This is a genomic window from Thermacetogenium phaeum DSM 12270, assembly GCF_000305935.1.
GTDB classification, from domain to species: domain Bacteria; phylum Bacillota; class DSM-12270; order Thermacetogeniales; family Thermacetogeniaceae; genus Thermacetogenium; species Thermacetogenium phaeum.
This window is the reverse complement of sequence record NC_018870.1, coordinates 56,381-517,753: the sequence shown is the minus strand read 5'-3', so window position 1 is coordinate 517,753 and position 461,373 is coordinate 56,381. Positions and strand designations below refer to the sequence as shown.

The following is a 461,373-nucleotide window of genomic DNA, read 5'->3' as shown; positions in this document are numbered from 1 at the left end:
CTGATCTCCCACTGGGCGCGACGGCAGCAGCGCAGGCGAAAAAAGTTGTAAAGGGAGCGGGCGTTCATGGTGCAGACCAGCTTCGTCTCGGCTGCATTGGGAAGCAGGTAACGGGCGTCCTCTCTGGGAACAACCCCGGCCAGCTTCCGGTAGGCCTCCCGCAACTCCTCCATCGCCTTTCGGTATAGCTCCAGGGCGTCCGGTTGGGCGGCGATAGAGGGTGGAACGATGTAGGAAAAATTATTCTCGTCCACATAGCGCTGCGACTTCTGGGAATAGGAGGCGATCCTGTGGCGTACCAGCTGGTGCGACAGCGCCCTGCTCACCCCTTCGATGGCAAAGGTAAAGCTGGCGTGCTCCGTTGGGGAAAGGTGCCCCATTGAGATCAGCCTTTTGATCAGGGAAGCCGCTTCGGCATCGGTCAGCGCCTCCTTCAAGCCGACGGCACCCCGGGAGGAGTAGCAGAGCCGCGCCGCTGCGGCCACCGTAGCCTCCGGCTCGGGAGTATAGGCTATGAGTTCCACTTTCATATCCATCAACATCCTTTCCTATACCAGCCGCCAGCGCGTGCCACGGGGGGTATCTTCGATAATGATCCCCTCTTCCCTCAAGGCATCGCGCAGGGCGTCGGACAATTGGTAATTCTTCTGCTGCCGGGCCTCCCGGCGGATCTTCAGCAGCAGCTCGAGCAGCTCCCGGGGGCCGTCGGGAAGCCTGTCCGGAAGCCGGCCGCCCGCTTCGTCCTTAAGGGAAAGGGCAATCCTGATAAGGGGTTGGCGGTATTCCTCTCCCAGCTCCCTCTTCTCCCCCGGCACCAGCCCGAGCACATCCAGGAGGTTCAGGTAATACTCCCTGATCTGCGCCAGCAGGTAGAGCACCCCCGGCGTCGGCTGAAACTGGTCGCCGTTGATAAAGCCGTTGATCTCCCGCCCCATATTGAAGAGGGCGGCCAGGGCCAGGGCGGTGTTGAAGTCGTCATCCATGGCCTCTTCAAATTGAGCCACACAATCCGCCACCCGGCTGCGGAAGGCCTCTGCCTCCCGCGCCAGTCTTCCAGCCGTCTTTTTTCCTTGCCCATCCCCAACGGTATCGTTAAGGAGATCGAGGGTGTTCCCCAGCCTGTTAAAGCTCTTGCGAGCATTTTTCAGTGCAGCGTCGTTGAAGTCCAGCGGGCTGCGATAATGTGTGGATAGGAGAAAGAAGCGCAGGATCTCGGGAGCCCACTCTTGTAAAAGCCCCCTGACGAGAAAGAAGTTGCCCAGGGACTTGGACATCTTTTCCTCGTCCACGGTAACAAATCCGTTGTGGACCCAATAGCGGGCAAAAGGCTCAGAACCGGCATAGGCCTCGGCCTGGGCGATCTCATTTTCATGGTGGGGGAAGATGAGGTCGCTCCCCCCACCGTGAATGTCGAAACCAAATCCCAGATACTTAAGGGACATCACCGAACACTCCAGGTGCCATCCCGGCCGCCCCGCGCCCCACGGACTCTCCCAAAAAGGCTCCCCCGGTTTGGCCGCCTTCCAAAGCACAAAATCCAGGGGATCGCGCTTGCGTTCATCCACTTCCACCCGCGCCCCGGCCAGCATCTCCTCCAGGGTTCGCCCCGAAAGCTTGCCGTACCCTGGAAAAGAGCGCACGGAGAAATAGACATCCCCACCGTACTCATAGGCGATCCCTTTCTCGCAAAGGACCCTGACCATGTCGATCATCTCCGGTATGTGCTCGCTCGCCCGGGGGTGAACGGTGGCCCGCTTCACCCTTAAGGCGTCGGCATCCCGGAAGTATTCCCCGATGTACTTTTCGGCAAGCTCCCGGGCGCTGGTGTTTTCTTCCCGCGCCCTATTGATGATCTTGTCGTCGATATCGGTGAAGTTTTGGACATACTTGACTCTATAGCCCTTATACTCCAGGTAACGCCTGATGGTGTCGAAAACCACCAGGGCACGGGCATTTCCCAGGTGGATGAAGTTGTAGGTGGTGGGGCCGCAGACATACATCCTGACCTGGTTCACTCCCGGGACAAACTCCTCTTTTCTCCTAGACAATGTGTTGTACACCATTAGAGCCACTGCATTCAGCCTCCAGTTCCGCAATCCTGCCTTCCAGCTGCAATACCCTCCGCTGCAGGGAGAGGAGCATCTCACCGATGGGATCGGGGAGTTGATTGTGCCTGAGGTCGATACCTTCCTCCCCTGCTTCCCGTATCCTGCGCCCGTCGCGCTTCACTATCTTGCCGGGTACTCCCACAACGGTGCAGTTGTCCGGCACATCCTTGAGTACCACGGAGCCGGCGCCGATCTTGACGTTATTGCCGATCACCAGCGAACCCAACACCTTGGCGCCGGCGCTGATCACCACATTATTTCCGACTGTCGGATGGCGCTTTCCCTTCTCCTTGCCGGTGCCTCCCAGGGTGACCCCCTGGTAGATGGTCACATTATCACCGATCTCCGCAGTCTCACCGATCACCACTCCCATTCCGTGATCGATAAACAAACCCTCCCCAATCTTCGCTCCCGGATGGATCTCAATACCCGTTAAGGCCCTGTTTAATTGGGAGATCAGCCTGGGGAGCAGCACCAACCCCCGCTTGTAAAACCAGTGAGCAATTCTATGCAACAGGATGGCATGGAAACCCGGATAACAGAGGATAACCTCCAGAATGCTTCTTGCTGCGGGGTCCCGCTCAAAAACAACCTGGATATCCCGCTTGATTCTCCGGAATAGCTCCATTCTTATCCCCTCCTGATTCTCCGTTTAATAAAAAATCCTTTCGCCTTCAGAGACGAAAGGATTTCTTCCGTGGTTCCACTCTGCTTCGGGCAAAACAACACCCCTCTGCCTGGGAATGCTAACGGTTCCCTCCCGTCGATGCCTACTTTAATTCGGCACCGCGACTCCCGAGCGCACTTTCGGTACCGCTCTGCCGGAACCGCTTCCAGCCGGTGACGGTTCCTCTCTGGGGCTTCGCCCTGTACCTACTCTTCTCGTTCACCGTCTTTAAAACCAAAAGGGTTACTTTGTTGATTCATTATACTGAACGGGCAGCGAGGTGTCAAGGGAAGGACAAGGGCGCCCGGAAAATACTAAATCGAGGCCGGTCCTGCCTTAACCTCTCATTAAATATTATGTCTGGAATATTATGTTTAAAACAATAATTGACACATGTAGGCTATTGCTTCCAAAAAGCCGCCGGAAGCAGCAACCGCCGGGACTCAAGACTTCAGGGCCGCCAGCCGGCGGTTGAGGGCCTCTTTGGTCCTTCTCAGTTCGGCTTCCCTTTCCCGCTCCTTCTCTACCACCTCCGGCGGCGCTTTGGCAAGAAACTGCTCATTGGAAAGCTTCTTCTGCACCCGCTGCAAAACCCCCTCAATGGTCTTCGCCTCTTTCTCCAGGCGGGCAAGCTCCTTATCCAGATCCACCAGCCCTGCCAGAGGCAGGTAGATTTCCGTGCCCCTGACCACAGTGCTCAAAGCCTGCTTCGGCTTCGACTGCCCAGGTCCCACGACCTCAAGGGGATCGCAGTTGGCCAGGTTTTCCACATAAGACCTGTAGCTCTGCAAGAGAGCGCCATGCTCCGGAACGGCTATGGCAACACACCTGACGGAACGCCCCGGATGTATGTTCATCTCCCCGCGCATATTCCTGATGCCGCGGATTACCTCCATCAGAAATTCCATCTCCGCCTCGCTCTTCGCGTCATCGAAGTTCTGCTGCACTTCAGGCCAGGGAGCCACCACGATGCTCTCCCCTTGGTGGGGAAGGTGCTGCCAGATCTCTTCGGTGAGGAAAGGCATGAAGGGGTGCAGAAGCTCCAGGGTATTGATGAGAACGTAGTGCAGGACGGCTTGGGCGGTGCGCCTGCTCTCCTCGCTCTCCTTTCCGTAAAGCCGCGGCTTGATAACTTCAATGTACCAGTCGCAAAATTCGCTCCAGATGAATTCATAGAGCAGCCGGGCAGCCTCCCCCAATTCGTAGGCCTCCAGATTGGCGGTTACGCCGCTCACAGTTTTATTAAACCTGCTCAGGATCCACCTGTCGGCCAGGGTTAAACCCTCTCCGTTTTTCAGGTCTCCGGCCTCTTCCGGCCGGAAATCCTTAAGGTTGAGCATGGCGAAGCGGGAGGCGTTCCAGACCTTATTGGCGAAGTTCCGGGCGCCCTCGACCTTTTCCCAGTAAAAACGAAGGTCATTGCCTGGGGTGTTCCCGGTGAGCAGGGTAAAGCGCAGGGTATCGGCGCCGTACTTCTCGATCACCTCAAGGGGATCGATCCCATTGCGCAGCGATTTGCTCATCTTGCGCCCCAAGGCATCAAGCACCAGCCCGTGGATGAGCACCTCCCGGAAAGGAACGTCATCCATGAATTCCAGGCCCATGAAGATCATCCGGGCCACCCAGAAGAAGATGATGTCCCTCCCGGTAACCAGCACCGTTGTCGGGTAGTAAAATTCCAGATCTTTGGTGTACTCCGGCCAGCCCATGGTGGAGAACGGCCAGAGCGCAGAACTGAACCAGGTATCCAGCACATCGGGGTCCTGTTCCAGCCCCGTGCCGCCGCACTGGGAACACTCCGTGGGGTCATTCACCGCACAGATGGTGGCGCCGCATTCCCGGCAATACCAGACGGGGATCCGGTGCCCCCACCAGAGCTGCCGGGAGATGCACCAGTCCCTGATGTTCTCCAGCCAGTTCAGATAGATCTTGGTAAACCGCTCCGGCACAAAGCGGATCCGCCCTTGTTTTACCGCCTCCATTGCCGGCTCCGCCAGCGGTTTCATGCGCACGAACCACTGCTCGGAAACCAGCGGTTCGATGGTAGTGCCGCAGCGGTAACAGTGGCCGACGGCATGGGTGTAGTCCTCGACCTTCAGGAGCAGGCCCTCCTCGGCCAGGTCCTGCACAACCCGCTGGCGGGCCTCCTCCCTGGTCATCCCGGCGTACCTGCCGGCCTCGGCGGTCAGTATGCCATCCTTGCCGATGGCAACTATTTCCGGGAGACCATGGCGGCGGCCGATCTCGAAGTCGTTCGGGTCATGGGCCGGCGTTACCTTGACGGCGCCGGTTCCAAAAGAGGGATCCACGATCTCGTCGGCGATCACCGGGATTTCCCGGTTCATCAGAGGGAGGATGACCTTTTTGCCGATCAGGTGGCGGTAGCGTTGATCATTCGGGTTGACGGCGACTCCAGTGTCTCCCATCATGGTCTCCGGGCGGGTCGTGGCCACAGTAATCCCCGGCCCGCCGTCTACACCGGGATAAGTGATATAGTAGAGCTTAGCTTCCTCATCGGTATGCTCCACTTCGATATCGGAGATCGTCGTCCGACAGCGGGGGCACCAGTTGATGATGTAACTCCCCCGGTAGATCAGCCCCTTCTCGTAGAGACGGCAGAAGACCTCCCGCACCGCCCGGGAGCATCCCTCGTCCATTGTGAAGCGCTCCCGCTCCCAGTCGCAGGAGGCCCCCAGCCTCTTCAGCTGTTCGATGATTTTGCCGCCGTAGGCCTCCTTCCAGGCCCAGACGCGCTCCAAAAACTTTTCCCTACCGAGATCGTACTTGCTCAGGCCCTCTTTGGCCAACTGCTCTTCAACCCGGGCCTGGGTGGCAATTCCGGCGTGATCCGTGCCCGGCAGCCAGAGTGTGTTGTAACCCTGCATCCGGCGCCAGCGCACCAGGACATCCTGCATGGTGTTGTCCAAGGCATGCCCCAGGTGCAGGGAACCGGTGACGTTAGGGGGAGGTATGACAATGCAAAAGGGCTTCCCCCCTTTCTCCGGCTCCGCGTGAAAGAAGTTCTTTTCCAGCCAGAATTCGTACCACTTCTTTTCAACCCGATGAGGGTCATATGTCTTGGGAATCAGCTGTTCGTCCCTCATTTTTCCTCCCTCGATAAAAAACTGCTCCGAAAAAGCAATAAAACAACTCTTGCGACCAACGGGGTTAGAGACTTCACCTAAGAATCCCAACCAGCAGAGGCACGCAACTATAAGTTGATTCTCAATAATTGTACGGTTCTGCCACCGCATTTGTCAACTCGAGGGGTGGTAACGGCCGATCAGAGCATCGGCGCCCTCGGACCAAAGCCGCTGCCGGTCCTTGTATCCTGTTTCCTCATTTAGATCCGCCAACCGGGGACAATAGAGCAAAATAATTCTATATGATTACACAATTTAATAAGGTAGTTCTGGCGCAGGGTTGCCAGCCCTTTAATTTGACACAGGTCGGCCTGTGTGGGAAAATGGTCCTAGAAAACAGATCTCGAGAAACCGGTTGTAAGCATCTTCTCAAGAACATCTTGGGGAACAACTGTCGGCACTAACCAGGAGCCGGATTCATCCGGTGTTACATCCCGGTCAACTGAACAACTAGGGAAACACATGAGCAGTAACCTCATCCCTGCAGTTTTATCACCACATTCTCGCTTCGATGCAGCTCCGGATTCTTTGGGAAAAGCCTGCTTGGAGGAACGCTAATGTTGCGAAGCGGCAACCAAGACTCAAAACTTCCCAAACAAAACGATACTCAGGCCGACCATGACGCAGTCGATCTTCCCTGCTGGCTGGCAATCATCGGTGGAATAGTAGTGGCCAGTCATCCTGAAGGGGGCCCCTATCCCATCCTTCATCCCTGCAAAGGACTGCGATTATTTATCAACGGTCAGGAAAAAACCGAGCCGGTACCGGTAAGAACAAGCGATCACGTAGAGATAAGAGGAACAACTGAGATTGAGAAAGGCTCCTGGCACCTTCAGGTTTCACCTGATAAAATGGAAGCCGTTCTTCATATCAAACCGGAACTGGTAATCAAGCGTATAGTCAAAGATATGCCCCCCTCACGCTACTTGAGGCCGGAATTCCAAGAGGTAAAAGAGTCCTCTGCCCCGCTAACCCTCAAGGAGCTGGCAGAGGAGCTTGCACAAAAAGGTATTAAATACGGTATTGACCGGACAGCCTTTAACCTTGCCCTCACCGCTACTGAGGAAACCTCCATAGTTGTTGCCCGAGGCAAGGAGCCCGTACCGGGCACAGATGCTGATGTCGAGTTTTTCTTCGAAAACCGGGCGAAGGTGCCCGTTGAAAAGGATTTAAACAGCACGGTTGATTTTCGAGATATTTTTTCCTACATATCGGTGGAAGCGGGGACGGTTTTGGCCAAGAAGCGGCCGGCCGTCAAGGGAACTCCGGGCATTGCCGTCAGCGGGGAGGTCATCCCCCCACCAGAACCCCGAGATATTGAGTTGTTCGCCGGACAGGGCTGCGTTATCAGTGATGACGGATTGGAAGCAATAGCGATTAATTTCGGCCGCCCTGTTGCCAAAAGAAAAGAGAATAGGGTTCTTATCTCCGTCCTCCCTATTCTCCAGCATCAAGGGGACGTGGATATCTCTTCCGGCAACATCTCTTTTAACGGTGACATCAGTATCTCCGGTCAGATCAAAGAGAAGATGCGCGTCAAGGCCGGGGGGAATGTCGCCGTAAAAGGCATCGTATCCCACAGCGAGGTCATGGCCGGGGGATCAATTATTGTGCACAACAACATCTTTTCTTCAACACTCATTGCCGGATTATATCAGGTTTTCCCCCAGCAACTCGTTCAAGTCCTTAAGAAAATTGAAAAAGAACTGCAGAACCTGGTTGGCGTCACGAAAACTCTCGCCGGCAAGCAGCCGCAGGAGAAATTGCCGGTCGGTTCTGAGATCCTTAAGAACTACCAGGACCTTACCTCTGCAATAACACTTCTGAGCGAAGGGGTTCGGCAGTTCCCGCAGCTGACGGCCATCGAAGAATTTCGGCTGCTGGTGAACAGCCTGACCGCCATCGCGCGCTCCCCTTTGACTGCAACCAGTCCGGTTTTTCTGGAGAAAACCGCAAATGCTCTTTCAAACTTCTTCAAAGATGTCAACCCTCCCTCTCAAGAGGAGGGGAATATTATAATTCACTACGCCGTTTCTTCAACACTCATGGCCGCCAACCGGATCCAGGTGACGGGCAAAGGCTGTTACCACTGTGAACTCCATGCCGGTAATTCCGTTAGGGTAGACGGCATTTTTCGCGGAGGTAAAATCCTGGCAGGAGGGAATGTGTACATCGGAACTCTGGGAGCGCGGGGCACACCCACCTCTGTTGCCACCACCGAGGGGTCCATAACCGCTGGCTACGTCTTTGAAGGCTCCCTCATTCGCCTCGGGAAGTCTTCTTATAAGTTTGAGAGGAACGAAGAAAAAGTTGTCCTCACCCTCGACCCGACGGAAAACCGGATCAACAAAACCTACTGGTGAGCAAACTCCCGCTCCCTGACCGTCCCTTCAGCGGCTATAGCAGATCCCCCTATCTGTTCCCGCCTACTCGCCCCATCAAGCGCTGCAGAAGGCAATAACCGGCCAGGTTCAACAGGAGAACGACCATGACCAGCACCGCCCCTGTGGCAAAGGCGACGGAAAATTCCCCGGTCTCCATGGCCACCAGATAAAGGTGCATGGAAAGTGTGCGCGCCGGGCTGAATACAGACCTGGGTACGAGGAGGGAACCGCCGAGGGTCAGCAATAAAGGTGCCGTTTCCCCGATCACCCGGCCAACACCCAGGAGAACACCGGTAAGAATCCCCGGAAGAGCGCTGGGAATTACCACATGAAGGACGGTGTCCCACTTACCGGCACCCAGAGCCAGGCTTCCCTCCCTATAGGAGGTGGGAACTGCGCGCAGAGCCTCCTCCGAAACCCGGACAATAGTTGGCAGAATCATGCAGAAAGCAGTCAGGGATCCGGAGAGAATCGACCATCCCCCTGTCAGAGGTTGCAGCATCACCACAAAGAAAGCAAAACCAAAAAGCCCGATGACGATGGAGGGTATCCCCGCCAGAGCATCCGTAAAGAACCTGATCACCCGCACCAGGGGGCCCTCATGGGTAAATTCGGTCAAATAAACGGCCGCTCCAACTCCCACCGGCACCGCCAGAAGCATTGTCACAAAGATAAAATAAAGGGTGCCGATAAGGGGTGAATAGATTCCCCCGGCGCTTCCCATGCGGCGAGGATTTTCCAGGAAAAAGTCGATACTGAGCTTCCCCAGTCCCTGCATCATGATGTAAATAATGATCAAAAGAAGCAGGCCAACCGTAATGACGGCGGCGCTCCAGACCAGCGCTTGCGCCAGTCGCTCCCTGGTTTTTTTAAGGCCGCTCACCTGGTTCTTACCCCCTTTCCGGCAAAGAGGAGGACGCAACTGTTTAAGAGCATAATCAAAAGAAAGAGGACAACCCCGGTTGCAAAGAGTGCCTGGGCATGCTCCCCAGAGGCATAAGCCATCTCCAGGCCGATATTACCGCTCAAGGTGCGTACAGGAGAGAAGATTGACCTGGGCAGGGCAGGGGCGTTCCCGGCAACCATCAGAACGGCCATGGTCTCCCCGACAGCCCGCCCCATGCCGAGAACAACCGCGGCAATAATTCCGGAGCGGGCGGCAGGAAGCAGGCAGTGAACAATGGTCTCCCAACGGGGAACACCCAGAGCGTAAGAGCCTTCCCTGTATTCTCCGGGTACGGCGCGCAGGGCATCCTCGGAGATGCTGACGATTGTGGGAAGGATCATGACGGCCAGAACCAGAGAGGCGGCCACAATACAGTAACCTGTTTTCATCTCAGGAGACAGCATGGCTCCAAACCAGTTCATCGCCACCTGGCGCACTAACGGAACGATGACGGTCATGCCGAACAGGCCGTAGACCACAGAGGGAATCCCCGCCAGCAGCTCCACAGCCCGCCGCGTCCAAATGCCGATCCCTGCCGGAGCATACTCGGCCAGAAAAATTGCCGTTGTTACCCCGAGGGGTACACCCACCAGAAGGGCACCCAGGGTCACCGCAAAGGTGCCGACAACCATCGGCAGGATGCCGAAATCCCCCTGCCCGGGTGACCAGTTTCTCCCGAGGAGAAAGGAGAAAAATCCCGTTTTTGACAGCAGGGGGTATCCCTGAAGGAAAACGAAGAGACCGACTAAGACGACCACCATGATCGAGGTCAAAGCACACAACAGAAGAAGTCCCGGGTAAAACCTTTCTTTTTTCACAAGCATCTGTTTCCGAACTCCTTGCTACCGTGAAAATAGCCGCAGAAAAAACTCTTCCTGCGATCCGCTGCCTTTCGTACCCCCGTCACGGTCTTCCTTCGTTATTTTATCTGTCAATAATTAAGGAATTATTAAAGTGATATTACGTTTCCATAAAAAAGCCGGGCCCGGAGGAGGATCCACCGGCCCGGTCGTTCATCGGGCCAACAGTTTAATCATTGAGTTCCTTGCGTTCACCTTTCACCATATAGTAAACCGACTCCCCGACATTGGTGGCATGATCGGCAATCCTTTCCAGAAACCTGGCGACGAAAAGAAGTTGGGTGGCCTGTGTGATGGTACGGGGATCTTCGATCATAAATGTCAGGAGTTCCCGGAAAACCTGGTTATAAAGAGCATCCACCTCATGATCGTAGTCGCGCAAACAGAGCACTTGCTCGGGATCCTCCTGAACATAAGCGTCCAGGCTGATCCTGGTCATCCTCTGGGCGATCTCCATCATCCGGGGGATATCGATTAGCGGCTTGATGAGCTGCTGTCCGGAAAGCCGCAGGGTAACCCTGGCGATATCCACGGCCAGGTCGGCCATCCTCTCCAGGTCGGTGATGATCTTGATGGCCGTGCTGATCACGCGCAGGTCACGTGCCATAGGCTGCTGCAGGGCGAGGAGCCTCACACAACTGTCCTCTATCTGCACCAGGTAACCGTCGATGGCATCATCACCGTCGATCACCTTTTGCGCCAGCTCCTCATCGCGCTCTTTAAGCGACTTAACGGCTTTGTAGATAGCCTCTTCAACCATCGTCCCCATTATTAAAACATTTTCCTTCAGATCTGCAAGCTGCTCACGATAGGATTTTCTGACCACCTTCCAGTCTCCCACCTTTCATTTAACCATACCGACCGGTGATGTAATCCTCGGTCTCTTTCCTGACGGGATTGGTGAAAAGCCTTCCCGTTTCCCCAAACTCTACAAGCGTCCCGTCCCATAGAAACGCCGTGTACTGGGAGACACGCGCCGCCTGCTGCATGTTATGAGTGACGATAACGATGGTGTAATCACGTTTAAGCTCATCGATGAGGTCTTCCACCCTGGCCGTAGAAATAGGGTCGAGCGCAGAACAGGGTTCATCCATCAGCAGAACTTCCGGTTCCACCGCCAGTGCCCGGGCGATGCAGAGACGCTGCTGCTGGCCCCCGGAAAGTTGCAGGGCGGGCTTGTGCAAGCTGTCCTTGACCTCATCCCAGAGGGCGGCCTCACGCAGGCTCTTCTCTACAATCTCGGCGAGAACCCGCCGGTTGCGGATGCCGTGCCGCCGCGGCCCGTAAGCGACATTTTCAAAGATGGACTTGGGAAAGGGATTCGGACGCTGGAAGACCATGCCCACACGCTTGCGCAGATCCGCCACATCGAGCCCCGGTCTGTAAATATCCTCCCCATCGAGCAGGACACTGCCCTCAATTCTGGCCCCGGGAATGAGGTCGTTCATCCTGTTCAAAGACCTGAGCAGGCTGGATTTGCCGCATCCCGAAGGACCGATCAGGGCCGTTACCTGGTGAGCAACGATTTCCAGGTTGATATCCTTCAACACCCGGTTGGTGCCGTAATAGAGATTCAGATTGCTGATCTTAAATTTTATCTCTTCCATAATTTCCTGTTTCCTCCACTTCTTCTACTGCAGGCAGAGAAAAATAAAATTTCGAGCCCCTACCCGGTTCACTCTCCACCCAAACGCGCCCGCCGTTTGCGCTGACCAGGTGTTTAACTATGGCCAGGCCGAGCCCGGTTCCCCCCAGCTTACGGCTCCGCGCCTTATCCACCCGATAAAAGCGCTCGAAGATGCGCGGCAAGTCCTCCGCCGGGATACCGATCCCGTTATCCTCAACTACGACAATGACCTCAATCTCCCCGGGAAGCAAACCGACAGCTACCCTGCCACCCTCCGGCGTATACTTCAAGGCGTTGTCTAAAAGATTGGATAAGATCTGCTCCAGGTGGTCGCTGTCGGCCCGGACATAAACAGCCTCCGGAGGAAGACCGGTGTTCAACTCCAATCCCTTTTTCCGGAAACGAGGCTGCAGGCGGTCGACAATCTCTTTGATCTCCGCAGTTAAGTCCAGATTTTCCGGCTGTGGTTTGACCTCCCTGGATTCAATCTTGGAAAGCTCCAGCAGATCCTGGATGAGGCGGCTTAAGCGTTCCGCCTCCTCATTGATAATAGACACGAATTCCTCAGCAGCCCGGTGGTTGTAAAGGGCGCCTTCAAGCAGAGTTTCCGCGAACCCCTTGATAGAGGTGACGGGTGTTTTCAATTCGTGGGAAATATTCGCCACAAACTCCGCCCGCACCCTTTCCAACCGCCTGATCTCCGTAATATCATAAAGCACGACCAGGACACCGCGTCTTTCTCTCCCCTCCCCGCAGACGGGAGCAGCCGTTACCTCCAGAATGCGCTCCTCCGGGTAAATGATAGAGATTTCCCGGCGCTGCGGCCGCCATTCCCCAAGCACTTCAGAGATCAGCTGGCTTAAGGAATAATTCCTGACAACTTCTACCTGAGATCTTCCTCGGACCTCCTCTTGACGTATCCCCAGGATCTCTTCGGCAACAGGATTTACCATAACAATGCACCCGCCGCCGTCCACCAGCAGAACCCCACTTCCCATATGAGCTAGAACAGCTTCGAGCTGACCTCTGCTTTCCTCCAGGTCGCCGACGGTCTTCCTGATGCGAGCGGAGAGGTTGTTCAGGGAACACGCCAGATCGCCCAACTCATCCGCAGCCGGGTGCTTGACCCGGGAACCCCAGTTGCCCTGAGAAAGCCGCCGCGCCACATCGGCAAGTTCCCCCAGGGGATGGGTAATCCCCCGTACCAAAACCAGCACCGCGGCGATGCTAACCACGAAAACAAGCGACGCCGCCGCCAGGAACGGCCACCATTCCTGCGCAACAATCACTTCCCTACCCCTCGCCGGGAGATATCGAAGAGCAGCCAGGCCAAAGGCCAGCAGAGCACACCCCAGAATCAAAAGGAACCCCAGGGCCAGTTTGATTCCCATCCTGTTCATCATTCTGGCGGTTGGAACTTGTAACCCACCCCCCGCACTGTTTTTATGTAGACGGGATTACCCGGCTCTCTCTCGATCTTCTCCCGCAGGTGCCTGATATGAACGTCAACCACCCGGTCATCACCGTAAAAATCATCCCCCCAGAGTTTTTGCAGGATGTATTCCCTGCTCATGACAAGGCCGGCATTCCGCAACAGCAGCAACAGCAGCTCAAATTCCCTGGGTGTGAGTTCGATCTGCTCTCCGCCCCGCCGGACCTCATACCTGGCAGGATAAACCACCAGTTCTCCAAATTCCAGCTGCTCCTCCTGGCCCGTCCTCCGTTCCCCGGTGCGGCGCAGGATCGCCCTCACCCTGGCAATCAGCTCCCGCGGGCTGAAGGGCTTGGTCAGGTAATCATCCGCCCCTATCTCCAGACCGAGTACCCTGTCGATCTCCTCATCCTTAGCCGTCAGCATCAGAACCGGGGTCATCATCTTTTCCTGGCGCAGCAGGCGGCACAGAGAAAAGCCATCCATCCCCGGGAGCATGACATCGAGGATGACCAGATCTGGTTTTTCCTGGCGGATCTTTTCCCAGGCTTCCTGCCCGTCACCGGCAGTAATGACTTCAAAACCCTCTTTCTTTAAATTATAGGAAACAAGTTTCACAATCACATCCTCGTCATCAACCACAAGGATCCTGGGAGGCATGAGTCTCACTCCTATATCCTTTCTTGCCCAAATATCGAATATCTCTCAGGACGGCTGCAGGACCGGGTAGTTCCCATGAATACCGGCAATTACCGCTATCTTCAGGAAATCCCCCTTACCTTAAGTATATCGAAAAACCGTCAAGAGAACAGTTTTATTCTCCCTCCACTTTCAGGCACCCCTGTAATACCGGCCGGATCCTAAATATCCGGCCGGGCTGGTATTTCTCATCCCTGTTTGTAGTCTGCACTTTTACATGAAACCGGCGGTCAAGCACTATTTTACCGGAATAAAATCCTGTTCTACTATTTTCTGACCTTCGGGGCTCAGCACGAAGTCGATATATGCCTTGACAAGCCCGGTCGGCTTCCCCTTTGTCAGGTACAGGAAGGGACGGGCGATCCTGTAGGAACCATTAAGGACTGTTTCCTTGCTCGGCTCAACTCCATCAATTTTCAAAGCCTTTACCGCTTTATTGACACTCCCCAGAGAAATATACCCGATCCCGTTTGGGTCCCCTGCTACAGCAGTCCGAACAGCACCTGTGGAGTTCTGAACGCCCGCCTTGTTGCTGATTTTCATATCTTCCCCCATCACAATCTCCTCAAAGGCGCCGCGGGTTCCTGAACCCTCTTCCCTGGTGTACACATTAATCGCGGCATCGCTGCCGCCAACATCCTTCCAGTTGGTAATCTCACCAGCGAATATTTTTCTTACCTGATCAAGGCTCAAGGCATTAACAGCGTTTCCCGGATGAACAACAACTGCAATCCCATCCTTGGCTATGAGGGTTTCAAAAAGGGTCCCCTTTTCACCCGGCTTGAGTTCTCTGGAGGAAGCTCCGATATCGGCTGTTCCTTCCTGAGCCGCCTTGATCCCGGCTGAGGAACCGCCCCCGGCAACACTGATATCAACGTCCGGATGCTTTTCTTTGAAAGCAGCTGCCAATTCCTCGGAGAGCGGCTGTACAGAAGTGGAACCGGCAATAACTATGGTACCGCTCAAACCGGACGTTCCCTGGGGGGCTTTTTCTGCCCTGCTGCAGCCGGCAAGCATCCCCAGCACCAGCAAAGCTGCCATCACAACACCCAACAACCTGAACTTCGCTGCCTTCACACAAATCCCTCCCATAGAGTTTGATTCCTTTGTAATCTAATCTACAACCGGATTATTAATTCTGGTTTTGCTTTTTGAGAAATAATCATTATTTTTATGTTAAAATAATGTGAAGATCAAACATACCCTGGCAACCGCCCGGCATGTCTCATTGAAAAGCCTTTTGAGTCAACAACCATTTACCTCATCTCACTTTTGCCACCCGGCGCGGCGACCGCATAAGCGAATAATCCCCTGCATTTTTGTTGCTGACTTTGGAGGGAATAACAGAAATTTTTCTTCCGCCATCAAGGAGTATCAGGGCCTGCAGCACCCAGCAGGGGGCTGCCTGGGAGAAGCCCTTTGGGATTTTAGCAGCAGCACCAAGGAATTTTCCCCTCTGCCGGCGAAGTAATAATACCGGGTGAGTTATTTTGGCGCTCACGAACCAAAAGGTGAAGCCCAGACCACCGGTGAAGTGGGCAGGGGGGAAGGGGCAGCTGCTCACACAACTGATCCCCCTTTTCCCAAAAAGGTTTTGCGTCTATCATGAGCCCTTTGTCGGGGGAGGGGCGGTGTTCTTTCACCTGCTCCCGGCTCAGGCCTCACTCATCGACAGCAACGAGGAACTGATCAATTTTTACCTGGTGGTACGGGACAACCTGGAGGAGCTGCTAAAGGACCTGCGGCGCCACGTCAACGAACGCTCCTATTATTACAGGATCAGAGCCCTCGACCCCGCCAAGATGGACCCCGTCCGCAGGGCATCCCGCTTCCTTTTCCTGAACAAAACGGCCTACAACGGCCTCTGGCGGGTGAACCGCAAGGGTCAGCATAATGTGCCCTTCGGTAACTACAAAAATCCGACAATCATCGACGAACCGAACCTGCGCCTGGTAAGCTCCTCCCTGAAAAATGCCGAAATCATACTGGGAGACTTCGCCCTGGTCCTCGACCGGGCAGAGTCTGGGGACTTCGTCTACTTCGACCCCCCTTACCATCCTCTATCGGAAACATCATGTTTCACCGGCTATACGGCTGCGGCCTTCGGGGAAGAGGAGCAGAAGCGCCTGGCCGCCGTCTTCCGGGAACTGGACCGCCGCGGCTGCCTGGTCATGCTCAGCAATTCCGACACCCCATTTATCAAGGAACTGTACGCCGGCTACGACATCTGCGCGGTGCAGGCGCGCCGCGCCATCAACTGCCGCCCGGACAGGCGCGGCCCCATCAACGAAGTGGTGATCCGCAACTACAGGTGCTGACAAGTCATCCGACAGAGGTTCGCGCTTTCATCGTCGCACCGGTGAGGTAAGCACCACCGCTCTTGAGAAGACATCCTCACCAAACAACCGGTCAATATGCCGCTCCCGCTGGCGGGCATCCCCCTTGAACTGAACATTGTACAGGTACGGCGGCAGGCAAGAAAGGGGAGGCTGCCTGAAACAGGCGCTTCAGCATTCGGAAAAAAACTGAACGGGAGCCAATTGTATTTACTCTTGTGGCTCCCGTTCGAAAAAATGTATTTGTTATAGGGGGGTCGCCAAGTCACTTCAGTGAATTCCAAAGCACAAAAACTAAACCAGCTTCATCCCCACTTCAAATGCTTTCAGGTTTAGCTCCCGGAACCGGGGTTTAACGACTGCAGCCACAACTTCCTTCCAGTCAAGCTCCCGATCCAGGCCGCACAACTTGATCATCGCCCCCAGCATGATGACGTTGACGACACGGGGGTTCCCCAACTCCCTGGCCTTCTCGTCGGCCGGGATGGAATGGAATGATATCGGCAGGGCCGCCAGGCGCTCCTCGATATCCCGCGGATAGGGCACCTTCCCGGTCATGATGGGAGCCGAGGGAATCTCCATCTCGTTCATCAGCAGGATGCCGTTCTTTTTCAGCATGTGGGCATAACGAGCCGCCTCCAGCTTTTCCATGGCAAACAGCAGATCGACCGCTCCGGCGCCGACGAGCGGGGAATAAACCTTGTCTCCGTAGCGCAGCTGTGTGACCACACTGCCCCCGCGCTGGGCCATCCCGTGGACCTCGGAGCCTTTGACGTCATAATTCGCCTTCAAAAGGCCGTTGATCAAAATCGTCGATGCCAAAATGATCCCCTGGCCGCCGACACCGGTGAGCATGATGGTTTTGGTTTCTCTGGGCATTATTCTTCCTCCTCAACTTCATCAATGGCTTTATTTCTGCATACCTGAGCACAGAGCCCGCAGCCGAAACAGGTTATGGGATCGATTGCAGGAACCCCCTCCGGATTAAGGGAAATGGCCGGGCAGCCCAGCTTCAGGCAGGCCTTGCATTTTCTGCATACCCCGGCATCCACCTTGTAGGGAACACCCGGTTTAACCCCTTTGAGCAACCGGCAGGGCGTTTTCACGACGATGGCTACCCGATCCGCCGCCTCTTTCGCCTCCCTGATGGCTTTTCTCAGGGATTCCAGCTCATAGGCGTGCACAACAAGGACCCGGTCGTATCCAACGGCCTGCAACAGCTTCTCCGGCTGCTGCTCGTAGGCGGCTTCCCCCTTCAGCAGCCGCCCCGTCCCCGGATTCTCCTGGTGCCCGGTCATGGCGGTGATCCGGTTGTCCAGGACTACAGGGATGATGCTGCGGTTGTTGTATACCGCTTCAATGGCGCCGGTGATTCCGGAATGATAGAAGGTGGAATCCCCCATGCAACCGAAGACCTTCTCCCCCTCCGGAGCGATGAGGCTCAGGCCGAGAGCGAGGGTATACCCCCCACCCATGCAGATGGAGGCATCGATCGCCTCCAGCGGAGGCACACCTCCCAGGGCATAGCATCCGATATCTCCCGTCAGCATCACCTTTTCTCTCCTGGCGGCGTAGAAAAAGCCGCGGTGCGGGCAGCCGGCGCAGAGAAGAGGCGGCCTGGCCGGAACCTCGAGGGGTTCGTCGACCGCAGCCTCCCTCTCCGGTACAACCAGTCCGGCTTCTGCCAGGGAGTCGGCGATGATCTGGGGATTGAGTTCAAAAAAGGAGGTGATGTACTTCTTCCCTTCACACCTGATGCCCAGGGCTTTGATACTCATTTCCAGGTAGGGATCGAGCTCCTCCACCACGTAGATCTCCTTGACCTTGCCGGCAAACTCCCTGATGATTCCTTCGTTGAGCGGGTAAACAAGCCCCAGTTTGAGAACCGAATATCTGTCGCCGAACACTTCCCTGACGTAATTGTAAGAGGCGCCGGCGGTGATGATCCCCACATCCGTGCCGGTGATATCCATCACGTCCAGCGTCTTGACCGCTTCATCAGAGACGACGGCAGCAAGGTTCTTCTCCAGGATCTGCTTGCGGAGACGGCAGTTGGCCGGCAGAGACATGTACTTCTTGGGGTCTCGCACGTACTCGTAGCGGACTCTTTCGTACTCGGTATCGGCGGAGAGCTCGACCACACCCCTGGCGTGGCTGGTGCGGGTCACCAGGCGCAACAGAACGGGAACATCGTAACGTTCGCTGAGCTCAAAGGCCAGTCTGGTATAGAGGAGACACTCCTGGCTGTCGGAGGGCTCCAGCATGGGAACCTTAGCATGGAGGGCATACCAGCGGTTGTCCTGCTCATTTTGAGAACTGTGCATCCCCGGATCATCGGCCACGGCAATCACCATGCCGCCGTTGACACCCATGTAAGCGGCGGTAAATAGGGGATCTGCGGCCACATTGAGACCCACATGCTTCATGGTTACCAGGGTGCGCAGCCCCCCGATGGAGGCGCCGTACGCCTCTTCCAGGGCCACCTTTTCGTTGACCGCCCAGACAACTTCCGGGCCCTTGTAAAGGGCCAGATTTTCCAGGATTTCCGTGCTGGGTGTGCCGGGATAGCCGACGCCCAGCCCGACGCCGGCCTCCCAGGCACCCCGGGCAACGGCCTCATTACCCGTTAAAACAGCTTTGGTTTTCAATTCCATTCCCCTCTCTACTAATTAAACTGCTTAGACTGCCGAATTCTACCGCTTTATCCGATCGGACGAAGCGTAGTTAAAAGGTCATCCGCACTTCATCGCTCTTCGGGCTGTTCTCAATTGCGCCAGGCTGGCCATGGCCAGAGAGTAAAGCTTCTCTTCCGGCCGGGAAGCCCTGGAGGTGAGAACCACCGGCACCCTGGCGCCCAAAACCACACCTGCCATCACGGCCTTGGCCAGATAAATCAGGGACTTGCCGAAGACATTCCCGACTTCAATGGTAGGGGTCAGCAAAAGATCCGCCCGCCCCGCAACAGGGCTCTTAATCCCCTTGTGTTCGGCGGCCTCCGGGCTGATGGCCACATCCAGGGCCAGTGGTCCGTCTACTACAGCCCCCCGGATCTGCCCGCTCTCGGCCATTTTAGTTAAGATGGCGGCATCCAGGGTTGATTCCATCTTCGGGTTAATGGCTTCGTTGGCGGTGATCACGGCCACCCTGGGTTTTTCCCAGCCCAGAGCGTGCATAAACTCGACGGCATTTTTTAAAATCTCGATCTTCTGATTGAGATCCGGGTTGATATTGACGCCTCCATCTGTATTGAAGAGCAGGCGGTCAAAACCGGGAACCTCGAACACTGCCAGATGGCTCAAGATCCTCCCCGTCCTCAGCCCGCAATCCGGGTGCAGCACCGCCCTCATAAAATCGCTGCTGTTCACCATTCCCTTCAGCAGGATGTCGGCACCCCCGTCACTGATAACCTTAACGGCTTCCAGCGCGGCCAGCTGGGGGTCGGGCCGGTGGACGATTTCCGTGCCTTCCAGGGAGAGCCCGATTGCGGCAGCAATGTCCCGGATCTTCCTCTCATCCCCCACCAGCACCGGTGTGACCAGCCCGGCCTCCACACCCATTTTGACGGCCTGCAGCACGTCCCGATCATCGGCTGCGGCAACGCTCAGGCGCGTGCTCCCAAGGCTGCGGGCCTCTTCCGCCATCTCCCGGAATGTGGTGTAGCTCATTCCTCCAACCTCCTCGTCCCACGGTAAACTTTCGGTTTTTCCTCACCGCGCAAAACGCGCAAACCGCCTAGGGCCAGGGATTCCAGTTCCTCCTCACCCGGCACCACTTCAACAGGTGCCAGAAAACCGACCATCCGGATCACCCTGCCGGTGATGAACTCGGAACGGGCAATACCGCCGGTAATGATAATCCTGTCGAGATCACCCTCCAGAACCACGGCCATGGCGCCGATTTCTTTGGCGATCTGATAGGCCATCGCCTCCAGCACCAGCTGCGCCTTTTCGTCGCCGGCAGCCGCCCTCTCCTCCGCCTCCCGGACATCCTTGGTGCCCAGGTAGGCATACATACCCCCCGATTTCATCAGCATTTCCTGCATCTGCTCGTAGCTGTACTTACCGGAGTAGCAGAGCTTCATCAGCTGCATGGCCGGGAGCCCCCCGCACCTCTCCGGGGAAAAGGGCCCTTCCTGGGTCGCCCCGTTGACATCCACGATCCGGCCTCTCCGGAAGGGAGCAATGGAAATGCCGCTGCCCAGATGGGCCACCACAAAGTTGCACTCCTCCAGGCGACGCCCCATCTTCTGCGCCACCTTGCGGGCAACCGCCTTCATATTCAGGGCGTGGCAGAAGCTGAACTTCTCCAGATCGGGGAGCCCGGTGATCCGGGCGACATCGCTCATCTCATCCGTGCAAACCGGGTCTACAATGTAAGCAGGGATACCGTTACGGCCGGCGATCTCATCAGCGATCAACCCCCCCAGGTTGGAGGCATGCTCCTCCCGGGGGCAGTTCTGAAGCTCCTCTTTCATGGTCTCATTGACCAGATAGGTGCCGCTTTCCATAGGCCCCAAAATGCCGCCCCTCCCCACAACGGCATCAAAGGATGACAGGGGGATCCCCGCCTCCTCCAGGGCCTTGAGCACCACCCCGGTCCGGTAATCCTTCTGATCCGCCACACGGGTGAACTGTTTCAGCTCGGCAGCATCGTGCTCCACCTTCTTCTCAAAAATGCACCTTTCATTATCAAAAACCGCGAACTTGGTTGAGGTCGATCCAGGATTTATTACCAGCTGTCTGAAGGTCCTCTTCTCGCTCATAATCAACATCCTTTGCCTTTCGTGTCACCTTTTTACTTCAAGTTCCAGCCGGATTGGGTTCTTGTCAACAGAACATTGTTCCGATCTCTTGGAATGAGAAGCGCCCCCTCTCCGGCCTCCTCAAGTGAACCCCTTGAAGATAGAAACCGGATTTTTGCCAGCAGTTAACCCTTGTTAGTGCCGGGGTGACCGGCGGGCACGCACCCTCGGGTCACCCCGCCAAACAACACCTCAAGACCCAAAAACGGTTCCGCCGCAGCAGACCCCATGACAAAAGAAGATCATTTGACAAAAAAAGAGCATTTAAAAGCATTCCCCGAAATAAGTTAATTCGGGGAAAAGGTGATGTTTACGCTCCTTACCAGGTGTTGTCGCTAGAAGCACTGTGGTGGTTGGAATTTGATAATGGCAATTACTGGTAGCGCAGACCCTGAATTACTTTTTTCGTCGTTCCCAGTGAACTTGATTCATTAAAGGATGCCTTAACTTTATGGCACCAGGCTTCGGACATTCCATAACGCAACAACCGCAATACCAGCATTCTCCGACATACAGCGCGATAGGAGGCTTGCCCTTTTCCGGGTTTGGTATAAACAAATCTACCTGGCAGATATCCACACATCTATTGCATCCAGTACATAGCTCGGGATCGAAAACTATTGGGTTGGCAGCTGGTGTTTCCGGTGTTACATATACTTTATCATTCATAATTTTCCCCCCTAATATAGTCTTTATTATATTTCTCATAGTTTTCTGCCAGAGAACCATAATAATCAAGAGGAAGCTCTCCAATTATCACTTCATTATTGACCTGCTTGACAGTGATAAACTTACGATCTCTGGGTGGATCCATTTCCGGATAATCAGCTCTTTCAAAGCATAAAGCTCTTGAACTGGACTTACGTGCCAGACTAGCGTGAATTATAATTTGAGCGACCGTCAAAATATTCACTACCTCCAAGGTTCTTACCAGTTCATGGGGATTACGAGCATAGAGCATGGGGATAACGTTCTGTTCATAGTCTTTCAGTGTCTTTAGGCCTATATTTAGGAGTTCTTCCCTTTTTACTCCCCCGCAATAATTCTGCATCGTCTTGGCAATACCCATATTGAGTTCCTTCCATCCGATACCATTCTGGTCGCTGTTTTTCAAAGGAGCATATACCCTCTGTTTCTCAATTTCCACCTGTTGTTCACAAATTGGCAACTCTTCAACCTTCATAGCATAGTTAGCAGCATGGCGACCTGCATAATATCCGGTTGCGGCCGCGTGACCAACACAATCCGAGGCAAAGAGGGCATCACCGGCCGCATAGAGACCCTCCAGATTAGTCTTTAATTCCCAGTCATTGAGGATACCGCCGGGAAGCCCAAAAAGTTGGCGTTCCTGAGGCAGGAACTGAGCCGACGTCCACCCGGTCCCGTAACATTGTAACATGTCCAGTTTAGGATCAAATCCTGCTTCGGTATAAAGGCCATAAATAGGAACCTGGGTTTTCCCTTCTTGTCCGACCATCAGTCCCCAGATAGCTTTCCTTTCCATTTCCGGCATACTCCCCAGGTCGGCAAAGAAGGGAAGCTTGTAACCCTGTTTCAGGAGTTCTTCCCATCGTAGTATTTCTGGCCCTCTATATTCATACTTGGGGTTATCGATGGCCCCACCCATCAGGAAAAACTTTTGTCCCCGAGCGGGATGATAACGTTGGGATACAGAGGTAAGGATATTGCCGTCCCTGTCCACATAAGGAATTTCCCTCCCCTCAGCGTCTACCAGAGTGGCAGCATACCAGGTGTTATGATTGTTGCCCGCGCCGTAAGGTGGGTAACTCCGGCCTGCTGCAGAGAATTCAGCCCTTACTGATTTTTCCATCATGGTAAACTCAACTCCGGCGCGCCAACCCATAGCATGTCCATCTCCTATACACTGGGGAGGACGGAATTCACAGAGGCCTGGAAGCCCCGCGGAAAACAACCAGACTCTGGCCGGGCGGGATGTACAGATCACAGTAGCCTTAGCTTGAAATACCAGGAATTTACCTGTCCTAGTGTTAATTCCCGTTGCCCCGATAACCCGGGATCCTTGCTTACCGTTTTCTGTTAGCAAACTGGTGGCCATAATCCTGTCAAAAACTTGCACACCTAACCGTCTCATCTCTTTATACATAGCCGGTTTGAAGGTTGTCCCCCAGACCCGAAGCGTATACCTATTTTCATAATCATAGGCAAAGAGCAATTTAGTTTTTTCGTCTCTGAATTCCGCGCCTTTGAACTCGTCGTCAGTATCTCTTATTTTTGCGCCCATCTTTTCAAGATCCAGCAACCTGTCATATCCTTCCCTGCATTCAATGTAGTGAGAAATCCCATTGTTATACCCATCGTTGTCATCGATCATCGCAGCCGTTAATTCTTCAGGTGTAATTTTACAGCAGGGGTTGGTTGCTGCGTTTTCCCAGTGATCGCACCCCGACCCAGCGGAACCGCTCCTCTTGGATGCCCCCTTTTCCACAAGGACAACCTTTAATCTCTTTCTTGCGGCAGCGATAGCGGCCATACAGCCAGCTATGCCCCCGCCAATTACTAAAACATCCGCTTTTATCCTATTTTCTTTACCCCATTCAACAGGATACGGCCATTCGATATTGTACATGCTCTCACCACACCCTTAGATTATTGTTGGTCACTTTTGATATCTTGCTGTTTTGCTTTGTCCATTTTACTAACAAAGTATATTACAATTAATGAAGCAATATAGGCATAAAACAATCCCATGTCAGGATTAACCCAATCCTTTAGAGGACCAGGTATACCGGCCAAAAACGCGCCCACACCAATGATGCCACCTACAATCATTGCAGAAAAGGCACCTTTTCTCGTAGCACCTTTCCACAAAACAGCTACTAACAGGGGGATAAGCAGGCTTCCCATATAGGGATAATTGAAGATTATAATGGCATCGAGAATACTGGTCATTTTAAATGCCAGTAAGATGCCAGCTATACACCCAACTACAACCGTAATCTGGGATATTATTTTAGATAAAGGTAGTTCGTCTAAATTTTTGTCTGGATGAAAGAATTTATTATAAAGATCCCTGGAGAAAGAGGCTCACATAGATATTAGCAGACAGTTACCGCTTGACATAGCAGCTGCTAAGACCGCTGCAAGAACTATACCTGCAGCAACAGGGTGAAGACTATTCATTACCATTGCAGCAAACAAGCCTTCCTCCATCTCTGGGAAAATGATCCTGGCAACAGCACCAATCGTAGAAGCAAATATACCGAAAATTATAACGAAGATACCAGCTAAGATACATCCTAATCTAGCGGTTTTAGCGTCTTTAGCAGACTGGTATCTCATAAAAGCATCATAGGATACTGATATGGCCAGGAGGAAAGGGACAACAAGGTAAATAAATTTCGTAAAAAGCCCATCTGGAATAAATGGTGTGTTATAAATACTCATTGGGGATATACCAGTTGCTGAGAGTTTTAAAAGTGACGCAACTGCTGCTACGGGTATACCCACCGTCATTATGGCGATTTGGACAAAATCACCGAGAACAACCCCCCACATTCCACCGATAGAACTGTATATAAGTATAACGATAGAGCACATCAAAACACCTGTGCCAAAAGGCACTCCGAATCCGGCCAGAATACTTCCACATGCCAGCATCTGTGCTACAAAGATCCCTAACATACTAGGAACATTACTCAGCCAAGCCCATATTCTAACCCATTTATTTTGCCCAAACCTTTTCTCGAAAATGTCCATTGGAACATATCCTTCTTCATCCCTCATCCTGTGGGCTACCAATATACCAGCCAGGATTAATCCACCACCGCATCCGAGGGCATAATACATACCTGGCCAGATGCCCCATGTGGCACCGGTCTCCGCTCCACCCAGTATAATTCCAGCGCCAATCTGTACTGCGGCTAAGGTTGCAGTTGTCAGCAACAGGTTTAATTTTCTTCCTGCAACCAAATAGTCCGACGCCTTTTTATTTTTTAACATACCATAAATGCCGGCACCGATAAGACAAGCAAAATAAACAATACAGACTAAGATACTTACAGTTTTATTATCCATATCATGCATCCCATCCTTTCTCTATGTTGGGTATTATCAATAAATTTGAAATTTGTCCTTCTCCACTTAACGACAGTACTAAATCCACCTTCAGCAACCACCCTATCGCTTTACCGGAGCATCATATGACAGAATTCTTAACTTTGACTAATCAGGCCACGGTTGAAACCTAACCAAATAAACTTTCGCCACCTGTTCTACATATATCTAACGCATGTGGGGCCCTCCTTTCACTTATTTCATGTTTCATTCACTAATCACGCCTTTTCGATATTTCGACTCAGGCATTACTTCTTTTTTCAACATAGCAATATTCATACCAATTCCAAATTGCCTTGGGTTGACTTGTGATAACTTAAATGACAGGAATTTTAGAAAACTTTTCTTGTCAACATTTCGTGAATTCCTTAAGGGACAAGATAGTAGCCAGCCATCAAAACCACCAGGCATGCCTAAGCCATATTTTTTACAGATCCGGTAACCCCGTCAGGCAAGTCACATCATCCATTTCATCAGCACAGACCGGGTCGACAATATAAGAAGGAATTCCCATCCCACTTTTCTGGCAATCTCATCTGCTATCAAGGCCCCCAGGTTGTATGCATGTTCTTCCAGCGGACACTTAAACTAGATCCCTTTTCATCTGCTCATTTACTAGGTATGTCCCGCTTTCCATTTGCCCCACGATTCCACCACGACCAGCTACTGCATGAAATGAGGTGAGATCAATACCTCTGGATGCAAGGGTTTGAAGGACCGGCTCCAAGCGGTAATGGAGCTGGTCCGTAAACCCGGGCAAACCTCTTTTGCTCATCTGCCTTGTGTTCGATTTTTTCGGTGAATACACAAGACTCATTCTCATAAACCGCAAGCTTCGTTGATGTCGAACCTGGGTTGATAATCAGCTAGCGATAGACTTTGTTGCTTGCCATGATGAGAACCCCCTTATTCTCCGCTTTTCTAGCCATCCTACTCTGGGTTGACCCATCTCCTCTTGATGGCTGCAAGGGATTCAATCAATTGCTCAGTAAGGTACTCTGCAGCATCCTGAGTAGGGATGTCCTTTTCTTTGGCATAAGCAAATACCTTCAATAAACGCTCATAAATCTGCTCCGCTTTCTTTAAAGCTCGCTCCAGTTTGAAGCCACCAAGCTCAAACTCATCGGCAACTGCGATAATACCCCCAGCGTTGATGATGAAGTCCGGAGCATATAGGATATTCCTCTCTTTTAACCTCGCACCATGCCTTGATTCTGCTAGAACATTATTGGCAGCACCAGCAACGATCTTACAATTTAGTTTTTCAACAGTATTATCATTGATCACACCGCCCAAGGCATTAGGGGAGAATATGTCACACTCCACTTCATAGATCTCTTCAGGGTCAACAGCCTCAACCCCGTATTTTTTTGCGACTGCATACAGTTTATTCTCATCAATATCAGTAATAGCTACAATCTCGGCACCAGCATCCTGCAGGTACTTGATCAGGGGTTCACCTGCTTTTCCAACACCCTGAACGCTTACTTTACGCCCCTTAAAGGATTCCTCACCGTAATACTCCCTAAGGCAGGCCCTCATTCCCTGAAAAACACCATATGCAGTAATCATTCCGCTGTTACCGCAGCCGCCGAACTCCACGGGGAGGCCGGTGAATCGGCGAGCTATCTTCGATGCTTCCACAAAATCTTGAGGGGTTGTTCCAACATCGGTTCCTGTGTAGTAACGCCCGTGCAAAGTGTCTACAAACCGCCCTAGGGCATAGAACATTTCCGGTGTCTTCCTGGTAGGATCACCTATGATTACGGTCTTTCCTCCACCGAACATGATCCCGGCAGCGGCACTCTTATAAGTCATCCCGTAGGACAAACGCAGGGCATCCTCTAGTGCTTCCTCCTCGCTCTTATAATCCCACATGCGGCAACCACCGTTAGCCGGACCAAGTGTCGTGTCATGGATAGCGATGATTGCTTTGAGCCCGGTCCTCTTGTCATAGTTAAAAATTACTTGCTCATGTCCGTACTTTTCCATCATATCAAAAACACCCATTGAACAACTCCTCCTTCACAATCTAACTGTGGCATTAGAACAAGTACAAAATTTTCTGTAAAAACGTTCCCCTGGTGAAATTAGAAGTCACCTGGCGATATTAAGAAGTGTCACTTTACTTACATGCTTTTGCTGGTTTTATACTTCCAGTATTCATCCATATCAAAATACTATCGGCCAGTACTCCAAATTTAATCCTTGTTTCATTAAACAGAGCACCAATTAATCTTTCAGCAAGAAACATGGTTGGGAATTCGGATAACTCGATCGCTGGTACAGACGTGCTTCTCTCCGACAATCCCCTTCAGTTCTTCAATGATCTCCCTTTTCAAACTGGTACCCCCTCTTCAAATGGTTACCGCTTGGTCCTAAAAGAGAGCCTTGTTATTGCCGCTCCCACCACCTTTCCTTCGTTGCCGACCGGATAACCCGGAACATCCACCCCACGCTATTTTGTCAGGACAGAGAAAAGTAATATATTGAAAACCGCTGGATGTTCTATTATGCAGAATCTTGTTCTCAATAGCAACTAACAAAAAACAATGTGGATTCTGCGCAATAGAACACCGTTCCATAAATACCGCAAAAAAATACTTCTTCACGAAAACTTTTTTTCCTGCCACCTCTACAAAAATTTTTTAAAAAATTTTTGAACATATCCGGCCGGGAGTTCTTCCCCACCCCGACTGGGGTCTTACCTTATCTGTTCTGAAATTCTGGCGGCAGTTTCCTTAACATCATTGATGATCAAGGGCAGGCGCTCGGGGGTTATCCTGGTAACGGGCCCGGAAACGCTGACGGCTGCAATGGCCTTACCGTGCCCGTCGAGAATAGGCGCCGCCACACAGGTGAGCCCCACTTCAATTTCTTCCCTGTCCAGGGCATAACCCTGCTCTTTTATCTTCCGCAGCTCCTGTTTTAGCTCCTCCAGATCGGTAATGGTGTTCTTGGTGTAGCGCGGCAGCCCTTGAGCGGCGAATTTTTCCAGATATTCATCACTCTGATAGGCCAGCAGCATCTTTCCCATCGCCGAGCAGTGGGCAGGAGTTCCCGAGCCGATCCTCGGGGTCAGGGATAAGATCTGTTCTGTCTCCACCTTATCGATCACGAGAACCCTGCCGACCTCATGCTGGTTTTCCAGGATCCCCATATGCACCACCTCCCGGCACTTACGGGCGAGCTCCTCCGTAAACGGCCGGGCGAGGTCCTGGATTCTCATCTTCTCGCGGTATAGCATCCCCAGAGAAAAGAGCCTGATGCCCAGCCAGTACTTGCTGGTAACCGGATTCTGCTCCACAAACCCGTACTCCTGCAGGGTGGTCAGGGCGCGGTGTACCGTGCTCTTATGCAGGCCCATGGCAGCGGCGATCTCGGTAATTCCCATCTCCCGCTTTTCCCGGAACAAGAGCATCAGGATTTCCAAAGCCCTTTCTATTGCCGAAACAGGATACTTGGGCTTCCCCATAGTTTCTGCCTCCACGCCTTCAAAGGTGGGAATCCGCTTCAAATTTGCTTAACACTCTCTCGCGTCTTGCAGAATATTTTAGCATACATCGTATGCCCGAACCAGGGTCGGCCAACGATTGCTGGCTAATTGACAAAATCACCGTGATCATCTATAAAAAAATGGATGCCACCTCACCGCAGAGAAAATGCCGGCCGGCCGGAAATACTTTTCTGCCGGAAAGGAGAGCTTTTATTTGAACAGCAACAGCAATGCAGTGAAAACGGCCGGGGCCTACCGCTGGCTGATCTGGAGCGTCATGGCCCTTTCCTATATTGTGGTGTTCTTTCACCGGATGGCAGCAGGTGTCGTCAGGGATGATTTGATGGAGGCCTTTCATATATCGGCGACCACTTTTGCCAACCTGGGAGCGACCTACTTTTACGCCTACATGATCATGCAGATTCCGGTAGGAGTCCTTGCGGATACCTGGGGAGCGAGAAAAACGGTGACCGCCGGCACCGTTCTGGCAGGCATCGGTTCCATCCTTTTCGGCCTTGCCCCGGGGGTGCTTCTGGCCTTCCTTGGGAGGCTTCTGGTAGGTATCGGGGTTTCCGTGGTCTTCGTCTGCATTCTCAAGATCATCTCCGTCTGGTTCCGCCCTGAGGAATTCAGCACTATGTCCGGCATCACCTCCTTTACGGGCAACCTGGGAGGCGTCCTCGCCCAGACCCCCCTCGCCCTGATGGTGGCAGCCTTCACCTGGAGAAACACCTTCATGGCCATCGGGCTTGCTACCCTTCTCATTGCCCTGCTCTGCTACCTGATAATCAGGGACTACCCCGCAGAAGCAGGACCGGCGGCAGCCGGAGGCAAAAACAAAGCCCAAGCCGAAAAACTAACTGCAGCATCATTCATTCAGGTGCTCACCAACAGGCATACCTGGCCGGGATTCTTTCTCTTTGCCGGTTTCTTCGGCTCCTATGTCAGTTTTACAGGAACCTGGGGCGTTACCTACCTGATGAGCGTATACGGCATGTCCAAGAATGCCGCGGCCAACTACGCCCTGGTCGCCACCATCGGGTTGATGGTCGGCAGCGTCCTCATCGGGGTGATCTCCGACCGGATCCAGAGCAGAAAAAAGCCCATGCTGCTTTTCGGGTTCATTTACCTGGCAACGTGGGCCCTGCTCGTTTTCGTCAACGGCGGCAAGCCGCCGGAGGGAATCCTCTACCCCCTCTTGTTCATGATGGGGTTCTGCTGCGCCACCTTCATCCTCTCCTTTGCAGTCGCCAAAGAGGTCAACCCCCCGCAGATCGCCGGTGTCTCCACCGCTGCCGTCAACACCGGCGGCTTCCTGGGGGCGGCGCTGCTCCCGGCGATCATGGGCATGTACCTGGATCGCGCCGAGGGGCTGGCGGCAACAGCCCTCTACCACAACACCTTCATGTACGGTTTTATAGCCGTGGTTATCGGCACCCTTTGCATCCTCCTGATCAAAGAAACCGGCTGCAAAAACATCTGGCAGAGCCTCAGAAAATAAAATAAATCGAGTAGGAGGGGGCGGCTAACCCCCGTCCCCCCCACACCACCGCAAACTTCTTCATGCTTTCCATGACGCGATGTCCTGCCCTTCGGCTCTTTACGTAGATGTTGCGGTCATCCGCATAGCGGACGAATTTGTGTCCCCGTTTACCATTTGCCTTCAACTGACCAGTTCCTCTCCAAGCCTGAAGGCCCGATCCATCAGCTCTTTATTCTCTCTGACGACTCCTAATTCGTTCATCCCGTTGCCGCCTACAACCCCCTTCAGCTCCAACCCCATGACTCCTGCCAACCGCCGGGCCAACGCCTCGACGAACTTCCGGTCGTCACCGCCGCCCTGGCAGTAAACCACAACACCCTTCTTCCCCTTCGGCAGGCTGCTGCCGACGCCCGGCCTGAAGAAGGCAAAGAGCCTGTCCATAAACAGCTTGGTCTGGGCGGTAAAATAGCCCATGTAGATCGGTGAGCCGATCACGATCCCGTCGGCAGCGAAAAGGGCATCGTAGATCTGCGTCATGTCGTCCTTCTGCCTGCAGCCGTCGTGCTCCTTGCAGTAGTTGCATGCCTGGCAGCCCCTGATGTTGAGATCGTTGAGCCTGAAAATCTGCGTCTCGGCACCTGCCGCGGCCGCCCCTGCCAGCACCTGCTCCACCAGGATCTCTGTGTTGCTGCCCCGGCGCGGGCTTCCGACGATACCCACAACCTTCATGAACATCATCCCTCCGCCAAAAAAGTGTTTGGCAATCCTTGTATATAAGTATATATCTCTGATCGAAAAATGGGAAGAAGCTGAATGCCTGGGATATCTGGGCGTTGCCGTCTCTGTTATAATAAGACAGAAGCACCACCTCGGGGGTACGCAGCCGGCCGGGTCAGGGCCTTAACTTAGAGTTACAAATCAACCAGGTCAGGGACGACCTCCAGGGAGAGCTCAACCAGGTCACAAGCGAAGTCGGCACCCATTTTGATGCCATCTCCAGGCGCCTGGATAAGCGGGAAAAAGGCCAAAGGAAAATACAAAAGGATATCACCGAGATCGAGAGGGAATTGCGTTGTGTCTGGGAGGATATCGGCAAGCTCGATAGAAGGCTAACCGCCCAGGAAGAACGCGCAACCAAATTGAGTAAGGATGGTGGTACCACAATGACCAACCCGAGAGTCAGCCGTCTGGCCGAAAACCTTGTTCACTATTCCTGCCGGCTACAGCCGGGAGAGAAAATCCTGATCGAGGCCGTGGGGCTGGAGCTGCCGCTGGTGAGGGAGCTGATCCGCCAGGTCTACCGGGCGGGAGGCATCCCATTTGTGACCATCAAGGACAGGGCGGTGGACAGGGCGCTGCTGCTCGGGGCCACCCTTGAGCAGATCCGGCTCATGGCCAGATACGAGGCGGCCAGAATGAGGGATATGGATGCCTACATCGGCATCCGCTCCGGCGACAATGCGGCAGAGCTCTCAGACGTCCCCCCGGATAAGATGGAGCTTTACCAGAAATACTTCTGGCAACCGGTGCACGGGGAGATCCGCGTCCCCAGGACGAAGTGGGTGGTGTTGCGCTACCCCTCTCCATCGATGGCCCAGGCAGCCGGAATGAGCACGGAGGCCTTCGAAGACTTCTATTTCAGTGTCTGCAACCTCGACTATGCCAGGATGTCGCGGGCGATGGACCCCCTCGTGGAGCTGATGAACAGGACCGACCGGGTGAGGATCACAGGGCCGGGCACCGATCTGAGCTTTTCGATTAAGGGGCTGCCGGCGGTGAAGTGCGACGGCAAGGCAAACATCCCCGACGGAGAGGTCTACACCGCACCGGTCAGGGACTCGGTCAACGGCTGGATCACCTACAACACCCCATCCCAATACCAGGGCTTCACCTATGAGAACATCCGGCTGGAGTTCCGGCACGGAAGGATCATCCGGGCGACAGCCAACGCCACCGAACGGATCAACCGGATTTTCGAAACCGATGAGGGCGCCAGGTATGTCGGGGAGTTCTCCTTCGGCCTGAACCCCCACATCACCAGGCCGATCCGGGACACCCTCTTCGACGAGAAGATCGCCGGGTCGATCCACCTCACACCCGGCAGCGCCTATGACGACTGCTTCAACGGCAACAGATCGGCCGTCCACTGGGACCTGGTGCTGATCCAGACCCCCGAATACGGCGGTGGGGAGATCTACTTCGACGGGGTGCTGGTCAGGAAGGACGGCAGATTCGTCTTGCCGGAGCTCGAGGGCCTGAACCCGGAGAATCTGGTATGATCCTTGAGCCTTCTTGTTAATCCTGGAGTTTTTCCCTCACTTCATAGAGATCCCTGCGGATGTGCTTGAGGAGCGGCAATGCCGCTCTGATCTTTTCCACCTCACCCAGGTCGAGGTCTTCGACAAGGATCCCCTCTTCCTCACCCAGCCTGACGACAACCCTTCCCCAGGGGTCGGCGATCAGGGAATTGGCGTAAGATACATAAGATGCCTTCTCATCCCGTGCCGGGGCGACACCGAGGGCAAAGACCTGGTTGTCCAGCGCCCGGCAGCGGAAGAGCAGCTCCCAGTGAGCGGGGCCTGTGGTCATGTTGAAGGCAGCCGGAACGACGAGCACCAACGCACCCTTCTGGACAAGGAGCCTGGCCAGCTCCGGAAAGCGCAGGTCGTAGCAGATCATCACCCCCATCCTGCCGTAGGGGGTAGCGAAAACTGTCGCCCTGCTGCCCGGCGCCAGGATCTCTGACTCCCTGAAATACTGCCCCTCAACATCGATGTCGAAGAGGTGCACCTTCCTGTGCTTCCCGATCTGCCTTCCCCTGTCATCGAAGATGTAAGAAGTGTTGTAGATCCTGCCGTCCTCACCCCTTTCGGGGACAGATCCCCCTACCAGGAAGACCCGCCTTTCTCCGGCCATGCGGGAGAGCCGCTGCCAGGTGTAACCCCCTTCCTGCTCGGCGTAAGGGGGGAAGAACTCGTTGCTGTACGGGCAGTTGAACATCTCCGGCAGCACAACCAGCCCTGCCCCCCGCCCCGCCGCCTCCCTGACCATCTCCTCCGCCCTGCTCAGGTTCTTCTCCTTCGACTCCTCCACAAGCATCTGAATCAGGCCGACCCTCACCACTCCCATTTCATACCCCACCCATCATCCTTTTTCTCCGCAAGGCAACTCCATGCTTACTGGCTGATCCCCTGCAGCCTGATGGAGTCGCTCCGGAAACAGGTGTCGTCGAGCGTTCCCTCTGCAGGCCTTGTTCTCTTTTTATCCTGCTTCCGGAGGGGCCTCCCTACGCTTTTTCACCCTCCTGTTGGCGGCCAGGAGCGCCCCGGTGCCGCTTACGAGGGCAGGTAGAACCAGAAGAGCAAGGAGAGCAGGGATCCCGGGGCCGGAGGGAGCCGCAGCAGTCAACAGCAATGCCGTCAGGCCTCCCCACAGCAGGCCGATGCTCCCGGCGGGCACCCAGCAGCCGACCCCTCCGCTGTATCCGGCAACCATACCCCCGCAAGTCACACTCACGAAAAGGAGCCAGGTAAAATAACGGCTAAGGTAGAAGTCAGCACCCCCGGAAGCTATAACATAGAAAACGGCGGCGCCAACCCCACCCATGACCAGAAGAAAAGAGGTTCCCATCCCCAGCAGCAGGGATGCAGAACCCCTTCTTTTCCGACCGACCATCTGCGCTCACCCCTCTTCCTATCTTACGCTCCGACACCTCCCGATAGTACCTCCCGGTGGTCTTGAGCGGGAAGAAGGGCTTCGCTTAAGACCTGATCCATGTTTTCGACCAGCACAAACTTGAGCTTTCTCTTGACGTTGGCCGGGATCTCTTCGAGATCCTTTTTATTCTCAGCAGGCAGGATTACCGTCTTAATCCCCGCCCGGTGTGCCGCCAGCACCTTCTCCTTGATGCCCCCGACGGGGAGAACCCGCCCGCGCAAGGTTATTTCTCCGGTCATGGCCACATCATGCCTGGTCGGCCTCCCGCTTAAGGCCGAGGCCAAAGCGGTGGCCATGGTAATCCCTGCAGAGGGGCCGTCTTTGGGAATTGCCCCTTCAGGGATATGGATGTGGATGTCGCACTTCTCGTGAAATTCCCCGGTAATGCCCAGCTCTGAGGACCGGGAGCGAACATAGCTGAAGGCCGCCTGGGCGGATTCCTTCATCACATCGCCGAGCTTTCCGGTGAGCATAATGTTTCCCTTCCCTTTAAGGATGCTCACCTCTACATTCAGCACCTCGCCGCCGACCTCCGTCCAAGCCAGGCCTACCGCCACACCGACTTCACTCTTCTTTTCAATAGCCCCGTAACGATAGCGCGGGATGCCCAGAAAAGCTTCCACATTGGCAGCCGTGACCTTCACCTGGTAGTTTTTATCCTTGACAACCTCGCGCGCCGTTTTCCGACAGATTGCGGCAATCTCCCGTTCCAGGTTGCGTACCCCTGCCTCCCGGGTGTATTCCCTGATAATTCTGCGCAGGGCATTCTCCGAGATCTGCAGGTGGTGGCTTTTAAGCCCGTGCTCCTTGACCTGCTTGGGGATCAGGTGCCGTTCGGCAATCCTGACCTTCTCCTCTTCGGTATAACCGGAAAGGTGAATGACCTCCATCCGGTCGAGCAGAGGACGAGGGATGTTGTATTCCACATTGGCGGTCGTAATAAACATCACCTTGGAGAGGTCAAAGGGAACCTCGATATAGTGATCGCTGAAGGCGTGGTTCTGCTCGGCGTCCAGCACCTCCAGCAGAGCGGAACTCGGATCACCGCGGAAATCGGAGCTCAATTTGTCGACCTCATCCAGCAGGAAAACCGGATTCTTCGTTCCCGCCTGCCGCATTCCCTGAATGATCCGGCCGGGGAGCGCTCCCACATAGGTCCTGCGGTGCCCCCGGATCTCCGCCTCATCCCTCACCCCACCCAGGGAAATGCGCACAAACTTGCGCCCCAGGGCGCGGGCAATGGAACGGGCCAGTGATGTTTTCCCCACCCCGGGCGGTCCCACAAAGCAGAGGATCGGCCCCCGCATCTTGGTCGCCAGCTTGCGGATGGCCAGATATTCCAGAATCCTTTCCTTGGGTTTCTGCAGCCCGTAGTGGTCGGCCTCCAGGATCTCTTCCGCCTTACCCAGATTCAGGCGGTCCCTGGTTTCCTTTGACCAGGGAAGCGCCAAAAGCCAATCGATGTAGTTGCGGACGACTACCGCCTCCGCCACCATCGGCGGCATCTTCTCCAGCCGCTCAACTTCCTTCAGGGCTTTCTCCTCGACCTCCTTAGGGAAGTTGGCCTCGGCGATGCGCTCCCGCAGTTCCTCCACTTCCGCCGTCCTCTCGTCCTTCTCTCCCAGTTCCTTCTGGATCGCCCGCATCTGCTCCCGCAGGTAGTACTCCTTTTGGGTTCTCTCCATTTGCTTGCGGACGCGCATGTTGATCTTGCGCTCCAGCTCCAGTATCTCCATCTCCCGGGAGAGAATTTCGGCCAACCTTTCCAGCCTCTCCTTGGGGTCAAAGGCCTCGAGAATGGCCTGTTTGTCCCCCACATGCAGGTTGATATGCGCTGCGATGATGTCGGCAAGCCGCCCCGGTTCATCGATGGAAACTATGGAAACGGCGGTCTCCGGAGGTATCTTCTTCCCGGTCTTCACGTATTCTTCAAACTGCCCGATAACGCTCCTCATCAAGGCCTCGATCTCCGGCGTTATTTCGCAACTATCCTCAAATTCCTCGACCATGACCTTGATGAAAGGTTCCTGGGCAAGGTACTCCTTGATTCTCCCGCGCCGTAGGCCCTCAACAAGGACCCGGAAGGTCCCTCCCGGCAGCTTGAGCAGTTGCTTGATTTCAGCAATCGTCCCCACCTGGTAGATGTCGTCCCTTTGGGGCTCATCGGTCTGGGCTTCTTTTTGCGTAACCAGAAATATTTCCCGGTCATGGAGCATTGCTTCATCAATGGCGCTGACCGACTTTTCCCGGCCAACATCCAGATGAATGACCATGTACGGGAAAACCAACAGACCGCGCAAGGGAAGGAGTGGAAGGATGCGCCCTTCCTCCCGGCTGCAGCGCTCCTGGGTGCGTTCTTCGAACCGCTGGTCTTGTTCCTGGGACATGTGATGCCACCCCCTTTTCCTGGGAAGACGTTTTTCGCTTCTGATTAAACGCTTACAGATACATTCTACCCCAAGCGGCGAATATCCTGCAACAGATACCCGCCTCCTACCTTCTGGAAAAGGAGGGGCAAGACCGCCTTAAGCCGATGCCTGCCTGCTGCAGTCGCCGGGAAGCAGGGCCAGGCGCAGGGCATCTTTCAGCTGTGCAATAGGAATCACCTCGAGCGGCATCTCTTTGAAAATCTCCTGCCAGTTCTCCTGAGGGATCAAAACCTTTTTCGCCCCCGCCCTCCGGGCGGCCTCCACCTTGGCAATAATTCCCCCCACCGGCTTGACCTCTCCGTGCAGGGAGAGCTCTCCGGTCAGGGCAACCTGATTGCTGACCGCTCTCCCGGTCAAAGCGGAGTAGATGCCCACCGCAATGGCAACACCGGCGGAAGGGCCGTCTGTCGGCACCGTACCGGGGAAATTGATGTGAATGTCACAGCGCCGGGGATCCACATCGAGGAAGCGCCTGAGCACTGTGAGGGCATTCTCCACCGAACTCCTGATCATGCTCTTGCGGCGCACGCGCCTTCCGGCCAGGCCGCCCAGTTCCTCCTCCTCCACGATCCCCGTAACGGTGATCTCTCCCCTTCCATCCAGAGGGGGCCCCACCGCAACCTCGATCTCCAGTAGTGTCCCCATATTCGGCCCCACCACCGCCAGACCGTTAACGCGCCCGACCGCCGGCTGTAGGGGTATCTTGCTCTCCGGGCGCGGGGAGTACTGCCCGCTGCTCACCACCCACTCCACGTCTGCGGCCAAAATCACCCTTTCGCCCCGGGAATGGGCAATGCCGGCGGCGATCTGGACGATGTTGACGGCATCCCTCCCGTTGATGGCATATCTTGCCACGACCTCCAGGGCACCCGCCCCGAAGCTGAAGCCGATCCTGGCTGCGGCATTACCGGCTATTTTCCCAATCTCCTCCGGCAGCAGCGCCCGGAAAAACACCTCTACACAGCGCGACCTGATCGCCGGCGAGATCTCCTCGGGAAGCCTGGTGGTGGCCCCGATGAGGCGGAAATCCGCCGGCAGCCCGTTCTGGAAGATGTCGTGGATGTGAGCCGGGATATGGGTGTCTTCGGAGTTGTAGTAGGCGCTCTCGAAGAAAACCTTCCGGTCCTCCAATACCTTTAGGAGTTTATTCAACTGGATCGGATGCAGCTCCCCGATCTCGTCGATGAAGAGGATCCCTCCGTGGGCCTTGGTGACGGCCCCCGGCTTCGGTTGGGGTATCCCCGCCATTCCCAATGGTCCGGCCCCCTGGTAGATGGGGTCGTGCACCGAGCCGATCAAGGGGTCGGCGATCCCCCGTTCGTCAAAACGGGCGATGGTGGCATCTAGTTCCACAAAACCCGCACTCATCCCAAAGGGGGAGTCGGGGTTGCGCTTGGCCTCCTCCAGCACCAGGCGGGCAGCGGCGGTCTTCCCCACACCCGGCGGGCCGTAGATCAAGACATGCTGGGGATTGGGCCCGCAGAGTGCGGCACGGAGCGCCTTGAGCCCCTCTTCCTGCCCGACGATCTCTTCAAAGCGCCGGGGGCGGGTCTTCTCAGACAGCGGCTCTGCCAGGGATATACGGCGCAGGCGCTGGATCTTCTCCAGCTCCTTTTTCGATTCTTTATCCACGGCCAGACGCGTCCCCTGTTGGTTGCGCAGGAGATTCCAGAAGTAAAGGCCGATAATAATCACAAAAACGATCTGAACGATCCCGATCAAACCGTTGAATCCGCTTAATCCGGGAAATTCACCAGCCACAACGACCACGGCTCCTATCCGTATTTTTCTAAATTTATCCTCATTATTGCCAGGAACCGCGGCTTTTAACCCTTCTGGCGGCCATCCGCTCCCCTGAAAAATATTTTCCCGGAGCGAAATTCCGGCATCCCGGGATACCCGGCCGCTTGCCCTGAAATCCGGATGCAGGATAAACCGGAACGCATTTCAGGCCCGAAATTAAAAAAACCGGGAAAAGATCCCGGTGGTCAACTCCCCTCAGTCGCAGGGCAATAGGACGGGGGGAAAAGAGAACCCCATGAAAATCAAAAGGGTGCTCTGCGCACCCCCTTATGCCGTCTCTTCTTTTTTCTTTTTGCTGCGGTCCTCCGTGACCAGGATTGGCTCCTCTTTTTTGGCGATGACATCCTTTGTAATCACGCACTTGATTATGTCGTGGCGTGACGGCACCTCGTACATTACATTGAGCATAATATCTTCGAGTATCGCCCGGAGACCACGTGCCCCTGTATTCCTTCGAATGGCCTCTTTGGCCACCGCTCTGAGCGCATCTTCTTTGAACTCTAAAGTCACCCCGTCGATCTCAAAAAGCTTCTGGTACTGGCGCACCAGGGCATTTTTAGGCTCGGTAAGGATCCTCACCAACGCTTCCTCATCCAGGGCATCGAGGGTGACGATGATGGGCACCCGTCCCACAAACTCCGGTATCAGCCCGTACTTTAAGAGGTCGACCGGAAGGATCTGGCTCAGAATCTTACCGATGTCCTTCTCCTGTCTGCTCAGCTCCGCGCCGAAGCCGATCGTCTTCTTCCCGATGCGGTTCTGAATGATTTTGTCGATACCTTCGAAAGCCCCGCCGCAGATAAACAGGATGTTGGTGGTATCGATCTGGATGAATTCCTGGTGCGGATGCTTTCTTCCCCCTTGAGGAGGCACGCTGGCAACGGTCCCCTCCAGTATCTTTAGGAGAGCCTGCTGCACACCTTCCCCCGAAACATCCCGCGTGATCGAGGGATTCTCCGACTTGCGGGCAATTTTGTCGATCTCATCGATATAAACGATGCCCTTCTCCGCTTTTTCCACATCGTAGTCAGCGGCCTGAATCAGCTTGAGGAGGATGTTTTCCACATCCTCTCCCACATATCCGGCCTCGGTCAGAGATGTGGCATCGGCGATGGCAAAAGGAACATTCAAGATCTTGGCCAGTGTCTGGGCGAGAAGGGTCTTCCCGCAGCCGGTGGGGCCAAGCATGATGATGTTACTCTTTTGCAGCTCCACATCATCTGACTTCATCCCCATGTTAATCCTCTTGTAGTGGTTGTATACGGCCACAGAGAGGATCTTTTTGGCGTTTTCCTGGCCGATGACGTATTGGTCGAGGATTTCCTTGATCTCCTTCGGCTTGGGGATATCGCTCAATTCGAAGTCCGCTTCATCCCCCAGCTCCTCCTCGATGATCTCATTACAGAGCTCGATGCACTCATCACAGATATACACACCGGGACCCGCAACCAGCTTTTTCACTTGATCCTGGAGCTTTCCGCAGAAGGAACACTTCAACTGCCCTTTCTCGTCACCGAACTTGTACAAGTACACGCACCTCCTCCAGAGGATAACTACACCTTATCGACGCGGGAGGTAATCACCTCATCGATGATACCGTACTCTTTGGCCTCCTCGGCATCCATAAAGGTGTCGCGGTCGGTGTCCCGGCTGATCCTTTCCACAGACTGGCCGGTCAGTTCGGCCAGAATGCGGTTAAGCCGATCCCGCACCTTGACTATGCGCCTGGCATGGATCTCGACATCCGTAGCCTGGCCTTGGGCGCCACCCATCGGCTGGTGGATCATAATTTCGCTGTTCGGGGTGGCAAAGCGCTTCTTTTTAGCTCCTGCCGCCAGGAGAAAGGCGCCCATGCTCGCAGCCATGCCGACGCAAATGGTGGAAACATCTGGCTTGACGTAACGCATGGTATCGAAAATCGCCAATCCCGCTGTGATCGAACCGCCCGGTGAATTTATGTAAAGATAAATGTCTTTCTCCGGATCCTCCGCTTCCAGGAAAAGCATCTGGGCGATGATGATGTTGGCCACGCTATCATCTATCGGGGTCCCCAAAAAGATGATCCTGTCTTTCAACAGCCGGGAATAGATGTCGTACGACCTCTCCCCGCGGCTCGTCTGCTCAACCACTATGGGAACGAGATACTGGGCTCTATTCATAAGGATTCACCTGCTCCCTTTCTACTTTTAATATATCAAATAATCCGGTGTGTTAAAAGAAACCGCCCGGCATAAATCTAAGCCTGCGGCTTCTCCCGAATTAGACCACCCCTTCAGTAAGCGCTCCTTCTAGGCCGAAGGCCCTTCCCCACTATCTTTTCCCTGTTCTTCTTCCGCTGCAGCGCCCTCTTGAGCGTCCTGCACCTCCGCCTCTGTCTCGTCCTGCCTATTTTCCGGTTCAGTCAGAGGAACTGCATTGTCTGCCAGAAAGTCGCTCACCTTTTCCATCAGCAAGTCCTCTTCGATTGCTCCAATCTGGTCTCTGGCCTCCAGATCCGCCCGCAGCTTCTCCGCATCCAGATTATACTGTGCAGCCATGTCGTTGATCTCCTGCGCCAGTTCCTCCGGGGTTACCTTGATCCCCTCGGCCTTGGCTACGGCACCCAGCACCAGTCTCGTTTTCACAACCCTTCTCGCTCTCTCCTCCAGGTCGCGCTGCAGTGCCTCCTTATCCTTGTTAACCATCCGCAGATAGTCGTCCATGTTGAGGCGCTGCATTGCCAGGCGCTGCAAAAACTGGCTGTATTCCAGATTCAACTGGCGCTTGAGAAGGGGCTCCGGAATCTCAACGTTGGCATCATCCACCACTTTGGCAACGACGCGCTCCTTAAAAATGCGCCTGGCCTGACGCTGCCCCGTCTCTTCCAGTTTTTTTCTTAAATGCTCCTTTAATTCTTCCAGGGTGGAGAATTCACTGACATCGCGGGCGAACTCATCGTCGAGGTCGGGATATTCTTTGCGCTTGACGGCCACAACCTTCACTTTAAACTTGGCCTCTTTCCCTTCGAGGTCCTTGTACTGAAATACGGAGGGCAAATTGAGGGTAAACTCCTTCCTCTCCCCCGCCTTCATGTCGATCAGGTGACCCTCAAAACCGGGAATGAACTTGGCCATCCCCACCTCTATAATCTGATCCTTGCCGGAGAGGCGCTGCTCAACCTTGCCGTTAACGACGGTCTCCAGGTCGATCACCGCCACATCCCCGTCGTCAATTGCCTTGTCGCCGGCATCCACAAGCCTGGCGTGGCGCTGCTGCAGTAATTTCAGGTGGGCCTCAACCTCGTCGTCCCCTATCTTAACCTCGGGGATAACCGCAGTCACCCCTTTATAGTTATCACCCAGCTTGACCTCGGGAAGGACCTCCACCTTGACGTTAAAGATCAGCGGCTTCCCTTCCTCCATCTGGATGACATCGATTTCCGGATGGTCGATGGGCTCGATGGCGGTTTCAATAACCGCTTCCCTATAAGCCTGCTCGAGGAGGATCTCCAGCGCTTCCTGATAAAGCACCTCTTTCCCCAAACGCGCCTCCAGAATCGGGCGCGGCACCCGGCCTTTGCGAAAACCAGGAACAACCGTCTTCTTGACGATTTTGCGGTAGGCCTGCTCTAAAGCCTCGGCCACTCTTTCTTCTTCCACTTCCACATGAATTGACGCCTGGTTTTTTTCTATACTTTCCAGGGCTGCACGCATTTATGCTCCTCCTCAACATAAACTCGCTGCATTTGCCTTTATGATATTTAGAGGCAGGCCCCGTGGTGACTGTGGCCTTACAGGGCCTGCCATCCAGGAAAACCTGCAAGGTTGGTGCGGGAGAAGGGATTCGAACCCTTACGGTTACCCACCGGATCCTAAGTCCGGCGCGTCTGCCAGTTCCGCCACTCCCGCATCTCACCTAGCAATAATAGCACCGCCTTTGTTAATAAGTCAAGCAAAAAAGCCGAGAAAAGCGATTGCAAACGGCCATAGTACATTATAGCATACTTGGCCGCTGGAGGAAATTATTTCAGTGGCTGTTTGGCTGGTGCCAAACAGCGGGGACACAACCTGCTGAATCTGAATAATCGACCTTTATTGCCGGAATTATAACATAAGAAAAAATACCGAGCAAAACCAAAGGAGATGTGCTGATGGGAGAAAAAGTTCTTGCCTGGTTCCTCCTCATCATCTTGGGCGGGACGCTCCTCTACGTCCTTTACACAAACGTGTTCAACCCTCTGCGCAAGCCTCCATCCTGAGCGACTTTCATTTCATCGGCTAAGTTGGAGCATAGCTGAAGATATCAGAGCATTTATTGGGATACAGTGGCACAATTAAGCGAATGGCTAAAGCAGATATTTTGCCGAAATAAGCTACTTTTGTCTCCTTGACACCGCCTCTGACCATTAAGCGTAATAAACTTTAAATACTTAGAATAGAAGACAAAATCGTTATAAACAACCCAAGTTTAGAGTTTCTTTGAAATTTCCGCTAATTCAGCTGCTCGCATTGATATCATCTCGGCATTGGCTGTTATTTCTTGGCAAGACGCAGCCTGTTCCTCTGTCGATTCTCCCAACTTTTTAGCAATGTCAACAAATTGAAGTACCGTTTCATTAACTTTCACGGTTATAGTCTTAACTTGATCTGCTAGATCCTTAGAGTTAACTGCAAGCTTCCTCACCTCATCAGCAACTACCGCGAACCCCCTACCGTATTCTCCTGCCCTAGCTGCTTCTATTGCTGCATTTAGTCCAATCATTCTAATTTCATTGGCAATTTCCTTGATAGATTTGGCAACATCATCAATATTGCTTATAAGTTTTGCCGTCTGCTCAGCTCCTGACGACAGCTTTTTAGCTGCTGCACTTATCTCAGTCGCCGCTTCCGCATTTTGCTGTGTAGCCACAACCATCTGAGACGTGCTTTCGTTAAGAGCCTTGGCAATTTGTTGAGTTTTTCTAGCATTATCTCGCGGCAAACCGATACTGTATGCTCCAATAACTTCCTCGTTTTCACCAAAAACAGGAAATACCATAGTTTTTATCGGGACTCCGTGACCTCCTCCCACCCCTAAAGGGGTGGGCTTCCTCTTTCACCGAGGAAAGCTTACGCGGATGTAGGGGTTGCTCCCCAGTATCCGCGCAGCGGCCTCCCTCTCCGGAGGCTTGAGTTCGGGCCGGTCCAGCCCTACGGCCTGTTCAGGACCCAGGCCAAGCCCCTTTCTCAGAATGACAAGTGCGGCGTTCACGTCCCTGTCGCACTTCCAGCCGCACTCGCACTCAATTACCCTGTCCGACAGGGAGAGATTGCGCCTTTTCCCGCAGGCAAAACACTCTCCGGTGGTGGTCTCCGTTCTCTCCACAACGACAGGCGTCTCAAGGCTGGTCCTCAACCTTGACTTCAGTCCGCCTATCCCCGAGGAGTAGACCTGCCTGCCGAAAAGCACCGACCACCCCTTCACACAGTCGTCCTGAAATACTACTTTCCGGTATATCTTCAGAAACGCCAGGGCCTTGTTTTGAGCATCTTTACGCCTGTTGTTCAGCTTTTCGTATTCCTTCCTCAGAAGAAACCGGATCCTTTCTCTGTTTCTGGAGCCTTTTTGTGTTCCGGCCAGCTTCCTCTGGAGTTGCTTCAACCTCGGCGTTTCGTGAACTTCAAAGTCCATCCTGATCCCGTTGGATAACGTCAGCTTCGAGCCGACGCCAAAGTCTATCCCGATGTCTTTGCCGACCGGATTCGGGGAAGTACGACTGTCTTTCGGGAGGTAGCACGTCACGTGCAGGTAGTAGCCGCTAGGCTTTCGCACCAGCACGGCGTTCGCTATCTCCGCATCAGCAGGTATCTGGTGCAGACCCAGCACGCGGAACTTCCCCAGCTTCTGAATCCTAACCCTGTTCCGGGCAAAGTTTAAGCTGTACGTCACGCCGTACTGCTTGAGCGGTATCGAATTGACGAACCTTTTACATTTAAGAGCTCCGACCTTCTGGCCGTTTTTCTTCAGTTTCCCGAGCACCCGGAGGTTGTCTTTGAGCCGGTCTGCTATCTCCTGCTTTATTTGGGAGCCGAGGACGGTCAGCTCCCTCTCCTCATAACTATCTCCCGCTTTGACTTCAACCGCGCTTACCTTGTTGGCGGGAGTATCCAGCCGCTCCGTGTCCGATACCAGCCAGTTGTACAGCCACTTTGCTTCTAGAAATGCTTTCCTGAGCACCTCAGATTTCCTTTTGGAAAGGTTCTGGAGCTTCAACTCGTACACAGCGGGTTTTTGGGTTTCTCTGCGTTGCCTTGTCTCCTGGAGAGTATTTTTTATCTGTTCCGCCTTGGTCATACCGGTTACTTTCCTTTCTGGTCCTCAATGTACTTCCTGATGGTCTCTTCCGATATGTGTCCGACCGACTCACAGTAGTACGAGCGCGTCCACAGGGACGGAAGCCGGCTTTTCAGGAAAGGAAACTCTTTTCTCAGCACCCTGGAGGTATAGGCTTTCAACTGATGGACGATAAAATGAGGACTATTGGTAGGATCGGTTTTTACGAAGAGATGCACATGATCCGGCATGACCTCCATCTGAACGATTTCCACTCCAATTCCCCGGGCTTTTTGGAGCAGCAGCTCCTTCAGCCGCTCAGCTACTTCACTTACCAGGACTTTGCGCCGGTACTTAGGGCACCAGATGAGGTGGTAGCCGATGTTGTATACTGTTGTGGCCGATCGTTTCCATCGTTTGCCGTTCATGTTTTTATTATACTACAAATATTAGTTCTCTGCACCATATCTAACAGTCTAAGCCAGGATGCCCGCCTTTCATCCCACCCTTGAAAGGGTGGGCTTTCCCGGCGGGGGATCGTAAATAGCAATTAGCCAACCCCAACTTGTTTGGAGCTCAGGTATCACGTCACCCCCAAAAATTTTCTGTTATTCGGTTTTTCCACTGGAGAATTCCCTTTTGAACACACTCCAACTGTTTTAGAAGCCGGCCAATAACGACACTTTGCCCCGGAAGCACCTCCTTAAAGCCTAAAGTTTTCGCTCCTTTCCAGACTTCAACACTTCTCCTTCTGTTTTTCTCCGGTTTCACCCCCTTTAATTGGTCAATAAATTGGCGCCTTATCTAGGGCCACAGGCCAAATTGCCATTTGGCTACAGCCAACAATTGTAATATTTTATTATTACAAAGAATAAGCGGGAGAACAATCAGTCATTAGGGAATGCAAACTCTAATGCCATTTGAAACAACAACAAAGAAAAGTTGCCTTTTCATGCGAAAGACACCAGTAGAAAGAACAGCGTTCGGTAGAGGAACAAGATGTGTCATATTGTCCTATTATATTAGGACAATTCTAGATGATATTGCAACCCTCTTTTGTTGGAGCATTTATTTGCGGAGTACAGATCGGAACATAGCTGCCACCCAATCCCAGTGCAGCGCAATATGGAGGACGACCAGGCAGATAAAAACTATAGAAAGGAACTTATGAATATTTAACCAGGTAACACACGGAAAAATAAACTCGGGATGAGACCACCGTCCACCGCCGTATCCCCATCCACTTCCGGGTGAAATAGACCAGCGGACGAATCCGGATAAGGCCAGTCCGACCCCCGTCAGAAAAAGGGCACAATCCAGCCAAAAGCAAACCTCAGCCTTACGCATCTCTCGCCTTCCTCCTTTTGTCAGAGCTTCTCAAGCAACACCCAGTCGGATTTCTCTACCGCCGCCGAGATCCTGGGCGATGGCCGCGGCGGTTCGCTCGTGGTCGCCGGTGATCATCACCGTTTCCAGCCCCAATCAAAAATCCTTACCACAACCGGGCGCGCCCGCTTGAATGCCGTTCAGGTTATACCTTATTTATTCTACCCTCTATCTACCCCTTCCTCTCCCGACAACAGGGCACCTTTTTAAACCAGCAGACGGCACTGCCGGAGGGTAAAAAGAACGCCTGGGCAAACCGGCAGGCACCATTCAGAGGGCCGGGGGTTCGGCAGCGACCCGGCGTTCCTCGGCTATTGACAATTGAGAAACATTATCATAAAGTCATGTATAGGATCATCAAAAAGATATTCCTTTTCTATAAAAGTGGACAATCCCTCGGAAATAAAAATAATCGAAGTCTAAGGTAAAATTGTGTTGTAATTTCCGAAAGCAGGCAACAGAGCTTCCCATTTGCCCCTTGTTTTGGGAAGAGATGACGGATATAATAATTGATAATAATTCTCATTTAGCCCCCCACAAAAACTATCGGGAGAGATTCGATGTGACCGCAAGAAAAGAAAACCCGGCTCTTCGTGGGAATGCCGGTCTGCTGCGATCAGATAAAAAGCCAGCAAACGGCAAAACCAAAAAGCTAATTTTGGTAGGCTCCCCCAACGTGGGTAAAAGCGTCATCTTCAACAGCCTCACCGGTTCCTACGTGACCGTCTCCAACTATCCGGGAACTACGGTGGAGGTCACAAGGGGAAAAGGAAGGTTCTATCAGGAGGTGTACGAGGTCGTCGACACTCCGGGAATGTACTCCCTCTTCCCTATTACCGAAGAGGAGCGAGTAACGAGAACCCTCCTGTTCCGGGAAAAACCGGACGTCGTGGTGCATGTTGTGGACGCCAAAAACCTGGAACGGATGCTTCCCTTAACCCTACAGCTGCTGGAGGCCGGCCTGCCGGTAATACTGACCGTCAATATGATGGACGAAGCTGAGGCCATGGGACGGCGGATCGACCTGCTCCGGCTGTCTGAAATCCTGGGCATTCCGGTCGTTGGAACGGCGGCGACCAGCCACCATGGTCTAGATCTGCTAAAGAAGGCGGTAGTAGAATATGTCAGAAAGCGTGTTGCCTGACCAGGGCTTTAAACTGCGCTACGACGAAACCATTGAAAAAGCCCTGACGGAGATCGAAAAACTCCTCCGCGCCCGCTACGCCTTCTCCAGGCGCATGATCGCCCTGCTCCTGCTGCAGGAGGACGAAGAAGTCCTCAAAGCAGTCAAGAGCAGGGAGCCCAACTTTCCTCAAATCTTCAACGTTATCCGGAGCACCAGGGAAAAATACAGGGAACACCTTCGCTACGTGATCACCCTGCAGCGCCAGCAACATGCAAACTCCATCCTCTCTCAGGTAGTGCAGGACACTCCCGTGAAGGGGTCGCGACTTAATAAGTGGCTCGACGGCATCACCATCCGGCCGCTAACAGGCGTGCCCCTGCTCCTGCTGATTATGTACTTCGGACTCTACAAATTCGTCGGCCAGTTCGGAGCGGGAACGCTCGTCGATTTCATCGAGGGAAGGCTCTTCGAAGGATACATCAACCCCTGGATCAACCAGTTGGTGGCGGAGACGATCCCCTGGCCGTCCATCCGCGCCCTGCTGGCCTTTGACTACGGAATCTTTACCCTTGGCCTTCGCTACGCCGTGGCCATCATCCTCCCCATTGTCGGCACTTACTTCCTGGCCTTTTCGCTGCTGGAAGACTCGGGGTATCTGCCGCGCCTCGCCCTGCTGGTGGACGCTGTCTTTAAAAAAATCGGCCTCAACGGCAGAGCCGTGATCCCTCTGACCCTGGGGTTTGCGTGCGACACCATGGCTACTTTAGTGAGCAGGACCCTGGAGACCAAAAGGGAGAGGATAATCGCCACCCTGCTGCTGGCCCTGGCCATCCCCTGCTCCGCCCAACTCGGAGTAATGCTCGGCCTGCTGGCAGAGAGGCCGGCGGCTCTGGTGACCTGGGCGGGTTTCGTTATTCTCGTCTTTCTGCTGGTGGGATACCTGTCGGCAAAGGTCATGCCGGGGGAGGGGCCGGCATTCTACATGGAACTCCCCCCGCTGAGGGTGCCGCGGCTCGCCAACATCCTGGAGAAGACCCTTTCCCGCATGCAGTGGTACTTTATGGAGATAGTGCCCTTTTTCATCGCGGCCAGCGTGCTTATCTGGGCGGGCAAGATCACCGGGGTCTTCGACGCCATCATCAACGGCGCTGCGCCTCTCATGCACGCCCTGGGCCTTCCCTCCCAGGCTGCAGAGGTCTTTCTCTTCGGCTTCTTCCGCAGGGACTACGGGGCAGCCGGGCTCTACGACCTCCAAAAGAGCGGGGCGTTGAGCGGGGTTCAACTGGTGGTCACAGCCGTGACGCTGACCCTTTTTGTGCCCTGTATCGCCCAGTTTGCCATTATGCTCAAGGAGAGGGGCTGGAGAACGGCTTTAGCCATCGCCGGGTTTATCTTCCCATTTGCCTTTCTCTGTGGAATTGTCCTCAACCTGGTCCTCACCACGCTGGGGCTCTCCCTATGAAAAAAGTCGTGAGGAGTTATAATCGTGGGAAGAGAAGTATAGAAAGCCCCTGTCCGCCCTTTGAAACCGGCGTTAGCTCCGATACATTTTGCGGACAGCCTTCTGGGAAGTGAACACTGGGAGGGAGATGGTTCTCGGTGAAGTGCAGCTTTTGCGGATATGAATTCAACGAAGGGGGTTTGCGCCCCTGCGCAGCCTGCCCTTTTAAGGCCGGCTGCGGCAAGGTGAAGTGCCCCAACTGCGGTTATGAGGTGCCCGGAGAGAGCTTTTTCAGGCGCTGGTACCGGCACCGGAATCGGTGGGGCGCCGGGAAAAGACGGTGGATGGAGCAGCACGGTTATCAACGTCAAGAGATGCTGCTGGCCGAGCTGAACAGCGGAGAACAGGGGATCGTCTCCCGAATCGCCACAGATAACCCCGCCATCCTGAACAAGCTGATGGCGCTGGGCATCCTTCCGGGGATGCCGGTGAAGATGCTTCAAAAATCCCCCTCCTACGTTTTTCAGGTTGGCAACACCAGAATAACGGCTGATGGCAATATCGTTGCCAGCGTCCTGGTGCGGAAAGGAGAGAAAGGTGCGGCAGATTGATTGTGAATTGGGGAGCGCACTTTTTTCTGAACTGCGGTGAAATTCGTGATACAATAAGAGCAAGACCTTCTCAATTGCCATAACTCTCTTTTCTCGAATGCGTCAAAGAGAAAAGCGGTCATTCTTCGAGGAGTGGATGCCGTGGCTCACACCGAACGAAAGACCCAGCTCCTGAATCTGCTCCAGAACCATCCCGTGATTCCCTCTCTCAGACGGGAGGAACAGCTCCCCTTCTTATTGAAAAGCAACGCCAGGGTAGCCCTGCTCTCCTCCGGGAGCATCTTCAACATCGAATCCTTGGTGCAGGAACTGCACAGGGCCGGCAAGGTGGCCCTGGTTCATATCGATCTGATCGACGGGCTGGGCCGTGATGCTGCGGCAGTCAGGTTCTTAAAGGAAAAGGCCGGAGCCGACGGAATCGTCACGCCGAACCGCCATTTGATCTCCGAGGGGCGAAAGGAGCATCTGATCACCATCCACCGCCTCTTTGCCCATGACTCCCCTTCCCTCGAAAGCGGTCTCAAAGTCCTGCAGATGTCCAACCCCGATTTCATCGAGTTTCTTCCCGGGATGATGGCCTCAAGGGTGATACCGTTCCTCCGGCAGCACTTCAGCCAGCCGTTAATAGGAGCGGGGTTGGTCAAAACCCCGGAGGAGGTCATGGCGATCCTTAAAGCAGGTGCCGTAGCCGTAAACACAAGCGCTGATGCTCTCTGGAACTTGAAGCTTTAACACTCTGCCCGGGCAAGTTAGGCAAGTTATTTGACATTTATATATTGAGGAAGAAATTCTAAAAAATTTTCTTGGTCAAGAAAGAGGATTTTCCTTCAGGAAGATAGAATTAGGTAAATCGGATATACCGCAACCGACGGTACCAGAAATTGAATAGGCTGTTTGGGACAAGAGAGGAGAGTGAGTCCCACCTTCTAACGGGCTGTTCGCCTGGAGGGTGGGATTTTTTGCTTTCTTCGGCCGGCTGCCAGCATCTTCCGTTTTACTACAGCTGTTGGAGATCGCGATTTATTTTACTAAAAAGAAACCATACTAACTCTAAAGTACAAGGAGGTAGAACAGTATGTCCGAACTTGCCATGCTCGCCCTACATGAGCAAATCGAGGAAGAAGGAGGGTACGTGATCGCCACCTATTATCTGGAAACGGGGAGGGGCGCCGATATCGTCAAAAAAATCAGCGCCATTGCCGTGGAGCAGACGACCGGCACCTGGGTACCGGTTCCCGAGGAAACGCCGGAGATGCGGGAAAAGCACGTCGCCAAGGTGGTGGGCATTTACGAGGTCCCCGGTCACGAATTCGAAGTGCCGGGTAACCTGGAAGCGAGACAGTTCATCTTCCAGCTGGCTTACCCCGCCGTGAACTTCGGCCCCCAAATCCCGATGCTCCTCAGCACGGTAATCGGCAACATTTCCATGTCGGGGAAGCTGAAGCTTCTGGACCTGAAATTCCCCAAAAGCTTTCTTAAATCCTTCAAAGGGCCCAAATTCGGCACCCAGGGGATCAGAGAACTGCTGGGAATCCCCGAGCGTCCTCTCCTGAATAACATGATCAAGCCGTGCACAGGTTACACCCCTGAAGTCGGAGCCAGGCTCTTCTCCCAGGCAATCCGCGGAGGAGTTGATATCGTTAAAGACGATGAGTTGATCGCCGATCCCCCCTTCTGCCCGATGGTGGAAAGGGTTAAGCTCTATATGGCTGAAGCCAGGCGCTACTATGAAGAAACCGGCAACAAGGTCCTCTACACCGTCAACATCACCGACAGGGCGGACAAAGTAAAAGAAAACGCCAAGCGCGCCCTTGACGCCGGGGCCAACGCCCTGATGATCAACTACCTCACAGCGGGGATCACCGCCCTCCAGTCTTTAGCGGAGGACCCGGAGATCAATGTTCCCATCCTCGCCCATCTGGATTTTGCCGGAACCATGTACGAATCCCCCTATTCCGGGCTCAGTTCCTATCTGATCCTGGGGAAACTGGCGCGCCTGGCCGGCGCGGATATCGTGGTCTACCCCAGCCCCTTCGGAAAATTCCCCTTCCTGCGGGAGCGCTATCTCCAGATCGGGCACCATCTTCTCGGGAAATGGCTCCACTTCAAGCCGACCTTCCCCATGCCAGGAGGAGGCGTCATGCCGGCCGTCGTGCCTGCCATTATTCGCGACCTGGGGAAAGACTGCATCCTGGGAGCAGGTGGAGCCATCCACGGCCACCCCATGGGGCCGGTAGCAGGAGGAAAGGCCATGCGGCAGGCCATCGATGCCGCCCTGCAGGGAATCCCCATCCGGGAAGCGGCGGAGCAGCATCCCGAACTGAAAAGCGCCATCGAGGCCTGGGGCCTCATGGAAGATGAGGAGCAGGCCCTTTTCGAAATCAAACAATAAAATCCAAAGGAGGAGGTATTAACATGGCGAAGCAGTACAGCAGGGCAGAGGTACTGAAGCGGCTGAAAAAAACCATCGCTGAGGGAAAACCGGTGATCATCGCCGGAGCGGGAACGGGGATCTCCGGCAAGTTCGCCGAGCGAGGGGGTGCCGACCTCATCGGCGTCTACAACTCCGGCCTCTACAGGATGGACGGCAACGGGTCGCTGGCCGGATTAATGCCTTACGGAAATGCCAACCAGATCGTCATCGATCTGGCCAACCGCGTCATGCCGGTCGTGAAGGAAACGCCGATGATCGCCGGCATCTGCGGAACCGATCCCACCCGGGAGATGAGGCCATACCTTAAGCACCTTTTGGAGCTGGGCTTTTCAGGTGTGATGAACTTCCCCACCGTCGGCCTGATCGACGGGAGATTCCGCAGGGAACTGGAAGACACCGGAATGGGCTACGGCAAGGAGATCGAAGCCCTGAAACTCGCCTCCGAGCTGGGATTCTTCACTCTAGGTTACGCCTTCAACGTCGAAGAGGCGGCGCTCGTCGGGGAAGCCAAGCTGGATGTTTTAATCTGCCACATGGGTCTGACGAGGGGAGGCTCCATCGGGTCTAAATACGCAGAGGAAGAGATGACCCTGGAAGGCGCCGCCGCCCTGATCAACGAAATGACCAAAGCGGCGCGGGAGAAGAACCCCGATGTTCTCATTTTTGCCCACGGCGGCCCCATTGCCCTTCCTGAAGACACGGCCTACATCTACAAGAACACGGAAGCCGTAGGGTTCCTGGGAGCGTCCAGCATCGAGCGGATTCCCGTGGAGAAGCCCCTGGCAGAGGCGGTCAAGAAGTTTAAGGACATCCCTCTCAAATAGGAAGAAGCTAACCTTAAGAGGACCTTATAAGAAGCAATCAGGAAAGGAACGTAAGGAACAGGGAGACTGGAAATGAGAAGAGATAAGCTGACGATAGATGTTGCTCTGGCACCGGCGGAGGTTTCCCCGGAGTTTCTGGAAATGGCCTGCATTGTGGTGGACGTGCTGCGGGCCAGCTCCACCATCGTCACCCTGCTCGATAAGAGATGCCGGCTGGTTTACACCGTCGAAGAGGTCGCCGATGCCCGATCCCTGGCGCGGTCTCAGGGGCTCCTGCTGGGAGGGGAGCGCAACGGCCTCACAGTCCGAGGATTCGACTTCGGCAACTCCCCCAGCGAGGTCGAGGGTTTTCCGCCGGGTGACAGGGCTGCGGTTCTCACCACCACCAACGGCACAAGAACTGTTGCCGCGGTGGCCTCCGCTCCGGCGGTGCTGATAGGGTGCTTCCTCAACGCCCACGCCTGCTGCCAAAGCGCGCTGGAACTCTCCCGCCGATACTCTACAGACATCGGCATCGTCTGCGCCGGAGAAAAGGGGAAGTTTGTGCTGGATGATGCCTTCTGCGCAGGATACCTTGTGGAAACCCTGCGCCTGCTCGCAGAAAAAGATGGTTTGGAAGTCACCCTATCCGACGCCGCTCAGGCAGCCGGCCGGCTCTATCAATCCTACCCGGACATCATGGCAGCCTTCGCGGAATCCTTCAGCGGCCGGCGCCTCAAAGAGATCAACCGCACGGTAGATCTTGAGTTGTGCAGCAGGCTCAACACTACGGAAGTAGTCCCTATTCTCATCGCCAGATCTCCCTGCTGCTTCATAAATCGATCACGAAAGGAGGAGAACACCAGGTGACCGGAAAACCACAGATCCTCGTGGCCGGCATCCTCGACACCAAAGGACAGGAAATCAAGTACCTCGCCGAACGGGTGAAGGCTGCCGGAGGAGAACCGACCATTTTGGAACTGAGCGTCGGAGATGAAGTCGGCTGGGCGGATATCGGTGTGGGCGCAGTGCTGCAGAAAATCGGGCGCAACAAAGAGGAGGTCTTTTCCCTGGACCGCGGGAAGGCATCCGATATCATCGTCGAGGGCGCCAAAAAGATTGCGGCCGAACTCCTCGAGGAAGGGAAGCTTGACGGGATGATCGCCTACGGTGGTTCCATGGGCGCCAGCATGGCCACCCGCATCATGCAGTCGCTCCCCATCGGCATCCCCAAATTGATGCTGACCACCATGGCTTCCGGGGATGTCAGCCCTTATGTGGGCACCAAGGACATCTGCATGATGTACCCTATCGCCGAGGCCGGGCTCAATAAAGTGACCCGCCGCATCCTCAACAACGCCGCCGGCGCCGTTGTCGGAATGGCAAGCGCACCCGAGCTAGAGGCGGGTGAGGAACGCCCCCTGATCGGGTGCATGATGTTCGGGGTAACTACCCCCTGTGTGCTGCGGGCCTCGCGGTACTTTGAGGAAAAGGGTTACGACGTCCTGATCAACCACGCCGTGGGAAGCGGCGGGCGGTCGCTGGAAGAGCTGATCCGGGACGGCTACATCGTCGGCGTGTTGGATATCACAACACACGAGATCGGAGATCACCTTTTAGGAGGTGTTCTCGATGCAGGCCCCGACCGGCTGACCGCCGCAGCGCAGATGGGTATTCCCCAGGTCGTCGCCCCCGGCGGCCTCGACCTGATCAACTTCGGGCCCAAGGAGACGGTTCCCGAAAGACTGCTCAAAGAAACGGACCAGCCAGGCCGCGGTCTTTACATCCACAACCCCACCGTAACCTGCGTCGGCGTCTCTGCAGAGGAGGCGTACAAGGTCGGCGAACACATCGCCAACAAGCTCAACGCCGCCACGGGTCCCACCGTCCTTTGCGTGCCGATGAGAGGCTGGGGGGCCTGCGACCTCCCCGCTCCCAACAAGGCTCTGGGATGGGCAGGCCCCGGGCCGGGGCCGGTTTGGGCTTCCGACCCCGACCATCCCCAATGGTCACTGCGGGCCGGCCATTTCGTAGCCGCCTTACGCAAGGTAATCGACAGAAACAAACCGAACCTGGATGTGCTTCTCGTCGACAAGCACCTGAACGAACCGGAATTCGCCGATCTCATGGCAGAGCTGCTCGACGAGATGCTGGCCGGCAAATGGAGGAAGGGGAGCCATCACGATCTCCCCTACGTACTGAAATTTTAACATCTCTTCAGTCAACCGGGAGAAAGGAGGTGCGGTCCCGGTGGCCAAAAGCTTCACACGCCGGCAGGTGCTGGAACGCCTGCGGAAAGAGAGCGATGCCGGACGTCCCCTCCTGATGTTCGGGGCAGGCACCGGACTAACGGCCCGGTGCGCCGAACTGGGGGGAGCGGATATCATCGCCGTTTACTCCACCGCCTACTACCGGATGCAGGCACAGCCCTCTTTACTGGCCTGGCTTCCCTACGAAAACGCCAACGAGCTTGTTATCAGGATGGCCGCGGAAGTCCTTCCCGCCGTCAAGGAAACCCCCTGCATCGCAGGAGTCGGCGCCCACGACCCCAGGCTGGACATGGAGGCTATTATCGACCGGCTGCTGGGGATGGGGTTCTCCGGGATCACCAATGAGCCCTTTGTGGGGATTTACGGCAGTGAATTCGCCGCCCAACTGGAAGCGGCTGGGTTGGGTTTTTCCAGGGAGGTAGAGCTGATCAAAACCGCTCACGAAAAGGATGTGTTTACCGTCGCCTGGGCCTTCACCCCTGAGGAGGGACGGGTTATGGCCGCTGCCGGAGCGGATGTCATCGGCGCCATCGTCGGTGTCACCGCCGGGGGGCTGACAGGGGCTAAAAAAGCCCAGACCCTGGAAGAAGCCGCCCGGCAAGTGCGGGAAATCAGCAGGGCAGCCCGGGAAGTGAACCCCGAGATCATAGTCCTCACCCACGGGGGGCCCTTCAAGGACGTCGAAACTGCGGAATACTCACTCCTACACACAGACGCCGCCGGTTACGCCTCCGGATCCAGCGGGGAACGGATGCCGACGGAAACGGCCGTTACGGAGATCACCAGACGGTACAAGAGGATGAAAAAAGGCTCCGGCTGAACCGACGTCCGGGAATCGCTGTCCGGGAGGGGGTCGGCACCCCCTCCTTTCCATGCCAAGATCAAGCACAAAGCCTCAGTTTCCTTTTCTGGCTTTGAGCTCCGCTTCATATTCTTCGATAATGGTTCTCATGGTTTCGGCCGCACCTGCCGGAAGCGGGGCGGGCTTGTGGGTTGCCAAAACGTGCCTCGCCTCTTCGTAGGCCCTCTCCGTCAGGTCCTTACCCTTCGTTCGCTCCATCCAGGAGGCGCGGTTCCTCCTGTCAAACAGAACGGACATAGACATGGCCTTCATGTGCCGGAAGGTGTGCTGATGAGTCATAAACTCGCCGCCGGGGCCCACAGCTTTGATAACATCCAAGGCAATCGTTTCATCGCTCACATCGATCCCTTTGAGGACCTGAAATATGTTTCTGATCTGCTCGGCGTCCATCAGCAGTTTGGCGTAATCGAACGTCAGCCCTGACTCCAGGCAACCGGCGCCGTAAACGATATTTGCTCCGGCCAGAGCCGCCACTGCGGCAGTGAGCGAAAACTCGTAGGCGGCCTGGGCGTCGGGGAGCTTGCTGTCCGAATGGCCGCCTCCCACCCAACTGGGCAGCCGGTAATACCGGGCGAGCCTGGCCAGCCCGGCGCTGATAATGCCATATTCAGGGGCACCCACCGCTGTGGTAGTAAATCTCAAGTCCATGATCGTGCTGCAGCTGGAGTAGGTGCAGGGGGTGCCCCTTCTGGTCAGCTGGGCCAGAATAAGAGCACCTAGGACTTCGGCATTGTGCTGCACAATAGTTCCGGCCAGCGTTACCGGTGCCGTAGCGCCGGAAAGAGCCATTGGGATGATGGCGAGCCCAACGCCTCCCCGGGCACACTCAACTATAACATCGCAGCAGTTCTGAACGAGTGTTAAAGGACTGGTGGGGCAGACGAAAGCGGTGACAATGGGTCGCTCTCGGAACTTATCCATTCCTCCGGCGCATGCCGCGGCCATTGCAATGATCTTTTTGGCGTTCTCACCGCTGCCGAAGCCGAGAAAGCAGTGCTTGCTGGTGTTGGCGACCATTGCCTCGTAGTTGTGCAGCGGCTGCGTGTCGGGATACTGGTCGGAAGAACAGAGAGCCCGTTCTACCACGACCATTTCGTCCAAGTAGTCGCACATCAAAGTAGCCCCAGCGAGATCGCTCTTCACCGACCTCCTGACCTCTTTTGTTTCCGGGTCGATAATCTGGACACATTCACCAAAGGTGCTGAATCCCACACGCCCGGGCTCTGCTGCGTAATCTTTTTCAGCGTCTCTCCCGTAGAAAACCACCGTTCTCGGCGCCCAGCGGATGCACTCCTCAACTACGTAAGATGGAATCTTTACTATACCGTAACTCCCATGCCACTCCCCTTTTGCCCCACCGCCCAGGAATATTTCGAAAGCCTCTCTGGACTCAACCTTAATTCCGGTATCCCACAACAGTTCCAATGTGGCATAGTGAATCATATCCAACTCGTCTTCTGTAAAGACATTCAGCCCAAATCCATTTACAGAAGTTATACCTGCCTTCTTGTTTCTCCTCGTCACATTATTCCCTCCCAAGGTTTTCGCCGTACCTAAGAGAAGTCCCCTCAGCTATCCTTACCTGCTATGAAAATACATCAAGTTCACCCGCCGGTCTAGCTCGACTCCCGATTCCAGGCCGGACAGGACGACGGCTCGCTTTGGGACAGCCCTGGGATGCTGCGTAACAAGTTGCCTGTCCTGTTACCCGGCCTTCCATAGGTCGCTCGCCGGCAGACCCGTCGGGTATTTTAATACTCTGTTGGTGCCGCCGATGGCGGCATGGTGGTCTACTGCAAACCAGTTCGCAGGAACCACACCGGCTATTTAAATATGCAAATACCGTGCCAGATTTCGAGGAGCGCCGCAAAACCGCGCCCGGACTGGATTGATCGCAAACTGCCGCTGCCCCCAGCCGGCCTAAAAGTGAGCCAGTTTCAACTCAATGAGTCAAAACCGGCTCATTGAAGAGAGGGAAAACTGCCCGGAAAAGAATCCTAAATATAAGAGAGGAGCAATTTCTCGTTAAGCCTGGCTACAGTACTTCCGGATCAGCCGTGATGCTTTGGTCTGGCTGATCTTCAACGCCCTGGCAACCCTGCGAGAGCTCCCGTACTGCTGAAAGGCCATGGTGATCACATCCCTCTCCACCCCTTCGATGAAGTCATCAAAAGAGAAGCCCAGAGGAAGAGGGACGTTTGCATTTTACATCTGTTGTGTAGTACAATTATTAGCAGGAGGTGATCTTTTGGATACTTCTAGCGACCTGCTTCGCCTGCGTCAACTGCTCCGGCTGCTGACCGGGAAAATCGGGCTGCTCGACAAAAGTGAGTCTTCCTGCTGCGGGATAACCTACAGCCAGTGTCACGCTCTTGTTGCAATAGGCGAAAAAGGGTGCCTCTCCCTCAACGATCTGGCCGAACTGCTGGGGTTGGACAAAAGCACGGTCAGCAGAACGGTCAACACAATGGTCGAGCAGGGCCTGGTCAAGAGAGAAGAGGATCCGGAGGACCGGCGCTACGTCAAAATCGGATTGACCGAAGCCGGGAGCAGAATGCTGTCCGCTATCGAATCACGCATGGCGGAGTGCTACCGGAACATTTATCAAGCTCTACCTCAAGATAAGAGAAGACAGGTGCTGGAAAGCCTGGAACTGCTCATCAAAGCCATACAAAACGAACACTGCTGTTAAGAAGGGGGAACTGTGATGAGTGAAAAAAGCAAAGAGATAAGAGATCAGGTTAAGGATTACTACGGTGAAATCGCCGCCAAACTGCAACAAGGCAAATCTTCCTGCTGCTGCGGGCCGTCTTGCTGCACGCCCATCGTCGATCCGGAATCGCTTTACAAAGAACACCTCGACGGTTTACCGGCTGAAGCCGTCAATGCTTCCCTGGGCTGCGCCAACCCCCTGGCCATTGCCGGGTTAAAGGAAGGGGAAACGGTTCTGGATCTGGGCAGCGGAGGGGGGATTGATGTGCTGGCGGCATCCCGCTATGTCGGCCAAAGCGGCAAGGTGTACGGGTTGGACATGACCGAGGAAATGCTGGAACTGGCCAATCAAAACAGGGAACTGATGGGAGCAACCAACGTTGAATTCTTGAAGGGTTTTATTGAAGAGATCCCTCTTCCCGATGAGGCCGTTGATGTGGTGATCTCCAACTGCGTGATCAACCTCTCCGGGGACAAGGAAAAGGCCTTCCGGGAGGTCTACCGGGTTCTGAAACCGGGAGGGAGACTGGCAATTGCGGATATCCTCGCCTTAAAAAAAGTTCCCGACAGCATCAGAAGGATGACGGAAATGTGGGTCGGCTGTATAGCCGGTGCACTGCATATCGACACCTGCCGGGAAATGCTGTCCCGGGCCGGTTTTCAGAAAATAGAAGTGCAGCCGGCACGCAGTTACACAAAAGAAATGCTAAAGTCTCTGGCCGGAAACAGGGTGAAGATCACCGATGCGGAATGGGAGAGCATCGACGGTGCCTTTGCGGCTTCTTATATCAAAGCCGCCAAATAAAGAGAGCTCCCCTGAAAATACGTTTCGGTTTATCCTTGGGCTTGCTCCCGGATCCTTCGGTTTAACTCGCCCTAAGACTTGTCGATAGATAAACAGCCGACCGGATCCTCTAACGGCATCCCTGCCGCAGAGCCGCCTGTCCCCATTCGGCTGCTCGCTACGCTCCTTCATCAAGGGGGAGTAACAACTTTCATAAGGTCGCTGCGCCCACAAGGATAAACTCTTTTTTGTTCCTCCGTTGGTGCCGCCGCCAGCGGCATGGCGGGCTACTAAATTAAGGAAATCTTCTGCCCCTGCCATCCCTGTCCAGTGCGAAAGGGCAATTTCTCAAGACAATCTGCTGTCCTGGCTACATGCCACCTAAGGAGTCACCTGATATCCCGGAGACCCCTTAGGCGCTTACCCGTTGCACAGCCAGGAGGTAATGGCGGATGATCCTGGACCGGGTGACCATACCAACCAGTTTACCCTCGGCCAACACCGGTAAAAAAGCAATATCGTTGTCGGCCATAAGCGTCAGGGCCCTGTCGAGAGTCACCTCCGGTGCAACCACCACTGGAGGGGCTGACATTACCTGGCCGACTAATGTTGTCTGCCATTGCTGCAGCGGAAGGCGAACAATATCCTCTTTAGCAACTACCCCTACCAACTGAGCGTTGTTTTTTCCGCCCACCACCGCCAGGTCATTGAGCTTCCTCCTTTTTAGGATTTCCCAGCAGTACTTCACGGAATCCCGTGGAGTTACCACCGGGATATCGGTGCTCATAACCTCTTTAACCATTACCTTCTCCAGTTGCGGAAAGTAGCAGTCGAAGCGGTGGGCAGGTGAATCCGCCGGTGTAGGCACCTGGCTTTCGTAAATGGTGTTGTTGCCCACCAGGACATAGGCAATCCCTACCGCGATCATAGCTGGCACCAGCAAGGCATAGCCACCGGTCATTTCACCCACCATGAACATTACTGCCAACGGCGCGCGGGCGACAGCACCGAACAGGGCCATCATTCCCACCACGATAAAGGGCGCAGGAGAAGCAGGCACATAAGCAACAACTCTGTGCAGCAACTGCCACAGGCCTGTGCCCAACATGCCTCCGATGAACAGGCCGGGCGCAAATACTCCGCCACTGCCCCCGGAACCAATAGACAAGGAGGTGGACAGGATCTTAGCAAAAATGAGCAGCAGTGTTATGGTCAGCGGCAGCGGGTTATTCAGCATGCCCAGTTGCAGCCAGCCGTAGCCCATACCCAACACCTGGGGCAAAAACAGCCCGATAATGCCTGCCAGCAGGCCGCCTACAGCCGGTTTCAACCATTTGGGCATGTTAAGCTCCCTAAAATAGTTCCGGGTGGCATAAAAAGTCCGCACGTAAAGAATACCGATCAGGCCGCCTAATACACCCAAGAGGGAATAGTAAAGGAGAGTTATCGGGTGAAAAGACACCTGCTGGGACATCCAGCCGAAGACGGGAGTATAACCTGCATAAGATGCAAAGATGGTATAACCAATCAGCGAGGCGATGAAAGATGGCACCAGAGCCTGGATTTCAAAACCTTCCAGGTACAGTATCTCGGTGCTCAATAACGCACCACCCAAGGGAGCTTTGAAAATCGCCCCGATGCCGGCGCCGATCCCCGTAGCCAGAGCGATGCGGCGGTCGTCAGTATTGAGCCTGAGCAACTGGCCCATAAGGGAGCCGAATCCGGCGGCGATCTGCGCTGTCGGGCCCTCCCGGCCAGCACTGCCGCCTGATCCGATAGTGATGGCGGAGGCGATAACCTTGATTAGAGGCACCCGCGCCCGAATGATCCCATCCTTGTAATGAAAGGCTTCAATCGCAGCGTCAGTACCGTGTCCTTCGGCCTCCGGGGCGAACCGGAAGACAATCAGTCCGCTTAACAACCCTCCCAAGGTTGTCACTACCGGAATCATCCAGCGCCGGGAGATTCCCGTCACTACCAGCTTCCCTTCGCCCAGCGGCGCGGGCGGAGTGTAACCAACCCCCAATTGGAGAAACAGGTAGGTAGACCAATGGATGGCCTCGTAAAAAGCGATGGCTCCCACCCCTGCCACCACTCCAATAGCTGTAGCGATCAGGAGCCACTTTCGCAGATAATCCAGATGTAAATCAAGGTTCTTTATCTTGACCAACATCATCAACACCCCCAGGTATCGCCGCTTTCCCGGCAATGTCCACGCCATGTTCCGTGCCGGTTATCAAATGATCCACCGGCCAGTACGTGGTGAGGCCGGTGGTTTTAACCAAACTTGAAATATAATAAATCCTTAATTACATTATACCACCTCAAAAAAATCCGTTCTCAGCAGTCAGTCCGGCACACAGAATAATTAATTGCACCCTTGAGGTTGATAGCAGGCCTTCTTTTAATATTAAAAGACCGTTCCTGCTGTACCAGGCAACGCCATTTTTTTGGGCATTCAAGTAGCTGCAAATCGGAACAAGTATAAACAATAACAAATTGATTATTGAGGAGTTCTTGAAGGATCTCAGATATCTCCTTCCACAGCTCAAAACGATAACCATGGCCCTATCCCGGAATGATGTCCAGAATCCGACCGCCAACCAGGGGAACACGAATTCGCCACACAATCCGCGCTTTATGTGCGTCATCTTATTGACAGAAAAAGGGACATCCACACTAAAGGTAAAGGCCTGATCCCGGCCGGGATCAGGCGAATTTTGAAACGATTATCCCGGCAAACAGATCTTCTGTCCTACCTGGAGGTTCAAGGGGTCAATTCCCGGGTTTGCCTTCAGCAGCGCATCTACAGTTGTCCCTGTCGCCTGGGCGATCCGGTAGAGGGTGTCCCCAGGCGCCACCACCCAGTAGACGCCTGAAGGGCAGGGAGGGAACTCCTCCGGCAGGCAGAGAAAGTGCCCGATTCTCAGATTCGAGGGGTCTACCCCCGGATTTAAGCGCAACAGCTCATCTAATGTAGTGCCCAACTGCCGGGCGATGGAATAAAGTGTATCGCCGGCCCTCACCTGCCAGTAGCGGCCGGACGGGCAAGGTGGTCTTCTTTCCTGCACTTTCATCACTCCTTGCGTTTTCTTCTTTAAAAGGATGCTTCCCCCCGGAAGAAAAAGCAGCCTCAAGACCCGAAAAGTCATCTGCCATATTCTATGCAGCAACAAAAACAATGCCGCCGGTAACGAGAATCAATAATTGAACAAAAGAAGATTCCCCGGCATCCAGCGCACGCCATACCCCGCCTTCCCGCAGTTATGATAGAATATTGCTGTAAGCTCCGGCTGCAGGAGGGGTAAAGTGGGCCTTTTTCAAGTAATCCCCGAAAACCTGTTTTCCCTTCTATCATCCAAAAACAAGGAGACCTATCTGGACGGGTTGTTCGTGCTGCACCGAGCCTATAAACAGGAGATGATCCTCACCAAGGACCAGGTCGTATCCATGCTCATTTCAGAGCTGGAAGACAAAATCATGGAGATGGACCTGGAGGGTGAAGAGATGGTACCGGAGCGCAATTTGTCCGCCCTGGCTCACTTCCTCATCCGAAAGTTCCACCAAACCGGCTGGATCGCCCTGGAATACGCCACCGATTCCTTTGAGGAACAGATTACGCTGTACGACTACTCCATCAAAATCCTCAACACCCTCCACGATCTGCTGGATACAACACCCAGGGAATACAACTCTTTGGTCTACTCCACCTACTCGTTATTGAAGACGGCCAATGAAGAGAGGGATATGTACACATACAACGCCCTGATCCAGGCGTATAAAAACACGAACTCGCTGGTGGATGAACTGAAAAGCCTGCTCAACAATATCCGGCGTTACCACCAGGCGTTGCTGGATCAGACCGAGGTTAAGGGGATCCTCAAAGAGCACTTCGACAGCTTTAAAGAGATGATTGAAGATAAGATTTACCATCCACTGAAAACCTTTGACTCCGTGCCGCGCTTTAAAGCCCCGATCATCAATATTTTAAAAGGCTGGCTTGCCGACCCGGCAATACTCGACCTTTTGGTGACATCCGCCCGGAGGCGCAGGCAGGACAAAGATGAAGATGCATTACTAGAAGAAACCATCGTGATGATCGAGGAAATCATCGGCGTCTATGAAGGGATTGACATCCTTCTCAAGGAGATCGACAGAAAAAAGGCCGCTTATACGCGGGCTTCAGTGGAAAAGATGGAGTATCTGCTGAACACCGACCGCAGCATCAAAGGCAAACTGGTGGAAATCCTGAAAGCAGCAGGGGAAAAAGGGGAAGAAAGCCGGTTGCAGCAAATGATGCAGGAGTCCCTGAACCTTTTCCCCCAGCGCTTTTTGGATGAAGCCTCCCTTTACAGCAGGCAAAAGCCAAGGGCCAGGGAACCGGGGCAACCGCTCAAGATGTCCCAGGCAGTTGACGACACCTTACTGGAGAAGGAATTGGACGACCTTTTGAACCGGGCTAAGAACAGCTACAGCACCAGGCGCATCATGAACTTCATGGAGCGGCAGTTTGCCGGTCGGCAGGTGATCGAGACCGGCGACCTGATCATCCGGGGAGATGAAGACTTTATCATGGTCATACTGGGAATCTTGAAGCACGATGAGGCCGCGGCCTTTTACCGGATCGAGTTTCTCCCAGGTTACCTGCTGGTTAACGGATACAGGCTGCCCATGATGCGGTTGAGCAGAAAGGATGCTGCCCCATGTGGCTTGATGAATACGAGCAGCTGACCCATACCGAAAAGGAAGAGTTCATTCGAATAGCGAATCAACTGCTGAGCAGGACGTTTATCGTCAGGGACCGGTACAGCAGCAAAGATAAGTGCCTCAAATTGAACCCGGACTACCGCTTCATAGAAAGACACCTGGAACTCTTCCGGCAATACCTGCGCCTCTCCGGGTGGGAGTTGCAAAAGGACAACAACTATGGGGTGATCGCCCTTTACAACCGCTTTGACCTGAACAGGGCGCGCTTGGATAAAAGAACCACCCTCATCCTCTACGTCTTGAGGCTCATCTATGAAGAGAAGCGGGAGAAGCTGTCTTTAAAGCGGGAGATTACCACCTCGGTAGGAGAGGTCGTCGAAAAGATGATCAACCTCGGTCTGATCGACAAAAAACCGCCCAACAGGGATCTGCTCAACGCCTTTGGGGCATTGAGCAGGTATCAGATTATCGAACGCCTGGAAAGCGATGTCACCCAACCGGAGACGGGAATCATCATCTACCCTTCCATCCTGTTCGTGGTCACCAACGAAAAAATCAGCGAAATCTACGAGCTGGCAGGGGCAGATGCAAATGATGAAGAGGAGAACACGGAAGAAATACTTCCGGAGGCGGAGGAATAAGGGATGAAGCTGCTGCAAAAACTGCTTCTCATCAACTGGCACTACATCGAGCGGGAACTGATCGAGTTCTCCGGCATCAACTTTTTAACGGGGAAAAACGCCTCAGGGAAGTCCACCATCATCGATGCCCTCCAGCTGCTGTTCTTGGGGGACACCAGCGGAAACTTCTTTAACAAAGCGGCGAACGACTACTCCCAGCGAACCCTGAAAGGCTATCTGCGGGGAGAAGTGGCCGATGATGGAGGGACGGGGTTTATCTACCTGAGAGACGGAGTCTTTTCCAGCTACATTGTGGCGGAATTCTTCGACACCATCAAAAAAAAGAGCTTCTGCTTCGGTGTGGTTTTTGATGTCTACGGAGAGGACAACCCCACTCACAAGTTCTTCCTCCTGGAGGCTCCGCTTCCCGAGCACCAGTTCATCCTCAACAACACCCCAATGGACTACCATACACTGAGGAATCACCTCAACAGCACCGGAAAGATCAAATACCAGTTTTTCGACAGCAACAGGAGCTACAGGGAGTCCTTTCTAGGGAAGATGGGTGGCCTGAACAACAAATTCTTCACCCTTTTCAAGAAAGCCGTTCCCTTTTCCCCGATTATGGACATCGAAAAGTTTATCTGTGAATTCGTCTGTGATGTCAGCAACAGAATCGATATTTCCGACATGCAGGCCAACATCCGCCATTATAAACAGTTGGAACTAGAAGCGGGGTTCGTCAAGGAACGGATCGAGCGCCTGACCGTTATCTCAGCGAAGTACCAGGACTACCTTATTGAAAAGGAACGCCTGCTGCAGCAGTCCTATCTCATGGACAGGGCACAGCTGCAGGAGTCGGTCGACAGGATCGACGCCCTGCGGGAAGCAATCAGGCAAAATAACGAAAAAATGGTCAGCCTTGCCGCCCAACTAGAGAAAAAGGAACAGGAAATAAAAAAGCTGGACGAAAAAAGGGATCGCCTTCTCAAGGAAAAATTCGAGTCCGACCTGTACAAGAAAACAGAAAGCCTGAAAAAACAGCTGGACGACCTGACCGCGCAGCTGAAACAGCTCGACGGGGTCCGCCAGCGGCTGGCCGAGCTGATAACACGTACAGGCAATACCTGGAAAAGGGCGCTCAAGGATTACGCCAAACATATCGCCCCGGAGAAGGCCCATGCCTATGCCTCATTGCAAAGGGAAGCGGCGTATCTGTCCGGCATCAAACCGGACGGCCTGATTTGTCCGGAAACTCAAGGAGAACTTGATGCCGAGCGGTTGCAGGAGATCAGATCCCGGATGAAGGCCTTCCGCAATGAGGTCGATGCCCTCTACTTTGACACCAGATCACGGCTGGAAGCCGCCAGAAATCGGGCGGCAGAACTGGCAAGTGAAATCGCCAATTTAAAAAAGGGCATCAAACCCTATGACGCGAAACTCCTGGAGCTGCGCCGGGAAATCAAAAATCAACTGCAACAACAGTACGGTCGAGAGGTGCCGGTGGAGATCTTCTGCGAGCTGATCGAGGTTCGCGACAAAAGGTGGCAGGACGCCCTGGAGGGCTACCTGCACACCCAAAAATTCTACCTGCTGGTACCGCCGGAGTATTTCGTCGCCGCTTTGAAGGTCTACGACCGGCTGAAATTCGAGCGCCAGTTTTACGATATCGGCCTCGTGGACATAGGAAAGCTGCAGGAATTGAACCCCAAGGTGAAGCAGGGCAGCCTCGCCGAAGAGGTGGTTACAGACAATCCATACGCAAGGGTTTTCGCCGACTACCTGTTGGGCCGGGTGATAAAATGCGAGCGGGTGGAGGACCTGCGCCAATACCGGACGGCCATCACCCCCACCGGCATGCTCTACCATAACTTTACAGCCAGACAGATCAACCCCGACCGGTGGAAGGTCCCCTACATCGGGAAACAGGCGGTGAAAAAACAGATCGAAATCAAGGAACAGGAGCTGGCCGGGCTCAACCAGGAGATAAGAAAAGGCGAGTTTAGGTTCGAGGTGCTGGAAGGGCTGAAAGAGATAGATCCCCTTGGAGATGATACCATCGCCCACATCACCGGCAGCCTGCAGCAGCTGAGAACCTACCAGGACCTGGTCGGGGAACGCCGGCAGGTGCAGGAGGCTCTGGAAAGGATCGACCTCAGCTATCTGGAGAAACTGGACCGGGAAATTGAAGAGGTAGAAAAACGAAGAACAGCTGTTGAAGAGCAGCGGGAGCAGTTGAAAAGGGAGAATAACAAGCTGGAGTACGAAAACAACGCCATCAGAGAAGAAAAAATCCCCGCGGAAGAGTCCCGGCGGGCCGACTGCAAGCAGAGGATCGACGAAAAATACGACGCCGGGTGGATCCGGGAAACCGGTGAGCCGCGCTTCCTGAAGGAAATGGAAAAGAGAGGCTCCCCCCGCAAGATCATAGAGGCCTTTCATTCCCAGCTGGAGAGAACCAAAAACCAGGCGGAAAGGAAATGGCAGGAGCTGGTCAGGGCGCGCTCCGATTACAACCGGGACTACAAGATGTCCTACGACATCAACCTTCCGGAGAACACCCCCTTTGACGAGGAACTGACGGAACTAAGGGATACCCACCTGGCCGAGTACGAAGCCAAGATCAAGGACGCCAGGGAAAAGGCCCAAAAACAGTTCCAGGAGGACTTCATCAGCAAACTGAAACAGAATATCGATACGGTCAGGGGGCAGATCGAAGAACTCAATGACGCCCTGAAAAACGTTGCCTTCGGCAGGGAGAGCTACCGTTTCGAGATCAAGCCGAACCCCAACTACAAAAGGTTCTACGACATGATCACCGACAGCATGCTCCTTGAGGGGTACAACCTCTTTTCTCAGGCCTTCCAGGCAAAACACAGAGACGCCATCGACGAACTGTTCAAACAGATCGTGGATGTGGGTGAAGGGGATCTCAGCGCCGATCAGAGGGCGGAACTGGAAAGGAACATCGAGAAGTTCACGGATTACCGCACCTACCTGCAGTTCGATCTGATTTCGAAAGATGAATCGGGGCGGGAGTCCCGCCTTTCCAAAACCATCACCAAGAAATCCGGAGGGGAGACCCAGACGCCCTTCTACATCTCGGTGCTGGCCTCCTTCGTCCGGGTTTACCGGCTCCAGCAGCGCTACAGAAACAAAAACAATACATTGAGACTGATCGTTTTTGACGAGGCCTTCAACAAGATGGACCACCAGCGCATCCAGGAAAGCATCAAACTGCTGCGCAGCTTCGGCCTGCAGGCGGTGATCTGCGCCCCCACAGAAAAGATCGGTGACATCGCCCCTCTGGTGGACCGGACGCTCTGCGTCACCAGGCTGAATAATATCACCGTGGTCCGCGCCTTCGACCCCAGAAAACTGGAGGATGAAGATGAACTACCAGAACGTTATCATCAACCTGCTGCTCGATAAATACGAGCAGAGCCGGCACTTCCGGGGCAACGCTCGCGTAAACAGGCGGGTGGCGCTGAAGTTCGATAAGAAGAACTTTCCCCTCTACGACATCGAGAGGGTCGATGTCAAAGAGGCCATCCACCACGCCGCCCTTGAGCTGCAGCAGCGGGGGCTGATCACCGTGGAATGGATGAAGTTCGAGGTGGGCAATATCATCTCCCGGGTGTTTCTGAACCTGGAGATGGTCGCCGAAGCCTATGCCCTCGTCAACCGGAAAGGGAAAAAGGACATTCTGGTAGAAGCACGGCGCAAGCTGGAAAGGCTCAGGGAGCAAGTTACCACACCCTGGATCAAAGATTTTTGTAGAGAGATGCTGCAGGAAATCGAGGAAAAGAAGGAAATGCCCAGATACCTGCCCAGAGAAGAGGAAAAGTTCGACCTCCTGGTGAGGGCGCTGCAAGGGATAGAGCAGAAAGGGGAAGATGAGCTTTTAGAACGGATCTTCAGCCGCCGTTACCTGGGTGGAAGCAAGGAATTTGAAAGAAAGATCCGGAGCCGCCTTATTACCATTGTCAAAAACTATCTGCTCCCAGGCCGGGACATGGATGACGAAGAGGTTCTGGAACACATCGGCCTGCTCAAAACATCGGAGGAACTCTCCTTTTTCGGCCCGCTGGTGATCGATCTGCACGGGCAGGTGATCGATTTTTCCCCCTTCTGTTATGGGGCATCGATGAACGCGGAAATGATCAGAAATTTCGAGGTATCCAGGCTGCCGGTGAACCGGGTGGTCACCATCGAGAACAAGGCGGCATACCTGGAATACATCAAAAACACCCGGCCGGAGCGGGAACTGGTGGTCTACCTGGCCGGTTTCTATAGTCCGCTGAAGCGCCTGTTTTTAGAAAAAATCTATAACCATCTGCGGAAGCATACCCCCCAGGCCGCTTATTACCACTGGGGGGATCTGGACCTGGGCGGTTTTCAGATCTTCGTTTACCTGAAAAACCTCATCCCCGAGCTGCAACCGCTTCACATGGATGTGGCAACATTAAGGGAGAACGCCCGGTTTGCCGACACTTTCGACGATAAATACCGGAAGCGGCTGGAGCAGCTTTTAAAACAGGAGGAATATGCCGTCTTTTTCGAGGTCATCAACTTCATGCTGCAGGCGGGCATCAAACTGGAGCAGGAAGCCCTGGTATAACGAAAAAAGTCAAGACGGGTTGTGTATCCCTGTCAATGCCCCGGGCTTCTTGAAGATGCTCTCCCCGATCCCGACTTTACCGATGTTCTTCTCCGATAATACCGAAAAGGAGTATCAAAGACTTTTTTCCAGCAGGTTGCCTGCCAGAAGCTTTTTCATTTCAGCGAGAGCCCCTCTTCTCCCGGCGAGAACGAGGAGCTCTTTTTTTACTTCCCTTTTTAAAAATTCTTGATCCAGACCGAGCTCAGCGGCGAACAGCCAAAGCATTTCCCTTACCAGCGCCATCTTCCATAACGTAAAGGAAGGAGTATAGGTAAGGGCGTAGGCGCAGAGGCTTCCGACATCCTCCTCAATCTCCCCCTCCCGGCACTCTTCCAGATCGATCCCGTAGATTTTTTCCCTGACGATAAAATTCCTGAAATTGACGTCGCCCATGATCAGCTGCCTTCCGGCGATTTCCCGTGACGCCTGATAAAAACCCTTAAACCAGCGGCACAGGTCGCGCAGAAGCCGGGAGGCGGGCTCCCCCGGAGAACCGCCGTCGGAGCCGCTGCTCTCCAGCAGGCAATAGCGGTCGAGCAATAAAGTCCCTTCCAGGTATTCCGTTAAAATGTAGTCCTTGCCCGTACCGTAAATTTGAGGAACGGAAACCCCTTTTTCCTTCAGCAAGCGGAGCATTTCCGCTTCTCCGGCCATTCTCTCGGGGCGGGAGTATTTTTTACAGACCAGATATCGCTCCGTGGCGCCCGGCCCACCCGCTTTGACCAGAAAAACGCTGTTTTTTCTGCTGATAAACTTTTTCTCTACTGAAAAACACGAGAAATCATAACCGATCGCTGCGGGGCTCTCCGGCATCCAAACAACCCCCTTATCAGCTACCATTCTCCTTACAATTCCTTCCGAAAAAGACCGTCCGGTTTCCACTAAGAAGCGAAAAGAAGGTAAAAAAGCAGGAAAATAAGGGGAACTGCAATGATGGCTACCCTATCGCTTCCGGACAGATCCTGCGGATGCATGTAGGTCCTTGTGGGATAAAGGCCAAAGGCGCGGCTCTCCATAGAAATGGCAAGAACGTCCACCTTGCTTAACGCCGAAATCACCAGCGGCACCAGAAGATACCTGACCGCCCTTAAGAGATTTCGCGGCGAAAGCCCCTCCATTTCAATCCCCTTGGCCATCTGGGCATTCTTCACCTGCTCCAGTTCCAGATAAAAAACGGGAATAAAGCGCAGGGCAGTTACGAGCATGAAGCCGAACCTGTACGGCAGTCCGGCCTGCATCAGGGCATAGGCCAGCCTGTTGGGATCCGTCGTCGCCACGAAAAGATAGCTGGAACCGATAATATTGACAAAGCGCAGCATCATACTCAAGCCACCTAAAAGCCCCTTCGACCAGGCCGAAAGGTGTACCGGCCCCAGCTGAATATCCCAGAGCAAGATGCCCTCCTTCACCGCCAGGATCTGAACGAGGAAGATCAACAAACCGAAGATAAAAATAAAGCGCAGCTTGCGAGAAATAAAAACCGGGCCCAGCCCGGCCAGGGCGTAAAAGATCATCAGCAGGCAGAAGAGAATCGTTTCCCCCGCCCAGGATGGCGTGGCAATAACGGTTAAGCTGAAGCAAAAGAGCATCACCAGTTTGACCAGGGGGTGAATGCGGTGCACCGGGGAGCGCTTATCAACATAGGTCAGCCCCGGGAAAAACCCCTTGACCAGAGATGATGTCCGACCGGATGCGGTATTACGGTTAAAGTTCACCTTTTGTTACCCTCTTTCACCCGCTGAAGTTAATCGATACCCGGAGGGCAGGTACTCCTCCCTCCCCAGCTCTGCCAGCCTCAGCAGCGCCTCCTTCACAGGTGCGTCGACGATCAGCTTTCCCTCCGACAGGAAAAGAACCCTTTGACAGCAGGCCACGACCACGGCCGGTTCATGGCAAACCATCAGGGTTACCCCTCCCTGCGCACGGTGCTCCTCCAGAGCGGAGATAAGGAGTTTAAGCCGGTCGCCGTCCTGCCCCACGAGGGGCTCGTCCAGGATTAAGACCCCGGGGGAGTAGGCCAGAACCGAAACCAGAGTCAGCCTCTTTTTCTCCCCCAGGCTTAAGGCAAAGGGGTTATTATCTCGAAACCTGCGCAGCCCGAACTCTTCCAGCAGCCGCTCAACCTTCTGCTCAATTTCCCGAGGCGCCTCTTTGCTCAAAAAAAGTGAGGGGAGCACGGCCTCTTTAAAAACGGTATTCTCAAAAATCTGATGGTTGGGGTTTTGAAAGACGAGCCCCAGATCCCGAGCCCGGCGCGCCACCCGCATCCCGGTGATATCTTTTCCGTTGAGAAAAATCCTTCCCTCCCCGGGCTTGAGAACCCCCAGGAGGGCGAGCAAAAGGGTGGTCTTGCCGCTGCCGTTGTCCCCCATAATGGCCAGGGTTTCCCCCGGATAGGCGCAAAAACTTATTCCCTTGAGGACCTCTCTTCCCTCGTAACCGGCTTGAAGATTCTCCACGGAGAGCAGGGGCTGCTTCTCCCCCTTCTTTTCGAGGCCCGCCGGTTCCCCCTGCCGCAAGTCGGTTCCGGAGTCAGTCCATCCGGCGGCCGGAAGATACCTTCTGTGAAGCTTCCTGTCGGTGCTCTCCTCAACGATCCTCCCCTTCTCCATGAGCAGCAGGCGGTCGGAAATGGGTACAAGCCTCTCCAGGCGGTGCTCGATCACGATAATCGAGATTCCCTGTTCCTCTCGCAGCTTTTCCATAGTCCGGAGCACCTCCCTGGTACAGGAAGGATCGAGGTTGGCCGTAGGTTCATCCAGGATCAGGAGCACCGGAGTCATCGCCAGCACGGAGGCAATGGCCACCCGCTGTTTTTCACCCCCGGAAAGAGTGTGAACTTTCCTGTCCTTTAAATCCAGCGCTCCCACGGCCTGCAGGGCAAAGTGAACGCGTTCCCGTATCTCCTCCGGAGGTATGCACAGATTCTCCGGCCCAAAGGCCACCTCATCGCTCACCGTCAGGGTACAGAGCTGGGCATCAGGGTCCTGCTGTACCAGGCCGACGATGCCGGAGAGCCCTCCGGCAGGGTAGTCCCTGGTGTCTCTGCCCTGGATACGCACAACCCCCTCCATTTTCCCACCGTAGGCGTGGGGGATAAAACCTGCCAGGCAGAGGGCCAGCGTCGATTTGCCGCACCCGCTGGGGCCGGTTATCGCCAGTAACTCACCAGGGTACACTTTGAGGTTGATCCCTTCCAGCGCCGGAGAAGTTGAACCATCGTGACCTCCTCCCACCCCTAAAGGGGTGGGCTTCCTCTTTCACCGAGGAAAGCTTACGCGGATGTAGGGGTTGCTCCCCAGTATCCGCGCAGCGGCCTCCCTCTCCGGAGGCTTGAGTTCGGGCCGGTCCAGCCCTACGGCCTGTTCAGGACCCAGGCCAAGCCCCTTTCTCAGAATGACAAGTGCGGCGTTCACGTCCCTGTCGCACTTCCAGCCGCACTCGCACTCAATTACCCTGTCCGACAGGGAGAGATCGCGCCTTTTCCCACAGGCAAAACACTCTCCGGTGGTGGTCTCCGTTCTCTCCACAACGACAGGCGTCTCAAGGCTGGTCCTCAACCTTGACTTCAGTCCGCCTATCCCCGAGGAGTAGACCTGCCTGCCGAAAAGCACCGACCACCCCTTCACACAGTCGTCCTGAAATACTACCTTCCGGTATATCTTCAGAAACGCCAGGGCCTTGTTTTGAGCATCTTTACGCCTGTTGTTCAGCTTTTCGTATTCCTTCCTCAGAAGAAACCGGATCCTTTCTCTGTTTCTGGAGCCTTTTTGTGTTCCGGCCAGCTTCCTCTGGAGTTGCTTCAACCTCGGCGTTTCGTGAACTTCAAAGTCCATCCTGATCCCGTTGGATAACGTCAGCTTCGAGCCGACGCCAAAGTCTATCCCGATGTCTTTGCCGACCGGATTCGGGGAAGTACGACTGTCTTTCGGGAGGTAGCACGTCACGTGCAGGTAGTAGCCGCTAGGCTTTCGCACCAGCACGGCGTTCGCTATCTCCGCATCAGCAGGTATCTGGTGCAGACCCAGCACGCGGAACTTCCCCAGCTTCTGAATCCTAACCCTGTTCCGGGCAAAGTTTAAGCTGTACGTCACGCCGTACTGCTTGAGCGGTATCGAATTGACGAACCTTTTACATTTAAGAGCTCCGACCTTCTGGCCGTTTTTCTTCAGTTTCCCGAGCACCCGGAGGTTGTCTTTGAGCCGGTCTGCTATCTCCTGCTTTATTTGGGAGCCGAGGACGGTCAGCTCCCTCTCCTCATAACTATCTCCCGCTTTGACTTCAACCGCGCTTACCTTGTTGGCGGGAGTATCCAGCCGCTCCGTGTCCGATACCAGCCAGTTGTACAGCCACTTTGCTTCTAGAAATGCTTTCCTGAGCACCTCAGATTTCCTTTTGGAAAGGTTCTGGAGCTTCAACTCGTACACAGCGGGTTTTTGGGTTTCTCTGCGTTGCCTTGTCTCCTGGAGAGTATTTTTTATCTGTTCCGCCTTGGTCATACCGGTTACTTTCCTTTCTGGTCCTCAATGTACTTCCTGATGGTCTCTTCCGATATGTGTCCGACCGACTCACAGTAGTACGAGCGCGTCCACAGGGACGGAAGCCGGCTTTTCAGGAAAGGAAACTCTTTTCTCAGCACCCTGGAGGTATAGGCTTTCAACTGATGGACGATAAAATGAGGACTATTGGTAGGATCGGTTTTTACGAAGAGATGCACATGATCCGGCATGACCTCCATCTGAACGATTTCCACTCCAATTCCCCGGGCTTTTTGGAGCAGCAGCTCCTTCAGCCGCTCAGCTACTTCACTTACCAGGACTTTGCGCCGGTACTTAGAGCACCAGATGAGGTGGTAGCCGATGTTGTATACTGTTGTGGCCGATCGTTTCCATCGTTTGCCGTTCATGTTTTTATTATACTCCAAATATTAGTTCTCTGCATCATATCTAACAGTCTAAGCCAGGATGCCCGCCTTTCATCCCACCCTTGAAAGGGTGGGCTTTCCCGGCGGGGGATCGTAAGGTAAACATCAAATATGGACTTGTCCGGTTCCCGCAATAAATCTTTTGTCACAATCGCCCTGCACTTTGTTCAGCGCAATATTTAAGTACTTTTCCCGCTTCTCATCCATGACCACAATGACACAGTCCACTTCTTTAAGCCTCTGTTCTTTTACAATTTTTAACCTCTGGTGGCTTCCAACAACATTTCCGGTCTGCTTGGGTCATTCCTCACCACCTTAAGTTGTATTTGTTTCTTTGTTATAATTAAATCAAAGAAAATTTGTATATCATATTATTGCTCAGCATATACTAAAAAAATGAATGATTGTGTTACAAACAACCCAATCGAGGGGTGTTAATTCTATGTTGAAAAAACGTATTTCCGTATCAAAGAAACGACAGATAACTATTCCTATAGAATTTTTCAATCGTCTCGGCATTGAAAAGGAAGTTGAGTGCTATCTCCAAAACAATGCCATTGTTATCCGCCCTGTGCGTGAGAACACCGGAGAATTCGATGAACAAATCCTTGCCGACTTAATATCTCAAGGTCTTTCCGGGACTGAGCTTCTCGAAAAGTTCAAGGAAATGCGGCGCAAGGTCCGTCCTGCTGTTGAACGCTTGCTTGATGAAGCCCACCTTGCTGCTGCCGGTAAAGCCAGATTTTTCACGTACGAAGATGTTTTCGGCGAGGAAAACGAATGATGTATAAGGTTATTATTCTGCCTCCCGCCGCCCGTTTTTTAAAAAAGCTGAAAGAAAAACCGCTTAAAGCAGCTTTTCAAAAAGCCGTTGATGAAATCCTCAAGAATCCTTATATAGGTGAACCTAAAACGGGCGATCTTTCCGGTATATTTTGTTATGACATCTATTACAACGAAACAAACTATGAGCTGGCCTATACAATCATCGAAGAAGACGATTCAACCATTGTTGTAATTCTTGCCGGCACCCGTGAAAATTTTTATGAGGAATTGAAACGGTATATGAAAAACCTTTAACCATCAGCCTGCTCGCGGGGCTTTCTTATTTTCCCCACCCTCCGTCTTCTCTGGCAGTTTTTGAATCATGGCAGGGCTTGCAGAGGGCCTGCCAGTTGCTTTCATCCCAAAACAGCTGCCGGTCACCCTTGTGAGGCACACTACGGTGGCCGGTGTCAACTTTCCCTGCTTTAAACACTGAACGCAAAGTGGGTGCTCTGCAAAGTAACGTTTCCTGCCCGCACGCCACGGAGCGTTATATCCCTGCTTTGAATAAGAACCACGTTTTCGGTTATATTAACTTTTAAGTTTCTTTTTGTGCCTGACACAATACCTTCCTTCCGTCAGTTCCTGGCAGCCTAGGTAGCTGCAGGGGCGTTTGGGTCTTCCTGGCATGTTCTACCCCTCGTTTCTTCTCAGGGGTCGATGATGCGCAGAGGTCGCCCCGGCCGCCCTCTCTTCCATGCGGCGGTTGATCTCTTCTACCAGGAGCCGGGCGACCGGCGACTCCTTGCCGAAGTACCTGTGGGCCAGGTACTGCACCTGGTAGTTGAGGAGAGTTCTTTCCGCCAGCGGCCGGTAGAACTCGTGGCGGTTCATCGCTTGACACCCCGCAGGCTTTTTTTAGCTCGTCCTCGGGCAAAAAAACTTTACGCAGGTGGTGTAGCCGGAAAGTATATTCGGGGCCGGAGTATTCCTGAATCAACTCCAGGTAAGTGTTAATCAACTTAACTGATCGCCCGTGTCTGGGGTACTCTCCGCTAACATAGTAGTTGTGAGCTATCTGCATGCAACAAAAAACAATCTCTGGCCAATCGAGTAGGAGGGGGCGGCTAGCCCCCGTCCTCTCACACCACCGGACATGCGGGTCCGCATCCGGCGGTTCACCAAGCTTGACGAAGAAAAGAATAGCGTTCAGGCCGCTACCCTGTCCTCCGCGAGGTGCCGCTCCGCTTTGTGCCGGAGAAGGTCTCGGCCCTCCCGCAGTCCCTCGTGGCTTCACCACTTCCTCCCGCGGGCAGGCCCCTCCCGGGGTTTTCTGCTGTCTTCGACCTTCTCGCGAACTCATCGGTCTCACCTCTGACTCGATGTTCAGGCCTTCCCCCGGGGTTCCTGTCCCCTAGGGTACTATGCCCTCTGCTGACTCCTGCCGGTTCAGCCGCGCCTTTCGACACGGGTTACCAGCTTTGCCTGGCTTATCCGGCAGGCCTCCCCGGGTAAGAGCGTTAACCTTCACCCCGCGCCCGCCCCATATACCCCGCCGTCCTTTGGCAGCCTGGGATTTCGCTGTGTAACGCCAGCTCATCCGAACGGCGTAGCCTCTTATGGGGTTCTTGTTCATCGGGCCGTGGTTTTGCCGCCGGCTTCCTTCGGATTCCACCTCGCGATGGACACCCTTGCCCTTGGCTAGCAGACTCGTGCTGCCTCGCCTGCAGTGGACTTTCACCACCAAGTTAACGCCCATGCCGGGCGCACACTAAATGGCAAGGGCGATTAACTTGCCCTTGCCATTCTCTTTTCTCATGGCGTCCCAGGAGGGATTCGAACCCCCGACCGACGGATTAGAAGTCCGTTGCTCTATCCAGCTGAGCTACTGGGACATAAATAAAATGGAGCGGGTGATGGGAATCGAACCCACCCGACTGGCTTGGAAGGCCAGGGCTCTACCACTGAGCTACACCCGCATGCATCAATTCTGCTGGTATTTTAACACAAGTTTTGAAGGTCTACAAGATCCAGGATGTCGGTGGTCGGGGTGGGGAGACTTGAACTCCCGGCCTCTTGGTCCCAAACCAAGCGCGCTACCAAACTGCGCCACACCCCGCCCTTTTCGCAGAATTTAGTATAGCACGTTTGCCGGTCTCTTTCAATAACTTGCGCTAATTGGGGCGTCAAACACTTGAACCACAAGACAAAAAAGTTACAATGCTGCTCTATATATCGCCGCTATATCATCCACACTAGCATCCCGTGGATTGGTGATCAAGCAGACATCTTCCGCTGCCGCTTTGCTCAGCTCAGGAATATACTCCTCTTGAAGCCCGATTTCGGAAAGCCTTCTTTTCGCTCCTATATCCTGACAAAGCTGTTCCACAGCCTGTACCGCTCTTTCCGCAGCTTCCCTGGTGCTCATCCCATCAATTTTCTCTCCCAATGCTCTGGCGATATCAGCATAGCGATCCATGCAGGCGATCAGGTTGTAGCGCATTACATGGGGAAGCAAAATCGAGTTAACCTCCCCGTGAGGGAGGTTCAGAAGTCCCCCTAGCGGATGGGCCATGGCGTGTACAGCCCCCAAAATGGCATTGGACATGGCAACACCGGCAAGCAGGCTGGCCATGGCCATCTCAGTCTTGGCCTTTATATTTGTGCGGGAAGCCACAGAGGCCCTTAAAGCTGTGCTGATAATCCCGATGGCCTTCAGGGCATTCACATCTGTAACAGGTGTAGCGGCCACTGAAACATAGGCCTCAATGGCATGGGTCAGAGCATCAATACCGGTATTAGCCGTCAACCTGGCATCTTTGGTGCTCAGCAGGATAGGATCGACAATAGCAATATCGGGCACCAGGGATTTTGATCCGATGGTCATTTTTACCTTCCTGTGACTGTCAACAATAATAGCAAACTGCGTTACCTCTGCCGCTGCTCCCGCCGTAGTAGCCACGCAGATCAGCGGAGGGAGAGGTTTTTCTATCTTATCCACACCGACATAATCATGAATCTTACCACCATTAGTTGCCAGAATGGCAACTGCCTTTGCCGCATCAATAGCACTACCACCGCCCAACCCAACAACAGCATCATATCCTGTTTCCAGGTAGAGTTCCTTCCCGTGGTCTATTTCGAAATCCTTGGGGTTTTCTGTTGGTTCGGTCCACACCTGGTACTCCAAGCCAATATCTTTTAAATGCTTAACAGCCTCATCAACCCAACCGGCACTGAGCACACCTTCATCACTGACTAAGAAAATTCTTGTCGCTCCCAGGCGTTTGGCACTCTCCCCAACCAACTTCAATGTACCCCTGCCGAATATGATTTCAGGAACCATAAACTTGAATATTTCCATGGCAAAATACCCCCCCTGTGATCGTCAACTAAAAAGTGATCCACCCATGATCTTCCGAATGTGATCCACCCTGATCTTTTGAAACTGAACCATCCAGTGCAAAGGAGATAGATCTTTGTTTGCGAAGACTAACTAAAGGGTCTTGGCCTGTTATTCCTTTGAAGGCTGACGGTGTTTCATCCGGTACGATTCCCCATTCATGTTCAAGATGTGCGCTTATGTTTTAGCGGTCGACTAATGCCGCTCTTAACATCGGGTCTTCAAATAGTTCCGTCCAGCGGGAAAATTCAAGGTTTGTGCTGATGATGATGCTTGCCCTCTCCGCCCGCTCCGCAATGAGCTTGAATAGTAACTCTGAGTGTCTGCGGTTGAAAGTAATGTATGAGAGGTCATCAATGATTAAAAGAGCCGCTTTGTTGATCCCCTGCTCGATGCGGCGCAGTTGGTATTTATCCTGGGCTTCGGCCAACTCCGGTGCCAGAGCCGGGGCGCTGTAATAAGCAGACCCGGTGGCATCCCTGCAGGCAGCAACACCTAAATCGATAGATAGATGCATTTTGCCTGTACTGAGGTTGCCAACCATAATGACGTTTTGAGTAGCGATTTCGGTCAAAACGGACGATGGAAAAAGGGTCAACATCCAGGATCTCTACATCGGCATAATCCATCTGATATTTGGGGAGCACCGTAAGGGCTTGTTGTTCCACTGCGAAGGCCTCACCAACTGTCTGGCTGCGGTCACGGATCCGGTGCTCCTTGTAAATTCTGGCATGCTGTTAAAAGTATGCTGTTCAATTCTTCCCAGCTTTCAACCCGGGGCACAGGGGGCAGAAAATTACGCCCCACCCATCCAATAAGATTTTCTACTAACCCTTTCTCGTGGCCGGCACCAGGATTGCAAAACTCGGAGTTGAATGCATAGTGGGCTTAAAGATCCTGTGGCTTGTGTATCGTTGTTTTCTGGGAGCTTTGCTATCTCCTTCCAGGCAGTTGCGGACAAATTCAATGACTTCTTCTGTGATTACCGGTGATTTGTGTGGGGATTTTTTCCTTTCCCAGGGTACGTGGCCTCCTTCGCAGTACCTTTTGACGGTGTTCCTTGATACTCCCAAACGCCGAGCTATTTCTCGCTTCGAAAGTCCTTCTACCGCCCATATTTTCTGATATCCTGATATAGATCCACTCGAATCACTTCCTCCTGTCTCCCTGAGTTTTCTGCACCTCAAGGATACAGGATATTTTGATTCGGGTGGATCACTTTGTCGTGATCATTCCTTTAATTTTTGGATCAATTTAAGATTATCATTTACACCCTCCATTGGAAAGGTGCATCTCCTTATCTAATTCTATAAAAAAATATTTTTTCCTAAATCCTTGACAAACGAGCCACCAGCTTCTTTTGATCCCTGAAATTGAGGTCGAAACCTACTGGACTACTTTACTCGACCGAGGATATCATTGCTCTCCACCACGACCATGGCAAAAAGCTGAGCAATTCCACAGCGAAATTAAAAACGATTTAGGCCTGGAACGGCTACCCAGCGGCAAATTTGCCACCAATGACCTGTGCTGCACCTGGATGTTTTGGCCTATAATATCTTGCGGCTGGTTGGGCAATTTAGCCTGCCGCTAAGGGTAGTACCGCTGCGGAAGAAGGCCCAACGCCGCCGGTTGCGCACCGTTATTCAAAACCTGATTACCATAGCTTCCCGGTTGGTTCATCAGGCCCTGCAGGTAAAATTGAGAACCCCAATTTCATGTACCGACAGACATTAAATATAACTAGTCATATCATTCATTGTTAATACAAACTTAAGCCGGTTTTTGTTATTTACGGAATCATGTTTTTTCTATTTGTATACACTTTTTGACAGCGAAGAGAAAACGACCAAGTGTTTTCACCTGGTCGTCCTTTTGAATATTATTAAAGACTATTTACGCTACACTTATGCAAGGGGCTTCATGCTGTCTTCGAATATAGCCCTCACAACTCTTTCGTCAGCCTTGATGGGAGCCATGCTCAACAGGAGACCAAGAGATGGGGTATTAAAGGCCAAATGCACCAGTTTGTCAATATCCTTTTCTGTATATCCCATATCCTCAAGTTTTTCCGTGACCCCTACATTAAACAGCCAATGCTCGACACCAACTGCACACTCTTCTGCCTCACCAGGTACTCCCTGGAGACCAGGCACAATAGGTTCATAAATCGCAGCCAAGATTTCCGGAACTGCAGGATAAGTGTGTTTAATTACCGCAGGAAGCAGCATTGCTAAACCAAGACCATGGGGCAGGTCGGGTTTTACGGCACTCAATGGATGTTCCATAGCATGGGTGAAGTGCAGCAATCCGTTGTCAAAGCCAATACCTGCGATCATGGAGGCATAAAGCAAGTAGTACCTGGCTGTGAGATCATCCGGGTGCGCAACTGCCTGAGGCAGGTAGCGGGCGATCAGGCGCACAGTTTCCTTCGCCATCAGTACTGTATATGGGCTGGTTACTAAAGAGGTTGCGGCCTCATTGACGTGGTTGACAGCATCGACTGCTGTGTAGCGTGTCTGGTTAGCAGGCAGTCCAGTCATGACGGCCGGATCATCGATAGCAAATACCGGATAAATGCAGTCTACAGCCAGCGCCGGTTTGTATTCTTTCTCTGGTATGCTGGCTACAGCAAATCTGTCGACTTCAGTACCTGTTCCGTGGGTAGTATTGATGGCAATGATGGGAACCGCTTTCTCCGCATTGAATTTGAATGTATACAAGTCGCGGGCGTTATACTGGGCGTTTTCAGGATGAAGAAGTACAGCAGCACTCTTGCAGGTGTCAATTGGGCTGCCGCCGCCGATACCGATAACCGCCCCGGCCCCCAGCTCTTTACCCATTTTAACTGCGGTGTCGATACCGTCAACGGTGGGGTTTGGAACAACTTCATCAAACATGGTCCAGGTAATCCCGCGTTTCTTCATAGCAGGCTCTAAGACATCCCAGACACCGGTAACTTTGTAGACGGTTTTGTCGGTGCAGATAAGAACCTTGTCGATTTCTTCTTTTTTCAGCCAGTCACAAATGTCGTTAACTTTCTGGAGAGCTCCAACCCCAAAATAGCAAAGGGTACGGGCGCGTATTTCCACAACCTGGTTAATGTTCATTTTTGTTTCCCACATAAAATCTCTCTCCTCCTTCTAATTTTTTGTTGTCTCTTCCGTATATTCCCCAACATCCTCTGACCTTTCTCTAACCAATCACCTCCGTAATCCTTTTTATTTAACTCTTCTTACTTAAAATATTCGCAAATTACGTGCCAATTAGTAAAAAGCAAAAAAACTAAGCTAAATAAGCTTTTCTTGCCGCGTTTTTGTGCAAAAAAAGAAAGATCTGCCGCCAATCCGGCAGGTCTTTAACGAAATAACGTAATAAACGTACCAAATTCTCGTAATCCGCTTATTTTAGTCATTAGTATTTACTTGTTTTTACTTACCTCTGCAACATCACCTGCAAGTTTCTTTCTCCTGCAATTCGGGCACAGATTTTCGCCTGACACAACAAAATCCAGCTGTTCCCTTACGTGTTCTTTAACAGGAAGTGTACTGAAACAATTCCCACAAACCTCGCAGCGGTACATTTCAAATGATTTATGCCAGATCTCCAGACGCCCATTCTCTTTTCTTACAGCTATCGACCTGGTAGGGCAGATATCAGCACAGGCACTGCAGCCAATACAAGCAGGAGATGCTTCATCAAAGGGTGTAGCCACCCTTTTCTCTGTACCCCTCATAATGGTGGAAATGGCATAAGCCCCCACCTTTTCACAGGCTTTCACACAAAGCCTGCACATAATACAGCTCTCCTCAGGATCAACAGGTTCAACAGCGGTGCCCTCATATTCCTGATATAATTTTTTCATAAAATCGCTGTTCGGGGCTCGCCTGTAGAGCAGTGTCACTATGTTGCGCCTGATCTCCCGAAGCTCAGGAGTGTTGGTCTGCACCTCAATCTCCCCGGTAATGGGGTAAGTGCAGGAAGCAACCAAACGCTTCCGATCACCCTCTTTGACTTCCACCATACACATCCGGCAAACACCCTGGCCGCCAAATGCCTCGTTGTAGCAAAGAGTGGGAATTTCTACCCCCGCCCTTTTGGCGGCTTCCAGTATGGTTTCCCCCAAATTGGCTTCTATTTTCTTTCCGTCAATTCTTACCTTCATCTCCCCACCCCCTATTTCACCTTGACGGCCTGGAATCTGCAGTTATCGATACACTCCCCACACTTGATGCACTTCTCCGGATCGATTGTGTGCGCTTTTTTCTTCTCTCCGGTAATGGCATCAGCAGGGCAGTTTCTGCGGCAGCGACCGCAACCAGTACAAAGTTCCTCATCAATATAAAACTCGGTTAATTCCTTGCAGATTCCCGCCGGACATCTGTGATTATTAATGTGCTCTAAATACTCATCACGGAAATACTTCAGCGTGGAGAGCACGGGATTGGGTGCCGTTCTGCCCAGGGCGCATAAAGCTGCCTTCTGAATAGTTGAACTCATACTCTCCAGGAGATCCAGGTCCTCGAGCTTACCTTTGCCCTCACAGATGCGGGTCAGAGTTTCCAGCAATAAACTGATTCCTTCTCTACATGGGACACACTTACCGCAGGACTCTCCGGCCAGGAAATTAACATAGTAACGGGCGACTTCCACCATGCAGGTGCGGTCATCCATAACAATCATACCGCCTGAACCCATCATTGAACCGGCCTGAGTCAAGGTATCGAAGTCAACCGGCAGATCGAGTAGGCTTTCCGGAATACAGCCTCCCGAAGGACCTCCTGTTTGCACAGCCTTGAACTTCCGTCCATTCTGAATACCGCCACCGATATCGAAAATAATCTCACGAAGCGTAGTGCCCATAGGGACCTCTACTAAACCGGCCTTAACGACCTTACCAACCAGTGAGAACACCTTTGTGCCCTTACTTCCTTCTGTTCCGATGGAGGCAAACTTTGCCGCTCCTTCCCTGATAATCACAGGCACATTCGCCCAGGTCTCCACATTATTGATCACGGTCGGCTGACCCCAGAGGCCTTTCTCTGTGGGAAAAACATACTTGTCCCAGGGTTCTCCTACATTGCCCTGAATCGAGTTGATCAGGGCCGTTTCCTCACCACAGACAAAGGCACCCCCACCGCGGACGATTTCAATGTCGAAGCTCAGCTCACTGCCCAGGATATTTTTTCCTAGATAACCGTGCCGGCGGGCCTCCATGATGGCATTGGTAAGATTTTTAACGGCTAGATCATACTCATCCCGCACATAAATGAATCCTGCCGTAGCACCAATGGCATAGGCACAGATAATCATTCCTTCGATGACTGTATGGGGGTCCCCCTCCAAGATACTGCGATCCATAAAAGCTCCTGGGTCCCCCTCATCAGCGTTACAGACCACATATTTTTGAGCCCCCTCATTCTGGCGGGCAGCTTGCCACTTGAACCAGGTAGGAAAACCACCGCCACCACGGCCGCGCAGCCCGGCTTCCTTGATCTCATTAATTACCTCTTCTGGGGTCATGGTAGTAATTGCTTTACGGAGGCCCTGATAACCTCCATGTTCCTCATAATCTGCGATCTGCCAGAGGTTGATGATCCCGCAATCACGCAGAGCGATTCGCACCTGGCCGGCCAAAAACTCATTCTGGTGCTCTGGCGAATTTACCAGATACTTCTCTAACGGCTTCTTCCCGACAATATGTTCGTCAAAAATGGCTTTGACCACTTCTGGAGTCACATGACCATACGTATAAACTCCATCATCTGTAACCACGTCAAGCAAGGGTTCATGATGACACATCCCTATACAACCCGTAGGCTGCACCTGGATATTCAGACCGCGGCTGGTGATCTCCTCTTTCACCTGCTCCATAACTTCACGAGCTCCGGCAGCGAGGCCGCAGCTTCCCATACCTACTCTGACCCTCACTCTTCCACACCCCCTCTGCTGCCACTTCCCTCTGTTTTGCTGAACTTCTTGATAACTTCGGCTGTTTTATCTGGTGTGAGGTGACCATAGACCTGGTCATTGACCATCATCACAGGAGCCAGGCTGCAGCAGCCCAAACAGTTTACAGTTTCCAGTGAAAACTGGCCGTCAGGGGTAGTTTCCCCCGGCTTGATCCCGAGGATTTTGTAGATTTCGTCGATCACTATATTAGAGCCTTTGATATGGCAGGCAGTCCCATCACAGGTCTTGAGTACTACGCGACCCTTGGGAACCAGACTAAAAGCCTTGTAAAATGTAGCCATACTGAAAACAACAGTCATGGGGACGTTGACATGTTCGGCGGTCATTTGCAGGGCCTCTTTGGGTAGATAATAGAAATGCTTTTGCAGATCCTGCATGATCGCCAGGATATGCCTTCTCTCAGGAGGATAACTGTTAACGATCTTCCTCATGGCTTCTCTATCAGCAGCTTGCTGGCTGTTAACTGCCATAACCGATACCTTCCTCCTTATCTCTTCGATTGACCTCATAATAACAGCCGCTCTTTCCTAATTTTTCGCAATAAAATCTTTTCAGAATAAAGAGGGGCGGAACTGCTTTTTCCGCCCCCTCCTGGTGATCACCCCCCTGCCAGTCTGGGGAAAATCGCCACCTCATCCTCTTCCTTTAAAGGTGTTGCCAGACCTGCCAGATGTTCTATTGCCCTCCCGTTGACCAGAATGATCACGTCAGAACTGAGCTGTTTCTCCTGAACGGAATCTGTGGGAGCAAAGAGCCACCGGGTCAGCTCCTTTCCGTAATGCTCGGATAGTTTTTCCAGCAGTTCTACCAATACAGTCGCCGTAAAATCCGCGGTTTCTTTTACACCTGTAATGTCCCGGAGGAGAGCAAAGAACTTCACTTTCAAAGGGGATCACCCCCATTCATGCGTTATTGGAGGCCTAGCTCTTGTAGCTTCTCTGGGGTCGGCCTGCCCTCAGCGTCCCATCCGCGCACCTCGTAGTACTCCGGAAGCATGACATCCAGTTTGCTGACCGCTCCCTTGCAGGGGCCGACCTTGACCGGCTCTTTTAAAATGCGCGGCGGCAGCGTATCGTCCGCTTTGGTAAAGCCGTTCGCCAGGAGGAAGAGTCGCTCCATGTTCCAGATCCTCTCGCCGATCTTCATTATTTCTTCAACGGTAAAGTCAATCCCTGTTGCAGCTGTGAGTTGTTCGGAAAGTTCCGGTGCTCCGATGGCAAATGTCAGGAAGAGGCAGATCCCGGAAGAGTCTACGGCCGCGGTGAGATCCTGGAAGATCTTCGTCCACTGAGCCTTCCCTTCGGTTGCCAGGTTGTCCAGCTTCTCCGGAATTCCCAATATCTCCGGAGCGGTCATATAGCCGCGGACATGGCAGCCGCCGCGGTTGTTGGTGGCGTAGTTGAGGCCCATCCCCTGCAGGACGCGCGGGTCGTAGGCGGCCATTTCCTGTTTCTTGCAACTCATCGACAGTTCCGGATGCCCGTACTTGCTGGCCAGACGGTAAGAACCTTCAGCTATATCATTGCCGAAACCTTCTCTGTAAGCAGCTTTTCTGGAAAGCTCAACCATTGCTGCCGCATTCCCGAATCCCAACGGTATCCCGGTTTCCTTCTCAGTAATGGCTCCAATTTCGTAGAGTTCAAAAGCACAAGCAATAGTGCTACCCAGTGTAATAGGATCCATCCCCAGCTCGTTGCAGTAGTTGTTGGCCTTGAGGATCGCCGCCAGGTCACCAACCCCACAGTCTGCCCCCAGCGACCACTGGGCTTCGTACTCGGGGCCCTCTCCGAATCCCTTATAAGGCCCTTCGGGTACACGGGTGATCCGCCCACAGCCAATGCCGCAGCCCATGCAGCCCTTGTTGCGAACCAGATAGGTCTTGGCCAGGGTTTCACCGCTGGTTTCCTCGGCGAACTGAAACTGCCCGGAATCGCGGAAGTTGTTGACCGGGTAACCACCGGATTGATCAAGGATGTTTACCAGTATTCCGGTGCCATAGGCAGGCAGCCCCTGACCGGTCACCGGATGGTTCTTGACCATTTCTCTCGCCTTCGCCAGCGCTTCCATGAAGGCATCGGGATCCGCTACCCTGACCGCTCCAGTTCCCTTGACCACTACCGCTTTCAGGTTTTTGGAGCCCATAACCGCTCCGACGCCGGAACGCCCGGCAGCACGGGTATAGTCGTTGACGACGCAGGCGAATTTAACCAGGTTCTCCCCTGCCGGCCCGATGCACGCCACCCGGGCATCGAAGTCGGTTTCATTGCGCAGGGTATCGGTCGTCTCATTGACGTCTTTGCCCCAGAGATGCTCTGCACTCCGGATCTCCACCTGATCGTCGTTGATCCAGAGATAAACCGGCTTCTCAGCTTTGCCTTCAATGATGATCCCGTCATATCCGGCGTATTTCAGTTCGGGCCCCCAATAGCCTCCTGAGTTTGATGCCGCCATAGCCCCGGTGAGCGGCGCCTTGCAGATAACATTGTAGCGACCGGCATTAGTTGCCAGTGTACCGGTCAGAGGACCGGTCATAAAGATTAAATTGTTTGCTTCACTAAGGGGATCGATCTCGGCGTCACATTCCTTGACCCAGAAGCGAGTCCCCAATCCCCGGGCACCGATATAATTCCTGGCCTCTATCGGGTCCAAGGGCTCTTTTTTAATGGTTCCGTCGCTTAAGTTCACACGCAGAATCCGACCTACCCAGCCGTACATTATTTGCTCACCTCCTGCAGCACCTCTTTGAATTTTGCAGCGTACGCCCGTTTCTTGGCCAGCGCCCCCGCCGTCGCCTCAACGTAAGTGATGGCTCCACCGGGACAGAACCGGGCGCACTGCGGATCGCCACCACAGAGGTCGCAGCGGAGAACCCGGTTCTTCACGGAATCATAGGAGGCATTGCCAAAGGGACAGGCCTGAATGCACATCTTGCAGCGGATGCACTTATTGTCATCTACCTCCAGGGCACCTGTCGCTATATTGCGCTTAAGCGCCCCCGTGGGGCAGACCTTTTCACACGCTGCAGTGTCACACTGCAGACACATCAGTGGTACAGAAATCCCCTCTTTCTCAAACTGCACCACATTGACCCGCGCCGCACTGGGGCGAAACTCTTTGTCATGTTTAAATGAACACGCCAGTTCGCAGGTGCGGCAGGATATACACTTCTCAGGATTGAGCATCAGTACCTTTGCCATCCGCAAGTCCGGCCTTCAACTCCGGCCAGACGCTTCACCTCCCTCTTTAATATTTGGCATACCAAGGGCATTCACTTTGTCACCCTGTACGCCTTTTCAGCTTTTTGTTACATCCTTTGTGATTTTCGCTATCAGAAGCTCTCCTCCCTAAAAACCCTCCTTTCCTCTTTTTTCATTGCCTTATGCCTTCTGACAAACTTTATCTTAATTTATCTCGGCATTTCTTTTCGCAAAAATCGTGCCAGTTATCGCAATGCAATAACAATAATCATCGAGAGCTCTGCCCTGGTAGAAACAACCTTCTTTGCACTCAGCAGCAGTGGAACAGGGATCCCCTTGTCTGCTTTCTATTAACAAAATTTATTAAAAAAGAAAAATGCCGCAAATGCGGCAACTTCTATCGAATTATCGGCACATTAACGGAATTTTGTTCCCTATTATTCTTTTTAATCTAAATAACGCCGCCCTGGGTACGGCCCCCAGCCATTCAGCAGCCTGAAGCCGGCGACTTCGTCCCTCCCGGTGCCGCCGGCGGCGGTACGGCGGCCCAAAAAGCTTACAGCTCATAAATCTCAGCCGAAAATCCTGAGCGCCGGAATTCCAGCACGGCAAAGCCGGGCCGCCCGGTAATCCGCGGCCAGGCAATGCTCCCCGGGTTCAGATAGAGGACGCCGTTTGCCACCTTTTTCAGGGGGACGTGAGTGTGCCCGTAAATGACAATTGAAGCTCCCACCTTTCCCGCACGCTCGGCAAGGCGCTCCAAGCCCCGCTTCACCCCGAAAAGGTGCCCGTGGGTGAGGTAGATGCGGTAACCCTCAACCTCCAGGATCTGTTCCTCCGGACCGGGTGCAAAGCGGTCGCAGTTCCCCGCAACCCCCTTGACCTCCACCCCACAGCCGTCGGCAAGCAAGAGGGCGTCCTCATAATAATCCCCGGCATGGAGCAGCAGGTCCAGCTGCCCCATCCTGCGGACGGCCTGCTCGGCCCTTTTCAGGTTGCCGTGCGAATCGCTCAGGATGCCGACCCGCATTGTCCCCTCTCACCCTTAAATCAGCCGTCTCAGCATATCCCGCGCTGCCCGCAGAGCCTGAGCGCGGTGGCTGATCCGGTTTTTCACCTCGGGGCCCAGCTCAGCAAAGGTCTTCCCCAGGGAGGGGACCAAGAAAAGCGGGTCGTAGCCGAAGCCCGCCCTCCCCCGCGGAGCAAGGGAGATCCTCCCATCACAAACCCCTTCACTTAAGAATTCCCGCCCCTCCGGAGTGACGATGGCGATCACGCAGCGGAAGCGCGCCCCCCGCCGGGCCATGGGTACACCCTCCAGGGCGGCAAGGAGCTTGCGGTTGTTGGCTTCGTCATTCTGTTCGGGTCCGGCGTAGCGCGAGCTGTAGACCCCGGGAGCGCCGTTGAGGTAGTCCACCTCCAGGCCGGAGTCGTCGGCCAGGGCAATAAGCCCGGTAGCCGCTGCGGCGGCGCGCGCCTTGATGAGGGCGTTCTCTCGGAACGTCCGGCCGGTTTCCCGGACTTCGGGGAGATCCGGGAAGTCCGCCAGTGAAAGGATCTCCACCGGCAGATCGCGGAGCATTTCCCCGTACTCGGCAATTTTACCCCTGTTCCTGCTAGCGATTACCAGTTTATTCATGGAGATTCCCCAGCACTTCCTTCTGGTAGGCAACAAGCCGTCTGATACCTGCAGAGGCCAGGCTGAGAAGATCGTACAGTTCCTCTTCCGTAAAAGGGGCACCCTCAGCAGTCCCCTGGACCTCGATGAATCGGCCATCCCCGGTCATGACCACGTTCATGTCCACTGCGGCCCGGGAATCCTCGGCATAACAGAGGTCCAGCCGCAGGCTGTCTTCCACCTTCCCCACGCTCACCGCAGCCACGTAGTCGCTCACAGGCAGCCTCTCCCAACCCTCCTGCTCCTTCAACTTCCGCAGGGCATCCACCAGGGCCACGAAAGCTCCCGTGATGGCGGCGGTGCGGGTGCCCCCGTCCGCCTGGATGACGTCGCAGTCGACCCAGATGGTCCGCTCCCCCAGAACGCTCAGGTCGACGACAGATCTCAGAGATCTGCCGATGAGACGCTGGATCTCGCAGGATCTCCCGTTGATCCTCCCCCTGGTGCTGTCCCGTGGCGTGCGGACCTCTGTGGAGCGGGGCAGCATGCTGTACTCTGCGGTCACCCAACCCTTTTCCTGCCCCTTTAAAAACGGGGGGACCTTGTCCTCGACGCTTGCAGAGCAAACCAGCTTCGTATCTCCGATTTCGATGAGGACCGAGCCTTCGGCGTACTTCAAATAGTTGCGGTGAATCCTGACCGGGCGCAGTTCTTCCGGTTTTCTGCCATCAGGGCGCATCTTCAACCATCTCCCTGGATATTCTTAAAAATAGGCGGCGGGGGTAAAACGAAACCCCGCAATCGCCCCGGGCGGCTCCCCCGGGAAACGGACCTCAGAACTACAGACCGCCTCTGGCGACAGGCACGCCGGCGACGCACTCCGGGTGATCCCCAACCTACTAACCCCCGACCTGCGGCCGGCCCAGAGACAGCCGCCGGCAATGATCCTCTACCCGGCCGTCGAGGCTAATGTGCTCGACGGAATAGGGAAACCCTCCCAGCAGCCTGCTGCCCACCATGTAGAAAGAGGTCACCGGCCCACTGGCGAAGAAGAGGTGGCGCGGCCCCTCACCTGCCGGGGCTTTCCCCTCCTTTAGCTTCAACATGTCGGCCAGCTCTTTCACCGCCTCCTGCGCCGGGTCCACCAACCTGACCCCGTCACCCAGGATCTGCCTGATCACCGGAGCGAGGAAGGGATAGTGGGTGCAGCCGAAAACCAGAGTGTCGATTCCCGCCTCCCGAAGCGGCCGGAGATAAGTGCGGGCGACCTGGTACGTCTCCTTCTCCTCAATGCATCCGTTCTCGATAAGGGGAACGAAAAGGGGGCAGGGCTGAGAGTAGACCCGAATGTCGGGGGCGCACTCCTGGAATGCCTTCTCGTAGGCCCCGCTTTCCACGGTGGCCTTAGTGGCGATGACGCCGACCCTCTTATTCCTGGTGACCCTGGCGGCCGCCCGCACACCGGGGCCGATCATTCCGATAATGGGAACGGGAAACCTTTCCCTCAAATAAGGCAGCGACAGTGAGGAACTGGTGTTGCAGGCTGCGACGACCGCCTTCACGGCAAACTGCAGCAAAAAACTGACTATCTCCGTTCCAAAGGCGATGATTTCCTCGGGGCGGCGGGAACCGTAGGGGAGATGAGCGGTATCCCCGAAATAAATGACCTGCTCCTGCGGAAAGCGCTTCCAAAGGCAGTGTACTACCGTCAGGCCGCCCACCCCGGAATCAAAGATCCCAATGGGCTGCGTCTTATTCAAGCAACCTTCATCTCCGTTCACTTTGCTTTTCTGCGCCCGAAAACCCCTCCCATTTTCGCGCGCGCCTCACTCACAGATATAAAGGGATGCTCACCCGTCTCATTGAGCAGAGAGAATAGCCTCTCACGGTCGCGGCGCCTGATGACGACGAGGATCACCTGGTGCCTTCCCTCCACTCCATCGGCGTCCCAGACGGTAACCCCGAACCCGGCATCCCGAAGCATCTCGGCAATCCGGGTCGGGTAACTGCGGGGGATGATCTGCACCGTCAGAAAGCCGATGGCAAGCTTCTCCTCGATAAAGGCACCCAGAATATTGCCGCAGGCAAAACCCGAAGCGTAAAAAAAGAAACTCCCAACGCTGTTGAGATTCTGAAACACCATCTGCAGAGCAACGATATAAAGCAGGGCCTCGACAAAACCGATACCCCCCGCCTCCCAGGCGCACCCCCGCACCAGGAAGAGCGTTCGCACCGTCGCCAGGGACATATCGGCAACGCGGGCGACAAAAATGAACAGCCAGCCGAGCCAAAGGGATTCCACCAATTTCCACCTCATCCGCTGCCCGGATCTTCCGAATTCTATTAGATTATATCACAGAGCTCCGGCGGAAGGAATTCAGAGCCGAAAGCTACCAACAGCGGATGAGCCCGGGCTTGTATTGGGGCAATAATGCGCCATTTTGGCGGAAAACACCTGGATCTCTATTTTTAGACCGGGTTGAACAATACCCTTCATTCACAATATAATTTACCCAACCCTGGAAATATTCAGTACTTTCCTTCCAAACCAACCGTTCGATTTGGACACGCACTCCCATAAAAAGACCTCGTATAACATTATTCACCTCCCTACCCTTTCAGCACTGCGCCGAGAAAAATTTCCATGTGATGAAGCAGGTGTTTTATTCATAAATTTCATAATAAAATACACTCCCTGTAGGGAGAGAGCCCTCAGAGGGGGTGAGAATGGCCTTACCCTGACACAACAAGCTCACAGAACTTTTCTCCTTCCAAAACAATGGGAGAATACAAAGGGGGGAATTAAGATGTCCGAAAACAAACTCCCGACGGAAGTGAGCCAGGTTGCGGCTACCGCAGATCCCTCCCCACTCGGGCTCGGCGGATTCGCCTTGACCACATTCGTGCTCAGCGTAGCCAACGCTCAGCTCATTGCCCCTGCCGCCAAAGCGGCCTTCCTCGGCCTGGCCTTCTTCTACGGCGGCCTCGCCCAGCTGCTGGCAGGGATGCAGGAGTTCAAGAAGAACAACGTTTTCGGGGCCACAGCTTTCTCGACCTACGGCGCCTTCTGGCTCTCCCTCGCCACCCTGGTGCTCCTGGAAGCGCTGGGTGTGATCAACTGGCAGGGATTCGCCGGCCAGGCACTCGGGGTCTTCCTGCTCGGATTCACCATCTTCAACACCTACATGTGGCTGGCTTCATTCAGGGTTAATGCTGCCGTCTGCGGCGTCTTCACCACATTGGAGATCACCTTCATTCTGCTGGTACTGGCGGAATTCGGCTTTATCTCCAGCGTTCCCGGAGGAATCATGGGTATCATCACAGCCCTCATCGCCTGGTACGCCTCGGCTGCAGGTGTTATCAACTCGGTCTGCGGGCGCATCGTACTTCCCGTCTGGCCGCTGAAAAAATAATAGGCCATCCTAGCCAAACTGAGGCCTGCTGCCGGACAACGGGCAGCAGGCCTCTTCCTTTTGCTGAGTATCCGCTCGACTTTCCGGCCTCATCCCAAAGGAGGCCGTTGGACTAGCCGGCTAAAAACCTGGCAATGGCGCGGGCTATAGCCTCGGCGACCCGGCGCCGGAAGTCGTCGCTCGCCAGCAGCTGCTCCTCGTTGTAGTTGCTGATGAAGGCCACCTCGCAGAGAGCAGCAGGCATCTGGGTATTCCTCAAAACCGAGAAGTTCTCCTCAAAGATTCCTGCATTCCGCAGCCCCAGAGCACTCACCATCTCCTCCTGGAGCAGCTCCGCCAGGTAGAGGCGTTCATCCCGCTGCTGCCCCAAAGTGGTACCGATCGGCGCATAGGTGTAGGTAGCCGTGCCCCCCATACTCCGGTTGATTGAGGCGTTGCAGTGAATGCTCACGAAGACCGCAGCACCCATGCCGTTCGCCAGCTGCGCCCGCGGCAGGAGGTCGACGGTGTAATCCCCATCCCGCGTCAGGACCACCTGGTAGCCCTGCCCCCGCAGGATCTCGGCGACTATTTGGGAAATCGCTAAATTAACATCCTTTTCCCTGAGGCCGGTCGGCCCCACGGCACCGGGATCGCTTCCCCCATGCCCGGGGTCAATGACGACCAAACTGCCTGCCGCCCCCGCTGCCTCCAGCCGCAGGGTCAGGCAGCGGCCGCCGTCCTCCCTTGCCGCAGCATAGGACACCCTGCACTTCGTCTCCACAACCAGCCGGGCGACATCGGCCTGAAACTGCCCGATCCTGGCTTCGGTGAACCCTTCCAGCCCGATGCTCTTCTCCCACCCGAGGAGGAACGGGTGAATGACTAAGCCGCTAAAGTCGAAGACCAGCCGCCTGGGGTTAAGCAGGGTAAAGGCCTGATAGTCGAGAGGCGCCGTACCGGCAAGTCTCAAAACCAACTCCTCACCCTCGACGTCGGCCTCAATCCGGTTGATCTGATTGGGGACCTCGATCCTCAGCTCTCCCGGGGGGCCCTTCTGCACCCGGTAGTAGACGGGCAAAGGCTCATCGGTGAATCTGACCTCCACCAGAGCGGTCCCCGGCTGGGCGGACGAGAACTTAGTGACGACTCTGTCCACCCCGGCCTTGCCGACGGCAATACTCTGCGGGGTGCGGATAAGGGTTACTCCGGGCACCGTCACCACGAGGTTTCCGTCATCTTCCTCCCACGAGTACACAGTATCACTGTGCCCGATAAGGGTGATGAGGACGCCCCCTGCCTGCGAAACGGCCTGCACTTCCAGGGTGCCCGGGTCCCCCCGCTGCGGCGGGCGCGTCTCGTGAGCCTCGACGTAATCACCGCAGATCCAGCCCGTTTTCCCCTGGTATTCAACCCGGTACCAGTTGTTGGTGCTGCGCGCCGAAGCCTGCAGGAGATCCCCGGCGCGCACCTGTCCCAGGATGCCGTACTCGGTACCGGGCCCCGACCTGATGTTGACGACACTTCCCGTTACGGTGAGGTAAAGCCTCACCGGGGTTATCCCGGGCTCCTCCCCGTTCTTTACCCGGAGCCCGCCGTTGATCATAACGACCGCCTCAGCCCGGGTTATGGCGCCGAGCGGCCGGAACGTGCCGTCCGGAAACCCGCTGATCACCCCTTCCGCCACCAGGGAGGCCACCGCGGGGCGCGCCCACGAGGCGATCTGCCAGGCATCGGCAAACTTCAAGGGCGCCGTTTTCTCCGTCCCGAGAACCCCCTTTAAAACGCCGGCGGCCTCCTGCCGGTTAATCCGTTGGTGCGGCCGAAAGGTGCCGTCGGGGTAGCCCTTGATGTAACCGTAGCCGGCCGCCGCCCGCACCGCCCCGGCGAACCAGTCGTCAGGGCGAACGTCGGAAAAGGCCGGCCCCGTTCCGGAGATCCCAAAGGCACCGTTCACCATGGCGACGAATTCGGCGCGGGTGATTCCCCGGTCGGGCTGAAAGGTGCCGTCAGGGTAACCGCTGACATAACCCTGCGCAAGGGCCTTTTCGATCTCCCCCTGCGCCCAGTGCCCCCGGACGTCGGCGAACTCCCCCGCTTCCGCTGGAGGCGAAAAGAAGACCAAACCTATAGCCAGAAGCCCCAGCAGCAAAGAAGCGAAAAGGCCCCTCCCAGGATGCTGACTTCCTGACCGGCAGCCTTTTCTGCAGACAAACACCGACATAGAACCACCCTCTTTTCACCATTGCTGCTGCTCTGCTGGATAATTCGACACCAATTGCCAGCAGACCTGCCTGGTGGGAGGGTGGTAATTTCAACCAGATCAGCTTTTGACAAAAGAGAGGTTCCTCAAGAGGGGGGTGTCCACCGGAATGTGCTTGGCAAAGGTCTTGCGGTTCTGCCCCTCGACCAGGATCTGGACGCTCTTGACCGTTGGAAACTCGGTCAGGGTATTGACGACGGAGTAAACGGCCAGGGCCTCCGCCCGCGGGTCGTCCCCGGGGATTTTGGTGGCCTCCAGATTCAGGTCGACGACGCAGGAGCCGTCAGGCTTGATGTTGAGGTCGAGCACCTCCGCCCCCGGCGGCAGTGCCGAAGAGAGCTCCCCTTCCGTTTCCCCCTCGCAGAGGGCATCCAGCGCCGCCCTGGCAATGCCCTCCACCTTAGGTATCTCCCTGGCCTCCGCCACCAGATAGCGGCCATCAGCGTCCAGGAAGTAGAGAACCACCTTTACCATCTCCTGCTCCGGCGGAACGGTCACATCCGCGGCCAGGGGATCCTCGAACTCTTCCTGCACCGGCTCCTCCAGCTGTTCGCCGGCGCCCAACCTTTCCCGGAGAGTGCACCCCCCCATGACCATCAGCGCCAAAACCAGCACCATAAGGATCAGGTAATAGAGGCTCCTGCGGCGTTGCTCGTTGATCTCCTCTTCAATCCTTCGAAAGTCCCATGCCATGATAACCCTCCTTCCTTTTAATGGATTTTGTTCCTTATTAAACCTATGAGAGGAAGGAGGGAATTATGCCGTCTGCATCAATAAAAGGGTCAGATGATCTCAATATTGTAGTCGATCACCTGCGACTGCTTCTGCCTCTCCAGAAACCTAATCACGGAGTTCAAAACTTGATAAGCGTGGTTCCTCTCATTGCTCACACAGGCAAAGGCGATCGTCGACCGCTGCCAGAGGTCCTGCTGCCCCACTTCGGCAATGGAAACGTTGTGGTGCGCCTTCACCCTGTCCAGCATGCTCTTTAAAATACGCCTCTTGCCCTTCAGGGAATCCGCTTCCCCCAGGAAAAGCTCCATAGTACAGAGTCCTACAACCATCGCAACCCCCACCTGCAGACGTGAAGTGACAGGAGCAAGAGGCCCCTGTCCCGGTTACGGCATCTGCTGCCGCAGCGTTACGCTGTCGTAATTAAGGTAATTTTATCCCTCTTTGCTCCCTTCTCTGTCACCCTGCTCTCTCACCAGCAGAACGTCACACGGTGCGTTGTGGACAATGTACTCGGCGATACTTCCGAGCGTCAAGGCGCTGCCCTTTGCTCCCCACCTGCCATGACCCCCTCCCCCTTTCTCCCGCTCGAAAGCGGCCTTTAATTCATTATAACCTGCCGGGGGCGGGGAGCGCTATCTTTTCCACTAGATGGCGAGCATTCAGACGAGACCTCACACTACTATGTCAAAACATCCGCCAGCGCGCCAGGGCATAGGCGGCCATTCCGCACAACCCCAGCGTTACCCCCATGATTCCCGCAAAGGCCAAAGGGGAGTGCTGGAAGGGCAGAGCCACGTTCATCCCGTAAATGCTCGCAACAATGGTCGGCAGGGAAAGCACAATGGTCACCGACGTCAAGAACTTCATCACCGCGTTCAGGTTGTTGGAGATGATGGAGGCATAAGCATCCATCGCCCCGGTCAGAATCGAGCTGTAGATGGTGCTCATCTCAATGGCCTGCTTATTCTCCGTAATGGCATCCTCCAGAAGGTCCTGATCCTCGGGATACATCTTAATCAGCATCGATGCCGGGGCTTCCTCCGCGTTGATCAGCTGGGTACGGGTGAGCTTCTCCATCACGATCCCGTTAGCCCTCAAGGAGGTGGTGAAGTAAACAAGGCTCTTCTGAATCTCCAGCATCTCCAAGAGCGCTTCATTCCTCATGGAGCGAGAAAGACGCTGTTGGAGTTCCGTGCTGCGCTTGTCGAGCCGGCGCAGGTAGCGCAGGTAAAGCGCTGCCGTCTTGATCAGAACGATCAGCAAAAAACGCGTTTTCATGAAGGTGTAGAGCATGCTGTCGTGCATCAGCTCCTGAAAGAGGGGGTTGTCGTCAAGGCAGACCGTCACCAGGTGGTCCTTGGTTACGATGATCCCCAGCGGGATGGCGTCGTAGAACTCGGCCTCCCCGTGCTGCCTGGTAACGGGTATCTTGATGATGATCAGGATCTGTCCCGTATCCACCTCGATCCGCGGCCTTTCCTCATCGTCCAGGGGATGCCTGAGGAGGTCGCGGTTGATCCCCGTATGCGTGCTCACCCTGTTGAGCTCCTCATCCGTGGGGTTGATGAGACAGATCCAGGCGCCTTTTTCGTAAAGATGATCGCCCTCGTCGATTTCCAGCAGCTGCTCTTCCACTGTACGGTAGACCTTCAGCATCTTTCTCACCGTCCTTTCTTTTCGGCCCGCTCAAAAAAAATCCTTTCCCAAAAAATTTCTTCATTAAACTATTAACAGAAGAAGCTTTCCTCAAAAAAATCAATCCGCAAAGAATCTACAAGAGCTACGGTTAGCATAGCAGACACAATCCTCAATTTGCAAGCAAAATGTGAAGTGCACACCCGATCTCCCGCGCTTTTCCAAAAATGTGCTGCTCCAAGAAGGAATCGGCAGCAGAGGAGCCGAATTACTGAGATTAAGGCGCTCACCCCGCAGTAGAGAGGCGGCGTAGAGGGTCCCCGTCCCCTGCAGGCCGCTCGCAACCGCCCCATTAATTATATTCCAACAGCCGGCAACTGACGACCAGCTGCCCTTATCCTGAGGCGGCGTTCAAACCTTATTCTCGTGTCCTTCAGGGTGAGGAGCCCGCAAATTCCATGGGGGGATCAAAGATGAAAATCGACGTCCACGTCCACATCCTGTCGCCCGATTTCATCAAGGACATCAAGAAAAACCTCGACAGAGACGCCCACTTCAAGCTGCTGCACGACAACCCTAAGGCCAGGTTTGCCACAGCCGAAGATGTCCTGGAAAACATGGAGAAAACGGGGATCGACAGATCGGTAGTCTTCGGCTTCTCCTGCCTCGATCTGGGGATGGCCCGGGAGGCCAACGACTACGTCATCGAAACGGTCAGGCGCTACCCCGACCGCTTCATCGGCTTTGCCATCGTTCCCCCGCAGGACCCGGGGATGGAGAAGGAGCTCCGGCGCTGCCGGGAAGCGGGGCTCAAGGGAGTAGGGGAGGTGATCCCCGCCGCCGTCCACACCGACATCTCCGACCAGCAGCAGGTAGAGCGGTTCACCGCCGTCTGCCGGGAACTCGATCTGCCGATCCTGATGCACACCAACGAACAGGTGGGGCACTACTACCCCGGCAAAGGGAAGATCGGTCCCGAACAGGCTTACCTCTTCGCCATCAACAACCCCGATAACAAAATCATCTTCGCCCACTGGGGAGGCGGCCTTTTCTGCTATGAGCTGATGCCGGAGGTGCACGAGTCCCTGCGGCACGTCTATTACGACAACGCAGCATCCCCCTTCCTCTTCCGTCCCCAGGTCTACGCCGCCGCCCGCCTAGCAGGGGTGCTGCCGAAAGTGCTACTGGGAAGCGACTTCCCCCTGCTCTCACCGGCGCGCTACTACAAGGAATGGGCGGCTACCGATCTCACCGAGGAGGAGAAAAGGGGGATCTGGGGGGAAAATGCCGCCCGCTTCCTGGGGCTCTGACGGACAAAGACCTCGTCCGTCAAACGGGCAGGCAGCGGCGATAAGCGGCATCCCACTCCGTTCTCCCGCCTGATCGGCCGGGAAAGCGTTCCGGCCATTCAGCACCGGGCTCTGCGAGGAAAAACGGGTGGTGAAAAAATTCCGGAAGAACGGCCGTTGCGGCGCCTTCGTGGGGGTGGTGGTAATGCATAATAATCCCACCGGCAAGGGAAAATGTTTTCAGCAGACACCTTTGCGGTCCTGGTAATGTGTGCTAAGATGGTACAAAGGAGTGAGAACATGAAAGTACTGTTCGTTTACCCTCAGTACCCCGAGAGCTTCTGGAGCTTCAAGCACGCCCTCAAGTTCATCGGAATCAAGGCCGCCCACCCACCTCTGGGCCTCCTGACGGTGGCGGCCATGCTGCCGGAGGATTGGGAGAAGAGGCTGGTGGACATGAACGTCCGAAAACTGCGGGAAGAGGATCTGCTCTGGGCGGACTACGTCCTGATCAGCGCCATGTCCATTCAGCAGAATTCGGTGAGGGAGGTTCTGAACCGCTGCCGGCAGCTGGGCGTGAAGGTCATCGCCGGCGGCCCCCTCTTCACGTCGGAGCCGGAAAAGTTCCCCGAAGTGGATCACCTCATCCTCAACGAAGCGGAAATCACCCTGCAGGCCTTTCTGGAAGACCTGGAGAAGGGCTGCCCAAAGCGCATCTACACGACGGAGGAGCTGCCTCCACTCGACCGGACGCCGGTTCCCCTGTGGGAACTGATCAACATGAAGGACTACTCCACGATGAGCGTCCAGCTTTCCCGCGGCTGCCCCTACGACTGCGAGTTCTGCGACATCACCACCCTCTTCGGGCGCAAGCCGCGCCTGAAGTCGGCTCCACAGTTCATCAAAGAGCTCGATGCCCTCTACGAACACGGCTGGCGGGGCGGAGTCTTCATCGTTGACGACAACTTCATCGGCAACAAGGTGCTGCTGAAGAAGGAGATCCTGCCCTCCCTGATCACCTGGATGGAGAAGCGCAAAAATCCCTTCTGGTTCATCACCGAGGCTTCTATCAACCTCGCCGACGACGAAGAGCTGATGCTCATGATGCAGAAGGCGGGCTTCACCTCCGTCTTTATCGGCATCGAAACCCCGAGCGAGGAGAGTCTAAAAGAGTGCAACAAGTTCAACAACGTCAACCGCGACCTCATTGCCTCGGTCAAGAAGATACAGCGATACGGGATGCAGGTGAGCGGCGGGTTTATCGTCGGCTTCGACAGCGACACCCCCTCGATCTTCGAGAGGCAGATCAGTTTTATCCAGCAGAGCGGAATCGTCACCGCCATGGTGGGGCTTCTCCACGCCCCGGTGGGAACGAAGCTCTTCAAACGACTGAAAAGAGAAAACCGCCTGCTGCCGACGGATTTCACGGGAAACAACACCGACCTGGCGATCAACTTTATACCCAAGATGGATCTGAAGAAGCTGATCGAAGGCTATCAGAAAATCGTCACCACCATCTACGACCCGGCGCGCTACTACGAGCGCATCATGGAGTTCTTCAAGGAATTCCGGCCGGCCAGAAAGAAGAGCATCACCATGCTGCGCTTCTGCTACGTCAAGGCCCTCTTCCGGGCAATGGTGATCCTCGGGTTCCTGGAAAAGGGGCGCCGCCACTACTGGAAGCTCCTGCTGAACACCCTGGTAAAATACCCGCGCTTCTTCCCGGAGGCGGTGACCTTTGCCATCTACGGGCACCACTTCCGGAAGATCTTCAGCAAGTACCAGCCCCACCTGGAAGGAGGCAAATACGGGTAAGCAGACGGGCAGCAGATGAGGAGAACAGCCAAAAACCCTCTCAGGAGGGTTTTTTCTTTATAAGACAGCTGGGCGCTCCTTCCTTCCCGGGCATCAGAACAGCCGAGCCAATAGAACCTCTGCAGGGAGATCAGGCGTACTCGATCTGTTTCCAATGCCCCATTCTAAACAGCAGGGTGAGGGAGGCGGCGCGCACCGACCAGTCCAGAGCGGTAATCACCCAGACGGCGGGAAGCCCGAAGCGCAGCACATAGACGGATAGATAGAGCAGAGGTATTCTGAGAAGCCAGGTGCTGAGCACGGTAACCATCGCCGGGGTCCTGGTATCCCCGGCCCCGCGCAGGGCACCCGCAAAAACCATCTCCAAAGCGATCGACGGCTGTTCCAGAGCGGCGATACGCAGGCAGAGGGCACCGAGGGAAGCGACCTGAGGATCGCTCGTAAAAATGCCCACCACCGGTCCGGGGAGGGCCAGGAACAGAAAGGCAAATCCGCCCATTACCAGCAGAGCCATACGGGCAGCCGTCACTGCGTTGGCAGAGGCGCCGTCCGGGTTACGGGCGCCCAGGTTTTGTCCGACCAGGGTGGTGGCGGCCACCGCAAAGCCGTAGCCGGGCATGTAGGAGAGGGATTCGGCCGTCAGGACTACCTGATGGGCGGCAAAGGGAACGGTCCCCAGGCCGGCCAACATGAAACTGCCGATGATCCAGCCCAGATCCATCAGCGCCTGCTCACACCCGGCGGGAAGACTCAGCCTGACAATGCTCTTGATGAGAGCAAAGTCACAGCTGCGCAACACCTCTTTTAAGGAAACCCGCAGCCCGGTCACTCCTGAAAACAGCAGAGAAAGGACGACGCAGCAGCAGAATACCTGGGTGCAGGCAGTGGCTATAGCCGCACCCCGCATCCCCAGGGCCGGAAAACCCAGCTTGCCGAAGATCAGGACGTACTCGATCCCGATGTGCACGACATTGGCAAGGGCGGCAACCAGGAGGGGGATCCTGGTCATCCCCGCCCCCCGGAAGATCCCGTTCCCGATGAAGTAGACCAGAGAAAAGGCTGCGCTCAGCCCGGTGATCCTAATGTAGACGGCGGCGAGGTGCTGCACAGCCGGCTCAAATCGAAAAAGTGCGGCCACATCCCCGGCGAAACGGTAGATGACAAAGGTAACTACCCCTCCCGCCAGGAAGGCCAGGATAAGGGCATGCCCCGCCACCCTCCCGGCGCGCCGCATATCCCCGGCGCCGATCGCCCTGGCGATCAGCGCGGTGGCCCCAGCCGACATGGCGGAAAAGATAAAGATTACTGAGAAGAAAATCTGGGCGCCTAACCCTACCGCTGCCAGTGGCCGGGCGCCGAGCCGCCCGACAAAGGCCACGTCCACGAAATCCAGCAGCATGTAAAGGAGCATTTCGCAAACCGCGGGCCAGGCCAGGTTGAAGATCCTGCGTCTGATCATAAGCTTGAGCTCCTGAAGGCTGTTTCACCGCAATGGCTTCTGCGTCCCTTTCGCCTCTCCTGTACCTGCCATCAATAAGGCCCAAGAGGCAGAAGGCATATATTTTCATATATTCTCCTTTATTCTCCCCCGGCCCTGCATCTCCTCTTCACAGCCCAAAGCCGCATGAAGGTGAGCGCTGCCGGCCTCAAGGCCGGCGCTTTTCTCAAAACCAGGCTCCCCTCCGGCAGAGGAAACGGCCGCCCTCATCGGCGGCACCAACAGGGAAACGAAAAGGGTTTATCTTCGTCGGCGCAGCGACCTTACGAGCGACCTCACGGAGGTTGTTACTCGCCTTTGACGAAGGAGCCTGGCGAGAGGCCGAAGTGAGACGGGACGTCGAGATGGGCGCCTTTTGCCCGCAACGGCTTTTTCTGGTAGAATAAATCTGACCCGGGAACCGCAGTATAAGGCGCGGCGAGACGCAGCCGTTTCCGATAAACTCTGGAAACGCTTTCTCGTTCTGCCCGGGCTAACGGGATTTCCTTAAAGAAGCCATCGTCAAAGGAGTGAACAAGGATGTACTGGAAGAATAAGGGGGCGGCGAATACCGCCGCTACGGCGGAGGCCGCCGTCAAAAGGGCGCAGGAGCTGGGGATCCGCCACGTAGTGGTGGCCTCCTGCAGCGGCTCCACGGTGGAGCACTTCCTGGATAAAGGGCTGGAGGTGGTCTGCGTCACCCATCACGTCGGCTTCACGAGCCCCGGAGAGGATGAGATGCCACCCGCCGTAAGGGAAAAGCTCGCCGCCAAGGGGGTGCGCATCCTGACGACGACCCACCTCCTGGCGGGCGTCGACAGAGCCCTGCGCAACAAATTCGGCGGCGTCTATCCCGCGGAAATCATCGCCCAGACGCTGAGAATGTTCGGACAGGGGGTCAAAGTCTGCGTGGAGGTAGCGGGGATGGCCCTCGACGCCGGCCTCATCCCTTACGGCCAGGAGGTCATCGCAGTAGGCGGATCGGGGACCGGCGCCGATACCGCCGTCGTCATCGTCCCGGCCCACTCCAACAACATCTTCGACACCAAGATCAAGGAAATCATCTGCAAGCCCCGGGAGTTCTAGCGGCTCCCGGGCTTCCTTTTCTGCAGCCCGCTGTGCCTCTCGATGTAGTAATCCCCCTTGATCAAGAGCTCGGAAACCGGCACAATCTTATACCCCTGGTCTCTAAGGCTCTTCAAAATCACAGGGAGCGCCTCGGGAGTGTACTTGGCGTTGTTGTGGAAGAGGACGATCGCCCCCGGATGGGCGTTTTTTAAGACCCGGTCGACCACCGCCTCCACCCCGAGCTCCTGCCAGTCGAGGGAATCGACGCTCCACTGGATCACCTCATAACCGAGCTTCCGGGCGGCCCTGATGTTGGTATTGTTGTATTCACCAAAAGGGGGTCGAAAAAGGCGGGTGCGCTTCCCCGTGAGCTTGAAGATCATCTCCTCGTTGTCCTTCAGCTCTTCGATGAACTCTTCCTCCGAGAGCTCGTTGCAGTGAGGGTGGGTCGAGGTGTGGTTCCCCAGCTCGTGCCCGGCGGCGGCAATGGCCTTCACCATTTCCGGGTACTTCTTGACCCAGATGCCCGTTAGAAAAAAGGTGGTCTTGATGTCGTTCTCCTCGAGGATCTTCAGCAGCGTCGGGGTATAATCGGCACCCCAGGCGGCATCGAAAGAGATGGCCAGCTTCTTTTCCCTGATGTCCACCGCATAAATGGGCACCTCCCGGTCGGCGGCGTTGAAGACCCCTCCAACCCCCCCGCAAAGGCCGGAGAAACAGATGACGCCCGCCAGCAGCAGAGTTGCCAGCGCGCCCCAGCACAGCAAACGCCTTCTCCTCAAGAGAACCATCGGCACGACAGGCCCACCCCTTCCCCGCTTTTTGTTACTAAATATTATTCGGCGCCCGGCAGGTTCATGCGATGAAGAGCTGTCGGGACAACCCCCGCCGTTATCACTGGCCTTGCGGCCGTGTGAAAAAGGCAGGAAAGGGGCAGCTTCCCACGCAGCAGCGCGGCTGCCGCAGGCGGTCGATCGAAGTGACCGTTTTTTTCAAAAAGCAAGACTTATTTTCCAAAAAAGTTGGGAATACTTTAAACAAAAGTATTGACAATCCACACCTGGATTTGTATTATTTATCATAGATTTATTAGCACTCACATTCAATGAGTGCTAATAACCCCCGCATAACATTCACATCACACTGAGGAGGGTTGTAAATGCTGAAGCCACTTGGTGACCACGTACTGGTGAAACCTCTCTCCAAAGAGGAAAAAACCGAAGGAGGCATCTACCTTCCCGACACCGCGAAGGAAAAGCCTCAGGAAGGAGAAGTAATCGCGGTGGGACCGGGCCGGCTCCTGGAAAACGGCACCCGCGTGCAGCCTGAGGTTAAGGTCGGCGACAAGGTTATCTACGCCAAGTACGGCGGAACCGAAATCAAACTCGGTGATGTCGAGTACCTGATCATGCGTGAAAGCGACATCCTGGCCATCAAAGACTAGGCCTCGACATCAAATCCCATCAACAAGGAGGTTGACAATCGCTTATGCCTGCGAAACAGATCGTCTTTGACGTAGACGCCCGTAAAAAACTCGAGAGAGGCGTTAATATCGTAGCCGATGCGGTAAAAACGACCCTTGGTCCGAAGGGCCGCAACGTGGTATTAGAAAAGAAGTTCGGATCTCCGACCATCACCAAGGACGGGGTAACCGTTGCCAAAGAGATCGAGCTGGAAGATCCCTTTGAGAACATGGGAGCCCAGCTCTGCAAAGAAGTAGCCTCTAAGACCAACGAGATCGCCGGTGACGGCACCACCACGGCTACGGTTCTGGCCCAGGCCATCGTCAACGAAGGGCTGAAGAACGTCACCGCCGGAGCCAACCCCATCTTCCTCAAGCGCGGCATCGACATGGCGGTCGAAAAGGCCGTGGAGGAGATGAAGAAGCACAGCACACCGGTGGAGACCAGAGAGTCCATCGCCCACGTCGCCGCCATCGCCGGCAACGACAAGGAGATCGGCGAGCTGGTGGCTGAGGCCATGGAGAAGGTGGGCAAAGACGGAGTCATCACCGTTGAGGAATCCAAGGGAATCGAGACCCTGGTCGAAGTTGTCGAAGGTATGGAGTTCGACCGCGGCTACATCTCCCCCTACTTCGTCACCAACTCCGAGACCATGGAAGTGGAGCTGGAAGAGCCCTACATTCTGATCTACGAGAAGAAGATCTCCGCGGTCGGCGACCTGCTGCCCCTCCTGGAGAGAGTCGTCCGCACCGGCAAGCCCTTCCTGATCATCGCCGAGGATGTGGAGGGCGAGGCCCTGGCCACCCTCGTCGTCAACAAACTGCGGGGCGTGCTCCACTGCGCTGCGGTTAAGGCCCCAGCGTTCGGCGACCGCCGCAAGGCAATGCTTGAGGATATCGCCATTCTCACGGGCGGCACATTCATCTCCGAGGACATGGGCTTCAAGCTCGAGAATGTGGACATCGATAAGCTCGGGCGGGCGAAAAAGGTCAAGATCAATAAGGAGAAGACCACCATTGTTGAAGGTTACGGAGCAAGCGACAAGATCAAGATGCGCGTCAACCAGATCAAGGCACAGATCGAGGAAACCACATCCGACTACGACCGTGAGAAGCTGCAGGAGCGCCTCGCCAAGCTGTCCGGCGGCGTAGCTGTCATTAAAGTCGGCGCCGCTACCGAAACCGAGCTCAAGGAGAAAAAGCACCGCATCGAAGACGCCCTCTCCGCAACCCGGGCGGCCGTTGAAGAGGGCATCATTCCCGGTGGAGGAACCTGCCTGGTGAACGTAATCCCGGCCCTGGACGAGATTCAGGCCGAAGGGGATGTGCTGGTAGGCGTCCGCATCGTGCGCCGCGCCCTGGAGGAGCCGCTGCGCCAGATCGCCGAAAATGCCGGACTCGAAGGTTCGGTCGTCATCGAACGGATCAAGAACGAAAAAGCGGGCATCGGCTTTAATGCCCTGACCGAGCAGTACGTGGATATGGTCAAGGAAGGCATTGTCGATCCCTTGAAGGTCACCAGAAGCGCCCTCCAGAACGCCGCCTCCATCGCTTCCATGCTTCTCACGACAGAGGCTCTCATCTCCGAAATTCCGCAGAAGAAGGAGAACACGCCTCCTTCGATGCCGGGCGGCATGGGCATGGATTACTAATACGGAAACCAACCACAAGGCCCTCCGTAAAAAGGAGGGCCTTTTTATGTCCCATCACAGACCAAGAGTCGCATCCCCCTTCCCGGCATCTACCCGCTAACCGTTAGAATACCTGTCATGAAAATACGTCAAGTTCACCCGCCGGTCTACCGCTTCGCTCTTGATTCCAGGCCGGACAGGACGACGGCTCGCTTCGGGACAGCTCTGGGGGCAGTGGTATGGGGCTTATAAAAAATAACCTGAAGGCGGCTGCCATCAGGTCTGTCTGATTTATTTTTCTGGGCTGTCCGGGGTCGTTTCGGCTGCTGTCTGTTTTCGTTGTTCATCGGCCAGCGCCTTCTGGCCGGCCCTGATCAGCTTTCTCACCATCTGGCCGCCGATCTTTCCCGCTTCTCTGACGGTAAGTTCGTCCCCGGCTTTGGCCAGGTCATCGTCGAGGCCGAGCTCCCGGGCGGTTTCCCACTTCAGCCGTTCGTGCGGCCCGGGCTTCTTTGCCTTTTTCTTTTTTACTGTCTTTTTTTCCGGCATCTGCATCACCCCTTACATTATTCTTTCGCAAGGGAATGGGAAATATGAGAGGCCGGCCTTCCGGCGATGTACCTCCAGAATATCTGACGAAAAATGGCGGCAAGGCCGCCGGTATCAGCCGTCATGATTGCCTGCCGGTCGGAACAGATGGCAATATTCTCAGCAGACTACCATGCCGCCAGCGGCTGCCCTAACAGAGGAACGAAAAAAGGATTTATCCTTGCCGGCGCAGCGACCTGACGGAGGTTGTTACCCGCCCATGACGAAGGAGCAGAGCGAGCAGCCGAATCGAGATATGATCTCGAGATAGGCGACTCTGCGGCAGGGAAGGCGCATAGGAGCCGGTCGGCTGCTTATCTATCGACAAGTCTTAGGGCAATTTAAACCGAAAGTCCGGGGGCAAGCGCAAGGATAAACGCATTTTCAGGGCAGACCCTCACGCCGCCTCCGGCGGCACCAACAGAGCATGAAAAAACCGCCGGTCGACCGGCGAGCGACCAGCGACCTATGGAAGGCCGGCTAACGGGACAGGCGAAGCGAGGATGACAGGTCGCCTCTCAGCAGATACCGCATCCTGGACAAAAAAAAGGGTTTCCTTATCCAACGGCGAATATAAAGAAAAAACGACATTCTCCGAGTCCTCCCTCCTAAGGCCTCTTGGGCTATGGCAGCAGGACCACTGGGTGCGCTTCGGAAACGAGCGCGCCTCCCGGCACGGAAAGGAGAGCGAAGACAGGGCCAGAGTACTTTCCGTACCTGGCTTTTTTTATCTGCTCCTTCCCCCTCCGGGAGAGAAAGAAAAGGGGGTATGGTAAAAAGACAGACTAAAGCACGACATCGCCCGCAAAAGGAAGAATCAAAAAAGTTGATTGAGGAAAACACACCGGAGAAGAAAGGAGTTTTGGATAATGAAGCCGAACAGAAGATTGTCCACCGGCATCCTTTTTCTGTTCCTCTGCTCCATCCTGGCCTTTGCCGCCGGCTGCGGTGAACAGCAGGAACAGGCCGCTGCAAAGAAGGATGTCATCCTGGCCACAACCACCAGCACCGTCGACACCGGCTTGCTGGACGAACTCATCCCCATCTTCGAGGAGAAAACCGGGTACAGGGTCAAGCCCATCGACAGGGGCACAGGAGAGGCCCTGGAAATGGGCAAAAAAGGCGAAGCGGACGTCCTCCTCACCCACGCTCCGGCATCGGAACGGCCTCTGGTCGAGAACGGGGACGTGATCAACTACCAACTGGTGATGCACAACGACTTCATCATCGTGGGGCCGCCAGACGACCCGGCGCAGATCAAGGGAGAGAAGGACGCAACTGAGGCCTTTAAGAAGATCATGAACGGCCGGTTCACCTTCGTGTCCCGGGGGGATGACTCCGGCACTCATAAGAAGGAAAAGGCCATCTGGGATAAATTAGGTGTGACCCCCGCCGGCGACTGGTATCTGGAAGCCGGCAGCGGAATGGCGGACACCCTGCGCCTGGCCTCCGAGAAGAACGCCTACACCCTCACCGACAGAGGAACCTATCTCGCTCAGAAGGACAACCTCAAGCTGGCGAGTCTGATGGAAGGGGACCCGATGCTCCTCAACATCTATCACGTGATGCAGGTCAACCCGGAAAAGTTCCCCAAGGTCAATGCCGCTGGTGCCAAGGCGTTTGTGGAATTCATGATCAGCCCCGAAACCCAGCGAATCATCGGTGATTTCGGAGTAGACAAATACGGCCAGCCGCTCTTCATCCCCGATGCCGGGAAGAGCGAAGAGGAAATCGGAATGCAGTAAAAAGCTCAAGTGGTGATCGCCTCCCGATCACCACTTTTTTTAAACGAATTGCGGTAAGCCCTCTTTAAGCGCCGGCCTTTTACCTCCCATGGCGGTGGAGGTAGGGCCGGATACGAAGAAGAAATCCCGGGCGGAGCGGAAAAGCCGGCAGCGGCGGCTGATCCCGGAGCACGGCGGCGGAAAGGCTGTTACTTATTTCCGCCGCCTTTAGATAAAAGGAGTTCATCTTCGCCTTGTAGAATAGGATATTGTAGAATAAAAATAGATGAGCGCTTCTTAGAATTTAAAAGCTCATCACCTTGGAAAAGGAGAGGAAAGATGAACGATTTGCGCGCCGCAAAGCGGGGAGCAGCGCTCCTGGGCAGCATTCTCCTCCTGGCCCTTCTGTTGAACCTGGGGACGCCGCTCCCTTCCGTCCGGGCGGTAGAGGGAAACCCGCCCGTGGTGGTAGCCGGTTACGATGGAGCTGTCGTTCCCATCACCGCCAAGTACCTGGAAAGGGTCATCCGCCACGCCGAAAACCTCGGGGCAACGGCCTGCGTCATTCAACTCAGCACCCCGGGCGGCCTCTACACCACCACCCAGGAGATTGTCACCACCATCCTCAACGCCCGGGTCCCGGTTATCGTCTACGTCTCTCCGGCCGGGGGATGGGCGGGATCGGCAGGGACCTTCATCACCATTTCCGCCCACGTAGCCGCCATGGCCCCCGGAAGCCGGATCGGCGCCGCCCATCCGGTCGGGATCGGCCCCTCCGACGGTCAGCAGCAGGACATTCCCAGCCAAAAGATCACCGAGGACGCCGCCGCCTGGGCGCGCTCCATCGCCCAGCTGCGCGGGAAGAACGCCGATGCCGTGGAGCAGGCGGTGCGGGAGAGCAAATCCTACTCCGATGCCGAAGCCTTGAAGCTCAACCTCATCGACCTGCGAGCGCAAGACCTCGAGGACCTGCTCCGGCAGCTGGACGGCAAGACGGTTACCTTAAGCAGCGGCGCCCGGGTGGAGCTCCGGACGAAAGGCGCCCCCATCGTCAACCTCTCGATGAACCCCGTTGAAAAGACCCTGCTCGCCCTGAGCAATCCGGACCTGGCCTACATCCTGATGACGGTAGGCATGGCCGGCCTGATGGTGGAAATCTACAACCCCGGCCTGATCTTTCCCGGAGTTGCCGGCGCCATTTCCCTGCTGCTCGGCCTCTATTCTCTGGGAACACTCGACGCATACTGGGGGGGAGTGCTCTTGATCATTCTGGCTTTCGGGCTCTTCATCGCCGAGGCCTTCGTGCCCAGCCACGGGATCTTGGGTGCCGGAGGAGTGATTTCCTTCGTCACCGGATCGCTGCTTCTCTTCAGCGGCGGCCCTCCCGGAATAGGGATCAACATCTCCCTGATCGTCACCACCGCCCTGGTGTTCGCCGCCCTGGTGGCGCTGTTGGTCACAGCCGTAGTCCGGGGGCAGAAAAGAGCCGTGACCACAGGAAGCGAAGGATTGATCGGGCGCATGGGAACGGCCCGCTCGGACCTGCTCCCGGAGGGCCTGGTCTTCGTCGAAGGCGAACTCTGGCGGGCAGTATCCGAAGAGGGCCCCATCAAGGCAGGCGAAAAGGTGGTGATCACCGCCATGGAGGGACTGAACCTGCGGGTGCGGCGAGCCTAGGGTGACATCCGGCCACCGGGATCAAGGCAGCCTTTTTTCCGACGGCGGGCTGCCTCCCTTCGCCGCGTGAAAAGGCGAACGCAGCAGGCGAGCCGTCGTCCTGTCCGGCCTGCAATCAAGAGCGAAGCGGTAGACCGGCGGAGAACCCGACATAGACCGCCGCCCCTCAGGCGGCACGTTAAAAACCAAACCGCCGGCTCAACCGGCGAGCGACCTATGGAAGGCCGACGCATTTTCAAGGCAATATAATAATAAAACAAACGAAAGGGGTGACCATCCCGGGGGCATATCTGCCTGCCGGGAAAACACAATGCCGGGTTATTTTCCACTGGTTATACTTATTCTGCTGCTGATTGCCTCCTCCCTGCGCATCGTCCAGGAATACGAGAGGGGTGTCATCTTCCGCCTCGGGCGCTGCGTCGGAGCCAGGGGGCCGGGGATCATCTTCCTCATCCCGGGGATCGAGAGGATGCAGAAGGTTGACCTGCGCGTGATCACCATGGACGTCCCCACCCAGGAGGTCATAACCAAAGATAACGTCACCGTCAAGGTCAACGCCGTCGTCTACTTCCGGGTCGTCAACCCGGTAGACTCGGTGATCAAGGTCCTCGACTTCGTCAAGGCCACCTCCCAGCTCTCTCAGACCACCCTGAGGAGCGTCCTCGGCCAGTCCGAGCTCGACGAACTTCTATCCAAGCGCGACGCCATCAACCAGCGCCTCCAGCACATCATCGACGAAGGCACCGAGCCCTGGGGAATCAAGGTCAGCAACGTGGAAGTGAAGGACGTGGAGCTCCCGCCCACCATGCAGCGGGCGATGGCCGCCCAGGCCGAAGCGGAACGCGAGCGCCGGGCGAAGCTGATCCACGCCGACGGCGAGTTTCAGGCGGCCAAGACGCTCACAGAGGCGGCGAATATCATCTCCAGCAATCCGGCCACCATCCAGCTTCGCTACCTGCAGACCCTGAAAGAGATCGCCGCCAATCAGTCGAGCACCATCATCTTCCCTCTCCCCATCGACCTAATCCAGCCCTTCGTGAACATGGCAGGCGTTTTCTCGAACACCAACCTGCGGCAGGGGGAGGAAAACCGGACGGAGCCGCCTCAGAGCTAAAGGGCAACAAAAAACCTCAGAAATCACCTCCCCGGCCGGAAATCTCCTCACAAAGGGGATTTCCGGCCTTCTTACTCCGGTGGCCGCCTTTGAAACCGAGAGGCCGACGATAAACTGCAGCCGGATTCGGAAAGAATTCACAAATCGGCTCCAGGCAAGGCGGCTCCCCCTGAGCACTCTTATGGAGATTCTTCGCCTTCGTTTTTTCCCGTACAGGTATAACAGCAGGCAGGAATTATCCCCTACATACCGAATAGTGGAAATTATGAGATCGCTTTTCCCTTATTACTTTAAAAGAGGGTGCCTAGACATGAGGCAGACGATCTGGCGGGAGTTCACCCTTGCCTTCTGGGACGTCTGGGAAAGAATTTACTCACTTCTCTTCCACGTCCGGAAGGTCCAACCGGGGAGCCTCTTCCGGCTCAACCTCAGGGAGTACCGGGGGCCTGCCCTGACGCTGCGCGACGGCACGGCGTTGCATCCAGGTGACAAGGTTGGAGAACTGCACCTGGCCAACAGGCAGCTTCTAGAACTTCAGCAGAAGTGCGGGAATCAGATCCAGGCCGTGATGTGCGTCAAAAAAGAGCTGAAACAGAGCCTCACCGAACTGGCCGCCCTGGTTGCCCAAGAAAAAGTGGACCCGCAGGTCAAGGCCTTCTTCGGGATCACCATCTTCCATCAGGGCGCACGCCTGCTGGGTTTTGAAGTCGAAGAGATCAGGTCACGCTTCTGGCGTTTCTGCTTCCGCTGCGGTCAGCTTTTACTCCTCGCCACCTACCATCCACTAGGTTTCAGGAGGTTTCAAAAGGGGCACCAATCCCTCGTTCCGAAGGTCATCTGGATGTCGCGATCGCAGCTCATCCGCAACTTTTCCCCGCCGGAACGCCCCTGATCCGGGCATAATTGGAGGTATCAGAACCGCCAGCCGGTTAATAATATTTAAGAAACGCGGGTAAGGAGGAAAAAGCCTTGGATTCCAGAAAAGCCGGGATAATTCTCATCGCGGCGAGCATCGCCCTGACCTTTGCCGCCTTCTTCGTGAGCATGGGGAAGGCGGGAAAACGGCAGCCGCCCGTCTTTGGAGGCAAGGTTGCGGTGATCTATCTCACAGGAACCATCACCGGAGCCCAGGAATCATCACCCTTCGCAGGAATATCCGGCGCCTCCCAGACCATGCGAGACCTCGAGCGCGCCGAAAAGGACGCCTCCCTGAAGGCGGTCGTCCTGAGGATCGACTCCCCCGGCGGAAGCGCCGCAGCCTCCCACGAGCTGTACGAGCAGGTCTTGCGCGTCAAGCGCTCCGGGAAAAAGGTTGTGGCCTCTTTAGGAGACACTGCGGCCTCCGGGGGCTACTACGTAGCCGCCGCGGCCGACAAAATCGTGGCCCTCCCCTCCACGATAACCGGCAGCATCGGCGTGATCTCCACCGTTCCCAACCTCCAGGAGCTCTACCGCAAGATCGGTTACCGAGAGTACGTCTTTAAAAGCGGTGCCCACAAGGATATGCTCTCCCCGTCCCGCCCCCTGACGCCGGAGGAGGAACAGATCATGCAGGGGATCATTGAGGAAACCTACAACCAGTTCGTCGGCGTCGTCGCCCAAGGGCGGAACCTGCCCGTAGAGAGCGTCCGCCGGCTCGCCGACGGCAGGATTTATACCGGCTCCCAGGCCAAGGAGCTGGGCCTGGTGGACGAACTGGGAGGGAAAAGGGAGGCCATCGCCCTGGCGGCAGAACTGGCGGGAATCAAAGGAGAACCGCAGGTGGTGGAGTACCGACGGGTAGCCGGACTGCTGAGCCTGCTGGGGGGGATAAGATCCCTCTTCACGGACAACCTTCTTCCCTTCCCCCTGCCACCTGCCTACACCACACTGCGCTATTAGGAGGGAACAGAGATGTGGGAATACATTCCCGCTACGCTGACGGCTCCTGTGCAGACCCTGCGCACCGTCGCCGAAAGGAAGCTGTGGAAAGAAGGGCTGCTCGTAGTGGTCCTGCTCTCTCTCCTCCAGGGGGTTTCCCTGGCCTCTGCCATGAGCAACGAAAACATCCTTCCCTATCTGGAAGGGATAACGGGCACTCCCGGTATAGAGGTTACGGTGGCCGTCCTGCAGTCCCCCTACTTCCTGACCGCAGCCGCCTTTTTCCTGAGGGCCCTGCAGTGGGTACTGGCGGGCGTCCTCTTTCACCTGTTCGCCAGGCTCTTTAAGGGGCAGGGCACCCTGGGAGGGGTGCTGGCGGCCACCGCCTTCGCCGGCTCCCCCGACTTCATCGGCATCCCCCTGGCTGCCCTGACCTCCCTGGCCGGAGGGCTGGCCTTCCTAAGCGGGCTCATCGAATTCGGAACCGGCATCTGGACGGCGGTACTGGGGGTCATCGCCATCCGGGAAAACTACCGCATCGGCACCGGAGCGGCGGCAGCCACATTCTTCATCCCCTTCATTCTGCTCTTCATCGCCGCCCTCTTCCTCTTCGGGGTGCTGCTGGCCTTTGCCGCTCTGCTGAGCCTGCCGTAAACGGCCTTTTGTATTGACATCCTGGAAGCGGCACCATAAAATAGGCATAAAACAAGGTTTCCGGAAACTGATTATTCTAGATAAAGGAGAGAGGCCAAGAGATGAAAAGAGAGCGCTTCCCCGTAGACTACGGTTTGACTGCCAGGATGATCTTCACCATGTTCCTGCTGGCGGCTCTGTACCTCTTCTTCGGCCTTGTCCTCTGGTACGCCGGCATCGGCTTCACCGGCATCGTCTTCTTCGTCGGGATCATGCTCTTCATCCAGTACTACTTTTCCGACCGGCTGGTGCTCCTGAGCACGGGAGCCAGAGAGGTCTCCCCGCAGGAGGCGCCGCAGCTGCACGCCATGGTGGAGCGCCTGTCGGTGCTCGCCGACGTCCCCAAACCGCGAGTGGCAGTCATGCCCACCTCCATACCCAATGCCTTCGCCACCGGGAGGAGCCCCCGCAACGCCGTTGTGGCGGTAACTGCGGGGCTCATGCAGCGCCTAACCGAGCCGGAGGTCGAAGCCGTGCTGGCCCACGAAATGAGCCACATCAAAAACAGAGACGTGGCGGTGATGACCATCGCCAGCTTCTTCGCAACCGTGGCCTCCTTCATCGTCCAGAACTTCTTCTTCTACGGCGGCTTCCTCGACCGCGACCGGGAGGACCGCGGCGGGGCGATGCTCGTCTACCTCGTCTCTCTTCTGGTCTGGCTGATCAGCTTCTTCCTGATCCGGGCGCTCTCCCGCTACCGGGAGTTCGCGGCCGACCGGGGGGCGGCCTTTCTGACCGGTTCGCCGGGGCTGCTCTCCAGCGCCCTCATGAAGATCAGCGGCATCATGCAGCGCTTCCCGGAGCGCGACCTGCGCCAGGCGGAGGGCATGAACGCCTTCTTCATCATCCCCGCCCTGAGAGGGGAATCCTTCGCCGAACTGTTCTCCACCCACCCCTCCCTGGAGCGGCGCATCGCCTACCTGCAGGAACTGGAACGGCAGATGAGGGGATAAGATGGGTTTCCTGGACGCCCTCTTCGGGAAGAGCAGGCCGCCGAAGGCGCGGCTCGAAAAGCTGTTCGCCCTCTCCACCGCCGCCGTCCCCTTCGCCGAGCTGGGCTGGACACCGGCCGGCAGGTGCGGGCTGACCCTGAAGCCCGCCACAAGCCTCGACTTCCGGTCGGCGGCTGAGGAGCTGAAAGAGCTCCTGCACCTGGCGGTGAAGGAGACTAAGACCAGAATGGAGATCCGCGACGACGAATACCGCTACCGGTGGCTGCTCTTCGAAGACCCGGACTGGGACGACCTGGTGGCCCTGGTGCACATGGCCGCCCAAACCCTTGCTGATAACGGCTACGACACCCAGCTCCTGGCGGCGGTCTTCCCCTTTAAAGGGCCTGGAGGTGAAAAGCTTTACATCATCTACAACTACAAGCGGGGTTCCTTCTATCCCTACCTTCCCACCGGCAAAGAGGGCCGGGACCACAACACCGAACTGCGGCTCTTCACCCTGCTCGAAAAAGAACTCCCCTGGGAAAAGGATGTCAGCTTCTGGTACCCCATCCGCAACTGCCCGGTATAGGAAGTCGTCGAGATGTCAATAATTACTACAGGCAGTGAGAAAGGAGACTGATAATGGGACTTTTGGCGCGCATATCGACGGTTTTCAAGGCCAAGATCAACAAAGTGCTCGACCAGATGGAAAATCCCCACGAAACCCTGGATTACTCCTACGAAAAACAGGTCGAGCTGCTGCAGAAGGTGAGGCGGAACATCACCAATGTCGCCGCTTCCAAGAAAAGGCTGGAACTGCAGGTAGTCAAGCTTAAAAGTGACCTCAACAAGCTCGATGGGCAGGCGAAGGAGGCCCTGCGGCAGGGGCGGGAAGACCTCGCCCGGCTGGCCCTGGAGCGCAAGGTACAGATCGAGCAGCAGATCCAGGATCTCGAGCAACAGGTCGCAGACCTCAACAAGGAACAGGAAAAGCTCACCCAGGTGGAGAACCGCCTGCGGGCGAAGGTAGAGGCCTTCCGCACCAAGAAGGAGGTCATAAAGGCCCGTTATTCCGCCTCCGAGGCCCAGGTGAAGATCGGCGAAGCCATGACCGGCCTCTCGGAGGAGCTGGCCGACGTCGGCATGGCCATTGAGCGAGCGGAACGGAGGACCGAAGAAATGCAGGCCCGGGCCTCCGCCATCGATGAGCTGATCGCCAGCGGGGTGCTGGAAGAGCCGCTGGGAGAGAAGGACCCCGTTGAAGCCGAACTCAAGAAAATGCAGGCGGCGGGCCGCGTCGAAGACGAGCTCTCCCGCCTGAAGAAGGAAGTGAGTGAGGGATGATCATCAGGGTTCTGACAGAAGGGCAGTACCGGCTGGACGGAAACGCCCTGGCGGAGCTGGACGCCATGGACGACTCCCTCCTCGACGCCGTCGGCGCCGGGGACGAGCAGCAGTTTGCGGAGCGCCTGCGGCAGGTGGTGGAATTGGTGCAGACCAGGGGCAAAAGGATCCCCGACGATGAACTCGTAGAATCCGACCTGGTTATCCCTGCCCCCGACACCACCCTGGAGGAAGCAAGAGAGCTCTTCGCCGGATATCCCCGCAACCTGCGCTGACCGGATTCTTAAACCTTGGGGTTGACGACAATTCGTTCCCACTTTCCGAAAAATAGTGTGTCTGCCTGCTGATAAGACCACAAAACGCCGCCAAGGACGACCATCCCGGCGGCTTTTTTTTACAGCTCCTGAGCACGGGCCGGGCACATCAAGGGGGTGACCGCATGCGCAAGAGGCTGCGCGCCCGCGGCCATCTGGCCAAGTATGACTTCAGCGACATCCTGGGGGAAAGCGAAAAGATCAAGGACGCCATCGAGAAGGCGAAGCGCTTCGGGAAGGTGGACGCAACCGTCCTTATTTACGGGGAAACGGGCACGGGAAAGGAATTCTTCGCCCACGCCATCCACAACGTCAGCTCCCGGAAAAACGGCCCCTTCATCGCCGTCAACTGCGCCGCCATGCCGGAAAGCCTTCTGGAAAGCGAGCTCTTCGGCTACGCCGAGGGAGCCTTTACCGGCGCCAAAAAAGGGGGGAAAAGAGGGCTTTTCGAAGCGGCGGACGGGGGCACCATCTTCCTCGACGAGATCAGCGAAATGTCCGACAAGCTGCAGACGAGGCTGCTGCGGGTGCTCCAGGAATATGAAATCATGCGCCTGGGGGACAACCGCGTGATCAGGATCGACGTCCGGGTAATCGCCGCCACCAACCGCAATCTGCACAAAATGGTTGCGGAAAAACTCTTCCGGGCGGATCTCTTTTACCGCATCAACGTGCTGACGCTGGTCATCCCTTCACTCAGGGAGCGGCGCGAGGACATCCCGGTGCTGGTTGACCACTTTCTCCACCTCTTCAATAGAAAGTTCGGCAAGAACATCAAAGGCGTAGAACGGCGGGGAATGGAGCTCTTAGCTGCCCACGACTGGCCGGGGAACATCAGAGAACTGAAGAACATTATGGAGCGCCTGGTCATCCTCAGCGACGGGGAATACATACCTGCGGAACTGGTGGCGGAATCCCTCTACACCTCTTCGGAATGGCGCCCGACGGAACCGGTCAGACAGGGCCAGCCGGACGTCACCCCGGGACAGCGGAGGATCTCCCGCCTGGAGGAGGAGGCCATCAGAGAGGCTCTGATCGCCGCCAAAGGGAATAAGAAAAAGGCCGCCGCCCTCCTGGGGATCAGCAGAACCACCCTCTGGCGCCGGCTGAAAAAACTCCAACGCGGAGAGCACCAATAACGATGAACCCCTGCCGCAGCCGAAACAAGACGACCCGGGCGGCTTTTCCTGCGGCAGTTGCGTCAGTTTCAGAACGTAACACAAGGATGTTTCACTACGAAACGCCTGCCTCTGCTTCACCCCCCGGCACACCCTTTTTCTGGTTTTACATCCCCTTCTGCAGAGTTTCAGATGATTACTGGCACGATTTTTGCGACATCCTATTTTTTAGAAGGGGGGATGTAAGATGGGTGAAGCGCTTATCGGCCAGGCCGCCCTCTGGGGAACGCTGGGCATTCTCTTCATCGTCCTCGCCGGTCTTCTCTACTACGTATTCGTCATCTTCAGGGTTAAGTAATGACGCTGCTGAAGACGGCAGTCTAACCCCGCCCTCCTGGCGAGGGAGGGCGGATTTTCTTTGGCATCACGGTGGCCACTGCCCAGGCGGCAATCCCCTCCCCCCTTCCTACGAAGCCCAAACCTTCGGTCGTCGTCGCTTTGAGGCCGACCGCCGTGCGGGGTATACCCAATACCGCGGCGATCCGCTCCTTCATCCCCTCCAGGTAGCGGCCGAGCCGCGGCCTTTCCGCCGCCACCACCAGGTCGACCTGAGCCACCCTGTAGCCTGCTTCATCGAGGAGCCCGGCGACGACGGCGAGCAGGGCCAGGCTGGAAGCATCTTTCCAGCGGGGTTCCCCGGGGGGAAACTGGCTGCCGATGTCGGGAAGCCCGGCCGCGCCGAGGCAAGCATCCATCAGGGCGTGCAGGAGGACGTCGGCGTCGGAATGCCCGGCCAGCCCGGTCTCCCCGGGGATCTCCACCCCACCCAGGATCAGGGGCCGCCCCGCGCAGAAGGGGTGGACGTCGTAACCGAGCCCGATGCGCCTCCCCTCTTCCCCTCGCTCCTGCGCCTCCCCGGCCGCCCCCTTAGCCCCGGCCAGAAGAGACTCGGCGATCACCAGGTCGCCGGGGGTGGTTATCTTGATGTTCTCGTAGCCACCCCGGAACATCTCCACCCGCACCCCCAGCCGCTCCACCAGGGAGGAATCGTCGCTTCCCTGAAACCCGGCCTCCCCGGCGGCCTCCAGCGCCCGAGAGAGCAGGGAGCGGCGGAAGACCTGTGGTGTCTGGGCGATCCACAAAGAGGACCGCGGCGGGGTAGCCGTCACCCCCCCCTGCTCCACCACCTTGACGGTGTCCTTCACCGGCACGCCGACCACAACGGCGCCGCAGTCAAAGGCGCGTTGAACCGCCCCCTCCAGCACATCCCTGGAGAGGAGCGGCCGCGCTCCGTCGTGGACGACCACGAAGGAACAGTCCTCCGGAAGCGCCCGCAGTCCGTTGGCCACCGACTCCTGCCTGGTCTCCCCTCCCGCGACGACCCCGGCCAGTTTGTCGGGGCTGCAGGAAGAAAGTAGCGTCCGGCAGAATCCCACCTCCTCGGGTGCGGCAACCACCACGTAGGTGGAGATGAAGGGGGACTCTTCGAAAAGGCGGACGCTGTACAGGAGCAGCGGACGGCCGCCTAAGGGAAGGAAAACCTTGTTGAGGGGGGCGCCCATCCGCACCCCCCTCCCGGCAGCAACGATGAGACCTCCGACCTTATCCAATCACCTTCACCTCATGGTAGTGGCGACCGGCGGCCGTATCCTTCAAGTTGACCTTCGGCTTGGCGAAGATCATCCGCCCTGCCGAGGTCTGCAGAACGCTGGTGACCACCACCGATATGCGCTCCCCGATGTACTTCTTCCCGCCTTCGATGACGATCATGGTGCCGTCCTCCAGGTAGGCAATTCCCTGCCCCGCCTCCTTGCCGTCCCTGATCACGTCAACCCCGTCGATCTCCTCACCGGGGAGAAAGAGAGGCTTGACGGCGTTGGCGAGGTCGTTGATGTTGAGGACCTTAATCCCGACGAGCTCCGCCACCTTGTTCAGGTTGTAGTCATTGGTCACCACCGGGCAGTCGAGCCGCTTACAGATCTGGATGAGGCCGGAATCAACGTCCTTCCGGTCCAGCCCCTCAAAGTCGCGAATTTCGATTTTAATCCCCTGCTCTTTGCGCATCTGATTGAGGATGTCCAGCCCGCGCCTGCCCTTATTGCGGCGGAGCACATCCGAGGAATCGGCGATGTGCTGCAGCTCCTCCAGCACGAAGCGGGGCACCAACAGCGTCCCTTCGAGAAAACCGGTCTTGCAGATGTCCGCAATCCGGCCGTCAATGATGACATTGGTATCCAGTACCTTATAAGTGCTCTTGCCTCCCTCTCCTCGCCCCTGCTTGCTGCCGATTTTAATGAAGGAAAAGAGGCCGGCCAGCTCCTCCTTCTTCTTCAAGCCCACGCTCAGGCCCAAATAGCCCAGGATGATGCTGGCAACGATGGGGATGAAGGGGCCTATCCAGGGAAGATTAGAAAAAGGAGCTCCGAGGAGATTAGCGATAACCAGGCCGACGATGAGTCCGAGAGCACCCCCCAGCAAATCCTGCAGCGGTGTGCGCTGCAGCGTCCCTTCGAAGAAAGAAACCATCTGCAGCGTCAGCTCGATCAGGCGGGGGGCTGCGAGATAAGTTACCGCACCTGCCACCAGCGTCAGCAGACCAACCAAGGCGTACCAGGCGAAGCCCTCCCCCGCAGCCAGCGACTGCACAAAATCAAGTCTTATCAACAGATAATTCAAAGAAAAGCCGATTCCTGCCCCGATCAGCGTAAGGAGTATTCTGATAACCTTCTGAAGCATCACTGCACCCCCTTCCCGGGTATTATACCTTATTTTGGTTAATCTCTCGTTCCATTATACGCAAGCGGCATCGGGCAAGCAAGGGGAAGAGTTTGTCAAAGGATAGTAAATAACCGCAAAATAAGAAAGGCGCCCGCAGCTGTTGGGCGCCGTTTTTCTACCCTTGAGCAACAGCATCTTTGATCATCGATTCTACCTTCGACTTGTCCAGCTTTCCCGCCAGAACCAGTTCGCTGCTCAATATCTGAAAGGCGCTTTCCAGCATCCTTTTCTCTCCCGAAGACAGCCCTTTTTTCAACTCCTGGCGCATCAGCGTGCGGACGACTTCGGCAACGGCGAAAACGTTCCCCGTCCGGATTTTCTCCAGATTCGCCCTGTAGCGGTGGTTCCAGTTGAGAAGGGGCTTCCCTTGATCCTTTTTCCCGAGCACCCTGAGAACCTTGGCGATCTCGGCTTCACTGATAACCCGCCGCACTCCGATCGTCTCAACCTTATCCGCCGGGACCAGCACCTTTAAATTCCCGGCAAAAAGACGGAGAACGTAATAAACCTCATTCTTCTCCCCCCGCCTTTCCAGAGCCTCGACAATCCCGGCACCGTGCATCGGGTGCACAACTCGATCCCCTATCTGAAACATTACAAGGCCTCCTGAAACTTCATTCATTATACACCTATTATACCAGAGCAGTCAGGACCTGTCAAAAACAGCCTCCGGCCAATCCCCATTCTCCTCCGCCTTCCGGCAGCAAACGGCATTGACAATGCTTTATTTACCTGACTATAATTAAGTTAACTAACGCACATAAGGTGTGAGGAGGTCTTGTTGATGAAGGACCTGATTTGCGATGAGTTTCAGAATGCCGTCTCCGAGCTTTTGATCCGCCATCACAGCATTCTGGACGTTCTCTCCAAATTCCAGGAGGCCTGCGCCCGCACCAACAGGGCAACGGTCAAAGCGGTCACCGGATGCGGCTGTCTCAGCATCGAGGCGAAGAAAAGGCAAATCCCTCCTGACGTCTCCCTCCACGAACTAAAAGACTACTTCAGCAGCCACTTGAACGGTGAAATCTGCCCCAGCTGCCAGGAGATGGTGGAAACCGAACTAGGAAAAACCCTTTTCTACATGGCAGCACTCTGCAACCTTCTCAACCTCAACCTGTACGATATCTTCCTCAAAGAGCATAAAAAGCTTTCCACCCTGAGGATCTTCAACTTCACCTGAGAGATTTCCTGTTAACGGATACAAGCTGCCCAAAGGAACAGGCATCTCAAAAAGGAAGGCCGGCGCGAGTCGTGAGGCCGAGCGGCCTGAAGGCGGTTTTTTTATCCCATGTACCTCTCCAGCATCACCTGCTCCTGGAGGCGGTGCAGGCCGTTTTTAATGGCCTTGGCCCTGACCTCCCCGATCCCCTCCACGTCGTCGAGCTCCTCAATGGAGGCCTTTAAAATGTTCTGCAAGTTCTTGAAGGTGCGGATCAGGTTTTCGACGATCTGGGCAGGCAGCCGCGGGATTCTCTGCAATATGCGGTAGCCGCGCGGGTAAACGGAAAGGTCAAGGATGCTGGATGAGGCCCCGTAGCCTAATATCCTGCTGATGCCGGTAAGATCGAGCAGGTCGTCCGGCGGCCAGGAGGAGACAACCCGAAGCACATCCTCCGCGTTTTTCCCCTCGTCGTCGAGGTAGTCCCGGATTACGCAGCAGAGCTCCTCCCGCACGTTGGCCAGCAGCTCCTCCACCTGCATGGTGATCAGGCGCCCTTCAGTGCCCAGTTCGCAGATGTAATTCTCCAGCTCTTTCACCACCTGCAGAACCATCACCCCGCGCTGGACGACGCGGGCAACGTCGTAGACTGTGACCAGGTCCTCAAACTCCAAAGCAGTCAGGTTGATGAGGGCCTTATCGAGCACCCCCTTGTACTTTTCCAGGGTCTGGACGGCCTGGTTCGCCTTGGACAGGATAACGCTGATGTCCTGCAGGCTGTATCGTTCGGCACCCTTGTAGAGGGTGATCACGCCGCGCCGCTGAGAGATGGCGATCACCAGGGCTCCCGTTTGGCGGGCGAACCTCTCCGCGGTGCGGTGCCTGATCCCGGTTTCCTCAGATGGGATCGACGGGTCGGGGATGAGCTGGGCGTTGGCGTAGAGGATACGCCGGGCATCGCGGCTGAGGACGATCGCCCCGTCCATCTTGGCCAGTTCGTAAAGGCCGGCCGGGGTGAATTCGGTGTCGATGTGGAAGCCTCCCTCCACGAAGCGCAGCACCTCCGGGGCATCCCCGACGACGATCAAAGCCCCTGTCTTCGCCCTGAGAACGCTGTCCAGCCCCTCCCGCAGGGCGGTGCCTGGGGCCACCATCTTCAAGGGCCCGGTCAAGCCGTCACCCTTCTCATCTATGGGCTCTTTCTTCTCCTCGCGCGGCTCCTTCTTATCCGGCTTTTCCTCCTTCACCTCCCGCACCGGGGCTTCCTTCTGCCCCTTCCCTTTCGGCGCCTTCTCCTCCTTCGGCCTCTCATCCAGCACGGCTACATCCTCTTCAAGCAGCTGAAACCGTTCCTCTTTCAAAGAATTTGCCCCCTAACACTGACAAATGGCTTGATCGAGCGCGTCCCTGACCGTCTTAACCCCGGTAAACTCCAGGTCCGGGTATTTTTTCTGAAGGTCCAGGTTGCGCCACGGCACCAGCACCCGCCTGAACCCCAGACGCGCTGCTTCCTTCAATCTCTGATCCATATAGCCCACCGCCCGCACCTCACCTGTCAGCCCGATCTCCCCCGCCACCACCATTTCCCGGTCGACGGCGGCGTTCCGGTAGCTGGAGGCCAGAGCGAGGGCTATCCCCAGATCGGCCGCAGGTTCCCCGATCCGCAAACCGCCCACCACGCCGACGTAGATGTCCTGACCGGCAAGGGCGAGCCCGACGCGCTTCTCCAGCACGGCGGCTATGAGCACAACCCTGTTATAGTCGACCCCGGTCGCCGCTCGGCGGGGTGACCCGTAGGCGGCCGGGCAGACCAGAGCCTGGATCTCCACCAGGATCGGGCGCGTTCCCTCCAGCGCCGCCACCACCACCGAACCGGGAACCCCTCCGCTGCGTCCGGCCAGAAAAATGGCTGAAGGGTTCTCCACCTCCTCCAGCCCCCCTTCCCCCATGGCGAAAACGGCCACCTCATCCGTCGCCCCGAAGCGGTTTTTGACGGCGCGCAGGAGCCGCAGGTTCTGGTGGCGCTCCCCCTCGAAGGAAAGAACAACGTCCACCATATGCTCCAGCACCCGGGGGCCGGCCAGGTTCCCCTCTTTGGTAACGTGGCCGACGAGAAAGCAGGCAATATTACGGCTCTTGGCCAGCCTAACGAGTTCGGCGGTGCACCGGCAGAGCTGCCCGACGCTCCCCGCCGCCAGCGGGAGATCGGGGTGAAAGGTCGTCTGAATCGAGTCGATGATCAACAGGACCGGCGAGAGCTCCTCAACCGCCCGGCAGATCCCCTCGAGATCGGTTTCTGCCAGGAAATAAAGGCGCTCGGAGGAGAGCTTCAAGCGCCGCGCCCGCATCTGAACCTGCCGCCGCGACTCCTCCCCGGAGACGTACAAAACGATCCCGTGCCTTTCCGCCGCCTGTGCGGCCAGCTGCAGGAGCAAGGTGGACTTTCCGATCCCGGGGGCGCCGCCGAGGAGTGCCACCGAGCCGGGCACGATCCCGCCCCCGAGCACCCTGTCCAGCTCCCCGAAACGGCCGGGCAAGCGCTCCTCTACAGCATCGGGAGCCGCGGTGGTCAGGGGTTCCGGCGCCTGCCGGGCGGCGGGCAAAAAGGAAAACCCCTGCCTCTTCTGCCGCCCAGGGGCTTCACAAAAGGAGTTCCAGGCACCGCAGGCGGGACAGCGTCCCAACCACTTTCCGGCCTCATAGCCGCACTCCCCACAGAAAAAGACCGTTTTCGTCCGCCCCAAGGATAGATGCTCCTTCCTAGAATGTCCTTCATTATTATACCATTTCCACAATACTAAAAAAACTCGTCCGCCGCCGAGTGCGGCGAACAGTTCCCGGTTCGCCCCGGTAAGGCGCCCCTCAAAGATGCTTTTATTCTCCCAAACGGCGAGCCCCGCCTCCACGGCCGGCTGCTCTGCCAAGGGACGTGTCGAATAATAGGACGACAGTCCTATTTTGTTAGGACTTTCGATGTCATTTTGTCATTTCCAAAAGGATTGCGTCGCATCCTGCAGAAGATAGACGGGAAAACAGCTGCTACTAGGGGGGAAGTCAAACGGCAGGCAGAGCAAGGATTTTCTCAGCCTGAGCGGAAAAAATTCAGCTCAATATAGAAAATTCCGGTCCGTTTAATCACATCAAAGATCCGACACAGGGGGTTAAGGCGCGTGTTTGAGATAAACAAGAAGACCCGCAGTTTTCAAATCTCTCTCACAGAGATCCGGCAGAAGGCTCCCCTCACCCTCAAATGCCGGCTGCTGCTGCACAACCTGGCGGAAAAAGACGTCAACACCTACGTCCACTCCTGCTTCACCGGACAGCTTGCGGCCGTCCTGGGTGCCGCCCTGGAGCTTTCCGAAAAAACCGTGGTTGATTTGTACATCGCCGGTCTCCTGCACGACCTCGGAAAGATACTCGTTCCCCGCAGCATCCTGCTCAAAGAAGCCGCCCTGACCGGGGAGGAATACGCCATCGTCAGGCAGCACGTCGACGACGGGATCAGGATGCTCTCCTACCAGCAGCTTTCGGCGACGGTGGTAAACGCCATCAAGTACCATCACGAACGCTGGGACGGGAAGGGCTACCCCCACGGGCTGGACGGTCGGCAGACCCCGATCGAAGGGCGCATCCTGCAGATCGCCGATGCCTTCTCCGCCATGACCACAAAGAGGGCCTACCGGGATCCCCTCTCCACGGAGGAGGCGGTGGAGGAAATCAGGAGAAACAGAAGCTCCCAGTTCGACCCCGAGCTTGCCGACCTCTTTATCGAGGCCTGCCAAAAGTCCCCCGCCCACTTTACGGCGTCAGAAGCAGTTTTCCCGCTCTGACCGCTTCGTCCAGGGACAACTCGACGGAGGTGCGGGAACTGCCGGGCACAAGCCGCAGCCGCTCCCAGGGATGGCTGCACGATCGGATCCACAAAGCACCAACTGCCGGCTCCTGCCAAAACGGCACGGCCCTCCGCCAAACCAGGGGCCAAAGAGAAAGGGGCTTCGGCAGTCCGCCTCTACCCCTTTCATCACTTCAGCAGAGCATCCCGTAGGTGCTGAATCTTCAAAGAAAGGATACCCCTTCTACTCCCAGGGCTTCTCCCCGCAGGCGTTCTGAGCGCAGAGGCGCCCGAAGTATACGGTAGCCGCAATGGCGGTACCGCTGCCCGGATAGTACGGCCCGATAAAGCCACCGGCACACATTCCTCCGGCATACAGCCTGGGGATAACCTGCCCATCGACATTTACAACCTGACCTTTGGTATTGATCTTCAGCCCTCCACAGGTGCCTAAGTTGCCCTCCTTAACCTTTGCGGCATAGAAGGGTGCCCTGGCCAGCGGTTTAAGGCCCACCTGTTTGTTGAACAGGGTATCCCTGCCCTTAGCGGTGTCGCTGTTCCACCTGTTGACGGTGTACTCCAGGTTGTCGGCATTGACGCCGATCTTTTCGGCCAGTTCTCTGATGGTGCCGGCCCTGACTATCGTCCCATCGGCAACTTCCTTGCTGAGGTCGTGGCTCCAAGGCTTGAATATGCCGCCGATGACTTCGCCCCCCATGTTTTTAGTTTCCTCGTCGAAGATTGCCCAGGCTTCGTGCCCTTCCTGGTTAAAGACTGCCCTCATACAGTAGGCATAGTGAGTGGCCTCATTAACGAACCGCAGACCGTATTTATTAACATATATTCCCGGAACTTCAGGCAGATTAGTAGAGAGAGGAGCAATGGCGACATTGTAGAAAGGTACCCCGATGGTGCCTCCCACCCCCGCCAGGTCCGCACCCAGGGCCATAGCCATTCTTATACCGTCCCCTGTATTCGTCGGAGCCGTGAAGACCTGGCCGGTCTCCAGTGCCCAGTACTGTTGCGGGGACAAGGCCTTAGCCATATCTTTATTGCGATCAAAACCACTTGTAGCCAGAATCACCCCTTTTTTAGCTTTAACGGCGATTTCTTTGCCACCTTTTTGCGCTCTGACACCGACAACTCCCTTCTTCGGATCGTAGATCAACTCTCCGACCTCGGTTTCCAGCATGAATTCTGCGCCCTTATTCTTGGCCTGCTTATAAAGAATGTCCACGTGGATCTTCCCGGTACCGGCTTTGGCAGCCTTCCCTGCACCCCCCGGAACGTGGATGCGATCCGTCATCAACTCAGGATCAACGTAGGGGATAGGATCCACCCCGTATACAGATACATAGGTCAAACCTTGTTTTACAAGCCAATCGATATTCGCCGGAGCATTATCGGCCATACCCTTAACCAGCTCTGGATCCGCCAACCCCTCTGCAGCCTGCAACCAATACTGGTAATGTTTTTCCGGGGTGTCGTCCTTGTATTCTGTTAATTCTTTCTGAAACTTCGTCCCCGCAGCCTGGATTACTCCTCCGGAGAGAGCCGTAGAACCTCCAACAACGGCTGCCTTTTCCAAAACCACTACCGAAGAGCCCATCTCGCGGGCGGTTAATGCAGCCACGATACCGGTTCCGCCGCCACCGACGACCACAACATCGGCTTCCTTGTCCCAATTGGCAGGAATCTTCGAATCGGACGATGAACCCTTTCCGCAACCCGCGAGAACACCGGCCCCAACCACAGTTGCGCCAGCAGCAGCCATCTTCTTGATAAAACTTCTCCGTCCGATCTTGTCAGCCAAGCAAATTCACCCTCCTTAATTTTTAAAAATACTAGCAAATCAGCCGCAACGAACTGCCTTTCCACCATCTCAAGAGGCACTTCCGCTCATTACAGGGCACAGGGCGCCAGTCCGGCTCACGTCCAGGTGTATAGCAAGGTTCGTGCCAGACACCGGCCTTTACCGGTCTTTAGATCGACGGCACTCAAACCTCAACAGGACGGCCTCTCAAGGCTGTGCAATTTATGATAAAAGCCGGCATAAAAATGACAGGTGTCTCAGAACGGACACCTGTCAACAGTGCAGAGCGTTTCAGCGCTTCTTTCATAAACTTTCTATCGCCGCTAACTGTTTCATAATGAACGAATCGAACACCCTCTCTGCGGCCTTCACATCATTCCATACTCCTTCAGCCGCCTGTACAGCGATGCCCTGGAAATGCCCAGTGTTGCAGCAACTCTGGTCTTGTTCCCCTTAAACTTACTCAGCAGTTCGCTTATCTTTATTCTCTCATAATCCTTAACCGTGAGAACCCCATCCTCACCGTCACAACCGACGATCTCCTCCGGAAGGTCGCTGACGTCTATATACTGAGACTCGCTCAGAAAGACGGCCCTTTCGATAACATTGCTCAGCTCTCGCACGTTGCCCGGCCACCGATAGCGGCGCAACGCCTCCATCGCCGCAGGCGTGACCCCCAAGACGTTTTTCCCGCTCGCTGCGGAAAACTTGGAAATAAAGTGATCGACGAGTAAGGGTATATCATCCGGCCGCTCCCTGAGCGGGGGCAAGGAAATGGTGAAGACGTTAAGCCGGAAGAAGAGATCGAGCCTAAAATGCCCAGCCAACGCATCCTCCCGCAGCCGCCTGTTGGTCGCCGCAATGACCCTTACGTTGACCGGTATGCTGCAATTCCCGCCGATCCTGGTAATCGCCTTCTCCTCCAGGGCCCTGAGCAAGTAACCCTGTATTTCCAGAGGCATCTCCCCAATTTCATCTAAAAAAAGCGTCCCGTTGTTGGCCAATTCGAACTTGCCAACATTACCGCCTTTTTTCGCTCCTGTAAAGGCTCCTTCTTCATAGCCGAACAGCTCCGTCCCCACCAGCTCCCTGGGGATTGCCGCACAATTGACAGAAACAAAAGGACCTTCACTCATCGGGCTTGAGTTGTGGATCGCCCGGGCGAACAGCTCCTTGCCGGTCCCGCTCTCGCCCAGCAGAAGAACCGCCGAGGTGCTGTTGGCTATCTTCTTCGCCAGGTCCACGGCCTTCAGCAGCTGCCTGCTTCTGCCGACGATATCTTCAAAGCCGAACCTGTTTCTCGCCTTTCTGCTCTTCCCTTTTTTCTCCGGCACCTCTCTGTCGGAAATAATTGCCCCTGCAACTTTCCCGGGCTTGCGTGAGCCATCAGGCGCGGCAATCATGCGCCGGCCGGCTTGACGTCCCCTGAAGGGGATTTTTTCTGCGCCCAGCCTGGCGACAACATCCGCCGGCAAACCAACCAGGCGTTCGGGAGGAAGACCCAGCAGTTCGGCCAGCGGTCTGGATACCCGCTCCGCTCTGCCCCACTCATCGATCTGCAGAAGCCCTCTGGCGCATAAATTATCGACTACTTCGTCGAGACTGCCTTCAAACAATTCCTGGTTTTTCTCCACTTCCTGGCGGCGCAAATGAACCGCGATGGAATCTGCAATAGAAGTCACCATCCCAAGGGTGTGAGGATGCGCGTATTCGATATTCTGGGCGGACATCGACAGCGCTCCTATGATATTCCCTCGGGCATCCCGAATGGGAGCGGCTGAATCGGTGATGTGATGAAATCTCCGGATGTAATGCTCTGCGCCAACCGTTTGTACCGACTTGTTCGACAGCAGAGAAAGATACGTTGCCGTCGTTCCTGTAGTCCGTTCGTTAATGGGAACCCCGTGAGTTATGCTGTACTCCTCCTCCAGGCGCCTGACCCTGTTTTGCTCACCGATCAGGTCGAGAATTACGCCATCTTCATCCAAAATGGCGAAAACAAAATCGGACTGCTCGGCGAGCTTGTAATATTTAGCTATGTGAGATGCGGCAAGGTTTAACAGCCATTCTTTGGTTTCTATTCTCTTCGCGAAATCGCCGACGACAGTTAGATCGAGATCGCTCATCAAAGGGTCGACCTTTAACTCAAAACACCTCTTCCAGGAGGAAAGAAGGGTTGAGGGCAGAAGGGATGATTTCTCGTTTCCGCCGTCAATAAATCTTCGCCAGACGTTGACGATATCGGACTGATCTAGTTCGTATTGCCGGTAACCGGAATCGAGAATGATCATACGAACACCTCCTCTGCAATTCTCAACCTTCGATTCCTGCCCTGAACGAGCAGGACTGCCGCCCAAAATACCCCAGCTTCAGTTGAAACCTCCTCCCCTCATGAAAATAGACCGCATACCCTGCCGGTCTGCCGCTCGACTCCCGATTCCAGGCCGGACAGGACGACGGCTCGCTTCGGGACAGCTCTGGGATGCTGCGTAACAAGTTGCGAACTGCTTCTGTCAAACGCAGCGTTTGGCCTCGCCGCAAATCCATTCCATCGCAGGTCAAGAGGTATCTGTACTCGCATCCCGACCTGTCATCCTCGCTTCGCCTGTCCTGTTACCCGGCCTTCCATAGGTCGCTCGCCGGCAGACTGTCGGGTATTTTCATGCTCTGTTGGTGCCGCCGATGGCAGCATGGTGGTATACTGCTCTTTTTCGACTTGTTTCATCATAATCCTGCCTCCCTTCAGCGCCGCTCTGCCCGGTGCGGCTGGGCGCTTCGCTGCGGGTTCCCTCTTCATCCGGTTCGATCCAATCAGCCAAGTGAAACGCCCGGCCGGACAAAAGTCCTCTGCCGGGCGTTTTTTAACAACCACCCTGCTTCTGGCATATTATACCTGTAATGGATGCTCGCGATCGGTCCTGGAAGCGATCCGTGAGCAGCCGGTGAGCACATCCACCAGGAGAAAGGAGGAGGTACCGTTGTCAGTGGAGTGCGACTCCCTTTCCTATCCCTGCTTCGACTATCATGAACACGTCCACGGCCACGGGGGAAGAACCAGCTGCATCGAGGGGCACGCCCACCTGCACCCCGGTGTTACCGGGCCGCCACAGCCGGCCGAAGGCAGCCACATCCACGACATCCGCGGGATGACCACCTTCGACGACGGCCACACCCACGCCTATTTCGCAGTGACCGGCCCCGCCGTCCCCCTGCCGGGAGGGTATCATACTCATTACATATCCTTTGAAACCAACATGGTTGACGGGCACCGCCACCGGGTAATGGGGTTCGTCGACCCTTCCACGCGCTGACCATACCCTTTACCGGATAAGGGCCACAGGGACAGCAATTGTCAAAGGGACGGTTCCCGAGCAGCCAACGACCGCTGCCGGGCCGGTCTTAAAGCCTGCAGCGGCGGGCCGAAAAGGACAAAAGGGACCGTCCCCGGCAAGTCCCCTCCGATAGGGTTAATGCAGAATCACCTCAGCCGGTAGCGGGCCGGCTCCTCTTCGTAGAGGTTCCGCCCCCTGCTGTCGACGGCCACGGTTACAGGGAGGTTCCGCACCACCATGCGGTAAACCGCTTCCGGGCCCAGGTCCGGATAGGCGACAACCCGCATCTCTTCAATGCAGCGTCCGATCAGCGCCCCCGCCCCTCCTGTGGCCGCCAGGTAAACCGCCCCGTGCTTCTGCAGGGCGGCCACCACCTGAGGGGATCTCTTCCCCTTGCCGATCACACCCTTAATTCCGTACTCCAGCAGCAGCGGGGTATACCGGTCCATCCTCCCGGCGGTAGTCGGCCCGGCGGCCCCGCAGGGGCGCCCCGGCGGCGCCGGTGTGGGGCCGACGTAGTAGAGCACCTGCCCCTTCAGGTCGAGGGGAAGGGACTCCCCGCGCTGCAGGGCGGTGGCGAAGCGGAGGTGCGCCTGGTCGCGCGCCCCGAAAATGACCCCGGTGAGCAGCAGGCGCTGCCCGGCCTCCAGCTCCCGGGCCACCTCATCCGAAAAGGGAACTTCCAGCCGCAGAAGATCAATCATCCCCCTCACCCCTCCACTCCCAGGTCCGGTGCCGGGCGGCGTGGCAGTTGATGCAGACCCCCACCGGCAGGCCGGCGATGTGGGTGGGGTACGCCTCGACGTGGACGGCCAGCGCCGTTACCCTTCCCCCCAAGCCGCCGGGGCCGTACCCCAGCTTGTTGACCTCCTCCAGCAGCTCCCGCTCCAGGGCCGCCAGCTCCGGATCGGGGTGGGATGACCCTACCTCCCGCAGCAGGGCGCGCTTGGCCAGCAGGAGCGCCCTGTCGGCGGTGCCCCCGAGCCCCACCCCCACCGTAACCGGGGGGCAGGGGTTGGGCCCGGCGCGGTCGACGGCCTCCACGACGAACCTCTTCACACCCTCCAGGCCATCGGCGGGCTTGAGCATCCCTAAGGAGGTGCAGTTTTCACTTCCGAAGCCCTTGGGCATGACGGTGACCCGCAAAACCTCGCCGGGAACCAGGTCGTAGTAGATCACCGCCGGCGTGTTGTCCCCGGTGTTCCGGCGGCGCAGGGGATCGGCCACCACGGACTTGCGCAGGTACCCCTCCCGGTAGCCCCGGGCGACGCCGCGGTTGATCGCCTCGCTGAGGGAGCCTCCGGTCAGGTGCACCTCCTGTCCGATCTCTACAAAGACCAGGGCTATCCCCGTGTCCTGACAGAGAGGAATCCGCTCCTCCCGGGCGATGGCGGCGTTCTCGCAGATCTCCTCCAGGATCCGCCGCCCCTGAGGGGATTCCTCCTTCAGCCGGGCTTCCTCCAGCGCTCGCAGCACATCGGGGGGGAGGTCGCAGTTGGCCTCACGGCACAGCCGGGCGACCTCTCCGGCAATCAGTTCAACATCGATCTCCCGCATGGACTCATCCTCTCAAGTAATTGTACAGCAGACTGTCTTTACGCCTCCCCACCATGATAAACATTTTCCCTCAGGGCCGGCAACCCCCCTTCCGGGAGCGGCAGGGGCGGTCGGAACGGCCGGGAATTCAACCTCAAAACAGGGGCTTCCCCGGCGCCGTCACCACTTCCCCCAGTGCACCCTCCCCTCGTCGTAGCGGCTCACCGGCGGCTTCTCCTCGGCCGGGTAGCCGACGGCGATGAGTGAAAAGGGGATAACGCTCTGCGGTATCCCGAACAGGCTCCGCAGGCCGGAAACCAGATTCTCCTTGGGGTACACCCCCATCCAGACCGTGCCCAGCCCCAAGGCCCGGGCGGCGAGCAGGACGTTCTGGGTGGCAGCGGCGCAGTCCTGCGGCCAGAAGTCGGCATCCTTAAAGAGAGAGCCATCCCCACAGACCAGGATGGCCAACGGTGCGGTCTTCAGCATCCTGGAGTGCGGGTGAAAATCAGGTATCCTGTCGAGGGTCTCCCGCTCCTCGATCACCACGAACTGCCAGGGCTGCTGGTTGTGGGCGGAGGGGGCGCACATGGCGGCCTCCAGCAGCTTTTTAACGAGATCCCGGGACACCGGCTTCCCGGAATAGTTCCTGATGCTCCTCCTTGAACGAATGGCTTCCAGAGCGTCCATGAAGATCATCCTCCTGTCAGATTTTCCTTTTATTATTATTATAATACCGCAGCAGATCACCATACGGCCAGCGGCGGCCGATTTCCCCGTGGTCTCATTCTTTTTTTATTTGCCTTCCCCTTCTTTTGCCTACTGAAATTCTACGCGGCCCTGATTTCCGGCACGAATCCGCCTGCCGCTGCCGGCACACCCGGGCACACCGGAAAGTATTTTCAGGACAGATCCTCACACCGTCTCCGGCGGCACCAACAGAGGAACGAAAAAAGGATTTATCCTTGCCAGCGCAGCGACCTGACGGAGGTTGTTACTCGCCCTTGACGAAGGAGCAGCAAACGGCAGCCGAATCGAGACAGGATGTCGAGATAGGCGACTCTGCGGCAGGGATGCCGTCATAGGAGCTGGTCGGCTGCTTATCTATCGACAAGTCTCAGGGCGAGTTAAACCGCAAGATCGGGAGCGAGGCGTATGTGTAAACCAGACCTCTGCCTCCGGAACCTTGACAGGATGCCGGATACCGGTAAGAATAAGAGTACCGGACCAACGAAAGGTGAAGAACCCCCCGGACGGCGCTGCCGGGCACCGGCCCCCGGCGGGTGATGCCGCACCCGGCGGTCCCGAAAAACGGCCCCGACCGGCTTAAGCCGGGCAAAGCCGCAAGCCTCAACCTGGAAACGGCCGCGCAAGATGAAACCCCGGGGGCACCATCAGGCGGAGCGGACGGCAAAAACCCAGGGCAGGAAAGGAGACCAAAAAATGGATCAGAAGGGCATCTGGCAGAAGCTGGCTGAGCACTACCCCCTCTGGTGGGAGTGGGTGGTACTCATCCTGATCGTCTTCTCCTTCTGGTACCCGGCCGCCCACTACGCCGAGCTGCCGGCGCAGATCCCGACCCACTTCGGCCCCTCCGGGGCGCCGGACGCCTGGAGCCCGAAAAGCCCGGTCAGCGTTTACCTGGCCCCGCTGATCCTGGCAGGCACCTATATCCTGATGACCGCCCTCAACGGCTGGTTTGCTTTGGCCCCCGATCCCCGCAAGCTGATCAACCTGCCCAAAAAGAGGCTGGAGAAGATGACCCCGCAACAGCTCGAAAGCATCCGCGGGGAAACCATAAAAGGGCTCTTCGTTCTTAAATTCCTGCTCGCCGCCATGAGCGCCGATTTAAGCTACGAGAGCACCAGGGTCGCCCTGGGGCTGCGGAACGGCCTCAACCCCGTCTGGCTCTGGTCCTTTTTCGGAGCCATAATGCTCTCCTCCCTCTACTTCACCGTCCGCCTCTTAAAGCTCTCCAAATAAAAAAGCGCCCCTCACCCCCGGCCGCTAAAGCGGTTCCGCATCCCGCCGCTTAAACTCGCGAACCGCGTGCCCGGGCAGCAACGGATCCCTTAAGCCCGCTGCCCTTCACCATCTGCCGGACCATCGTTCTTTATTAAGGTCGGTTCGGAAGCGGAGCAGCACACCGGGCGACAAGACGCAAAAATCGCATTAAAAATAAAGCCCACCCCGGAAAATCTTCCGGAAGCAGGCATGCCTGCCGTCAACCTGTTTCACGACACCTGACGGCCGGCGACAGCGGCCAACCGTCGGCTGTTAACCGCCGACGGCATCCCGCTCCTTCGGTTTGAAGACCAGCTTATCTTCACCGGCATCCACCAGGACAGCATCCCCGGCCTTGAACTTCCCGGCCAGCATCTCCTCCGAGAGCTCATCCTCGACCATGCGCTGGATCACCCTCCGCAGCGGGCGGGCGCCGAAGGTGGGGTCGTAACCCTTCTTGACGAGCAGCTCCTCGGCCTCCTTGGTGAACTCCAGGTGCAGTCCGTACTCGGCGATGCGCTTGCTGATGTTCTTGAGCATGAGGCCGACGATCTTCTTCATATGCTCCTCGTTCAAGGGGTGGAAGACGATGATCTCGTCAACCCTGTTCAGGAACTCGGGCCGGAAGGTGCGGCGCAGTTCATCGGTAATCCTTTCCTTCATAGCCTCGTAATCCAGCTCATCCTGCCTCTCCCCGGCCTTGAAGCCGAGCCTGTGCTCCCTCTTAATCAGGTTGGCACCCACGTTGGAGGTCATGATGATCACCGTGTTGCGGAAGTCCACGGTCCTCCCCTTGGCATCGGTCAGCCTGCCGTCCTCCATCACCTGCAGCAGGACGTGGAAGATGTCCGGGTGGGCCTTCTCGATCTCGTCGAAGAGCACCACCGAGTAGGGGCGCCTGCGCACGGCCTCGGTCAACTGTCCGGCCTCTTCGTACCCCACGTAGCCGGGAGGCGCTCCCAGCAGCCGGGAGACGGTGTGCTTCTCCATATACTCGGACATGTCAAACCGCACCATGGCCTCTTCGTCCCCGAAGAGGGCCTCCGCCAGCGCCCGGGCCAGTTCGGTCTTACCCACACCGGTCGGCCCCAGGAAGATGAAGGACCCAATGGGGCGCTTGGGGTCTTTGAGCCCGGCCCGCGACCTGCGCATCGCCCGGGCAACCGCCTTGACGGCTTCGTCCTGGCCGATCACCCTTTGATGCAGGATCTCCTCCATGCGCAGGAGGCGCTCCGACTCCTCCTCCTGCAGCTTGCTGACCGGGATTCCCGTCCAGCTGGAGATGATCGCCGCGATGTCTTCGTCGGTAACGATCGACTGATCGAGCTCCTTGCGCTGCACCCAGTTGCTCTTGATCTTCTCCAGTTCCTCCCGCACCTGCTGCTCCTGGTCGCGCAGGGAGGCGGCCTTCTCAAACTCCTGGCTGACCACAGCCGACTCCTTCTCCTTCTGCAGGCGCTCCAGCTTCTCCTCCAGCTCCTTGACCGCCGGGGGAGCGGTGTAGGCCTTGAGGCGCACCCGGGAAGCCGCCTCGTCCATGAGGTCGATGGCCTTGTCGGGCAGGAAGCGGTCGGTGATGTAGCGGTCGGACAGCCGCGCCGCCGCCTTCAGGGCGCCGTCGGTGATCTTGACCCGGTGATGCGCCTCGTAGCGGTCGCGGAGCCCCCTCAAGATCTCGATCGTCTCCTCGACGGTAGGCTCACCGACCATCACCGGTTGGAAGCGCCTTTCCAGTGCGGCATCCTTCTCGATGTTCTTGCGGTACTCGTCGAGAGTCGTCGCCCCGATGCACTGGAGCTCCCCCCTGGCCAGGGCGGGCTTGAGGATGTTGGCGGCATCGATCGCCCCCTCGGCGGCCCCGGCCCCCACCAGGGTGTGCACCTCATCGATGAAGAGGATGATGTTTCCGGCGTTCCGGATCTCATCGATCACCTTGCGCAGCCTCTCCTCAAACTCACCCCGGTACTTGGTCCCCGCCACTACCGAGGACATGTCCAGCGTGACCACCCTCTTGTCGGCGAGGATCTCCGGCACCTTGTTCTCCACGATCCGCTGGGCGAGGCCCTCGGCGATGGCCGTCTTCCCCACCCCCGGCTCACCGATGAGGCAAGGGTTGTTCTTGGTGCGGCGGGAGAGAACCTGAATCACCCGCTCGATCTCCTGCTCCCGGCCGATCACCGGGTCGAGCTTCCCCTCCCGGGCGAGCTGGGTCAGGTCGCGGCCCAGTTCGTCGAGGGTCGGGGTCTGGCTGGCACGCCGGGACGCCCCCGCCTGCGGGTGCCCCGGAGAAACGGGGCCGATACCGCCCAGCAGCATCAGCACCTGGCGCCGCACCTTGTCCAGGGAAAGCCCTTGGGCGAGCAGAATACGGGCGGCAACCCCTTCACCCTCCCGGATCAGCCCGAGCAGGATGTGCTCAGTGCCCACGTAACTGACCCCCTGGCGGCGCCCCTCCTCCTGGGCCAGCTCCAGCACCTTCTTGGCACGGGGCGTCAGCCCGACCTCACCTATCAACCGGGCTTCACCGGGGGCCACGATTTTTTCCACTTCCTTGCGAACCTTATCCAGGTCTACCCCCAGGGCCTGCAGCGCCCGGGCGGCAATACCCTCCCCCTCCCGCAAAAGCCCCAGCAGCAGGTGTTCCGTCCCCACCGCCGGGTGTCCTAAGCGCCTGGCCTCGTCCTGGGCCAGGTAAAGCACCTTCTGCGCTCTTTCCGTAAACCTTCCGTACAGCATAAGCTAAATCACCCTCCTTTCACACTTTAAGCAAGAGCACTCCTGATGATCTCCGCTCTCTTAAAATCACGCTTGAACGCATCGATCTCCTCACCGGCTAGCTTCTGGAGAAAGGCCGGTCGGATCTCCACCAGCAGCTCGTTGAGCTTCCTGATGTTGACATTGCGCAGCAGCCCCATGTCCAAACCCAGCCGCACGTTGGAAAGGTGCACCATGGCCTCCTCCGAGCTGATGATGTAGGCATTGGAAAGGATTCCGTACGACCTGAAAACCATATCCTCCAACTGGGTCAGAGCATCCTTCCTGAGCTTCTCCCTCGCCATCTCCTCCTGCTCGATGATCTGGCGGCAGACCGAGGCCAGGTTCCCGATGATCTCCTCCTCGCTCGGCCCCAGGGTGATCTGGTTGGAGACCTGGAAGAGGTTCCCCCGGGCCTCTGTCCCTTCACCGTAGAGCCCCCGCACCACGAAGCCCAGTTTGGAGAGGGCGGTAAACAGCCTGTTGGCCTGGTTGGTCATGGCAACTGCCGGCAGGTGCACCATCACCGAGGCCCTGAGCCCCGTCCCCACGTTGGTGGGACAGCAGGTGAGGTAGCCGTACCTCTCATCGAAGGCGTACTCCAGCCTGCTCTCCAGGGCGTCGTCAACGCCGCTCGCCAGTTCCCAGGCCTCCTCCAGCTGAAGGGCGGGGAAGAGCACCTGGATGCGCAGGTGATCCTCCTCGTTGACCATGATGCTCACCGCCTCGTCATCGCTCAGGGCCAGCCCCCGCTCCGGCCCCTCCTCCGCGGCGTGCTGGGGGCTGATCAGGTGCTTCTCCACCAGCACCATGCGGTCGAGGGGTGAGAGCTCGTTTAAGAAGACGAAGTCCACACCCCCCACCTGCTGCCGGAACCGGGGGTCGAGGACGGCGTCCCGCACCAGAAAGGCCACCTTCTTCCCCGCATCCCTGTTCTGGACGTGGGGGAAGGGGTAATCCACCAGGTTGCGGGCGAGCCGCACGCGGCTGCTGATGACGATGCTGGCGTAGGGGCCCTTTCCCTCCATCCACTTGGTGTAGGGATTTTTAAGGGCATTTTCTATCGACATCTTCTCCACCTCTCCTTTCAGGGATCACTCCAGGCCCTGCTCCAGGGAGCGGATGCGGTCGCGCAGCTCCGCCGCCCTCTCGTAGGCCTCCTGGCGGATCGCCTGCTGCAGCTCCTCGCGGAGCTTCTCGATCTCCCTCCGCACGCCCAGCTTGCCGCCGACCCTGCGGGGCACCTTCCCTGCATGCCGGCTCGCCCCCTGAAGGCGGCGCAAAAGCGGTTCCAGGCCGTCGCCGAAGGCCTGATAACAACGGCTGCAGCCGAACCTCCCGATCTCTCCGAACCGCGCCAAGCTCAAACCGCAGTTCGGGCAGCCGGGGCTCTGCAGCGGAGCCATCTCCAGCGGAGAACCCCCCAGCAGGCCGGCCAGGAACTTATGGATGGAAAAATTGGGCTCAAAGTTGAAGCTGAAAGCGAGCCCCTCGTGGTGCTTGGCGCACTCCTGACACAGGTGGAGCTCGGTTTTGACGTTATTGACGATCCTGGTCACGTGCACCGTCGCCGGTCTCTTCTGACACTCCTGACAGAACATCATAGAAAAATCACCCCTCTCTTAAAAAAAGCCCTCTGCGGCCAGCCGCCTCAAGACCCGGAGAAACAGCTCCCCTCCCCTTTTCCCGGAAAGCCCCTCCTCCAGCACCTCGAGGACGGCGCTCAGGATCAGGAACTCCCTCCTGGTGAAAGCCCCCTGGCGGGCCAGGGACAAGAGTGCCTGCCGTGCACCTCCGGCGGCATCATCCGCCTCCACGGCGCCGTCCGGCTCCGGCAGCTTCTCCGGCGCCGCAAACAGGCTGCGGATCTTGACGTAACCTCCGCCCCCGCGCCTGCTCTCCACCAGGTAGCCGCGGCGCACGCTGAAGCGGGTGTTGAGCACGTAAGTGATCTGGGAGGGAACGCAGTCGAAAAGCTCGGCGATCTCCTTCCTGCGCACCTCAATCCAGCCGTCGGAGCTTTTGCTCAACAGGGACTTGAGATAAGACTCAATCGCATTCACCAAGGGCTTGTTCTCCACTTCAGCAGTCACCCCTGTTCAAGCCGAACCGGAATATCCCAACCGGAACATCCAGCGACAATTGACAATTCTTTGACGTATCTTGACCTTTTGACTTTCTTTGACTTTATTATAAACCCGCTGCCTCTTGGAAGCGAAACCGATTCTGGTTTATTTTCCCCTCGTGATTCTCAAATTAATCAATATTCAGGAGGAGACGGCAGGATTAAGGAAAATTTTATGAAATATCTCCTCTTTTCTCCGTTCCGAAAGTCCTCCCATCGTCAATAAACGCCCCCGCTGCGCCGGGCGACCAGCAACCGGCGGGTAAAAGCCCCGCCGTTGATCCACTATTTATAACATTACTGTAATTTTATTATTTATTTTTTTATCTCATCAGCTTTTCTGTAACGTTGTAGTATACTTGATCGTAAAGATAAGTGAATGCCATTTCTCGTCATTATTCCACCTTTCTTGATCCCGGCAGCGGCCGCCGGGTGTCCGCAAATCACAAAGGAGCGCCGAAGAAGCATGACGGGCAAAACGAGAAAAAAATGGGCAACACTCAACCCCCGGGGGCTCCTCCTTACCCTGCTGATCCCGGCCGTCATTGCCGCGGCGGCTGCGGCAGCCGGCAGATACCCTTGGAAACCGGACGGCCCCCTACCCCCAAGCACCCCCGCCTACGCCGGTTCCGAAAACAGCGCTCAAAAGGAGGAACCGGCGGTGATCTCCGGGCAAGGAGAAGAGCCCCCTCCGGCAGGAGCGAAAAAGGCCGTGGGGGACGGAGAGCAGGGGAAGGTTGCAGAGGCACCACCTTCCCCCAACGGGAAGGAGACGGCGCCCCCCACCGGCAGCGGGAGAGTCGACTACCGGACAGTTTTTGAAAGGGATCTGTTCATGGGTGATTCCATTACGGAGGGGCTCTCCTTTTACGAGTACCTGGACGAAGCCAACGTCATCGCCGAACTCGGGCTCACCCTGGCGAAGGCCGGAAAACAGCTAGACAGGGTGGCCGGAGCAAACCCGGAAAGGGTCTTCCTGCTGTTCGGCACCAACGACATCTCGCCCACGGTCACCGATGAAGAGTTCCTGGAGGATTACGAAGAACTGCTCCGGGCACTGCAAACGAGGGTGCCGCAGGCCAGGATCTACGTCCAGTCCCTGCTCCCGGTTTCCCCACAGGCGCAGGTGGAGAGGCCTTACCTGAACGGCTCCCGCATCGAGAGGCTGAACGCCTCCCTGAAGAAGCTGGCCGCCTCGAGGGGAGTGGGTTACCTCGATCTGACCCCGCTCATCAGGGAGGCCGGTCGGGATCTCCACGAACCCGACGGCATTCACTTGAAAAGGGATTTTTACCCATTATGGTTGAACCGCTTGATCGAACAAGCCGAATGAGCATTCTTGCCGTTCGTTGAAAGAAAGATGTTGAGCAATTGCGTAAAAGACGTTTCGAAAAGGGGTTGACGGCCTTGCAGATGCACTTGCGGAGAACACTTCTTCTTGCCGCCGCAGCAGCGGCGATCGTGGCGCTCACCCTGGGAGGGACGGCGGGTTGTTCTTCTCAAAAGGAAGCCGCAGCGGACCCCACGGTTGAAGAGATCGTCGCCCGAATCGCAGCGGCCGTTGATCTCTCCCGGATGCAAGAGGGGGACGCAGGCACCCTGAAGAAGCTCTACGGCATCGATGCCGCCGACCTGGAAGGCTTTGCCCTGTACACCGCGCCGACGAACATCAGCGCCGACGAGATCCTGGTCGTCAAACTCAAAGACCCGGACGCCGCCGGCGCCGTCCAGGAGAAAATGGAAAAAAGGGTCGCCGACAGGGCGGCGCGCTTTAAAGACTACCTGCCGCAGGAATATTACAAAATCGAGCACCACGTCCTCGAGACAAGGGGCAGCTGCCTGCTGCTGGCGATCGCGGAGGACGCCGATAAAATCGCAGCCGCCTTTGACGAGTCCTTCCGGTAAAGGAACGTCCGGCTTTTCCAGGGGTATAAGGCATGGTTTTCAGCAGTCTGGTCTTCATCTTCTCCTTCTTGCCGTTAACGCTGCTCGCTTACTACCTGGCTCCGGGATTTCTCCGCAACCCTGTCTTGCTTCTGGCAAGCCTCCTCTTTTACTCCTGGGGAGAGCCGAAGTACGTCCTGATCATGGCCTTCACAACTGCGGCCAACTATGCCTTGAGCATCCTCATCGACAGATACAGGGGGCGGCGGGTGCTCCGCCGGGCTCTTTTCCTGGCGGCCCTGGCCGCCGATCTGGGAATACTCTGCTTCTTTAAGTATTCCGGCTTCTTGGCGGACAACCTGAAGGCGCTCTGCGGCCTGGAGCTGGCGCTGCCGGATCTCCCGCTCCCCTTGGGGATCTCTTTCTACACCTTCCAGACCATGTCCTACGTGATCGACGTCTACCTGGGAAAGGTGCGGGTGCAAAGGAACATCATCTCTTTCGGCACCTACATAACCATGTTCCCCCAGCTGGTGGCCGGCCCCATAGTCAAGTACGGTGAAATCGCCGGGCAGCTGGCGGGCAGAAAAGAATCCCTGCAGATGTTCGGAGAAGGAGCCGGGATTTTCCTCATCGGACTGGCGAAGAAGGTGCTCCTGGCCAACAACATCGGAATGCTCTGGGATACCGTCAAGGCCGCTCCCCCGGGAGAGCTTTCCGTGCTCTCGTCCTGGCTCGGCATAACCGCCTTCGCCTTTCAGATCTACTTCGACTTCAGCGGCTACTCGGATATGGCCGTCGGGCTGGGAAAGATGTTCGGCTTTAACCTCCCCATAAACTTCAACTACCCCTACATATCCAGGTCGGTCACCGAGTTCTGGCGCCGCTGGCACATCTCCCTGGGCTCCTGGTTCCGGGAATACGTCTACATCCCCCTCGGCGGCAACAGGAAAGGGATGCTGAAACAGTACAGAAACATCCTCATCGTCTGGTTTCTGACGGGGCTCTGGCACGGTGCCAGCTGGAATTTCGTGCTCTGGGGGTTGTACTACGGGGCCTTTCTGGCCGTCGAAAAGACCTTTCTGCTGCGGCGGCTCGAAGGCCTGCCGCGCGCCGTAGGGCACATCTACACGCTGTTCGTCGTCATCGTGGGCTGGGTGCTCTTCGAGTTCGAGACCATCCCCCGGGCGGCCGGTTTTCTGGCGGCCATGTTGGGGCCGGGGGCGGCCTACCTTTGGGATCGGAACGCCCTCTACTACCTGTACACCAACGGCATCCTGCTGCTCGTGCTGGCCATCTGCGCCACACCGCTGCCCGGGAGGGCGGCGTTAAAAATCCGGAGGAGGCTGGGGGCGGCCGGCGCGGCAGCCGCCCCCGCGGCCTACCTGATCCTGGCCTTTCTCTGCACCGCCTACCTGGTCAACGAAAGCTATAACCCCTTCCTCTATTTCCGGTTTTAGAGGCATCCGGGCCGGTGTTGGCGGCCGGCCGGTGGCCGCCCGGGACTTTCAGGAAGGGGGACGGCAGGTTTAGTGCGGCTGCTTAAGCATTGGCGGCGGGGAAATTATTTTCCAGGCAAACGGCAATCTCCCCTGCGGCGAAGACGTAAACACCGGTGAAGTCGGGATTGGACTCATGCTGCGGAACCGGGCTCCTTTCAAGGCTTCCGGCACCGGAAGTCCCTTCTTAACGGCAATTCACAAGGGAGGAATTCTCCGTGAAACAGAGAGAGATTTACCACGGCACCGCCCTGATGCTCCTCTTGTACATCGGCGGTCTCGCCCTTCTCAACCTGCTGACCCCCGACCGGGTGTTTTCGGCATCGGAGAACCGGATGCTGGAACAGGCGCCGCGCTTTTCCCCGGCCAAACTGCTGGAGGGGCGGTTCACCAGGGACTACGAGAAATACGTCGCCGATCAATTCCCCCTGCGGGACGTGTGGATAGGGGTGAAAACCGATCTGGAAAGGATGGCGGGAAAGAGGGACAGCAACGGCGTCTACCTGGGGAAGGACGGCTACCTGCTGCAGGGCTTCAAGGCGCCGCAGCCTGAGATCCTGCAGAAGAGGGTGGCCGCCCTCAACTCCTTTGCCGCCTCCCTGCCGGAGGTCCCCGTCTACCTCATGCTGGTCCCCAACTCCGTGGAGATCCTGAAGGAAAAGCTCCCCCCCTATGCCCCTACGGACGGTCAGCTCGGCTGCCTGCAGCAGATCAGGGACTCCCTTGACCGGAGAATCGGGTACGTCGACGTCTACGACACCCTCTACTCTCACAGGAAGGAGGAAATCTACTATAAGACCGACCACCACTGGACGACGAGGGGGGCTTACTATGCCTACAGAAAACTCGGGGAGGTGATGGGCTTCACCCCCTACGACCGGAGCCGTTTCCGGGTGGAAAAGGTCACCGACAGCTTCTACGGCTCCCTCTCCTCCAAAAGCGGCTTCCGCCACCTGCGGCCGGACAGCATCGAGCTCTACCTGCCGCGGGTGCCGGAAAGATACAGGGTGCACTACTGCGAGGGCAATCGGGTTGCCGCTACCCTTTACTTCCGGGAAAACCTCGGCAAAAAGGACAAATACGCGGTCTTCCTCAACGGAAACCACCCGCTCATCAAAATAACCACAGCTGCGGAAAACGACAAACGCCTGCTTCTGGTCAAAGACTCCTACGCAAACTGCCTGATACCGTTCCTGACCGGCCACTTTCGGGAGATCTACGTGGTCGATTTAAGGTATTACGACGAGGACGTCCGCACATTGATCCGATCCGGCGGCATCCAGGACGTGCTCTTCCTCTACAACGTCCACACCTTCTGCGAAGAGCCGTCCCCCCTGGATGCCCTGCTTTAAACCGGCCGACGGCTCCCCTGCAAATGCTCCACAGTAAGGCGCAGGCCGTCCCGGAGCTCAACCTCCGGCTCCCAGCCCAGCTCCGCCCTGGCCCGGGCGGGATCCAGCCAGATGCGGCGCAGCTCACCGGGGCGCTCGGGGCCGTACCCGGGCTCCCCCGCAAAGCCGGTGAGCTCTTTGAGCAGGGCGAACAGCCGGTTGACCGAGGTGCCCACCCCGGTGCCGATGTTGAAGGCAAAGTCGTTGATGGCGCAGCCGCCGCTGCCGCATTTGGCCCGCCCCCCAGACAGATACCGCAGGGCCAGCAGGTTCGCCCGCACCACGTCCCCCACGTAGACGTAGTCCCGCAGCTGCTCCCCGTCCCCGTAGATCACCGGGGATGCCCCTTCCAGCATCTTCAGGCCGAAGATGGCCACGACACCGGCCTCGCCGTGGGGGTCCTGCCGCGGGCCGTAGACGTTCCCGTAGCGCAGGGCAACGTAGGGGAGGCCGTGCACTTCGGCGTAGTAAGCCAGGTAAAACTCGGAGGTGAGCTTGCTCACGCCGTAAGGGGAGAGCGGCCCCTTGGGGTGCTTCTCCGACACCGGAAACTTCTGGGGCTCCCCGTAAACCACACCCCCCGAAGAAGCGAAGACCACCCCCCTGACACCATACCTGCGGCAGAGCTCCAGGACGTTCAGCAGCCCCAGGATGTTCGTCCGGGCGTCGGCGGCCGGGTCAGCCACCGAGCGCCGCACGTCGATCTGGGCGGCGTGGTGATTCACGTAGTCGAACCTTCCCTCCCGGAAAACCCTCTCCAGCTCCGGGTCGCAGACGTCCATTCGGAAGAAGGCCGCCTTCGGGTTTACGTTCTCCCTCTTCCCCGTGCTCAGGTCGTCCACGACGGCCACCTCGTGCCCTGCCTCCAGCAGGCCGTCAACAACGTGAGAGCCGATAAAACCGGCTCCGCCTGTAACCAGAATGCGCATTTCCGAAGTACCTCCTTACGTCGTCAGGGTGCCCTTAGGGGCACTATTAAGCCTTTTTAAAACTTTAACCGAAGCTCAGCCGCACCTGCCCTAATCCTTACAAAACAAAGAAAAGCGCTTCAGCTTTCCCAAAAACCGTCCAGGAACCGGCAAGCCGCCGCTTGCGCCGCATCAAACTCAGCTTCACCCCTCTTCCTTCCCCTGCGGCGGCAGCACTTCCAACGCCCCGGATAAGCCCGTGCGCAGGCGCCCTGCCCGACGGTTCCCACTGCCCGCAACAAGATAAACTTCTACGGCCGAAGCCGCTTTCCCTATCGGCTCCCCGATAAATTTTTGCAATCCGGCCTGTTTTTTCCGGCCACTCCTCCCCCATTCTCAGGCAGAAGCGATGCAGGAGATAAAAAATCTACACAGAAAAATATAAAAATGTACACAATGTCGAAATTTTGTTCAATTACTGATAATTTGTCCTCGCCTAAACTGAAAGACAGGAGAGTCTTCATGCCACCGAGGAGAAGCGATTGCCAAAGATGTTTCGAAGGAGTTGATCGGGGGAATAAACGCTGCAGACTCTGCTTAAAAAACGGAAAAATAAGCCTGACCGGTTCGCCGCAACCGCTGCCGGTCACTGGGGGGGCGATTTTAAAGTGCAGGCACTGAGTCTGACCAAAGGGAGGGGGGATCTCCAGCTCAAAAAGAAGCTGGAAAAGGAGCTTTTTCAAAGGCTGCTGAACTCCTTTTCTTACGCCACCAAGATGTTTTCCGCCATCACAGACCTGGAAGGAAACTGCATCCTCTCCTCTGAGCACGGTGACTGCGAGTTCTGCCGCCTGGTCAAATCCAGCCCCTCCGGTGTGGCGCGCTGCCGGAGATCCTACGCTCAGGCCGGGGAGCAGGCCCTCAAATGGAAGGAGCCCTACATCTACAAGTGCCACGCCGGCCTCATCTCCTGGGCGTACCCCTTTTACTACAAGGGGAACCACATCGGGAACTTCATCTGCGGCCAGGTGTTGATGTGGCAGCCTACCGAACTCTGTGCCGACAGGATCCGGAACCTGGCCTGCGAGATAGGACAGGACCCCGAAGCTCTGCTGCATGCCTTCAACGCCGTGAGGCCGGTCTCCCCGCTGGAAATCCAGGCGGCAGCCGATCTGGTCTTCATCCTCACCGGCTACGTAGCCCAGAGCGGAACGGAGATCTTCGACTTTCAGCAGAAGCTGCGGAAGGTCAGCTCCTGGATTTGGGGAGAAAATAAGAAGCAGAAGGATGCCGGAGCGGGCAGCGTCAAGGGCAGAGCGGCACAGGACATGGTCAACCTGGGAAGCCGGCTCTTTGCCGAGATCAGAAGAGCGGACATCGAAGCGGCGAAGAAGCTACTGGAACAGCTCATTCTGCAGATCTTCGTCCAGAGCAAGGGGCAGCTGGAAGTGATCAAGGGGCGCAGTCTGGAGTTCCTAAGCATGCTCACCCGCATGTCGACGGAAAACGGCGTCAAATTCGGGGAAGCGATCCGCCTAAGCGACCTCAAGCTGAAGGAGATAGACGACGCCGACACCGTGGAAAAGGCCGTCCTCTGGCTCCTCTCGGTGGGAAATGCCTTCATCGCCCTGATGGCGAAAAAGAACTCCGGCGAGAGGGATGACCTCATCAAGAGGGTCGTCGACTACATCGACAAAAACTACAGCTCGCCGAACCTTTCCGTCAGAGAAATCGCCAAAGCAGCATACATCAGTCCGGCGTATCTGGGGCAGCTGTTCAAAAAAAGGATGGGCTGCTCCCTCACCGAACACATCAACAGGGTGCGGGTTGAGCAGGCGAAACACCTGCTCCGGCAACAGGACCTCACCATCGAGTCGATCGCCGTGCAGACCGGATTCAAAGATCGCAGCTACTTCTGCAGAATCTTCAAAAAAATCACCGGCATGAGCCCCAACGAGTACAGAAAAAGGAACTTCTCTCCCCTGAGATAAACAGACGGGCCCGGGCTTTTCCACCGGGCCCGTCAACTTTTTGCGGCTTTTCTAAGCACCCCCAAAGCCTTCTTTTCACCCCTCACCACCCGACACCAGGGAGCGGGCGATGCTGATGGCCTCCCGGGCCGAACTCCCGTAGGCGTCCGCCCCGATCGACTCCGCAAACTCCCTCGTCACAGGCCCTCCCCCCACCATCACTTTGACCCTCCGGCGCAGATGGCTCTTCTCCAGAGCTTCGATCACCCCGGCCATCTCCCCCATCGTGGTCGTCAGCAGCGCCGACAGCCCCAGGATCTCCGGGCGGTGCCATTCCACCGCCCTTACGAACTCCGCCCGGGAAACGTTGACACCCAAGTCGACGACCTCAAAGCCGGCGTACTCCAGGGAGAGGGCAACCAGGTTCTTGCCGATGTCGTGGATATCCCCCGCAACTGTGCCGATGACGATCTTCTTCCGCTTCTGAGGGTTCCTTTTGGTGTAGGGCTTTAAGGCGAGCAGACCGGCCTCGATGGCGTGGGAGGCGTTTATAACGTCGGGGATGTAGAAATCCGCTCCCTGGAACCTGTCCAGGGTCTGGATGGTCGCCGGTATCAGGGCTTCCTCCAGAATCTCTTCGGCGCTCATGCCCATCTGCAGCCCGGAGTTAATCGAGCTGATCACGCCGTTTGCCTCTCCCTCCAGGATGGCAGAAATAATTTGGTGGAATACCCGCGTGCGGCTGCTCAAGGTATCACCGGCCTTCCTCTCGATTTCCCCGCCAATCGTCCCGCAGACCGTGAAGTGCAAAAGGAGACGGCAATCCGACGCGGCCGTGCCCTTCTCCTCGACGGCATCTCTTGCCGGAAGTCCTGAAGTGACCTTCATGCCGACTAAACGATATAAATTATACACAACAAGTCCACATAATTTGGTCACAAATTAATGCCTTTTTAAAATGATCTTATTGCTGCGGCCGCGTAAAATTCGAGGTAGGGCAGGCACAGTGGAGATGCATCTTCAAAGGCCTTCAAAAGTATAAGCGCCCGATCGGACACGAATTATACTTCGAGTTTACCACAATTCCCTTCGCAAGAAAAGACGGATTTGATCCAAACGGTTTTGGGAGGTAACCTGGTATGCTTATTGTAGGAGAGTTGATCAACACCAGCCGCAAACCGATTAAGGAGGCCATCGAAAGGGGCGATGCCGCTTACATCCGCGACATCGCCGTCAGGCAGGCGGAGGCGGGAGCAGACTACATCGACGTCAACTGCGGAACCCTGATCCACAACGAGCCGGAGACCATGGCCTGGCTGGCCAACATCGTGAGGGAGGCCGTGAACGTCCCCTTATGCATCGACAGCCCCAATCCCGAGGCGCTGGAGGCGGGGCTGAAGCTGGCGACGAAGGGGCGTCCGATGCTGAACTCCATCACGGCGGAGCCGGACAGGTTCGAGGCGGTCCTGCCTATCGTCAAAAACTTCAAGGCCAAGGTGGTCGCCCTCTGCATGGACGAAGAGGGCATACCCTCGACGGCCGAGAAGAGGATCGAGATCGTCAGGAAGCTGGTGGAAGACCTGACCGCCGCCGGGATCGAAAGGGAAGACATCTACATCGACCCCTTGGTGAAGCCGATCAGCACCAGCGACCAGGCAGGGGCCGAACTGATCGCAGCCGTCGGCTTCATCAGGGAGAACTTCCCCGGCGTCCACATCATCTGCGGGCTCAGCAACGTCAGCTTCGGGCTGCCGAACAGGCGCGTCCTCAATCAGGCCTTCATGGTGCAGCTGATGACCGTCGGAATGGATTCCTACATCTTGGACCCCCTGGACAGGGAGATGATGGGCTTCTTCTACGCATCCAAGGCGCTGCTGGGGAAGGACCCCTTCTGCACAGACTACTTAAAAGCCCACCGTCGCGGCCTGTACAGGCGTGATTGATACCGAGGCATTCCTGCCCCCAAGTCTGCGGATGGGGGCAGCGGGCCCGGGGACAACGGGCCGACCAAATAATCAAAATAAAAGGAGGAGTTGTTGGTATGGCCGGTTTTGAAGATCTTTCTCAGGCAGTATTGGAAGGTGACGAGGCTCGGGTAGTGGAGGTCACGAAGAGCCTGCTCGACAGCGGAGTGGATCCCTTAGACGTGATCAACAAAGGGCTCATCACCGGGATGGACCGCGTCGGGGTGCTCTTCAAAAACAACGAGATGTTCGTACCGGAGGTCCTGATGTCGGCCAAGGCGATGAACGCCGGAGTGGAAGTGGTCAAAGAGAAGCAGCAGGCCTTCGACATGCCCTCGCTGGGGAAAGTCGTGATCGGAACCGTCAGGGGCGACCTGCACGACATCGGCAAAAACCTGGTAGCCATGATGATGGAGAGCAGCGGCTTCACGGTCTACAATCTGGGCGTGGACATCGAGCCGGCGAAGTTCGTGGAGGCCGTGAAGGAATACCGGCCCGACATCGTGGCCATGTCCGCCCTCCTGACCACCACCATGATGAACATGAAAGAAACGATCGACGCCCTGAAAGAAGCGGGACTTAAGGATAAGGTCAAGGTGATCATCGGAGGCGCCCCCATCACCCAGGAGTTTGCGGACGAGATCGGAGCAGATGGATACGCCCCCGATGCCGCCTCGGCCACCGAACTCTGCAAACAGCTCGTGGAAGGCAGGGAGAAGGTCGGAGTGCCGGCGTAGCAAGGCCGGGCGGCAGCCCGGCAGGAACAGGCTCCCAACAGGGTGATGAATTTTATTGAATATTTAAGCACGGGAGGAAAAATCTGCGATGGAATACAAGCCTGTGAAAACCTTTGACGAGCTGGCTGTGAAGTCCCTTGACGACTTCGTCTACGGGATAGCTCCCCATCCCGTAACGGCAAAGAACGGCATGGTGATCGGCGGGGGTACGGTCTATCCGGAGATCAACCTGACCCTCCCCCCCATGAATATAAACGAAAGCACCATGCCCGAGGTCAGAAGGCAGTATGCGGAGATGATCGAGGGGATTCTCAAGAGGGCGAAGAGCCTCTACGCTCCCGGGATCATCGTGGAAGTGGAGCTCTTACCCGAAACCACCATGACCCCGCAGTGGGGGATCGAGATCAACAAGATCCTGCGGGACAAGATGTACGAATATGAGAACAAGTACGGGTTGAAGAGCCTCCTCAGGTGCACCCCTAACGACACCAGAGAGATCGTCAGGCCGCCGCTGATGAGAAGGGGTGAGCTGCTGGAGAACATGTTCACCACCTTCGAGAAGTGCGCCGAAGACGGTGCCGACATCCTCTCCATCGAGTCCACCGGGGGCAAAGAGGTTCACGACGAAGGGCTCGTCACCTGCGACATCAGAAAGGTCGTCTTCGCCCTGGGCGTGCTGGGCGTCAGGGACATGCGGTTCCTCTGGTCGCGAATAGTGGAGATCGCCGGGCGGACCGGCTCCATAGCCGGCGGCGACACGGCGTGCGGCTTCGCCAACACCGCCCTGGCCCTGGCGGAGCAGGAGATGATCCCCAGGGTGTTCGCTGCGGTAGACCGGGTGGCCACCATACCCAGGAGCCTGGTGGCGTTCGAAATGGGTGCCACCGGCCCCGACAAGGACTGCGGCTATGAAGGGCCGTACATGAAGGCCATTGCAGGAGTGCCCATTTCCATGGAAGGAAAAACCGCGGCCTGCGCCCACCTGAGCGCCGTCGGCAACATTGCCGCCTGCGTCTGCGACATGTGGAGCAACGAATCCGTCCAGAACGTCAAGCTCTTAAGCGCTCCGGCCCCCGTGGTATCCACGGAGCAGCTCATTTACGACTGCCGGTTGATGAACGAAGCGGCAGCGGACGGACGGGAATTCGCCCTGAAGATGCGGGACTGGCTGGCCGACTCCGACTCCAGCCTGGATCCCCAGGCCTACGTTCTGAGGCCGGACGTAGTACTGGAGATCAGCGGAGAGCTGGTCAAGGAAAAAGACCCCTTCCTGGCGACCAAGAAGGCGGCCGCCCTGGCGGTGGAGGTCATCAAGAGAGGGGTAGAGAAAGGCGAACTCAATCTCTCGGCCAGAGAAAAGAAGTGGCTGGACATCATCAGCTCCCAGCTCGAAACCATCCCCGACGACGAGGAGAAGTTCTGGTTCGAACTGCAGAAAGAGCTGGATCTCAACAAGTGGAGGCCGGAGGAATACGATTTAGAGGTGGCCGCGGCCAAAGCGGCATCCGCGAAATAGCGCCGGGAGCCCCTCGATGGACGGCTACACACCCGATGCCTCCTCAGCCGTTCACCTCTGCAGAGGGCTCCTGCAGCTGCGGAACAGAGCCGCAGGCGGGAGGGAGAAGAAAAAGCTCGTCAGCATCACCGGCCGCCTGAAACAGAGAAAAGATTCTCCCGACCCGGACTCCTGAATCCGATAAGGACGAATTACCACTACCTCCGGGAAGTATTTCCCAGACACCGGGACGGCGACGGCAAACGCCTCCCGGTTTTTTATTCTAAAGACGAGCCTTCTTTGATTGTTACTCTCAACTCACAACCACTTGAGCCCGAACGCTTTATTCCCCTGCGCTGGGCTGAGACATTTTATTCTGCCTCTTCCTTTTTGCTTAAACGTGTGCTTGATGTTGCCGGGGCGGAAAACGATCCCTTTATTGGGCTTAATCTTTAACACCCATTACCACGTATTTTTCATCATCATCAACTACAATTTCCACCTTTAATCCGGCGCAACGCATATATTCGGAAACCTCACTTCCGCTCGGCAGTGCATCAGAAGATACAGGTTTATCTAAAGAAGCATGCATTTTGTTTATTTTTTCCCTGCTTTCCGAATGGCAAATTATGAGTTTGCCCTCAGGTTTTAAAAATGAAGCCATTTTTTTAACCACCTGTTTTTTATCAAAAAAATGAGGAAAAACGGAATAACATATAACAAAATCGAATATTTTTTTAAAATCGCATTCCATGATATCCTGACATACAAAAGAAACATTTGGAAAATCCTTTTCGGGAAACTTTTCGCGGGCTTTTTCCAACATTTTTTCCGCGAAATCAAGTCCTACTATATTTCCTGATTTGCCTATTTTATCAATTATATAAGGAACCAATACCCCGGTTCCGCATCCAACATCCAAAATCGAAGCTCCTTGAAAAATATTTACCAAATTAATAATTTCCTGCAGTTTATCATGATCGTGCTTTACTCTTTGATCCCATTCAAAAGCAAGGTTATTGAAAAATTCTCTATGAGTTAACATCAATCGCTATACCTCCTTTCACCTTTTACAAATGCCAGCAGGCCGCAAAATGATTCTTTTCAACTTCCTTTAAGTCTGGTTTTTTCTTGCAGACGCTGTTTGCTTCTAAGCAGAACGGATAAAACTTGCAGCCAGACAAGTGTCTAGCAGCCTTGAAATCTGTTACCTTGGTAAACTCGGATACATTATTTGCAGGAGCATAAAAGGCACTTACTAGCGTCAATGTGTAAGGATGTCGCGGGTTTTCGCAAACTTTTTCTACAGGTCCTATTTCAACAATGCTTCCAGCATACATGACAGCAACCCAATCGCTCATCCACCGGACTACCTCAAGGTCATGGGAAATAAACAGATAGGAGATGTTAAACTTTTTCTGAATCTCCTTGAAAAGGTTAAGCATCTGCGCCTGAACAGAAACATCCAGCATCGAGGTGGGTTCATCGGCCACGATAAATTCCGGCTGGAGAGACAATATGCGGGCCAAAACGACCCTTTGAATTTGTCCCCCGCTCAGTTCGTGGGGATAGCGGTCCAAGTGCTCCTTATGGAGACCTACCAGTTCAATTAGTTCCTCGGCTTTCTTTTTTTCTTCCCTGCGGTTATTCACAAGGCGGTGGATGCGCATCGGCTCTACCAGGCTATCGTATATCTTCATCCTGGGGTTTAATGCTGATTCCGGATGCTGGAAAATTATCTGCATTTTTCTGCGAACTTTTTTTAGCTCTGCTGCCCTTGCTTCCGTAATCTCCTGACCATGGAAAAAGATTCTTCCACCTGAAGGTGGAATCAGCCCCAGGACGACCCTGGCGAGAGTAGACTTACCACAGCCGCTTTCACCCACCAGCCCGAGAGTCTCTCCGGACGAAATTGTAAAAGATACGCCATCAACGGCATTAACCAGCCTCTTTCTGAAGACCCCTGTGACAAAAACTTTCCTGAGATTCTCCACCCTGATCAACAAACATGCACCTCACCAGACACCCATTTGTTTTGATTAAAGGCGGCCGCTTTTCTGCACATACCTCTCTTGCTCCGGCACAGCGTGGGTGAAACTTACACCCGGCAGGTAGATTTACCAAGCTCGGGCTGGAACCCGGGATAGGCTTCAACCCATTGTCAGGTAGCGAAGCCAGCAGACCCCTCGTATAAGGATGCCCTGGATGCTTTAGCACCCGTTCCGCCGGTCCGTGTTCTACGATCTCCCCGGCATACATTACTGCTATTTCGTCACAAAGGCTGGCTGCTACTTTTAAGTCGTGCGTGATCAACAGCATCGCCGCTCCTGTCTCTTTTGTCAGACGGCGCAAAACTTCCACTACCTGAATCCGGATTATGGCATCCAGGCCTTTTGTCGGCTCATCAGCAATAAGCAGAGAAGGCTTCCCAGCCATACCAATGGCAGCTAGAACTCTTTGCTTCATCCCGCCACTGAGCTGGTGTGGATATTCTTTTACTTTGTTATCAGGTTCCGGTAGATTGAGGAATCGCAGCAGTTCCAGGGTTGCTCCTTCTGCCTTTTCTCGTGTCAGTTTTCGGTGTAGTTGCAGGGCTTCGGTAATCTGGACGCCGATCTTTAAAACCGGGTTAAGTGAAGTAGAGGGACTCTGAGGTATTAAGGCTATTTCTTTACCCCTCAACCGGCGCATTTGTTCTTCGCCCAATTGCAGGATATCTTGCCCCTTGTAATAAATCTTTCCCTCAATGCTGACATTGGGTGGCAAAAGCCTTAAGATGGAAAGGCCGAGCACTGATTTGCCGCAGCCTGTTTCACCAATTAAGCCAACTGTTCTTCCTTCGGCGATGTCCAAGTTTATGTCATCAGCAACTTTCACTAATCCTTCTTCTGTGTGAAAGACTGTCCTCAAGTTCCGAATACTGAGCAGGCGGTTCACAAACTCTTCCCTCCTATTCGATTTTCTTTTCCTTCAATCTAGGGTCAAGGAGATCCCGCAGACCGTCTCCCAGGAAATTAAAGGCCATCACCGTGATCATTATGGCCAGACCGGGGAATACGGTCAGGTGGGGAGCGGTGCGCATAAATGCTTTGCCGCTGTTCAGCATTGCTCCCCAATCCGGGGTAGGCGGCTGCACCCCTAACCCCAGAAAGCTCAAACCGGCAGCAGCCAGTATCACGTAACCAACACCTAACGTGGCCATCACAATAACCGGCGCACTCACGTTCGGCAAAACATACCTGAGCAAGATATAGAGGTCTTTGGCGCCAATGGCTTTTGCCGATTCAACGAATTCCTTTTCCTTTACCGCAAGGACAGCACCCCGGACTACGCGCGCGTAACCCATCCAGCCGACCGCTGCCAGGGCAAGCATAACGTTAAACAAACCAGGCCCCAAAAGACCGGCAATTGCCAGGGCAAGCACCAGACCGGGAAAGGCCAGCAAAATATCTACCAGCCGCATGATTATTTCATCCACCAGCCTGCCGTAGTACCCGGCTAACAGGCCCAAGGTTACACCAATGGAAGCGGTGATCGCAGTTACCGTGACCCCGATCTGCAGTGAAATTCTTGTTCCAAAGATAATCCTGCTAAAAACACACCGGCCCAGGTCATCGGTCCCAAACGGATACTCCCCACATGGAGGAAGCAGGGCTTTTTCTAGATTCTGCTCATAAGGGTGGTGGGGAGCCAGAACAGGAGCAAAAACAGCCACAAACACCAGAAACAAGATGATCACCAGACCAGTTGCCGCTGTTTTGTTTCTGCTAAACCGGGCTAATGAGTAGATACGCGGCTGGGCTTTTACCACGACTCCGTTCACGGCTACCCCTCCTTTTCATACCTGATCTTGGGATCCAGGTAAACATAAGAAATATCTACCAGCAGATTGATTATTACAAAGACCACCGCGAAAAATAACACGCAACCCTGAATTAAGGCGAAATCGCGCGCAAAGATGGAATCCACCAAAAGTTTTCCGATGCCTGGCCAAGCAAAGATAGTTTCGACAATTACGGTTCCCTCGAGCAAGTGGCCAAACTGTAGACCAATAACGGTGATCACAGGAATAAAGGCATTTTTAAGGGCATGTCTGGCAATAATGCTCTTTTCACTCAAACCCTTGGCTCTGGCAGTAGTAATGTAATCCTGTTTTAGAACCTCAAGCATGCTCGATCTTATTAGCCTGGTAGTAATGGCAGCCATCCCACTTCCTAAAGTTAAGGCGGGCAGAACTATGTGCTTTAAACCCCCGTAACCGCAAACCGGAAACAGGCCAAGGTATACCGAAAACAGGAGGATAAGAAGGAGACCAAGCCAAAAATTGGGCATGCAAACTCCTATTAATGCCCCCGTCATACTCAAATAGTCAGACAAAGAATATGGCTTTACCGCGGAAACAATTCCAACTGGTATGGCAATAAGCAAAGAGACGATCATCGCCGCCAGGGCTAGTTTTAACGTCGCTGGAAAGCGAGTTAAGATCTCTTCCAGCACCGGTTCCCCGGTGATCAGAGAACGCCCAAAATCGCCTCTGACCACGTGGCTCAGCCATCTGGCGTATTGGACGTAAACAGGAGCATCTAGTCCTTCCGCCTTCCTTATCTGCTCAATGTCTTCCTGGGTCAAATTTTCCATTCCATACCTGGCGATGGCGATCATTTCCGCAGGGTCCCCCGGCGCCAGGTGCATAATGGAAAAAGTCAGTATGGTTACGCCCAGCACAACAACAATCGTTAACAGCTGGCGCCTGGCAATGTATTTGAGCACGAAAAACCTCCCCCGATTCCTCGTAACATCTAACACGGCTTTAGCGATAGCCAACCTCAACCCCCTTCATCGCGGAAGGGGGTTGAGGCATAGAGGCACACAAACACTTACTTAGCAGCAAGGTAAACACCTTTCAGCTCTAGCCAGGGATCTTCAGCCGTGATTTGAAAGCCTTGGACATTTTCTCTAACAGCCACAACCTTTTCCTCATGAACTATGTAGAATGCAGGGAGTTCTTCTAATACCATCCTTTGGATTCGCTCGTAAATCTGTTGCTTCTTTACCTCATCGACAGTGCTTTCACCCTGTTCCACAAGCCTGTCGTATTCCCCGTTCTGATAATGGCTTTTATAGTTCTTTGAATGGTGGATCTTAACATGGTGCGGGTATGGCCCCCAAACGTAGAAACCGGTCCGCAAAATTACACCAAAATTCCCCTCGTCTTCCAGTCGCGTGAGGGCCCCACTTTCTAATTGCTTTATCTCAACAGCAAACCCAACCCTGGCAAGCTGGTCCTGGATGGCCTCAGCTTCCTTAATCTGCCTAGCACTCCATGATGGAGAGACCAGCAAATCTATTTTTAGCGGCTTTCCTCCTTTTTCAACAATCCCATCCCCATTAGTATCACGGTAACCTGCAGCGGCTAAAAAACTTTTGGCTTTCTCTAAATCCGGGCTGTAAAGAGGAAGATCAGGAGCAGAATAAAGCATTACCGGTGAATAAGGGCGTCCTTTGGCTGCTACGCCAACCCCGTCAAGAATGTTCTTGACAATACTCTCAGTATCTACCGCATAAGCAACAGCTTTTCGTACATTGACATCGTTAAATGGCTCACGTTTGCAGTTAAAGTGGAGAAAGTCGGTAAAGGTTGTTAGCTTCCGGTATACTTTTATGTCAGGGTCTTTCTCCAGGTTTTTGACCTCTGACTCCGGAACCTTGATGAGCATGTCTACATCTCCGGAATTAAGGGCAAGCACTTGGGTAGAAGCATCGGGGATAATCTTAAATATCACCTTTTCCAGTTTCGGTTTTTCTCCCCAGTAATCATCATTCCTTTCCAAAACGATTTCCTGTGCCTCAATATGTTTGGATAATTTAAAAGGGCCTGTTCCTATGGGTTTAATAAAATTCCCCTGGGAGTCAATGCTGGTGGGGCTTACGATGGGCCAGGCAACATGTGTCAAATACGTCGGAAGCGGAATGGATTTTTTGCAGATGAATTTCACCGTATAGTCATCTACCACTTCTATATCTTCGAACTCTAGTGTTTTGACTTTGGTAACATATGCTCTTTCACCATAGGAATATTTTACCGCTTCCGCAGTAAAGGGTGTCCCATCATGAAACTTCACACCTTTTCTCAAGTGGAAGATCCACACCTTGCCGTTATCCTGAGGCTCCCACGATTCGGCCAAGCCAGGTATCATGTTAAGGTCTTCATCTAACCGCACCAGGGTTTCGTAAATCTGCGACCAAACGAACCTGCCATCGCCATCGGGAAACTGGGTGATGTCCCAAGTGTTGACATCCGTGGCTATAGCAACTTTGAGAACCTGTTGCGACTCTGTAAGCTTTTTTTCGGAAACCGTCGTTTTATCCCCACAACCTGCTAACAAAACAACAGCCATTAAACAAGATAGAAACGCCAAAAGCCTTTTCATGAACTTCCCTCCTTTTAAATCGGCATCTTACGGTATTGGCCTATCTCCCATTGAACCACTATCTCGACATATAAATCATCCGCCAATTATCCCTCATAAATCGGCCCCCTTTCCTTGCTCTAAGCGAAGTAGACTCCGAATCCCCCAACAGGAGTAGTAACAGTCCCTATGTCCTTGATCTCCTGATCAGCAATTGTTTTACGTCTCTCATGAAGTACCAATTACCTCTACTTAGCACAAAGCGCCTCCGGAAATCGGGCGTATTGGGAAAGATCATTGGCAAAGAAACATCTACTCCCCTTTCAAAGAGGACTTTAGGATAAAAAGCTGAAGTAGGGCCATAAATTATCCTTGTTCTAGCATTCTTCGAAAACTCGAGAATTTCGTCTATTGTCCCATTTACCACCGTCTCGCCAGTTATATAAACGACATCAGCCCTGCTTAAAATCTCCTTACTCTTGTCAGCGGGGAATATCTTTACGTTAGATTTCTCCCTGACACCGAGTTCTATCACGGATAACTCTTTTAAGTCCATAAGTTCAGTCACGAGCACTTCCTTCGCAATATCCGCACATAATGGGGTTACCGTCATATGAAAACCAACCATCGCTACTATGTCCGACGGTTGCACGAATTTTGAAGGATCAAAGAGGGGCAAATTTGGAGCGATAAAGGTTTCAGCATCGTATCCCTCTTTCTTGAGTAAACCTACATCGCTCATCAATTTGTAGGAGAGAGCTGAGGCTATCGAAGTTCTCAACGAATTAATAAACACACTGTCCCCAAAGCTTTCCAATCTGTCAACAACTTCGTAAGTGTTCAAGTTGAGTAAGTCCTTTATAAACGAGACATCATCTGGAATTTCTTCCCTCTCCGCTTCATTATTTGCGCACCCACACCCGATCGTCCCATCGTCATATTTGATATAGCTTAACGTCCACGGGCCAACCCTGGTTATAACGACACTATATAGTGTCCCCCTTATACCCAGATTCCTTAGTTCTCTTATCGTCTCTCTTACCATGTCCAACCTTCGCAACTCTTCCTCAGGCACGGCAACACCCCCTCTCAACATTAACACCCCAATAATGCAAAACAAAAAGCTAGCCAGTTAACCCTGAACGTAACCTCGAGAAACCAGAAGTTTACCAGTTAATGTTAACAGCAGAAACGGTGCCGATCATATTAGCCGTCCTTCGCCTCGGTAGTGTCGAGTTCCGGTCGTTTGCCGCTGGGATCAGAATCAACACTGCTGTCCTTGAAACCACCTCCAGTTCGCCAGCACACAAATAAAAGCCACGAAGGATCTGCCCCGTTTCGACAAGGCAACAGACCTTCGTGGCCTGAATATTGTAATAAGTAGTAACCTTAACTAAATTAACCCAGTTTCCTTTTGAACAGCTTCATGCTGTTATCTAAAACACTAATTCAACACAGGATAAAAAACTCCTGCTTCCTGTTACAAGTAGCGCCGCCCGATAACCGGCCGCTAGCACACAGCAGGGATGACCATAATCTGCTTCAGGACCTGCTCCACCAGCCGGGCCAAGCCGTCGGAGATCAAAGCAGCCGACAGTCAAACCGGCCGTTGGACACTTTCCAGCGGCCGGTTTCGTTGTGGCAGCAGCCTTTCCCCCTGAAAACGCAGATCGGCATCAGTACCTATAAATTCGCTGTGGGAACCCCCCACAGCCTTTTTTTGCTTGGGGATACCTGTCCTAAACGCATGAAGGATCAACTTCATGTTCATGGTCACTTACGGTCTTTGATGACGCCACAGCGGTGCTCGTACTGCCTGAGCGCTATCGCAAACGGCTGCGCACTGCTAAACAGCATTGAGCGCAAGAACGAAGAAATTCATCGCAGAGAACGAGTTATCCGCATCTTTCCCAACCATGCTTCTGCTGAAAGGTTAATCGGTGCTCTGTTAATGGAACAGGATGAAATTTGAAGCACCACAGTTGAACTGTTGGGTTATATTTTATACTCTTATTCTGTTTTTTTGCAATGAACGACACCAATCGCTAAGATAATTAGAAAATACAGTAACAATATTACAATGTGGAGAATCATGTCTCCAATATTTCCGCCACTGTTCCTTAACCCCAAACTGGTATGTGTCAGCGGCAACAACCAGATGAAGACCTTTAAGACATGAGGAATCTTGTCCAGAGGGAAAAAGGTGCCGCATAAGAAGGCCATGGGAGTGATAATAAAGCTCGTGAATTTGGCCATATCGGCATGCGATTTGATGAATATCCCCGCAGTAAAACCGATGGCCGAAAAGGCCAGACAGTTCAGGATCATAACCAGCAAAAAATAGCCGTTAAGATGGACTCTCACTCCAAAAACGAATGCCAGGATGATTATTAAGAAACCGGAATAAATCCCTCTTAGAGCTCCGGCTGTAATTTTCCCAGCGGCGTAAACCAACATACTGATAGGAGCCACCATAAATTCTTCAAAGGTTTTCTCGTATAACCTTGATATGTTAATGGCATTTCCAACAGCGCTAAAACTGGCAGTCATCGTCGTCAAGGCAATAATCCCAGGGATCACAAAGCTGATATAATCACTGCCATCGATGCGCATACCCCCTCCCAGCCCCCAGCCGAAAGCAATTAAATAGAGGGTGGGAGCGATCATGTTACTGATGGTAATATTCCAGAAATTACGTTTGAACAGAACATACTCCTGCCACAGGATGCATGTGAAGCCCGCCATCAGTCCCCAACCCTTCTGTTTGTGAATTTTATAAACACGTCTTCCAGGTTGGAGGAACGAATCTTAACACTCCCATGCAATTTGGAGGCAAAAACCACGGCATCATCTCTTGTTTCGAAAAACTCTCTCTTGGTTTCTCCATCCTCAAAAAACTCCACCACAAACTTCCCTACCTTTTCAATTAATTTATCGGGAGAGCCCAATTCAACGAGTTTTCCTTTGTCCATCAGCCCCACCCGATGGCATAAAATTTCGGCCTCTTCGATATAGTGGGTCGTCAGCAGCACGGTTAGCCCGTTGCTGCTCAAGCTCTTCAGCAGATCCCAGATCTTTCTTCTCACCGCCGGATCGAGGCCGACCGTCGGTTCATCGAGCAGCAACAGTTCGGGCCTGTGCATCAGGGCCCTGGCGATCATCAACTTCCGTTTCATCCCACCGGAAAAGGTTTTTACCAGGTCGCCGGCCCGGTCGGACAGCTCGGTAAATTCCAGCAGCTCGACAATCCTTTTTCTCCGTATTGCTTTCGGCATATTATAGAGGCGTCCGTGCATCTCGAGGTTCTCCCAGGCTGTCATTTCACTTTCCAAATTGTTATGCTGGGGGACAACCCCGATCTTAAGCTTGACCGAAGTCAGGTTCCTGTCCGGAGACTGGCCGTCGATACTGATCGATCCGGAAGTCATCGGCGTCAGGGTGCTGATCATGCGGACTGTGGTCGTTTTTCCAGCCCCATTGGGCCCCAACAGGCCAAAGAACTCCCCCTTGCCGATCTCCAGATTCAGATGATCTACTGCAGTAATATCTCCATACTTTTTAACGAGATCTTTGATAACCAGCAAATCGTCTTCCCTCCGGTTTTCACAGATTTAGCAGAACCTGAGAGCCCTCAACAGTTGAGCACGTGGTTTTTCCACATGCCGGGCGCGGATGCTAAAACTCTATGCCCTTTTGAGCCTTGATCCCATTTTTAAGAGGGTGTTTAACCTCTCTCATTTCGGTAACCAGGTCGGCCCGTTCGATGACCTCCGGGCTGGCATCCCGTCCGGTCAAGACCAGGTGCAATGAGGGAGGTTTCTGATCCAGTAATCCCAACACCGCATCCAGAGGCACGAGCCCGTAACTAATTGCGTAATTAATCTCATCCAGGATGACCAGATCCCATTTTTCTGATGAGATTTCCGTTCCGGCCGCCTGCAAGGCTGCTTCGGCAGCTCTCCGGTGCTCTGCCACCGCATCATCATTCGGGCCCTTAATAAAGCCTTCGCCCATCTGGCGTATCTCAAAATCCGGCCCCAGTCTGGCAATAGTTTTCAGTTCGCCATAAATCCGGTTGCCTTTGATGAACTGGATCACCAAAACCTTGAGCCCCTGCCCCCATGCGCGCATCCCCATCCCCAGAGCCGCAGTTGTTTTCCCTTTGCCGTTTCCGGTATGAACTATAATTAAACCCTTTCTTTCTGACATAAAATCACCCTTTCATCTTCCACACTTCTCCGCTCCTTAAAAACCGTTTTTCAGAACAATGACCGGTCTTTCAATGCTCAATCCTTTGCTCAACATTGAGATTCATTCTCACAATCTTAACCAGCATATCCGCCCATGCCTGAAGGCAATCCTGAAGCTCCGGGCCGCCTATCACTGTCCCGGGAACGCCGAACTTGCCGGCAACCAGCAACAACAATTCATTACCTGCCTGAACGGCTTCCTCCCCTGATAAAAGTTCCCAGATGAGTTGGTCCAGCAAGTGAACGTACAAAGAGGTGTAGGTCACAAGTCGCGGATCCCGATCTATCCGGTGCAGGCAGTCCAGAAATCGTTGCCGCTCAATCTCTCCGCTCCCGTCCTTCGCATATTCCTGCCACAGCGTTTCTTCGTTAACTCCGAAGCGCTTCAGGCGCCGCAGAACGCTGTGCTGCATCTGCGGCGATAAACCTGTCTGCCTCAAGAGCGCCTCCTTGACGGCAGATTTAACCGAACGGCCGATCAGTTCGCCCAGTTTGGAGTGTTTTCCTGCACTCTGCAAATACAATGCTGAAGCCGGATTGGCAATGATTATGGTCTGGTCCGTTCCCGATCCTGTCGCCAGCCCGTTGGAATAATTGCTGCCGGCCATCAGTTCCTGCAGAGCTGCCGTTTTGGCTTCCGTGCAGGTCACCAGCGCTCTTGCCATGGTCCCCGGGGGCATATCGGCGTCGATTACCAGCATGATGTTGATCGTCCCCGGCTTAGGCAGGATCCCTTTATCAACAGGCTGAAAATAGTCGGCCGGATCTCCCACCCGGCCTCCATTGACTTCCACACCGCCGGTGACGATCGCCGTTACCGTCAGGTCTTTATGTTTTAATATCTTGATAGCCGCGTTTTCCATCTGGGCGGCTGTTCCCATACCGGTAACCGTCTCCGGATCAAATCCCAGTTCCTTTGCCTCCAGCCGCATATGCTCCTCATAGGTTGGGGCACGCAGTGAACAGCAGGTATCGTTTCCTGTACTGCAATCATAATTGAAGACTGCCGTCAGGTCTTCGCGGTAGCCTCCATTTAATACTGAAGTGCTGAGAACCTTGCGCGGCTGCTTGAAACTGACCACGATCCTTTTTTCATACCGATAGACGGTATCACCGGTTGATAAGGTACAGAGTAACATCTCTCCTTCTCCCCTTTCACTAGGCAAAAAATCAGTCTACAGCAACCACTTTAAACCGGTCCGACAACACACGCTTCCGCTCGCAATCCCAATCGAAGAGCAACACAGCAGGCTGCAAACCGCTGTAGCTGAACAGGGCCTTACCGTCGGCGACCACCACACTCTGTGCCTGGCTGAAATCGATCGCTTCACGGTTTCCCGTCTGGTTGCAGACCCATACGGGCAGGCCGGTGGCCATGGAGCACCTCTCCCAGCAGTCGCCCGGGCCGCATTCCTCTGTTGGCGGCCAAGCTGCCAGCACAACGAGGACTTCTGCTCCCTTATCCCTTAAAACCCGCGCCTTGTCGACAAACCAGGAATCGGCACAGACCATAATCCCGACCTTCATCCCCGGGCAGGATATGGGTTCCAGCTTATCCCCCTCTGTCACCCAGGCCTCTGCCCCTTTTTTGTGGGATCGCGTTTTCCTGTGGCGCCCCAGGACACTCCCATCCGATCCGATCACCAGGCAACTGTTATAACACTTGCCTGTCTCGGCATCCCGTTCCGCGCACCCCAGGAAAAGAGTCAGCCGGTGTCTGATAACCAACTGAATAACGGGACCCAGTGAAGCGTCCGGCTGTACCGGGATCTTCACCTGAGCAGTTTTTTCAGCAAAGAAGTAGCCCTGCAAGGCCATCTCCGGGGTCACAACCCAGTTTGCCCCCTCTCCCGCAGCCAAACCAAGGGCCTGCTGCAGCATGGGCAGGTTGGCGTCCTGCGGCCCACCGCTCAAATCCAAATGCAACAACGCCACTTTCATGATTCTATCTTCTCCCCCCGTTGTTGTTGAAACCACCGGATACACACCCGTTTCAGAGCACATTCCGCCTCATACGCTCTGCCGACGCAACCGGAGCCGTACCAGCGGGCAAAACAGCCTCCACCACACAGGGAAAAAGCAGGGCATTCCCGGCAAAAGGCCATGCTATCCCAGATCAGTGCTGCAACAGCCTGTTGCCTCTTGACGTCAATACCACCCCAGACGTCTCCCAGCCGGAAGTCCTCGTCTCCGACCAATGAGGAACAGGCATAAATCCGACCCTCGGCATCCACAAAGGCCGCCTCTCCGTTCATTGCGTGGCAGTGCCCAAAACCTGAAGCCGTTCCCCGCGCAAGGATTTCCACCCGTTCCAGTTGCGAAATCAGCAGGGCTCTTCCGGTAAAACGGGCGAGCCGCTCTGCCGTCCGAAGGGCTTCCAACATGCCCTCTGCCACTGCCTCGGCCGGCGGGGGTGTCAGCATTTTACCCCGCCCCTGGCGGCGCAGCAGATCAAAGCCGATTCTCCGGACGTTCCCCAGATAGTAGGCCATCTCCACCGCACCGGCCAACTGGCTGACGTTCTCATTGGCAATGACACAGGTTATGCCGATTTCCATCCCCTCTGCAGCCAGATGTTCGGCACCGCGCAGTATCTGAAGGCTGGCCCCCTTTCCATCCGGCAGACGACGCAAACGGTCATTGATCCCCGGCCTGCCGTCCAGACTGATGCCGACACCCACCCGCGCCGCCCGCAGGAAGGACACCCTTTCCCTGTCCAGCAGGGAGGCATTTGTCTGCACCTGCATAATAGCGGGAATCCGCCGCTTTTGCACGTAGCGGACGATCCCCTGCATCACCTCAAAGTTGAGGAGAGGCTCGCCGCCGCTAAACTGTAGGTGAAAAGGCTTACCCCCAGCTGCCGCCAGTTCGACCGCCCGAATGGCAGTATCGAGGCTCATCATCCCATGGGGGTGTTCCTCGGCATAACAGTAGCGGCATGCAAAGTTGCACCACCCCGTCAGGCTCATTACCAGCATCTTCAACGGTTTACCGCTGCTCATCGCTGCGCTCTTCCAGTTCCCCCTCGATGGCGAGATAGAGAGCCTGCAACTCCCCTTTGGTCTGTTCGTCAGCATGCCACAGGTCGCGCTGCGAGGCCTCCAGCAGGGTTTCCAAGATCCGCTGCAGCGCCCAGGGGTTTACTTCCCTCATCCATTTTTGCATATCCTTATCAAAGGCATATTTTTCGGCAAATTTTTGATACATCCAGTCTTCCAGCACATCACTGGTTGCGTCCCATTGATAACTATGCGCTACGTAATTGGCCAGATCGGCCGCTCCCTTATACCCGTGCTGTTTCATTCCTTCTATAAATCTGGGATTGATGGCTTCGCCGCGGAATAATCGTTTGATTTCTTCCTGCACGCTGCGCGTGATCACCTTTTGCCGGTCCGAGCTGTCGCCGCAGTACGAACGCGGGGCCTGTCCTTTTAAACTGCGAACCGCGGCAATCATGCCGCCGTGATAGGCGTTGTAGTCATCCGAGTTCAACATGCTGATTTCCCGGTTGTCTTCATTCTGAATGGTCACATCGAGACTGGCCATACGGTGGCTGAAGAGCTCCGGCAAGAAGACCCCCCTCGCTTTGGCGCCATAGGCATGACCGCCCCAGCGCACATAGACGCTGGCCAGATCATCGATGGTCTCCCAGTTTTTCGCCTCCAGGAGATCGCTTATCCCTGCGCCGTAGGTCCCCGGGGGATCGCCGAAAATGCGATAGCTCGCCTGCACCCAGGCCTGATCGCTCTCAATTCCCTCTTGCTTCAGCTTCTGCACATCTTGCAGCACATGTTTGCGCACATAATTGATTTCCGGGCTTTCATTCAAATTCGCCACAAGTTCGACTGCTTTCTCCATCAAGTTAATGCACATCGGCATGCTGTCGCGGAACAGGCCGCTGATCCGGGCCGTCACATCAATGCGGGGGCGTTTCAGTTCCTCTATGGGAATAACATCCAGGTCCACCACCCGCTGGCTGCCGCGCTGCCATACCGGACGCACCCCCAGAAGGTACAAGAATTCGGCGATGCACTGGCCATGGCTGCGCTCGTTGCTGGTAGCCCAGATCACAATACCAATGTTTTCAGGATAGCGTCCTTCTTCGGCAAGATAGCGCTCAATAACTTCGTCCCCCATCTTCTTCCCGATTTCCCAAGCCACAGGCGTCGGCAAGGCGCGGGGATCGACGCCGTAAAAATTGCGCCCTGTCGGCAAGACATCGGCCATGCCGCTGGTGGGAGCACCTGCCGGCCCCGGCTCTACATAGCATCCTTCCAAAGCATCAAGGAGGTTGGTGATCTCCTGCCTGGTCTGCTCCAGATGAGGCACCAGCGTCCGGCAGATGTATCTCCCTACCTGCACCAGCCGGTCCCTTACTCCCTGTTCCGCCTCGACGGCCCAGGGCAGCTGGCAGATCAGCCCCGCCTGTTCCGGATCAAAACCGTGCCCGGCCAGCAGTTCAATAATCTCTCGGCACCTGGCCTGGATCTCTTCGAGCAAGGCACCATAGGTCTTGCTGCCGTCAGGAAGCATCCTGCCGCTCTGCTCCAGCAGCTCATAATATTCAAAACCGTAAACCGCTGCAACTGCCTGCCTCAAAGAGGGTATTTCCCCATTGTCCATATTTGTGAGAGCCAGCAGATACTCCACCAATCCTTCATCCCTGGGTGGGGAGCCCAGAACGTGGAGCCCAACCCGGATCTGCATGTTCTTGATATCGGTTATGTAAGCATGCAGGCGCTGAACATAATCGTCAAAGGGCTCCTCAGGCTGTTCGGCAACATCATCCTGAAGATCGGCCTCCCGCACTTTTTCTCTGATAAGCCTTGCCATCACCTCTGTATTGCCCGGCTGGTTCTGCCGGAAATGAAGATACTCGTCAAGCAATCTTTCCAGTTCGGCCAGCTCATCGTACGTCCCCGCGCTGCCCATCGGCGGAGAGAGATATCCGATCAGGCAGGAGGCACCGCGGCGCTTGGCCTGGATGCCTTCACCGACAACGGTGATCCAGTAGGGGTAGATATTCGGCAGATCTCCGAGGGCCAAGTCAGGGTAACACCTGGGCGACAGCGCCGCACCTTTGCCGGGAAGCCATTCCAAGGAACCGTGCGTGCCGACATGGATAACAGCATCCGCCTGCCAGATGTTGCGGATCCAGTGATAATAGGCCAGATAATGATGTGTTGGAGCGCAATCCGGTGAGTGATAAAGCTTGGATGGATCTTCACCAAAACCGCGCGGCGGCTGCACTGTGATAAAGACGTTACCGTTCAACATCCCGGGCACCAGCAGGTTCCCGTCGTACTGAAACACATTGCCCGGAGGCTTACCCCAGTCACGCACCAGTTGAATTCGGGTTTCCTCCGCTAAAGTGTCGAAGAACTGCCGGTATTGCTCCCCGCTCAGCTTTTCGCCCTGTTGAATCTGCTCTTCTGTAATAAAACGCCGGTCATTGGTGGTATGAGCCACCAGTTCACTCATAAACGACCGGCTGTCATCGGGAATGTGTTCAACATGGTAGCCGCGCTTTACCATCTCGGCCAGCAACAGCCTGACGCTTTCTATCGAATCCAATCCTGCGGCGCTGCCGATATTAGAATTGGTAGGGGGGTAATTATGGAAGATAACGGCGATCTTTTTCTCGCTGTTTGCTTTATGACGCAATCTCGCCCACTTTCCGGCCTTGCGCGCCACCATGTCGATCCGTTCCGCAAGCGGCAGATAGGCTGCGTTGCCATCAGGCAGATACTCCCTCCCGGCCACAGGTACACCGTGGATGATCCCGTCAAGCTCCGGCATGGTTACACTGACGGCAATCTCCATCGGGATCATGCCTTCGCTAGAGTTTTCCCATTCCTCCCGTGAACGCAGTAGCGTATAGGCCTGCAATACCGGCACCTTCAATTGCTTCAGTGATTCCAGATCCGTTGCGCCCGTCGCCGTAAGAGAGAATTTAATCGTGTTGATCAACACATCGATCACCGGCCTGCCCTGTTCATAAAAGTACGCCTGTATCGCTTCAGTCAGCCCAGGCGCCTTCAATTCCGGATCTGCCGCACCCTGGCTGAATACCGCCACGGCGTTCATCCCCTGTCGCTCTATTGCCTCTACCAGGGCGGTCTGATACGCCAGGTCACCATTAATCCACTCGTCGCGATAAAACAGAATCCCTACCGTAGGCCGGTCAGGCCGACAAAACAAGCGCCTGTATTCTCTAAGATCCGTAAAAGCTCGATCAGCTTCGGGGTGGAATATCCCGTTCCATAACATCGGCTGCGGAAGCTGATAATCGCACTTTTCACCGCAAAACCTGCTGCCCAACCATAACCAGAGATTCCGGTAATTTTCCAACCCTCCGTATACCAGGTATTTTTGCAGCGTCTCCCGGTCTTCCGGCGTAATCCCGTAGCGCAAATCCTCCACACCGGGAGCAGCGATCAACATGACATGCGTGATTTTATTGTCTGCTAAAAAATCGGCCGCTTTTTTGAGAAAATCCGTATCAAGGCCGCTGCCCATCCAGGTGAAAATAACGATATCGCTTGCCGCAAACGTCTTTTGCCATTTATCCCCCCAGGGAATGTCGTTCAAAAACACCGTCAGGCCTTCGGCCTTCAACCTCCCTTCCTGGAGCAGGCTGTCCCGCGCCTTTATCATCATCATGTACTGGCGTTCCATGTTGCTCAGGAATACAATGCGTCTCATCCTCATCCTCTCCCATGCCGCACGATTATTTCTCCCGCCTACTCAGTCGCTGCGCCAGAGCACCGATATTAGGGCAATAAAACGGCCTGCTGCCGTCGAGGCCGTACAGCGCCTCGAATTCCTGACGGCTGCGCAGAGAGTAGATGACCTTATCCTGTGCCATCAGCCGCCTGGCGAGCTCGACGTTGCGCCTGTTCAGGGAGCCGATCGGGTAACCGGCATCAACGATATACTCCGCCTGCCGGCCGAGACTGGCCGCCTGATCAACGTTGGACAGGCTGATCTCCTCGAAGGGCTGCTCACCGACCACCGCTCCCCCTAAAGCCCTTCCCACATAATAGTCGATGTCATTTTCATGGATTACCCCTGTGATAATGCTGAACCCATACTTGTTGAGCAGGCGGTAAACAGGGGCACCGCTGCCGGCGCCGGCCAGCACGAAGACCTGCGCTCCCCCACTGTTGCTCATTTCAATTCCACCCAGGCAACTGCTGAAGTGGGCGGATTCTATTCCGTAAACCTCTGCCACCATTTCTTCAGTTAAGATCTCTTCAGGAGGCCCGGAGGCAAGTATTTTACCGTTTTTGACCAGAAGGACTGTCTCGCAGCTCTTAAGGGCAATGTCGATCTCATGCAGGGAGAGGATCACGGTGATCCCTTTTCTCCGGCTGAGCTCCCGCAGTATCTCCATCACCTCCAGGCGGTGTTTCACATCGAGGTAGGTTGTTGGCTCATCGAGAATGATCACCTCCGGCTCCTGCACCAGCGCCCGGGCGATCAGCACTTTCTGCCTTTCTCCATCGCTCAGTTCATTGAAGTATCTCTCCGCCAGGTCCCGGGCACCGACCAGGCACAGGGCTTCCCAGGTTTTCTCTTCATCCTCCCGGGACAGATGCCCGAAGAAGTCGGTATAGGGATACCTGCCCATGGCAACAATTTCAAAAACCGTGATCAGGCCGGGGGACAGGCGTTCTGTCAAAACCACCGCCATCGTCCTGGATAAATCCTTGGGCTCCATATGGTAAAGCAAATTGTCTTTAAGAAATACCGAACCATGCAAAGGGGCCAACAGCCCTGCCAGACAGCGCAGGATGGTCGATTTTCCGGAGCCGTTGGGCCCCAAAAGGCAGATGAACTGCCCCTTTAACGCTTCCAGATTGATGTCGGCAACCACAGTCCTGCCGTCATAGCCTACACTCAATTCCTTTGTCTGCATCACATTCATAGGCTGGTCCTCCTTTTCATCAGCAAAACGATGACGATCGGGGCGCCGATCAAAGAGGAGATGGCACTGATCGGTAGCTCCACAGGAGCAAAGAGAATCCTCGCCAATAGATCGCACAAGTTGGTGATCACCGCTCCCAGCAAAATCGTTGCCGGGATCAGAGCCCTGTTGTCCGATGTTCCGAGGGTCAGCCGGGCGATGTGGGGGGCGGCCAGTCCGATGAAGGCCACCGGCCCGGCGAAGGCCGTCACCAGAGCTGTGAGGGTGCTGGCGATCAACACAAGAACGACCCTCAGCGACTTGATGTTCACTCCCATACTCCTGGCATAGTCCTCCCCCAGCAACAGGGCATTCAGCGGCTTGCAGAGAAGATAGGAGACAGCCAGCAGCGCTCCGCCCGCCACCGCCAAAACACTCACCTGTTCCCACCCGAAGCCTGAAAAACTCCCCATAGTCCAGAGAACAAAGTTGTGAAGGTTCTCCTTCTCCGCAAGAGCCTCCAGGATGGTGGTTCCCGCCCCGCACACGTAGCCGATCATCAAACCGACGACCAGCAAAGTGACCACCTGCTTGACCCTCCCCGATACAGCCACGATCAGGATGACCACCGCCAGGGCGCCGGCGAAGGCCCCCAGGCTCAGCAGATACGGCGGTATCGTTCCCATCTCCAGGACGACCCCTGTCAGCATCAGGATGGCCACTATCAGGGTGGCGCCGGAAGAGACTCCCAGCACATAGGGATCGACAATCGGATTGCGAAAGAAGATCTGCAGCAGCAGGCCGCTGACAGAGAGCGCCGCTCCCCCGAGGATGGCAGCCAGGGTACGGGGCAAGCGGATATCCCATACCACCTTATCGTAGACAGCGTTCTCTCCCTGGCGGAGCAGAACCCGCACCAGATCGTGCAAGGAGATCCGAACCGACCCCAGCACAATGTTTAAAACCGCAAACAGGATCAGCATCGCCACAAACAGAACAAAAAGCAACGGCATCTTGTTCCTCTTGTCAAGACGGAATGCGATCAACAACACCTCCTCCGAGGACCCCATTAAAATCATGTCCCTAGAGTATAACCTGTTGTTTGACCTTAAGCCGGCGGTAGCTTCAAGAAGTGTTTTAATTGATAACCCGGGAAAAGAGCCGGGTGGAAAATAGCCGCCAGGTCCTCGATCACCTCATCGGTTTTATCCAAAGACTGCCAGTACCAGGGCTGGTAACCCCATACGTTGCCTTTCTTGAGCACCGGCAAATCCGCCATAAGTCTCGACTGGTCGGTGATGTGGGCAATCGTATTGCGGCCAAGGTTCATCATGGTATCATCGATATAGATATCCGCCTCTTTGCCCAGGGCATAATACTCCTCAAAGGTAATCGCCCTGCTGCCTGTTCCTTTATTGCCTTTAAAAAGGTAATCACCTCCGGCCATGGCGATCATCCTGGCCACATAGGAATCTGCGGCAGGAACATAAGCCTTACCCTGGTAAATCAACCCCCATATAACCTTCGGTTTGTCTTTGACCTTGGCCACCTTCGCCGTGATTTCTGCGATCCTTTTCTCGGCACCATCAAAGAAATCAGATGCCTGCTGCTCCTTGTCATAGAAAGCGGCGATAAACTTGATCCACTCGAGCCTTCCCAAGGGATCATTTTCCAGCCATTCATTGTCTACAGCTACCGGAATGTTTAGCTCCTCCAATTTCTGCAGCGCCCGGGCATCATTAGGCCCTCCTGTGGACATGAAAACGAGATCCGGTTTCAAGGCCACGATCTTGTCGTAATCCAAAGGCCCCATCCCGCCTCCAACCAGCTGAATGCTGCCGCTCTCCATCCCCGCCTTGACCTGATCGATATACCACTGATCCTTTTCAGTGGTCACTCCGACGATGCTGCCCAACACGCCCAAAGGCCTCATCAGGGAAGCCTGGGTTGTAGAAGTTATCACAACCCTTTTCACCGGAGTATAAACCACAGGCAGGTTTTTATATTCGGACGGTACTTTTTGGCCCCTGGGAACCAGGAGCATGACTCGCTTATTGCCGTCGGTGACCTTTTTACAGCCGTCAGCAAGGTTCTCAATCTTAAAACCCCTGGCATATTTCAAGGTGACAGCACCAGCTACTGACGCCTTGTCTGCCTTGCTGCAGCCTGCCAGTAAAAACAGAGATAAAAGCACGCTTATGACAACCAAGAGCTTTTGCAACGACCTCGACATAAAATCAAACCTCCTCATTTGTGGTTATGACATAGTAAGGATCTGCCGTTCAAATAAACCTAAAGGATAACCGGCCCTTCCCTAGGGGTCGTAGCTATCCTGTTCATCTGACGAAATTCTTCACCGACCAGACGATCTGGGCAGATTCAAGCTCATCCAACTCCAGATATCCGGCCTTCATGGCTTCGGCAATTTTGCGCGCCAGTCCCATCCTGGGATAACCCTTTTCCGTGTCGATGACCAGGCTTTTTATCCCCTCTGCGGCAATTTTCCGGGCCATACGCAGGGCGTCATCGACAGGATCGCCTCCATTCAGCGCTACATTGGCCCTTCCATCAGTCACGAGGATAATAAAGGGTATCGTCTGGGGATCTCTGAGCATTGCCACCTTGAGCACCTCGTATCCCCTGTACAGTCCGGCCGCAAGCGGTGTCCTCCCTCCTGTGGGCAGGTCTCTCAGTTTTTTCTGTGCCAGGTCAACGCTTCTGGTCACTCCGAGGAGGAGTTCCGCATCGTTCTTTCTAAAAGAGATCATCCCAACCCTATCCCGCTTTTGATAGGCATCGGTTAGCAGCGACAAGACCGCACCCTTCACGGCCCTCATCCTCCGGTTGGCCCCCATTGATCCGCTGGCATCGACCACAAAGAGGATGGTGCTGCCGGTTCGGCGTTCCCTGATCTTTTCTCGAAAATCGGAATTACAAATTGCCAGCGCCACGCCGTCCTTTTCCCTTTGCCTCTGGAACGGTGCCGCCGCCCGGATGGTGGCGTCAAAGGCAATATCCCGCGGCTTTCCCCTGGGGAAACAATATTTTACATACCTCCCCTCCCTACCCTTAGTCGCGGACAGGCTTCTCTTTCCACTTCCTCTGCGCTGCAGCCTGTCTTGCGGCCTGATCTCCCACGGGACAACGGCAAAGATCTCGCCCGGCTCTTCGACATTTTCCTCGCTTCCGAATGCTCCTGCCTGCTGACTGCCGTTTTTACCTCCATCCATTTCACCACTACCTGCCGGAGAATCTCCGCCGTTCTCCGGTTCCTGATTGAGATTCTGGTATTCCTGTGTGACGCTCTCATCCCTGCTCCGATCTCCTTCCGGGAGATCGGCACCCCTCTTCCGCTCATCGGTTTCATCAATCGGAGGCTCCTGTTCCTGCAGACAGATGCAGGTCTGGTTTCTTTCTCTAACCCTGTGGGGCAGCGCATATCGCGCAGCCTCTTTAATATCCTCGATGATAATGCGGTTCCTGCCGCAGATGGCTGCAATGGACTTTGCGGTTTCCACAATGGCAATTTCCGCCCGGTGACCGGCACAATTCCCTTTCTCCGCCATCTCGCCAGCCAGACTCATAGCATGCTCGGTGACCTGCACCCTTTCCAGCCTCTCACGCGCCTGAGCGATGCTTGCCCTGATCTCTTCGCTTTCCTTCTGCCACTTTTTCACATAGCCCGCCGGGTCCCTTTCATACTCAAGCCTCCTTTTGATGACATCCTTCCTTAAGGCCAGATCCTCCAGTCCCTTGACTTCGACATAAAGCCCAAACCTGTCGAGTAACTGCGGCCGCAGCATCCCCTCCTCGGGGTTCATGGTTCCCACCAACACAAATCTTGACGGATGGCTGTAAGATATCCCCTCCCGCTCAACCCGATTGACCCCTGAAGCAGACACTTCCAGGATGCAATTGACTATATTCTCGGGCAACAGGTTAACTTCATCGACATAAAGGATGTTCCCGTCGGCTTTCTGGAAGATCCCCGGTTCGAAGGCCTTCTTCCCTTCCTTGACCGCTCTCTCCAGATCCAGGGTCCCCACCAAGCAGTCTTCGGTCACATTGAGCGGGAGTTCCACCACTTTTATCCCGGGCAACAAAGCTGCCAGCCCCCGGACAAGGGTGGACTTGGCGGTTCCCTTCTCTCCGGAGATCAGCACCCCACCGATCGACGGGTTGACTGCATTCCAGATCAGAGCCTTTTTGACAGCATCCTGCCCTTCCACAGCAGCGAACGGAAAGACCAAGTTGTGTCCCACCTGAGATTCACCCTCTCGCGCTACTGTAAATCATTTCCTCGACCTTGGAGAAGTCGATGATACCCTCCTCAAAGGGTTTCCTCCTCATCCTGTGCGGCAATACCAGTGAGGCGGCTTTGAGCATATCCTCAAAGGTAACACTCTCCCGATTATTGAATGCCGCAATAGTGATTGCCGCCTTGATCATGTAGATATCGGCTCTGTGGCCGTCAACATCCATGGCAATCGATATCTTGGCAGCTATTTCCAGCATCTCATCGCTGCACGACACCTCCGGCAGGCGCAATTTTGCCGCTTCAATCCGGTGGCTGAGCTCCTGCTGCGCCTCTTGGTACGCTGTAGCGAAAGACTCCGGATCCTGTTCGTACTGGAGTCTCCTTTTGATCACCTCGGCCCGGGTAACCGGATCCTTCTCCCCGGTCACATCCACCACCAGACCGAATCTGTCCAAAAGCTGTGGCCGCAAATCACCCTCCTCGGGATTCATCGTCCCCACCAGAACAAATCTTGAGGGGTGGCTGTAGGAGATCCCCTCCCTCTCGATGGCATTGACCCCCATGGCGGCAGCGTCAAGCAGAAGATCCACAACATGATCCTCCAGCAAGTTCACTTCATCGACATAGAGGATATTGCGATTGGCCTGGGCCAGGATCCCCGGTTCAAACCTCTTCTCTCCTGTTTTGATGGCATGTTCGATGTCCAGCGTGCCGACTACCCTATCCTCGGTGGCGCTGATCGGCAGCTCCACAACCCTCATCTTCGATTTCCTTACTGCCAGTCTTCCTTCCTTGCGCTTCCTCTCCCGGCAGGTATCACACATGGCGCTTTCGTCATCGGGATCACACCCAAACATACAATCCGCCACCTGCTTCCTTTCCGGCAGCAACTCGGCCAGAGCGCGCACTGCTGTGGATTTGGCCGTCCCCTTTTCACCCCTGATCAATACACCGCCCAGCAGAGGATTGATCACATTTAGAATAAGGGCTTCCTTCATCCGCTCCTGGCCAACAATGGCGGTAAATGGAAAACACCTTTTTGTGCCGTCCATGGTTACATCTCCTCCAATGCTGCTCCCAATTTATAATCGGGCATCTTTCTGCCAGCCGCTCTCGCTCTTTCGGTTCAGACAAGGCCTCTTTGCCGACTCCTGCCAGTTCAGCCGCACCTTCCAGTGCGGGTTGCCAGATTACCCAGCGTGCCTGGCAGGCCTCCCCGGGTAAGAGCGTTGACTTTTCCTCCATCTACCCGCCGCATAGACTGTCACCCATAAGCCTCCGCCCATGCCGGGCGCACATAAATAAATCCCGGCCTCCATGGGCCGGGATCGCAATTCAACCATAATTAAACAGCCAGCTTGGACCTCTGGATGGGAGGCGCTCAAGTCGAAACTCCAGGCAGGTCTACTGGCTCATAGCTCATCGCTGGCTTCCACCTTCCCAGATATCACTATCCAGTGGTTTTTTGGAGCAGCTCGCTATTCACAGTGGCCCCACCGCTCAGGACTTTCACCTGATTCCCTATTCTCCCCGGCTGCTCACACCGGGGCACCTGGAGCCTTATTTAATTATTTAATTGTGTGATACCACTTCAGAAATAGCGATTTAGTCGTCCAGGCAAGTGCACCTCTAATAGGCTGACAGCCAAAAAGAACACTAAATATCGGCTTTCCATGAACTCAAATGGACTTTTTGCAGCAGTACTTATTTGTTATTTATCATTTGTATTATATACATCTCCGGTTTTGTTATCAAGAGGTACAGGTTACTACGGGTAATTCATAGGCAGCATCAACTACAAGATGAAGCTTATAGCCAAACCACGAAACTACTTTCTCCCACAGTGTGAACATACAGCATATCTTCCGCCATACGAGCTACAGATCCTCCAGGTCTCTAAATAGCGCTGTCTTTGCCTTTTGGATCTCTTCGTCGGCAATGTCGCCGCTCCGCACGCTGCCAAACAGAGAGGGTTTGGCTTTCTTTTGGCCGGTCCTCGCAGCTATGTTATGAAGGATGTCCCGCTTGCCTCTTTTAAACGTTCCACGTTCGGCGTTCTGCGTTCGAGGTTGAGGGTTCGATGTGCCGCTTTTCTTTTCTCGGGGAGCTGTAAGTTGGTTCACCTGCCAGGCTTCGATGTCAAATCGATTAAGGCGTAGGCTTCGGGGAAGAAGAGCTGTTATTTCCGCTGACCGGGAACCTGCCTGCCCTAGGGAATATAATTCTTCAAGATACACTTACTGAATGAACCTGCTCAGCTCCTCCCAGATGATGCTCCGGGCTTCTTCCAAGGAGCCGACGACAAACAGCCGGTCCAGCACCCGGTCCAGCGCATCCATGTCGGTCAGTTGCGGCACCTTTTCCTGTATGGCCGCAGAATCCGCTCCAAACCTGCAAGCCAGGTACCTGCATATGACCTCCTGCTTGGCTTTAATTTTACCTTCCACAAGGCCTTCCGCAAGGCCTTCCGCACGGCCTTCGGCACGACCTTCGGCACGTCCTTCCGCAAGGCCTTCCGCACGGCCCTTTTCATGCCAGCTGGTGGTTATTTGCATAATGGCATCAACCTCCTTTTTGTCCATTTTACCCAATTCCCGGTAAAGTTGTTCTTCTTCCTCGCGGTCCAGCTTCAGGTAGGTCTCGAAAAAGGCGGCCAGCAACTCCATCCGCGCCGGGTCCAGCTTCATCCGGGCCAGCATGCGCAGGAATTCCAGCTTTACTCGAACCCTTTCTCCCGGCCTGAAGCCCATTTTGCTTAACAGCGCCGCTGCTACCGGATTATCACTATGAATGTACTCCCGCCAGTCAAGTTTCTTTAACTCCAGCTTGTAAAACCGGAAATTTAGAACATCCAGGAAGGGAAAGACAATCTCGAAGCTGTCCGGTTCATCCCGTACCCGGTCGTAGCCAAATACGGCCACCGGCAATATCTTCCGCCGGTGCTTCTCGTATAACCGGCTGAAGTAAACGAACATCCGCTCGTTAAAGTTCTTTTGGACGTACGATTGCGGTTCAATGTGTACCAGAATCAAACCGGGCTGGCCCTTAAGCCTTGTTTCCACCAGAATGTCCACTTCATGTCTTTCACCGGCTGCAACGTCGGTGAAGATTTCTTGCTGGAGAAATCTGATCTGGGTCAGGTCAATGGAACGAGCAGCTTCCGGAAAGAACAACTCCATGAACTCGGCGAAAAAGCTCTCCAAAAGTTCTTTGAACAAACGATCATGGTCAATTTGATTTTCTGTCATCTGACGGTTCTCCCGTTAAATCGTTGTAACGAGCACACCCGGTCTTTTCAGTTTTCGTGACACTTTAAGTATACCAGGGTTTTTGCCGGCAAACAATTTTCCCTGACCAGTTTCTTCAAGATAATGCAACAGTTTGGCGAAATCCATCTGTTCCAAAGCCCAGGTGAAAACCTCGCTTCAGCAAACTTTAGTTTGAATGCCTCCCAGACAGCGTCATATATGCAGCCATGATTGACAGGCTAGTTCACCGGAGGCACATCTTCACGACAACGGTATCGATATCTCTGATAGAGCCCTTTAAGTTCTTGACAGTGTTCGACAGAGCGTATAAAATGGAGGAAGCTTGCAGGATTTTTACCGGAAAGCCCGAATATATATCCGTAGAGAAATTGAACCTTTCTTGAAAAGTGCATCTTTTCTCCGAGTCCACAGTGCCTGTCGCCCTTGAAGGCTATGGCCGTCGGACCGTCAGGGTTTACCTGGAAACAGGTAGGCCTCCCAATGCGGAAAGGAGATCAAAGCAGCCGACAGTAAAACCGGCCGTTGGACCCTTTCCAGCGGCCGGTTTCGTTGTGGCAGCAGCCTTTCCCGGTGAAAATGCAGATCGGCATCAGTACCTATAAATTCGCTGTGGGAACCCCCCACAGCCTTTTTTTGGCCTTGGCGAGGCCGAGGGTTTTGGTGGTTTTTAGTAATCACTTACATGCCTCAGCCATGCACTTATCTATTCCACTCTCCTAGTTGCGCTGGCTACCGTTTCTTGTTCTTTCCCGATCCGCCCTGGTAGCTAGGCGACTCTCTTTTAGCCAAGGAGAGAATCGCATTTGCACAGATCTGTGTTAGTGGTTCACCGATAGCTGCTTTGTAGTTAAAACCAAGCAACTGCATTGTTTTTAATGTGTCAACACTGATAAGCTCCTTTATCTGTTCAATGCTCTCCAAGTGGAATACCCGACCAGCGGCCATCCTGCTCGAAAAAATCAACTATACATAACCCCGTCTGACAGCAACTCCTTTACCCGGCTGACACACTCATCAAGGTTACGCTGGATCTCGCGACCGGAGAACCGCACAACCTCCCATCCGGCGCTTCGCAGCCGTTCATCCCTGATAGAATCAGCGCGCTGGTCTCGGTGGAAGGACGCACCATCGCACTCCACGTCGATTCGGCGCTCACCCTTCACTACTGCCAGATCTAACTTGTAACCTTCGGCCTCCACACCGGTCTGAACGTTAACCCCCGCCTTCACAAGGGCATCGAACAGCCGCCGCTCCAACGGCGACCGGAATCCCCCCTTTTCAAGATCCATAATGTACTGAGCCAGGTCGCGTAACACCCCAGGCGAGGCCAGACAGACCTCCCGGTCTCCTACGATGATGAGTTTTTGCCTTGCCCTGGTAACAGACACATTTACAAGATTAGGGTTGGATGCGAATGTCACGTGGTAAGGAGCCATTTCTCGGCTGACTACCGGTGAGAATATAATTATATCCCGTTCATCACCCTGAAAGCGGTGAGCCGTAGCTACCACCAGAGAATCCTCGAGATCCGGCAAACGGCGTGCTACCAGATCCCGAATCGCCTCAGCCTGAGCACGATAAGGCGTCACCACGCCAACAGTAAGACCCTGATCCTTGATCTGGCTATGCAGGGCTTCGAGCTGTCGAACCACTGCCTCGGCTTCCGGCGGATTCACCACACTCCTTCCGTTCTGGCCGCGGCGGAACTGGCCCGGGATGTGGATCCAGCTAACGGCAGGCCCGGGCTGCAACCGTGATTCATCGGTTAGAATCAAAAGACGCGAGCCGTAAAAATGGTCATTGGAGAAAGTAATAATTGCCGGGTGTGACCGAAAGTGTTGATCAAGGAAAAGAGGCTTCTCTCCGACCCGGGCCGAGGCCAGACCAAAGAGGCTCCGAGAACGATAAGAGAACACCAGGAGATCGTTAGGCGTCAGACCGAAGCGACGGGCAAGATTATCCTCCGTCACTTCCCGTAAAGAAGTGATATGTGTGAGCTGCTTTGGATCGCCGATGATCAGCGCGCGCCTGGCCCTGTATAACAGCGGAATTGCCGAGGGAATGTCACATTGGGAAGCTTCATCAATGATGACCAGATCGAAGAGTTTTCCCCTTACAGGGAAATTGGTACGCGCCGAAAGATTGGTAACCCCCCAGATGGGGAAAACATGCAATACATCAGGCACTTGCAAGAGGAGCCGTCTGATAGAAGCCTTTCCCCCGCCTGCAGCTGCCGCCAATCCCTCGGCTAATGCCGATGCCGCCGCACGTTTTTCCGGCAAAGCGCCTGCGATGAGCCTCTGCCAGTTCGCTTCAAACAACCGTCGTCCGGTTTCCAGGCGCCGTGCGGATATTTCCATAAGCCGTTCATGAAGCTCCCACCGGTTGGGAAGGGATGCCAGCTTCTTCCTCGCATCCTCTATACGCAAGCGTTGGGCCTCGATGTCGAGGGCAAGCTGAGAAAGCCTTAAACACTCCTCCGCTGCATTCTGTTCAGGTTCATCGGGGAGCAAAATGCCGGTTCCGGCAGACCGAGAGAGACGATCCCAAGCAACCGCCAACCTCGCTTTTGCTTCTTTCCATCTCCGTCTTGACCAGGGCCAGAAAGGTCGCGGCCTGCTGGCAAGGGGAAGCAGAGCAAGCACCTCCTTGGCCGCCGCTGCCATTACGGACGCGTCAGCAACAGCGAAAACAGCCCGCGGAGCGGTGCGGTTTAACTCCTCGTAACGGGCTTCCTCAGCGGCGAGCTCCGCCTCGACCTTTTCAACCTCACGCGCTACCTGATAAATAGGGAACAAATCTTTTTCAACCTTACGCCAGTCAGTTATAGCCGATCCCAGTTCATTCGGCCTGTCAGGACGGGAAAGTGCCCTTTGAATTGTTAATGCTATATTACTTCGATACTTTGTCGTTCCCGCCCGAATGGGTACCGCTTCATCACTTACTGCCGCCAGTCGCTCGAAGATAACATCTACCGCCTGATTGTTTTTTGAAGCAAAACATACTGTCTGTCCCCTCGCTAGAGCAGAGGCTATGGCGTTGATGATCAGCTGCGACTTGCCCGTTCCCGGTGGCCCTGTGACCACCGTCAGCGGAACAGAAAAAGCCGAGGTAATAGCCCGGTCCTGTGCCAGATTCGAGGGGATTATGGATGGCTGCGGTTCGGCAGCAGGGGGTAGCGAAGCCGGTATCGCTCCCATGAGAACACCGAGCGGGCCTCGGCGCAATTCCTCCACAGGCAACAAAGAGAGATCCTCCAGGTCTGCAATCAGGTTCCTGATTATTGGTCCCCGTTCTCCGGTGTAAAGAATACAAGTATTAGAAATACCATCTTTTAACGGCCCCAGATGCCCCGGATCGAGACAAAAACCGGGATCTGCAAGGCCTTCTTTCACAAGAATGTTTAGCCAGGACTCCATGCGAGCCCGGGCAGACGAGGCCGTCTGAATCTCTTCCAATTCCTCAACTGCTTCCACGAACCCTACTCTCTCTTCTCGAGACATACCGAGCAATTCCAAGGCAAATATGTTCAGTTCCGGTACTGCCGTCTCAGGAAGCACGCGGTAACCACTGGAAGCAGCTCGCTTTATTTCCACCGGAACGTAGAAAAGAGGGCTGAGAACTTTATATGGCAAACCGTTCCGGTCTCTGTAACCTGTAACAACAGGATATCCCACAAAAACCTGCTCTGCCCGACCAGCCAAAAGACGGCGGCTCAACCACTGCGTTAACTGAGGGGCATCTGGAAGATCCGTCCATGTTGCCTCACCGGATATAACGTGTTCTTCGCCGCTTTCCAGCAGAACAAAGCGCCGCCCCCCATCGTCTATAGCAAACTCCAGCTCACGCATCTGCTCCGCTTCCAGGCAGGCGATATAAAACCGAAGCAGTTTGTGTTCAAGCGCAGCAGGCTTGTCATCAAAGAGTGGAATTGTCTCGCGAACATGAAGCTCCATATTTCCGTCGTAGAACTGCACTTCCCCCCGTAGACGGACCCGCTGTCCCGGCTGAGGGGCACTTTGAGCCTGCCACCAAACACACCACACGGAGGCCAGATCATCCATATGCAGTGGTGCTTTGACAAAAACCCCCCCTGTTTTGGTGGTGCGGCGCACCGTCCTTTCGCCAACCACACCGTCAACAACCACAAGTTCGCCAACTTGCAACTCGGTTAGCAACTCGGGTGGGGTCTCCTTTTCCGATTTGGACAGGCCAATCATCTTTTTTGACCTCCCCCAGCAACTGATTTTTATTTCTCACAATAAGCTACTGCACGCTAAAATGCTTATTCTTAGCTCAGGCGCCAACGCATCTGCCCTCACATTCTGGCGGATTGTTGATTTAATAACGTCACGAGGAACGTTAGACCTTTGGCTTTCATAGCATAAGACGGTACGGCACGGATAAGAGAACCCGCCCCTATTGTTGCCACTATCTGTTCATGCTCTTTCTTATAGCTCTTTGAGCAGTAAAAAAGATCAATACAACATAGCTTCAGTTTTTTCTAACACTCTACCGCAGGCTGCTTTAGAAGTGTTTAGGCAATACAACCTTAAAACAACCAGTTTCAGGGTTGCGAGATGGTGTATAACAGAATTTTGATCCTCAATGAGCAATTTGGCAGTTCCATCCTTAGCAATTATCCTGGCGGCCTCCTTCTTATCCTCTTCAGATAGCGTCTCAGAAATATTGAAGTAGGGCGAAATGTTTTCAAAAGATAATGGTATCTCGTGGTAAAATAACCATTTATGTTTTACGGAGGCCTTCTCAGCGAGAGCAGTTAGGTGTTTATCCAGCAGCGTTCGGAATGAAATAAACTCTGGCGCATACCTGTTTTCACTGGTACGGATCAGGCTTTTTACTTCTTTTATCATTTTCGGCCGCCGTCGTTTTAATAGCATTTCTGCAATTAAGCGAATCTGGCAATCATTCCACAAACGGGAGTCCTGTAGCAAGCGAAAGAAAAGGTGATCGTTAAAATTTAAAAACTTTGCAGAATTAATATTCTCCACAATGTCATCATAATTCCTAAACGGTCAAGTCCAAATTTGTGTGTAAATTCCCTCTGGCAGATAAGATCACCCCGTTTTAAGCTACATTTACCTGGGTATCGGCATTATTCACCTCCTTCTGCTGTTTTTCTGTGTTAGCCTTCCACTCCCAATACTCTGCCATATCAAAGTAGCGCTTTCCTGTGGTCCACACCTCGTCGATCTCTACAAGCACTGCTCCGATCAGTCTCACAGCCGACTCCTCGTTAGGGAAGATTCGGATCACCCGCTCCCGCCGGCGGATCTCCTGGTTGAGCCGCTCGACTCCATTGGTGGTGCGCAGCCGCTTCCGGTAGCGCCCTGGTAGTGCCATCACCGCCATTGCGTCCTCGAAACCAGCTTCAAGTCGCTCTACCGCCTTTGGCGCCCGGGCGCCAAAGGCCTCTATCGTTTCGTTCAGCAACCGCCTGGCCGTCTCCATATCCGGCGCGTCGAAGATCAACCGCAGTCGCCCGTGCAGGTCGCCCTGGAGGCTCTTAGGACAGGCGTCCAGGATGTTCCGGATAAAGTGGGTCTGGCACCGCTGCCATGTCGCTCCTTGGAAGTGGGTTTCTATCGCATTGATCAAGCCCTTGTGATCATCCGAAACAACCAAGTCCACTCCCTTGAGACCGCGCTCCTTGAGCCGGCCGAAGAACTCCGACCAAGCAGCCTCTGATTCGCTATCCCCGAGCATAAGCCCTAAAATCTCCCGGTATCCCTCCCGGTTGATCCCTGTAGCGAGAAGTACGCTTGAAAGCCGTACCCGGCCGCCTTTACGCACCCGGATGACAATGGCATCTACCAGGAGAAATGGGTATTCCTGGCTGCTCAAATCTCGCTCGTTCCACTCCTTTACGATGTCGTCCAGTCTTTTGCACAGGCTGGATACGGTGGATTTGGAGAACTCCGTGCCGCATAGTTCATCAACAACCGCCCTTACCTTCCTGGTGGATACGCCGTTCACGACCATCTCGACCATGGCCAGCAAGAGCGCCTGCTCGCTCCGCTGGTACCGCTCGAAAAGCTCCGTGGAGAAGTGCCCGCTCCGGAGACGGGGAACCATAAGCGTAAGTTCTCCTACGCGAGACTTGAGCAGCTTATCCCGATACCCGTTGCGGTACCCCTGCCGCTCTTCGGTACGTTCGTATGGCTTGGCCCTGAGTTGTTCGGTAGCCTGAGCATCGAGTATCTGATTCACGATGTTCTCCACCAACCGAGCCAATCCATCATCCCGAATAAATAATCCTTGCAAGAGATCACAGTCTACGGTAACCTGGTAGTGAGCCATCTTTTCTCCCTCCTGATGATTAAGATTAAGCCACTTCTTATCTACCAGAGGGAGGGGTGGCTCTCCTGCTTCAAGCCATCAATTTTACACCATCATAATGGACACTACTTTCCTAAACCAATCGCCACCTAACATCCCACTTTTGGAAGCATAATACAATAAAGCCTTCGCTAAGATTTCAAAAGCAACTACCGTTTTATGAAAAATCACCTGCGAATAAAGGAAGTATCGCGCTGTCAAATAATGTTCGAGAACATGTGTGGTTTTTTGAGAAACGCCTATCACCTTTACGGGTTTGCCCTTTGTATCTTTTTCCTCACCAACTTCAAAATGTCTAATAAGATAGTCAAAGTCTACCAAACCATAACGAACACCTGTATGGGTTGCATCACGCAGCAAATAATCCAATCTGTCGGCATCTAAGCTCGAATGCATTAGCTGGTTGTAAATAATATTGCCTTCATGCTCCCCGTTGATAATTTTTGCCAGCTCTACAGGATCAAAGTCATATTTCTTAAGAATATTCACAATCTTGTGGTGTTTTGTAATTATTTCTGTGCCAACACGCTCATGGCTGACAGATTTGATACGGTATCTCCTGCCCGCTTTTGTTAAATCATTTTCATCGGAAAAAGAACTCTTTTTCCGGATCACCTGTTCTTCTTCAAATTGTATGCGCATAAAAACAGCCTCTCCAACATGAGAAAGCGGGTAATGTCCAATGTCATGCAAGAGAGAAGCCATACGAAGTTTTCTTACATCGTCTTCATTCAGGATACCCTTTTGGTGTAGAAGCTCAGTTATTTTCCCCATAATAAAAAGAACACCCAACGAGTGGCTAAATCGGGTGTGCTCTGCGGTAGGAAATACATAACTTGAAAGACCTAACTGCCTAATTCTTCTTAACCGCTGAAATATCGGTGTGTTAATGACTTCCCACTCCGCCTCTGTAAGCGGTATAGCCCCATATATATTATCGTTTATGATGCGGGTAAATTTTTCACTCATAAAGAAATAAAACCACTCCCCCTTTCATCTCACGGTCCCTCTTTAAGCAAGCCATAAGTTTTTAATAAACTCCACGCCTGAGCTATCTGCTCTTTTTTATACCATGGCTTCTTCCCGCGCAATCTCGCGCTCACCCTGTCATACTCCCTATCTTCAGGGTTTTTCACATATGCGATTTGGGCTAGGTAGTGCACAGAAGCCAGCAACTCCAGCCAAGATTCCTGGCTGAGCCCGTCAGCCGGAGGTCGAGATATCATATCTCTAAAACGCGCCAGCTTTTCTCTTGCTTCGTTCGATAATTCGTAATCCTTTACGTATTCTTCCATTCTTTCCCTATGTTTGTCTATTTCGAAGCCGTCAGCAGTAAGCTCTGTACAGTAAGGGCCACGCAGATACCACTCAAAACGGTAGCCCAGATCAATTCCGAACAGCTGCATCAGGTAAACCATCTTCTGGTACTTTAAGCGCTCGCTAAAGCTGTCCATCCTGAATCCGCCAACTTCATTAAGGCAAAGCTGCAAAGCCATTAGCTGCTCGTCCACTTTTCCCCCTTCCTTTCAAATTTTAATCTTTAAAAATAAAGCCCTTATTAACCCCTATTGATTTTATGACCCAGGGATTGATATAGTAACCTAGGATATATTCTCCACAAATGAATAAAATTCCTGCTAAAACTAACCATAATTATACCCAATCGTCACCGCTTCCCAGTCTTACACTTGGAAACCGCTCTCCTACTCTTCCCCGGAAGCCGTTAGATGACCACCGCATACTCGATAATAAGGAAGCTGCCGGCTCGTCTCTTCACCACAATGGGCACTGCAGAAGCTGGACAGCACGGCACCACCTGCAGAAAGGCCCGGAACCGGGAAGTCGCAGGCAGGACAGAGCCCCTTCCCAAACGGCAGCGGTTGCCCGCTGCCAAGGAGAAAAACCTGTTTTTCAAGTAAACAAAAGTGGCAAAGTAGTTAAGGGAACCCCCGAGAGAGATGACCCACTCAACTAGGATGAAGGATCCGGAGTTGTCGCTTTCTTGGACAGCAGAGGAGACCGCATAACCATTTCTGGAAGCGTTCTGAAAGCGGCTCTATAACGACGGTCGCCTAAAGGCCGCCCAAAATTTTCATTGTTGCTTGAGATTCTATGATATAATATCTATACATGTTTCAAGCCCAACAGTCTAAGTCAAACGAGTCGGCAGTAATAATAAAAAGAACCGCTCCAATACGGTCTGGCAGTTGTACAAAAGAGGTGTCATTGTAATGGATGAGCGCTCCCATGAACTCGGGCACGCCCCTGTCGGCCGCTTATTGTGGCACTTTTCCTGGCCGGCCATCACGGGGATGATGTGCAACGCCCTTTATAACGTCGTGGACCGGGTCTTCGTCGGACACGGAGTCGGGCGGTTGGCCATTGCCGCCACAACCGTAGCCTTCCCCCCGATGATCATACTGATGGCCCTCTCCCTGCTCATCGGGGTAGGAACGACGGCCCTGATTTCCATCCGCCTGGGCGAACAGAAAAAGGAAGAGGCAGAAGCGGTGGCAGCCAACGGCACGGTCCTGCTGATCCTGCTGCCTCTCTGCTTTGCAATCCTTTACTTCTTCTTCCCCGAACCCATCTTGAGGCTCTTCGGCGCCAACGATGAGGTGCTGCCCTATGCCCGCGACTTCATGCACATTATCATGCTGGGCTCAGTCTTCGGAAGCCTTGGGATGGGAATGAACAACTTCATCCGGGCGGAAGGAAACCCGATCATGGCGATGTCCACCCAGGTTTTAGGCGCCCTGATCAACGGGGTTTTAAACTACGTATTCATTTTCCACTTCCACATGGGGATCAAGGGCTCGGCCCTCGCCACCGTCACCGGCCAGCTCTTCGCTACCATCTGGGTGCTCAGCTACTACCTTACCGGACGGAGCTTAATTAAGCTGCGGCTGAAGAACTTCGTCCCGCGGCTGCCGATCATCCTCAACGTAATCTCCATCGGATTCGCCCCCTTTGCCCTGCAGATAGCCAACTGCCTGCAGCAGGTGCTCCTGAACAAGGCGGTCTTGAGATACAGCGGCGACCTCGGCCTCTCTGCAATAGGCATTATGATGAGCATCGGTGGTCTGCTGCTGATGCCCGTCCTCGGACTGAGCCAGGGAGCCCAGCCGATCATCGGCTTCAACTACGGAGCGCGGCAGTACGGCAGGGTCAAGGAGACCCTGAAAAAGGCGGTGATCGCCGCCAGCTGCGTCTCGATAGTCGGCTATCTGATCATCCAGATGTGGCCGCTCAAGATTGCCGGACTGTTCACCGAAGGGGATACGGCGCTGATCAGCATGACGGCCAACGCCATGACCGTATTTTTCGGGATGATCTTCATCATCGGCTTTCAGGTGACCTGCTCTCACTATTTCCAGGCCGTCGGCAAGGCGAAGCAGGCGGCGGTCTTAAGCCTCTCCCGCCAGGTGCTGTTCTTCATCCCCCTGCTCCTCATCCTCCCCCACTTCTGGGGAATAAACGGGGTGTGGAGAACGGCCCCGATCGCCGATGCCCTTGCGGCCACGATAACCGCCGGCTTCATCTTCCGCGAGATGAAGCTTCTGTCCAAAAAGGAGTCGGCAGCCGAAGCGCAGATGACCGCCGTGGAATTCACCCGCCACCGTTACTGCTGAGAAGGGAGTTCTTCCGTCCCGAGCTCCCGCAGCCGGTAAAGCCGGCCGCCCCGGTCTGCAGCGTCAGAGGACTCGAAAGCCTCGGCAGGAACCCCTTCCATAAAGGCGGCGGGCTTTATTAAGTTCTTAACCGCAAAAACGAAACAGGAAGCAGGCATTTTTCGGCGAACTTGTTTATTGCGGTCTGCGGCTTTTGACATTTAAATGCGGAGGTGGTTGTTGTGGAATGCCGCAAGGAGAAGAACCTGGAAAAGTGCTCCTGCACCTACGACTACTGTGAGAGGAAGGGCCTCTGCTGCGAGTGCGTGGCCTACCATCGGGAGCACGGCGAACTGCCGGGGTGCTTCTTCCCGGCGGAGGTGGAGCGAACCTACGACCGCTCGATCGAGGCCTTCATCAGGTGCCATCAGAAGAGCAAAAAGTGAAATATAACCTCCCAAACCGTCCTAACGGAGAAACCCGGAACGGTTCCCGGCTGTCACCTGCTGCCGGAACTCACAAGGTTTGAGCAGAAGTTTTATTACGGTCTAATCAACAGGCGGCTGCCCCGACTGCGAGCGGCCGCCTGCTTTATATTCGCCCTTGAGAGCACCGCCTCCCATCTCACCCGATGCTTCATCGACAAGACAGTCTCGCCTGACCAAAAAAGAACACCCGCACCTGTTCAGCATTGAGCCGGTCAATAAGACCTCTTTATCTAGCCAGGCGATGCACAAGATAAAGCCCTCACGCGCCCGGATGAAAACGCTCTAACATTCAATACCGAGATGAATAAGAATTGCTCGCTCCACTTGCTTAAGTTTTTCTTCCGAAATCCTGGCTAGGTATTTAACCAATCTTCTTTTATCTACGGTCCTGATCTGATTAGATTTAATCTTGGAATCTCTAGGAAGACCGGATTCCTCACCGGAAATAAAAGTTTCAAAAGGGTAGATCTTTTCCGTTTTCGACGTTATCAGAAGAACTGTTATCGTTCCGGCATACTGGTTATTGAGATCGTTGGATATCACCAATGCCGGTCGTGTCTTGCCTATTTCACGACCGAGCGTCGGCTCTAAGGAGACCAGCCAGATCTCGCCCCTCTTTGGAAAATCCACCTTACGACCATTCCTCCAAAGTTACATTTTCCCATTCTTCGTTCAACTTTCTCTCTTCTTCCTTCGTTGCTCTGTATCCCTCGATGAGGAGCTCCGCCAATCTTTTCTTTTTCTCTCTTTCTAATTTCTCTTTTAGTGCCTCCGCAATCAATCTGCTCTTGTTCGGTACGGATTCTATTTCCCGATACAGTTCTTCGGGAAGCGTAATATTCAGTCTTTTCATGCCCGGCACCTCCTGTATTGAGGATACGCCTGCATATGCGTATTGTCAATACGCAGAATTGCCGGGGCGTGCGGACGCCGGCACTGCCCCGGAGCTTTCGGCAGATGCTGGACGAAAAAAATTTTGGAAAGGCAGGCAGGATTTTAACGAGTTCTGTTGAACTTACAGGTTGAACGACAATCAAATATCCCGGAAACAGGTGGCCTTGTCACACAAGGCTGAAAAGGGAAGCCGGTGAAAATCCGGCGCGGTCGCGCCACTGTGAGGGGGACGCCCCTGCACAACGCCACTGTCCTGCATCCAGGATGGGAAGGCGCAGGAGCTAATGAACCCGAGCCAGGAGACCTGCCTGTTTTCCGTCCATCACACTGCTCTACGCGAGATAGGGAGGTGGTTTTTTTGTTCGAACGAAGAGTGTTCTGACAAAAACCCCGGTCCCGGTAGTGCCGGGGTTTAATGCTGTCGAACGGTTTCCCTTCTAGTCTCCCTACTATCGGTAATAAGGAAAGGAGGATTTTCAGATGTCAACCAGGAGAAAAGGCTTCAGAGTCCTCGCCTTACTGCTCATCGCCGTAATGTCGTTCTCTTTTGCGGCACTTCCCCCGGCGGTTCCCTTCGCCCACGCCGGATCTTCTGATTTATCTGGTCTGGCGGACAGAGCGGCCAACTATCTCTACAACGAATTCGTCAGAGAAGGGGCCAAAAATGGAGACTCTTCCGTAGGCTCGTACGCCGTTTGGACGCTCACTCAAGCAGGCGTCGACGTCAGTGCTTGGCTGCACGATGGAACGTCCCTTAAAGATGCAGTTATCGAGATCATTACTCAAGACATCGCCGATCCGGAGGTATCGGTAAAGGTTCTCGCCCAGGACCTGCTGGCAGCGCAGGCGCTGGAGCGGCAGGATTTAGCTGAAGAGCTGCTTGAGGTGCTGAAAAACAGGGAGCAGAGCACCGGCGGTTTCGACTACAACGTTTACAGCGACATGCCGGCCTACGACCTCCTGGGCAGATCCGGCAAGCTCGACGCGATGAACACAGATTACGCCAGAAATTATATTTTGAGCACGCAGAACAAGGTTTACGCGAGCATCCCCGAAGCCGTTTACGAAAGTGTTTACGGTTCCTGGGGCATGAGCTGGGACGGGGTCTTTTACCCCGATTTTATAACGACGGCCCAAGCCATTAGGGCGCTCTCCTACCTGGACCCGCTGAAAGAAGATCCCGAGATACGAGCAGCAGTCGACCTCGGCCTCCAATGGCTGAAGAAGCAGCAAAAAGAGGACGGAAGCTTTGCGGTATCTGATTGGGAAGACCCGCTAATAAACACGGTGGAGATGGTAGCCACCCTTGAGGTTCTGGAAATAGATCCGTCTTCTTTAACAAGTAACACAGGCAAGAGCCCTGTTGACTATCTGATCGGCAACGCCCTCAACCCCGACGGAAGCTTCGGCACCAGCAAAAACGCCATGGACGCCACCTGGGCGCTGTGGGGGTACTGGCTCTTAGGCGGAAGAGTGCAAAACCAGCTCTTCATGGAACCCACGAGCGCCAGCCTGAGTGTTGGAGAGAAAGTTTACTTTAAGTCTATGCTCAACGGCTCCGATGTTACTCAGGACGCGGTTTGGACTGTAGGCGAGCAAAGTATCGCCAGTGTTGCCTACGGCCTCGTGACGGGCCTGAAGGCGGGAACCACAGTTGTGAGTGCAGCCTATGGAGGCCTGACGGGTTCGGCCGTCTTGACCGTAAAATCGCCGGTACCGCCGGGTGGTACCAGCACGTACACGGTGGAGATCGCCGTTGTAGGAATGGACGGAGAACTGCTCTACGGCCCCGGCCCCGTCACGATTTCTGCCGGCAGCAGGTGGGGCATGACGGCTCTGGGGGCCCTGGATGCCACAGACCTTCCCTATAGCATGTCCGACCAATGGCCGGATTTCATCGAATCCATTGCCGGCCAGGCCGGAAGCGGCATGGCCGGCTGGTGCTATGTGGTTAACGGAAACATACCGTCTGTGGCCGCCGCAAAATACGACGTCAGAGACGGTGACAGAATCATCTGGTACTACAGCAAGGACATCAACGAGCCGCCCCCGAAATGGGATGACCTGGTCAAACGGGCGGCTTCGGGAACGGTTTCCCCGAGCGCTGCCGTCGAGGAGATCGCAGATCTCCTGACAGACCTGGAAAAGAGTAAGCTCACACCGGGTGAGGTAATAACCGGGATCGGCGACCTCCTCGACCAGCTCGGCGCAGCGGAGGCAACTGAAGAGCTGAAAAGCAAGCTGGCAGAGGCCGTCAATGCCCTTTCCCTGCGGTTGGCAAAAATCCCGGATGAAGCCTTGAGCGTCAGGACGGACGGAGCAACGGCAAAGGTTGAAGTAGACGGGGATGCCATTAAAAACCAGGTAAGCGCCGTCAAAAGTGCGGTCACCCTGGCTGAGAAGCTGGAACAAATCGGAGTAAACGAAGTGGGGAATCTGGCATTAGAGCAAATCGTCGTAAAGCTGCCCACAGAGCTTGCCTCCCAGAAGGGATTCACCGTAGAGCTTCCTGCAGAGGCGGGAGAGGAGCTCGTCTCCGCCAACCTGGGGCTTGCGGTGGAGGGTCCCGAGGTTTCCCTCTCCCTCCCGCCGGAGGTGCTGAAGAAAGCATGCGATACGGCACCAAACCTTGCCGGGCTTGAGCTTGCAGTCGCCAGGAGAGAGCCCTCAAAACTCAATCCCTTCAAGGGGGCTAGCGTTGTCGGCAATGTGGCATTCGACCTCGAGGCTAATACAATCACAGCAGAAGGGAAAAAGGAATCCCTGAAGGGCAGTTTCTCAAAGAAGGTCACCGTGACGCTTTCCCTGGAGGGGATTGATCTTGGAGGGATCGACAGAGGCAGGCTGGCGGTTTACAGGCAGAAAGGGGACGGCTCCTGGGAGTTCGTCGGCGGAAGCCTGAGCGCGGACGAAAAGAGCTACTCCTTTGAGACCGACCACCTGAGCGTCTACAGCCTGATGGAGTTCCAGAACCCCTTCAAGGACGTCACGAGCCACTGGGCGCGGGAAACCATCGAGCTGATGGCAATGAGGCTGATCGCCAGGGGAATCAGCGAGGATTCCTTTGCCCCTGACCAGAAACTCAGCAGGGCGCAGTTTGCGGCATTCCTGGTCAGGGCACTGGACGTCGAAGAAGAAACGCCGCAGGTGAGAACCTTCAGCGACGTTCCTCCCGATCACTGGGGGTACAGGGCAATCGAAGCGGCGTTCAGGGAAGGACTGGTCGCAGGTACAGGTGCAGGGAGATTTGAGCCGGAGAGGGCCATCAAAAGGGAGGAGATGGCGGTAATTCTGGCGGCAGTCCTGAAACGAAACGGAATCGCCACCGCCCTGACGGACACCCAAAGAGATGAAGTCCTCAAGGGATACGGCGACTCCGACCGGATTTCCGAGTGGGCAAAAGAGGGGCTGGCGGTCTGCGTAAGTAAAGGCATTATCAAGGGAAGAGCAGAGGCCGCACTTGCCCCGCTGGGCAGCGCCACGCGGGCGGAGGCCGTCGTGGTGCTGGAGAACCTGCTCCGGCTGTTAGGAAAGCTTTAAACGTACCATTAACTTTCTCACCGAACCGCCGGGTGCAGGCGGGAGGCAGGCAAACCGAACACGGCCGACCTGCACCCGGCAAATCCTCTTTTTCTAAGAGCCAACGGGCAGGCCGTTTTCGGCAAAGCCGGCGCGGCACCTGTGCCGCCGGGTGGATGCCGGCGGCCTCACTCGAATGAGGGGAGGAATGAATCTTCGTGAAGAGATACTCTTATCTGCTCCTCGTGGCCCTGCTCTTATTGGGGCTAATCGTTCCGGTGACCTACTCCAGTTGGGTTCAGAAGAAGGGCCAGCCGGTCGGACAGACCGGGACGCCGGCGAGGGAAGAAACGGCGCCCGCACAAGGAACGGGTACGACGCCCACCGCCGACGGAGAAGAAAAGGGAACGGAGACCGGCTCCGCAAATTCCCGGAGCGAGGCCGTCGGTCCCGTGAGCACCGCCTCCGGGAAAATGCCCGCCGGGGATTCTCAACAGAAGCAGGCCCCGCAGCAGCCATCTCAGGAAAGGGCAGCAGAACCGGCACCCCCTGCCTCCGGCAGCGTGACGGTCGTTGGCATTGCGGTCGTCGGGAGCGGCGGCGAACTGCTCTACGGCCCGGCCGAGGTAAGGATCGGAAAGGAAAGCAGCTGGGGGGTCACCGCTCTGGGGGCGCTCGACGCCACCGGCCTGCCCTACACCCTTTCCCCCAGGTACGCCGACCTGGTGGATTCCATTGCCGGCCAGCGCAACCGCGGCCAGTCGGGCTGGATGTACAATGTTAACGGCGAAATTCCGGCGGTTGCGGCTGCCAAAAAACCCTTAAAGCAGGGGGACAAAGTGATCTGGTGGTACAGCAAGGGCATTAACCAGGCACCCCCTTCTTGGGATGACCTGGAAAAACAGCGCTGAGGAGGAGTGATCAATGAAAACCCTGAGGAAAAAACTCATCAGTTTGTCGCTGGTGCCTGTGCTTTTGCTCTCCTTCGCTCTTACTCCCTTGGCCTCCGCAGCTCCCCCATCCGGGGAGATCGGTCAGGCCATGGAGAGAGCGACAGCCTACCTGAAGCGGCAGGAAGTGAGCAAAGGGGGCCTTTCCCCCTGGAGCTACCTGGCTCTTGCGGGAGCAGGTGCTTCCGTGAATACCGCGGCTGTGCGAAACGCTGCTGAGCTGCTCTGGCAGGATGAGATGCTCCAGAGCGGAGACACCAACAGTTGGTGTCTCTTGGTCTTTACCCTCCTGGCCGCAGGAGCTGACCCCTCTAACTTCCACGGCCAGAATCTCATCCAGCAGATTCAGCGCTCCCAGCTCCCGAATGGCAAGTTTCCGGACAACCTGCAAACGGGAGGAGAGGACCTCCTCAACGCCCATGTCTGGGCGGTCCTCGCCCTCACGGCAGCTGGGGCAGCGGTGCCCGACCGGGATCAAGCCATCCGGTGGCTGATCGAAAGGCAGCACCCCGACGGCTCCTTTTACTGGTACGCCCCCGACCAAAAGACCTCTGATGTGGATTCCACCGGCATGGCCCTGATGGCCTTGGGTGCCCTGGGAGTAGGGAAAGATCACCCTGCCGTTCAGAAGGCGCTGGCCTACCTGGAAAAAGCCCAGAAGCCGAACGGTGGCTTCGAGTCCTGGGGGGCAGAAAACCCTGAATCCTGCAGCATGGTGATTCAGGGACTGACCGCCTTGGGGATCGATCCCGCCGGCCACGAATTCACCAAACCCGGCGGGAATCCCGTCACAGCCATGCTGAGGTTCCAGTTAGCCGACGGCTCCTTTGAGCACGTCAAAGGCGGTGGCGCGAACGAGATGGCCACCCAGCAGGCCTTGATCGCCCTGGCCGATGTTACCTCCGGAAACACACTGTTCGAGCGCTTGCGAGCAAAGGCATCTGCCGGATTAACAGGAAATACGGAGAAAACCGGTCAAGAGCTGGCCAGGTTCACCGTAGGGAATAGGAGTTACACGCTCTCCACTGCTGGAGGGGAGATAAGGGAGGAGATGGATGTTGCCCCATTCATCAACAGCGGCCGCACCTACGTCCCGGTGCGCTACCTGGCATACGCCCTGGGCGTGCCGGAAAAGGGAATCGTCTGGGACGGCAAGAGCAATACAGTCACCCTGACCCTTGGAAGCACCGTCGTCAAACTGACAGTGGGTGAAAAGGTGCTCCTGCTCAACGGAACGGTCAGGACAATGGATGTCGCTCCCGTAAACGTCAGTGGAAGGGTATTCCTCCCGGCCAGGTTCGTTGCCAATGCCTTCGGCTATCAGGTGCAGTGGCTTGAATCCAGCCGTGAGGTTTTGATCACCAGGTAGAGGAGAGAAACGATGCTGGATCGCTTGTTTTACGAGGATAAAGGGGTTCTGCTGCAAAACCTCCACAGCGTGACCGCCCTGAGCTACCCGGCAGTTTTATTCGCCCTGGCCCTTCTTTTCTCCCACCCACTCTATCTGGCCGGCATCTTTCTCGTCAGCGCCCTTGCCGTCGTCACCGCAGAGGCCATGGAAAAGTGGGAGTTCTACTTGAAAGCCGGCATCTGGATGGCGCTCCTGATCATGATCATCAACCCCCTCTCCTTTCACGGCGGAAAAACCATCATCTGGCGCGGCCCCACCCTGCCCATCGTAGGCGACGCCTCCATCTGCCTGGAGGCAATCTGCTACGGAGCCGCCATGGGAATACGGCTGCTGTCCATCCTGACGATCTTCTGCCTGGCAGCGGCGGTGGTCCACCCCGACAGGTTCCTGAGCCTTTTTTCCCGTTTTGCGTACAAGTCCGCACTGGTGGTTTCCCTGGCCACGAGGATGCTGCCTGCTGCGGCAAGAGAGCTGGCAAAGGCGCGGGTAATGCTCCAGATGAGGGGTGTGGACTATACTGCCGGGAATTTGAAGGAGCGGCTGAAAAAATATTCCTGGCTGCTCGACATCCTTCTTTTATCTTCCCTTGAGGGTGCTCTCCAAACGGCAGAAGCCATGCAGGCCCGGGCCTTCGGCAGCGGCCCCCGCTCCCGCTACCGGCGCGAGCTCTGGCGCCCCCGCGACCTCCTCTGCCTGGCGTCCTGCTGTTTGGCCCTGGCATTCTCCTTTTACGCCAAGGCCAAGGGTTACGCCGACTACAACTACTATCCGCAGTTAGGGGCTTTAATGCCCCACCCATCCTCACCGGTCCTGTTGGGAATCATTCTGGCAAACCTGGCTTTGCCCTCACTCTTAAACTGGGGGTGGAAACGTTGCCCTTATTTGAGATCGAAAATCTGACCTACTTCTATCCCGAAAGCCGCACACCGGCGTTGGACGACGTCAATCTCGACGTTGAAGAAGGGGAACTCCTCTTGATCGCGGGAGGTTCGGGTTCGGGCAAATCCTCCCTGGCGCGCCTTCTGGCGGGGCTGATTCCCGCCTTTTACGGCGGAACGCTGGCAGGCAGGGTTCTTTTCAGGGGGAAGAGCTTAACAGAAACCGCCTCCCCTCACCTAAACACCCAGATCGGCATCGTCTTCCAGGACCCCGAGAAACAGCTGGTGATGACCACAGTCGAAGCCGAAATAGCCTTCGGCCTGGAAAACCTGGGGCTGCCGCAGGAGGAGATGCTGCGCCGCCTTTCCGAGGTTATGAGCTTTCTCGGCCTCACCCCCCTCAAGGACGAATTTACCGCCAACCTTTCGGGGGGGCAAAAGCAGAAGGTGGCCCTGGCGGCGGTGTTGGCCATGCAGCCCAGGGTGCTGATCCTGGACGAGCCTACCTCTCAGCTGGACCCACCGGCGGCCGACGAGTTCTTCAATCTGGTGGAGCGCTTAAACAAGGAAATGGGCTACACCGTGGTCCTGATCGAACAGCGGCTGGAAAGGTGCTTTCACCTTGCCGACCGCCTGGCGATCATGGAGAGAGGAAGAATTCTCCGGAGCGGCCCCGTCAAAGAGGTGGCCCGGTGGGAGGTCGAGAACTCCCTCCCCTTTCTACCCCCCGTTGCGAAATTCTTCGCCGAACTCCGGTGGCCCTCCCTCCCCCTTACCGTAAAAGAAGGCCGCCGGGAACTGAAGAGGTTTTACGGGGGCACACCCGTCTTCGGAAAAGAGGAGCCGCAGCACCTGCGGCTGCGCTCCACACCGCCTGCCCGAGAAGGAGGGCGGGACAGACCGGTCCTGGAGGTCAAAAACGTCTGGTTTACCTACCCCAACGGCAAAGAGGCCCTGAAAGGGGTGAACCTGAAGGTAAACCGGGGGGAATTGGCGGTGGTCATCGGGGAAAACGCCGCAGGCAAAAGCACCCTGTTAAAACAGATGGCGGGAATTTTAAAGCCCTCCCGCGGCAGCGTGCTCCTTGCGGGAAGGGATACCCGCACCCTTTCCCTACCGGAGCTGGGGCGCCGCGTCGGCTACCTCGCCCAAAACCCGGACGACACCCTGTTCCAGGACAGTGTAGAGGAAGAGCTCCGGTTCACCCTCGACAACCTGGGCCTGGAAGACGGAGGGGTGATCGACGGCGTCCTGAAAAAGCTGGACCTCGAACGGCACCGGAAGGCCAACCCCAGGGACTTAAGCAGCGGAGAGCGCCAGCGGGTCGCCCTGGCCGCCGTCCTCGTCGCCCGACCGGAGCTGCTGATACTGGACGAACCGACGCGGGGGATCGACTGCCGCCTCAAAGAAGAATTGGGCGGCCTGCTCGCCGGACTGGTGAAGGAAGGACTCACCGTGGTAATGGTGACCCACGACGTGGAATTCGCCGCCGAATACGCAGGGCGGGTCGTTATGATGTTCGACGGGAGGATCGTGAACGACGGCTCCAAAGAAGAGGTGCTGGCGGGCTCAACCTTCTATTCGCCGCAAATGGCGAGGCTGTTTAAGGACTTTGCGGCGGAGGGAGTTCTGACCGTCAGGGAAGGGATCGAAAAAATTTCTGCGAACGGAGACATCGCCCTATGTACGGGAACAAAGGCAAGCCTTTAGCGGTCTTCATCGGCATCGTTCTCACCGCCGGAATGCTGGCCGCCGGCCTCCGGCAGCAAAACTGGGGCCTCCTCACCACGGCCCTCATGCTCACGTTCCTCATCCTCGCTTATCTGGGCTTTGAGCGCGGCGCCCTTTCCTCGCGGGAAATCGGCCTGATCGCCGTCCTGGGAACGGTGGCCGCAGTCGCCCGACTGCCCTTCGCCGCCATTCCCAACCTCCAGCCGGTGACCTTTATGGTGATCGTCTCCGGCTTCGTCTTCGGCCCCGGCGCAGGCTTCATGGTCGGGTCAACGGCCGCCCTCGTTTCCAACTTCTTTCTCGGGCACGGGCCGTGGACGCTGTGGCAGATGCTGGGATGGGGGTTGGCCGGAATATCGGCAGGGCTGCTGAGAAAACTCTGCCCGCGGATCGGAACCGCAGGAATGACGCTGTTCTGCTTTGCCTGGGGCTACCTATACGGATGGATCATCAACCTCTGGTTCTGGACGGGCTTTCTCCATCCCCTCAACTGGGAGTCTTTGCTCGCCGCCTGCGCCGCCAGCTTCTGGTTCGACACCTTACACGCCCTGGGCAACGCAGTGTTTTACCTGACGTTGGGCCACCGGATAATCAAAATACTCGAACGCTTCCGGAAAAAAATAACGTTCACCCCGCTAACAAAGCAGCCTGCTGGTGGAGAACATCACCGCGATGAATCAATGCGATCCAGTCAGCTGTGTCGATAAAAACGGACTTTCTCGCCGTCATCTTTTTTCTGTTCCATAAAGATAATGATCATGCTGGTGGGCTAAATCACCCGGAAGTTCATTTATTATCAATGGTGCCCATTCATCTACGGTTAAAAAAGGGTCGGATTCAAAATCCGGCTTTTTTTCTATTTCCCGTTCAGGAATTACAATTACTTTTGTTCCTTCCGGCATTGAGTTGCCGTCTTCTAAAACGACAACATTACCGGTTACAATTCCTTTATAATATTTATTTTTTTTACCCATTTACAAGACGCCTCTCTTTTTATACAGATTATACCATGCGCCGAGTCAGTCGCTCAAAGCATGTGCGGTATCCCCGTTTCTCCAGACGTTGATGTTAACACTGCCGGGCTGGATGAAGAGATACGCCCATTTCCCGAGGATGTTTCTCGCCCTCTGCTCCGCCGCCGCGAAGTCCATGTCAGTAGCGTACTTTCTCCGTTTGTGTGATAACATATTTGATTTTGTAGCTACATACATGCTAGAATGTGGCTACAGGAGGTGGTTTTATGAAGGCGGGTATAAGAGAGGTTAAGAACCGCTTTAGCGAATACCTCAGACGCGTCAAAAAGGGAGAAATACTGCTCATAACGGAACGCAACGTACCTATTGCAAAGCTGGTTCCGACTCAGGGAGAGGAGCAGGTTTCTGTTTTAACCATGGTAGAACAGGGAATGGCGTCCTGGCGTGGCGGAAAGCCCCAGGGAATAGCGACGCCGCCGGTTATTAGCGGCAATAAATCAATTGCGGCATTGGTGGTGAAGGATCGCCGTTGATCTGCTACCTTGATACCAGCGCTTTGGTGAAACTCTACGTCCAGGAACAGGGCTCGGAGATGGTTCATAAGTTGGTTGACGAAGCCTCCGTGGTGGTCACCAGCAAAGTTGCCTATGCAGAAGCCCGCGCTGCTCTCGCAAGGGGCTTCATGGATGGCTATATAGAGGAAAAGGATTACCGCCAGGTTGTGGCGGCTCTTCAAAACGACTGGCCGAAATGTCTCGTGATAGAAGTCACGGATTCTCTCGTCTTCCTCGCCGGAGAACTGGCCGAAAAATACTGTCTCAGAGGTTTTGACGCCATTCACCTTGCTTCTGCAGTGACTTTGAAGACGCAGGTGAAGAAAAGAATAGCGGCGGGCTGCTTTGACGACAGGTTGTGGGAGGCCTTGCGCGCCGTAGATATCAAAGTGCTGCCGGAGAGGAAACCCTCTCTGTTTTTAACGAGCAAGGCCGAGAGTTGAAAAAACAGAAAGCCCAGCCCGCGCGTGCCCGGCCCATTATCAGCTGCCGCCCAACTCACTATGGAACCCCGTCCTACAGCGACTACTCCTGAGAATGGCACAATTGCATAGAAATCGCTCGTCGTGTTAACCCGTGAAACCTCTGTTCCAATCGATTCATCCAACTGCCCCCGGAAGCCCATCGTATCAATCCCCTCGCATACAAATTGAGTTATATGATGCACTCACGGCATATACAGATTCGGCCTCTATGTACCAAGTTCTTGCTGCTGTCGGATATCTTTAGCATAGAACTAATTTTGGTAAGATTTTAGGATCTCCATAAATATATCAGACATTTTATTGGATTCACCGGCATCCCCAGGCATTCTCTCCCAATTGCGTTGATCCATAAAGTATTTTTGAAGAAATTTCAAAGAATAAGATATTTCAGATATAGAATCATCCGGGGGTAGCATCGACCATGCTTTGGCATGCGCACGAATTCCAGCGTAAAGTGCTTTTCTGCGCTGTTCTTCTGCCATAGGACTTTTAAACCACATTCCATCTGTCAGTTGTAATCGACGGCATAGGCCCTTGAGAAATTGGACCGATCTTCGCCTGGTCTGCCATCTTTTCGACAATGCGTAAAATACAGATAAATCTAAACTAGTAAAAGGTAAAAAGTTATAACTATCCACCTCATCTGTGCAATTATATGATTTACACAAGATTTCCAACCATTTCTTTAATACTGCTTTATTCAGCGCTTCGAGCAACGATGAATTATCTTTTTCCAAAGCTCTCTGAATGCCGTACAATAAAAACATGACTCCCGGATCAAAGTGCGGTGGATTCCATAGATTAAACTCTTGCTCAATAAATTCTCCAGACAGATTTTGGGAGATTCCTTTGCCCAGATACTGTCCAAGAAAAAATAATAAATAACGAATCTCCGATCTTCTTAGATCGAGTCCCGGCATGGCATCCAGTAAATAGCGCAAAACCCCAGCTTTTTTTGTATCCAGCAGGAGAACAATTGTCCTTCCCATATAGACAGTAATCATTCTCCTGAAAGCCCGTTCCTCAATTTTTTCACGTCCATCCACACACATCCTGCAACCAAGCAAAAGTTTACTAAGATGATAAAACACTTCCATCCTTGCCCATATGCCACCATTCTCGGCAATTTTCCAGAGTGTTACGAGATCATAAGCGTATTCAGGATCTTCACATACCAAACAAACAAAAACTGGAGTTTCAGTTGCTGCCACCATTTTGGCAAAAAGATCTTTATCACAGTAATAAACAAGAGCTAACACCACTGCATAAGGGCCTTCTAAATAATCCAGGTGGCCGGCATGCCATCTTTGCATAAAACTAGTAACTTTTGAAATATTACCATCTTTTATTCCTTCTTCATACTCACGCAGAACATGCTCTTCCCATGTACCCCTGCTAGATTCTCTTAGAGAAAGCTTGCAATCAAAAAAGTAATTTGTATGCAAGCACTCAGATATAGCATCTTTGATGTTTTTTGTGATATCCGGACAGGTTTCTATGATCACGCGCAGTATAACAACAGGCATTTCCAGCAGGTTGTAGAGAGCAGCAAATTGAAGTAAAATTTCTTTTGTTTGCTTCCTCGCGAAATGCAGCAGGCCACCTACTACCAGCTTCAACTGCCACCCCCTTTCATTCCATAAGGCTTCCTCACTCAAAAACTCATCCCGTTCTACAATTTCTCCCATTAACACTTTTGAGAGCATTTCTGCTTTTTCTTCCACAAGATTTTTATAATCTTGTTCATAATTCTCCCAGGCTGTATAATCTCGAAGCAAAGCTTCCAATTCAGCCAGCATCTGCCTAAAAGTTCTACCCCGGTATATATCAATTGTTTTTTTCCGCTTGAGAAATAATTTTTCTAAGGCCATATGACGCACTGATCGAGTTCCTCCCAAAGAAGTTCAAAAGCATCCAGCACAGGCTGAGCATGCTCCACTTTCATCAAAATGCTATGTGATTGGCCGAGAGCATTTATCGAACAGCCCAGTGACCATACCTTTGGTTCAAGACCGGGAAAGATCAAAAATCTATCATGAAATTTCCATCCCCGGCAGCCATGCTGACAGCGGACTTCCAGATTAACTTTTCTTTGCTGTACAGCTTTTGATAAAAATCCTTTTAAATGACGCATCCAATCCTCGCAATTGCAAATTTCAATACCATTTCTTACGGCAATTTTCCTGACAAATTTGTTAAATGATGTTATCACTTTGAGAGGGGCATCATTGATCTCACACGCAAATATTGTTGAAATAATATCCCTGCCATCAGCGAAAGGATCCCAGAGGTAAACCCCATTTTCGCCGTGCCATTTGATCAGTTGATGTATATCTCGAAGTGCCCTTTCCCAATCCTGGGCTCCTCCCACACCATATTGCACGAACTCCAGACGTCTTTCCAGTTCTCTTTTCGAAGCCAGATTTGATCTTTTATTAACCCATTCACGCCACTCTGGGATTTTACCACTTGACATATGTTCTATAGAAACCGGCTGAATTGTATAAGTGAATGCGGGCTGCCGTTTACCACGGGGAGGAACATTAATTGTCACCTTTTCATGATTCAAATTACGGAGAGACACCCCAATTAAATTAATCAAGTGAAATGCTTTCTGGTATAAGATAATATTATTATCTCTGCTCATCACTTGGATAGACATCTCTCCCTGGGTTGTTCCTACTCTTAATCTTGCAGAAGATTCAGATACAGTCGTGTTGCAGCAACCCAGGATGATCTTATCATGCTTTGAATCCAACTGAATATTAACAACTCGCCGTTCATTCACAACTAGAGGATGCCAGCGTAGCGATACATTTATATGCTCACCATCTTTTTCGCCGCGTGCCTCTATTTTTAACAAGTTCACAGGAAACTGAAAGATAATATTTTCCCAACGGTCACTTATATACTCCAGGTCGATTGGTATACAGTCATTGACTGCTTGGTATAGTTTTTTTACAGCAGGCGATATCTTTCCTAAAGCATATTCAGGATTTAATTTCTTATAGAATTCCTTTTTTTCACAAAAAAGTTCAAAAACATAACTGGGGTAACGGTGAGGATTTTTCAGAATGCTGTTAAGGGGAACATCAGATGATGAGGGAACAAAATGCTTACTCAGTATATTGCATTCGGCAATTTGCAATTCAGGACAGCCGGGCTGTTGCCATCTTCCTTTTCTGCAAGCATCTTCATACAGTCTAACCGCATCTGCAACCATTGCTCGTTGTGATACAACAGACAATCTCAAGTCGTTTGTAATCTTGACCGGATGCTTTGTATGATATTTTCGGCGATAATCACGAAAAGGTAATTCTTCAAAAACGACAATAGTAAAAACATTTTTATGCCATCCATACTTCTGTGACGAAAGGATAATGCTTGTAATAGAACAGGAATTGTAAAATCCAACCATACCGGAAAAAGCAAAATTTCGAAATTCTTCAATTAGTTGTTCCAGTTCATCTGATGATTTCGAAACCCTTTCTTTATACAAACACCCTTCCTCCTCCTCGCACAATAGTTTTTAAGCTCCTGATCACTGAGCACATATCGCCCGGCCCGGGTGGCCGTCCTGGTGCGGGAACGGCGCCCGGAGCCTTTGCGCAACAGACGGTCTCGGTTATAAGTAATGCGCCGGACCGGAAAGGGCTGCCCCACAGCAAAAATCACATCCTGCGCAACTGCAGGAGGAGCGGAAGCCCCTACCTTTTGCGCTGATTCACGGAAATTTTTCGGATCTTGAATTATGCCCACAATTCAGCGGATAGGAGCTTGAGGTAGTGGGGTAGGATACCTGGTGGCAGCAGGTGTCGTAGATCCCGATGTCGGTGCTCTCGAAACAGCCAAACGCCTTCCGGATGGTGTGCACCTTGTAGAGGACATCCTCGAATGAAGGAATCTGGCGGCAACCCCCTTGCTATTGCCTGCGGCCGGGTTGTTCCATCCCCCTGGAGCTGCGGGAACCGTTGGGATAAAAGTAAATCAATTGGGGGGTTAGCGCTGTTTGGGTTTTTCCGGGAGCCAGTGAACCGGTGCGACCCCCTCCGCCTTTTTAAACTCGGGGTCACCCGTTACCACAGTTCCCCCGCTGCGCCGGGCCAGGGCGAGCGCGAAGCAGTCGGCGTAAGAAACGGCGTGTTTTGCCTTGATCTCCGCCGCTGCGAGGGCAAGGCCCCGGTCGGCGTCTACAACCGTAACCGGAAGGGCATCCAGCGCAGACAGAAGTTTGCGCCTGCCTCCCGCCCCGGCCTTCCGCTGGGTAACGTAGGCGACCTCCCCAAGGTTGACGGCGGACAGGATCAGGGATGCTTTCCCTGCAGCGGCTTCCCGGAGCAGTCCCTCCACCTGGGCTGCTCCTTCTTCATCCTGGAAGTACGCCAGCACCGCGTAGCTGTCCAGCACGTAGCTCTTCACGGGCAGCTTCCTCCTTCCTGGCCTCCAGCAACTCTTCCACCAAGGGAAAACCCTTGAGCATTCCCCTGAAAGCAGCAATCGGGTCCTCGGGGAGAGGTGTGATCACCAGGCCCTCCTCCCCTTCCACGAGGAGGACCTTGCTTCCCGGGCGGATCTTGAGTTTGGCGCGGAGTTCCTTCGGTATGACCACCCACCCTTTTTGTGATACGGTAGCAATATAAGGCATACTTTTGAGCCTCCATGGATAACTTCTCACTCACAAGTATAACCCTGCCGGGGCACGATCGTCAAGCGCTGTTTCCTGCAAACGCGGATCACCGCCCTCCCCCACGAGTATATCAAGTGAGGAAAGTTCCGAGGGATGCTTTCCCGAAGCAGGGAGCGGGAAGCAGCTGCCGGCGTTAACCCGGTGCCTGGGGAAAAATCTTTGTGAAACTGGAGAATTATCTATTGCAAAAAAAGCGGAAAGGGTAAAGTTTGTGTCTTAATTGCTACCCAATTTTACCTTAGCTAAGAAATTTTTTAGATCCCCCTATTGATATAAAAGGTCTATCTCCATATAGCATCCTTGTGTTCCTTTTCACATTTGCGGCGATGCCATGCAAGTATTTCAACGTTGTCTTAATAGCAAACCCTGCTTAAGAGGCCGTGGACACCGCTGGTATTGAAAATCTTTTAGCGTTGCCACGGTCATCCACACTATCGAAACGTCATGGGCATGGCGCTCTTTCCACCCCTCTGCTATTAAGTAATTCTTAACTTCGTCTGGATGTATATAATCACCAGTTTCATAGAGTTGATCAAAAACATCTACTGCCTTATTAAGGTCAAGGGGATGATAAATACCCGTGGCTAAATTTACATGCTTCGTAATTATATCTAGGGCGCTCTTGCAAGTGTTGGTTATTTGAGTAGCTTTCTCGAGTTGCATAGTAAGTACTCCTTTCTGGTATTAATTCACAATAGCTCAGAGATTGGCAGATATGAATTAACAGAATTAACAAATAAAAGTTACCGGCTGCGGACACTCTGATCAAAGATAGAATATTCGGTTACGGGTTCCACCGGAATTCACACCATTCATCAGTTCCAAATCAACACCACGATCTAAAGTAAATCTGTTGTAGTTTTTGTGTAAATGGAATCCAAAAGCTCGGTCTAACCAGCGAGGCTATAGCTCAATTAGCGTAACCGGGACCTCTTCGGGACATCATGCAGATGTAGAAAATTTTGCTCATATTTGCAAAATATAGAGCAAGATTCGTACTCTATACCCACGCAATGAGTCTCAATAAAGTTTCTGTCGCTTATTTTTTTACCGTTTCCTAACCTAAAGAGGGCCAGACAATTAATTTCCATATCGCCCGATACGTAAAACGGACATGGTATTATTTTCCGCCCCCCAAGTCTTACTGACAATTTGAGGAAGTTGGCAAAGTATGTTACCGAAATTATTTCAGGTGTAAGTATGCAATACGAATGCAAGATAGTATTACTGACCATCCGTTGTTGTGGCGTCCGATTTCAGGATAGGCAGTTGCGATGTTAGCCAACTCATCAGCAAGGGCCTGTACACCGCTTTCGTATTTTCCAGTTAACATAGAATAATCTCTACCCCTCTTTCCGAGCCATACTCAAAAAGCAGAACACCTCAATCTGAACTTAAGTTAGTCGTTGCTTATGACTACGGGCAGATAACAAGATAAGGTCCCAGTTTTGTCTGGGACCTCACCCTTGATTACTTACCGACCGAGGAGTTGCAGCACCATCTGCGGCTGCTGGTTGGCCTGCGCCAGCATGGCGGTCGCCGCCTGCTGCAGGATGCTCATCTTGGTGAACTCCATCATCTCCTTGGCCATGTCCACGTCGCGGATGCGTGATTCGGCAGCTGTCAGGTTCTCAGCAGCAGTACCGAGATTGTTGATGGTGTGCTCGAGACGGTTCTGAACAGCACCCAGTTTAGAGCGCTCGGCAGATACGACCTCAATGGCATTTTCGATTTTCGTTATAGCAGCATTCGCGCTCGTCTGCGTACGAACATCTATGCCTTTAACAGCAACAGCCTCCTTATCAAGCACGCCGTCACCGTCTGAATCAACAGCCGCCGAAGAACGTCCCGCTGTATAATCAGTATTCGTTACGGTGAATGTAGCAGTCTCACCCGCTGTAGGTGCTGTGGCTCCAGTAGTAAAGGTAAGAGTCTTACCGTCAGACAGCGTGACGGTGTACGCAGTATTTGCTGCAAAAGCAGTATCGCCATTATCGTAAGTCGCAACTACCTTCCCATCACTATCTGTAATTTCAGCTATATCGACATTCATGCCATCGCTTTTAATTGTAAGCGTGTAAGTTCCATCTGCCAAAGCATCTTTATCGCTGACCTCTACTGCAGCAATACTCGTTCCCGATGTCAAATCAGCACCCGATGCGCCGATGTAAATAGTTGATGTGTCACCAGCGCTCATTGCTTGGTCGTATACTAACGTAATAACATCTGTTCCATCACTATTCTGTAAAGTCACGGGATCAGCCGCAGCTGTGTAACCCGTCTTCGACGCAATAACATTTCCTTCGGCATCTTTTAGCGTTATATCAACGCCGCTTGTAGCATTCGCTGCAACTTCAACAGTATAGGTTCCTTCCGTCAAATACTGAGTTCCTTCAATATCTGCACCTATCAACTTAGCAGTATTAGTAGCTCCATTAGAAACAACTTTTGCACTTACAGAGGCAACATCTTCTGTTAGCCCAAGAGTATAAGCGTCCATTGCGTTAATGCTTAAAGACAGGTTCTGGTTTTCGTTAGCGCCGATATGGAATACACCCGTAAAGGCACCGCCCAGGAGATTCTTGGTATTAAACTCAGTATTGTTGGAAATACGGCTGAGCTCTTTCGCCAGCTGGTCGATCTCCTTCTGGATTTCCGCCCTGTCAGCTTCGGTGTTGGTGTCGCTGGCGGACTGAACGGCTAACTCCCGCATCCGCTGGAGGATTGAGTGGGTCTCGTTAAGGGCACCCTCTGCCGTCTGGATCAGTGAGATGGCGTCCTGAGCATTCTTAGAGGCCATCTCCAACCCCCGGATCTGCCCTCTCATCTTCTCGCTGATGGCCAGTCCCGCGGCGTCGTCTCCGGCGCGGTTGATCCTCATTCCCGAAGACAGCTTCTCCAGGGATTTGTTGCCTAGCGCCTGATTGGTGGCAAGCTGGCGGTAGGCGTTCAAGGCCGAAATGTTGTGGTTAATCCTCATTCACGCATTACCTCCTTGTTTTCGTTTCGGCAGGCGTCCGTTCCCGCCGTTTTTCAACTGCATCGAGCAGCCAAAACATCCTTCCCGGCTTACAGTTTCGCCGCATGGGATACCGGGCCGCTTAATACCGTACTGACTCAACACTGCACCAAATACACAAATGCTTACCCGTCGTCCTCTTTCCCCATATCCGCTACAGACGCCGTTCCCTGCCCTGCAGGGACTTCGGCCGGACATCCCTCACCGGCCGTATGGATCACACCCTTAACTTATGCCGCCTACAGCGCATCACCCCCTTCACCTAAAACGGGCACCCATCGGATCACCCCGAGGTTTCCGCCCGCGGGGAACCGGCACTGATTGCCTTCTCATTTACCTTTATCGTCGCTTCCGCAAAAAACTTAAACCAAATCGCTTCCGGTTGCATTCGAATAACCCCGAATTTTCGCCGATATCCCCCGAACTGCAACCATTTCAATGCCCGTTCATCTTTTTTCACAACGCCGGAAAACCGGATCGGCGCAGGGGATACCCTTTTATTTTAAGGCCTATTGCACACTTCTCGGCATGTGTTATACTTAGTGTAATACCACAACACAAAGCGAGGTGACTGTTTTCATGGCCAACCCCGGTAAGAACTCAAAAATAACGGCAGTAAGGTTGCCTCTCAATATTCTCAAAGAAATTGATGCGATAGCGGGCAAAGGAAACCGCTCAAAATTTATCCTCTCCTCCATTGAGAAAGAATTAAAGAGGCAAAAACGCCTGGCTTACGTCCAAAAAGAAGAAGGCTTCATTAGTGGTGAACTGGTACCTGACAGAAGGCCGGAAGAAGGGGATGATACATTGGCTTTTATCAACCGCTTGCGCGAAAAGAATGTAAGGTCGGATGATTAAAATGCTCAAAAGAGCAATCCGTGGAGCCTTGCTTGATACCGACTTCTTAATCGATTTAAATCGTAGCAAGCGCAACCAATGGCGGCAAAGGGCGGAAAAACTATTGCATGACATTAATTCGGAAGAACTGTTTGTATCCAGTGTTACAGTAATTGAATTTTTGACCGGGATTCCAGAAAATAGGCAAGCAGAGGCCCAAAACATGCTCGAGGAACTATACTGTTATGCCACACCAACTTATAAAGAGGCTGCTTTAGCCGTGAGACTCCGTTGTGACTGGCTGGCGAAAGGCCACACATTATCTGTAGCAGACGTGGTCAACGCTGCCATCGCTATATCCCGGAACCTGACCCTCGTTACGCGGAATCCTGCTCGTTATCCGTTTGACCAACTAACAATTCTGAGCTGGTGAGCCGGCATTATTTATTACGATAATCCTGCCATGAAAATAGACCGCATACCCTGCCGGTCTGCCGCTCGACTTCCGATTCCAGGCCGGACAGGACGACGGCTCGCTTCGGGACAGCTCTGAGATGCTGCGTAACATATTGCTTGTCCTGTTACCCGGCCTTCCATAGGTCGCTCGCCGGCAGACCCGTCGGGTATTTTCATACTCTGTTGGTGCCGCCGCCAGCGGCGTGAGGGTCTGCCTTGAAAATAGATCGCGCCCCCAATCCCCCAATGTGACCCAGGTGCCACCGCCTCACACACCAGCAGGAAGCGGGGCAAGAAGTCCAGGCCGTCCAACATTGCTTATTAACTCATATTACATCGCACACCCAGTCTGCAGTATTCGGTGCGCCTTCTGCTAATTAAAAACACTGCTTGAAAAAGGAATAATACTTTGTGTATTATTACTTTGTGTATTGTATGAATTTTTCCAGCAAGTGTTTTTTGTAATAAACAAGCAAGTCAGGGATAGCCCAATGAATAGAAGAGCACAAATGAAAAAAGATCAAGAACAGTATCACAAGTCAGAACAGCATCAAAAGTCGAAAACAGCATTGATCTGCCATCGCTTTTTTTTATTGGCCTTAATAGCGACAACCACAGGTTGGTTTTTTTCTTTTAAACTCCACCCGATTGGCAAACTGGACCTTCAAGATGTGATCATCGAAGGTCTCACCCTCTCATGCATTCTTATCTCCTATATCTATATCTTGCGTCTCAAGATTAACTTTTTGCAATTGGGCTGGTCATTATTTACGCTTGGCCGGTTAATTGACTTTTTTGACGAATTTACTTCCGAACCAGAACTCTTCGACACAACACTGGAAGGCATCCTCGTTATAAGCGGCCTTACTCTCGTCGTTGTAGGTTTTTCCCGTGCTTACTCCAGCCTAAAAGATGAAATCGAACTGCGGAAAAAAGCTCAGGATGAACTTAGCGCCATCTTTGAAGCCAGCCCGGTGGGGATAATCAAGATTGACGATGAATTCAGAATCGAGCGCATTAACCGAGCTATGAGGAAGATTTTGGGGTTGAAAGAAGGCGAAGAAACTCTAACCATAGGCACGGATGTAAGGACGATCCCTTCCGTCGGGCAAGCCGGGCTGGATAAACTATTCGATAAATACCGGGAAAACAAAACAGTTGTTCTGGAGACGCCTTTTCGGTCACTTTACGGCAGAGAATGTTATTTGGAAATTGCAGCCAATCCGATAATGAAAAACGGGGACTTCAGGGGTGCTATCATCGTTGTTAAGGATATTACAGAGCGCAAAAGAATCGAAGAGCGGATCAACCACCTTGAGAACATTAGGCGTTGTGTGCTCGACGTTATGTGCACCATCATTGCGGAAAAGAACCCGGAAAAACTGCTTCAGAAGGCCTGCAAAATTTTAACCCAGAAAAGGAGCTACATCTTCGCCTGGCTCGGGATGACCGAAAAAAACACAAAAAGAGTGATACCGGTAGCCAAAGCCGGTTTCGAAGATGGCTACCTGGAAGCAGTAAAGATCACCTGGGATGAGGCGGATACCGGCATGGGTCCTACCGGCAGAGCCGTCAAAACAAGACAACCGAAAGTGGTGAGAAATACTGCCGACGACCCTACTTTCGAGCCCTGGCGCTTTGAAGCAAAAAAGAGGGGCTACGCTTCTTCCGCAGCCATACCTTTGATATATGAAGATGAAGTCTTTGGAGTTCTCAACGTTTATTCCATACACCCGAACGCTTTTGATGACGAAGAAATGGAGCTCCTCCAGATGCTCGCAAAGAGCCTGGCCCATGCCCTCCACAGTCTGGAAACAGAAGAAAAGCTGCGGAAACAGGCCATAAGAGACGGGCTCACAGGTCTTTACAACCGCATTTACTTCACTGAGAGAATCCAGAAAGAGGTAGAACGCGCCAGGCGCTACAGACACCCGCTTTCTTTTGTGATGATGGATGTAAACAACTTCAAAGAAATAAATGACCGTTACTCACACATGGAAGGGGACGAAGTCCTCAAAGAGGTGGCAGAAACTTTGCTGAATTCTGTTCGGGAAATCGACCTCTCTTTCCGCTACGGTGGTGACGAATTCCTGCTGATCATTCCGGAAATAGAAGAATCAGGTGCACAAAAGGTTGTGGAGAGAATCAAAGGCAAGCTGGAGGTCCTTAGTGAAGAAAGGAAAAGCGTTGGCAAACCACCTGTAGAGTTGAGCTTCGGCATCGCCACCTGGAGGCCGGAAACCGGGGAAAAGTGGGAAGAGGTGCTGAAAGAAAGCGATCTTCGGATGTACGAAAACAAAATGAGAAAACAAAGCCCAGGCCCAGCATGATTTTGTGCACGTACATTTGCCAGGAGCGCTACCTGTAGTCTTCCCTCTTCAAAAAGATGGAATAAAGGATTTAAAACGGCGTCGTAAGGGCTAATACCTTGCAAAAAATAGATTATTGCATTCGTGTCAAGTAATAATCGCTTGACATGGGCAATTCTGTTCAAGAAAGTGTCTTGCCCCATGTTTCGCGTTCCTTCCTGATGTAATCGTTGACCTCTTCCGGAGTTCGGCCATAGACGTTCTTCAATGAACCGGCCAATAGTTCCGTATAACTTGTAGTCTTCGGCGAAAGAATAATTTTGTCCCCTTGAACCTCTAATAACATTTTTTGTCCCGGCTGGATGCCGAGCTTATTATAAATTGCAGCAGGCAAAGTTATTTGCCGCTAACTGGAAACTCTTACTATAACCTGCTCCACTTTTTGCCCTCCATATAGTTCTTTCTTAAAGGGTATTATAAACTCAGTAACTGGTCATAACAACAGCTTACTGGAACGGCAAAGCAGCGGAGCTATTTAAGGCTCAATCCTTTTAATTCCCGAAAACTTATCAAAATGACGATCGTAAGAGTAAATCTCCAGCTGCCTTTCCGCTGCCATTTTAGCGGCAACAAAAGCATCCGTCCAGTCTATGTTTTTTTTCTACATACCACTTCAGAGCATTCCTGGCCACCGATTTGCTTGAAAGACGCATGCCGCGAAGTGAGATCAGAGGGAGCAATAATTCCCTTATCCTGGCTTTAGGTTGGCGATAAAACTTTTCCAATGTCCATACTATGTCCGCAATAACCAGATCAGGTAAAAATACTTTCTCGTCTCCGCTTTCAACCCTCTGCAAAAGGGCAGAACATCGTTCGGCCTTTTCAGGGTCATCATTCAATAGAAAACGAAGTACGATATTGGCATCAATCACCTTGGCCTTCCTTTGCAATTTCTCCGGCAACCTCCCCCATAGCGTGGTGGCGCGCCTTCAAGAAGTCCTGTTCCCCATCAACCTGCAAGCTGCCTTTCAGAGCGGCTATACCCTTGCCGTCTTTTTCAATCTGCACAACGTCTCCTCTGATAACAAAACGAAGGCGGGAACCCGGTGTGACCCCTAAAAATTTGCGTATTTCTGCCGGAATGGTTACCTGGCCTTTTGACGAAACTTTTGCAATTGGCATAACTACCTAACTCCTTTTACTTTACTTTTATTTTATAGTAAAGGTAGCGGCTTTAAATGTAAACCCTCGTGTTTCTTTGCCGCTCGTTCCAGCCGTTGATAATAGGATCCAGCCTCTTACAGAGGGCAGAAACAGTCGATGCAGAGAACGAGGTGCCGCAGCGCGGGGTTGATCATATCGCCTCCAAGTACCGGGTTTTGTCAGAAACCTGCCCTGTAGCAACAGCAACACCAACAGAAACCGTTCATCACGATGAGCCCCGCCGTCCAGCGGGCGGCAATTTTCGAACCACAGAAGAGTGTTGTGGATGATCGAACCACAAGGAGGATGCCCACATCAGCTTTTTGGGGATGAAACAAACTGCGAGGGGTTTAATGGCATAGTGCTGAGAAGGTCGGGTCGGAATAATCGAAAGAATCGCTTGACATGGGCAATTCTGTTCTTGTAGTCTTCGGCGAAAGAATAATTTTGTCCCCTTGAACTTCTAATAACATTTTTTGTCCCGGCTGGATGCCGAGCTTTTTATAAATTGCAGCAGGCAAAGTTATTTGCCGCTTACTGGAAAAACGTCTAACAGCAACAAAATAAGGAGATCATCTGCTGCCAGAATGAACTGATCCCCTCGTGTTTCTTTGCCGCCAATCTTCCGCACCAGGCGCACAGCCACCTTTTTCGCTTAGCGGTCACATCACTTTCAACCTGGTTTCAATCTTCTTTCGTTAGCTCTGAAACTAGGCCTTCTAGAAATTCGCCAGTATCCTTAACAGGTATAGGAAACCCTTCTTTCACTTTCTCGGTCAGTATATGGCGTTTATCCAAAGAAACCAAGAAATCCGCTGCTGCCTTATAAGCACCAGCAAGCACATGGCAATCCTTTTCTGCAACCATACTTTTCCATTGGGCTTTTTCTTCTGGTGTAGGTTGGTCTACTATCTCTACTTCCGTGGTCCCAAGTTCCTGATAGTAGCGCAGTAGAGCCTCCTTGCCCATTTTGGTCTTTATGTTCCGCTCAGCCTCCCAAAGGATCTCCTTGGTAGCCACAATTTTGAGGTAACCCGCCCTTGCAAGTTTGAGGATTGCTGCCAACCCGCCACTAGGAGAACCCGCAGCCGCTATCCAGCAACTCGCATCTAAGAAAACCTTGATTTTTTCGCTCATCGGTTGAGCAGACGTTCTACCTGGCGGGCCACTTCTGGCGCGATTTTATCAGCCTTTAGAAATCCGCGAATCTCTTGGCGGGTATATTCTCTTTGCGGCAGACTCTTTTGAAAGCTCCTATCTTCCAGAAAGGCCTCTAGGTCGCTTTCCCTTATCCGCCACAGCCTTCCCACCCTGACGCCCTTTAACTTTCCCTGCCACAGCCATTTTCTCACACTCTTGGGACTTACCGCGAGAAGTTCCGCTGCCTCTTCCGGTGTCAAAAGCCTTTTCACTTTAAGCTACCTCCTGCTTTTTAGCTTACCCTTTTTTCCTCTTTATTTATCTTTGTCTCTATGATACCCTTCTGTATCCCACACGTCAACGTCAAAGGCCGCGCCTTCACCGCATAAATTTTTAAAACTCTTCCTTTTGTGCACCTTCCTGGCGACTACTCCTGTCACGCCACTGCAGACCTGGCCCAATTCAATCCCGGATACAGCCACGAAATCGGCTGGGTTCAGGGAAATCGGCCTTCGGAGAAAGCGGAGTTCGACAGTCCACAGACAAACAGAAGGCCGGAAGCCGTATGGAGCAAGGGTTTCAGGATGTGCGTTTCTAAAGGTGTGTTACTAGGCGTCCCTCTAGCCTGTGGGGCTTATGGAGAAAAGAAGTGGTGGTTCTTTGACGGCTAAACGCCTTGAAAATTTGCTTCTGACCAGGGGTGGTTTCGGTCCGCTGCCTTAGGTGACCGGCTGTTCCGCTGAACTCTCCCAGGTGCATTTTCTGCTGGGTGGCTCTGAGGGGCTGCACCAGGTTTGAACTCCGGCCTTCGGCCTACCTCATCCCGTTTTTATGAGAATGGTTCTGCGGGCTGGTGCCCCTGAAAAATTAAAGCGGCTATCTTTTTGTTTGTACAAGCCGCTCTGTTGAATCACTTTTTTTAGTTTACTTTCGGTAGGCTTCCCTGCGGTGTTTGATTTCGGCGATGTGGACTTCCCTCGTTTTGAACTGGTATCGGAAAGTTACCCGCCAGTCGCCTACTCGCAGCCTGTACCTTCCCTCGTAACCTTCCAGTTTGATGATGTCGCCCTGAGGTGGGAAGGATCGCAAGCTGTTTTCAATTGCGCTCTTAATTCGTAACTGCACGTCTTTTTCGAGATGCTTCAAGCTACTTAATGGCCTTGGGCGAAAAGATCACTTCAAATTCCAAGTTCTTTCCAGACATCTTCTGCCTTCACGCCCCTGCCTGCATCGATATCGGCGAACGCTTCCTCCTCAATCTCCGCAGCTTCTTCCGGCATGACCTTCTCGGTCGGCCAAGCCATGGACTCCACAATCACCTGCAAAGCCTCTACCTGTTCATCGGTCAGCCGGTCAATAAGAGCTTTTACGTACTCGCGCGCTACTGCCATATTAATCACCCCAAGTCCATTATAACCTTTCGTAAGCAACATAGCCACTCCTCGTGGTCCTCCCCGGCGTGCTCAGAAAAATCCTCAAGGCATTATGAATCCTGCACCTTGACCTCATTTGGCTGCCTCACTCTACTTACCCGGCGGGGAGCCAGCGAACCGGTGCGACCCCCTCCGCCTTTTTAAACTCGGGGTCACCCGTTACCACAGTTCCCCCGCTGCGCCGGGCCAGGGCGAGCGCGAAGCAGTCGGCGTAAGAAACGGCGTGTTTTGTCTTGATCTCCGCCGCCGCGAGGGCAAGGCCCCGGTCGGCGTCTACAATCGCAACCGGAAGGACATCCAGCGCAGACAGAAGTTTACGCCTGCCTCCCGCCCCGGCCTTCCGCTGGGTAATGTAGGCGACCTCCCCAAGGTTGACGTATAACCCTGCCGGGGCACGATCGTCAAGCGCTGTTTCCTACAGACGCAGATCACCGCCCTCCCCCACGAGTATATCAAGTGAGGAAAGTTCCGAGGGATGCTTTCCCGAAGCAGGGAGCGGAAAGCAGCTGCCGGCGTTAACCCGGTGCCTAGGGCGGTTTATTAGGCGTATTTTATGGCGATAAACCTGGGGAGAGGACCCATATAAAGAAGGGCCAAAAGGAAAACGCCAGAAGAAGGAGCAAAGGTATTAGCTGCCCGTGAACCCAATCCGAATATGAGACCAGATCCCGATTTCCCAGACGATACCCGTTTATGGGCTGCCTTACAATCCATCAGCGGTGGAACGTGGAGAGGCTGCGTTTACGATGTGGACCGAATTCTAAAAGTGATCGAAGCCGGCAAACAGCGTGTGGGAATGTAATAGCCGTCAAGTGACGACCAGGAAAAACGCTTCTCCTCAAACCGCCGGTCATATTTAGCTTTCTAACCACCTCAGACCTTCTTCAAGAGGGCTTCTTCTCATACAGCACTACCCCCTCCGCCAGAGCTCTCCTCAGAAAAACGCCATCTTTCAAGGTCTCAAACTCTTCCTCGGTATAGACGAAAATGTCAGCGTCAACACGCGGCCTCAGCTCCCGGTAGACCCAGCCGCTCCTTTCCACAAACGGCAGCTCGCTGTCCATCACTACCAGCAGATCAACGTCCGTGAACAGGTCCAGGCGGCCGCGCGCCATCGAGCCGAAGAGCACAATCTTTTGTGCACCCAGCCTCTGCAGCTCCCCAGTCAGCCGCGCCACCTCCGAGCGCAGCAGAGCTACATGCCTCTCCCTTTCTTCCGCAAGTTTCGCTGCGTCCACCAGGAACCACCCGCCCAGCAAAAATTTCCCTGCCCTCGCCAATAGTTTACCACAAACTCCTACCACCCAAACCATCGCTGCAGGCCGAGGTCTTTTCTCGATTTCAGAGCCACCGCCGAACAGCTGCTCGTAATCAAGATAACGCTCCCCAAACTGTTGCTCCATGCTCCTCTCTTCGAGCGGAATAATAATAAAGAAGTTGGCCACCAGGAAGAAGAGGACGGGAAAAAGGGACGTACTCAGTGTTCCCAGCAAGACAGGCATGCCGAGGAGCCAGATCAACATCCCGAGATACATCGGATTACGGCTGAAGCGAAACGGCCCCGAGGTCACCAAAACTGAAGACTCTCGATTTAACTGAAAACAAGCTCCTGCTCTATGAAACAGATCAGCAGCCCAGGCCATTAAAGCGACGGGATAAAACAAACTGCGAGGGGTTTAATGGCATAGTGCTGAGAAGGTCGGGTCGGAATAATCGAAAGATACACTTACTGAATGAACCTGCTCAGCTCCTCCCAGATGATGCTCCGGGCTTCTTCCAGGGAGCCGGCGGCAAACAGCCGGTCCAGCACCCGGTCCAGCGCATCCATGTCGGTCAGTTGCGGCACCTTTTCCTGTATGGCCGCAGAATCCGCTCCAAACCTGCAAGCCAGGTACCTGCATATGACCTCCTGCTTGGCTTTAATTTTACCTTCCACTAGGCCTTCCGCACGACCTTCCGCACGTCCTTCCGCAAGGCCTTCCGCACGGCCTTCCGCACGGCCCTTTTCATGCCAGCTGGTGGTTATTTGCATAATGGCATCAACCTCCTTTTTGTCCATTTTACCCAATTCCCGGTAAAGTTGTTCTTCTTCTTCGCGGTCCAGCTTCAGGTAGGTCTCGAAAAAGGCGGCCAGCAACTCCATCCGCGCCGGGTCCAGCTTCATCCGGGCCAGCATGCGCAGGAATTCCACCTTTACTCGAACCCTTTCTCCCGGCCTGAAGCCCATTTTGCTTAACAGCGCCGCTGCTACCGGATTATCACTATGAATGTACTCCCGCCAGTCAAGTTTCTTTAACTCCAGCTTGTAAAACCGGAAATTTAGAACATCCAGGAAGGGAAAGACAATCTCGAAGCTGTCCGGTTCATCCCGTACCCGGTCGTAGCCAAATACGGCCACCGGCAATATCTTCCGCCGGTGCTTCTCGTATAACCGGCTGAAGTAAACGAACATCCGCTCGTTAAAGTTCTTTTGTACGTACGATTGCGGTTCAATGTGTACCAGAATCAAACCCGGCTGGCCCTTAAGCCTGGTTTCCACCAGAATGTCCACTTCGTGTCTGTCACCGGCTGTAACGTCGGTGAAGATTTCTTGCTGGAGAAACCTGAGCTGTGTCAGGTCAATGGAACGAGCAGCTTCTGGAAAGAACAACTCCATGAACTCGGCGAAAAAGCTCTCCAAAAGTTCTTTGAATAAACGATCATGGTCAATTTGATTTTCTGTCATCTGACGGTTCTCCCGTTAAATTGTTGTAACGAACACACCCGGTCTTTTTAGTTTTCGTGACACTTTAAGTATACCAGGGTTTTTGCCGGCAAACAATTCTTCAAACCTGCTCCTGCTGCGGTAGAACCCCTATTCGTATAAGCAACCATCCTTTTGGCTATCCCGACCTCCACTGTGATCGGCAATAAACCTCCCGCTTTTTTACACGTGGCCGGTTCCGCCCAGAAAGCGACATCGACATTGCCGTTCTCTTTTCTCCAAACATAAAGGACAAACTAGAGCGTTTTGAAAGACGGCTAGAGCTGGAAATCGCCCTCCAAGAAAAGCTTCACAGACCTGTTCAGGTCATTGATTTGATGGAGGCACCACTCCTGCTCCAGCACCAGGTCCGGAAATACGGTAAACTGATTCTGGAGAAAGACCACAGGCAGCGTGTCTTCTTCGAGGTAAATTCCAGGAGGCGTTATTTCGACATGCAGCACTTCTACAGCCTCCGAAAAGCGATGATTCTCGGAAGGCTAGGTTAAAATGATTGATAAGGAAGTCCTGGAGGAAAAATTAAAACTTTTAACCGAGTATATAACGGTCACGACAACAGCAACACAGCTTACTGGAAAAACATCTAACAGCAACAAAATAAGGAGAAGTCCTCATCTTGCCTTAGTCCTTAGTCTAGTCTACAATGGGGTCGAGAGGTTGATAAAAATGTCCAGGAAAGTCAATATTCATGAAGCAAAGACACACTTTTCGAAACTTCTGGCCCGCGTCAAGGAAGGCGAGGAAATTATCATCGCTAAAGCAGGCAAACCTGTTGCTCGCCTCGTTCCAATAAAGGAGCAGCCTGAAAAGCATGTTCCTGGAAGCGCAAAAGGAAAGATTACCATTGCTCCTGATTTTGATGCACCACTTTCAGACTCTGTTCTGGAGTTGTTTGAGAAATGAGAGCACTGCTTGACACCCATACCTTCTTATGGTGGATTACTGACGATCCCCGGTTATCTCGGCGCGCCAGGGAAATTATCGGTGGAGCCCCCCCACTGTAGACCGCCGCCATGGTTTCACGATCAAATCCTGCTGGCAACATCCTATCATCAACCGGTTCCGGCTGGGTGACTACGTCAAATACCCTTCCAGCTAACTCCGCGATCCCTAGAGAATGCAACTGATGAATATAACGGAGGCGTTGGGAAAGGATAGGAGTCCAAAAGGTAGCGAGCCTTTGACGTTTCATGGAAGGAATTCCACGTGATAGTCCCCAAAACGATGTCTTGATGATGTGTTAATGGGGGGTTAGCGTTGTTTGGGTTTTTCCGGAAGCCAGTGAATCGGCACGACCCCTTGCACCTTTTTAAACTCGGGATCCCCCGTTACCACGGTTGCCCCGCCGCGCCGGGCGAGGGCGAGCGCGAAGCAGTCGGCGTAAGAAACGGCGTGTTTTGCCTTGATCTCCGCCGCCGCGAGGGCAAGGTCCCGGTCTGCGTCCACAACCGTAACCGGAAGGGCATCCAGCGCAGACAGAAGTTTGCGTCTCCCTACTGCCCCGGCCTTCCGCTGCGTGATGTAGGCAACCTCCCCAAGGTTAACGGCAGATAAGTTCAGGGATGCCTTCCCTGCAGCGGCCTCCCGGAGCAGTCCCTCCACCTGCGCTGCCCCCTCTTCATCCAGGAAGTACGCCAGCACCGCGTAGCTGTCCAGCACGTAGCTCTTCACGGGCAGCTTCCTCCTTCCTGGCCTCCAGCAACTCTTCTACCAAGGGAAACCCCTTGAGCATCCCCCGGAAAGCAGCAATCGGGTCCTCGGGGAGAGGTGTGATCACCAAACCATCCTCCCCTTCGGTAAGGAGTACTTTGCTTCCAGGACGAATCTTGAGCTTTGTGCGAAGCTCCTTCGGTATGACAACCCACCCTTTTTGTGATACAGTTGCAATATAAGACATACCTTCGAACCTCCCTGGATAACTTCTCAATCACAAGTATAACCTTACTGGGTTACAGTCGTCAAATGTTTTTCTGCACACACATGTGAATGAAAAAACCACATGGGCTTCATCCCCACGTGGTTTCTGCCTCCCGCCAAGGCACTTCATGCCAGGAAAAGCGCTTCTCTGAAGCTTTTCCACAACGTGACCTACATCTGTGTCACGTGGAGGTGAACACAAATCATCCGCGGCGCCGAGGCACTGGGTAGCAAGGTTTTATTTTGGTACATAGTGCTTTCAGATGAGAGCAAGTTCGTGCGGAAACAGTTCCCGAGTGCCCTTTTTAGCGTCCTTACATATGCACTCAGGCAGCGGAGAGCGAAGGCTAACACTTCAAGGGAGATAACACGGCAATTGCTCGAAGAGTTAAACTGGGGTGGGCGCGAAAAATCTTTTCCACTGCTTCCTCTGTGACCTAGGCGGCGCCGCAGCGTTTTTTATCCACAACAAGAGCAAAATGTAAAAACCTAGACCTTAGCCACCTCTTGCCTTGATTCCTTGAGGCAGGAATTTTCTGATTTCCTGAATGAAAACAAAAACAAGACACAACGAAGATTTTTGTGGTATAATTTCTCAAGAAATGTTGGGAGCAGCGAGCAGGAGGTTTCTTGATGGACTCACAAAAGACACAACAAAAAATACAAGAGGAAATCATTAACATAGTGTCTCAATACATTGTCCATCAACCCGACATCACCACTGCATACATCTTCGGATCACTGGCCCGTGGCCGGTTCCGCCCAGAAAGCGACATCGATATTGCCGTTCTCTTCTCTCCAAACATAAAGGACAAACTAGAGCGTTTTGAAAGACGGCTAGAGCTGGAAATCGCCCTCCAAGAAAAGCTTCACAGACCTGTTCAGGTCATTGATTTGATGGAGGCACCCCCCCCTGCTCCAGCACCAGGTCCGGAAATACGGTAAACTGATTCTGGAGAAAGACCACAGGCAGCGTGTCTTCTTCGAGGTAAATTCCAGGAGGCGTTATTTCGACATGCAGCACTTCTACAGCCTCCGAAAAGCGATGATTTTCGGAAGGCTAGGTTAAAATGATTGATAAGGAAGTCCTGGAGGAAAAATTAAAACTTTTAACCGAGTATATTTCTGATCTAGTAGAAGAACAAAAGAACATCTCGCTAGAAAAACTAAAAGAAAATAAAATTCACCGGCGCTATATCGAGCGGACACTTCACCTGGCTGTAGAAGCCTGCCTTGATATAGGTAATCACATCATAGCTGAACTCCAACTCCGCGAACCTGAAGACTACAAAGACATAATGGCCGTTCTCTGTGATGCAGGTTACCTTCCTCCCGGGTCTTGCTCAGGAAGAATGTATGTCTGTTTCCTAATCATCTGCCCTCTTTTTTCTTTAGAATTCTTTTCAGAAAAACCACCTGCCGTTCCTTAATATATCTCCCAAACCGCTATTAATTCTGATTCGCAAAAATTTCCACGTTAATTCCTTAAAACAACGTAATCCTGAATACGGATAAGAGCCCTTCTCTCCCCTACCCAGTGCTATTCTATTAGGATGAAAGTAAAACGGCAAGAAAAAAGTTTTCTCTGATTCCTGGCAGCAAACTCGGACTCTCAGGCCTGTGAGCACGATACCGCTTGAGAGCCCTCCGGTGATCCTGATTGGCGTAACAGTGAATAGCTCATTATTTTCTAGCCTTTGGCCGGCACCAGATTGGCTGCCAAAACTCCCACTACTTCCCCGCTTTCCTTTTTCACGGGTACGGATACTGTAATGGCCAGGCGGTTAGTAACCTGTGTTATGTACGGCTCAGTGGCAAATTTTTTGCCTTCCATACCTGCCTGAAACCAAGGGCGGAAAGCCCAATTGGCTACTTTAGCTGGCGGCCGACTATATATGGGCGCACCGTCAGGCAAAGTAGCAATAAGAGTCTGAATTTCGGGAGAACCTTCAAAAACTCGGTCCAATAAGGGCTTCATCTGGCTAGCATCCATTTTCTGCACCTCTGGCCTAGCTGCTAGCTCTTCCAATATGGTTTGGCCTTGCCGGATTAAGGCTTGACACGTAGTCTGGTCCCACCCGCCCCGGGTGTAGGCGGACGCCAACTCAAAGAAATTCTCCGCCATACGAGCTAGTTTTTTCGCGCTTTCCTCCATTTTACTCATGGCCTCCTGCTGCTCTCCGGTCGATACCGTAATTTCCTGAATACTAGCTGCGGTCTCCTCAGCCACTGCGGCCATCCGAGTCGCGTCCTCATTCACCGTCCGTACCTGCTCGGCTTGCTGGTGCGCCCGATTATTTATCTCTTGCATAGCCTTGACTGCCTGATCTATGGCCTCGGCTATGGCCTGGAAAGCAACCTTGGCTTTCTGTCCTCTTTCTATATTGCCTTTGACCAGTTCCACATTCTTCTTCACCTGGGAGGCTGTTTCCCGCGCCTGGGCCTGGATCTCTTCCGCCAGCTTGGTGATATTTTGCGCCGCTTGAGCTGACTGGTCTGCCAATTTGCGCACCTCATCAGCCACCACCGCGAAACCCCGACCTTGTTCACCGGCCCGCGCTGCCTCAATGGCTGCATTGAGGGAAAGCAGGTTAGTCTGCTCCGCGATGGCCGTAACCACCCGGACAAATTCGTTGATGCGAGACATTTTTTCTTCCAGATTGTGCATCTGTTGGGCTGCCCGCTCATTGGAACCAGCCGCTTCCTCAATCTCTTGAAGAAGTTGTTCTAAAAGGTTTCTTCCCTCCTGTTGCCTGAACTGGACTTGGGCAGCGATCTGGGAACCCGACTGGGCATGACAGGTAATTTCTTCCGCCAGGCCAGTCAAAACCACCATGCTTTCGGCTACCCGCTGGGCCGCACCAGCTTGCTCATCAGAACCCCCGGCTATTTCCTGCATAGCCGTGTTTGTCTCCCGGAGGCTGTTGTGACTAACCACGGTACCCTTAAAAAGGAGGTTCACAAAGCAATTCAACTCATCGGAACTGCGCTGCATGTGGCCTATAAGTCGGAAATAATTGTCCAAAATTGCCATAACCGGCTCCTTAAAGGCTACATGCAAATCCAAGCTGGAAAAGAACCGGTCAGCTTTTACCGGATCGCCTTCTCCTAAAATTTTCAAAAAATTCTCTAGGCCAGCCAGCGGTTGCAGCCATTTGCGCCAGAGAATTATGCTGCTCAGCAGGCTAAGCGCGATGGCTAAAACCACAGCGGCCAGGGCTGCAGAAAAAAAGTTCTCCAGGCGTACGCCCTGCCTAGCTGTAAGCAGAGCCCCAACAACGGTGGGCAGTAAAGTTAAAATCAGGAGGCAGCCAAAATATCCTATCAGTTGTAAGTAACGTTCACGCCACATCATGGTAAGTGTTCCCACCTCTCCCTGAATTAATCCTTCCGAAAATATTACTCAAACTGGGGCGCCGGCGTCGGCTCCTGATGGACTTACTACTTCCTCCCAGGCCTTTACCAGCGATGCCTGGCTACATCCTCCGCCAGTCCGCCCAGCTCGAGCCCGTGATAGGCCATAAGAACCAAGCTGTGTAATAATAAAGATTGGCCATTTCATAGAAAAATACCGCCTGGACACCCGTCCCCTTTAGACCTACTAACAGATGTCAAGAGGTATGTTTTTAGGTTTTTATTTAAGTATTCAGGGTTATAGGGTTGGTTCTTTGACAACACGGCAAAGATGATGCTGCAAAGCTTGGAAGCTAGAGCGGCCTGAGCCTGTTTGGGGTGCTTTCCTCTTTTGACCCCACCAACGGGATGAAATTTCGGTTACTAACTGTAATATCCTGCTATCTCTATACTACAAGGAGATGGAAGGAAAGGCGGCTATCCGCTACCTCCCCTCCTGAAATGTCCCTCGAACGCCAAGAGATCTAGGTGAGTACCCGGCAACCTCTACCTTCGCTCCCTGTGTGACCTTCTTCCCAGTTTTCGCATCGTGAAGGCTCAACCTGCCCTTCAGATGGCCTCCAAATCGGCTCTAACCGGTGCAACTGCCTCAGGTGAAAAACTGCTCATATGTGCCGCGTCCAAAGCGCGCTCTCGCCTTTGAGAATGCCCTCCTTTTTCTGATTTTTTCCTGGGGACTTTCCAGCCAGGAAACAGCTACAGCTTAATTATACCTTAAAATAAACGACAAATGCTCTCCCTAGGCAAAATGTTCACGACAACAGCAGCAACCACATCTGTTATTTTATATTTCAGGCCTATTGCATACTTCTCAGCAGGTGTTATACTTAGTGTAATACCACAATACAAAGCGAGGTGACTGCTTTCATGGTCAACCCCGGTAAGAACTCAAGAATAACGGCAGTAAGGTTGCCTCTCAATATTCTCAAAGAAATTGATGCCATAGCAGGCAAAGGAAACCGCTCAAAATTTATCCTCTCCGCCATTGAGAAAGAATTAAAAAGGCAAAAACGCCTGGCTTTCATTCAAAAAGAAGAGGGCTTCATTACTGGTAAACTAGTACCTGACAGAAGGCCGGAAGAAGGGGATGATACATTGGCTTTTATCAACCGGTTGCGCGAAAAGGATGTAAGGGCAGATGAGTAAAATACTCAAAAGAGCAATCTGTGGAGCCTTGCTTGATACCGACTTCTTAATCGATTTAAATCGTAGCAAGCGCAACCAGTGGCGGCAAAGGGCGGAAAAACTATTGCATGACATTAATTCGGAAGAACTGTTCATTTCTAGCGTTACAGTAATTGAATTTTTGACCGGGATTCCAGAAAATAAGCAAGCAGAGGCCCAAAACATGCTCGAGGAACTATACTATTATGCCACACCAACTTATAAAGAGGCTGCTTTAGCCGGGAGATTCCGTCGAGACTGGCTGGCCAAAGGCTACACATTGTCTGTAGCAGATGTGGTCAACGCTGCCATCGCTATATCCCGGAACCTGACCCTCGTTACGCGAAATCTTGCTCATTATCCGTTCGACCAATTAACAATTCTGAGCTGGTGAGCCAGCAAATTTGCTTATAGAATTCGGTAGGCCTTCTGCCAGTAAAAATACTGCTTGAAAAAGGAATGAGACTTTGTGTATTATTACCTTCTTATGGTGGATTACCGACGATCCCCGGTTATCTCGCGCGCCAGGGAAATTATCAGCAGAGGCGAAAACAAATTGTTTTTTAGTGCTGCGAGTGCCTGGGAGGTGGCTATAAAGGCTGCTCTGGGGAAATTGACTTTACCAGGGAATTTGAAATCCTTCATTATCGAACAACTGGCCGTGAATGGAATCGACCCTTTACCTGTCGGACTGACCCATGTCCTGCATGTGTCTACACTACCGGCTCTTCATCGTGATCCCTTTGACCAGCTTCTCATTGCCCAGGCCCAGTTAGAAAACCTCCCGATCCTCACCACGGATCCTCAAATCAGACGCTACGATGTGGAAGTCATCTGGTAACTCGGTCCATACCCATGTTCAACCGAGCTGAACGTTAGGGTGGTATTCTGGGGGTGTGATTGTCCGTGAGTGAACGTTTTTCCACCCATCTCCTGGACGCTGTCCTAGAAAAGAAACGGAAAGAACGGGAAGAAACTCGAAAAAAGTTTATTGAGCGAACCTTCGCAGCATTGGAGCGACTGGCACAAACCATCAACCTTAGATCCTTCAGGCACTTTTTCCGCTGGGCCTATGCCTCTGAACTCGATGAACGAAAACTGCGGCTAGTACTAGAGGATGCCCTGATGTTAAAAGACAAACACCGTCAGGACATTGTGTTCATTCGGAAACTGAAAAGCTCGGTGAACAAGGAAGATCCTGAGTATCAAGAACAATCCACTTGAAGCACACCCAGTCTGCAGTATTCGGTGTACCTTCTGCAGGCGACATTAGAGAAGAACCCCGTGAAGGAGGAAAGCCAACACATCAGGAGATTACTGAACAGGGTGGAGAAGCGGTTTTTTGAATATTGAAGTCCCTGAGAGAGAGGAGGTGTTACCATGGCAGTCACCGTATCTGTCTTCTGGCCCGGAATAATCGCTTTTCTAATTCTGTTAGGCTTATTTCTAACAGGCCTAGTGTTCTATGCTCGTTCCAAACAGTCTCGCTCGCCATTGCTCTGGATAGTGGATATTGTGGTATGTGTTGTGGTCGCTTACGTAATTGCGACATTTGTAGTAACTCCGTTATTGATTCGTTAGATGCTACCGAGCCTTTGCATCTAATATAAATCCAAAATAAATGAATGGTTTTAAATTTTGCTCAGCGTAAGGCTGCTACAACGTCTTTGCCGGAAACCCTAGGAAGGCGCGTCATAATGAAACCTTGCGCACCTTGCGGAAGAGCACCCGCAATTCAAGGTCCCTGACGCGCATAGCGCCGAATGTCTCCAGCAACCGCATACCTATGCCCAAGGAATGTTCTTGGGCGAAAAAACAGACAGCAAGCTTCTTATGCTTTTTCTCGTGCCGGTCCAAGGGCAAGCTCGTTCCAGGCTGTCCTAAAGGCTATTTCTAACAAGTCCGCGCACTCCTCAGGAACGCTGATTTTCAACTTTTCTTTTATTACCCGAGCCAACTTTTCTTCATCTGCCCCCTCGTGAAAAAGAAGAGAACGCACCTTTTCGTAAGCATCTCTTATGAAATTTCGCCACCGACGCCGCTCCCTGTCATCTTGGTGCAGCAACTCAGAGCACCTGGCAGCAATTTTTTGTCCCTTGCCCCGATCCGCTTTTATGCCCCCAAGGCAAAGCACCTCCAGGGCAACAAACAGCTTCATCATCCTGTCGCCGAGGTTGTCACAGAAGATGCTTTCAGCAAACCAGCGAAGGGCGCGCCGGTAGCGGACTTTCTCGGGTTCCGGTGCCCTTTCCACAAATGAAAACATCCGAGAGACCCAATCTTCCCAACCTGCAGGCGGTAGGAACCACTCGCGGCCGAAATGGATCTTCCCTAGAGGCCAGGCGTAGTCCGGCGAGAACGGGTTCCCAAAGGGATTTGCCGCCCAATCAACAGTGTAATAAATAAGCACAGGGCAGGAAATCGCGTACCAGCGCCCAAACTCGCCCACACTGGTCGCCGCCTGAAGCAGGGAAACCAGGTCTTTTAGCTCCTTCTCCGGTAAAAACTCAGGCCGCACCACGTTCCATCCTGCCGCAAGGCCGCTGAAAGGAACCTCGCAATCTTCAAGAACAAGAGCAAAGCTCAAACAAGGTGGAGCTTCCCCACTGTAGACCATAGTGGCCGGAAGACTGAAGTATTGCCGGAAATACTGAACACGCGCTACCTCGCTTTCACTCAGCCTCCGCAGCCGCCACCGACCCAGCCTGAATTCAGGGAGTTCCCCGGAACCAGAGAGCCCCACGAGCGGCGCAACCATCCGGAAATTGAAACTCCTTTTCTCCCTGACAGCCTCACTTTGAGCCAGAATCTCGCCTAGAGCCTCCGGCAGTAAAGCTGGCGTTCCTGTCTGGTTCAGATAACGCCAGGCAATGGAGAGGAGGTACTCCTTAGGAAACGCCAAATTGCCCGCCTCCCCCCTTTCTGCAGGAGGGAACACCTCGTTGAACCTCTCCTCAGTGAGCAAAAGCCTGCAAAACTCCGCGTATTCCGGGCTGCTTTCCAAGTTCTCAAGGGCAAGAGGGAGCAGGAAAGCATAAGAGCGCGCTCCTGGAGGCGTTTTCTGGAAGTTGTCTCCTTCGCAAAGCTGCATAAGAAAAAGAAGCTCTTGCGGCACCTGCCTGCCCTCGCGTGCAAAGCTTTGCACCAACCTGAGTACTTCACCTATCAGCGAACAGATTAAGTCAAAAAAGCTTCCTGCCGCGGTAGAACCCCCATTCGTAAAAGCAACCATCCTTTTGGCTATCCCGACCTCCACTGCGATCGGCAATAAACCTCCCGCTTTTTTTACAGCCTGACCTAAGAACCCCCACCTAAAGCAACGGGTCTCATAAATTTCGTGTGCGGAATCTGTTGGAACACACTGCCCTTTTGTAACATTGGTTACACGCGAGGCAGCCTATAAAGAATTTTCCGATGCATGTATATGGTTTTACCTTTATAAATCCTCTCTGCAGCTTCATGCACTAAATCAGACCAGAGGACTTCAAAAGCATACGTACCGAGTTTATACTTTTCTAACAGTACATCCAACATGAAGTTGTAAACGGTGTTTTCTGCAAGCAAGTATCCTGCTTCCAAAAAGCCCATTTCTCTGATGGTTTTACTGTCTCGGAGAAAATCAAAAAAGTCTTCCCTCCTCTCTCGGGATCTTGCCAAGATATTTTTCTTCTACTTGGGCAGCCACCCAGTTAACAACCTCACCTACACTATGCTAGCATCCGCCGTAGCCAAAGAAGCCTTCAATCGCCTCCATCAGCATCACCAGCAATTAAATGAGGCCCATGGCCTCCTCCAAATCCTTAATATTGGTCCTCATTAAGGAAGTCTAACCTCCCATCTAAATTGTGATAAAAACTGGTTTGTATATTGTAAGAGATCAGGGGGTATTACTTCTATCCTATTTATATTTAAGAGAAAGTGGCCAATGCCATTCCAACGTGAGCCATGAAACACACCAGGCGGTTGCCACTTTATGGAATCAAGCTGGTTTGTTCTCAAAACAGATGACGAGATAAAGTCCCTGCACATTTCCCCCTGGTCTGCTCTTAGTAAGAATATCTAACATAAAGTGGTACTGCTCGTGGAATATGAGGTGATGCAGGTAACTGCTGAGGGCCAGCTGACCATATCCGCAGCTATAAGAAAAAAGCTAAATGGTTAAAGCATCGAGAGCTAGAAAATAATGGTGGACTTAATTCCAGTTCCCTGATTTGGTTGCTTCGTAAGCCCTCAAATTTAATCTCCTTAAAAAGCAGTTGGCTGGCAACCTAAATTAACCACTAATTGCAGGCTCCATCGAAGGGGCGATTTCATTTTGCGTTAAGCACCTGATTACAGGTATGGATTATACGATCAACCGGTGCTGGTTGTATCTTTCTTCGTACACAGGTTGTTGCTTCGCCGTCAATAAGATTCCAATAGGTATAAAGCTCCACAGGTGAGACGGATAATTTTTGAATACTAAGCTGCTCGCTGAGGGTACGGAAAACCCCAAGCTCAGCTGTCATATTACCGGAGGCACCAAAAGTGAGAAAGATAAGCTCGCTCTGTTGGTGATACCAAAGCAACGGACTAGATATAAATAGTCCACTTTTACGACCTAACTGCAATAGTTGCGGTGAGACCTCGATTTCATAATCGAGATAACGTAATGACCTCAAAGGATCTTGGAACCTGCTTGCCGCTAAGTCCTTAAGGTTTTTCAAAAAGCACAATGTTAGTCTTCTCGCGTATAAGCTGTCTTGATACTCTGATATAGGTTGCAAATTGTTTCTTTGGTATATCTCTTGTAACACATTTATACAATCTTTGACTGCCAAAGCAAACGCCAAGCCCTGTCGATCCGTCGAAGCACGAGGATAGCCAAAATGCGCTTGATAAAACTTATAGAGAGAATGGACTCGCATAGCCTTTTATCGCCTCCAGACCTGCTCAGCGCCGCTCAATGTATCCGAGACTTTCAAGCTCATCCACGGCCTGATTGATTTCATCATAAGAAAAGTGCGGCTTGATGCTTTTTATTTCCTGAACAAAATCATCTCTCCCGATTTCCCTGGAGCCGGCAACCGCATCGCGGTCAACAAAAATAATAGTAGAGCGCAGTTCAAGATCCCTGACGCGCATGGCTCCAAATGTTTCCAACAGCTCATCAATCTGTGGTTGATAATCGGTCAAAAAGTCACGCCCTTTATCCTTAATAAGTTCAGCATTAGATGAGAGAGAAATCGTATACCCCACCGATCCCTCTTCCATAGACACTGCCACGCCGCCTATGCAGCTTACATAATCCAAGTCGTCCATTAAATCGCTACAAAAAGGGCCGTACATATAGAGGCTGAAATGGTACCCAACCGGGATTTGATATATCGTTTGGAGTAAGTAAATCAACTTTTGCAGAGCAGTTTTACCGAACCGCTGTCCTTTTTCCTGCATCTTTTCTGCCAGGTAAACAATCAAAGCATACCGATGCCAAGGAATATTCAATTTCACATCAGTCACCCCCAACAGGATTAAGCACTTTTCTCACTCTTTTTTCAGCTTCTCTTTTTCTCTCCCAGGGGACATAAACCCTTTTTTGTTTGATCGGTTTCAAGCCATGAACAACGCTCGAAATTGCAGAGAGAAGTTTCGTTTTCCTGGCGTTCTTTTTGCTTTTTTCCGGCAAAACATAAATATCCTCTCTGCCGAATTTGTACCAGCTGTTTTCTGCTTCATCGACAAAACAGACCAATTCACCCAATTCACTACAGATTTCCTCTAAAAGACTTAAATCTTCAACAGTTGGAACCTCAGTTGTTTGGAAAACAGACCGGTGATGTTTTCGCTTTCTGATAAGCTCTGCATGTGGGCCACCCAAACCGGATTGAAGCAGGCCATACACTCGCCAATCATCCCACTTAAGATAGCATGTTACATTATCCACAGAAGTAGGGGGTGGAAATATGCCCTCTTGAGCATCTGAACCTTCTGCGTTTGATTTCAACAAATCCTTCATTAACTGGACCAGATGATAATCATAAGCCCGCCTTGTATGCTGAAAGTATACCTGCGTAAACATCATATAGCGCGCCAAAATCAAACCCTCAGCGGCATGCCATCCACCCTCTTCGACGCCTAATACCGGTTCACCATTTTCGTCAAAGGCAACCGTCAAAGTCACCAAAAGCCGTTTTAAATCATATTTTCCGTACTCAACCCCGATATGATGTGAATCACGCAAAAGATAATCGGCCCTATCGGCATCCAGCTGGCCTGTGATCAAGCTGCGCCAGAGCAAACTGCGACCCGTTGAAGGCTTGCCAGCGAGGAAATCCGCTATGTCATCGGCTTTTATGTGATAATTTTGATTTAAAGGATGATTTTCAATGACATCCTTAAAGAGATATCTGATCACCGCTTCCGAATATGCTTCATGTTTATAAGCCTTCCCTGTTGCAGGGTTTATTGGCATTAACTCCTCACCAGCATGGGAAAAGGGGGGATGCCCTATATCATGCAAAAGCCCTGCCAATCTCACCAATACCCTGTCGCGCTGAAAGCCTGCCTCGGTGAAATTTAATTCTGATTTCAAAAACTCAGCATTTTTATTTACAATGGAATCAAACATCTGTGTTGCTATATGCATTACCCCAAGTGAGTGTTCGAACCTGCTGTGGGTGGCTCCAGGATAAACCATATCAGTCCAGGCCAGTTGTTTGATGCGGCGCAACCTCTGAAAAGCCCAATGATCGATGATCTCCCTTTCCCACTCATTGACGGCAATAAAGCCGAGTATAGGGTCCCGGATTTCATAATACTTCATAGATACCACCTTATCACCATGCTAAAGGCTAAAGGACGTCCCGTCCAGGCCGGGACGCAGCTAGCTCTCTCTTCAACTTTTATCTTCGGCACTGATCCCTGCCAGGCTTTCCAGGTAAGCTTGCAAATCCTTTAACGGTAGCACCCCGCTGCTGTGTTCTGGTCACCTCTTGTTGAAGCGCTATCAGACCCGTCCAACCACACCGGGAAACTGCATCCCCTCTTCCTCAACCCTAAACTCGCTTTGTTTCATCTCAAATAGCGGCCGTAAACTTCGGCCATTTCGGCTAGGACTCTTTCCAGGGAATACTCCCGGATCTTCTCCCGCCCGGCGGCGCCCATGGAGGTACGCAGCTCCGGGTCACGCGCCAGCCTTTCCAGTGCCGCCGCCAGCCCCGCCGCGTCGCCCAGCCGAACCAAAAACCCGGTGCGACCGTCCTCCACCAGATCCCTGCTACCGCGCACATCGGTGACCACCACCGGCTTGCCGGCGGCCATGGCCTCCATGACGCAGCGGGGAAGACCCTCATGTTTTGAAGTAAGAGTGATGATGTTGCTTTCGCGAAGTATCTCCGGCACGTTACGGCGAAAGCCGAGAAAGTGCACCCGGGGAATCTGCTCCCGTTTGACCTTCTCCTCAAGGTGGCTTTTCAGCTTCCCCGTCCCCACCAGCAAAAGGTGGCAGCGGAAACAACCGGCAGCCACGCCTTTCCACGCTTCCAAGAGAAAATCATGATTCTTTCTAGGAATCATCTCCGCCACGCAGCTGACCACCACATCAGACGCCTCAATGCCGAGCTCCCGGCGGATTCCGTACGCAGCAGGCGGCGCCTCGAAGGACCTCAAGTCTACACCCACCCCGTGCACGTAAAAAAGGTTCTTATCCGGCTCAAAACCCATGCGGCGGGCGTTTTCGTAATCCTCCCCGTTCATGACGATAAGGCCGTCCGTCCAAACGGCAGCAAGGCGCTCCGCAGTATAGTAGATCAGCCAGTTCTTCCAAGGAGCGCCCTTATAAAAGTGGAAGCCGTGGGCGGTGTAGAGCACCGGCCCCTGCCCCGTCTTTTTCGCCAGATACCTCCCCAGAAAAGCTGCCACCGGGGTGTGGACGTGGATCAGGTCAAAACGATGCTCCCGTAATAAAGCCTTCAAACACCGGTAGGCATCCAGATTGGCCGGGCTGTAAGGGGAACGGGCAAATGGAATCTCCCAGCATATCACCCCTGCCTCCTCCACCCGCTCCTTATGCCCCTCTGCGGAAGAGGCCGCGGCGTGGACCTCACACCCCCACCCCTGCAGCATCTTCATAAAGGGCACGTGGAAGGCAGCCAGATGGGTGTAGACGGTGGCAAGAAAGAGGACTCTTCTTTGCGTCATCAATTTAACTGCTCCTCTCCCTCAATACTTCGACCCGATCTTGCTCCTGACCTTGCTGAGCCTGACGGCAGCCGGAGAGACCCCTCCCAGGGCGGCAAAGACCCTGTCTTCAAGAGCAGCAAAGACGGCTGCGTCAACGGTCTCTTTGATCTTATCGCCGAAGAGGGCATTTATCGCCATGCCGAAAAATGAGAGCACGGGCTCACCAAACGCCCCCAGGGGGATTGGCACCTTATCCAGCACTAAACCAACGATATCGATTACATCTATCACACGATCTGCAGCCTTACCGATCATCGATCTTCTCCACTTTAAAACCTCACGGTTTAAGCGGTCTACCTCTTCTTTTACTTTTTGGGGGTCGCCCTGCGCCCGATAAATGACGTCGAAAACGACCCGCCGCACCCTCTCCGCCTCTGAGGAATTGAGAACATCGAGGTATTCCTCCAGCGGCACGTGCTCCGGCCTCACCACGTGAAGGCCTTTGATCACTTCGTCGAATTGATTTACTGACACAGCCGAAACCTGCCGGCGGGGTCCGGCCTGCAAGTGGGCGACCATATTCAGTATCTTTTCGTTGATTACCAGAGCCGGAGAATAGACCGCACCCAAAGCACGAGCGGCAGTCAGATTCACAGCATGGCCGTGCGTTTCGATCATGACGGTATCAAGAACCTCTTTATCCACAGTTTGCGCAAAATCATCGAGAAACGAAGCGACCAATCCACCTGCCGTCAAAGTCCCCGCCGCCACACGACCCACATCAAGAAACCACTGCTCGCCACGCTCTGCCACCAACAGGTGGTTTTCGAAAACCTGCTTTAAGCTCCTCAGCACCAATGCTCCGAAATCGTCATCACCAAAATCGTGCATTTGATAATTCAGCAAATGGTAGATCTCAGCAGCAGCCCCAGGATTGCGGCGTATGGTCTTCCAAAAAGGAAACTGCCGTGCCATGGTTAAAACCGTCAGGCCGTCGAGCTGCCGCGGCAGAACGGCTCTCCCCTTTGAAGCCTCAATCAGTTCGATTACAGTATTCAGCGAATACTGATGGAGAGGGGCATGAAAAACAGGTATTATCCTTCCCGCATTGACCAGTCGAATAAAGGTTTTATCCTTAATCGAAAAGGGTAGAGTCGCCGCCCTTGAACCGGAAAAACGCTCCCCATCCTGTGGTAGGTAAAGGTAAACGGAGGAGAAGATCGTCAGCAGCGCTTCCAGAACGCCTTCTGATGCCCCTAGATCTACCAGCGCCGCTCCCTTCTTCACAAACCTGCAGCCGAGCTCCTTTTCGGGATCGGCTTCACCGTCAATCAGCTTTGGCAGCAGGTCGCAATACCTTTCCTCATCGTTCTTTGCCAGTTTCAGCAGACTGCCGTCACCGTATCTCTGGGGATCGAACCTAAAATCTATGAAAAATGGAGTTGGAGAGCGATTTGCCCCGGCAGATGCTGAGTAATCCCTGTAATCGCATATCTCATACTTGACCGCATTTCCGTAAATTATTTTCAAAAGCTGCTCTGCTTTCTCCAGCATATCCGCCGAAGCAGACCCATCCTCACCGCCGACATAGACGGCAATTTCTCCACCTCTGACGGTTACAGCTTCCGCAAAAATGCAGCCGTCGAGTGCTCTCTTCAGCAAATACTCCAAATCCGACTTCGTGGGCGGAGTGAAAACAGCGGCCCTTTTAATTTCTTCAGGGAGAGCCGCCGGCGGCACGGCATCACCGGGGCCATCTCTATAAGGCTTAACGGCGACGAGAGATGTCACCGGCCTTATTTCTTCTGCCACCCTTTCGGCTATCTCGAGCACCTCCGGCAAAATTTCGCCGTTTTTATCCCCGATAAAAACCGTGATCGAATAAGGTTTTTCGCCAACGGAATTAATTTTCGCAATTCCAGGCACACGAAAAAGAAGAGCCCGCTCCAGATAATACCGCTCAATTAACACGCCCCGAACACCTCGAGCACGAACAGACAAACGTCATTCGCCAACTTCATACCTGCGGCCAGCGTCCGAGTTTTATCATTGACTCCACCGTTCATCCTTTTACCTGGACCTGCTTACGCCCTTATTACGCAGTAAATCCTGGTAAAGCTTTTCCCACCGGTCAACAACTTGATCCAGGCTGTACTTCGCCTCAATATGCGCCCTGCCGGCCCTTCCCATGGCTCTTCTTTCGTCTTCAGATAGAGACATTATCTTCAGCATCGCTGCGGCCAGGGCCTCGGGATCGTGCGGAGGTACGATATAGCCGCTGACACCATCCTCTACGAGTTCCGGCACTCCGCCTACATTTGTAGCCACAACAGGCTTGCATGCAGCCATGGCTTCCATAACTACGTTTGGCAAACCCTCCCAGGCCGATGATAAAACAAATCCATCAGCAGCATTTAAAAGAGAAGGAATATCCCGGCGCAGGCCTAGAAAAACAATGCGATCTGAAAGTCCCGAATCTACTGCCTGCCGTTTAAGCACCTCCAGTAAAGGCCCCTGTCCAGCGATCCTTAACTGCACCCTAACGTTCTTAAGAATAAGAATCCGGAAAGCATCCAACAAAGTTGGATAGTCTTTTTGTTCTTCTAAACGACCCACAGCCAGCCATAAAAATTCATTATAAGATATACCAAGCTGTTGCCTAAGCTTTATTCTTTCCTTCAAATCTATATAAAACCTGTCTAAAACAAGGCCGTTGGGGATTACTTGCATCTTGTCGGCAGGAACTACGCCGCGCTTGATTAAACTTTCAGCTGCAAGCCTAGAATTTGTGGTGCTAATATTCCCCATCCAGTCGGTATACCGCAGGATTTTATCCCTTCGCGGTCCGCCGAAGTTTTCATTGCGTATTGATGAAATAATTACAGGCACTCCAGCAATACGACCCGCTATTCTTCCTAACAGGTTGGCATGAAACATAAAACTGGTGAGAATTGCAGGCTGCCACTGCCTTAAGATTTTGACAAGCTTAAATATGGCCCGCGGATCCGGCACCCCGCGTCGCATATTTAAAGTAGCCAGCGGAATCCCTGCCGCTGTTAACTCTTCCATAAAAGCCTGCGGCGGAAGCATAGACACAACGCGGACGTCCCACCCGCGCTTTTTCAACCTAGTAGCCAGGCTTACTAATTGTGTTTCGGCTCCCCCGTAGGCAAGGCCGGTGGTAAGTAACACGTTCCGAAATTCTATTTTCAATATTTTTTCGCACTCCTGATAAAAATGGATTTAAAGCAACTCCTGTTAAATAAACCCATAAATTAGTCATAAATCCATATCGCAATAGTTTAACCTCAAATACCTGATGAGCAATAAAACCTAATAAAATAGCTATAATTGTATTACCTATTACTACGTTCTCTATAAAAAGATTATTTGTTTTAAATGACTTTCTAACAATGAGATAAGCGCTGTAAATACCTATTAACCATATTAATATAAAAGGTAAAAAACCTAAGAGACCTATTTCTGATATTATAGCTAAAAACAGATTATGTGATGTTATAGTTAAACCAGGCTCTTCAAGAATTTCTTCATATGAAACACCAAAACCAGTTCCGAATAACGGCTTTTGTAAAAAAGCATTATATAATAAAATCCAAGCAGGACCACGTTCATTAAGCCCTACTGTTAATCGATTTTCTAACACCGGAGACACTTTAGTTAAGTGACCTAATGTAATAAATATAACGATTCTGGTGCAAAAACCCCAAAACAACCAACCCATACAAGTACACAAAAGCTCTTTGACAACAAAAAATGGTATTTTATAGGTGATATAGCGCATTACAGTGTGCCTAAAACTATTGTTCCACTCCGTTTTTCCTGGTTATTCCATTAGACAGGGACACCAACCCCTGGCAAAGATATTTTGGGTTTAACAGATATTTCCCTAGCCTCTTTGCGTTTAATGTGAAACCAGTTCTTCAGCTGTTGAAAGTTGTGAGCAATACATTTAAAGCCCATTACCAAAGCACTCTTTATTTGACCCCTTACGGTTAGCTTTTGGGCACCGTGACCGCGTTTTATGGCCGAGACAGTTCCTTCGATGGCTGCCCGTTTGCTGGTATTTTCCCGCCGGCATTGGCTATCGGCCAATTCTTGGCGGGTCTCTGCTGCTAAAAGAGCGCTTTGATTAAATTGCAACAAGGCTTTTTTCTTCTGGATCTTCACCGGGCACTGTTCGTGGAGGGGGCACTCCCGACAAATTTGGGGGTCAAACCAGGCTGTAATTCTCCGCTTGGCTTCGTCATAAAAGGTATGGGTAGGGGTCTGCTGTTGCGGGCAGGCTAAGACCTTTTGCCGGTTTTCGATTTTAAAAGCAGTCAGGGGTATTTTATCTGCCTCCGGTTGCCGCCCGGTTAGATTGGTATAGTGCATCTTTACATTCAGTTCTGCTTCGGCCTTACGGTGGAGGTCTTCGCCGTAATAGCCGCCATCGGTGTAGAGGTCCGTTACGCCAGTGCGCTCTTTTATTTTGGGTAGGCGCTCGGCAGCCATCTCGACATCGGCTTTAGTATTCTTTTCCAGCACATAGTCAGTAATGAACTGGACGTCATTTTCTTCGCTACAGGTCTCGGTGAGGTTGCAGACGTAACCCACCTGCTCTTTATTCCCTTTCTTGCGAAAGGTGGCGTCCTGGTCGTAGGCCGATTGTAAGGAGTCGGGGCGGATGTCTTTGTTTTCTTTGACAATCCTCTTCTTTTGTTCCGGGTCATAGGTGGTTTGTTCATCAATAAAGCGCTGGACGAGTTTTATCTCCGGCTTGGCTTGGATTTCCGGCAGGTTGGAGGTTAAAGCCAGAAGCTCTTCTTGCAATTCCACTATCTTTTCTAGCCTGGCCTGGACGTCCTGGCTGCGGGAGCGATAGAGGACCTCAGTTTTAAAGGCCGGCTCTAAAACCTTTTGGAGCTTTTCCGGCAACAGCTCCTGGGGGCATGCCGCTACTCCTTTTTTTAAAACGTCAAAGGCTAAGGACAACCTGCCGGCGCGTTTGATATTGGGCATGATAGCGGTGGAATCCATCCGCTGTTCATTCGTCTTGATTTTGGTTATGGCAAGAAAGTGCTCTAGGAGCCCCTGAAATTGCTGAAATATCAGGTCCTCTTCTTCGGGGTGCTGGATGGTATATTCGTAGAGCCGCCGGCGGAAGTCATAGAGGGTCCTTTCGCAGATATAGAGTTCGCCCAGGTTACGTTGGCCCAAGGCATAGGCTATCTGGTAATTAAAGTAATATTGCTCCAAAAGTTGCTCGTCGGTATAGTCGTAAAGGTGCTTGATAAATTCCAGGGAAAGGAGGATGTTCACCGGTTTATTGGGGCTGCCGTTATTCTCGCAATAAAGGTGCGCAAACTTCTTTTCGTCTATCCGGCAAAAAACGTGTTCATAGTAGATAGGCGCCCAACTCTTCTTTAACTGCGCTATTGTTCTGGGGTGCATTAAGGTAGTGGTATTGAATAGTTCTGTTTGCAAATGTGATTTATTCTCTCTGAACATGACCTGTCACCCTAAAACTAAATTTTGATTACTATTGCTTCTTGTTTTTTGCTATATCTCTATGATTCGTTATTATGGAAAGATTTCCTCCTTCTAATGTCGATTTGAAGGTGTTTTTGGGGGGTTTTTGCAGCGAAATCATATAACAGATAGTAACAGTATCAATAATATAGTCCTCTTTATGACTTCCATTTTGTTACGTGCGGATAATAAATATAATAAAGCTATAATGATTATAGTTGTACCAATACCTGCTCGCGAAAAAGTTAAAAGTAAAGCAGTAGCCTGTAAGCCTCCTAAAAAAAATAGTTTGGATTGCGAAATGTAACCCGCTATTCTTTGCGCTGTAGTTAAAGTTAGAGTTATCATTAACCAAGAAGCCAAATTATTGGGGTTCCCGGATAAAGAAGATATACGTAAAATTGGCGGTATGCCAACTACGGATTGTTGTATCTGTAAACCTGCAATTTTTATAATTTGCATACGACCATAATCAGTAAATACATTAGACCCAAAAATATATAATAAAATTCCTATAACTGAAACAAAACAACCAAAATAAGTGAGCCCTTTAGATATTTTCCAAAAAGTATCCACTGGATTTTTATCTCTGATAACTAATAAATATAAACATATTGCTGGCACAAAAATAAGTAATGTCCGTTTTAAAATCAAAGTCTGATTTGTTCCCCATAATGCCGAAGCCATACTTAAAAAAATAAAAAAAACCACATTATAATACCTACTATAGCTGGTCCATAAAGAGGTATACGAAATACAGGCAGAGCTATAATGAACGCCAAAAGCTGGGTGGACAGCATTAGTTCAGCTGAAAATGGAAAAAGAGGCTCACTTGTCCCATTTGTAAGGCTGAATATAGCAGTGCCCAATATAGTTATTAAAATGCTAAGCTGTATTGAAATGTTAATGCCCCAATCACTTTTTCTGTTTATTTTGTACATACAGGACCTCCAAATAACATTCTACAATTTTATCAACAGTAAATTTTAAAGCATGTTGTTGAAAACCAGTGTCTATTTTTTTCTCCTTTATGATACTTAAAATTGCTCGCGCCATTGCATTAATATCTCCCAATGGAACTAAATAACCATATTCCCCTCCTTCCAGTATCTCCGCAGGTCCGCTGGGGCAGTCTGTGGAAACTACAGGAGTGCCTACAGCCATGGCCTCTACCAGTACATTACCGAAGCCTTCCCATTTAGATGAAAAAACAAACACAGTAGCCCTTTTCATATATTTAAAGGGATTCTTAACAAATCCCGGCATATCTACATCTTCTTTCAATCCTAGTCCTTCAACTAACTTTTCAAGCTCAGCCCTTTTTTCACCTTCGCCCAATATAACAAGTTTGGCATTGCATTCTTTTCGAACAAGATGAAAGGCACGAATTAATGTAGCGAAATCCTTTTGTTCGGTTAGACGCCCCACTCCTAAAATAACGGGCGGCTCTCCTTGGGCAAACCAGGGATGTTCAACAGGCTCTTCGGCTTTTTCAAATATTTCATTTGTAATTACAGGGTTGTAAATAACCTTAACTTTTTCCTTGGGAAGTTTGGTAATTTGAATAAGGTCTTCCGCAACGCCTTTGGATATAGCTACAACCGCGTCAGCCCAAGAATAGAAAAGGCGCATCAAAAGAGGCATAAATCTTCCTTTTACTGTTGGAGCGTTGGCTGAACTCAAACGTATAGTGCTCGCTTCTCTTACTACGATCCTAGTTGATACTCGAGCCAATCGCTTTGCCCAAAGAGCTATAATATTTGCATGATTTAATGTAGATAACATAGCTAAAGGCTTTTCACGCTTCAAATATCGCACAAGCCCCGGTAAAGCATAAAGCACCCGACAGGCTTTTAAATCAACTATTCGCACATCTTTAGGCACTTTTGATAGGTATGGACCTTCTACTTTAGCCAGCACCAGTTCTACACTTATCCCTCTTTCAGCAAAACCCCTGGCCAAGTTCACCATCACCCGCTCCGCTCCGCCGCCGCGGAGGGATGGTACAAAAAGAGCGATTTTTTCTTGCAAGATTATTTCCCCCAATTTAAACCCATTAAAAATTTATTCACGCAGCCTCTCTCTGGCTTCTTGATAGAGCCAGGCTGTTATACTCCCGCACAGAAAACCCAATGTATCTTTAATTTCTTGCATGTTTATACCATAAGGGCTTCTTATGTTATATTTTCTAATAAAGATGCAAAGGGATGTCAGCCAGCTTAAAATCTCATCTATTTTATTAGTCGATATGGTTTTTGCTTTGGGCCAAATTCTTACCAAATTTTTGAGCAGTTTTTCGTTAAATATATTGAGGCCGAGTATTGTTTCGCTTAAGACATGGGATTCTATGAAGTCGTGCAAGTCATGTCTCAACCATATGCCGTATTTATGATGCTCCTTTGAAGAAGAGTCTCTTTCCCCTTCATTGGAGCCAAAGGTTTTGCCAGTACGCGCCCACGGTATTGAAGATAAGTTGCCCGGCAGGATTTTGAGGAGTTCGCTGTAAATTTCATCATTTCTGATTTGCGGGTCAAGGCTCCACATGAAACCGAATACTCTCGGATGAGTAAATATCTGATAAAGTGGTATATGCATACCAATATAACTCATTGCCGGCATTAATTTACGTCTCAAATAATGCATCATTAACTCAATTTCCACGCAATTATGCTTTTGATTGTCTACATTTAACAGATTCTTATACCCATAAGCATCTTCTACTACTTTGTTTTCAACATCTTTATACACCTTACTGCTTACCAGCCAGAAATCTCGCCGTTTAATCAAATAAAAAGAACGTCCTTCTAAAGTTGGTTGGCAATCTATAAGATGAGTTCCTGAAAATTCACCTCGGCCGATACTATCACCATAAGTAGCTGCCAGCACTACATCCAGCTCTTCCTTATAATCAATCACTTTCTGCATTGCGTGCAGATGGTGCGGAGCAAATTCAGCGCCCATTTCGGCAGCAATGAAAAAGTTATTATATAATACTTCCGGGGTGAGTTCTAAATGGACCCATTCCCAGGAAAACGTACCAGCAATCTTTTGTGCATATTCCACATCACGCGAACCTTTTACCCCCCACGTAAAAGCGGTGACCTGACCATTCCACTCGCCTCTCAGCTGAAGTTCTTTTACAATGCCGGCCAAAATTCTGCTGTCCATACTCCCGGAAAGAAGTATTCCAATTTGCTTCTTTCCATGGAGATAATTAATTACTTCGTCTAACAACCGCATTTTTAATTCCCGAGCAATCTCTGCTGCCGGCATACGATGAAAGCCGTGTTCTGGCACGCCCGCATAATCCCAGCCCTCACCGCGAGGCCTGGCCATCCAAGGAGTACGGCTGATATTTTGAACCATAGTCCGGTCAGCTAGGATGTAAGTTTTTGCTAGATATTCGACAATAGCAACAGGATCTATCCATCTCTCTCCAACTGGAAACATTCCCAAAGCTTCACCAATATGGACATGCAGATCATTTATGTTGTTATAACAATAATAGGGACAAAAGTGGCCTGCATGATCATAAGTCTCTAGCCATTTTTCGGGCGAAATCATATGCCTCACTCCATTCAATTTAACCTGTTGGCGATTTTTATAGCTTTTAATACTCTTTTACGGCTGTCCATTACATTTGTTATTAAAAATAAGAGACCATAAATTATTACACCCGCCAAAATTTGAGCAATTAATGCCCCTGTACCCCGCCAATCTGCCATCGGCCACAAAACTATGCTCATCCCTGCAGTTGCCAAAAATAATTTAAATACATCTGTGCCAGGAAAGGGCATGTAAAATATCTTTCTTCCAATCTTTATGCTTAAAATCAAACCCAATAAATACGAACAAATAGTAGCATAAGCCGCACCATATATTCCAATAAGCGGAATCCACCATAAATTTAATATAAGGTTTAATATCGCTGAGGCTAAAGATACAAACATTTGGCCTTGTGTGCGTCGTCCTAACTGAAAACATAAATCAAAATAATAGGCTTTGAGACCCATACAAAGGGCTCCCAAGCTAATCAACGGTATAATTTCGGCCGCCGTTTTGCGAAACGACTCCCCCAACATTACACCAGCGATATTTGGAGCAAGAATTACCAGCCCTGCTGCGGCAGGCATAGCCACAGCAAGTAAGAGAATACCATTTTTCTTCAACTGTATTTGAGCAACATTGTAACCTTTTTGCTCCAAACTCCACAATGCCAAGGGATAAGCAGCTAGATTTACTACCATCATGAGCATCACCAAGGTCTGATTGGCTAAATCATAACCAGCAGCATAAAGTCCTGCAGCTTCTGTGCTTACAAGCCATCCAAGCATTATGCGGTCAGAGCTGCTGACTATAAAGTTTAAAGCAAACGTGGCTGTAAGCGGCAATCCATAAGATAGAATGTTCTGAATAATAGAACGATCAAAAAATGTGAAATTAATCTTTCTCCATTCGCGATAAATATTGTTAATTGTTGGAATTAATAAACCTATTATCAAGCCGTAGAGCAATCCAAACGCGCCGTAACCCTTGGAAGCAAGATACCATCCCACCAACAAGGCAATAACAGCTTTAGATAAACTCATTATACCGTAACGCAGAGGTTCCAGTTTGGTACTTAAAAAAGTTAAGTTCAGTTCATGCCAAGCCTCTGATATTAGAAGTATAAATCCTACAGCTAATAGAATTCGCAAACCGTTTTCTGGTAAAAAAATTATCAAAATGAAATTGATAATACCTACAAACAAAGATAACCCGATAAAAGCTGTTAATATAGTTGTTAATAAAGAAGGTCTATTCTTATTAAGATGAGCCGGTAAAAAACGAAATAATCCCTGTCTTAACCATTGAAACAGAACCACATTGCATAAACTTACCCACGCAATAACCAGTGTATATTTCCCAAATTCTTCTGGAGATAAAAGACGCGTATATATGGCAATAGCCAAAAAGTTAATTATCCCTGGCACACCGCGAGCGACCAAATACAACAATGTATTCTTAATTAACATTTGTAATCCACTTCTTGAATTCAAAAAGACCTTTGAATAAGTTTGTAACTGGCGTATAACATAATAATTTCCCCGCCTTATCCATATCCGCCAAGGTCAGAGGAACATCCCCCGGTTGAGGCGGCAGATACTCCAGTTTGGCCTCCACACCCAGAACCTCTTCCAGGGCTCTAATGAGTTCCATAAGGCTCACGGTGCGGTTGTTGCCCAGGTTGATCACTTCATACTGCGTCTTGGTGTAGTCCATAGCCGCCCGCACACCCTGGATTATGTCGTCGATGTAGGTGTAGTCGCGGCGGCTGGTACCGTCTCCGTAGACCGGTATGGGCTCTCTTTTCAGCATCAGCCGGGCGAATTTGTGGATAGCCAGGTCGGGCCGCTGGCGGGGGCCGTAGACTGTGAAGAAGCGCAGGGCGATGAACCTGATCCCATAGAGGTGGCTGTAGACGTGGCCCAAAAGCTCCCCCGCCACCTTTGTGGCGGCGTAGGGGCTGATGGGCATGAGCACGCAGTCGTCCTCCCGCCAGGGCACGTGGGGGTTGACCCCATAGACGCTGGACGAGGAGGCGAAGACGAACTGCTTTACACCCCACTCCTTGGCCAGCTCCAGCAGGTTCTGTGTGCCGCGGACGTTGACGTCCTGGTAGCCGATGGGATCCCTTATAGAGGGGCGCACCCCGGCTTTGGCGGCCAGGTGGACGATGACGTCGTATTCCCCCGTCAGCTGCTCCCGCAGCGCACCCAGGTCTCGGATGTCAACCTCGACCAGTTTGTAGCTGCCGTAGTCGAAGTGAGGGGCAATGTTTTTGCGCTTAATTTCTGGATCATAAAAGGGGTCGAAGTTGTCCACAACTGTAACCTGCCAACCTTCGGCCAGGAGTCTGTCGACCAGGTGGCTGCCGATGAAGCCCGCCCCTCCGGTCACCAGAGCGCTCTTCACCGTCCTACCCCCATGTAGGTCAGGCCGGCATCCTCGGCTTCCTCCCGCCGGTAGATGTTGCGGCCGTCCACCAGGACGGGGTTCCGCATCCTTCTGGCAAGCTCTTTTAAATCCAGGTAGCGGTACTCGTCCCACTCCGTGGCTAAAATTAGGGCATCGGCTCCCGCCGCCGCTTCATAGGGGCTCTCCTTGAATTCCACTTCCAGGCCTTTCAGCGCCTCCACAGCCCTGGGCACGGCCACGGGGTCATGGGCCTGAACGTGGGCTCCCCGTTCGCTTAAAAGGCGGATGACGTCTAGGGCCGGGGATTCCCGCACGTCGTCGGTATTGGGCTTGAAGGAAAGACCCAGCACTCCAATGGTCCGACCGCGCAGAACTTTGAGAGCAGCTTGCAGCTTTTCTAAGATTAGCAGGCGCTGGCGGGCGTTCACATCCCGGGCGGCCTGAACGATAGGCATGGTGTAGCCGTACTCTGTCCCTACCGCCAGCAGCGCCGCCGTGTCCTTGGGGAAGCAGCTCCCGCCCCACCCCAAGCCCGCGCCCAGGAAACGCGACCCGATGCGCGGGTCCAGGCCCATACCGCGGGCAACCTCGGTCACGTCGGCCCCCACTTTATCGCACAGCCCGGCGATCTCGTTGATAAAACTTATTTTCACTGCCAGGAAGGCGTTGGAAGCGTACTTGATCATTTCGGCGCTGGTGGGGTCGGTGGTGATGAGGGGAGGGAGCCCGTAGCCCTCCGGGCGCGGCAAAAAAATGGGCGGTTCAAAGGTCTGCTCCAGGAAGGGGCGGTACAGGCGCCGCAGGGCCTCAACGGCCTCTGGCGACTCGGCCCCCACGACTATCCTGTCCGGGTAAAAGGTGTCCCGCAGGGCCATGCCTTCCCTCAGGAACTCAGGATTGGAAGCGAAATTGACCCAGACCTCTATGCCCCGCTCTGCCAGGGCACGCCTCACCACGTGGGCCACCCGGCGGTTGGTACCTATGGGCACCGTAGACTTTATTACCAGGGTATAGCTGCGCCCATCCTTTAGGCCGGCGGCAACTTCCCGGGCCGCCTCTTCGACGTAATATGTATTGGCCTCGCCGTTTTCCTTTTGGGGCGTACCCACGGCAATCATGATTACCTCGGCATCTGCAACGGCGCCGGCCGTATCGGCAGTAAAGGTGATCCCGCAGTCATCGTCTTTGAGCAGCTCACCAAGCCCCTGCTCGTGGATGGGGCTTTCCCTTTTCATCAGAAGGTCGAGCTTGCTCTCATCCTTGTCTACTCCTATGACTTCATGGCCCAGATAGGCCAGGGCTGCGCCGGTAGTAAGGCCGACATAACCGCAGCCGATAACCGCTACTTTCATCTTCGGTTCCACATCCTCTCTCACAGCAATGTTAAATATTTTATTTTGAAGGGTACTTCCCCCGAAAGCTTCCTCAATCACCCGGATTTAAGACAAATCAAATTCGGGTCGGCGATTTTTTGTCTTGCCGCAGCCGGCTGGCAGGAGCGGCGTCCTCCGCCTTTTGGGATTCCTGAGCCCCTGTTACCCCAGTCCCGCCGCTGCGTCTAGGGCGAGCGTGAAGCAGCCGCTCGATCAGGGCGAGGGCCTCCATTCTGAATTCTTCGATGCGGCCGCCGTCGAGCTTGTCGGCCAGGGAGGCTACCTCCCGTTCCGCCCCTTCGCCGTCACCGTTCCTTGCGATGAGGATGCGGCTGTGCTTGGTGGCGGACATCTTCTCCCGGTCGGTGAAGAGCTCCTCCTTCAGCTTTTCGCCGGGGCGGATGCCGGTAAACCGGATCTCGATGTCTTCCCCCGGCTCCAGGCCGGAGAGGCGGATCAGGTCACTTGCCAGGTCAACGATCCTGACGGGTTCCCCCATGTCCAGGACGAAGATCTCCCCCCCTTGGGCCAGGGCTCCCGCCTGGATGATCAGCTGCACCGCCTCGGGGATCGTCATGAAGTAGCGCACCATCTCCGGATGGGTCACGGTGACCGGGCCGCCTCTGGCGATCTGCCGCTTGAATATGGGAACGACGCTCCCCCTGCTCCCCAGGACGTTGCCGAAGCGGACGGCGGCGTAGCGGGTCTTCCCGCCACGTGCTTTACTCCTACCGTCAAAGTGCTGGATGAGCAACTCGGCCACCCGCTTTGACGCCCCCATCACGCTGGTCGGGCGAACGGCCTTATCGGTCGAAACGAGGATGAATATCTCTGCGCCGTACCTCTCTGCAGCAGAGGCGACGTTGTACGTCCCGTAAACATTGTTGGACACGGCATGTTCCGGAAATCGCTCCATCATCGGCACGTGTTTGTAGGCAGCGGCGTGAAAGACCACCTGCGGCCGGTACTCTTCAAAGATCAGCTCGATCAGCTCACGATCGCGGATGTCAGCAAGCTGAGCAGGCGCATTAAGCCCGGGAAACCGCTCCCTTATCTCCTGCTCGATCTCGAACAGGTTGTTTTCCGCATTATCGAGCAAAATCAGGGAAGCAGGGTTGAAGCGGGCGATCTGGCGGCACAACTCAGAGCCGATGGACCCTCCTGCTCCGGTAACCAGGATCACCTTTCCCGTCAGGTAAGCGGCAATTTCGTCGAGGTTCAACTGCACGGGCTCCCGCCCCAGCAGGTCCTCCACCTGGACGTCCCGGATCTGGCTGACGGACACCCTGCCGTCGATCAGCTCGTACACCCCTGGCAGAGTCTTCAGCCTGGCACCGGTCTTCTTACAGATATCGACGATCTCCCGGATCACGCGCCCCGGCGCCGAAGGGATGGCGATAATGATCTCATCCACGTCGTACTTCCCGGCAACTCCGGGAATATCTTCCCTCCTGCCGAGAACGGGGAGCCCCAGGAGGTAAAGGCCGTGCTTATGGGGATTGTCGTCGATGAAGCCCACCGGGTCGAGGCCGAGGGAAGGGTGGTTCTGCAACTCCCGCACGACCATAGCACCGGCGTCCCCGGCCCCGACGATCAGGGCGCGGCGCCGGAGCTGCGGTGCCGCTTCCGCTTGCTCATTTCCGTCGGCACCGGAATTCCCCCGGAACTCGCGGAAAGAACGGAGGCAGAACCGCGATCCGCCTGTGAGGAGCAGGTTCAGCAGCCAGGCAATCAAGTATACGCTGCGCGGCAGAGGGTGCACAGCTCCCTGCTGATAGACGAAGACGTAGGCAAAGGCCACCACCAGCAGCCCGCCAATCGTGACACCTTCAAGGATGTCGTAAATCTCTCGCACGCTGGCGTACTGCCACATCTTCCGGTAGAGCCCGGCATACTGGTAGGCCAGCAGGGTCAACAGGGTGGCCGCTGGGGCCAGGTAGAGATAAGCCGAGGCATACTCCGCCGGAACGGCGCCGTCGAAGCGTAGGAACAACGCCCCGCAGTAGGCCAGATTCACGGTCAATACGTCTATAACTGTCAACAAAATCTTCATCCCTGAAATGTTCATCCTAATCATTCCGGAAATTTCATGATCGATTCACAAGTATATAAAGACATGAGGCCATTTTTTCGTATGTTAAATCATATATTTACTGATAACGAAGAGGATTGATCATGTGTACAGCGTCTGATTACCTCGGCACGCAAAACAATTAATGCAAGTGCAACAAGTACACTAATCAGAAGTATAAATTTCGGCCACAGTGCAGCGATAGCTGCTGCACAGCCTAGTATCATGTTGACAATAATTACTGCAATAGTAACCTGTTTATGGCTATATCCAGCTTGCACAGCCAGCTGGTATGCGTGAGTCCGGTGTGCTTCGGTCCAACGCTCCCCTCGAACGATTCTCCTGAGCAGCGTGGCAGTAGCGTCTACGATAAACACGCCCAAGAGCATTAGCCAGACTAGAAGCGGCAAAGCCCCGCTTTTCTCGGACGCAATAGCCAGAACAGCGAAGACAAAACCGATAAAGCCACTACCAATGTCACCCATAAATATTTTCGCCGGTGGCCAGTTCCACAATAAAAAGCCTGCACTGGCGGAAGCCAGCAGCCATGATATTACAGCTAAATCTGGCCTGCCGAATGCCAGCTCTAATGACCCACCTATAAACCCAACAACAAATGCTTCGCTTCCAGCGATCCCGTCAATACCATCCATGAAATTATACAAATTGATTAACCAGACAGTTCCGACCACCGCCAACACTGAACCCGCAGCACCCATTGAGCATTTGATTATTCCTAGGTTGAGAGTGTTTAGCCCTCCAAGCCAATACAAAGACCATACAGCAGCTACCAAATGAACCAATGCTCGCAAAGATGGTCGTACGTTGAAACAATCATCAATCCAGCCAATTCCTGCCACGAGTAAGCCCCCACAACATAATGCGGCAGCAAGTGGTAGTGATACGAAACCGGATAAAGCTAAAATTGCAATCACTGTTATAAATAAGATAGCTACTGCCAATCCTCCACCCAGCGGAGTAGGCCGGTCATGAGAACTGCGGTCATTAGGAATATCTAAGATTTCTTTGTCCAAAGCGTATTTCCGCACTCTCCCGGTCACTATGAAGGACAAAAGAAAAACTAAAATAATTACAATTAAAATCCAAACGCTCATGCGTCAAAGAACCTCTCATTCGCTCAGGCTCTGATTAAACCAACCTCGCGTAAGGCGTTTATTTCGAGTTGAATTCCTTCCTCAAATGATATTGGGCTGAAATCTAAATCTCTTACTGCATCAGAATAATCAAATACTTTATCTTCCCTAACGCGCTTAACTTTTTCTACATCGATGAGCTTACTATTTAACAAGCTACCTATATAACCCGCAAGCAACGATATACTATAAGGTATCTTTACAAATAAACGTCTTTTCCTAAGTTTATCTGCGATAAGTTTTAATATCTCTATGTATTTAATTGGATTTTTTCCTGCAACATTATATGCTTTACCAATTGAGACGGGACGTACATAAGCCTCAGCTATGGCTCTTGCTAAATCACGTGCGTAAATAGGCTGCATCAATCCTGTACCATCACCGACTACAGGAATTACAGGGAATTTATCAATTATCATGATCAATCTATGAATGTTTTTGTCCCGCTGATTTCCGTAAATCATGGTGGGTCTGATAATCGTGTAGTCCAAACCGCTCTCTATAATAATTTTCTCCAGACTTTTGTACTCCTCTGAACACTCTCGATATTTACTGTAAATACCAGTAGTACTGACAATAATAACTCTTTTTACATTTGCAGAGTGACAAGCCTCAATAATTTGGGGAGAGAACCGAATGTTAACTAAATGAATAACCCCCTCAATACCCTTGAGCCCAACTTTCAAAGATTTTACATTACTAACGTCCCCCAAATACAATTCGGTATTATCTTTATCTCTGATCCATGATACATCACTATGTTCGCGCACAAGACAGCGAATTGGACCTCTATATCCTGCTTCTCGCAAACAGTCAATTAAAAAGCGCCCAGTTAGGCCAGTAACACCAGTTATGAACAACAATATTTAATTCCTCCTGTCTCAGCACTTAAATTCGATCCTAAAACTTCTCATACGAATTAATACAAATATCATTTCACAGTTGACGTTATTGAATTAAGTTATTGAATTTATAAAGCGGCACAATTACTACCCACGTCACCATAACATCATCCGACCTTTACCGCCTAAGAACTTTGATCTTCGAGAACCAGCGGATTCTTCCGGAAGTACTCCAGCGCAAAGGCGGAAAAAACGCCCACCATCAGGCCGAGCACCCCCGCCACGGCGACGTTCAGCACTTTCCGCGGCCGCACCGGGGCCGTGGGAAGGGTCCTATAAGCCGTAGGACTCCAGAACTACCAATTAGTTAACATACGACAAAAAGCTTGAAAATCCTTCCTTGAAGAAGGAATTTTGGAATTTTTGCCGTGGAATTTCAAGGGCGGCCTTTAAGACGGGCGTTCACAGCCTGATCTTCCCTTCCTCCCGGCTGTGATAGTAGTAATAGTAGTGGTAGTCCCGTGCCGGGATCTTCACCTTGTTCAGCACGACCCCCAGGATGCGGGCGTTGGCCTTGAGCAGCTGCTCCTTCGCCTCCTGAGCGACGTCGACCCTCTGCATCCCTGCAGAGATGACCAGCAGCACGCCGTCCACCTGGGACGCCAGCAGTACGGAATCGGTCACCGCCAGCACCGGCGGGGAGTCGAGGAGAACGTAGTCGAACTCCTCGAGAAGCTGCGGCCAGAGTTGTTTGGTTCGCTCGGAGCCGAGGAGCTCCGCCGGATTCGGGGGGATCGGGCCGCTGGTGAGAACCCTCAAGCCCTCTACCGGTCCCTCGTGGAAGAGCTCAGAAGGCGACCTCCCCTGGACGAGGACGTTGGTGAGGCCTCCGCCGTTCTCCAACCCGAGGATCTTGTGAACGCCGGGCTTGCGGAGGTCGCAGTCTACGAGCAGAACGCTGCTCCCCGCCTGCACCAGCGTGACGGCGAGGTTGACTGCGGTCGTCGTCTTGCCCTCACTTGGGGCGACGCTGGTAACCAGCAGCAGCCTGCACTCCTGGTCGATGGAAGCGAAGCTGAGGTTCGTCCTCATCGTGCGGTAGGCCTCGGAAACGGCCGAACGCGGGTAATCCACCGTGATCAGCCCGGGGCTGAAACCGTTATTGAATTCCTTGAATCCCTTCTTCATCTGCGTCTCTTCCTTTCATCCCCGATTATGAACGGCTTCAGGAACCGTATGAAGACTCAGTGGTTTTCCTCGTGGCCAGCGGGATCGTCCCGATCACCGGCAGTTCGAGATGCTGAGCGACGTCCTCCGGCGTCTTGATGGTGTAGTCAATGTGCTCGAGGAGAAATGCCAGCCCGGTAAAGAGCATCAGGCCGAGGACTCCGGCAACCGCCATGTTCAAGGCCTTTCTGGGCTTCACAGGCTGCGTGGGCGTCGCCGCATCGGAAACGACGACGACAGTCGTCCGGCCGATGTCCAGCGACTTGGCGATCTGGGATTCGGTGATCTTCCCGGCGAGATTTTTCAGCGTCTCCTTTAAGCGGTCGACCTCGGACTGGAGCTTGTCCTGCTGCGCCTTCTTCTCGGTAAGCTCGGCGTTGAGTTTGTCGATCTCTGCCGTCAGGCCGGAGGTGAGGCTGCCCATCGCCGCCAGCTGGGCCTCCTTTTCGGCAAGTGTCGACTTCTTCTCCGCCAGTTTTTCCGAGAGGTCAACGTAAACGGGATTGGAGTCCTTGCCTTCGAGCACCTTGCCGGTCACCGGGTCGAGGCGCTGGACCTCGATCATCGGAGGCGTCTTGGCGAGCTCTCCCTCCAATACGCCGATCCCGGCCTGGAGCTGCCGGATTTCCACGTTCAGGCTGTCCATCTGGGACTTGTAGTTTGCCAGGTTGGAGGCCATGAGCTTAAACTCCTCCTCGAGGACGGCTACCCCGCGGGGCTGGCTTTGAAACTTTTTGAGGTTTTGGATGGCCTTTTCTAATTCTTTCTCCGTCTCCTGGCGCTGCTTCTGGAGCAGTTCCACAGAGCGCCCCATCTGCTCCTGATTCTTCTGGGAGAGCAGCTCCAAAAACTCTTTACAGACGGCGTTGGCTATATCGGCGGCCAGCCTGGGATCGCTGTTCTGCACCGTCAGTTCGATCAGGTTGGAGTCCTTCTGAACGCTGGCGTTAACCATTTGGGCGAGCGACTTCGGCGTGTAGACGGCCGGATCGAGCTTGAGCCTGCCGATCACCCTCCTCATCAGCTCCTCGCTCTGCAGCTGGCCGAGGTAGGTGTTGATCGTCAGGACGGGGATCCTGGTAAGGGGCTCGACGACCCCCTCGACGCCTTCACCGCTCTGCTGGGCGGTCTGCTGCTTATCCGTGGCCAGGGTCACCAACAGCAGAGCCTTCGCTTCGTAGACCGGTGGGAGCACGAAAAAGCTCAAGAGAGCTGCAGTGAGCACTGCCAGCAGCGTTCCCCCGATGATCACCTTGCGCCACTTGCCGATCACCTTGAAGATCGAGCGCAGATCGATAAACTCTTCTTCCATCTGAACTACCGGCTGCTCGGCCACGATGAACTCTCCTTTCTCAACGCTTCATAAAGCTCGTGGAACTGAGGGCTTTTCTCCCGCAGATTAGACGCCAACTCCCCGGATTTATGGGAATCACCGGCAGCATCCAAAGCTGCTGCCAGCCAGGCCTTCGCCTCAAATTCGGTGTCGCGCTCCTGCGCCGCCTCCTCAAGGTGCGCCAGAGCTTCTGTAAGCCTCCCGGCGACGGCTGCCAGCGCCCCCTGGTAGAGGCGGAATCTAGGGGTCACCTCAATCCCTTTGTTCTCCATCTCCTCGACCAGGTCGTCCACCGGCCGCAGGAGAGGGCGGGCAAGATCCCCCTTTCCGTAGCGCAGGTAGTAGCGCGCCGCCTCCAGGCGGGCAGCGACCACCAACTCGTAGCTGGAGGCGAGCATGGGATTGGCCTCGAGAAGCCCCTCTGCCTCTCTTGCCGCCAGCAGGGGTTCCCCGAGTTGAAGGTAGACGTTGACCAACACGGCTCGCACGCGGGCATTATAGGGTTCGGCCCTTGCCGCCTTCCGCGCCAGGTCGATCGCCCTGTAGTGCTTGATGGCATCGTCCCCGGCAAGGGATTGGGCGGCGTAAATTTGAGCGAGGTCGGCGGCATAGGAGGCGGTGAAGGGGTCAAGCCTGTGGGCCTCCGCATAGCACCTCTCTGCCGTCTCCAAATCCTTGTTGAGGAGCGCCCTTGCCCCTACGGCGCCAACAGTCCCGGCGGCGTAGAAGTTGCGGGCAGGAATGATGAGGGCCAGCCCCGCTGCCAGACCGACGACGGCAGCCCCGATCAGCCAAGGGGGGCCGGCAGTCCCCTGCGGGCTCAACCTCTGCAGCCTCCGGAGAAGCCCTTTGAGGCCTGAGCCGCTGCCCGTCGGCGCCGTGCCGTCACCGCCGGCCGGCCCGCCCGCCGCAGCGGCTGCTTTTTCTTCAGACGGCGCTTCGAAAGCGCCTGCGGCCGCACCGCGCACCGCCCCGAACAGGGTGAAGAGGAGAAAGCTCAAAGCGGGCAGGGAGAGGTCGAAGTCGAAGGCGCTGTGCAGGCCGAGGGCAAGCATCCCGGTAAAAGCGCCGGCGACGGAGATGCGCAGGCCGCCACCTTCACGCCGCCGCAGGTATCTGACGGTAAGGGCAGTAAAGCCCGCCCACAGGCTCAGCAGGGCGAGTAAGCCGATCGTCCCCGCCTCTACCCACGTCTGAAAGAAGTGGTTGTGGGTCTCGGTCGTCCAGTAGAGGGAGGACTGATACTTGTGGTAGAGGGCGTTCCAGCCTCCGCCGCCAACCCCGACGAGTGGGTAATCCCTGACGATCCTCAGGGCGTCACGGGAGAACTCCAGCCTGTTTCTGAAGTTCTCCTCTGCTGCGGAGATCTGCTCCGCCCTGCGCACCACCTCGACGGGGGCGACGGTGGCGGCGGTGATCGGCAGGGCTCCGGCCGAAGCGTAGACGTAGAAGGCGATGACGAGCACCAGGTAACCCACCCCTCCGGCAGCAGCCAGGCGCCTGGTGGCATCGGAGACCTCATCCCGGTTCAGCCACTGCGCCAGCAGGTGGTAGGCCGCCTGGAGGACGAGCGCCGCAATCCCCCCGTAGACGGCGTACTTCACCGCAGCGAGATTTTCCCCTGCGCGCAGCAGGCCGAAGAAGCCCCGCCCCGCGAAGAGGGCGCACCCGAGCGGGATCACCAGGTGATAGGCCGCCCGCCACCTGTAGGCGGAGGGGAGCATGGCGATCAGGCCGCCGACCGCCAGGGGGTAGACCACCCAGCCGCCGCGCGACTGCGTTCCCAGGATTACCAGTATCATTAAAAAGTTGCCGCAGGCGTAGAAGCTCTTGGCAAGCAGGTTTTCGCTCTTGACGCTCAAGGCGAGCCCAACGCAGTTGAGCAGCACCAGGTAGACCGCCAGGGCGTTGGGGTACTGGAACGTAGACATGATCCTGCCCCCGTCGTAGGCCCCGGGGAAGGGGAAGATGCCCGCTGCCGCCAGGATGCCGATGAGGGCGACGCCGATACCCGCCAGGTAGCAGATGAGCAGCAGGAGGTCGAAGGACTTCTCGTTCCTCGCCGCCCGCGCAGCGCAGACGTAGAGAAAGGCGCAGGCCGCCGCCTCCATCAGCTCCCTGAGGGCGCTGACCACGTGCACCGCGCCGATGAGTGATAGCGCCCAGGCGAAGACGAAGGCCAGGACCGCCCAGTCGAGGGCGAGGCGCGGCACGAAGATCTCCCTGCGCAGCACCTGGTCGAAGACGCAGATGATGAAGGTGCTGCCGACCAGGATGCAGGCCGTGAGAAATTCCGGCGGGAAGAAGAGGCCGCGCATAAAGGGGGAGAAGAATAAAATGAGGAACAGGCCGAACAGGAAAAAGGGGCGGAGGTCGACGTTCAGCCCGAAGAGCATCTGCTCCTTTTTCTTCGAAGCTCCCCTTAGGGATTTGGTTTTCTTAAGGTTTCTCGCTTCCTGCTGCTTCCTCATCGCTTTTCTGAATCCCGCCGACCTTTCTTTTTTTCTTATACCTTGGTTGAGCGGCAGCCAACAGCCGCCGCCGGGGAAGCCGTCATCGAGCAGCGGCGCCTTCTGGCGCGCTCTTCCCCTACTTTTATAAAATTATATCCTTCGCCATGATCTTCCAAAATCCTGCGAATATTCTTCGCCATTATCTTCAACATTCCTGCTGCAGCGGCACACTTTTATTGAAGGTTCGCAAAACAATACCGGCAAGAAAAGGCTTTGAAAACAATTTCGACAACTTCTGCGGCAAACTCAGCTGCACGGCGGCTCGTTAAACCCCGTCCTGCTTTTTGCTCTGCATTTATCGTCGAGAAATTCCGGGCAAAATAAAGACCCCGAAAAGATCCCGGCAACAAAATAAAGACCCCGGCAGGGTCGGCCGCCCTGAACCGGGGTCCGATCAGCACTTTTCGCCTACAGCTCGCCCAGGAAGGAGAGCATCTGCTTGATCATCACAACGGCCTCGCAGCGCTTGGCCGTCGCCAGCGGTGCGAACTGGTCTACGGCGCGGCCCTTGACGATGCCGCTCTTGACGACCACCGCAGCCGCCCGCTTCGCCCAGCTGCCGATCTGGCCGCGGTCGCTGTAGCCGCTCAAGATGGCGTTCACTTCCTCCGCCGTGAGCTCTGCGGCGTCTCTGCCGCGGAACTTCAGGGCGTTGGCCACCATTACGGCCAGCTCCTGCCGCGTGATCTTGGCATTGGGCTTGAAGCTGCCGTCAGGATAGCCGTTCAGCAGACCGTTCGCCGCTGCGGTCTCCACCGTGTTGGCGAACCAAGCAGTTGCCGGGACGTCGCTGAACCTGGTTCCGGTCGCAGCCTGCTGGCGGATGTTCAGGGCATTCACCAGCATCGTGGCGAACTGCGCCCGGGTCACCTCGGCCTCGGGTGCGAAGGTCGTCGCCGTCATTCCCTTGATGATCCCCTTGGCAGCCATCAGCTTGATGGTTTCTTCGGCCCAGTGGCCTGCGACGTCCGTGAAGGCTGCCTCATAAGCCATCACTGCATACTTGCTGAGTGAGTAGCTGCCAACGGAGACCGTCTTGTTCACCTTGTCGACCCTGCTGCCCGGAACGAGATCCCACTTCCCGGTCTTTTCGCCGTAGCGGAAGATCGAGAGCAGGTCTTCGCTCATCCCCTGCAGCCTGTCGGTTGAGTACGGCAGCGTGAGCGTGATCGGCTTGGAGAAGGAAGCGATCTCTCCCTTCTTCAGCCCGTCAGCACCGGTGACTTCCATCTTGATTTCGTAGACGTCGCTTGCCACCTTTAGTCCGTATTGCACCGGAGCAGTGGCCTTAACAACGCTGACCGCAACCGTCGCTCCCTCTTCTGCCAGCAGCTGCACGTCCTTAACATCCAGGTCGCCGGGCTCGATCACCAGCCGGACGCCGCCGACCTCGAAGACCGCCGCTTTGCCGGCCTCAAAGACGTCGGCAAGGACTGCAGCCGGCATGACCACGTCTCCTACAACAGCCAAGTCTGCAGGAATGGCGAACTCGATCTCCTTCAGCTGAGGATCGTCAAGAAGCCTGGCCACCTTGGATGCATCAACCGTCAGGGTACCTACCCCGTCTTCAACGGCAACCGTACCCGTGCTCACCGTGGTCGTCGGCGGAACCGCAGGTCCACCGCCGCCAACGGATTCAGGTGGTGGTGGCTCCACTGTGAGGGTGATTGAGGGTAATTCTACTTCATTTAGATATACCACAAACGTCACATTCATTGGTAAGTCTGCTGTGTTGAATTTATATACCCAGTCATAGACAAATTGATACACTTGTTTAGAAACTTCATATGCTGATTCATATACATATACTGATGTGCTGGTGATCTCGGTTCCGTCAGATTTCCGGAGAAACAGCTCTAGCAGGCTGTCATCAAAATCGGTTGGAGAAGTAATAGTAATGGTAAATTCGACCGTTCCATCTGAAGATGTCGAAGATTTATCAACGTGGACTGTTTTTCCATCTGTTGTTTGATCTGCTGCTTGGGCCTGCGGGACTGTTCCGAAGGTCAGCGTGACCAGGAAGGCGAGGAACACCACCAACCCGATGTTGCCGAGAAGGGGGCGATTGGTGTACAACTTGCTCATCACCTCGTTTCACCTCCTTTCCCCTCGGGTTAAAAAACTCCAATACGTATTATACACTCAATGGGCTGGACGGGCAATCCTTTTTTAGAAAAACCCGGATGGAAATCACGGAACAAGAGGCCAGTTCTCACCGAGACGTTTTCACAACGCCTGCGGCTGTGGTAAGATGAGAACAGATAAATTCTGGAGTGAGGAAATTGTTAAAGAAAAGGCATTACCTGGCACAAGAAAAAAAAGGGGAAATTCTTGCCAAGATCAGAAACCTTCTGCAGGCACAACCGGAGATCAGCTTCGCCTACGTCCACGGCTCATTTCTAGAGCAAGAAACGTTTGGGGATATTGATCTCGCCGTCTACCTCTCCCCGGTACCGGCAGGGAGCGGCATTTATTATGAATTGGCTCTGGAAAGCGCCCTGGAAGAATTGATCGGCTATCCCGTCGATCTCCGCATTTTAAACGAGGCGCCCCTTTCCTTTAAGTACAGCGTGCTCCGTAATGGGACTCGCATTTTTGAAAAAGACGAAGGCCTCCGGGTTGCCTTTGAACCTCTCCCCACTGAAGTGGGAAGATTCCGGGTTTTACTTCCCGGAACTTCGCGCCTGCCCCGGGTACGCGGTCGTGGGAGCCCCTGGGCCGTAGGCCCGACCCCTTACCGGCACGGGCTTGGAACCCGCACCGGCATACGCCGTATTTTACCGGGTGCAAGCAGCCAGCGGGTTCGCGCCTGATCCACGATACCACCGTATAGGTGGCATGGACGCCCCTCCGTCGCCGGAGAGGTCTTCCGAATGGGTTTGGAGCCCACCCGGCGCGAGATAAGACTACGGGCAGTATTTAAGCCGGAAGTTTCGCCCTATCCCCAGGGAGCCGATAAAGTCCGAATTGATGTCGCGCACCCCGCAGTTGGTGCATTTCGCTAAATCGACGCCTTTAGTTTCTTCCCCGTTTTTGCCTTTGTTGTAGCGGACGATGGTCGGAAACCCGCAGTAAGGACAGCGGGACGATGTTTCTTTCGGCGACACCCGGCAGGTGACTATTCCTTCGTGCAGCGCTTTGTACCTCGTGTACCGGAAGATCCGGCCCTTCACCCACAGGATGAACTTCTGGTTCAGCCGGTGCGACTTGGTTCCCTTGGAGGGTCTAAGGCCGTCCAAATGCTCGAAGACGATGATTTTGGCACCGTGAATCTTAGCGAAATCCACTATCTGCCTAGATACCCGATGGGCAATGTCGTCGTTTAGGTTGGAAACTTTATCCCACAGGTGCTTGGCGAACCGCTCTCCTTCCGGGATGACCCCGGTCTGCATCTGCAGGTTGACTATCTTCTCCAGGTACCGCTTCCTAAGGTGGTTGTCCTTCGCGGCAGAGATGAGTTTCGCCGCGTAGACCCTGCCTTCGGTATCCTGGATGGTCATCGCCGCGTGTCGGTTCATGCCCAGGTCAACCAGGCAGATTTTCAGAGAAGTGTCCTTGACGAGTTCCTCGATCTTTTTCAGGTTTAATTTCGTTACCCGCACAATCGGTACGTGCAATTCCCAACCGGTCGGCTTTTTGACCAGCACGGGAGAGCCGGCGACATAACCGGGAGGAACGGCGAAGGGCTGTAGGAGCGTAACTTTCCGGTAAACGTAGGACTTACCGGTGAACATCTTCAGCATTATGTGGTGAGAGTCCAGCCACTTGTACTCGGTGCCGTAGTAGCTCAACCAGCAGTTGTTGTCTTTCGGGTACTGCGGCGGGCGCTCTGCGAATTCGATAGGCTTTTTCCCGGCGATAATGCGCCTTCGGTTTCTCTCCTCGTGTTTGCGCTTTCTCTCTTCCCATTTTTCGTAGCTGGTCTTCCAAGCCTGGGCCTTGCCGTGGGCCTCGGCGATGGCGCTCCTCCGGAAGCCGGAGGGAAGGTTGAGAAATTCCCTGTCGAAGGGGTACTCCGGGTCAGGGTTGTCCTTCGTCCGGTGGGTCAGCTTTTCGGCCATCTTCAGCCACTTGCCGTGGTCGATTATTTCCTGGTGTTCCTGGAAGACCTGGAGGTAATAAGTAACCACCCGCCGGTAGAGAAGGGTAGTGCGAAGCGCTTGTTCTTCTACGTCGGTCGGCATGAGCAGATTGTACCGGAGGGTTTTGGTGAACCCGTGCAGGTGCGGCACTTCAGTCGCCTGCCTTCTGGCTTTCGATGTACTTTTTAACTGTCTCTTCGGAGATGTGCCCGACGGTACCCACGTAGTAAGAAGGGTTCCAGAGGTGGCCGCCCCAGAGTTCCTTCTTGAGTTCGGGAAACTCTTTGAAAAGGAACCGCGCGGAGACGCCTTTGAGGGCCTTGACCATACTGGCTACGAGGTGGTTGGGGGTGGCGCGGACGAAGAGATGTACGTGGTCGGGCATTATCTCCATCATCTCAATAGTAAAACCGTTGTCCCTGGCCACCTGGTACAGAAGGCTTTTGAGGTGTTCGGCCACCCTTCCGGTAAGCAGCGGCTTACGGTATTTAACGCACCAGACCATATGGTAGGCTATGTTGTACACACTGTTGCGTCCTCGCTGGGGCTCCATCGGCTGTTCTCCTTGTTTTGCTTTTTTGCATATATTGTACCATAGATAAAAAAGCAAAAACAAGGCCGCGCTTAAATCCTGACTGAAGTCAGAAGAATGCGGCGCGGATATTTTCTTCAAGAGTGCTCCGGTAAGCAGAGATGGCCGGCCGGAAAACCGCTCTGCCGGGTGGAAGAGTTCTGCTGTGATCGGCTGCCGGAGACCTTTCACCTTCTCCGACAGAACAGCCGGCCCAAGAAGCCCAGCTTCTTCTCCTCCCCACCCTGGACACGACGGACTGCTGCCAGAGGCTCCAGCCCGCACCCCCGAACGGCAGCAGCAGGAGCGGCATCCAGCAGGGCCTCGGCGTCCGCCCCGAGGAGCCCGGCCGCCCGGGCAGCAGCTCTCAAGCGGTGCCCGTTGCCGTGGGCGTCGCTGGCAACGAAGTGCACGAGCCCCTCTCTCAGCCAGCGCCTGGCCGTCCTCTGCACCTGGGGGCCGAAGAGGCCTGCCAGCGATCCGGCGGTCACCTGCACGAGAACCCCCTTTCCGACGAGTTCGGCGAGGGAGCGGGGGCTGCCGGAGAAAAAGGCGCTGCGCTCCGGATGCGCCAGCACCGGCGTGACGCCGTTCAGCAGCAGACGAAACAGGACCTCCCCGGCATAGGGCGGGAATTCCTGCGCCGGCAGCTCGACGAGGAGGTACCTGCCGCTGTCGCCGAGGGTGACCAGCTTCCCGTCCGCAAGATCCTGAGGGAGATCAGGCCTGACGTGGCACTCCGAGCCGGGGTAGACCTTGAGGGGGATCTTCTCCGCATCGAGTTCCTTCTGGAGAGCGGCAACACCCTCCAGGATCGCCTCCCTCCCGTTGTCGTAAACCCCGGGGATCACGTGGGGCGTGGCGACGACCGCGGTGAAGCCGGCGGCCACAAAGGATGCGGCCATCTCCAGGCTTTCCTCGAGCGTCCCCGGACCGTCGTCAAAGCCGGGCAGGATGTGGGTGTGGATGTCGATCATCGATTATCAGCCTCGGCCTTTCAAGGATTTTCCCGGACGAAACTCTGCCGCCCGGACGAGCGTTCAGCCCTCAAAAGGAGATTCTCTAAATTGCCGATTTCTCCTGCCCCTTCCTCACGATCACCGCCTCCGGAAGCCCGGGAATCGCCACCACCCCTCTGGCAATACGTTCCTGGCGATTTGCAGACGTTTTCTGTTTGAGGATGCACAAGCGGAACTTTTGCGAGTCTGCAAACAATCCGGGGGCCACTTTTACACATGACGGGAAAGGCGACGGCCATTGCGAACAAGGCGTTTCAAAAATATTGAACACACAGCAGGTTATCTCTTCCTCAAAGAGTGAGCACTTGCCCGTGCAGAGCAAACAGTTGCAGTTGATGCAGCACTTACCGTGGCACTCTTCTGCATTATGCGTTACTCCAGGACAGTCAAACAGTTTCGCCATTTTTCCCCGATACAGGATCATTAATTTGCACTACCACCAGAAAGCGTCGCATTCCTCTTCATATGGTATGTAAAGCAAAGTCATTACAATATTTAGGTTAGGAAATGCCATTGATTCCTCAAAAATCAATTCTTCTCTTGAAACTCCCTGGCACCAGGCCATAGCCTGTACCTTCTGCGGTGTTTCCGGAAGGCTTTTTCCTGCAGAGAAAAAGTCATAGGCATAGGTCCATTCGTGAAGAGGTCCTTTGTTAATCCAGTAGGGAAAGGATTCAGATTTGCGAAACCATTTGATTTCACCTGATTCGGAGAGAACAACTGCTATCTTTTCACACGTTAATTGAACAACTTTGACGGCTGTTGCAGTTAAAGACGTCCCATAAATCTTACTGAACTCTTTTATCATGTCCAGATTTGGAGGTTGCAATAAACGCTTTTCCAGTTCCTGAGCCGGTAACAAAAATTCTCCTGCAAACTCGTTCGCCTCATATTCCAATTTCCGATCACTGCAATAGGATTGAATATCTCTAGCCAGGCAGCGGAATATGCTTTCCTGGTGATGGGGCATATAAAAATGCCCGAGTTCATGTGCAATAGTAAAGCACTTCCTGGTTTCATAGCCAATGTTGTTGTTTATAATAATACGGGCCTCTTTACCCTTTTGTATCAGGTATCCCTCGGCATCAAGGGCTTCTTCGAAGATTCTGATATTCATCCGATCTGCTACCAGACTAAGATCCACAGCACCGGTTAATTTCAGTTCATGGCGCAGTTGCCGGGCATAAAAAACGGGAGATAATGACACTGCCATTACCCCCCTTGCTGCCCGCCCATTTCGGCCAGATGCCTCTGAATTACCTGTAAATCTCGCTCAGAGATACCGTTATCGTCGGCTTTACGTGCCGCCATCTTCACCCCACTATCTTGCTTTTCCTCAGTTATTGCCTCCTCCTTGAAGGCTTCTCCACCCAGTACTTGCAGGATCTTTTCCCGGGAGAAGCGCCACTCCCGACCTACTTTCGTCGCAGGAAGCCGGCCGCTTTTAACCAGGTTATAAACTGTCTGGTTGCTCACACGGAGCAGTTCCGCTACCTCACTCACATTCATTATTTCCGGATATTCAGGCTGATTCAGGGTACCCCGGATCAGCCCCTGCATCAGGCGCACGTCATCAGGCTCATAGGCCTCTTCACCACATGAGCTGCAGACCCAGGCATTCATCCCCCGAAAAGTAATTGTACGACCTTTCCAGGTGGCATCCACATCTTTTTTGTTCTTTTTCATTTCGCCACCGCAGATATAACATTCCATTGTTAATCCTCCTTACGCCTTTTCTTAAAAGGCCCTAAATCTTCCCACGCTTCATCCTGGAAGCGGCAGACAGTAACAATGACCGGTCTGGGAAAACGCAAGGCCACTATCATGTAAAAGTCCTGGCCATCGGTATCGACACCCTGAACAAGAACTTTAATATCCCGGCCATGATCCTGTGTTTCCAATACTTTCCCTTCCAGGCCGCACTTCGTTATATCCTCTTCTGCTATTCCCCGTTCACCCATTCTTTGAAGGGCATGCCGGGAAATAATATAACCCTCTTCCAAATTTCCGGCATTTCGTTCTCTCGCGGCCTTACGGAGAAGAGCTATCCAGACAGTCAATTTTATTATACCTCTTTCATAAGATATTATAAGATAATGTAAGTTATTATTAGTGTCAGTAAGTTTGTTATCCAAAAACAAATTTTTACTAAAAAACGCTCTTGCCTCGCGCCTCTATCAGGAAGGCATAAGCATCAAATGCAGAATGGTCTACAACCTCCTGTTAAACTGCAAAAACAGGATTTCTCATGCCCGAAGAAATGGTGCTGCTTACGGCACTGCAGCTCCCACCTGAAGGAGAACGTCCCGCAGGAAGGAGATGACGGGACCCCTCTTTAACAGGTCATGGCAGAATTGATTGCGGTAATGCCGCAGGCACCCGTAGCAGCTGGCATCCCCCTCGCTGCCTCCGCATTCGCAGTTCAGGAGGCGCTCCAGGGATGTTCTCAAAACCAGCAGCAGGGACCCCGGATTGGCAATCCGCCTGACGTGTCCTGCTCCGCCCGGCACGTCGTCGAACAGGACCAGCGTCCGGGCAGCCGGGTTCGCAGCTGCAGGGTAAAGACAGCCGTCGATGTCCTGCCGTTCGATATCCAATGCTTTGCTCATCCCCTCCAACAGGGCATAGAGCAATGAATACCAGAAGCCGAGCTCGCTATTTTCATATCCCTCAAACGTAAGCTTCAGAATATCGGTTTCAAACTCATGGCCGAGAGAAAGGTAACTTTGCAGCGTTCCCTGACACTCGTCACCGCCGGGCCTGAGGTGGGGATTTTTCACCCGTTCGTCTCCGAGGACGGTATACCCACACCGGGAGCAGACCTTAAAGCCGGTGGCGCCGGCGTTGTTGATGACCGCCATCCTGCCGCGGACGGCGGGTACGGCCTTCAATCTGATATTCTGAAGCGGAAGCTCAACGCAGCCTTCCTCATCGGCCTCACCGCAGAAGTAAACCCTGGTGGCGTAGGTCCTCTCCGGTTTTTCCTCGCCGGGTGCTGTCGGCCCCTTTTGATCGATGATAAAACCAAAGGCAGGGATGATATAGGTCCCCTGATTCCTGTAACGCTGCCCGCAAACCGGGCACCGGCTGAAGCGTTTATCCAGATCCTCACTGCCGACCAGCTCTGCCCTCTGCCTTACAAATACCTGGCACTCATCGCAGATGGCATAACGAAAGCGCTCCCACTCCCTGTTCGGCAACCTTTTTAAATAGCGGCTCGTCCACAGTTTGCCTCCGGCCACAACCTGTCCGCCCGGAGCGTACTCTGACAGGGCAATCCGGAGGTCTCGTTCCAGCTGCAGTCTTTTTGCCTCCTCTCCGTGATGCAGCAGCTGCAGTTCGACCACGTCCACCGGAAAGCCATACTTGGGTATGACGTTCCGGCTCGAAAGAAAACCGATCAAATCCCTCTTCTTTATCGTGTCAATCAACCTGATTAAGTGATCGCTCCTCTTGCGTTCTCTATACAGTCTCTCTCTGACCGCCTCCAACTGCTCCACGTCGCTTATGACCTCTTCTTCCGCCAGCCGGAGCACACCCTTTTTGGGATCGAAGAGGCCGTCCAGCCAACCCCATCCGTCCAGGTCAATGCTTTCCTGCAGGTCACCGGGGACGATTCTCTTCAGCGAGCGCAGCAGCCCGGCCGGGCGGCTTTCCAGAAAATCGGCAAAAAGGTCCGTTCCGGTAGGCCCGTCCCTAAAAAAGAACTTCTCCACTTTGCCGAAAAGCCCCCGATACTCCTGGCGGCGCCAAAAGGCAGACAGGGCGGTAGCGTAAACGTGCCGCCGAACAACCTTCTCGTTGGCGATCTTAAAGTAAGGAGCCTGAACCTTACCCGAGACCATCCGCCAGGGTTCGCGATAGTGGTCGAGGTCGTGCGAGCGCCTTTGGGCAAAGGTCAGGGCGAAAGCTGTAGAGTCGGTCCGCCTGCCGGCCCGCCCCGCCCTTTGGATGTAGTTGGCCGCAGAAGGGGGCACGTTGCGCATAAACACGGCCTCCAGTTCTCCCACGTCGACACCCAGCTCAAACGTGGTAGAACAGCTTAGAACGTTCACCGTACCTTCCCTGAACTTGCTCTGCAGTTCAGTCGCCGCTTTCCCGGTCAGCTGTGCCGTATGTTCGGCGGGCACCATCCGCGGCGGCAGATCGTCCAGATACAGCCGGTAATAATGGTGCTGTCGAAAAATCTCTTCAGGTCGAACCGGCCGCAGTCTGCCCGGGCAGCGATAGGTGACACAGGTGCCCCTTACGTTGTAGGGCGTCAGATTTTGACATTTATCGCAGATAAACCACTCCTGGCCTTCATCCAGGGCCCTCCACACTTCCCACACGTTATACCGTAACCGGTAGACCACCCCTTCCCTTGGAAGAGAATCAACCGAAAAATAGGGAAGCCAGCAGCTGTTGTTCTTGCTCAAGGCCAGGCTGCGCGTCCAGATGTTTTTCAATACCTCCCTGCATTTCTCTTCGCCGATCTCCGGGTTGATATTGGATGCCAGACGGATCAGATAATCCAGCCTGCTGTTTACGGCAGCAGAATTCCAGCTGAAGATCCCCTTCTGCTGCGAGGCACCGTACTCGCGAAAATAGAATTCCCGGTTTCTGGGCCGGAAAAAGGGGTCACGGGGAGAGATCTGCTCCGGGAAAAGGACGGCTCCCTTCATCCGCAGGGTGTTGAGCAGTATTTGAAAGAGCGTCCAGACCTCTGTCTCCGTCAGGTTCCAGGGGTCACCCATTAATCCGGGTGGGGCACACCAGTGGCGGGGCTTGACCAGGTTAAAGCTCAGCAGGCCCAGCCCTTCAAGGCTGATCTGGCGGTCGAGCGCCAGAAATTCCCGGAAAAGCCACTTCCAGGCCTCGTTCATCCGCTCCTGAAGGCTGCAGCCGGGCAAGAGGTCGTTCTCCTCGATCGCCTCCTGCAGGGGGCCGACCAGATCCTGCAGCCTCCACCGGTTGGCTACAGCCTCCTCTCTGCGCTCCTTGAGGATTTTTAAGATTATATTGCGGCGCAGGATCTGGTTGTACGTCCGGTCGAGATAGGGGGCAAAAAAGGCTGCGTCCTGGCGGCTGTCCGAGAATATGAGCAGCTTCCTGGAACCGCACTCCTCCCCTTCCCCGGCCGTAACGGCCAAAGTGGAGCTCCAGGGATCCTCATCCGCCTGCATCCTTTTGACATCGTCCCTCTGCTTCGGAAGGATCTGCCGGTATAGTGCAGTGGCCAACACGCTCGCCGCGGCATCGGTACCTACCAGAAAGCGCCGCACCATTCCGTCGGGACTTCGTCCCCCGCAGGCCGGACAGAGGAAGACATTCCCTTTATCGGTAACCGGCACCCGAAGCAGGCGCTGATAATTTTCCCGGCCGCAGCTGCAGGGCAGATCGAATGCCTTTTCCAGTTCTACAGCACCGCAGGAGGCACACAGCAGGTAGCTTTCCAACCGATCTTCCGGCACAACAGGTTGTGGAAACTCAACCTCATCATCCTCATCCAGAGCATCGGTAGCAATCTCACCCGGTACTTTGAGGAAATAGGCGATCTTTCCTCCGGCCTCACCTGTCTGCTTCAAATAGCACCGGCCGTTACTGCGATCAAGCTCCCCGACCAGGTACGTAGCCCCGCACCGGCGGCAGACGGCCGCTTCAAAAACGGGGTACTCGCCGCCATCCTCTTTCCAGCTTTCCCGCCGCGCCAGAAAAAGCCTCTGCTCGGGTTTCAGGGCAAGGTAGGCTCCCTCAATAGCCCGGACAAAAAAGTGGTAACGGGCCGGCAGCAGGGGCGTCTCATCATCGCCCACTTTCGCCTTGGCGGCCAGTTCAACCAGCGCCATCAAAGCTCTATCGGCATCCGGCAGCGACGGAAAAATCTCCCCGGCCAGTTCACCGAAATCCCGGGGCTTTTCCTGCAGTTTCTGATGGAGCCTCAGCATCCGGCCATCCCCTTGCAGCACTTCGTAGAGAAAGGTCCTCCACCCATTCGGCCCCGACGCTTTCGAGGCAGCACTCTCCAAGACCGCCTGGGGAACGCCGCTCTCGCTACCGTACCTGACGAGCTCAGCTGCGGCTTCTTCGCCGCCCACTTTGCTAATTGCGTCCAGCCACTTTTCGTAGACCTCCGGAGAGGGCTCCCCCCACTCCTGCGACTGCAGCACCACCGGCAGGCGCACCGCTTCCACGACGTCCTGGCGCCCGGGATCCTCCTCCACCCATTCAAAGGGCTCGCCGAACAGCTGGCCGGCGAAGTCAACAATTCGGCTGAATTCCTCCTTGCCCCCCAGGGTGGCGCTCGTGGCCACGCACTGCAGCCCTCCCTCTCCCGCAGCCACCCGGTCCTTCAACCGCCGCAGAAGCATCGCCATTTCAATCCCTTTAGCACCGGAATAGGTATGGGCTTCATCGATGACGATAAAACGCCAGTTCCTGGCATACTCCCCGTCGAAGAAAACGCTGTCATTCGGCCGCAGCAGCAGGTATTCCAGCATAGCGTAGTTTGTGAGAAGGATGTGCGGCGGGTTTTCCCACATCTGCTCCCTGGATATGAGTTCGTTGGGAAGCGGATCCTGGCCCTGGAACGCTTTTCTATACTGATCCAGGGCAACAGCATGTTTCTCCTCCGTTTCCCCGGTATAACGGCCGAAGGTGACGTTGGGATAGTTTTTTAACAGCCCCCGCAGCCGCACCAGCTGATCGTTGGCCAGCGCATTCATCGGGTAGAGGAGAAGCGCCCGGACACCGGGGCCCAGCCGGCCTGCCTCCTCCTCTCTAAAGAGATGGTTGAGGATGGGAATGAGGAAGGTTTCCGTCTTCCCGCTCCCCGTCCCGGTGGCCACCACCAGGTTGCGCCGCCCCACAATGAGCTTGCAGATCGCCTCCTCCTGATGCCTGTATAATGGGCGATCCATCGGCAGCTGCGGTGTAGAGAGAAACGCAAAGCGCTCGGATAAGACCCCCTCTTTTATCAATTCGGCAACAGTAGAACCCTTCTCAAACGGCGGCGTGGCTTCTAAAATTGGCCCTTTGACGAAATCTGCTCCCCGCCTCAGGCTGCTCTCAAACTGCTCCTGGATAACGGCATCTCGGAAATGAAACGTGGTAGTCAGGTAACCGAGATAACTTTCCTTAATCGCCGCCGCAGCACTGATAGGATTAACGCTCAACCTTCCGCAACCCCCTTGCCAGCGCACGAGCGCGCTCTTTTTCTCTTTCCCAGAGGACTCCGAACAGTCGTTCGCAATCGAGCCGTCCCTCGTCAATAATCCGGCCCGGGAGCGGCATATGGCGGCTGGAATACAGCACCAGCAGTTCCCGCCAGCCGGCATAGTTCTCAGCCCGGTACCTTCGGATCAGAGGCGCAACGTCCCAGATCAGGTAGAGCGAAATAGGGACGTTTACGTAATTGATAATAAGCCCCGGATGTTCCTCCAGCCCGGCAGAATGTTGATACCAGGCCTGGGTGTTTGGCAAGATCATGCCGCAGCCGATGCACTTCACACCCCTTTCCAGGAGAAGCTGGGTTTCTTCTGGCGTTCGCTTAATCTTAACCCTTTCGAATCTTTGATTCACGATCAAGTCGACGTCGACTTCACTGCGCCCGTCGGTCCACGCTCCGATCAACTCGGAGCCGGCCTCGGCCGGCAACTCGAAGCAGGTCAGATCCCCCTCCCGGCTTTCGATCCTCACGTCTACACCTTCCTGGACTTCAATTAATTCCGCTACTTCCTGCACCGTCAGTTCTTCCAAAGCAAATTTCAGAGGTGCCGGATTCTCAAGAATGCTGAATTCGTAAAAAGAAAGGCCCTCTGTTGCCAGCACCAACCAGTGGGCCTCCACCGGCAGCGGCAACGGCCCCCCCTCACTGCGGGCAAATTCGAACCGAAATGCTCCATCGGCAGCTACGGCCGTCTCCGTCCTCCGCACCTCTCCTCTGCGGCCGGCAATTCCGCAGAGCGATCCGATCAATTTCTCTCCCGGAGCCGCATTAACCAGAACGCCTGAGATCAGAGCTTCTTCCGGCTGCAGCCGAATATCGAGGTCTTTAATATAGGGCTCCCCACCGCTGATGTCGATCTCTACAGTATTGAGCCCTTCCGTCGGAAAGGACACGGGCTCATCCGCACGCCAGGGATCCTCCACGGCAAACTGGAGCAGATAGCGCCCGGGAGGCAAAACGGCCTTTTCCCTCTCTACGGTTATCTGCACGGCCCCATCCGGAATCGGTTCTACAAGCAGGGGTGACCAAGGCTCCCAGAGCCTCCACACCCGCAGCACCCGGTTCTGCGCCCGCCCTCTCTCCCTCCACTCAACCCTCAGCTGCCGCCTACCGCCCAGGTCCCGTACCGTCCACTTCACATCTTCCACAATCCAACGGCAGAGCACACGAAAGAGAAGCCCCTCGCAGATCGGTTTCCGGCGCGAACCGTAGACCTTTATCGAAAAGCTCCGGAGAGGCTCTCCCCCGCTTCTCAAGGTATCAGTAAACTCAAGCAGGTTAAACCGGGTACATCCATTTCTGATCTGCCCGGTAACGTAGTGCGTGGAACCGTCCAAGCAAAACTGCACCGTCTCTCCCTCTTCTGCGGGGAACCCCAGCTCCAGATAGAGGGCGTCCCCCGCCTCCTCCCAATCCCCGAGCCAGACCTCCGCTACCCGCTTCTGCCACTCGCGAAACTGACCGCCCTTTAATCCCAGCAGCCGCCAGCGGACAGCGGGAACCCTGATGTCCATGGGCAGAATTTTCTCCTCTGCGGTTTGTGAAGTCTGATCAAGCACGAGGGTTACCCGAACCACATCCTCTTCCCGGGGCACTTCTATCTCATAGGCGTCGTCCTCCACCGATATAATTGCTGCCGGCTGTTCAACCTCCAAAGCGGCGTTCTCCGGTATTATCACCGTCACGTTGGTCTGCTCACCCTCCTGGGAAAAGGGCAATAAAAGCTGCGGTTCAAAAAACACCAGCAGATCGGGAACCACGGTCAGCCTAAAAACGTATTCACTTTTTTTGCTGGCCCGCAGCCGAACCGTGAAATCACCGGCAGCTCCCGGGCCCAACAATTCAGGGAGCGCCAAAGGGACCTCCATCCGCCCGTCGCACCGCCGGATGCTCTCTTCTGGCAGTTCGCCCAGCAAACAGCGCCTGCGCTCCGCGGACAACCCCCTGCCGTACCGGACAACGATGCTCCACCCCTTCCAACCGGTCTCGTTGTCCACCGGGATGACCAGGAAAGGCGGCTCTCCGGCATAAACCGGAGCACCCTCCACGGAGACGAAATCGACGGTCTGCCCGCCGCTGAGGTAGGGCTCAAAGGATTCCCCCTCTGCCAGGGGATAACCGCATCGCACTCCACTGCCGTCGGTGAGATAAAACTCCTGGGCATCGCTTAAATCGACGAGAAAGAGGCAGTAGCCCGGCTGCCATGGCGGGGTTGCGTCTTCAATTACAGGAACGTTAAAAGGCAGCCGATAGCCGCTCAAGAGAAGCAGCCAAAATCTCCGGCGAGGTAGAACTTCACCGGCGAACTGCTTCCCATTCTCATCGAAAACGAGAAACGGCCTTCCATCTTTTATTCCCTCGATCCGCAGGGACCTCCTGACTTTTCCGTTTACTACCAGGGCAACTTCGTATTCTTTTGCCGGCGGGACGGAGTACTCCACAACCTCCGTCTCCGCCCAGCCTTCCTTGCCCCTGTAGACCCGCAGCGGCAGTTCAACCGGCTGCAGAGAATCATCGCCGGCAACCTGACCGCAAGCGGTTATTTTCAAAATTACCGTCGGCGCCAAACGGGCATCCTCCAGGCGGAAGCGGCAGCGGTCGGTGAAGATCACCAGCCCCCTCTGCCGTTGATCCAGCTTGAGAACAGGATTAGCAAACCTTTCCGGCTTAAGGTCAGTGTTTCCATTGGGATCTGAAGGGTGGTTTTCTCTCCACCATTCCCTAAACCCGTCAACTACCCTGGCAGGCAGATCCGGCTCCACCTCGTGAGGGATATTTCGCTCCCGAAAAGCCCGCTCGGCCAGCCTGACTGCGCCGATCAGCCACCTCTCCGTCCATTCGCCTCCGTAAAGAAGAAACCGCTCTATGGGCCTGTCGAGGTCCGGGAGGGACGAGGGATGGCCTGCCATTTCCTTTTCTTTTTCCTTGAGCCGGGAGCAAAGGCTTTCGAGTTCTGCGCCTTTAGCCCTGCAGAGCTCGCCAATCCTGCCGTCAGGGAGCGCCTCCCAGGGCAGGTTTAAAAGCCCGAGCAGCTCCTCGATCTCGGCAATCACCACTTTCACCTGTCGGAAAACGTCCCTCTTCACTGCCAGTTCATTGATGCCCTCTTCCAGACTGCCGCGCCCCAAATACAACAGCCGTGCCTTTACCCTGCATAAATCCCGTTCGATCCGGGCCTCGCAGTCCCTCAGCTCCTGCAGCCGGGGTGCGATCTCCTCCCTCAAGGCTCTTTCCGCCTGCTCTGCCGTTTCCCGCTTCTGCCGGCTCCGAGAGAGCTTCTCCAGCATCACCTCGATTGAACACCCGCCGAAATCCGGTAGCGCTCCCACGGCAGCGGCGGCTGCCTCCGCTGCCCGCTGCCGCCAGCCGGCAAGTCGGGATTCCACCTGCCTCATCTGACAAAGGCAGTCCTGCCTGCGTTCGAATGCCTCCCTCAGCGATCCCAGACGGTCGATCGCATCCGGGACCTGAATCCAGCTGCAATCGGCCGGAAAGGGTAGACCGGCCACAATCCGATTGATTTCCCCTTCAAGCCGGCGCATCTCTTTCTCAGCGGCCGACATCCGGCACTGCAGCGCTTCGCGCTGCTCCTTCTCCAATCGCTTCTCTCGGCGCCACCGGATGAAAGCGCCAGCCGCCATCAGCACACCTGCAGAGAGGAACAGCGCCCCCGCCCACCGAAGGGGTGAAAAAAGAAGGCCTACGCCCGCAGCTGTAGAAATAATTCCCGGCCAGCAGCCAACAAAAGGGAGCCGCCGCGCCTCCGCATTCTTTTGAGATCGCCCTTCATCCGGCGGGCGATACGCTTCCCGCAGCGCCCGATATTCTTCACATTTTACGGCCAGGAGATCCCAGGAGATGTTTTCTAGAAGATCCCCATACCCGTCCTCCCAGGGAGATCCCCAAAAAGACGCAGCTAAAGCATTCAGCTTTTCCCGGCAGGCCTTTTCCTCGGCCTCCAACTCCCGCAGCTTTTCCCTCTCTTTTAAAAAGTCCTGGTATTCCTGCGCATACTGCTCAACAGTGGAGCCCAGCTCCAAGATAATCCTGTCCTCCTGAGTAAATTGCCGGATCCTCCGGCAGCAAGCCTCACGCCGCCTTTCCAGGTCGGTGATCTGCCGCTGAACATCCTTTAATTCGGATTCCTTCTCCCGGAGAAACCCTGGGCAGTCCTCCGGCAGTTCGCTCCACTGCCCGGGGCTCGAAGCTGCCGCGGCCAGTTCTCCCACTTTCGTTACAAGGTTTTCCAGACGGCTCAGCCTTCCATAATCTACCGATAGTTTCTCCTTTTCTTTCTCGAGCTCCCTGATTTCTTTGTAGAGATCCCTTTTCCGAAACTCCTGTTCCCTGACGGAATAAAGCCAATCCCTAACGTCATCTTCGGCGACCCTGTCATCGTCGATCAATCTCACGACAATGCGGCTGAAGAATTCATCCAGGCAACAGTCGGGAATCCCACCGTGCAGCAGAATAGGTGTGACGTAGCGCCAAGCACCTTCCTCATCCTGCTCCAGATCAAACTGCTGCAGTCCCTTCCGGGTAAGATATTGAAGAAAAAAACTGCCCCATCGAACCTGCCAGTTAACGTCATCCAGTCCAACCGCTTCTGCCAACGCAGGCCAATAAGAGCCGTCCTTATATTTCCATATTCCCGTGTCCACCAAATACTGCACCAAACAAGTCTCCGCGCGCTGCTGCAAATACTGCGTACCCCGTCGGATGTCGTTTTTTATTCGCTCCCCGATCAGCGCTCCCAGCTTTTCCACGTCTTCGGAAGATAGTTCCACCTGGCCGAGAAAAGCGACCTTTTCCACTTGTCCGGCGAGCACACGCTCACAGTCTTCCAGGCCGGCACAATTCTCTAACATCGGATGATCACCCTTGCCAGCATAACCTTAATAAGGTCATTCTACAAAAAACTGGTTTTTCCTGCATTTTTTCTGCAGAATTTCATTTTCCTGCTTCACAAGAGAATACGAGGAATGGCCAGGCAGGCACGTTTATGCGCGGAAGATATATCATGATGAAAAGGGGGCTGCAGGAGCTGCAAACTTACATCGGCACGCGCCGAAAACGGCACTTTCCGGCTCGGATAAGTTATAGGCATATACCAGTATGTTTGTATCCACAAGAATCTTACCGGTCATAGAGGTCATCCCTCCGCCAGCTTCTACCGATCTCCGCCGAGGGATGGGCGGTTTCCCTCTGCATCTTGATGCGATCCTCGATGAAGGCCTTTTCAGCCTCCCAGGCTTTCAAGTTGTGCCCGGCTGCCATGCAGGCATTCAGGTGGGCTTCAAGGGCACGCCGTACCAGTTCCGCTTCAGAAACCCCCGTCGCCCGGGCCAGCTTTTTCAAAAGGTAATCATGATGAGGATCGACGTAGAACTGTTTTCGGATCATCTTCTAACCCCCCTTCGATATACATTATTCATTATAGCCCGGGACGAACGGTTCTTGCACCCCACCGGCTCGGCAGGCTGCCGGGGGGCACAAAAAGCGCCGCAAATTTTCCCCCGCTTATTTTTTAAAATCCCCGGCGCCCGGGCAGGAAGAATGCCCTTTTTGCCGAAAAGCTATAGACAGGCCATACCTTCCCGCCGCTTCTGAGGAAGGCACCATCAACTTCCAGGGAGGTAATAAGAAAAGTGAAAGCGGATAAGGCAGAGCAGCTTCTCATAAAAGGACACGAGGCACTGGAAGCAGGCGACTTTCGGGCCGCGGCAGAGGCCTTTGCAGAGGCCCTGAAAGAGGAAGATTCCACACCCCCGCGCAACAACCTGGCGTATGCCGTCTTCATGGGAGGAGAGCCCCGGCGCGCCCTCGAGGTCATCGAACCGCTCTTAAACCCGGAAGGCGGGAGCAGTCAGGCGAACCCCTTTACCTACGCCCTGGCCGCCAGGATCTACTGCTCCCTCGGCCAAGAGAAGGAGGCCCGCCGGTGGCTCCGGAAGGCCGAACGCTCCTTCGACGAGGGGCTTTCCGCACTGCGCCACCGCAGGGCAGGCGCTCTGGAGATGCGCACGTTCCAGGAGTACACGGCCATCATCATGCAGGCGGCCGGAGACTTAAGAGACCACCGGCTGGTGTTCGACCTCTACCGCCGCTGGGAATCCTACCACGTTCTCACCGAGAACAGGTACCTGGCAGGGGTGGCCTCCTTCAACATGGGCCGCTACAAGCGAGCCGCCTCCCTTTGGGGCTCAATCGCCCACGCACACCCGCTGTTCTCCGACATGGAACTGGTCGCCTTCCTTATGGAACGCGACATCTTTCCCCCCTTTGAGCTGAGCTACAAACACCACTCCGAGGAGAAGCTCATGAAAATGGTTCAGGATGCCGCAGCAGATGAAGAGGCGCGGCGCCGCTGCGTGGAGAACGGCTTCTTCCGAATCAGGACGCTGGCCCAGATAGCCGAAGAAAGGGATTCGGAAGGGAGCCAGGTGGCCTTATACAATCTGGTGTACTACGGTGGGGAGTGGGGCGAAAAGCTAGGGCGGAAGGTGCTGGAAAACTCCTGGTTTCCCCTCCCTCTGAAAATGGGAGCGGCGCATGCCCTGGTAGACAGGGGCATTCTGCGAGAAGATGAACCCGTTCCCGTGCTGATCGACGGCGAGCAGCGGCTGATTCACTTCAAAACCATCAGCGTAATGCTGGAGCCGGATGAGGAGCTGGACAAAGTGGTGCAGCACGCCGTCGAGCTGCGCGACCAGGGGAAGATCGCAGAGGCCACGTCCCTGCTGCAGGATTTGCTCCAGCAGGAAAAATACTATCCCCCGGCCATGATGACCCTCGCCAACCTCCTGCGCCAGCAGGATAAACTGGAGGAAGCCCTGGATCTCATGGAGCTGCTGGAGGAAACGGCGCCCGAAGACCCCGCCGTTCTCTTCAACTTTGCCGCACTCATGCTCCAGATGGATGATCCGGAGCAGGCGCGCGCCTACCTTAACAGGATCGATCCGGACGAGATCACAGAAGAAATCCGGTCGAAGATTGAACTGCTGGAGGAGGAAATCGAAAAGGCAGAGCTGAGGGACGACCTCCTCTCCCTGCCCGAACGAATAATGAAATTCTTTACGGAAGATCAGCGCCAGGAGATCGAGAAAAAGACCCTTCCCGCAGACGCCACCCTGGCCAGGGGGCTGAAGAACATGCCCGCAAATTGGCTGACGGCAGCCTGCAAGGCGCACGGCCTGAAGCCGTTGCGCCACCGCCGGGAGCGGGAAGACCAGCTCGTGGAGTTTCTCACCGACCGGAAAAACCTTGCCAGAGCCGTCGAGAATCTGGACGCCGCAGAAAGGGAGCTGCTCGAGTATCTGCTGCAGCGGGGAGGCTGGAGCAGGCTGAACGCCGTCACCAGGAAGTTCGGGAGCATGGAGGGGGACGGCTTTTACTGGGAGGAGAAGAAGCCTCAGTCGATCCTCGGCACCCTCTGGTCACGGGCACTGGTGATGGTCGGGCGCACCAGCGTTTCCGGACAGCGCTGCAAGATCGCCACCATCCCCATCGAGCTGCGGGAGCCGCTCGGGGAAATCCTGGGCAATAGCAACGGTTAGTGACCTCCTCCCACCCCTAAAGGGGTGGGCTTCCTCTTTCACCGAGGAAAGCTTACGCGGATGTAGGGGTTGCTCCCCAGTATCCGCACAGCGGCATCCCTCTCCGAAGGGGTGAACGGCTTGCGCTCACAGCCAGATCAGAGATACCCCTTCTCCCTCAGGTAGCCCCTGACGGCATCTCCAACCTCTACCGCTTCTTCCCTTAATTCAAGATATTCATCCTCCGAAAACGAAAAAGCCGGGTTGTAATCCGCTTCCTCTCTGTATTTCATCAGTCTTGAAAAAACGCGTGAGCTTTTCACGTCGAGGATTCCCGGCTTTACAAAACGAATCCCTATCAACCTTGAGATGCCTTCATGGGTTTTCGGCTCCAAATCTTCCGATAAAAGCAGCGCTCTAAAGTGATAAAAAAGATAATAATACAAACGGGAAACGGCGTCGTTGTAAAAACCACCCGCGTTCAAATAGTCTGCCGCATCGAGAAGATGATTTGCCCTGTTGATTTCCTCCCTGATGTTTTCCCGCTTATTCTCATCGATCACAGAAAACACCCTCCCGCCACAATAGCTATAAAAGGGACACCCCTTCTCTTTCGATGTCCAGCCCTATTCTTCTCTCCCGCCGCTTCAGAAGCTCGAACTGCTCCTCAGACAGAACGAGGGTTGAAAGGCAGAGATCGCGCTCAAGCTCGATGTCGGCAGCCTTATCGAAGACGGCTTTTTTTAAATTTCCGGTCAGTCCTTTTACGATCACAGCAACGTCAACGTCGGAACCGGCCCCGTAATCCCCTCTCGCCTTGGAGCCGTAGAGGTAAAGACCGACCAGCCGGTCGCCCAGCATCTTCCGCAGCTCTTCTCTCAACTCAGCCAACGCCGCTTTTTCCGCGGCCGTCAGGTACTCCACTGCGCTCACACCTTTCTCGGCCCCGTCATCATTCCAGTACCCCCACCGCGTCCTGTGCCGGCCTGACATTAAAGAGGCGCACCGGAATGCCGTCCGGCAGGCTGTTGGGACAGCGCCTCCACGCGCAGCCACCCGCCTTAACAGATATTTTCCAGCCCTCACCAATAGTTTATCACAAACCGTAGCGATCGAAACACGGCGGACGTCCCGTCCCTCTGCTGTGCCGTCCGCGTGCTGCCGTTCCGTCCACGGCGGCCGCGGCCCCCAGGCTTCAGCTCCCCTTTCAGAACGCCGCCCGGCTCCGGCAGGCCCATCCGAGCGCGCCGTGTCGCAGAAAACTTTGACAGTTCCCGTTCTCAGTCCTACCTGCTGCTGCCCCCTGCGGGACCGCCGGGGAAAACCACTTCGACTGAGGGAAAATCCTCAACGTTCGCCGTTACCACCTTCAGTCCCTTAAGTTCGGCGGTCGCCGCTATGAGGCAGTCGGCCATTCCGAGGGTCCTTCCTTGCGCGGCCTGATCGCGGCGGATTTCCGCAGCGCGCCTTGCAACCTGGCGGTCTACGGGAAGTATGCTCCACGCCTGCAACAGTTCCTCCACGGCGGCCCGCGCCTTTTCTGTGCGCGCCCCGAATAAGAGTTCGTGGTACACGATCACGCTGGTGGCCGCCATCCCGGAGGTGACTACCTGCTCCAACCAGGTGGAGGCATCGGAAGGCAGCCTGCCGGTTAAGTGGTCGATCAAGACGCAGGTGTCAATCAGAAAAGCCATACGGTAACCTGCTCTCCTCTCTGCGCACCTTCCGCACCCACTCCGCAGCAGGGATTCCCGCCCAATCCGGTGCGTCCTCAGGCCCGAGGGAACCGCGGGTCTTCTTCAGTCCCCGGAGCCGCATCTCACGAGAGATTTTCTCCCGAACCGCCTGAACGATGAACTCGTTCCGGCTTACGTTGAGATCGTTCAGGAGTTCCTCCAGGGACGCTATAACGTCGGTTGGGAACCTCATATGTAACACGCGTGTATTCGACATAAATGTAACACCTCCTGATCACATTATAGCCAGCCGGGAGGTGCAGTTCAATATTATCGTGATGGTGAGTTCTTCAGAAGACAGTTGCTTATTATTATAGTTTCGCAGGGCTTCAGCCTGGGGTTCGAGCAGGCAGCAGAGCGCCCCTCCTGCGACGGCGCAGCCGGCCGGGCTGCGGAGCCCGCCGGATGAAGGGAAGGGATGGTGTGGGACGGGAAGAGCGGAAGGCCGCCCCTTCTGAGATAAAAGGTCACCTCTTCTGGAAGATCAGGATGAACTCGTGCACCTTGTTGACGCGGAAGACCGTGGGGTAACCCAAGGGGCGCAGGTTGTTGTACTCCCGGCGGCGGTCCCAGATGATGATGTCGTCCAGGGTAAACCCCACCTCCCGCAGCTTTAAGCTGAGGTCCATGTGCAGAGGGTAGAAGTCCGACCTCTTGCGGACGTCCATGACGATGACGATGCAGTAGCAGCCGGGGATCAGGGTTTTGTAGACCCCGGCGAAGACCCGCTGCAGGGCATTCAGGAAAGCCGGGTAATCCGCGACGTTCCCCAGGTCCTCGGGGTGGGAGCCGTAGTTGCGGACGGGCTTGCCGTCGGCGGTGCGCTTCCGGTTGAGAACGTTCCAGTAAGGGGGGGAGGTGATGCAGAGGCTCACGCTCTCCGGCTCCAGGTATTCCTCCAGCTGCAGGCTGCTCTTCTGGATGATGCGGGGATAGCGGTCGGGAGGCCCGGCTATCTTCTGCAGCCGCCGCCCGGCGAGGGCGACGTATTCCTCCGAGATCTCGAAGCCGACGGAGGGCAGCCCTTTTTTAAAGGCGGAGCAGAGGGTGCTGCCGCTCCCCAGGAAGGGGTCGAGCACCAAACCATCCTCTTCCCGTCCGAAGATCTCGATCAGCCGGTCGGTGAGGCTGGTGGGAAACATGGCCGGGTGCCGGTAGCTGCGCTCTTCGGCGTCCTTGACGTCGTCCCAGATGCTGATGGAGTAGCGCAGCCAGGTCTTCCCGTCGAGCGCCGTCCTTCTTCCGCTTCTGGCAGCCATCGGCCTTCACACCCGTCCTTTCGTCAAAAACCGCTTCTTTCTTGCCCGTGCCCTTCCGGGCGCCCGCCTACCAGGATACTTCGCCGCTTCCGACGCTTTTCCTGCCCGGCGGCGGCCGCGGGGCCGGGCCGACGGCCTCTGCCGCTCCGGCTGTTCGCCTTCGCCGCGGCCGCGCCTTCAGCCCCCTCCGGCGGGGTGCGGCCCCTCGGCCCTCCCCCCTGCTCAGCCGGCACCGGCCCCCTTCGGTTAAGGCTGCCCGCCGGGAGGGGAAGCCCCCCTTAGAACAAAAAAGTTCCCCATCGCAGCAATGGGGAACCTCAGGAGTCGGGCGTTTACGAAGCGTCCGCAGCTTTGAGGCGCTCCACGGCGTTGACCGGGCAGGCCCGGTAGCAGCGGCCGCACCTGGTGCAGGTGTCTTTATCGATATCGTAATAAGCCGACCCGTTGTAATTCACGTAGACGGCGCCGCTTCCACCCTCATAGTTGCAGACGTACCAGCAGGTGGCGCAGTCCATGCAGAGATCCTGCTTGATCTCAAAATCGAATTTATATTTCTTCTTCTCCTCGGCCAAGACAAAATCCCCCCTTCCCTGATTAATCAGGTATCATAACCTTAATTAATAACTTTTCGCCGGCAGCTGCCAAAATCCTGCACCGGGAGGCAATTTCTTTCCTCCCCTGGAAAGGACGCTCGAAAGGGCGTTTTCCGGCCGGCGGGCTGCCGCAGGAGGCCTCACAACAGGAGGCCTCAGAAGGCGTTTTCTCTGCGAGGGGGTGTTATTCCGGCGCCGCCGGCTGCTACTGCAGGGGTGCCCGTATTTTCTGCACATCGGGGTGTCCGGCCGCCGGCCGCTGTCGCCTGTCGCCGCCCGCCGCAGGGGCAGCCTGGATCTGGAAAACAGGAATACGCCTTCCCGAGCGAGAATTCTAACGACAGGGAAAGGCACAGGGGCGGATTTTCGGTTCACGGATGATCTTTATGCATTCTTCTGCCGTCACGCCATCCCGGATGCCCGGCCGTTTTGAGGCTTGAAGGCGGGCGCCGTAAGCAATGAGCCGAAGGGGAGATTTTCCTGCAACAACCCCCCGGACGGCCCTCGGAGCAGGGGCGGCGCCGGGAACGTGCGGCAGCGGGAGGGATGAGATTGCGTGTACTGATCGTCGAGGACGAAAGATCGCTGGTCAAGGGGCTTAAGTACGCCCTGGAAAAGGAGGGCTACCGGGTCTCGGCCGCCTACGACGGAAAGGAGGCCCTGGAATTCCTGCGCCACAACCGGGTCGACCTGATCATCCTCGACCTGATGTTGCCGGAGATCGACGGCCTGGAGGTCTGCCGGAGGCTGCGGCAGAGGGACAACACGCCGATCATCATGCTCACCGCCAGAGGGGACGACGTGGACAAGATAGTCGGGCTGGAGCTGGGGGCCGACGATTACCTGGCCAAACCCTTCAACACCAGGGAGCTGATCGCCAGGATGCGCGCCGTCCTGCGCCGCACAGCATCCTCCGCTCAGCAGCCCGGGCCTGCCCGAGGGGTGCTCACCTTCGGCGGGCTGGAGATCGACCCCGGGCGGCGCCGGGTAACCGTTGAAGGGAGGCCGGTCGAGCTCACCGCCAGGGAATTCGACCTCCTGCTGACGCTGGCCCGCCGCCCCGGGCTCACCTTCACCAGGGAAATGCTGCTGGACCAGGTGTGGGGGGAGGATTACTTCGGGGACAGCAGGGTGGTCGACGTCTACATCCGCAGGGTGCGGGAGAAGATCGAGCCCGATCCCGCCCGCCCGCGCTGGATCATCACCAAGTGGGGAGTAGGCTATGTTTTCGCAGACGAAGAGGGGTAAGGGGCACGCCGGGGAGGGCGCCCATCAAAGAGGCCGTGACCAGGGGACACCGCCTGCAGGCGGCACTGGCGCCGAAAAAGGGGAGAGAGTTCCTCCGGCACCGACCGGCCGGAGGGACGCCCCCCGCTTCGGGATCCGCACCAAGCTGGCCGGCACCTATCTCCTGGTGATCGCCGTGATCCTCGTGGTGATCAACGGTGTCGCCCTGCGCGCCCTGGAGGAGAGCTATCTGCACGACCGGGGGGTGAAAACCCTGGCCAACGCCAACATCATCGCCCTCGCCGGTCAGGAGACCCTCCTGCGCCACGACCGCAGCACCTTCTACTTCGTCAGGGACTTCGGAACGCAGATGGAGGCGCGCGTCCTGGTTCTCGACCGGAAAGGGAGGGTTGCGGTGGATTCCTTCGGTGAGAAGTGGCTGGAAGGACAACTGCTGGAGCACGAGGAGGTGACCTCCGCCCTCTCCGGAACGGGCAAAACAGGCGTCCACAGGCTTGAGAGCGGCGAAAGGGTGCTCTACGCCGCCGTGCCCATCATCAGGGATGAAAGCGTGGCCGGAGCGGTGATGCTGGTGACCGACCTCAAGGACATCGATGAAGCGGTCGCCGACACCCGGAGGCTGCTGGCCGCCGTCTCCGCCGCCGGAGGGGTGCTCGCCCTCCTGGTGGGGCTGATGCTGGCCGATCACTTTGCCAACTCCCTCAACCGGCTGGCGGATGCGGTCAGGATGATCGCCGCCGGGCACTTCAACCGGCGGGTAGAGATCAACAGCCGGGACGAGATCGGCCTTCTGGCGCGGGATCTCAACGAAATGGCGGCCAAGCTGGAAGAGGCCGACAGGACGCTGAGGCACTTTCTGGCAGATGCCTCCCACGAGCTGAAAACGCCCCTTTCCTCCATCAAGGTTCTGGCGCAGTCCCTCCTGGAGGCGAAAGAAATGGACCCGGAGGTCTGCCGGGACTTTCTGCGGGACATCAACGGCGAAGCCGACCGGATGGCGGCCCTCGTCGACGACATGCTGCACCTGACCAAACTGGACGACCCCGATTACCCCGTCACCTTCGGAGAGGAAAGGGTGGGGCCGCTTCTGACCCACATCAAGGGGCTGCTGGCGGGGGAAGCGGCTCAGAAGGGGATCGCAATCCACCTGGAGGAGGAGCCCCAGGGGATCTCCTGGCCGCTCAACGGCCAGCTCTTCACCCGCATTTTCCTCAACCTGCTGGACAATGCGGTGCGCTACACCCAAGATGGCGGCCGGGTCACCATCACAGCTGCGGTGGAGGGGGAAGAGCTGGCCGTCAGAGTCGAGGACAACGGCCCCGGCATCCCCCCGGAGGCCCTGCCCTACATCTTCGACAGGTTCTACCGGGTGGACCGGGCGCGGTCGCGGGCGACGGGTGGCACCGGTCTCGGCCTGGCCATCGTCAGGCAGGCGGTGCGCCGGCACGGCGGCACCGTGGCGGTGGAGAGCGCACCGGGGAAGGGAACGGCCTTCGAGGTGCGCTTCCCCCGAACGCCGCCGCAGCGGAAAGGGGGCTTCGGGGCCTGAGCCGCAGGACTGCCCGCTTCCCGGAAGCCCCCTCAACCCCACCCGCTGCCCCCTGCTTCCTGAGGACCCGCCCCGAAAAGCTTCCCCTTAAACCCTTAACAATCTGTAATATTTTTGTAACAATCGGAGATAAAATTGAAATAAGCAGCTGTTATAGTAGCTACAGAACCGCAGGGATTTGAAAACTACCCGCAAAGGGAGGGTCTGAGATGTCGTTAACAAACAGCCGGCTGTTCCGCAAGTCTCTAATGGCGGCTCTGGCGGTGGCCCTGGCGGCGGTCCTGGTGCTGGCTACAGGGGCCTGGCTCAGGTCGGAGCCCCAAAGGATGCCGGTAAAAAGCAGCGAGCAGAACAAACCGGACATCAGCGCCCAGCCGCAGGAGACCCTGGCGAAGGTCACCCTTTACTTCGGCGACGGGGAGGCGATGTATCTGGTCCCGGAGGAGCGGGAGGTCGCCAAAGAAACCAGGCCGCTTGAGGAGGTCGTCATCGAGGAGCTGATCAAGGGGCCGCAGAACCCGGACCTTACCCGCACCGTGCCTCAGGAGGCCAAACTCCTCTCCGTCAAAGTGGTGGACGGCGTGGCCTACGTGAACTTCTCCAAAGAGTTTCAAACCAAGCACTGGGGCGGCTCCGCCGGGGAGCTGATGACCCTCTACTCGATCACCAACTCCCTGGCCGAACTCCCGGGGATCGAGAAGGTGCAGTTCCTGCTGGAGGGTGAGACCCAGGAGGCAATCCTGGGGCACGCCGACACCACCCAACCCATCGCACCCAACTGGGAGCTGATCAAAGAGTAACCGCAGGGAAAAGGAAGACCCTCAAGGTTTCAACAACCGCAAAGACGCTATCTCTCAAAAGCTCTTCATAACGGGCGGGGCAAGACCCCGCCTCCTTTTTTACTGCCGCCGACGCTGCCTCAGGTGGAAAAGGCATCCGTCGCTCCCCGGCCGGCGGAGTGAGCCCCCTCCTCCCGGCGGGGGTGAGGACTCCACTTATGCCTGAGGCGGAGTGAGCATCCATGCTTCAGGCCGCGGACGCCCCTGCCCCCGCTTCCGGCGAGGGCAGGCGCAAATCCGCAAGAAAGCCTGCCGGACGTGAAACCCGGATTTTTTTATGAAGTGGTATTTCCAAAATGCGCCCCGAATCCGCCCCCTCAAGGGGTGCGCAGTTCAGAAATTCGCCCCGCGGCGGCAGCGACCGTCTTTCCGGCGGATGCACCCTGCCCGCCGGCGCACCTCCGCCGCTTTTGTCCTCCCACCCGCGTCCTGTGTTTCCCTTTAAACCGAGCCGGCCAGAAGGCCGACGGGCCGCACCTCCGGGCGGGCCTTCCCCGCCCTTCGCATTTCCGGTTTACCCCCGGGAAAACTCACCCCTTCACGCCCTGATGCGGCCTTTGCATGGGAACACCTGTTCCCTCTATAATGATGGCGACAGGGAAACAAGCCCTCTCAAAAAGCAGAAAAAGGAGGTGAGACACCATGCCCGTCAACGCAATTCCGCTGACCAGCGCCATGGAGATCGTGGTGAGGGCCGGCACCGACGCCAACGGAAACCCCATCCTGTCCACCAGGACCTACCGCAGCGTCAAGACAACCGCCGCCGATGAAGACGTCCTGGCCGTCGGACAGGCCCTGGCCGGGCTGCAGGCCAACCCGGTCGACTCCATCCGCCGGGTGAACGAGGTCGTACTCGAGCCGGCCGTCTAACGGCGGCGTATCCCCTAGCTGAGGAAAGGAGGTGAAGCAAAAGTGGCCAGCAGGCTGGAAATGGTGTTCATCACCGAAGGGGGCGGGAGGTTCCGCATTTCGGTAGCCGACCCCCGCCCGGACCTGACGGCCGAGGAGGTGGAGTCCGCCATGAATGAGGTCATTGCTAAAAACATTTTCTCAAGCCGGACCGGGGACGCCAGCGCCATCCTGAGCGCCCGCATCGTGACCACGGAGACGGCGGAACTCATTACACCTTAAATTGAGGCTGCGTTTATGACCACTCCCTGCCTGCCGGAGCCCCCGGCGGGCAGGCTGTTTTAAAGATCACCGGAGAGGAGGGAGACAGGTGGAGGACATCTGGATGCAGATCGGAAATTACGGCTTCCCCATGCTGGTGGCGGTCTACCTTCTGGTGAGGGTGGAAAAGAAGCTGGACACCCTGACGGAGGCCATTACCCGTCTGGAGCAGGTGCTGTCCCTATACCTGCGCTCGTCTGACCACGGGGTCAAAGAGCCCACCCAGGCGGCCGCTGCCGGCCCCCGCTGAAGGGAGAACGCCGCAAGAAGTGCCCCCGCGGCCCTTTAGAGGAACTGGGGAATTTTAACCGGCGCAGATTCAACGGCCCCCACCGGGGAGCCCGGCGTCCCCGCAACGGCCAGCGCTCGGCAAAGCGGGGGAGAGGAGCCCCGGCCGGCAGAGGGGGGATCAAAAAGACCGCCATTAGATGACGGCTCACGAACTTGACATGAGAACACATGTTCGTATATAATCGAGCGTAAGGGAGGTGGCAGCAGTTGCCAAAAGTGGATTTTTCTCAGATCTGGCCGGAGCTCATCGGCCTCGTTCCCGTTTATGCCAGGGACGGCACCAACGGCACGCGGATTCTGCTGGAGCACCGACAGGCCATCTTCAGCGATCTGAAGACGAAGACGCTGCTGGCTCAGCTGGCCCGCACCTTCCTGTTCGACCTGCAGGCGGCGCGGCGGGCCTTCGGCCGGGTCTGCGGGAGGTGTTACGCCATCCCCGTGGCCATCCGCCCCGGCCTGGTGCTCCTGCCGGTGCGCGCCCGGCAGGCCCGGGTCAAGGACGACGGGACGCGCGCCTACATCGTCAAGGCCAAGATCCGCTCGATCCGCCCGGAGTACCGCGGTCTGAGGAAGGCCGGGACGCGGTTTTCGTTCTGCGACGGGAGCAGCCTGGTCGTGCCGCACCGCTGGTCCAGCGTCAGGGAGATCCTGCTGGCGGCGGATCTGGTGGAGAAGGAGGCCGCAGGCCTCGGGGGGTATCCCAGCGGCGGCTCCGGCGGGCCGACGCCCTTCCGGGCGCGCGAAAGCCGCCCCGACTATTGCTACAGGAACTGCCCGCAGTCCGGGCTCTGCCGCCCTCCGGACGGCGAGGAGGATTAAAGCCGCCCGGAGGGCCTTCATTTTGGAGATGGCCGTTCGTGAAGGATGCGAGTTCGAAGAAGGGGGAAAGGCCGCTTACGGCCATTTTGCGGGCTCGAGAAGCGGAAAAAATTTTAGATACTGCTTTCCTTGCCGGCGGAATTCAGGCGCTACCGGGGGAGGATCCTTTGAAGGCGGTCGCGCTCCTCCGCAAGCTCCGGCTTGAGCTCGAGCGCCCGGCCTACCAGCTCCTTCCCCTCGGCGGAGCGTCCCATCCGCTCCAGCACCAGGCCTCTCCAGAGGAGGGCCTCCGCCTTGAAGCGATCATCCCGTTCGGCCCCGGCAAGATACTCGACGGCTTCTTCCCGGCGCCCCAGCAGGGCCGCCGCCTCTCCGGCCGAGAGCTGAAGGGACGGCGTCACCGCCAGCTGCGGCGCTTTGACCCAGTACCTCCTGTAGGCCTCCGGCACCGCGGCCATGCGCCGCTTCAGGCGTTGCGGCACCTGGGCGGCCTTCACCAGGTAGTCCCGCGCTGCCCCCTGCGGCTCCCCGACCTCCTGGGATGTCCCCTCTTCCCCCTGCCGGGAATCCTTCAGCGGCCGCTCCAGCAGGTAGCGTCCGGCGCTCAGGTAGCCCTGGGCGAGGTCCTCGTAGAGGCTCTGGCGGAGGGGAGCCAGCGACAAGGCCTCTTCCAGCTGGCGCACCCCTTCCTCCACCTGCCCGGCTCTGAAGAGGGCACCGGCGTAGAGAACCCTGGCACCGGCGTCACCCCGGTTCAGGCGCACTGCCTCCCGCAGCCTCTCCAGCGCCAGCCCGAGCAGCCTCCCGTCCCCCTGCTCAGTTCCCGCCTGCATGTAGATCCTCCCCAGCTCCATCCTGTAGGAGGCCTTCCAGGGATCGCACTGCGCCGCCCGCTCCAGTCCGTTCACGACCTGCTGGGCGTTCTGCTCCTTGGCGGCAGCAGTGGCGCCTGCGGCGTACTTCTCACCCAGGAAGAGATTCAAGGAGACGAAGAAGACGAGGAACGCCGCCAGGCCGACGGCAGCCCCCTGGAAGAAGGGGCTCGACGTGAAAGTCCGGCGCTCCTTTAGCTTCTTCCCCCCTGCGGGTGCGGCCTCTTCAGAGGGAACGAAGAGCCGCTGAAGCCCGCGCTGCAGCCCGAAGAGCCCCCACAGGAAGAGGGCGACCGCCCCTAAGGAGAGGTTGAAGTCCAGGAAGGAGTGAATGCCGAGGGCCAGAGCGGCGGCAAAGATCGCCCAGGACGTCCCCTTCACGTCCTCCCCAACCCTTCCTCTCAGCACCGCCACAGTGCTTAAGAGGAAGCAGAACCAGACGGCGAGAAAGGCCAGCAGGCCGGGGAAGCCCGTCTCCACGCCCACCTGCAAGAAGTGGTTGTGCACCTCGGTGGAAGAATAGTAGTAGTCCTGATACTTGTGGTAGAGGGAATTCCAGCCGCCCCCGCCGGTGCCCAGGAGGGCGTTGACCGGCCCGGCGGTCATTATCTTAAGAGCATCCCTGCTCCAGAGCAGGCGCTCCTGGGCGTTCTTCTCCTGAAGGGAAATGCTCTGCACCCGCTCCATCCAGGACTGCGGCAGGATCCGGGCAGCAGCCGCCGCTGGTGTGGAGGCATGGCGCAGGGCGTAGTAGCCGCCGCCGGCGGCGATCAGGACCGCCAGCACCCCGGCCGCCGGCAGCACCCAGGGCCTCAGCCGGCGGCGCCGGGCGCCCGGTGCAGGGGCAGGACGCGGCTGCTCCAGGCGGTGCCAGAGGTACTGCAGGCCGGCGGCTAAGGCCGCACCGGCCAGCACCCAGAGCCACCCCTTGAGGGCGGCCCCACCGCCGGTGCAGGCCATCACCCTCCCCGAGACCAAGACGGCGCAGAGCGCCTGCAGGAGGAAGCAGCCCAGAGAGCGCAGGCGCGCCCCTCCGGGGAGGCCGGCGAGGAGGACGATGAGCCCCAAAGGATAGATCAGGTAGGCGCCCCGGGACTGCGTTCCCAGGAAGGTGAGGAAAAGCAGGTAGTTGCCCGCCGCCAGCAGCAGGCGGGAGGGGAGCTTCACGGCCACCGCCTGGAAGTAGAGGCCGAAGAGGTTGACGGCGGTCAGGAACGAGGCCAGGGAGTTGGGGTACTGCAGGCTGGAGTAGATCCTGCCGCCGACGAAGGCGTCCTTGTAGCGGAAAGTGCCGAAGGCCGCCCCCAGGCCGAGCAGGGCGACCCCGGCGCCGCTCAGAAAGTAGACGGCCAGATAGCCGCGCACGGCGTTGAGGGAGCGGACGACCGAGGCCAGCAGCCAGTAGACGGCGGTGTAGTTGGCTATCTTCAAGACCGCCGCCGCGGCTTCCCGGGCATTCCAGGCCACAGCAGAGGATGTGAAATAGAGCCCCAGCAGGATGAAAACGGCGTAGTCCAAAGGAGCCCGAAAGAAGGAGAGCTCCCTCCGGGAAAGCTTGTAGAATGCGAAAAGAGCGAAGATCACCGCCGTGTACATGTGGGTCGGCAGCAGCTCCCGGGAGAAGAAGAGACCGCGGAAGTAGGGCGGGTAGAAGAGCAGGACCGCCAGCATGACGGCAACCAGGCCCTCGACGCTGCAGAGCCGCCGCAGCGTCCTCCCGCTTTCCGCAGGCAACACACCCTGAAGGGAGGCGGCCGCCCGGGAGAACCACTCACCCCGGCCGCTCCGGGCCGGCCCGCCCTGGTGCCCTGCCGCTTTCTTCGAGGCGGCAGCCCCCGTCCCGGAGCTCAGCCGCAGGCGGATCGCCAGCCGCCGGATAGAATCCTGGAGGCCCTCCGGAATCCGGAAGCGCGGCCTCCTGCGCCTGACCCCCTTGGCGGCGACTGCTTCCCGCTCCTTCTTGCTCCTCAAAGGAACGACCTTTTTGCGGCCGCGCTTTTCGGAAAGGCTGACCACCTTCCCCTGCGCCGCCTTCTGCAAAGACCGTCCGGCGGCCTTCTTGCTCCGCGTGCTCCTTCCTTTTTGCTTCTTTCCTGGCATCTCCAACCCCCCGCTGCCTGTCTCGCCAATCTGCCCGTCCTCGCCCGACACCTCAGGCCGGCTCGGGCGCTGCCGGACTGCGAACCGGCCTTACTCCAAAACCGTCCGGCCGTTTCAGGCCAGGCCTAAAGAAGAGGCTATCCCCTGCATCCCCTTCAGGGCTATCTCGAAGAACTCCTCCAAGGGAACGCCGAACTCCTCACAGGTGCGGATCTGGTCCCTGTTGGCTCCCCGGGCGAAGGCCTTGTCCTTGAACTTCTTCTTGATGGACTTCACCTTGACCTCCCCGAGGGTGCGCGAAGGCATCACGTAGGCGGTGGCCGTGATCAGGCCGGAGAGGGGGTCGGTGGCGTATAAGGCCTTGGCCAGGAGGGTGTCGCGGCTGATCCCCTCGTGGTCGTTGTGGGCCTTGACGGCGTGGACAATCTCCCCGTCGAACCCCAGCTCTTCCAGCATCTCCCCCGCCACCAGGCTGTGCCGGTCGGGGTCGTCCTTGGTCTCCTCGTAGTCGATGTCGTGCAGAAGGCCGGCCAGGTACCACTTCTCCTCATCCTCGCCCAGCCGCCGGGCCAGCCCCTCCATAATGGCGGCGGTGGCCAGCATGTGATTGACGAGCTCGGGTGTGTGAACCTTTTCCTTGACGAGGGCCAAAGCCTCTTGGCGCGTCATCTCCATCACCTCAAAAAAGTTTTTCTCCTGCTGCTACCCGTGACCTCCTCCCACCCCTAAATGGGTGGGCTTCCTCTTTCACCGAGGGAAACTTACGCAGATGCAGGGGTTGCTCCCCAGTATCCGCACAGCGGCCTCCCTCTCCAGAGGCTTGAGTTCGGGCGGCCCCATTATTTTTTTTCCATTCTCAATAACCGCAATTCACGGTCGTACTCCAGGAACTTCAAATCGTGCTCGGCGGTGCGCCGGCGCAGGTAGTCCAGCCCCTCTTCGATGCGTGCCAGACTGTTTTTGATGCTGGCATAGTAATCCAGCGATACCTGGCGGGCATCGAAGAGCGCCCGGATCTTTTCGAGAATTTCACCGTCCAGGCGGGTCTCCACCCGCAGCTGGAGCTTCTCCAGGTTATCGATCCGGGTTCCGATATCACCCATCCCGGTTTCGACCTGCCCTATACGGTCTTCCACTTTCCCCATCCGGATGTCCAGGCCTTCCAACCGGCCTTCTACCTTCCCCACCCGGGCGTCCAGACCTTCCAGACGGTTCTCTACCTTCCCCATCCGGTTCTCCAGACCCTCCAGCCGGTCCTCTACCTTCCCCACCCGGGCGTCCAGACCTTCCAGACGGTTCTCTACCTTCCCCATCCGGTTCTCCAGACCCTCCAGCCGGTCCTCTACTTTCCCCACCCGGGCGTCCAGGCCTTCCAGACGGTTCTCTACCTTCCCCATCCGGGCGTCCAGCCTGTTCTGCCCATCCGCGAGCGCCCTCTGGCCTTCGGTCAGCTCTCGCAGCTGCCTCAAAACCAGTTCCTGGAACTGCTCGTTATCCACCCCGCTCCCCCCTTTTTTCTGGACAAGAAGATCTAACTGCACTTAAACCGTTTACCCCTTTTATATCGCCTATCTCAACGTCCTTGTACTGCCCGAAAATACGTTTCGGTTTATCCTTACACCTGCTCTCGGATCTTTCGGTTAAACTCGCCTAAAACTCGTCGATAGATAAGCAGCCGACCGGCTCCTATGCGCCTTCCCTGGCGCAGAGTCGTCTACCTCGACATCCTATTTCGATTCGGCTGCCGTTTGCTGCTCCTTCGTCAAGGGCGAGTAACGACCTCCGTCAGGTCGCTGCGCCGGCAAGGATAAACCTTTTTTTCGTTCCTCTGTTGGTGCCGCCGCCAGCGGCACGATGGTCTGCTGGTGACAGCCGACGGCGACCGCCTCTTGATCCCCCGCAGCGGACGGCTTTCGGCAGGGGCCGCAGAGAAGGCCGCAAAAAGAAGCGGCTGCCGGCCGCGGGCCGCACCTCACCGGTGAAGCCCTAAGCGGACGGGACACCTGGCCTCAGGGCCGACGGGCCGGTTTTCAAAAACGAGGGATTTAAGCCGATGGAAGCAGTTGCCGCCCCTCAGGAGGGGGCGGTAACCAGCCAGGCGGCGATCCAGGCCGTCTTCCCGTCGCCGAGGCGCACCCGGTACCAGTCCCCCTCCCGGCCGACCACAGTTAAGGGCTGGCCCGGCAGGGCCTTCCCCACGATTTCGTGGTTCGTCCCGGGGCCGCTCCGGAGATTGACGTAGCTGTTCCCCTCTTTGATGTAGACGACACCATTGCCGGGGGCCGGTGTGCTGCTGCCGGAGCCTCCGTCAGAGCCTCCCCCGGGCTGTTCGGGGGCGCTTTCGTAGCGCTTCTGAAGCCCGGCAAGCTCCTCCTCCAGCTTCAGGGCGCGCTCGTTGAGGGCAGCGACCCTTTCCTCCAGTTCACGGACGTAGCCCTTCACCCGTTCATCAACGTAGCTGCGCGCCACCAGGGGATCGGAGGCGCTTCCCGGCCCCTCCCCCCCGGCGAAGACAACCGAGCCCAGCAGAAAGCCAAGGCCGGTCCCGACGACCAAAGGCAGGGCGAACAGAAGATACCTTCTCCACTTCATAAGAAAATCTCCCCGTCCTGAAAACTTCAAAAAACCGCAGCGGCCCGCCCGGTTTTTGCCAGAATCAAAGTCATCCGGTCAGAACCGTGCGCCAGAATCATACGATCGCTCCCCAAACCTCGACGGCGGAGCGCCTCGCAGCCCTCAACAACAGAAGCGCCCCTGCAGGCGGCACCGCTCGGGTCACTTTTTTACGCACCGCCGCGAGGCCCTCTCGCCGGGAAGCGCCGAATAATACCCCCTTAACTCTTTTCCGCCGGTCACGCTCCGTCGGATGGTGCCTTCTCGGAAGCCGGGGACGGCACCGCGGAGCTCACGGAAAAGAGCCCGATCTTGTTGGCGGCGGCCAGCACACCCGCCAGCACGATCAACAGCAGCAGCATCCCCTGGTCCGTGGCCAGGCGGGTGAGGAGCACGGCGCTCCCCCCCAGCAGGAGGTTGACGCCGTAGATGACCAGCACCGACTGCCGGTGCGTCAGACCGAGGTCCAACAGACGGTGGTGCAGGTGCTCACGGTCGGCTGCGAAGATCGGCCGGTGTCTCAGGATCCTGCGAACGATGGCGAAAACCATATCGAAGATGGGGATGCCGAGGATGAGGATCGGCAGGATCAGGGAAAAGGCGGTCGCCGACTTGGTGAGGCCGACTGCCGCCAGGGAGGCCAGCATGAAGCCGAGGAACATCGATCCCGTGTCCCCCATGAAGATCTTCGCCGGATGGAAGTTGTGCGGGAGAAACCCGAGGCACGCCGCCGCCAGCAGCAGGGCAAAGGCGGCGACCAAAGGCTCCCCCTCCCCGAAGGAGACGACGGCCACCGTTCCGGCGGAAATGGCGGCAACCCCCGCCGCCAGGCCGTCCAGCCCGTCTACCAGGTTGAGGGCGTTGGTAATGGCCACAACCCAGAGGATGGTGACGGGTATGCTGAAGCTCCCCAGATAGATCATCCCGCCCAGGGGGTTGGTGACGAAGTCAACCCGGATCCCCCAGGCCACCAGGACGGAGGCGGCCGCAATCTGCCCGGCCAGCTTGGCCCAGGGGGAAATCCCGCGCCAGTCATCGATCATGCCCACCAGCAGGACGACGAACCCCCCTGCCAGCAGGCCGGTGAGCTGATGATTGTGCGGCACCACCAGCAGGGACGCCGCCGCAAAGCCCAGGAAGATGCCGAGGCCGCCCCAGGAGGGCACGGAAACCCGGTGCACCTTCCTCCCCCCGGGCCGGTCGACGGCGCCGGCCAGAACGGCCAGCCTTTTGACGAACGGCGTCAGCACCAGGGGTATGCCCAACGCAGTGAAAAATGCCACGGTAAGTGAAGGCAGCTCCACGGTTTCTCCATCTCCCGCAATCGGTAATCACAATATACATGATAAATGATAACCAAAGCACCGGCAAGATTTTCATATGAGCCTATAACTTCTTAAGTTCGCCGTCTTTCCGAAAGATCCTCTTTAAGTTTCGGAGAAATTTCGCTAAGATAAGAGGAGCAGAGAGAGGCCGTGCCTCAACGTAAGGAGGAATCGCAGTGCGGGTCATCGACGACAGAGGGAAGTTGTTCGGGCTGATCAACCCCATCGACCTGTTGGCGCTGGTTCTGGTGCTCGCCGTCGCCGCGGGCATCTACCTGAAGGTGCACCCGGCCGGGCAGGCGCAGGAATACGCCACTGCCGACGTTCTCGTGGAGGCGGCCTTCATCCATCCGGAAACGGCGAAGGCCGTCAAGGTGGGGGACAGGCTGGTGGCCAACGGCAGCTTCACCGACGCCCGCATCATCGACGTCCGGGTGGAGCCGGCCCTGATCGCCACCACCAAGGCCGACGGCACCCGGCTGCTGACGAGGGACCCCTTTAACATGGACCTCTACGCCACCATCAGGGGCAGGGTCGCCCTCGGGGAGCCCGACCTGCGGGTGGCCGGACAGGAGGTCCGGGTCGGGAAGGACGACTTCTACCTGAAGACGCAGACGGTGCAGCTGAAAGCGCAGGTACTCAAGATAGACATCCACGAGGATTAAGGGGCAGCCCCAGAAGGCAAGCGCCGGTCTGCAAAAGCGCGCGGTCGGGGGATCTTACCCCCGGCCCTCGAGGAGCGACCGGTAGAGGCCTGCGGTCTGGGCGACCGTCCGGTCTAAGCTGAACCTCTCCAGCAGCACCTCTCGGGCTGCAGCGCCGAGGCGGCGCCCCTCGGCGGGATCCTCGAGGAGGCGCAGCATCGCCCGGGCCAGCGCCCCGGGATCGGCAGGCGGCACCAGCAGGCCGGTCACCCCGTCTTCGATGATCTCCGGCAGCGCCCCGACCCTGGTGGCGATGACCGGCTTACCCAAAGCGGCCGCCTCCAGGGCGGTGAGGCCGAAGCCCTCGGAAAGAGAGCTGATCACCAGGCAGTCGAGGGCGGCGTAGGCGGGGCCGGCATCCGTCAGAAAGCCGGTGCGGATGCAGCGGTCGGCCAGGCCGTACTCTCTGATCAGGGAATCCACCTCCCGCCAGTAGAAGCCGCTTCCGACGATGACGAAGCGGGCGTCGGGGAACCTCCCGGCCACCTCCCTGGCGGCCTCCAGGAAGTAGCGGTGGCCCTTGACGGGGTGCAGCCGGGCAACGATCCCGAAGAGGGGGGCTTCGGGGGGGATCCCGAAGCGGGTGCGGAAGGAGCCGTCGCAAGCCCAACTCTCCCAGAGGGCGGGGTCGATCCCGTTGTAGATGACGGTGATCTTCTCCCGGGGAATCCCGGCCGCCGCGAGGTAGTCCCCGATGAAGCCGGAGACGGCGATGAAGTGCGTGGTCAGCGGTGACGTCACCCGTTCGGTGAAGCCGTTGAGGAGGCGGCTCACCGGGGACGGGTAATCCTGGGGGAGAACGCTGTGAACGGTGGTCACGACCACCGGGACGGCGGCAAGGCGCGCCGCCAGGCGCCCGATGAGGTTGCTCCGCACGCCGTGGGTGTGGACGATCTGCGGGCGCAGCTCCCGGAGCAGGGACGCCAGGCGCAGACAGGCACCCCAGTCGAGCCGGTGCCGCATGGGCACGACGGCGGCGGGAATCCCGGCCTCCCGGAGCATCCGGTAAAAGGGCTCCCGGAAAAGGCAGACGACGTGGGGATCACAGCCGTTTCTCCCCAAACGCTCCGTAAGGCGCAGGACGTGCTGCTCGGCTCCCCCGAACTCTCCGCCGCCGATGATGTGGACAACGCTCAGCCTTGCCTGTTCATTCACCTAAACCACCGTCTCCCAAATGCCGGCCGCAAGGCTCAATCAACCTCAAGCCGGCCGGCATTCTGATTGCTGGAAGAAGCTGCTTCGCCGCAAAGAAAATGGAAGCGCGAAAATCAAAACGGGCTTTTCAAAAAAAGATAAACGCCCTTGACGACGCCGGGGGCTGTTCGAAACGCCCACCGGCGACCGAAAAGGAGGACACGCACCGTGAACCCACCGGCAATCCAAGACTTGAAAAGGATCTGGAAGCAGAGCGCCCTCCTGGCTTTCTTCAGCGCCCTGGCCGGGCTCTGGCGGACCAGCGCCCTCTACGGCTTCCTGCTGGGGCCGGGCTACCGGGCAGAGAACGCCCGTCTCCGGCAGACCGCCCTCTCCAGGGTGGTCGCCGCTCCCTTAGAGGCGCTGACGGTTCTGCTCCAGGCGTTCGGGGAGCGCCTCAAGGGAAGCATCACCTCCCGCCTGCTGGAAGCGGCGGCAGGGATGTCCCATCTCGTCCTGGTGCTGGTCGCCGCCTACCCCATCATCGACTACTATCTGCGCAGCCACCCCGCCCTGGTGGGCAGCGCCGGCATCTGGAAAGAGCTTCTGTTCCTGCTGGGGCTCCTTCTGGTCCTGGCCAGAATCGCGGTCAACCGCGGAGAGAAGTTCCACTTCACACCCCTGGACCTCCCGCTGCTGCTCTTTTTCGGCACCGGGGTCGCCCTCTACCTCTTCCGCTCCCCGGAACCGGCCGTGGCGTTAGACGGGTTCCGGGTAACCTTCGAGTACCTCCTCTGGTACTACGTGGCGGCGAACATCTCCCTCAACTTCCGGAAGCAGCGCATCTTCGTCCTGAGCCTGGTCGCCGCCGCCTTCCCGGTCGCCCTTTACGGCATCTTCCAGTACGTCACCGGAGCCCCCATGCCCGCCTCCTGGGTCGACCAGGCCGAAGCCGGGGTGAGGACGCGGGCGTATTCCATCATCGGCAGCCCCAACATCCTGGGCTGCTACCTGGTTCTCGTCATCCCACCGGCAGCAGCTCTCTTCAGATCCTGCAATTCGCGCCGCCTGCGCTTCCTGCTCGGGGCGGCGCTCCTGACCATGCTGGGCTGCCTGGTCGTCACCTTTTCCCGGGGTGCCTGGCTCGCCTTCCTGGCGGCCGCCCTCCTCTACGGGCTGCTCCAGGATAAGCGTGTGCTCGCCCTCATCCTGGCCGGGGCAATCCTGCTCCCGGTGGTCTCCCCGTCGGTGGCCGGCCGCCTTCAGTACACCTTCAGCAGCCGGTACCTGGAGAGCTCCGCCCGGGGCGGGCGGCTCGCCCGGTGGGAGCTCGCCGCCGACCGCCTCATCAAACACCCGGTGACGGGAGTCGGCCTGGGGCGCTTCGGAGGTGCCACCGCAGACCGCTTCCGGATGCCGGGCACCTTTTACGTCGACAACTACTACCTCAAGCTGGCGGCGGAGACCGGCTTCACCGGCCTCATCGTCTTCCTCTGGGTGCTCCTGCGGGCGCTCCGCATGCTGGCGGGCGTCATCAGGGACGTCTCATCAGATCCCGAAAAGCGCGCCCTGGCCTGCGGCATCGCCGCCGGGCTGGTAGGAGTCCTCGTCCACAACGGGGTGGAAAACGTCTTCGAGGTGCCGATGATGCAGACCCTCTTCTGGGCGATCCTCGGAGCCACCACCCAGCTGCCGGAAAGGGTGCCTGACGGGTAAAACCGATAACGGCTTTGGCCGCCGCTAGCGGTTCCTGCCGCCTTTGGACGGGCGCTCGGCGGCACCCTGGGAGCGGCCGTTCCTCCCGGTCTCACCCCTGCGGTGCGGGTAGCGGGAGTAAAAGACGCTCATGGCCAGCGCCGCCGTCTCCCAGGCCCGCTGCCGCAGCGGGACGAGCACCTGCTCCAGGTGGGCGGCTATCTCCTGCCTCCTCTCCCAGGCCCGGACGATCTCTTCGTAGAGCCTCTCCCCGTCCAGGTCTTCCACCGTCCCCGCCACCGGCTGCCCGGTCATCTCCAGAAATCTGGCCACCTTGGGGTCGTAGGTGATCCCCACGCAGGGCGTCCTCATCACCGAAGCCATGACCAGAGCGTGCGGGCGCATCCCCAATACCAGGTCCAGCTGCCCCAGCAGGCTGAAGAGCTCCTCCACGGAGAGCTTGAAGCGGATCAAGAGGTTCGGCTCCTGCATCAGCCAGCTGGTCTCCCGGCAGGACTGCAGGTCGCGGGGGAAGTGGAAGGGGATGAAAACGACCTCCCAACCCTCGCGAACCAGCCGGTCGGCCGCCGCAGCGATCGCCCGCTTATACTCGTAGCAGTCCTTCCAGTCCCTGACGGCGATCCCCAATAGGCGCCGCTTCTTCTCCCCGGCGGGGCGCACCCTCCCTGCGGGCTGCCCGGCGCCTGCAGCCGCCTTTCCTTCGGCCGCACCCCCGGAGCCGTTCCCGGAGGGCTCTCGCCTGGGATCCGGCCGCCGCCCGGCCTGTCCGGACGCTGCCGCACACCCGCCGAAAGGATTCCCGCCGGAAGGGGTGCACCCCTCGCCGCCGGCGACGCCTTCCCCTCCTCCAGCAGGGGTCTCCCCGGAGCCCGTCTGCCCCGGTCCGGCTCCGGCCGCCGCCTCCCTTTCCAGGGACGGTTTCTCGGGCGTTTCCCGAAGGGAGGCCTTCTCCGCTCCTACTCCAGGTGCTGCGGCCTTCCCGGGCGGTCTCACACCCCGGGGCGGTTCGCCGCCTTCTGCTTCCTCCCCGGCCTCTCCCCTCGCCCTGTCCAGCACGGCGGCTCCCGCTTCCGGTCCGAAGTGGGCAGGGCTCACCGCCAGCACCGGGTCGGCGGTAACGACGACGGGCGGCCGGTTGACCCCCATCTGCAGGAAGTCGTCCCGGGAGGCCTGGTCGCGCACGGTGATGAGATCCACCCGGTTGGAGATGATGCGGGTCAGCCAGCGCCCGAAGCGCGTCCGGATCGGCCCCACCCCCTGGGCGTAGTAGATGACCGGCTTGCCGAGAATCTTGGCCAGGGCGACAACCGCCAGGTAGTAGCAGAGGCTCCGCACCCCGGTCACGTCCTGGAGCAGGCCGCCCCCACCGCTGAGCAGGAGGTCGCTGCGCAGCAGGGAAAAGGCGACTCCCAGGGGGTTCCACCTGTTCACCGCCCGCACCCCGAAGAGCCGGCGGGTTTCCCGCGGGCAGTGGGAAAAAACGGTGATGTCCACACCGGGGGCCAGGGCGCGCAGGGTGGTGATCAGCGCCGCCAGGATCGCCTCATCCCCGGTGTTGTTGAACCCGTAGTAGCCCGATACCGCCACCCGCAGCATGATTTCACCTTCCCGCCATAATCGATGCCGGCAAAGGCAGCCGCCTCCATCCGGCGTAATTCAACCTTCGCCGCTTCTGCCCACTTTCAGAGGACCGCTCTCGCCGCAAAAGCAGGGTGCCTGCCCTCCCATTATAGCTCCAGGGGGCTCCCGCAGCAAATAAAAAAGGAGCTGCTCCTGGCTCCTATATCTTTCTACACCGGAACATCAATTCCTGCATGAGTCCGGCATCAAATGCCATAAAATGTTAAACAGGAACGCTCCGGCTCTTAAGCAGGCCCTCGAAGAGGATCTCCAGGCCGCGGATCAAACGCTCCTGTAGCCGGTCAGGGTCGTCGCCGCCGTCCTCTGCGCCGACTTCATCGGAGCCGCAGAGCAGCGGCAGGCAGAGCGCCCCCAGAGCGCCCAGAAACACCTCCGCAGCGAGCCGGGCGTCCACCGGGCGAAACTCCCCCTCATTAACGCCCCGCTCGATCAGCCCGGCGACCATGGCCAGCTTGCGCTCCCGCAGCTGCCGCAGCCACTCCCGCATTTGGGGCAGCGGCAGCCGGACCTCGTCGGAGAAGATGCGCGCCAGGTGGCGGTGCTCCATGATGAAATTAAAGTGGGCGGCGGCAACGGCGGTGAGGACGTCCCGCACCGTGCAGGGCCGCTTGAGCCGCCCGCGCATGGCCGCCAGGTAGTTCTCCATCCCCTGGCGCAACACCTCCCGGAAGAGGTCCTCCTTGCTTTCGAAGTACTCGTAGAGGGTGCTCTTGCCGATCCCCACCCGGGCGGCAATCTCCTCCATGGTGGCGGCGTGAAACCCCTTCTCGGAAAAGACGGCCGCCGCCGCTTCCAGTATGGATCCGCGCCTTTTCTGAGCCACAGCAGACAAGCCCCCTTTAACCGGCGTCAGGAAAACCGACTCCTCCCAAGCCCGGCCAAATGGCCGGGCAAGGCCGCAGGCCCGTCAGGAACGATCCCCGCAGCGGTTTGCTCCCGCTCCGTACAGCCGCGGCCTTTTCTTATAAATACCGGAAGGGACGCCGGTGAATGAGAAAATACCGGCTGCCGGCTTTATTACCGGCCTCAACGCATCTTGAATATCTCTCAAAGCGCCGACATCCCGGAGACGGTGCCCCCGGACTTTTCTATCGAGCAGGCGGCACAAAACAGCGGTCGGGTACCGGCCGCCGCCGGCCCGGCCTCACTGCGCCTGCTGAAAACTTCTGGCAGCAGTGCCCGGCACCAGTTTTTCCACCAGGTCCTCCACCAGGGTGTACATCACCGGAACCACCACCAGCGTCAGGAAGGTGGCCACGGTCAGCCCGCCGATGACCCCGACCGCCAGAGGAGAGAGCAGCTCCCCGCCCTCCCCAAAGCCCAGGGCCAGGGGAACCATCCCGAAGATGGCGGTGAGGGCGGTCATGAGCACCGGACGCAGCCTGATGGGGCCGGCCCTGAGGATCGCCTCACGGCGGCTCACCCCCCGGCGCCGCAGGGTGTTGATGTAGTCCACCAGGACGATCCCGTTCTTGACCACGATCCCCGCCAGCATGATCACCCCGATAAAGGCCGGGATGCTGAAGGTCTTCCCCGTTAAGACGAAGGCCGCCACCACCCCGATGAAGGCCAGGGGTATGGTGAACATGATGACGAAGGGATGGGAGAGGGATTCAAACTGGGAGGCCATCACCATGTAAACCAGGAGGATCCCCAGCACCAGGGCCAGCGCCAGGCTCCCGAAGGCCTCCGTCATCTCCTGGAACTCACCGCCGTAGGTGATGCGGTATCCCGCCGGGAGTGGATGGCCCTTGAGGCGGTTCTGGATGTCCTCCATGACGCTCCCCAGCGGCCGGCCCCGGAGGTCGGCGGTGATGTAGCAGGCCCGGGTCTGGTTCTCCCTGCTCACGACGACCGGGCTCTCCTTCCAGTTGAGCTCCGCCACCTCCCGCAGAGGTACCTGTGCTCCGGTGGGCGTGAGGACGGTGAGGGCGCCCAGGTCATCCAGGCTCTGGATCGCCCCGGGGTCGAGCCGCAGCCTGAGGTCGATCTCCTCCCCCTCACCGCGGTAGGTGGTCACCACCTGGCCGGAGATGGCGGTGCGCAGCACCTGGGCCACCTGGGCTGTGCCCAAACCGTAGGATGCCGCCTCTTCCCTCTTCAACCGGACTTCGATCTCCTGCTTGCCCTCCTCCAGGGAGGTGGAGACGTTGCTGGTGCCGGGAACCTGCTCCACGATAGCGGCGATCTTTTCGGCCTCGGCCTTCAGCACCTCCAGGTCGTCCCCCTCCAGGGTAATGCTGATGGGGGCGGTCCCCATGCTCACCGCCTGGCTCTCATCGACCTCGATCTCGGCGCCGGGGATCCCTTCCAGCCTCCCCCGCAATTCCTCGACCAGCTCGGAGGTGCTGCGGCTGCGCTCCCGGCGGGGGGTGAGCTTCACCCGTATCGAGGCGCGGTCGGCGGAGGCACCCTGGAAGAACTCCATCCCGGAAGAAGCGCCGACGCTGGAAAAGGTGGTCTTAACCTCCGGCAGGCTGCCGCAGATCTCCTCAACCTGCCCGGCGACGCGACCCGTCTCCTCCAGCCCGGTGCCCCGGGGCATTTTCACGTTAATGGAGATTTCCCCGGTATCCACGTAGGGGAAGAACTCGGCGCCGATCACCGGGGACAGGCCGAGGGAGATGACGAAGAGGAGGGCGGTGCCGCCCAGCACCGCCTTCCGGTGTCCGAGCGCCCATTCCAGCAGGCGGCGGTAGGAGGCGTTCATACCCTCAAAGAACCGCCCGAGGGAGAAGCTGAGGCGCCCGAGCGGAGTGCGCGGCTCCTTCTCCACGCCGGCCACCCGCACCAGGCGGTAGGCCAGGACGGGAACCACGGTCAGGGCCACCAGGAGGGAGGCCAGCAGGGCGAAGGAGACGGTCAGGGCCAGATCCCGGAAGATCTGGGAGGCGATCCCCTGGACGAAGACCACCGGTAAGAAGATGATCACGTTGGTGAGGGTGGAGGCGGTGACGGCCATGGCCACCTCCTGCGCCCCGGCCGTGGCCGCCTCCCAGGGGGAGGCTCCCGCCTCCCGGTAGCGGTAAATGACTTCCAGAACCACAATGGAGTCGTCCACGATCATCCCCACTCCCATGGCCAGCCCGCCCAGGGAGAGAATGTTCAGGGTAAGCCCCCCGAAGTACATCATGACGAAGGTGGCGATGATGGAAATGGGGATGGAAAGCCCGATGATCACCGTGCTGCGGAAGCTGCGGAGAAAGAGGAAGATGACCAGGACGGCCAGGAGCGCCCCCTGGAGGGCGTGTTCGACCACGGTGTTGATGGAGGTCCTGATAAAATCGGCCTGATCGAAGACGACGCCGGTCTCTATCCTCCCCGGCAGCTCCTTCTGCAGGGCGGTCAGCTCCTCCTGCACCGCCCGGGAGACCTGGACGGTGTTCGCTCCCGACTGCTTGAGAACGTGCACCCCCACTGCGGGCTGCCCGTTGAGGGAGGTCTTCTGGGTGAGTTCGGCATAGCCCTGTTTAATCTCGGAAATGTCTTTAAGATAAACCACCGCCCCTCCGGGGGTCGTCAGGGGGGTGTTGGCCAGCTGCAGCAGGTCCTCGTATTCACCGCTGGTGGTAATGAGAAGCTCCTTCTTCCCCTGCTTCATTGTGCCCGCAGAGAGCCCGACGTTCTCGGCGCTCAAGGCCTGGGCAACCTGGGACAGGGAAAGCCCGTAGGAATTCAGCTTGACCGGGTCCACCAGCACCTGGACCTCCCTGGTGCGCCCGCCGGTAACGACCACCCAGGCGGCACCGGGCAAACGCTCCAGCCGCGGCTTGATCTCCTCCTCCGCCAGGCGGGTCAGCTCCGCCAGGTCCCTCCCCCCGCTCAGGGAGATCTGGAGCACCGGCATGACGTTCGGGTCCATCTTCATGACCATCGGGTCACCGGCGCCGTCGGGGAGATAATCCCGGATCATGTCGATCTTCTCCCTGACGTCGATGGTGACCTGGTCCATATCGGTGCCCCACTCGAACCGGAGGATCACCATGGAGGAACCTGTCTGGCTGTTGGAGGTGATGGTGTCCACGTTGTTGAGGGTGGAGAGGACCTCCTCCAGCGGCCTGGTGACCGACTTCTCGATCTCCTCCGGGCCGGCTCCGGGGTAGTCGGTGGTTACGAGCGCCACCGGGTAGGTGATGTCCGGCAGCAGGTCGAGGGAGAGCCGGCTTAAGGAGAGAAAGCCCAGGACGAGGACCCCGATGACGATCATCAAGACGGTGACAGAGCGCCGAACCGCCAGTTCAGGAACGTTCATCGGGAGGCCTCCTTCCCCTGCCCGCCGTTCTTGCCGGAGGACACCTGCACCCTGGTGCCGTCCACCAGGAAGTCCTGCCCGGTGACCACGACCTTTTCACCGGGCTTGAGGCCGCTTTTGATCTCGACGTACTCCTCCCCGGTGATCCCGGTCTCGACCCGGCGCTCCCGTGCCCTGTCCCCTTCCACCACGTAGACGATCTTCTTCCCGTCCCTTTCCAGAACGGCATCCACCGGCACCCTGACGGCACCGCGGCTCACGGCCGTCGTCAGGTGGACCTCGGCGAACATCCCCGGCCGCAGCCTCCCCTCCGGATTGGGAATGGAAATCCTGACGGGGAAGAGCTTGCTGCGGGCGTCGGCCGCCGGCGCCAGAGAGGTGATCCTCCCGGTGAAGCGCCGTTCTTCCTCCGTCTGCCCGGCGGCGGCCACCACCACCGGGACGTTTTGTCCCGTGCGGAGGCTGTTGACGTCCTCACCGGTAACGTTGCAGGTGACCTGCACCTCGGAGATGTCCACCAGGGTCAGCAGGGGCTGGCTGGTGCCGGCCAGCTCGCCCGGGTCGGCGAAGCGCGCCGCCACCACCCCGTTGATGGGAGAAACGATGACGGTGTTCTCCAGCTGCAGGCGCGCCGACTCCACGGCCGCCTCCGCCTGGCGCACCTGGGCGTCGTTAACCCCGGCAGCGGCCTGATCGTAGCGGAGCTGGGCCTGCTCCAGCTGCTGCAGGGAGATCGCCCCGGCATCGTAAAGCTGCTGCATCCGCTCCAGGTTGCGTTTGGCGTCCTCCAGGTTGGCCTGAGCCGCCCGGGCGCCGGCCTTGGCCACCTCCAGCGCCGCTTCCGCAGCCCGGAGGGATGCCAGCACCTCGGCGTCGTCCAGCTTCACCAGGACCTGCCCTTTGGTGACGCGGTCCCCGACGTCGACGGAAAGAGACCGGATCCTGCCGGGCATCTTGGGAATGACGTTGATCTCCGTGCGGGCGGCCACGTTCCCGGTGAGCTTGACGACCTTCACCACGTCCCCTGTCGTCACCTCCGCCACCTCCACCGGAACCACCTTGGGGCCGGCGTCAGCAGGGGCGTCCTCCTGCTTAAGCTTCACATAGCGCCAGCCCATGATGCCGATCCCTATGAGAACCGCCAAAGCGATCCCGGCGGCGAGAAGCCTCCTCCTTAAGAGGGTCCTCCCCCCTTCAGGGGGCTCCGGGGTGTCCCCGCTGTCCCCTCCGGCAGCATCCCCGGAGGCGGCATTCTCCGGAGCGCCGCATTCAGCCGCTTTTCCCGCCGCCCCCGCAGCTTGAGGCTCTAAAGCCCGCCCGCCCTCATTTTGGGCATCCCCGGCGGCGGGTGACGCCTTGAGCCCCGGCAGCCGTTCCCCGGCATCACCTTCACCTGCAGGGCCACCCCCCGGAGGGCGCCCCTCCCGGGACGGCCTGTCCTCGCCGGAGGCGCCTTTTAAACCGCCGTTCGTCAATTCTTCTCCTGCTCCCATCAACAATCCCCCCGGATTTTAGAATCGGTCGATCAGTCAACAGCCGCACGTCTGCGGTCGGTCGACGTCGTAGAAGGAATTATCCCGGCAGTTTCGTCAGCGGTTTTGAAGTGGGCCGGCCGCAGGCCGTCAAAATCCGACCGCCCGGTCGGCCACCTCCTGATTCTACTCCACCATCTATAATTTGTCAATCAGAATTTACAGGAAAAGGAATTCGCCCGGCAGGGCTGCCCGGCGGATTTTTCCGGTATTAAAGCCCTTCCCGGGCATAAGAACCCCTTCCCCCGGTTAAGACTAACTGAGAGCGAATCAGTGAAGGAGGATAAACCGCCGTGGAGGAAACGACTCTGGAACTCTTAAAAACCCTGACGGAAACGCCCGGGGTCTCCGGCTTCGAGGCCCCGATCAGAAAGGTTCTGAGGGACTACCTGGAGCCCCTCGCCGAGGAGCTGCACACCGACCACCTGGGAAGCCTGGTGGCGGTCAAGAAGGGGACGTCTGAAGAGCCGAAGCTGATGATCGCCGCCCACATGGATGAGGTAGGGTTTCTGGTCACCCGCGTCACCGCCGACGGCTTCGTCAAGTTCCAGCCCCTGGGCGGCTGGTGGGAGCAGGTCCTGCTCGCCCAGCGGGTGGAGATCCTCACCGAAAAGGGGCGGGTGATCGGGGTCATCGGGGCGAAGTCCCCCCACATCCTGACCGCCGAAGAGCGCGCCAAGCCCGTCAAGATCAGCGCCATGTACATCGACGTCGGCTCCACGAGCCGGGAGGAAACCGAGCAGGCGGGGGTGAGGCAGGGGAACCCGGTGGTGCCGTCGAGTTCCTTCCACCTCTGCGCCAACGGGAAGACCTTCATGGCCCGGGCCTTGGACGACCGGGTGGGGTGCGCCCTGGTGGTGGAGCTTTTTCGGGAGCTAAAAAAAGTGCAGCACCCCAATGCCGTCTACGGGGTGATGACCGTCCAGGAGGAGGTGGGGCTGCGGGGCGCCGCCACCAGCGTGGACGTGGTGCGGCCGGACCTGGCCCTGGTGATCGACGTCTCGGTCGCCACCGACACCCCGGGGATCGGGGAGAACGACGTCGCCATCCGCACCCAGCTGGGTAAGGGCCCCGTGATCGGGTTCTACGACGCCAGCATGATCCCCCACACGCCCTTCCGCGACCTGGTGGTGCGGACTGCGCAGGAGAACGACATCCCCTACCAGGTGGACGTGATGCCGGGAGGGGGGACCGACGCCGGCAAGATCCACCTCTTCCGCCAGGGGGTTCCATCGGTGGTGATCGGGATCCCCGTCCGCTACATCCACGACCACACCGGGATGGCCCATCTGGACGACTACCGGAACGCCCTGCGGCTGATCACCGCCCTGGCCCGGAGCCTCGACGCCGCCGTCCTCGAGGGTCTGCTCCGAAACCTCTGAGCTATTCGTCCTTCTCCCCGGCAATCCGGCGGTAGTAGTTGATGAACTCGTCGGCGATGTCTCTGTTGGTCTTGAACTTCCTCACCCAGGCCCGGAGCACGGCGTCCCCTTCGCCGGTCAGCCTGTAGAAGCGGCGGGGGAGGCCGCTGCCCTCCAGCTCCCAGCGCGACTCGACCAGCCCCTCCTCCTCCATCCGCCTCAGATTGCGGTAAACCGCCCCGGGGTCGGGGAGGGGATCGAAGCCGAAGCGGGCGAACATCTCGATCAGCTCGTACCCGTAGGCAGTCCTCTCCTTCAAGAAGAGGAGCAGATAGGGTTCGATGAACTTCCGGGGCCCCCCGGCGCAGCGGGGGCCGCTGCCGGCTCCCGACCCCGGAAGACCGCAGCCGTCACCAGAAAACATGGAGATTCCTCCTAAGTTCAGTTCTCCGCCATCCATCATAGCACATTTTCTTCCCGGTTTGGTCGATACTGCAAAGCGCAAAAAAGGCATCTCAGATGCCAGGCCGAGCGCCGGAAGGGATACCCTGAAAGGGCGAGCCGGGTCACCCGGCCGGGCCTCGTTCCCAGGAAACGGCCGGCGGAAACCGGCCGCCCCGCTCCCCCGTCCGGGCCTCGCTCTCCGGGCGAAGACCGGCTAAAAAGACCCCGGCCGACACTTGCCAGGCACCGCTATGGATATTATAATATATGTTGACGACATATATAAGTTTAAGGCTATTTAATTGCCGTTCATCTACCAGCCGGAAATCACCGACCAGGGAGGAGAGAAGGGTGAAGGAAATGGAGAACCTGCTGAAGACCCTCGAAGAAGGCCGGGCGGAACTGCAAAAACGGTTTCCCGAAATCATGAAGGGCTTCCAGGGCATAGCCCGGGGGGTGCACCGGGAGGGCGCCCTCTCGCTGAAGTTCAAAGAGCTGATCGGGATCGCCGTTTCCGTCGCCATCCGCTGTCAGCCCTGAATAGCCAACCACGTCAAGCAGGCGCTTGACTCAGGGGCAACGGTGGAAGAGATCCTGGAGGCGTGCAGTGTGGCCATCATGATGGGCGGGGGCCCGGGGATTGCCTATACCTCTTACGTCATCAAGGCTTTGAAGGATTACGGGGCACTGCCGGAGAACAGCTGAAGGCAGGGAGCCTTCACAGAGCCCTGCCCCGGCCCCTCTCCGGGCAGACACCCATGCCGCCTCCGGCGGCACCAACAGAGTATGAAAATACCCGACGGGTCTGCCGGCGAGCGACCTATGGAAGGCCGGGTAACAGGACAGGCGAAGCGAGGATGACAGGTCGGGATGCGAGTACAGACACCTTAAGAGTTTCGATGGAATGGATTTGCTGCGAGGCCAAACGCTGCGACTGGCAGAAGCAGTTCGCAACTTGTTACGCAGCATCCCAGAGCTGTCCCGAAGCGAGCCGTCGTCCTGTCCGGCCTGGAATCGGGAGTCGAGCGGTAGACCGGCAGGGTATGCGATCTATTTTCATGACAGGGATGCGGTTTCCCAAAAGGGGGCCGGGAGCACACCGGACGCCAGTTATCAACCTCTTACTTCAACCGATCGGGAGGTGGAAGAGTAATGCGCTGTGAAAAATGCCAGGCCGACGTCCCGGAGGACGAAATCTACGGCCACGCAGGGATGAAGCTCTGCGAGGACTGCTACATCGCCGCTTTGACGCGGCCTCAGCCCTGCGATCCGGGGGCGGTTTCCGCGGCCCGAACCGCCCGGGAGCTGCAGGGGCAGAAGGGTACGGACGGGCTGACGCCCCTTCAGAAGAAGATCTACGACTACCTGAAGGAGAAGGGGAAGGCCACCCGGGAGGAGATCGCCGGGGCCCTGGGGATCTCCCCGGAGGAGCTGCAGAACAACTTCGCCGTTCTGCGCCACTGCGAGCTGGCCAGAGCCTGCAAGGAGGGGGATGCCATCTATCTCACCTTAATGTAGCACCCTGACCTGAACAATGCGTCGCGGTTCGTCTTTGCGCCTGCTCCCGGATCTTCCGGTTTGACTCGCCTAAGACCTGCCGCAAACGGCAGCCGACCGGCTCCTCTGACGGCACCCCTGCCGCAGAGCCGCCCACCGCGACGTCCTACCTAGAATCGGCTGCCGTTTGCGCTTCCTCGTCAGGGGCGAGCAGCACAGCCTCCGTAATAAGGCCGCTGCGGCGGCAAGGATAAACCCTTTTTTTCGTTCTGTCGGTGCCGCCGCCGGCGTCTCCTGTAAAGCCGCATTCCGGTTGATCCCCGCCTCCACTCCCGACCCCGGCTGAATTCGCCGGGGTTCGCTGCCGCAGGGGTCAACCTTTTTATCTTGAATAGGGTTCGACCCCCGATGGGTCAATCCGCCAGATACAGAAGGCTGCCGTCGGGGTAGACCTTGGCGAGCCTCAGCCCGTGCAGAGCGGGCGGCCGGGAGAGGTAGACCTCCACCCAGGCCGGGTCGGCATCGGGGGAATTCCAGGTGATCCAGTTGGAGAGGAAGAGGGCGCCTACCGGGGCGAGGCGGGCGACCTCCGGCAGGTCGGCCGGTGAATAGGGGAGTTTCAAGGCATAGCGCTCCCCGTACCAGGCGAAGATGTGGCCGCTGTCGGAGACCACCACCCGGTCCGGGGAAAGCGCCCTCCGGACGTCGGAGATCGCCTCCGCCCGCAGGGAACGGGGATGCGGCCCGGGCGGCTCCGGGTGGAAGTCGGGGTAGTTGGCCCTGACGCCGGAGATGGTGAAGGCCGCCAGGAGTGCCGCCGCCAGAACCGCCGCCGAAACCGCCGGCAGGCGGAGGAGCCTCAACCCCCCTGCGGCCAGCTGCCAGACCGCCCCGCAGGCGTAGATCGCGTACAGAGGGGCGAAGATGATGAAGAGCCGGGGGATGTAGTGCAGGGGGAGGAGGGCCGCCAGCTGGAGGAGAAAGCAGGAGATGAGAAGCGGCCGCACGCCCCTCTGGGCGGGAAAGGAGGCGTCCAGGGGCAGGGCCAGGGAGAGCAGGAAGAGGATGAAGACCGGGAGGGCCACCCCCGTGAACTCCGGCTTCCAGAAGCCCCCGGCGAACTCCCCCCACCCGGCGGCGACCTTCTCCCCGACCTCCTCCAGATGAGAGAGCAAAAATCCCGCCACGTCCACGATCTCCGCCCTTCTGTAGAGGCTGTACTCCGGATAGGTCCTGGTGAACATGACCGGCTCGTACTGCTGCAGGGAGAAGAAGGGGTTCCCGGTCAGAGCGCAGTTGCGCCAGAGCCAGGGCCCGGCCGCCAGCAGGAAGCCCAGGACGAAGAGGGCGGCCGGAGCCGCAAAGGCGGCGCGGCGCCGCCCCCCTGCCGCCCCCTGCAGGGCATCCCCTTTCCTGCCTGCTCCAAACGGCGCGCCCAGGTCTGGGCGGGGCTCCCGCCGCGGCCGCCGGACCCACCAGAGGTAGACCAGAGCGGGCAGGAAGAAGAGGAGGGCGTTGTAGCGGGCGAGGTAAAAGACCCCGCCCCCGAGTCCGGCCAAAAACGGCCCCCAGGGCGAGAGCGGGGCGGCCGTCAGCAGGTAAAGCCAGCCCGCCATCAGGAGAACGGCCAGCGGCTCGGTGAGCCCGGAGATGCTGAAGGAGAGCAGCTGCCCGCTGAAGGCGCAGAGGGCGGCTGCGGCCAGGGCGACGGGGGTGTTGAACCAGCGCCTCCCCAAAAGGAACGTGAGCGCGGCCCCGGCGGCGAAGCAGAAGCCCCCGGCCAGGGCGGAGGCCTCGTCGATGAAGCCGAAGACCCGCTGGAAGGCGGCCAGGAGCAGCGGCCAGAGGGGGGCGCGCCAGACGTCGGGCTGCGGCACCCCGAAGTGGGCGAGGCTTAAGGGGGTCAGGTACTGGGAGATGAGGCCTCTGCCTGAGGCGACGTTGCGGGCGATGCTGGCGTAGTCCTGGGCATCGTTGTAGATGAGCCCCATGAAGGCGGAGTCGTAGTAGGAGTGCCAGAAGCAGAGGGCAAAGGCAGCAACCGCCAGAACCCCCAACAGGGGCACCGAGAGCCTCAAAGGCGCTCCCGCCCTCCTTCCCGCACCGCTTCTGACGCCGCGGGCGCGCCCCGCTCCTCCCTTCAACTCCCTGCTGCGGCCGAACCTTTCCATCACAGGTATCCCCCCGAGATTCAAAACGACGCTTCCGCCGCCCTCAAAAAGAAAAACCCGGCTCGCCGGGCTGCTGCTCCTCCAAGGCGGCCGCTGCCTGGCGGTGCTACCTCAGCAGCAGCCACATCCCCAGGATGATCAGGAAGGCTCCCCCCAGGTGGGCGCCGGTGACGGCCTCCTTGAGGTAGAGGGCGCTCAAGAAGAAGACCAGGAGGAACCCGCCCCCCGCCATGGCCGGGTAGGCAGTGCTCAAATTGAGCCGGGAAAGCACCAGGGTGTAGCCGACGAAGGCCAGGCCGAAGAGGGCGAGCCCGCACCAGAGCACCGGGTCGGCGGCCAGCGTTTTCAGGGTCGCTCCCAGGTGCGCCGGGGCGAGGTCCAGCTCCTCCCCCCGCACCGCCAGCTTGATGGTGAAGTTGGCCAGGGCGTTCAAGAGCATGCTGGCGGCCAGCAGCAGATACGTCGTCAGTGCAGCCTGACCGGCGCCGGCAGTTTCCAAGGAAATCCCCTTCCTAAAGAGCGATTAATATTCAAAATCTCCTCTCGGCCCAAAATCCAGTATTCTTATCTCCCTTGTTGCCATTTCGACGCGAAATTTGAGGCGATAGCGCCCAATCCGGCGGTGACTTTGACCGCACGTTTTCCTAAAAATATACTAAACTTCGAACTTTTTTTTGAGTTCATGTAACGTGATCCCCCGCCCGGCGTCTATTTCCTCGTTTTCCCTTTGAAAAACCTCTTCTTCTTCTTCCGTAGCAGGGGGTCCTTCTGGAATGAAATGCAATTTGCCATCCATTTCCACCCATTCGCCGGGCGGTGTATTGGTGATTCTTTTGAGAAACTCCAGTTTTTCTTGGAGCGTTAAAGCTAAAAAGTCTTGTGATACTTTTTCTAAAGCGGAAAGCACAGGAGATTCCTCCTTTACAAAGCGTCCCCCGTCAAAGCACGAATAAATTTCCTTTTATCGATACAATACATGAAGTTCGATGAACATTCAATATAAATTGAAAGTCTACAAAGAACTGCTTTATTTGTTATTCCTCCCCGGCGTACCTCCGGAACAGCCTCCCCCAGCCGGTCTTCTGGAACTCCCGGATGCGGCTTCTCCCCACCGTCGGGTACCAGAGGCAGTCGTGGTAGATGTTCGAGGCCAGGGGCGCCCAGGCCACCAGCTTCGTGTGCAGCAGCAGGTGCTCGAAAGGGCGAAGCGGCCCCTTCCGGATCATCTGGTCCCCCCAGATGACGAAGCTCCGCTTCGTCCGGAAGCCGAAGTTCATCCCGCCGATATCCTCCCCCACCACCTCGATCTCCCGGGGATCCGCCACGCCGAGCCCCAGCTCATGGCAGAGGCGGAGATAGGGGATCGCCAGCGGGTCGAAGCCCATGATCTTCGCCGCCACCGCATCCAGGGCGACCGAATCGGCGCCCGCCAGGATGACGTTCTTGATGCGCGGCACCATCGTACGCGGCCCCGCCCCGTCCCCGGCCACCGTCCCGTCCATCACGGCGAAGATGCCGGGGTGGATCTCCCGCTGGATGACCATCAGGTCGGCCAGCACCTCGTGGATGTACTTGTGGCAGTAGTGGCGCACCTCCTGCAGGAGCCCTCCGAAGGAGTTCTTGATCGCCCCGGTGGTGACGCTGTGACCGTGGGTCTTCAGTGTGGGCAGGTGCAGGACCTGCTTCCCGATGAACATCTCCGGGATGTAGATCCCCTCCGGGAAGATCTGATCGAGCTTGAGCAGCTTCCCTTTAGGTCGGTAGCGCACCCACTTCACACCGGGCAGGGGGATGAATTCGAGATCGTAGCGCTTGAGCACGGGGAGCCAGGCGTTGTTCTCCGCCCCCTTCAGGGGGTCGGTGACGACGGTCTTATTCTCCACCGGGAAGAGGTTCTCCCGCCGGAATCCCGCCTCAAAGAGGGCTTTGAGGACGCCGTCCAGCTGCCAGGGCTCCGTGGAGCAGGCGGGGAAGTACTTCGTCCAGGAGAGGTTGAGCTTGACGATCGTCGGCAGGGACGGGTCCAGGGCATCTTTCAGGCGCGCCAGCTCCAAAAGGCGCCCGTAGTCCCGGAGCACCGTCTCCGGGGTGGTCTTGAGCACGGCGACGAGCGGTCTCTTCTGCGGCCCCTTTTCCACTTTTATCCTCATCTCCCTCGATAACGGCATCCGGCGTCGGGCTCCCGGCGGATCTCTCTCACGGCCCGGCAGTCTCCCGGCGGGGCAGTACTGCCCGGCCCCAGACACAGATCATTTCGCTCTCGGCAAGGCGAACCGCCCTTGCCAGGTCGTCAAGCCTATTATAGAGTACTCCCGGCGAAAGGGCAAGAAACACCCTTCCGCTCCTGACAAAGTTTTTTGCTGTCAGAACCGGCCTAAAGCTTAAAGTTTTTCACCTGCTCCTGGAGCTGAGCGGCAAGCTCGGCCAGCTTTTCGGCCGCCCTGGAAATCTGCATTCGCATCCTGCAGATGAAAGCTATAGTTAACCGTTCTTATCGCATTCTGATCCTTCACCACGTATTCAAACAATTCTACAATATCTCCGTTGCTCAGAGTGAAACGCAGGCGGAGGTATCCAAAGTCATCAGTGATTAATTCTTCGCGGACAATCACTTCCTCCACAAATTCCAATTGCAACAACATCATTTTTAATCTTTCAAAATAGCGTGCAGTGGTCATTTCTCGAGATGCTCCCAGCTGCGCCTGAACACGCTGTTGCATGTCTAAGAAGCTGGCCCATTTGATGAGGTCCACATCGTCGCCAAGAGCCCCCTCGGCATAGCGCTTTTGGAAATCAGAAGAGCTCAACTGATAGCGCTGCTCCAGAGCCTTAATCTCTTCTGAAAGATGTCGCAGGGTCCGCTTTAGCTCTTGCTTTCTCAAACTTATTAACTTGCGGATGGTCTTCTCTATGAGAGGGTTGCTTCCGAAGCTTTCAACAACTTGCTGCAGCTTTTTGAGATCAACCAAAACATCCATTTTTTCCCCCCTTCTTCGATTAACTTAAATTACATCCCTGACGTCTTCCTCGCCCTGATTGTAAACCCCAAGCAGGCCGGAGTCAATGACCCGGGTTCCGTGCTGCCCCACTAACTTTCTGCTACAACAATTTTAACCGGTCTCTTATCCGCAAGACAACAATCTGGAGAACGCAGCCTCCCTTATAGAATGGCGGCGGTTAAGATCAGTTCCTCCACCGGCGGCAGTGATCGCGCAGCTTCAAGATAAGCCATTCGTTTCGCCTACGGCGCCAGCACCGGAACCCCTGGCGCCTCCCCCAGGTAGAGGATCAGGATGCAGGTGATGATCCAGAGGAGCACCGCCGCCTGGAGCGGCCTGTCCCCTACCAGGACGTCCTACGGGGCGCCCCCGCCGCCCGCCCGGTAGATCACGTAGAGATAGCGGAAGAGCTCGTAGAGCACGAAGGGGATCGTCACCATCAGCCGGCGGGAGGTGGGGGCGAGGAGCCTTCGCCCATGCCGGGCGCATACAAGAAAGGCCGCAACACCCTACGGTGAAGCAGCCTGATGATCGTCCTTCAAGCAATATGCACCAGAAGCGCAGACAAGAGAACCTCCCCCATCTCTCGAACCATTAGGTCAGTCTGTTTCTTTTTGATGTATGCGAATTCTTCTCGGCTCTACGATCCACACTTGCTGTGCAATTGGCATTCGTTCAATTGCTTCCAAAAATTGAATGACTAATTCTCTTAACTTGGCTAAATCGGTATTTTTCGGAATCCGGAACACCACAATTCCGGCAGTTTTTTCGGGGGGAAATCGCAATATATTCGCAAAATCCAAATCTAACGTTACCAGGCATCTATTCTCAGAACAACATGCTTCATAAACCGTCTGGTCTGAACGACCTCCCATTTTTTCGTCGAGCACTGTTTGAACATCATGCCCTGCTTCTTGAAAAATTTGCTGTATACTTTTTCCGAGGTTCTCGTCTAATTTGAATCTCATCCTGTTGCCTCTCTCAGTGGTATTTCAACATACCGTTCACGTGCCATCTCAGCTCCATAAGCAATTGCTGCCTTAACATCATCAACCTCTAATTGCGGAAACTCATCCAAAATCTCGTCAAAAGTCATTCCATTTGCCAATAAATCAAGTATAAGAGATACCCATATCCTTGTCCCCCGGATACATGGCTTTCCGAAACATACATTTGGATCGATCGTAATCCGCTGTAAAAGTGGATTCACAAACACACCTCCAATCTCTGTAAAAAAAGAGAATCCTCATCTCCCTCGATAACGGCATCCGGATCCGAGCCCCCGGCGGATCTCTCCCGCGGCCCGGCAGTCTCCCGGCGGGGCGGTACTGCCCGGCCCCAGACACAGATCATTCGATCTCCGGCAAGGCGAACCGCTCCCTCGCCAGGTCGTCAAGCCTATTATAGAGTACTCCCGGCGAAAGGGCAAGAAACGCCCTTCCGCCCCTCACAAAGTTTTTTGCTGCCAGAACAGCCTACAGCCTAAACTTTTTCACCTGCTCCTGGAGCTGAGCGGCAAGCTCGGCCAGCTTTTCGGCCGCCCTGGAAATCTCCTGGTCGGATGCGGTCTGCTCCTCCGTGGAGGCCGCCAGCTCCTCTGTGCCCGCAGCGCTCTCCTGGGATATCTCGGCAACCCGCTCGATGCCGGTCTTCACTTCTTCGGCATTTCTGCTGAGCTCGGCGGCCATTCGGGAAACGTCCCGGATTTCCTCAAGCAGACCCCGGATCGCCTCATTAATCCGGTTAAACGCCTGAGAGGTGAATTCCACCGCCGTCTCCTGTTCGCCTACGGCAGAGATGGCCTTTTTCATTTCGGCAGTGGCGCTGTCGATGCCGTTCTGAATCTCCTCGATGATCGTTCTAATTTCCCGGGTGGCCTGCGCCGACTGCTCGGCAAGCTTCCTCACCTCTTCGGCAACAACCGCAAAACCCCTTCCCTGCTCTCCGGCCCTGGCCGCCTCAATGGCGGCGTTCAACGCCAGCAGGTTCGTCTGATCGGCTATCCCGACGATGACACCGACAATGTCACCGATCTGCCGGGATTTTTCACCCAGACTGGAGACGGCGGCCTCAAGGCCTAGGGTTTTTTCTTTGTTCTCTTCCATCTTCTGCTTCTGATAGGAGATTTTCTCCCTGCCGTTCTCGACGGCCTCATCGACGTTCCGGGTGTACTCCTCCGATGCCTCTAAGTTCTGCACCACACGCTTCAGCTGATCGAGCATCTCTGAAACCATCCTGCTGCCGTCCTGGGTCAGCCTGGCCTGTTCGGAGACCCCTTCGGTGAGTTCATTGGTCGTAGCGGCAATCTGCTCCGACACGGCGGCGGACTGCTCTGCCGCAGTTTTCAGCTGCTGGGAGGAAGAAACCAGAGATGACGCCGCATCGCTGATTCTCAAGATCAACCCTCTCAGGCTGTCCACCATACCATCAAAAGACTGCCGAAGTTGTCCCAACTCATCAGGAGCATAGCCGCTGTCGTCTTTTTTCTCCGCTTGGTAGCCGGCAAGATCCCCCTCTGCAACCTTCCGGGCACCAGACATCACCGCATTCAACGGCCGGATAACCTTCCTCTGCAGCACGGTTGACAGCAGGATAACGAAAGCCGCCAGAGCAATAATCAGGATGAGCATGTTGACTTTGAGCATATTGTTCAGGGATGCGAAAGCCTCCGCCTGCGGCAGCACTTCCACCAGCTTCATGCCCGTGTCCCCGATGGAGGCGAAAGACACGAAGCAGTCCTCCCCCTGGAATCTGGCCTGCCGGACGCCGCTTTCGCCGCTCAGGATCGCCTTTCCGATCTCCCTGGTCCCTTCATCCTCCGTTATTTTCTGCTTCAGGTCTTTTTCGGGCTCCCTGCTGCCCAGGAAATACCCATCGCGGGTTACGACAAAGGCGTATCCTTTTTTGCCCACCTTAATGCTCCTAACGTATTCTCTCAGGTTGTCCAGCCCGATATCAGCGGTAGCTACGCCAATCACCCGTCCATCGACCCGGATGGGGCTGGAGCAGGTGATCATATAGATGCCGCTGACTTCATCCAGAAAAGGTTCCGTCCAGGCAGTTTTTCCTTCGGCATTCAGCCCTATTTTGTACCAGTCATACTGAAAGTAATCGTAATCCGCATTGCTGTAGTCCCAGGTCAGTTCAACCTTGCCCTGGGAAGGGTCCTTGTACATATAGGGCCCGTAATACTTCGTGTTTTCATCGTAAAGGTACGGTTCCAGCCAGATGCCGCTGCCGCAGAGAAGCTCATGCTCCTCGACGTACTTTTTGGCTATGGAAAGCAGCTGCTCGGAATTCCGGTAGCCGACGGCGGCGACATTCAACGCCAGCAGCTCCGAACACTTGCCGACCTCTACAATACGCCCGTAGAGCTTCTGAGCTTCCTCTCCGGCCTGCAGGGTCAAACTCCTGCCGATCTCATCCACGATGTAAGACCTGATACTGCTGCCTGTATAACCCGCCAGCACGGCAAAGATCAAGGCCGTCAGCCCAACAATGACCGCAATCAACAAAGTTCTGACGCTTTTTTGAGAACCCCTCATGAAGCGACCTCCACTCCTTAGAAGAGATGTTTCATAATTATGAAGTCGTCACCGGACCGGCCGGAAAGCGCCCGGCGCCAGCTGCGGCACGTCCGGCGAACTCCAGAAAATTCAGTAGGGTCCACGGCAAAGCACTTACCGCATCTACCTCACCCCCCGGTCAAGGCTTGCGAACGTCCCGAGGCGTTGGCACTTCTTGGGGAAATATAATATCTGCGTATTATTATCTAATGTTGCTATTCGTGATCAGAACAGCCATATCCTTCCGCAGGACGGCTTTTTTTACCGCGGCGTTCCCGGACAGGCGCCAGTACCGACATACAGGGTGCCTCCCCAGGTAGAGGATCGGGATGCAGACCGTCCGCGTCAAGATCTAGTAGGCATCGATCCGCAATTTTCGGATAGCAGTTACGGGTTTCGTCCTGGGAGGAGAGCCCATGATGCGGTGGAGAGAGCGTCACACTCATTCGCCGCTGTCTCCAAACAGGCGTTATGGTAAACTGAGTAGTCATGGAAACGGCAGAAGGAACGAAGGTTATTATGAGCTATCCATTCGGCCGGCAAAAGAAAATTCAGCGGCAATTTCCGCTGCACTTATTACATAAAATATTACATGATAAGTAATAAAAAGGAGGCGGTTCAATGTGCCCGGAAGGTTGTTTCCGGTGGGGAGGGCCCGTTTCAGAAGGAGATATAGTGGACAGGGAAGATTTTATCAGCTCGGTTCAGACAAGACTGGCTGACGGCCAGAGCGTGATGCTGTCAGGGCCGCGCAGAATAGGGAAAACCTCAATCGCTTATGAGGTTATAAGGCGGCTGAAGCAGAAGGGGTTCTACACCGCCTCGGTAGATTTTTTCCGGATATCTGACAGGCGGGAATTGGCGGTGTCTCTGATAGACACCTGCCTGGAAAACAGAACCGGGATACGCCTTTTTTAATTGAAAAAGCGACCATCGAGAAGAGCGGTCGAAGATTGTATAAGTTCATTGAGCCCATGTTTCGAGACTATCTCATGCAGGGGGGATTATAGCTGCCATCGAGTAGGAGGGAGCGGCTAGCCCCCGTCCTCTCACACCACCGGACATGCGGGTCAGCATCCGGCGGTCCTCAAGGCGGCCCTGAACACCCGGTCGGGGGCCCCGCCAGGGAACAGGAGGGCGGAGACCAGCACGTTCGTGTCCAGCACTGCCTTCATTGCCCCTGCCGCATCTCATCAATGATCTGTTCCACTTTGCTTTCGTCCGTTATTCCCAAGGCCTGTGCCTTAAGGGAGGCCTTGCTCTGCATCTGCTCCCATTCCCGCAGGGCCATATACTGGCGTAGCGCTTCCCGGATGAGCTCGCTTTTGGAGCGGTTTTCGACTCTGGCTAGGGCCTCTGCCTTCTCCGCCATTTGAGGGGGCAGAGAGACCGTCCAAATGACTGTTTCCCGCACTTCGATCACCATCCAGACCGAAAATTAGGGAAGGTGTGTGTTACTTAGTATTACTCTAGCATCAACATTGGGCTGCGCCAAGATTTTGTTTTCACTCGGCCTCCGCCCGGCCGGTAGCTATCCCCGAGGGAGGCAGAGGCCCCTTGCGCTGATCCCCTAGGAGTGCCGAAAGTGACACCCAACTGTTGCTCTCCCAAGCCTTTCAGCATCCTTTACCCCCGACCCACCGCGCCAGCACCAGACCCAACCCCAGCCCCGCCCAGCTCCCCAGGAAGCCCAAGGCCCGAGCGTCCCCAACCGCCTCTTGTGTGCGCCGCTTCAGTACTTTGGCGATCGCCAGCACCCGTTTTTTGATGCTGCGCGTGCGGTCACGGACAGCTGTTCCCGCCTCACCAACGGCAGCCTGCGCCTGTTTCACCAGGCGTGTCACCACCCGCACTGTGTCCGCAATCAATCCGGAATCGGTGGGATGGTGGATGTTCGCCTCGACGACGGTGGTGTCCACCCGCAATTTGTTTCTGCTCTTTAAGAGCCTTTCTTCCTGTGCTTTGCGGACCAGGTGGGCGTTTAACTCGGCCATGTGGTCATTGCCGTCAGCATCCAGCCGCTGCCGGATCTTGGACAGACTGCTGGGATGGGGCACCGGCTTGTTCCAGGGAATCCGAAAGATTTGGCACCAGCTGATCCTGTCGTTGACCAAGGCGCAAAGGTGCCGCCGCTTTCCCGTACTGGTGTTTGAGCGCTGTCATGCGCAGTTAGGTTTCCTACTCTGGAAAGCATAAGCAATTTGCAACTTTGTATTATTTTGTATTTGTTTATCTTTTTCCATAAATCTTGCAAGAATCCTACAAAATTTATGCCAAAGTGATGAATCAGATCATGCTCATATAACTTCAAACACTTCTTCATTGGCTATGGTCTTCTGAGCATAAATTAACGCTGCTCTTACATCTTGTTCCTGAATACCATATTCTTCCGTAATTTCTTTTACGCTCAGGCCATTCGCCAGTTTTTCCAAAATTAATTCAACAGAAATGCGCGTTCCACTAATAACAGGCTTACCACAGAGAATATTTTTATCTATTGTAATCCTCTTAAGCAAATTTCTCCTGTTCATTTTCCGTCCCCCCTTGTTTTCAATCCAAGCCTTATTCTCTTTTTTACACGGTGCTTTTCTCTTAGTTTATCACCGGCAAGCCATTTCCATAACCCGGGAAGCCTTGGCATCTATCCAGACAGACGTCAGTTCCCATTTTTCAGCATCCAGGCGGCTTTTCCGGCGTACTTACGCCTGGCCGCATCCTCTTCCTCAGCGATGCCGGGGAAAGGGCGCTTCGGAGGCAAACATCCGGCCAATTCAGACAACCTTCTGGCCTTTCGAACGTGGACGGTGAGCGTACGATGGGGAGAAAGCCGGAAGACGAGCCCGTCACCGCTTTTGATGCCGAGAAAATCTCCGATCTTTTTGGGAACCTGTACCTGCCCCTTGCCGGTAACACGGCCGCTTGCCTCAATCATAACCCCATGTCCTTTGCTGCTGCGTTTCCTAACTATCATTTTATCAATGATTTTATGCCAGTCAATGGCAATACTTCGTCCATGACATTCCGGGATGTATCACTGCCGGCACCGGGCCTCCGGCTGCCGGGGGCTACGGCGCCAGCACCGGCACACCCGGCGCCTCCCCCAGGTAGAGGATCAGGAAGCAGGTGATGATCCAAAGGAGCACCGCCGCCTGGAGCGGCCTGTCCCCCACCAGGACGTCCTCCGGGGCGCCCCCGCCGCCCGTCCGGTAGATCACGTAGAGATAGCGGAAGAGACCGTAGAGCACGAAGGGGATCGTCACCATCAGCAGGCGGGAGGTGGGGGCAAGGAAGGTGTAGAGGGAGTAGGAGATGATGGTGGCCGATGTGGCGATGGAGATCATCTGATCGATAAAGGCCTGGGAGTACCCGTCCAGGGCCGGGCGGTGCTCCCCCGCCCCTTCCGAGAGGAGGAAAAGCTCGTGGCGCCGCTTTCCCAGGGCCAGGAAGAGGGAGAGGAAGAGGGTGCAGAGGAAGAGCCAGGGGGAGAGGCTGACACCGATTGCCGCCACCCCCGCCACCACCCTCAAAAGAAAGCCGGCGGCGATGGTGAAGACGTCCAGGAGCACCAGCTCCTTGAGCCGGAGGGAATAGCCGGCCATGAGCAGGGCATAGGTCAGGGCGACCAGCCCCAGCTCCGCGTTCACCAGGAAGCCCCCCGTTACTCCGGCGGCGAGCAGCAGGGCGGCGTAAGTTCCGGCCGCCCCCACCGGCACCCTCCCGGAGGCTATGGGGCGGTTCCTCTTCACCGGGTGCAGGCGGTCGCGCTCCCGGTCGTAGATGTCGTTGAGGACGTAGACCCCGCTGCTGAGGGCGCAGAAGACGGCGAAGGCCGCCGCCGTCCGCCCCAGCAGAACCGGGTCGCAGGCGCTCCGGGAAAACACCAGCGCCGCAAAGACGAAGAAGTTCTTCAGCCACTGTTTCGGCCTAAGCAGCCGGACGTAGTCCAAAAGTTTCCCCTCCCTCACCGCTTATCAAGATAATCCCCGCTCTGGACGACACCGGGCGGCAGCTGCGGGGAAAAGGCCTTTAAGTTCTCCTTCAACCGATCGGCCTCCGCCGGGTCGAAAAATCCCCCCGCAGGCAACCGTCTTTTGTCGCATAAATAAACTGCTATTCGATAGTTCGGGATTGATTTCCTGCCGGTTTGCAAGATGTCAAAAAATGCAACGCAAAAAGTTCTTACGCTGCTAGGCGGTACGCGGTTTCTATCACTTATCTGACAATGCGTTCCGGTGCATCCCTGCGCTTACTCCCGAACCCGGTTGAACAAGCGGCATGGGAGCAAACCATGATACGTCCGGCTGAAACAAAAAACCCGGCTGCGACAGCCGGGGCGGAACGGTTCTTCAGCTCCATGAGCACGAAAGCGATCCACGGGTTTGAAGAATACCTTCCTGGAAATCTTGTGCCGGCAGGTGAACTCGAAAAGCATCAGCTGCGTTTTTTATATGGTAACGGTGACCTCGCGCCTGATGTAGTTCCAGTTGAATTCGGCCCCCAGAGCCTCGCCCAGGTAGCGCACCGGCAGGAAGACCCTCCCGTCCTTCACCTGAGGTGCCACGTCCATCTCGACAACCCTGGTGTTCACCAGCATCACCCTGCTCCCTACCTTCATGGTAATCTTCCGGTCACCTTTCACCAGGGTGACCATCCCGGTCTTCCCGTCCCAGGTGATGTTCTCATCCGGTATCCCCAAGGCCTGTGCGGCATACCGCACCGGCAGAAATGCACGCCCATCTATTGCGTAGGGAGCGACGTCCATTTCGACATCCCGGTCATTAACGCGGAAACTCTTCTCACCCATGACAAACCTGACCACTGTAGGCTCCGGTTCCGTATTCTCACTTTCATCCCTTTTGGCCTGCTCTTTCCGTTCCGCGGCCAGCTCCTCGTCTGAAATGCCTTTGACAACCGGCCGCCCGGTCAAAAGGTTGAAGTTGGCCACCTGAATGGCGTGTTTATAGACAAGCCCGGCAATGTTATTCTCTACTTCGGCGCATCCGGCCTCGGCCTCCTTAAGTTTTTCCAGCGTCGTCATACCGCAGTCGTACAATGCCCTGGCCACGCGCAACTGCTCCTCAGCCGCCTGCTTTGCTGCAAGAAGGGCATTGTACTGCTCCTCTGTGGCACGTATATCCTGATACAGGGTGCGCACCTTTTCCTTAATGGCGCTCTCCGCCGCCGCAACATTCAACTCGGCAATATCCACGTCGGGCTTCTCCACATCGTAGTACTTATAGGAAACCCCTCCCGATCCAATGCCCCATGGATAATCCACGTCCAGCTGCTCGATGGCAACCAACTGTTTCAGCTTCCAGATGTCCTTACTGTTCTCAACGGCGCGCGCAGCCTCGGCGTCCAGGCTGTCTATCTCCAACGGCGTAAAACTGAGGGCGTCTGTGAGAACCGGGCGGTCTTCAGGCCAGAGTCCGACTACTTTGTTGAAGGATATATAAGCTTTTTCCAGCTCCGCCCTGGCGGCTTCCAGAGCCTTGCGGGATGCTTCGGCCCTGGCCTCGGCTCCGGTGACGGCAGCGCCGGTGACCGTACCCGCCCGGAAGCCGGCCCTTGCCACCCGAAGAGCTTCCTCATCCCGGGCCAGATCAACCTCTGCCTTTTTCAATTTATCCTGACAGTTGATCACCGTATAGTACTTGGTAAACACATCAACAACAATGTTGTCCTTTTTCTGCTGCAGGTCCTTTTTAGCCATCTGCCAGGCGATGTCGGCCTTGAGAAAGTTCGTCCAAATAATCGCAGCATTGGGATTTCCCGAGGGCCCAGAAGCCGGTATCATCTCAACAAAATGCGAGGCATCCTGGCGCTGTTCCTCCGCCTTTTCAACACCCAGTTCAGCCGCTTTTACATCTTCACTGTTCGACCAGGCCATAAGAACGGCTTCCTTGAGACTCAATTCCGGGCTCGCGGGCTCCTTCGCCCAGGACACAGGCAAGGCAGCCCCTGCGGTGAAACAAAGGAAAAGAAACAAGGCAAGCATAATGCTGCGCGGTTTTTTAACTAACAAACCGGCCATCCCCCTTCTGAATACCTCACCGTATATATTGCTCCATCCCAATATATCTTTCACGTCAAGAAATTGTCAAGAGATGGCGCAGATGGTATAGAGGCAGATAACATGATTTCAGGGCGCGAAGACGATTCACAGATAACCCGAATTCTTTTTTTACCTGTCTAAAAACAAAAACAAGGGTCCGGGTCGATACCCGGGCCCTTGCAGTTAACAACTTGCCGCCAATCACCTGTTAGAAGTTGAGGATGATGGTGTTCGGGTCGGCAGGATCCCAAACCACTTCTGCACCGAGAGCCTGTGCCAGGAAGCGGAACGGAATCAGGACACGGCCCGGAACCACCTTCGGAGCGACATCCATGTTCAGGGTAATACCGTTCACAAGGATCTGCTTGCTGCCGACCTTCATCTGGACGAAACGCTCGCCCCTGATGACGGTGACGGTCTTGCTGGCCTGATCCCAAAGGATGTTGGCATCGGGCACACCCATGGCGTTGGCCACAAACCGTGCGGGCAGGTAGGTCCTACCGGCCTCGGCTATCGGGGCAACATCCATCTCGAATTCCTGTCCGTTGACGGTGTATTTCTTCTCGCCAATCTTGAAGACTGCCACACCCTTGGTCTCACCCGGCGCCGGAGTGACGCACTTGGCCAGGACAACCTCTGCAGCAGCGTCGGTACGGAATTCGTTGTCACCTGTTCCATAATTCTCAACTACAGCTAACCCGCCGATCTTAACCTTCAGGTCACCCTCCGGCACAGTACGGTCGAGAGTCAGCTTGATGCCCGAGATCTTAATTGTGCTGGCCCTCAAGCTTTCGCTCTTAACCGGCACCTCGAACACGCGGTTCGAACCATACGTGACAGTGTTATCGCTGGTATAGACCGCATCCGTGACCCGGGCCTGATCCGCCTTTAATTCAAGATCTCCAGAAACTACCTCAACTGTAGGCGTCGCAGCAAAGGTGACACCCGACGGCAGAATTATGGCAATGCTACGATTTGTACCTTGCTTAATAGCGCCGCCCGCCGCTTCGGTGATCACCAGGTCAGGCGCGGCCTGGGCCTGCACGCCGATCTTAACGTCGGTTGGCGTAGCCGTTCCGCTCACCGCCGGCGCGGCCTTCGCCACGACGACCTTGGTCTCGGGCGCACCAGCACCGCTCACCGCAGCCTCGATGTCGCCTGCTCTACCGGCTTCTATGCTGAGCTTCAGCTTAAATTCATACTTCCTCGTATCACCTTTGTCGCCCGAAGGATAGAACGTCAACTTGTTGTCGCTCCAAGTTAAGCTTGTGGCATAACTGGTGAGATCCGAACTACGATCAATGCAATCCCTGATCTTGACCCAATCGGGCAGCTCAACTGTGACTTTTCTTCCATTGATCAGCGAGTCCTCGACGAGCTCTTCAATGGTGATCTTGTCGGTTTTTTCATCCAAGATGCCCGACAGGAGGGTCTTAACGCTAGCCACACTGACCTTTACACCGTACTCAGCGTACTTCGCTACGGTTATCTCAGACGGCGTGACGGTCGTATCATTGCCACCTTCAATGGTTGCCACAACGTCACCAGTCTTGGCCACGTCTTCATCGTCAACCTGCACTCTCGCAGAAATGTCAACAACGCTAGGAATTGAAGGATAGGTTGTTGTATCCGTGCTCACATTAACCTTAAGCAAGCGTGGCTCATCGGTCGTAACCGAGGCGGTTACAGCACCGCTGCCTGGACTTGGATTGGACCACTTGAATCCCGCCGGTAACTTGATCTTAACAGATTCAGTACCTCTTTTCAAGGAACCCGAGACAGCTTGGGTCAGCCGAATCGTTACGGTTCCGTAGGTATCTACGCCAAAGGTGGGTGCACTCCCAACAAGAGCGAGTTCAACCTGGCCACCAAGAGCCCTGGCGACAACGACTTTACCACCCTCAAGTTGTCCGCTCGTATTGAAGAAATTCAAACTTACGTCACCGGCAGCGCAATCTTTACCATAAAAATCGACAGTAAAATTAAATGTAGCTTTATCTTTACTACCATCTGGTGTAAATGTCAATTCAGCTTTCTTACTGTCTAATGCGGTTAACGTATACTGTCCTATGCCTGAGCTTGAAGAATAAACAACACTCCTAATGTTTAACTGTTTTCCATTAGCATCAAGCACTTCAATCCAGGCTTTTGACAAAATATCACTAACAGCCGGATCTACCTTCACTTGAACAGTTGCTGATGTAATAGTTCCTGCTGTTGATGGATCAAATTTTGGAACCTGTGTTACGGTATTATACGATGCAGCACCTGCGCTTGCCGGCCCTGCAAACGGCACCACAAAAGTCACGAGCATGGCCAGCATTACGAGCAGGCTGATCCATCTTTTGCGTGTCTTTAACAAGCTGTTTCCCTCCTTTAAAGTTTCTCCTCAAAGATTTGATTTGGTCGAGGTGTTCTCAGGCTTGAGGTGTTTTGAGGCTCTGCCTCACAGTTTCCTTGCAGGTGGTCGGCCTGCAGGTCACCTTATCCCTCCTTTCCTTTCTGGTATCGTATTTGGCGTTTCCTTTAATGTGAGTGTTCCCGGCTTCGGCGGGAGATCCTGAGGCCCCGCCGCCAGCGGCGCTCTGCCGGCGCTCTAACCAGGAACCGCCGAGAAAGGTATATTCTACATCTCCCGCCAAATTCCTGCTACATCTGGACGGGCCTTCCTCGACTCTCACGTTTTATTAGACACTAAAAGGTTATAAAAAGTTCCCGGTCGCGAAAAAATTTTTTTGCGGGCTTTTTACGAACGACGGGAAATCGGAAGGAATGTGATATATATAACGTGAACGCCATTACATTTTGGGTGAGGTTATGCCGGGCACCGCTGATTTTAATTATCTGATATAAGTATTACACAAAAAAAGAAAGAATAGGGGGTTAGACTGAGATGATTTCCTTTGCTCACCGATTATATTGAGCAAGCAATGAAAGTCGCCGACTTAAACACCCTCTGTCTGTTATCGGGAATGTTGATTTGAAACAGGAGCCATGCCACTAGTCGCTGAGCTCCCTGTAAATGCCGCGACTTTATCATCCGCCTCCTCAAACTGGGATTCCGGCTGCTTTACAGCGTGACAGGTCACCAATTCATGATTTATGGTAAACACCGTTTGGCATACCATCTAGCGTCAAGTACTCTGTGCCGCAGTTGAAATTATTGAAGAGAAACCTAAAAGTCGGTATAGATGAACCGCGCCTCCACTCCGGTTGAGAATAACACACAGAGGACGATCAGGAAGAAGAGGAAAAACCCCCATCCTAAATCGATCCCCAGGCCGATGAAAAAGTTCATAAAGGTGCGCACAGATCTCCCTCCCTCACAGTTAAAAAATGCTCTTGCACCAACGGAAAACGGCTGCGCCATTGGATGAAAGCTACGGCATCCTGAGGCATCACATCCGGCATCCCGCATCTCAAAGCACCCGCCATATTGCCCCGATGATCTTCTGAAAGGTGATCAGGGCGCTGCCGATCGAGGGGGAGGCAAAGAGTATCCATCCGGCGGTGACGAAGTGGAAGGTAATGAAAACGTTCACCGCCCGCAGCAAAACTCCTCCCCGGGGGATGCGGTCCCCGAGGCAGCGCCGCCAGATGCGGTACCCCGCCAGGCCGAAGCCGTGCCAGAGGCCCCAGGCCACGAAGTTCCAGGCGGAGCCGTGCCAGAGGCCGCAGATGGCGAAGGCGGTTACCAGGTTGAAGAGGGTGCGCCCGAAGCCCCTGCGGTTGCCGCCCAGCGGGATGTACAGGTAGTCCCGGATCCAGGAGGAGAGGGACATGTGCCAGTGGCGCCAGAACTCCCCGATGTTCGGCTGAAAGTAGGGCCTGTCGAAGTTCTCCGGCACCCGGAAGCCCAGCATCCGGGCAAGGCCGATGGCCATGTCGGAGTAACCGGCGAAGTCAAAGTAGATCTTCAAGGAATAGGCGTAGACGGCCAGGATGAGGGCGCCCGCCCCCGCCTGCTCCGGGGTCGCCAGCGCTGCGGTGAACTGCCCGGCGGTGTCGGCCAGGATGAATTTCTGCGCCAGGCCGAGGATCACTCTTTTCGCCCCTTCCAGCAGGTCATCCACCCGGAAAACCGGCATCCCCTCCGACTGCTCATGGAAGCCCTGGTAGCGCTTGATGGGGCCGCTCACCAGGGTGGGGAAGAAAAAGATGAAAAGCAGGTAATCATGGAAGTTCATCTGGTGGCGGCGGATCTTGCCCAGGTAGACGTCGGCCAGGAAGTGGATGAATTCAAAGGTGAAGAAGGAGATGGCCAGGGGAACCAGAATCTCCGGCTGCGGGAAAAGCGTCTCGTGGTGCAGGTGCCGGGAGATTCCGTTCAGGGTGGCCACAACCATCTTCCAGTACTTGAAGTAGCCGAGCACTCCGGCGGCAAGACAGATCCCCAGGACGGCCAGGATTTTCGCCCGGAGGGCCGGCCACCCCGCTCCGGGCGCTCTTCGCAGATCGCTGCCCGAACCATTCTCATCAGAAGGGAGCGCCTCTTCCGTTTCCCGTGCCCTCAGGATCCCCAGTGCTATTAAATAAGTGACAACGGTCATCACCAGGACCAGCAGCAGGTGCAGGGGGTAGGAGTAGAAATAGAAGATCATCCCCGCTACGGTCAGGAAGCCCTTGCGCCACCGGCAGGGCAGCAGCCAGTAGACAGGCAAGACCACCGCCAGGAAGATGGCGAAAACTCCGGTGGTGAAGATCAACTCTCCCCACCTCCCAGCATCGGCGCCAGATGTTCGGCCAGTATTCCGGCAACGTGTCTGTTCCCTGCCGCATTCAGGTGGACGTGGTCGGTGAACATCCAGGAGGGGATCTTCCCGTAAAAGCTGATGTAAGGCACCGGTCCCCTGCGGAGCAGGCCGTCCACCACCCGGACGTTATGCTCGTAGGCAGCGCAGGTGATGAGATCCCCCAGGATTTCGACGTTCTGGTCGGTCATGAAGACCAGGGCACGCTGACCGCTCCGGTTCAGGTGCTCCAGGATCTCCTTCGTGAAAAGATAGGCCTCATTGGTCGCCGGGTCTACGGGGGCCGGGCTGTACATGAAAGCCACCCTCTCCCGCTGCCGGCGGCGGGCTTCCGCATCCTCGAAGGGCTTTTCCGCCCCGGCGGCCTCATCCGTTGTTGCGGAACGGAGCACGGCCGGTGCAATGCTGCTCAGGCATCCCCGGACCAGCTCCTCCAGCTTCTTGCGGGGATGGCTGCCGAAGAGGACGGCATTGATAACCTCCCTCTTCCCGTAGAGCTGCCAGTGGCGCGCGAAAAACTCCCCGATGCGCTCTTTCCCCCGGCGGGGATAGATCCGGTCGACGGCCTTTGCCGCATCCTCCGGCAGCCCCTCGTCCAGGTAGAGCCAGTCGAAGGCGATGGGGTCCTCGATGCTGGCCTTGCCGTAGAAGATCATGTTAAAGTCGGCGACCACAAGGTCGGGACGGAGTCCCTCCACCCGGCGGAGCAGGCAGTAGAGATCACCGGGCTCGCTGCCTGGTACCGCCAGGTTCCAGACCCGTACTTTCCTGCCGGGCAGGCGGGCCGCCAGTTCTTTCTCCAGGTAGGCGGGGATGCTCTCCCGCTCCCCGGCACCCGCCCCGTACGCCACCGAATCCCCCAGGAAGAGGACGTTGACGTCGTAGCGTCCTTCATTCTGCCGGATGTAATCGATGGCACTGGGGAGGTCCAGGTGTATTCTCTCAAAGCTGCGGGGCAGGCGTTCGTGGAAGACGTAGCTCCGGCTGCGCCTCCGGTAGTATTCCGCCAGGAGGGATGGCGTGGCGATTTCAGCCAGCAAAAGCAGGGCCAGGGTGATGGCGAAGACCCTCTTCAGGCTGCGGGGCTGCAGAAATCGGCGCATTTTTTCCAGATCGGGCATAGGCGGCATCCTTTTCGGAATTTTTGATGTGGCGAACTTCGCCTGCGGGAGGAGCAAACTTCCCGCCGATTATTCTTCTGCGCAGCGGCAGGAAATCCTTTTCTACCGCGGCTAAAAACTCATACAAAAGGTAGGGTAAATACCCCGAGGCAATGAGCGAAAAACGGCAGGAGATGTCCGGACAGCAGCTGTGGTAATGGGCGGGACCTCTAGGAACAGCGGTTCAAGAAGCGGGCAGCGGGGAACGTAATCAGCCCCCCAAAAGTTCCCGGCCCCGGAAAAAATTTATTCTTTGCATTCCGAAATAAACAGTAATATAATCAAAGATAAAGTACGACTTTATGATAATAAATATGATATAGGAGTGAAAGGTATGAACGTTTCGCGGGTTTCACCACGGGGGCAGGTCGTGATCCCCAAGCACTTAAGGGATAAGTTTAACATCAAACCGAATTCGAAGGTGTACTTCACCGAAAGCGATGGGAAGCTTGTTCTGCACATCCTGCCTCCCGATCCGGTAGCCGCCGCCAGAGGAATTTTGCAGAAAGACATCCCCCTGGATGAACTGATCAGACAAAACAGAGAGGAAGAGCTGTCCTATGAAAAAGAGTTCCAGAACCGCTGATCCGGCTGTCGAGCGCTACACACTCGATACTTACGCAGTTTTAAGCTATTTGAGGGATGAATTCTGTGCGGATGAAGTGGCCTCGCTCCTGCAGGCAGGAAAAAGCGGCAGGGCGCTCCTTTATTTTTCCTGGATCAATCTCGGCGAGGTTTTCTGCATAGTGCAGAGGCGAAACGGGCATGATACCGCACGCAGTATTGTGGAAATGATCAAAGAGTGGCCGGTGCGGCTGGTGCTTCCCTCCCAGGAGGACATTTTGAGCGCCGGCGAAGTGAAGGCGAAATATCCGCTCTCCTATGCAGATGCCTTCGCGGTAGCCCTCGCCCGGAGCAAACAGGCCTATCTCGTCACCGGGGATATGGAGTTCAAGAAACCGGAGGAAGACGGGATGGTGAAGGTCCGGTGGCTGAAAAACGGTCCGAATCATCGAAGCGGACGGGGACTGGATTGACTTTGAGGAGATCGCCCTGACCGGGCCCGCCAGTTTCGCAAATTCCTGCTCAAGTGAGAAGGCTTTTAAACTCGTCAACGGTTAGTCCGGCCTGCCTTAAGATAGACCTCAAAACCCCCTGCTTTATGTCCCTGTTACCGTGATAAGGAACGACAGTCCTCCTGCCGTCTGGGTGGCGGAGAATGTAATGACTGCCAGTCGCACGGTCAACCTCAAAGCCCAGTTTTTGCAGGGCGGCAATGACTTCCCTCGCTTTAAGAACAGGTGGCTTTCCCATGTTTAGGCCACATCAACTGTGATAGTCTCTACTTCCGCTTTCTCAAAGCCAAAAGGGAGCGGCTCTCCATGTTTTTTCAAGCTCTCGATATACCCCCTGATGGCGTCTTCAGCCATAGCCAAAGCCTCTTCCTTCGTTTCCCCCTGGGTGACGCAACCAGGTAATGCCGGCACAGAAGCGATATAGCCTCCTTCCTCGGCTGGTTCAAGGTAGACAATGAAGCGGGCCATTTTTTCCCTCCTCAAGACGCATTTCAACCCTTACATAGTATGCCCTCATGGAGAAGATTTAGCTTTTCTGTGGGCAAAATCCTGCTGGGGTAATAGAGAGTTTTTACAAGGGCCTTCACCTTCCGTTTTTGCCGGCAGCGGCGGCCTTCGGGGCGGGTTCGGAGGGCCCTCGCCTTTCTTGCACCGTAAGGGCTTGAGGGTTTAGGTGCGGAGTTTCTGATTTTCGTTATTCGTTATTGACTAATAATGGCTGAATGTGTAATAATGAATGTGTAATTTACTGTAAGGAGCGACGGACATGCGTAGAATGCAGGTCGTAGTAGAAGAATGGCAGTACGAGGTCCTGCGGGCAATTGCCGGACGACAGGGGAAGTCGGTATCGGCTATTTTGAGGGAGATGATCTCCAGCCAGATCAGCAAAACCTCCGGCAAAGACCCTCTGCTGGAAGCTGCCGGGATAGCCCAGGCGACGCCGGAAAAAGACCTGGGTAGTGAAACAATTGACGAACGCCTCTATAAGGCGTGAGGTAAAATGCGACAGATATTTGTAGATACAAGCTTTTGGTACGCCCATGCCTTTGCCGGTGACCCCCATCACCAGGAGGCAGCAGCTTTTCTCAACCATATATCTGCTACCCTTGTAACTTCTAACTTCGTTTTTGACGAATTAATGACTATCCTGCGGTATGACTTCGGCCACCACGTAGCCGTTAAATACGGGAAACACCTGCGGGAGAGCAAGATCTGTACTCTGATACGCCTGAACGCCGATGATGAAGAAACAGCATGGTCGCTTTTCCTTAAGTACGGCGATCAAAATTTCAGTTTTACAGACTGCACCAGCTTTGCTCTCATGCGCCGCCTGGGAATTAACGAGGCAGCCGCTTTTGACGGTCATTTTGATGCCGCCGGTTTCATCCGCTTACCCGAGGTGCCGCTAAGAAAAAACCCCCGTTGATGGTAAGATCTACCCTTCGCCTTTCGGCGCAAATAAAAAGCCTCCCGAAACCTCTTCCGGGAGGGCCGCACCGTATTCAAAAATATGGAGCGGGAAACGGGATTCGAACCCGCGACACCCGGCTTGGGAAGCCGGTGCTCTACCACTGAGCTACTCCCGCCTGTGTACCATAATTATAACCGACGGCCGGCCGCCTGTCAAACACTTTGGGAGGTTTTTTCGGTTCGGACTGTTGGGGAATCAAACCCATAGCGCCTGTTGAAATAAGGCCGGGGCAGGAGGCGCTCCAACGGCCCCGCCCCGGCATCATCCGGTCAAAAACTCTTACTAAACAGCGATTATTCCCGGTTCCATTTCCATGATCCTGGCGACGACGTCATCCGGCAGCCGCTGCGGCCGGTGGTTCTCCAGGATCTTTCTCGCTTCCTCCTCGGCCTTTGTCCAGGTGTCCTTGCCCCCGGCTGCCTCCCAAGTTTCGTAATTCGTTCTCGTGGCGACCCGCGGATAGTAGAATTCGGTGCGCACACGTGGCGAACAATAAACAAAGAGGCCTCATGTTCTGTAGGGGGGGACTTGGCCATCCGCAAGGACGGCCGCATATTGAGGCCTCTTCTTCTTTTCTTACGTTCAGATTACTTTTAGGTTTGGGCGAAGCAGAAACCGTATTCGGCTCCACCTCTCAGCTAATCGAGGCTGAAAAAGCTCCATTCGCGTTTTTCGGGCGGCCTCCCGTCGTTTTCATCGCTCCCGGCTTCCCGGCGCTTCCTGTGACAGGTGATTTTCCAGAGAAGGCGCTGCTTCATGAGCTCCATCTCTTCGGATACTTCTTCCAGTATTCTCGCCAGTTCCCTGTCTTCCACTGCCATCACCCTTTCGTTAATTTTTTAAGCTTATGGGGCTGCGGCCGCACCGCCCCGCTCCTGCTGCTGTCTTGCCGCAGGGCTTCCGAGGCCGCCCGGAAAGTGTATCTTCAGGCGCAAATCGTAAGGTTCGATCTCGGGATTAAAAAAGATCCGGATTTAAAAATAGATGTTGGGAGACGAAAGAGCGTCTGTCAAACTACCAAGGGATGGGGACAGAGCTAAAGAGATGGCAAACCATCCCCTTACTTTGTTCGTCTCCCAACGGGGGGGCCTAATTCACACCGCCGGCCCGGAGCCGGCTGCTTGTCTTAAGATTTTATCACTAACAACTCCCTTTGTCCTTGTTAAGAAGTGCCATTTAAAAGGGCAGCTTTTATTGCCGCCTGACAAACGGGCAGGAAGAGTGGAAAAGAATCCGGCCCTTACTGGGCGATCTTCTTCCTCGCCCGGAGGATGCGGTAGACCTGAATCGCCACCACCACCCTGGCCACCTTCTGCCAGCAGCTGAAGTCGATTCCCGCCAGCTCCTTTATCCGGCGCAGCCGGTAGCGCAGGGTGTTGTAGTGGATGTACAGCTTCTCTGAAGCCTGCCTGAGGTTGCCGTCCGCTTCGATCACCGCGATCAGGGTCTTTAAAAGCTCCGTACCGCAGCTCTCATCATATCTAATCAGGTCCCCTAAGTGCTCCTCGCAGTACTTTTCCAGCTCCCTGGTATCCTCAACGCGCATCAGCAGCCTGCTCATACCTAAGTCGTCGTAGTGGACGACCGCACCGGAGGAGTTCATCTCCACGTTCATCTGGATGGCCTCCAGGGCCTCCCGGAAGGCGTCGGGGAGTTCGGAATAGTCGCGGCAGACCCTGGAGATGCCGATCTTGACGATCAGCTCCTGCTCGTCAATGCCCTTCTGCAGCTGAGGGATGAGGCGCCCGGCGATATTAAGGCACTCCTGTTTGACGGAAGCGGGGGAGTCCGCTTCCGGAACGAGGAGCATGACGTTGACGTCCCCCATGTGCGCCACCAGGTAGTCGTTTTTGGAGTGCTCCAGCATCACGCTCCTGATTCTGCTTTCCAGCCTGTGGAGATACTGCATCCTCCCTGCGATGCTGGGATGAGCAATTCCATATCCCGAAGGCGTCACGAGTTTGATGGCGAACAAGACCTGCGGCCTGGTGACGTCCCACTTGTAGATGTTCCCCCTGTGCAGAGCGGTGGCCCTCGTTTCGATCCTCCCCTCCAGCAGGTCCCTGACGAAGTCGTTCAAATAGCGGCGCTCGATCTCCTCGACAGCCCGGCGCTTTTGAAAGTCCAGCGCCGCCACCAGCGCCGCCTGCTCCACCGCCTCCTCATCCGGAGGGCAGAGGGCGCCCTCTTCTTCCAGAAGGCAGAGGAATCCAAAGAGTTCTGCACCCGCCCGGACCGGCTGCAGCAAGAGGGGAAGCGGCTCCCCGTCCGCTGCGACGACAACCCGGCTCCGGCCGGCGGTGGACGGATAATTCTCCAGCAGTCCGGTTTTGATCTCCCCCGCTTTGAAGATGGCCTCTTTATCCGAGGAGGCCAGCGGATTGAAGTCCCCGTCCAGCATCAAGACCGGCCTCTCGAGAAACCGCCCCAGGGAGGCTACCAGAGCTTCCAGGCCCTTTTCCTGCAGAACCAGGTCCAGAAGTTCCCGGTTCAGCGCTTCCCTCGTTTTGTTCATCATCACTGCCACAGTTTCACCCCCCATTGCCCGAAGTTTTATGCTCATACCTGTGCAGTTTCTTAAAATTATACTGCAAATCGGGGAGCTTCTCTGCACTTTTTCAACAATTTTCGCCCTCAGAAGATTCACAAGGACTAAACTGTTTTCCGGACCGACATCTGTTATAATCTAAATATAATCAAAGGTAACGGGCTCCAATCTGACGACGCTGAGGGCCTCCGGCGTTTTCCGCTTTTCGGCTAAAAGTTAGAAGCCGGCCGACGTCTGAAAAGACTCAGAAGTAAAGCCCCGGAAGCTTTTCCGGAAAGGAATTCATCTTCCGGCGGAGCCGGAGCGGAACGAAAGGAGAGCGCAGCCGGGAACGAGGCGGCTTTTCTTAGAAGACCGCCATGCCGCCACCGGCGGCACCAAGAGAGGAACAAAAAATCCCCAAGGGGCCCGCAGCATCGGCTTTCAAGACCGGGAGAGGGGGATGGTGGGTGAAGACGCAGTGGGTGAAGACCCTGCAGCCTGGTGCGGAGGTAGCGACGTATTTCGGCATTTTCGACGTCAGTCTTGCCAAGACCAAGAGCGGCGCCAACTTCTTAAAGCTCCTGCTGGGGGACCGCACCGGCAAGGTGGAGGGGCGCGTCTGGGATCCCGCGCTGGCGGAGGACCTCTACCGCTCCATCAGCCCCGGGGACATCGTCATCATCCACGGCGTCGTCACCGAGTTCAACGGGCTGCAGATCAACCTGGAAACCTGCACCAGGGTGAAGAAGGAAGAGGTGGACCTCAACGACTTCCGCCCGGTCACCGAAAAGGACATCCCCCAGATGCTCCGGCAGTTCACGCTGGAGCTGGAGAAGGTATCAACCCCACCCCTTAAAGCACTGCTCAAAAACATTTTCACCCCCGACTTCCTGGACGGCTTCGGTCGGGCCACCGCCGCCCGCACCATTCATCACGCCTACGGGGGAGGGCTGCTGGAGCACACCCTGGAGGTGCTGGCTTACTGCGAGCAGGTCTGCCGGGTCCAGGGGGAGATGATCGACCGCGACCTTCTGCTCACCGGAGCCTGCCTGCATGACATCGGCAAGCTCTGGGAATACGACCAGGAAGCCCTGACCTTCCGGCGCACCGAGGCCGGCCGCCTGCTGGGCGGGCACGTCATTCTGGGGCACGACTTCGTGCGGGACAGAATCGCCCAGATCGGCGGCCTCCCCGGGAGGCTGGAGCTGCACCTCAGGCACCTGATCCTCTCGCACCACGGGCAGAAGGAGTGGGGGGCGGTGGAGGAGCCCCACACCCTGGAGGCGGTCGCCCTGCACCACGCCGACTTGATGTCCGCCCGCTTAAACCAGGTGGAGCAGGTCATCAAGGCCGGGCGGAGGGAGGGTCACTGGACGGGCTACGACCGCCACCTGGGGCGCAGCATCTACGTTCCGGAGAGCCCGTAAAGCTTTTCTTCCCCGGCAGGGCTCGCGGGAAACCCTGCGGCAGGCCCTGTGCTGCACGGTGAAGCCGCTTTGATGCGCCTACCCCCCTCTAAGGGAAGGGCTTCGGACTTAAAACCCTCCGGGGAGGGGTGTTTTTTAAGCTTCTGATCCAGTATTTACCCAGGCACGGATGTCCCTGCCGCCGGGCTTTCGAGGCGGCCGGCAATGAGGAAAACCGCCCCCGGCAGGGAATAATAAATTCACATCCACTTACGGCAGGTGTCAATCATGACCTCTCTAGTCTGGCAGCAGGAACTGAATCTCTCCCCCGTTCTTCAAAAAGTGGAGCGCCAAATCCTCGAGATCACCGCCGGGCACAACAAAACCCTGGGCGGGCTGGCAGCCCGGATTATCGAAGCGGGCGGAAAAAGGCTGCGCCCCCTCCTGGTTCTCCTTTCAGGATGGAAGGAGCAGCAGGACTGGGAGCCGCTAGTCGACGTGGCGGTAGCGGCGGAACTGATTCATACGGCATCTTTAATCCACGACGACATCATCGACAACGCCGGAAAAAGGCGCGGTCTCCCCACCATCAACTCCACCAGGGGAAACCAGACCGCCGTCCTCGCCGGGGATTACCTCTTTGCCAGGGCCTTCTCCCTCCTCTCGGGCAGGCGCACCTGGAGGGCGCTTCCGCTGATGGTGGAGGCCATCGAGGCGATGTGCGAAGGGGCAATCGAAGAAATGGCCACCCTCTTCGACCACACCCAGACGGAAGAGGACTACCTCTCCCGCATTTACAAGAAGACCGCCTCCCTGGTAGCAGCCTGCTGCGGGGCGGGAGCAGAGGTCGGCGGGGCTCCGCCGGAGGTGGTGCACGCCCGGAAGGAATTCGGGCGCAACCTCGGCCTGGCCTTTCAGATCGTGGACGACTTACTGGACTTTTCGGCAGACGAACAAACCATCGGCAAACCCGCCGGCTGCGACCTCATCCAGGGCATCCTCACCCTTCCGGTGATCTACCTCCTGCAGAACCCGCAATGCGGGGGGAGCATCAGGGAGATCATCGCCGGGCGCAGGTGCACACCCGCCGACTTCGCCTACATCAAAAAGGCGGCTCTGGAAACCGCCGCCCTCAAGCGCGCCTACATGAAGGCCCGGGAGTTTCAGGAAAGGGCCCTGGCCTGCCTGGCCTCCTTCCCGCCGGGCCCGGTGCGCGCCGCCTTCGAGAGGATCGCCGAACTGGTAACCACCAGGAAGAGCTAGATCTTCCCCTGCCGGCGCAGGCCGCAGCAGGCGCGGTACAGCCGCAGGGCCTCCTCCCCTCCCGCCTCCAGGATCCTGTAGGCGGCCTCTTCCAGCCCCTGGTCCCGTACTTTGGGGTCGGAAAGGTAAAAGGCCGGAAGCCCCCGCACCACCGTTACGTGGAAGAGGGGGTCGGGGAGCCCGGATGCCCGCTCCAGGGCGTTCCGGAGGAAGAAGGAGAGGCGCTGCACACCCCTTTCGGCATCCGGGTAGTAGAAGACGAAGTTGAGGTCACCTTCCCGCCGGTCCTCCTCCTGGTCAATCAGATAGTCCAGCAGGATGTGCAGCCCGCAGATCCAGGGAAAGTAGCCGGCGGCTATTTCCCCGGCCGCCGCCGGGTCGAGACCCTCCCTGCCGGCAGCGGCCACCAGAGCGAAGATGCCCAGGGTGGAACCGGTAGCCGCCGCAAACTCCCACCAGTCCAGGTCGCCGCAGCCGTCCCGGTGGGCGGCAAACCATTCCTCCAGGTACTTCTCCCGCAGCGCGGCGTGGGTGTGCTTGTAGGTCTGCAGGTCGCAGTAGAGTGACGCCAGGCGCAGGGCGGCATCCTTGACGACGGGGTAAGAGGGAAGCCGCCTCAGCACCCGGCGGCATTCGGCCACCAGGGCATCCAGATAGCCCCCGTCATCCTTGAAGGGAAAGAGGTCGTAGTAGCCGGAGGTTCCACCCTCCGGTTCGAGGGCGTCCGTAAACGCCCTGTGCAACCTGCGGAAGGCCGCTGCCTCCAGGCAGCCGGTGCGGTCGCAGAGGTTGTCCAGGTAATCGCTGATGGTCTGAAAGGCCACGATGAATCTTAAGGTGTCCCTGTGCGCCCCCTCCATCAGGGCATAGACAGCTCCGCCCAGGCAGTGAAACTTCTTCTTTTCGATGCTGGCCAGCCCCTGCGAGCGCAGCTCTTCATCCCCCGCCCGGTCGAGAAAGCGGCGCCAGCGCCCCAATTCCCTTTCCACCCCCGGGAAAACCCGGGTGACGAAACGGGTAAGCAGGGCGATCTTCTTCGCCTCCTCCGCCAGGCTGCTGCGGCGGTGCCGATCGCTCGCCATTCCTTTCACCGTCCCGTATCCATATCCCGTAAGATCCTGTTTCGCATCGCTTTATTAAGGCCTCCGGCCTCCCGGAGCGGCATCTCCCGCCGCCCGGCTTCCGCCCGGTAGCGGGACTGCTCTCTGTTATTCTACCACAATTAACCGATGCACATTGCAGGTAGGGGGGCTGACCGGGAGGTGTTCCTACGCCCACCATCCGCCGCCCCTCCCGGCGGGCCGGAGGGGGTGTGGGGTTGACGCCGCCGAGGGCTTCGCTCCCACGGAGAGGAGGGGGAACGGTGCCGCCGGATGAAGGACAAGGCAAGTAAAAAGAAAGAAAGGAGAACGGCCTCTTAGCTGCGAATTATTCCTTAAAGGCTCTCTGCCGGTGAAAGGCCGGCGGAGGAGGCGGCCCTACCGCAGGCACACCTGCCGGCGCTGCCTTTCCCGACCGGCCGGACGGTCCTCCCGGCGGCAGTTGCCCGCCGGCGGAGCAGCCGTTCTCCCGGCAAATTCCCTCTGTCGATCGGCGACCCGGCCGAACGCCGGCGGAAATGCGCCGGGCCTCACCCGGCTCTGCCCGACGGAAGTGCGAGAACGGCCGGCTTTCGGCCGGCGTCCTTGAGAGCAAACCGTTGAGGCGAACTGTTGAAAGCCAACCACAGCCCATCGGAGACCTGCTGGCGGAGAAAGGGGCGGGAACAGATGGAAAGAAAGGAAAAGATCCTCATCGTTGACGACGACCGGAATATCTGCGCCCTTTTGGAGCTCTACCTGCGCCGGGAGGGGTACAGCCTCTTCTTTGCCCACGACGGGAGCGCCGCCCTGGAGGCCTTTCGGAAGGGCAAACCTGATCTGGTCATCCTCGACCTCATGCTGCCGGTGATCAGCGGCTGGGAGGTCTGCCGCCTGATCAGGCAGGAGAGCGACGTGCCCATCATCATGCTCACCGCCAGGGACGCCAGTGAGGACAAGATCGCCGGCCTCGACCTGGGAGCGGACGACTACGTGGTCAAGCCCTTCGACCCCGGGGAGGTGGCCGCCCGGGTGCGGGCACGCCTGAGGAAAGTGAGCGGCGACGGCTCTGCGGGAAGCGTTTTCACCGCCGGGAACCTGCGCCTCAACAGCAGGAGCTATGAAGTGACCTGCGGCGGGAAGCAGGTGGTGCTGACGCCGAAGGAGTTCCAGCTGCTGGAGTTCATGATCCGCAATAAAAATATCGTCCTCTCCAGGGACAGGATCCTGGAAGAGGTCTGGGGGTACGACTACCCCGGGACGACCCGCACCGTGGACATGCACGTGAAAAAGCTGCGGGAAAAGCTGAAGCCCCCTGCCGGTTGGCGGATCCGGACGATCTACGGCATCGGCTACAAGTTCGAGGCTTAAAGCCCCTGTCGATTGCCGGCGGCGAATAATGGCAAAGCGGCTTCTGAGGAAAAGCCCGCCGCCAAGGCCGATTATGAAGGCACTTCCTTTTAACGCTGCTGCCGCCGGGTTCAACTCCGGCAATTCCTGAAACCGAACAGGAGTGTTGCAGTTGTCCAGGAGCATCTTTCAGAAGCTGCTCTTTACCTATCTCACCATCGTCGTCCTGATCGTCGGGGTGCTGGCGGTCATGCTTACCCGCTTCTTCAACGACTTCATCTTCCGGCAAGAGCAGCAGCAGCTCCTGGCCGCCGGGAGGGAGGCGGCAGCCGGGGTTCTCTCCTGCAGCGCCGGCCGGATCACCCGCGGCGAACTCAACCAGATGGTGGATGCCCTCGGCGCCGCCACCGGAGCGCGCCTTTTTATTTACCAGGGCGACAGCGCCCGGAAGCTTCTCAGCGCCGAAGGGGGAAGGGGGGTCAAGGAAGCCCCTCTTTTGGCCGACGCCAAGAGGATCCTGGCAGGGGAGACGGTAATCAGAAAGAAGCACTTCTCTCCCGGCCTCAACACCTACGTGGTGTTCGTGGGAATGCCGGTGAAGAGCGGAGGCGAGGTGTCCGGGATGGTGCTCCTCTTCTCCCCCATCGATCAGGTCAACAGGACGCTCTTCCGGGTTTACGGCATCATCTGGGGCGCCGCCCTCTTCGCCCTGCTGGCGGGGGGAGCGGTGATCTATCTGACCTCCCGCCGCCTCTCCAGACCGGTAGTGGAGATCACGGAGGCGGCCGCAGCTCTGGCGCAGGGGGACTTCGACAAGGAAATCCGGGCATCGGGGGATGACGAGATCGGGCAGCTTGCCGCCTCCTTCGACTTCATGAGAAAGAGGCTCCGGGATCTGGAGCGGTCGCGCCAGGAGTTTATCGCCACCATCTCCCACGAGCTGCGCACCCCCCTCACCTCCATCAGGGGCTTCATCCAGGCCATCCTGGACGGGATCATCCCCCCGGAGGAACAGAAGAAGTACCTGCGGCTGGCCGGGGCGGAGAGCGAGCGGCTCACCAGGCTCGTCAGCGACCTGCTGGAACTGGCCAGGCTCCGGGCGGGAAGCATCCGCCTGCGGCGCTCCCCGGTGGACCTCCTGGAGGTGGCCGGGGAGGCCGCGGCGGAGTTTCGGCTCCTGGCCGGAAGGAGGAAGATCGCGGTCGAACCCCATCCAGGCTCCGGTCGGGTAATGGTGTCGGGGGACCGCGACCGCCTCCGCCAGATACTCCTCAACCTGCTCAGCAACGCCGTGAAGTACACCGGCGAAGATGGGGAGATCCTGGTCATCATCAGCCGCCAGGGGGGCCAGGTGGTGCTCACCGTGCGGGACAACGGAACCGGCATCCCCCAGGAGGAACTTCAGCGCATTTTCGAAAAGTTCCAGCGCGGGTCGAGAGCCGGGGACGCTTCCGCAGGGGGCAGCGGCCTCGGCCTGGCCATCGTCAAAGAGCTGGCGGAGCTGCACGGGGGAAGAGTCTCTGCCTGGAGCGAACCGGGACGGGGGACGGAAATCTCCGTCGAGCTGCCCGGGATTGAGACTTAAGGCAGGAGATACCGGCCGCGGAGCTTTGGGGCTGCCGTCTTGCCGGCACCGGGCACGCCGAAGCGGGCAGGGACGCTTACCCCTTTCCCAAAATGGTCGCCCGGACGGAAGGCCTTGCGTTCGCAAGTCCCGCAGGTGCCGGGGCAGACAAACGGAGGCCTGCCGGCGGCGGTCAAGAGGTCCGTCCGGAGCGTCACCGGCCGGCCGGGCAGCTCCGGAGGCGGCGTTCCGGCTTCAAAAAAACGGCTGCTGCCGTGCCCGAGCTGCGCCGGTCCGGTAAGAATTGACATTCTCTTTACATTTTTCATATAAGCTGTTGACGATCCTCAATTACGATCCCCTCGGAAAGGGGGGATCGCATATGAGAGGTTAAGGCGCCTCCGACGAGGTGATGCCCTTTGAGCGAGAGAGTTTATTGGAATAAATTCCTGAAATTCCTGCCGGGAATTGCCCTCGCCTGCCTGCTGGTTTCGGGCGCTGCTTGCGGGCTGCGGGGGGATGATGCCGGCCCCGGCGGCAGCCCCCCGTCAGCGGTGCAGACGGACGAGAGCGCGGGGAGCCCGGGGGCAGCGGATAACCCCGGCGGGGCTGCGGAGAAGAAAGAGGAAAAGCAAGAGGAAATCGTCATCAAAAGCAACAACAGGGGATCGGGTGAGGAGGCCGACGAGATGCTGAAGGAGGTCGACCGGGAACTGGACGCCCTGATCAGGGCGCTGGACGCCCTGGATGCCGTGGACACCGGAGAACTGGAGGAGGGGTAAAAGTGCTCAGAAAGAAGTTCATCCCGCTTCTGCTCGCCGCCGCCGTTCTGGTAGGGGCAGGAACTGCCTATGCGGGGCACGGCTTTGCCGTCAGGGCCGGGGAGAAGAACCAAAAGCAGGTCCAGTCCCAGAACACCTCCAACGGCAAAAGCTGGTGGCAATCATTCTGCCAGACGACGCCGAAGAGGATCGGAAGCATTATCCACAATGAAGGGGAGACGAACCGCCTCAAGGCCCAGGTCAGGCAAAAGAGCCTAGACGTAAAAAGGGAAATCCAGCAGCTGCGCCTGCAGGGAACCCCCCTCACTCAAGAACAGATGGAGTGCATCAGGCAGGCAACCGCCCTGCTCCGGCAGAGCAGAACCTCCCTCAGTTCGGAAGAACTGTCCGTCGGGCAGGTGATGTCCCGGCTGCGGTCGCACAAAAAAATGCGGAACGCCGAGGGCTGCATTAGGGAAATGGACAGGATCATAAACATCCAGCAGCAGAGAAACGCCGTGCTGAAGGGGACCCTCCGGCAGCTGGAGGAGCTGGAAAAAACGCTGAAAAGCGCCTGAAGAAACGCCCGGGGGACACCTCGCTGGCGGCTTCAGCCTTCCCCCCGGAGCAGGCGCGATCAGCCCGGTCCCTTTCTTGACCGGAGCGCTCCGGGCAGCATACCTGCCGTTCCGGTAATACGCGGAGCAATAAAGGCCGGAAGACCTCTCATGAGCAGGCTCAGCGCTCCAAATGGCGGGCTTCTGACCCGTCCGGAAGCTTCCCTCCCCTGTCGGAGCAGAAGGCGCTTATGGAGTAGAAGAGTGCCCATAACGGAGCTGCCGGGTCACTCCCCTGGGGAAGGCCGGCAGCCGGAAGTAAAAGGAAGGAGGTTTATCTCTTGAAAAGAAAGGTCATTTCCGTAACGCTATCCCTGATTCTGGTGCTTTCCCTGTGCCTCACCGGGGCGGCCGCTGCCCCACCGGACGGAGGGAAGGCCTACGGGAACGTCAATAAGGAACTGGACGTCGACCTGCTGGAGGAAATGGACGAGGATGAACTGGAAGTCACCCTGAGAGACGCCGGTCCGGAAACCAGGCGCCCCCTGTCCGCTCTGGAAGAAGAGCACCCGGCGCCGGATATAGCCGGCAACCCCGATGAAGAGGGCGGGCCGGAGCCGGAGCAGAGGGGCCTGGAAAAGGCCGTCGCCCAGGCGATTTATCTGGATGAGGCCATAAAGGAAACCGTCGGGGGGAAGGTTTACGGGACGAACTTCGCCGCCCTGGTGCGGCAGATAGAAGGTACCGGAGAGAAAAACGCCGCCCGGCTTTCCGCCGTGGTGAGGAAGCTCTATCACTTCACCTGGAGGTACCAAGAGATCCTCGCCGAAAAAGAGAAGGCCGCAGAGGCCCTGGTGCTCCTCACCGACGAACTGGTGCGCCTGACCTACCGGTACGAGATGAACAACCGGGTGCGGCTGAACATCTACCAGGACGCCGCCCGGATCTACTCCCTCATGGGCTGCTACCGGAGGGCTGCCGGGGCGCTGGAACTGGCAGCCGAGACTGCTCCGGACAGCGAGGAGGTCTACAAGCACCTGAAGCACCTCTACAGGGAAAAGTGGGAGAAGAAGATCAGGGTCTACGTGCGCGGGAAGCGTCCCGACTTCGGCGGTGTCGAGCCGGTGATCAGAAATGGCCGGACGCTGGTACCCGTGCGGGGGCTCGCCGAGGCCCTGGGTGGTAACGTCGAGTGGAACGGGAAAAACAAACAGGTGACCATCGTCAACGGGGACGTCAACATCACCCTCACCATCGGCAGCCTCAACGCCACAGTCAACGGCAGAAACGTCAAACTGGACGTGCCCGCCGTCATCGAGAAGGGCCGCACACTGGTGCCCCTGCGCTTCGTCATGGAGAACATGGGAGCGAAGGTTGACTACGATCACGAGAGCGGGCTGATCGTGGTGCTGTGAGGCCGTGAGAACGCCGGGCGCAGCTCCCTTTCCCCGGCGCCCTGCCCTTGCCGGGTAAGATCGGAAAGCGGCAGCGGCGGCACGGGGGATCCATTTTTCCAGGCACCGTACCGGCCTACCGAACCGGATTTAAATACGGGGCAACCGATACCGGCTGCAGGCTTACCGCCGGTCCCCCCCGATTCCATAACCGCCGCAAACAGTTAACAGGGGCAGGCTTTTAACAAGCCTACCCCTGTTTCGTGCGCACGAGAGCGCCGCGCAGTCCGTTCAATCCCGGCCTTTTCTTTTAATCCTCCAGCGCTCCCGCCCGGTACGCCTGGAGATACTTCCGGGCAAAGCGGTCCTTATCCAGCAGCAGGTCGGCCGCCGTAACCGCCGTCATGATTTTCTTGTCGAGGGGATCCAGAATGGCGGCGTCCATGCCGCAGCTCATGCAGATCACCAGAAAGTACCTGTTGATGAGCCGCCTCAGCGGGAGGGAATGGGAGACGTTGCTGAGGCCGGAAACTGTTTTCAGGTGGAATTTTTCTTTGATCCCGGTCAGGCTCTGAAAAAAGATGGAAGCGTTGCTGCTGTTGACGGCAAGCGGCAGCACCAGCGGGTCGACGTAGAGGTCTTCCAGGTTGTAATTGTTTTTCACGAGCACCTCTACCAGCTGTTCCGTGATCCGCATCCTTTCGTCAACAGTTTTGGGTATGCCCTTTTCGTCGGAGGTTAAAGCTATCAGAGGGCATTTGTATTCCACTGCCAGCGGCAGAATGCCCTCCAGGCGGTCCCTCTCCATGGTGATGGAGTTGATCATCGGCCGGGTCTTGCACACCTCCAGCCCCCTTTTGACGGCAGCCGGATTCGTGCTGTCGATGCACAGCGGTGCGTCCACAACCTCCTGGATGCACTCCACAACCCACTGCATGTCCTCCACTTCATTCTCCATTGCGGTGTTTACGTCCAGGTAGTCGGCGCCAGCCTCCACCTGCTTCCGGGCGAGCTCCTGGATGTACTCCTTATCCTTGTTGCAAATGGCCTCCCGCACTTTAGGAATCGTGCTGTTGAGCTTCTCCCCGATGATTAACAAGAGTTTCAACCCCCTCACGGCCGTGTTACCGGCAGTTTTCCACGCAAAAAATTTCCGCCCGGCCCGAACACAAATCCTTCTATATACTTTTCAAGTCATACTTTACATGTTTACCATAACGACAGCATAAAAAGCGCTCAGAAGAGAGTAACAATTGAGGGCCGGGCAGCTCTGTTATTCCACCGCGCAATCCAAGGATACCGGTAATGATTCTTTTGCCTTTGTTCCTCTCCCAGTGCCGCCGGCGTCGACGGATTGTCCTATATGTAAAATTATATTATTATACTTATGTATATACAAATATTAAAATCAAGATAATTTCTCCAGAAACATCCATTTATCTCCCTCTTACTCCCTTACTCCTTCTTGTTCGTTAAGTAGCGGCCGGAACCGGATACCGGATAGCATACCGGCCTCAAGCCCTAAACGGCCAACTTTCCTTTTTCTCTTCGGGTATAAAGCCCCGAAAAATCTCCATCGCTTTCACAGCGTCGTTGGCGTAGTAGTCAACACCGGTGTACTCCTTCACCAGGGCATCTACGGGGTAGCCTCCCAGAACAACGGTGACCTTGTCCCTCAGCCCGCACTCCTCCAGAAGGTCGACCAGCTTCCTGACGTAGCCGATGCAGAAGGTCAGCAGAACGCAAACGCCCAGGATGGAGGCACCCGTTTCTTTCAAGGCGTGGATGAATTTTTCCGGCTTAACGTCCACGCCGAGATCGTAAACCTGAAAGCCTATCGACTTGAGAAGATAAATGACGATGTTCTTCCCCAGGTCATGAATATCCCCCTCGATTGTACCCATAACAACCTTGATGCCGTTTGTTTCCATGGTGTTTTGGGGGAAGTAGGGCTCGATCATCTCCATGACCTCTTTTAAGATGGCCTCCGACATAATCAAATCGGAGAGATAATAGGAGCCCTCACTGTACCTCTTGCCGACGACCTCCACCCCTCGCCTGCACTGTTCGACTATGGAGAAAGCGCTCTTACCGGCCTCGATCTCCCTTCGCACCAGATCGAGGACCCTTTCCTCTTCGAGGTTGGCCATGGCCATCACCAGCTCATCCTTGTCGATCGCCAAATTATGCACCCCCGGTCTACCCCCTTATATTTTACTCATCCCCACTCAACCAACCATCATAGATGGTCAGCTTGTACCGGTCTCCTCTGTAGAGCGTCTTCCCCCAGGCTATGGGCTTTTTGTTCTGATCATAGACGGTTTGCACCACCAAAATGACGGGGGTATTGCAGGCAACACCCAGGATCTCCGATTCCTCCTCGGTCGTTTGGGATGCCATCAAAACCTTTTTGGAACTGACTGGCGTGCTGTCGCTGTGAACGGCAGCCAGCCGGGAGAGAGATGAATCCTTTAATTCCGATTCCAGGATGGGCTTTTGCTTTGCGTAGATGGTGTACTTGGTTTCGTATGCCAGCGGCTCTTCATCCGCCGTGATCACAAAGCGGAAGAAGAGGCACCTGGTGTTGACATCTATCTGCAGCCTCTTGGCCGTCAACGGGTCCGCTTTGATTATCCTCGCCTCCAGGAGCTTGGTCCGGCACTCCAGCCCTTTCTGCCTGACCTCATCGTAAAAGTTGTCCAGGTTGAAGACGACGTTGTCCAGCTTCGGCCTGGCAACAAAGGTTCCCTTTCCCTTCTGGGTGTAGACCATGCCCAGATTGGCCAGCTCCGCGATAGCCCTGCGCACGGTCATGCGGCTGATTCCGAAACGCTCGGCTATCTCCATCTCCGTTGGGAGGGCATCTCCAGGCTTGAAGTCGCCGCTGCGGATCCGCTTCTCAAAGTATTTAAATAACTGATAGTAAATTGGGATTACCGAATGCTTATCAATTATCATGTCTTCTTGAACCATAAGCAGCACCCGTTGACTTAATCAACTCTGTCCCATTTTAAATCATGTTCATACAACTAGATTAACATACAGCGGCCGGTTGTCAATCCTTTTTACGGTCGGTTGTCACCGGGAAAGGCCGGTTTTTCTTTTCCTTTCACCGGAAAGCCGGTTCCGGCTGCCAGGCTGCCACCGTTTCCTGGAAATTGCTTCCGGGTTTACAAAGGGATTAAAAAGTAAGAAAATATCTTTCGGAGAAAGGTGAAAGAACCGACAATCACCGAGAATATAAACTTTAATGGATTAACCCTTTCAGGGCAAAGGATGGAGGTAGAGAAAGATGAACGATGTCGAACTAAACGGTCAAAAGGGGTTTCAGATACAGTGGTTCCGGGTGGACTGCGATTCCTGCGGTTGGAGTTGGTTTGAGAGCATGGAGTACAAGACAGCCCGCTTTTTCTATTGCCCAAAATGCTTAAGGAAAATCCAAAATCCGAATAACAAAAGAAAAAAAGAGCGGATCGCCAATGAAGAGGACATCGCCTCGCTCAAGAGATACTTTGACCGGATCAGCCTGGATCACCGCTCTTAAGCCTTACTCTTCCCTTTTGTTTATGGCTTACAGAGGTCGATGTAAGTGGGTCCCAACCGGGCCTTAAGAGCTCGTGCTTTCATTCGTCCTCCGATAGGGAATCATTGAGATTTCCAACCACAAACGCAGCAACCGACTGTCCTGCAGCCAGCGGTGGGCTGCCTGCAGGCACATCGACTAAGAGGTTACAGTCTATCGAGGACTTTAAGACATTGCCTTGCTTTCCTGCAAGCTCTATCAGGCCAAGCCCGTTCTGCCTCTTCCACCTGGCCATCAACAGCCGCCGCCGGGGGCTGGTGCTGGGGAAGCCGCCGGCCAGGATCCCGGTAACCACCGGCAGCAAGGGGTCTTCCAGACCGGACATCCTTTTTATTGCCGGAACAGCTACTAAATCAAACGTTACCATGGCAGCGGTCGGATTGCCCGCAAGCGAGAGGATTATCTTCTCGTCTTTATGGGAGGCGATGACCGATTTGCCGGGTTTTATGGCAACCCTCGAGAAAAGGATCTGGGCTCCGATTATTGATAAAGCCTCCTTAATGACGTCATAACGGCCGGCCGATGTTCCCCCGGTGGTGATTACCAGATCGGCCTTTTCCAGCGCCTTCTTCAAAGAACCGGCTATGGCTCCTTTTTCGTCCGGAACCCCCTCCAGGTATACCGGTTCCGCCCCCACCTCCCTGCACCGAGCTTCAAGGAGATAGCGATTGCTGACATAAATCTTGCCCAACTGCCGCTTTTCGGACGGATCGAGAAGCTCGCTTCCGGTATTGATGATCGCCACTCTCACCTGATCATAGACCGGCACCCTGGTAATGCCGAGAGAAGCCAGGACACCTATCAACAGCGCATTAACCCGCCTTCCGCGGCGGGCAATGACTTCACCTTCCAGCACATCATTGCCCGTTGGGATAACCCCGCTCCCCGCAGCCAGAGGCCGTCTTATTACGATCGAACCCAAAGCTTCCTCAACATCTTCAAAGGGCACCACCGCATCCGCCCCTTCAGGAAGGGGTGCCCCCGTCATAATCCTTATCGCACATCCGGGGACAACCTTTTTCACAGGCACACTTCCTGCAGAGACTTCCTCGATGACCTGCAAAACCACCGGGGAGGCAGAAGACGCCGATCTAGTGTCCCCGGCCCGGACCGCATAACCGTCAAATGCTGACTTATCAAAGGAAGGTTCGCTAAAAGGGGCTATGAGATCCCGGCTGATGACGCGCCCCAAAGCAGCGGGCAGGGAGACGACGGTTTCGCCCACAGGGTTGACCATGCTCAAAACCAGTTCCTGAGCTTCTTCCAGAGAAACATTAATCTTCAATTTAATCCTCCTCAAGACCCCCCTCCGAGGAACAATCCCGGCAACGAAAACGGCGCCGTGCGGGTAAAAGCGGCCGCAACCGGTTTGGATAAAGTGGAGATAGCAGGAATTTTCTTAGCTGTTAGCGTAAGCTTCGATGTACTTTTTTATTTCTCCTGCTACCCCGTCGATGTCGTCGAGATGATAACGGGGGACTTCGAGATCGTCCCACTCCACATCGCTGACGATGGCGATAAGCTCCTCGGGGGAGCAGAGCCGCTCTTTATGCACTTCCGACCTGAAGACCTCGATCTTCGGCTTGTCGCCACTCTTATAGCCTTCGGTTAGCACAATGTCTACATCGGGAAGCATCTCAATAATTTCATCAAGGCTCTTTTCCCGGGGAACCTTTTCGATCATGGCCATTTTTTCCGACGAAGAGATTACCACCACATCAGCCCCTGTCTGAGCCATCCTCCAGGTGTCCTTTCCCGGCTTATCCATATCGAATCGATGGGCGTCGTGCTTGATGGCAGCAACCCTAATTCCATCTTCCTTCAGCCTTTTGATAACCTTTTCCAGCAGCGTTGTTTTACCTGCACCAGACTTACCCACAATAGAGATTACCGGCTTACAGTTTTTCAATTTGATACCCCCTCATCGCAATGTTCTTCTTGCCCCTTCTGTCGGCTCTGTCGGCGCTCCAGCAGCAGCCTGTAATCTTCGGGTGTGTTCAGATTGTAGAACAGCTCTTCGGGATTACCAATGTTTTCGATTTCTCTACGCCCTATCGTTAACACCCTGACCTGGGGAAAAAATAAGATAATTTTTCTCACCCCCGCCTTTAAACAACTTTCAATCGGCTCCAGACATTCCTTCGAGTAAACTGCACAAAGTGGTTCCAAGTAATCGTTTATTTGAGGAACAACCACATCGTAGCCGGGGCTGAGTTCTAAAAGATATTTCGCCAGTTCGGCCCTAAAAAGCGGCATGTCACAGCTGATGACAAAGGCATATCGGTGCTTGATCTGCTTCAGTCCGGCATGGATCCCGGCCAGTGGCCCCATTCCGGGGTAAAGGTCCGGAACCTCAATAACCCCGGGAATGCTGTATTTAGAGGTGTTGTTGCTGGCTATAACTATTTCATCCACGACCTTCCGCAGCTCATTCACAGTCCGTTCTATCAGCGTTTGTTGGTTGTATACCATGAGAGACTTATCCCTTCCCATGCGCGAGCTGCTTCCACCGGCCAGGATTATTCCGCTCGCCTTCATTAATGCATTCCCCCCAGGCCGAATACCGGCCAACAGCCGGCTAAACCGGCATATTAATTAAATCAATGTTCCAATATCCGCACCAGATGACTGGCATTGAAGCCTACTGCCGAAGACCCTAAAATAGCGAGGCCAAAGAGTCAAACATTAAAGTTTTTCGTCTACTAAGTGCTGACCGCCATTGTATACCTTGATTTGTCCATACCCAAGCCCACCGACCAAAATCAGGTCATACCGCCTTGCCAGCTCTATAGCTTCATACGTGGCAACCGACCGGGCAACCAGCATGGGTATACCGCCCTTTATCACTTTTCTCGCTATCTCTGTCGGCACTCTCCCGCTGGTCACAATATAGGTTCCCGACAATGCTATTCGCTTTTTTTGCGCCATTCCGATTACCTTATCAATGGCGTTATGGCGACCGATATCATTAATGACAAATATAATCCCATCCTCATTACATAAAGCTGAACTGTGAACCGCTCTCGTCTTTTTATACATCTGAGCTTTCTCAATAAAACGTTCAAAATTTCTTAATATCTCTGAAATGGAAAAAGATATAGAGCAATCCGTTCTTTTTAGCCCCGGCTGCTGGAAGGCTGTTCTTCTATAGTTTGGATGTTGTCTTCTGTTATCCAGGTTGCTCTCTCCCGTTATCGGTAATTGCATGCCTTTTCTAATTGACACATCTACCTCATGCCCATCTTGAGAAAAAGCCACTTTTTCTACATCCTCTATCTTTTCCACAATTCCTTCGGTGAGCAAATAGCCTAATATCATTTCTTCTAAATACTCTGGGGTACAAGAAAAGGTCGCTCGTTTCTTGCCGTCTATTAAAAGTGTAAGGTAATGCTCGCACACTACAGTATCCTCAATCACAGTTTTAAATCCATCACTGATATACACTATTGAAACTTTTTTGGTCAAATCAAACAAAATGATCGACGCTCCTCCGAAATTTTCTCCATCAACAAACCCTTTCCCATTTTGATACTCGTTACCCTGGATTGTTGGGAATATTGGTTTTAAAAAAAGTAATATAGCGATTCTGGTGCAAAAACCCCAAAACAACTAACCCATACAAGTACACAAAAGCTCTTTGACAACAAAAAATGGTATTTTATAGGTGATATAGCGCATTACAGTGTGCCTAAAACTATTGTTCCACTCCGTTTTTCCTGGTTATTCCATTAGATAGGGACACCAACCCCTGGCAAAGATATTTTGGGTTTAACAGATATTTCCCTAGCCTCTTTGCGTTTAATGTGAAACCAGTTCTTCAGCTGTTGAAAGTTGTGAGCAATACATTTAAAGCCCATTACCAAAGCACTCTTTATTTGACCCCTTACGGTTAGCTTTTGGGCACCGTGACCGCGTTTTATGGCCGAGACAGTTCCTTCGATGGCTGCCCGTTTGCTGGTATTTTCCCGCCGGCATTGGCTATCGGCCATTTCTTGGCGGGTTTCTGCTGCTAAAAGAGCGCTTTGATTAAATTGCAACAAGGCTTTTTTCTTCTGGATCTTCACCGGGCACTGTTCGTGGAGGGGGCACTCCCGACAAATTTGGGGGTCAAACCAGGCTGTAATCTTGCGCTTGGCTTCGTCATAAAAGGTATGGGTAGGGGTCTGCTGTTGCGGGCAGGCTAAGACCTTTTGCCGGTTTTCGATTTTAAAAGCAGTCAGGGGTATTTTACCTGCCTCCGGTTGCCGCCCGGTTAGATTGGTATAGTGCATCTTTACATTCAGTTCTGCTTCGGCCTTACGGTGGAGGTCTTCGCCGTAATAGCCGCCATCGGTGTAGAGGTCCGTTACGCCAGTGCGCTCTTTTATTTTGGGTAGGCGCTCGGCAGCCATCTCGACATCGGCTTTAGTATTCTTTTCCAGCACATAGTCAGTAATGAACTGGACGTCATTTTCTTCGCTACAGGTCTCGGTGAGGTTGCAGACGTAACCCACCTGCTCTTTATTCCCTTTCTTGCGAAAGGTGGCGTCCTGGTCGTAGGCCGATTGTAAGGAGTCGGGGCGGATGTCTTTGTTTTCTTTGACAATCCTCTTCTTTTGTTCCGGGTCATAGGTGGTTTGTTCATCAATAAAGCGCTGGACGAGTTTTATCTCCGGCTTGGCTTGGATTTCCGGCAGGTTGGAGGTTAAAGCCAGAAGCTCTTCTTGCAATTCCACTATCTTTTCTAGCCTGGCCTGGACGTCCTGGCTGCGGGAGCGATAGAGGACCTCAGTTTTAAAGGCCGGCTCTAAAACCTTTTGGAGCTTTTCCGGCAACAGCTCCTGGGGGCATGCCGCTACTCCTTTTTTTAAAACGTCAAAGGCTAAGGACAACCTGCCGGCGCGTTTGATATTGGGCATGATAGCGGTGGAATCCATCCGCTGTTCATTCGTCTTGATTTTGGTTATGGCAAGAAAGTGCTCTAGGAGCCCCTGAAATTGCTGAAATATCAGGTCCTCTTCTTCGGGGTGCTGGATGGTATATTCGTAGAGCCGCCGGCGGAAGTCATAGAGGGTCCTTTCGCAGATATAGAGTTCGCCCAGGTTACGTTGGCCCAAGGCATAGGCTATCTGGTAATTAAAGTAATATTGCTCCAAAAGTTGCTCGTCGGTATAGTCGTAAAGGTGCTTGATAAATTCCAGGGAAAGGAGGATGTTCACCGGTTTATTGGGGCTGCCGTTATTCTCGCAATAAAGGTGCGCAAACTTCTTTTCGTCTATCCGGCAAAAAACGTGTTCATAGTAGATAGGCGCCCAACTCTTCTTTAACTGCGCTATTGTTCTGGGGTGCATTAAGGTAGTGGTATTGAATAGTTCTGTTTGCAAATGTGATTTATTCTCTCTGAACATGACCTGTCACCCTAAAATTAAATTTTGATTACTATTGCTTCTTGTTTTTTGCTATATCTCTATGATTCGTTGTTATGGAAAGATTTCCTCCTTCTAATGTCGATTTACAAGGTGTTTTTGGGGGGTTTTTGCAGCGAAATCATATAGCAAATATCATGCCATTCTGACGGTAAAATCCCCCAAGGGTACAGCACCACTAAACCCAGATAACGTCGGCGATAGTCTGCAGATACCGGCTCAGTCCACAGCAATGGTTTCAAAATGAGACTTGGATTAAACAGTTTTTTATTATTATTCCTTTCAGGCCTCATTCTCGGTAGATACGATCTGACCGTCGAACACCGGTAAACTAAGAGCACCTGAACCAACCGTATCAGGTGCTCTAGCAAATGTCACTCTCACTCTTTTTCTTTTGATTTTTTTTTGTCCTTTGAATCCAAACTGGCCTTACATTTTATACAGTTTTTTGCAGTGGCAGGATTAATGGCTCCACATTCAGGGCATTTTACTGACTTGTTAACCCTTGGAGGCCGAAAACACATATCTATCCCTCCTAAAACCCATTACACTATAAATTAAGGTATGAAAATCGATGCCTTTTTTCCTTTAGCCTCCAACTTTGCAGCAAGCTCTTCCACTGGGCCATATTCAATGGCACTAGCAAGACAGTGTAAAACACAAGAAGGTTGCTCTCCTTTAGCTACTCTATGCTGGCAGAGATTACAATATGAAGTAGGAACTGGTATATAACGAAACTCCCAGTGCTTGCCATCCATCAGCTTCCACGGGCCAAGTTCTAGCACTTTAATGCCCCATTGCCCTAAGGGCAGATCGTTCTCATTTTTACAAGCAACTTCACAACTGCGGCACCCGGTACAGTATTCATTATCGATCAGCAAACCATATTGTGCCATCTTCATTCCCTCCTATTCCCTGCGCTATTCAGCTCTGTAAATTTTACACGGCATACACTTATAATGCGTACCAAAACCAAGTTTGCCAATTTCCTTGTGTGGAATTAAACTATTAATGCTGGGTTCCCAAACATCAAAAAGTTTTTCTGGGTCTCTTTCCGGATACCACCATCCGTGATCCACGGATACAACATTTTCTTTAACAATCGGAGTCACGTGAGCAACAACTTTTGCTTTTCCCCAAGGATTTTCAATATATATCCAAGAACCTTCTGTAATGCCTTTTTCCGCAGCCGTTTTCGGATTGATTTCTGCCGTTGGCCATGGGTGGATTTCTCGCAATTTACTAATCTGACGATGTTCTGAATGGAAATAGGTAAACCGTCTGGCACCGGTAGTCATAATCAATGGATATTCCTTGGCAATATCTGGTCTTGAGACCGCACTGAACTTGGGCTCGATATAATAAGGTAGGGGATCTTCATTCAGTGACGCTAGTATGGTGCTATACAATTCAATCTTACCGGTAGGGGTATTGAAACCAGGTTTTCCATCCGCTCGTAACAGACCTTTTTCGTATTTACGGTATTCAAGCTCATATTGACCTATTACGCGCTCTTTAAGTTCGGGGAAGGTGACACCAATACCGGGTATTTGCACCATGTCATGTGTCAGATAGCTTTCTGGATCTTTCCATCTAGGATCATTGCTGTCTGGATATAAGCGATGATACAAATCAAGAACAATTTCCAAATCGCTCTTGGTTTCACCAAAGTCATCAATGATTTTGACGAGAGCACCAAACTGGCCTGGTTGAGAAGCCATACTATTCATAACGATTCCATCGTGCTCCAGGGAAGTAGAAACAGGCAAAACCAGATCTGCTAAAGCCATTATTGTTGGATTCATAAAAATATCAGACGCAACTATAAATTCCAATTTTCGCATCGCTTCATACCATCGCTTGGGTTGGACTACTATAGAAGAAGCAAGGAAATTTGTGCTCTGGATAAAAGCAAATTTAATGGGATACGGTTTACCGGTTTCTAAAGCTTCCAAGGTACAATCGGGATGTGTAGTGTTTACTATCATGGGAATTGCAGGGAATTCACGATAGCCGATACCTTCAAACTCTTCTTCGTCTTCATTAGAATCTACAGCAGCGCCGGCAAAAAACTGCGGCTGTCCCATAAACAATCCACCAGGGATGTCCAAATTGCCCGTGATAGCAAAAATACTGTAAAGCGCATGGGCAATCTGAATGCAATTGGGGTTTTGGTCAATGGCAACACCAGTGCAGGCACTGGAAGGTTTTTGAACAAGGCACTCAGCAGCAGCATAGATATCTTCAGCAGGCACGCCGGTAATCTCTTCCGCCCACTCGGGAGGATATTGGGCAACTCTCTCCGCCAGTTTGTCAAAGCCATAGCACCATTTTTCCACAAATTGCTTGTCGTATTTATCGGTTTTGATGACAGCATAAAGCAAGGCCAGGGCTAAGGCCCCATCCGTTCCCGGGCGAAGTTGCAGATGGTGTTCCGCTCTAGTCGCCAACCAGTTGGCACGAGGGTCAACAACTATCAGCTTCGTACCTCGTTTCATTAATGGCTAAAAGGCGCTTTTTTGAAGAAGATGAAGACCCTAGAAAAAACCCCGACATTTGCCCGGAAGTGGCCGAATCATGGATCCGGTCAAAGAATTATGGCGTAAATCCATTTGATATTAAGAGCCAAAAGGCACCGGACGAAAATGTAATTAAAAAAGCCTTTCATGACAATAAGCTTTTAATCCAAACGGCTGTTCCATTTATTAAAAAGTTCATGCCTTTTTTGACGATATCTGATTACATTTTGGGGCTAACTGATAGGTATGGTACAGTTTTGTACAACGCAGGCAATGAAAATGCTTTTAAATATATTAACCAACGTAAACGAAGTATAAAATTTCTGTCGGCCGGCGAGGAGTTTATTGGTACAAATGCAAATATATTGTCTATTATCCATAAGATACCTGTTCAACTGATCGGTCCTAATAATTACTTGGTGATTCACGAACATCATATTGCTTCAGCAGCGCCTATTTTGAATAGTAACGGTGAAGTTATTGGATCATTAAGTGTTATGCAGGACTACGGAGATCTTAACAACTCCCAAAAGATTTACGCGCATACGCTTGGATGGGTGACTTCTATGGCGGAAGCGATTACCAAGCAGTATGAAATTCAACGCAAGACTTTGCAATTAGAAACAGCTTATAAAACGCTGGAGAAATCCTTATCAGTTGCCGAGCAAGGCTTTGTAACTTTGGACGGCAACGGAATGATCACCCATATCAGTAAGAAAGCAATGGAGATGCTAGGTATTACTGATACCCATGCTATTAACCAGCATTACACCAAATATTTTGGTGTAGATGCAAGCATTAGGGACGCTTTATTGAACGGTTATAATGTTCACGATCTTGAATTGTCAGTAGGCTATGATTCTCATGACAAAAAGTACCTGATCAGCATTGATCACATTTGGGATGATAAGAAGGTAAGTCGACAAGGTGCAGTGATTTATATGACAAAAGTATCTCGAATGGACAAGATTATTGCGAAACGTGGCGGTACGAAGGCTTATTTTGCTTTTGATGATATTATTGGTGAAAGTGAAGAAATAAGGCGAGCCATAAGTTTCGCTAAACAAGTTGCTTTAACAAATACTAATATATTGCTTATAGGAGAGAGCGGTACTGGCAAAGAGCTTTTTGCTCAGGCGATACATAATAGTTATTGTCCTGATGGTCCTTTCGTGGCTGTTAATTGCGCCTCCATGCCTCGCAATTTAATTGAGAGTGAATTGTTTGGTTATGAAGGAGGGGCTTTTACCGGTGCTGATAGAAAAGGCCGTCCTGGGAAGTTTGAATTGGCTAACGGCGGGACGCTTTTTTTAGATGAAATCGGAGACATGCCTATTGAGCTTCAGCCGGTTTTGCTGCGTGTTTTAGAAGAACGACAAGTGATGCGTATCGGTGGAACAAAATACATTCCTGTCAACGTCAGGATTATTGCAGCAACTAATAAAGATTTACTTGAACTGATAAGAAAACGGCAATTCCGAGAAGATTTGTATTATCGTTTGGCAGTACTTAAAATCGAGATTCCTCCGTTAAGACAAAGAGGAAACGACGCGCTTATACTGGCAAAATATTTTGTAGAAACAACGTGCCAAAAGATTGGCAAAAAACCACCTGAAATTGGAGCAGATGCCCGCAAGGTGATCTCCACATATCATTGGCCGGGTAATATCAGGCAGTTGGAAAATGCAATAGTACATGCTGTCTATATGTGTAACGGTAAAACAATTACTGCCAATGATTTACCATTGGAGATAATTTGTGAAGAAAAAAGTCCGGAAAATAGAAGAGAGCTCCTCAGTATTGCAGAATTGGAGAAAGATGCAATCATTAAAGCCATGCGCCTTACCAAAAAAAACACGGCAAAAGCTGCAGAAATTCTTGGTATCGGACGAACCACTCTCTACAAAAAATTAAAGGACTATAAAATTGAACTGTGATTAACTTCTTCAATCGGTACATTCGTGTTCGGTTAAGCCCGAAATATACCATAAACCACCAAAGATAGTGTATTATTCCTGGTAAAATAACTGATGAAAATTGTTGTTTAAAAAAAGAGGAAAGGGCCCCTCCCTGTGTGGAATTCTCCTCCAAACTAATAATTTAGAGGAGGTTCAACATTGATTCCACTTCCCGGTAAGATCGAACCGCATGAGATTGAAAAAGTAATGAACAAAATGTTCCCTCCGGAGTGGCTGAGGGCTACGGCAGCCAAAGTCGGCTGCGTGAAGCGCAACCGGAAGATCGACCCGGTGATCCTGTTCTGGGTCCTGGTGCTCGGTTTTGGAGTTGGAGCGCAGCGCACCCTCGCCTCGCTGAGGCGGGCTTACGAGGCGGCATCAGCCGAGACCCTCGTTCCGTCCTCCTTTTACGAGCGCTTCAACAGGCGGTTGGTTGCCTTTTTGAAGGAGTGCCTGGCGAACCAAGAGCGGAACTTGCCAGTCACACCAGCCTCGTGCTCTCGGAAAAACTGAAAGGGTTCAAGGATTTGGTGATAGCAGATGGCACAATCGTAAGGTTGCACGAGAAGCTGGCCAAACAGTTCCCCGGGGCAAGGGGCAAAGCCGAGCTTAAGATACACACCGTGCTCGGGATCACGGGCAACACAAAGAGCATCAGGATCTATCCCGGCAAGACCGCCGATATCAAGACCATACGCATCGGGTCCTGGGTAAAGGACAACATCCTCCTCTTCGACCTGGGTTTCTTCAAGTATCAGTTGTTCAGCCGGATAAAAAGAAACGGCGGCTACTTCGTGAGCCGGTTCAAAAATACAGCCAACCCCACCATCGTGTCGGTATTGCGGACCTACAGAGGCCAGGCAATCGACCTGGCCGGTAAGAAGCTTAAGGAGGTACTCCCCCGTTTGAGGCGGGATGTGCTCGATGTCCTGGTCGAGGTTTCCTTCAACCGCAGATCTTACAAGGGCAAATCCTCTAAGGCTGTTGAGACCTACCGCCTAGTGGGAGTATTCAACCAGGAAACCAGGGAGTATCACCTCTACCTCACCAACATCTCCCCGGATCAGCTTGCGGCAGAGGATGTGGCACTCCTTTACAGGGCACGCTGGAGCATTGAACTGGTTTTCAAAGAACTGAAGCGCCTCTATAAGCTGGATGTGATCTCAAGCGGAGAGGATGATGTAGTAGAGGCGCTGGTGCTGGTGGCCATGCTGACCCTGGTGGTCAGCCACCGGTTATTGAACCACATGCGGCTTCTGGTTCCGGAGAAGAGCGAGCGCTTTACACATCTGCGCTGGGCTGAGACGTTTTATTCTGCCGCTCCCTTTTTGCTGAACCGTGTGCTTGATGTTGCCGAAGTTGAAGATGATCCCTTTTTGGCTATCTGCTTCTTTATGTGCGAAGGGGTCGACCCTAACGTCAGCCGTAAGCGGCTATTATCACCTTGGGTGAAAGCGGCTAATTCCCAGGAATTTAATGGCACTGAATAACATTAGCTGGTAAACCGATCACGGATGTCAATCGGTATAGTTTATCAGATGACCCTGTTCAAACCCGCATGAAACCTGAAAAAGTTTTTTAAAAAGCGTGCATTTTTCCACTACATTACCTAATCATGGAAATCATCAGCAGCTATCACATTGTTCGGTTGTTTATGCGCAGCAGGCGCAGTATCTTATTGCTCAAATCAACTCCTTTGGTTTTAATGTAGTAAGCCCTGCCGTCAATCTCGACTCTGGCGAAGTTCAGGGAATTGCGCTATATCCAACGGCACTCTTCCGCTGGTGAGAATGCAGGTGCCCGACAACGCTATCCCCTTTTTGTGCGCCATGCCAATGACCTTATCTATGGCGTTATGACGGCTGATGTCTTTAGCTGCAAATAAAATCCCACCCTCATTACATAGAGCTGAATTATGCACGGCTCTCGTCTTTTTATACAGATGTGACTGTTCAATGAAACGCTCATAATAACTTAAGATTTTACTAACAGAGAAAGATGGAGCTCCCTCCAGACTTTTTAGGCCTGCCTCTTGAACGACAGCATCAAAGTTTGCAAGTTGCCTACCGCAATCAAAGTTACTTTCAATCGGTAATTGCACACCGTTTTTTATTGAAACATCCACTTTATGCCCATCTTCAGAAAAATTTAATTTCTCCACATCTGACGTCTTTTCCACAACTCCTTCGCTGAGCAAATAACCCAATATCATTTCTTCTAAATACTCTGGGAGACAAGAAAAAGTCACCCGCTTCCTGCCGTTGATAAAAAGTGTGAGATAATGCTCTGAGACTAAAGTATCCTCAACGAGTGCTCTAACCCCGCTTTTAACATGGAGTATCGAAACCCTTTGGGTAAGATCAAATGACATGCATCGACGCTCCTCTTTCGCCTTACCGGACCAGCAGCTATACCTCGATTATTTTATTATTTTAATCCACAGCCCGGTATCGTCTCTGTTTATTTCGTAAGTCAATATCCCTGCTTTCCGTAAGTTTTCATTAAGAGTTTGAACGTTATTTTTTCTTCGCCCCTCCATCAGATCGCACCACTCACTATATTTCACACGCATCTCTTTGAAAATTCGCTCTTTAATTTCAGAAGAGCCAAGCCCCCCTCCGACATAACCCATTCCCCCAGGAGCGAGCACTCTATAAATCTCTTCGAATGCCTTTCTTTGATCATTCCAGAAGCGGTATGACCCCCTACTCACGACTAGGTTGATAGAGCAATCATCCAAAGGTATTTGATGTACATCACCGTGCAGTGTTTTTGCTCTACCGTTCAGCCCGTGATCGGCAATATTTTTGCTGGCAATGGCGAGAAATTCTTGAGAACAATCTAGTAGATAGAAATCTAAATCGGTAATTTTTGCTAAAGCAATGGCCAGATATCCTCCGCCGCTGCCGATATCCAGGCAGATCCCCTCTTTTATACCGGTATTTTGTACAATCTGTTCTGCAATAAGCGGGTATACAGGAGCGAATACTTCTCTAGCAATCTGATCATATTTCAGAACGTCGATTTTCTTCATTCAATCCCTCCATAACCATCGACAATCATTTATTAATCCGCAGACCATCATGCCGCCACGGCCTACCCCTCCACCTCTTCCTCGTGACGCATCCTGGCGCACTCATTCCCTCTTCCCTGAATGGTCTCCAGAGCATGGGGTAAGACAGGAATAATAACCCTGAGATTCTCCCTCACAGCGCGTGGGCTGCCCGGCAGGTTGATGATCAGGGTTCTCCCCCGGCTCCCGGCCACCGCCCGGGAGAGCATGGCGTGAGGGGTGTGCTTGAGCCCCTCTGCCCGCATGGCCTCGGCTATGCCGGGGATTTCCCGCTCGATTACGGCCAGGGTGGCTTCGGGGGTGACATCCCGCGGTGCGAGTCCGGTGCCCCCTGTGGTGAGGATGAGGTCAGCCCGCTTTTGGTCGGTATATTCGAGCAGTTTGGCTATCAGCTGTTCCTTTTCATCTGGTACGATGTCGTAGGCGATGACTTCCGCACCGAGGGAAACCAGCATCTCTTTGATGACCTGGGCACTGCGGTCTTCCCGCTCTCCCCGGTACCCTTTGTCGCTGGCTGTGAGAATGGCCACCTTCATTTTTCCGTCACTTCCTTTTGGGGTGTTTCGATGATCTCGATCTCGTCTCCGACTTCGATGGGACCTCCCTGGAGTACCCTGATGAAGACCCCTTCCCTGGGCATGACGCAGTCCCCGGCCTGGTGATAGATGGCACATCGACTGTGGCATTCTTTTCCGATCTGGGTGACTTCCCCTATGGCTTCTTTCCCCAGCCGCAGTTTTGTTCCAAGAGGAAGGGCAGCGATTTCAATCCCTTCTGTTGTGATATTTTCGGCAAAGTCACCGGGCCCTACGTCAAGGCCTTTGTTTTGCATTTTCCGGATGCTTTCTATGGCCAGGAGGCTGACCTGCCGGTGCCAGGGGCCGGCATGGGCATCCCCTTCAAGCCCGTGTCCGGCGATCAGGGTTCCCCGGCCGATGTTCTTTTTGCGCTCTCCGGTGTTCCGGCTGGTGCATACGGCTACTATTCTTCCCATTCTTTCTCCCCTTCCCTTCTGTAGGTTCCGCTTTTGCCCCCGGTTTTTTCTATTAACCGGATTTCTCCGATGGCCATGCCGCGGTCTACGGCTTTGCACATGTCGTAGATGGTGAGGGCGGCTATGCTTACGGCGGTCAGAGCTTCCATTTCTACTCCGGTTTTTCCCTGGCATCTAACCCGGGCTTCGATCTCTACGGCGCTGCGCTCCGGGTCGGCCCGAAAGTTGAGGTCAATGCCGCTGAGGAAGAGTGGGTGGCACATGGGGATGAGTATAGATGTGCGTTTGGCTCCCATGATGCCGGCTATCTGGGCGACTCCCAGGACGTCTCCTTTGGCGATGCCTCCGCTTTTGATGAGTTCAAGGGTTTCGGGTTGCATGAAAACCGTGCCCCGGGCTACGGCTTCTCTGGTGGTGGTCGGTTTTTCTCCTACTTCGACCATGCGGGCTCGCCCTTCCCTGTTGAAGTGGGTAAGGTCTGCCATTCTTTCAGCCTCCTATCAAGGCCATCCCCCGCCCGGCAGCGTGCGCCCTGTTGCCTGGCGGTAGCTGGCCGGTTTGAAAAATATATCCAGGCTCAGCCAGGCGCCGTAAACATCATCGCTGAACCTCTCCAGGTCGCGAATTACAGGAGTGTTTACTCGATACCGTGAGTGATCTTCCAGTGCAGGGCTTAATCTCCCCTTTCTAAGATCCTCAAGATTTGGCGCTATATATTGAAAATGATTATCGAACAGCGCAGGGTTCGCCAAAAAAGCGGCGGAGGCCCATAGTCGCCTCCCAGACCTCGCAGGAGAAGGAATTCTCACCCGGAGTGTCTGAAAGCCGCACGAATTAAGAGCGAATACCCACCGTCACCCACTGCCTCTGCCGACAGACGAACGAAGCCCTGGCTCGCGCCCGCACTTTATCACTTATCAGGAAAAACGTTTATTACCTCCGGGGGGATAACGCAAAATACAGGAGTTCCCGGGTTAAGAGCATACATGCTACCATTGTTTGAGGCCAGTAAAGCCACCACCCCAACTCCTTCCACCTCTACCACTACCCTAGTAAACAACCCCTGCCGCGCTATAAAATCAACAACACCTCGCAAACAATTAACGGGATGCCGGCTAGAAGATAACACAACATCTTCCGGTCTGAAAGAGAAGTTAACTGTTCCCTCTAAGTCTGTTTCTACAGCCAATTGACTTTTCCCAAACTGCACGAACTTTTTTCCATTCTGATTAATCACTTTACTCTGAAAAACATTCTGTGTTCCCACAAATTCGGCTACTGCTCTTGACTGCGGCCGGTTGAAGATCTCATCCGGATACCCCACTTGAGCTAATGCCCCATCAACGATAACTGCCGCCCGGTCTGCTAATAACATAGCCTCTGTGAAATCGTGAGTTACATGAATCATAAGCATCCCCGTCAACCGATGCAGACGTTTCAGTTCGTCGCGCAGCGCCTCCCTCATTGGCACATCCAGAGCCGAAAGCGGCTCATCAAGTAAAAGCACTCGGGGTTTCATCACCAAGGCGCGGGCTAGAGCTACTCGTTGCTTCTCCCCACCACTCAGAGTAGCAGGGTACCGCTCAAGTAGATGAGAAATGCCCAATAAATCCACTATATCATCCAGTTCTTTCTGTACAATGCGGGAGTACAACCTTCTAACTTTTAAGCCAAACGCAATGTTGTCCTTTACATTCAGGTGTGGAAACAGGGCACAATCTTGATACACAAAACCAAACTGCCTTTTTTCCGGCGGCCAATGGGTTATGTTGATTTCTCCAATCCATGTTTCACCCTCATCTACCCGCTGCAAGCCGGCAATGGTTTCCAAAAGCAGCGTCTTCCCTGCTCCTGAAGGTCCGAGAATAACAAAATACTCTCCTCTTTCTACGCCTAACGAAATATTGCGGAGTTCAAAATTTCCTATCTTCCTGCTGATACCACACAGTCTAAGATAACCTGCATTCATCCGCATCATTTTCTCATAGCACCCGAGTCCTCTCCCAATTTTCTATTGCTAGAAGCTCAAATGCTACCAAAGCCGCAATACCAATCAGAATCAGTATACTGGTAGACGCCATAACAGCACTCATATCCCCAGTAGCCATATTGAGATAGATTGATGTGGGAAGTGTTTCAGTTCGAAATTTTGTAGCCCCGGCCACCATAAGCACCGCTCCAAACTCACCCAAAGCCTTACCCCAGGTCAGAACCAGTCCGGCAACTATGTTTTTGCGCATGAGCGGCAGGTCGACCCTTAAAAAGGCCTCGAGGGCGCTGCACCCCAACGTTCTGGCTACGTAATCTAAGCGGACGTCGATATTTTCAATTGCCGCCTTCAGCACCGTAATTAGCGAAGGCACATTCACAAAGAACTGGGCCATAATTATGCCAGGGACGGTGAAAATAAAATTTATTCCTATTCGAGATAGAGCCTCTCCGAAGACCGTTGTTCCCAAAAAAAGCAGAAGGCAAACCCCACTAACAATAGGAGGCATAGTTAAGGGAATTCTGATGATACTGGCTATTACTCCCTGACCCGGAAATCGGTAGCGTGTAAGTGTATATGCAACTGGTATGGCTACCAATAAACACATAAAAGTAGACACCACTGACGTCAAAAGGCTGAGCTTAAGCGCAAATAGCAGTTCGGAATTTCTCGTGTGATCGATGAGCTGCGGCAATCCCCTTATCAGCACCGCTCCCACGGAAACCACTATCAAACACAGCAAAGCACCTGTAATCACGAAGTTAAAGAATTTGGTCAATTGGTCCCTCACGGCGCCACCTCCTAGCTGGCGACCGGTCTGTAACCATACTTTTCCCAGATCTCCATTGCTTGAGGCGAACCCATAAATTCGGCAAGCTCTCTTGCAAGTTCGTTCTCCTGTGAGCAGCTGAGCACAACAGCCTTCGTTATTTTGACGTACTCTTCCAGCTCGGGGATTTTGATTACCTCAACTGTACCTTTGGCGCTCCTGCAGTTTTCTTCCCAAACAATAGCTGCATCAACCTGCCGCGAGCTTAAGTAAACCAGCAACTCATTTACTGTTGCCGTCCTTACAACCACGTTCTTATTTACCGCTTCCAAAATTCCGTTTTCCTCCAACATTTTGTCCGCTATTTTACCAATTGGCACCGCACCAGCGTCCCCCAGAGCTACACGTACTCCTTGCCTTGTCAGATCTGATAACTTGTTAATACCGCCAGGATTCCCCTTAGGTACTGCCAAAACAGGTGTATGGTAGACTAAACTTCTCTCCCACGCTACCAATCCTTTGTCCTGCAGCGGCTTTAGTTCCTCTTCATCGCTGACTGCGTAAACATCGCCTTTCTGCGTTAACAGGATCTGGCTATTAAGCTGGGCTGAACCAGCGATGCTGTAATTGATGTCAAGCCCCTCGTAGTGACTTTTAAAGGCCTGGCAGATCTCTTCCACCGGATCCTTTAATCCCGCGCTGCAGTATACTAAGAGAGACTTTGGTTCTCGGGGTTTCATTTCCGCCGCCGTCTTACCGCTGCACCCCGAGACGAATAGCACTCCAACCAGTATTACTGTAAACAGAAATCCGGTTTTACGGATTAAATTTGCCGTTCTCATTTTCCCTCGCTGCCTCCTTATAGGCCCTTTTGTTTAATGACCAAACGGACAGAACCTTTCCAACCCAGCTAAATAGGCTATGCTGCTAATGGTAACACCGTAAAAAACTACCGGCTTCTCGCTACCCACTATCGAGGACAATGTGTCATTTACGGCTGTCGTTCCTGTAGCCAACACAACGTCACTCCACTCGAGCACCTCCCGGGTAGCGCTAACGTCTTCTATCTTCACCCCACCCTTTACTTGACCTACGTTCTCCGGATCTAAATCGGTGACCCTAAGCCTGAAATGTTTCGCCAAGGCAGAAACCATAGCCGGTTGTAAGCCGATAAATGCTATCCGCGGGTTCCCAAATCGTGTCCACACGTACTCAACCAACCGTTCAGCACACAACCGCGGTTCTTCATCGCGGCAGTGGATCGTTTTTTCTATTCGGTTTAAATACCTCATCACCGCATTCAAGGACGCTATCAAGATTGCTCTGTGATCGTTGCGGTCAGTTGACAGAGATAGTATTTCTCCGAGCGTTGCGGTAAAGCTCCTCGGCATATCGGTAAAGGCCTGACCGCTGCACCCCCTGAATCTCGCCTCGATCATAAATTCCTTCCCTTTCAGAAGAGGAAAATCGTCTCGTTCCGGTCTCCCGATAGCTTCCTCTGGAGTTAAAGGTCGCGAGCTTATCACTTCGGCAACTTCATTTAGTGATACACCCTCGTTCCTCAGATGTTCAACAAAGCGTTGCTTAATTTCATTTAAAAAACTCATCGTTTAAAATCCCCCTGCTCATGCGTTTCGTGATTTATCCCCCTATTTGGACCATCGACCGCCCACCTTTGCCAGCTCGCGCAGCCATCTGGTAGTTTGCCGCCTTAAGTTGCACGGCCTTTCTAAATAGCCGTTGCAGTTCTTCTCCGCCCGCTCCTCTCCGGATTGCTCCTTTCAGGTCGATCTCCCTTCGGTCAAAAAGGCAGGGCCGCAGTTTACCATCTGCTGTAAGGCGCAGTCTGTTGCAGCTCCCGCAGAAGTGCTCGCTGACGGCATGGATGAAGCCGATCGTACCAACCGCTCCCGGCAATCGCTGATATTCGGCAGGGCCGTTTCCCTCGACGTCAATGACCGGGGTGAGTTCGCCCAGCTCTCTTTCTATCACCCCCCTAACCTGCCGGCAGGAGGCGTAGTTCTCTCTCGCCATTTGCCAGCCTGCGCCGATGGGCATGAGCTCGATGAAGCGAATGTGTAAAGGCTTGTCCATAGTGAGGCGGGCAAAATCCACCCACTCTTCGTCGTTTATACCCCTTAGGGCTACTATGTTGATCTTTACAGGATCAAATCCGATTTCCAGGGCTTTCTCTATCCCCTCCCAGACAGCCCTTAAGTCTCCCCCTCTGGTAAGCTCCCGATAAGTCTTTTGGTTCATGGTATCAAGGCTAATGTTGATCCGTCGGATCCCCGCCTCCTTTAACTGTCCAGCCATTTGGGAAAGCAAAATTCCGTTAGTGGTAAGAGATACATCTTCTATTCCGGGCAGCATAGATAAAGCGCCGATGAACGGGATAATCCCCTTTCTGACTAAGGGCTCGCCACCTGTCAACCGGAAGCGGTTAATACCCAGCTCCAGAGCCACCTCCGCTGCTACTAAGATCTCTTCGAAACGAATGATATCGTTATGTTCCTTGGGCTTTACCCCTTCCGGCGGCATGCAGTAGATGCACCTCAGGTTGCAGCGGTCGGTTACCGAGACACGCAGGTAATCGATTCTTCTTCCATAAAGATCCTCCATCTCATTTCTCCTCCTTCAATTTTCAACTAAGCAATCTGCCCTGAAAATACGTCAAGTTCACCCGCCGGTCTACCGCTCGACTCCCGATTCCAGGCCGGACAGGACTACGGCTCGCTTCGGGACAGCTCTGGAATGCTGCGTAACAAGTTGCGAATTGCTTCTGCCAATTGCAGCGTTTGGCCTCGCAGCGAATCCATTCCATCGAAACTCTTCAGGTGTCTGTACTCGCATCCCGACCTGTCATCCTCGCTTCGCCTGTCCTGTTACCCGGCCTTCCATAGGTCGCTCGCCGGTAGACCCGTCGGGTATTTTCATGCTCTGTTGGTGCCGCCGCTAGCGGCATGGGTGGTCTGCAGTCAAATCAGAATCCGGCATCCTTAAGGAGCTCTTTGACATCATCATCTGTTAAATCCACATGATAGAAAAGCTTATAAAATTCTTTAACCTCTTTTACAAGGTTCACCTGATAAACATCCGGATACAAAATGGCAGCAAGCCATTTCAGACCCAGGAACCTGTTCACTGAAGGCGGCCGGTCAAACCAGTTAAAAGGATAATTGGGTATTTCATATACTTTTCCGTTTTTTACTGCTTTAATATTCTTCCAGTCGGGACTCGTAAGTATTTTGTTACAGGCACCTCCACGGTCGGTACTCCATGTCAGAATTACATCGGGGTTCCATTTCAAAACCTGTTCCAAAGACACATTGCTCATTCCGCTCCCACCTTTTTGCTGAACTTCAGCAACATTTTCAGCATTCACGATATCCAGCAGTATGGCGTGGCTTGATCCCTTGGGTTCAGTGGCAAGTCCTTCGGGGCCTTCGGCATAATATACCCTCACTCTTTTTTCTTTGGGTATGGATTTGGTCTTTTCGACAACATCCTTCATTGTCCGGTTACAATAATCTATAAGTTTTTTTGCCCTATCCTCAACTCCCAGAATCTGTCCCAAAAATGCATATGCCTTTTCAGTACTATTTATATCCCCGTCCACAACAACTACCGGAATGTTTAGCTGCTGCTGGAGTTTGTCGGCCTCGCTTTTAGTTGTATCGCTGATGGGGTCGGGTCCTACTGAAAATATGACATCAGGTTTTACCCTCAGTATTTCTTCGATATTTAGCTTTGCGCTCATTTGCTGACCACCGAGATACGGCAGCTCCTGGTATTGGGGAGGGATATACTTTTTCATCTTATCCGTCAGCTGCATTGTCCACCCAGCCATCTTCTCGGGTGCGAGGGTATACACCATAATTTGAGCGATAGGGCTTGTGAAATAAACCTTATCTACCTCTGCCGGAATTTTCACAGTTCTTCCAGCATGGTCGGTTATCACCCTCTCCCCAGACCGCTGTTGGGAGGTCTCTACACTTCCGGTATTCTTCTCGCTTATCTCTCTGGAACCGCAACCAGTTACCAGCGAACACAACAGAACAAACACCAAGGCTGTTACCATAAAATTCTTAATTCTGTTCAAGCGGATCACTTCTATCCCTCCAATCGAAACAGGTGTATTTTAGCAGGTCTTCAAAAGACTGGGTACGGGCACGCAGACAGTTATCGTTCTCTTCTCGGAGAGCTTGATTCTGGCCACTCTTACATCTGTTCTATAGATCTCCCTCATCGTGTCTCCTTCAATCGTTGTTTGGGGAGGTCCCATCTTCACAATTCTTCCGTTTTTCAGCATTACCACCTTATCAGCGCAAAAAAGCGCATGATGGGGATCATGGGTCACCATCAGAATGCTCATGCCTTTATCGCAAATAGTTCGCATATATTCAAGAAATAAGCTCTGGTTTCCGAAATCAAGGCTGGCAGCAGGCTCATCCATGACAAGAATCTTGGGCTTTTGCGCTAAAGCCCTCGCAATAAGGACAAGCTGCCTCTCTCCGCCGCTTATTTCGGTATAAGGTTTGTCTTTCAGCCGCGTGATGTTGAGCTCTTCCAGCGATTCATACGCTATTCTTTCATCCTCATCACTTGGTACGGATAGGCTCGTCAGATAGGGTGCTCTACCCATGAGAACAACATCGAAAACCCGAAAGGGAAAGGGCGGCGTATGCGCTTGAGGAATATACCCAATTATCTTTGCCAGCTTTGAGGGGGGCATTTTCCGGACATCCTCTCCCTCTATAAGAACGGTACCGGTATCGGGAGTTAGCAGGCCGAGTATATTTTTAAGAAGCGTAGTCTTTCCTGAACCATTTGGCCCTAGGACGCATACAAACTCGCCCTGTTCAACTTTAAAAGAAACATTGTGAAGCACCTCATTTCTTCCGTAACGATAATTTATATTTCTTACCTCCAGCATTACCTCCACCCCGCTATGTTTTTTCTAAGAACTATTAGAAATACAGGAACTCCTAATAATGATGTTAATATTCCCAACGGCACTTCTACAGCGCCCAGACAGCGAGCCAGATCGTCAACCAACAAGAGATAAGAAGCCCCTATAATAAACGTCACCGGAATAAGCGTTTCATAGTTAGGGCCTGCAACAGCTCGAGCCAGATGGGGAATAACCAGACCGACCCATCCGATCATGCCAGATACCGAAACAGAAGCAGCAGTTATTAAGGTAGAGCCCAATATAATAATCATTCTCAACCTTTGCGTGTTAATTCCTAAAGCACGTGCCTCCTCTTCGCCAAAGGCAAGAATATTTATGCGCCACCTGACAAGAAAGAGCAGCAAAAACCCTGCAACCATCGGAAATATAATATTTAAGAGGTCTCTTTTATCTACAGCTGACAAACTACCCATCAACCAAAAGGTGATTTCGGGCAATTTATCATTTGCATCAGCAATATACTTAATTGCAGCGGTACCAGAAGAAAAAAGTGAACTGATAAGTATGCCGCTTAAGACCAGACCCAGCGTAGGCTCATAGTTGAGCTTTGTATTTATAAGCTTTGTATTTATTAAATACACCAGCATTACAGCTAACGCTCCCCATACAAATGCACTAAGCTGGATCATAAACACTGATAATGAAAACAAAATGGCTAAAGCGGCACCAAATCCGGCACCAGCAGATGCCCCCAGGATATCCGGAGACACAAGCGGATTTTTGAACATACCCTGGTATGAAGCTCCGGCTATCGAAAGAGCAGCCCCTACCACCATTGCCGTTATAACCCGCGGCAATCTGACGTTAAATATCACGGTTTCCAGGTTCTCCGAGTGCCCCATGCTACTGCCAAAAAAGTAAGAATATACTGTCGACAACAGCTCGGGTATAGTTATCGGATACCGCCCGACAACAATTGAAAAAACAAAGACTGTTACGAGCAACAAGGCAAGTATGAGCTTCGCGGAAGCCTTCAGGCGGCGTGGGCAAACTGCACTTCTGTGAACTAACTGCGTATGCATACCATTTGTCCACCCTGCTTGAAAATGTTCATTTTACCCCCTTCTTGAGCACACTTCCAAAATACTGCCTCATCTCTAACGATCATCCCCGCAATCGCATCTACACCATATTTAAAAAGAATCGGCGTTATCGGAACGCTGGGACCAACGACGACAACCTTGGCATTTTTCGAAAGCTCAAGTAGCCTTGGCATGGTTTTGTTGGTGAAAGCAGTGCCAGTTATAAAAACAAAGTCCTGATACGGAAGAATGTACTCACACGCCGGATCCGGATAGTCGCTGCCCTGCGGCTTTCTTTCCAAAATCGAGAGATGGCATACATCATTCAGGAAATCAATGTGCGGAAAATGCCCGATGACCGCAACCTTCTTGCCCTTCAATTCCGGAAGGAACTGCCTGAAGGCGTTGTTATCATCATTGCTCCCCAGCTTTCTGGCATCCAGACCTGTAATAGCCGCCAGATTGTCATAGACATTAAATGCCGAGTTTATCGCTGCCTGCCCCACAGAGGCCTGCACCATATTCCACGACTTAACATGAGAAGCAAGTTTTTTTAGGGGCATCCCGACAATCCCTGTGAGTTCAGACTCTGCTCTGCCTCCTTTCAGCGTCATAGCGGCGCCCACACCTCTTTCAGAGCGAACGAGCGTCCAGTGTAGTCCCACCAGGCATTCTTTTACGGTAAGGTCCTCAGGTATCGCATTGATCAGGTCGTCATAGATCTTCCACATCCTTATCACCGCTCTCCTCAGATTCTTTCGTAATAAGCTCCATTAGCGCACGCCTTGCACAATATCCGGCCATCGACAAGCACATCTCTTCCATCCATTACAAACTCGCCGCATTCCTCGCACATTACCCTCCGCAAGGGTTTTCCAGGAAGATCCTCCTTTTTTAACTTAACAACTATAGGCTCAATTTTGAGCAGTTCTTCGTCGGGTATTGAACCCCAGAAAGCAACCATATCCGCCCCTTCTGGAGCCCGCCGCTTTGTGTTAACCACAATCCTGACGCCTTTATTGCTCTCGATATCTACAAATGATGCAGCCATTTTCCCATAATCAACCCATTTTAGCCGTCTTCGTCCGAGCGAGCATCTGGTAACTGCGTAAACTGCATCGGCAATACAGCGGTCGGCCTCAACAAAAACTATAAAGTCTTTATTTTTTAAAGGGTCTTTAATGCCAAGATAGTTTAATCCCGCCCGGGCGATCCTCACCCCGAACACAATACCGGTACAGATACCCCCATGAAAGTCACGGGCAACTTTAAGATCCTGCTCAAAACAATCAGTCATTAATTCGCCCCTCCTTTATGATGTCTCTGCAAAACCCTCCGCTGCGCCCGTATTTGACGGCCAGGACTTCTGCCATTACAGCAACAGCTATTTCAGGGGTCTTTCTGCCACCAAGGTCAAGGCCTATTGGGGTATACACCCTATTCAGCAGGTTGTCCGGAATACCTTGAGCCCTAAGATTATCGAAATAGGACGCGGCCTTACGTCTGTTGCTTAGGATTCCTATGTATCTGGCCGGAGAGTGAATAACCGCCTTCAACGCCGGCTCATCGAATTTGTGATGGTGGGTGGCTATTACGATAGATGTATTCTCATCAATGTCACACGAACTGAGATTTTCGACTATATCCCCAAGAAGCAGCTTATCGGCTCCAGGAAATCTATCCTCTGTTAGCGTCTCCGTCCTGTTATCCACAACAGTTATTCTGTAGCCCAGAACCATCGCAACTTTATAAATATTTAAAGCAACGCTCCCCGACCCTACAATTATCAGTTTGTCAAAGTAACAGAAGGCATTGATAAATATTTCCACCGATTCTCCCTCTTCAGTCAGAAGCACTTTCCGGGAAACCCCCCTTTCTATGCATGTTTGAGCCTCTTTAATCGCCTTTTTCTCAAGCTGTCCTCCTCCTATACTACCGCCCAGTACGACGCCGTTTTTATCCACAAGCATCATGGCGCCCAGCCTGCAGTGCCATCTGTTTGAAGTAATCACCGTAATAAGAGCAGCCTCTTCATTCTTTTCTACCTTTTCAGCTAAAAGGTGCATCATTTCCGGCTCCATCCTTTGAATTACCCCCTCATAACCATTTGAATAATCTTGAAACCAACAAAAAAGGCATGTTCCTGTATGGAAAGTGGCCACAGAAACATGCCTGAGCATCTCCTCCTTTCCATACAGGGAGGCTGTAGGATTTCTCCTACAACCCTGTGGGGTCGTAAGCCCCAGGCCACGCCCCCGTAGCATCTGCCTTAGGAAGGCGGGCTCGGAGTTTTATTTAATTAGAAACATATCGCTTGTTCGTTATTAATCTAGCACTTCAATTCCCCAACAAGGGAATCGGTCAAGTTGCCAACTACATATGCAGAAACATGCTGCCCGACAGCCAGTGAGGGAGTTCCCGCAGGGACATCGATCAAGATGTTGCATTCTACCAGAGATTTCAAAACATCGTTGCTCTGCTTACCCGTAAGCTCTATCAGGTCGCTCCCATTCTGCTTTTTCCACTTTGCCCTTAACATGCGCCGCTGCGGACTGCGCTTTTGAAAAGCATTAACCAGAATGCCGGTTATTGTCGGCGGAAGCACCTCTTTCATGCCCGACAACTTCTTCAAAGCCGGCACAGCGAGCAAATCAAACGTTATCATCGCCGCAGCCGGGTTTCCCGACAGGGAAAAGATAACTTTCCCATCTTTTCTGGCAACAGCAGTAGGCATACCGGGTTTTAGGGCAATTTTCCAGAATAAGATTTCGGCTCCGACCGCATTTATAGCGTTCTTAACCACATCATACTGGCCAACCGAGGCGCCCCCGGTAGTGATCACCAGATCTGCCACTTCCAGCGCTCCTTGGAGAGATTCGGCAACAGCCGTCTCTTCATCGGGAACGCTATCGAGATAAACGGGTTCTGCCCCCAACTCCTTGCACCTTGCCTCAAGAAGATAGCGATTGCTGTTATAGATCTTGCCGGGCAGCCATTTTTCACTTGGATCCAGAAGTTCATTACCCGTATTAATGATCGCCACCCTCACCCTTTGATAAACAGGTACACTGCTAATACCTAGAGAAGCCAACATGCCGATAAGAGGGGCATTGAGTCGGGTACCAGTGCTCGCAACTACCTCCCCCTCCGCAACATCATCCCCTGCCGGGATGATGTTGGCCCCTGAAGCCAAAGGTTGGCTCACTTTGATCGTATCTGCCGCTTCCTCGACATCTTCAAACCGGACAACAACGTCTGCTCCTTCGGGAATTGGAGCGCCGGTCATAATTCTTATCGCAGAGCCCGGCTCCACCCTTTTCGTCGGAACACTGCCTGCCGGCACCTCTTCGATGACGTGCAAAATTACGGGGTTGTCAGACGCCGCCATTTTGGTGTCTTCAGCGCGGACAGCGTATCCATCAAGAGGAGATTTGTCAAAAGCAGGAACATTAAAAGGGGCTTTGATATCTCGGCTGAGCACCCGGCCTAAGGAATCGGGCAGATGAAGGATGGCTTCTCTCTCTATGGGTCTGAGCATGCCAAGCACTATTTCCTGAGCCTCTTCTAACGAAACATTCAATCTCATCGTCTTCTCCTCCTAAAAGCCGGTCCCAAAAGAACATTGCGGATACCGACAGCTCTCACAGTTCAAACAGAGCCCTCCTAAACCAAGTCTGGCTATCATCGAGCGGGTAATCTTCTGTCCGCTCATAACCAGTGGGAGGAGCAGATCAAAGATAGTGGTCTTATAATACATCACGCATCCTGGCAATCCCATAATTGGTATCTCATCTAAATAGGCCACAAGCATCATGGCACCCGGTAAAACGGGGGCACCATAGGAGACAATTTTTGCTCCTGTCTGTTTGATGCCTTTAGGAGTAACATCATCTGGATCGACCGACATGCCGCCGGATGTCATAATCAGGTTTGCTCCCCGGGAAATCATTTCTCTGACAGCGGCAGCTATTCGTTCCGCATCGTCCGGCACTATTACCTGACTAATCACTTCACTACCATAATCTTCAACCTTCTTTTTTATTACCGGGGAGAAACGATCTTTGATGCGCCCGTAATAAACCTCATTACCGGTTATAACCATGCCTACCCGATACTTCCTGAACGGCAGCACAGAAATAACTTTCTTCCCTCTTGCTATTTCCTCAGCTTGTCTTAATTTTTCGTTTTCTATCATCAAGGGAACGACACGTACTCCTGCCACCACATCCCCTTTTTTAACAGGTCTGTTGTTGTTTCTGGTTGCAATCACCATATCGTCGATCAAATTGATCTGAAACAGCAGATCTTCATCAATATTACACATACCATCATGTTCAGCCACCAGATGAACCTTACCCTCGGCAGGTTCAGTTAAAGAGACTCCTTCCCCTCTTACAGCCTGTGCCAACCGCATCCCCGCTTCATCTTCGTGCACTTCATCACCGTTCTTCGTATCCCACACGTAGATTCGATCTTTTCCCAAACTCAAAAGCATGGGAACATCTTCAGGCCGGATAATGTGCCCTTTCTTGAATGCCCTGCCTTTGAATTCACCAGGAACGATCTTCGTGATGTCATGGCACAATACCATTCCTACCGATTCTTCAACCCTTACCGTCTTCATTTTCTGAACCCCCTTTTGGGTAAAAGGCTCATTAATTGCTATCGTAAGCTGCGATATACCGCCTGATTTCATTAACAACCCCGTCGATATCATCCAGTTGATATTGCGGAACATCGAGGTCATCCCAGACCACATCGCTGACAATCGCCAGCAGTTCGTCGGGGGAGCAGAGCCGCTCTTTATGCACTTCCGATCTGTAGACCTCGATCTTCGGCTTGTCGCCGCTCTTATAGCCTTCGGTAAGCACGATATCTACCCCGGGAAGCATTGCAACAATTTCATCAAGGCTCTTTTCCTTTGAAACTTTTTCGATCATGGCCATCTTTTCAGAGGAGGAGATCACCACCACATCGGCCCCTGCCTGGGCCATCCTCCAGGTGTCCTTTCCCGGCTTATCCATATCGAATCGATGGGCATCGTGCTTGATGGCAGCCACCCTAATTCCATCTTCCTTCAGCCTCTTGATAACCTTTTCCAACAGCGTTGTTTTACCTGCACCAGACTTACCCACAATGGAAATTACCGGTTTATCTTTTTTCACTGCGCCTAACCCTCCTGATTATTATTCAACATTTTCGGTTATCTTCCAGAGATCCATCCGTATTCTGCCGCATCATGAGCGACCAGTAATCCTCGGGGGTATTCAAATTGTAGAACAACTCCTCGGGGTTGCCGATTCTTTCGATCTCATCCCTCCCCACCGTTAAAACGCGGACCTGAGGGTAGAACATAATTACTGTTCTCAATCCAGCCTTCAAGCAGTTTTCAATAGGTTCGATACAGCCTTTTGAATAAACCGCGCAAAGAGGTTCACCATAACCATCTATTTGAGGAACAACCACATCGTAACCGGGGCAGATTTCTAAAAGATATTTCGCCAGTTCTGCCTTAAACAGGGGCATATCACAGCCGATAACGAAAGCGTATTGGTGTTTGACCCGCTTCAGCCCGGCGTGGATCCCGGCCAGCGGCCCCATACCGGGGTAAAGGTCCGGAACCTCAACGACCCCGGGAATGCTGTATTTAGAGGTGTTGTTGCTGGCTATAACGATTTCATTCACGACCTTCCGCAGCTCATTCACAGTCCGCTCTATCAGCGTTTGCCGTTCGTACACCATGAGAGACTTGTCCGTGCCCATACGCGAACTGCAGCCGCCGGCCAGGATTATCCCGCTTGCTTCCATTTGACAGCTCCTCTCAGCTCAACTACCCATTAGAATCCGTTAGAATACCGGCCAAGTCACCGGACGCATCTTTTATCCCTCAGAGCAATAAAAAATGTGCGCCTGTATGGAGGTAGAAAAATATGCAGGAGCACATTTAAAACCTATTTTTCTACTTTCCATAACAGGGAGGCTGCAAGATTTCTCCTACAACCCTGTGGGGTCTTAAGCCCCAGGCCTCGCCCCCATAGCACTGCCTTAGGAAAGCGGGCTCGTAGAAAATATCCTATTCAATTTTCAGTACTTTCATATGTTTGCGCAAAAAACTTATCGCAAGATCTATGCCAAAAAACAGCCATCTCAAAAAGTGCTTATTTATCGGATTTTTTAAATTCCTTTTGCAGGTTTCCATCCAACACGGTCTCAAAATGGTATTCTAAAGTTTCAAATTTGTAGAGGAAGCAGTTACGATATAATGGACCCAAGATTTTAGACCCCATCTTCCGCACCCTACCATATCATTAGGAAATATTTTTAAAATATAGATTTCTTAATCCTAATAACCAGTTATTGACATGCAGAGAGAGCGGGCTACACCATTGATTTACTGCAAGATAAGATAGCCAACCGGCCAAAAGGTTGAAAAAAAACAGGGCGCTCATGAAATTCGGTTCAAGCGTCCCGTTTCAAAATAAAATAGTCCTGATATTCATCCATCTGTTTCCAGCAGCGAACCATACCCGTCAGGTGGCCCGGCTTGCGTCACGCCATCTCCTTGCCTGCCTCAGCGCCCGGGGTGAGATTGTAAATCTGCAATACGTCAACGATCAGCGCTGCTTTGGGAGTTAGCTGCGGCATCGTCGATTTTACAATCTGGACTCCTTCATCAAAAATCTCACCGGATGTCTCAAAGTGCGCTGTCCCTTTAAACTGGTAGCCTTTGAGCGTTTCCATGTCCCATACGGCAACTGCCACATTGGGGTTAGCTTCAATATTTGCCCTGGTCTTCTTCATAAAAACATCCACCAGCAAAATCTGACTTTCAGAGATCAATTTACCAAAAGCGACGGCAACAACATTCGGTATTCCATCTTTGGTTGCAGTTGCCAGTGCCCATCCCCTGGTTTTAGATGCTACTTCTTTTATTTCCTCGGTAATTTTAGGCATTCGAAATCACCCCCTTGTAGTATAAGTAACAGGTTAACGCTGTTCGCGTCACTCTTTTTAGTTGTTCGACCAGGTTCAAAGCAAAATCCATGCCAGACAGACAACATCTCAAAAGGTTGAGAAAAACAGAGCTCATGAAACCCGGCTTTAAGCATCCCGTTTCAAAATAAAAATACAGTATCAGAATGGGTAAAGTTAAAGGTCTCCGTTACCTGTACAAACTGGCCGTAAAGGCATGTCGGGCATCCGGAGCAATAAATCCAGTAGGGCAGATACGCCGGCATGCTCTGCAGCGCCCACAACCAACTTCCTCGCTGCCTCCTGGAACCAGCCCTACCCGCAGGTTTTTCCCTCTCCCCAAAAAAGTAAGGCGGCTCTTACCAATTTTCTCGCAAATCCTAACGCAGAGCCCGCACAGGATACATCCCGCTCCAAGAGGGCTGTCCTGACCCTCGGTGGTAACCCCCGAACTGCCGGGCTTCCGGATCGATTCTTCATCCGCTGCCCCTTCTCGTACCAGAGCAATCAACATTTCCTCTACTTCTTTCCTGGGGAACGGTCCGCGATGCAAAAGCAGCCGAGCCGCCCAAGAAGCGGCAGTACAAAACCCCGGTAGAAAGAGCCATCTTTGCCATGGCAGCGAACCGCGCCCTTGACCCCATGTCCAAGCGCGGAGTGGAAGAATGGGTGAAAGAGGACGTGGTGATCCCGGGCGTAGAGGAAATACCCCTGCAGCAGCTCTACCGGGCGATGAACTTTCTTCTGGAGAACGAAGCCGAACTGCAGAAGCAGGTTTATTACTCCGTGGCCAACCTGCTCAACCTGGAAGTAGACATCCTTTACTTCGACACCACCTCCACCTACTTTGAGATCGAGGACGAAGATGGGGATGGTGGACTGCGGCGCCGGGGGCACTCCAAGGACCACCGACCGGACCTGCCGCAGGCCGTGATCGGCCTGGCCGTCACCAGGGACGGCATCCCGGTGCGCTGCTGGGTATGGCCGGGCAACACCGCCGACATCTCTGTGGTCGAACAGGTAAAGAAGGACCTCATAGGCTGGAAGCTGGGCCGGGTCATCACCGTGCTGGACCGGGGGTTCAACTCCGAAGACAACCTGCGCTGTCTGCAGCGGGCGGGCGGCCACTACATAGCCGGGGAGAAGCTGCGCAGCGGCAAGGAAAATACCGTGCAAGCCTTAAAGCGGGGAGGCCGCTACCAGACGGTGCGGGACAACCTGGAAGTCAAGGAGATCGTCGTCGGAAACGGCGAGGCCAGGGAGCGCTACATCCTGGTGCGCAACCCCGAAGAGGCTGCCCGGGACAAAGCCAGGCGGGAAAAAATTATCAAGGAACTGGAGGAACAGCTTCCCCTTATCAAAACCCATGCCAAAGCAGTCTGCGAACTCATGGCCCACCCGGTCTACGGCCGCTACCTGAAGGTGGACTCCCGCAGCCTGCCGAAGATCGACCGGGCCAAGATCAGGGAAGAAGAAAAACTCGACGGCAAATACCTGCTGCGCACCTCGGACGACACCCTCTCCGCCGAAGATGTCGCCCTGGGCTACAAACAGCTGCTGCTGGTGGAAGACGCCTTTCGTACCCTTAAGTCCCGGTTGGAGCTGCGCCCGGTCTACCACCGCCTGGAAGACCGCATCCGCGCCCATGTGCTCCTCTGCTGGCTAACTGTCGAACTCCGGTCTGATAGAAACAACAAAGGCAGTAAAGGATGCAATCACATTTCAGTTGGAAACAGGTGGGTATACTGTAGGCAGAGAGAGCTCTGGGGGCACTTTAATCCTTTATAATGGCTTCTAGTGCCCCCAGAAACTAGCCACACCATACTTTATTTACTTTTTATCATCGGTTTTTCCTTTATTATCAGTTTTCTTCTGTGTTATTTCAGCTCCACACTTGCTACACTTTTTATCCCCCTCATTAGTTAAGAATCCGCATTTAGGACACCTAACTCTCTTTTTTACTTGTGGTGGCCGAAAGCACATAAGCAATCGCTCCTTTCCATTTGTGCTGTATTGATCTTATTGAATTTGTTTCTAAAAATCTTATTCATCTTTTTATTTCTTTTTACTCCATCATATTATTACATCATATTTTACATCATCCCTTCTCACTTTCATGAAAAGGCAATCGTGCAGCATATAAAACCTTTCTGAAATAAACCATTGATGACGCAAAAGGATTCAAAACACAATGAAGCGCCATCAGCAAACCCCAATTAAACTTGAATTATGACACATTCCAATCCTTAACTTATACATTGATGAACACTGGCAGTGGAAAATTGATAAATGCATGAAACAAAAGAACTCATTTTCCCACTGCCAGGTAATTTAAGGAGAAGCTATTTAAAAATATCTATCCAAAAAAATTATTATGCAGACGCTCCAGCTCTAATCCTCATTAACAAAGCAGCCACTATTGCCACCGCACACCCTATAACTACCGGATAAGTCCCCATAACCCATGCTCCACCAGCTGCAGCTTTGGCAATTACCGGCGGCCCCACGAGCATACCAAAGTTCTGACCTATACTTACTACTCCTAAAGCCACCCCAGCCAGTTCAGGGCGCGGAGCTGTCTCAGGTGCCAATGTAAAGGTGCTGCTAGGAACGAAGCTCGAAATTAAGCCAATACCAATCATGTAGGGAACAACAATAAAAGTATCTAACTTAAAGCACCAAATAAGCACAACAGTGACCGCAGCCAAAGCTATTGTTAAAACTGCCTTACGGTTCCTCGTGCGATCGAGCACCCAACCGGCAAATATCCCCCCAGGTATAAGCACAAGGGAAGGCAAACTAGCATAGAAATTGGCCGCTGCTGTCCCTACTCCTGGGAATTCACTCAGGTAAGACGGCGCCCAGGTGCTATATCCGATTAAAGCGAAGTTAAAACCACAGAAGGCAAGTGCCAACAGCCAAGTATTAAGGCTTAACAGCCCTTCACCCATCGAAACAGGCGCCCCTTTCTGTTTCTCTTCTCCGGCTGCCCCTTTATCAGGCACATCAACTACCGCTGCGTACGCTACAAATGCAACTAAGGCTACTGCGGTCCCTAACCACCAGATTCCCTGCCAGCCAAAAGATTTTTGTATTGCATCGGCTATGTTATACATAACAAAAGTTGCCACCGGCACCCAAGATGACCAGATGCCCATCGGCAGCCCTCTTTCTTGAGGCTCAAACCACATACTGATGACCGCCGGGGCCACGACTGCAATCAGAGCCAATCCTATACCCTCAATAATCCTTCCGACCAACAGCACACCTGCTCCCTGAGCTAAAGCACCTATGACAGAACCTACGATGGTGCACCCCAGAGCTACAAGTCCGCTCGCTTTGGGGCCAACTCGACCTAAAAGGAAAGCAGCGGGAAGCGCAAACATTACACCCGCCACAGAAAAAACAGACATCAGCCAACCGCCAGTTGCCATGCTCACTTGTAAGCTATCGAGCAATACCTGCATAACCGGGGGGACTTTAAACTGGTTCAAAGCTATGGCCACCCCGGCGAGGTAAGCGACCCACATTACTGCCCAGGCCTTTCTTTTCACAATAACACCCCCTGTCGAATCTTCCGCAAATTCTATCCGAGTTATAAAAACTGCTGGTGGCAGAAGCCGCAGCTGCTGCCACCAGCACATGCAGCATAAGCAGCCTTTATTTAAGTACCATAACAGTTTTATATCAATGGTTACGTAGCAAATTCTACTCCCGCTCAAGGGATAGACTGCCGAGGTTAACGCTTTTATCCACGGCGATATCGCTGATTTGGATGGGTTTATATCCGCTCATCTTAATGTCCAGTGAATACTGGCCGGATTTTAAGCGCTTGAACCAAAAGTCCCCAAAGTCATCAGATTTCGTCGTCCAACTCTCCCCAGTCTGTTTGTTATTAAGGGTTATCTCTGCGCCTTCAATTATTTCATCGCTTACTGGATCATACACATCACCCGCCACAAAGAAGCCCGGTAGGTTAAGATAATATACTCTTGGTCTCAGTCCCAGTTCAGGCTGCATAACCTCAGCTTTAGCAATTAGATCGGCCAGTTCCTCTTCTTCTCCGAACTTAATCGCCTCATGTGCACATGCATCTACACAGCGCGGCACTTCTCCTTCATCTACTAAATGCGCACAACCAGTGCATTTCTGTGGAATGTTTAATTCCTCGTTCCAATATATCGCACCATATGGGCAGGCCTCTACCAGTTGCTTTTGCCCTTTCGCTTTTTCAGGATCAATAATTACTAAGCCATCTTTTCTCCTATATACAGCTCCATCCTTAGCAGCTTTTATACAGCTGGCATCGTCACAATGCATGCAGAGCGTCGGGCGATATTCCACTTTAACTTTAGGTATGCTACCGTGCTCCGTTTCCTTTATTTTCATCCAAAAGTGTCCTGTCTGCGGCTGAGGTTTAGCATATGGTGTCCAGTCTTTACCTACATGTTCATTTTTACACGCCAGTTGGCAAGAATAACAACCGGAACACTTAGCAACATCAATGACAAAAACTTTCATTACTCATCACCCCCAATAATCCATGCAGCCTGATCTACACCATATCTGGCATCATACGGGCGATTGAATACCTCCGGATACTGTTTCTTGAGAGCTTCCACGTCAACTTTTTCTACACCTACAAGATAGCCACTTGTAACTTCTCCGGCACAGTTTTTAGAGGTTGTATTTGTAGGGCAAATCAAGTTATTCGAGCCGCTGCGGTCGCTTTCTCCAGGCACAATCAAATCCAATCTTGCACCGTGATCCTGATAAACTACTCCCGGCATTATGCGCTCCGTAACGTATGCCCCACCGAGTACCCAACCACGATCGTTGTATATTTTCACTACATCTCCGGTTTTAACCCCTAAAGCCTTTGCATCCACAGGATTAATCCAAAGCGGTTCATATAAATACCCATCCGGTCCCTTAACTTTGCAGGTGGGGATTTCCCTCAGCCAAGGAACGTCGTCTAACTGGGCATGCACCCGCCAGCGAGGGTGATTGGAAACGATAAGGAACGGATATTTCTCAGACCGCGGATGCTGCAGACTCTCCTGATGGCTTTCCCCATAAGGTATCCAATGCGGTACCGGCGGACGCTCTTTATCATCTGGGAAGTGTTCTGCCAGCCCCGTTGCATAAAACTCAATCTTTCCAGTTGGCGTGTCGAGTGGTTTATTTTCTGGATCCTTGTAGAACGGACTAAAGCCTGGTTCGTCATTTTCCCAATCTTCTGCAGGAGGAATGATATAGTACCCTTTTTCAAGCCACTCCTCGTAACTTATTCTGTCGCTTATGCCTGATTTCTCGAACCCGGTCTTGATCCATTCTTTTACGGTCTTACTTTGAGTATACTGCTCATATAGCCCCAGTTTCTTGGCGACTTCTGCTACGGCTTCATAATCGCTCTTAGATTCGCCAAGCGGCTCAACGCACTGTCCTTCATACAGTACCAGGTTGTAGTTGCCGTTTAATATATCAACACTGATGTCTTCTTCCTCAAACTTGGTGTTAATAGGCAGTATAATGTCAGCAAACAGGCAGTCATTCTCAAACCAAGGATGCTGTACTACCACACACTCAATTTTCGGGCTGCGCAGGGCTTCTATCCACTTATTGCCACCGTTCCAGCAAACGGTCCAGCATGGGGTGTCACTCCAAATCATATGAACTTCTGAACAGCCAACCTCAGGATATCTGTATTCATTAAACTGGTCTTCCTTAGGCATCCCTGCCAGCGTTACGCCATACCAACTAATCGGTTCATCACTCAGGATAGCTTTGGGGATGAGCGTCTTAGGTATGAATTGCCCCTTCTCGGGAGGTTCTAAAACGGCACCGCGATATGCACCCTCGACGCTAGGCAGAACTTCACTGCGAGGCAGTGGGTTCTGATCGTGCAAGCCAAATAGCTGCCACTCGAAGAACTTGAGCTGGCCGGTGCCTGGCTTGCCCAGCCCCTGCATAGCAAGAAGCAGTACCTCGAGGCGCCCTGGCTCTGTAGAGTAACAGGATCTTATATATGATCCACCATTGCAGTGAGCTATAGTTACAGCTTCTTTCGCCCATTTTCTTGCCAAAGCCTTTATGATCCTCGCCGGCACTCCGCAAAGCTTTTCTGCCCACTTCGGCGTCTTAGCAACGCCGTCCTCCTCACCGAGGACATACTTCTTAAACTCCTCAAATCCGTAGGTATGGGTAGCAACGTACTCCTTATCATAAATATCTTCGGTTATCCAAGTATAGGCAATTGCTAATTGCAACGCCGCATCAGTGTTGGGCAGAACGGGGATCCACTTATCAGCATGCACGGCTGCTGCATAGTTGAGATCAGGACAGATGGATATTATTTTGATGCCTAATTCCCTAAACCAGAAGCACAACCGACTTGCCGACATCCCTCCCCAACCTAACGGAGTTGTTTCTGGATCACAGCCCCAGAAAAGCATCATAGTTGTATGCTCAGAAATATCTTTTATTAAATTAGCCTGTCTTCCTTGGCCTACTGGATCCTGTCCCCAAGCATGCTTGGCTCCCCAATACCAGCCCTCCCAGCTGTCTGGCTGGCGAGCCTGCACAGTGCAGCCTCCAAGTAGATTCATCAAAGCCAAATGGCAACCATGAGGCCCGTGTACCGCTTTAGTCTCTCCATGACCATCTCCTTGCACCAAAACCGCAGTCGGGCCATACTTTTCACATACTCGCTTTATCTCTTTAGCTATCAGTTCAGCGGCCTCATCCCAACTTATCCGCACAAACTTACTCTTCCCACGGTTTTGTGGGTTGCGCTCACCGTCCGGATCCCAGTCCACCCTCTTCAAGGGATAAAGAATGCGATTGGGAGAATACACTCTGTTTTCATAGACATAAGAAAAAGGACCCAGCGGAGTCTTCTTGCACGGCTCAAATGTTTTCCCCCGAGCTGTAATCTTCCATTTTCTTATTTTTCCAGTATCGTATTTACTATCGTAACGCAACGGACGAATACGAAGAATCTTTCCATCCTTTACCTCAACTTCTGCCGCTTCGGAACCTATTCCAAAGGAACAAAAGCCTGTACTTTTATAATACTTCTTTACGTTACTTTGAGAGCTACGCTCCTTATCAGACATCGTACCCCTCCTCATATTCACAGGAATTTTGCGTAATTTTCTACATTCTTAACAAAACAAAAACGATAGCGTTTCTTTTCGCTAATTCCACCTCCACTCTTATCCTTAATGCCTCACTAATAATGTTGAATACGCAAAATCTATGCCAATCTCGTATTGGTTTCTCATAAGTCTTAAATAACCTTTAACCTCAATGAAACCATGGTTTTTCTAGTGAAAAATAAGAATAAATCACACTAAACAGACGTCCCAAAATAGGCCTAAAAATCTCAAAAAAAAACTTACAAATTATCAGATGTGGTCAGGATGTCGAACACTGGATTGTCAAGATATGATGGATTAAATTTTCACCCCCTTGGAAGCTAGATATTCCTTGATCTCCTGATGATCCCGGTAGTGTTCCCGGACCAGTTTCAGATGCTCATTTATCAAAGAGATCCACCTTTTCAAGAGGCGTGCCATAAGCTCAGGTGGAACACCGAACAAATACAAAATCAGGACTGCTTCGAAGGTTCCGATGTAGTTATCCACCGCCCGTGGTGAGTGATGAGTCATCCGGGCAATGTCTTTAACCGTGTAGCCCTGTAGATGCAGGCTGACGATCACATCCTTGTGTGTCATACTTCTCCCGGCATCAAGGATAGTCCCCGGGGTGGGCACTACCAGGTTATGTTCCCGCTGCACGCTGCGAATCAATTCCGAGATGCGGGCAGAACTTAACTGGAAGATCCACTGCAACTCCATCAGAGTCAAGAGGCCGTTCTGGCGGTAGGCCTCGAAGCAGACCCGCACGATACGCCTCTTAAGTTGCTCCAGGAATCCCGGCACGGTATCCGGCTGCTGCTCAAGCTCCTCGGGCTTCCAGACGGTGATAATCACCGGCGTCAACTGCCTGAAGCGGGTACTGATATCTTCCAAGAGGCGGGCGCTGACATGGGTCACGATGACCGGAGTCCGACACTACCAAGGCATTCAGAGCGAAATTTTTGAAGAGCGATCCTTTAACCCGCTCTCCGCATGTCAATAACTGGTTATTGGGATTAAAAATCTTTAGGTAAAAGCTAAAATTTTTTAAGGAAGAAGGAGGGGTTTTAAGATAAAGCGCGAATTTACCTCTAGATACAAATACTGGAGGTAAACAGGATGTCGAATAACCCATATGTTATGCCTGATATCACAGCAGTCAGTCCGGGAGCCGTTCCGGTGATCACCATGCTCTGCCGCACAGCGAAGATCGGCGAAATCATCAACCAGATGGTCCAGTGGAACGAGAACAACTCCAAAATCACGCCGGGTTTGCCCATCGAAAGCCTGATCGTCTGCATCATCTGCGGCCGCAAACCGCTCTGGAAGGTGGAAGAGTTTTGGGCGAAACAGGACCTGAAGCTGCTTTTTGACGGGACAGACATTACTTTAGACCAACTCAATGATGACGCCTACGGGCGTGCCCTGGACAAACTATCCGAAGTAAAGATGGAAGAACTGGTCAGCCGCTGCTCCCTGGTCATGCTTGCAGCCCATGACCTGAAGATCTCAACCGTCCATTTCGACACCACCTCCAAATCAGTCCAGGGTGTTTATGAAAACGGCGCCTTTGGCGACTTCCTGATCACCTACGGCCACAGCAAAGACCGGCGCCCTGACCTTAAACAGTTCAAGATCGGGGCCGCAGTCCAGGAAGACGGCCAGCCTGTCATGGGCCAGATCCTCTCAGGCAACAAATCGGATAAAGAATGGAACCCGGAAGCAGCGCTTAAAGTTTTGAGTTCTTCGATAAAAAGGGATTCAAAGATGTCGTCTTTGTCTCCGACTGCGCCATCGTATCAACAGATTCCTTAAGTAAGCTGGCCGGGAAACACATCCAGTTCATCTCCCGGCTCCCGGAAACCTTCACCCTTGCCCAGGAACTCAAAGACCTGGCTTGGCAAACCGATAACTGGAATGAGATTGGTCCCTTAAGCGATGCCGGGAAAGCAGCAAACTACAAAACCTTGATCCTAAGCGCCGGGAGCTTGACGGCAAGAAATATGACTTTGTGGTGGTGCACTCCTCGGTACTGGAGGTGAAGAAGGAAAAAACACTGAAAAAGCGCATTGCCAAACAAAAAGAAGAACTGGAAAAGTCTGCAAAAGAACTGGCCCGGCAAAGGTTTGCCTGTATACCCGATGCCGAAAGAGCCCTCAAAAGTCTGCAGGAAAAGGCCGAAGCAATGGGGTTTGCAACTCAGGACGAAATAAAACTTGAAGAAAACGTTCCTATTCCGGCAAGGGCCGCCCCCCGAAGGGGGAACAACCGGAAGTCTCTGTTGCTTACCGGTGTCAATGCCAAATTGGAGAGATGAAACAGGAGTGTTATGAGCATCTCCGCCAAAAAGAGTCAACCTTTGTCCTGATTGCCAATGTCAGGGATAAGCAAAATTGGGATGACCGCAGGATTCTCCAGGAATACAAAAACCAGACTTCGATAGAGAGTAAGTTCCGGTTCTTTAAGAGCCCGGTCTACCTCGGCCCATGTCTACCTGGAAAAACCAACCGTGTTCAGGCTCTCGGTTATGTTTTTATCCTGGTGCTTCTAATTGCTTCCTATCTGGAGTACCGGGTGCGCAAAAGTTTGAAAAAGAACAACCAATACGTGCTGCTGCCGGGCAAGAAGAAAACCGACCGGCCTTCAACCTTGTCAACCGCTATTTGGTATATTAGCAGGCAATTTTACACCTCCTTTACGCAGGTGATCGCGCATGGTGTTAACATCCTTGAGGAGTGTAGCGATAAGATCCAGGTATTCGTCGATCAAGGACTCACCGCGGCCGAGGACGCTGGCCATCAGTTTGGGGGAAAGCCCGTAAAGGTATAGAATAAGAACCGAGTCAAAGGTCTTAAGGAAGCGTCAACGGACCTGGGGTTATGGCAGGTCTGTCGGGCGATCTCCAAGACGGATAAACCTTGAAGGTGGAGGCGAACTACCATGTCCTTGTGGGTGAGCATGCGACCCATGTCCAGTACTGTACCGGGACAGGGCAGGATGACATGGTGCCGCCGTTGGTAGTAATCTACAGTCCGGGAAACCGTACCTGTTGAGGCCAGGAAGATCCACTGCAGTACCGCAAAGGATAACAGCCCATCCTGGCGGTATGCTTCGGTCAGAACCCGGGCTATGCGCTGCCCGTGGAATTCGAGGAACTCCTCATAGGAGCCGGGTGGACTGTATCGCAGGACACGAGCCTCATCGCCGGCCAAGATGCTTATCACCACAGGGGCCATGGGCTGATAGCGGGTTGGCTGCCAGAGCGTCCGGCCGGAGCTTACATGCATTGCCGCCAGGGGCATCTGGCCTGTGGCCAGCATGGAGGCCCGGGGGCAAAACCTTGCCCTGAAGGCCATAAGGTCCAAGATGAGGGGTTCCTGCACTGCAGGGGGGATTCCAGCCTGGGTTCCCAGAAAGTGGGCCAGTTGTCTGAAAGTTTCCGGCAAGTGCCCCGGACGGGGTGGGCCACTGTTCAGCCGGAGGCGGCCTCGGGCGGCATCCAGCTCTGTCAGAGGTTTGCCGTCACTTAGGTTTGTACCCCAGGGGCGCTGCCGGCGCGGACCGTGGAGAGGACTGGGGGCCGTTCCCGGGGGTACCCGGCCTTGCCAGATGGAGCGCAGGAAACGGGTTACCGACGCAGGGGAAGCTTCCGGGAACAGTTCCCGGTATTTCGCCGCGCAGCGGTCAAGGATATCACGGCGTACCACGTCCCACCGTTCACCGGCCACAACGCGGGAGACGTCTTCCGGGGTACGAAGAGGCAAGATAAGCAGGCCTCGCCAGGTTCTTAGCAACAACTCCCCCGGCCGTACCCTGAGAACCTGACGGCGTTTCTCTTCGGCATCCAGGACCTGGTTGGTATGCTTGACGATGGCCTGGGCCAGCCGGGAGTCCCGGGAAAAGTCGTAGTGTTCTGCCAGGTGGCGGACCTGGGCGTTTTCCAGGGTGTGCGCCAGCAAGGGGCCGAAGACACCTTCCTGCCAGTTCACAGTCCGGCACCCCCGGTAGGGGAACGGAAAAGCCGCCCCTTTTTTTGCCCCGGCGTCTCGTCCCGGGCAAACACGTTTCGCAATTGAGCCAGGCGGAAGTAGTAGTCGGGCTGGTTATAGCGGCGGTAAAGGTCGAGGTACGCTTGTACCAGGGCCATAGACCGTCCCGTTACGCGCCGGATCATCACCGGTTTCAGCCCCTGGTCGGCCAGGGTGACCACCCGAGCAAACTCCTTCAGGTAAGCCTCTACGCTCTCGTAGGTGTGATCGGTACGCTCGACGATTTCCGTCTCTGTGTGCATCTCGAGGTACAGTTCCACGATCTTGGTCTTGTGGGTAACTCCCCGGCCAATGTCCTTGACCCTTCCCCGGGTGGGCACGACCACCTCGGGATGGGCTAAGAGTTGCCGCCGGATGGCGTCGACGTGGATCCCCATCAGCACCGCCAGGTCAGGCAGGGTCAATAGCGCTCCCTGAGCCCGGGCCTCGGTGGCAAAGCGCAGGATGCGGCCGAACTTCAAACCGGCTACCCGGTGGCGGGAGCCCCCGTAGGGCCCCTCCAAGGCGTCTTCCGTCGTGAAGTACCGGAGGCGCAGTGGGATGTGTTGTGCCTCAGCCAGCTTGGCCCTGGCCCCCTCGTCGGCAGAGATGGCCAGGAAAATTATCTCTCCAGGCGCCAGGGGGCTCTTCCCTATGCGTGCCGCGAATTCTACCAGCCACCGGTGGTAGAGGCGGGCGGCCACGGGCGAGAAGCCATAATGCCGCACCAGTTCGGCTTCGATCTCCGATGGTGGTAGGGTGTTTACTCCTTCGGGTCTACCGTAGCAGGCCTGGAGTTCCCGGAATAACCGGTGCTTGCGGTATTGCCGGGCCATCTGGAGAAACTGGCATACTTCCAGGCAGCTCAATCCGAATTTTTTTGCCAGGTGGGCTTCTCCACTAGGCGTCTCGGCTTCCGTAACCAACTGGGCAAACCGGCGTAAGACAGCCTCCCAGGAGCCTGTCGTGAGGCCTAACACGGCCCGCCAAGGTTCTATACCGCCTTCTTGAAAGTAGGACTTTACAAGCCATGGCTCCAGGGCCAGGTGGTCCTCGTGGGTGGGGGGCCGCCTACGTGAGGCAGCCAGATCCCCAGCTTACGCACGGGTGCCAGGCGGTTACCGAGAGCGGTCGGGGTCAGGTTCGCCCAGGCGGCCAGTTCGGTGAGGCCGGCCCACCCGCCCTGGCGGTGGATCTCGTATAACCAGCGCAAAAGCCGGCGGCGCTGCATGGCAGCGAGCCCAAACTCTTGCCAGACCTCGGTATCCTCCCCCGCATTGACAGCGGTGATGGTAACCTCGCACCGGTGCGATAAGGCATACCTTCGTGATATCGTTGAGGGGACCGAGAGGCGCATCTGCCCGGGTACCACCGGGACGTCCAGGGCGTTTAACCAGTCAATACTGCGGCTGGCCAGAACCTCTGATTCCAGCCTGCTACGGCCGAATTCCTGCTGCAGGGTATGCATGATTATGCCGTGCACGCTTTTCAACTTGACGGACTGCATTTCGTATTCAATTCGTTCTCGGTACCGGCGAAGTCGCCCCATCAGTCCCAACTCCTTTTCTGGATACTATCCAGTTCTTGGGCTTATCATACCATATCACAGCTATCCGGAGTTCGACAGTCCATAGACAAACAGAAGGCCGGAAGCCGTACGGAGCAAGGGTTTCAGGATTGGCGTTTTTAAAGGCGTGTTACTAGGCGTTTTTCTTAGCTGTGGGGTTAATGGAGAAGAGAAGTGGCGGTTCTTTGACGGCTAACGCCTTGAATATTTGCTTCTGAGCAGGGGTGGTTTCGGTCCTCTGCCTTACCTGACCGGCTGTTCCGCTGAACTCTCCCAGATGCATCCTCTGCAGGGTGGCCCTGAGGCTGCACCAGGTTTGCCCCGTCCTGTTCTCGGCAATCCTGATCAGCAAGAGCGCCAGCCAGCAGAGGAGCACATGGGCGCGGATGCGGTCTTCCAGGCGGTGGTAGACCGGGCGCAGCTCCAACCGGGACTTTAGGGTACGAAAGGCGTCTTCCACCAGCAGCAGCTGTTTGTAGCCCAGGGCGACATCTTCGGCGGAGAGGGTGTCGTCCGAGGTGCGCAGCAGGTATTTGCCGTCGAGTTTTTCTTCTTCCCTGATCTTGGCCCGGTCGATCTTCGGCAGGCTGCGGGAGTCCACCTTCAGGTAGCGGCCGTAGACCGGGTGGGCCATGAGTTCGCAGACTGCTTTGGCATGGGTTTTGATAAGGGGAAGCTGTTCCTCCAGTTCCTTGATAATTTTTTCCCGCCTGGCTTTGTCCCGGGCAGCCTCTTCGGGGTTGCGCACCAGGATGTAGCGCTCCCTGGCCTCGCCGTTTCCGACGACGATCTCCTTGACTTCCAGGTTGTCCCGCACCGTCTGGTAGCGGCCTGCCCGCTTTAAGGCTTGCACGGTATTTTCCTTGCCGCTGCGCAGCTTCTCTCCGGCTATGTAGTGGCCGCCCGCCCGCTGCAGACAGCGCAGGTTGTCCTCGGAGTTGAACCCCCGGTCCAGCACGGTGATGACCCGACCCAGCTTCCAGCCTATGAGGTCTTTCTTTACCTGTTCGACCACCGAGATGTCGGCGGTGTTGCCCGGCCACACCCAGCAGCGCACCGGGATGCCGTCCCTGGTGACGGCCAGGCCGATCACGGCCTGCGGCAGGTCCGGCCGGCGGTCCTTGGAGTGCCCCCGGCGCCGCAGTCCACCATCCCCATCTTCGTCCTCGATCTCAAAGTAGGTGGAGGTGGTGTCGAAGTAAAGGATGTCTACTTCCAGGTTGAGCAGGTTGGCCACGGAGTAATAAACCTGCTTCTGCAGTTCGGCTTCGTTCTCCAGAAGAAAGTCCATCGCCCGGTAGAGCTGCTGCAGGGGTATTTCCTCTACGCCCGGGATCACGGCGTCCTCTTTCACCCATTCTTCCACTCCGCGCTTGGACATGGGATCAAGGGCGCGGTTCGCTGCCATGGCAAAGATGGCTCTTTCTACCGGGGTCTTGTACTGCCGCTTCTTGAGCAGGCTTTCAAGTACGCCTTTGATCCCCAGCTCTTCCCAGAGCCTGTCCAGGACCCAGGCTCCTCCCAGTGGGCGGCTGGTGATAAATTTGAGGGGTGCTGCAGTTCTTTCCGCTTCATAACGCAGGGTCTCCTCGGGCCCCAGGAACCGGTTGATGCTCTTTACCAGACGCTTTAATGCCTCCCGGTCGACCTCCTCTTCACGCCCGAAGTTGAAGAGCACTTTGGCCTTGGCGCACCTGGCCTGGGGGTCCCACTGATTATGGGCGAGCTGGATGTAGCGGACGACGGAACCGTCTTTGTTCTTGCGCTGGATGGTTCGGATGTACATGCCCACATTATACCACATGTACCATCCATACAACAAGAGATATAACACAAATCGTGTGCCTATGCTTTTTTCGTTTTTTCTTCAGTCCCAAACTTGCTAACCCTTGATATTAAAGGATCATCCTTCAAAAATTTCGCTCTGAATGCCTCGGTAGTGTCGAACTCCGGTTCAATCAAGACTATTATGGAGATCTTAAGCCTTATCGTGGTGGTTATCGTCAACGGTAAACGCTATTTCCCACGTAATCAAAATGAGCAGGCTTTAAACATGCTGAGGTGGGCCGGATATGATCCTGTGGATGTCTACCTTAAGCCACTGCCCTGGTATCCGGAGCGTGATAAATGAGTTTTAATTGTCGTCGATAAATAATAAGAAATGGAATATTCTGGCACGCGGAATATCGGTAATAAGATAACTAATCTGAACACCACACTTTCAATTTCAAAATCAAAATGTCCAGAATATATCTGGACAATATCGATAAGAAACACAGCTACATCTTTTAACAATTTAACTAAGTTAGACTGAAATATTATACTCTTTTAGTTTTCTATAAACAGTTGATTTACTTATTCCAAGCAACTCTGCTGCACGAGGAATATTGCCTTTGGTCTCTGAAAGAGCTTCTACTATTGCATTCTTTTCCATCTCCGTTAACAATAACACTCGTTTATTGCTCTGATTATGATTGCATATTCTGAGATGATCAGATGAAAAATCACTTCGGATCTCATCAGGTAGATCTCTGACTTCAATAACATCACCTTTTGAAACATTAATTGCAAAAATCACAGCGTTTTCCAACTGACGCACATTGCCGGGCCATTTATACTCATAGATCAACTTACGCACAGTAGGACTTATTTGAGGAGTTTTCCTTCCAATCTTTTTACAATATTTTTCGATAAAATAACGCGCTAAGATCTCTTTATCTTTACCTCTATCACGTAGAGGAGGTATATCAACCCTTAAAACTGATAAGCGATAGTAAAGATCCTCCCTAAAAAGTTTCTCTCTTACCATTTTATTGAGATCACTATTTGTTGCTGCAATTACCCTAAAATCAACCTTCTTGAAACGTCTTCCGCCTACACGCATAACTTTTTTGTCTTCAAGTACCCTCAACAACACTGCTTGAAGTTCAATTGGCATATCACCTATTTCATCAAGAAAAAGCGTGCCTCCTTCGGCTAATTCGATTTTACCCGGCCTACCGTGACGGTCAGCACCGGTAAAGCTGCCACCCTCGTAGCCGAATAGCTCGCTCTCGATGAGTTCCCTAGGCAATGCAGCACAATTGACAGCCACAAAAGGCCCCTCAGGACAATACCAATTATGGATTGCCTGGGCAAAGAGCTCCTTTCCAGTGCCACTTTCCCCAATTATCAAAATGTTTTCTTTGCAGCCAGCAAAGCGTTTTGCTTTTTCTTTTGCTCTAGTAATTGCCTCACTCACGCCAACAATATCATCAAAGGAAAAACTCGCTGCAGCCCCAGAACGGCTTGTAACCAAGGCATTAACTTTTTTAGCACGGGAAAACTCGAGAACAGCGGCATTTATTTGCTTGTTCTTGTCATTGGTATAAACTGGACGAATACTTATTATATAATTTTCATCCTTATTTTTAACTACTTCTTCAATAGCTGCACTTTCGCCTTTTTTAAGTAAATCCATAAAGGAAGAGGTGTTTTCCACGAATTCAGTGATATTTCTTCTCCCTATGTCATCTGGTTTCAGATTTAGTATTTGAGCTCCCTCTTGATTAACGCATGTTATTTTCCCATTGCGATCAACAGTTATTATTCCATCATCAATCAATGATAATGTAGTTTCCAACATTCTATTGGTCATTGCAAGACTATCATTTGCTATTTTCAGCTCTTCATAACTCTTTAAAAGCCTTAATTGGGTTTCTATTGCCACCGCAATAGACGTAACCAAACCTAGCATGTGGGAAAAAAGACGCTGAAAATTCTCATTCCATGGCTCACAAACCAGCCACTGCCATAGTAACAGCACTCCTCCAACTTCCCCGTCTTCTCCTATTATTGGTGCTGCTGAAGCCATAGTATTTGCTAATTCATCCCAATAATTTTCTATTCCTATTAATTGTACAGGACGCCTTAAAAGTGCGCACAAAGAATGCGAATTTGTACCAATGTTTTTTTCATTTAGGATAATGCCTTCTTTTAAACACAAACCCTTTGTTACATTATTTTTTACCTTTATAACCTCTCCGTCACCAAGAAGAATTAACCCATTCTTGTCGTACAACTGAAATCCGTAACCAGATGCTTCAACAAAGTTTTTGAAAATTTCCCGTAATGGTTTTACGATTTTAATAAGTGCTTCATTTCTCTTTAATTTTTCTTTAAATTTCGATTTTGCTTCACATCGCAAAATGACTCTCTTATGATCAACCCCATAATTACGCGATCTAATCCATGACTTCGCTACCTCAGGTTCCAAATATGAACAAGAAAGCAACTCGTCTTCGCCAATTTCATTTTGTAAAAATTTTTCCTTGACCTCTAATATTCCTTCCCATCGCTCTTTTGTCATTTTCCTAATTTCTATTCTTTTATGAGTTGCTTTATCCACTAATGAATAGTTCACAGACGAGAAAGGCATGTTAAATCCCCCTTCTGAACTTTAGATTAGACTTTTTACTTAAAGCCACACTAGATATGGCACGATTTTTGCTAGCCTACAGTTCAAAAAAGAATTATCGATTTGAGCACTCATATAATAATGAGCTTTGACCAAATCCCACTCATCTAATAAGAAAATAAGAAACCTTAAAAGAAATTACAGCAAAAGCTGATAAACCATTTTTCAGAAAGAAATTCCATACCGAAAATAATATGTCTTTTTAGGTATTTCTTTGAGGGATAATTTACAGTTAATGCCTTCCTCTTCTAAATGTTTTAGTGGGTTCGTCTTGTTTTGCGCGATGAAACAATCACAATTAGCGATTCGAATGCGCAAATTCCCACCCATGCAGCAGTAGCCAAATTCAACTTCCCGTTACAATAATAAGTCCCAACAACCCGCACAGAAATGGGTTGGCAAACGGCATGATATCTAACGATCTTTTCATCTTGATGATCATTCTCTTAGTTAAACTTTTAATCCAATCACCCTTTTACCATCTGTTTAGACCCAGAAGCTGATTTTATCATCAAGCGAAATTTGCGCAAGGAAACGCCGGAAGCCTGGCTGGCCATTGCCAAGGAAAACGGTACTGCCATTGTAGGACGGGAGGGAAAAACCGTCTATCGGAGGCACCAGATGGTGAAAATCGATGGTGCTGATACCCCTGTCCACTACCACGACCACAGCAAAAAGCTGAGCAATTCCACAGTGAAATCAAAAACGATTTAGAGCTGGAACGGCTGCCCAGCGGCAAGTTTGCCACCGATGACCTGTTGCTGCACCTGGGCGTTTTGGCCTATAATATCTTGCGGCTGTTATGGCAGTTTATTTAGCCTGCCGCTAAAGGTAGTGCCTCTGGGGAAGAAGGCCCAACGCCGCCGGTTGCGCACCGTCATTCAAAACCTGATTACCATAGCTTCCCGGTTGGTTAACCATGCCCGGCAGGTAAAATTACGGTTTGGAAGGCACAGCCCATGGTATCCAGCTTTGCGGTACCTATATGAAGCTTTAGCTTAAATAAAAAGAACTTCTAGCCCTACAGTTTAGCTGTATAAACAGGCTCCAAGCCACTTAGGACAGGAGGCTTACTTTGCTATTCCCCTTTCCATCAGGGTCCCCTGTTAAGAGTGAATAGTTTTCGTTCCCATAATCAAACTTAGACCCATTTCATTGTATCAGCAAATGCTAATTATTACCGTTATAGCCATTTTCTGTTAGAGTACATCCCTCCTCTGCCCTATTCGTTCATCCCCACCAATCCGAACCTTCATTTTGATGACTATTTAATTTCCATCTAAGATCAGACATTTACCCGTACTAACCGCAATCTCGACATTCGATACATTTATTCGATATAGTTCGCCAATATTCCTCTTATTTTTTGTTCATCAGGCACAAACCTATGTCACCGAGCAACAATACTTCCCTACTGAATAGGCCTTGCCGAGATATTTACCTACTCCGTAATAAGAAGCGCTGCCCGGTATCAAGACCAGGGGTTTCAGTTTTTCCACATCGGGGGTGCCGTCCTCTTTCAGCATCTCCTCATCCATCTTTACGTCGAGGATCTCTCCTATGAAGGCAGTATGCGAGCCCACATCGGTATGGCCGAGCAGTTTGCATTCGATCACGCAAGGAAACTCCTTTAAATAGGGAGCATCCACAAGATCGCCCTTCACCGGTGTGAGCCCGGTTTCCGCCGTCTTATTGTGCCTGAACCCGGATGTCAGCCCGAAATAATCCGTCTCCTTAAGGTAGTCTTCTGAAGGAATGTTTACGGTAAAGGCCTTTCTGTCCAGGATGTTTGCGTGGGTGTACCTTTCTTTCCTCAAGGAAACACAGACTGCCGGCGGCTCGGATGCACAAATACCCACCCATGCGGCAGTGGCCACATTCGGCTTACCCTCCCGATCATAAGTGCCGATCACCCATACGGGAACCGGATAAGCTATTGACCGGGATCCTAACGATCTTTTCATTCCAACTCATCCCTCTTGTTATATATTTCACATCTCTGGCGCTACAAAAGCCCTTTCGCGTCGACGCAGCCAAAAACTTCCGGGAATTTTCGAAATCCCCCCTTTCCACGAAAACCTCGTTTTCCACCCGACCTCTTATAAGAGCTCCAGCCTCAGGCCATCCCGGGCCACATCGACATCCGGGTGCTCCGCCAGTTCTTCCTCAAGCTCTTCCGAGGTCACCGCCCGGCTGTAGTGGATGGAAAGATGAGTCAGAATCGTCCTTTTTGCCTCCACCTTTTTTCCGAGTTCAATCGCTTCATCGACCGACATGTGGGACTCCGGGAACCAGTTCTCACCGTAAAAGGTGGCGTCGCAGATCAGCAGATCCACACCGCGCACCTTTTCGGCACTGCTTTCCGGCAGGCCTGCTGTGTCGGTAAAATAGGCAACCCTGCTTCCACCCGATTCCACCAGAAGACCTGCGGTTTCGACGCCGTGGTTGGCCGGCAGCGGGGTGAGGGTGATCCCGTCAAAATCATAACCATTGAAGAACCGCCAGGGAGTAAGGCTAAACACCTCCGCCAGATTGGGGAAGGCACCGTTGAACTGCTGCACTGCACTGGGGGGCAGGTAAAGGGGCAGCCTCTCCCTGCGCTCCAGCTTAACATAATATTCGAGCTCTCCGAGTCCGGCGTAGTGATCGTAGTGCCAGTGGGTCAGGAAGACGCCGTCAACAACTGATATTTTCTCTCTCACCAGCTGTGCCCTCAGATCCGGTGAGGCATCGATCAGCAGTGTTCGTTTCCCTGTTTTTAACGCGGCGCCGCTGCGCGTCCTGCTGTACTCATTTTTCTGCCATGCTTCCCGGCAGCCCGGGCAGCTACAGAAGAAAGAGGGAACACCGGGGCCCGCCCCTGTCCCCAGAAGGATAAGCTCCGGCATGCCTTAAAACCTACCTTTCTTTTTCCAGAACCATCGGAAGGGGTCTGCATGTTTCCCGATCTGGACAGTCATCGCATTGAGTGTTGTAAGGAGGGGGGAGGGCAGCAAAACTAAATGCTCGAAAACCATGTTTTTCATAAAAGCCCGCCGCGCCTCCCCTGGCCACAGTTGTTAGCCGGTATGACTTATAATCTCCGCCCCCCTCTGCTTCTCTGCAGTACTTCCAGGGTCTTTTGATGATCTCCGAAAGGAGGAGTCCCCCTATTCCTCTCCCCCGCAGCTCACCCCTGACCCCGAAAACCTCAAGATGGAAGCAGTTTCTGCCGCTGAGCACAAGTCTTCCCGCAGCACACAGGCGTCCATCTATCTTCAGCACAACGTAATCGCTCACATCCCCGCGCACTGCAAGATCGTGCTCGGCCAATATTTCTTTCAGATCAGCTTCATCAATCTTACCGGATAACGCCACCTCAGTCTTGCCCTTCAAACCTCTCACCTGTCTCCCCCGTACAGCCAGGCCTCCTTCTCTTTCCAGCGCTGCTCAAGGCGCAGCCCCAGTTCGGCTTCTTCCTGTACGTTCATCCACTCGTTCTCTTCGCCAGGAAGGCTCCTTCTCACCGCCGCCTGCAAGAAGACACACCGGAAACAGGCGCAACCGACGAGGATCAGAACGGCTTTGACCGCCGTGAGGGCCGGGTTGTTGCCGCAGAGGTAAATGATCAGCGGCACTGCCAATCCCGCCGCAACGACCCCCCACCAGAACTTCGTCCTCAAGGAGCCCCGCAAAATTGCAGCAACCGCCCTTTTGGCCTCTTCAGCTCCGGTATTGCTGACGCCCATCAGGTACCCCGCCAGCAAGACCGCTTGAGCCGCTATGAAGCCGAATAAGACGCCGCCGTTAAGTCGCAGGATTGCCGGGTCCTGAGCCTGCCCGAGGATCATCGAGATGAGGAGCACACCGGCTATGCCGCTCGCGGCACCATAGACCAGAAACAGCGGCACAAGCCCGCTTCCGTTCCAGAAGGACCTGCCTCTAGCCTCCCCAAGCTCCAGCCCGGGATAGGCCACCAGAACCGCCGCCGCCACAATGCCCAGCACCGCAAGAACCTCCCGCAGCCCGTACGCAGGGTACCAGGGGATAAACTCAAAGAAGGTCGTGGCGTAGACGAAAGCGATGACCATAAAGGCGCTCATAGCAATTGAGCCAAGGCTCATTATGGATGAGGGCTTTGTCATTACGAGATAGAACTTCATTTTATTCCCCAACTCTACCGTCAGCAACATGGCTCCTATACCTGCAACAACCACAGCCGCCAGAGATACCCATCCATTTATCAGCTGTGCCACCGCAGTGCCGGCCAGATCTAAAACCCCAGCAATGATAAACATCATAGCTCCCAGTGCAGCCAGGAAGAAGTTACCGGCCGCAAGTGCCCCCCAATACTCCTGTTTGTTCTCCACCGATCTCACCTCTTACGGGAAAATGTAGTACACAGCCGGTTTCGTCCCCAATTCTTCGTGCAGCGGATGCGCATTCTTCTTCCTTATCAACTGCGCGATCTCGCTATTGGGGTCATCGAGATCACCGAAGTAGCGCGCTTTTACCGGACAAGTTTCGACACACCTCGGTACTTCCCCTTTATCCAGTCTTTCGAAACACATAGTGCACTTCTCCACGATGCCTTTTTCTTCACTGTAAAACCTTACCCCGTAAGGGCAGGCAACCATACAGAATTTACAGCCGACGCACTTTTTTTCGTCAACTACGACAATTCCATCTTCACGCCTGAAACTGGCTCCCGTAGGGCAGCCGTCGACGCAAGGCGCTTCTTCGCAGTGCATGCAGGGCACAGGCAAAAAATAGGCCGTTAGATTGGGAAATTTCCCATCAGGTCCAACTCTGAGCACCCGATTCCACTTTTCCCCTAAGGACAGTCTGTGCTCCTGCTGGCAGGCCACCGTGCAGGCATAACAACCGACACATTTATTGAGATCTATCAACATTCCCCAGCGCATTAGCTACCCTCCACTTTCGAGATCCGGCATCTGACACCCCTGGTACACCAGCTGCCGCAGGCCTCGTCGCAGGTATCGGGGTCGTCATCCAGACAGACGTTGATATTGGATTCAAATACCCCCATCAGCTCGGGGTCGCTGATCTCCTTTTCCGGATACCACCATCCCCTCTCCGCCTGAACGGTATCCGGGGCTACTGCTTCGGTCAAAACCGCCCTCTGTTTCACTTTCCCTGTTGGCGTTTCGATCCAGACCCAGTCACCGTCCTTAATTCCATATCGCTCGGCTAAGCTCGGATTAATGGCAAGTCTGGGGTAGGGACTCACAAGCCTTAATCTTGTAATTTCGCGGTGCTCCGAATGGAAGAAGGGATTGAAGCCGCCCCCGGCGATCAGGGTGAGCGGATAGTCTTCGGCCAGCTCCGGCCTGGCTTCGGGACTGAACGGCGGCTCCACATAGTGCGGCAGCGGGTCGTATCCCAGCTTCTCCAGTATGGAGTTCTTCAGCTCCACCTTCCCCGACGGCGTCGCAAAACCCCGCTCCAGATACTTCCTGTATTCCCTGGGCGCAAAGTCGTACCGGTAGTTGTGAACGAATTCTTCGTAGCTCTCAATTTCATAGCCCAGCTTCTCCAGCCGGTGCTTGAAGACTTCTTCCTCCCTCTCCCACGGCCAGTATTCCCCCTGCCCCAGCCGCAGCCCAAGTTCCCTCCAGAGTTCGTAGTCCGTTTTCCGTTCGTATAAGGGTTCAATCGCCCGCTCCGACGCTATCAGCCAGTCCGATACCCCGTAGGTGGTCGTCAGCACCGGCCTCTCCAGCCAGGAGGCCGCAGGCAGGACGTAGTCCGCCAGCACCGCCGTCGGCGTCATCCAGTATTCCATGACTACCAGCAGCTCTAAGCTCTTTAAGGCTTGATAGACTAATTTCGTGTTGGCGTAGGATACCAACGGGTTGTCCGCCAAAACTATCGCCGCTTTGACCGGATACGGTTCCCCCGTCGCCATCGCCCGAAACAGTACCGGAGGATTCGCTTCGCAGAACCATTCGGCCGGTATGCTCTTCCCCCACACCCGCTCCAGGTTCTCGCTGATCAGCCGGTACCCCGGCCAGCTGTTGAGTTTGAACCGGTCCGACCCCAACTGCTTCGCCCTCTGTTCTTCCGGCAGCTTTTCGTTGAGTTCCATTTCCCAGTCGGTGATGAAGGTGGGGTGCGGCCCCGGCATGACGTCCCCTCCCGGTACGTCCAGGTTGCCGCAGATCGCCCGCAGCGCTACCCTCGCCTGCGCCCCAGCCGTGCTCCCCCTACCCAGCTGGTCGGTGGCTACTCCCCACATGAGACAGGCCGGCTTCGATGTGGCGTACATCCTCGCCGCTTCCGCTATCAGTTCCGCCGATACCCCCGTCTTCTCCGCTGCCCATTCCGGAGTGTATTCCTCTACCCGCTCAGCCAGCTCCCCAAAGCCTACCGTCCATTCGCTCACGAATTCCGCATCGTACAGACCTTCGTTGATGATAACGTTGAGCCACGCCAAGGCTAAGGCATTGTCGCTGTTCGGCCTGATCGGTAACCATAAATCCGCTTTCGCCGCAGTCTCGCTGAAGCGAGGATCAATAACGATGATCTTGGTGCCGAACATCTCACGAGCCAGAAGCAGGCCGCGCATCTCCGGCAGATAAGATGCTCCCGGATTGTGGCCCCACACCACCACGCAGCGAGAGCCGTTCATTACTTCGGCATCAAAGGAACCCCATCCATAAGAAATAGTTTCCGCCAAAAAATTGGGTATCCAGCAGACCGGAGCCGTATGAGTCACATTGGGGCTGCCCAGCAGGTTGAAGAAGCGTCTCCTGGCAAAATCATCGGTCCGGTTGGTTCCGCCGATAGTGGAAATAGTCTCAGCACCGTATTCAGAGATCAACCTTTTGATCCGTGCAGATATGTCATCCAGAGCCTCATCCCAGCTGACTCTAACAAACTTGCCCGAACCCCTCTCCCCTACCCTTTTCAGGGGGTAGTTGATGCGGTTCGGGTGGTATAAGTGGTCAAGGGCGGATACCCCCCTCGCGCACTGAGTCCCGGCGTTGGTGGGGTGCTCCGGATCTCCTGTTACTTTAACGACAACCCCATCCTCTACGTGGGCCAGCATGCCGCAATTCATATGGCAAAAGTGACAGGCAACCTTCTTAACCTGACTCATTTATGAATCCCCTTTCTCTCTCTCCAGGCCAATCCTGTTTTTCTTCTCTTACTCAAATTAAACACCTTTGCTTTAACTCACCTCTCTAACTTTTTCGCTTTTTAAATAATTTCTTATACCCCTCTGTGCCTTAATTGAATGGCCTTGTGGGGGCACTGACCGACGCAGGTGTAACAGGCACTGCAGCGCTCCACAAAAGCAGGGTAGGCTTTTTTCGCCCTGTTTACAGTCTTCATTTCAAAGACGTTTCCCGGACAGAAAGCCTGGCACAAACCGCAGCCATCACAGGCTTCCCAGTTGACCTCCAATTCAACGGCGCCGCTCGCCTCTTCAGAGGGCTTGGAGACGTTATCCATAACAGGATGGATGTAGATCTTGTTCCTCTCCTCGGGTATGCTTTTAAGGGCCAACTTTTCCAGCGCTTCGACCAGCAATGGCAGCATCCCGTAAGGAACCGAAACGTAAAGCTCAAAGTCGTCTATTTCGCTGGAGGCCCTTGCCCCATAACAGCCGAAGGATATGTTCATCTTGCCGCTCTGCATCACCTTAACCGTAAGATCGGCGCAGGTAGAATTGTAGCCGGATGTATAAAAGACCTGCCTTTCCCCGCTCGTATAGGTCTGGGCACAACACAGCCACATCGCCTGTTCCGGCCACAGCGTAAAGATAACCACATCGGGGACAAAAGCGGCCGTTTCCAGCGGGGCCAACGCCGTTGCTGCATAACTTCCGGGGGCAAACTCCGGCCTTCCGGCGATCATTTTCCTGGCGCACTCCAGGTTCGGCAGCTTCTTGAAGAGAAGATAGAGTTCCCCCGATCTCAGCTTCGGCGACATTTCTACCAGCCCCAGGATTCCCGCACCATCGGGGCAGGCGTGCTTCCGAGGGGGGAGGTAGAGGGAGTTCCCGCGCCTCGCCACGATAATCGACTGGCAGTGGCGAAGGGGCATAGGTGGCTCTACCAGTCCTTTCGGTATCTCTTCACCCCTTTTCAGCAGTCGCAAGGCTACAGGGGACCAGCGCAGTCCGAGTGTCCGCCGCAGCGCTTCTGCCATTCGTTGGTTGTCCATTTCAGCAAACCCCTTCCACTCTCCCCTACCACTCCTGCTCTCCGGTCTCATCCCGCATTTTCGAGGATTTTCAAAACCTTTGTTTTAACATCAGAATAGTCTTCGTCTAGTCCGAGCAGCAGGTTGAGAACATGCCTTACCTTAACCCCAGAAGGCCTCGTCGCAAAATTGAGCACACAGCTGAGACAGTAAGCAAGCAGAACCCTTGCGCCGCTCTTTTCGGCCTCCCGCAGCCTCACTTCGATGAGCTTTTCTGCCAGTTCCGGCCTGAAATGCGATACCTGCCCGCCGCTCCCGCAACACGGCGTATCACCTCTGTTGGCAGTCATTTCAACGACGCTAAATCCGCTTTTTTTCAGAGCCGCTCGCACGCCCTTGGAGAAGACCCCCTTAAATCTGTCGGGGCACGAGTCGTGCACCGTGCAGAGAGGCGCATTTTCAGCAGTTATTTCTGTAAAATCCAGAACCTCATAAACCGTTAATATTTCTATTTCTTCCTGCCCCAGAATCTCGTACAAATAATAATAACACCCGGGACAGGCAACCACGATTCTCTTGACACCTAGGCATTTCACCTTATCTACCAGATTGCGGGACGATTCAGCAGCTCTCTCTTCCAGGCCCATCTGGCTCAGCGGTTTCCCGCAGCAGTCCGTCAGCATCCCCCGACATCCGCATTCGTCCTCAAGCCTCTTAAAAACCTCTCTGGTCAAAACCGGTGAATAGGTCATCAGGGTACAACCCGGGAAAAAACAGATTTCTGCGCCTTTCTCCGCTTCCAGATCGCCGTAGTCGATCCCGCAATAACTGCGGTACAGCTGCATGACGTGCTCTTTTCTATCCGGAAGCAGATAGTTATACTCTTCCGGGTCTATTTCCCCTTTCTCAACCGCAGCCATTCTCCTTGCTGCAAACAGAGCGGACGGCCTCAACTCAAGGGGACAGGCAGCAGCACACCTGTCGCATAAAAAACAGCTGTAAGCCAGATAAACGTCTATTCCCCTTCTCGCCAGCTCACCCGGCGAGTCCGTCAACTCAGCCAGCAAATCACACACTTCAGCACACGCCCCACAATCCAGGCATTCCTGCTCCAGCTGGGAAAGTGCGCTTTTGATGCCATCTCTCATCTCTCCCTGCTCCCTTCCATCAGGGAAGGCGCTGCTGAAGCCTCCAACCCCATTTCCCGGATCATTTGAATCGTCCTTTTTGGGATGAAGACCCCGCCATCGAAACGCGCTGCCAGCTGAAGAGCGTTTAACGAAGAAAGCATGCTCGCCAGGTCCAGCGGGATGTCCACATCCGGGATCATTTCGACCATGCCGAAGGGAATACCCTGTTCAGTTGCCTTATAAACGAGCATATCCAGAGCAGTAACGCCATCCTTGTTGTAAAATACCCCTTCGAATTCAAACGGGGTATTGCAGGTATAACCTACAAGAGAAAAACCGCCCTCCTGGCAGGCGCCCTCCACAATGGCAGCACCAATGGCGGCACCGCTCCCCTGGGCGTTCTTGGCAGCCTTTTTGCCGGAATCGCTTGCCGCCAACCTCTCCATTCTACTCACAGCTTCTCTTAGAGTAGCTGGCTGGAGAGTCGGCAGATCTCCGCCTACGATGATTACGCTGTCGGCCAGCCTGCCGCCGTTTTCACCCTTTAAGATGTAATCGGCCGCATACTGCATGCACCGGTCGAAAGTACCGCCCCGATCGGCATACACACCTTTGATCGCCCGCCGATCGGATACCGACGCCAGCATCTTCTCCAAGTAATCACGGTCGCCATTTAGGTTATAACAGATGTAAAGGTCTCCACTATTGGAAGCGATGCAGCAGTCGATCACGTCCAGCAGACAGGCCTCATAGAATTGTTTTGCTTCCTCTGGTGTCAGAATGCCTCCCCTCTCCGTTGTCAGCCTCGTTTTGATATCCCCTGCTCTCGGCACTTTCGTAAAAACAACAATGGCGTTCTGCAACCCGGCTTCCTCCTATTCAAAGTCCAGCACCGGCACCCTTCCTCTCGGTAGCGTACGGGTTATAGGCGGATAATTTGGATCACTTCATAATCCTTAGCAAAAACCATACCAAACTTTTTTATCGCAGGAATTCCCCTTTACTCCAACCAAATCCGGATGCCTCCTCATAACCCTCCGGCTCGCTTCAGTCTCATTTTGAAACTGCCAACCAAACTTTTTTCTTTTTTGTAATATGACGCTCGACTTCCGAACAGAAAAAGCCACCGGCAGGTCATACCGGCAGCTTTTTCTGTTTATATATCTATAAAGGTTAAGGGGGGCATTATTTTATCAATAGAAGCCTACTCCTCTTTATTAACCTTCTCGGCCCGGCAGAGGACCCCGCGCGTACACCAGCTGCCGCAGGCCTCGTCGCAGGTATCGGGGTCGTCATCCAGACAGACGTTGATGTTGAACTCAAAGATCCTGGCTATGTCGTCCGCATCCGCCTTTCTTTCAGAAAACCACCGCCCCCTTGGTGCCTGAATTACACCCGGCGCTACGGCATCGGTGATCATAACCCTTTGCCTGACCTTTCCGACGGGCGTTTCAATCCAGATCCAGTCACCCTCCTGCGCGGCCAGCGCCTTTGCCAGCTGCGGATTAATGGCGACCGTCGGCTCCTCCGGCAATGCCTTTTTTTCATTTCTCTTTTTGCCGCCCTGAAAGCTGCCGCCGGTGATTAAGACGAGCGGGTAGTCTTCGGCCAGCTCCGGCCTGGCTTCGGGACTGAACGGCGGCTCCACATAGTGCGGCAGCGGGTCGTATCCCAGCTTCTCCAGTATGGAGTTCTTCAGCTCCACCTTCCCCGACGGCGTCGCAAAACCCCGCTCCAGATACTTCCTGTATTCCCTGGGCGCAAAGTCGTACCGGTAGTTGTGAACGAATTCTTCGTAGCTCTCAATTTCATAGCCCAGCTTCTCCAGCCGGTGCTTGAAGACTTCTTCCTCCCTCTCCCACGGCCAGTATTCCCCCTGCCCCAGCCGCAGCCCAAGTTCCCTCCAGAGTTCGTAGTCCGTTTTCCGTTCGTATAAGGGTTCAATCGCCCGCTCCGACGCTATCAGCCAGTCCGATACCCCGTAGGTGGTCGTCAGCACCGGCCTCTCCAGCCAGGAGGCCGCAGGCAGGACGTAGTCCGCCAGCACCGCCGTCGGCGTCATCCAGTATTCCATGACTACCAGCAGCTCTAAGCTCTTTAAGGCTTGATAGACTAATTTCGTGTTGGCGTAGGATACCAACGGGTTGTCCGCCAAAACTATCGCCGCTTTGACCGGATACGGTTCCCCCGTCGCCATCGCCCGAAACAGTACCGGAGGATTCGCTTCGCAGAACCATTCGGCCGGTATGCTCTTCCCCCACACCCGCTCCAGGTTCTCGCTGATCAGCCGGTACCCCGGCCAGCTGTTGAGTTTGAACCGGTCCGACCCCAACTGCTTCGCCCTCTGTTCTTCCGGCAGCTTTTCGTTGAGTTCCATTTCCCAGTCGGTGATGAAGGTGGGGTGCGGCCCCGGCATGACGTCCCCTCCCGGTACGTCCAGGTTGCCGCAGATCGCCCGCAGCGCTACCCTCGCCTGCGCCCCAGCCGTGCTCCCCCTACCCAGCTGGTCGGTGGCTACTCCCCACATGAGACAGGCCGGCTTCGATGTGGCGTACATCCTCGCCGCTTCCGCTATCAGTTCCGCCGATACCCCCGTCTTCTCCGCTGCCCATTCCGGAGTGTATTCCTCTACCCGCTCCGCCAGCTCCCCAAAGCCTACCGTCCATTCGCTCACGAATTCCGCATCGTACAGACCTTCGTTGATGATAACGTTGAGCCACGCCAACGCTAAGGCGTTGTCGCTGTTCGGCCTGATCGGTAACCATAAATCCGCTTTCGCCGCAGTCTCGCTGAAGCGAGGATCAATAACGATGATCTTGGTGCCGAAGGTCTCCCTGGCCCGGAGGATTTTTTCCATCTCATTGACATAGGTGGCTCCCGGATTGTAACCCCAGATGACGGCGCACCTGGCTCCCCCCGCAACATTATTGTCACAGGCGCCCCAACCGTAGGACGCCGCTTCGATCAGGAAATTGGGTATCCAGCAGGCCGGAACAGTATGGGCAACGTTGGGGCTGCCCAGCAGGTTGAAGAAGCGCCTCCTGGCAAAGTCATCGGTCCGGTTGGTTCCACCTATCGTCGATATCGCTTCGGCACCGTACTCCTTCTTGAGCCGCTCCAGCTTCCCGGCGATATCGTCAAGGGCTTCTTCCCAGCTCACCCTTGTGAATTCACCCGAGCCCCTCTCCCCTACCCTTTTCAAGGGGTAGTTGATGCGGTTCGGGTGGTCTAATTCTTCCAGGGCCGAAGCTCCTTTTGAGCACTGCGCTCCTTTATTAAAAGGGTAGTCGGGATCGTCGGCGATCTCCACGATTGCGCCGTTCTCCAAGCAGGCGAGCATTCCGCAGCTCTTGTGGCATAAGTTGCAAGCCACCTTTTTGACTTCCCCCATCAACAAACCCTTTCCCTTTGTTGATATTCGCTACCCGGATTATAGGAAATACTGTGAGGGCCCTTCATACACTTCCCATTCCGCCTCTTTAAAAATCTGGCGGCACCTCTGGACGTTAAATCCCCTGCTCTTTTCTGTCTTCTGGTCCGTATCGCGGGGGTTGGTCCCGGCTTCAGCCCAGATGATATCGGCTCCGGCGATGGCAGCGGGCACATTGGGCTCATGCGTACAGTTCAAGGGGGCACCGTAACCCATCGCCAGCCGCACCACGGCAACATACAGCGCCATCCGCGCCTCACTCACCATTCCGAAGCGCTCCAGCCTGGAGCCGGGGACACTTATACGCCGGCCCGCCCCGGAAAATACAGGCTCAATATCCCTGCAGATCAAGGTTTTTTCCACCAGCTCTTCAATCGTATGCTCCGGGCCAACAGGCTCCAGACAGGTACATACCTTAAGACCAGCCTGCTTTGCCGCCTTGATCGTATTCAATCTTTTCGCCGGCTCAATCCGGGTGACTTCTCCTTCCCCCAGTCTGACCGCATGGTAGATCCCATTGACACCGGCATCTTTAAGGGCCATGGCCTCCTGATAGCCAAAATCCGGCAGGTTAGCTATAAGAACGGTGTCCTCCTGAAGGTGTCTTTTTACTTCCCTGGCTATTACTATAAAGTCTTCAAAGGGAAAGGCAACGGTAGTCATCAAGAGGATGGCATTGGCTCCGTTTTTTTCAAAATCCCGTGCCCTTTCCAGTATTTCTTCCAGGGAGGCAATGCTGGGCTTTTTAAAAACGCCGTTACAGGCGGCAAATGAGCAAAACTCACAGTTATTCGGACAGGCCTGATTATCTATGCCGATCTGGGCGTGGATTTCCGCCTTACCGCCGGAAGCCTCCCGGCTCATTTCACGACCGACATACTGTATATAATACGCTTCCTCTGAAACCAGGGGGACAGAAAACAATTCTCCGATTTCATCGGGACCAAGCTGCTTTCCTGCCCTTGCCCTATCCACGATTCGCCTGATATCGCTTGCTAACAACTTATCTGCGCCCCTTTCCGTTGAGCTGATCTGATCTCTCTGAAGTTAAAAAAGTAGTATAGCAAATATCATGCCATCCGACGGTGAAATCCTCAACGCCACAACACCGCTAACAAGATCACACCGGCGTTCAGTTTACAGGTGCCGGCCCGGTCTGCAACACCCGGTTTCAAAATGAGACTCGTCTTCTCTTTATAAGTCCTGCAGCCACCCCGCCACTTTCTCGGCCAGTAGGTCACGATTTTCCCCGGTGACAGGAAGAATGATCACATCCCGCCTGTTTCTGATTTCGTTCAGGAAGGAGCTGCTTGCGGCTTTGAGCACTCCCAGCACAGGAAGCGGCGATCCCAGCAGGTCGAAAACATGCTCTTGGAAATTAATGGCTTCCGATTCAAACAAGCCGAGTTCGTCCATGATGACCAGGTCAGGCCTTTCTTTCAGGCTGTGCTTTAGGATGCGAACACCATAATCTTCAAAAGTCCCGGCCAGGCCGATCATTCTGCCTTCACCGTTATCAACGCAGATCCACCGGGCTTCTCCCCGGAAAATCGGGTTCAAGCCTTCAATGGTATACCTTTTTGACCCGTCTCCCAGGAAGCAGGGTGCTGTTTTGAACCCACCCAGAGATCCCTTAAAGGCCTCCAGCGCTTTCTTGATGATGGTGCTCTTGCCGATTTTCCTCTCTCCGGTCAAAAACACATTTTTCATAGCACTGCCACCACACAAGCCGCAGTTCTAAACAACCGGATTCAGCAGTTTTGCCGCCTCTTGGTCGGTCAGTTCATAATGGAAAAACTCCTTATAGAATTGTTTGGTTTCTTCGATCAGGTCTACTTCGTACAGATCAGGGTACAAGAGGTTCGCCAGCCACTTCACGCCGAGTATTCTAAATATTGAGGGAGGCCGGCTGATCCAGTCGTAGGGTTCGCAGGGAATTTCGTAGACCTTTTGGTTTTGCACCGCCCTGACACCTTTCCATTCGCCGCTCGTGAGAATGGTATTATAAACTTCGTGCTTGGCATCGGCATCGGTGCTGATGATGATCACTTCTGGATCCCACGTCAATATTTGTTCGATAGAAACCTGGATCCGGCGGACGTTTTCATCTAAGCCGGAAGTAGCCACGTTAACCGCTCCGGCGAGGTCAATGGCCTCTGAATTGACCGTCCCTTTGATGTCGGTCTCCAATCCGGTCGGCCCTTCGGCATAATAGAGGCGCACGCGTTCGTTTTCGGGCAGCTTTTGAAGCCAGCGATCGATTTCCGCATAGGTGTGGCTGCAGTATTCCGCCAGCTTTTGAGCCCTGCTTTCTTCACCCAGCAGTTTTCCTACAAATTCGTACGCTTGATCCAGGTTCTTGAGGCTCCCGTCAACCATTATTACCGGTATCCCCAAGCGTTTTTCTATTTCTTCAGCATCTGCTGTATACTTGGGGCTCACATCGCCCATACTGATGATGACATCAGGGGCAACCTTCATCAGTTCCTCTATGCTCCCGGTAAAATTGGTTCCTTTCCACGTCCCTAACACCGGCAGCTCCCGGTACTCAGGAAGGATGTACTTTTTTTCGACCTCACGCAGTTCGTTATTCCATCCTGCCAGCTTCTCCGGTGCCAGAGAATAGATAAAAATAGCGCCGGCTGCAGAAGTCGAAAACACCTTGTTTATTTTCTTGGGAACAGTTACCGTTCGCCCGGCCATGTCAACCACACTGACATTTTCCTCGCTGCCGGCACTGCTGTTCCCGTTTCCTGTCTTTTCACCGCATCCTGCGGCCGATAAGATAATAACCAGACAGCAAAGAACGGCAATTATCTTTTTCATCATTCGATCTCACATCCCTTGCAATTAATTCTCAAAAGTTCGTCCGGCCGCCAGACGCAATCCTGCTGCGCTTGCGCCTGCTCGGGGCTTTAGACAACCGAAGGAATGCATACCCGGTAGTTGATCCCTTTCCTTTCTATTTCGGCAACCTCAACCTCGACTCCGTAAATTTCCTTTAGATTTTGTCCGGTGATCACCTCCTCCGGCCTGCCCACATGGATAATCCGCCCCTTTTGCATTACCGCCACTTTGCTGCCGCAATAGAAGGCGTGTTCGGGAAAGTGGGAGGACATCACTACGGTCAGTCCGCTTTCGGCCAATCTTTTGATGTGTCTTAGGATGCGCAGCTGATTTCCGAAATCCAGGTTGGATGTGGGTTCGTCCAAAACCAGAATCCCCGGCTTTTGGGCCAAAGCACGGGCAATCAGGACCAACTGCCTCTCGCCTCCGCTTATTTCAGCGTAGTTTCTGTTTTCCAGGTGGCCGATGTTCAAGCGCCTCATGGCTTCCCGGGCGATTTCGACGTCTACGGTCGAAGGCACGGCAAAGTTGTTGATGTGGGCCGTCCTCCCCATGAGTACCACTTCGAGCACCCGGAAGGGGAACGGCGGTATGTGGTTCTGCGGTACATAGCCCAGGTAATGCGCCAGTTCTTTTCGGGGGTAATCGCGAACGTCTTTGCCGTCAATGAGTACTTTCCCCTTCGACGGCTTCAGTAAGCCCAAGATGCTTTTAAAGAGGGTCGTCTTCCCGGCTCCGTTTGGACCTAACAGACAGAGGACTTCTCCTGATTCTACTTCCAGGGTCACGCCGCGCAGCACTTCGTTGTTCTTTTCATACGCAAAGGCAAGGTCCTGCAGTTTTAGTTTCATCTCCAACCCTTCCTTGTTTTTGTTAATAGGTATAGGAAAAATGGCGCTCCTATTAATGAGGTTAAGATGCCCAAGGGTATTTCCATCGGCAGTAAGGAGCGAGCCATGGTGTCCACCAGCAGGAGAAAGGAGCCCCCTACTAAGATTGAGACCGGCAACAGGTTCTGGTAGTCCGGCCCTATAAGGGCTCTGGCCAGATGGGGTATGACCAGTCCCACCCAGCCGATCATCCCGCTGACCGAAACCGCCGAGGTGGTTAACAGGGTGGCGCACAGGATAACGATTATCCTTAACTTGCCCGTGTCCACTCCCAGCGCCTGTGCCTCTTCGTCCCCAAAAGAGATTATGTTTAAGTGCCAGCGGACCAGGTACAGCACTATGGAGCTTGTGAGTACGGGTAAGATCATCAGTTTTATGCTGCTCCACTTTATCGATACCAGGCTTCCCATCAGCCAGTATGTGATTGCAGGGAGCTTATTGTAGGGGTCGGCTACGGCTTTGAACAAGGAGATCAGGGAGGAGAAAACCGTCCCCACAAAAATTCCTGTGAGCACCAGTATCAGACTCGAATCCCCGCTCTTGATCCGGGTGCTTATAAAATAGGTCAGGAATACGGCCAGCAGTCCGCAGACGAAGGAGGCAATGTGAATTCCTTTCATGCCCCATGAGCAAAGGATCGCCAGGGCAGCCCCAAAACCCGCTCCCGCCGACGCCCCCAGTATGTCCGGGGATACCATCGGGTTCTTAAAGGTCCCCTGGTAGACAGCTCCCGAAACGGATAATGCCGCTCCAATCAGCAGGGCAGCTATAATCCGCGGCAGGCGTATCTCCATAAAGACGGTGCTCACCGTATCAGGTACAGCCCGATCGCTAAAAAACAGTTCGGCTTTCAGAATCCCTACGATCTGTTCGGGTGTAATCGGATATCTTCCTAAAAGCAGTGAAATAAATATCAGTGCCAGCAGCGTTATGAACAGCAGCAAATAATTCCACCAGACGGTTGTCGTCTTGAGCCGCATTATTCTGCACAAAAGGACAGGTTGCATTCAAAAAAGCCTCCTGGAACAAAAAATCCTGGTGTAAAGGACACCAGGATATCTTCCCAAATCCCTGAATCTCCTTTACAAACATGGTAGGCATATCGATTTCTCAATATACCCCGTGGTTGCCCAGGTCGAAATGCCATGGACGCCGGCGCGTCTTTAGGCAATAACGACTCGGAGATACAGTATCATTATGAAATTATCAATGTCAGAGATCTTTACTTACCAGCAAACCGCCACTCGCCGGTAATCTTCCGCCGGAGCAACACCTTCAATCGCCTATTATTTATAGCAATAAACATGCCAGCCAGGATGGTCTCCACCCTCTCTCGAAAAAACCTGATATCAACCGGATTCCGGCGGTTTAAGGCGCGGCTACGAGAGTTAAGGGGGTGTTTCAAAATAAAAAAAGCCAGCCCAAAAAGAGACTGGCTTTTAAATTTTAGACTTCTGGTTTTGGAGGGCTTGAGCTCCGGCTTTGACGCCCTGCCTCAGCTTTCAATCTCCCAGCTGTCATCGAGTTCTTCGAACCAGCTAAAGGTGTGGCACTGGGAGCACATCACCTTGGATTTGTCGTGCATCTGATGGCACTGGGTGCACTCTATCTCGCCCATGTGAGAATCGTGAGGGTTTGATTCCTCAAATTCGGTGGCAGCCACCGCCTGCTCATAATCCTCTTCGTGGCACTCCAGGCACTGCTCCCTCGTGAACGTCAACTTCTCCAGCGGCTCCGAGTAGTTGCCCGTTATGTAGTTGATGCCCTCCTGGGCTTTTTCCAGATAGCTCTTGTGGTGGCAGTCCAGACACTCGACACCCTGAGCGGCGTGTTTGTTGGCGAGCAGGTTGCTGTTCTTCCAGCTCTCATAGTACGGCTTGATGATATGGCAGGTGCCGCAAAATGCCGGGTTTTTGCTGAGCTGATTCAAGGCGATCGCTCCGACCACACCCAAAGCCAGCACTACACCAACAACTATCAGGATCCTTTTCGGCGTTAGAAATGCTCTTTTCTTTGCCTGACTTTCGCTATTTTTCACTTCCACAGCCAATCTACATCCCCTTCCAACAAGGATGGCCGAAAGCCACCTTTCTGTTTATTTCGAAGTTATTTTCGCCAGATCGGCGTCGCTTTTAAAGACTTCCTCTATTCTTTAAAGCGGGCTGCTCTCATTTTTACCCTTCCATCACCGTAGATCCGACCAAATAACCCCAGGTGAGCGCTCTCCCATGGCTGTTGCCGGGGATCGTGGTCGGATAGTCTACACCGTATAGACCACCTGAAACGTTGCCGACTGCGTAAAGCCCGGGAATCGGGTTATGATCTTTATCTAGGACCCGCAACTTGACGTCCACGTTCAGGCCTCCCGTAACCACCAGGAGGGCGCCTCCGAATTTGAGGGCATAATAAGGCGGCTTTTCGATCGTCGTCAACAGCTCGGAGCGCTTGCCGAAGTCGACGTCGTTTTTAGCTCTGGCAAGCTCATTGTAGCGCTCCACGGTGGCTTTGAGATTCTCAGCAGGAACCCCGATCTTCCCGGCAAGCTCCTCAATAGTATCGGCCATCCAGCCGATCTTGCCCCCTTCGATATAGCCCTCAATGGTCTTGCGGTCGGCATCCGGTGTCCACTTCTGGCCGACGAGCCGGCCCATGGAATCCCAGAACATGCCGCCCCCTATCGGGAGACTCGCCGCAACCTCTTCCGGCCACTTGGAATCGAAGATGACGAATGCCCACGGGCCTTTTCCCGGCTGCCTCATGGCACCCAGCGACTTGGCCTGCACCCAGGTATCTTCGTTCATAAAGCGCTTCCCCTGCTGGTTCACAAAGAGGAAGAAATAGCTCAGCCAGGAGAACGCCTGAGGATGGATCACGGCTGCGAATGGCGGGTCCTCAAAGGTGCCGCCTACCCAGAGACCCATTTTGTGCCCGTCCCCCGTGTTTTGTCCGACCGGGTAATACTGAGATCCGTTGGCCTTGAGGGCCAATGGCGCAAGAGCCTCACACATCTCCTTGTCGCCACCGATATCTCCGGTTGCCAGGACTACCCCCTTAGAGGCGTTGAAACGGTAGTAGCCGTCCTCAGCTTTGGCAATAACTCCTACCACCCGATTGCCTTCTTTCACCAGCTGCTCACCGGGTGTCTTGAAGTAGAACTCAACACCTAGCCTCTTGGCTTCATTGTAGAGGAGCAGGCTGACGTCCTGCCCCGGCTCTTTGCCTTCTTTCATCATCGGCCCGCCGAGGAACATATGGGTACCGGGGTATTCCCTATACGTCGGCCCTTTGTAATAGGCGTCCAGAATACCTACTGTCAGATTCGCCGCCTCGGCTTTGTCAAGCAGCCAGTCCATGGCTTCGCCGCTCCTGTTGAGAAAAAGCCAGACCAGCTCTTCGTTGGCCCTGTTGCCGCACTGGGCGATCCAAGCCCTGGCGATCTCTTTTTTGTCATTGACGATCCCCATCTTTTTCATAACCCGGGATTCAGCGACCCCGAAATGGCCGCCGCGACCGGTCCAGCTCGAGCCCTTCTCGATTACGATGACTTTCGCCCCCTTTTCCCTGGCGCGGACGGCGGCCGACAGACCGGACAGTCCGGCACCGACAACAACGACATCGGCCTCTAAAGTCTTTTTGATGTTCTTTGCCGGAATCGGTTCCGGCGGAACTTCAAAGCTGTATCTGGCCTCCTTTTCGGCTTTCGCACCGCCGGAAGTTGAAGGCTCTTTCTCTCCGCACCCAGCCAAGGCTCCGGCCGCAGCTACGCCAGCAGCGCCAACAGCCATGCTCTTGATGAAAGTCCTCCTCGAAATCCCCTTTTTGTTCTCCTTTTCCATCTTTCCTCCCCCTCGAATACTTAAGTTGTAATAGCAAGTAAGGAGAACCCGATTGCGTATTGGCTGCAACAACAAGGGCGATAACTTGCAAAAATCAATAAAGAAGTTCGTCTAAGGTCTGAAGATCGCCCCCCAGAACCTCAATCCACATCCTCTCGATACTCTGGGCAAACAGCCGCTAGAAACCGCTAACGGCAAGCGAGAACACCGCTCCAGAAGCCCGACCGCTTTTTGAAGGTATTAACCATTACCTGCCCCGAAAGCGAAAGCAAGCTCTCACCCCCTCCATCCCACGAAGGGGGTGAGAGCTCTTGATATCAATGAATCTAAACCCTTTCCGCTGCAGCGTACTGTCCGGCAAGGCGACCGAAGGTAATGCATCTTCCATGGCTGTGGCCTGGGAAGATGGTGGGATAATCCTGAGCAAAGAAACTGCCGGCGTTGTTCCCCGCAGCGTAGAGCCCGGGAATGACATTCCCCTTCTTGTCGAGCACCTGCATCTTGGCATTGACGCACAAGCCGCCTACCACCACAAGAAGAGCGCTCTTCATCAGCCCGGCGTAGAACGGCGGCTTATCGATCGGGAAGAGCAACTCAGATCTCTTGCCAAAATCGACATCGTCTTTCATGACCGCCAGCTGATTGTACCTCTCCACCGTAGCCTTCAGGTTTTCAGATGGCACCTTCATCTTCTGTGCCAGTTCTTCGATGGTGTCTGCCGTAACCACCAGCCCCTGCTTAATGTGCCTTTCCAGCATCGCCCGTTCGGCTTCTTTATTAAAGGGCTTACCCCAGGTACGGTTGACCTGATCCCAGAACATCCCGCCGCCTATTTTTATCGTCTCGGGAAGCAGATCCAGGAACTTGCTGTCATATACCGCCCAACCGATGTTATCCGGCTGCATCATTTTGGACATGCATACGGCCTGAGCCGTTTTATCCTCATTTTCGTAGCGGTAGCCGTGCTTGTTGACGTGAAGGAAGCAGTAACTCCAGGCACCCGCCTGAGTGTGGATCATAGCCGGATGAGGATAATCCTGCTGCATAGCGGCACCTATCCACATCCCCATTTTGTGCCCGTCTCCGGTGTTTACCCCAACAGGGGTATAGACATAGGCATCCGCCCGCAGCGCCATCGGGGAGTAGTACTCCAGCATCTCCTTGTCCCCGGAATAATCCCCGGCGCACAGAATAACGGCCTTCTTCGCCTCAAAGCGGATGTACTCTCCCTTTTCGTTCTTGGCAATGACTCCTCCAACGCGACCGTTATCCGGCCTGATCAGCTGTTCTGCCGGAGTCTTGTAATAAAAATCTACACCTTTCTTCTTGGCGTTCTTCTCCAAAACGGTGGCCACATCGACATTATGGGCAAATTTCGCTGCATTGGGGCCTCCGACGAAGATGTGGGTGACCGGATATTCATAGTAGTCGGGTCCCTTGTAATGAGCCGCCCACATTTCGGCGGTAATGCCCTCAGCTTCCGTCATGTCGAGCAGCCAGTTCATGCACTCCCCGCTCTTATTAACGAACAACCAATGGAGCTCTTCTTTGACCCTGTTCCCGCACCATTTGACTATATCTCTGACGGCCTGCCTTTTGTCGATCTCAATCCCCAGTTTTTTCTGAACCCTGCTGCCGACGGCAGCGTTATGCATCCCTCTGGCGGTAAAAGTTTCCCTCTTTTCAACGACGACGGTCTTGGCTCCCGCCTCGGCGGCCGAGAGAGCCGCACACAACCCTGCCAAACCGGCTCCGACCACCACCACATCCGCCGTTACCGTTTCCTTGATGTCCTTCTCCGGAATCGGCTCCGGCGGCACCTCAAAGCTGAGCTTCTTCGGCTCTTCCCCCTCTTTCGGAGGTGTCTTCGTACCGGTCTCCTCTCCGCACCCGGCCAAGGCTCCGGCCGCAGCTATCCCCGCAGCGCCGACCGCCACGCCTTTAAGAAAACTTCTCCGCGAAATACCCTTTTTGGCTTCCTCCATTCACTTTCACCTACCCAAGGAATTTAATTGACACCTGACATCGAAGTTAGACCTCCCTGCTGTGATTGCTAGAACAAACCACCCCTCCTTCATCAGCTTTTGCGGCAAACAAGTGGCCGCTGGACAGGTTTGCTGCACCGACATAACCCACGCTCCAGTCATACCTTGAAACAGCTCGGTACGGCCGTCTCTATGTTGTATGTACATTTCTCTCCTCCGCACCCTCTAACCTTTGTTATGTTTAATAAAGATAAAAGCGGCGCTTTTGTTATATTCAACAAGGTGGTGCGGGCATCTCTATAGCGTTGTTATCACCCACAAGCACCCCGCCGCAGCGCTTCCAGATCATCATCCTTGTTGGACCCTTTACTTTTTTCGAAAATCCGAGCCTCGATCCCGCTATTTGTCTTGTCCGATAAAAAATTGAGGTGTATATTGTAGATAGGCACAAAATTTGTCGTCTTATGTCGATAAACTCTTTCCAACAGGTCACGAAATGGGTGCCGGCAAATCGGAGGCGTCAGTTGACGGGCACCTCTCAGGAAAGGGGGTATGGATTATTGAGCGCCCTTAAGCAGGGGGAGAATTACTGGATCGAAGCGGTGCTTGAAAAAAAGAACCTGGATGCAGTGATAAACTTTCTTCACAACATTACCGGAAAACCTGTCAGGATCACCGACCGCACCGGCAAGGTTTACGCCTGCAGCGAAGGGGTGAAAATGGCTTCAGCGGACGATCACTTCGTCGACATACCCCAGAATGGCAACAGCATACTTATCTATGATCCCGCGCAGAGAGATCTGTATTACCGCGCCGATTCTTCAGACGGAGAGGCCTGGATTATCATCGGCAACACCGGTGAAGCAGAGTATCCGGCCTGGCTGCCCTATCTGGAAGAAGTCGCAACAGCGGTTAAAATCTGCATCTTCATAGCACATGAAAAAGAGAATATGGAGCACCAGTTTAAGAAAAAACTCATCGAAGACATACTGCTCTGGAATGCCAGCGAGATCAAGGAGCTGATCCGGCAAAACAAGTACTGCCTGGACCTGGACAAGCTGTACTTTGTGTCCATTATGGAGCCGGTCCTTGATTCCAAGACAGATATGGAGACACTCTACAAGCATACTTTAGAGTGGTTGAAATACCATGAGGATGTAGTCATCTGCTCGGTCTGGAACGAGAAATACATCATTTTCATCTGTCCCAATAAGTATGACCTGCAAACCCTCGAATCCGACGACAACTGGGACAATTATCTCAGCTATATCAGAAAGCACCAAAAAGACATCGCCAAGCGCTTCAACATACCTACTTACTTCGGAATCGGAAGAAAATATTTAATCACAGAACTGCACAAGAGCTATCAGGAAGCCCTCACCGCGCTTAATATCTCCAAGCTGACCGGCAAGAAAAACAGCGTCACCCACTACCTCAACCTCGGCGTTTTTAAATTGATCAACCTGCAGGAGACGGCAATGCTCAGGCAGTTCTGCGCCGAGAATCTCGGAAGGCTGCTGGAGCACGACAGGACCACCAAAGGGGAGTTGCTGCAGACCCTCAGGGTGCTCTGTGATACCGACTTCGACGTCAATGCCGCAGCTCAAAAGATGTTTCTGCATTTCAATACCTTGAGATACCGGATCAAGAAAATCGAGGAACTGACGGGTAGGCAGCTGGATCGAATTCTGGACAGACTCAATCTCTTCGTAGCCGTTAAGCTGCACGACCTTTTGCTGTTAAACGGCCTTCTCGGGGAGCCGGGCAGCGCTGAAAAGGAGGCAGCAGATTCGACTGCAAATAACCCTGCCGCACAACTGATGAGGAGAAGAAGCTGCCTGTAGTTTCTCGTAGTGATATCCGACAAAAATCCCCCTTTTTCTTTATCGATCACGACAAAGGTTATCCGGCGCTGAAAGGCAAATTATAACCTGGTTTCGCCCTTGCGACCTCGCACAACGCCGTTTTATCAAAATGCCCCCGCAACCCGCTTTACCGAGGGTCTTACCGGGGTAAGGTGAAGAAACGAAAGAAAACGGCCGTGTAATTGAGCGCTGGCAGACAATTTAACGGCTAACATTATTTACTTTAGAAACATTTCCGGTCGATATACTATAATATTTCTCAGCAGACCACCATGCCGCCAGCGGCGGCACCAACAAAGCATGAAAATACCCGACGGGCCTGCCGGCGAGCGACCTATGGAAGGCCGGGTAACAGGACAGGCAACTTGTTACGCAGCATCCCAGAGCTGTCCCGAAGCGAGCCGTCGTCCTGTCCGGCCTGGAATCGGGAGTCGAGCGGTAGACCGGCGGGGAACTTGATGTATTTTCGTGGCAGGTAACAGACCAATAACCGGAGAAGGAGATGCCATGATCACAGTAACAGATGCCTATCGCTTTCTGTCCTCGATGAAAACCGGGCTGGTGCTGTTGGGCTTAATCGGGCTGGCGTCCGCAGCCGGTTCTGTGATTAGGCCCGATTCTTTTTTCCGTACCGGTCTGTTTAAGCTTCTCCTCATGCTCCTGCTCCTCAACATGGCCTTATGCACCTGCAACCGCCTCGCCGGTTACCTGAAAAGGAGCGGTAGAAGCGGGACGAAGAGCCGCCTCCGCTTCAGGGAGCTGGGAATTCTTCTGCTTCACGCAGGCATAGTGCTGGTTCTGATCGGAGGAGCCGTCTATGCCGGCTACGGGCAGACCGGGATGATCAGCCTGGCGGAGGGAGAAACCGCCGCCATATCCGATTACCTGAAAACGGACAACCCCTTTACCCTGAGGCTGGATAAGTTCACGATCGAGTTCAACCCCGACGGCTCACCTTCTCAGTATTATTCTTACGTCAGCATCCTCGACGGCGGGAAGGAGACAGAGTACCGGATCGGCGTCAACAGCCCCCTGCAATATGAGGGAATCAAAGCCTACCAGCAGAGCTTCGGCTATCTGATCGAGGCCGAGGGCTCCGGCGTCAACGGAGAGAGGGTGTCAAGAACCCTGAGAGAAGGGGAGATGATCGACGTACCCGGCACGGAGAGAAAAGTTAAGGCCTACAGGTATATTCCCAACTTCGACCCCAGGTACGGGATGAACTCCAAAACACTCAGGCCCGACAACCCCAAAATAATCTATTCCGTTTACGAAAAGGGACACTTGCTGGGAGTCGGAGCGGCGTCCCCCGGTGAGAGTGTAGTGATCGCCGACGGCTGCGCAGTGCATTTCAGGGACGTCCGGATGTACACGGTGCTGAAGGTGAAGTCGGATCCCGGGCTCTCTCTGGCAGCCGCCGGGGGGCTGATGCTGATGGCCGGAGTCGTTATTACTGTCTTTCTCAGCCCCGCCAACAGGAAAAGGCGGACGATGACCGCCAACGGCGGCCCTGCCGGGCCGGGAGCGGGGAACGGCGGAAACGCGGCCGTTCCCGGGAGTTAACGGCGAACGCCGCCAAAAGCGCCAACAACTCGAAACTGGAGGGAGGGTTTCCGTGGCAGCGATCGAGAAGGCATTCGTGATTGCCGCACTGATGTTCTATGCAGCGGCTTCCTGTTGCTATTTCGCAGGACTTAAAACAAACAAAACACTGCGCCCGGCCCTTCTGCTGGCCGCAGGCGGTCTGGCCGCCAACCTGATCGCTTTGATCAATCGCAGCGTTGCCAGTGGGAGGCTGCCGCTGGCCACCGGGTACGAATTTCTGCTGTGTTTTACTCTGATAACCGCTTTTCTGTACCTGGTCTACGAAATCAGGAGCAAGATGAAAAATGCCGGTGGGCCGGTAATGCTGATAGCGGCACTGCTGCTGGCGGTAATAGTGATTTTCATGCCCGAGCAGTTTTACGTTGTGACCCCGCTGATGCCGGCCTTGAAAAGCCCCTGGCTGACGGCCCATGTGTCTACCGCGGTGATCGCCTACGGCGGGTTTGCGTTTGCTGCGGGGCTGGCGGTGATGCAGCTCAGGCAGAAGGGCTTGCCGGATACGGAAAACGCCATCTACAAGATCACGGCAGCAGGGTTTGCCATGCTGTCCCTATCGATAGTACTGGGGGCGATCTGGGCGGAACAGGCCTGGGGCAGTTACTGGAGCTGGGATCCCAAGGAGATCTGGGCGCTCATTACCTGGATCATCTATGCCATCTACCTGCATTTGCACAGGCAGAGGCTGTTGAGCGGAAGCGGTGCCTGCTACATGGTAATTGCCGGCTTTATCATCGTCCTGTTTACCTTCTTCGGCGTCAACTACCTCATGAGCGGCCTGCACAGTTACGGATGATAGATGATAGTTCTCAAATTGAAGGCAAACCCTTGAATAGCCGGGCCTCCGGGGCACCGCGGGTGACTCGGCCGCAGGAGGTTTACGTTCACCCCAACACGCTGCGCTATCGCATCAAAAAGATCGAGGAGCTTACCGGCATGAAGCTGGAAAGAATGGAAGAAAAAATCAACCTCTTTGTCGCCGTAAATTTATATGAACTCTTGAGGATAAACGGACTTTTAGACAATGCTTCCGATGATGACAGTTCAGCCGCCCCTGCGCCTGCCGAAGCCGAAGAACTTCACCCCTTTACCGGCTGACCCCCTGAGCCTGATCGAGTACCTTTTTATCTCCTCATCGGCACCTTTGGCATAGACGGCGATCTCCTTCTTCAAAGCGTAAAGGGGGAGTTTTGCCATGATACCAGCATTCTTGCGCTGCAAGGGTTCAGAGATCAGGTGCGGAGTTTCTGCCCCCAATGAAGGTAATCATTGTGCGCTTTTTAACCTCTAACTTTGTTCGTTTCTCTTCTTGTGGGGATGTTTACTTTTTCGTCTGCTGTTGAGCTACTTATCTATGTTGTACAAAACAAATCCGTACTGAGAAAAGTGTTGGTCGAAAGCCAGGGCTGTGCTGATGCCCAACCTTTCCATGACGGCGAAGGTGATGGCATCGGTATAAGAAAAAGCCTTGTCGACGTAGGTGAAGATAATCTCTTTGGCGCGTTGCTCATCCTTTTCCGTTACCCGTTCGACCGGCCAGCATAATCCCTTTAACCAGGCGCGGGCTATTTCCGGCCCTAACCGGCTGGAGAGCAGGGCATGGCATTCCGCTACAATGAAGTCAGTCAGCATCACCATCAGCTGCTTTCGGCTTATCTCCCGGAGAAGAGATACTGCTTTTTGGTGCAGGTTGTCGAATCTGTCTAGGAGTGCGTAGATTGCGCTGGTATCCACCATTATTTTTTCCATCGCCTGATTTCTCCTTCGGCGAGGTAGCGGTCATGGTGTTCGGAGACATCTGCCTTCCCGCTTTCTCCTGCTCCAATAAGCCGCCAGATGGGGTCTTCAGCGCTGAGGGGGCGGACGGGCTCAATCTTTCTCAGACGGATTTCGTTATTTTCGAGATATACCTGCAGGTAGTCTCCCTCCCGGATATTCAGCTTTTTTCTTATAGATATGGGTAGGGAGCCGCTTCATCGCTTAAAAGGCAGAAAACACTGCCCACTACTCGTGGGCACCTGGCATCAGAGAACATGAAACCTCTTACCATAGCCACTATTGAAACCGATTCCGATTTTATCCACCAGGTTCCGGAGAACCGGTGGACAGAAGACGTGCGCCGGTTTTTGCATCTGGCCGGGTTCAGTGAAGATATTTACTCCGGTACGAATTATGGAAGGTCTCCTTACAACTAGCTCTTATTAGCTGCCTTTTTTAGCCATCATAAATTATTAGGTGATTTTGCGAAATGTGGGTTCCACGACAAATTACACAGGCACGACCACCGGAACACCACCCAGCTGCTCAACCCTTACCGGGATCCCGTAAACACCGGCGATGTTCTCCGGCGTGATGACCTCCCTCCCGCCGCAGGCGTAGATCTCCCCGTTCCTCAAGAGCAGGAACCTGTCCGCAAAGCGCAGGGCGAGGTTGATGTCGTGCATGACGACGACCACTGCTATCCGGCGCTCGCGGGCAACATCCTTCACTATTCGCAAGACCTCATACTGATTCTTAAGGTCGAGGTTGCTGGTCGGTTCGTCAAGCAAGAGCAGCCGCGGTTCCTGCGCCAGAGCCCTGGCGATGATCACCTTCTGCAGCTCACCGCCGCTCAACTCGTCGAGGTAGCGCAGGGAAAACTCTTCCAGCCTGAGGGCGGCCAAAACCTCCCTGACGATGGCCATGTCTTTCTCCGTGGCATCCCACCTGATGTGCGGGCGCCTCCCCAAGAGGACGGCATCGAAGACGGTGACCCTGGAGCCTTCATGCCTCTGGGCGACATACCCCACCCGGCGCGCCACCTCCAGACGGCTGAGATCCGAAAGCTTAACACCATCGATCAGGATCGACCCCGTCCGTGGCCTGATGATCCTGTTCAGGCACCTGAGCAGGGTGGACTTGCCTGCGCCGTTGTTCCCCAGGATGGAAAAGAGCTCTCCTCTTTCGACCTCAAACCTGACATCCTTCAAAACAGGGTGGCTGTTGTAGCTGAACTCCACACCCTCTACCGAGAGGATCATCTTCTGTTATACCCCCTTGCCAGAAGATAGAGAAAAAGGGGCGCCCCCATAAAGGAGGTGATCGCCCCAACAGGCAAGACAACCGGGGCGATCAGCGTTCTGGCCAGTGTGTCAGATGCCAGCAGCAAAAACCCTCCCATTGCGGCAGATGCCGGGATCAGGAAGCGGTGGTCGCCGCCCAAGAAGCGGCGCATGATGTGCGGGCCGAGCAGGCCAACGAAGGCGATCACCCCCAGAAAGGAGACGAGCACCGCTGTGATCAGAGAGGCAACAAACATCCCGACCAGCCGAACCCTTTCGACATTCACGCCGAGCCCTTTGGCGGTCTCCTCACCACCGTCGATAGCGTTGTAGTTCCAGCGGTTGTACAAAAAGTAAACAAAGGATGCCCCGACAACCGCCGCCATTATTCCCAGATCCCGCCACGATGCCCGGCTGATGTCCCCAAATGTCCAGAAGACGATCGAAGCGACCTGGACATCACTGGCAAAATACTGGATAACCGTTGTGGCTGCTGTAAAAAGGGAGCTCAAGGCAACACCTGCCAGCACCATCGCCTCTGGCGTGACACCCCGGATCTGGGCCAGGAAGAGCACCACAACCGTCGTCAGCATCGCACCCACAAAAGCTGAAACAGTGACCAGATACGGGTTGTTGATGATCACCGCATCAGCGCTTGTGCTCTGAATGCTCCCGGCTCCCATGGCGATGATCGCCAGAGCAGCGCCAAAGGCTGCCCCCTGCGAAACCCCCAGTGTGGAGGGAGAAGCAAGGGGGTTTCGCAGGAGGTTTTGCATCACACACCCGGCAACGGAAAGCCCCACTCCGGCGGCTACCGCCGCCAGCACCCGCGGCAGCCGGATGTTCCAGACGATGATCTGCAGGCGGCTGTCCCCCATCCCCAGCAAGGTCGACAACACCTCAAGCGGGGTAAGGCCAGCCGACCCGGCGTTGATGGCGTATACTGCCAAAAGAAGCGTGAACAGCAAAACCAGACAGATGATCAGTGCCTTTCTCCCGGTATACCTCAGGTAGCTTTCAGGTATGCTTTCCGCCACTGCCGTTTCTCGCAACTCTTCCACCTCGGTCATCAAAGCTTAGCCAGATCCAGCTTGATAAAGCCGCCGTAGTCTTTCGCCATCTGCTGGTAGAGCGGCTTCCCCAAGAGGAAGTTGTAGATCTCATCAGCCTTTTTGGCCGGATCCACATCCTTAAACTGCTCCGGGAAGATCACCTTCCCTGCGTAGTAGGCATCGGCGATCGCGGTGTCGATGTTCGTCGTGTAATAGTTAAAAGGCATCTGGCCATAAACATTGCCGTTCTTAAACGCCTTCAGGGAGAGATAAAAGTTTTTGTTCTTTCTGTAGTCGTCCCGCACCAGGCTCAGTCCACTCTCGTCGATGAAGATGATCTCGGGGTCCCAGGCCAGGAGCTTTTCCTTTTCGATCATCAGGCTCCCCTGCATGCCTGTCTCATCCACTACATTGCGGGCACCGATGGCAACGAAGGGGCCGTACTTCGCCGAAGTGCTCTCAATCCCGTGAACCCCTTTCATCCCCAAGGCGCCGACATAGACCGCCGGCTTTTCATTTTCAGGGATTCCCTTCGTCCTCTCTTGCAGGTCCGCCTGGCACTCCTTTAGGTAGTTGACTACATCCTCTGCCCTCTGCTCTTCCCCAATGACCTTCCCGATCAGGCTTATGGATTTATAAACATCTTCGTCGAACGGCACCTGATCCCCGTAGCCCAGAACCACCACCGGGATGTTCGTCTGTGCCTGTAGCTCATCTGCCTTTGCCCTATCCACAAGATAGGCGACGAAGATCACGTCAGGTTTTACGCTGACCAGCTTCTCGGCATCCGGCGTGGAGTCAGGGCCACCCTGCCCGATTGTCGGCAGTTCTTTGAGTTCGGGGTAGGCCAAAATATACGGCCTCCCTGTAGACTGCTGCTTCTCCAGGTTCTCCACACCGACGACTTTGCCGGCACCGCCTGCATAGCAGACCAGCCGCAGGGCACCAGGGCCGATCGCCACAACCTTTTTGGCCGGGATGGAAACCTCGACCTGCCTTCCTGCCAGGTCGGTGATCACCGCCTTCTCTGCCTGACCTGTGCTCTTCCCCTGGCTCGTCCCAACAGAGCCGCACCCGCTCAATAGAGCAATGAGCAACATCAGGGCAACAAGAGCCGCCCCTACTCTCAAATGCTTAAAAAGCATGTTCTCACTCCCCCAACTCTTAAATTAAGCCGACCAATCCTTTGATCTTGCCCACCAGAGCGTTAATTTCACTTCCCATCAACCCGCCTTCCAGCGGCTCACCCCACAGGTTTGCCCAAGAGATAGCGGGCGAATAGGGGAGAACACCGGAGGCTTCAACCCCCCGCTCTGCGAGCATTTTCTTCAGCACAGGCTCCGCTTCCTCAACAACCTTGTTCAAAACAACTGCATGTCTCTTGCCAGCCTCGCGACACAGGCTGATCGCCTTATCAACGAGGACAACAGACTCATGGGATGGCTCTGCCACCAGCAAAACGGCATCCACCCCTTCCAAGACCCCCCGCCCGAAGTGCTCCACCCCGGCCTCGGTATCGACCAGGACCCACTCATCCTTTCCGACAATCAGGTTGTTCAAAAATGACCTGGCCAGGGCGCCCATCGGGCAGGCACACCCCTCCATCACATGCTCGATCTTCCCGATCCGCACCCAGGCCACCTGCCCATTCCCGTACATGCACTCCGGAGGAAGGTCGTCGATGGTGGTCTTTTCGGCAAACATCTGCACCTTCTCATCGCCACTGCCCCGCAGAGCAGCCATCAGCTTCTCTCTGACCGCCGGCTTGCCACCCAGGTAGTCCATCAGCGTCTTTTCCGGTGGCTGTAGTCTCAACATCGTTCCTAGCCCCAGATTCGACTCATCGGCATCGACCACCAATACCTTTCCTTCCTCTCCCAAGCACTGTGCCAGCAGGGCAACGAGTGTGCTCTTGCCGCTGCCGCCCCGGCCACAAACCAACAGCTTAGGCATCATACCAGCCTCCTTTTACTCCTTGGAAATTGCGCACGATGACCCTTTTCCCGGCTTTTCAAACCAGCCGATCCTTGCCCCAGGGACAGCGTCCACCTCCGAAGAATAGGGTTTGATGTCGAGAAGTGGACTCCCGTCGACGGCGTCAAGCCCGCACACCAACAGCCGGTTCCCCTTTACCTCCAGCAGTTCCGCAACGCAAAAGGCGATCGGGTTGGGCCGCGCCGGAGACCTGCAGGCAAAAACGCCGCGCAGCTCCGGCCCGAAAGGCGTCTTCGTCTGGAGAGTGTCGCGGCTGCTAAGGTGGCACCAGTAGAGGACGATGAGGTGGCTAGCCTTCTCTACATCCTTCAGCCCTTCCGCAAACTCCGGGAAGACCTCCAGTTCCGCCGTACCCCCAGCCAGCCGCCCCTGCCGGGGAGCGTCCTTAAGTGTGCGATAGGGGCTGTGGATCATTCCAACAGGCATCAGGTTCAAACTCCCACATCCCTTCTTAACAGTCAGTTCCCGCAGAAAAACAAACAAACCATGAAAGCCCTGCCCTTTCCAAAAGGCACCAGACCTTCATGGTCTGCTTCTGCGAGCGATCGTTTGGAGAAAGAGGTTTCTTTAACCTTCCACCTTATTCAAAGGTGGAACCCGGGAACTGCTTCTTTGCATCCCTTCCCGATGGCTTCAGCCATCACCTTCCTCGAACAGGGATTTTTCTTCGACACATACCCGAAAAATTCCTTCTTAAAAAAATCCTTTTTGTTATTGCACCCACCTGACCTTCTGTTTCAGATCAGGATCGACTCTGGGGGGAATTTCCTCATTTCCTCTTCTCGCCCCTGAAATTGCCCTACCTGTGGTGGAAATGCCCATGGCCGTGCTCGTGGCCGCCGCAGCCGCAAACCGAACCATCAGCTACCAGCGTGCCGTTCAGGTAGTCTTCGGCCACCATTCTGGCATCCCCGGAGGCTCCGCTCACAACCTTGAGACCAGCCCCCCGAAGGGCGCCGACCATCCCATAGCCGATGCCGCCGGCAATGACCACTTCGACCCCTTCGGCCTTCAGGGTCCCAGCCAGCCCCTCGTGGTTGTGGCAGAAAGACCGACCGTCGATCACCTTCTGGCCTTTTATCTCCTTGCCGTCTGTTTCAAAGATCACAAACTCTCTGCTCTGGCCGAAGTGAGGGTTTACCTTTCCGTTCTCATAAGGAATAGCGATCTTCATGCATTCATTCCTCCCAAATTTTTAATTTATAATAATGGTAACAACCTGCTTCCTGTGACCCCACAAAGCAGCTCTCAGACTCGAAGTGGGCGGGAGCCTGGATGCGCATCCTGACGGTTCCTCAGATCTCACTTATCACCTGACCAGCCTTTGTTTTCAGCAATTCCTCTCTTCCACGCGGCAATGCCGTCACCTCCCTTATCAATACTTGATACATCCCTTCTCATCAATTTATCGATGCCCGGAGTTGTGCATTATGGGCATATGCCCTTATTGTTTTCTATTTTATCATTTTCCCCAAAAATGACAAGAGGATGGAGGAAGCCGGTCCTTCTGGGGTGCGGTAATCGCAGGTCTCGCGAGCCCCAAAAATTTTCTAGCAACAGGCCTGAAAAATCGACTCCCGTTTCTGTTTCAAACTTCATCGGAAAGACGGTGTAAATGCGGCTGTTTCCGGCAGGAAGAATAGGGCGTGATTTTAAAATTCTAGCTCCCAAGTAAAAATACTGCAATCCAAAGACGGTTGCAGTATAATTGCAGTAGAAACAGGTAAAGGAAAAGGCTTCCAACCCCGGAAGCCTTAATTTTTCCGCTGAGCCATGGAGGACTCGAAACTCCGACACCCTGATTAAAAGTTCGGGAAAGCATGTTTCTTCTGGTTTTTCTGATTATCTGTAGTTCACAAAAATCCTGTTAAATCAAGGCTTCCCGGCACAGCCGTCTTTCACCCAGTTTATTAATTTCATTTAGTTACGTCGAGTTTATGATCAGATTGTGATCATTTTAGTTTCTTTTTGGCTATGCCACCAGAATGCGAATATTAAGATTGCCCCACATCTATTCCTACTCTTTCCTTCCGCCAGTGCTCTGCACGGTGTTTTATTTCTTTACCACAGGCCATAAAATGCATTTGGCTGAATAAAAATGACAATCAAAACCGAATACATCTTTTATGCCCATATTTTCTATTACCAAAAAACTGAAAGCATCAGTATAAGATAAATCTTGATCCTGGTATTTTTCAAGAATCCCTGGTATTTTTTCACACATAACTTGATCAGGATACACTATCTTAATGAAATCTGTTTTAAATGCCTCGCCAATAATATTCAAGAACAGTTTCGCAGCCTTAAAATCTCTCTTGTATCGAAGCCATGTATAGGTTTCAGAAACTATAAAGATAGAAGTGATCAGTATTATTTTTTCATCGAGTGATTGGTAAAAGTTAACGGCAGGTCTGTGTAAATCGTCTTTTTTATCTACCAAGGCAACAAAAGCGCTTGTATCAATGAATAGCTTAGAGAGGTGTACGGCCTCCATAGAGGTCCTCCTTGTATCTTTTTGAGCTATCAGATGAAATTTCAACTATTCCAATCAATTTTGCTAAAGGATCGTCAGGCCCGCCGCGGCGTTTCTCTTCTTTTCCTTTGAGGATACCCAATCGCCGGAAAAGTTCTTCTCTCTCATGTGGTTTTAATTTTCTTATTTCATTTTCTAAGCGCTCAATCGACATAAAACTTCGCCTCCTTTAACTGTAATTATATCCCAATATCTTATAGAAATACATAGCCATTGTTAGAACCGCTTTTATGGCGGTTTTTTTCTTATTTCTGGAGGTGATAAGGATGATTAGTCCAGCACCCTGATTAAAAGTTCGGGAAAGCATGTTTCTTCTGGTTTTTCTGGTTATCTCCAGTTCACAAAAATCCTGTTAAATCATGGCTTCCCGGCACAGGTATCTTTCATCCAGTTCTTTAATTTCATTCAGTTATTCCTGGTTTGTGATCAGATTGTGATCACTTAAGCGTATCTCAGTCTTCCTTTCGGCTTGGGAATGGGACGACCCAATTCGGTGGCCGTTTCGATCCACTCCTCTATCACTTTTTCAACATTGGCCAGAACCTCCTGATAACTGGCGCCATCAGCGGCGCATCCCGGCAACTCCGGAACCTCGGCGATAAAGGCTTCGTCCTCTTCGCTCCAGTAAATGATGATCTCGTACTTATACATTATTTATACCCCCCATCCGGTATTTGAGGATAACGGCTCTTACTTGCTTAACTTGATAAGCTTTTGCAAGTGTTCCCTTGGGCTGCAAATTAAGAATCTCTTCGATACCGTCCTGGTAGAAAATGTGGTGATCGCCCTTTACACGCTCCTTAAATCCCAGCGCAAGAAGAAGATTGCAAAGTTCTACAAAAGGTATGTTTGCATCTGACTGACCGCTCATTATACGCATTAACAGCTTTTTATACTTTGCCATCCGGATTGATGCCTCTTTCCAGTTTAGTAGTCATTATAACTGCCGCATAAGCTGGTTTCTCCTTTCTGTTAATATTATACCCTAAACCCATGATTGAATCGAATAAACAAGCTTTTTTTACCGCTACCGCCCTGCGGCGTCCCTTCTGCCGTTTCCATGACCACTCCGTTTACCATGACGCCTGCTTGGAGATAGCGGCGAATGAGTGTGAGTACCCTCTTATCCGTCACTCTCCGGGCCACCCGGGCCATGAGGATGTCGTGGTTGACCCGGTCAAAGAATTTCTCGATGTCCAGGTCGACTGCCCACTCGTATCCCTCTTCTACCTGAGTGATCCCCAGTTTTTAACAGGAGCAAAAAGAAGAAAATAAGAGAAAAAAGCAGGAAAATAAGGATCCCCCCGCGAAATTAGCTGTAAACAGCATTTCCAGCTAAGGGGGGATCCGCTAATATGAACTTGTGCAGTTTTGTTAAATTCTTTATAACATGGCTCCAAGGATTTCTCAAGACCCAAATTAAAACACTGGCCGTTTTAGTCTTTGCCCTATCATGTCTTCTGGCCACGATCGAGGCATTGCCCGTTTCCAGGGTTTCTTTCACGATCTGCATTTTCATCTCTGGTGAATATTGTTTTCTGTTCAACTAAATCATGCCCCCTTACTTATACTTAACTGTAACAGATTGTGGTCTAACTGTCCAATCTCGTTAGGGGGCTAAATAGTGGATTCAACGCCATAAGGCGGATTGTCCGAGATGTTCTGACGTTGAGAAAGAAGTGGCAAACGGCCCCTACCGCCGGGTGCCTAGGCAACGACACTTCAACTCTTTCCCCAATTACACAAGGTAAGAACTCCTCCTTACATCGGGAAAGCCTCCGGCTGGCCGAGGCGGGCGTGGACCTGCTGGTCTCAAGGACCTGCTCGTCCATGCTAACGTGGCCACCACACAGTTCTACGCCCACGTGGCACAGCGGAGGCTGCGCGAGGAGATTGAACAATTGTCCTGAATTCAAAACACTCGTCAAGCACCAGGTTGGCCGGATCACCGTTCCAAAAGCAACAATGTAGCAGTCATCCCGATGTCATCCATGTACAGACTTATCCCTTTCTAGCATTGATACAATTTCTTGAGTCATCTCGCGGAGTACCTCCAAGAATTCACCCGTTTCCCCCTCCTGGGGTTTAATTTCCGGCTCCGGTATGGCTTCAAACCAGCTATGAAAGAGCTTCTCCATGAACTCCTTGGCAAAATGCTCAGTCACGATTCGATCATCGTAATCCGAAACTGACAGAAGCTTTTTCCCATCCCTAAAGATTACAAAATCCCAAAGTCGTATGTCCTCGCTATCTATGATTCGCGAAAACAATGCTCTTGCTTCGGGGGTCATCTCGCCTTTTACAGCGATGGCTCCTTTCATCCCGCTCCACGATTCTACTGAAATCTTCGGCAGTTGGAGGAATTCATCTTTCCCCTCACTCAGGGCAGGGTCGTCGGGAAAGCGAGCTTCAAAATGAGAACCCGAGAGCACACCATACTTAAGAACAGACTTCCATATGCCGCCGATGCTCTTGATCCCGCTGGTGTTCTTATTCCTGTCTCCAATGTAAAAATACTCTCGATCTCCAGACATCGTCATCACTCCCCATTGAATAGAGTCAAGGAATCAGAGAGGGGAGAAACACTTGTTTTTTGCACACTGAATGGGATGATCGGTATGGGGTCGCCAGGAACGATCAGATCAATGATTACGAGAGTCAATACTCCTATAATAGCTGTCGTTGCAATCCAATCTGCGTTGGACAGAAGAGTCTTGAGGGAAGATTTAATAGCCGAAGCGGCTTGCTGAGCAAGCGTCATAGGATCATTTGAGCAAGCATCAAGAATGGTTTTCCCACTGACTGAGTCCCAAACATAGACGCACCACGAATTGCCCCTGTTCGACGTGGATACATGATAATTGGCTACAGGGATGGTGTACCGTCCCCTGCTGTCTTTCCTATCAACGTATATATTAAAGTGGTCTGTATTTCCTACCTTAGGTCCAGCATAGCCGTAGTGAACGTTTGAGACTTTGAACTGTAAGTTACCCACGGTAACGGGACCCCAGGCAAGACCCGCACTTGGTGATGCCATGGCTTGAGAAATACCTAGGAATGATTGAACGACCAACAAGCTGACCATCACCGCCGCGGCAACGACCCGCCTGTACCAATATTGCACCATTAAGCTTACCTCCTCATTCTAGAATTTTGTATATTTATGTCGAACTGGAAACTAGTCAGGGAGCCAGCGCCCAGAGGCGGATTGTCCGAGATGTGCTGATGTAGGAAAGCAGTGGCAAACGGTCCCAACCGCCGGGAGCCCCGGCAACGGCACTGCCACTCTTTCCTCGACCACTCCGCCGGATCTCGCCGCCAGACCGAGAAGGAGAAACAGAACCAGGCCGGGAATGACCGGTTTCATCACGCGGCGTTGCAAAAGGCGGTGGATAACGTCCTTCGAGCATCACCACCTCTCCCTGGGAGTACCCTTATACTCGGCAACCGTTCCCGGGCCTACGGCCCCGAGCCGATGCACAAAATCCGCCACGCTGCGGAAATCGGCGGGTCGAGCGGGGCCAGCATGACGAAATAGATGTTGCGCCCCGTAGACTGTTAACCCGAGCCCGTACCGCGCCCGGAGCCGGCGGCAACGGCTTCCCGCGCATCCAGGAACCGGCCTGCCAGCATAGGCGGGACAGCCATGGCGCTGGCGCTCCCCGCCACCAGGAGCGCCAGCCCCGCCGTCCGCAAAACGGCGCGGCCACCCGCCCACGACCCCACCGCCGCCATCCGCACGCCCGCAGCGAGCACCGCCGCATACCCCGCTTCCAGGAGCAGGCTGAGGCTGTAAGCTTGCGGCTGCTATTCTGTTCCACTCCCTTGTTTGCGTTTCCCACGCTTGTCTGGAGCTATTCCAAGATAATGCGAGTCAGTTGTGGAAGCAGTCCATCTGCTTGGTAGGCTTGCATTATCGCCTCCAGCATATGGGCATACTGTGGGAAACGCCGTGTAAACTCTTGAACAAACTTTTCGCGCCCGTTCTCCTCGTCGGGTAGGTGGTTGATGACCCATTCCTCGAAGAAATGTTGCATTTCTTCGATGTCTTTGCCCCGGAAACCAGAGATCAAAGCCAACAGCGAAAACGAGCGAAAGTTGGGATCAACCAGTTCAGCGACTCTGGCAATGGCATCCACGAGGAGCCGCTGGCGAATTTCCGTCTCTCGAATCCGCTCCTCAAGCTTCTGAATGCGCTCCTCCAAGCCCTGATGTTTGTCCAAGATGCTACCCGCCTCTCAGAGGAGAACCCACTCCATCCTTTTGTTCTCCGATATGCTTCCAGTTTCGACTTTCTTTACTGAATATAACACTTCCTTCCAATAAAACGCAACGGGTATTTTTTGTAGATTTATCTCGAAGTGGAAACCAGTCAGGAAGCCAGCGCCCAGAGGCGAATTTTCCGATTGGCTTTACGCGGCTGGGTAAAGACCAAGCGGACAAATTAACGGGCAGTCAGTTCCAACGCACGTTTGTGCTGGTGCTTAGTCACTTCTATGTACTTAGCCTAGTATAAACCTTATACTCTTCATTGTGTACCCGCAATGAGTTAGCTGGTTCTACAAGGTAATAACGGAGGTAACGGTTGCCGGTCATTGTCAGTCGTTTTTCTTCAACAGCAAAATTACCTGAATGGCAGTGCGACCAAGTCAAGCCGGCGTACTGGGCTAAGGTAGTTCCCCCCCAACTTCAATCTAGGATATAGCTGTCAACCTCAAGTGGAATCATTGGAATCTGCCTGTGGCATTGTCGGCAGTACGACCCAGGCATCAAAGCCGGCTGCCCTAAGCCTTTCGGCTAAAGCTTCTGCCTTCTCTTTTTTAACAAAGGCCCCTACCTGGACGCGCCAGAGGCCGGAGGTCTGTAGAACTGGCACCGGCGGGACGCCTCCTTTGGAAAAGAATGTGACAAAGTGCCCGGGCATCTGGAGAAACGGAGCAAGAACAGCTGGACGATCCTCATCGACACCGGCCGCGACCCTGCCACCGGCAAGCGCAAGAGGCTCTACCGCGCCTTCCAGGGAACAAAAATAGAGTCCGAAAAGGAAATGGCCCGCATCATCGCCGAAATTGAGAAAAGCACCTACATCGAGAAGATTATTTGGACGGCAAAAGGCCCTCCGGTTGAGCTGGAAGCAAAAAAGAAAAGCACCGCTATCTCTTGCGGTGCCTTGATTTTCAATGGTGAGCCATCGGGGACTCGAACCTCCGACACCCTGATTAAAAGTTCAGGAAAGCATGTTTCTTCTGGTTTTTCTGGTTATCTTAAGTTCACAAAAATCTTGTTAAATCATGGCTTACCGGCACAGGTATCTTTCATCCAGTTCTTTAATTTCATTCAGTCATTCCTGGTTTGTGATCAGATTGTGATCACTTTAGTTTCTTTAAAGCAAATCAATCAATTCCTCAATCGATATTCCTGCCTGTTTAAGGATTGACTTTAAAGTCTTTAAATCGAGAATCTCATCCGGATGAACGGGTACTGTTACAAGACTGCCGCCGGAACGCCGTAAATAATAATGGCTACCACGGATATGGGTTACTCTGAAACCCGCTCGTTTAAGGGCTCTCACCACGTCTTTGCCGCTGACCCGTGGCAGCTTGGTCATACCCCGTAAGCCACCTCGACCTCGGCAACATCTATATCACTCTCGGGCATAGGCAATCCTTCGATCTCCAGTGCCTCCAGGTATCCCTGGATGGCTTCCCGAATTCTTTCTAAGGCTTCACTTTTATTTTTACCTTGAGTAACGCAACCAGGCAGAGCAGGAACAGTAACAGTATAGCCGTTACTGTCATTTTTTTCTAAAATAACCTTAAACCTTCGCTGCATGGCCTTGTTCCTCCTTTCTGTTAATTATTATATTCTAACCCTTGATTGAATTGAATCAACAGGCTTGTTGACCGCTGACACAAAAAGAACGGTTTTTTGTTATTTGTTTCGGACGGCGGCTGCCGCGCAACGGTGGCCGTAGCAAATAACAGCCGGGCACGCTCCCCGTCCGTGCTCTAAAAATACAAGCACCGCAGCCACTTTGCGGTGCTTTGATCCCTCTGGTGAGCCATGGAGGATTCGAACCTCCGACACCCTGATTAAAAGTCAGGTGCTCTACCAACTGAGCTAATGGCCCTCTCTTTGTCAGTTGCTATGTTACAATAGAAAGGCGCTTCTGTCAACACTCTTTCGAAGCGGCTCGCTGCCGGCGGAGCCGTCCAGAAGACCCGCTGGAGCGGAGAAGCCCCTCCCGGGTCGGCAATTCCGAAAGGCTGCCACCCCTCCCCTTATTCAGCAAATATTTACCTTAAAGTGAATTATCCGGCAGGCATCCTGTTGCCGCCAAGAGTTGAGACCGGCCTGTTGTGGCCCCGCTTCGTCCGGCATCTTGCACTTTGAGGGGGTCGTTTTAGCAATTGCAGACGGCCGGACACGCCGGGCAATCAAGAGCCGGGGAAGATCTCTTCGACGACGATGGTCTGCTCCCGCTGGGGCCCCACCGAAACCATGGCCACGGGGACATCCACAATTTCGGAGATCCGGTCGAGGTAACGCCGGGCTGCCGGGGGCAGGTCATCCAGCCGTCTCGCTCCTGAGGTGTCCTGCTGCCACCCTTCCATCTCCTCGTAGACGGGCTCGCACTCCCGGAGAACCCGCAGGCTGGCGGGAAATCCCTCGAGCAGCTCCCCACGGTAGCGGTATCCCGTGCACAGCAGAAGCCGCGGCTGCTCATCGAGCACGTCCAGCCTGGTGATAAGGAGGCCGGTGAGGCCGTTGACCCGGGCGGTATAGCGGAGCATCACCAGATCCAGCCAGCCGCAGCGGCGGGGGCGCCCCGTCGTCGTGCCGTACTCTTTCCCTCTGTCCCGGATCTGCCGGCAGGTTTCCCCGTGGAGTTCCGTTGGGAAGGGCCCCTCTCCAACCCTGGTCAGATAGGCCTTGCAGACCCCGTAAACGGCATCGATGGCCGTCGGCCCCACACCGCTGCCGGTGCAGGCACCGCCTGCCGTTGGGCTGGAAGAGGTCACATAGGGGTAAGTGCCGTGGTCAAGGTCGAGGAGCGTCCCCTGGGCACCCTCGAAAAGGACGTTCTTCCCCTCTTTCAGGGCGCTGTTCAGCAAAAGGGAGGTATCGGTAATAAGGGGTCGCAGTCTCTCCACAGAGGGGCGGAGCTTTTCCACAACCGCCTGGGGTGGAAACCCATCCATCCCGTAAAGCTTCTTCAGAACACGGTTCTTTTTCTCTACAAGGGCGACAACCTGATCCTCCCATCCCGGCTCCATCAGTTCCCCGGCCCGCAGCCCGATGCGGGCCACCTTGTCGGTGTAAGCAGGACCGATGCCGCGCCCGGTAGTCCCTATTCTGCCGTTATCCCGATTTTGCTCCTCCGCTTCATCCAGCCTGATGTGACAGGGAAGCAGGATGTGCGCCCGGTCGCTGACATAAAGGCGGGCGAGAGGCAACCCCCGCCTTTGAAGGCCATCCAGCTCCTCGCACAGCCCTACCGGATCGACGACCAGGCCGTTGCCGATCACGCATACTTTATCCGGGTAAAGGATGCCCGACGGCACCAGGTGGAGGCGGTACTCCTGCCCGTCTTTGACAACGGTATGGCCGGCGTTGCTCCCCCCCTGGTAGCGCACGACGACATCCGCCCTGGACGCCAGATAGTCGGTTACCTTTCCCTTGCCCTCGTCTCCCCACTGCGCTCCGACGATGACAACCCCAGACATTCTTTTTCCTGGTTCAAAAAACATGACTGTTTTTATTTCCAGCCAAGCCGGCCCCCAGACCAGGCTTTCGCCTCCTTTCGGATACTTGATTTGCCCCCGAGGTGCAGGGCGACAGGGGGGCCTCGGCCCGGGAGTCCCACCCGGACGGGAGTGCTGCGCCGGGAGGGCACAATCGGCACGGGTCGCCTAGCGGCGGGGAAGCTCGCGGCTTCCGCACGGATTGTGTTGGCCTCCCGGCGGGGGACAAGCCCGCCTCCCGCGTCCTGTTAGGACGCCTACCGGTTTGTCCGACACCGGCTAAACGGGGTCACCGCAAGGTTAGGGCCAGTTCCCTGAGGTCGTGCCAGACGGAGTAAAACGCCTCCTGCCGCTTCAAAGTGAGACCGTTGTGTAGAGGAATTTCCTCGTCCAGCCGCTCGAGGATAGCCTTAACCCTGCGGGTCATCCCTTCTCCTTCCCTCGGTCTATCAGGGCTGACCTGTTGGGCCAGGCCCCGCTTGATTTGGGCCAGTCTTTGTTTTAGCTCTTCCGTCACCCGTTCCTTGAAGCCCATCGCCCGGCGGCCTATGCTCAGTGCCGCCGCGCAGTGCACGGGAACGGCATTGCGCTCGGCGTACTTCCAGTAACCTATGGTGGACGTGTGCCGGGCTGGCACGAGCTTGAAAGATAACCCCTCTTTGGCCGCCCTCCGGCATACAGCTTCCACCATCTTCGCAAAGGGGAAGTTGGAAGCCATGCGGTTGAACTTCTTGTTTGTTCCCAGCCTGTCTCTGCCGAAGTCCAAATCCTCCAAGGCAATGGGCTTGCCCAAAGAGAGGGCTGTGTCCACCACTGCTTTGGCTAAGACGCCTGCTAGGTAGTCACGCCGGAAGCCGGAAGCGTAGGCCAGTTCGGGTATCCTGATGTAGAGGAAGCCGTTCGGGTAAGGAATGATCTGGAACTCCCCTTCGTACTTCCCTAAGTTGCTCGGGTAGGGAATGCTGAAGCCTTCCGGCCAGGGCTCCGGATAGCCTGAAGCGCTTACGTTGCACAAGGTTACTCCGTCAGGATTGGTGTCCAGGGCAAGACAGCCCCGGCTGAAGTCGGGCTCCGGTATCCCGCCGAGGTCAAACGTCAGATGCACTGTATAGCGGCCTTCCAAGGTGCGTATGAGCTCTGCTGTGTAGGGCAGCCCCACGGCTAGCCATATCCGCACCAAATCTCTGTGTTTTTCGGGCAGCCAGAGCCTGCCCTCCACCCTGGGAGCGCGGCTCATCTTGGGGCGGCCGAGGGCGTCTTCGCCCGTTCTCTCCGAGAGGTGGGAGATGGTCACCGCGAGGCGGAACTCCCCCTCTCTGTAGGTCACCTTAACGTTCGGGTTGCCGCCCTTGGTCTCGTCTCCCCGGGAAAAGATTCGGTTTCTGCGGGCAGCCCGCCACTCTTCGCGTGAAGCCCGGCCCTTGCAGACCCTCTTCCACAGCTTCCTGCCGCCGAAGACGACCTTGGGTATGGTGCCGTTTTCCCGGTGGGCCTCCAGTTCGGCCAGCTTCTTCTCTAAAGACGCTACCCGGCTGTTCCGCCCCTTGACCGTAAGGTGAAGCTTTTCAATAACTTCTGGAGGGGCACCTTTTTCTTCTGCCTTCGCCGGCTTCTTCATAGCCAGGCCGAGCTTTTTTCTCGCCCGGCCCAGCTTCTTTTCCGTCTCCTCAATCTCCAGCTCCAGAAGCTCCTTCTGGGAGTCCAGCACAGCCTGCGCCTTCAGCCTGGCGTCGTCTACGTACCGCGAGTTGAGGCCGAAGAGCTCCTGGCCTTTCCTCTTGACCTCGTCGCGGGAAGCGCCCTCCAAAAGCCGGCAGAAAGCCCAGCGCATGCAGGCACAGAAGAGGCGCAGCTCGGTCTCGAGGGGGTCTTCCTCCCCGCGGGACCGCCTGGGAGACCGGAAAGCGGGATAGCTCTCCGGGAAGAACTCCCCGCACACCGTCACGCTAAACTTCTCCCTTTTGTGCCTTTTCCGCATCCTCAATCAGCTCCCGAAAACCCTGCCGGACCTTCCTGCCGCCCCTGGCTCCGTACAGCCGGGCCGAAAAAGAAGTCACGATGGTCAAAAGGTCCTGCACCAGTTCCGTGTGGGCGTCCACCGGCTCTCTTTGTGACGTGACTTCTATTTCTACGCCGCAGTGCTTCAAATGCCGCTCCAGATAGGCGTATCCAAACCGCGCCAGCCGGTCGGGGTACTCGATGAGTAGCTTCTTGAACTCGCCCCGCTCGGCCATTTTCAGCACCCGTTCTAGGCCCCTGCGGTTCTGGTTTAAACCCGAAGCCACATCTAAATGCTCTCCCACGATCCGGTAGCCTTTTTCTTGTGCGTAGGCCCGCAGCCTTTCCATCTGCCGCTCCAAATTTCCTGCGTCGGCCTGCTTCTTCGTGGACACCCGGGCGTAGAGGACAACCGCGTCTTGCTCCGCTTTTATCCCCCCCGTCCCTAAAATGCGGTTGATTTCCTCCGCCGGGTACCTCCGCTGGCCGCTGGGAAGCCGTATAGATTTGATCAATCCCTGTTTCTCCCACGCCCGGAGCCTGTTCGGGTGTACGCCTAATCTCTTCGCTGCTTCTCCAATGGATAATAGTTCCATAATTCTATGGTAACAATATAGTCAAGTATAGTCAAGAATAGTTCAGTTTCTTGGAGCTGTTACATTCCTCCCTTAGATAAGCTACAGCTCCCCGGCAACACGCCTGGCGATCGCCCGACCGGCAACGACACCGCTCAGTGAGGCCTGCGACAGACCCCGGGTAATCCCGGCACCATCTCCGGCAACAAAGAGTTTGGGCAGTCCCGTTTCCAAATCTCCACTGACCTTGAGGCGGGAGGAGTAGAATTTGACCTCCACTCCGTAGAGCAGGGTATGGCGGGAGTAGACACCGGGCGCCACCTGGTCCATTGCCTGGAGCATCTCGATGATGGCCAGAAAGTGGCGATAGGGAAGCACCAGGGAGAGATCCCCCGGCGTCGCCTCCTGGAGGGTGGGAACGACCATCCCCTTGGCAAGGCGCTCGGCAGTGGATCGGCGGCCCTGCATGAGGTCGCCCAGCCTCTGGACGATCACCCCACCTCCCAGCATATTGGCCAGGCTGGCGATGTACTTCCCGTAAGCGATCGGCTCTTTAAAGGGCTCTGTGAAAGTCTTGCTGACCAGCAGAGCAAAGTTGGTGTTCTCGGTTTTGTACTCGGCGTGGGTATGCCCGTTAACCGTAATGATCCCGTCGGTGTTCTCCATTACCACTTCTCCGTACGGGTTCATGCAGAAGGTGCGTACCCTGTCCTCGAAGGTGGGGGAGGTGAAGAGGAATTTAGCCTCATAGGTGATATCGGTGAGCGGCTCCAGCACCGCGGCCGGCAGTTCCACCCGCAGTCCGATGTCCACCGGGTTGATGGTCGTCTCCAGCCCCAGGCGCAGGGCCTCCTTGACCAGCCATTCCGCCCCGTGGCGCCCGGGCGCGCAGACCACATAACGGGCGGCTATCTCCTCCCCTTCTTCGGTAACCACACCGGCGGCCGCCCCGCTTTCCACCAGGATGGAGGCTACCGGAGACCTGGTCTTGACGGTGACACCCTTCTCCTTCAGGTAATCCTGCATCCTCTGGAGAATCTTCTGGGTTCGCCCCGTTCCCATGTGCCTTACCGGAGCAGGAACCAGCCTCAAGCCCGCCAGGGCGGCGCGCTTCTGCAGAAGCTCGATTTCCTCCTGCCTTTCCAGGCCGTAGATCTTCTCCGGGGCACCGAACTCCAGGTAGATGTCGTGGACATACTTAATGCCCTCTTCAAAGGAGCGCCGGTCCAGATACTCCCCGAGCATCCCCCCCACATCTGTGGATAAAGCCAACTTGCCGTCGCTGAAGGCGCCGGCGCCGCCCCATCCGGAGACGACGGCACAGGAGTTGCAACCAAAACAAGGGGCTTTCTTCTCCCGGGATGGACAGACCCTTTCCGGGAGATCACGCCCCTTCTCCAGCATCAGGATCTTCATGCCGGTATTGCTCCGCACCAGCTCCAGAGCACAGAAAATGCCAGCAGGGCCGGCGCCCACGATGATGCAGTCGTACTTCGACAAAAACGCGCATCCCCCTTTTACCGGGCAAAATCGCAAAAGCGTAAAGCCGTTGAAAAAACCTGTTTCAAAGCAATTACATCTTAGCAGAAGGCACCGCGGGTGTCAACGACGGCCATTCACACAATACCCCTCCTCATAGTGAGAAGGGGTATCAAAAAAGGGGGGGCTGCTATCTCTAAAGGCAGAACTAGAACTCGAACTTCTTCCGGCGGTAGGCACTTTGATTTATATAATTGGCCGGGAAATGTGCGGGAGTTGGAGCATTCGAATCCACACTACTTCCCTGGGGTTTACTAACAGGACAAAAAAAATTATAATGTTGTTAAACAACCGGTTAGTTAAGGGATGATTTCTTTGGAAAAGGAAAACAACGGCAATAATGAGACAAGAGAAAGAATTGTTAATGCCTCTATACAGTTATTCTCGGAGAAAGGTTTTGACGCCACCCGTGTCAATGAAATTGCCCGCGCCGCAAACGTAAACAAAGCGCTGATTTATTATTACTTTAAAAACAAAGAGGATATTTTGGATTATTTAGTGCATTCACTTTTCGATAGTGTCACCACAATCACTATGAACTTTATTCAGGTAAGCATTATCAAAATGATCAAAGAGGGGCACTTGGATATCGAGCCTGACCGCCTGCGCTTTGCCAATGAGGAAGCAAGAGAATGCTTTCTGCAAAATGTTCACATCTATTACGAGAGGCTGCTCGATTATGCTCTTGAGAATAAAGCCATCATCCGCATTCTGATGCTCGAGTCGCTGAAAAACGGCAAACATCAAAATGCTCTGTTCAGACTCGTGGATTTGACTAAAAGCAGCAATGACAATTCTATCTTCAGAACCATCTCCGACGCCGACAGCGATTTCAGCTATTCCCACGACATGATCTTGTTCCAGGTATTTTTTTCACTTTTCCCTCTCGTCTGCTTTGCCGCTTATTACGATGACATCAAAGAGATCAGTTTGTTGAACGATCAAGAGCTGCGCAGCGCTTTCCTGCGTTCCTTCGAGATTCTCGTCGCATCACTGGTTTCCAACAAAGAGATCTTGCTCAGAAGCCCTCCAACGGGTGTTTAATTTTAATGGCAAGCCCTGTCGCCCTTTGTTGCAGGTTTTTAACCTACCGGTTAGTTAACAGGTGGCTTCTGCTGTGGCCGTGCACCAATGGGGAAACCCCCTTGTCGTAGATTCCTCTTCAATATTTACCAAGGAGGGAGCATGATGAACAAACTTCAAAAAGCTGCGGTTCACCTGCTGGTGCGTTATCTGGTTAACGACTCCCTGAAAAAGCTGCCCAAGGCCTTCAATCTGGCCGAAAAACTGGACAGAGGGCATCTGCACACCCCTCAGATTCGCGCGGTGCGGGATATCCTTCTGGATGAAAACAGTCTCTGGCGCCGCTTTGTAGAGGACCTGCTGCGGGAGGTCGACAGGAAGGTTCTGGTAAAGCTTGTAGAAAACTTCTTCATCAACAGCTATCTCGACGGGGCAGCCCGCGCCAGGGCGGTGGAGGCCCGCTACGACTGCAACGTTCCCTGGGCAATCCTGATGGACCCCACCAGCGCCTGCAACCTCTCCTGCACCGGATGCTGGGCCGCCCAGTACGGAAACAAAAGCAGCCTCTCCTACGAAGATTTGGACTCTATCTGCCGTCAGGGGAAGGAAATGGGCATCTACTTCTACATCTTCTCCGGCGGCGAACCCCTGCTGCGCAAGCGGGACATCATCCGCCTCTGCGAAGAGCATCAGGACTGCTATTTTTCCGCCTTCACCAACGGAACCCTGGTAGACGATGAGTTCTGCGAGGAGCTGCTGCGCGTGGGCAACTTCGCCCTGGCGTTTTCCATCGAAGGGGATGAGGAAGCCACAGACATGCGCCGCGGCAAAGGCACCTACAAGAAGGTCATTGAGGCCATGGAACGCATGCGCCGCCACAAGCTTCTCTTCGGCTATTCAACCTGTTATCACCGCTACAACACGGAAAGTGTGGGCTCAGATGAATTCGTCGATGAGATGATTGCGCACGGGTGCCGCTTTTCCTGGAATTTCACCTACATCCCCGTTGGCAAAGACGCCGTTACCGATCTGCTCGCCACCCCCGAACAGCGGGCTTACATGTACCGGCGCGTCCGGGAAATCCGTCAAACCAAGCCCATCTTCATCATGGATTTCTGGAACGACGGCGAGTTTACCAACGGGTGCATCGCCGGGGGGCGCCGCTACCTGCACATCAACTCGGCGGGGGATGTGGAGCCCTGCGCCTTCGTCCACTACTCCAACGTCAACATCCACGAGGTTTCGCTGCTGGAGGCGCTGCGTTCTCCGCTCTTCATGGCCTACCGGAGAAACCAGCCCTTCAACCAGAACCACCTGCGCCCCTGTCCTCTGCTGGACAATCCCGAGGCCTTGATCTCTATGGTCAAGGAATCGGGGGCGCAGTCCACCGATATGAAGGCACCGGAGGATGTGGAGACGCTCTGTGCGAAAACGGCTCCGGCAGCCGAAAAGTGGGCGCGGGTCGCCGACACCCTCTGGGCGGAGCACCTCCAAAAGGAGTACCATGCCGAGCGGAAGCGGGCCTGATGTTTCATAAACTGGACGCCCCCCACCCCTTTATTTCTCGTTTTAAAGAGTGTTATAATGCTTTCTGTGGAACTTCCAACAAAACTAATGTAAAGGGATAAAAACGATGGAAAAATTAGTTCTGCCGGCAAACACCGGTGTAGCAGCCATAGGATTGAAAATCGGATTGATCGTGCCCAATGACGACATTGCCTCGATCACTGCCGAGGCTGTCAGGGAGATAGCAGCCGACGGGGACATCGTCTGCGTAACCGAAGCGGTCGTCGCCAGGTCGCAGAACCGCTACGTCAGCTGCACCGAGCTGGCCGAGGACATCCGCCAGAAGCTGAACTTGAAACCGGGCAGCACCGTCGCCATGATCAGCCCGATCGCCAGCCGCAACCGGTTTGCACTGATTTTGAAGGCCATCGCCATGGCAACCAGAGGGGGGAAGGTGATCGTCCAGTTCCCCATTCCCTTCGACGAGGTCGGCAACCAGGTGATCGATGAGGAGTTCGCCTCGACGCGCCTGAAGCTGAAAAAGACCCTGCAGAGCCTGTACGAAGCCAGAGGGAACACCCCCATGCTCAACGTTTTGATCAGGGAGATCATCGCCGCCCTGAAGCTGCAGGAGATCGGCTACCAGATTCTCAGCATCCGCAAGATTACGGGAAAGGGCATCGCCGACCTCACGGTGAGGATGCCGGACGGGAGGATCGCCGTGGCCGAAGTGACCTTTGCCGATCTGCAAAAGGCCGCCCGCAAGGCCACAGGCATCCGGCAGGACGTCCCTGAAGCAGAGTGCGCCCTGGCGATCGCCGTCGCTCTGGAGCACCACAGGCTGAGCATCGTGGATGCCGACGAGTATCTGGAGCAAGGCAAGGTCGAGCCCGAAACTCTGGACTTCTCCGCCCTGCTCCCCAGCTACCATGAACCGGAGGTGATCTTCTCCGGCGAGCTGGGGAACAACAGCTTCACCCACCCGATAACCGAGGTGGATTACCGGAAGCTCTACCTCAGCATGATCGCAGAGGGGGGAGCGAGCGGGGAGATCATCTTCACCAACAACCCCTTCAAGATCTACAATCTGGGCTACATCGACGGCGTTTGCATCGGGGCGGTTCACGAGCGGGAAAAACTGCGGGAGCTGTTCCTTTCCTTTGGGGCGCTGGTTCCGGTAATCACCATCCAGGAGGTAGGCCCCCCACCCTGGGGAGTGATCGGCTCCAACGTCTCCGACTTTGAGGGGGGTATTTTAAAGCTACTGCCGGAAGACCCCAACGGTACTGCGGAGAAGATCAAAGACAAGATCCGGGCCGTGACCGGCAAAGAGGTAGAGGTCCTGATCTTCGGAGACGGCGCCTACAAGGACCCCGACACGGGGATCTACGAACTGGCCGATCCCCATCCGGCCATCGGGGTAAGCAGCGGCCTGAAAGAGGCCGGACTGCGCAAGGGAGCTAAACTGAAACTCGTCGTCGATACCCTGTACAAACAGGGTTACACCAAAGAAGAGATCCTCGAGTACCTGAAGAACAGACAGGGGAAAACGACAAAGGAAGAGCTTGGCACCACTCCCAGAAGCCTCACCAGCATCATCGGCACACTGGCCGACCTGGTCGCCGGCTCAGCCGACGCCGGCACCCCCATCGTCCTGGTCAGGGGCTTTCAATACGAGCGGAAATCCTAGCCTTCCCGGCAGGATCGGGACGCCCGGCGGGGTCTAGGTGTTGGCTGTGTATTTTAAAATGTGGAAACAGAACTCTTCAAAATCATCGAGTCTCTCTTGAATGACGTTATACATCTCTTCCGGCGTTACTTCCGCATAACCGTGCACCAGGCGGTTGCGATATCCGGCCATGCCTTTGATCCTTTCCGCGAATTGCGGGGGGATAATTTTTTCCCTGCCCAGGGTCAAAATGATCGACCGGTAATCAACCGGATGCCCCAGTCCCTGCTTGGCGATGATGTGTCTGCCGGCATCAAACAGGCTTTGCAGTGCCCGGCGCAGGTGATGTTCCGCAATGGCAAAGTTATCGGGATCAGCCAAAAATTGCTCCCTGGACAGAGCCGCCATTCTTTTCAGCCTGGCTATCGAGCGGTTGATAAGGTCGATGCGGTTGCGAATCAAGTCTTTATTAATCAAGCTTCAAATCCTCCCGCCGTTTTTTTCTATTAACTCCTCTGCCATTTCCCGGTAATACATGTCCAGAACGGGTTTAAAGTCCAGGTAATCTCTTATCGTTATATCCTCAAAATCGGTACGGAAATCTTCATTCGAACAATAAATGACTTTGCCGTTTTTAATAACGGTAAACCTCAGGTAGATGGGAGCCTTTTGTAAAAACAGAAGATCCACTTCCAGCGGCGCTAAAATTTCTGATACCGTATCCTGGATTTCTATTTCCAGATTCAGGTTATGTTTTTCGGGGGAATAGTTATCAAATACTACTGCCAGGTCGATGTCGCTATCATGATAATAATTTTCCCCGGCGCGCGAACCAAAAAGATAGCAGCACGAAACCCCGTAAGATTCAAAAACCGGCGATAATTTTTGGCATAGCGATTGGATGTCCAAGTTCCCACCCCCTACTTTCGTTTTGTTTCTCCAGCTCGTACACCTGGAAGTCCTCGGCGCCCGCCTTTTACACTTTGCACCGTTTCTACCCTCAGTTTAACACCAGGGGGGTAGTGGCCGGCAAGGATTCTCACAAAACCCCCGGCGCCCGGCGGCTCAATCCTCCTCGGGCTCAATCCCGTAATCCCTCTCCCCACCGAAAGCGGGGGGTTCCTCCCTCTCCAGGTTGACGAACTTGGTGAACTCCTTGAGGAAGGCCAGCTTGACGGTGCCGACCGGGCCGTTGCGCTGCTTGGCGATGATGATGTCGGCAACCCCCTTTTCTTCGGAATCCTCGTTGTAATAATCATCGCGGTAGATGAACATGACCACATCGGAGTCCTGCTCCAGGCTCCCGCTCTCCCGCAGGTCGGAGAGCAGAGGCCTGCGGTCACCCCCCCGCTGCTCCACGGCGCGGCTGAGCTGGGAGAGGGCCAGCACCGGAACGTCCAGCTCCCGGGCGAGAGACTTGAGCTGCCGGGAGATCTCGGAGATCTCCTGGACGCGGTTCTCCATCCGCCTCCCGGACTGAATGAGCTGCAGGTAGTCGACCACCAACAGGCCGATACCGTGTTCGAGCTTCAGGCGGCGGGCCTTGCTGCGCAGTTCCAGCAGGGTTATGGCCGGGGTGTCGTCGATGAAGATGGGCGCCTCCGCCAGCCTGGTGGCGGCTTTCAGCAGCCGCGGCCAGTCGTCTTCCTGGAGGAACCCGGTGCGCAGGCGCTGCTGGTCCACCAGGGCCTCGGAGCAGAGAAGCCGCTGCACCACCTGATCCCCGGACATTTCCAGGCTGAAGATCCCCACCGGTACGCCGGATTTGACGGCAACATTCTGGGCAATGTTGAGCCCCAAAGAGGTTTTTCCCATGGACGGGCGGGCGGCCAGCAGGATGAGGTCGCTGGGCTGCAGTCCGGAGGTAATCCGGTCGAGCTCCGTAAAGCCGGTGGGCAAACCGGTCACACTCCCCTTCCTCTGGTAAAGCTGCTCGATCTTTTCCAGCGTTTCCACCAGCAGCTCCCTGATGGAGCGGTAGCTCCTGCTCTGGCGCCTTTCCCCCAGGCTGAGGAGCATCCGTTCCGCTTCGTCCAGGAGAGACTCGCTCTCGGCTCCCTCCTCATACCCCTGGGAGGCGATCCGGGTACAGGCCTCGATGATGGAGCGCAGAAGCCCCTTTTCCGCCACAATCCCGGCGTAGTACTCCACGTGAACGGCGGTGGGAACCGCCCCGGCCAGGGTGGCCAGATAGGTCGCCCCCCCGACCTGTTCCAGCAGCCCCTTCCCCTGCAGTTCCTCGGTTACGGTCAACAGGTCGATGGGCCGGCCGGCCTCGGCCATCTCCTTAAGGGTGAGGTAGATGGCGCGGTGCCCCTCTCCGTAGAAGTCCTCCGGTCTCAATATCTCCGCCACCGTCGCCAGGCTCTCCGGCGCGATGAGCAGGGCTCCCAGAACGGCCTGTTCCGCCTCCAGGTTGTGGGGAGGAATGCGGTTTAAGAGCTCCATCAGGCACCCTCCGGGCGTTCACCGGAAAACAGAACATGGGGAAGGGCCTCGTCGATGTTCCGGACACCGACAACGGTGATCCCCCAGAGTTCCCCCGGCAGATCCCTTGTGTTCTCGGCGGGAGCGATAACCTTGCGCGCCCCGATCTGGCGGGCGCCGTAAATCTTCTCGGAAATGCCGCCTACTGCCTTAACCCGACCCTGGATGGAAAGCTCTCCGGTCACCGCCACATCCTGGCGCAGGGGAACCCCTTCGATGGCGCTGTAAATGGCGAGAAAAATGGCGGCTCCGGCGGAAGGGCCGTCCACCCTGCCCCCACCGACAATGTTGACGTGGATGTCGTAGTCGGCGGCATCCTTCCCGGTCAACTTCCGGTAGACGGCCAAGGCGTTAAAGACCGAGTCCTTGGCCATCGTCCCCGCAGCGTCATTGAAGCGGACGATGCCGCGCCGGGAGTCCCGCGCCGGGAAGGCAACGGCCTCGATCTCGATGATCGTCCCCAGGAAACCTGAGACAGCCAGGCCGAACACCCTCCCGATCTCCCCACAGGCAGCGGCATGGGTGGTGACATGGGGTGTCATCCTGCTCACCTGGAGAACCTCCTGCAGGTCCTCCATGGTCACCAGGATACGCTTGCCGGTGCCGCCCCTGCGATAGCGGGCGACGGCATAGGCATCCACCAGGACGTTGGTCGCCTTGCGGGCATCTACGGTATAATCGCTGATGGATTCGGCAACCCCCGGTTCGAGAGCCACCTCCAGCTTGCGGGCAGCCTGGTGTAAAACCTTCTGGACGTCCTCTGGTGTTAAGCAGTCAAAGAAGATCTCGGCACACCGGGAGCGGAAGGCAGGGCTGATCTCCTCCGGGGAGCGGGTGGTCGCCCCGATGAGAACGAAGTCCGCGGGCGCTCCTTCTTCAAAGAGCTTCTTGATGTATTCCGGGATGTTGGGGTCGTTCGGTTCGTAATAAGAAGAATCGAAGTAGACCCTCTTGTCCTCCATCACCTTTAACAGCTTGTTTTGGAGAATCGGATCGACGTCCCCGATCTCGTCGATAAACAGAATCCCCCCGTGGGCCTCGGTAACCAGACCGGGCTTCGGCTCGGGGACCCCGCTCTCCGCCAGCTCACGCCGCGCCCCCTGATAAATGGGATCGTGCACCGAACCGATGAGGGGGTTGGTGACGTCCCGGGGGTCCCAGCGCAGGGTGGTCCCGTCCACCTCGACAAAGGGAGCATCGGGCTGGAAGATGCTGTCTCCCCGAGACTTGACGTGCTCCAGGGCGATGCGGGCGGCAGAGGTCTTCCCTACGCCCGGGGGGCCGTAGAGCAGGATGTGCTGAGGGTAAGGGGCGGCCAGCTTGGCGATCAAGGCTTTTAAGGCGCGCTCCTGCCCGATGATCTCCTCCGGGGTGCGCGGCCGCAGCACAGCACCGATCGATTCGTTCAGATGCACCTGCTTCTTTTTTTCCAGGACGGCCAGCTTTTTTAGGGTAGCGGCGTTCTCCGGCGTTCCTTTCTCCTTGAGCAGCTGCTCCCGCATCTCGTTCAGGTACTGATCCTGCCGCTCCTGGAGTTTCTCGGCAATCTTCCTCTCCAGGTCTTCCTCGACAACCCGCCGGGCCATCATCTGGGCAAGGGTATCCTCAAGATCATCCAGGATCTCCGGTATATCCTTCATCAGGGGTGCCCGGCTGATGGTGGGATCCCCCTGGATGAGCTTCTGAAGGGCCAGCACCTGCTCCCCCACCATGTTGGAGCGCATGGCCTTGAGAACTCCCAGCTTGCTGGCCCTGAGAATAAGCCTTTCCGAACCGTAGACGTCCGCCAGTATCTGGTAGAGAGCAGCGACCCGCCCCTTGATCTCGCTCCTTTTGAACCCCCGTCGACCGGCTTTCTTCTCCTCTTCCCAGGCAGAATTCTTCTCTTTGCATCCCCCTGGCATCTCCTATCCCCTCTCCTGCGACAAACGGAATTTTCAGGAATCAGCAGCAACTACGTTGACCCGTATTTCCACCTGAACACCCGGGTGCAGCCGGATCTGCACCGGGAAAACTCCCAGGGCCTTGATGGGTTCGGGAAGCTCGATCTTCTTCTTGTCCACCTTCCGGCCGAGAAGGCGCTCCAGGGCGGCGGCGATATCCCGGCTCGTCACCGCTCCGTAGAGCTTCCCACCCTCACCGGCACGGGCGGGCAGGGTTACGGTCATCCCATCAAGCCGGGAGGCCAGCTCCCGGGCGTTCTTCAAGAGGCGCTCTTCCTTTTTGGCGCGGCCGTCGGCGATCAGAGAGGCTTCCTTCAGCACCCCCCGGGTAACCGGAACCGCCAGGCCGCGAGGGATCAGGTAGTTGCGACCGTGCCCCTCCGATACTTCGACGATATCCCCCTTTTTCCCCAGATTCTTAACGTCTTCCCGCAAGATAACCTTCATGGATTTCACCGCCCTTCCTCCAGCTCCGCATGCAAGATATTCAAGAGCCTGCGGCGCGCCTCCTCCATCCCGACGTCCGGCAGGAAGGCCGCCGCCACAGTGAAGTGCCCACCGCCCCCCAGTTTTTCCATAACCCGGTGAACGTTGACCGCTCCGGTGGAGCGGGCGCTGATCCTCATCCCGCCCTCGACCGGATAGAGCACAAAAGAGGCGGTAACGCCGGCGATCTCCAGCAGATTGTCGGCGGCGCGCGATGCCGCCACCTGCGCTCCGGCAAAGGGCTCGTCATTTCCGGCTACAGCGTATTTCCCCCCGACGATCTCAACGCTCTGCAAAATCCTCGCCCGGTAGAGCATGACCTCCAGGGTATCGGTAAAGAGCTCCCTGATCACCGCAGGGGCAGCCCCTGCCTCCCGCAGCCAGGCCGCTACCCGGAAGGTGCGGGAGCTGGTGCCGAAGGTGAACCTCTTGGTGTCCACCACCAGCCCGGCCAGCATGGCCGTGGCAGCCAGCGAGGAAAAGTGAATCTCCTCGGGGAAGTAGTGGGCCAGCTCCCCGACCAGTTCACAGGTGGAGGAGGCCGCCGGAACTATGTAGGAAAGTTTAACATGTTCCGGGAACTCCTCCCCTCTCCGGTGGTGGTCAATGACGACGATCGAGCCGGCGCGGCTTAAAAGCTTCGGTGAGATAACCATCTGCGGGCGGTGCACGTCCACCAAGACCAACAGGGTCTGAGGCGACGTAAGCTCAACGGCATCCTCCTTTTCACAGAGGAGCTCGGGGTTGTGCCCGGCAACGAGGGAAAAGAGCCTCTCCACAGCTCCCCCCTGCCTGTCGATCACAATTTTGGCGGGTTTTCCGTAATGGCCGGCGATCTCCGCCAGCCCCAGGGCCGCCCCCAGGGCGTCGAAATCCATCCCCACATGTCCCATGAGCACCACATTTTTCGCCGTCTTGAGGAGGCGGTCGAGTTCGGCGGCGGTAACCCGCGCCCGCACCTGGCTGCGCTTGCCGACCGCCTCGGTGCGCCCCCCGTAGAACCAGGTATGCTCCGGGCTTTTGACGACCGCCTGGTCGCCCCCACGCTCTATGGCGAGGTTCAGGGCCTGCCTGGCAAGCTGCCCCAACCGGGCGGGGTTCCCCGCATCGACACCCCTGGCCGCACCGATGCTCAAAGTCACAGGGGGATGGTCCCCCACGTTGATCTTGCGCACCTCATCCAAAAGGGAAAACTCCTTCTGCTCCAGGGCTTCCAGCTCCTGAAGCGGCAACAGGAGGGTATAGCTGTCCCTCCCGGTCTTGTGCAGGTAGGCCCCGAGCGATGCCGCCCATTCCCGCAGAAACTTGTCAACCGCGGCCACCAGCAGCGGCCGCTGCTCATCGGGCAGGCTGTGGAAGACCTCATCGTAATCGTCGACCTGCAGAAAGGCAAGGCTGATGGCGGCTGCGGCAGGACTCTCCTCCGGAGCCTCTGCACTTACCAGAGAAAGCGCCTCCTCCTTGATCTCCCGCTCGCGGGCGGCTTCCTCCTGCCGGTCCATATAGGAGAAGGCATACATCCCCGTCAGGGTGACGATAAAACCGAATATCCCCAGCAACATGTTGTATCTGGCCAGAGCCAGGCAGGTCAAGGCCAGCAGAATCCCCAAACCGACGAAAAACTTTCGCTTGTAATTTTTGTATAAACTCGATTCCACACAATCCCCCGCTTTCATTTTGGCTTAAGAACTTCGGCACCCGAGCATTCGATTCCTGCTTCAGAGAAACAGTCTTTCGCTGGTATTTTTGTTCCGCCGCAAGGAGAATATTCCGCAAATTGAGGCAGAAACCGGTCTTCCGGCCGGCGGTCGGCTTTTTTTGGCCGGACAACACCTGATGCCGGCAGCAGACAGCCATCCACCCGTACTCTGCTCATCGCCGGCATTGCCACTTCTGCCATACGGCAGGCAACTGATTACAAAAGTTATTCAGGCCATGGTTGTTGATCTTCAAATTAACATCATCCAGTTGTTGAGCCATAAGGGTCCTTTTCTTGTATTTCTTACTGAAACGTATTTTTTATACGTGCTATAATAGAACCAGAAAGAAGAGGCGACAATCATGAAAGCTTGTCTTCCCGCGAAATAATCAAATTGCTTGAAGAGGACGGTTGGTACTTGGTGGGGGTCGCGGGAAGTCATCATCAGTTCAAACACCCAACAAAACCTGGCAAAGTAACCGTCCCTCACCCAAGAAAATCTCTAGCACCAAAAACATTCAAGTCAATACTTAAGCAGGCCGGGCTCCTTAAGTAAGCCCCGGCAGAAAGGAGGTTTGCATAGATGCCTAAATACGTTTATCCTGCGATTTTTGATCCCAACGAACATGGCGGGTACACTGTTACGTTTCCCGACCTTCCCGGTTGTGTAACGGAAGGCGATACTCTGGACGAAGCATTAAAGATGGCTGCCGAAGCCATGGCTCTCCACTTGTATGGCATGGAGGAGGACGGCGATGAAATTCCGGTTCCTTCCAACCCTGTGGAAGTAAAATTACCGGAAGATGCAAGCCCTGGCGCCTTCGTAACCCTAATCCAGGCTCGTACAGAACCTATTCGTGACGAGACACAAAATCGGGCGATCAAGAAAACATTAACTATACCCAAGTGGCTCAATGACGCAGCCGAAAAAGAAGGAATAAACTTCTCTCAAGTCCTTCAGTACGCTTTAAAGGAACAACTTGGCTTTGTTGACAAACACTTCTTCAACCGATATATGATGGATTAAAAGATCCATGTTCATACGCATTGTAAGAGTCAGAGATCTCCGTTACATGCAGATAGCTCACAACTACTATGTTAGCGGAGGGTATCCCAGACAACGAGTAATTTCATCACTCGGACGCTATGATGAAGACCGTTATAGGCAGATCCAAGATATCCTCCGGGACATGCAGAAACTGAAACGGATGCAGGAAGTAATAGATGAGATCAAGAATCCTCCAATACTCCCAGGTATGGGATCCTGCCGCAGGTTTAGACTGCGGCCGGGGTTCAGAAAGGGTTAAGGAGGCAAACTGGTGGGAAGAGCCAAGGAATACCGTCAACGCCTGAAATACCAGGTGGCATCAGCCCGCAAGAAGACTCTGGAGAGCCTGCTCGCCGTTCGTTTTATCGAGGAACTCGGCATGAGCGAGACCGAGGCCCGGTTGCTGGGGTACCGGACCTCCAGGTGGATTTCCAATCAGCCGGGGATACGGGGCCCGAATCAGATCCTGTCTGACGCCGTGTCCGGACGGGATGCCTTTTCTCGAAAGCATAAAGCACTGAAAAAGATCAGGCTCACCCCCTACGACATTGAAGATTTAGACCTGGAGCTGGAGTTCGGGCTGTCCACCATGCAGGCTGGCCGCATCCTCCGCTTGATCGAGGAGGCCTACCGCCAGGATGCCCTCTTGAGCGCCAAACAGCTGACCGTGCTCTGTAACATCACGCCCACCTCCCTCAGGAGCCGCCTGGCGGGACTGCGCCGGGAAGGAATGTGGGTACCGGTAGCCGGTCTCCCCAGGGTCGACCGGGAGCGTGGTGGCATGTTGCGCTCTGCCTGGGCGCTGGCCAGATACCTGGATGGAGAGTCCCTGTCGGAAGTCAGACGAACGGCTGCTCTATCCCGGGAAGCGTTCCGGCAGCTGTGGTCCCGCTTTTCCCACGTTGCCCGCTCGATCCTAAAGGGTAGGTTTAAGCAGGGCGATCCCGAGGAGGAGGCCTGGGCGGCCATCGTACATGTAGTCCCGGAGAAGACCCTGCTTCCCCTTTTGGAAGAGCCGGGCGTACCCCCTTCCTTCGGGGATTGGGCATCTTTCATGAATGAACTCATGGTGGACTTTGCTCTGTCACCCGTCAAGGCCAGGGCTTTGAGAGAAATAGCGGAGGAGATGCTGACTGCCCTCTCCGACAGCCGGCCTGACGGGGACGTGGTGTACTGGGCGGTAGCCAGCACCGAGCCGGCCGGCAAGCCCCTGGAGGCCTGCCGTCTGGTACCGGTGAGCCTTACCCTAATAGACCCGGAGGATGTGCCGCCGCCGGATGTGGACCGGGACTTAAACCGCCTTAGCGATATCAAGTTCCGGAAAGTTCTGCGCTATGCCACTCAGGCCAAATACGCCGGGGGCTACCTGACCTATGCCGACCTGGGCTACCTGCTGGGTATCCACCCCGAGGCGATCTCCCGCCTGGTGCGGTCCCACCCCGCCGTGGCGGTGCCCTTAAGGGGGATGGAGTGCGATATCGGACGCGGGGTCACTCACCGCAAAAAGATCATCAAGCTCTATCTGGAGATGCATACCGAGACCGAGATCGTCGCCCGCACGGGGCACTCCTACGAGGCCATAGAGAACTATCTCAAGGAATTCGCCGCAGTGCTGGTGCTGTCCGAACGCGGCCTGACCGTCCCCTTAATCCGGCGGGTGACCGGGCGATCAGTTAAGTTGATTAATACTTATCTGGAGTTGATTCAGGAATACTCCGGCCCCGAATACGCTTTCCGGCTACACCACCTGCGTAAAGTTTTTGAACTGCACGAGGACGAGCTAAAAAAAAGCCTGCGGGGTGTCAAGCGATGAACCGCCGCGAACTCTACCGGCCGCTGGTGGAAAGAACTCTCGTCAACTACCAGGTGCAGTACCTGGCCCGCAGGTACGACTTCGGCAAGGAGTCGCTGGTCGCCCGGCTCCTGGTAGAAGAGATCAACCGCCGCATGGAAGAGATGGAGTCCGTCCTGGGCATCGAGCGGGTGAAGCCCTTCGAACTGTACGTGCAAAAGGCTCAGAGCCAGGCCCGCCTGCCTCTGTTTTGCCCCGAGTATCTGGATCCGATCCTCGGCGGCGGGGACTTCGGCATGGCCAGGCAGCTGATCCTGGAGCGCTGCCTCCAAAGTTACCACATGGGGTTTCCCAAGGGCGGCCGGGGCGACCTCGTGCGCATCATCGACCCCTGGTCGCTGGTGCGTAAGAAAGGGCCCTCCAGCTATGTTGATCAACTGTGCCAGGATATCCAGCCCTACAGCAAGACGGATGCGGCATCCTGGGACTGCATGATTGAACAAATTCAGCCAGTCCTGCCTGCTGACCGCCTGCAGGCGCCGGATTTGCTGGCACCAGGGCGGGTGCTCAAGGAACTGACAGAATTCGTGGCGGCGGAGGCCGGGCTCGGGCGGGTGGTGGCCCGCCAGTTGGTGGAAGAGGTGATCGCCCTGCGCCACATCTGCTGCCCGCGAACCAAGGAGTTAAAGCCATACGAGATGCCTCTCATCGTGACCCATGTCAGCGCCCGCCTCTCGGAAGACGTCAGTACCCGCTTCAGGCAGTTGACGCCGGTGATTATCACCGTCTGGAAGCCCGAGGAGCTTGAGCAGCAGCCGGACACCGTGCCGGGATTCCTGGAGCAACTTAAGAGGCGTATCGTGCGGGTCTGCTTCGAGGCCTACCGCCAGAACGGCCTCTTGACTCTGATGGAGCTGCAGTGGATCTTCCAGTTAAGTTCTGCCCGCATCTCGGAATTGATTCGCAGCGTGCAGCGGGAACATAACCTGGTAGTGCCCACCCCGGGGACTATCCTTGATGCCGGGAGAAGCATGACACACAAGGATGTGATCGTCGGCCTGCATCTACAGGGCTACACGGTTAAAGACATTGCCCGGATGACTCATCACTCACCACGGGCGGTGGATAACTACATCGGAACCTTCGAAGCAGTCCTGATTTTGTATTTGTTCGGTGTTCCACCTGAGCTTATGGCACGCCTCTTGAAAAGGGGGATCTCCTTGATAAATGAGCACCTGAAACTTGTCCGGGAACACTACCGGGATCATCAGGAGATCAAGGAATATCTAGCTTCCAAGGGGGTGAAAATTTAATCCATCATATCTTGACAATCCTGAGTTTATCAGATGACCCTGCTCAAACCCGTATGAAACCTAAAAAAGTTTTTTAAAAAGCGCGCATTTTGCCACTACATTACCTGATCATGGAAGTCATCAGCAGCAATCACATTGTTCGGTTGTTTCATGCGCAGCAGGCGCAATATCTTTTTCCCAGATAACCATCAGGTGAGAAGACGTCCTTTTTGGACGCTTTTCTTTATTCTCTTCAGGCGGGAGGCGAAGATGTAGCTGTAGCCTTTGTCCAGGTAGATTCGTCCAAACTCGGGGGTCAACCGACAAACTCGGGGGTTTCTTTCAACCCACCGGCTCAGCAGACATGCCGGGCGAAAAACAAAAGAGGGGGCGGCACACTCCCTCTTATAACCAAACCGTTTTTCTTTTGTTCCGAACTATTCCACAGTGAAGGGCAGCAGGGCAACATTGCGCGCCCGCTTGATTGCCGTCGTCAAGCGGCGCTGATGATAGGCACAGTTCCCTGAAATCCGCCGCGGCAGGATCTTGCCCCGCTCGGTAATGTACTTCCGCAGTCTGTAGACATCCTTGTAATCTATCGTATCCACACGCTCCACGCAGAAGCTGCAGACCTTTTTTTTCTTCTTCCCGCGCTCGCGCTTCAAGATAACACCTCCTGAAATCCGAATATTAAAACGGCGGTTCCTCCATACCGAAACCCTCATCGTTAAAAACAGGATCGTCCAGGAAGCCGGGCTCTTCTCCGGATTCCGGAGCCGCCTCCGGCCCGGTAGGCCCGGCGGCTGTAGCTCCCTCACGGGCACGATCCAGAAACCTTACCGTATCAGCTACAACCTCCGTGGCAGTTCGCGTCTGCCCTTCCGGCGTCTGATAGGAACGCACCTGCAGGCGCCCCTCGACGGCCACCAGGCGCCCTTTACCCATGTAGTTGGCGCAGGTCTCAGCGAGCTTTCTCCAGACCACAACCCTGATGAAATCGGTTTCCCGCTCACCACGGGCATTCAGGAACGGCCGGTCTACGGCAAGGGTAAAATTGGCCACTGCCGTCCCGGAGCCGGTAAACCGCAGTTCCGGCTCCCGAGTACTGCGGCCGATCAAGATCACCCGGTTAAGAAACAATGCCTTCCCCTCCCCCTTGCCAGCTTTTATGCGGCATCGCGCCTGACTATGATGTGGCGCAGCACTTCATCGGTAAGGAGCATCACCCGATCCAGCTCTTTTGCCGTTGCCGGTTCACCCTGGAATAGGATCAGGGTGTAGTAGCCCTCGCGGTAGCCCGCGATCTCGTAGGCCAACCGCCTCTTTCCCCAACGGCTGATCTGCTCGACAGATCCTTGATTCTGCTGGATCAGGTTTGCGAACCTATCGATGGCGGCAGTCGTCGCCTCCTCCTCAAGATCCGGCTTGAGGATGAAAAGAATCTCATAAGGCCGCAAACTTCCCACCTCCCTTCGGACTGATGGCCCCCGCAGGGGCAGGGACAATTCTAAAAGATTATACCATGAGAAGCAACCGGGAACAAGAAGATCAAAGCCCTTCGCAGACCTCCGGGCGTGTGCTTTAAGCTCTACTCTTCATCCGAGAGCGCCTCCCTGACCACGGCCTTGACGCTCCTTTCGAACTTCGCCCTGGGGATCATCACCTGGCGCCCACACTTCAGGCAGCGGATGCGGAAATCCATCCCCACCCGCAGGATCTCCCACTCGTCATTCCCGCAGGGATGCTGTTTTTTCATGCGCACGACATCGCCGAGGCTAAACCGCATCGGTGCCATCCTCTTCACCTTTCTCTTTCCGTCTTGCTTTTTTCTCTGTCATGAAAATAGATCGCATATCCTGCCGGTCTACCGCTTGACTCCCGATTCCAGGCCGGACAGGACGACGGCTCGCTTCGGGACAGCTCTGGATGCTGCGTTACATGTTACGAATTTGTTTCTGCCAATCGCAGCGTTTGGCCTCGCTACAAATCCATTCCATCGAAACTCGCAAGGTGTCTGTACTCGCATCCCGACCTGTCATCCTCGCTTCGCCTGTCCTGTTACCCGGCCTTCCATAGGTCGCTCGCCGGCAGACCCGTCGAGTATTTTCATACTCTGTTGGTGCCGCCGGAGGCGGCATGGGTGTCTGCTCTGAAAATACGTTTCGGTTTATCCTTGCGCTTGCTCCCGGATCTTTCGGTTTAACTCGTCCTAAGACTCGTCGATAGATAAGCAGCCGACCGGCTCCTATGCGCCTTCCCTGCCGCAGAGTCGCCTATCTCGACATCCTGTCTCGATTCGGCTGCCGTTTGCTGCTCCTTCGTCAAGGGCGAGTAACAACCTCCGTCAGGTCGCTGCGCCGACAAGGATAAACCCTTTTTTCGTTCCTATGTTGGTGCCGCCGATGGCAGCATGGTGGTCTATAGAATAGAATCCTTCCTGTTTGAGGGTTTAGGGAGCTGACCGGCGCATCCGAAGCGCCGCCTGCCGCTCCCGGCACGGCACCACCGGACGGCGTTCTCCACGAGGCGAAGCCGGCGACGATAAGGGAAAATATGAGGAGAGCGTCCTTTCAACGGGGAGCTCCCCTCTTGAGAACAACGAAGCCATCCCCCTTCAGTTGTTAAAGAAAAACAACACGGGGGCATTGCTGAAGGTATTCGACAATGGCGTACATGTTAGTGACCTCGCCCACACCCAGGCTGGAACGCAGCTGGTAATAGTCCAGGCAGGTGCCGCAGGTGAGAATGGCGGCGCCGTCTTGCTGAAGCTCGATGAGATAATCCAGCACCGGTGACCCGGTACAGGTCAGCCTGACCCCGCCGTTTAAGAATATCAGGACCTTGCCCAATCCTCCCTGCTCGCACAGGGAATAGAAGAAGTTCTTCATCAGGGTCCGCCCGAGCTCTTCACTCCCCCGGCCCAGGCAGTCTGAGGAAAACACAAAGAGTTGTGTTTCCTGTCTCTGCAGTCGGGTGGAGAAGTGCTCCGGCCTGGTAATGTGGATGTAATAATCGCTCCCCGCCCTGTCGATGTCTACCTCACAGGAGAGCGAGCGGGCCATCTTCACGATGTTATCTCTGGCGACTTCATTATCGACGACAGCCGTCACCCTCCCCTCAGCGGCCGACTCCAGGGCTTTCCTGGTCATGATCACCGGCTGGGGGCAGGAAAGCCCGCGGGCATCCACAAACACACCTTCCTCCGACAAGGCAACTCCCTCCTCTCGTTTTTTTAAAAGACTCGCCTTAAACCCCCCGCACCAGAATCCTGCCCTTTCCCCTTCCCGTAACCCGTCCGACGGCACGAGGGGAAGCAACCCCTTTTTCCCGCAGAGCGGAAAGCAGCTGCTCCCGCTTTTCTCCGGAGACGGCGATAAGCAGCCCCCCGGATGTCTGCGGGTCATAGAGGAGGTCCTCCTCGGCAGGAGAGATCCGGCCGCCGATCTCCACATGGTCCTTGAGATACTCCTTGTTTCTGTAGGCACCTCCGGGAATCAGCCCTTCCTCCGCAAACTTCTTCGCCTTTGGAAGCAGCGGGAGGGAAGCGAGCTCTATTTCCACATCCACACCGCTGTTGACGGCCATTTCCCGCAGGTGTCCGAGCAGGCCGAATCCCGTGATATCGGTGCAGGCATGGACGCCCACCAGGCGCATGGCTTCTGCGGCGGGGGCGTTGAGCAAGGCCATCACCTCCGCCAGCTTCCTCTCTTCGTCGGGAGTGAGGAGGCCTCCCTTCAGGGCCGTCACCATCACCCCCGTCCCCAGCGGTTTGGTAAGGATGAGGAAATCCCCGGGGCAGGCACCGCTGTTGGTGACGACTTCCGCGGGATGGACGACGCCGGTCACCGCCAGCCCGTACTTGGGCTCATCATCCTCAACGGAATGCCCGCCCAGCACCAGCGCACCCGCCTCGGCCACCTTGTCGCACCCCCCCTTGAGGATGGCGCGGAGCACTTCCGGGCCCAGCTTGCAGGAGGGAAAGGCAACCAAGTTCAAGGCCGTCAAGGGGGTTGCCCCCATGGCGTAGATGTCGCTCAAGGCATTGGCCGCAGCCACCTGGCCGAACCAGTAGGGGTCGTCCACCACCGGTGTGAAGAAATCCACCGTCTGCACCAAGGCGAGATCCGGCCGCAGGCGGTAAACCCCGGCATCATCGGGTATCCCAGTGCCGACCAAAAGGTCGGGATGTTCAAAGCGCGGCAGCCCGGCCAGTATTTCCTCCAGGGCACCCGGCCCCAGTTTGGCCGCTCAACCGGAGTAGCGGGCAAAGCGGGTCAATCTGATGGTTTCTTGCTCTTTCGGCACCTTGTGCTCCCCCCTTTTTCAGGGCGAGGACTGCCCCCTTCAAAAAATTGTCTTCAAAAAATTGTGCAGCTCCTTCATCGCTAAAAAAAGCCTTCCTTCCCGGACGGAACGCCGGGTCTTGCCCACCGGTTTTAGAGCTGGAGTAGCCGAACGCCCGGTTCGCCGCCGCAGCCGCCGGCCTCCGGCAGGCCCGGGGGTTGGCGATTACCCGCCGGTTTATCCTTATTATACTACTCACCGCCCGCCTGCGAAACACTTCGGCTGCCCTCCTGCCAGTTTAGACCATTCGAAAGAGGCGCGCCAGCACCAAGGCGATCGCTCCCCAGCTTCTGGTGAAATAAGGTATTAGCAGTGAGGCATTCCAGTTGTTGAGAAGCGCCTGGCGCAGCCCCTCGGCTGCCGGTAGGCCCAGGGTGAGACCGAAGATGAAAGGGGTCAGCATCCCCACCGCAACGGCCACGAAGAGGGCGCTGGTCACCAGCCCCAAGGCCAGGCCTCCCAATCTGTTCACACCCCCCAGCAGGAACAGCCCGGCAATTCTGGTGCAGATTCCGCCCAAGAAGCCCGCCAGCGAACCCAGGGTAAAGGAGGCCAGGGCATAGATGAGGAAGAAGGCCAACAGCTTTACCAGGCTGTCAGCCAGCGTGCGGGCGATGGCAACACCGCCGATGCCCAGATTCAACGCCTGCACCGGTTCCCAGAGGGAAGGCGGAAAACCGGGGACATCCGCACCCGGCACAGGATTCAAAAGAGGCTCCCCACCGCTGACGGGGATTCCGGCGCAGAAGGGAAAGAGGATGCGGGTGAAGAGCTCCTCCAAACCAAGGCGCTGCTCCAGGATGCCGGCCAAAGGGATGTAATAGTGGCCGGCCAGCCAGATCCCTCCCAGGAACCCCAAGAAAGAGGCTGCTGCGCCGATAAGCCCGCGCCGGTAACCGCTCAGAGCACCTGCAGCCAGAAGAATAAGGATGATTCCGTCGAGAAGATTCATCTCTCTCCCCCCATTCGTCCCGTCCCGGCCGATAGGCGACAGGCAGGCCGGGTTGTCCCTAAAGCCTGGAGAAAGCATTCAGGGATCGCCGCAGCCCCTGCCCGCTTTCCACAGCCGGAGGGCGCCGCATTATGCTGGCTCTTAGCTTAACCGATTTCTGGAAATTTGTCAACGAGCTCACTTGTAGCGCAGGCGAAAAAGCCCGGATAAGGCGTTGGAACCCTGGGATATAATAATCCCGGAAACGCAGTAATCGACCAGAGGATAGCTGGTCGTGAGCCCCAGGCTGCTGAAAATGCCCACCTCGTAGGCGCAGCAAAGGGTGATCCCGACCAGAATCGTCACCAGTTCCGAGGCCTTCTTGCTGACGAAGCGGCGAAAAATTGCCGTCAATGCTTCCACCACCACCGACATGAAGATAAGGGTTTGCAGAGCATCCAGCGGCTCCAAAAGGAAGCACCCCCTTTAATGGTGATCCCTAATCTTTATGCAATAAAGGGGCGGCTCTTTCCCCCGCCTGCCTGCAGCAGCAGTGGTCCCGGGGAGCCCTGGCAGGAAGCCCGGGGAAGGGCACCCCGGCCAGCGACTTCCGACTCAACAGTCCGGTGTTTTAGTCTTGAGGCGGCCGCCGGGCGCTGCTACAATAGTTTCAAAAGAGAGGGCAGTTGCCGCCTGGCCAGGGGGCGGAAAAACAGCCTCCGGCGTCAGGTCTTCCGGGATCTGGCCCCTCGGCAACCGGCAGCTGTCCTGTGGAGGTGAGTAAGCTGGTTTTTTTAGACCGCAGGGATGCGGGCAAGAGGTTGGCCGAAGAATTAACTCATTACAGGGGGAAAAATGTGCTCGTACTTGGCATTCCTCGCGGTGGAGTAATCGTGGCAGCAGAAGTGGCCAGGGCCCTGCAGGCCCCCCTCGACGTGATAATTCCCCGCAAGATCGGGGCTCCCTTCAACGAGGAACTGGCCATAGGGGCAGCAGCTCCCGACGGTGCGGTGATCTTCGACGAACGCGCCCTGTCCTTGTTGAACTTAACGAAGAGCGACCTTCAGGAGCAGATCGAGCGGGAGAGGAAAGAAATGGAACGGCGCAGCCGCTACTACCGGAGGGGGCGGGGCGCCCTCGACTGCCGGGAGAAAACGGTGATCCTCATCGACGACGGAATTGCCACAGGCATGACGGTAAAAGCCGCCCTGCAATCGCTCCGCAAACAGGAACCGGCGGCCCTCGTCCTGGCGGTGCCGGTAGCCTCCAGGGAGGCCGTCGCCGAACTGCGCCTGCTCGTAGACGACCTCATCTGCCTCCACGCCCCCGCAGCCTTTTACGCAGTGGGGCAGTTCTACGAGGATTTTCGGCAGACTACCGACGAAGAGGTCATCGCCGCCTTAGAGCAGTAGTCACCCCTTCACCACCAGGACGGCGCCGGCAAGGATCACCAGACCGCCAAGGAGCTGGCTGGCAGTCAGGTGCTGGGAAAAGAGGATGGCGGAGAAGACGACCGTCGTCAGGGGCTCCGTCATGCAGAGGATGGACGCAGTGGTGGAACCCACGATCTTGAGCCCCGCCAGAAAAGCCAAGAGGGCAAGATTGACGGTGACCACCGCACAGAGCAGCGCCATCAACCAGCCCAGCGGTTGCATCCCGAAGGAAAGGCCGCCTGCTGCGGCTCCGATGACTCCCAGCGTTACAGCCGTGGAGACGGACATGATGGTTGAAGCGTAAAGGGGGCCTACATCCCTGATCGCCCTTTTGGAGAAGATGACATAAAAAGAACAGCCCAGTGCGGCAGTGATGGCGAGAAGGACGCCGTAAGCATTCACCCGGCCCAGGGAGGTGCCCACGACCAGAACGAGACCGGCGCTGGCAACAGCAATCCCAATGCCCTTGCGCAGCGACAGCCTTTCCCAGCGAAAAAGAAGACCCCAGATTGCCACCCAGGCTGGATAGGTGTAGAAGATGAGCACGGTCAGACCGGCGGAGATGTACTGGAGGGCCGCCACATAGCAGAAAGACTCCAGGGGCTGCACAAAGGCGCCAACCGCTAAAAGTATAAGAACGGCCCTTCTGTTAACGTTCGACGGAAAGCCTCTCCAGAACAGGTAGACAATAAAAAGAACCGCCGCCAACGCGGCGCGCAGAAAGGCCAGCGTGGTCGCCGTAGCTCCGCCCTGGTAGGCATAGATGGCGATAATCGGCATAAAACCGTAACAGATGCCGGAAAAGAGGACGAGGAACACCCCGGACTGAAACCGATAGCCACCCACAGCCTATCGACCCCTCCTGCAACAACAAGCATCCTCTGGTAAATATATAACTGCCCCTTTTCGGTTTCAGCCCAGCCATCCGGCGGAACTGAAATCCGCAGATTAATTCTCGGCAGAGCGGGGGAAGTCCTTCTCCAAATACATTTTATTCGACTTTCCCTGAGAATACGTTCCGGTTCCCTCTTGCCGCTCGTTCCTGGATCTTCAGTTTAATTCACAACAAAAACTTGTGTCCGCCGGCAGCCGACCGGCTTTTCGTCCCCGCAACCGGAGAACACCCGTCTCTACATCCCTTGTCGATTCGGCCTCCTGCCTGGGCTTCTCCGTCAAGGACGAGCAGCAACCTCCTGAAGGTCGCCGCGCCGTGAGAGACAACCCCTTTCCTGCCGGCCGAACACGCCGTTAAGGTCGCTCTTAAAAAATTCGCTCCCGGGCGAGTTCCCCTGCCCGGGAGCGAATTTTCCACAACCCCTTGTTTTTTAAGATTCGGAACAGCCCACCAAGAATATTTCCGCATTATGGGCCGCCCGGCCCCTCTTCCCCGAGGGACCCACCTTCCACCAGCTCCGTCACCGGCACCTCCAGCCGCCCCCCGGTTTCCAGAAAGCGCACCTCTGCCGTATCCCCGTTCAGCCGTTCGATCCAGACGGGGAAACCGTTGTACAGCACCTCAACAACCCCCAGCGACTCCACAATCTCCTTTGCCCTTCCGCTATCCAAATGGATCAACCCCTCTTTTTCCACTTATGATTCCTCATCCCGCCGGGTATTATTAATACCCCAGGCTACCGGCCGGTTTCCCCAGCCATCTCCTTCAGCACCTGGCCTAACTCCTCGATGGCCTTGCCGTAACCCGACCAGTCTCCGGCGCGGAGGCGCTCGCCGGCCTCCTGATAGAGCTGCCAGGCCCTCCGGGCAAGAGCGGAGGAATCTCCCGGAGCCTGCGGCGTTGCGGCTCCCTGCTCCGGGGGCTGTTCGGCCCGGCCGAAGAGCCTGTCCAGCGCTCCCTGCAGATCCTTTTCCATAACCACCCTCCCGTCGTAGAAAGCGATCACCCGGATCAGCTCCGGCATGGCGCTCTCCTCGGCCTGGAGAAAGAGGGGCTTGACGTAGAGGAGCTTGCCGGCCAGGGGGACGGTAAGCAGATTTCCCCGGATCACCTGGGAACCGTGCTGGTTCCAGAGGGTAAGCTGGGCGGAGATGTCGGCGTCCTGGTCGATGCTGGCCTCTACCTGCATGGGTCCGTAGGCGTGCACATCTTTGGGAAAGACGTCCAGAACGAGCTCACCGTAGTGCTCCCCGTCGCAGCGGGCCGCCAGCCAGGCCACGGCATTCCCCCTCTTCATCGGAGTAAAGGGGAGGATCAGCAGGAACTCCTCCTCCTCTTCCCCGGGGAGCTGCATGATCACATAGTAGGGCTCCATCTGCCGGCTGGCATCGGAGTACTTCTCTTTAGGGACCTCCCACTCATCCTCCCTGTTGTAGAAAACCCGGGCATCCCGGACGTGGTATTCGGCAAAGACGTCCGCCTGCATCTTAAAAAGGTCCTCAGGATAGCGCAGGTGCGCTCGCAGGCCGGCAGGCATCTCCGACAGAGGCCGGTAAAGGCCGGGGTAGATCCTGCTGTAGGTTCCGACCACCGGGTCGGAGGGGTCGCTGGTGTAAAAGGAAATATCCCCTTCGTAGGCATCTACAACCACCTTCACCGAGTTGCGGACGTAGTTGATCCCATTTCTGGCAGCGGAGTAGGGGTAGTGACCGGCAACCGTATAGGCATCCAGGATCCAGTAGATACGCCCCCCGTCCACCACCGGATAAGGGTCCCCGTCATACCGGAGATAGGGGGCGAGGCGCCTGGCATCCTGAACGGTGCGGTTGTAGAGAATGCGGCTCTGGGGAGTGATCTCGGAGCTTAGGAGCAGGCGCAAGTCGCGGAAGTGCAGGGCGTAGAGCAGGCGCTTGATAGGGGTGAGCCTGACACCACCCTGCCCCTCGTAGTTGGTGTAAACATTCCTTTCCCCGGAGGGGTGGCTGAATTCCCCCGCCCTGGTATTGACCACTACCATGTTGCCGGTCAGCTCCCCGAAGTAGATCTCCGGGCGCTTCACCTCGATTTCCGGTGAGGAGGCAGCAGGTGGGATGTTCTTAAGCAGCATCACCGGAAGGCCGGCGTCGGTGACCTCGTTGGCCGGACTCATCACCACCCCGTAGCCGTGGGTGTACTGGAGCCGGCGGTTCACCCAGGTTCCGGCGCGCTCGGGGAGATTCTCCTGGTTCAGCTCCCGCACCGCCAGCATCACCTGGCGGTATTGATCCCCCAGGCGGTAGCGGTCGACGTCCACGTCGGCAAAAACGTAGTAGCGGCGCAGCTGCTGCAGCTGATTGTAAACCTGCTGCAGGGGGCGGAAGTCCCAGAGGCGCAGATTGCGGAGGAGGCCTGCGCTCTTCTCCAGCGTCTCCCCATCCAACCCACCTGCTCCGGCATCCGCCGCCGCCGTACTGACGCTTCTGACGTCATCCAACCCGAAGGCGAAGCGGGTGGCGTCAAGGCCGTACTCGATGTAGGGCTCCTCCCGGGCGAACTCATTGGGCTCCACCTGAAATTTCTGCACAAAGGCGGGATAAACCGCACCCAGAAGAAGGGAGGCCGCCGCCAGCACGGCCGCTCCGGCGGCAACCGGGAGAACCCTCCCCTTAAAGATGCCGACGAAGACCAGAACGGCGACCAACACGGCCAGCACCGCCAGAATCTGATATGCCGGGAGGCGGGCATGAATATCGGTGTAACCGGCGCCGGGGAAGGCACCGCTCCCGCCGACGAGGAGACGGTAGACGGACAGGTGGTAGTCCCAGGCCTTCAAAACCAGGAGGCCGGCGATGAGAGAGCCTAGGTGCAGCTTGACCGGGGAAAAGAAACGCCATCCCCCGTGCAGAAATTCGCCCGAAGCCAGCAGAAGGTAAACAAAAGCGCAGAGAAAAAGCGCCACAATAAAAGCCGAGGCCAGGGACGACTGAAGGAGTTCGTAAAAGGGCAGTTTGAAGACATAAAAGGCAGCGTCTCGGCCGAAAATGGGGTCGGTTCGCCCGAAGGGCACCGCATAGACGAATTTCTGAATCACCTCAAAGCGGGCGCCGAGGCTCACGGCGTAGATAAGGGATAAGGCGACGCTCAAGACGGTAAAGAGATATTTGCCGGCATCGGAGGTAATAAGGCGGTGCAGGGGGTTCACCATCGCCGCCAAAATCCGGCCACCGTGGAGGTCGTAAACCCGGTGCGGCGGCAGGCAGCGCCGGAGGCATCTGAAGTTGAGCTGGAAGAAGGCGAAGAGGACCAGGAAAACGGCGGCACCCACCACAAAGCGCGTCGAGAACAGCGTCCAGAAAACTCCCTGGTAACCAAGGGACTTGAACCACTCGTAATCCGCCCAGACATTAAGAGCCCTGTCGCCTAGAACCAGCGCCAGCACCACAAACAGCAGCCGGACAAGCCTCTTCCTGCCATCCACGACATTCCCTCCCCGCAGCACAAATAGAAATCCTGGACTTGCGAAAAAGCGTTT

The 461,373-nt window shown here is 54.7% G+C and carries 430 protein-coding genes, 6 tRNA genes, 14 pseudogenes, 7 riboswitches and 1 other annotated feature (1 of these 458 running past the window's edge); of the genes and pseudogenes, 125 read left to right on the top strand and 325 right to left on the bottom strand.

Annotation, left to right across the window (positions count from 1 at the left end; genetic code table 11):
* From thyX to TPH_RS02495, 4 genes are all read right to left on the bottom strand, one after another.
* Window positions 1-530 carry the 5' portion of an FAD-dependent thymidylate synthase gene (gene thyX / locus TPH_RS02510; protein ID WP_037999579.1) on the bottom strand. 181 nt of this gene lie to the left of the window's left edge, so only the first 530 of its 711 coding nucleotides appear in the window; the start codon lies at window positions 528-530; its stop codon lies beyond the left edge, outside the window.
* 18 nt (window positions 531-548) lie between these two features.
* Window positions 549-2,063, bottom strand: a complete 1,515-nt coding sequence (gene cysS, locus TPH_RS02505) for a cysteine--tRNA ligase (protein ID WP_037999581.1) — start codon at window positions 2,061-2,063, stop codon at window positions 549-551.
* A complete protein-coding gene (gene cysE / locus TPH_RS02500) occupies window positions 2,041-2,736 on the bottom strand; it encodes a serine O-acetyltransferase (RefSeq protein ID WP_015049652.1) in 696 nt (231 codons plus the stop codon). The genes cysS and cysE overlap by 23 nt, the downstream gene beginning before the upstream one ends.
* A gap of 45 nt (window positions 2,737-2,781) precedes the next feature.
* Window positions 2,782-3,007, bottom strand: a binding site (T-box leader).
* Between the two features lie 211 nt (window positions 3,008-3,218).
* Window positions 3,219-5,879 (bottom strand): valine--tRNA ligase, encoded by a 2,661-nt coding sequence (locus TPH_RS02495; RefSeq protein WP_015049651.1) that lies wholly within the window; start codon window positions 5,877-5,879, stop codon window positions 3,219-3,221.
* 596 nt (window positions 5,880-6,475) lie between these two features.
* Here TPH_RS02495 and TPH_RS02490 point away from each other — a divergent pair.
* Window positions 6,476-8,281 carry a DUF342 domain-containing protein gene (locus TPH_RS02490; RefSeq protein WP_015049650.1) on the top strand — a complete coding sequence of 602 codons (1,806 nt, stop codon included), beginning with the start codon at window positions 6,476-6,478 and terminating at the stop codon, window positions 8,279-8,281.
* A gap of 49 nt (window positions 8,282-8,330) precedes the next feature.
* Here TPH_RS02490 and pstA read toward each other — a convergent pair whose 3' ends face one another.
* The 7 genes from pstA to TPH_RS02455 all read right to left on the bottom strand — a co-directional run bounded on the left by pstA (window position 8,331) and on the right by TPH_RS02455 (window position 14,943).
* Window positions 8,331-9,185 (bottom strand): phosphate ABC transporter permease PstA, encoded by an 855-nt coding sequence (gene pstA, locus TPH_RS02485; protein ID WP_015049649.1) that lies wholly within the window; start codon window positions 9,183-9,185, stop codon window positions 8,331-8,333.
* Window positions 9,182-10,072 (bottom strand): phosphate ABC transporter permease subunit PstC, encoded by an 891-nt coding sequence (gene pstC / locus TPH_RS02480; RefSeq protein WP_015049648.1) that lies wholly within the window; start codon window positions 10,070-10,072, stop codon window positions 9,182-9,184. Before pstC ends, pstA begins: the two co-directional genes overlap by 4 nt.
* Window positions 10,073-10,277: 205 nt before the next feature.
* Entirely contained in the window at window positions 10,278-10,934 is a 657-nt protein-coding gene (gene phoU / locus TPH_RS02475) for a phosphate signaling complex protein PhoU (protein ID WP_015049647.1), read from the bottom strand.
* A 22-nt stretch (window positions 10,935-10,956) separates the two neighbouring features.
* Entirely contained in the window at window positions 10,957-11,715 is a 759-nt protein-coding gene (pstB, locus tag TPH_RS02470; protein ID WP_015049646.1) for a phosphate ABC transporter ATP-binding protein PstB, read from the bottom strand.
* A complete protein-coding gene (pnpS, locus tag TPH_RS02465; protein WP_158502653.1) occupies window positions 11,696-13,126 on the bottom strand; it encodes a two-component system histidine kinase PnpS in 1,431 nt (476 codons plus the stop codon). The genes pstB and pnpS overlap by 20 nt, the downstream gene beginning before the upstream one ends.
* An 8-nt stretch (window positions 13,127-13,134) precedes the next feature.
* The gene (locus tag TPH_RS02460) at window positions 13,135-13,827 is read right to left on the bottom strand and encodes a response regulator transcription factor (protein WP_015049644.1); all 693 of its coding nucleotides are present in this window, start codon (window positions 13,825-13,827) and stop codon (window positions 13,135-13,137) included.
* 276 nt (window positions 13,828-14,103) lie between these two features.
* Entirely contained in the window at window positions 14,104-14,943 is an 840-nt protein-coding gene (locus TPH_RS02455; protein ID WP_015049643.1) for a phosphate ABC transporter substrate-binding protein, read from the bottom strand.
* A 413-nt stretch (window positions 14,944-15,356) separates the two neighbouring features.
* On the opposite strand from TPH_RS02455, the gene TPH_RS02450 reads away from it, so the two are divergent.
* Window positions 15,357-16,184: a DNA adenine methylase gene (locus tag TPH_RS02450; RefSeq protein ID WP_015049642.1), complete on the top strand. Its 828-nt coding sequence runs from the start codon at window positions 15,357-15,359 to the stop codon at window positions 16,182-16,184.
* Window positions 16,185-16,496: 312 nt separating this feature from the next.
* On the opposite strand, the gene TPH_RS02445 is transcribed toward TPH_RS02450, so the two are convergent.
* From TPH_RS02445 to TPH_RS02410, 9 genes and pseudogenes are all read right to left on the bottom strand, one after another.
* Window positions 16,497-17,081 carry an indolepyruvate oxidoreductase subunit beta gene (locus tag TPH_RS02445; protein WP_015049641.1) on the bottom strand — a complete coding sequence of 195 codons (585 nt, stop codon included), beginning with the start codon at window positions 17,079-17,081 and terminating at the stop codon, window positions 16,497-16,499.
* A complete protein-coding gene (locus tag TPH_RS02440; RefSeq protein WP_037999113.1) occupies window positions 17,081-18,856 on the bottom strand; it encodes a thiamine pyrophosphate-dependent enzyme in 1,776 nt (591 codons plus the stop codon). Before TPH_RS02440 ends, TPH_RS02445 begins: the two co-directional genes overlap by 1 nt.
* Before the next feature lie 78 nt (window positions 18,857-18,934).
* A complete protein-coding gene (locus tag TPH_RS02435; RefSeq protein WP_015049639.1) occupies window positions 18,935-19,867 on the bottom strand; it encodes a bifunctional enoyl-CoA hydratase/phosphate acetyltransferase in 933 nt (310 codons plus the stop codon).
* Complete coding sequence (buk, locus tag TPH_RS02430; RefSeq protein ID WP_015049638.1) at window positions 19,864-20,964, bottom strand: butyrate kinase; 1,101 nt, start codon at window positions 20,962-20,964, stop codon at window positions 19,864-19,866. Before buk ends, TPH_RS02435 begins: the two co-directional genes overlap by 4 nt.
* Before the next feature lie 435 nt (window positions 20,965-21,399).
* Window positions 21,400-21,672, bottom strand: a complete 273-nt coding sequence (locus TPH_RS14610) for a 4Fe-4S dicluster domain-containing protein (RefSeq protein ID WP_081578574.1) — start codon at window positions 21,670-21,672, stop codon at window positions 21,400-21,402.
* Entirely contained in the window at window positions 21,665-23,611 is a 1,947-nt protein-coding gene (locus TPH_RS02425; protein WP_015049637.1) for an FAD-dependent oxidoreductase, read from the bottom strand. The genes TPH_RS14610 and TPH_RS02425 overlap by 8 nt, the downstream gene beginning before the upstream one ends.
* Before the next feature lie 20 nt (window positions 23,612-23,631).
* Window positions 23,632-24,984 (bottom strand): annotated as a pseudogene (locus TPH_RS02420) (sodium:solute symporter family protein).
* A gap of 1,044 nt (window positions 24,985-26,028) precedes the next feature.
* Window positions 26,029-27,108 carry a Glu/Leu/Phe/Val family dehydrogenase gene (locus TPH_RS02415; protein ID WP_015049635.1) on the bottom strand — a complete coding sequence of 360 codons (1,080 nt, stop codon included), beginning with the start codon at window positions 27,106-27,108 and terminating at the stop codon, window positions 26,029-26,031.
* A gap of 694 nt (window positions 27,109-27,802) precedes the next feature.
* Window positions 27,803-28,573 (bottom strand): IclR family transcriptional regulator, encoded by a 771-nt coding sequence (locus TPH_RS02410; RefSeq protein ID WP_015049634.1) that lies wholly within the window; start codon window positions 28,571-28,573, stop codon window positions 27,803-27,805.
* Between the two features lie 235 nt (window positions 28,574-28,808).
* Between TPH_RS02410 and TPH_RS02405 the strand changes: the two genes are divergently transcribed.
* Window positions 28,809-30,095, top strand: coding sequence for an MFS transporter (locus tag TPH_RS02405; RefSeq protein WP_015049633.1), 1,287 nt, complete (start codon window positions 28,809-28,811; stop codon window positions 30,093-30,095).
* Window positions 30,096-30,147: 52 nt separating this feature from the next.
* Here the strand turns inward: TPH_RS02405 and TPH_RS16425 are convergent.
* Both TPH_RS16425 and TPH_RS02395 read right to left on the bottom strand, forming a co-directional pair.
* Window positions 30,148-30,246 (bottom strand): annotated as a pseudogene (locus TPH_RS16425) (reverse transcriptase domain-containing protein); the annotation flags it as partial.
* Between the two features lie 11 nt (window positions 30,247-30,257).
* A complete protein-coding gene (locus tag TPH_RS02395) occupies window positions 30,258-30,806 on the bottom strand; it encodes a flavodoxin family protein (RefSeq protein ID WP_015049631.1) in 549 nt (182 codons plus the stop codon).
* Window positions 30,807-31,240: 434 nt separating this feature from the next.
* On the opposite strand from TPH_RS02395, the gene TPH_RS02390 reads away from it, so the two are divergent.
* On the top strand, window positions 31,241-32,356 hold the full coding sequence (locus TPH_RS02390) for an aminopeptidase (protein ID WP_028991139.1): 1,116 nt from the start codon (window positions 31,241-31,243) through the stop codon (window positions 32,354-32,356).
* A 16-nt stretch (window positions 32,357-32,372) separates the two neighbouring features.
* Here the strand turns inward: TPH_RS02390 and TPH_RS02385 are convergent, their stop codons facing one another.
* From TPH_RS02385 to TPH_RS16420, 12 genes are all read right to left on the bottom strand, one after another.
* Entirely contained in the window at window positions 32,373-33,206 is an 834-nt protein-coding gene (locus TPH_RS02385; protein WP_015049629.1) for a carbon-nitrogen hydrolase family protein, read from the bottom strand.
* Window positions 33,207-33,338: 132 nt separating this feature from the next.
* On the bottom strand, window positions 33,339-33,752 hold the full coding sequence (locus TPH_RS02380; protein WP_015049628.1) for a hypothetical protein: 414 nt from the start codon (window positions 33,750-33,752) through the stop codon (window positions 33,339-33,341).
* A 23-nt stretch (window positions 33,753-33,775) separates the two neighbouring features.
* Window positions 33,776-36,181 (bottom strand): endopeptidase La, encoded by a 2,406-nt coding sequence (gene lon / locus TPH_RS02375; RefSeq protein ID WP_015049627.1) that lies wholly within the window; start codon window positions 36,179-36,181, stop codon window positions 33,776-33,778.
* A 138-nt stretch (window positions 36,182-36,319) separates the two neighbouring features.
* A complete protein-coding gene (lonB, locus tag TPH_RS02370; RefSeq protein WP_015049626.1) occupies window positions 36,320-37,984 on the bottom strand; it encodes an ATP-dependent protease LonB in 1,665 nt (554 codons plus the stop codon).
* A 309-nt stretch (window positions 37,985-38,293) separates the two neighbouring features.
* The gene (clpX, locus tag TPH_RS02365) at window positions 38,294-39,553 is read right to left on the bottom strand and encodes an ATP-dependent Clp protease ATP-binding subunit ClpX (protein ID WP_015049625.1); all 1,260 of its coding nucleotides are present in this window, start codon (window positions 39,551-39,553) and stop codon (window positions 38,294-38,296) included.
* A 26-nt stretch (window positions 39,554-39,579) separates the two neighbouring features.
* Entirely contained in the window at window positions 39,580-40,185 is a 606-nt protein-coding gene (gene clpP, locus TPH_RS02360) for an ATP-dependent Clp endopeptidase proteolytic subunit ClpP (RefSeq protein ID WP_015049624.1), read from the bottom strand.
* A 129-nt stretch (window positions 40,186-40,314) separates the two neighbouring features.
* The gene (tig, locus tag TPH_RS02355; protein ID WP_015049623.1) at window positions 40,315-41,718 is read right to left on the bottom strand and encodes a trigger factor; all 1,404 of its coding nucleotides are present in this window, start codon (window positions 41,716-41,718) and stop codon (window positions 40,315-40,317) included.
* 112 nt (window positions 41,719-41,830) lie between these two features.
* Window positions 41,831-41,913: transfer RNA gene (locus tag TPH_RS02350), tRNA-Leu, on the bottom strand.
* Between the two features lie 559 nt (window positions 41,914-42,472).
* The gene (locus TPH_RS02345) at window positions 42,473-43,075 is read right to left on the bottom strand and encodes a methyl-accepting chemotaxis protein (RefSeq protein WP_148275821.1); all 603 of its coding nucleotides are present in this window, start codon (window positions 43,073-43,075) and stop codon (window positions 42,473-42,475) included.
* A 24-nt stretch (window positions 43,076-43,099) separates the two neighbouring features.
* Entirely contained in the window at window positions 43,100-44,338 is a 1,239-nt protein-coding gene (locus TPH_RS02340; protein ID WP_015049620.1) for an RNA-guided endonuclease InsQ/TnpB family protein, read from the bottom strand.
* Window positions 44,339-44,343: 5 nt separating this feature from the next.
* On the bottom strand, window positions 44,344-44,745 hold the full coding sequence (gene tnpA, locus TPH_RS02335; RefSeq protein ID WP_015049619.1) for an IS200/IS605 family transposase: 402 nt from the start codon (window positions 44,743-44,745) through the stop codon (window positions 44,344-44,346).
* A 640-nt stretch (window positions 44,746-45,385) separates the two neighbouring features.
* The gene (locus TPH_RS16420; protein WP_015049618.1) at window positions 45,386-45,664 is read right to left on the bottom strand and encodes a DUF4405 domain-containing protein; all 279 of its coding nucleotides are present in this window, start codon (window positions 45,662-45,664) and stop codon (window positions 45,386-45,388) included.
* 601 nt (window positions 45,665-46,265) lie between these two features.
* Between TPH_RS16420 and TPH_RS15040 the strand changes: the two genes are divergently transcribed.
* The 9 genes from TPH_RS15040 (at window position 46,266) to TPH_RS02280 (ending at window position 55,208) form a co-directional block, all read left to right on the top strand.
* Complete coding sequence (locus TPH_RS15040) at window positions 46,266-46,847, top strand: FeoB small GTPase domain-containing protein (RefSeq protein WP_236608812.1); 582 nt, start codon at window positions 46,266-46,268, stop codon at window positions 46,845-46,847.
* Complete coding sequence (locus TPH_RS02315) at window positions 46,825-48,291, top strand: ferrous iron transporter B (protein ID WP_015049616.1); 1,467 nt, start codon at window positions 46,825-46,827, stop codon at window positions 48,289-48,291. Before TPH_RS15040 ends, TPH_RS02315 begins: the two co-directional genes overlap by 23 nt.
* Window positions 48,292-48,428: 137 nt before the next feature.
* Window positions 48,429-48,881 (top strand): FeoA family protein, encoded by a 453-nt coding sequence (locus TPH_RS15605; RefSeq protein WP_015049615.1) that lies wholly within the window; start codon window positions 48,429-48,431, stop codon window positions 48,879-48,881.
* 141 nt (window positions 48,882-49,022) lie between these two features.
* The gene (locus TPH_RS02305; RefSeq protein WP_015049614.1) at window positions 49,023-49,613 is read left to right on the top strand and encodes a glycerol-3-phosphate responsive antiterminator; all 591 of its coding nucleotides are present in this window, start codon (window positions 49,023-49,025) and stop codon (window positions 49,611-49,613) included.
* A 343-nt stretch (window positions 49,614-49,956) separates the two neighbouring features.
* Window positions 49,957-51,273, top strand: coding sequence for a 2,3-diketo-5-methylthiopentyl-1-phosphate enolase (locus TPH_RS02300; RefSeq protein ID WP_015049613.1), 1,317 nt, complete (start codon window positions 49,957-49,959; stop codon window positions 51,271-51,273).
* Between the two features lie 23 nt (window positions 51,274-51,296).
* Entirely contained in the window at window positions 51,297-52,139 is an 843-nt protein-coding gene (locus tag TPH_RS02295; protein WP_015049612.1) for a phosphoenolpyruvate hydrolase family protein, read from the top strand.
* A gap of 72 nt (window positions 52,140-52,211) precedes the next feature.
* The gene (locus TPH_RS02290) at window positions 52,212-52,988 is read left to right on the top strand and encodes a 2-phosphosulfolactate phosphatase (RefSeq protein ID WP_015049611.1); all 777 of its coding nucleotides are present in this window, start codon (window positions 52,212-52,214) and stop codon (window positions 52,986-52,988) included.
* Window positions 52,985-54,328: a Tm-1-like ATP-binding domain-containing protein gene (locus tag TPH_RS02285; protein ID WP_015049610.1), complete on the top strand. Its 1,344-nt coding sequence runs from the start codon at window positions 52,985-52,987 to the stop codon at window positions 54,326-54,328. The genes TPH_RS02290 and TPH_RS02285 overlap by 4 nt, the downstream gene beginning before the upstream one ends.
* 40 nt (window positions 54,329-54,368) lie before the next feature.
* Window positions 54,369-55,208 carry a phosphoenolpyruvate hydrolase family protein gene (locus TPH_RS02280; RefSeq protein WP_015049609.1) on the top strand — a complete coding sequence of 280 codons (840 nt, stop codon included), beginning with the start codon at window positions 54,369-54,371 and terminating at the stop codon, window positions 55,206-55,208.
* 75 nt (window positions 55,209-55,283) lie between these two features.
* On the opposite strand, the gene mttB is transcribed toward TPH_RS02280, so the two are convergent.
* Entirely contained in the window at window positions 55,284-56,774 is a 1,491-nt protein-coding gene (mttB, locus tag TPH_RS02275) for a [trimethylamine--corrinoid protein] Co-methyltransferase (protein WP_015049608.1), read from the bottom strand.
* 501 nt (window positions 56,775-57,275) lie between these two features.
* On the bottom strand, window positions 57,276-57,434 hold the full coding sequence (locus TPH_RS15320) for a hypothetical protein (RefSeq protein WP_269077490.1): 159 nt from the start codon (window positions 57,432-57,434) through the stop codon (window positions 57,276-57,278).
* Window positions 57,435-57,498: 64 nt separating this feature from the next.
* Here TPH_RS15320 and TPH_RS02270 point away from each other — a divergent pair, with 64 nt between their 5' ends.
* Window positions 57,499-57,942, top strand: coding sequence for a MarR family winged helix-turn-helix transcriptional regulator (locus TPH_RS02270; protein WP_015049607.1), 444 nt, complete (start codon window positions 57,499-57,501; stop codon window positions 57,940-57,942).
* Window positions 57,943-57,957: 15 nt separating this feature from the next.
* Window positions 57,958-58,767: an arsenite methyltransferase gene (gene arsM / locus TPH_RS02265; protein WP_015049606.1), complete on the top strand. Its 810-nt coding sequence runs from the start codon at window positions 57,958-57,960 to the stop codon at window positions 58,765-58,767.
* A 391-nt stretch (window positions 58,768-59,158) separates the two neighbouring features.
* Here arsM and TPH_RS02260 read toward each other — a convergent pair whose 3' ends face one another.
* Together TPH_RS02260 and TPH_RS02255 are read right to left on the bottom strand one after the other, a co-directional pair.
* Window positions 59,159-60,922, bottom strand: coding sequence for a chloride channel protein (locus TPH_RS02260; RefSeq protein ID WP_015049605.1), 1,764 nt, complete (start codon window positions 60,920-60,922; stop codon window positions 59,159-59,161).
* A 553-nt stretch (window positions 60,923-61,475) separates the two neighbouring features.
* Entirely contained in the window at window positions 61,476-61,817 is a 342-nt protein-coding gene (locus TPH_RS02255) for a LysM peptidoglycan-binding domain-containing protein (protein ID WP_028991142.1), read from the bottom strand.
* Between the two features lie 238 nt (window positions 61,818-62,055).
* Here TPH_RS02255 and TPH_RS02250 point away from each other — a divergent pair, with 238 nt between their 5' ends.
* From TPH_RS02250 to TPH_RS02235, 4 genes are read left to right on the top strand one after another with little or no spacing between them, the layout of a single operon-like run.
* Window positions 62,056-63,477, top strand: a complete 1,422-nt coding sequence (locus TPH_RS02250; protein WP_015049603.1) for a Wadjet anti-phage system protein JetA family protein — start codon at window positions 62,056-62,058, stop codon at window positions 63,475-63,477.
* Window positions 63,450-64,094, top strand: coding sequence for a DUF4194 domain-containing protein (locus TPH_RS02245; protein WP_015049602.1), 645 nt, complete (start codon window positions 63,450-63,452; stop codon window positions 64,092-64,094). The genes TPH_RS02250 and TPH_RS02245 overlap by 28 nt, the downstream gene beginning before the upstream one ends.
* Before the next feature lie 3 nt (window positions 64,095-64,097).
* Complete coding sequence (locus tag TPH_RS02240; RefSeq protein WP_015049601.1) at window positions 64,098-67,505, top strand: ATP-binding protein; 3,408 nt, start codon at window positions 64,098-64,100, stop codon at window positions 67,503-67,505.
* Window positions 67,465-68,694 carry a Wadjet anti-phage system protein JetD domain-containing protein gene (locus TPH_RS02235; protein WP_015049600.1) on the top strand — a complete coding sequence of 410 codons (1,230 nt, stop codon included), beginning with the start codon at window positions 67,465-67,467 and terminating at the stop codon, window positions 68,692-68,694. The genes TPH_RS02240 and TPH_RS02235 overlap by 41 nt, the downstream gene beginning before the upstream one ends.
* Window positions 68,695-68,808: 114 nt before the next feature.
* Here TPH_RS02235 and TPH_RS02230 read toward each other — a convergent pair whose 3' ends face one another.
* From TPH_RS02230 to TPH_RS16160, 6 genes are all read right to left on the bottom strand, one after another.
* Window positions 68,809-69,549, bottom strand: a complete 741-nt coding sequence (locus TPH_RS02230; protein WP_015049599.1) for a BUD32 family EKC/KEOPS complex subunit — start codon at window positions 69,547-69,549, stop codon at window positions 68,809-68,811.
* A 68-nt stretch (window positions 69,550-69,617) separates the two neighbouring features.
* Window positions 69,618-70,451 (bottom strand): energy-coupling factor transporter transmembrane component T family protein, encoded by an 834-nt coding sequence (locus TPH_RS02225; protein WP_015049598.1) that lies wholly within the window; start codon window positions 70,449-70,451, stop codon window positions 69,618-69,620.
* A 6-nt stretch (window positions 70,452-70,457) separates the two neighbouring features.
* Window positions 70,458-71,972 carry an ABC transporter ATP-binding protein gene (locus TPH_RS02220; RefSeq protein ID WP_037999118.1) on the bottom strand — a complete coding sequence of 505 codons (1,515 nt, stop codon included), beginning with the start codon at window positions 71,970-71,972 and terminating at the stop codon, window positions 70,458-70,460.
* 24 nt (window positions 71,973-71,996) lie between these two features.
* The gene (locus TPH_RS02215) at window positions 71,997-73,163 is read right to left on the bottom strand and encodes an RNA-guided endonuclease InsQ/TnpB family protein (protein WP_236608811.1); all 1,167 of its coding nucleotides are present in this window, start codon (window positions 73,161-73,163) and stop codon (window positions 71,997-71,999) included.
* 77 nt (window positions 73,164-73,240) lie between these two features.
* On the bottom strand, window positions 73,241-73,642 hold the full coding sequence (gene tnpA, locus TPH_RS02210; RefSeq protein WP_015049595.1) for an IS200/IS605 family transposase: 402 nt from the start codon (window positions 73,640-73,642) through the stop codon (window positions 73,241-73,243).
* A gap of 123 nt (window positions 73,643-73,765) precedes the next feature.
* Entirely contained in the window at window positions 73,766-73,888 is a 123-nt protein-coding gene (locus tag TPH_RS16160) for a ParB N-terminal domain-containing protein (RefSeq protein WP_015049594.1), read from the bottom strand.
* 214 nt (window positions 73,889-74,102) lie between these two features.
* Here TPH_RS16160 and TPH_RS02205 point away from each other — a divergent pair, with 214 nt between their 5' ends.
* Entirely contained in the window at window positions 74,103-74,444 is a 342-nt protein-coding gene (locus tag TPH_RS02205) for an AbrB/MazE/SpoVT family DNA-binding domain-containing protein (RefSeq protein WP_015049593.1), read from the top strand.
* On the top strand, window positions 74,441-74,740 hold the full coding sequence (locus TPH_RS02200; protein ID WP_201764478.1) for a type II toxin-antitoxin system RelE/ParE family toxin: 300 nt from the start codon (window positions 74,441-74,443) through the stop codon (window positions 74,738-74,740). Before TPH_RS02205 ends, TPH_RS02200 begins: the two co-directional genes overlap by 4 nt.
* Before the next feature lie 25 nt (window positions 74,741-74,765).
* On the opposite strand, the gene TPH_RS16690 is transcribed toward TPH_RS02200, so the two are convergent.
* From TPH_RS16690 to TPH_RS16410, 8 genes are all read right to left on the bottom strand, one after another.
* On the bottom strand, window positions 74,766-74,879 hold the full coding sequence (locus TPH_RS16690; protein WP_456243258.1) for an HNH endonuclease: 114 nt from the start codon (window positions 74,877-74,879) through the stop codon (window positions 74,766-74,768).
* 239 nt (window positions 74,880-75,118) lie between these two features.
* On the bottom strand, window positions 75,119-75,319 hold the full coding sequence (locus TPH_RS15315; RefSeq protein ID WP_028991143.1) for a hypothetical protein: 201 nt from the start codon (window positions 75,317-75,319) through the stop codon (window positions 75,119-75,121).
* Window positions 75,320-76,243: 924 nt separating this feature from the next.
* A tRNA-Arg gene (locus TPH_RS02180) sits at window positions 76,244-76,320 on the bottom strand.
* 10 nt (window positions 76,321-76,330) lie between these two features.
* A tRNA-Gly gene (locus TPH_RS02175) sits at window positions 76,331-76,404 on the bottom strand.
* Between the two features lie 63 nt (window positions 76,405-76,467).
* Window positions 76,468-76,544 (bottom strand) — tRNA-Pro (locus TPH_RS02170).
* Window positions 76,545-76,640: 96 nt separating this feature from the next.
* Window positions 76,641-77,789: an iron-containing alcohol dehydrogenase gene (locus TPH_RS02165; protein WP_015049591.1), complete on the bottom strand. Its 1,149-nt coding sequence runs from the start codon at window positions 77,787-77,789 to the stop codon at window positions 76,641-76,643.
* Between the two features lie 223 nt (window positions 77,790-78,012).
* A complete protein-coding gene (locus TPH_RS02160; RefSeq protein ID WP_015049590.1) occupies window positions 78,013-78,429 on the bottom strand; it encodes an ATP-binding protein in 417 nt (138 codons plus the stop codon).
* 226 nt (window positions 78,430-78,655) lie between these two features.
* Window positions 78,656-79,015, bottom strand: a complete 360-nt coding sequence (locus tag TPH_RS16410; RefSeq protein ID WP_037999122.1) for a helix-turn-helix domain-containing protein — start codon at window positions 79,013-79,015, stop codon at window positions 78,656-78,658.
* Between the two features lie 164 nt (window positions 79,016-79,179).
* On the opposite strand from TPH_RS16410, the pseudogene TPH_RS15880 reads away from it, so the two are divergent.
* A pseudogene (locus TPH_RS15880) lies at window positions 79,180-79,565 on the top strand (transposase); the annotation flags it as partial.
* 170 nt (window positions 79,566-79,735) lie between these two features.
* Here the strand turns inward: TPH_RS15880 and TPH_RS02155 are convergent.
* The 12 genes from TPH_RS02155 to TPH_RS02100 all read right to left on the bottom strand — a co-directional run bounded on the left by TPH_RS02155 (window position 79,736) and on the right by TPH_RS02100 (window position 90,918).
* On the bottom strand, window positions 79,736-80,953 hold the full coding sequence (locus tag TPH_RS02155) for an iron-containing alcohol dehydrogenase (RefSeq protein ID WP_015049588.1): 1,218 nt from the start codon (window positions 80,951-80,953) through the stop codon (window positions 79,736-79,738).
* 296 nt (window positions 80,954-81,249) lie between these two features.
* Entirely contained in the window at window positions 81,250-81,993 is a 744-nt protein-coding gene (locus TPH_RS02150; protein WP_015049587.1) for a 2Fe-2S iron-sulfur cluster-binding protein, read from the bottom strand.
* 11 nt (window positions 81,994-82,004) lie between these two features.
* Window positions 82,005-83,741, bottom strand: a complete 1,737-nt coding sequence (locus tag TPH_RS02145; RefSeq protein WP_169314450.1) for an NADH-ubiquinone oxidoreductase-F iron-sulfur binding region domain-containing protein — start codon at window positions 83,739-83,741, stop codon at window positions 82,005-82,007.
* A gap of 14 nt (window positions 83,742-83,755) precedes the next feature.
* A complete protein-coding gene (gene nuoE / locus TPH_RS02140; protein WP_015049585.1) occupies window positions 83,756-84,271 on the bottom strand; it encodes an NADH-quinone oxidoreductase subunit NuoE in 516 nt (171 codons plus the stop codon).
* Window positions 84,272-84,399: 128 nt separating this feature from the next.
* Window positions 84,400-84,681: a MoaD family protein gene (locus TPH_RS02135; RefSeq protein ID WP_236608847.1), complete on the bottom strand. Its 282-nt coding sequence runs from the start codon at window positions 84,679-84,681 to the stop codon at window positions 84,400-84,402.
* A gap of 29 nt (window positions 84,682-84,710) precedes the next feature.
* A complete protein-coding gene (locus TPH_RS02130) occupies window positions 84,711-86,516 on the bottom strand; it encodes an aldehyde ferredoxin oxidoreductase family protein (RefSeq protein WP_015049583.1) in 1,806 nt (601 codons plus the stop codon).
* Entirely contained in the window at window positions 86,516-86,998 is a 483-nt protein-coding gene (locus tag TPH_RS02125) for a 4Fe-4S dicluster domain-containing protein (RefSeq protein ID WP_015049582.1), read from the bottom strand. The genes TPH_RS02130 and TPH_RS02125 overlap by 1 nt, the downstream gene beginning before the upstream one ends.
* Before the next feature lie 556 nt (window positions 86,999-87,554).
* The gene (locus TPH_RS02120) at window positions 87,555-88,028 is read right to left on the bottom strand and encodes a metallophosphoesterase (RefSeq protein WP_015049581.1); all 474 of its coding nucleotides are present in this window, start codon (window positions 88,026-88,028) and stop codon (window positions 87,555-87,557) included.
* Between the two features lie 15 nt (window positions 88,029-88,043).
* Window positions 88,044-88,637 carry an XTP/dITP diphosphatase gene (locus TPH_RS02115; RefSeq protein ID WP_015049580.1) on the bottom strand — a complete coding sequence of 198 codons (594 nt, stop codon included), beginning with the start codon at window positions 88,635-88,637 and terminating at the stop codon, window positions 88,044-88,046.
* Window positions 88,630-89,355 carry a ribonuclease PH gene (gene rph, locus TPH_RS02110; RefSeq protein ID WP_015049579.1) on the bottom strand — a complete coding sequence of 242 codons (726 nt, stop codon included), beginning with the start codon at window positions 89,353-89,355 and terminating at the stop codon, window positions 88,630-88,632. The genes TPH_RS02115 and rph overlap by 8 nt, the downstream gene beginning before the upstream one ends.
* A gap of 160 nt (window positions 89,356-89,515) precedes the next feature.
* Window positions 89,516-90,376 (bottom strand): glutamate racemase, encoded by an 861-nt coding sequence (gene murI, locus TPH_RS02105; protein ID WP_037999595.1) that lies wholly within the window; start codon window positions 90,374-90,376, stop codon window positions 89,516-89,518.
* Window positions 90,377-90,393: 17 nt separating this feature from the next.
* The gene (locus tag TPH_RS02100; RefSeq protein WP_015049577.1) at window positions 90,394-90,918 is read right to left on the bottom strand and encodes a DUF2179 domain-containing protein; all 525 of its coding nucleotides are present in this window, start codon (window positions 90,916-90,918) and stop codon (window positions 90,394-90,396) included.
* 505 nt (window positions 90,919-91,423) lie between these two features.
* On the opposite strand from TPH_RS02100, the gene TPH_RS02095 reads away from it, so the two are divergent.
* Window positions 91,424-92,029: an acetate uptake transporter gene (locus tag TPH_RS02095; RefSeq protein WP_015049576.1), complete on the top strand. Its 606-nt coding sequence runs from the start codon at window positions 91,424-91,426 to the stop codon at window positions 92,027-92,029.
* A gap of 112 nt (window positions 92,030-92,141) precedes the next feature.
* Here TPH_RS02095 and TPH_RS02090 read toward each other — a convergent pair whose 3' ends face one another.
* The 5 genes and pseudogenes from TPH_RS02090 to TPH_RS02075 form a co-directional block, all read right to left on the bottom strand.
* The gene (locus tag TPH_RS02090) at window positions 92,142-94,232 is read right to left on the bottom strand and encodes an N-acetylmuramoyl-L-alanine amidase (protein WP_015049575.1); all 2,091 of its coding nucleotides are present in this window, start codon (window positions 94,230-94,232) and stop codon (window positions 92,142-92,144) included.
* 99 nt (window positions 94,233-94,331) lie between these two features.
* Window positions 94,332-94,964: a GerMN domain-containing protein gene (locus TPH_RS02085; protein ID WP_015049574.1), complete on the bottom strand. Its 633-nt coding sequence runs from the start codon at window positions 94,962-94,964 to the stop codon at window positions 94,332-94,334.
* An 89-nt stretch (window positions 94,965-95,053) separates the two neighbouring features.
* The gene (locus TPH_RS02080) at window positions 95,054-95,335 is read right to left on the bottom strand and encodes a DUF503 domain-containing protein (protein WP_015049573.1); all 282 of its coding nucleotides are present in this window, start codon (window positions 95,333-95,335) and stop codon (window positions 95,054-95,056) included.
* Between the two features lie 102 nt (window positions 95,336-95,437).
* A pseudogene (locus tag TPH_RS16405) lies at window positions 95,438-95,557 on the bottom strand (universal stress protein); the annotation flags it as partial.
* Window positions 95,558-95,690: 133 nt separating this feature from the next.
* Window positions 95,691-96,662, bottom strand: coding sequence for a magnesium transporter CorA family protein (locus TPH_RS02075; RefSeq protein ID WP_015049572.1), 972 nt, complete (start codon window positions 96,660-96,662; stop codon window positions 95,691-95,693).
* Window positions 96,663-97,114: 452 nt separating this feature from the next.
* Between TPH_RS02075 and TPH_RS02070 the strand changes: the two genes are divergently transcribed.
* Together TPH_RS02070 and TPH_RS02065 are read left to right on the top strand one after the other, a co-directional pair.
* Window positions 97,115-97,951, top strand: a complete 837-nt coding sequence (locus TPH_RS02070) for an amidohydrolase family protein (protein ID WP_028991145.1) — start codon at window positions 97,115-97,117, stop codon at window positions 97,949-97,951.
* A 279-nt stretch (window positions 97,952-98,230) separates the two neighbouring features.
* Complete coding sequence (locus TPH_RS02065; RefSeq protein ID WP_015049570.1) at window positions 98,231-99,745, top strand: B12-binding domain-containing radical SAM protein; 1,515 nt, start codon at window positions 98,231-98,233, stop codon at window positions 99,743-99,745.
* Window positions 99,746-99,875: 130 nt separating this feature from the next.
* Here TPH_RS02065 and TPH_RS02060 read toward each other — a convergent pair whose 3' ends face one another.
* Window positions 99,876-101,204, bottom strand: a complete 1,329-nt coding sequence (locus tag TPH_RS02060) for an MATE family efflux transporter (protein ID WP_015049569.1) — start codon at window positions 101,202-101,204, stop codon at window positions 99,876-99,878.
* A gap of 558 nt (window positions 101,205-101,762) precedes the next feature.
* On the opposite strand from TPH_RS02060, the gene TPH_RS02055 reads away from it, so the two are divergent.
* Complete coding sequence (locus TPH_RS02055) at window positions 101,763-102,308, top strand: pyruvate kinase alpha/beta domain-containing protein (protein ID WP_015049568.1); 546 nt, start codon at window positions 101,763-101,765, stop codon at window positions 102,306-102,308.
* On the opposite strand, the gene TPH_RS02050 is transcribed toward TPH_RS02055, so the two are convergent.
* A complete protein-coding gene (locus tag TPH_RS02050; protein WP_148275950.1) occupies window positions 102,305-103,081 on the bottom strand; it encodes a polysaccharide deacetylase family protein in 777 nt (258 codons plus the stop codon). The two genes, TPH_RS02055 and TPH_RS02050, sit on opposite strands and share 4 nt — an antisense overlap.
* Before the next feature lie 368 nt (window positions 103,082-103,449).
* Here TPH_RS02050 and groES point away from each other — a divergent pair, with 368 nt between their 5' ends.
* Window positions 103,450-103,734: a co-chaperone GroES gene (gene groES, locus TPH_RS02040; protein ID WP_015049566.1), complete on the top strand. Its 285-nt coding sequence runs from the start codon at window positions 103,450-103,452 to the stop codon at window positions 103,732-103,734.
* A 44-nt stretch (window positions 103,735-103,778) separates the two neighbouring features.
* Window positions 103,779-105,404 (top strand): chaperonin GroEL, encoded by a 1,626-nt coding sequence (gene groL, locus TPH_RS02035; protein ID WP_015049565.1) that lies wholly within the window; start codon window positions 103,779-103,781, stop codon window positions 105,402-105,404.
* Window positions 105,405-105,674: 270 nt separating this feature from the next.
* Here the strand turns inward: groL and TPH_RS02030 are convergent, their stop codons facing one another.
* Window positions 105,675-105,932 carry an alpha/beta-type small acid-soluble spore protein gene (locus TPH_RS02030; RefSeq protein WP_015049564.1) on the bottom strand — a complete coding sequence of 86 codons (258 nt, stop codon included), beginning with the start codon at window positions 105,930-105,932 and terminating at the stop codon, window positions 105,675-105,677.
* 619 nt (window positions 105,933-106,551) lie between these two features.
* Window positions 106,552-106,673: riboswitch (molybdenum cofactor riboswitch) on the top strand.
* Between the two features lie 167 nt (window positions 106,674-106,840).
* On the opposite strand from TPH_RS02030, the gene TPH_RS02020 reads away from it, so the two are divergent.
* Together TPH_RS02020 and TPH_RS02015 are read left to right on the top strand one after the other, a co-directional pair.
* Window positions 106,841-107,716, top strand: coding sequence for a substrate-binding domain-containing protein (locus tag TPH_RS02020; protein WP_015049563.1), 876 nt, complete (start codon window positions 106,841-106,843; stop codon window positions 107,714-107,716).
* 318 nt (window positions 107,717-108,034) lie between these two features.
* Window positions 108,035-109,372: an NfeD family protein gene (locus tag TPH_RS02015; RefSeq protein WP_015049562.1), complete on the top strand. Its 1,338-nt coding sequence runs from the start codon at window positions 108,035-108,037 to the stop codon at window positions 109,370-109,372.
* 21 nt (window positions 109,373-109,393) lie between these two features.
* On the opposite strand, the gene TPH_RS16155 is transcribed toward TPH_RS02015, so the two are convergent.
* Window positions 109,394-109,525, bottom strand: coding sequence for a hypothetical protein (locus TPH_RS16155; protein WP_269077477.1), 132 nt, complete (start codon window positions 109,523-109,525; stop codon window positions 109,394-109,396).
* 157 nt (window positions 109,526-109,682) lie between these two features.
* Between TPH_RS16155 and TPH_RS02010 the strand changes: the two genes are divergently transcribed.
* The 9 genes from TPH_RS02010 (at window position 109,683) to TPH_RS01970 (ending at window position 116,768) form a co-directional block, all read left to right on the top strand.
* The gene (locus tag TPH_RS02010; RefSeq protein ID WP_015049561.1) at window positions 109,683-110,486 is read left to right on the top strand and encodes a slipin family protein; all 804 of its coding nucleotides are present in this window, start codon (window positions 109,683-109,685) and stop codon (window positions 110,484-110,486) included.
* A gap of 310 nt (window positions 110,487-110,796) precedes the next feature.
* Window positions 110,797-111,378: a YkoP family protein gene (locus TPH_RS02005; RefSeq protein WP_015049560.1), complete on the top strand. Its 582-nt coding sequence runs from the start codon at window positions 110,797-110,799 to the stop codon at window positions 111,376-111,378.
* 77 nt (window positions 111,379-111,455) lie between these two features.
* Entirely contained in the window at window positions 111,456-112,367 is a 912-nt protein-coding gene (sppA, locus tag TPH_RS02000) for a signal peptide peptidase SppA (protein ID WP_015049559.1), read from the top strand.
* 12 nt (window positions 112,368-112,379) lie between these two features.
* On the top strand, window positions 112,380-113,000 hold the full coding sequence (locus TPH_RS01995) for a Yip1 family protein (RefSeq protein WP_015049558.1): 621 nt from the start codon (window positions 112,380-112,382) through the stop codon (window positions 112,998-113,000).
* 101 nt (window positions 113,001-113,101) lie between these two features.
* Window positions 113,102-113,992 (top strand): zinc metalloprotease HtpX, encoded by an 891-nt coding sequence (gene htpX / locus TPH_RS01990; RefSeq protein ID WP_015049557.1) that lies wholly within the window; start codon window positions 113,102-113,104, stop codon window positions 113,990-113,992.
* A 1-nt stretch (window position 113,993) separates the two neighbouring features.
* Window positions 113,994-114,560, top strand: coding sequence for a PspA-associated protein PspAB (pspAB, locus tag TPH_RS01985; protein ID WP_015049556.1), 567 nt, complete (start codon window positions 113,994-113,996; stop codon window positions 114,558-114,560).
* Window positions 114,561-114,613: 53 nt separating this feature from the next.
* A complete protein-coding gene (locus TPH_RS01980) occupies window positions 114,614-115,315 on the top strand; it encodes a PspA/IM30 family protein (RefSeq protein WP_015049555.1) in 702 nt (233 codons plus the stop codon).
* Entirely contained in the window at window positions 115,312-115,590 is a 279-nt protein-coding gene (gene pspAA, locus TPH_RS01975; RefSeq protein WP_015049554.1) for a PspA-associated protein PspAA, read from the top strand. The genes TPH_RS01980 and pspAA overlap by 4 nt, the downstream gene beginning before the upstream one ends.
* A gap of 164 nt (window positions 115,591-115,754) precedes the next feature.
* The gene (locus tag TPH_RS01970; RefSeq protein WP_015049553.1) at window positions 115,755-116,768 is read left to right on the top strand and encodes a sigma-54 interaction domain-containing protein; all 1,014 of its coding nucleotides are present in this window, start codon (window positions 115,755-115,757) and stop codon (window positions 116,766-116,768) included.
* A gap of 359 nt (window positions 116,769-117,127) precedes the next feature.
* On the opposite strand, the gene ispD is transcribed toward TPH_RS01970, so the two are convergent.
* The 3 genes from ispD to TPH_RS01955 form a co-directional block, all read right to left on the bottom strand.
* Window positions 117,128-118,357 (bottom strand): 2-C-methyl-D-erythritol 4-phosphate cytidylyltransferase, encoded by a 1,230-nt coding sequence (gene ispD / locus TPH_RS16275; protein WP_330216580.1) that lies wholly within the window; start codon window positions 118,355-118,357, stop codon window positions 117,128-117,130.
* Complete coding sequence (locus TPH_RS01960; RefSeq protein ID WP_015049550.1) at window positions 118,350-119,483, bottom strand: PIN/TRAM domain-containing protein; 1,134 nt, start codon at window positions 119,481-119,483, stop codon at window positions 118,350-118,352. Before TPH_RS01960 ends, ispD begins: the two co-directional genes overlap by 8 nt.
* 157 nt (window positions 119,484-119,640) lie before the next feature.
* Complete coding sequence (locus TPH_RS01955; RefSeq protein WP_015049549.1) at window positions 119,641-120,120, bottom strand: CarD family transcriptional regulator; 480 nt, start codon at window positions 120,118-120,120, stop codon at window positions 119,641-119,643.
* A 189-nt stretch (window positions 120,121-120,309) separates the two neighbouring features.
* Between TPH_RS01955 and TPH_RS01950 the strand changes: the two genes are divergently transcribed.
* Window positions 120,310-120,705 carry a hypothetical protein gene (locus TPH_RS01950; protein WP_015049548.1) on the top strand — a complete coding sequence of 132 codons (396 nt, stop codon included), beginning with the start codon at window positions 120,310-120,312 and terminating at the stop codon, window positions 120,703-120,705.
* Window positions 120,706-120,806: 101 nt separating this feature from the next.
* On the opposite strand, the gene disA is transcribed toward TPH_RS01950, so the two are convergent.
* Together disA and radA are read right to left on the bottom strand one after the other, a co-directional pair.
* Window positions 120,807-122,045 carry a DNA integrity scanning diadenylate cyclase DisA gene (gene disA, locus TPH_RS01945; protein WP_015049547.1) on the bottom strand — a complete coding sequence of 413 codons (1,239 nt, stop codon included), beginning with the start codon at window positions 122,043-122,045 and terminating at the stop codon, window positions 120,807-120,809.
* Window positions 122,046-122,057: 12 nt separating this feature from the next.
* Window positions 122,058-123,428 (bottom strand): DNA repair protein RadA, encoded by a 1,371-nt coding sequence (gene radA, locus TPH_RS01940; RefSeq protein ID WP_028991151.1) that lies wholly within the window; start codon window positions 123,426-123,428, stop codon window positions 122,058-122,060.
* A gap of 426 nt (window positions 123,429-123,854) precedes the next feature.
* Between radA and TPH_RS01935 the strand changes: the two genes are divergently transcribed.
* Window positions 123,855-124,514: an HD-GYP domain-containing protein gene (locus TPH_RS01935; protein WP_015049545.1), complete on the top strand. Its 660-nt coding sequence runs from the start codon at window positions 123,855-123,857 to the stop codon at window positions 124,512-124,514.
* A 246-nt stretch (window positions 124,515-124,760) separates the two neighbouring features.
* On the opposite strand, the gene TPH_RS01930 is transcribed toward TPH_RS01935, so the two are convergent.
* From TPH_RS01930 to TPH_RS15530, 3 genes are all read right to left on the bottom strand, one after another.
* Entirely contained in the window at window positions 124,761-126,329 is a 1,569-nt protein-coding gene (locus TPH_RS01930) for an FAD-dependent oxidoreductase (RefSeq protein WP_015049544.1), read from the bottom strand.
* A gap of 368 nt (window positions 126,330-126,697) precedes the next feature.
* Window positions 126,698-128,620 carry a sigma-54-dependent Fis family transcriptional regulator gene (locus TPH_RS01925; protein ID WP_015049543.1) on the bottom strand — a complete coding sequence of 641 codons (1,923 nt, stop codon included), beginning with the start codon at window positions 128,618-128,620 and terminating at the stop codon, window positions 126,698-126,700.
* A 299-nt stretch (window positions 128,621-128,919) separates the two neighbouring features.
* Window positions 128,920-129,057 carry a hypothetical protein gene (locus tag TPH_RS15530; protein WP_162137332.1) on the bottom strand — a complete coding sequence of 46 codons (138 nt, stop codon included), beginning with the start codon at window positions 129,055-129,057 and terminating at the stop codon, window positions 128,920-128,922.
* A 256-nt stretch (window positions 129,058-129,313) separates the two neighbouring features.
* On the opposite strand from TPH_RS15530, the gene TPH_RS15525 reads away from it, so the two are divergent.
* Window positions 129,314-129,640, top strand: coding sequence for a YmaF family protein (locus TPH_RS15525; RefSeq protein ID WP_236608845.1), 327 nt, complete (start codon window positions 129,314-129,316; stop codon window positions 129,638-129,640).
* Between the two features lie 167 nt (window positions 129,641-129,807).
* Here TPH_RS15525 and TPH_RS01915 read toward each other — a convergent pair whose 3' ends face one another.
* The 3 genes from TPH_RS01915 to TPH_RS01905 form a co-directional block, all read right to left on the bottom strand.
* Window positions 129,808-130,365, bottom strand: coding sequence for a FumA C-terminus/TtdB family hydratase beta subunit (locus tag TPH_RS01915; RefSeq protein WP_015049541.1), 558 nt, complete (start codon window positions 130,363-130,365; stop codon window positions 129,808-129,810).
* Window positions 130,358-131,218, bottom strand: coding sequence for a fumarate hydratase (locus TPH_RS01910; RefSeq protein ID WP_015049540.1), 861 nt, complete (start codon window positions 131,216-131,218; stop codon window positions 130,358-130,360). The genes TPH_RS01915 and TPH_RS01910 overlap by 8 nt, the downstream gene beginning before the upstream one ends.
* Window positions 131,219-131,377: 159 nt before the next feature.
* The gene (locus tag TPH_RS01905; protein WP_015049539.1) at window positions 131,378-131,887 is read right to left on the bottom strand and encodes a nitroreductase family protein; all 510 of its coding nucleotides are present in this window, start codon (window positions 131,885-131,887) and stop codon (window positions 131,378-131,380) included.
* Window positions 131,888-132,640: 753 nt separating this feature from the next.
* Between TPH_RS01905 and TPH_RS01895 the strand changes: the two genes are divergently transcribed.
* Window positions 132,641-133,180 carry a DUF1648 domain-containing protein gene (locus TPH_RS01895; RefSeq protein ID WP_015049538.1) on the top strand — a complete coding sequence of 180 codons (540 nt, stop codon included), beginning with the start codon at window positions 132,641-132,643 and terminating at the stop codon, window positions 133,178-133,180.
* A gap of 294 nt (window positions 133,181-133,474) precedes the next feature.
* Here the strand turns inward: TPH_RS01895 and TPH_RS01890 are convergent, their stop codons facing one another.
* Genes TPH_RS01890 through TPH_RS01875 form a run of 4 tightly spaced genes read right to left on the bottom strand, consistent with a single transcriptional unit; the run spans window position 133,475 to window position 138,036 of the window.
* Window positions 133,475-135,937, bottom strand: a complete 2,463-nt coding sequence (locus tag TPH_RS01890; protein WP_015049537.1) for an ATP-dependent Clp protease ATP-binding subunit — start codon at window positions 135,935-135,937, stop codon at window positions 133,475-133,477.
* A gap of 26 nt (window positions 135,938-135,963) precedes the next feature.
* On the bottom strand, window positions 135,964-137,025 hold the full coding sequence (locus TPH_RS01885; RefSeq protein WP_015049536.1) for a protein arginine kinase: 1,062 nt from the start codon (window positions 137,023-137,025) through the stop codon (window positions 135,964-135,966).
* A gap of 24 nt (window positions 137,026-137,049) precedes the next feature.
* On the bottom strand, window positions 137,050-137,559 hold the full coding sequence (locus TPH_RS01880) for a UvrB/UvrC motif-containing protein (protein ID WP_015049535.1): 510 nt from the start codon (window positions 137,557-137,559) through the stop codon (window positions 137,050-137,052).
* Window positions 137,560-137,577: 18 nt separating this feature from the next.
* Window positions 137,578-138,036, bottom strand: coding sequence for a CtsR family transcriptional regulator (locus TPH_RS01875; RefSeq protein WP_028991156.1), 459 nt, complete (start codon window positions 138,034-138,036; stop codon window positions 137,578-137,580).
* A gap of 510 nt (window positions 138,037-138,546) precedes the next feature.
* On the opposite strand from TPH_RS01875, the gene TPH_RS01870 reads away from it, so the two are divergent.
* The 4 genes from TPH_RS01870 (at window position 138,547) to TPH_RS01855 (ending at window position 142,815) form a co-directional block, all read left to right on the top strand.
* Window positions 138,547-139,413, top strand: a complete 867-nt coding sequence (locus tag TPH_RS01870; RefSeq protein ID WP_015049533.1) for a GDSL-type esterase/lipase family protein — start codon at window positions 138,547-138,549, stop codon at window positions 139,411-139,413.
* A 38-nt stretch (window positions 139,414-139,451) separates the two neighbouring features.
* Window positions 139,452-139,985, top strand: coding sequence for a DUF4358 domain-containing protein (locus tag TPH_RS01865; RefSeq protein ID WP_148275818.1), 534 nt, complete (start codon window positions 139,452-139,454; stop codon window positions 139,983-139,985).
* A gap of 32 nt (window positions 139,986-140,017) precedes the next feature.
* Window positions 140,018-141,424, top strand: coding sequence for an MBOAT family O-acyltransferase (locus tag TPH_RS01860; RefSeq protein ID WP_015049531.1), 1,407 nt, complete (start codon window positions 140,018-140,020; stop codon window positions 141,422-141,424).
* Window positions 141,425-141,681: 257 nt separating this feature from the next.
* Entirely contained in the window at window positions 141,682-142,815 is a 1,134-nt protein-coding gene (locus TPH_RS01855; RefSeq protein WP_015049530.1) for a DHHW family protein, read from the top strand.
* On the opposite strand, the gene TPH_RS01850 is transcribed toward TPH_RS01855, so the two are convergent.
* Window positions 142,812-143,783 (bottom strand): SDR family oxidoreductase, encoded by a 972-nt coding sequence (locus tag TPH_RS01850; RefSeq protein ID WP_015049529.1) that lies wholly within the window; start codon window positions 143,781-143,783, stop codon window positions 142,812-142,814. The genes TPH_RS01855 and TPH_RS01850 overlap by 4 nt on opposite strands.
* Before the next feature lie 647 nt (window positions 143,784-144,430).
* Between TPH_RS01850 and TPH_RS01845 the strand changes: the two genes are divergently transcribed.
* Window positions 144,431-145,753, top strand: a complete 1,323-nt coding sequence (locus TPH_RS01845; RefSeq protein WP_015049528.1) for a PocR ligand-binding domain-containing protein — start codon at window positions 144,431-144,433, stop codon at window positions 145,751-145,753.
* A 75-nt stretch (window positions 145,754-145,828) separates the two neighbouring features.
* Here the strand turns inward: TPH_RS01845 and TPH_RS01840 are convergent, their stop codons facing one another.
* Window positions 145,829-146,647, bottom strand: a complete 819-nt coding sequence (locus TPH_RS01840) for a corrinoid protein (RefSeq protein WP_236608810.1) — start codon at window positions 146,645-146,647, stop codon at window positions 145,829-145,831.
* A 224-nt stretch (window positions 146,648-146,871) separates the two neighbouring features.
* Between TPH_RS01840 and TPH_RS01835 the strand changes: the two genes are divergently transcribed.
* From TPH_RS01835 to TPH_RS15310, 4 genes are all read left to right on the top strand, one after another.
* Entirely contained in the window at window positions 146,872-147,675 is an 804-nt protein-coding gene (locus tag TPH_RS01835; protein WP_015049526.1) for a methyltetrahydrofolate cobalamin methyltransferase, read from the top strand.
* A 98-nt stretch (window positions 147,676-147,773) separates the two neighbouring features.
* Window positions 147,774-148,433 (top strand): cobalamin B12-binding domain-containing protein, encoded by a 660-nt coding sequence (locus TPH_RS01830; protein ID WP_015049525.1) that lies wholly within the window; start codon window positions 147,774-147,776, stop codon window positions 148,431-148,433.
* 88 nt (window positions 148,434-148,521) lie between these two features.
* On the top strand, window positions 148,522-149,949 hold the full coding sequence (locus TPH_RS01825) for a methyltransferase MtaB domain-containing protein (protein WP_015049524.1): 1,428 nt from the start codon (window positions 148,522-148,524) through the stop codon (window positions 149,947-149,949).
* Between the two features lie 16 nt (window positions 149,950-149,965).
* Window positions 149,966-150,124 (top strand): hypothetical protein, encoded by a 159-nt coding sequence (locus TPH_RS15310; protein WP_015049523.1) that lies wholly within the window; start codon window positions 149,966-149,968, stop codon window positions 150,122-150,124.
* Window positions 150,125-150,373: 249 nt separating this feature from the next.
* On the opposite strand, the gene TPH_RS01820 is transcribed toward TPH_RS15310, so the two are convergent.
* The 7 genes from TPH_RS01820 to TPH_RS01790 form a co-directional block, all read right to left on the bottom strand.
* Complete coding sequence (locus tag TPH_RS01820; protein WP_015049522.1) at window positions 150,374-150,973, bottom strand: class I SAM-dependent methyltransferase; 600 nt, start codon at window positions 150,971-150,973, stop codon at window positions 150,374-150,376.
* Between the two features lie 25 nt (window positions 150,974-150,998).
* Window positions 150,999-151,922, bottom strand: coding sequence for an ABC transporter ATP-binding protein (locus tag TPH_RS01815; RefSeq protein WP_015049521.1), 924 nt, complete (start codon window positions 151,920-151,922; stop codon window positions 150,999-151,001).
* Complete coding sequence (locus TPH_RS01810) at window positions 151,867-152,865, bottom strand: ABC transporter ATP-binding protein (RefSeq protein WP_015049520.1); 999 nt, start codon at window positions 152,863-152,865, stop codon at window positions 151,867-151,869. The genes TPH_RS01815 and TPH_RS01810 overlap by 56 nt, the downstream gene beginning before the upstream one ends.
* A gap of 13 nt (window positions 152,866-152,878) precedes the next feature.
* Window positions 152,879-153,751, bottom strand: a complete 873-nt coding sequence (gene nikC, locus TPH_RS01805) for a nickel transporter permease (protein ID WP_015049519.1) — start codon at window positions 153,749-153,751, stop codon at window positions 152,879-152,881.
* A gap of 2 nt (window positions 153,752-153,753) precedes the next feature.
* Window positions 153,754-154,752, bottom strand: a complete 999-nt coding sequence (gene nikB / locus TPH_RS01800; protein ID WP_015049518.1) for a nickel ABC transporter permease — start codon at window positions 154,750-154,752, stop codon at window positions 153,754-153,756.
* 53 nt (window positions 154,753-154,805) lie between these two features.
* The gene (locus TPH_RS01795) at window positions 154,806-156,359 is read right to left on the bottom strand and encodes an ABC transporter substrate-binding protein (RefSeq protein ID WP_015049517.1); all 1,554 of its coding nucleotides are present in this window, start codon (window positions 156,357-156,359) and stop codon (window positions 154,806-154,808) included.
* 166 nt (window positions 156,360-156,525) lie between these two features.
* Complete coding sequence (locus TPH_RS01790) at window positions 156,526-157,413, bottom strand: Rossmann-like domain-containing protein (protein WP_015049516.1); 888 nt, start codon at window positions 157,411-157,413, stop codon at window positions 156,526-156,528.
* A gap of 710 nt (window positions 157,414-158,123) precedes the next feature.
* Between TPH_RS01790 and TPH_RS14595 the strand changes: the two are divergent.
* Window positions 158,124-158,310: pseudogene (locus TPH_RS14595) on the top strand (transposase); the annotation flags it as partial.
* Between the two features lie 38 nt (window positions 158,311-158,348).
* On the opposite strand, the gene TPH_RS01780 reads toward TPH_RS14595, so the two are convergent.
* The 19 genes from TPH_RS01780 to TPH_RS01680 all read right to left on the bottom strand — a co-directional run bounded on the left by TPH_RS01780 (window position 158,349) and on the right by TPH_RS01680 (window position 183,895).
* On the bottom strand, window positions 158,349-159,083 hold the full coding sequence (locus TPH_RS01780) for an ABC transporter permease (RefSeq protein WP_015049515.1): 735 nt from the start codon (window positions 159,081-159,083) through the stop codon (window positions 158,349-158,351).
* Window positions 159,083-159,922 carry an ABC transporter ATP-binding protein gene (locus tag TPH_RS01775; RefSeq protein ID WP_015049514.1) on the bottom strand — a complete coding sequence of 280 codons (840 nt, stop codon included), beginning with the start codon at window positions 159,920-159,922 and terminating at the stop codon, window positions 159,083-159,085. The genes TPH_RS01780 and TPH_RS01775 overlap by 1 nt, the downstream gene beginning before the upstream one ends.
* 91 nt (window positions 159,923-160,013) lie before the next feature.
* Entirely contained in the window at window positions 160,014-160,547 is a 534-nt protein-coding gene (gene cobO / locus TPH_RS01770; RefSeq protein WP_015049513.1) for a cob(I)yrinic acid a,c-diamide adenosyltransferase, read from the bottom strand.
* Between the two features lie 70 nt (window positions 160,548-160,617).
* Window positions 160,618-161,727 (bottom strand): adenosylcobinamide amidohydrolase, encoded by a 1,110-nt coding sequence (locus TPH_RS01765; protein ID WP_015049512.1) that lies wholly within the window; start codon window positions 161,725-161,727, stop codon window positions 160,618-160,620.
* Between the two features lie 31 nt (window positions 161,728-161,758).
* A complete protein-coding gene (locus tag TPH_RS01760; RefSeq protein WP_015049511.1) occupies window positions 161,759-162,529 on the bottom strand; it encodes a carbon-nitrogen hydrolase family protein in 771 nt (256 codons plus the stop codon).
* Window positions 162,526-163,590, bottom strand: a complete 1,065-nt coding sequence (locus TPH_RS01755) for a radical SAM/SPASM domain-containing protein (protein ID WP_015049510.1) — start codon at window positions 163,588-163,590, stop codon at window positions 162,526-162,528. The genes TPH_RS01760 and TPH_RS01755 overlap by 4 nt, the downstream gene beginning before the upstream one ends.
* Entirely contained in the window at window positions 163,577-167,293 is a 3,717-nt protein-coding gene (gene cobN, locus TPH_RS01750) for a cobaltochelatase subunit CobN (protein WP_015049509.1), read from the bottom strand. Before cobN ends, TPH_RS01755 begins: the two co-directional genes overlap by 14 nt.
* A 25-nt stretch (window positions 167,294-167,318) precedes the next feature.
* Window positions 167,319-168,518, bottom strand: coding sequence for an ABC transporter ATP-binding protein (locus TPH_RS01745; RefSeq protein WP_015049508.1), 1,200 nt, complete (start codon window positions 168,516-168,518; stop codon window positions 167,319-167,321).
* A complete protein-coding gene (locus tag TPH_RS01740; RefSeq protein ID WP_408033284.1) occupies window positions 168,515-169,549 on the bottom strand; it encodes a FecCD family ABC transporter permease in 1,035 nt (344 codons plus the stop codon). The genes TPH_RS01745 and TPH_RS01740 overlap by 4 nt, the downstream gene beginning before the upstream one ends.
* Window positions 169,550-169,605: 56 nt before the next feature.
* Complete coding sequence (locus TPH_RS01735; protein ID WP_015049506.1) at window positions 169,606-170,730, bottom strand: ABC transporter substrate-binding protein; 1,125 nt, start codon at window positions 170,728-170,730, stop codon at window positions 169,606-169,608.
* A gap of 103 nt (window positions 170,731-170,833) precedes the next feature.
* Window positions 170,834-172,759, bottom strand: a complete 1,926-nt coding sequence (locus TPH_RS01730) for a magnesium chelatase subunit D family protein (RefSeq protein WP_037999129.1) — start codon at window positions 172,757-172,759, stop codon at window positions 170,834-170,836.
* Window positions 172,760-172,766: 7 nt separating this feature from the next.
* Window positions 172,767-173,807 (bottom strand): ATP-binding protein, encoded by a 1,041-nt coding sequence (locus TPH_RS01725; protein ID WP_015049504.1) that lies wholly within the window; start codon window positions 173,805-173,807, stop codon window positions 172,767-172,769.
* 328 nt (window positions 173,808-174,135) lie between these two features.
* Window positions 174,136-174,326: riboswitch (cobalamin riboswitch) on the bottom strand.
* A gap of 666 nt (window positions 174,327-174,992) precedes the next feature.
* Complete coding sequence (locus tag TPH_RS01715) at window positions 174,993-176,003, bottom strand: Rpn family recombination-promoting nuclease/putative transposase (RefSeq protein ID WP_015049503.1); 1,011 nt, start codon at window positions 176,001-176,003, stop codon at window positions 174,993-174,995.
* Window positions 176,004-176,409: 406 nt separating this feature from the next.
* Window positions 176,410-176,533: riboswitch (molybdenum cofactor riboswitch) on the top strand.
* A 220-nt stretch (window positions 176,534-176,753) separates the two neighbouring features.
* A complete protein-coding gene (locus TPH_RS01705; RefSeq protein ID WP_201764475.1) occupies window positions 176,754-176,969 on the bottom strand; it encodes a hypothetical protein in 216 nt (71 codons plus the stop codon).
* Window positions 176,970-176,983: 14 nt separating this feature from the next.
* Window positions 176,984-180,244 (bottom strand): AAA domain-containing protein, encoded by a 3,261-nt coding sequence (locus tag TPH_RS01700; RefSeq protein ID WP_015049501.1) that lies wholly within the window; start codon window positions 180,242-180,244, stop codon window positions 176,984-176,986.
* Window positions 180,245-180,502: 258 nt separating this feature from the next.
* Window positions 180,503-180,898, bottom strand: a complete 396-nt coding sequence (locus tag TPH_RS01695; protein WP_015049500.1) for a hypothetical protein — start codon at window positions 180,896-180,898, stop codon at window positions 180,503-180,505.
* Window positions 180,899-181,112: 214 nt separating this feature from the next.
* Window positions 181,113-182,345 (bottom strand): IS256 family transposase, encoded by a 1,233-nt coding sequence (locus TPH_RS01690; protein ID WP_014162180.1) that lies wholly within the window; start codon window positions 182,343-182,345, stop codon window positions 181,113-181,115.
* 84 nt (window positions 182,346-182,429) lie between these two features.
* Window positions 182,430-183,353: an HD domain-containing protein gene (locus TPH_RS01685; RefSeq protein ID WP_015049499.1), complete on the bottom strand. Its 924-nt coding sequence runs from the start codon at window positions 183,351-183,353 to the stop codon at window positions 182,430-182,432.
* 29 nt (window positions 183,354-183,382) lie between these two features.
* Window positions 183,383-183,895 (bottom strand): hypothetical protein, encoded by a 513-nt coding sequence (locus tag TPH_RS01680; RefSeq protein WP_028991167.1) that lies wholly within the window; start codon window positions 183,893-183,895, stop codon window positions 183,383-183,385.
* Window positions 183,896-184,615: 720 nt separating this feature from the next.
* Here TPH_RS01680 and TPH_RS01675 point away from each other — a divergent pair.
* Both TPH_RS01675 and TPH_RS01670 read left to right on the top strand, forming a co-directional pair.
* Window positions 184,616-186,016, top strand: a complete 1,401-nt coding sequence (locus TPH_RS01675) for an MATE family efflux transporter (RefSeq protein ID WP_015049497.1) — start codon at window positions 184,616-184,618, stop codon at window positions 186,014-186,016.
* A 221-nt stretch (window positions 186,017-186,237) separates the two neighbouring features.
* Window positions 186,238-186,441, top strand: a complete 204-nt coding sequence (locus TPH_RS01670; protein ID WP_015049496.1) for a DUF6485 family protein — start codon at window positions 186,238-186,240, stop codon at window positions 186,439-186,441.
* 102 nt (window positions 186,442-186,543) lie between these two features.
* Here the strand turns inward: TPH_RS01670 and TPH_RS15030 are convergent, their stop codons facing one another.
* The 3 genes from TPH_RS15030 to TPH_RS01660 are packed head-to-tail and all read right to left on the bottom strand — an operon-like array spanning window position 186,544 to window position 187,336.
* Window positions 186,544-186,732 carry a hypothetical protein gene (locus TPH_RS15030; protein WP_148275815.1) on the bottom strand — a complete coding sequence of 63 codons (189 nt, stop codon included), beginning with the start codon at window positions 186,730-186,732 and terminating at the stop codon, window positions 186,544-186,546.
* Between the two features lie 33 nt (window positions 186,733-186,765).
* Window positions 186,766-187,113 carry a type II toxin-antitoxin system PemK/MazF family toxin gene (locus TPH_RS01665; RefSeq protein ID WP_015049495.1) on the bottom strand — a complete coding sequence of 116 codons (348 nt, stop codon included), beginning with the start codon at window positions 187,111-187,113 and terminating at the stop codon, window positions 186,766-186,768.
* A gap of 1 nt (window position 187,114) precedes the next feature.
* Complete coding sequence (locus TPH_RS01660; protein WP_015049494.1) at window positions 187,115-187,336, bottom strand: hypothetical protein; 222 nt, start codon at window positions 187,334-187,336, stop codon at window positions 187,115-187,117.
* Between the two features lie 180 nt (window positions 187,337-187,516).
* Window positions 187,517-187,703, top strand: a riboswitch (cobalamin riboswitch).
* Between the two features lie 154 nt (window positions 187,704-187,857).
* Here TPH_RS01660 and TPH_RS01655 point away from each other — a divergent pair.
* From TPH_RS01655 to TPH_RS01630, 6 genes are all read left to right on the top strand, one after another.
* Window positions 187,858-190,917 carry an S-layer homology domain-containing protein gene (locus tag TPH_RS01655; protein ID WP_015049493.1) on the top strand — a complete coding sequence of 1,020 codons (3,060 nt, stop codon included), beginning with the start codon at window positions 187,858-187,860 and terminating at the stop codon, window positions 190,915-190,917.
* A gap of 197 nt (window positions 190,918-191,114) precedes the next feature.
* A complete protein-coding gene (locus TPH_RS01650) occupies window positions 191,115-191,807 on the top strand; it encodes a DUF4430 domain-containing protein (RefSeq protein ID WP_015049492.1) in 693 nt (230 codons plus the stop codon).
* 13 nt (window positions 191,808-191,820) lie between these two features.
* A complete protein-coding gene (locus TPH_RS01645) occupies window positions 191,821-193,215 on the top strand; it encodes a stalk domain-containing protein (RefSeq protein ID WP_015049491.1) in 1,395 nt (464 codons plus the stop codon).
* A gap of 12 nt (window positions 193,216-193,227) precedes the next feature.
* A complete protein-coding gene (locus TPH_RS01640) occupies window positions 193,228-194,157 on the top strand; it encodes an energy-coupling factor transporter transmembrane component T (protein WP_015049490.1) in 930 nt (309 codons plus the stop codon).
* A complete protein-coding gene (locus tag TPH_RS01635) occupies window positions 194,130-195,845 on the top strand; it encodes an ABC transporter ATP-binding protein (protein WP_015049489.1) in 1,716 nt (571 codons plus the stop codon). Before TPH_RS01640 ends, TPH_RS01635 begins: the two co-directional genes overlap by 28 nt.
* On the top strand, window positions 195,818-196,573 hold the full coding sequence (locus TPH_RS01630) for an ECF transporter S component (protein WP_015049488.1): 756 nt from the start codon (window positions 195,818-195,820) through the stop codon (window positions 196,571-196,573). Before TPH_RS01635 ends, TPH_RS01630 begins: the two co-directional genes overlap by 28 nt.
* A gap of 18 nt (window positions 196,574-196,591) precedes the next feature.
* On the opposite strand, the gene TPH_RS01625 is transcribed toward TPH_RS01630, so the two are convergent.
* Together TPH_RS01625 and TPH_RS16150 are read right to left on the bottom strand one after the other, a co-directional pair.
* The gene (locus tag TPH_RS01625) at window positions 196,592-196,840 is read right to left on the bottom strand and encodes a hypothetical protein (RefSeq protein ID WP_015049487.1); all 249 of its coding nucleotides are present in this window, start codon (window positions 196,838-196,840) and stop codon (window positions 196,592-196,594) included.
* A gap of 45 nt (window positions 196,841-196,885) precedes the next feature.
* Window positions 196,886-197,017 carry a hypothetical protein gene (locus TPH_RS16150; RefSeq protein WP_269077476.1) on the bottom strand — a complete coding sequence of 44 codons (132 nt, stop codon included), beginning with the start codon at window positions 197,015-197,017 and terminating at the stop codon, window positions 196,886-196,888.
* 89 nt (window positions 197,018-197,106) lie between these two features.
* Here TPH_RS16150 and TPH_RS01620 point away from each other — a divergent pair, with 89 nt between their 5' ends.
* Window positions 197,107-197,373 (top strand): type II toxin-antitoxin system Phd/YefM family antitoxin, encoded by a 267-nt coding sequence (locus tag TPH_RS01620; protein ID WP_015049486.1) that lies wholly within the window; start codon window positions 197,107-197,109, stop codon window positions 197,371-197,373.
* A complete protein-coding gene (locus TPH_RS01615; RefSeq protein WP_015049485.1) occupies window positions 197,370-197,837 on the top strand; it encodes a type II toxin-antitoxin system VapC family toxin in 468 nt (155 codons plus the stop codon). The genes TPH_RS01620 and TPH_RS01615 overlap by 4 nt, the downstream gene beginning before the upstream one ends.
* Before the next feature lie 293 nt (window positions 197,838-198,130).
* Here TPH_RS01615 and TPH_RS01610 read toward each other — a convergent pair whose 3' ends face one another.
* The 7 genes and pseudogenes from TPH_RS01610 to TPH_RS16680 all read right to left on the bottom strand — a co-directional run.
* Window positions 198,131-199,759, bottom strand: a complete 1,629-nt coding sequence (locus TPH_RS01610; RefSeq protein ID WP_015049483.1) for a hypothetical protein — start codon at window positions 199,757-199,759, stop codon at window positions 198,131-198,133.
* Window positions 199,741-201,378, bottom strand: coding sequence for a VPA1262 family N-terminal domain-containing protein (locus TPH_RS01605; RefSeq protein ID WP_015049482.1), 1,638 nt, complete (start codon window positions 201,376-201,378; stop codon window positions 199,741-199,743). The genes TPH_RS01610 and TPH_RS01605 overlap by 19 nt, the downstream gene beginning before the upstream one ends.
* A gap of 500 nt (window positions 201,379-201,878) precedes the next feature.
* Complete coding sequence (locus tag TPH_RS01595) at window positions 201,879-202,298, bottom strand: type II toxin-antitoxin system VapC family toxin (RefSeq protein ID WP_015049481.1); 420 nt, start codon at window positions 202,296-202,298, stop codon at window positions 201,879-201,881.
* The gene (locus TPH_RS01590) at window positions 202,246-202,524 is read right to left on the bottom strand and encodes an AbrB/MazE/SpoVT family DNA-binding domain-containing protein (RefSeq protein WP_015049480.1); all 279 of its coding nucleotides are present in this window, start codon (window positions 202,522-202,524) and stop codon (window positions 202,246-202,248) included. Before TPH_RS01590 ends, TPH_RS01595 begins: the two co-directional genes overlap by 53 nt.
* A 384-nt stretch (window positions 202,525-202,908) precedes the next feature.
* Window positions 202,909-203,229 (bottom strand): hypothetical protein, encoded by a 321-nt coding sequence (locus TPH_RS01585; protein WP_015049479.1) that lies wholly within the window; start codon window positions 203,227-203,229, stop codon window positions 202,909-202,911.
* An 811-nt stretch (window positions 203,230-204,040) separates the two neighbouring features.
* Window positions 204,041-204,298, bottom strand: a pseudogene (locus tag TPH_RS16685) (flagellin); the annotation flags it as partial.
* Window positions 204,299-205,138: 840 nt separating this feature from the next.
* Window positions 205,139-205,546, bottom strand: a pseudogene (locus tag TPH_RS16680) (flagellin N-terminal helical domain-containing protein); the annotation flags it as partial.
* 618 nt (window positions 205,547-206,164) lie between these two features.
* On the opposite strand from TPH_RS16680, the gene TPH_RS01575 reads away from it, so the two are divergent.
* The 3 genes from TPH_RS01575 (at window position 206,165) to TPH_RS01565 (ending at window position 209,208) form a co-directional block, all read left to right on the top strand.
* A complete protein-coding gene (locus TPH_RS01575) occupies window positions 206,165-206,443 on the top strand; it encodes a YlcI/YnfO family protein (RefSeq protein WP_015049477.1) in 279 nt (92 codons plus the stop codon).
* Entirely contained in the window at window positions 206,436-206,855 is a 420-nt protein-coding gene (locus TPH_RS01570) for a type II toxin-antitoxin system VapC family toxin (protein WP_148275813.1), read from the top strand. Before TPH_RS01575 ends, TPH_RS01570 begins: the two co-directional genes overlap by 8 nt.
* 532 nt (window positions 206,856-207,387) lie before the next feature.
* Window positions 207,388-209,208, top strand: a complete 1,821-nt coding sequence (locus TPH_RS01565) for a sensor domain-containing diguanylate cyclase (protein ID WP_049886059.1) — start codon at window positions 207,388-207,390, stop codon at window positions 209,206-209,208.
* A gap of 160 nt (window positions 209,209-209,368) precedes the next feature.
* Here TPH_RS01565 and TPH_RS14585 read toward each other — a convergent pair whose 3' ends face one another.
* The 11 genes and pseudogenes from TPH_RS14585 to TPH_RS01520 form a co-directional block, all read right to left on the bottom strand.
* Window positions 209,369-209,581, bottom strand: a complete 213-nt coding sequence (locus tag TPH_RS14585; RefSeq protein ID WP_081578562.1) for an AbrB/MazE/SpoVT family DNA-binding domain-containing protein — start codon at window positions 209,579-209,581, stop codon at window positions 209,369-209,371.
* A gap of 226 nt (window positions 209,582-209,807) precedes the next feature.
* Window positions 209,808-210,149, bottom strand: a complete 342-nt coding sequence (locus tag TPH_RS01560; protein ID WP_201764474.1) for a PIN domain-containing protein — start codon at window positions 210,147-210,149, stop codon at window positions 209,808-209,810.
* Window positions 210,112-210,369, bottom strand: a complete 258-nt coding sequence (locus TPH_RS01555) for an AbrB/MazE/SpoVT family DNA-binding domain-containing protein (protein ID WP_015049473.1) — start codon at window positions 210,367-210,369, stop codon at window positions 210,112-210,114. Before TPH_RS01555 ends, TPH_RS01560 begins: the two co-directional genes overlap by 38 nt.
* Window positions 210,370-210,740: 371 nt before the next feature.
* Window positions 210,741-210,926: pseudogene (locus tag TPH_RS16390) on the bottom strand (AbrB/MazE/SpoVT family DNA-binding domain-containing protein); the annotation flags it as partial.
* A gap of 148 nt (window positions 210,927-211,074) precedes the next feature.
* A complete protein-coding gene (locus TPH_RS01550; RefSeq protein ID WP_015049472.1) occupies window positions 211,075-211,527 on the bottom strand; it encodes a PIN domain-containing protein in 453 nt (150 codons plus the stop codon).
* Window positions 211,524-211,802, bottom strand: a complete 279-nt coding sequence (locus tag TPH_RS01545; protein WP_015049471.1) for a helix-turn-helix domain-containing protein — start codon at window positions 211,800-211,802, stop codon at window positions 211,524-211,526. Before TPH_RS01545 ends, TPH_RS01550 begins: the two co-directional genes overlap by 4 nt.
* A 652-nt stretch (window positions 211,803-212,454) precedes the next feature.
* Window positions 212,455-212,685: pseudogene (locus TPH_RS16385) on the bottom strand (type II toxin-antitoxin system RelE family toxin); the annotation flags it as partial.
* Between the two features lie 23 nt (window positions 212,686-212,708).
* Window positions 212,709-212,963 carry a hypothetical protein gene (locus TPH_RS01535; RefSeq protein ID WP_015049469.1) on the bottom strand — a complete coding sequence of 85 codons (255 nt, stop codon included), beginning with the start codon at window positions 212,961-212,963 and terminating at the stop codon, window positions 212,709-212,711.
* Window positions 212,964-213,057: 94 nt separating this feature from the next.
* Window positions 213,058-213,327, bottom strand: a pseudogene (locus tag TPH_RS14575) (PIN domain-containing protein); the annotation flags it as partial.
* 520 nt (window positions 213,328-213,847) lie between these two features.
* Window positions 213,848-214,606: a methyltransferase gene (locus tag TPH_RS14570; protein ID WP_081578560.1), complete on the bottom strand. Its 759-nt coding sequence runs from the start codon at window positions 214,604-214,606 to the stop codon at window positions 213,848-213,850.
* 83 nt (window positions 214,607-214,689) lie between these two features.
* Window positions 214,690-215,688 (bottom strand): Rpn family recombination-promoting nuclease/putative transposase, encoded by a 999-nt coding sequence (locus tag TPH_RS01520; protein ID WP_015049467.1) that lies wholly within the window; start codon window positions 215,686-215,688, stop codon window positions 214,690-214,692.
* A gap of 233 nt (window positions 215,689-215,921) precedes the next feature.
* Here TPH_RS01520 and mntA (TPH_RS16375) point away from each other — a divergent pair, with 233 nt between their 5' ends.
* Together mntA (TPH_RS16375) and TPH_RS16675 are read left to right on the top strand one after the other, a co-directional pair.
* Window positions 215,922-216,215: a type VII toxin-antitoxin system MntA family adenylyltransferase antitoxin gene (gene mntA / locus TPH_RS16375; protein ID WP_148275946.1), complete on the top strand. Its 294-nt coding sequence runs from the start codon at window positions 215,922-215,924 to the stop codon at window positions 216,213-216,215.
* Between the two features lies 1 nt (window position 216,216).
* A complete protein-coding gene (locus TPH_RS16675; protein ID WP_015049465.1) occupies window positions 216,217-216,630 on the top strand; it encodes a type II toxin-antitoxin system Phd/YefM family antitoxin in 414 nt (137 codons plus the stop codon).
* A 348-nt stretch (window positions 216,631-216,978) separates the two neighbouring features.
* Here TPH_RS16675 and TPH_RS01505 read toward each other — a convergent pair whose 3' ends face one another.
* Together TPH_RS01505 and TPH_RS01500 are read right to left on the bottom strand one after the other, a co-directional pair.
* Window positions 216,979-217,398 carry a type II toxin-antitoxin system VapC family toxin gene (locus tag TPH_RS01505; RefSeq protein ID WP_015049464.1) on the bottom strand — a complete coding sequence of 140 codons (420 nt, stop codon included), beginning with the start codon at window positions 217,396-217,398 and terminating at the stop codon, window positions 216,979-216,981.
* A complete protein-coding gene (locus TPH_RS01500) occupies window positions 217,346-217,624 on the bottom strand; it encodes an AbrB/MazE/SpoVT family DNA-binding domain-containing protein (protein WP_015049463.1) in 279 nt (92 codons plus the stop codon). Before TPH_RS01500 ends, TPH_RS01505 begins: the two co-directional genes overlap by 53 nt.
* Window positions 217,625-218,277: 653 nt before the next feature.
* On the opposite strand from TPH_RS01500, the gene mntA (TPH_RS01495) reads away from it, so the two are divergent.
* Window positions 218,278-218,589, top strand: a complete 312-nt coding sequence (gene mntA / locus TPH_RS01495) for a type VII toxin-antitoxin system MntA family adenylyltransferase antitoxin (RefSeq protein ID WP_015049462.1) — start codon at window positions 218,278-218,280, stop codon at window positions 218,587-218,589.
* 125 nt (window positions 218,590-218,714) lie between these two features.
* Window positions 218,715-219,074 (top strand): type VII toxin-antitoxin system HepT family RNase toxin, encoded by a 360-nt coding sequence (gene hepT, locus TPH_RS01490; protein ID WP_015049460.1) that lies wholly within the window; start codon window positions 218,715-218,717, stop codon window positions 219,072-219,074.
* Between the two features lie 260 nt (window positions 219,075-219,334).
* Here the strand turns inward: hepT (TPH_RS01490) and TPH_RS01485 are convergent, their stop codons facing one another.
* Entirely contained in the window at window positions 219,335-220,999 is a 1,665-nt protein-coding gene (locus tag TPH_RS01485) for a methyl-accepting chemotaxis protein (RefSeq protein ID WP_015049459.1), read from the bottom strand.
* A 926-nt stretch (window positions 221,000-221,925) separates the two neighbouring features.
* On the opposite strand from TPH_RS01485, the gene TPH_RS01480 reads away from it, so the two are divergent.
* The 4 genes from TPH_RS01480 to TPH_RS01465 all read left to right on the top strand — a co-directional run bounded on the left by TPH_RS01480 (window position 221,926) and on the right by TPH_RS01465 (window position 223,446).
* On the top strand, window positions 221,926-222,204 hold the full coding sequence (locus TPH_RS01480; protein WP_015049458.1) for a YlcI/YnfO family protein: 279 nt from the start codon (window positions 221,926-221,928) through the stop codon (window positions 222,202-222,204).
* A complete protein-coding gene (locus tag TPH_RS01475) occupies window positions 222,197-222,616 on the top strand; it encodes a type II toxin-antitoxin system VapC family toxin (protein ID WP_015049457.1) in 420 nt (139 codons plus the stop codon). The genes TPH_RS01480 and TPH_RS01475 overlap by 8 nt, the downstream gene beginning before the upstream one ends.
* Window positions 222,617-222,709: 93 nt before the next feature.
* Window positions 222,710-223,063 carry a type II toxin-antitoxin system VapC family toxin gene (locus TPH_RS01470; protein ID WP_236608844.1) on the top strand — a complete coding sequence of 118 codons (354 nt, stop codon included), beginning with the start codon at window positions 222,710-222,712 and terminating at the stop codon, window positions 223,061-223,063.
* 65 nt (window positions 223,064-223,128) lie between these two features.
* A complete protein-coding gene (locus TPH_RS01465; protein ID WP_028991175.1) occupies window positions 223,129-223,446 on the top strand; it encodes a hypothetical protein in 318 nt (105 codons plus the stop codon).
* 607 nt (window positions 223,447-224,053) lie between these two features.
* On the opposite strand, the gene TPH_RS01455 is transcribed toward TPH_RS01465, so the two are convergent.
* From TPH_RS01455 to TPH_RS01350, 24 genes are all read right to left on the bottom strand, one after another.
* On the bottom strand, window positions 224,054-225,490 hold the full coding sequence (locus TPH_RS01455; RefSeq protein ID WP_015049452.1) for a HEPN domain-containing protein: 1,437 nt from the start codon (window positions 225,488-225,490) through the stop codon (window positions 224,054-224,056).
* Between the two features lie 113 nt (window positions 225,491-225,603).
* Window positions 225,604-225,879 (bottom strand): hypothetical protein, encoded by a 276-nt coding sequence (locus TPH_RS01450; protein WP_028991176.1) that lies wholly within the window; start codon window positions 225,877-225,879, stop codon window positions 225,604-225,606.
* A gap of 653 nt (window positions 225,880-226,532) precedes the next feature.
* Window positions 226,533-227,129, bottom strand: coding sequence for a hypothetical protein (locus tag TPH_RS01445; protein WP_015049450.1), 597 nt, complete (start codon window positions 227,127-227,129; stop codon window positions 226,533-226,535).
* 25 nt (window positions 227,130-227,154) lie between these two features.
* Window positions 227,155-227,712, bottom strand: a complete 558-nt coding sequence (locus tag TPH_RS01440; protein ID WP_015049449.1) for a hypothetical protein — start codon at window positions 227,710-227,712, stop codon at window positions 227,155-227,157.
* 1 nt (window position 227,713) lies between these two features.
* Window positions 227,714-229,024, bottom strand: coding sequence for an HD domain-containing protein (locus TPH_RS01435; RefSeq protein WP_015049448.1), 1,311 nt, complete (start codon window positions 229,022-229,024; stop codon window positions 227,714-227,716).
* A 248-nt stretch (window positions 229,025-229,272) separates the two neighbouring features.
* The gene (locus TPH_RS01430; RefSeq protein ID WP_015049447.1) at window positions 229,273-230,400 is read right to left on the bottom strand and encodes a glycosyltransferase family 4 protein; all 1,128 of its coding nucleotides are present in this window, start codon (window positions 230,398-230,400) and stop codon (window positions 229,273-229,275) included.
* A 21-nt stretch (window positions 230,401-230,421) separates the two neighbouring features.
* Window positions 230,422-232,353 carry a hypothetical protein gene (locus TPH_RS01425; protein ID WP_015049446.1) on the bottom strand — a complete coding sequence of 644 codons (1,932 nt, stop codon included), beginning with the start codon at window positions 232,351-232,353 and terminating at the stop codon, window positions 230,422-230,424.
* Window positions 232,354-232,452: 99 nt separating this feature from the next.
* Entirely contained in the window at window positions 232,453-233,595 is a 1,143-nt protein-coding gene (locus TPH_RS01420) for a glycosyltransferase (protein ID WP_015049444.1), read from the bottom strand.
* Window positions 233,510-234,184, bottom strand: coding sequence for an O-antigen ligase family protein (locus TPH_RS14560; protein WP_081578559.1), 675 nt, complete (start codon window positions 234,182-234,184; stop codon window positions 233,510-233,512). Before TPH_RS14560 ends, TPH_RS01420 begins: the two co-directional genes overlap by 86 nt.
* Window positions 234,185-234,234: 50 nt before the next feature.
* On the bottom strand, window positions 234,235-235,893 hold the full coding sequence (locus tag TPH_RS01415; RefSeq protein WP_015049442.1) for a transposase: 1,659 nt from the start codon (window positions 235,891-235,893) through the stop codon (window positions 234,235-234,237).
* 138 nt (window positions 235,894-236,031) lie between these two features.
* Entirely contained in the window at window positions 236,032-236,625 is a 594-nt protein-coding gene (locus TPH_RS15010; RefSeq protein ID WP_015049441.1) for a hypothetical protein, read from the bottom strand.
* Window positions 236,626-236,829: 204 nt separating this feature from the next.
* Window positions 236,830-237,945 (bottom strand): glycosyltransferase, encoded by a 1,116-nt coding sequence (locus TPH_RS01410; RefSeq protein ID WP_015049439.1) that lies wholly within the window; start codon window positions 237,943-237,945, stop codon window positions 236,830-236,832.
* A 33-nt stretch (window positions 237,946-237,978) separates the two neighbouring features.
* Entirely contained in the window at window positions 237,979-239,478 is a 1,500-nt protein-coding gene (locus tag TPH_RS01405) for an asparagine synthase-related protein (RefSeq protein WP_015049438.1), read from the bottom strand.
* A gap of 14 nt (window positions 239,479-239,492) precedes the next feature.
* On the bottom strand, window positions 239,493-240,929 hold the full coding sequence (locus TPH_RS01400; RefSeq protein WP_015049437.1) for an oligosaccharide flippase family protein: 1,437 nt from the start codon (window positions 240,927-240,929) through the stop codon (window positions 239,493-239,495).
* Entirely contained in the window at window positions 240,919-241,869 is a 951-nt protein-coding gene (locus TPH_RS01395) for an NAD-dependent epimerase/dehydratase family protein (protein WP_015049436.1), read from the bottom strand. Before TPH_RS01395 ends, TPH_RS01400 begins: the two co-directional genes overlap by 11 nt.
* Window positions 241,866-243,224, bottom strand: coding sequence for a UDP-glucose dehydrogenase family protein (locus tag TPH_RS01390; RefSeq protein WP_015049435.1), 1,359 nt, complete (start codon window positions 243,222-243,224; stop codon window positions 241,866-241,868). Before TPH_RS01390 ends, TPH_RS01395 begins: the two co-directional genes overlap by 4 nt.
* A gap of 97 nt (window positions 243,225-243,321) precedes the next feature.
* Window positions 243,322-245,298 (bottom strand): polysaccharide biosynthesis protein, encoded by a 1,977-nt coding sequence (locus TPH_RS01385; RefSeq protein WP_201764472.1) that lies wholly within the window; start codon window positions 245,296-245,298, stop codon window positions 243,322-243,324.
* An 89-nt stretch (window positions 245,299-245,387) separates the two neighbouring features.
* Entirely contained in the window at window positions 245,388-246,431 is a 1,044-nt protein-coding gene (locus TPH_RS01380) for an MraY family glycosyltransferase (protein ID WP_015049433.1), read from the bottom strand.
* Window positions 246,432-246,454: 23 nt separating this feature from the next.
* On the bottom strand, window positions 246,455-247,333 hold the full coding sequence (locus TPH_RS01375) for an NAD-dependent epimerase/dehydratase family protein (RefSeq protein ID WP_015049432.1): 879 nt from the start codon (window positions 247,331-247,333) through the stop codon (window positions 246,455-246,457).
* A gap of 441 nt (window positions 247,334-247,774) precedes the next feature.
* Window positions 247,775-248,500: a CpsD/CapB family tyrosine-protein kinase gene (locus tag TPH_RS01370; protein ID WP_015049431.1), complete on the bottom strand. Its 726-nt coding sequence runs from the start codon at window positions 248,498-248,500 to the stop codon at window positions 247,775-247,777.
* A 37-nt stretch (window positions 248,501-248,537) separates the two neighbouring features.
* The gene (locus TPH_RS01365; protein ID WP_015049430.1) at window positions 248,538-249,875 is read right to left on the bottom strand and encodes a GumC family protein; all 1,338 of its coding nucleotides are present in this window, start codon (window positions 249,873-249,875) and stop codon (window positions 248,538-248,540) included.
* Window positions 249,857-252,343, bottom strand: a complete 2,487-nt coding sequence (locus TPH_RS01360; RefSeq protein WP_015049429.1) for an O-antigen ligase family protein — start codon at window positions 252,341-252,343, stop codon at window positions 249,857-249,859. The genes TPH_RS01365 and TPH_RS01360 overlap by 19 nt, the downstream gene beginning before the upstream one ends.
* A 35-nt stretch (window positions 252,344-252,378) precedes the next feature.
* Entirely contained in the window at window positions 252,379-252,525 is a 147-nt protein-coding gene (locus TPH_RS15305) for a hypothetical protein (protein ID WP_155990796.1), read from the bottom strand.
* A gap of 268 nt (window positions 252,526-252,793) precedes the next feature.
* Window positions 252,794-254,470 (bottom strand): S-layer homology domain-containing protein, encoded by a 1,677-nt coding sequence (locus TPH_RS01350; protein ID WP_236608843.1) that lies wholly within the window; start codon window positions 254,468-254,470, stop codon window positions 252,794-252,796.
* Between the two features lie 197 nt (window positions 254,471-254,667).
* On the opposite strand from TPH_RS01350, the gene TPH_RS01345 reads away from it, so the two are divergent.
* On the top strand, window positions 254,668-255,198 hold the full coding sequence (locus TPH_RS01345) for a nucleotidyltransferase domain-containing protein (RefSeq protein ID WP_015049427.1): 531 nt from the start codon (window positions 254,668-254,670) through the stop codon (window positions 255,196-255,198).
* 93 nt (window positions 255,199-255,291) lie between these two features.
* Here TPH_RS01345 and TPH_RS01340 read toward each other — a convergent pair whose 3' ends face one another.
* The 10 genes from TPH_RS01340 to TPH_RS01300 all read right to left on the bottom strand — a co-directional run bounded on the left by TPH_RS01340 (window position 255,292) and on the right by TPH_RS01300 (window position 270,667).
* Window positions 255,292-256,617 (bottom strand): IS200/IS605 family accessory protein TnpB-related protein, encoded by a 1,326-nt coding sequence (locus TPH_RS01340; RefSeq protein WP_015049426.1) that lies wholly within the window; start codon window positions 256,615-256,617, stop codon window positions 255,292-255,294.
* Window position 256,618: 1 nt separating this feature from the next.
* Window positions 256,619-257,020, bottom strand: a complete 402-nt coding sequence (gene tnpA, locus TPH_RS01335) for an IS200/IS605 family transposase (RefSeq protein ID WP_015049425.1) — start codon at window positions 257,018-257,020, stop codon at window positions 256,619-256,621.
* 206 nt (window positions 257,021-257,226) lie between these two features.
* Complete coding sequence (locus TPH_RS01330) at window positions 257,227-258,015, bottom strand: tyrosine-protein phosphatase (protein ID WP_015049424.1); 789 nt, start codon at window positions 258,013-258,015, stop codon at window positions 257,227-257,229.
* A gap of 85 nt (window positions 258,016-258,100) precedes the next feature.
* Entirely contained in the window at window positions 258,101-258,253 is a 153-nt protein-coding gene (locus tag TPH_RS15300) for a hypothetical protein (protein ID WP_155990797.1), read from the bottom strand.
* 237 nt (window positions 258,254-258,490) lie between these two features.
* Entirely contained in the window at window positions 258,491-259,270 is a 780-nt protein-coding gene (locus TPH_RS01325) for an ImmA/IrrE family metallo-endopeptidase (RefSeq protein ID WP_236608807.1), read from the bottom strand.
* The gene (locus TPH_RS01320; RefSeq protein WP_015049421.1) at window positions 259,270-259,770 is read right to left on the bottom strand and encodes a helix-turn-helix domain-containing protein; all 501 of its coding nucleotides are present in this window, start codon (window positions 259,768-259,770) and stop codon (window positions 259,270-259,272) included. Before TPH_RS01320 ends, TPH_RS01325 begins: the two co-directional genes overlap by 1 nt.
* A 2-nt stretch (window positions 259,771-259,772) precedes the next feature.
* The gene (locus TPH_RS01315) at window positions 259,773-260,117 is read right to left on the bottom strand and encodes a DUF4258 domain-containing protein (protein ID WP_015049420.1); all 345 of its coding nucleotides are present in this window, start codon (window positions 260,115-260,117) and stop codon (window positions 259,773-259,775) included.
* A gap of 210 nt (window positions 260,118-260,327) precedes the next feature.
* Window positions 260,328-265,211 (bottom strand): DEAD/DEAH box helicase, encoded by a 4,884-nt coding sequence (locus TPH_RS01310; RefSeq protein WP_015049419.1) that lies wholly within the window; start codon window positions 265,209-265,211, stop codon window positions 260,328-260,330.
* Window positions 265,201-270,132, bottom strand: a complete 4,932-nt coding sequence (locus TPH_RS15520; RefSeq protein WP_015049418.1) for an ATP-binding protein — start codon at window positions 270,130-270,132, stop codon at window positions 265,201-265,203. Before TPH_RS15520 ends, TPH_RS01310 begins: the two co-directional genes overlap by 11 nt.
* Window positions 270,133-270,400: 268 nt before the next feature.
* The gene (locus TPH_RS01300; RefSeq protein WP_015049417.1) at window positions 270,401-270,667 is read right to left on the bottom strand and encodes a ribbon-helix-helix domain-containing protein; all 267 of its coding nucleotides are present in this window, start codon (window positions 270,665-270,667) and stop codon (window positions 270,401-270,403) included.
* Window positions 270,668-270,912: 245 nt separating this feature from the next.
* Between TPH_RS01300 and TPH_RS01295 the strand changes: the two genes are divergently transcribed.
* Entirely contained in the window at window positions 270,913-272,820 is a 1,908-nt protein-coding gene (locus tag TPH_RS01295) for a tetratricopeptide repeat protein (protein WP_015049416.1), read from the top strand.
* Window positions 272,821-272,957: 137 nt separating this feature from the next.
* Here TPH_RS01295 and TPH_RS01290 read toward each other — a convergent pair whose 3' ends face one another.
* From TPH_RS01290 to TPH_RS01260, 6 genes are all read right to left on the bottom strand, one after another.
* Entirely contained in the window at window positions 272,958-273,362 is a 405-nt protein-coding gene (locus TPH_RS01290; protein ID WP_015049415.1) for a HEPN domain-containing protein, read from the bottom strand.
* Window positions 273,363-273,387: 25 nt separating this feature from the next.
* Complete coding sequence (locus tag TPH_RS01285; protein WP_201764471.1) at window positions 273,388-273,855, bottom strand: nucleotidyltransferase domain-containing protein; 468 nt, start codon at window positions 273,853-273,855, stop codon at window positions 273,388-273,390.
* A gap of 230 nt (window positions 273,856-274,085) precedes the next feature.
* Window positions 274,086-274,493 (bottom strand): type II toxin-antitoxin system VapC family toxin, encoded by a 408-nt coding sequence (locus TPH_RS01280; RefSeq protein WP_015049413.1) that lies wholly within the window; start codon window positions 274,491-274,493, stop codon window positions 274,086-274,088.
* Window positions 274,477-274,752, bottom strand: a complete 276-nt coding sequence (locus TPH_RS01275) for a YlcI/YnfO family protein (protein ID WP_015049412.1) — start codon at window positions 274,750-274,752, stop codon at window positions 274,477-274,479. Before TPH_RS01275 ends, TPH_RS01280 begins: the two co-directional genes overlap by 17 nt.
* A gap of 250 nt (window positions 274,753-275,002) precedes the next feature.
* Entirely contained in the window at window positions 275,003-275,794 is a 792-nt protein-coding gene (locus TPH_RS01270) for a DNA methyltransferase (RefSeq protein WP_015049411.1), read from the bottom strand.
* A 332-nt stretch (window positions 275,795-276,126) separates the two neighbouring features.
* Window positions 276,127-276,366 (bottom strand): 4Fe-4S dicluster-binding protein, encoded by a 240-nt coding sequence (locus tag TPH_RS01260; RefSeq protein WP_015049410.1) that lies wholly within the window; start codon window positions 276,364-276,366, stop codon window positions 276,127-276,129.
* Window positions 276,367-276,933: 567 nt separating this feature from the next.
* Between TPH_RS01260 and TPH_RS01250 the strand changes: the two genes are divergently transcribed.
* The 7 genes from TPH_RS01250 to TPH_RS01215 all read left to right on the top strand — a co-directional run bounded on the left by TPH_RS01250 (window position 276,934) and on the right by TPH_RS01215 (window position 282,303).
* A complete protein-coding gene (locus TPH_RS01250; RefSeq protein ID WP_028991182.1) occupies window positions 276,934-277,635 on the top strand; it encodes a response regulator transcription factor in 702 nt (233 codons plus the stop codon).
* Window positions 277,610-279,184, top strand: a complete 1,575-nt coding sequence (locus TPH_RS01245; RefSeq protein WP_015049408.1) for a sensor histidine kinase — start codon at window positions 277,610-277,612, stop codon at window positions 279,182-279,184. Before TPH_RS01250 ends, TPH_RS01245 begins: the two co-directional genes overlap by 26 nt.
* 209 nt (window positions 279,185-279,393) lie before the next feature.
* The gene (locus TPH_RS01240) at window positions 279,394-279,984 is read left to right on the top strand and encodes a GerMN domain-containing protein (protein WP_015049407.1); all 591 of its coding nucleotides are present in this window, start codon (window positions 279,394-279,396) and stop codon (window positions 279,982-279,984) included.
* Window positions 279,985-280,665: 681 nt separating this feature from the next.
* Window positions 280,666-280,893 (top strand): DUF1659 domain-containing protein, encoded by a 228-nt coding sequence (locus tag TPH_RS01230; RefSeq protein WP_015049406.1) that lies wholly within the window; start codon window positions 280,666-280,668, stop codon window positions 280,891-280,893.
* 42 nt (window positions 280,894-280,935) lie between these two features.
* Entirely contained in the window at window positions 280,936-281,154 is a 219-nt protein-coding gene (locus TPH_RS01225; protein ID WP_015049405.1) for a DUF2922 domain-containing protein, read from the top strand.
* 88 nt (window positions 281,155-281,242) lie between these two features.
* Complete coding sequence (locus tag TPH_RS14555; protein ID WP_028991184.1) at window positions 281,243-281,443, top strand: YvrJ family protein; 201 nt, start codon at window positions 281,243-281,245, stop codon at window positions 281,441-281,443.
* Window positions 281,444-281,691: 248 nt separating this feature from the next.
* A complete protein-coding gene (locus TPH_RS01215) occupies window positions 281,692-282,303 on the top strand; it encodes a hypothetical protein (RefSeq protein ID WP_015049403.1) in 612 nt (203 codons plus the stop codon).
* 149 nt (window positions 282,304-282,452) lie between these two features.
* Here TPH_RS01215 and TPH_RS01210 read toward each other — a convergent pair whose 3' ends face one another.
* The 6 genes from TPH_RS01210 to TPH_RS01190 all read right to left on the bottom strand — a co-directional run bounded on the left by TPH_RS01210 (window position 282,453) and on the right by TPH_RS01190 (window position 289,192).
* Window positions 282,453-285,275, bottom strand: coding sequence for an O-antigen ligase family protein (locus TPH_RS01210; RefSeq protein ID WP_015049402.1), 2,823 nt, complete (start codon window positions 285,273-285,275; stop codon window positions 282,453-282,455).
* Window positions 285,276-285,389: 114 nt separating this feature from the next.
* Window positions 285,390-285,950, bottom strand: a complete 561-nt coding sequence (locus TPH_RS01205) for an HD domain-containing protein (RefSeq protein WP_330216587.1) — start codon at window positions 285,948-285,950, stop codon at window positions 285,390-285,392.
* 164 nt (window positions 285,951-286,114) lie between these two features.
* Window positions 286,115-286,774, bottom strand: coding sequence for a hypothetical protein (locus TPH_RS01200; protein ID WP_015049399.1), 660 nt, complete (start codon window positions 286,772-286,774; stop codon window positions 286,115-286,117).
* 228 nt (window positions 286,775-287,002) lie between these two features.
* A complete protein-coding gene (locus TPH_RS15005; protein ID WP_148275809.1) occupies window positions 287,003-287,278 on the bottom strand; it encodes a hypothetical protein in 276 nt (91 codons plus the stop codon).
* Between the two features lie 70 nt (window positions 287,279-287,348).
* Entirely contained in the window at window positions 287,349-287,867 is a 519-nt protein-coding gene (locus TPH_RS01195; RefSeq protein ID WP_015049398.1) for an SH3 domain-containing protein, read from the bottom strand.
* Window positions 287,868-288,127: 260 nt separating this feature from the next.
* The gene (locus TPH_RS01190; protein WP_015049397.1) at window positions 288,128-289,192 is read right to left on the bottom strand and encodes a glycosyltransferase family 4 protein; all 1,065 of its coding nucleotides are present in this window, start codon (window positions 289,190-289,192) and stop codon (window positions 288,128-288,130) included.
* A 197-nt stretch (window positions 289,193-289,389) separates the two neighbouring features.
* Here TPH_RS01190 and TPH_RS01185 point away from each other — a divergent pair, with 197 nt between their 5' ends.
* Complete coding sequence (locus TPH_RS01185; protein ID WP_015049396.1) at window positions 289,390-289,878, top strand: DUF4330 domain-containing protein; 489 nt, start codon at window positions 289,390-289,392, stop codon at window positions 289,876-289,878.
* A gap of 54 nt (window positions 289,879-289,932) precedes the next feature.
* Here TPH_RS01185 and TPH_RS01180 read toward each other — a convergent pair whose 3' ends face one another.
* Complete coding sequence (locus TPH_RS01180) at window positions 289,933-291,072, bottom strand: glycosyltransferase (RefSeq protein ID WP_015049395.1); 1,140 nt, start codon at window positions 291,070-291,072, stop codon at window positions 289,933-289,935.
* 207 nt (window positions 291,073-291,279) lie between these two features.
* Here TPH_RS01180 and TPH_RS01175 point away from each other — a divergent pair, with 207 nt between their 5' ends.
* Window positions 291,280-292,767: an O-antigen ligase family protein gene (locus TPH_RS01175; RefSeq protein WP_015049394.1), complete on the top strand. Its 1,488-nt coding sequence runs from the start codon at window positions 291,280-291,282 to the stop codon at window positions 292,765-292,767.
* Between the two features lie 24 nt (window positions 292,768-292,791).
* Here the strand turns inward: TPH_RS01175 and TPH_RS01170 are convergent, their stop codons facing one another.
* The 4 genes from TPH_RS01170 to TPH_RS01155 form a co-directional block, all read right to left on the bottom strand.
* Entirely contained in the window at window positions 292,792-294,363 is a 1,572-nt protein-coding gene (locus TPH_RS01170; RefSeq protein WP_015049393.1) for a polysaccharide pyruvyl transferase family protein, read from the bottom strand.
* Window positions 294,364-294,610: 247 nt separating this feature from the next.
* On the bottom strand, window positions 294,611-295,231 hold the full coding sequence (locus tag TPH_RS01165) for a TetR/AcrR family transcriptional regulator (protein ID WP_015049392.1): 621 nt from the start codon (window positions 295,229-295,231) through the stop codon (window positions 294,611-294,613).
* Between the two features lie 321 nt (window positions 295,232-295,552).
* Entirely contained in the window at window positions 295,553-298,660 is a 3,108-nt protein-coding gene (locus TPH_RS01160; protein ID WP_015049391.1) for an efflux RND transporter permease subunit, read from the bottom strand.
* Window positions 298,657-300,153 (bottom strand): efflux RND transporter periplasmic adaptor subunit, encoded by a 1,497-nt coding sequence (locus TPH_RS01155; protein WP_015049390.1) that lies wholly within the window; start codon window positions 300,151-300,153, stop codon window positions 298,657-298,659. Before TPH_RS01155 ends, TPH_RS01160 begins: the two co-directional genes overlap by 4 nt.
* 332 nt (window positions 300,154-300,485) lie before the next feature.
* Between TPH_RS01155 and TPH_RS01150 the strand changes: the two genes are divergently transcribed.
* A complete protein-coding gene (locus TPH_RS01150) occupies window positions 300,486-301,574 on the top strand; it encodes a M42 family metallopeptidase (RefSeq protein WP_015049389.1) in 1,089 nt (362 codons plus the stop codon).
* Between the two features lies 1 nt (window position 301,575).
* On the opposite strand, the gene TPH_RS01145 is transcribed toward TPH_RS01150, so the two are convergent.
* On the bottom strand, window positions 301,576-301,977 hold the full coding sequence (locus TPH_RS01145) for a PadR family transcriptional regulator (RefSeq protein WP_015049388.1): 402 nt from the start codon (window positions 301,975-301,977) through the stop codon (window positions 301,576-301,578).
* A gap of 287 nt (window positions 301,978-302,264) precedes the next feature.
* Here TPH_RS01145 and TPH_RS16270 point away from each other — a divergent pair, with 287 nt between their 5' ends.
* From TPH_RS16270 to TPH_RS01130, 3 genes are all read left to right on the top strand, one after another.
* Window positions 302,265-302,702: a carboxymuconolactone decarboxylase family protein gene (locus TPH_RS16270; protein WP_330216579.1), complete on the top strand. Its 438-nt coding sequence runs from the start codon at window positions 302,265-302,267 to the stop codon at window positions 302,700-302,702.
* Window positions 302,703-302,901: 199 nt separating this feature from the next.
* Complete coding sequence (locus TPH_RS14995) at window positions 302,902-303,150, top strand: hypothetical protein (RefSeq protein WP_148275807.1); 249 nt, start codon at window positions 302,902-302,904, stop codon at window positions 303,148-303,150.
* On the top strand, window positions 303,150-303,515 hold the full coding sequence (locus TPH_RS01130) for a hypothetical protein (RefSeq protein ID WP_015049385.1): 366 nt from the start codon (window positions 303,150-303,152) through the stop codon (window positions 303,513-303,515). The genes TPH_RS14995 and TPH_RS01130 overlap by 1 nt, the downstream gene beginning before the upstream one ends.
* A gap of 392 nt (window positions 303,516-303,907) precedes the next feature.
* Here TPH_RS01130 and TPH_RS01125 read toward each other — a convergent pair whose 3' ends face one another.
* From TPH_RS01125 to TPH_RS01090, 8 genes are all read right to left on the bottom strand, one after another.
* Window positions 303,908-305,665, bottom strand: a complete 1,758-nt coding sequence (locus tag TPH_RS01125; protein WP_028991189.1) for an ArnT family glycosyltransferase — start codon at window positions 305,663-305,665, stop codon at window positions 303,908-303,910.
* A gap of 106 nt (window positions 305,666-305,771) precedes the next feature.
* Entirely contained in the window at window positions 305,772-306,164 is a 393-nt protein-coding gene (locus tag TPH_RS01120; protein WP_015049383.1) for a DMT family transporter, read from the bottom strand.
* A gap of 156 nt (window positions 306,165-306,320) precedes the next feature.
* On the bottom strand, window positions 306,321-306,572 hold the full coding sequence (locus TPH_RS01115) for a hypothetical protein (RefSeq protein WP_015049382.1): 252 nt from the start codon (window positions 306,570-306,572) through the stop codon (window positions 306,321-306,323).
* 127 nt (window positions 306,573-306,699) lie between these two features.
* Window positions 306,700-307,833 carry a DUF362 domain-containing protein gene (locus tag TPH_RS01110; protein ID WP_015049381.1) on the bottom strand — a complete coding sequence of 378 codons (1,134 nt, stop codon included), beginning with the start codon at window positions 307,831-307,833 and terminating at the stop codon, window positions 306,700-306,702.
* 213 nt (window positions 307,834-308,046) lie between these two features.
* Entirely contained in the window at window positions 308,047-308,643 is a 597-nt protein-coding gene (locus tag TPH_RS01105) for a hypothetical protein (RefSeq protein WP_015049379.1), read from the bottom strand.
* Between the two features lie 620 nt (window positions 308,644-309,263).
* Window positions 309,264-309,632: a DUF5615 family PIN-like protein gene (locus TPH_RS01100; RefSeq protein ID WP_015049378.1), complete on the bottom strand. Its 369-nt coding sequence runs from the start codon at window positions 309,630-309,632 to the stop codon at window positions 309,264-309,266.
* Complete coding sequence (locus TPH_RS01095) at window positions 309,629-309,874, bottom strand: DUF433 domain-containing protein (RefSeq protein ID WP_015049377.1); 246 nt, start codon at window positions 309,872-309,874, stop codon at window positions 309,629-309,631. Before TPH_RS01095 ends, TPH_RS01100 begins: the two co-directional genes overlap by 4 nt.
* Window positions 309,875-310,139: 265 nt before the next feature.
* The gene (locus TPH_RS01090) at window positions 310,140-312,209 is read right to left on the bottom strand and encodes a methyl-accepting chemotaxis protein (protein ID WP_015049376.1); all 2,070 of its coding nucleotides are present in this window, start codon (window positions 312,207-312,209) and stop codon (window positions 310,140-310,142) included.
* Window positions 312,210-312,851: 642 nt separating this feature from the next.
* On the opposite strand from TPH_RS01090, the gene TPH_RS01085 reads away from it, so the two are divergent.
* Complete coding sequence (locus TPH_RS01085; protein WP_015049375.1) at window positions 312,852-313,148, top strand: ATP-binding protein; 297 nt, start codon at window positions 312,852-312,854, stop codon at window positions 313,146-313,148.
* Between the two features lie 253 nt (window positions 313,149-313,401).
* On the opposite strand, the gene TPH_RS01080 is transcribed toward TPH_RS01085, so the two are convergent.
* The 11 genes and pseudogenes from TPH_RS01080 to TPH_RS01035 all read right to left on the bottom strand — a co-directional run bounded on the left by TPH_RS01080 (window position 313,402) and on the right by TPH_RS01035 (window position 324,157).
* A complete protein-coding gene (locus TPH_RS01080; protein ID WP_015049374.1) occupies window positions 313,402-313,644 on the bottom strand; it encodes a CopG family ribbon-helix-helix protein in 243 nt (80 codons plus the stop codon).
* Window positions 313,645-313,921: 277 nt separating this feature from the next.
* Window positions 313,922-314,399 (bottom strand): annotated as a pseudogene (locus TPH_RS01075) (transposase); the annotation flags it as partial.
* A gap of 128 nt (window positions 314,400-314,527) precedes the next feature.
* Entirely contained in the window at window positions 314,528-314,761 is a 234-nt protein-coding gene (locus tag TPH_RS01070) for a DUF433 domain-containing protein (protein ID WP_015049372.1), read from the bottom strand.
* Window positions 314,762-314,886: 125 nt separating this feature from the next.
* Window positions 314,887-315,162 carry an AbrB/MazE/SpoVT family DNA-binding domain-containing protein gene (locus TPH_RS01065; protein WP_015049371.1) on the bottom strand — a complete coding sequence of 92 codons (276 nt, stop codon included), beginning with the start codon at window positions 315,160-315,162 and terminating at the stop codon, window positions 314,887-314,889.
* A 133-nt stretch (window positions 315,163-315,295) separates the two neighbouring features.
* The gene (locus tag TPH_RS01060) at window positions 315,296-316,177 is read right to left on the bottom strand and encodes a decaprenyl-phosphate phosphoribosyltransferase (protein WP_015049370.1); all 882 of its coding nucleotides are present in this window, start codon (window positions 316,175-316,177) and stop codon (window positions 315,296-315,298) included.
* 497 nt (window positions 316,178-316,674) lie between these two features.
* On the bottom strand, window positions 316,675-318,255 hold the full coding sequence (locus tag TPH_RS01055) for a stalk domain-containing protein (protein WP_015049369.1): 1,581 nt from the start codon (window positions 318,253-318,255) through the stop codon (window positions 316,675-316,677).
* A 238-nt stretch (window positions 318,256-318,493) separates the two neighbouring features.
* The gene (locus tag TPH_RS01050) at window positions 318,494-320,647 is read right to left on the bottom strand and encodes a copper amine oxidase N-terminal domain-containing protein (protein ID WP_015049368.1); all 2,154 of its coding nucleotides are present in this window, start codon (window positions 320,645-320,647) and stop codon (window positions 318,494-318,496) included.
* Window positions 320,648-320,702: 55 nt separating this feature from the next.
* Complete coding sequence (locus TPH_RS01045) at window positions 320,703-320,927, bottom strand: hypothetical protein (RefSeq protein ID WP_028991193.1); 225 nt, start codon at window positions 320,925-320,927, stop codon at window positions 320,703-320,705.
* A 533-nt stretch (window positions 320,928-321,460) separates the two neighbouring features.
* Entirely contained in the window at window positions 321,461-321,595 is a 135-nt protein-coding gene (locus tag TPH_RS16145) for a hypothetical protein (protein ID WP_015049367.1), read from the bottom strand.
* Window positions 321,596-321,704: 109 nt separating this feature from the next.
* Window positions 321,705-322,991, bottom strand: coding sequence for an MBOAT family O-acyltransferase (locus TPH_RS01040; RefSeq protein ID WP_015049366.1), 1,287 nt, complete (start codon window positions 322,989-322,991; stop codon window positions 321,705-321,707).
* The gene (locus tag TPH_RS01035; RefSeq protein ID WP_015049365.1) at window positions 322,988-324,157 is read right to left on the bottom strand and encodes an SGNH/GDSL hydrolase family protein; all 1,170 of its coding nucleotides are present in this window, start codon (window positions 324,155-324,157) and stop codon (window positions 322,988-322,990) included. Before TPH_RS01035 ends, TPH_RS01040 begins: the two co-directional genes overlap by 4 nt.
* 373 nt (window positions 324,158-324,530) lie before the next feature.
* Here TPH_RS01035 and TPH_RS01030 point away from each other — a divergent pair, with 373 nt between their 5' ends.
* A complete protein-coding gene (locus TPH_RS01030; RefSeq protein WP_015049364.1) occupies window positions 324,531-324,782 on the top strand; it encodes an AbrB/MazE/SpoVT family DNA-binding domain-containing protein in 252 nt (83 codons plus the stop codon).
* Window positions 324,757-325,233, top strand: a complete 477-nt coding sequence (locus TPH_RS01025; protein WP_015049363.1) for a type II toxin-antitoxin system VapC family toxin — start codon at window positions 324,757-324,759, stop codon at window positions 325,231-325,233. The genes TPH_RS01030 and TPH_RS01025 overlap by 26 nt, the downstream gene beginning before the upstream one ends.
* Before the next feature lie 49 nt (window positions 325,234-325,282).
* On the opposite strand, the gene TPH_RS01020 is transcribed toward TPH_RS01025, so the two are convergent.
* Both TPH_RS01020 and TPH_RS01015 read right to left on the bottom strand, forming a co-directional pair.
* A complete protein-coding gene (locus TPH_RS01020) occupies window positions 325,283-325,510 on the bottom strand; it encodes a type II toxin-antitoxin system HicA family toxin (RefSeq protein WP_028991194.1) in 228 nt (75 codons plus the stop codon).
* A 2-nt stretch (window positions 325,511-325,512) separates the two neighbouring features.
* On the bottom strand, window positions 325,513-325,740 hold the full coding sequence (locus TPH_RS01015) for a type II toxin-antitoxin system HicB family antitoxin (protein ID WP_013821627.1): 228 nt from the start codon (window positions 325,738-325,740) through the stop codon (window positions 325,513-325,515).
* A 298-nt stretch (window positions 325,741-326,038) separates the two neighbouring features.
* Between TPH_RS01015 and TPH_RS01010 the strand changes: the two genes are divergently transcribed.
* Both TPH_RS01010 and TPH_RS01005 read left to right on the top strand, forming a co-directional pair.
* Window positions 326,039-326,266 carry a hypothetical protein gene (locus TPH_RS01010; protein WP_015049362.1) on the top strand — a complete coding sequence of 76 codons (228 nt, stop codon included), beginning with the start codon at window positions 326,039-326,041 and terminating at the stop codon, window positions 326,264-326,266.
* A gap of 6 nt (window positions 326,267-326,272) precedes the next feature.
* Window positions 326,273-326,698, top strand: a complete 426-nt coding sequence (locus TPH_RS01005) for a type II toxin-antitoxin system VapC family toxin (RefSeq protein ID WP_015049361.1) — start codon at window positions 326,273-326,275, stop codon at window positions 326,696-326,698.
* Window positions 326,699-326,783: 85 nt separating this feature from the next.
* Here the strand turns inward: TPH_RS01005 and TPH_RS01000 are convergent.
* From TPH_RS01000 to TPH_RS00990, 4 genes are all read right to left on the bottom strand, one after another.
* Window positions 326,784-326,858, bottom strand: a tRNA-Gly gene (locus tag TPH_RS01000).
* 167 nt (window positions 326,859-327,025) lie between these two features.
* The gene (locus TPH_RS00995; RefSeq protein ID WP_028991195.1) at window positions 327,026-327,223 is read right to left on the bottom strand and encodes a trimethylamine methyltransferase family protein; all 198 of its coding nucleotides are present in this window, start codon (window positions 327,221-327,223) and stop codon (window positions 327,026-327,028) included.
* Between the two features lie 158 nt (window positions 327,224-327,381).
* Window positions 327,382-327,564, bottom strand: a complete 183-nt coding sequence (locus tag TPH_RS14980) for a hypothetical protein (protein WP_148275804.1) — start codon at window positions 327,562-327,564, stop codon at window positions 327,382-327,384.
* 419 nt (window positions 327,565-327,983) lie between these two features.
* Window positions 327,984-329,261 carry a PucR family transcriptional regulator gene (locus tag TPH_RS00990; protein WP_236608842.1) on the bottom strand — a complete coding sequence of 426 codons (1,278 nt, stop codon included), beginning with the start codon at window positions 329,259-329,261 and terminating at the stop codon, window positions 327,984-327,986.
* A gap of 479 nt (window positions 329,262-329,740) precedes the next feature.
* Here TPH_RS00990 and TPH_RS00985 point away from each other — a divergent pair, with 479 nt between their 5' ends.
* Both TPH_RS00985 and TPH_RS00980 read left to right on the top strand, forming a co-directional pair.
* Window positions 329,741-330,700 carry a 3'-5' exoribonuclease YhaM family protein gene (locus TPH_RS00985; RefSeq protein ID WP_015049358.1) on the top strand — a complete coding sequence of 320 codons (960 nt, stop codon included), beginning with the start codon at window positions 329,741-329,743 and terminating at the stop codon, window positions 330,698-330,700.
* Window positions 330,701-330,967: 267 nt separating this feature from the next.
* The gene (locus TPH_RS00980; protein ID WP_015049357.1) at window positions 330,968-331,942 is read left to right on the top strand and encodes a polyprenyl synthetase family protein; all 975 of its coding nucleotides are present in this window, start codon (window positions 330,968-330,970) and stop codon (window positions 331,940-331,942) included.
* Here TPH_RS00980 and TPH_RS00975 read toward each other — a convergent pair.
* Window positions 331,939-333,024, bottom strand: a complete 1,086-nt coding sequence (locus TPH_RS00975; RefSeq protein ID WP_015049356.1) for a tetraprenyl-beta-curcumene synthase family protein — start codon at window positions 333,022-333,024, stop codon at window positions 331,939-331,941. The two genes, TPH_RS00980 and TPH_RS00975, sit on opposite strands and share 4 nt — an antisense overlap.
* 687 nt (window positions 333,025-333,711) lie before the next feature.
* On the opposite strand from TPH_RS00975, the gene TPH_RS00970 reads away from it, so the two are divergent.
* Together TPH_RS00970 and TPH_RS16140 are read left to right on the top strand one after the other, a co-directional pair.
* Window positions 333,712-334,392, top strand: a complete 681-nt coding sequence (locus tag TPH_RS00970; protein ID WP_015049355.1) for a response regulator transcription factor — start codon at window positions 333,712-333,714, stop codon at window positions 334,390-334,392.
* 151 nt (window positions 334,393-334,543) lie between these two features.
* Window positions 334,544-335,956, top strand: coding sequence for a sensor histidine kinase (locus TPH_RS16140; protein WP_015049354.1), 1,413 nt, complete (start codon window positions 334,544-334,546; stop codon window positions 335,954-335,956).
* Here the strand turns inward: TPH_RS16140 and TPH_RS00960 are convergent.
* Window positions 335,953-336,246: a hypothetical protein gene (locus tag TPH_RS00960; protein ID WP_148275803.1), complete on the bottom strand. Its 294-nt coding sequence runs from the start codon at window positions 336,244-336,246 to the stop codon at window positions 335,953-335,955. The genes TPH_RS16140 and TPH_RS00960 overlap by 4 nt on opposite strands.
* 108 nt (window positions 336,247-336,354) lie before the next feature.
* On the opposite strand from TPH_RS00960, the gene TPH_RS00955 reads away from it, so the two are divergent.
* The 3 genes from TPH_RS00955 (at window position 336,355) to TPH_RS00945 (ending at window position 338,668) form a co-directional block, all read left to right on the top strand.
* Window positions 336,355-336,717, top strand: a complete 363-nt coding sequence (locus TPH_RS00955; RefSeq protein WP_015049352.1) for a hypothetical protein — start codon at window positions 336,355-336,357, stop codon at window positions 336,715-336,717.
* 2 nt (window positions 336,718-336,719) lie between these two features.
* Complete coding sequence (locus tag TPH_RS00950; RefSeq protein ID WP_015049351.1) at window positions 336,720-337,274, top strand: hypothetical protein; 555 nt, start codon at window positions 336,720-336,722, stop codon at window positions 337,272-337,274.
* A 320-nt stretch (window positions 337,275-337,594) separates the two neighbouring features.
* Window positions 337,595-338,668 carry a copper amine oxidase N-terminal domain-containing protein gene (locus TPH_RS00945; RefSeq protein ID WP_015049350.1) on the top strand — a complete coding sequence of 358 codons (1,074 nt, stop codon included), beginning with the start codon at window positions 337,595-337,597 and terminating at the stop codon, window positions 338,666-338,668.
* 289 nt (window positions 338,669-338,957) lie between these two features.
* Here TPH_RS00945 and TPH_RS00940 read toward each other — a convergent pair whose 3' ends face one another.
* The 3 genes from TPH_RS00940 to TPH_RS00930 all read right to left on the bottom strand — a co-directional run bounded on the left by TPH_RS00940 (window position 338,958) and on the right by TPH_RS00930 (window position 341,620).
* Window positions 338,958-339,755, bottom strand: a complete 798-nt coding sequence (locus tag TPH_RS00940) for a methyltetrahydrofolate cobalamin methyltransferase (protein ID WP_236608806.1) — start codon at window positions 339,753-339,755, stop codon at window positions 338,958-338,960.
* A 406-nt stretch (window positions 339,756-340,161) separates the two neighbouring features.
* A complete protein-coding gene (locus tag TPH_RS00935; RefSeq protein ID WP_015049348.1) occupies window positions 340,162-340,839 on the bottom strand; it encodes a cobalamin B12-binding domain-containing protein in 678 nt (225 codons plus the stop codon).
* Window positions 340,840-340,861: 22 nt separating this feature from the next.
* Window positions 340,862-341,620 (bottom strand): GntR family transcriptional regulator, encoded by a 759-nt coding sequence (locus TPH_RS00930; protein WP_015049347.1) that lies wholly within the window; start codon window positions 341,618-341,620, stop codon window positions 340,862-340,864.
* 319 nt (window positions 341,621-341,939) lie between these two features.
* Here TPH_RS00930 and TPH_RS00925 point away from each other — a divergent pair, with 319 nt between their 5' ends.
* Window positions 341,940-342,191: a hypothetical protein gene (locus TPH_RS00925; RefSeq protein WP_015049346.1), complete on the top strand. Its 252-nt coding sequence runs from the start codon at window positions 341,940-341,942 to the stop codon at window positions 342,189-342,191.
* A 79-nt stretch (window positions 342,192-342,270) separates the two neighbouring features.
* Here the strand turns inward: TPH_RS00925 and TPH_RS00920 are convergent, their stop codons facing one another.
* The 7 genes from TPH_RS00920 to TPH_RS00890 all read right to left on the bottom strand — a co-directional run bounded on the left by TPH_RS00920 (window position 342,271) and on the right by TPH_RS00890 (window position 350,133).
* Window positions 342,271-343,515, bottom strand: coding sequence for a molybdopterin molybdotransferase MoeA (locus TPH_RS00920; protein WP_015049345.1), 1,245 nt, complete (start codon window positions 343,513-343,515; stop codon window positions 342,271-342,273).
* Window positions 343,516-343,629: 114 nt separating this feature from the next.
* Window positions 343,630-344,139: a molybdopterin-guanine dinucleotide biosynthesis protein B gene (mobB, locus tag TPH_RS00915; RefSeq protein ID WP_015049344.1), complete on the bottom strand. Its 510-nt coding sequence runs from the start codon at window positions 344,137-344,139 to the stop codon at window positions 343,630-343,632.
* Window positions 344,136-344,768 (bottom strand): molybdenum cofactor guanylyltransferase, encoded by a 633-nt coding sequence (mobA, locus tag TPH_RS00910; RefSeq protein WP_015049343.1) that lies wholly within the window; start codon window positions 344,766-344,768, stop codon window positions 344,136-344,138. Before mobA (TPH_RS00910) ends, mobB (TPH_RS00915) begins: the two co-directional genes overlap by 4 nt.
* A 147-nt stretch (window positions 344,769-344,915) precedes the next feature.
* Window positions 344,916-345,704, bottom strand: coding sequence for a formate dehydrogenase accessory sulfurtransferase FdhD (gene fdhD / locus TPH_RS00905; protein ID WP_015049342.1), 789 nt, complete (start codon window positions 345,702-345,704; stop codon window positions 344,916-344,918).
* Between the two features lie 254 nt (window positions 345,705-345,958).
* Window positions 345,959-347,617, bottom strand: a complete 1,659-nt coding sequence (locus tag TPH_RS00900; RefSeq protein ID WP_015049341.1) for a transposase — start codon at window positions 347,615-347,617, stop codon at window positions 345,959-345,961.
* A 575-nt stretch (window positions 347,618-348,192) separates the two neighbouring features.
* Window positions 348,193-348,531: an oxidoreductase gene (locus TPH_RS00895; RefSeq protein WP_015049340.1), complete on the bottom strand. Its 339-nt coding sequence runs from the start codon at window positions 348,529-348,531 to the stop codon at window positions 348,193-348,195.
* Between the two features lie 24 nt (window positions 348,532-348,555).
* A complete protein-coding gene (locus tag TPH_RS00890; RefSeq protein WP_015049339.1) occupies window positions 348,556-350,133 on the bottom strand; it encodes a molybdopterin-dependent oxidoreductase in 1,578 nt (525 codons plus the stop codon).
* Window positions 350,134-350,135: 2 nt separating this feature from the next.
* Here TPH_RS00890 and TPH_RS00885 point away from each other — a divergent pair, with 2 nt between their 5' ends.
* From TPH_RS00885 to TPH_RS00875, 3 genes are all read left to right on the top strand, one after another.
* Window positions 350,136-352,091, top strand: a complete 1,956-nt coding sequence (locus tag TPH_RS00885; RefSeq protein ID WP_015049338.1) for a sigma 54-interacting transcriptional regulator — start codon at window positions 350,136-350,138, stop codon at window positions 352,089-352,091.
* 180 nt (window positions 352,092-352,271) lie between these two features.
* The gene (locus TPH_RS15295; protein WP_015049337.1) at window positions 352,272-352,625 is read left to right on the top strand and encodes a hypothetical protein; all 354 of its coding nucleotides are present in this window, start codon (window positions 352,272-352,274) and stop codon (window positions 352,623-352,625) included.
* Window positions 352,562-353,602, top strand: coding sequence for an IS4 family transposase (locus TPH_RS00875; RefSeq protein ID WP_330216578.1), 1,041 nt, complete (start codon window positions 352,562-352,564; stop codon window positions 353,600-353,602). Before TPH_RS15295 ends, TPH_RS00875 begins: the two co-directional genes overlap by 64 nt.
* A gap of 233 nt (window positions 353,603-353,835) precedes the next feature.
* Here TPH_RS00875 and TPH_RS00870 read toward each other — a convergent pair whose 3' ends face one another.
* The 22 genes from TPH_RS00870 to TPH_RS00760 form a co-directional block, all read right to left on the bottom strand.
* A complete protein-coding gene (locus TPH_RS00870) occupies window positions 353,836-354,483 on the bottom strand; it encodes a formate dehydrogenase accessory sulfurtransferase FdhD (protein WP_015049335.1) in 648 nt (215 codons plus the stop codon).
* 48 nt (window positions 354,484-354,531) lie between these two features.
* Window positions 354,532-355,146 carry a class I SAM-dependent methyltransferase gene (locus TPH_RS00865; protein ID WP_015049334.1) on the bottom strand — a complete coding sequence of 205 codons (615 nt, stop codon included), beginning with the start codon at window positions 355,144-355,146 and terminating at the stop codon, window positions 354,532-354,534.
* 62 nt (window positions 355,147-355,208) lie between these two features.
* On the bottom strand, window positions 355,209-355,721 hold the full coding sequence (locus TPH_RS00860) for a MogA/MoaB family molybdenum cofactor biosynthesis protein (RefSeq protein ID WP_015049333.1): 513 nt from the start codon (window positions 355,719-355,721) through the stop codon (window positions 355,209-355,211).
* On the bottom strand, window positions 355,718-356,179 hold the full coding sequence (locus tag TPH_RS00855; protein ID WP_015049332.1) for an MOSC domain-containing protein: 462 nt from the start codon (window positions 356,177-356,179) through the stop codon (window positions 355,718-355,720). Before TPH_RS00855 ends, TPH_RS00860 begins: the two co-directional genes overlap by 4 nt.
* Window positions 356,167-356,664 (bottom strand): cyclic pyranopterin monophosphate synthase MoaC, encoded by a 498-nt coding sequence (moaC, locus tag TPH_RS00850; RefSeq protein WP_015049331.1) that lies wholly within the window; start codon window positions 356,662-356,664, stop codon window positions 356,167-356,169. The genes TPH_RS00855 and moaC overlap by 13 nt, the downstream gene beginning before the upstream one ends.
* Window positions 356,665-357,089: 425 nt before the next feature.
* The gene (locus TPH_RS00840) at window positions 357,090-358,157 is read right to left on the bottom strand and encodes an ABC transporter ATP-binding protein (protein ID WP_049886052.1); all 1,068 of its coding nucleotides are present in this window, start codon (window positions 358,155-358,157) and stop codon (window positions 357,090-357,092) included.
* A gap of 4 nt (window positions 358,158-358,161) precedes the next feature.
* Window positions 358,162-358,959 (bottom strand): ABC transporter permease, encoded by a 798-nt coding sequence (locus tag TPH_RS00835; protein ID WP_015049329.1) that lies wholly within the window; start codon window positions 358,957-358,959, stop codon window positions 358,162-358,164.
* A gap of 11 nt (window positions 358,960-358,970) precedes the next feature.
* Window positions 358,971-359,780, bottom strand: coding sequence for a molybdate ABC transporter substrate-binding protein (gene modA / locus TPH_RS00830; protein ID WP_015049328.1), 810 nt, complete (start codon window positions 359,778-359,780; stop codon window positions 358,971-358,973).
* 33 nt (window positions 359,781-359,813) lie between these two features.
* Window positions 359,814-360,545 (bottom strand): Rossmann-like domain-containing protein, encoded by a 732-nt coding sequence (locus TPH_RS00825; protein WP_015049327.1) that lies wholly within the window; start codon window positions 360,543-360,545, stop codon window positions 359,814-359,816.
* Between the two features lie 34 nt (window positions 360,546-360,579).
* Complete coding sequence (gene moaA / locus TPH_RS00820) at window positions 360,580-361,560, bottom strand: GTP 3',8-cyclase MoaA (protein WP_015049326.1); 981 nt, start codon at window positions 361,558-361,560, stop codon at window positions 360,580-360,582.
* Window positions 361,561-361,921: 361 nt separating this feature from the next.
* A complete protein-coding gene (locus TPH_RS00815; RefSeq protein ID WP_015049325.1) occupies window positions 361,922-363,049 on the bottom strand; it encodes an ABC transporter substrate-binding protein in 1,128 nt (375 codons plus the stop codon).
* 30 nt (window positions 363,050-363,079) lie between these two features.
* Window positions 363,080-363,874 (bottom strand): ABC transporter ATP-binding protein, encoded by a 795-nt coding sequence (locus TPH_RS00810; RefSeq protein WP_015049324.1) that lies wholly within the window; start codon window positions 363,872-363,874, stop codon window positions 363,080-363,082.
* The gene (locus tag TPH_RS00805) at window positions 363,874-364,935 is read right to left on the bottom strand and encodes a FecCD family ABC transporter permease (RefSeq protein ID WP_015049323.1); all 1,062 of its coding nucleotides are present in this window, start codon (window positions 364,933-364,935) and stop codon (window positions 363,874-363,876) included. Before TPH_RS00805 ends, TPH_RS00810 begins: the two co-directional genes overlap by 1 nt.
* Entirely contained in the window at window positions 364,920-365,666 is a 747-nt protein-coding gene (locus tag TPH_RS00800) for a DUF364 domain-containing protein (RefSeq protein ID WP_015049322.1), read from the bottom strand. Before TPH_RS00800 ends, TPH_RS00805 begins: the two co-directional genes overlap by 16 nt.
* A 17-nt stretch (window positions 365,667-365,683) precedes the next feature.
* Window positions 365,684-366,232 carry an FmdE family protein gene (locus TPH_RS00795; protein ID WP_015049321.1) on the bottom strand — a complete coding sequence of 183 codons (549 nt, stop codon included), beginning with the start codon at window positions 366,230-366,232 and terminating at the stop codon, window positions 365,684-365,686.
* Window positions 366,225-367,115 carry an XdhC family protein gene (locus TPH_RS00790; RefSeq protein ID WP_236608805.1) on the bottom strand — a complete coding sequence of 297 codons (891 nt, stop codon included), beginning with the start codon at window positions 367,113-367,115 and terminating at the stop codon, window positions 366,225-366,227. Before TPH_RS00790 ends, TPH_RS00795 begins: the two co-directional genes overlap by 8 nt.
* Window positions 367,103-367,236, bottom strand: a riboswitch (molybdenum cofactor riboswitch). It overlaps the preceding gene by 13 nt.
* 28 nt (window positions 367,237-367,264) lie before the next feature.
* Window positions 367,265-368,521 (bottom strand): molybdopterin molybdotransferase MoeA, encoded by a 1,257-nt coding sequence (locus TPH_RS00785; protein ID WP_015049319.1) that lies wholly within the window; start codon window positions 368,519-368,521, stop codon window positions 367,265-367,267.
* A gap of 12 nt (window positions 368,522-368,533) precedes the next feature.
* The gene (locus tag TPH_RS00780) at window positions 368,534-369,559 is read right to left on the bottom strand and encodes a molybdopterin-binding protein (protein WP_015049318.1); all 1,026 of its coding nucleotides are present in this window, start codon (window positions 369,557-369,559) and stop codon (window positions 368,534-368,536) included.
* 31 nt (window positions 369,560-369,590) lie between these two features.
* Window positions 369,591-370,100, bottom strand: a complete 510-nt coding sequence (gene mobB, locus TPH_RS00775; protein ID WP_015049317.1) for a molybdopterin-guanine dinucleotide biosynthesis protein B — start codon at window positions 370,098-370,100, stop codon at window positions 369,591-369,593.
* A 25-nt stretch (window positions 370,101-370,125) separates the two neighbouring features.
* Window positions 370,126-370,743 carry a molybdenum cofactor guanylyltransferase gene (gene mobA, locus TPH_RS00770; RefSeq protein WP_015049316.1) on the bottom strand — a complete coding sequence of 206 codons (618 nt, stop codon included), beginning with the start codon at window positions 370,741-370,743 and terminating at the stop codon, window positions 370,126-370,128.
* Between the two features lie 135 nt (window positions 370,744-370,878).
* Window positions 370,879-371,012: riboswitch (molybdenum cofactor riboswitch) on the bottom strand.
* Between the two features lie 472 nt (window positions 371,013-371,484).
* Entirely contained in the window at window positions 371,485-371,889 is a 405-nt protein-coding gene (locus TPH_RS00765; RefSeq protein ID WP_015049315.1) for a pyridoxamine 5'-phosphate oxidase family protein, read from the bottom strand.
* A gap of 208 nt (window positions 371,890-372,097) precedes the next feature.
* Window positions 372,098-372,421 carry a hypothetical protein gene (locus tag TPH_RS00760; protein WP_028991198.1) on the bottom strand — a complete coding sequence of 108 codons (324 nt, stop codon included), beginning with the start codon at window positions 372,419-372,421 and terminating at the stop codon, window positions 372,098-372,100.
* Between TPH_RS00760 and TPH_RS00755 the strand changes: the two genes are divergently transcribed.
* The gene (locus TPH_RS00755; RefSeq protein ID WP_330216586.1) at window positions 372,379-373,695 is read left to right on the top strand and encodes an IS1634 family transposase; all 1,317 of its coding nucleotides are present in this window, start codon (window positions 372,379-372,381) and stop codon (window positions 373,693-373,695) included. The genes TPH_RS00760 and TPH_RS00755 overlap by 43 nt on opposite strands.
* Window positions 373,696-374,279: 584 nt before the next feature.
* On the opposite strand, the gene TPH_RS00750 is transcribed toward TPH_RS00755, so the two are convergent.
* From TPH_RS00750 to TPH_RS00735, 4 genes are all read right to left on the bottom strand, one after another.
* Window positions 374,280-375,461, bottom strand: coding sequence for an MFS transporter (locus tag TPH_RS00750; protein ID WP_015049313.1), 1,182 nt, complete (start codon window positions 375,459-375,461; stop codon window positions 374,280-374,282).
* A 154-nt stretch (window positions 375,462-375,615) separates the two neighbouring features.
* Entirely contained in the window at window positions 375,616-376,428 is an 813-nt protein-coding gene (locus tag TPH_RS00745) for a 4Fe-4S dicluster domain-containing protein (RefSeq protein ID WP_015049312.1), read from the bottom strand.
* Entirely contained in the window at window positions 376,428-379,025 is a 2,598-nt protein-coding gene (locus TPH_RS00740; protein WP_015049311.1) for a molybdopterin-dependent oxidoreductase, read from the bottom strand. Before TPH_RS00740 ends, TPH_RS00745 begins: the two co-directional genes overlap by 1 nt.
* A gap of 339 nt (window positions 379,026-379,364) precedes the next feature.
* Complete coding sequence (locus TPH_RS00735) at window positions 379,365-379,943, bottom strand: DUF1670 domain-containing protein (RefSeq protein WP_201764469.1); 579 nt, start codon at window positions 379,941-379,943, stop codon at window positions 379,365-379,367.
* Between the two features lie 225 nt (window positions 379,944-380,168).
* Between TPH_RS00735 and TPH_RS15820 the strand changes: the two genes are divergently transcribed.
* From TPH_RS15820 to TPH_RS15810, 3 genes are all read left to right on the top strand, one after another.
* A complete protein-coding gene (locus TPH_RS15820) occupies window positions 380,169-380,864 on the top strand; it encodes an IS1634 family transposase (protein ID WP_015049309.1) in 696 nt (231 codons plus the stop codon).
* Window positions 380,865-381,060: 196 nt separating this feature from the next.
* Window positions 381,061-381,366: a hypothetical protein gene (locus TPH_RS15815; RefSeq protein WP_015049308.1), complete on the top strand. Its 306-nt coding sequence runs from the start codon at window positions 381,061-381,063 to the stop codon at window positions 381,364-381,366.
* Entirely contained in the window at window positions 381,363-381,878 is a 516-nt protein-coding gene (locus TPH_RS15810) for a hypothetical protein (RefSeq protein ID WP_015049307.1), read from the top strand. Before TPH_RS15815 ends, TPH_RS15810 begins: the two co-directional genes overlap by 4 nt.
* Here TPH_RS15810 and TPH_RS00715 read toward each other — a convergent pair.
* From TPH_RS00715 to TPH_RS00700, 4 genes are all read right to left on the bottom strand, one after another.
* Entirely contained in the window at window positions 381,848-383,038 is a 1,191-nt protein-coding gene (locus TPH_RS00715; protein ID WP_015049306.1) for a DUF1670 domain-containing protein, read from the bottom strand. The genes TPH_RS15810 and TPH_RS00715 overlap by 31 nt on opposite strands.
* Window positions 383,035-384,057: a DUF1670 domain-containing protein gene (locus TPH_RS00710; RefSeq protein ID WP_015049305.1), complete on the bottom strand. Its 1,023-nt coding sequence runs from the start codon at window positions 384,055-384,057 to the stop codon at window positions 383,035-383,037. The genes TPH_RS00715 and TPH_RS00710 overlap by 4 nt, the downstream gene beginning before the upstream one ends.
* Before the next feature lie 41 nt (window positions 384,058-384,098).
* Window positions 384,099-384,626 carry a hypothetical protein gene (locus TPH_RS00705; protein WP_015049304.1) on the bottom strand — a complete coding sequence of 176 codons (528 nt, stop codon included), beginning with the start codon at window positions 384,624-384,626 and terminating at the stop codon, window positions 384,099-384,101.
* 151 nt (window positions 384,627-384,777) lie between these two features.
* A complete protein-coding gene (locus TPH_RS00700) occupies window positions 384,778-386,448 on the bottom strand; it encodes an IS1634 family transposase (protein WP_081578547.1) in 1,671 nt (556 codons plus the stop codon).
* A gap of 135 nt (window positions 386,449-386,583) precedes the next feature.
* Between TPH_RS00700 and TPH_RS14975 the strand changes: the two genes are divergently transcribed.
* Window positions 386,584-386,775, top strand: coding sequence for a hypothetical protein (locus TPH_RS14975; RefSeq protein WP_148275801.1), 192 nt, complete (start codon window positions 386,584-386,586; stop codon window positions 386,773-386,775).
* 174 nt (window positions 386,776-386,949) lie between these two features.
* Here the strand turns inward: TPH_RS14975 and TPH_RS00695 are convergent, their stop codons facing one another.
* A complete protein-coding gene (locus tag TPH_RS00695; protein WP_015049302.1) occupies window positions 386,950-389,061 on the bottom strand; it encodes a sigma-54 interaction domain-containing protein in 2,112 nt (703 codons plus the stop codon).
* Window positions 389,062-389,580: 519 nt separating this feature from the next.
* On the opposite strand from TPH_RS00695, the pseudogene TPH_RS15805 reads away from it, so the two are divergent.
* A pseudogene (locus tag TPH_RS15805) lies at window positions 389,581-390,102 on the top strand (transposase); the annotation flags it as partial.
* Window positions 390,103-390,485: 383 nt separating this feature from the next.
* On the opposite strand, the gene TPH_RS00685 reads toward TPH_RS15805, so the two are convergent.
* From TPH_RS00685 to TPH_RS00600, 18 genes are all read right to left on the bottom strand, one after another.
* Window positions 390,486-391,064, bottom strand: coding sequence for a flavin reductase family protein (locus tag TPH_RS00685; protein ID WP_015049301.1), 579 nt, complete (start codon window positions 391,062-391,064; stop codon window positions 390,486-390,488).
* Between the two features lie 135 nt (window positions 391,065-391,199).
* The gene (locus TPH_RS00680) at window positions 391,200-391,988 is read right to left on the bottom strand and encodes an MBL fold metallo-hydrolase (protein ID WP_015049300.1); all 789 of its coding nucleotides are present in this window, start codon (window positions 391,986-391,988) and stop codon (window positions 391,200-391,202) included.
* Window positions 391,989-391,998: 10 nt separating this feature from the next.
* Window positions 391,999-392,484, bottom strand: a complete 486-nt coding sequence (locus TPH_RS00675; RefSeq protein WP_015049299.1) for a GNAT family N-acetyltransferase — start codon at window positions 392,482-392,484, stop codon at window positions 391,999-392,001.
* Entirely contained in the window at window positions 392,481-393,449 is a 969-nt protein-coding gene (gene nrfD / locus TPH_RS00670; protein ID WP_015049298.1) for an NrfD/PsrC family molybdoenzyme membrane anchor subunit, read from the bottom strand. Before nrfD ends, TPH_RS00675 begins: the two co-directional genes overlap by 4 nt.
* Before the next feature lie 12 nt (window positions 393,450-393,461).
* Window positions 393,462-394,004, bottom strand: a complete 543-nt coding sequence (locus TPH_RS00665; protein WP_015049297.1) for a 4Fe-4S dicluster domain-containing protein — start codon at window positions 394,002-394,004, stop codon at window positions 393,462-393,464.
* Window positions 394,004-396,202: a molybdopterin-containing oxidoreductase family protein gene (locus tag TPH_RS00660; protein WP_015049296.1), complete on the bottom strand. Its 2,199-nt coding sequence runs from the start codon at window positions 396,200-396,202 to the stop codon at window positions 394,004-394,006. Before TPH_RS00660 ends, TPH_RS00665 begins: the two co-directional genes overlap by 1 nt.
* A 113-nt stretch (window positions 396,203-396,315) precedes the next feature.
* Window positions 396,316-397,272 (bottom strand): DUF169 domain-containing protein, encoded by a 957-nt coding sequence (locus TPH_RS00655; protein ID WP_028991204.1) that lies wholly within the window; start codon window positions 397,270-397,272, stop codon window positions 396,316-396,318.
* Between the two features lie 47 nt (window positions 397,273-397,319).
* Window positions 397,320-398,399, bottom strand: a complete 1,080-nt coding sequence (locus TPH_RS00650; protein ID WP_015049294.1) for a (Fe-S)-binding protein — start codon at window positions 398,397-398,399, stop codon at window positions 397,320-397,322.
* The gene (locus TPH_RS00645) at window positions 398,396-399,244 is read right to left on the bottom strand and encodes a TIGR04282 family arsenosugar biosynthesis glycosyltransferase (RefSeq protein WP_015049293.1); all 849 of its coding nucleotides are present in this window, start codon (window positions 399,242-399,244) and stop codon (window positions 398,396-398,398) included. The genes TPH_RS00650 and TPH_RS00645 overlap by 4 nt, the downstream gene beginning before the upstream one ends.
* A gap of 341 nt (window positions 399,245-399,585) precedes the next feature.
* On the bottom strand, window positions 399,586-401,754 hold the full coding sequence (locus TPH_RS00640) for a molybdopterin-containing oxidoreductase family protein (protein WP_236608804.1): 2,169 nt from the start codon (window positions 401,752-401,754) through the stop codon (window positions 399,586-399,588).
* Between the two features lie 57 nt (window positions 401,755-401,811).
* Window positions 401,812-402,813, bottom strand: a complete 1,002-nt coding sequence (locus tag TPH_RS00635) for a radical SAM protein (protein ID WP_015049291.1) — start codon at window positions 402,811-402,813, stop codon at window positions 401,812-401,814.
* Window positions 402,814-403,005: 192 nt separating this feature from the next.
* On the bottom strand, window positions 403,006-403,521 hold the full coding sequence (locus tag TPH_RS00630) for a nucleotide kinase (RefSeq protein WP_015049290.1): 516 nt from the start codon (window positions 403,519-403,521) through the stop codon (window positions 403,006-403,008).
* Between the two features lie 27 nt (window positions 403,522-403,548).
* Window positions 403,549-404,640, bottom strand: a complete 1,092-nt coding sequence (locus TPH_RS00625; protein WP_028991206.1) for an ABC transporter substrate-binding protein — start codon at window positions 404,638-404,640, stop codon at window positions 403,549-403,551.
* A gap of 86 nt (window positions 404,641-404,726) precedes the next feature.
* Window positions 404,727-405,509 carry an ABC transporter ATP-binding protein gene (locus tag TPH_RS00620; RefSeq protein ID WP_015049288.1) on the bottom strand — a complete coding sequence of 261 codons (783 nt, stop codon included), beginning with the start codon at window positions 405,507-405,509 and terminating at the stop codon, window positions 404,727-404,729.
* Window positions 405,506-406,555: a FecCD family ABC transporter permease gene (locus TPH_RS00615; RefSeq protein ID WP_015049287.1), complete on the bottom strand. Its 1,050-nt coding sequence runs from the start codon at window positions 406,553-406,555 to the stop codon at window positions 405,506-405,508. The genes TPH_RS00620 and TPH_RS00615 overlap by 4 nt, the downstream gene beginning before the upstream one ends.
* Before the next feature lie 54 nt (window positions 406,556-406,609).
* Window positions 406,610-406,744, bottom strand: a riboswitch (molybdenum cofactor riboswitch).
* A gap of 299 nt (window positions 406,745-407,043) precedes the next feature.
* Entirely contained in the window at window positions 407,044-407,592 is a 549-nt protein-coding gene (locus TPH_RS00610) for a cytochrome c3 family protein (RefSeq protein WP_236608840.1), read from the bottom strand.
* Between the two features lie 130 nt (window positions 407,593-407,722).
* Window positions 407,723-409,384 (bottom strand): FAD-dependent oxidoreductase, encoded by a 1,662-nt coding sequence (locus tag TPH_RS00605; RefSeq protein ID WP_015049285.1) that lies wholly within the window; start codon window positions 409,382-409,384, stop codon window positions 407,723-407,725.
* Window positions 409,385-409,710: 326 nt separating this feature from the next.
* Window positions 409,711-411,369: an FAD-dependent oxidoreductase gene (locus TPH_RS00600; RefSeq protein WP_015049284.1), complete on the bottom strand. Its 1,659-nt coding sequence runs from the start codon at window positions 411,367-411,369 to the stop codon at window positions 409,711-409,713.
* A gap of 560 nt (window positions 411,370-411,929) precedes the next feature.
* Between TPH_RS00600 and TPH_RS00590 the strand changes: the two genes are divergently transcribed.
* From TPH_RS00590 to TPH_RS00575, 4 genes are all read left to right on the top strand, one after another.
* On the top strand, window positions 411,930-413,213 hold the full coding sequence (locus tag TPH_RS00590) for a PucR family transcriptional regulator (protein ID WP_028991207.1): 1,284 nt from the start codon (window positions 411,930-411,932) through the stop codon (window positions 413,211-413,213).
* 528 nt (window positions 413,214-413,741) lie between these two features.
* Window positions 413,742-414,797 (top strand): cytochrome c biogenesis protein ResB, encoded by a 1,056-nt coding sequence (locus TPH_RS00585; protein WP_015049281.1) that lies wholly within the window; start codon window positions 413,742-413,744, stop codon window positions 414,795-414,797.
* 52 nt (window positions 414,798-414,849) lie between these two features.
* Window positions 414,850-415,632 carry a cytochrome c biogenesis protein CcsA gene (gene ccsA, locus TPH_RS00580; RefSeq protein WP_015049280.1) on the top strand — a complete coding sequence of 261 codons (783 nt, stop codon included), beginning with the start codon at window positions 414,850-414,852 and terminating at the stop codon, window positions 415,630-415,632.
* 62 nt (window positions 415,633-415,694) lie between these two features.
* The gene (locus TPH_RS00575; protein ID WP_158502650.1) at window positions 415,695-415,934 is read left to right on the top strand and encodes a helix-turn-helix domain-containing protein; all 240 of its coding nucleotides are present in this window, start codon (window positions 415,695-415,697) and stop codon (window positions 415,932-415,934) included.
* On the opposite strand, the gene TPH_RS15290 is transcribed toward TPH_RS00575, so the two are convergent.
* The 21 genes and pseudogenes from TPH_RS15290 to TPH_RS14520 all read right to left on the bottom strand — a co-directional run bounded on the left by TPH_RS15290 (window position 415,881) and on the right by TPH_RS14520 (window position 428,333).
* Complete coding sequence (locus TPH_RS15290; protein ID WP_158502649.1) at window positions 415,881-416,033, bottom strand: hypothetical protein; 153 nt, start codon at window positions 416,031-416,033, stop codon at window positions 415,881-415,883. The genes TPH_RS00575 and TPH_RS15290 overlap by 54 nt on opposite strands.
* Before the next feature lie 147 nt (window positions 416,034-416,180).
* A complete protein-coding gene (locus tag TPH_RS00570) occupies window positions 416,181-416,585 on the bottom strand; it encodes a type II toxin-antitoxin system VapC family toxin (protein WP_015049278.1) in 405 nt (134 codons plus the stop codon).
* Window positions 416,573-416,794 (bottom strand): AbrB/MazE/SpoVT family DNA-binding domain-containing protein, encoded by a 222-nt coding sequence (locus TPH_RS16360; RefSeq protein WP_081578703.1) that lies wholly within the window; start codon window positions 416,792-416,794, stop codon window positions 416,573-416,575. Before TPH_RS16360 ends, TPH_RS00570 begins: the two co-directional genes overlap by 13 nt.
* 309 nt (window positions 416,795-417,103) lie before the next feature.
* The gene (locus tag TPH_RS00560) at window positions 417,104-417,856 is read right to left on the bottom strand and encodes an ABC transporter ATP-binding protein (RefSeq protein WP_015049276.1); all 753 of its coding nucleotides are present in this window, start codon (window positions 417,854-417,856) and stop codon (window positions 417,104-417,106) included.
* Complete coding sequence (locus tag TPH_RS00555; RefSeq protein WP_015049275.1) at window positions 417,853-418,947, bottom strand: FecCD family ABC transporter permease; 1,095 nt, start codon at window positions 418,945-418,947, stop codon at window positions 417,853-417,855. Before TPH_RS00555 ends, TPH_RS00560 begins: the two co-directional genes overlap by 4 nt.
* Window positions 418,947-420,074, bottom strand: a complete 1,128-nt coding sequence (locus TPH_RS00550) for an iron ABC transporter substrate-binding protein (RefSeq protein WP_015049274.1) — start codon at window positions 420,072-420,074, stop codon at window positions 418,947-418,949. The genes TPH_RS00555 and TPH_RS00550 overlap by 1 nt, the downstream gene beginning before the upstream one ends.
* A gap of 19 nt (window positions 420,075-420,093) precedes the next feature.
* On the bottom strand, window positions 420,094-420,885 hold the full coding sequence (locus tag TPH_RS00545) for an ATP-binding protein (RefSeq protein WP_201764468.1): 792 nt from the start codon (window positions 420,883-420,885) through the stop codon (window positions 420,094-420,096).
* 12 nt (window positions 420,886-420,897) lie between these two features.
* Window positions 420,898-421,359: a tRNA (N6-threonylcarbamoyladenosine(37)-N6)-methyltransferase TrmO gene (tsaA, locus tag TPH_RS00540; RefSeq protein WP_037999655.1), complete on the bottom strand. Its 462-nt coding sequence runs from the start codon at window positions 421,357-421,359 to the stop codon at window positions 420,898-420,900.
* A 364-nt stretch (window positions 421,360-421,723) separates the two neighbouring features.
* Window positions 421,724-422,098 (bottom strand): NifB/NifX family molybdenum-iron cluster-binding protein, encoded by a 375-nt coding sequence (locus TPH_RS00535; protein ID WP_015049271.1) that lies wholly within the window; start codon window positions 422,096-422,098, stop codon window positions 421,724-421,726.
* A gap of 879 nt (window positions 422,099-422,977) precedes the next feature.
* Complete coding sequence (locus tag TPH_RS00525; RefSeq protein WP_015049270.1) at window positions 422,978-423,418, bottom strand: type II toxin-antitoxin system VapC family toxin; 441 nt, start codon at window positions 423,416-423,418, stop codon at window positions 422,978-422,980.
* Complete coding sequence (locus TPH_RS00520; RefSeq protein WP_015049269.1) at window positions 423,396-423,611, bottom strand: hypothetical protein; 216 nt, start codon at window positions 423,609-423,611, stop codon at window positions 423,396-423,398. Before TPH_RS00520 ends, TPH_RS00525 begins: the two co-directional genes overlap by 23 nt.
* Window positions 423,612-423,898: 287 nt before the next feature.
* On the bottom strand, window positions 423,899-424,108 hold the full coding sequence (locus TPH_RS00515; protein ID WP_015049268.1) for a type II toxin-antitoxin system HicB family antitoxin: 210 nt from the start codon (window positions 424,106-424,108) through the stop codon (window positions 423,899-423,901).
* On the bottom strand, window positions 424,101-424,361 hold the full coding sequence (locus tag TPH_RS00510; protein WP_015049267.1) for a type II toxin-antitoxin system HicA family toxin: 261 nt from the start codon (window positions 424,359-424,361) through the stop codon (window positions 424,101-424,103). The genes TPH_RS00515 and TPH_RS00510 overlap by 8 nt, the downstream gene beginning before the upstream one ends.
* Before the next feature lie 74 nt (window positions 424,362-424,435).
* A pseudogene (locus tag TPH_RS14530) lies at window positions 424,436-424,687 on the bottom strand (reverse transcriptase domain-containing protein); the annotation flags it as partial.
* 82 nt (window positions 424,688-424,769) lie between these two features.
* The gene (locus tag TPH_RS15800) at window positions 424,770-425,003 is read right to left on the bottom strand and encodes a helix-turn-helix domain-containing protein (protein ID WP_015049266.1); all 234 of its coding nucleotides are present in this window, start codon (window positions 425,001-425,003) and stop codon (window positions 424,770-424,772) included.
* A 439-nt stretch (window positions 425,004-425,442) separates the two neighbouring features.
* On the bottom strand, window positions 425,443-425,991 hold the full coding sequence (locus TPH_RS00495) for a hypothetical protein (RefSeq protein ID WP_015049265.1): 549 nt from the start codon (window positions 425,989-425,991) through the stop codon (window positions 425,443-425,445).
* 5 nt (window positions 425,992-425,996) lie between these two features.
* Window positions 425,997-426,584, bottom strand: a complete 588-nt coding sequence (locus TPH_RS00490; protein WP_015049264.1) for a hypothetical protein — start codon at window positions 426,582-426,584, stop codon at window positions 425,997-425,999.
* A gap of 431 nt (window positions 426,585-427,015) precedes the next feature.
* Window positions 427,016-427,183 (bottom strand): hypothetical protein, encoded by a 168-nt coding sequence (locus tag TPH_RS15285; protein ID WP_155990799.1) that lies wholly within the window; start codon window positions 427,181-427,183, stop codon window positions 427,016-427,018.
* A 128-nt stretch (window positions 427,184-427,311) separates the two neighbouring features.
* Window positions 427,312-427,680: a hypothetical protein gene (locus tag TPH_RS00475; protein WP_015049263.1), complete on the bottom strand. Its 369-nt coding sequence runs from the start codon at window positions 427,678-427,680 to the stop codon at window positions 427,312-427,314.
* Between the two features lie 224 nt (window positions 427,681-427,904).
* Window positions 427,905-428,128 (bottom strand): annotated as a pseudogene (locus TPH_RS14525) (transposase); the annotation flags it as partial.
* A 43-nt stretch (window positions 428,129-428,171) separates the two neighbouring features.
* Entirely contained in the window at window positions 428,172-428,333 is a 162-nt protein-coding gene (locus TPH_RS14520; RefSeq protein WP_015049262.1) for an SPOR domain-containing protein, read from the bottom strand.
* Between the two features lie 171 nt (window positions 428,334-428,504).
* On the opposite strand from TPH_RS14520, the gene TPH_RS15595 reads away from it, so the two are divergent.
* Window positions 428,505-428,894, top strand: a complete 390-nt coding sequence (locus TPH_RS15595; RefSeq protein WP_201764467.1) for a hypothetical protein — start codon at window positions 428,505-428,507, stop codon at window positions 428,892-428,894.
* On the opposite strand, the gene TPH_RS16355 is transcribed toward TPH_RS15595, so the two are convergent.
* From TPH_RS16355 to TPH_RS00440, 7 genes are all read right to left on the bottom strand, one after another.
* Window positions 428,841-429,065, bottom strand: a complete 225-nt coding sequence (locus tag TPH_RS16355) for a type II toxin-antitoxin system HicA family toxin (RefSeq protein ID WP_015049260.1) — start codon at window positions 429,063-429,065, stop codon at window positions 428,841-428,843. The genes TPH_RS15595 and TPH_RS16355 overlap by 54 nt on opposite strands.
* Window positions 429,062-429,289, bottom strand: a complete 228-nt coding sequence (locus TPH_RS00465) for a type II toxin-antitoxin system HicB family antitoxin (protein WP_015049259.1) — start codon at window positions 429,287-429,289, stop codon at window positions 429,062-429,064. Before TPH_RS00465 ends, TPH_RS16355 begins: the two co-directional genes overlap by 4 nt.
* A gap of 222 nt (window positions 429,290-429,511) precedes the next feature.
* Window positions 429,512-429,587: transfer RNA gene (locus tag TPH_RS00460), tRNA-Lys, on the bottom strand.
* 307 nt (window positions 429,588-429,894) lie between these two features.
* Window positions 429,895-431,184: an adenylosuccinate synthase gene (locus tag TPH_RS00455; protein ID WP_015049258.1), complete on the bottom strand. Its 1,290-nt coding sequence runs from the start codon at window positions 431,182-431,184 to the stop codon at window positions 429,895-429,897.
* Between the two features lie 307 nt (window positions 431,185-431,491).
* Complete coding sequence (locus tag TPH_RS00450; protein ID WP_015049257.1) at window positions 431,492-433,180, bottom strand: IS200/IS605 family element transposase accessory protein TnpB; 1,689 nt, start codon at window positions 433,178-433,180, stop codon at window positions 431,492-431,494.
* The gene (locus TPH_RS00445; protein ID WP_015049256.1) at window positions 433,149-433,796 is read right to left on the bottom strand and encodes an IS607 family transposase; all 648 of its coding nucleotides are present in this window, start codon (window positions 433,794-433,796) and stop codon (window positions 433,149-433,151) included. The genes TPH_RS00450 and TPH_RS00445 overlap by 32 nt, the downstream gene beginning before the upstream one ends.
* Before the next feature lie 81 nt (window positions 433,797-433,877).
* Entirely contained in the window at window positions 433,878-435,275 is a 1,398-nt protein-coding gene (locus TPH_RS00440) for an NAD(P)/FAD-dependent oxidoreductase (RefSeq protein WP_015049255.1), read from the bottom strand.
* Between the two features lie 345 nt (window positions 435,276-435,620).
* Here TPH_RS00440 and TPH_RS00435 point away from each other — a divergent pair, with 345 nt between their 5' ends.
* From TPH_RS00435 to TPH_RS00425, 3 genes are all read left to right on the top strand, one after another.
* Window positions 435,621-436,358, top strand: coding sequence for a TetR/AcrR family transcriptional regulator (locus TPH_RS00435; protein ID WP_015049254.1), 738 nt, complete (start codon window positions 435,621-435,623; stop codon window positions 436,356-436,358).
* Between the two features lie 144 nt (window positions 436,359-436,502).
* Window positions 436,503-437,864, top strand: coding sequence for a radical SAM protein (locus tag TPH_RS00430; RefSeq protein ID WP_015049253.1), 1,362 nt, complete (start codon window positions 436,503-436,505; stop codon window positions 437,862-437,864).
* Between the two features lie 106 nt (window positions 437,865-437,970).
* Window positions 437,971-439,533: a coenzyme F420-0:L-glutamate ligase gene (locus TPH_RS00425; RefSeq protein WP_015049252.1), complete on the top strand. Its 1,563-nt coding sequence runs from the start codon at window positions 437,971-437,973 to the stop codon at window positions 439,531-439,533.
* 33 nt (window positions 439,534-439,566) lie between these two features.
* Here TPH_RS00425 and hepT (TPH_RS00420) read toward each other — a convergent pair whose 3' ends face one another.
* The 6 genes from hepT (TPH_RS00420) to TPH_RS00395 all read right to left on the bottom strand — a co-directional run bounded on the left by hepT (TPH_RS00420) (window position 439,567) and on the right by TPH_RS00395 (window position 446,086).
* The gene (gene hepT, locus TPH_RS00420; protein ID WP_015049251.1) at window positions 439,567-439,989 is read right to left on the bottom strand and encodes a type VII toxin-antitoxin system HepT family RNase toxin; all 423 of its coding nucleotides are present in this window, start codon (window positions 439,987-439,989) and stop codon (window positions 439,567-439,569) included.
* A 3-nt stretch (window positions 439,990-439,992) separates the two neighbouring features.
* Window positions 439,993-440,421, bottom strand: coding sequence for a type VII toxin-antitoxin system MntA family adenylyltransferase antitoxin (mntA, locus tag TPH_RS00415; RefSeq protein WP_015049250.1), 429 nt, complete (start codon window positions 440,419-440,421; stop codon window positions 439,993-439,995).
* A gap of 156 nt (window positions 440,422-440,577) precedes the next feature.
* A complete protein-coding gene (dnaB, locus tag TPH_RS00410; RefSeq protein WP_015049249.1) occupies window positions 440,578-441,960 on the bottom strand; it encodes a replicative DNA helicase in 1,383 nt (460 codons plus the stop codon).
* Window positions 441,960-443,903 (bottom strand): Lon family ATP-dependent protease, encoded by a 1,944-nt coding sequence (gene lonC, locus TPH_RS00405; protein WP_015049248.1) that lies wholly within the window; start codon window positions 443,901-443,903, stop codon window positions 441,960-441,962. Before lonC ends, dnaB begins: the two co-directional genes overlap by 1 nt.
* A gap of 33 nt (window positions 443,904-443,936) precedes the next feature.
* Window positions 443,937-444,389, bottom strand: coding sequence for a 50S ribosomal protein L9 (gene rplI, locus TPH_RS00400; RefSeq protein ID WP_028991215.1), 453 nt, complete (start codon window positions 444,387-444,389; stop codon window positions 443,937-443,939).
* 5 nt (window positions 444,390-444,394) lie between these two features.
* A complete protein-coding gene (locus tag TPH_RS00395; protein ID WP_015049246.1) occupies window positions 444,395-446,086 on the bottom strand; it encodes a GGDEF domain-containing protein in 1,692 nt (563 codons plus the stop codon).
* An 88-nt stretch (window positions 446,087-446,174) separates the two neighbouring features.
* On the opposite strand from TPH_RS00395, the gene TPH_RS14965 reads away from it, so the two are divergent.
* The 5 genes from TPH_RS14965 to TPH_RS15590 all read left to right on the top strand — a co-directional run bounded on the left by TPH_RS14965 (window position 446,175) and on the right by TPH_RS15590 (window position 450,280).
* The gene (locus TPH_RS14965) at window positions 446,175-446,462 is read left to right on the top strand and encodes a hypothetical protein (RefSeq protein WP_148275800.1); all 288 of its coding nucleotides are present in this window, start codon (window positions 446,175-446,177) and stop codon (window positions 446,460-446,462) included.
* A gap of 35 nt (window positions 446,463-446,497) precedes the next feature.
* Complete coding sequence (locus TPH_RS14510) at window positions 446,498-446,683, top strand: type II toxin-antitoxin system HicA family toxin (protein ID WP_081578541.1); 186 nt, start codon at window positions 446,498-446,500, stop codon at window positions 446,681-446,683.
* 27 nt (window positions 446,684-446,710) lie between these two features.
* Entirely contained in the window at window positions 446,711-447,154 is a 444-nt protein-coding gene (locus tag TPH_RS00385) for a type II toxin-antitoxin system HicB family antitoxin (RefSeq protein ID WP_015049245.1), read from the top strand.
* A gap of 292 nt (window positions 447,155-447,446) precedes the next feature.
* Window positions 447,447-448,988, top strand: a complete 1,542-nt coding sequence (locus TPH_RS00380) for a DUF1670 domain-containing protein (protein ID WP_015049243.1) — start codon at window positions 447,447-447,449, stop codon at window positions 448,986-448,988.
* On the top strand, window positions 448,985-450,280 hold the full coding sequence (locus TPH_RS15590; protein ID WP_015049242.1) for a DUF1670 domain-containing protein: 1,296 nt from the start codon (window positions 448,985-448,987) through the stop codon (window positions 450,278-450,280). Before TPH_RS00380 ends, TPH_RS15590 begins: the two co-directional genes overlap by 4 nt.
* Window positions 450,281-450,696: 416 nt before the next feature.
* Here the strand turns inward: TPH_RS15590 and rpsR are convergent, their stop codons facing one another.
* The 8 genes from rpsR to TPH_RS00330 form a co-directional block, all read right to left on the bottom strand.
* Window positions 450,697-450,924 (bottom strand): 30S ribosomal protein S18, encoded by a 228-nt coding sequence (rpsR, locus tag TPH_RS00370; protein ID WP_015049241.1) that lies wholly within the window; start codon window positions 450,922-450,924, stop codon window positions 450,697-450,699.
* Between the two features lie 25 nt (window positions 450,925-450,949).
* Window positions 450,950-451,399: a single-stranded DNA-binding protein gene (locus TPH_RS00365; protein WP_015049240.1), complete on the bottom strand. Its 450-nt coding sequence runs from the start codon at window positions 451,397-451,399 to the stop codon at window positions 450,950-450,952.
* A 26-nt stretch (window positions 451,400-451,425) separates the two neighbouring features.
* Complete coding sequence (gene rpsF / locus TPH_RS00360; protein ID WP_456243256.1) at window positions 451,426-451,725, bottom strand: 30S ribosomal protein S6; 300 nt, start codon at window positions 451,723-451,725, stop codon at window positions 451,426-451,428.
* A gap of 122 nt (window positions 451,726-451,847) precedes the next feature.
* Window positions 451,848-452,045: a DUF951 domain-containing protein gene (locus TPH_RS00355; RefSeq protein WP_015049238.1), complete on the bottom strand. Its 198-nt coding sequence runs from the start codon at window positions 452,043-452,045 to the stop codon at window positions 451,848-451,850.
* Window positions 452,046-452,880: 835 nt separating this feature from the next.
* On the bottom strand, window positions 452,881-453,468 hold the full coding sequence (yedF, locus tag TPH_RS00350) for a sulfurtransferase-like selenium metabolism protein YedF (protein WP_015049237.1): 588 nt from the start codon (window positions 453,466-453,468) through the stop codon (window positions 452,881-452,883).
* Window positions 453,469-453,505: 37 nt separating this feature from the next.
* Window positions 453,506-454,564 (bottom strand): selenide, water dikinase SelD, encoded by a 1,059-nt coding sequence (selD, locus tag TPH_RS00345; RefSeq protein ID WP_081578540.1) that lies wholly within the window; start codon window positions 454,562-454,564, stop codon window positions 453,506-453,508.
* A gap of 277 nt (window positions 454,565-454,841) precedes the next feature.
* Window positions 454,842-455,555 carry a CvpA family protein gene (locus TPH_RS00335; protein WP_015049234.1) on the bottom strand — a complete coding sequence of 238 codons (714 nt, stop codon included), beginning with the start codon at window positions 455,553-455,555 and terminating at the stop codon, window positions 454,842-454,844.
* A 177-nt stretch (window positions 455,556-455,732) separates the two neighbouring features.
* Entirely contained in the window at window positions 455,733-456,005 is a 273-nt protein-coding gene (locus tag TPH_RS00330; RefSeq protein ID WP_015049233.1) for a hypothetical protein, read from the bottom strand.
* 299 nt (window positions 456,006-456,304) lie between these two features.
* Here TPH_RS00330 and TPH_RS00320 point away from each other — a divergent pair, with 299 nt between their 5' ends.
* Complete coding sequence (locus TPH_RS00320; RefSeq protein ID WP_236608803.1) at window positions 456,305-456,946, top strand: phosphoribosyltransferase; 642 nt, start codon at window positions 456,305-456,307, stop codon at window positions 456,944-456,946.
* Here the strand turns inward: TPH_RS00320 and TPH_RS00315 are convergent, their stop codons facing one another.
* The 3 genes from TPH_RS00315 to TPH_RS00300 all read right to left on the bottom strand — a co-directional run bounded on the left by TPH_RS00315 (window position 456,947) and on the right by TPH_RS00300 (window position 461,319).
* A complete protein-coding gene (locus tag TPH_RS00315; RefSeq protein WP_015049231.1) occupies window positions 456,947-457,813 on the bottom strand; it encodes a DMT family transporter in 867 nt (288 codons plus the stop codon). It abuts the gene before it with no gap.
* A 516-nt stretch (window positions 457,814-458,329) separates the two neighbouring features.
* The gene (locus TPH_RS00305; RefSeq protein WP_015049230.1) at window positions 458,330-458,557 is read right to left on the bottom strand and encodes an H-type small acid-soluble spore protein; all 228 of its coding nucleotides are present in this window, start codon (window positions 458,555-458,557) and stop codon (window positions 458,330-458,332) included.
* Window positions 458,558-458,598: 41 nt separating this feature from the next.
* Window positions 458,599-461,319 carry a UPF0182 family membrane protein gene (locus tag TPH_RS00300; protein WP_015049229.1) on the bottom strand — a complete coding sequence of 907 codons (2,721 nt, stop codon included), beginning with the start codon at window positions 461,317-461,319 and terminating at the stop codon, window positions 458,599-458,601.
* Between the last annotated feature and the right edge of the window lie 54 nt (window positions 461,320-461,373).

What these genes read in the sequence shown, in the direction of transcription:
- cysS (WP_037999581.1), bottom strand. Translation starts at nt 2,063, where the DNA reads ATGGTGTACAACACATTGTCTAGGAGAAAAGAGGAGTTTGTCCCGGGA.
- cysE (WP_015049652.1), bottom strand. Translation starts at nt 2,736, where the DNA reads ATGGAGCTATTCCGGAGAATCAAGCGGGATATCCAGGTTGTTTTTGAG.
- TPH_RS02495 (WP_015049651.1), bottom strand. Translation starts at nt 5,879, where the DNA reads ATGAGGGACGAACAGCTGATTCCCAAGACATATGACCCTCATCGGGTT.
- TPH_RS02490 (WP_015049650.1), top strand. Translation starts at nt 6,476, where the DNA reads ATGTTGCGAAGCGGCAACCAAGACTCAAAACTTCCCAAACAAAACGAT.
- pstC (WP_015049648.1), bottom strand. Translation starts at nt 10,072, where the DNA reads ATGCTTGTGAAAAAAGAAAGGTTTTACCCGGGACTTCTTCTGTTGTGT.
- pstB (WP_015049646.1), bottom strand. Translation starts at nt 11,715, where the DNA reads ATGGAAGAGATAAAATTTAAGATCAGCAATCTGAATCTCTATTACGGC.
- pnpS (WP_158502653.1), bottom strand. Translation starts at nt 13,126, where the DNA reads ATGGGAATCAAACTGGCCCTGGGGTTCCTTTTGATTCTGGGGTGTGCT.
- TPH_RS02460 (WP_015049644.1), bottom strand. Translation starts at nt 13,827, where the DNA reads ATGCCTCCCAGGATCCTTGTGGTTGATGACGAGGATGTGATTGTGAAA.
- TPH_RS02445 (WP_015049641.1), bottom strand. Translation starts at nt 17,081, where the DNA reads ATGCCCAGAGAAACCAAAACCATCATGCTCACCGGTGTCGGCGGCCAG.
- TPH_RS02440 (WP_037999113.1), bottom strand. Translation starts at nt 18,856, where the DNA reads ATGGAATTGAAAACCAAAGCTGTTTTAACGGGTAATGAGGCCGTTGCC.
- TPH_RS02435 (WP_015049639.1), bottom strand. Translation starts at nt 19,867, where the DNA reads ATGAGCTACACCACATTCCGGGAGATGGCGGAAGAGGCCCGCAGCCTT.
- buk (WP_015049638.1), bottom strand. Translation starts at nt 20,964, where the DNA reads ATGAGCGAGAAGAGGACCTTCAGACAGCTGGTAATAAATCCTGGATCG.
- TPH_RS14610 (WP_081578574.1), bottom strand. Translation starts at nt 21,672, where the DNA reads ATGAATGATAAAGTATATGTAACACCGGAAACACCAGCTGCCAACCCA.
- TPH_RS02425 (WP_015049637.1), bottom strand. Translation starts at nt 23,611, where the DNA reads ATGTACAATATCGAATGGCCGTATCCTGTTGAATGGGGTAAAGAAAAT.
- TPH_RS02415 (WP_015049635.1), bottom strand. Translation starts at nt 27,108, where the DNA reads ATGGGTGTTTTTGATATGATGGAAAAGTACGGACATGAGCAAGTAATT.
- TPH_RS02410 (WP_015049634.1), bottom strand. Translation starts at nt 28,573, where the DNA reads ATGGGGAAGCCCAAGTATCCTGTTTCGGCAATAGAAAGGGCTTTGGAA.
- TPH_RS02395 (WP_015049631.1), bottom strand. Translation starts at nt 30,806, where the DNA reads ATGAAGGTTGTGGGTATCGTCGGAAGCCCGCGCCGGGGCAGCAACACA.
- TPH_RS02390 (WP_028991139.1), top strand. Translation starts at nt 31,241, where the DNA reads ATGACCAACCCGAGAGTCAGCCGTCTGGCCGAAAACCTTGTTCACTAT.
- TPH_RS02385 (WP_015049629.1), bottom strand. Translation starts at nt 33,206, where the DNA reads ATGGGAGTGGTGAGGGTCGGCCTGATTCAGATGCTTGTGGAGGAGTCG.
- TPH_RS02380 (WP_015049628.1), bottom strand. Translation starts at nt 33,752, where the DNA reads ATGGTCGGTCGGAAAAGAAGGGGTTCTGCATCCCTGCTGCTGGGGATG.
- lon (WP_015049627.1), bottom strand. Translation starts at nt 36,181, where the DNA reads ATGTCCCAGGAACAAGACCAGCGGTTCGAAGAACGCACCCAGGAGCGC.
- clpP (WP_015049624.1), bottom strand. Translation starts at nt 40,185, where the DNA reads ATGAATAGAGCCCAGTATCTCGTTCCCATAGTGGTTGAGCAGACGAGC.
- tig (WP_015049623.1), bottom strand. Translation starts at nt 41,718, where the DNA reads ATGCGTGCAGCCCTGGAAAGTATAGAAAAAAACCAGGCGTCAATTCAT.
- TPH_RS02340 (WP_015049620.1), bottom strand. Translation starts at nt 44,338, where the DNA reads ATGACCAAGGCGGAACAGATAAAAAATACTCTCCAGGAGACAAGGCAA.
- tnpA (WP_015049619.1), bottom strand. Translation starts at nt 44,745, where the DNA reads ATGAACGGCAAACGATGGAAACGATCGGCCACAACAGTATACAACATC.
- TPH_RS16420 (WP_015049618.1), bottom strand. Translation starts at nt 45,664, where the DNA reads ATGCGTAAGGCTGAGGTTTGCTTTTGGCTGGATTGTGCCCTTTTTCTG.
- TPH_RS02315 (WP_015049616.1), top strand. Translation starts at nt 46,825, where the DNA reads ATGTCAGAAAGCGTGTTGCCTGACCAGGGCTTTAAACTGCGCTACGAC.
- TPH_RS02300 (WP_015049613.1), top strand. Translation starts at nt 49,957, where the DNA reads ATGTCCGAACTTGCCATGCTCGCCCTACATGAGCAAATCGAGGAAGAA.
- TPH_RS02295 (WP_015049612.1), top strand. Translation starts at nt 51,297, where the DNA reads ATGGCGAAGCAGTACAGCAGGGCAGAGGTACTGAAGCGGCTGAAAAAA.
- TPH_RS02290 (WP_015049611.1), top strand. Translation starts at nt 52,212, where the DNA reads ATGAGAAGAGATAAGCTGACGATAGATGTTGCTCTGGCACCGGCGGAG.
- arsM (WP_015049606.1), top strand. Translation starts at nt 57,958, where the DNA reads ATGAGTGAAAAAAGCAAAGAGATAAGAGATCAGGTTAAGGATTACTAC.
- TPH_RS02260 (WP_015049605.1), bottom strand. Translation starts at nt 60,922, where the DNA reads ATGATGTTGGTCAAGATAAAGAACCTTGATTTACATCTGGATTATCTG.
- TPH_RS02245 (WP_015049602.1), top strand. Translation starts at nt 63,450, where the DNA reads ATGTGGCTTGATGAATACGAGCAGCTGACCCATACCGAAAAGGAAGAG.
- TPH_RS02240 (WP_015049601.1), top strand. Translation starts at nt 64,098, where the DNA reads ATGAAGCTGCTGCAAAAACTGCTTCTCATCAACTGGCACTACATCGAG.
- TPH_RS02235 (WP_015049600.1), top strand. Translation starts at nt 67,465, where the DNA reads ATGAACTACCAGAACGTTATCATCAACCTGCTGCTCGATAAATACGAG.
- TPH_RS02230 (WP_015049599.1), bottom strand. Translation starts at nt 69,549, where the DNA reads ATGCCGGAGAGCCCCGCAGCGATCGGTTATGATTTCTCGTGTTTTTCA.
- tnpA (WP_015049595.1), bottom strand. Translation starts at nt 73,642, where the DNA reads ATGAACGGCAAACGATGGAAACGATCGGCCACAACAGTATACAACATC.
- TPH_RS02205 (WP_015049593.1), top strand. Translation starts at nt 74,103, where the DNA reads ATGTTGAAAAAACGTATTTCCGTATCAAAGAAACGACAGATAACTATT.
- TPH_RS02200 (WP_201764478.1), top strand. Translation starts at nt 74,441, where the DNA reads ATGATGTATAAGGTTATTATTCTGCCTCCCGCCGCCCGTTTTTTAAAA.
- TPH_RS15315 (WP_028991143.1), bottom strand. Translation starts at nt 75,319, where the DNA reads ATGAACCGCCACGAGTTCTACCGGCCGCTGGCGGAAAGAACTCTCCTC.
- TPH_RS02165 (WP_015049591.1), bottom strand. Translation starts at nt 77,789, where the DNA reads ATGGAAATATTCAAGTTTATGGTTCCTGAAATCATATTCGGCAGGGGT.
- TPH_RS02160 (WP_015049590.1), bottom strand. Translation starts at nt 78,429, where the DNA reads ATGTTGACCCTTTTTCCATCGTCCGTTTTGACCGAAATCGCTACTCAA.
- TPH_RS02155 (WP_015049588.1), bottom strand. Translation starts at nt 80,953, where the DNA reads ATGTGGGAAACAAAAATGAACATTAACCAGGTTGTGGAAATACGCGCC.
- TPH_RS02150 (WP_015049587.1), bottom strand. Translation starts at nt 81,993, where the DNA reads ATGAAGGTAAGAATTGACGGAAAGAAAATAGAAGCCAATTTGGGGGAA.
- TPH_RS02145 (WP_169314450.1), bottom strand. Translation starts at nt 83,741, where the DNA reads ATGGGAAGCTGCGGCCTCGCTGCCGGAGCTCGTGAAGTTATGGAGCAG.
- nuoE (WP_015049585.1), bottom strand. Translation starts at nt 84,271, where the DNA reads ATGGCAGTTAACAGCCAGCAAGCTGCTGATAGAGAAGCCATGAGGAAG.
- TPH_RS02130 (WP_015049583.1), bottom strand. Translation starts at nt 86,516, where the DNA reads ATGTACGGCTGGGTAGGTCGGATTCTGCGTGTGAACTTAAGCGACGGA.
- TPH_RS02125 (WP_015049582.1), bottom strand. Translation starts at nt 86,998, where the DNA reads ATGGCAAAGGTACTGATGCTCAATCCTGAGAAGTGTATATCCTGCCGC.
- TPH_RS02120 (WP_015049581.1), bottom strand. Translation starts at nt 88,028, where the DNA reads ATGCGGGTCGGCATCCTGAGCGATTCGCACGGCAACCTGAAAAGGGCC.
- TPH_RS02115 (WP_015049580.1), bottom strand. Translation starts at nt 88,637, where the DNA reads ATGAATAAACTGGTAATCGCTAGCAGGAACAGGGGTAAAATTGCCGAG.
- rph (WP_015049579.1), bottom strand. Translation starts at nt 89,355, where the DNA reads ATGCGCCCTGATGGCAGAAAACCGGAAGAACTGCGCCCGGTCAGGATT.
- TPH_RS02095 (WP_015049576.1), top strand. Translation starts at nt 91,424, where the DNA reads ATGTCCGAAAACAAACTCCCGACGGAAGTGAGCCAGGTTGCGGCTACC.
- TPH_RS02090 (WP_015049575.1), bottom strand. Translation starts at nt 94,232, where the DNA reads ATGTCGGTGTTTGTCTGCAGAAAAGGCTGCCGGTCAGGAAGTCAGCAT.
- TPH_RS02085 (WP_015049574.1), bottom strand. Translation starts at nt 94,964, where the DNA reads ATGGCATGGGACTTTCGAAGGATTGAAGAGGAGATCAACGAGCAACGC.
- TPH_RS02080 (WP_015049573.1), bottom strand. Translation starts at nt 95,335, where the DNA reads ATGGTTGTAGGACTCTGTACTATGGAGCTTTTCCTGGGGGAAGCGGAT.
- TPH_RS02075 (WP_015049572.1), bottom strand. Translation starts at nt 96,662, where the DNA reads ATGCTGAAGGTCTACCGTACAGTGGAAGAGCAGCTGCTGGAAATCGAC.
- TPH_RS02070 (WP_028991145.1), top strand. Translation starts at nt 97,115, where the DNA reads ATGAAAATCGACGTCCACGTCCACATCCTGTCGCCCGATTTCATCAAG.
- TPH_RS02065 (WP_015049570.1), top strand. Translation starts at nt 98,231, where the DNA reads ATGAAAGTACTGTTCGTTTACCCTCAGTACCCCGAGAGCTTCTGGAGC.
- TPH_RS02060 (WP_015049569.1), bottom strand. Translation starts at nt 101,204, where the DNA reads ATGATCAGACGCAGGATCTTCAACCTGGCCTGGCCCGCGGTTTGCGAA.
- TPH_RS02055 (WP_015049568.1), top strand. Translation starts at nt 101,763, where the DNA reads ATGTACTGGAAGAATAAGGGGGCGGCGAATACCGCCGCTACGGCGGAG.
- TPH_RS02050 (WP_148275950.1), bottom strand. Translation starts at nt 103,081, where the DNA reads ATGGTTCTCTTGAGGAGAAGGCGTTTGCTGTGCTGGGGCGCGCTGGCA.
- groES (WP_015049566.1), top strand. Translation starts at nt 103,450, where the DNA reads ATGCTGAAGCCACTTGGTGACCACGTACTGGTGAAACCTCTCTCCAAA.
- groL (WP_015049565.1), top strand. Translation starts at nt 103,779, where the DNA reads ATGCCTGCGAAACAGATCGTCTTTGACGTAGACGCCCGTAAAAAACTC.
- TPH_RS02030 (WP_015049564.1), bottom strand. Translation starts at nt 105,932, where the DNA reads ATGCCGGAAAAAAAGACAGTAAAAAAGAAAAAGGCAAAGAAGCCCGGG.
- TPH_RS02020 (WP_015049563.1), top strand. Translation starts at nt 106,841, where the DNA reads ATGAAGCCGAACAGAAGATTGTCCACCGGCATCCTTTTTCTGTTCCTC.
- TPH_RS02015 (WP_015049562.1), top strand. Translation starts at nt 108,035, where the DNA reads ATGAACGATTTGCGCGCCGCAAAGCGGGGAGCAGCGCTCCTGGGCAGC.
- TPH_RS16155 (WP_269077477.1), bottom strand. Translation starts at nt 109,525, where the DNA reads ATGTCGGGTTCTCCGCCGGTCTACCGCTTCGCTCTTGATTGCAGGCCG.
- TPH_RS02010 (WP_015049561.1), top strand. Translation starts at nt 109,683, where the DNA reads ATGCCGGGTTATTTTCCACTGGTTATACTTATTCTGCTGCTGATTGCC.
- TPH_RS02005 (WP_015049560.1), top strand. Translation starts at nt 110,797, where the DNA reads ATGAGGCAGACGATCTGGCGGGAGTTCACCCTTGCCTTCTGGGACGTC.
- TPH_RS01995 (WP_015049558.1), top strand. Translation starts at nt 112,380, where the DNA reads ATGTGGGAATACATTCCCGCTACGCTGACGGCTCCTGTGCAGACCCTG.
- htpX (WP_015049557.1), top strand. Translation starts at nt 113,102, where the DNA reads ATGAAAAGAGAGCGCTTCCCCGTAGACTACGGTTTGACTGCCAGGATG.
- pspAB (WP_015049556.1), top strand. Translation starts at nt 113,994, where the DNA reads ATGGGTTTCCTGGACGCCCTCTTCGGGAAGAGCAGGCCGCCGAAGGCG.
- TPH_RS01980 (WP_015049555.1), top strand. Translation starts at nt 114,614, where the DNA reads ATGGGACTTTTGGCGCGCATATCGACGGTTTTCAAGGCCAAGATCAAC.
- pspAA (WP_015049554.1), top strand. Translation starts at nt 115,312, where the DNA reads ATGATCATCAGGGTTCTGACAGAAGGGCAGTACCGGCTGGACGGAAAC.
- TPH_RS01970 (WP_015049553.1), top strand. Translation starts at nt 115,755, where the DNA reads ATGCGCAAGAGGCTGCGCGCCCGCGGCCATCTGGCCAAGTATGACTTC.
- TPH_RS01960 (WP_015049550.1), bottom strand. Translation starts at nt 119,483, where the DNA reads ATGCTTCAGAAGGTTATCAGAATACTCCTTACGCTGATCGGGGCAGGA.
- TPH_RS01955 (WP_015049549.1), bottom strand. Translation starts at nt 120,120, where the DNA reads ATGTTTCAGATAGGGGATCGAGTTGTGCACCCGATGCACGGTGCCGGG.
- TPH_RS01950 (WP_015049548.1), top strand. Translation starts at nt 120,310, where the DNA reads ATGAAGGACCTGATTTGCGATGAGTTTCAGAATGCCGTCTCCGAGCTT.
- TPH_RS01925 (WP_015049543.1), bottom strand. Translation starts at nt 128,620, where the DNA reads ATGATCATTCTCGATTCCGGTTACCGGCAATACGAACTAGATCAGTCC.
- TPH_RS15530 (WP_162137332.1), bottom strand. Translation starts at nt 129,057, where the DNA reads ATGATGAAACAAGTCGAAAAAGAGCAGTATACCACCATGCTGCCATCG.
- TPH_RS01915 (WP_015049541.1), bottom strand. Translation starts at nt 130,365, where the DNA reads ATGATTGATCTTCTGCGGCTGGAAGTTCCCTTTTCGGATGAGGTGGCC.
- TPH_RS01910 (WP_015049540.1), bottom strand. Translation starts at nt 131,218, where the DNA reads ATGCGGGAGATCGATGTTGAACTGATTGCCGGAGAGGTCGCCCGGCTG.
- TPH_RS01905 (WP_015049539.1), bottom strand. Translation starts at nt 131,887, where the DNA reads ATGGACGCTCTGGAAGCCATTCGTTCAAGGAGGAGCATCAGGAACTAT.
- TPH_RS01895 (WP_015049538.1), top strand. Translation starts at nt 132,641, where the DNA reads ATGGATCAGAAGGGCATCTGGCAGAAGCTGGCTGAGCACTACCCCCTC.
- TPH_RS01890 (WP_015049537.1), bottom strand. Translation starts at nt 135,937, where the DNA reads ATGCTGTACGGAAGGTTTACGGAAAGAGCGCAGAAGGTGCTTTACCTG.
- TPH_RS01885 (WP_015049536.1), bottom strand. Translation starts at nt 137,025, where the DNA reads ATGTCGATAGAAAATGCCCTTAAAAATCCCTACACCAAGTGGATGGAG.
- TPH_RS01880 (WP_015049535.1), bottom strand. Translation starts at nt 137,559, where the DNA reads ATGATGTTCTGTCAGGAGTGTCAGAAGAGACCGGCGACGGTGCACGTG.
- TPH_RS01870 (WP_015049533.1), top strand. Translation starts at nt 138,547, where the DNA reads ATGACGGGCAAAACGAGAAAAAAATGGGCAACACTCAACCCCCGGGGG.
- TPH_RS01860 (WP_015049531.1), top strand. Translation starts at nt 140,018, where the DNA reads ATGGTTTTCAGCAGTCTGGTCTTCATCTTCTCCTTCTTGCCGTTAACG.
- TPH_RS01850 (WP_015049529.1), bottom strand. Translation starts at nt 143,783, where the DNA reads ATGCGCATTCTGGTTACAGGCGGAGCCGGTTTTATCGGCTCTCACGTT.
- TPH_RS01835 (WP_015049526.1), top strand. Translation starts at nt 146,872, where the DNA reads ATGCTTATTGTAGGAGAGTTGATCAACACCAGCCGCAAACCGATTAAG.
- TPH_RS01830 (WP_015049525.1), top strand. Translation starts at nt 147,774, where the DNA reads ATGGCCGGTTTTGAAGATCTTTCTCAGGCAGTATTGGAAGGTGACGAG.
- TPH_RS01825 (WP_015049524.1), top strand. Translation starts at nt 148,522, where the DNA reads ATGGAATACAAGCCTGTGAAAACCTTTGACGAGCTGGCTGTGAAGTCC.
- TPH_RS15310 (WP_015049523.1), top strand. Translation starts at nt 149,966, where the DNA reads ATGGACGGCTACACACCCGATGCCTCCTCAGCCGTTCACCTCTGCAGA.
- TPH_RS01820 (WP_015049522.1), bottom strand. Translation starts at nt 150,973, where the DNA reads ATGTTAACTCATAGAGAATTTTTCAATAACCTTGCTTTTGAATGGGAT.
- TPH_RS01795 (WP_015049517.1), bottom strand. Translation starts at nt 156,359, where the DNA reads ATGAAAAGGCTTTTGGCGTTTCTATCTTGTTTAATGGCTGTTGTTTTG.
- TPH_RS01780 (WP_015049515.1), bottom strand. Translation starts at nt 159,083, where the DNA reads ATGGCGGGCTTCACATGCATCCTGTGGCAGGAGTATGTTCTGTTCAAA.
- cobO (WP_015049513.1), bottom strand. Translation starts at nt 160,547, where the DNA reads ATGTCAGAAAGAAAGGGTTTAATTATAGTTCATACCGGAAACGGCAAA.
- TPH_RS01765 (WP_015049512.1), bottom strand. Translation starts at nt 161,727, where the DNA reads ATGTTACTCTGTACCTTATCAACCGGTGATACCGTCTATCGGTATGAA.
- TPH_RS01760 (WP_015049511.1), bottom strand. Translation starts at nt 162,529, where the DNA reads ATGAAAGTGGCGTTGTTGCATTTGGATTTGAGCGGTGGGCCGCAGGAC.
- TPH_RS01755 (WP_015049510.1), bottom strand. Translation starts at nt 163,590, where the DNA reads ATGAGCAGCGGTAAACCGTTGAAGATGCTGGTAATGAGCCTGACGGGG.
- cobN (WP_015049509.1), bottom strand. Translation starts at nt 167,293, where the DNA reads ATGAGACGCATTGTATTCCTGAGCAACATGGAACGCCAGTACATGATG.
- TPH_RS01745 (WP_015049508.1), bottom strand. Translation starts at nt 168,518, where the DNA reads ATGAATGTGATGCAGACAAAGGAATTGAGTGTAGGCTATGACGGCAGG.
- TPH_RS01735 (WP_015049506.1), bottom strand. Translation starts at nt 170,730, where the DNA reads ATGTCGAGGTCGTTGCAAAAGCTCTTGGTTGTCATAAGCGTGCTTTTA.
- TPH_RS01725 (WP_015049504.1), bottom strand. Translation starts at nt 173,807, where the DNA reads ATGGACGGCACAAAAAGGTGTTTTCCATTTACCGCCATTGTTGGCCAG.
- TPH_RS01715 (WP_015049503.1), bottom strand. Translation starts at nt 176,003, where the DNA reads ATGACAGAAAATCAAATTGACCATGATCGTTTGTTCAAAGAACTTTTG.
- TPH_RS01705 (WP_201764475.1), bottom strand. Translation starts at nt 176,969, where the DNA reads ATGGCCGCTGGTCGGGTATTCCACTTGGAGAGCATTGAACAGATAAAG.
- TPH_RS01700 (WP_015049501.1), bottom strand. Translation starts at nt 180,244, where the DNA reads ATGATTGGCCTGTCCAAATCGGAAAAGGAGACCCCACCCGAGTTGCTA.
- TPH_RS01695 (WP_015049500.1), bottom strand. Translation starts at nt 180,898, where the DNA reads ATGATAAAAGAAGTAAAAAGCCTGATCCGTACCAGTGAAAACAGGTAT.
- TPH_RS01690 (WP_014162180.1), bottom strand. Translation starts at nt 182,345, where the DNA reads ATGGCTCACTACCAGGTTACCGTAGACTGTGATCTCTTGCAAGGATTA.
- TPH_RS01685 (WP_015049499.1), bottom strand. Translation starts at nt 183,353, where the DNA reads ATGAGTGAAAAATTTACCCGCATCATAAACGATAATATATATGGGGCT.
- TPH_RS01675 (WP_015049497.1), top strand. Translation starts at nt 184,616, where the DNA reads ATGGATGAGCGCTCCCATGAACTCGGGCACGCCCCTGTCGGCCGCTTA.
- TPH_RS01660 (WP_015049494.1), bottom strand. Translation starts at nt 187,336, where the DNA reads ATGAAAAGACTGAATATTACGCTTCCCGAAGAACTGTATCGGGAAATA.
- TPH_RS01655 (WP_015049493.1), top strand. Translation starts at nt 187,858, where the DNA reads ATGTCAACCAGGAGAAAAGGCTTCAGAGTCCTCGCCTTACTGCTCATC.
- TPH_RS01645 (WP_015049491.1), top strand. Translation starts at nt 191,821, where the DNA reads ATGAAAACCCTGAGGAAAAAACTCATCAGTTTGTCGCTGGTGCCTGTG.
- TPH_RS01640 (WP_015049490.1), top strand. Translation starts at nt 193,228, where the DNA reads ATGCTGGATCGCTTGTTTTACGAGGATAAAGGGGTTCTGCTGCAAAAC.
- TPH_RS01630 (WP_015049488.1), top strand. Translation starts at nt 195,818, where the DNA reads ATGTACGGGAACAAAGGCAAGCCTTTAGCGGTCTTCATCGGCATCGTT.
- TPH_RS01625 (WP_015049487.1), bottom strand. Translation starts at nt 196,840, where the DNA reads ATGGGTAAAAAAAATAAATATTATAAAGGAATTGTAACCGGTAATGTT.
- TPH_RS16150 (WP_269077476.1), bottom strand. Translation starts at nt 197,017, where the DNA reads ATGGACTTCGCGGCGGCGGAGCAGAGGGCGAGAAACATCCTCGGGAAA.
- TPH_RS01620 (WP_015049486.1), top strand. Translation starts at nt 197,107, where the DNA reads ATGAAGGCGGGTATAAGAGAGGTTAAGAACCGCTTTAGCGAATACCTC.
- TPH_RS01590 (WP_015049480.1), bottom strand. Translation starts at nt 202,524, where the DNA reads ATGCCTTATATTGCTACCGTATCACAAAAAGGGTGGGTGGTCATACCG.
- TPH_RS01585 (WP_015049479.1), bottom strand. Translation starts at nt 203,229, where the DNA reads ATGCAACTCGAGAAAGCTACTCAAATAACCAACACTTGCAAGAGCGCC.
- TPH_RS01575 (WP_015049477.1), top strand. Translation starts at nt 206,165, where the DNA reads ATGGCCAACCCCGGTAAGAACTCAAAAATAACGGCAGTAAGGTTGCCT.
- TPH_RS01570 (WP_148275813.1), top strand. Translation starts at nt 206,436, where the DNA reads ATGATTAAAATGCTCAAAAGAGCAATCCGTGGAGCCTTGCTTGATACC.
- TPH_RS01565 (WP_049886059.1), top strand. Translation starts at nt 207,388, where the DNA reads ATGAAAAAAGATCAAGAACAGTATCACAAGTCAGAACAGCATCAAAAG.
- TPH_RS01555 (WP_015049473.1), bottom strand. Translation starts at nt 210,369, where the DNA reads ATGCCAATTGCAAAAGTTTCGTCAAAAGGCCAGGTAACCATTCCGGCA.
- TPH_RS01550 (WP_015049472.1), bottom strand. Translation starts at nt 211,527, where the DNA reads ATGAGCGAAAAAATCAAGGTTTTCTTAGATGCGAGTTGCTGGATAGCG.
- TPH_RS01535 (WP_015049469.1), bottom strand. Translation starts at nt 212,963, where the DNA reads ATGTTGCTTACGAAAGGTTATAATGGACTTGGGGTGATTAATATGGCA.
- TPH_RS14570 (WP_081578560.1), bottom strand. Translation starts at nt 214,606, where the DNA reads ATGGCCTGGGCTGCTGATCTGTTTCATAGAGCAGGAGCTTGTTTTCAG.
- TPH_RS01520 (WP_015049467.1), bottom strand. Translation starts at nt 215,688, where the DNA reads ATGACAGAAAATCAAATTGACCATGATCGTTTATTCAAAGAACTTTTG.
- TPH_RS16675 (WP_015049465.1), top strand. Translation starts at nt 216,217, where the DNA reads ATGATTGATAAGGAAGTCCTGGAGGAAAAATTAAAACTTTTAACCGAG.
- TPH_RS01500 (WP_015049463.1), bottom strand. Translation starts at nt 217,624, where the DNA reads ATGTCTTATATTGCAACTGTATCACAAAAAGGGTGGGTTGTCATACCG.
- mntA (WP_015049462.1), top strand. Translation starts at nt 218,278, where the DNA reads ATGGACTCACAAAAGACACAACAAAAAATACAAGAGGAAATCATTAAC.
- hepT (WP_015049460.1), top strand. Translation starts at nt 218,715, where the DNA reads ATGATTGATAAGGAAGTCCTGGAGGAAAAATTAAAACTTTTAACCGAG.
- TPH_RS01485 (WP_015049459.1), bottom strand. Translation starts at nt 220,999, where the DNA reads ATGATGTGGCGTGAACGTTACTTACAACTGATAGGATATTTTGGCTGC.
- TPH_RS01480 (WP_015049458.1), top strand. Translation starts at nt 221,926, where the DNA reads ATGGTCAACCCCGGTAAGAACTCAAGAATAACGGCAGTAAGGTTGCCT.
- TPH_RS01475 (WP_015049457.1), top strand. Translation starts at nt 222,197, where the DNA reads ATGAGTAAAATACTCAAAAGAGCAATCTGTGGAGCCTTGCTTGATACC.
- TPH_RS01470 (WP_236608844.1), top strand. Translation starts at nt 222,710, where the DNA reads ATGGTGGATTACCGACGATCCCCGGTTATCTCGCGCGCCAGGGAAATT.
- TPH_RS01445 (WP_015049450.1), bottom strand. Translation starts at nt 227,129, where the DNA reads ATGCGAGTCCATTCTCTCTATAAGTTTTATCAAGCGCATTTTGGCTAT.
- TPH_RS01435 (WP_015049448.1), bottom strand. Translation starts at nt 229,024, where the DNA reads ATGAAGTATTATGAAATCCGGGACCCTATACTCGGCTTTATTGCCGTC.
- TPH_RS01430 (WP_015049447.1), bottom strand. Translation starts at nt 230,400, where the DNA reads ATGACGCAAAGAAGAGTCCTCTTTCTTGCCACCGTCTACACCCATCTG.
- TPH_RS14560 (WP_081578559.1), bottom strand. Translation starts at nt 234,184, where the DNA reads ATGCGCTATATCACCTATAAAATACCATTTTTTGTTGTCAAAGAGCTT.
- TPH_RS01415 (WP_015049442.1), bottom strand. Translation starts at nt 235,893, where the DNA reads ATGTTCAGAGAGAATAAATCACATTTGCAAACAGAACTATTCAATACC.
- TPH_RS01405 (WP_015049438.1), bottom strand. Translation starts at nt 239,478, where the DNA reads ATGATTTCGCCCGAAAAATGGCTAGAGACTTATGATCATGCAGGCCAC.
- TPH_RS01400 (WP_015049437.1), bottom strand. Translation starts at nt 240,929, where the DNA reads ATGTTAATTAAGAATACATTGTTGTATTTGGTCGCTCGCGGTGTGCCA.
- TPH_RS01390 (WP_015049435.1), bottom strand. Translation starts at nt 243,224, where the DNA reads ATGAAAGTAGCGGTTATCGGCTGCGGTTATGTCGGCCTTACTACCGGC.
- TPH_RS01385 (WP_201764472.1), bottom strand. Translation starts at nt 245,298, where the DNA reads ATGAAGATTTTGTTGACAGTTATAGACGTATTGACCGTGAATCTGGCC.
- TPH_RS01380 (WP_015049433.1), bottom strand. Translation starts at nt 246,431, where the DNA reads ATGAGCGTTTGGATTTTAATTGTAATTATTTTAGTTTTTCTTTTGTCC.
- TPH_RS01370 (WP_015049431.1), bottom strand. Translation starts at nt 248,500, where the DNA reads ATGAAGAAGGGATTCAAGGAATTCAATAACGGTTTCAGCCCCGGGCTG.
- TPH_RS01360 (WP_015049429.1), bottom strand. Translation starts at nt 252,343, where the DNA reads ATGAGGAAGCAGCAGGAAGCGAGAAACCTTAAGAAAACCAAATCCCTA.
- TPH_RS15305 (WP_155990796.1), bottom strand. Translation starts at nt 252,525, where the DNA reads ATGGCGAAGAATATTCGCAGGATTTTGGAAGATCATGGCGAAGGATAT.
- TPH_RS01350 (WP_236608843.1), bottom strand. Translation starts at nt 254,470, where the DNA reads ATGAGCAAGTTGTACACCAATCGCCCCCTTCTCGGCAACATCGGGTTG.
- tnpA (WP_015049425.1), bottom strand. Translation starts at nt 257,020, where the DNA reads ATGGAGCCCCAGCGAGGACGCAACAGTGTGTACAACATAGCCTACCAT.
- TPH_RS01330 (WP_015049424.1), bottom strand. Translation starts at nt 258,015, where the DNA reads ATGATCGACATCCACACCCACATCCTGCCCGGCTTTGACGACGGTCCG.
- TPH_RS01325 (WP_236608807.1), bottom strand. Translation starts at nt 259,270, where the DNA reads ATGGCAGTGTCATTATCTCCCGTTTTTTATGCCCGGCAACTGCGCCAT.
- TPH_RS01320 (WP_015049421.1), bottom strand. Translation starts at nt 259,770, where the DNA reads ATGGAATGTTATATCTGCGGTGGCGAAATGAAAAAGAACAAAAAAGAT.
- TPH_RS15520 (WP_015049418.1), bottom strand. Translation starts at nt 270,132, where the DNA reads ATGTTAGAGAATTGTGCCGGCCTGGAAGACTGTGAGCGTGTGCTCGCC.
- TPH_RS01300 (WP_015049417.1), bottom strand. Translation starts at nt 270,667, where the DNA reads ATGATCCGAAAACAGTTCTACGTCGATCCTCATCATGATTACCTTTTG.
- TPH_RS01280 (WP_015049413.1), bottom strand. Translation starts at nt 274,493, where the DNA reads ATGGCTTTTCTGATTGACACCTGCGTCTTGATCGACCACTTAACCGGC.
- TPH_RS01275 (WP_015049412.1), bottom strand. Translation starts at nt 274,752, where the DNA reads ATGTCGAATACACGCGTGTTACATATGAGGTTCCCAACCGACGTTATA.
- TPH_RS01270 (WP_015049411.1), bottom strand. Translation starts at nt 275,794, where the DNA reads ATGGCTGCCAGAAGCGGAAGAAGGACGGCGCTCGACGGGAAGACCTGG.
- TPH_RS01250 (WP_028991182.1), top strand. Translation starts at nt 276,934, where the DNA reads ATGAGATTGCGTGTACTGATCGTCGAGGACGAAAGATCGCTGGTCAAG.
- TPH_RS01245 (WP_015049408.1), top strand. Translation starts at nt 277,610, where the DNA reads ATGTTTTCGCAGACGAAGAGGGGTAAGGGGCACGCCGGGGAGGGCGCC.
- TPH_RS01240 (WP_015049407.1), top strand. Translation starts at nt 279,394, where the DNA reads ATGTCGTTAACAAACAGCCGGCTGTTCCGCAAGTCTCTAATGGCGGCT.
- TPH_RS01230 (WP_015049406.1), top strand. Translation starts at nt 280,666, where the DNA reads ATGCCCGTCAACGCAATTCCGCTGACCAGCGCCATGGAGATCGTGGTG.
- TPH_RS01210 (WP_015049402.1), bottom strand. Translation starts at nt 285,275, where the DNA reads ATGCCAGGAAAGAAGCAAAAAGGAAGGAGCACGCGGAGCAAGAAGGCC.
- TPH_RS01205 (WP_330216587.1), bottom strand. Translation starts at nt 285,950, where the DNA reads ATGGAGATGACGCGCCAAGAGGCTTTGGCCCTCGTCAAGGAAAAGGTT.
- TPH_RS01195 (WP_015049398.1), bottom strand. Translation starts at nt 287,867, where the DNA reads ATGAAGTGGAGAAGGTATCTTCTGTTCGCCCTGCCTTTGGTCGTCGGG.
- TPH_RS01170 (WP_015049393.1), bottom strand. Translation starts at nt 294,363, where the DNA reads ATGCTGCGGGTGGCGGTATCGGGCTACTACGGGTTCAACAACACCGGG.
- TPH_RS01160 (WP_015049391.1), bottom strand. Translation starts at nt 298,660, where the DNA reads ATGAACGTTCCTGAACTGGCGGTTCGGCGCTCTGTCACCGTCTTGATG.
- TPH_RS01155 (WP_015049390.1), bottom strand. Translation starts at nt 300,153, where the DNA reads ATGGGAGCAGGAGAAGAATTGACGAACGGCGGTTTAAAAGGCGCCTCC.
- TPH_RS01145 (WP_015049388.1), bottom strand. Translation starts at nt 301,977, where the DNA reads ATGTTTTCTGGTGACGGCTGCGGTCTTCCGGGGTCGGGAGCCGGCAGC.
- TPH_RS14995 (WP_148275807.1), top strand. Translation starts at nt 302,902, where the DNA reads ATGGATTTGCTGCGAGGCCAAACGCTGCGACTGGCAGAAGCAGTTCGC.
- TPH_RS01130 (WP_015049385.1), top strand. Translation starts at nt 303,150, where the DNA reads ATGCGCTGTGAAAAATGCCAGGCCGACGTCCCGGAGGACGAAATCTAC.
- TPH_RS01125 (WP_028991189.1), bottom strand. Translation starts at nt 305,665, where the DNA reads ATGGAAAGGTTCGGCCGCAGCAGGGAGTTGAAGGGAGGAGCGGGGCGC.
- TPH_RS01110 (WP_015049381.1), bottom strand. Translation starts at nt 307,833, where the DNA reads ATGCCGTTATCGAGGGAGATGAGGATAAAAGTGGAAAAGGGGCCGCAG.
- TPH_RS01105 (WP_015049379.1), bottom strand. Translation starts at nt 308,643, where the DNA reads ATGGATGTTTTGGTTGATCTCAAAAAGCTGCAGCAAGTTGTTGAAAGC.
- TPH_RS01100 (WP_015049378.1), bottom strand. Translation starts at nt 309,632, where the DNA reads ATGAGATTCAAATTAGACGAGAACCTCGGAAAAAGTATACAGCAAATT.
- TPH_RS01090 (WP_015049376.1), bottom strand. Translation starts at nt 312,209, where the DNA reads ATGAGGGGTTCTCAAAAAAGCGTCAGAACTTTGTTGATTGCGGTCATT.
- TPH_RS01085 (WP_015049375.1), top strand. Translation starts at nt 312,852, where the DNA reads ATGTGCCCGGAAGGTTGTTTCCGGTGGGGAGGGCCCGTTTCAGAAGGA.
- TPH_RS01070 (WP_015049372.1), bottom strand. Translation starts at nt 314,761, where the DNA reads ATGAACAGGAGAAATTTGCTTAAGAGGATTACAATAGATAAAAATATT.
- TPH_RS01065 (WP_015049371.1), bottom strand. Translation starts at nt 315,162, where the DNA reads ATGATTGAGGCAAGCGGCCGTGTTACCGGCAAGGGGCAGGTACAGGTT.
- TPH_RS01035 (WP_015049365.1), bottom strand. Translation starts at nt 324,157, where the DNA reads ATGCCCGATCTGGAAAAAATGCGCCGATTTCTGCAGCCCCGCAGCCTG.
- TPH_RS01030 (WP_015049364.1), top strand. Translation starts at nt 324,531, where the DNA reads ATGAACGTTTCGCGGGTTTCACCACGGGGGCAGGTCGTGATCCCCAAG.
- TPH_RS01025 (WP_015049363.1), top strand. Translation starts at nt 324,757, where the DNA reads ATGAAAAAGAGTTCCAGAACCGCTGATCCGGCTGTCGAGCGCTACACA.
- TPH_RS01020 (WP_028991194.1), bottom strand. Translation starts at nt 325,510, where the DNA reads ATGGGAAAGCCACCTGTTCTTAAAGCGAGGGAAGTCATTGCCGCCCTG.
- TPH_RS01015 (WP_013821627.1), bottom strand. Translation starts at nt 325,740, where the DNA reads ATGGCCCGCTTCATTGTCTACCTTGAACCAGCCGAGGAAGGAGGCTAT.
- TPH_RS01010 (WP_015049362.1), top strand. Translation starts at nt 326,039, where the DNA reads ATGCGTAGAATGCAGGTCGTAGTAGAAGAATGGCAGTACGAGGTCCTG.
- TPH_RS01005 (WP_015049361.1), top strand. Translation starts at nt 326,273, where the DNA reads ATGCGACAGATATTTGTAGATACAAGCTTTTGGTACGCCCATGCCTTT.
- TPH_RS14980 (WP_148275804.1), bottom strand. Translation starts at nt 327,564, where the DNA reads ATGGCAGTGGAAGACAGGGAACTGGCGAGAATACTGGAAGAAGTATCC.
- TPH_RS00990 (WP_236608842.1), bottom strand. Translation starts at nt 329,261, where the DNA reads ATGATGAACAAAACGAGGGAAGCGCTGAACCGGGAACTTCTGGACCTG.
- TPH_RS00980 (WP_015049357.1), top strand. Translation starts at nt 330,968, where the DNA reads ATGACCTCTCTAGTCTGGCAGCAGGAACTGAATCTCTCCCCCGTTCTT.
- TPH_RS00975 (WP_015049356.1), bottom strand. Translation starts at nt 333,024, where the DNA reads ATGGCGAGCGATCGGCACCGCCGCAGCAGCCTGGCGGAGGAGGCGAAG.
- TPH_RS00970 (WP_015049355.1), top strand. Translation starts at nt 333,712, where the DNA reads ATGGAAAGAAAGGAAAAGATCCTCATCGTTGACGACGACCGGAATATC.
- TPH_RS00960 (WP_148275803.1), bottom strand. Translation starts at nt 336,246, where the DNA reads ATGTCAATTCTTACCGGACCGGCGCAGCTCGGGCACGGCAGCAGCCGT.
- TPH_RS00930 (WP_015049347.1), bottom strand. Translation starts at nt 341,620, where the DNA reads ATGGTTCAAGAAGACATGATAATTGATAAGCATTCGGTAATCCCAATT.
- TPH_RS00925 (WP_015049346.1), top strand. Translation starts at nt 341,940, where the DNA reads ATGAACGATGTCGAACTAAACGGTCAAAAGGGGTTTCAGATACAGTGG.
- mobA (WP_015049343.1), bottom strand. Translation starts at nt 344,768, where the DNA reads ATGAAGGCGAGCGGAATAATCCTGGCCGGTGGAAGCAGCTCGCGCATG.
- TPH_RS00900 (WP_015049341.1), bottom strand. Translation starts at nt 347,617, where the DNA reads ATGTTCAGAGAGAATAAATCACATTTGCAAACAGAACTATTCAATACC.
- TPH_RS00895 (WP_015049340.1), bottom strand. Translation starts at nt 348,531, where the DNA reads ATGGCACAATATGGTTTGCTGATCGATAATGAATACTGTACCGGGTGC.
- TPH_RS00890 (WP_015049339.1), bottom strand. Translation starts at nt 350,133, where the DNA reads ATGAAACGAGGTACGAAGCTGATAGTTGTTGACCCTCGTGCCAACTGG.
- TPH_RS00885 (WP_015049338.1), top strand. Translation starts at nt 350,136, where the DNA reads ATGGCTAAAAGGCGCTTTTTTGAAGAAGATGAAGACCCTAGAAAAAAC.
- TPH_RS00870 (WP_015049335.1), bottom strand. Translation starts at nt 354,483, where the DNA reads ATGTCATTTGATCTTACCCAAAGGGTTTCGATACTCCATGTTAAAAGC.
- TPH_RS00865 (WP_015049334.1), bottom strand. Translation starts at nt 355,146, where the DNA reads ATGAAGAAAATCGACGTTCTGAAATATGATCAGATTGCTAGAGAAGTA.
- TPH_RS00860 (WP_015049333.1), bottom strand. Translation starts at nt 355,721, where the DNA reads ATGAAGGTGGCCATTCTCACAGCCAGCGACAAAGGGTACCGGGGAGAG.
- TPH_RS00855 (WP_015049332.1), bottom strand. Translation starts at nt 356,179, where the DNA reads ATGGGAAGAATAGTAGCCGTATGCACCAGCCGGAACACCGGAGAGCGC.
- moaC (WP_015049331.1), bottom strand. Translation starts at nt 356,664, where the DNA reads ATGGCAGACCTTACCCACTTCAACAGGGAAGGGCGAGCCCGCATGGTC.
- TPH_RS00840 (WP_049886052.1), bottom strand. Translation starts at nt 358,157, where the DNA reads ATGATGCGGATGAATGCAGGTTATCTTAGACTGTGTGGTATCAGCAGG.
- modA (WP_015049328.1), bottom strand. Translation starts at nt 359,780, where the DNA reads ATGAGAACGGCAAATTTAATCCGTAAAACCGGATTTCTGTTTACAGTA.
- TPH_RS00825 (WP_015049327.1), bottom strand. Translation starts at nt 360,545, where the DNA reads ATGAGTTTTTTAAATGAAATTAAGCAACGCTTTGTTGAACATCTGAGG.
- moaA (WP_015049326.1), bottom strand. Translation starts at nt 361,560, where the DNA reads ATGGAGGATCTTTATGGAAGAAGAATCGATTACCTGCGTGTCTCGGTA.
- TPH_RS00810 (WP_015049324.1), bottom strand. Translation starts at nt 363,874, where the DNA reads ATGCTGGAGGTAAGAAATATAAATTATCGTTACGGAAGAAATGAGGTG.
- TPH_RS00805 (WP_015049323.1), bottom strand. Translation starts at nt 364,935, where the DNA reads ATGCATACGCAGTTAGTTCACAGAAGTGCAGTTTGCCCACGCCGCCTG.
- TPH_RS00800 (WP_015049322.1), bottom strand. Translation starts at nt 365,666, where the DNA reads ATGTGGAAGATCTATGACGACCTGATCAATGCGATACCTGAGGACCTT.
- TPH_RS00795 (WP_015049321.1), bottom strand. Translation starts at nt 366,232, where the DNA reads ATGACTGATTGTTTTGAGCAGGATCTTAAAGTTGCCCGTGACTTTCAT.
- TPH_RS00790 (WP_236608805.1), bottom strand. Translation starts at nt 367,115, where the DNA reads ATGCTCAGGCATGTTTCTGTGGCCACTTTCCATACAGGAACATGCCTT.
- TPH_RS00785 (WP_015049319.1), bottom strand. Translation starts at nt 368,521, where the DNA reads ATGAGATTGAATGTTTCGTTAGAAGAGGCTCAGGAAATAGTGCTTGGC.
- TPH_RS00780 (WP_015049318.1), bottom strand. Translation starts at nt 369,559, where the DNA reads ATGAAGACGGTAAGGGTTGAAGAATCGGTAGGAATGGTATTGTGCCAT.
- mobA (WP_015049316.1), bottom strand. Translation starts at nt 370,743, where the DNA reads ATGGAAGCAAGCGGGATAATCCTGGCCGGCGGCTGCAGTTCGCGTATG.
- TPH_RS00765 (WP_015049315.1), bottom strand. Translation starts at nt 371,889, where the DNA reads ATGCCTAAAATTACCGAGGAAATAAAAGAAGTAGCATCTAAAACCAGG.
- TPH_RS00760 (WP_028991198.1), bottom strand. Translation starts at nt 372,421, where the DNA reads ATGTTGATTGCTCTGGTACGAGAAGGGGCAGCGGATGAAGAATCGATC.
- TPH_RS00745 (WP_015049312.1), bottom strand. Translation starts at nt 376,428, where the DNA reads ATGAAAGTTTTTGTCATTGATGTTGCTAAGTGTTCCGGTTGTTATTCT.
- TPH_RS00740 (WP_015049311.1), bottom strand. Translation starts at nt 379,025, where the DNA reads ATGTCTGATAAGGAGCGTAGCTCTCAAAGTAACGTAAAGAAGTATTAT.
- TPH_RS15820 (WP_015049309.1), top strand. Translation starts at nt 380,169, where the DNA reads ATGTCGAATAACCCATATGTTATGCCTGATATCACAGCAGTCAGTCCG.
- TPH_RS15810 (WP_015049307.1), top strand. Translation starts at nt 381,363, where the DNA reads ATGAAACAGGAGTGTTATGAGCATCTCCGCCAAAAAGAGTCAACCTTT.
- TPH_RS00705 (WP_015049304.1), bottom strand. Translation starts at nt 384,626, where the DNA reads ATGGGGCGACTTCGCCGGTACCGAGAACGAATTGAATACGAAATGCAG.
- TPH_RS00700 (WP_081578547.1), bottom strand. Translation starts at nt 386,448, where the DNA reads ATGTGGTATAATGTGGGCATGTACATCCGAACCATCCAGCGCAAGAAC.
- TPH_RS00695 (WP_015049302.1), bottom strand. Translation starts at nt 389,061, where the DNA reads ATGCCTTTCTCGTCTGTGAACTATTCATTAGTGGATAAAGCAACTCAT.
- TPH_RS00685 (WP_015049301.1), bottom strand. Translation starts at nt 391,064, where the DNA reads ATGAAAAGATCGTTAGGATCCCGGTCAATAGCTTATCCGGTTCCCGTA.
- TPH_RS00680 (WP_015049300.1), bottom strand. Translation starts at nt 391,988, where the DNA reads ATGCCGGAGCTTATCCTTCTGGGGACAGGGGCGGGCCCCGGTGTTCCC.
- TPH_RS00665 (WP_015049297.1), bottom strand. Translation starts at nt 394,004, where the DNA reads ATGCGCTGGGGAATGTTGATAGATCTCAATAAATGTGTCGGTTGTTAT.
- TPH_RS00660 (WP_015049296.1), bottom strand. Translation starts at nt 396,202, where the DNA reads ATGAGTCAGGTTAAGAAGGTTGCCTGTCACTTTTGCCATATGAATTGC.
- TPH_RS00655 (WP_028991204.1), bottom strand. Translation starts at nt 397,272, where the DNA reads ATGGACAACCAACGAATGGCAGAAGCGCTGCGGCGGACACTCGGACTG.
- TPH_RS00650 (WP_015049294.1), bottom strand. Translation starts at nt 398,399, where the DNA reads ATGAGAGATGGCATCAAAAGCGCACTTTCCCAGCTGGAGCAGGAATGC.
- TPH_RS00630 (WP_015049290.1), bottom strand. Translation starts at nt 403,521, where the DNA reads ATGAAAAATGTGTTTTTGACCGGAGAGAGGAAAATCGGCAAGAGCACC.
- TPH_RS00625 (WP_028991206.1), bottom strand. Translation starts at nt 404,640, where the DNA reads ATGATGAAAAAGATAATTGCCGTTCTTTGCTGTCTGGTTATTATCTTA.
- TPH_RS00620 (WP_015049288.1), bottom strand. Translation starts at nt 405,509, where the DNA reads ATGAAACTAAAACTGCAGGACCTTGCCTTTGCGTATGAAAAGAACAAC.
- TPH_RS00615 (WP_015049287.1), bottom strand. Translation starts at nt 406,555, where the DNA reads ATGCAACCTGTCCTTTTGTGCAGAATAATGCGGCTCAAGACGACAACC.
- TPH_RS00605 (WP_015049285.1), bottom strand. Translation starts at nt 409,384, where the DNA reads ATGGAAAAGGAGAACAAAAAGGGGATTTCGAGGAGGACTTTCATCAAG.
- TPH_RS00600 (WP_015049284.1), bottom strand. Translation starts at nt 411,369, where the DNA reads ATGGAGGAAGCCAAAAAGGGTATTTCGCGGAGAAGTTTTCTTAAAGGC.
- TPH_RS00585 (WP_015049281.1), top strand. Translation starts at nt 413,742, where the DNA reads ATGATCACAGTAACAGATGCCTATCGCTTTCTGTCCTCGATGAAAACC.
- TPH_RS15290 (WP_158502649.1), bottom strand. Translation starts at nt 416,033, where the DNA reads ATGGCAAAACTCCCCCTTTACGCTTTGAAGAAGGAGATCGCCGTCTAT.
- TPH_RS00570 (WP_015049278.1), bottom strand. Translation starts at nt 416,585, where the DNA reads ATGGAAAAAATAATGGTGGATACCAGCGCAATCTACGCACTCCTAGAC.
- TPH_RS00560 (WP_015049276.1), bottom strand. Translation starts at nt 417,856, where the DNA reads ATGATCCTCTCGGTAGAGGGTGTGGAGTTCAGCTACAACAGCCACCCT.
- TPH_RS00555 (WP_015049275.1), bottom strand. Translation starts at nt 418,947, where the DNA reads ATGACCGAGGTGGAAGAGTTGCGAGAAACGGCAGTGGCGGAAAGCATA.
- TPH_RS00550 (WP_015049274.1), bottom strand. Translation starts at nt 420,074, where the DNA reads ATGCTTTTTAAGCATTTGAGAGTAGGGGCGGCTCTTGTTGCCCTGATG.
- TPH_RS00545 (WP_201764468.1), bottom strand. Translation starts at nt 420,885, where the DNA reads ATGATGCCTAAGCTGTTGGTTTGTGGCCGGGGCGGCAGCGGCAAGAGC.
- TPH_RS00535 (WP_015049271.1), bottom strand. Translation starts at nt 422,098, where the DNA reads ATGAAGATCGCTATTCCTTATGAGAACGGAAAGGTAAACCCTCACTTC.
- TPH_RS00525 (WP_015049270.1), bottom strand. Translation starts at nt 423,418, where the DNA reads ATGGAGGCCGTACACCTCTCTAAGCTATTCATTGATACAAGCGCTTTT.
- TPH_RS00520 (WP_015049269.1), bottom strand. Translation starts at nt 423,611, where the DNA reads ATGTCGATTGAGCGCTTAGAAAATGAAATAAGAAAATTAAAACCACAT.
- TPH_RS00515 (WP_015049268.1), bottom strand. Translation starts at nt 424,108, where the DNA reads ATGTATAAGTACGAGATCATCATTTACTGGAGCGAAGAGGACGAAGCC.
- TPH_RS00510 (WP_015049267.1), bottom strand. Translation starts at nt 424,361, where the DNA reads ATGGCAAAGTATAAAAAGCTGTTAATGCGTATAATGAGCGGTCAGTCA.
- TPH_RS00495 (WP_015049265.1), bottom strand. Translation starts at nt 425,991, where the DNA reads ATGTCTGGAGATCGAGAGTATTTTTACATTGGAGACAGGAATAAGAAC.
- TPH_RS00490 (WP_015049264.1), bottom strand. Translation starts at nt 426,584, where the DNA reads ATGGTGCAATATTGGTACAGGCGGGTCGTTGCCGCGGCGGTGATGGTC.
- TPH_RS15595 (WP_201764467.1), top strand. Translation starts at nt 428,505, where the DNA reads ATGGCCCGCATCATCGCCGAAATTGAGAAAAGCACCTACATCGAGAAG.
- TPH_RS16355 (WP_015049260.1), bottom strand. Translation starts at nt 429,065, where the DNA reads ATGACCAAGCTGCCACGGGTCAGCGGCAAAGACGTGGTGAGAGCCCTT.
- TPH_RS00465 (WP_015049259.1), bottom strand. Translation starts at nt 429,289, where the DNA reads ATGCAGCGAAGGTTTAAGGTTATTTTAGAAAAAAATGACAGTAACGGC.
- TPH_RS00455 (WP_015049258.1), bottom strand. Translation starts at nt 431,184, where the DNA reads ATGTCTGGGGTTGTCATCGTCGGAGCGCAGTGGGGAGACGAGGGCAAG.
- TPH_RS00450 (WP_015049257.1), bottom strand. Translation starts at nt 433,180, where the DNA reads ATGCGGAAAAGGCACAAAAGGGAGAAGTTTAGCGTGACGGTGTGCGGG.
- TPH_RS00445 (WP_015049256.1), bottom strand. Translation starts at nt 433,796, where the DNA reads ATGGAACTATTATCCATTGGAGAAGCAGCGAAGAGATTAGGCGTACAC.
- TPH_RS00435 (WP_015049254.1), top strand. Translation starts at nt 435,621, where the DNA reads ATGATTTCTTTGGAAAAGGAAAACAACGGCAATAATGAGACAAGAGAA.
- TPH_RS00430 (WP_015049253.1), top strand. Translation starts at nt 436,503, where the DNA reads ATGAACAAACTTCAAAAAGCTGCGGTTCACCTGCTGGTGCGTTATCTG.
- TPH_RS00425 (WP_015049252.1), top strand. Translation starts at nt 437,971, where the DNA reads ATGGAAAAATTAGTTCTGCCGGCAAACACCGGTGTAGCAGCCATAGGA.
- dnaB (WP_015049249.1), bottom strand. Translation starts at nt 441,960, where the DNA reads ATGGAGCTCTTAAACCGCATTCCTCCCCACAACCTGGAGGCGGAACAG.
- lonC (WP_015049248.1), bottom strand. Translation starts at nt 443,903, where the DNA reads ATGCCAGGGGGATGCAAAGAGAAGAATTCTGCCTGGGAAGAGGAGAAG.
- rplI (WP_028991215.1), bottom strand. Translation starts at nt 444,389, where the DNA reads ATGAAGGTTATCTTGCGGGAAGACGTTAAGAATCTGGGGAAAAAGGGG.
- TPH_RS00385 (WP_015049245.1), top strand. Translation starts at nt 446,711, where the DNA reads ATGCCTAAATACGTTTATCCTGCGATTTTTGATCCCAACGAACATGGC.
- TPH_RS15590 (WP_015049242.1), top strand. Translation starts at nt 448,985, where the DNA reads ATGAACCGCCGCGAACTCTACCGGCCGCTGGTGGAAAGAACTCTCGTC.
- TPH_RS00355 (WP_015049238.1), bottom strand. Translation starts at nt 452,045, where the DNA reads ATGCGGTTTAGCCTCGGCGATGTCGTGCGCATGAAAAAACAGCATCCC.
- TPH_RS00335 (WP_015049234.1), bottom strand. Translation starts at nt 455,555, where the DNA reads ATGAATCTTCTCGACGGAATCATCCTTATTCTTCTGGCTGCAGGTGCT.